Annotated in this window: 418 protein-coding genes, 9 tRNA genes, 1 other RNA gene and 1 riboswitch (1 of these 429 running past the window's edge); of the genes, 152 read left to right on the top strand and 276 right to left on the bottom strand. The window is 72.1% G+C overall.

Features of this window, described 5'->3' with window-relative positions:
• Positions 1-22: 22 nt before the first annotated feature.
• Positions 23-748: a glycosyltransferase gene (locus tag Q9R28_RS02620; RefSeq protein ID WP_311205408.1), complete on the top strand. Its 726-nt coding sequence runs from the start codon at positions 23-25 to the stop codon at positions 746-748.
• Positions 749-795: 47 nt separating this feature from the next.
• Positions 796-2,217: a polysaccharide biosynthesis tyrosine autokinase gene (locus Q9R28_RS02615; RefSeq protein WP_311205407.1), complete on the top strand. Its 1,422-nt coding sequence runs from the start codon at positions 796-798 to the stop codon at positions 2,215-2,217.
• Positions 2,218-2,298: 81 nt separating this feature from the next.
• Here the strand turns inward: Q9R28_RS02615 and Q9R28_RS02610 are convergent, their stop codons facing one another.
• Positions 2,299-2,979 (bottom strand): SDR family NAD(P)-dependent oxidoreductase, encoded by a 681-nt coding sequence (locus tag Q9R28_RS02610; RefSeq protein ID WP_311205406.1) that lies wholly within the window; start codon positions 2,977-2,979, stop codon positions 2,299-2,301.
• Between the two features lie 102 nt (positions 2,980-3,081).
• Here Q9R28_RS02610 and Q9R28_RS02605 point away from each other — a divergent pair, with 102 nt between their 5' ends.
• A complete protein-coding gene (locus tag Q9R28_RS02605; protein WP_311205405.1) occupies positions 3,082-3,921 on the top strand; it encodes a helix-turn-helix transcriptional regulator in 840 nt (279 codons plus the stop codon).
• Between the two features lie 44 nt (positions 3,922-3,965).
• Here Q9R28_RS02605 and dhaM read toward each other — a convergent pair whose 3' ends face one another.
• The 3 genes from dhaM to dhaK are packed head-to-tail and all read right to left on the bottom strand — an operon-like array spanning position 3,966 to position 6,341.
• Entirely contained in the window at positions 3,966-4,685 is a 720-nt protein-coding gene (gene dhaM / locus Q9R28_RS02600; RefSeq protein ID WP_311205404.1) for a dihydroxyacetone kinase phosphoryl donor subunit DhaM, read from the bottom strand.
• Positions 4,682-5,308, bottom strand: a complete 627-nt coding sequence (gene dhaL, locus Q9R28_RS02595; protein WP_066654325.1) for a dihydroxyacetone kinase subunit DhaL — start codon at positions 5,306-5,308, stop codon at positions 4,682-4,684. Before dhaL ends, dhaM begins: the two co-directional genes overlap by 4 nt.
• Before the next feature lie 31 nt (positions 5,309-5,339).
• Positions 5,340-6,341 (bottom strand): dihydroxyacetone kinase subunit DhaK, encoded by a 1,002-nt coding sequence (dhaK, locus tag Q9R28_RS02590; RefSeq protein WP_311205403.1) that lies wholly within the window; start codon positions 6,339-6,341, stop codon positions 5,340-5,342.
• Between the two features lie 312 nt (positions 6,342-6,653).
• Between dhaK and Q9R28_RS02585 the strand changes: the two genes are divergently transcribed.
• Both Q9R28_RS02585 and glpK read left to right on the top strand, forming a co-directional pair.
• A complete protein-coding gene (locus Q9R28_RS02585) occupies positions 6,654-7,379 on the top strand; it encodes an MIP/aquaporin family protein (RefSeq protein ID WP_209682573.1) in 726 nt (241 codons plus the stop codon).
• Positions 7,380-7,422: 43 nt separating this feature from the next.
• A complete protein-coding gene (gene glpK, locus Q9R28_RS02580) occupies positions 7,423-8,934 on the top strand; it encodes a glycerol kinase GlpK (RefSeq protein ID WP_066654319.1) in 1,512 nt (503 codons plus the stop codon).
• A gap of 215 nt (positions 8,935-9,149) precedes the next feature.
• On the opposite strand, the gene trpD is transcribed toward glpK, so the two are convergent.
• On the bottom strand, positions 9,150-10,205 hold the full coding sequence (trpD, locus tag Q9R28_RS02575) for an anthranilate phosphoribosyltransferase (protein WP_066654317.1): 1,056 nt from the start codon (positions 10,203-10,205) through the stop codon (positions 9,150-9,152).
• 70 nt (positions 10,206-10,275) lie between these two features.
• Here trpD and Q9R28_RS02570 point away from each other — a divergent pair, with 70 nt between their 5' ends.
• The 5 genes from Q9R28_RS02570 to Q9R28_RS02550 all read left to right on the top strand — a co-directional run bounded on the left by Q9R28_RS02570 (position 10,276) and on the right by Q9R28_RS02550 (position 15,677).
• Positions 10,276-10,914, top strand: coding sequence for a heme-copper oxidase subunit III (locus Q9R28_RS02570; RefSeq protein ID WP_058727853.1), 639 nt, complete (start codon positions 10,276-10,278; stop codon positions 10,912-10,914).
• A gap of 21 nt (positions 10,915-10,935) precedes the next feature.
• Positions 10,936-11,739 carry a cytochrome c gene (locus tag Q9R28_RS02565; RefSeq protein WP_251155487.1) on the top strand — a complete coding sequence of 268 codons (804 nt, stop codon included), beginning with the start codon at positions 10,936-10,938 and terminating at the stop codon, positions 11,737-11,739.
• Between the two features lie 33 nt (positions 11,740-11,772).
• Positions 11,773-12,840, top strand: coding sequence for a ubiquinol-cytochrome c reductase iron-sulfur subunit (locus tag Q9R28_RS02560; protein WP_066654314.1), 1,068 nt, complete (start codon positions 11,773-11,775; stop codon positions 12,838-12,840).
• Positions 12,840-14,534, top strand: a complete 1,695-nt coding sequence (locus Q9R28_RS02555) for a ubiquinol-cytochrome c reductase cytochrome b subunit (RefSeq protein WP_251155486.1) — start codon at positions 12,840-12,842, stop codon at positions 14,532-14,534. Before Q9R28_RS02560 ends, Q9R28_RS02555 begins: the two co-directional genes overlap by 1 nt.
• Before the next feature lie 183 nt (positions 14,535-14,717).
• The gene (locus tag Q9R28_RS02550) at positions 14,718-15,677 is read left to right on the top strand and encodes a phosphodiesterase (protein ID WP_209682581.1); all 960 of its coding nucleotides are present in this window, start codon (positions 14,718-14,720) and stop codon (positions 15,675-15,677) included.
• 205 nt (positions 15,678-15,882) lie between these two features.
• Here Q9R28_RS02550 and Q9R28_RS02545 read toward each other — a convergent pair whose 3' ends face one another.
• The 4 genes from Q9R28_RS02545 to Q9R28_RS02530 form a co-directional block, all read right to left on the bottom strand.
• Positions 15,883-17,436 carry a stealth conserved region 3 domain-containing protein gene (locus Q9R28_RS02545; protein ID WP_081984855.1) on the bottom strand — a complete coding sequence of 518 codons (1,554 nt, stop codon included), beginning with the start codon at positions 17,434-17,436 and terminating at the stop codon, positions 15,883-15,885.
• An 86-nt stretch (positions 17,437-17,522) separates the two neighbouring features.
• Positions 17,523-17,966: a DUF6804 family protein gene (locus Q9R28_RS02540; RefSeq protein ID WP_311205402.1), complete on the bottom strand. Its 444-nt coding sequence runs from the start codon at positions 17,964-17,966 to the stop codon at positions 17,523-17,525.
• Positions 17,966-18,550 carry a GDSL-type esterase/lipase family protein gene (locus Q9R28_RS02535; protein WP_311205401.1) on the bottom strand — a complete coding sequence of 195 codons (585 nt, stop codon included), beginning with the start codon at positions 18,548-18,550 and terminating at the stop codon, positions 17,966-17,968. The genes Q9R28_RS02540 and Q9R28_RS02535 overlap by 1 nt, the downstream gene beginning before the upstream one ends.
• Positions 18,547-20,079 carry an SDR family oxidoreductase gene (locus Q9R28_RS02530; RefSeq protein WP_251160219.1) on the bottom strand — a complete coding sequence of 511 codons (1,533 nt, stop codon included), beginning with the start codon at positions 20,077-20,079 and terminating at the stop codon, positions 18,547-18,549. The genes Q9R28_RS02535 and Q9R28_RS02530 overlap by 4 nt, the downstream gene beginning before the upstream one ends.
• Before the next feature lie 42 nt (positions 20,080-20,121).
• Between Q9R28_RS02530 and deoC the strand changes: the two genes are divergently transcribed.
• From deoC to Q9R28_RS02515, 3 genes are all read left to right on the top strand, one after another.
• Entirely contained in the window at positions 20,122-20,883 is a 762-nt protein-coding gene (deoC, locus tag Q9R28_RS02525; protein ID WP_396137143.1) for a deoxyribose-phosphate aldolase, read from the top strand.
• A gap of 180 nt (positions 20,884-21,063) precedes the next feature.
• Entirely contained in the window at positions 21,064-22,023 is a 960-nt protein-coding gene (locus Q9R28_RS02520) for an ROK family protein (RefSeq protein ID WP_311205400.1), read from the top strand.
• A 172-nt stretch (positions 22,024-22,195) separates the two neighbouring features.
• Positions 22,196-22,774, top strand: a complete 579-nt coding sequence (locus Q9R28_RS02515) for a type IV toxin-antitoxin system AbiEi family antitoxin (protein ID WP_311205399.1) — start codon at positions 22,196-22,198, stop codon at positions 22,772-22,774.
• Here the strand turns inward: Q9R28_RS02515 and Q9R28_RS02510 are convergent.
• The 14 genes from Q9R28_RS02510 to Q9R28_RS02445 all read right to left on the bottom strand — a co-directional run bounded on the left by Q9R28_RS02510 (position 22,761) and on the right by Q9R28_RS02445 (position 37,155).
• Positions 22,761-25,103, bottom strand: coding sequence for a bifunctional (p)ppGpp synthetase/guanosine-3',5'-bis(diphosphate) 3'-pyrophosphohydrolase (locus Q9R28_RS02510; protein ID WP_245171075.1), 2,343 nt, complete (start codon positions 25,101-25,103; stop codon positions 22,761-22,763). The genes Q9R28_RS02515 and Q9R28_RS02510 overlap by 14 nt on opposite strands.
• 57 nt (positions 25,104-25,160) lie before the next feature.
• A complete protein-coding gene (locus Q9R28_RS02505; protein WP_081984848.1) occupies positions 25,161-25,523 on the bottom strand; it encodes a rhodanese-like domain-containing protein in 363 nt (120 codons plus the stop codon).
• On the bottom strand, positions 25,523-26,527 hold the full coding sequence (gene secF, locus Q9R28_RS02500) for a protein translocase subunit SecF (protein ID WP_066654302.1): 1,005 nt from the start codon (positions 26,525-26,527) through the stop codon (positions 25,523-25,525). The genes Q9R28_RS02505 and secF overlap by 1 nt, the downstream gene beginning before the upstream one ends.
• Positions 26,527-28,278, bottom strand: coding sequence for a protein translocase subunit SecD (gene secD / locus Q9R28_RS02495; RefSeq protein WP_066654296.1), 1,752 nt, complete (start codon positions 28,276-28,278; stop codon positions 26,527-26,529). The genes secF and secD overlap by 1 nt, the downstream gene beginning before the upstream one ends.
• A 92-nt stretch (positions 28,279-28,370) precedes the next feature.
• On the bottom strand, positions 28,371-28,766 hold the full coding sequence (yajC, locus tag Q9R28_RS02490) for a preprotein translocase subunit YajC (RefSeq protein ID WP_271826993.1): 396 nt from the start codon (positions 28,764-28,766) through the stop codon (positions 28,371-28,373).
• Between the two features lie 168 nt (positions 28,767-28,934).
• A complete protein-coding gene (gene ruvB / locus Q9R28_RS02485) occupies positions 28,935-29,963 on the bottom strand; it encodes a Holliday junction branch migration DNA helicase RuvB (RefSeq protein WP_209682599.1) in 1,029 nt (342 codons plus the stop codon).
• A complete protein-coding gene (ruvA, locus tag Q9R28_RS02480; RefSeq protein WP_311205398.1) occupies positions 29,960-30,580 on the bottom strand; it encodes a Holliday junction branch migration protein RuvA in 621 nt (206 codons plus the stop codon). The genes ruvB and ruvA overlap by 4 nt, the downstream gene beginning before the upstream one ends.
• A 10-nt stretch (positions 30,581-30,590) precedes the next feature.
• Positions 30,591-31,232, bottom strand: a complete 642-nt coding sequence (ruvC, locus tag Q9R28_RS02475) for a crossover junction endodeoxyribonuclease RuvC (protein WP_235426326.1) — start codon at positions 31,230-31,232, stop codon at positions 30,591-30,593.
• A 4-nt stretch (positions 31,233-31,236) separates the two neighbouring features.
• Positions 31,237-32,001, bottom strand: a complete 765-nt coding sequence (locus tag Q9R28_RS02470; RefSeq protein ID WP_209682603.1) for a YebC/PmpR family DNA-binding transcriptional regulator — start codon at positions 31,999-32,001, stop codon at positions 31,237-31,239.
• Positions 32,002-32,164: 163 nt separating this feature from the next.
• The gene (gene pdxT / locus Q9R28_RS02465; RefSeq protein ID WP_311205397.1) at positions 32,165-32,758 is read right to left on the bottom strand and encodes a pyridoxal 5'-phosphate synthase glutaminase subunit PdxT; all 594 of its coding nucleotides are present in this window, start codon (positions 32,756-32,758) and stop codon (positions 32,165-32,167) included.
• On the bottom strand, positions 32,755-33,675 hold the full coding sequence (gene pdxS / locus Q9R28_RS02460; RefSeq protein ID WP_066654286.1) for a pyridoxal 5'-phosphate synthase lyase subunit PdxS: 921 nt from the start codon (positions 33,673-33,675) through the stop codon (positions 32,755-32,757). Before pdxS ends, pdxT begins: the two co-directional genes overlap by 4 nt.
• Before the next feature lie 12 nt (positions 33,676-33,687).
• Positions 33,688-34,236, bottom strand: a complete 549-nt coding sequence (locus Q9R28_RS02455; protein WP_251155514.1) for an HIT domain-containing protein — start codon at positions 34,234-34,236, stop codon at positions 33,688-33,690.
• 176 nt (positions 34,237-34,412) lie between these two features.
• On the bottom strand, positions 34,413-36,401 hold the full coding sequence (gene thrS, locus Q9R28_RS02450; RefSeq protein ID WP_066658210.1) for a threonine--tRNA ligase: 1,989 nt from the start codon (positions 36,399-36,401) through the stop codon (positions 34,413-34,415).
• A gap of 211 nt (positions 36,402-36,612) precedes the next feature.
• Positions 36,613-37,155 carry an adenine phosphoribosyltransferase gene (locus Q9R28_RS02445; RefSeq protein ID WP_066654284.1) on the bottom strand — a complete coding sequence of 181 codons (543 nt, stop codon included), beginning with the start codon at positions 37,153-37,155 and terminating at the stop codon, positions 36,613-36,615.
• Positions 37,156-37,321: 166 nt separating this feature from the next.
• Between Q9R28_RS02445 and Q9R28_RS02440 the strand changes: the two genes are divergently transcribed.
• Entirely contained in the window at positions 37,322-38,332 is a 1,011-nt protein-coding gene (locus Q9R28_RS02440; RefSeq protein WP_311205396.1) for a glycoside hydrolase family 6 protein, read from the top strand.
• A 249-nt stretch (positions 38,333-38,581) separates the two neighbouring features.
• Here the strand turns inward: Q9R28_RS02440 and Q9R28_RS02435 are convergent, their stop codons facing one another.
• The 3 genes from Q9R28_RS02435 to ybaK all read right to left on the bottom strand — a co-directional run bounded on the left by Q9R28_RS02435 (position 38,582) and on the right by ybaK (position 42,716).
• Positions 38,582-38,815, bottom strand: coding sequence for a hypothetical protein (locus Q9R28_RS02435; RefSeq protein WP_209682613.1), 234 nt, complete (start codon positions 38,813-38,815; stop codon positions 38,582-38,584).
• Positions 38,816-39,531: 716 nt separating this feature from the next.
• Positions 39,532-42,135, bottom strand: a complete 2,604-nt coding sequence (locus Q9R28_RS02430; protein WP_311205395.1) for an ATP-dependent Clp protease ATP-binding subunit — start codon at positions 42,133-42,135, stop codon at positions 39,532-39,534.
• Between the two features lie 95 nt (positions 42,136-42,230).
• Entirely contained in the window at positions 42,231-42,716 is a 486-nt protein-coding gene (ybaK, locus tag Q9R28_RS02425; protein WP_066654277.1) for a Cys-tRNA(Pro) deacylase, read from the bottom strand.
• 67 nt (positions 42,717-42,783) lie between these two features.
• Between ybaK and Q9R28_RS02420 the strand changes: the two genes are divergently transcribed.
• Both Q9R28_RS02420 and Q9R28_RS02415 read left to right on the top strand, forming a co-directional pair.
• Positions 42,784-43,086: a hypothetical protein gene (locus Q9R28_RS02420; RefSeq protein WP_271826124.1), complete on the top strand. Its 303-nt coding sequence runs from the start codon at positions 42,784-42,786 to the stop codon at positions 43,084-43,086.
• Between the two features lie 57 nt (positions 43,087-43,143).
• The gene (locus Q9R28_RS02415; protein ID WP_251155477.1) at positions 43,144-43,881 is read left to right on the top strand and encodes a membrane protein insertase YidC; all 738 of its coding nucleotides are present in this window, start codon (positions 43,144-43,146) and stop codon (positions 43,879-43,881) included.
• A 30-nt stretch (positions 43,882-43,911) separates the two neighbouring features.
• Here the strand turns inward: Q9R28_RS02415 and Q9R28_RS02410 are convergent, their stop codons facing one another.
• Entirely contained in the window at positions 43,912-44,157 is a 246-nt protein-coding gene (locus tag Q9R28_RS02410; RefSeq protein WP_066654269.1) for a hypothetical protein, read from the bottom strand.
• 109 nt (positions 44,158-44,266) lie between these two features.
• Here Q9R28_RS02410 and Q9R28_RS02405 point away from each other — a divergent pair, with 109 nt between their 5' ends.
• Together Q9R28_RS02405 and Q9R28_RS02400 are read left to right on the top strand one after the other, a co-directional pair.
• Entirely contained in the window at positions 44,267-45,175 is a 909-nt protein-coding gene (locus Q9R28_RS02405) for a hypothetical protein (RefSeq protein ID WP_311205394.1), read from the top strand.
• Positions 45,176-45,408: 233 nt separating this feature from the next.
• Complete coding sequence (locus Q9R28_RS02400; protein ID WP_311205393.1) at positions 45,409-46,791, top strand: MFS transporter; 1,383 nt, start codon at positions 45,409-45,411, stop codon at positions 46,789-46,791.
• A gap of 112 nt (positions 46,792-46,903) precedes the next feature.
• Here the strand turns inward: Q9R28_RS02400 and Q9R28_RS02395 are convergent, their stop codons facing one another.
• The 5 genes from Q9R28_RS02395 to Q9R28_RS02375 form a co-directional block, all read right to left on the bottom strand.
• Positions 46,904-49,192 carry a carboxypeptidase-like regulatory domain-containing protein gene (locus Q9R28_RS02395; protein ID WP_311205392.1) on the bottom strand — a complete coding sequence of 763 codons (2,289 nt, stop codon included), beginning with the start codon at positions 49,190-49,192 and terminating at the stop codon, positions 46,904-46,906.
• A 95-nt stretch (positions 49,193-49,287) separates the two neighbouring features.
• The gene (locus tag Q9R28_RS02390; RefSeq protein WP_066654258.1) at positions 49,288-49,758 is read right to left on the bottom strand and encodes an NUDIX domain-containing protein; all 471 of its coding nucleotides are present in this window, start codon (positions 49,756-49,758) and stop codon (positions 49,288-49,290) included.
• 33 nt (positions 49,759-49,791) lie between these two features.
• A complete protein-coding gene (locus tag Q9R28_RS02385; RefSeq protein WP_066654256.1) occupies positions 49,792-50,829 on the bottom strand; it encodes an SGNH/GDSL hydrolase family protein in 1,038 nt (345 codons plus the stop codon).
• Between the two features lie 110 nt (positions 50,830-50,939).
• Positions 50,940-51,296, bottom strand: coding sequence for a PRC-barrel domain-containing protein (locus tag Q9R28_RS02380; protein WP_209682631.1), 357 nt, complete (start codon positions 51,294-51,296; stop codon positions 50,940-50,942).
• Positions 51,297-51,357: 61 nt separating this feature from the next.
• Positions 51,358-52,335 carry a glycosyltransferase family 9 protein gene (locus tag Q9R28_RS02375; protein ID WP_251155473.1) on the bottom strand — a complete coding sequence of 326 codons (978 nt, stop codon included), beginning with the start codon at positions 52,333-52,335 and terminating at the stop codon, positions 51,358-51,360.
• 61 nt (positions 52,336-52,396) lie between these two features.
• On the opposite strand from Q9R28_RS02375, the gene Q9R28_RS02370 reads away from it, so the two are divergent.
• From Q9R28_RS02370 to Q9R28_RS02340, 7 genes are all read left to right on the top strand, one after another.
• A complete protein-coding gene (locus Q9R28_RS02370) occupies positions 52,397-52,948 on the top strand; it encodes an HAD-IIIA family hydrolase (RefSeq protein WP_066654254.1) in 552 nt (183 codons plus the stop codon).
• A 71-nt stretch (positions 52,949-53,019) separates the two neighbouring features.
• Complete coding sequence (locus tag Q9R28_RS02365) at positions 53,020-54,072, top strand: glycosyltransferase family 9 protein (RefSeq protein WP_251155513.1); 1,053 nt, start codon at positions 53,020-53,022, stop codon at positions 54,070-54,072.
• 147 nt (positions 54,073-54,219) lie between these two features.
• Positions 54,220-55,221, top strand: a complete 1,002-nt coding sequence (locus Q9R28_RS02360) for a glycosyltransferase (protein ID WP_311205391.1) — start codon at positions 54,220-54,222, stop codon at positions 55,219-55,221.
• Complete coding sequence (locus tag Q9R28_RS02355; RefSeq protein WP_311205390.1) at positions 55,218-56,624, top strand: glycosyltransferase; 1,407 nt, start codon at positions 55,218-55,220, stop codon at positions 56,622-56,624. Before Q9R28_RS02360 ends, Q9R28_RS02355 begins: the two co-directional genes overlap by 4 nt.
• The gene (locus Q9R28_RS02350; protein ID WP_066654250.1) at positions 56,621-57,247 is read left to right on the top strand and encodes an SIS domain-containing protein; all 627 of its coding nucleotides are present in this window, start codon (positions 56,621-56,623) and stop codon (positions 57,245-57,247) included. The genes Q9R28_RS02355 and Q9R28_RS02350 overlap by 4 nt, the downstream gene beginning before the upstream one ends.
• Complete coding sequence (locus Q9R28_RS02345; protein ID WP_311205389.1) at positions 57,244-58,695, top strand: PfkB family carbohydrate kinase; 1,452 nt, start codon at positions 57,244-57,246, stop codon at positions 58,693-58,695. Before Q9R28_RS02350 ends, Q9R28_RS02345 begins: the two co-directional genes overlap by 4 nt.
• 137 nt (positions 58,696-58,832) lie before the next feature.
• Positions 58,833-59,537, top strand: coding sequence for an SDR family oxidoreductase (locus tag Q9R28_RS02340; protein WP_066654246.1), 705 nt, complete (start codon positions 58,833-58,835; stop codon positions 59,535-59,537).
• Positions 59,538-59,809: 272 nt separating this feature from the next.
• Here the strand turns inward: Q9R28_RS02340 and Q9R28_RS02335 are convergent, their stop codons facing one another.
• Complete coding sequence (locus Q9R28_RS02335; protein ID WP_311205388.1) at positions 59,810-60,931, bottom strand: glycosyltransferase family 9 protein; 1,122 nt, start codon at positions 60,929-60,931, stop codon at positions 59,810-59,812.
• A gap of 156 nt (positions 60,932-61,087) precedes the next feature.
• Between Q9R28_RS02335 and Q9R28_RS02330 the strand changes: the two genes are divergently transcribed.
• From Q9R28_RS02330 to Q9R28_RS02320, 3 genes are read left to right on the top strand one after another with little or no spacing between them, the layout of a single operon-like run.
• Positions 61,088-62,509, top strand: a complete 1,422-nt coding sequence (locus Q9R28_RS02330) for an aldehyde dehydrogenase family protein (protein WP_311205387.1) — start codon at positions 61,088-61,090, stop codon at positions 62,507-62,509.
• Positions 62,506-64,059: a D-glycero-beta-D-manno-heptose 1-phosphate adenylyltransferase gene (gene rfaE2 / locus Q9R28_RS02325; RefSeq protein ID WP_311205386.1), complete on the top strand. Its 1,554-nt coding sequence runs from the start codon at positions 62,506-62,508 to the stop codon at positions 64,057-64,059. The genes Q9R28_RS02330 and rfaE2 overlap by 4 nt, the downstream gene beginning before the upstream one ends.
• Positions 64,056-64,946 (top strand): glycosyltransferase family 2 protein, encoded by an 891-nt coding sequence (locus Q9R28_RS02320; protein WP_311205385.1) that lies wholly within the window; start codon positions 64,056-64,058, stop codon positions 64,944-64,946. Before rfaE2 ends, Q9R28_RS02320 begins: the two co-directional genes overlap by 4 nt.
• Positions 64,947-64,992: 46 nt before the next feature.
• Here Q9R28_RS02320 and Q9R28_RS02315 read toward each other — a convergent pair whose 3' ends face one another.
• The 6 genes from Q9R28_RS02315 to Q9R28_RS02290 are packed head-to-tail and all read right to left on the bottom strand — an operon-like array spanning position 64,993 to position 72,991.
• Complete coding sequence (locus tag Q9R28_RS02315; RefSeq protein WP_251160230.1) at positions 64,993-65,649, bottom strand: TetR/AcrR family transcriptional regulator; 657 nt, start codon at positions 65,647-65,649, stop codon at positions 64,993-64,995.
• Complete coding sequence (locus Q9R28_RS02310) at positions 65,646-67,691, bottom strand: CocE/NonD family hydrolase (RefSeq protein ID WP_311205384.1); 2,046 nt, start codon at positions 67,689-67,691, stop codon at positions 65,646-65,648. Before Q9R28_RS02310 ends, Q9R28_RS02315 begins: the two co-directional genes overlap by 4 nt.
• Positions 67,688-69,520: an ABC transporter ATP-binding protein gene (locus tag Q9R28_RS02305; protein ID WP_311205383.1), complete on the bottom strand. Its 1,833-nt coding sequence runs from the start codon at positions 69,518-69,520 to the stop codon at positions 67,688-67,690. Before Q9R28_RS02305 ends, Q9R28_RS02310 begins: the two co-directional genes overlap by 4 nt.
• Complete coding sequence (locus tag Q9R28_RS02300) at positions 69,517-70,395, bottom strand: ABC transporter permease (RefSeq protein WP_209682656.1); 879 nt, start codon at positions 70,393-70,395, stop codon at positions 69,517-69,519. Before Q9R28_RS02300 ends, Q9R28_RS02305 begins: the two co-directional genes overlap by 4 nt.
• On the bottom strand, positions 70,392-71,393 hold the full coding sequence (locus tag Q9R28_RS02295; RefSeq protein ID WP_066654229.1) for an ABC transporter permease: 1,002 nt from the start codon (positions 71,391-71,393) through the stop codon (positions 70,392-70,394). The genes Q9R28_RS02300 and Q9R28_RS02295 overlap by 4 nt, the downstream gene beginning before the upstream one ends.
• Positions 71,390-72,991, bottom strand: coding sequence for an ABC transporter substrate-binding protein (locus tag Q9R28_RS02290; RefSeq protein WP_209682662.1), 1,602 nt, complete (start codon positions 72,989-72,991; stop codon positions 71,390-71,392). Before Q9R28_RS02290 ends, Q9R28_RS02295 begins: the two co-directional genes overlap by 4 nt.
• A gap of 249 nt (positions 72,992-73,240) precedes the next feature.
• Here Q9R28_RS02290 and Q9R28_RS02285 point away from each other — a divergent pair, with 249 nt between their 5' ends.
• Entirely contained in the window at positions 73,241-73,834 is a 594-nt protein-coding gene (locus Q9R28_RS02285) for a molybdopterin-dependent oxidoreductase (RefSeq protein WP_066654225.1), read from the top strand.
• Positions 73,831-74,628, top strand: coding sequence for an FAD-binding oxidoreductase (locus Q9R28_RS02280; RefSeq protein WP_307810344.1), 798 nt, complete (start codon positions 73,831-73,833; stop codon positions 74,626-74,628). The genes Q9R28_RS02285 and Q9R28_RS02280 overlap by 4 nt, the downstream gene beginning before the upstream one ends.
• A gap of 84 nt (positions 74,629-74,712) precedes the next feature.
• Here Q9R28_RS02280 and Q9R28_RS02275 read toward each other — a convergent pair.
• Positions 74,713-74,784, bottom strand: a tRNA-Gly gene (locus Q9R28_RS02275).
• Positions 74,785-75,076: 292 nt separating this feature from the next.
• Here Q9R28_RS02275 and Q9R28_RS02270 point away from each other — a divergent pair.
• Positions 75,077-75,283 (top strand): hypothetical protein, encoded by a 207-nt coding sequence (locus Q9R28_RS02270; protein WP_066654223.1) that lies wholly within the window; start codon positions 75,077-75,079, stop codon positions 75,281-75,283.
• A 58-nt stretch (positions 75,284-75,341) separates the two neighbouring features.
• Here Q9R28_RS02270 and Q9R28_RS02265 read toward each other — a convergent pair whose 3' ends face one another.
• From Q9R28_RS02265 to Q9R28_RS02250, 4 genes are all read right to left on the bottom strand, one after another.
• Positions 75,342-75,707 (bottom strand): hypothetical protein, encoded by a 366-nt coding sequence (locus Q9R28_RS02265; protein ID WP_209682666.1) that lies wholly within the window; start codon positions 75,705-75,707, stop codon positions 75,342-75,344.
• Positions 75,708-75,833: 126 nt separating this feature from the next.
• Entirely contained in the window at positions 75,834-76,202 is a 369-nt protein-coding gene (locus Q9R28_RS02260; protein WP_209682669.1) for a hypothetical protein, read from the bottom strand.
• A 167-nt stretch (positions 76,203-76,369) separates the two neighbouring features.
• On the bottom strand, positions 76,370-76,891 hold the full coding sequence (locus tag Q9R28_RS02255) for a hypothetical protein (protein ID WP_209682672.1): 522 nt from the start codon (positions 76,889-76,891) through the stop codon (positions 76,370-76,372).
• The gene (locus tag Q9R28_RS02250) at positions 76,879-78,828 is read right to left on the bottom strand and encodes an alpha/beta hydrolase (protein WP_209682675.1); all 1,950 of its coding nucleotides are present in this window, start codon (positions 78,826-78,828) and stop codon (positions 76,879-76,881) included. The genes Q9R28_RS02255 and Q9R28_RS02250 overlap by 13 nt, the downstream gene beginning before the upstream one ends.
• Before the next feature lie 194 nt (positions 78,829-79,022).
• Between Q9R28_RS02250 and Q9R28_RS02245 the strand changes: the two genes are divergently transcribed.
• Positions 79,023-79,712, top strand: a complete 690-nt coding sequence (locus Q9R28_RS02245) for an SDR family oxidoreductase (RefSeq protein ID WP_209682678.1) — start codon at positions 79,023-79,025, stop codon at positions 79,710-79,712.
• A 10-nt stretch (positions 79,713-79,722) separates the two neighbouring features.
• Here the strand turns inward: Q9R28_RS02245 and Q9R28_RS02240 are convergent, their stop codons facing one another.
• Positions 79,723-80,151 carry a helix-turn-helix domain-containing protein gene (locus Q9R28_RS02240; protein ID WP_209682681.1) on the bottom strand — a complete coding sequence of 143 codons (429 nt, stop codon included), beginning with the start codon at positions 80,149-80,151 and terminating at the stop codon, positions 79,723-79,725.
• Positions 80,152-80,199: 48 nt separating this feature from the next.
• Here Q9R28_RS02240 and Q9R28_RS02235 point away from each other — a divergent pair, with 48 nt between their 5' ends.
• The gene (locus tag Q9R28_RS02235; RefSeq protein ID WP_209682684.1) at positions 80,200-80,457 is read left to right on the top strand and encodes a hypothetical protein; all 258 of its coding nucleotides are present in this window, start codon (positions 80,200-80,202) and stop codon (positions 80,455-80,457) included.
• A 128-nt stretch (positions 80,458-80,585) separates the two neighbouring features.
• Here the strand turns inward: Q9R28_RS02235 and Q9R28_RS02230 are convergent.
• The 3 genes from Q9R28_RS02230 to Q9R28_RS02220 all read right to left on the bottom strand — a co-directional run bounded on the left by Q9R28_RS02230 (position 80,586) and on the right by Q9R28_RS02220 (position 80,933).
• Positions 80,586-80,660: transfer RNA gene (locus Q9R28_RS02230), tRNA-Val, on the bottom strand.
• 45 nt (positions 80,661-80,705) lie between these two features.
• Positions 80,706-80,779, bottom strand: a tRNA-Cys gene (locus tag Q9R28_RS02225).
• A gap of 82 nt (positions 80,780-80,861) precedes the next feature.
• Positions 80,862-80,933, bottom strand: a tRNA-Gly gene (locus tag Q9R28_RS02220).
• A 454-nt stretch (positions 80,934-81,387) separates the two neighbouring features.
• Here Q9R28_RS02220 and Q9R28_RS02215 point away from each other — a divergent pair.
• From Q9R28_RS02215 to Q9R28_RS02195, 5 genes are all read left to right on the top strand, one after another.
• Positions 81,388-81,460 (top strand) — tRNA-Val (locus tag Q9R28_RS02215).
• Between the two features lie 110 nt (positions 81,461-81,570).
• Positions 81,571-83,085 (top strand): DUF3375 family protein, encoded by a 1,515-nt coding sequence (locus Q9R28_RS02210; protein ID WP_311205382.1) that lies wholly within the window; start codon positions 81,571-81,573, stop codon positions 83,083-83,085.
• Positions 83,082-83,852, top strand: coding sequence for a DUF4194 domain-containing protein (locus Q9R28_RS02205; protein WP_311205381.1), 771 nt, complete (start codon positions 83,082-83,084; stop codon positions 83,850-83,852). Before Q9R28_RS02210 ends, Q9R28_RS02205 begins: the two co-directional genes overlap by 4 nt.
• The gene (locus tag Q9R28_RS02200) at positions 83,849-87,214 is read left to right on the top strand and encodes an SbcC/MukB-like Walker B domain-containing protein (protein ID WP_311205380.1); all 3,366 of its coding nucleotides are present in this window, start codon (positions 83,849-83,851) and stop codon (positions 87,212-87,214) included. The genes Q9R28_RS02205 and Q9R28_RS02200 overlap by 4 nt, the downstream gene beginning before the upstream one ends.
• A 626-nt stretch (positions 87,215-87,840) precedes the next feature.
• Positions 87,841-88,149 (top strand): hypothetical protein, encoded by a 309-nt coding sequence (locus Q9R28_RS02195; protein ID WP_311205379.1) that lies wholly within the window; start codon positions 87,841-87,843, stop codon positions 88,147-88,149.
• A 182-nt stretch (positions 88,150-88,331) separates the two neighbouring features.
• Here the strand turns inward: Q9R28_RS02195 and Q9R28_RS02190 are convergent, their stop codons facing one another.
• Positions 88,332-89,795, bottom strand: a complete 1,464-nt coding sequence (locus Q9R28_RS02190) for a peptide MFS transporter (RefSeq protein WP_251155456.1) — start codon at positions 89,793-89,795, stop codon at positions 88,332-88,334.
• A gap of 209 nt (positions 89,796-90,004) precedes the next feature.
• On the opposite strand from Q9R28_RS02190, the gene Q9R28_RS02185 reads away from it, so the two are divergent.
• The 3 genes from Q9R28_RS02185 to Q9R28_RS02175 all read left to right on the top strand — a co-directional run bounded on the left by Q9R28_RS02185 (position 90,005) and on the right by Q9R28_RS02175 (position 93,327).
• On the top strand, positions 90,005-92,104 hold the full coding sequence (locus tag Q9R28_RS02185) for an acyl-CoA dehydrogenase (protein ID WP_209682695.1): 2,100 nt from the start codon (positions 90,005-90,007) through the stop codon (positions 92,102-92,104).
• A gap of 84 nt (positions 92,105-92,188) precedes the next feature.
• Positions 92,189-92,767: a DNA-binding protein gene (locus Q9R28_RS02180; RefSeq protein WP_311205378.1), complete on the top strand. Its 579-nt coding sequence runs from the start codon at positions 92,189-92,191 to the stop codon at positions 92,765-92,767.
• A complete protein-coding gene (locus Q9R28_RS02175; RefSeq protein ID WP_311205377.1) occupies positions 92,764-93,327 on the top strand; it encodes a hypothetical protein in 564 nt (187 codons plus the stop codon). Before Q9R28_RS02180 ends, Q9R28_RS02175 begins: the two co-directional genes overlap by 4 nt.
• 162 nt (positions 93,328-93,489) lie before the next feature.
• On the opposite strand, the gene csrA is transcribed toward Q9R28_RS02175, so the two are convergent.
• From csrA to Q9R28_RS02110, 13 genes are all read right to left on the bottom strand, one after another.
• Positions 93,490-93,765, bottom strand: a complete 276-nt coding sequence (gene csrA / locus Q9R28_RS02170; RefSeq protein WP_066654202.1) for a carbon storage regulator CsrA — start codon at positions 93,763-93,765, stop codon at positions 93,490-93,492.
• 4 nt (positions 93,766-93,769) lie between these two features.
• Complete coding sequence (locus Q9R28_RS02165) at positions 93,770-94,744, bottom strand: hypothetical protein (RefSeq protein WP_311205376.1); 975 nt, start codon at positions 94,742-94,744, stop codon at positions 93,770-93,772.
• On the bottom strand, positions 94,719-96,773 hold the full coding sequence (locus tag Q9R28_RS02160) for a flagellar biosynthesis protein FlhA (RefSeq protein ID WP_311205375.1): 2,055 nt from the start codon (positions 96,771-96,773) through the stop codon (positions 94,719-94,721). Before Q9R28_RS02160 ends, Q9R28_RS02165 begins: the two co-directional genes overlap by 26 nt.
• On the bottom strand, positions 96,770-97,960 hold the full coding sequence (locus Q9R28_RS02155) for an EscU/YscU/HrcU family type III secretion system export apparatus switch protein (RefSeq protein ID WP_311205374.1): 1,191 nt from the start codon (positions 97,958-97,960) through the stop codon (positions 96,770-96,772). The genes Q9R28_RS02160 and Q9R28_RS02155 overlap by 4 nt, the downstream gene beginning before the upstream one ends.
• A gap of 6 nt (positions 97,961-97,966) precedes the next feature.
• Positions 97,967-98,743 (bottom strand): flagellar biosynthetic protein FliR, encoded by a 777-nt coding sequence (locus tag Q9R28_RS02150; protein WP_311205373.1) that lies wholly within the window; start codon positions 98,741-98,743, stop codon positions 97,967-97,969.
• A 2-nt stretch (positions 98,744-98,745) separates the two neighbouring features.
• Positions 98,746-99,018 carry a flagellar biosynthetic protein FliQ gene (locus tag Q9R28_RS02145; RefSeq protein ID WP_066654192.1) on the bottom strand — a complete coding sequence of 91 codons (273 nt, stop codon included), beginning with the start codon at positions 99,016-99,018 and terminating at the stop codon, positions 98,746-98,748.
• Positions 99,018-99,842 carry a flagellar type III secretion system pore protein FliP gene (gene fliP, locus Q9R28_RS02140; protein WP_251160246.1) on the bottom strand — a complete coding sequence of 275 codons (825 nt, stop codon included), beginning with the start codon at positions 99,840-99,842 and terminating at the stop codon, positions 99,018-99,020. The genes Q9R28_RS02145 and fliP overlap by 1 nt, the downstream gene beginning before the upstream one ends.
• Positions 99,839-100,459, bottom strand: coding sequence for a flagellar biosynthetic protein FliO (locus Q9R28_RS02135; protein WP_311205372.1), 621 nt, complete (start codon positions 100,457-100,459; stop codon positions 99,839-99,841). Before Q9R28_RS02135 ends, fliP begins: the two co-directional genes overlap by 4 nt.
• A 3-nt stretch (positions 100,460-100,462) precedes the next feature.
• Positions 100,463-101,170 carry a flagellar motor switch protein FliN gene (gene fliN, locus Q9R28_RS02130; RefSeq protein WP_066654190.1) on the bottom strand — a complete coding sequence of 236 codons (708 nt, stop codon included), beginning with the start codon at positions 101,168-101,170 and terminating at the stop codon, positions 100,463-100,465.
• Positions 101,167-102,048 carry a flagellar motor switch protein FliM gene (locus tag Q9R28_RS02125; RefSeq protein WP_251155453.1) on the bottom strand — a complete coding sequence of 294 codons (882 nt, stop codon included), beginning with the start codon at positions 102,046-102,048 and terminating at the stop codon, positions 101,167-101,169. Before Q9R28_RS02125 ends, fliN begins: the two co-directional genes overlap by 4 nt.
• 153 nt (positions 102,049-102,201) lie before the next feature.
• On the bottom strand, positions 102,202-103,134 hold the full coding sequence (locus Q9R28_RS02120; RefSeq protein ID WP_311205371.1) for a flagellar motor protein MotB: 933 nt from the start codon (positions 103,132-103,134) through the stop codon (positions 102,202-102,204).
• Positions 103,135-103,136: 2 nt separating this feature from the next.
• Positions 103,137-103,952 (bottom strand): motility protein A, encoded by an 816-nt coding sequence (locus Q9R28_RS02115; protein WP_066654185.1) that lies wholly within the window; start codon positions 103,950-103,952, stop codon positions 103,137-103,139.
• A gap of 2 nt (positions 103,953-103,954) precedes the next feature.
• Complete coding sequence (locus Q9R28_RS02110) at positions 103,955-104,257, bottom strand: flagellar FlbD family protein (protein ID WP_066654183.1); 303 nt, start codon at positions 104,255-104,257, stop codon at positions 103,955-103,957.
• Between the two features lie 115 nt (positions 104,258-104,372).
• Here Q9R28_RS02110 and Q9R28_RS02105 point away from each other — a divergent pair, with 115 nt between their 5' ends.
• From Q9R28_RS02105 to Q9R28_RS02095, 3 genes are all read left to right on the top strand, one after another.
• Complete coding sequence (locus tag Q9R28_RS02105) at positions 104,373-105,566, top strand: hypothetical protein (protein WP_209682711.1); 1,194 nt, start codon at positions 104,373-104,375, stop codon at positions 105,564-105,566.
• Positions 105,567-105,658: 92 nt separating this feature from the next.
• On the top strand, positions 105,659-107,239 hold the full coding sequence (locus Q9R28_RS02100; protein ID WP_209682713.1) for a UDP-N-acetylglucosamine 1-carboxyvinyltransferase: 1,581 nt from the start codon (positions 105,659-105,661) through the stop codon (positions 107,237-107,239).
• Between the two features lie 163 nt (positions 107,240-107,402).
• Positions 107,403-108,524: a DUF475 domain-containing protein gene (locus tag Q9R28_RS02095; RefSeq protein WP_311205370.1), complete on the top strand. Its 1,122-nt coding sequence runs from the start codon at positions 107,403-107,405 to the stop codon at positions 108,522-108,524.
• Between the two features lie 31 nt (positions 108,525-108,555).
• On the opposite strand, the gene Q9R28_RS02090 is transcribed toward Q9R28_RS02095, so the two are convergent.
• Both Q9R28_RS02090 and Q9R28_RS02085 read right to left on the bottom strand, forming a co-directional pair.
• Positions 108,556-109,290 carry a hypothetical protein gene (locus tag Q9R28_RS02090; RefSeq protein ID WP_066654178.1) on the bottom strand — a complete coding sequence of 245 codons (735 nt, stop codon included), beginning with the start codon at positions 109,288-109,290 and terminating at the stop codon, positions 108,556-108,558.
• Positions 109,281-111,233 (bottom strand): hypothetical protein, encoded by a 1,953-nt coding sequence (locus Q9R28_RS02085; protein WP_311205369.1) that lies wholly within the window; start codon positions 111,231-111,233, stop codon positions 109,281-109,283. The genes Q9R28_RS02090 and Q9R28_RS02085 overlap by 10 nt, the downstream gene beginning before the upstream one ends.
• 107 nt (positions 111,234-111,340) lie before the next feature.
• Here Q9R28_RS02085 and Q9R28_RS02080 point away from each other — a divergent pair, with 107 nt between their 5' ends.
• The gene (locus Q9R28_RS02080) at positions 111,341-112,921 is read left to right on the top strand and encodes a Na+/H+ antiporter (RefSeq protein ID WP_311205368.1); all 1,581 of its coding nucleotides are present in this window, start codon (positions 111,341-111,343) and stop codon (positions 112,919-112,921) included.
• On the opposite strand, the gene Q9R28_RS02075 is transcribed toward Q9R28_RS02080, so the two are convergent.
• From Q9R28_RS02075 to Q9R28_RS02050, 6 genes are all read right to left on the bottom strand, one after another.
• A complete protein-coding gene (locus Q9R28_RS02075) occupies positions 112,876-113,706 on the bottom strand; it encodes an FAD:protein FMN transferase (RefSeq protein WP_251160253.1) in 831 nt (276 codons plus the stop codon). The two genes, Q9R28_RS02080 and Q9R28_RS02075, sit on opposite strands and share 46 nt — an antisense overlap.
• Positions 113,703-114,218 carry an FMN-binding protein gene (locus tag Q9R28_RS02070; protein ID WP_209682717.1) on the bottom strand — a complete coding sequence of 172 codons (516 nt, stop codon included), beginning with the start codon at positions 114,216-114,218 and terminating at the stop codon, positions 113,703-113,705. The genes Q9R28_RS02075 and Q9R28_RS02070 overlap by 4 nt, the downstream gene beginning before the upstream one ends.
• On the bottom strand, positions 114,215-115,669 hold the full coding sequence (locus Q9R28_RS02065; protein ID WP_209682719.1) for a ferric reductase-like transmembrane domain-containing protein: 1,455 nt from the start codon (positions 115,667-115,669) through the stop codon (positions 114,215-114,217). Before Q9R28_RS02065 ends, Q9R28_RS02070 begins: the two co-directional genes overlap by 4 nt.
• Positions 115,670-115,794: 125 nt before the next feature.
• On the bottom strand, positions 115,795-117,144 hold the full coding sequence (locus Q9R28_RS02060; protein ID WP_245171351.1) for a HAMP domain-containing sensor histidine kinase: 1,350 nt from the start codon (positions 117,142-117,144) through the stop codon (positions 115,795-115,797).
• 5 nt (positions 117,145-117,149) lie between these two features.
• Entirely contained in the window at positions 117,150-117,857 is a 708-nt protein-coding gene (locus Q9R28_RS02055) for a response regulator transcription factor (RefSeq protein ID WP_066654164.1), read from the bottom strand.
• A gap of 15 nt (positions 117,858-117,872) precedes the next feature.
• Positions 117,873-118,604: a FadR/GntR family transcriptional regulator gene (locus Q9R28_RS02050; protein WP_251155446.1), complete on the bottom strand. Its 732-nt coding sequence runs from the start codon at positions 118,602-118,604 to the stop codon at positions 117,873-117,875.
• Positions 118,605-118,688: 84 nt separating this feature from the next.
• Between Q9R28_RS02050 and Q9R28_RS02045 the strand changes: the two genes are divergently transcribed.
• The 3 genes from Q9R28_RS02045 (at position 118,689) to Q9R28_RS02035 (ending at position 122,164) form a co-directional block, all read left to right on the top strand.
• Positions 118,689-119,618, top strand: a complete 930-nt coding sequence (locus tag Q9R28_RS02045; RefSeq protein ID WP_311205367.1) for a proline iminopeptidase-family hydrolase — start codon at positions 118,689-118,691, stop codon at positions 119,616-119,618.
• 168 nt (positions 119,619-119,786) lie between these two features.
• The gene (locus tag Q9R28_RS02040) at positions 119,787-121,235 is read left to right on the top strand and encodes an APC family permease (RefSeq protein ID WP_311205366.1); all 1,449 of its coding nucleotides are present in this window, start codon (positions 119,787-119,789) and stop codon (positions 121,233-121,235) included.
• Complete coding sequence (locus Q9R28_RS02035; protein ID WP_311205365.1) at positions 121,232-122,164, top strand: acetamidase/formamidase family protein; 933 nt, start codon at positions 121,232-121,234, stop codon at positions 122,162-122,164. Before Q9R28_RS02040 ends, Q9R28_RS02035 begins: the two co-directional genes overlap by 4 nt.
• A gap of 192 nt (positions 122,165-122,356) precedes the next feature.
• Here Q9R28_RS02035 and Q9R28_RS02030 read toward each other — a convergent pair whose 3' ends face one another.
• Positions 122,357-122,926: a DUF6611 family protein gene (locus Q9R28_RS02030; RefSeq protein WP_066654152.1), complete on the bottom strand. Its 570-nt coding sequence runs from the start codon at positions 122,924-122,926 to the stop codon at positions 122,357-122,359.
• Positions 122,927-123,066: 140 nt separating this feature from the next.
• Here Q9R28_RS02030 and Q9R28_RS02025 point away from each other — a divergent pair, with 140 nt between their 5' ends.
• A complete protein-coding gene (locus tag Q9R28_RS02025) occupies positions 123,067-123,816 on the top strand; it encodes an inositol monophosphatase family protein (RefSeq protein ID WP_066654151.1) in 750 nt (249 codons plus the stop codon).
• Positions 123,817-123,933: 117 nt separating this feature from the next.
• Here Q9R28_RS02025 and Q9R28_RS02020 read toward each other — a convergent pair whose 3' ends face one another.
• From Q9R28_RS02020 to Q9R28_RS02005, 4 genes are all read right to left on the bottom strand, one after another.
• Positions 123,934-125,364 carry a UDP-glucose/GDP-mannose dehydrogenase family protein gene (locus tag Q9R28_RS02020; protein WP_200884143.1) on the bottom strand — a complete coding sequence of 477 codons (1,431 nt, stop codon included), beginning with the start codon at positions 125,362-125,364 and terminating at the stop codon, positions 123,934-123,936.
• A gap of 63 nt (positions 125,365-125,427) precedes the next feature.
• Positions 125,428-126,597, bottom strand: a complete 1,170-nt coding sequence (locus Q9R28_RS02015) for a right-handed parallel beta-helix repeat-containing protein (protein WP_066654146.1) — start codon at positions 126,595-126,597, stop codon at positions 125,428-125,430.
• Positions 126,598-126,600: 3 nt separating this feature from the next.
• Positions 126,601-128,514 (bottom strand): right-handed parallel beta-helix repeat-containing protein, encoded by a 1,914-nt coding sequence (locus Q9R28_RS02010; RefSeq protein WP_066654144.1) that lies wholly within the window; start codon positions 128,512-128,514, stop codon positions 126,601-126,603.
• Positions 128,511-129,869, bottom strand: coding sequence for a glycosyltransferase (locus Q9R28_RS02005; protein WP_209682738.1), 1,359 nt, complete (start codon positions 129,867-129,869; stop codon positions 128,511-128,513). The genes Q9R28_RS02010 and Q9R28_RS02005 overlap by 4 nt, the downstream gene beginning before the upstream one ends.
• A gap of 514 nt (positions 129,870-130,383) precedes the next feature.
• Here Q9R28_RS02005 and Q9R28_RS02000 point away from each other — a divergent pair.
• Positions 130,384-131,970, top strand: coding sequence for a family 20 glycosylhydrolase (locus tag Q9R28_RS02000; protein WP_311205364.1), 1,587 nt, complete (start codon positions 130,384-130,386; stop codon positions 131,968-131,970).
• A gap of 66 nt (positions 131,971-132,036) precedes the next feature.
• On the opposite strand, the gene Q9R28_RS01995 is transcribed toward Q9R28_RS02000, so the two are convergent.
• The 4 genes from Q9R28_RS01995 to melA all read right to left on the bottom strand — a co-directional run bounded on the left by Q9R28_RS01995 (position 132,037) and on the right by melA (position 136,753).
• On the bottom strand, positions 132,037-132,909 hold the full coding sequence (locus Q9R28_RS01995; protein WP_245171085.1) for a carbohydrate ABC transporter permease: 873 nt from the start codon (positions 132,907-132,909) through the stop codon (positions 132,037-132,039).
• Complete coding sequence (locus Q9R28_RS01990) at positions 132,909-133,865, bottom strand: sugar ABC transporter permease (protein ID WP_311205363.1); 957 nt, start codon at positions 133,863-133,865, stop codon at positions 132,909-132,911. The genes Q9R28_RS01995 and Q9R28_RS01990 overlap by 1 nt, the downstream gene beginning before the upstream one ends.
• A complete protein-coding gene (locus Q9R28_RS01985) occupies positions 133,849-135,153 on the bottom strand; it encodes an ABC transporter substrate-binding protein (RefSeq protein WP_235426583.1) in 1,305 nt (434 codons plus the stop codon). Before Q9R28_RS01985 ends, Q9R28_RS01990 begins: the two co-directional genes overlap by 17 nt.
• Positions 135,154-135,322: 169 nt before the next feature.
• A complete protein-coding gene (gene melA, locus Q9R28_RS01980; RefSeq protein ID WP_311205362.1) occupies positions 135,323-136,753 on the bottom strand; it encodes an alpha-galactosidase in 1,431 nt (476 codons plus the stop codon).
• 158 nt (positions 136,754-136,911) lie between these two features.
• On the opposite strand from melA, the gene Q9R28_RS01975 reads away from it, so the two are divergent.
• The gene (locus Q9R28_RS01975; RefSeq protein WP_311205361.1) at positions 136,912-137,751 is read left to right on the top strand and encodes a helix-turn-helix domain-containing protein; all 840 of its coding nucleotides are present in this window, start codon (positions 136,912-136,914) and stop codon (positions 137,749-137,751) included.
• Between the two features lie 122 nt (positions 137,752-137,873).
• Here the strand turns inward: Q9R28_RS01975 and Q9R28_RS01970 are convergent, their stop codons facing one another.
• Entirely contained in the window at positions 137,874-138,896 is a 1,023-nt protein-coding gene (locus Q9R28_RS01970) for a phosphatase domain-containing protein (RefSeq protein ID WP_311205360.1), read from the bottom strand.
• Between the two features lie 103 nt (positions 138,897-138,999).
• Here Q9R28_RS01970 and Q9R28_RS01965 point away from each other — a divergent pair, with 103 nt between their 5' ends.
• The gene (locus Q9R28_RS01965) at positions 139,000-139,542 is read left to right on the top strand and encodes a hypothetical protein (protein ID WP_311205359.1); all 543 of its coding nucleotides are present in this window, start codon (positions 139,000-139,002) and stop codon (positions 139,540-139,542) included.
• A gap of 20 nt (positions 139,543-139,562) precedes the next feature.
• Here Q9R28_RS01965 and Q9R28_RS01960 read toward each other — a convergent pair whose 3' ends face one another.
• The 4 genes from Q9R28_RS01960 to Q9R28_RS01945 form a co-directional block, all read right to left on the bottom strand.
• Positions 139,563-139,970 carry an NUDIX domain-containing protein gene (locus tag Q9R28_RS01960; RefSeq protein ID WP_311205358.1) on the bottom strand — a complete coding sequence of 136 codons (408 nt, stop codon included), beginning with the start codon at positions 139,968-139,970 and terminating at the stop codon, positions 139,563-139,565.
• A 19-nt stretch (positions 139,971-139,989) separates the two neighbouring features.
• Positions 139,990-140,436, bottom strand: coding sequence for a GNAT family N-acetyltransferase (locus tag Q9R28_RS01955; protein WP_209682755.1), 447 nt, complete (start codon positions 140,434-140,436; stop codon positions 139,990-139,992).
• A gap of 159 nt (positions 140,437-140,595) precedes the next feature.
• On the bottom strand, positions 140,596-140,799 hold the full coding sequence (locus Q9R28_RS01950) for a LacI family DNA-binding transcriptional regulator (protein ID WP_066654131.1): 204 nt from the start codon (positions 140,797-140,799) through the stop codon (positions 140,596-140,598).
• Positions 140,800-140,948: 149 nt separating this feature from the next.
• The gene (locus Q9R28_RS01945; RefSeq protein WP_209682758.1) at positions 140,949-142,469 is read right to left on the bottom strand and encodes a SulP family inorganic anion transporter; all 1,521 of its coding nucleotides are present in this window, start codon (positions 142,467-142,469) and stop codon (positions 140,949-140,951) included.
• A 187-nt stretch (positions 142,470-142,656) separates the two neighbouring features.
• Here Q9R28_RS01945 and Q9R28_RS01940 point away from each other — a divergent pair, with 187 nt between their 5' ends.
• A complete protein-coding gene (locus Q9R28_RS01940) occupies positions 142,657-143,037 on the top strand; it encodes a MerR family transcriptional regulator (protein WP_058728562.1) in 381 nt (126 codons plus the stop codon).
• A 43-nt stretch (positions 143,038-143,080) separates the two neighbouring features.
• Here the strand turns inward: Q9R28_RS01940 and Q9R28_RS01935 are convergent, their stop codons facing one another.
• Complete coding sequence (locus Q9R28_RS01935) at positions 143,081-144,229, bottom strand: MFS transporter (protein WP_311205357.1); 1,149 nt, start codon at positions 144,227-144,229, stop codon at positions 143,081-143,083.
• 290 nt (positions 144,230-144,519) lie between these two features.
• On the opposite strand from Q9R28_RS01935, the gene Q9R28_RS01930 reads away from it, so the two are divergent.
• Together Q9R28_RS01930 and Q9R28_RS01925 are read left to right on the top strand one after the other, a co-directional pair.
• On the top strand, positions 144,520-144,909 hold the full coding sequence (locus Q9R28_RS01930; protein WP_209682764.1) for a MerR family transcriptional regulator: 390 nt from the start codon (positions 144,520-144,522) through the stop codon (positions 144,907-144,909).
• A gap of 345 nt (positions 144,910-145,254) precedes the next feature.
• Positions 145,255-146,307, top strand: coding sequence for a BLUF domain-containing protein (locus tag Q9R28_RS01925; RefSeq protein WP_251160267.1), 1,053 nt, complete (start codon positions 145,255-145,257; stop codon positions 146,305-146,307).
• 106 nt (positions 146,308-146,413) lie between these two features.
• On the opposite strand, the gene Q9R28_RS01920 is transcribed toward Q9R28_RS01925, so the two are convergent.
• The 17 genes from Q9R28_RS01920 to Q9R28_RS01840 form a co-directional block, all read right to left on the bottom strand.
• Positions 146,414-147,595 (bottom strand): flagellar hook protein FlgE, encoded by a 1,182-nt coding sequence (locus Q9R28_RS01920; protein WP_271826180.1) that lies wholly within the window; start codon positions 147,593-147,595, stop codon positions 146,414-146,416.
• 89 nt (positions 147,596-147,684) lie between these two features.
• Positions 147,685-148,116: a flagellar hook assembly protein FlgD gene (locus Q9R28_RS01915; RefSeq protein ID WP_251155430.1), complete on the bottom strand. Its 432-nt coding sequence runs from the start codon at positions 148,114-148,116 to the stop codon at positions 147,685-147,687.
• Positions 148,117-148,142: 26 nt separating this feature from the next.
• Positions 148,143-149,921: a flagellar hook-length control protein FliK gene (locus tag Q9R28_RS01910; protein WP_311205356.1), complete on the bottom strand. Its 1,779-nt coding sequence runs from the start codon at positions 149,919-149,921 to the stop codon at positions 148,143-148,145.
• The gene (locus tag Q9R28_RS01905; RefSeq protein WP_251160269.1) at positions 149,918-150,646 is read right to left on the bottom strand and encodes a C40 family peptidase; all 729 of its coding nucleotides are present in this window, start codon (positions 150,644-150,646) and stop codon (positions 149,918-149,920) included. Before Q9R28_RS01905 ends, Q9R28_RS01910 begins: the two co-directional genes overlap by 4 nt.
• Positions 150,643-151,074: a flagellar export protein FliJ gene (locus tag Q9R28_RS01900; protein ID WP_251160270.1), complete on the bottom strand. Its 432-nt coding sequence runs from the start codon at positions 151,072-151,074 to the stop codon at positions 150,643-150,645. The genes Q9R28_RS01905 and Q9R28_RS01900 overlap by 4 nt, the downstream gene beginning before the upstream one ends.
• Positions 151,074-152,405, bottom strand: a complete 1,332-nt coding sequence (locus tag Q9R28_RS01895) for a FliI/YscN family ATPase (RefSeq protein WP_066654112.1) — start codon at positions 152,403-152,405, stop codon at positions 151,074-151,076. The genes Q9R28_RS01900 and Q9R28_RS01895 overlap by 1 nt, the downstream gene beginning before the upstream one ends.
• A complete protein-coding gene (locus tag Q9R28_RS01890) occupies positions 152,402-153,064 on the bottom strand; it encodes a hypothetical protein (protein ID WP_311205355.1) in 663 nt (220 codons plus the stop codon). Before Q9R28_RS01890 ends, Q9R28_RS01895 begins: the two co-directional genes overlap by 4 nt.
• Complete coding sequence (fliG, locus tag Q9R28_RS01885) at positions 153,057-154,106, bottom strand: flagellar motor switch protein FliG (RefSeq protein ID WP_081984829.1); 1,050 nt, start codon at positions 154,104-154,106, stop codon at positions 153,057-153,059. Before fliG ends, Q9R28_RS01890 begins: the two co-directional genes overlap by 8 nt.
• Positions 154,103-155,779 carry a flagellar basal-body MS-ring/collar protein FliF gene (gene fliF, locus Q9R28_RS01880; protein ID WP_066654109.1) on the bottom strand — a complete coding sequence of 559 codons (1,677 nt, stop codon included), beginning with the start codon at positions 155,777-155,779 and terminating at the stop codon, positions 154,103-154,105. Before fliF ends, fliG begins: the two co-directional genes overlap by 4 nt.
• Positions 155,779-156,135 (bottom strand): flagellar hook-basal body complex protein FliE, encoded by a 357-nt coding sequence (gene fliE / locus Q9R28_RS01875; RefSeq protein WP_311205354.1) that lies wholly within the window; start codon positions 156,133-156,135, stop codon positions 155,779-155,781. The genes fliF and fliE overlap by 1 nt, the downstream gene beginning before the upstream one ends.
• On the bottom strand, positions 156,135-156,530 hold the full coding sequence (locus tag Q9R28_RS01870) for a flagellar basal body rod protein FlgC (RefSeq protein WP_224442989.1): 396 nt from the start codon (positions 156,528-156,530) through the stop codon (positions 156,135-156,137). The genes fliE and Q9R28_RS01870 overlap by 1 nt, the downstream gene beginning before the upstream one ends.
• Positions 156,527-156,871, bottom strand: coding sequence for a flagellar basal body protein (locus Q9R28_RS01865; protein WP_066654107.1), 345 nt, complete (start codon positions 156,869-156,871; stop codon positions 156,527-156,529). The genes Q9R28_RS01870 and Q9R28_RS01865 overlap by 4 nt, the downstream gene beginning before the upstream one ends.
• A 339-nt stretch (positions 156,872-157,210) precedes the next feature.
• Entirely contained in the window at positions 157,211-157,552 is a 342-nt protein-coding gene (locus Q9R28_RS01860) for a hypothetical protein (protein ID WP_311205353.1), read from the bottom strand.
• On the bottom strand, positions 157,542-158,018 hold the full coding sequence (fliS, locus tag Q9R28_RS01855; protein ID WP_235426581.1) for a flagellar export chaperone FliS: 477 nt from the start codon (positions 158,016-158,018) through the stop codon (positions 157,542-157,544). Before fliS ends, Q9R28_RS01860 begins: the two co-directional genes overlap by 11 nt.
• Positions 158,019-158,029: 11 nt before the next feature.
• Positions 158,030-159,430: a flagellar filament capping protein FliD gene (gene fliD / locus Q9R28_RS01850; protein WP_311205352.1), complete on the bottom strand. Its 1,401-nt coding sequence runs from the start codon at positions 159,428-159,430 to the stop codon at positions 158,030-158,032.
• A 92-nt stretch (positions 159,431-159,522) separates the two neighbouring features.
• Positions 159,523-160,431 carry a flagellin gene (locus Q9R28_RS01845; protein ID WP_289470825.1) on the bottom strand — a complete coding sequence of 303 codons (909 nt, stop codon included), beginning with the start codon at positions 160,429-160,431 and terminating at the stop codon, positions 159,523-159,525.
• Between the two features lie 121 nt (positions 160,432-160,552).
• On the bottom strand, positions 160,553-161,368 hold the full coding sequence (locus Q9R28_RS01840; protein WP_251160276.1) for a sigma-70 family RNA polymerase sigma factor: 816 nt from the start codon (positions 161,366-161,368) through the stop codon (positions 160,553-160,555).
• Positions 161,369-161,860: 492 nt separating this feature from the next.
• Here Q9R28_RS01840 and Q9R28_RS01835 point away from each other — a divergent pair, with 492 nt between their 5' ends.
• From Q9R28_RS01835 to Q9R28_RS01810, 6 genes are all read left to right on the top strand, one after another.
• The gene (locus Q9R28_RS01835) at positions 161,861-162,346 is read left to right on the top strand and encodes a flagellar protein FlgN (RefSeq protein ID WP_066654099.1); all 486 of its coding nucleotides are present in this window, start codon (positions 161,861-161,863) and stop codon (positions 162,344-162,346) included.
• A gap of 7 nt (positions 162,347-162,353) precedes the next feature.
• Positions 162,354-163,769, top strand: a complete 1,416-nt coding sequence (gene flgK, locus Q9R28_RS01830) for a flagellar hook-associated protein FlgK (RefSeq protein WP_311205351.1) — start codon at positions 162,354-162,356, stop codon at positions 163,767-163,769.
• A 2-nt stretch (positions 163,770-163,771) separates the two neighbouring features.
• A complete protein-coding gene (locus tag Q9R28_RS01825) occupies positions 163,772-164,653 on the top strand; it encodes a flagellin (protein ID WP_066654097.1) in 882 nt (293 codons plus the stop codon).
• On the top strand, positions 164,650-165,018 hold the full coding sequence (gene fliW, locus Q9R28_RS01820) for a flagellar assembly protein FliW (protein ID WP_209682800.1): 369 nt from the start codon (positions 164,650-164,652) through the stop codon (positions 165,016-165,018). Before Q9R28_RS01825 ends, fliW begins: the two co-directional genes overlap by 4 nt.
• Before the next feature lie 350 nt (positions 165,019-165,368).
• Complete coding sequence (locus tag Q9R28_RS01815) at positions 165,369-166,307, top strand: hypothetical protein (protein ID WP_311205350.1); 939 nt, start codon at positions 165,369-165,371, stop codon at positions 166,305-166,307.
• A gap of 84 nt (positions 166,308-166,391) precedes the next feature.
• On the top strand, positions 166,392-167,348 hold the full coding sequence (locus tag Q9R28_RS01810) for a hypothetical protein (RefSeq protein ID WP_311205349.1): 957 nt from the start codon (positions 166,392-166,394) through the stop codon (positions 167,346-167,348).
• Positions 167,349-167,550: 202 nt separating this feature from the next.
• Here Q9R28_RS01810 and Q9R28_RS01805 read toward each other — a convergent pair whose 3' ends face one another.
• On the bottom strand, positions 167,551-168,519 hold the full coding sequence (locus Q9R28_RS01805; RefSeq protein WP_209682805.1) for a beta-ketoacyl-ACP synthase 3: 969 nt from the start codon (positions 168,517-168,519) through the stop codon (positions 167,551-167,553).
• Between the two features lie 137 nt (positions 168,520-168,656).
• Positions 168,657-169,049 carry a ChaB family protein gene (locus Q9R28_RS01800; RefSeq protein WP_251160281.1) on the bottom strand — a complete coding sequence of 131 codons (393 nt, stop codon included), beginning with the start codon at positions 169,047-169,049 and terminating at the stop codon, positions 168,657-168,659.
• A gap of 129 nt (positions 169,050-169,178) precedes the next feature.
• On the opposite strand from Q9R28_RS01800, the gene Q9R28_RS01795 reads away from it, so the two are divergent.
• Positions 169,179-170,150, top strand: coding sequence for an aldo/keto reductase (locus Q9R28_RS01795; protein ID WP_066654088.1), 972 nt, complete (start codon positions 169,179-169,181; stop codon positions 170,148-170,150).
• A 201-nt stretch (positions 170,151-170,351) separates the two neighbouring features.
• Here Q9R28_RS01795 and Q9R28_RS01790 read toward each other — a convergent pair whose 3' ends face one another.
• Positions 170,352-171,626 (bottom strand): ammonium transporter, encoded by a 1,275-nt coding sequence (locus tag Q9R28_RS01790; RefSeq protein WP_209682810.1) that lies wholly within the window; start codon positions 171,624-171,626, stop codon positions 170,352-170,354.
• 259 nt (positions 171,627-171,885) lie between these two features.
• A complete protein-coding gene (gene zapE / locus Q9R28_RS01785) occupies positions 171,886-172,836 on the bottom strand; it encodes a cell division protein ZapE (protein ID WP_081985283.1) in 951 nt (316 codons plus the stop codon).
• A gap of 191 nt (positions 172,837-173,027) precedes the next feature.
• Here zapE and Q9R28_RS01780 point away from each other — a divergent pair, with 191 nt between their 5' ends.
• From Q9R28_RS01780 to Q9R28_RS01745, 8 genes are all read left to right on the top strand, one after another.
• Complete coding sequence (locus Q9R28_RS01780) at positions 173,028-173,939, top strand: sulfurtransferase (protein WP_311205348.1); 912 nt, start codon at positions 173,028-173,030, stop codon at positions 173,937-173,939.
• A complete protein-coding gene (locus tag Q9R28_RS01775) occupies positions 173,936-174,385 on the top strand; it encodes a SufE family protein (protein WP_251155417.1) in 450 nt (149 codons plus the stop codon). The genes Q9R28_RS01780 and Q9R28_RS01775 overlap by 4 nt, the downstream gene beginning before the upstream one ends.
• Positions 174,386-174,529: 144 nt before the next feature.
• On the top strand, positions 174,530-175,264 hold the full coding sequence (locus Q9R28_RS01770) for a hypothetical protein (RefSeq protein WP_251154998.1): 735 nt from the start codon (positions 174,530-174,532) through the stop codon (positions 175,262-175,264).
• A gap of 69 nt (positions 175,265-175,333) precedes the next feature.
• The gene (locus tag Q9R28_RS01765; protein WP_066654081.1) at positions 175,334-175,855 is read left to right on the top strand and encodes a hypothetical protein; all 522 of its coding nucleotides are present in this window, start codon (positions 175,334-175,336) and stop codon (positions 175,853-175,855) included.
• 127 nt (positions 175,856-175,982) lie between these two features.
• The gene (locus Q9R28_RS01760) at positions 175,983-176,369 is read left to right on the top strand and encodes an Imm26 family immunity protein (RefSeq protein ID WP_251161057.1); all 387 of its coding nucleotides are present in this window, start codon (positions 175,983-175,985) and stop codon (positions 176,367-176,369) included.
• A 140-nt stretch (positions 176,370-176,509) separates the two neighbouring features.
• Positions 176,510-176,914 (top strand): hypothetical protein, encoded by a 405-nt coding sequence (locus Q9R28_RS01755; RefSeq protein WP_251161058.1) that lies wholly within the window; start codon positions 176,510-176,512, stop codon positions 176,912-176,914.
• On the top strand, positions 176,911-178,128 hold the full coding sequence (locus Q9R28_RS01750; RefSeq protein ID WP_251161059.1) for a DUF6188 family protein: 1,218 nt from the start codon (positions 176,911-176,913) through the stop codon (positions 178,126-178,128). The genes Q9R28_RS01755 and Q9R28_RS01750 overlap by 4 nt, the downstream gene beginning before the upstream one ends.
• Before the next feature lie 151 nt (positions 178,129-178,279).
• The gene (locus Q9R28_RS01745; protein ID WP_158407750.1) at positions 178,280-178,432 is read left to right on the top strand and encodes a hypothetical protein; all 153 of its coding nucleotides are present in this window, start codon (positions 178,280-178,282) and stop codon (positions 178,430-178,432) included.
• Positions 178,433-178,963: 531 nt separating this feature from the next.
• Here Q9R28_RS01745 and Q9R28_RS01740 read toward each other — a convergent pair.
• Positions 178,964-180,187, bottom strand: a complete 1,224-nt coding sequence (locus Q9R28_RS01740; RefSeq protein ID WP_311205347.1) for an alpha/beta fold hydrolase — start codon at positions 180,185-180,187, stop codon at positions 178,964-178,966.
• Positions 180,188-180,210: 23 nt separating this feature from the next.
• Here Q9R28_RS01740 and Q9R28_RS01735 point away from each other — a divergent pair, with 23 nt between their 5' ends.
• The 4 genes from Q9R28_RS01735 to Q9R28_RS01720 all read left to right on the top strand — a co-directional run bounded on the left by Q9R28_RS01735 (position 180,211) and on the right by Q9R28_RS01720 (position 185,539).
• On the top strand, positions 180,211-180,792 hold the full coding sequence (locus Q9R28_RS01735) for a DUF3000 domain-containing protein (protein ID WP_066654075.1): 582 nt from the start codon (positions 180,211-180,213) through the stop codon (positions 180,790-180,792).
• Positions 180,793-180,821: 29 nt separating this feature from the next.
• The gene (locus Q9R28_RS01730; protein WP_374109574.1) at positions 180,822-182,060 is read left to right on the top strand and encodes an HRDC domain-containing protein; all 1,239 of its coding nucleotides are present in this window, start codon (positions 180,822-180,824) and stop codon (positions 182,058-182,060) included.
• A gap of 126 nt (positions 182,061-182,186) precedes the next feature.
• Positions 182,187-183,398 carry a thiolase family protein gene (locus Q9R28_RS01725; RefSeq protein WP_311205346.1) on the top strand — a complete coding sequence of 404 codons (1,212 nt, stop codon included), beginning with the start codon at positions 182,187-182,189 and terminating at the stop codon, positions 183,396-183,398.
• A gap of 2 nt (positions 183,399-183,400) precedes the next feature.
• Positions 183,401-185,539, top strand: coding sequence for a 3-hydroxyacyl-CoA dehydrogenase NAD-binding domain-containing protein (locus Q9R28_RS01720; protein WP_251154995.1), 2,139 nt, complete (start codon positions 183,401-183,403; stop codon positions 185,537-185,539).
• A gap of 190 nt (positions 185,540-185,729) precedes the next feature.
• Here Q9R28_RS01720 and dxs read toward each other — a convergent pair whose 3' ends face one another.
• The 5 genes from dxs to dut form a co-directional block, all read right to left on the bottom strand.
• Positions 185,730-187,664 carry a 1-deoxy-D-xylulose-5-phosphate synthase gene (gene dxs / locus Q9R28_RS01715; RefSeq protein WP_271826546.1) on the bottom strand — a complete coding sequence of 645 codons (1,935 nt, stop codon included), beginning with the start codon at positions 187,662-187,664 and terminating at the stop codon, positions 185,730-185,732.
• Between the two features lie 187 nt (positions 187,665-187,851).
• Positions 187,852-190,689: an aconitate hydratase gene (locus Q9R28_RS01710; protein WP_066654071.1), complete on the bottom strand. Its 2,838-nt coding sequence runs from the start codon at positions 190,687-190,689 to the stop codon at positions 187,852-187,854.
• Between the two features lie 128 nt (positions 190,690-190,817).
• Positions 190,818-191,534: a DUF3159 domain-containing protein gene (locus tag Q9R28_RS01705; protein ID WP_066658133.1), complete on the bottom strand. Its 717-nt coding sequence runs from the start codon at positions 191,532-191,534 to the stop codon at positions 190,818-190,820.
• 248 nt (positions 191,535-191,782) lie between these two features.
• On the bottom strand, positions 191,783-192,505 hold the full coding sequence (locus Q9R28_RS01700) for a DUF3710 domain-containing protein (RefSeq protein WP_235426579.1): 723 nt from the start codon (positions 192,503-192,505) through the stop codon (positions 191,783-191,785).
• On the bottom strand, positions 192,502-192,996 hold the full coding sequence (gene dut / locus Q9R28_RS01695) for a dUTP diphosphatase (protein ID WP_066654069.1): 495 nt from the start codon (positions 192,994-192,996) through the stop codon (positions 192,502-192,504). The genes Q9R28_RS01700 and dut overlap by 4 nt, the downstream gene beginning before the upstream one ends.
• A 77-nt stretch (positions 192,997-193,073) precedes the next feature.
• Between dut and Q9R28_RS01690 the strand changes: the two genes are divergently transcribed.
• Positions 193,074-193,505, top strand: a complete 432-nt coding sequence (locus tag Q9R28_RS01690; protein WP_066654067.1) for a DUF3093 domain-containing protein — start codon at positions 193,074-193,076, stop codon at positions 193,503-193,505.
• Positions 193,506-193,779: 274 nt separating this feature from the next.
• Here the strand turns inward: Q9R28_RS01690 and Q9R28_RS01685 are convergent, their stop codons facing one another.
• Entirely contained in the window at positions 193,780-194,079 is a 300-nt protein-coding gene (locus tag Q9R28_RS01685; protein WP_066658128.1) for a DUF4193 domain-containing protein, read from the bottom strand.
• Positions 194,080-194,388: 309 nt separating this feature from the next.
• Here Q9R28_RS01685 and sepH point away from each other — a divergent pair, with 309 nt between their 5' ends.
• Positions 194,389-195,402 carry a septation protein SepH gene (sepH, locus tag Q9R28_RS01680; RefSeq protein ID WP_311205345.1) on the top strand — a complete coding sequence of 338 codons (1,014 nt, stop codon included), beginning with the start codon at positions 194,389-194,391 and terminating at the stop codon, positions 195,400-195,402.
• Between the two features lie 94 nt (positions 195,403-195,496).
• Here sepH and Q9R28_RS01675 read toward each other — a convergent pair whose 3' ends face one another.
• Positions 195,497-196,663, bottom strand: a complete 1,167-nt coding sequence (locus Q9R28_RS01675) for an alkaline phosphatase family protein (RefSeq protein WP_311205344.1) — start codon at positions 196,661-196,663, stop codon at positions 195,497-195,499.
• A gap of 25 nt (positions 196,664-196,688) precedes the next feature.
• On the opposite strand from Q9R28_RS01675, the gene Q9R28_RS01670 reads away from it, so the two are divergent.
• Entirely contained in the window at positions 196,689-199,175 is a 2,487-nt protein-coding gene (locus Q9R28_RS01670; RefSeq protein WP_311205343.1) for a DNA topoisomerase IV subunit A, read from the top strand.
• A 560-nt stretch (positions 199,176-199,735) separates the two neighbouring features.
• Here Q9R28_RS01670 and Q9R28_RS01665 read toward each other — a convergent pair.
• Positions 199,736-201,853: a type IIA DNA topoisomerase subunit B gene (locus Q9R28_RS01665; protein ID WP_066654061.1), complete on the bottom strand. Its 2,118-nt coding sequence runs from the start codon at positions 201,851-201,853 to the stop codon at positions 199,736-199,738.
• A gap of 177 nt (positions 201,854-202,030) precedes the next feature.
• Here Q9R28_RS01665 and Q9R28_RS01660 point away from each other — a divergent pair, with 177 nt between their 5' ends.
• On the top strand, positions 202,031-202,255 hold the full coding sequence (locus Q9R28_RS01660) for a hypothetical protein (protein WP_066654059.1): 225 nt from the start codon (positions 202,031-202,033) through the stop codon (positions 202,253-202,255).
• Between the two features lie 83 nt (positions 202,256-202,338).
• Here Q9R28_RS01660 and Q9R28_RS01655 read toward each other — a convergent pair whose 3' ends face one another.
• The 5 genes from Q9R28_RS01655 to Q9R28_RS01635 all read right to left on the bottom strand — a co-directional run bounded on the left by Q9R28_RS01655 (position 202,339) and on the right by Q9R28_RS01635 (position 208,229).
• A complete protein-coding gene (locus Q9R28_RS01655) occupies positions 202,339-203,112 on the bottom strand; it encodes a hypothetical protein (RefSeq protein WP_311205342.1) in 774 nt (257 codons plus the stop codon).
• Positions 203,109-204,368: a MurT ligase domain-containing protein gene (locus Q9R28_RS01650; protein ID WP_209682856.1), complete on the bottom strand. Its 1,260-nt coding sequence runs from the start codon at positions 204,366-204,368 to the stop codon at positions 203,109-203,111. Before Q9R28_RS01650 ends, Q9R28_RS01655 begins: the two co-directional genes overlap by 4 nt.
• A gap of 4 nt (positions 204,369-204,372) precedes the next feature.
• Positions 204,373-205,665 (bottom strand): RNA polymerase sigma factor, encoded by a 1,293-nt coding sequence (locus Q9R28_RS01645; protein WP_251154990.1) that lies wholly within the window; start codon positions 205,663-205,665, stop codon positions 204,373-204,375.
• Positions 205,666-205,857: 192 nt separating this feature from the next.
• Positions 205,858-207,183 (bottom strand): MFS transporter, encoded by a 1,326-nt coding sequence (locus tag Q9R28_RS01640; RefSeq protein WP_311205341.1) that lies wholly within the window; start codon positions 207,181-207,183, stop codon positions 205,858-205,860.
• Between the two features lie 113 nt (positions 207,184-207,296).
• Complete coding sequence (locus Q9R28_RS01635; RefSeq protein WP_066654048.1) at positions 207,297-208,229, bottom strand: proteasome assembly chaperone family protein; 933 nt, start codon at positions 208,227-208,229, stop codon at positions 207,297-207,299.
• Between the two features lie 76 nt (positions 208,230-208,305).
• Between Q9R28_RS01635 and Q9R28_RS01630 the strand changes: the two genes are divergently transcribed.
• The 3 genes from Q9R28_RS01630 (at position 208,306) to sucB (ending at position 212,884) form a co-directional block, all read left to right on the top strand.
• Positions 208,306-209,787 carry a leucyl aminopeptidase gene (locus tag Q9R28_RS01630; protein WP_251154989.1) on the top strand — a complete coding sequence of 494 codons (1,482 nt, stop codon included), beginning with the start codon at positions 208,306-208,308 and terminating at the stop codon, positions 209,785-209,787.
• A 153-nt stretch (positions 209,788-209,940) separates the two neighbouring features.
• Positions 209,941-211,314 (top strand): dihydrolipoyl dehydrogenase, encoded by a 1,374-nt coding sequence (gene lpdA / locus Q9R28_RS01625; protein WP_066654046.1) that lies wholly within the window; start codon positions 209,941-209,943, stop codon positions 211,312-211,314.
• 73 nt (positions 211,315-211,387) lie between these two features.
• On the top strand, positions 211,388-212,884 hold the full coding sequence (gene sucB, locus Q9R28_RS01620; protein ID WP_251161045.1) for a 2-oxoglutarate dehydrogenase, E2 component, dihydrolipoamide succinyltransferase: 1,497 nt from the start codon (positions 211,388-211,390) through the stop codon (positions 212,882-212,884).
• Between the two features lie 146 nt (positions 212,885-213,030).
• Here the strand turns inward: sucB and Q9R28_RS01615 are convergent, their stop codons facing one another.
• Entirely contained in the window at positions 213,031-213,969 is a 939-nt protein-coding gene (locus tag Q9R28_RS01615) for a hypothetical protein (protein ID WP_311205340.1), read from the bottom strand.
• Positions 213,970-214,096: 127 nt separating this feature from the next.
• Here Q9R28_RS01615 and Q9R28_RS01610 point away from each other — a divergent pair, with 127 nt between their 5' ends.
• Entirely contained in the window at positions 214,097-214,810 is a 714-nt protein-coding gene (locus Q9R28_RS01610; RefSeq protein ID WP_058728606.1) for a DUF4191 family protein, read from the top strand.
• Between the two features lie 364 nt (positions 214,811-215,174).
• Here Q9R28_RS01610 and Q9R28_RS01605 read toward each other — a convergent pair whose 3' ends face one another.
• On the bottom strand, positions 215,175-215,645 hold the full coding sequence (locus tag Q9R28_RS01605) for an RDD family protein (RefSeq protein ID WP_271826540.1): 471 nt from the start codon (positions 215,643-215,645) through the stop codon (positions 215,175-215,177).
• 141 nt (positions 215,646-215,786) lie between these two features.
• Here Q9R28_RS01605 and glnA (Q9R28_RS01600) point away from each other — a divergent pair, with 141 nt between their 5' ends.
• Positions 215,787-217,211, top strand: a complete 1,425-nt coding sequence (gene glnA, locus Q9R28_RS01600; protein ID WP_111225920.1) for a type I glutamate--ammonia ligase — start codon at positions 215,787-215,789, stop codon at positions 217,209-217,211.
• A 383-nt stretch (positions 217,212-217,594) separates the two neighbouring features.
• On the opposite strand, the gene Q9R28_RS01595 is transcribed toward glnA (Q9R28_RS01600), so the two are convergent.
• The 6 genes from Q9R28_RS01595 to Q9R28_RS01570 form a co-directional block, all read right to left on the bottom strand.
• On the bottom strand, positions 217,595-219,019 hold the full coding sequence (locus Q9R28_RS01595) for a UDP-glucose/GDP-mannose dehydrogenase family protein (RefSeq protein WP_311205339.1): 1,425 nt from the start codon (positions 219,017-219,019) through the stop codon (positions 217,595-217,597).
• Positions 219,016-220,596, bottom strand: a complete 1,581-nt coding sequence (locus Q9R28_RS01590) for a glycosyl hydrolase (protein WP_311205338.1) — start codon at positions 220,594-220,596, stop codon at positions 219,016-219,018. Before Q9R28_RS01590 ends, Q9R28_RS01595 begins: the two co-directional genes overlap by 4 nt.
• Positions 220,589-222,193, bottom strand: a complete 1,605-nt coding sequence (locus tag Q9R28_RS01585) for a glycosyltransferase family 2 protein (RefSeq protein ID WP_209682879.1) — start codon at positions 222,191-222,193, stop codon at positions 220,589-220,591. The genes Q9R28_RS01590 and Q9R28_RS01585 overlap by 8 nt, the downstream gene beginning before the upstream one ends.
• A gap of 503 nt (positions 222,194-222,696) precedes the next feature.
• Entirely contained in the window at positions 222,697-225,669 is a 2,973-nt protein-coding gene (locus tag Q9R28_RS01580; protein ID WP_066654030.1) for a bifunctional [glutamine synthetase] adenylyltransferase/[glutamine synthetase]-adenylyl-L-tyrosine phosphorylase, read from the bottom strand.
• A 21-nt stretch (positions 225,670-225,690) separates the two neighbouring features.
• Positions 225,691-227,028 (bottom strand): type I glutamate--ammonia ligase, encoded by a 1,338-nt coding sequence (glnA, locus tag Q9R28_RS01575; RefSeq protein WP_066654028.1) that lies wholly within the window; start codon positions 227,026-227,028, stop codon positions 225,691-225,693.
• Positions 227,029-227,064: 36 nt separating this feature from the next.
• Entirely contained in the window at positions 227,065-227,244 is a 180-nt protein-coding gene (locus Q9R28_RS01570; RefSeq protein ID WP_066654026.1) for an SPOR domain-containing protein, read from the bottom strand.
• 617 nt (positions 227,245-227,861) lie between these two features.
• On the opposite strand from Q9R28_RS01570, the gene map reads away from it, so the two are divergent.
• The 3 genes from map to rnpB all read left to right on the top strand — a co-directional run bounded on the left by map (position 227,862) and on the right by rnpB (position 230,106).
• Positions 227,862-228,725, top strand: a complete 864-nt coding sequence (gene map, locus Q9R28_RS01565; RefSeq protein WP_066658125.1) for a type I methionyl aminopeptidase — start codon at positions 227,862-227,864, stop codon at positions 228,723-228,725.
• 28 nt (positions 228,726-228,753) lie between these two features.
• A complete protein-coding gene (gene ppgK / locus Q9R28_RS01560) occupies positions 228,754-229,503 on the top strand; it encodes a polyphosphate--glucose phosphotransferase (protein ID WP_066654024.1) in 750 nt (249 codons plus the stop codon).
• A gap of 246 nt (positions 229,504-229,749) precedes the next feature.
• Positions 229,750-230,106, top strand: an RNA gene (gene rnpB, locus Q9R28_RS01555) — RNase P RNA component class A.
• Between the two features lie 99 nt (positions 230,107-230,205).
• On the opposite strand, the gene Q9R28_RS01550 is transcribed toward rnpB, so the two are convergent.
• The 10 genes from Q9R28_RS01550 to Q9R28_RS01505 all read right to left on the bottom strand — a co-directional run bounded on the left by Q9R28_RS01550 (position 230,206) and on the right by Q9R28_RS01505 (position 240,619).
• Positions 230,206-230,940 (bottom strand): zinc ribbon domain-containing protein, encoded by a 735-nt coding sequence (locus tag Q9R28_RS01550; RefSeq protein ID WP_066654022.1) that lies wholly within the window; start codon positions 230,938-230,940, stop codon positions 230,206-230,208.
• Positions 230,937-231,842: a Nif3-like dinuclear metal center hexameric protein gene (locus Q9R28_RS01545; protein WP_311205337.1), complete on the bottom strand. Its 906-nt coding sequence runs from the start codon at positions 231,840-231,842 to the stop codon at positions 230,937-230,939. The genes Q9R28_RS01550 and Q9R28_RS01545 overlap by 4 nt, the downstream gene beginning before the upstream one ends.
• Positions 231,843-231,881: 39 nt before the next feature.
• Entirely contained in the window at positions 231,882-233,018 is a 1,137-nt protein-coding gene (locus tag Q9R28_RS01540) for a hypothetical protein (protein WP_311205336.1), read from the bottom strand.
• 106 nt (positions 233,019-233,124) lie between these two features.
• The gene (locus tag Q9R28_RS01535) at positions 233,125-233,709 is read right to left on the bottom strand and encodes an alpha/beta hydrolase (RefSeq protein ID WP_311205335.1); all 585 of its coding nucleotides are present in this window, start codon (positions 233,707-233,709) and stop codon (positions 233,125-233,127) included.
• A 58-nt stretch (positions 233,710-233,767) separates the two neighbouring features.
• Positions 233,768-234,733: an AraC family transcriptional regulator gene (locus Q9R28_RS01530; protein WP_311205334.1), complete on the bottom strand. Its 966-nt coding sequence runs from the start codon at positions 234,731-234,733 to the stop codon at positions 233,768-233,770.
• A gap of 128 nt (positions 234,734-234,861) precedes the next feature.
• Entirely contained in the window at positions 234,862-235,275 is a 414-nt protein-coding gene (locus Q9R28_RS01525) for an ATP-binding protein (protein WP_066654013.1), read from the bottom strand.
• A complete protein-coding gene (locus Q9R28_RS01520; RefSeq protein ID WP_066654011.1) occupies positions 235,272-235,610 on the bottom strand; it encodes an STAS domain-containing protein in 339 nt (112 codons plus the stop codon). Before Q9R28_RS01520 ends, Q9R28_RS01525 begins: the two co-directional genes overlap by 4 nt.
• 57 nt (positions 235,611-235,667) lie before the next feature.
• Complete coding sequence (locus Q9R28_RS01515) at positions 235,668-236,882, bottom strand: multidrug effflux MFS transporter (RefSeq protein WP_311205333.1); 1,215 nt, start codon at positions 236,880-236,882, stop codon at positions 235,668-235,670.
• Between the two features lie 128 nt (positions 236,883-237,010).
• Complete coding sequence (locus tag Q9R28_RS01510; RefSeq protein WP_251154981.1) at positions 237,011-239,662, bottom strand: phosphoenolpyruvate carboxylase; 2,652 nt, start codon at positions 239,660-239,662, stop codon at positions 237,011-237,013.
• Between the two features lie 279 nt (positions 239,663-239,941).
• A complete protein-coding gene (locus Q9R28_RS01505; protein ID WP_066654006.1) occupies positions 239,942-240,619 on the bottom strand; it encodes a heme oxygenase (biliverdin-producing) in 678 nt (225 codons plus the stop codon).
• Between the two features lie 57 nt (positions 240,620-240,676).
• Here Q9R28_RS01505 and Q9R28_RS01500 point away from each other — a divergent pair, with 57 nt between their 5' ends.
• Together Q9R28_RS01500 and Q9R28_RS01495 are read left to right on the top strand one after the other, a co-directional pair.
• Positions 240,677-241,573: a siderophore-interacting protein gene (locus tag Q9R28_RS01500; RefSeq protein WP_311205332.1), complete on the top strand. Its 897-nt coding sequence runs from the start codon at positions 240,677-240,679 to the stop codon at positions 241,571-241,573.
• Positions 241,574-241,640: 67 nt separating this feature from the next.
• Positions 241,641-242,222, top strand: coding sequence for a GIY-YIG nuclease family protein (locus tag Q9R28_RS01495; RefSeq protein ID WP_066654002.1), 582 nt, complete (start codon positions 241,641-241,643; stop codon positions 242,220-242,222).
• Positions 242,223-242,338: 116 nt separating this feature from the next.
• Here Q9R28_RS01495 and Q9R28_RS01490 read toward each other — a convergent pair whose 3' ends face one another.
• From Q9R28_RS01490 to Q9R28_RS01470, 5 genes are all read right to left on the bottom strand, one after another.
• Positions 242,339-243,928, bottom strand: a complete 1,590-nt coding sequence (locus Q9R28_RS01490) for a GMC family oxidoreductase (protein ID WP_311205331.1) — start codon at positions 243,926-243,928, stop codon at positions 242,339-242,341.
• Complete coding sequence (locus Q9R28_RS01485; protein WP_311205330.1) at positions 243,925-245,262, bottom strand: alpha/beta hydrolase; 1,338 nt, start codon at positions 245,260-245,262, stop codon at positions 243,925-243,927. Before Q9R28_RS01485 ends, Q9R28_RS01490 begins: the two co-directional genes overlap by 4 nt.
• Positions 245,263-245,335: 73 nt before the next feature.
• Entirely contained in the window at positions 245,336-245,932 is a 597-nt protein-coding gene (locus tag Q9R28_RS01480; RefSeq protein WP_209682906.1) for a TetR/AcrR family transcriptional regulator, read from the bottom strand.
• 38 nt (positions 245,933-245,970) lie between these two features.
• Positions 245,971-246,174, bottom strand: a complete 204-nt coding sequence (locus Q9R28_RS01475; RefSeq protein ID WP_066653993.1) for a hypothetical protein — start codon at positions 246,172-246,174, stop codon at positions 245,971-245,973.
• Positions 246,171-246,368, bottom strand: coding sequence for a hypothetical protein (locus tag Q9R28_RS01470; protein ID WP_066653991.1), 198 nt, complete (start codon positions 246,366-246,368; stop codon positions 246,171-246,173). Before Q9R28_RS01470 ends, Q9R28_RS01475 begins: the two co-directional genes overlap by 4 nt.
• Before the next feature lie 241 nt (positions 246,369-246,609).
• Between Q9R28_RS01470 and Q9R28_RS01465 the strand changes: the two genes are divergently transcribed.
• Positions 246,610-247,578 carry an AraC family transcriptional regulator gene (locus tag Q9R28_RS01465; protein WP_209682909.1) on the top strand — a complete coding sequence of 323 codons (969 nt, stop codon included), beginning with the start codon at positions 246,610-246,612 and terminating at the stop codon, positions 247,576-247,578.
• On the opposite strand, the gene Q9R28_RS01460 is transcribed toward Q9R28_RS01465, so the two are convergent.
• The 5 genes from Q9R28_RS01460 to Q9R28_RS01440 form a co-directional block, all read right to left on the bottom strand.
• Positions 247,566-248,576: a hypothetical protein gene (locus Q9R28_RS01460; RefSeq protein WP_209682911.1), complete on the bottom strand. Its 1,011-nt coding sequence runs from the start codon at positions 248,574-248,576 to the stop codon at positions 247,566-247,568. The genes Q9R28_RS01465 and Q9R28_RS01460 overlap by 13 nt on opposite strands.
• 63 nt (positions 248,577-248,639) lie before the next feature.
• The gene (locus Q9R28_RS01455) at positions 248,640-248,891 is read right to left on the bottom strand and encodes a DUF4287 domain-containing protein (protein WP_066653985.1); all 252 of its coding nucleotides are present in this window, start codon (positions 248,889-248,891) and stop codon (positions 248,640-248,642) included.
• Between the two features lie 58 nt (positions 248,892-248,949).
• Positions 248,950-249,918: a helix-turn-helix transcriptional regulator gene (locus tag Q9R28_RS01450; protein ID WP_144411287.1), complete on the bottom strand. Its 969-nt coding sequence runs from the start codon at positions 249,916-249,918 to the stop codon at positions 248,950-248,952.
• 149 nt (positions 249,919-250,067) lie between these two features.
• Positions 250,068-251,552: a reverse transcriptase family protein gene (locus Q9R28_RS01445; protein ID WP_066653981.1), complete on the bottom strand. Its 1,485-nt coding sequence runs from the start codon at positions 251,550-251,552 to the stop codon at positions 250,068-250,070.
• Between the two features lie 82 nt (positions 251,553-251,634).
• Entirely contained in the window at positions 251,635-252,597 is a 963-nt protein-coding gene (locus Q9R28_RS01440; RefSeq protein ID WP_066658122.1) for an SDR family oxidoreductase, read from the bottom strand.
• Between the two features lie 98 nt (positions 252,598-252,695).
• Here Q9R28_RS01440 and Q9R28_RS01435 point away from each other — a divergent pair, with 98 nt between their 5' ends.
• From Q9R28_RS01435 to Q9R28_RS01425, 3 genes are all read left to right on the top strand, one after another.
• Positions 252,696-252,959, top strand: coding sequence for a hypothetical protein (locus Q9R28_RS01435; protein WP_066653980.1), 264 nt, complete (start codon positions 252,696-252,698; stop codon positions 252,957-252,959).
• A 138-nt stretch (positions 252,960-253,097) separates the two neighbouring features.
• Positions 253,098-254,408 carry a PP2C family protein-serine/threonine phosphatase gene (locus Q9R28_RS01430; protein ID WP_066653979.1) on the top strand — a complete coding sequence of 437 codons (1,311 nt, stop codon included), beginning with the start codon at positions 253,098-253,100 and terminating at the stop codon, positions 254,406-254,408.
• A 132-nt stretch (positions 254,409-254,540) separates the two neighbouring features.
• Positions 254,541-255,419 carry a family 16 glycosylhydrolase gene (locus Q9R28_RS01425; protein WP_066653978.1) on the top strand — a complete coding sequence of 293 codons (879 nt, stop codon included), beginning with the start codon at positions 254,541-254,543 and terminating at the stop codon, positions 255,417-255,419.
• Between the two features lie 55 nt (positions 255,420-255,474).
• Here the strand turns inward: Q9R28_RS01425 and Q9R28_RS01420 are convergent, their stop codons facing one another.
• Both Q9R28_RS01420 and Q9R28_RS01415 read right to left on the bottom strand, forming a co-directional pair.
• Entirely contained in the window at positions 255,475-255,684 is a 210-nt protein-coding gene (locus Q9R28_RS01420; protein ID WP_058729470.1) for a hypothetical protein, read from the bottom strand.
• A gap of 46 nt (positions 255,685-255,730) precedes the next feature.
• A complete protein-coding gene (locus Q9R28_RS01415) occupies positions 255,731-256,072 on the bottom strand; it encodes a DUF3140 domain-containing protein (RefSeq protein WP_311205329.1) in 342 nt (113 codons plus the stop codon).
• A 150-nt stretch (positions 256,073-256,222) separates the two neighbouring features.
• Here Q9R28_RS01415 and Q9R28_RS01410 point away from each other — a divergent pair, with 150 nt between their 5' ends.
• The 5 genes from Q9R28_RS01410 (at position 256,223) to Q9R28_RS01390 (ending at position 260,001) form a co-directional block, all read left to right on the top strand.
• On the top strand, positions 256,223-257,446 hold the full coding sequence (locus Q9R28_RS01410) for a zinc-dependent alcohol dehydrogenase (RefSeq protein WP_209682923.1): 1,224 nt from the start codon (positions 256,223-256,225) through the stop codon (positions 257,444-257,446).
• The gene (locus Q9R28_RS01405; protein WP_066653970.1) at positions 257,443-258,351 is read left to right on the top strand and encodes an SDR family oxidoreductase; all 909 of its coding nucleotides are present in this window, start codon (positions 257,443-257,445) and stop codon (positions 258,349-258,351) included. The genes Q9R28_RS01410 and Q9R28_RS01405 overlap by 4 nt, the downstream gene beginning before the upstream one ends.
• A gap of 106 nt (positions 258,352-258,457) precedes the next feature.
• Positions 258,458-258,598: a hypothetical protein gene (locus Q9R28_RS01400; protein WP_158407748.1), complete on the top strand. Its 141-nt coding sequence runs from the start codon at positions 258,458-258,460 to the stop codon at positions 258,596-258,598.
• A gap of 138 nt (positions 258,599-258,736) precedes the next feature.
• Positions 258,737-259,654, top strand: coding sequence for an isoprenylcysteine carboxylmethyltransferase family protein (locus tag Q9R28_RS01395; protein WP_066653968.1), 918 nt, complete (start codon positions 258,737-258,739; stop codon positions 259,652-259,654).
• Positions 259,655-259,845: 191 nt separating this feature from the next.
• On the top strand, positions 259,846-260,001 hold the full coding sequence (locus Q9R28_RS01390; protein ID WP_158407747.1) for a hypothetical protein: 156 nt from the start codon (positions 259,846-259,848) through the stop codon (positions 259,999-260,001).
• Positions 260,002-260,020: 19 nt separating this feature from the next.
• Here the strand turns inward: Q9R28_RS01390 and Q9R28_RS01385 are convergent, their stop codons facing one another.
• Entirely contained in the window at positions 260,021-260,314 is a 294-nt protein-coding gene (locus tag Q9R28_RS01385) for a hypothetical protein (protein WP_209682927.1), read from the bottom strand.
• A gap of 141 nt (positions 260,315-260,455) precedes the next feature.
• On the opposite strand from Q9R28_RS01385, the gene Q9R28_RS01380 reads away from it, so the two are divergent.
• From Q9R28_RS01380 to Q9R28_RS01360, 5 genes are all read left to right on the top strand, one after another.
• Positions 260,456-261,013, top strand: coding sequence for an RNA polymerase sigma factor (locus Q9R28_RS01380; protein ID WP_066653961.1), 558 nt, complete (start codon positions 260,456-260,458; stop codon positions 261,011-261,013).
• Positions 261,010-261,588 (top strand): Asp23/Gls24 family envelope stress response protein, encoded by a 579-nt coding sequence (locus tag Q9R28_RS01375; protein WP_209682929.1) that lies wholly within the window; start codon positions 261,010-261,012, stop codon positions 261,586-261,588. The genes Q9R28_RS01380 and Q9R28_RS01375 overlap by 4 nt, the downstream gene beginning before the upstream one ends.
• A gap of 69 nt (positions 261,589-261,657) precedes the next feature.
• Positions 261,658-262,068 (top strand): hypothetical protein, encoded by a 411-nt coding sequence (locus Q9R28_RS01370; RefSeq protein WP_311205328.1) that lies wholly within the window; start codon positions 261,658-261,660, stop codon positions 262,066-262,068.
• Positions 262,069-262,335: 267 nt separating this feature from the next.
• Positions 262,336-262,941, top strand: coding sequence for an HD domain-containing protein (locus tag Q9R28_RS01365; protein WP_311205327.1), 606 nt, complete (start codon positions 262,336-262,338; stop codon positions 262,939-262,941).
• Between the two features lie 46 nt (positions 262,942-262,987).
• Positions 262,988-263,956 (top strand): AraC family transcriptional regulator, encoded by a 969-nt coding sequence (locus tag Q9R28_RS01360; protein ID WP_066653953.1) that lies wholly within the window; start codon positions 262,988-262,990, stop codon positions 263,954-263,956.
• Between the two features lie 9 nt (positions 263,957-263,965).
• Here Q9R28_RS01360 and Q9R28_RS01355 read toward each other — a convergent pair.
• Together Q9R28_RS01355 and Q9R28_RS01350 are read right to left on the bottom strand one after the other, a co-directional pair.
• Positions 263,966-264,052, bottom strand: a tRNA-Val gene (locus Q9R28_RS01355).
• Between the two features lie 342 nt (positions 264,053-264,394).
• Complete coding sequence (locus Q9R28_RS01350; protein ID WP_311205326.1) at positions 264,395-265,105, bottom strand: hypothetical protein; 711 nt, start codon at positions 265,103-265,105, stop codon at positions 264,395-264,397.
• Between the two features lie 637 nt (positions 265,106-265,742).
• On the opposite strand from Q9R28_RS01350, the gene Q9R28_RS01345 reads away from it, so the two are divergent.
• Both Q9R28_RS01345 and Q9R28_RS01340 read left to right on the top strand, forming a co-directional pair.
• A complete protein-coding gene (locus Q9R28_RS01345; RefSeq protein WP_066653949.1) occupies positions 265,743-267,947 on the top strand; it encodes a phospholipase A2 in 2,205 nt (734 codons plus the stop codon).
• A 489-nt stretch (positions 267,948-268,436) separates the two neighbouring features.
• Positions 268,437-269,081: a hypothetical protein gene (locus tag Q9R28_RS01340; RefSeq protein ID WP_144411285.1), complete on the top strand. Its 645-nt coding sequence runs from the start codon at positions 268,437-268,439 to the stop codon at positions 269,079-269,081.
• An 867-nt stretch (positions 269,082-269,948) separates the two neighbouring features.
• Here Q9R28_RS01340 and Q9R28_RS01335 read toward each other — a convergent pair.
• Positions 269,949-270,024, bottom strand: a tRNA-Val gene (locus tag Q9R28_RS01335).
• 221 nt (positions 270,025-270,245) lie between these two features.
• On the bottom strand, positions 270,246-271,841 hold the full coding sequence (locus Q9R28_RS01330) for a long-chain fatty acid--CoA ligase (RefSeq protein ID WP_081984815.1): 1,596 nt from the start codon (positions 271,839-271,841) through the stop codon (positions 270,246-270,248).
• Between the two features lie 486 nt (positions 271,842-272,327).
• Between Q9R28_RS01330 and Q9R28_RS01325 the strand changes: the two genes are divergently transcribed.
• The 3 genes from Q9R28_RS01325 to Q9R28_RS01315 all read left to right on the top strand — a co-directional run bounded on the left by Q9R28_RS01325 (position 272,328) and on the right by Q9R28_RS01315 (position 273,287).
• Positions 272,328-272,891, top strand: a complete 564-nt coding sequence (locus Q9R28_RS01325) for a MarR family winged helix-turn-helix transcriptional regulator (protein ID WP_066653947.1) — start codon at positions 272,328-272,330, stop codon at positions 272,889-272,891.
• A gap of 79 nt (positions 272,892-272,970) precedes the next feature.
• A complete protein-coding gene (locus Q9R28_RS01320; RefSeq protein WP_158407746.1) occupies positions 272,971-273,120 on the top strand; it encodes a hypothetical protein in 150 nt (49 codons plus the stop codon).
• On the top strand, positions 273,117-273,287 hold the full coding sequence (locus Q9R28_RS01315) for a hypothetical protein (protein WP_158407745.1): 171 nt from the start codon (positions 273,117-273,119) through the stop codon (positions 273,285-273,287). The genes Q9R28_RS01320 and Q9R28_RS01315 overlap by 4 nt, the downstream gene beginning before the upstream one ends.
• Here Q9R28_RS01315 and Q9R28_RS01310 read toward each other — a convergent pair.
• Entirely contained in the window at positions 273,260-275,023 is a 1,764-nt protein-coding gene (locus tag Q9R28_RS01310; protein ID WP_311205325.1) for an AMP-binding protein, read from the bottom strand. The two genes, Q9R28_RS01315 and Q9R28_RS01310, sit on opposite strands and share 28 nt — an antisense overlap.
• A gap of 74 nt (positions 275,024-275,097) precedes the next feature.
• On the opposite strand from Q9R28_RS01310, the gene Q9R28_RS01305 reads away from it, so the two are divergent.
• The 8 genes from Q9R28_RS01305 (at position 275,098) to Q9R28_RS01270 (ending at position 281,903) form a co-directional block, all read left to right on the top strand.
• Positions 275,098-275,655, top strand: a complete 558-nt coding sequence (locus Q9R28_RS01305) for a hypothetical protein (protein WP_311205324.1) — start codon at positions 275,098-275,100, stop codon at positions 275,653-275,655.
• Between the two features lie 64 nt (positions 275,656-275,719).
• Entirely contained in the window at positions 275,720-276,715 is a 996-nt protein-coding gene (locus Q9R28_RS01300) for an aldo/keto reductase (RefSeq protein ID WP_209682957.1), read from the top strand.
• A 92-nt stretch (positions 276,716-276,807) separates the two neighbouring features.
• Positions 276,808-277,329, top strand: a complete 522-nt coding sequence (locus Q9R28_RS01295; RefSeq protein ID WP_311205323.1) for a hypothetical protein — start codon at positions 276,808-276,810, stop codon at positions 277,327-277,329.
• A gap of 89 nt (positions 277,330-277,418) precedes the next feature.
• Entirely contained in the window at positions 277,419-277,796 is a 378-nt protein-coding gene (locus Q9R28_RS01290) for a holo-ACP synthase (RefSeq protein ID WP_081984813.1), read from the top strand.
• A 93-nt stretch (positions 277,797-277,889) separates the two neighbouring features.
• On the top strand, positions 277,890-278,177 hold the full coding sequence (locus Q9R28_RS01285; protein WP_209682965.1) for an acyl carrier protein: 288 nt from the start codon (positions 277,890-277,892) through the stop codon (positions 278,175-278,177).
• The gene (locus tag Q9R28_RS01280) at positions 278,174-279,388 is read left to right on the top strand and encodes an acyl-CoA dehydrogenase family protein (protein WP_209682968.1); all 1,215 of its coding nucleotides are present in this window, start codon (positions 278,174-278,176) and stop codon (positions 279,386-279,388) included. The genes Q9R28_RS01285 and Q9R28_RS01280 overlap by 4 nt, the downstream gene beginning before the upstream one ends.
• Entirely contained in the window at positions 279,385-280,326 is a 942-nt protein-coding gene (locus Q9R28_RS01275) for an amino acid--[acyl-carrier-protein] ligase (RefSeq protein WP_209682971.1), read from the top strand. The genes Q9R28_RS01280 and Q9R28_RS01275 overlap by 4 nt, the downstream gene beginning before the upstream one ends.
• Positions 280,323-281,903: an alpha/beta hydrolase gene (locus Q9R28_RS01270; RefSeq protein WP_311205322.1), complete on the top strand. Its 1,581-nt coding sequence runs from the start codon at positions 280,323-280,325 to the stop codon at positions 281,901-281,903. The genes Q9R28_RS01275 and Q9R28_RS01270 overlap by 4 nt, the downstream gene beginning before the upstream one ends.
• Before the next feature lie 73 nt (positions 281,904-281,976).
• Here Q9R28_RS01270 and Q9R28_RS01265 read toward each other — a convergent pair whose 3' ends face one another.
• Entirely contained in the window at positions 281,977-282,849 is an 873-nt protein-coding gene (locus Q9R28_RS01265; RefSeq protein WP_311205321.1) for an alpha/beta hydrolase, read from the bottom strand.
• 32 nt (positions 282,850-282,881) lie between these two features.
• A complete protein-coding gene (locus tag Q9R28_RS01260; protein WP_066653934.1) occupies positions 282,882-283,370 on the bottom strand; it encodes a peroxiredoxin in 489 nt (162 codons plus the stop codon).
• Positions 283,371-283,607: 237 nt separating this feature from the next.
• Between Q9R28_RS01260 and aceE the strand changes: the two genes are divergently transcribed.
• The 6 genes from aceE to Q9R28_RS01230 all read left to right on the top strand — a co-directional run bounded on the left by aceE (position 283,608) and on the right by Q9R28_RS01230 (position 291,489).
• Positions 283,608-286,352 carry a pyruvate dehydrogenase (acetyl-transferring), homodimeric type gene (gene aceE / locus Q9R28_RS01255; RefSeq protein ID WP_311205320.1) on the top strand — a complete coding sequence of 915 codons (2,745 nt, stop codon included), beginning with the start codon at positions 283,608-283,610 and terminating at the stop codon, positions 286,350-286,352.
• A 34-nt stretch (positions 286,353-286,386) separates the two neighbouring features.
• A complete protein-coding gene (locus Q9R28_RS01250; RefSeq protein WP_200884165.1) occupies positions 286,387-287,589 on the top strand; it encodes a CdaR family transcriptional regulator in 1,203 nt (400 codons plus the stop codon).
• Positions 287,590-287,678: 89 nt separating this feature from the next.
• Positions 287,679-288,671 carry an ACP S-malonyltransferase gene (locus tag Q9R28_RS01245; RefSeq protein ID WP_251160095.1) on the top strand — a complete coding sequence of 331 codons (993 nt, stop codon included), beginning with the start codon at positions 287,679-287,681 and terminating at the stop codon, positions 288,669-288,671.
• A complete protein-coding gene (locus Q9R28_RS01240; protein ID WP_200884140.1) occupies positions 288,668-289,723 on the top strand; it encodes a beta-ketoacyl-ACP synthase III in 1,056 nt (351 codons plus the stop codon). The genes Q9R28_RS01245 and Q9R28_RS01240 overlap by 4 nt, the downstream gene beginning before the upstream one ends.
• A 91-nt stretch (positions 289,724-289,814) precedes the next feature.
• The gene (locus Q9R28_RS01235; protein ID WP_058729431.1) at positions 289,815-290,063 is read left to right on the top strand and encodes an acyl carrier protein; all 249 of its coding nucleotides are present in this window, start codon (positions 289,815-289,817) and stop codon (positions 290,061-290,063) included.
• 181 nt (positions 290,064-290,244) lie between these two features.
• Complete coding sequence (locus Q9R28_RS01230; protein ID WP_311205319.1) at positions 290,245-291,489, top strand: beta-ketoacyl-[acyl-carrier-protein] synthase family protein; 1,245 nt, start codon at positions 290,245-290,247, stop codon at positions 291,487-291,489.
• 314 nt (positions 291,490-291,803) lie between these two features.
• Here Q9R28_RS01230 and Q9R28_RS01225 read toward each other — a convergent pair whose 3' ends face one another.
• The 6 genes from Q9R28_RS01225 to Q9R28_RS01200 all read right to left on the bottom strand — a co-directional run bounded on the left by Q9R28_RS01225 (position 291,804) and on the right by Q9R28_RS01200 (position 296,854).
• On the bottom strand, positions 291,804-292,283 hold the full coding sequence (locus Q9R28_RS01225) for a DUF3145 domain-containing protein (protein WP_081984811.1): 480 nt from the start codon (positions 292,281-292,283) through the stop codon (positions 291,804-291,806).
• A 193-nt stretch (positions 292,284-292,476) separates the two neighbouring features.
• Positions 292,477-293,295, bottom strand: a complete 819-nt coding sequence (locus Q9R28_RS01220) for a DUF1684 domain-containing protein (RefSeq protein WP_066653927.1) — start codon at positions 293,293-293,295, stop codon at positions 292,477-292,479.
• A complete protein-coding gene (locus Q9R28_RS01215) occupies positions 293,292-294,413 on the bottom strand; it encodes an AI-2E family transporter (RefSeq protein WP_200884164.1) in 1,122 nt (373 codons plus the stop codon). The genes Q9R28_RS01220 and Q9R28_RS01215 overlap by 4 nt, the downstream gene beginning before the upstream one ends.
• 7 nt (positions 294,414-294,420) lie before the next feature.
• Positions 294,421-294,494: transfer RNA gene (locus tag Q9R28_RS01210), tRNA-Ile, on the bottom strand.
• Between the two features lie 13 nt (positions 294,495-294,507).
• Entirely contained in the window at positions 294,508-295,728 is a 1,221-nt protein-coding gene (locus Q9R28_RS01205; protein WP_285841192.1) for a glycosyltransferase, read from the bottom strand.
• A 214-nt stretch (positions 295,729-295,942) separates the two neighbouring features.
• Positions 295,943-296,854 carry a DMT family transporter gene (locus Q9R28_RS01200; protein WP_174234721.1) on the bottom strand — a complete coding sequence of 304 codons (912 nt, stop codon included), beginning with the start codon at positions 296,852-296,854 and terminating at the stop codon, positions 295,943-295,945.
• A gap of 39 nt (positions 296,855-296,893) precedes the next feature.
• Here Q9R28_RS01200 and def point away from each other — a divergent pair, with 39 nt between their 5' ends.
• Positions 296,894-297,469 (top strand): peptide deformylase, encoded by a 576-nt coding sequence (gene def, locus Q9R28_RS01195; RefSeq protein ID WP_066653925.1) that lies wholly within the window; start codon positions 296,894-296,896, stop codon positions 297,467-297,469.
• A gap of 62 nt (positions 297,470-297,531) precedes the next feature.
• Here the strand turns inward: def and Q9R28_RS01190 are convergent, their stop codons facing one another.
• From Q9R28_RS01190 to dusB, 11 genes are all read right to left on the bottom strand, one after another.
• The gene (locus tag Q9R28_RS01190) at positions 297,532-298,050 is read right to left on the bottom strand and encodes a hypothetical protein (RefSeq protein ID WP_251154964.1); all 519 of its coding nucleotides are present in this window, start codon (positions 298,048-298,050) and stop codon (positions 297,532-297,534) included.
• A 224-nt stretch (positions 298,051-298,274) separates the two neighbouring features.
• Positions 298,275-298,347, bottom strand: a tRNA-Asn gene (locus tag Q9R28_RS01185).
• 137 nt (positions 298,348-298,484) lie between these two features.
• Positions 298,485-299,507: a D-isomer specific 2-hydroxyacid dehydrogenase family protein gene (locus Q9R28_RS01180; RefSeq protein WP_251154963.1), complete on the bottom strand. Its 1,023-nt coding sequence runs from the start codon at positions 299,505-299,507 to the stop codon at positions 298,485-298,487.
• Positions 299,504-300,442, bottom strand: a complete 939-nt coding sequence (locus Q9R28_RS01175) for an ATP-binding cassette domain-containing protein (protein ID WP_251154962.1) — start codon at positions 300,440-300,442, stop codon at positions 299,504-299,506. Before Q9R28_RS01175 ends, Q9R28_RS01180 begins: the two co-directional genes overlap by 4 nt.
• Positions 300,443-300,585: 143 nt before the next feature.
• Complete coding sequence (locus Q9R28_RS01170) at positions 300,586-302,271, bottom strand: ABC transporter ATP-binding protein (protein ID WP_251160100.1); 1,686 nt, start codon at positions 302,269-302,271, stop codon at positions 300,586-300,588.
• Positions 302,268-303,263, bottom strand: coding sequence for an ABC transporter permease (locus Q9R28_RS01165; protein ID WP_066653922.1), 996 nt, complete (start codon positions 303,261-303,263; stop codon positions 302,268-302,270). Before Q9R28_RS01165 ends, Q9R28_RS01170 begins: the two co-directional genes overlap by 4 nt.
• Before the next feature lie 2 nt (positions 303,264-303,265).
• Complete coding sequence (locus tag Q9R28_RS01160; protein WP_209682997.1) at positions 303,266-304,372, bottom strand: ABC transporter permease; 1,107 nt, start codon at positions 304,370-304,372, stop codon at positions 303,266-303,268.
• 84 nt (positions 304,373-304,456) lie between these two features.
• Positions 304,457-306,073: an ABC transporter substrate-binding protein gene (locus tag Q9R28_RS01155; protein ID WP_311205318.1), complete on the bottom strand. Its 1,617-nt coding sequence runs from the start codon at positions 306,071-306,073 to the stop codon at positions 304,457-304,459.
• Between the two features lie 953 nt (positions 306,074-307,026).
• Complete coding sequence (gene dnaG / locus Q9R28_RS01150) at positions 307,027-308,952, bottom strand: DNA primase (RefSeq protein ID WP_311205317.1); 1,926 nt, start codon at positions 308,950-308,952, stop codon at positions 307,027-307,029.
• A 279-nt stretch (positions 308,953-309,231) separates the two neighbouring features.
• Positions 309,232-310,521 (bottom strand): deoxyguanosinetriphosphate triphosphohydrolase, encoded by a 1,290-nt coding sequence (locus Q9R28_RS01145; RefSeq protein ID WP_311205316.1) that lies wholly within the window; start codon positions 310,519-310,521, stop codon positions 309,232-309,234.
• Positions 310,518-311,690, bottom strand: a complete 1,173-nt coding sequence (gene dusB, locus Q9R28_RS01140) for a tRNA dihydrouridine synthase DusB (RefSeq protein WP_066653911.1) — start codon at positions 311,688-311,690, stop codon at positions 310,518-310,520. Before dusB ends, Q9R28_RS01145 begins: the two co-directional genes overlap by 4 nt.
• A gap of 47 nt (positions 311,691-311,737) precedes the next feature.
• On the opposite strand from dusB, the gene Q9R28_RS01135 reads away from it, so the two are divergent.
• The gene (locus Q9R28_RS01135) at positions 311,738-312,220 is read left to right on the top strand and encodes an aminoacyl-tRNA deacylase (RefSeq protein ID WP_251160103.1); all 483 of its coding nucleotides are present in this window, start codon (positions 311,738-311,740) and stop codon (positions 312,218-312,220) included.
• An 8-nt stretch (positions 312,221-312,228) separates the two neighbouring features.
• Here the strand turns inward: Q9R28_RS01135 and Q9R28_RS01130 are convergent, their stop codons facing one another.
• The 4 genes from Q9R28_RS01130 to Q9R28_RS01115 all read right to left on the bottom strand — a co-directional run bounded on the left by Q9R28_RS01130 (position 312,229) and on the right by Q9R28_RS01115 (position 315,897).
• Complete coding sequence (locus Q9R28_RS01130; protein ID WP_158407743.1) at positions 312,229-312,399, bottom strand: hypothetical protein; 171 nt, start codon at positions 312,397-312,399, stop codon at positions 312,229-312,231.
• Entirely contained in the window at positions 312,396-313,130 is a 735-nt protein-coding gene (locus Q9R28_RS01125; protein WP_066653907.1) for a DsbA family protein, read from the bottom strand. The genes Q9R28_RS01130 and Q9R28_RS01125 overlap by 4 nt, the downstream gene beginning before the upstream one ends.
• Positions 313,131-313,348: 218 nt before the next feature.
• Entirely contained in the window at positions 313,349-314,734 is a 1,386-nt protein-coding gene (locus Q9R28_RS01120) for a glycine--tRNA ligase (RefSeq protein WP_311205315.1), read from the bottom strand.
• 113 nt (positions 314,735-314,847) lie between these two features.
• On the bottom strand, positions 314,848-315,897 hold the full coding sequence (locus tag Q9R28_RS01115) for an aminotransferase class V-fold PLP-dependent enzyme (RefSeq protein WP_311205314.1): 1,050 nt from the start codon (positions 315,895-315,897) through the stop codon (positions 314,848-314,850).
• Between the two features lie 70 nt (positions 315,898-315,967).
• Here Q9R28_RS01115 and Q9R28_RS01110 point away from each other — a divergent pair, with 70 nt between their 5' ends.
• Positions 315,968-316,879 carry a LysR family transcriptional regulator gene (locus Q9R28_RS01110; RefSeq protein ID WP_311205313.1) on the top strand — a complete coding sequence of 304 codons (912 nt, stop codon included), beginning with the start codon at positions 315,968-315,970 and terminating at the stop codon, positions 316,877-316,879.
• 107 nt (positions 316,880-316,986) lie between these two features.
• Here the strand turns inward: Q9R28_RS01110 and Q9R28_RS01105 are convergent, their stop codons facing one another.
• From Q9R28_RS01105 to hrcA, 15 genes are all read right to left on the bottom strand, one after another.
• The gene (locus Q9R28_RS01105) at positions 316,987-317,793 is read right to left on the bottom strand and encodes an isoprenyl transferase (RefSeq protein WP_066653897.1); all 807 of its coding nucleotides are present in this window, start codon (positions 317,791-317,793) and stop codon (positions 316,987-316,989) included.
• On the bottom strand, positions 317,790-318,623 hold the full coding sequence (recO, locus tag Q9R28_RS01100; protein WP_066653894.1) for a DNA repair protein RecO: 834 nt from the start codon (positions 318,621-318,623) through the stop codon (positions 317,790-317,792). Before recO ends, Q9R28_RS01105 begins: the two co-directional genes overlap by 4 nt.
• A 465-nt stretch (positions 318,624-319,088) precedes the next feature.
• A complete protein-coding gene (leuA, locus tag Q9R28_RS01095; RefSeq protein ID WP_209683009.1) occupies positions 319,089-320,858 on the bottom strand; it encodes a 2-isopropylmalate synthase in 1,770 nt (589 codons plus the stop codon).
• A gap of 199 nt (positions 320,859-321,057) precedes the next feature.
• Complete coding sequence (locus Q9R28_RS01090; protein WP_311205312.1) at positions 321,058-322,458, bottom strand: ABC transporter permease; 1,401 nt, start codon at positions 322,456-322,458, stop codon at positions 321,058-321,060.
• Positions 322,455-323,207: an ABC transporter ATP-binding protein gene (locus tag Q9R28_RS01085; protein WP_251154955.1), complete on the bottom strand. Its 753-nt coding sequence runs from the start codon at positions 323,205-323,207 to the stop codon at positions 322,455-322,457. The genes Q9R28_RS01090 and Q9R28_RS01085 overlap by 4 nt, the downstream gene beginning before the upstream one ends.
• Positions 323,208-323,343: 136 nt before the next feature.
• Positions 323,344-324,033 (bottom strand): response regulator transcription factor, encoded by a 690-nt coding sequence (locus Q9R28_RS01080; protein ID WP_311205311.1) that lies wholly within the window; start codon positions 324,031-324,033, stop codon positions 323,344-323,346.
• On the bottom strand, positions 324,030-325,265 hold the full coding sequence (locus Q9R28_RS01075; protein ID WP_144411283.1) for a sensor histidine kinase: 1,236 nt from the start codon (positions 325,263-325,265) through the stop codon (positions 324,030-324,032). Before Q9R28_RS01075 ends, Q9R28_RS01080 begins: the two co-directional genes overlap by 4 nt.
• Positions 325,266-325,321: 56 nt before the next feature.
• Positions 325,322-326,302, bottom strand: coding sequence for a GTPase Era (era, locus tag Q9R28_RS01070; RefSeq protein ID WP_311205310.1), 981 nt, complete (start codon positions 326,300-326,302; stop codon positions 325,322-325,324).
• Entirely contained in the window at positions 326,299-327,621 is a 1,323-nt protein-coding gene (locus Q9R28_RS01065; protein WP_311205309.1) for a hemolysin family protein, read from the bottom strand. The genes era and Q9R28_RS01065 overlap by 4 nt, the downstream gene beginning before the upstream one ends.
• Before the next feature lie 4 nt (positions 327,622-327,625).
• Positions 327,626-328,087 (bottom strand): rRNA maturation RNase YbeY, encoded by a 462-nt coding sequence (gene ybeY, locus Q9R28_RS01060; RefSeq protein WP_066653869.1) that lies wholly within the window; start codon positions 328,085-328,087, stop codon positions 327,626-327,628.
• Positions 328,084-329,145 (bottom strand): PhoH family protein, encoded by a 1,062-nt coding sequence (locus Q9R28_RS01055; protein ID WP_311205548.1) that lies wholly within the window; start codon positions 329,143-329,145, stop codon positions 328,084-328,086. Before Q9R28_RS01055 ends, ybeY begins: the two co-directional genes overlap by 4 nt.
• Before the next feature lie 109 nt (positions 329,146-329,254).
• Positions 329,255-329,611, bottom strand: coding sequence for a histidine triad nucleotide-binding protein (locus Q9R28_RS01050; RefSeq protein WP_066653863.1), 357 nt, complete (start codon positions 329,609-329,611; stop codon positions 329,255-329,257).
• Between the two features lie 32 nt (positions 329,612-329,643).
• Positions 329,644-330,390 carry a 16S rRNA (uracil(1498)-N(3))-methyltransferase gene (locus Q9R28_RS01045; RefSeq protein ID WP_311205308.1) on the bottom strand — a complete coding sequence of 249 codons (747 nt, stop codon included), beginning with the start codon at positions 330,388-330,390 and terminating at the stop codon, positions 329,644-329,646.
• Positions 330,390-331,502 carry a molecular chaperone DnaJ gene (gene dnaJ, locus Q9R28_RS01040; RefSeq protein ID WP_066653858.1) on the bottom strand — a complete coding sequence of 371 codons (1,113 nt, stop codon included), beginning with the start codon at positions 331,500-331,502 and terminating at the stop codon, positions 330,390-330,392. The genes Q9R28_RS01045 and dnaJ overlap by 1 nt, the downstream gene beginning before the upstream one ends.
• Positions 331,503-331,613: 111 nt before the next feature.
• Positions 331,614-332,636 carry a heat-inducible transcriptional repressor HrcA gene (hrcA, locus tag Q9R28_RS01035; protein WP_209683023.1) on the bottom strand — a complete coding sequence of 341 codons (1,023 nt, stop codon included), beginning with the start codon at positions 332,634-332,636 and terminating at the stop codon, positions 331,614-331,616.
• A gap of 108 nt (positions 332,637-332,744) precedes the next feature.
• On the opposite strand from hrcA, the gene Q9R28_RS01030 reads away from it, so the two are divergent.
• Positions 332,745-333,188 carry a DUF4870 domain-containing protein gene (locus tag Q9R28_RS01030; protein WP_235426567.1) on the top strand — a complete coding sequence of 148 codons (444 nt, stop codon included), beginning with the start codon at positions 332,745-332,747 and terminating at the stop codon, positions 333,186-333,188.
• A 22-nt stretch (positions 333,189-333,210) separates the two neighbouring features.
• Here the strand turns inward: Q9R28_RS01030 and hemW are convergent, their stop codons facing one another.
• A complete protein-coding gene (gene hemW / locus Q9R28_RS01025) occupies positions 333,211-334,446 on the bottom strand; it encodes a radical SAM family heme chaperone HemW (protein WP_311205307.1) in 1,236 nt (411 codons plus the stop codon).
• Between the two features lie 28 nt (positions 334,447-334,474).
• Between hemW and Q9R28_RS01020 the strand changes: the two genes are divergently transcribed.
• Entirely contained in the window at positions 334,475-335,167 is a 693-nt protein-coding gene (locus tag Q9R28_RS01020) for an HAD family hydrolase (protein WP_311205306.1), read from the top strand.
• Positions 335,168-335,243: 76 nt separating this feature from the next.
• Here Q9R28_RS01020 and Q9R28_RS01015 read toward each other — a convergent pair whose 3' ends face one another.
• From Q9R28_RS01015 to Q9R28_RS00985, 7 genes are all read right to left on the bottom strand, one after another.
• The gene (locus tag Q9R28_RS01015; protein ID WP_066653852.1) at positions 335,244-335,891 is read right to left on the bottom strand and encodes a DUF1990 family protein; all 648 of its coding nucleotides are present in this window, start codon (positions 335,889-335,891) and stop codon (positions 335,244-335,246) included.
• A 37-nt stretch (positions 335,892-335,928) separates the two neighbouring features.
• Entirely contained in the window at positions 335,929-337,236 is a 1,308-nt protein-coding gene (locus Q9R28_RS01010; protein ID WP_311205305.1) for a family 16 glycoside hydrolase, read from the bottom strand.
• Positions 337,233-338,171, bottom strand: coding sequence for a S26 family signal peptidase (locus tag Q9R28_RS01005; protein ID WP_311205304.1), 939 nt, complete (start codon positions 338,169-338,171; stop codon positions 337,233-337,235). The genes Q9R28_RS01010 and Q9R28_RS01005 overlap by 4 nt, the downstream gene beginning before the upstream one ends.
• On the bottom strand, positions 338,168-338,791 hold the full coding sequence (locus Q9R28_RS01000) for a hypothetical protein (RefSeq protein ID WP_251160114.1): 624 nt from the start codon (positions 338,789-338,791) through the stop codon (positions 338,168-338,170). Before Q9R28_RS01000 ends, Q9R28_RS01005 begins: the two co-directional genes overlap by 4 nt.
• 10 nt (positions 338,792-338,801) lie before the next feature.
• Complete coding sequence (locus Q9R28_RS00995) at positions 338,802-339,425, bottom strand: hypothetical protein (protein ID WP_144411281.1); 624 nt, start codon at positions 339,423-339,425, stop codon at positions 338,802-338,804.
• 338 nt (positions 339,426-339,763) lie between these two features.
• Positions 339,764-341,611, bottom strand: coding sequence for a translation elongation factor 4 (gene lepA / locus Q9R28_RS00990; RefSeq protein ID WP_066653837.1), 1,848 nt, complete (start codon positions 341,609-341,611; stop codon positions 339,764-339,766).
• Positions 341,612-341,768: 157 nt separating this feature from the next.
• Positions 341,769-342,935, bottom strand: coding sequence for an aminotransferase class I/II-fold pyridoxal phosphate-dependent enzyme (locus tag Q9R28_RS00985; RefSeq protein WP_311205303.1), 1,167 nt, complete (start codon positions 342,933-342,935; stop codon positions 341,769-341,771).
• A 216-nt stretch (positions 342,936-343,151) separates the two neighbouring features.
• Here Q9R28_RS00985 and rpsT point away from each other — a divergent pair, with 216 nt between their 5' ends.
• On the top strand, positions 343,152-343,412 hold the full coding sequence (gene rpsT, locus Q9R28_RS00980; protein ID WP_066653830.1) for a 30S ribosomal protein S20: 261 nt from the start codon (positions 343,152-343,154) through the stop codon (positions 343,410-343,412).
• Between the two features lie 526 nt (positions 343,413-343,938).
• On the opposite strand, the gene holA is transcribed toward rpsT, so the two are convergent.
• From holA to Q9R28_RS00915, 13 genes are all read right to left on the bottom strand, one after another.
• The gene (holA, locus tag Q9R28_RS00975) at positions 343,939-344,913 is read right to left on the bottom strand and encodes a DNA polymerase III subunit delta (protein ID WP_235426614.1); all 975 of its coding nucleotides are present in this window, start codon (positions 344,911-344,913) and stop codon (positions 343,939-343,941) included.
• Positions 344,822-347,437, bottom strand: coding sequence for a ComEC/Rec2 family competence protein (locus tag Q9R28_RS00970; RefSeq protein ID WP_311205302.1), 2,616 nt, complete (start codon positions 347,435-347,437; stop codon positions 344,822-344,824). Before Q9R28_RS00970 ends, holA begins: the two co-directional genes overlap by 92 nt.
• A 3-nt stretch (positions 347,438-347,440) precedes the next feature.
• A complete protein-coding gene (locus Q9R28_RS00965) occupies positions 347,441-348,193 on the bottom strand; it encodes a ComEA family DNA-binding protein (RefSeq protein WP_311205301.1) in 753 nt (250 codons plus the stop codon).
• 102 nt (positions 348,194-348,295) lie between these two features.
• A complete protein-coding gene (gene leuS, locus Q9R28_RS00960) occupies positions 348,296-350,887 on the bottom strand; it encodes a leucine--tRNA ligase (RefSeq protein WP_396137147.1) in 2,592 nt (863 codons plus the stop codon).
• Between the two features lie 63 nt (positions 350,888-350,950).
• The gene (gene cydC / locus Q9R28_RS00955; protein WP_311205300.1) at positions 350,951-352,639 is read right to left on the bottom strand and encodes a thiol reductant ABC exporter subunit CydC; all 1,689 of its coding nucleotides are present in this window, start codon (positions 352,637-352,639) and stop codon (positions 350,951-350,953) included.
• Positions 352,636-354,300, bottom strand: a complete 1,665-nt coding sequence (cydD, locus tag Q9R28_RS00950; protein ID WP_311205299.1) for a thiol reductant ABC exporter subunit CydD — start codon at positions 354,298-354,300, stop codon at positions 352,636-352,638. The genes cydC and cydD overlap by 4 nt, the downstream gene beginning before the upstream one ends.
• Positions 354,301-354,309: 9 nt before the next feature.
• Positions 354,310-355,314 (bottom strand): cytochrome d ubiquinol oxidase subunit II, encoded by a 1,005-nt coding sequence (gene cydB / locus Q9R28_RS00945; RefSeq protein ID WP_311205298.1) that lies wholly within the window; start codon positions 355,312-355,314, stop codon positions 354,310-354,312.
• Position 355,315: 1 nt separating this feature from the next.
• Complete coding sequence (locus Q9R28_RS00940; RefSeq protein WP_209683048.1) at positions 355,316-356,728, bottom strand: cytochrome ubiquinol oxidase subunit I; 1,413 nt, start codon at positions 356,726-356,728, stop codon at positions 355,316-355,318.
• Between the two features lie 287 nt (positions 356,729-357,015).
• Positions 357,016-357,936, bottom strand: coding sequence for an ABC transporter substrate-binding protein (locus Q9R28_RS00935; protein ID WP_311205297.1), 921 nt, complete (start codon positions 357,934-357,936; stop codon positions 357,016-357,018).
• Positions 357,933-358,661 (bottom strand): ABC transporter permease, encoded by a 729-nt coding sequence (locus Q9R28_RS00930; RefSeq protein WP_209683052.1) that lies wholly within the window; start codon positions 358,659-358,661, stop codon positions 357,933-357,935. The genes Q9R28_RS00935 and Q9R28_RS00930 overlap by 4 nt, the downstream gene beginning before the upstream one ends.
• Positions 358,658-359,374: an ABC transporter permease gene (locus Q9R28_RS00925; protein ID WP_066653814.1), complete on the bottom strand. Its 717-nt coding sequence runs from the start codon at positions 359,372-359,374 to the stop codon at positions 358,658-358,660. Before Q9R28_RS00925 ends, Q9R28_RS00930 begins: the two co-directional genes overlap by 4 nt.
• Positions 359,371-360,285: an ABC transporter ATP-binding protein gene (locus tag Q9R28_RS00920; RefSeq protein ID WP_066653812.1), complete on the bottom strand. Its 915-nt coding sequence runs from the start codon at positions 360,283-360,285 to the stop codon at positions 359,371-359,373. The genes Q9R28_RS00925 and Q9R28_RS00920 overlap by 4 nt, the downstream gene beginning before the upstream one ends.
• Positions 360,286-360,476: 191 nt before the next feature.
• On the bottom strand, positions 360,477-361,124 hold the full coding sequence (locus Q9R28_RS00915; RefSeq protein WP_066653809.1) for a TetR/AcrR family transcriptional regulator: 648 nt from the start codon (positions 361,122-361,124) through the stop codon (positions 360,477-360,479).
• 152 nt (positions 361,125-361,276) lie between these two features.
• Between Q9R28_RS00915 and Q9R28_RS00910 the strand changes: the two genes are divergently transcribed.
• Together Q9R28_RS00910 and Q9R28_RS00905 are read left to right on the top strand one after the other, a co-directional pair.
• On the top strand, positions 361,277-362,341 hold the full coding sequence (locus tag Q9R28_RS00910; RefSeq protein WP_066653808.1) for an App1 family protein: 1,065 nt from the start codon (positions 361,277-361,279) through the stop codon (positions 362,339-362,341).
• Between the two features lie 88 nt (positions 362,342-362,429).
• On the top strand, positions 362,430-364,316 hold the full coding sequence (locus Q9R28_RS00905; RefSeq protein ID WP_311205296.1) for a glycoside hydrolase family 15 protein: 1,887 nt from the start codon (positions 362,430-362,432) through the stop codon (positions 364,314-364,316).
• Positions 364,317-364,564: 248 nt separating this feature from the next.
• On the opposite strand, the gene Q9R28_RS00900 is transcribed toward Q9R28_RS00905, so the two are convergent.
• From Q9R28_RS00900 to Q9R28_RS00875, 6 genes are all read right to left on the bottom strand, one after another.
• The gene (locus tag Q9R28_RS00900) at positions 364,565-365,938 is read right to left on the bottom strand and encodes a glucose-6-phosphate dehydrogenase (RefSeq protein WP_066653802.1); all 1,374 of its coding nucleotides are present in this window, start codon (positions 365,936-365,938) and stop codon (positions 364,565-364,567) included.
• Between the two features lie 188 nt (positions 365,939-366,126).
• The gene (locus tag Q9R28_RS00895; protein WP_066653799.1) at positions 366,127-366,543 is read right to left on the bottom strand and encodes a cytochrome c oxidase subunit 4; all 417 of its coding nucleotides are present in this window, start codon (positions 366,541-366,543) and stop codon (positions 366,127-366,129) included.
• Positions 366,544-366,547: 4 nt separating this feature from the next.
• On the bottom strand, positions 366,548-368,284 hold the full coding sequence (gene ctaD, locus Q9R28_RS00890) for a cytochrome c oxidase subunit I (RefSeq protein ID WP_066653797.1): 1,737 nt from the start codon (positions 368,282-368,284) through the stop codon (positions 366,548-366,550).
• An 11-nt stretch (positions 368,285-368,295) separates the two neighbouring features.
• On the bottom strand, positions 368,296-369,198 hold the full coding sequence (coxB, locus tag Q9R28_RS00885) for a cytochrome c oxidase subunit II (protein ID WP_066653795.1): 903 nt from the start codon (positions 369,196-369,198) through the stop codon (positions 368,296-368,298).
• A gap of 291 nt (positions 369,199-369,489) precedes the next feature.
• On the bottom strand, positions 369,490-369,864 hold the full coding sequence (locus Q9R28_RS00880; RefSeq protein WP_066653793.1) for an iron-sulfur cluster assembly accessory protein: 375 nt from the start codon (positions 369,862-369,864) through the stop codon (positions 369,490-369,492).
• Positions 369,865-370,047: 183 nt separating this feature from the next.
• Positions 370,048-371,493 (bottom strand): dipeptidase, encoded by a 1,446-nt coding sequence (locus Q9R28_RS00875; RefSeq protein ID WP_066653791.1) that lies wholly within the window; start codon positions 371,491-371,493, stop codon positions 370,048-370,050.
• 51 nt (positions 371,494-371,544) lie between these two features.
• On the opposite strand from Q9R28_RS00875, the gene Q9R28_RS00870 reads away from it, so the two are divergent.
• Positions 371,545-372,120, top strand: coding sequence for a DUF3043 domain-containing protein (locus Q9R28_RS00870; protein WP_066653782.1), 576 nt, complete (start codon positions 371,545-371,547; stop codon positions 372,118-372,120).
• 514 nt (positions 372,121-372,634) lie between these two features.
• On the opposite strand, the gene Q9R28_RS00865 is transcribed toward Q9R28_RS00870, so the two are convergent.
• The 25 genes from Q9R28_RS00865 to Q9R28_RS00745 all read right to left on the bottom strand — a co-directional run bounded on the left by Q9R28_RS00865 (position 372,635) and on the right by Q9R28_RS00745 (position 402,078).
• Positions 372,635-373,642: a quinone-dependent dihydroorotate dehydrogenase gene (locus Q9R28_RS00865; protein ID WP_396137146.1), complete on the bottom strand. Its 1,008-nt coding sequence runs from the start codon at positions 373,640-373,642 to the stop codon at positions 372,635-372,637.
• Between the two features lie 65 nt (positions 373,643-373,707).
• Entirely contained in the window at positions 373,708-374,205 is a 498-nt protein-coding gene (gene nrdR / locus Q9R28_RS00860) for a transcriptional regulator NrdR (protein WP_066653777.1), read from the bottom strand.
• 72 nt (positions 374,206-374,277) lie between these two features.
• Positions 374,278-375,588: a histidinol dehydrogenase gene (hisD, locus tag Q9R28_RS00855; protein WP_311205294.1), complete on the bottom strand. Its 1,311-nt coding sequence runs from the start codon at positions 375,586-375,588 to the stop codon at positions 374,278-374,280.
• Positions 375,588-376,412 (bottom strand): hypothetical protein, encoded by an 825-nt coding sequence (locus Q9R28_RS00850; protein WP_251154941.1) that lies wholly within the window; start codon positions 376,410-376,412, stop codon positions 375,588-375,590. Before Q9R28_RS00850 ends, hisD begins: the two co-directional genes overlap by 1 nt.
• A 10-nt stretch (positions 376,413-376,422) precedes the next feature.
• Complete coding sequence (gene dnaE, locus Q9R28_RS00845) at positions 376,423-379,905, bottom strand: DNA polymerase III subunit alpha (protein WP_396137145.1); 3,483 nt, start codon at positions 379,903-379,905, stop codon at positions 376,423-376,425.
• A 465-nt stretch (positions 379,906-380,370) separates the two neighbouring features.
• Positions 380,371-381,300: an RluA family pseudouridine synthase gene (locus Q9R28_RS00840; RefSeq protein WP_311205292.1), complete on the bottom strand. Its 930-nt coding sequence runs from the start codon at positions 381,298-381,300 to the stop codon at positions 380,371-380,373.
• Positions 381,297-381,965, bottom strand: coding sequence for a signal peptidase II (lspA, locus tag Q9R28_RS00835; RefSeq protein WP_235426561.1), 669 nt, complete (start codon positions 381,963-381,965; stop codon positions 381,297-381,299). Before lspA ends, Q9R28_RS00840 begins: the two co-directional genes overlap by 4 nt.
• A gap of 2 nt (positions 381,966-381,967) precedes the next feature.
• Complete coding sequence (locus Q9R28_RS00830) at positions 381,968-382,663, bottom strand: DivIVA domain-containing protein (protein ID WP_066653770.1); 696 nt, start codon at positions 382,661-382,663, stop codon at positions 381,968-381,970.
• A gap of 184 nt (positions 382,664-382,847) precedes the next feature.
• Positions 382,848-383,138 (bottom strand): YggT family protein, encoded by a 291-nt coding sequence (locus Q9R28_RS00825; protein WP_396137142.1) that lies wholly within the window; start codon positions 383,136-383,138, stop codon positions 382,848-382,850.
• A gap of 79 nt (positions 383,139-383,217) precedes the next feature.
• Complete coding sequence (locus tag Q9R28_RS00820; protein ID WP_251154939.1) at positions 383,218-383,805, bottom strand: cell division protein SepF; 588 nt, start codon at positions 383,803-383,805, stop codon at positions 383,218-383,220.
• Between the two features lie 43 nt (positions 383,806-383,848).
• On the bottom strand, positions 383,849-384,556 hold the full coding sequence (locus Q9R28_RS00815) for a YggS family pyridoxal phosphate-dependent enzyme (RefSeq protein WP_311205291.1): 708 nt from the start codon (positions 384,554-384,556) through the stop codon (positions 383,849-383,851).
• Positions 384,557-384,564: 8 nt separating this feature from the next.
• A complete protein-coding gene (gene ftsZ / locus Q9R28_RS00810; RefSeq protein ID WP_066653758.1) occupies positions 384,565-385,728 on the bottom strand; it encodes a cell division protein FtsZ in 1,164 nt (387 codons plus the stop codon).
• A 191-nt stretch (positions 385,729-385,919) separates the two neighbouring features.
• The gene (locus Q9R28_RS00805) at positions 385,920-387,302 is read right to left on the bottom strand and encodes an FtsQ-type POTRA domain-containing protein (RefSeq protein ID WP_311205290.1); all 1,383 of its coding nucleotides are present in this window, start codon (positions 387,300-387,302) and stop codon (positions 385,920-385,922) included.
• A complete protein-coding gene (murC, locus tag Q9R28_RS00800; protein WP_311205289.1) occupies positions 387,299-388,726 on the bottom strand; it encodes a UDP-N-acetylmuramate--L-alanine ligase in 1,428 nt (475 codons plus the stop codon). The genes Q9R28_RS00805 and murC overlap by 4 nt, the downstream gene beginning before the upstream one ends.
• Positions 388,723-389,823 carry a UDP-N-acetylglucosamine--N-acetylmuramyl-(pentapeptide) pyrophosphoryl-undecaprenol N-acetylglucosamine transferase gene (locus Q9R28_RS00795; protein WP_209683081.1) on the bottom strand — a complete coding sequence of 367 codons (1,101 nt, stop codon included), beginning with the start codon at positions 389,821-389,823 and terminating at the stop codon, positions 388,723-388,725. The genes murC and Q9R28_RS00795 overlap by 4 nt, the downstream gene beginning before the upstream one ends.
• Positions 389,820-391,124, bottom strand: coding sequence for a putative lipid II flippase FtsW (gene ftsW, locus Q9R28_RS00790; protein ID WP_251154934.1), 1,305 nt, complete (start codon positions 391,122-391,124; stop codon positions 389,820-389,822). The genes Q9R28_RS00795 and ftsW overlap by 4 nt, the downstream gene beginning before the upstream one ends.
• Positions 391,093-392,622 carry a UDP-N-acetylmuramoyl-L-alanine--D-glutamate ligase gene (gene murD / locus Q9R28_RS00785; protein WP_311205288.1) on the bottom strand — a complete coding sequence of 510 codons (1,530 nt, stop codon included), beginning with the start codon at positions 392,620-392,622 and terminating at the stop codon, positions 391,093-391,095. Before murD ends, ftsW begins: the two co-directional genes overlap by 32 nt.
• Complete coding sequence (gene mraY, locus Q9R28_RS00780; RefSeq protein WP_311205287.1) at positions 392,612-393,715, bottom strand: phospho-N-acetylmuramoyl-pentapeptide-transferase; 1,104 nt, start codon at positions 393,713-393,715, stop codon at positions 392,612-392,614. Before mraY ends, murD begins: the two co-directional genes overlap by 11 nt.
• Positions 393,712-395,208 (bottom strand): UDP-N-acetylmuramoyl-tripeptide--D-alanyl-D-alanine ligase, encoded by a 1,497-nt coding sequence (gene murF, locus Q9R28_RS00775; RefSeq protein WP_311205286.1) that lies wholly within the window; start codon positions 395,206-395,208, stop codon positions 393,712-393,714. The genes mraY and murF overlap by 4 nt, the downstream gene beginning before the upstream one ends.
• Positions 395,205-396,830, bottom strand: coding sequence for a UDP-N-acetylmuramoyl-L-alanyl-D-glutamate--2,6-diaminopimelate ligase (locus tag Q9R28_RS00770; protein WP_311205285.1), 1,626 nt, complete (start codon positions 396,828-396,830; stop codon positions 395,205-395,207). Before Q9R28_RS00770 ends, murF begins: the two co-directional genes overlap by 4 nt.
• A 14-nt stretch (positions 396,831-396,844) precedes the next feature.
• Positions 396,845-398,614, bottom strand: coding sequence for a penicillin-binding protein 2 (locus Q9R28_RS00765; RefSeq protein WP_066653741.1), 1,770 nt, complete (start codon positions 398,612-398,614; stop codon positions 396,845-396,847).
• 49 nt (positions 398,615-398,663) lie between these two features.
• Entirely contained in the window at positions 398,664-399,410 is a 747-nt protein-coding gene (locus Q9R28_RS00760) for a hypothetical protein (RefSeq protein ID WP_311205284.1), read from the bottom strand.
• 1 nt (position 399,411) lies between these two features.
• Positions 399,412-400,368 carry a 16S rRNA (cytosine(1402)-N(4))-methyltransferase RsmH gene (gene rsmH, locus Q9R28_RS00755; protein ID WP_251154929.1) on the bottom strand — a complete coding sequence of 319 codons (957 nt, stop codon included), beginning with the start codon at positions 400,366-400,368 and terminating at the stop codon, positions 399,412-399,414.
• Between the two features lie 108 nt (positions 400,369-400,476).
• A complete protein-coding gene (mraZ, locus tag Q9R28_RS00750) occupies positions 400,477-400,908 on the bottom strand; it encodes a division/cell wall cluster transcriptional repressor MraZ (protein ID WP_058729729.1) in 432 nt (143 codons plus the stop codon).
• A gap of 768 nt (positions 400,909-401,676) precedes the next feature.
• Positions 401,677-402,078 (bottom strand): DUF3040 domain-containing protein, encoded by a 402-nt coding sequence (locus Q9R28_RS00745; RefSeq protein ID WP_066653735.1) that lies wholly within the window; start codon positions 402,076-402,078, stop codon positions 401,677-401,679.
• A gap of 125 nt (positions 402,079-402,203) precedes the next feature.
• Between Q9R28_RS00745 and Q9R28_RS00740 the strand changes: the two genes are divergently transcribed.
• A complete protein-coding gene (locus tag Q9R28_RS00740; protein ID WP_396137141.1) occupies positions 402,204-403,322 on the top strand; it encodes a polyprenyl synthetase family protein in 1,119 nt (372 codons plus the stop codon).
• Between the two features lie 153 nt (positions 403,323-403,475).
• Here Q9R28_RS00740 and Q9R28_RS00735 read toward each other — a convergent pair whose 3' ends face one another.
• Complete coding sequence (locus Q9R28_RS00735; protein WP_311205283.1) at positions 403,476-403,841, bottom strand: Rv2175c family DNA-binding protein; 366 nt, start codon at positions 403,839-403,841, stop codon at positions 403,476-403,478.
• 162 nt (positions 403,842-404,003) lie between these two features.
• Between Q9R28_RS00735 and Q9R28_RS00730 the strand changes: the two genes are divergently transcribed.
• Complete coding sequence (locus Q9R28_RS00730) at positions 404,004-405,269, top strand: LysM peptidoglycan-binding domain-containing protein (RefSeq protein WP_251160129.1); 1,266 nt, start codon at positions 404,004-404,006, stop codon at positions 405,267-405,269.
• Between the two features lie 112 nt (positions 405,270-405,381).
• Positions 405,382-407,424: a Stk1 family PASTA domain-containing Ser/Thr kinase gene (gene pknB / locus Q9R28_RS00725; protein ID WP_209683095.1), complete on the top strand. Its 2,043-nt coding sequence runs from the start codon at positions 405,382-405,384 to the stop codon at positions 407,422-407,424.
• A gap of 250 nt (positions 407,425-407,674) precedes the next feature.
• Here pknB and Q9R28_RS00720 read toward each other — a convergent pair whose 3' ends face one another.
• From Q9R28_RS00720 to Q9R28_RS00710, 3 genes are all read right to left on the bottom strand, one after another.
• Positions 407,675-409,018, bottom strand: coding sequence for a class II 3-deoxy-7-phosphoheptulonate synthase (locus tag Q9R28_RS00720; protein ID WP_251155000.1), 1,344 nt, complete (start codon positions 409,016-409,018; stop codon positions 407,675-407,677).
• A gap of 187 nt (positions 409,019-409,205) precedes the next feature.
• Complete coding sequence (locus tag Q9R28_RS00715; protein WP_066653708.1) at positions 409,206-409,928, bottom strand: 1-acyl-sn-glycerol-3-phosphate acyltransferase; 723 nt, start codon at positions 409,926-409,928, stop codon at positions 409,206-409,208.
• Between the two features lie 41 nt (positions 409,929-409,969).
• Positions 409,970-410,923 (bottom strand): ROK family glucokinase, encoded by a 954-nt coding sequence (locus Q9R28_RS00710; protein WP_066653706.1) that lies wholly within the window; start codon positions 410,921-410,923, stop codon positions 409,970-409,972.
• A 233-nt stretch (positions 410,924-411,156) separates the two neighbouring features.
• On the opposite strand from Q9R28_RS00710, the gene Q9R28_RS00705 reads away from it, so the two are divergent.
• Positions 411,157-413,004: a long-chain fatty acid--CoA ligase gene (locus Q9R28_RS00705; protein ID WP_066653704.1), complete on the top strand. Its 1,848-nt coding sequence runs from the start codon at positions 411,157-411,159 to the stop codon at positions 413,002-413,004.
• Between the two features lie 111 nt (positions 413,005-413,115).
• Here Q9R28_RS00705 and Q9R28_RS00700 read toward each other — a convergent pair whose 3' ends face one another.
• The 3 genes from Q9R28_RS00700 to Q9R28_RS00690 form a co-directional block, all read right to left on the bottom strand.
• Complete coding sequence (locus tag Q9R28_RS00700) at positions 413,116-413,241, bottom strand: hypothetical protein (RefSeq protein ID WP_268746771.1); 126 nt, start codon at positions 413,239-413,241, stop codon at positions 413,116-413,118.
• A gap of 189 nt (positions 413,242-413,430) precedes the next feature.
• Positions 413,431-413,934: a peptide deformylase gene (locus tag Q9R28_RS00695; protein ID WP_066653701.1), complete on the bottom strand. Its 504-nt coding sequence runs from the start codon at positions 413,932-413,934 to the stop codon at positions 413,431-413,433.
• A gap of 1 nt (position 413,935) precedes the next feature.
• A complete protein-coding gene (locus tag Q9R28_RS00690) occupies positions 413,936-417,346 on the bottom strand; it encodes a pyruvate carboxylase (protein WP_311205282.1) in 3,411 nt (1,136 codons plus the stop codon).
• Positions 417,347-417,406: 60 nt separating this feature from the next.
• Here Q9R28_RS00690 and Q9R28_RS00685 point away from each other — a divergent pair, with 60 nt between their 5' ends.
• Positions 417,407-418,219 carry a ParA family protein gene (locus Q9R28_RS00685; RefSeq protein ID WP_058729211.1) on the top strand — a complete coding sequence of 271 codons (813 nt, stop codon included), beginning with the start codon at positions 417,407-417,409 and terminating at the stop codon, positions 418,217-418,219.
• Positions 418,220-418,929: 710 nt separating this feature from the next.
• Here Q9R28_RS00685 and Q9R28_RS00680 read toward each other — a convergent pair.
• The 7 genes from Q9R28_RS00680 to Q9R28_RS00650 all read right to left on the bottom strand — a co-directional run bounded on the left by Q9R28_RS00680 (position 418,930) and on the right by Q9R28_RS00650 (position 427,692).
• Entirely contained in the window at positions 418,930-419,454 is a 525-nt protein-coding gene (locus Q9R28_RS00680) for a MerR family transcriptional regulator (protein ID WP_141718808.1), read from the bottom strand.
• A gap of 235 nt (positions 419,455-419,689) precedes the next feature.
• Positions 419,690-420,394, bottom strand: a complete 705-nt coding sequence (locus Q9R28_RS00675) for a MerR family transcriptional regulator (RefSeq protein ID WP_311205281.1) — start codon at positions 420,392-420,394, stop codon at positions 419,690-419,692.
• Complete coding sequence (locus Q9R28_RS00670; protein ID WP_066653698.1) at positions 420,394-420,873, bottom strand: FHA domain-containing protein; 480 nt, start codon at positions 420,871-420,873, stop codon at positions 420,394-420,396. The genes Q9R28_RS00675 and Q9R28_RS00670 overlap by 1 nt, the downstream gene beginning before the upstream one ends.
• Before the next feature lie 190 nt (positions 420,874-421,063).
• Entirely contained in the window at positions 421,064-422,662 is a 1,599-nt protein-coding gene (locus tag Q9R28_RS00665) for a glycosyl hydrolase family 18 (protein ID WP_311205280.1), read from the bottom strand.
• A complete protein-coding gene (locus Q9R28_RS00660) occupies positions 422,662-425,097 on the bottom strand; it encodes a glycosyltransferase family 2 protein (RefSeq protein WP_311205279.1) in 2,436 nt (811 codons plus the stop codon). Before Q9R28_RS00660 ends, Q9R28_RS00665 begins: the two co-directional genes overlap by 1 nt.
• A 565-nt stretch (positions 425,098-425,662) precedes the next feature.
• Positions 425,663-426,643 carry an iron chelate uptake ABC transporter family permease subunit gene (locus Q9R28_RS00655; protein WP_311205278.1) on the bottom strand — a complete coding sequence of 327 codons (981 nt, stop codon included), beginning with the start codon at positions 426,641-426,643 and terminating at the stop codon, positions 425,663-425,665.
• The gene (locus Q9R28_RS00650) at positions 426,640-427,692 is read right to left on the bottom strand and encodes an iron ABC transporter permease (protein WP_066653690.1); all 1,053 of its coding nucleotides are present in this window, start codon (positions 427,690-427,692) and stop codon (positions 426,640-426,642) included. The genes Q9R28_RS00655 and Q9R28_RS00650 overlap by 4 nt, the downstream gene beginning before the upstream one ends.
• A gap of 189 nt (positions 427,693-427,881) precedes the next feature.
• Between Q9R28_RS00650 and Q9R28_RS00645 the strand changes: the two genes are divergently transcribed.
• Positions 427,882-429,414: a trypsin-like peptidase domain-containing protein gene (locus tag Q9R28_RS00645; protein WP_311205277.1), complete on the top strand. Its 1,533-nt coding sequence runs from the start codon at positions 427,882-427,884 to the stop codon at positions 429,412-429,414.
• Positions 429,415-429,460: 46 nt separating this feature from the next.
• Here the strand turns inward: Q9R28_RS00645 and Q9R28_RS00640 are convergent, their stop codons facing one another.
• Positions 429,461-430,618, bottom strand: coding sequence for a hypothetical protein (locus Q9R28_RS00640; protein WP_311205276.1), 1,158 nt, complete (start codon positions 430,616-430,618; stop codon positions 429,461-429,463).
• Positions 430,619-430,793: 175 nt separating this feature from the next.
• Entirely contained in the window at positions 430,794-431,084 is a 291-nt protein-coding gene (locus tag Q9R28_RS00635; protein WP_235426549.1) for a hypothetical protein, read from the bottom strand.
• Between the two features lie 97 nt (positions 431,085-431,181).
• On the opposite strand from Q9R28_RS00635, the gene Q9R28_RS00630 reads away from it, so the two are divergent.
• Positions 431,182-431,544, top strand: a complete 363-nt coding sequence (locus Q9R28_RS00630) for an RNA-binding S4 domain-containing protein (protein WP_066653687.1) — start codon at positions 431,182-431,184, stop codon at positions 431,542-431,544.
• A 23-nt stretch (positions 431,545-431,567) separates the two neighbouring features.
• Here Q9R28_RS00630 and Q9R28_RS00625 read toward each other — a convergent pair whose 3' ends face one another.
• Both Q9R28_RS00625 and Q9R28_RS00620 read right to left on the bottom strand, forming a co-directional pair.
• Positions 431,568-432,509 (bottom strand): DnaJ domain-containing protein, encoded by a 942-nt coding sequence (locus tag Q9R28_RS00625; protein WP_251160137.1) that lies wholly within the window; start codon positions 432,507-432,509, stop codon positions 431,568-431,570.
• 317 nt (positions 432,510-432,826) lie between these two features.
• Positions 432,827-433,579, bottom strand: coding sequence for a phosphotransferase enzyme family protein (locus Q9R28_RS00620; RefSeq protein WP_081984784.1), 753 nt, complete (start codon positions 433,577-433,579; stop codon positions 432,827-432,829).
• 150 nt (positions 433,580-433,729) lie between these two features.
• On the opposite strand from Q9R28_RS00620, the gene Q9R28_RS00615 reads away from it, so the two are divergent.
• Both Q9R28_RS00615 and Q9R28_RS00610 read left to right on the top strand, forming a co-directional pair.
• Entirely contained in the window at positions 433,730-434,371 is a 642-nt protein-coding gene (locus Q9R28_RS00615; protein ID WP_066653683.1) for a GntR family transcriptional regulator, read from the top strand.
• Positions 434,368-435,621, top strand: coding sequence for an MFS transporter (locus tag Q9R28_RS00610; RefSeq protein WP_311205275.1), 1,254 nt, complete (start codon positions 434,368-434,370; stop codon positions 435,619-435,621). Before Q9R28_RS00615 ends, Q9R28_RS00610 begins: the two co-directional genes overlap by 4 nt.
• A gap of 95 nt (positions 435,622-435,716) precedes the next feature.
• Here Q9R28_RS00610 and Q9R28_RS00605 read toward each other — a convergent pair whose 3' ends face one another.
• Positions 435,717-436,661, bottom strand: a complete 945-nt coding sequence (locus Q9R28_RS00605) for an NUDIX domain-containing protein (RefSeq protein ID WP_251160138.1) — start codon at positions 436,659-436,661, stop codon at positions 435,717-435,719.
• A 68-nt stretch (positions 436,662-436,729) separates the two neighbouring features.
• A riboswitch (TPP riboswitch) is annotated at positions 436,730-436,825 on the top strand.
• Here Q9R28_RS00605 and thiM point away from each other — a divergent pair.
• The 3 genes from thiM (at position 436,814) to thiD (ending at position 439,928) form a co-directional block, all read left to right on the top strand.
• On the top strand, positions 436,814-437,722 hold the full coding sequence (gene thiM, locus Q9R28_RS00600) for a hydroxyethylthiazole kinase (RefSeq protein ID WP_311205274.1): 909 nt from the start codon (positions 436,814-436,816) through the stop codon (positions 437,720-437,722). (Overlaps the previous riboswitch by 12 nt.)
• Positions 437,719-438,387 carry a thiamine phosphate synthase gene (gene thiE, locus Q9R28_RS00595; RefSeq protein WP_311205273.1) on the top strand — a complete coding sequence of 223 codons (669 nt, stop codon included), beginning with the start codon at positions 437,719-437,721 and terminating at the stop codon, positions 438,385-438,387. Before thiM ends, thiE begins: the two co-directional genes overlap by 4 nt.
• Entirely contained in the window at positions 438,384-439,928 is a 1,545-nt protein-coding gene (thiD, locus tag Q9R28_RS00590) for a bifunctional hydroxymethylpyrimidine kinase/phosphomethylpyrimidine kinase (RefSeq protein WP_311205272.1), read from the top strand. The genes thiE and thiD overlap by 4 nt, the downstream gene beginning before the upstream one ends.
• A 124-nt stretch (positions 439,929-440,052) precedes the next feature.
• Here thiD and Q9R28_RS00585 read toward each other — a convergent pair whose 3' ends face one another.
• The 4 genes from Q9R28_RS00585 to Q9R28_RS00570 all read right to left on the bottom strand — a co-directional run bounded on the left by Q9R28_RS00585 (position 440,053) and on the right by Q9R28_RS00570 (position 441,997).
• The gene (locus Q9R28_RS00585; protein WP_066653676.1) at positions 440,053-440,562 is read right to left on the bottom strand and encodes a metallophosphoesterase; all 510 of its coding nucleotides are present in this window, start codon (positions 440,560-440,562) and stop codon (positions 440,053-440,055) included.
• Positions 440,559-441,095, bottom strand: coding sequence for a MarR family winged helix-turn-helix transcriptional regulator (locus Q9R28_RS00580; RefSeq protein ID WP_311205271.1), 537 nt, complete (start codon positions 441,093-441,095; stop codon positions 440,559-440,561). Before Q9R28_RS00580 ends, Q9R28_RS00585 begins: the two co-directional genes overlap by 4 nt.
• Before the next feature lie 87 nt (positions 441,096-441,182).
• The gene (locus tag Q9R28_RS00575; RefSeq protein WP_066653671.1) at positions 441,183-441,644 is read right to left on the bottom strand and encodes a VOC family protein; all 462 of its coding nucleotides are present in this window, start codon (positions 441,642-441,644) and stop codon (positions 441,183-441,185) included.
• A 56-nt stretch (positions 441,645-441,700) separates the two neighbouring features.
• Entirely contained in the window at positions 441,701-441,997 is a 297-nt protein-coding gene (locus tag Q9R28_RS00570) for a GNAT family N-acetyltransferase (protein ID WP_066653669.1), read from the bottom strand.
• Between Q9R28_RS00570 and Q9R28_RS00565 the strand changes: the two genes are divergently transcribed.
• Together Q9R28_RS00565 and Q9R28_RS00560 are read left to right on the top strand one after the other, a co-directional pair.
• The gene (locus Q9R28_RS00565) at positions 441,996-442,745 is read left to right on the top strand and encodes an NAD(P)-binding domain-containing protein (RefSeq protein WP_311205270.1); all 750 of its coding nucleotides are present in this window, start codon (positions 441,996-441,998) and stop codon (positions 442,743-442,745) included. The genes Q9R28_RS00570 and Q9R28_RS00565 overlap by 2 nt on opposite strands.
• A 174-nt stretch (positions 442,746-442,919) precedes the next feature.
• Positions 442,920-444,182: a hypothetical protein gene (locus Q9R28_RS00560; RefSeq protein WP_311205269.1), complete on the top strand. Its 1,263-nt coding sequence runs from the start codon at positions 442,920-442,922 to the stop codon at positions 444,180-444,182.
• A 3-nt stretch (positions 444,183-444,185) separates the two neighbouring features.
• Here Q9R28_RS00560 and Q9R28_RS00555 read toward each other — a convergent pair whose 3' ends face one another.
• Positions 444,186-445,043, bottom strand: coding sequence for a LysR substrate-binding domain-containing protein (locus Q9R28_RS00555; RefSeq protein WP_311205268.1), 858 nt, complete (start codon positions 445,041-445,043; stop codon positions 444,186-444,188).
• 141 nt (positions 445,044-445,184) lie between these two features.
• Between Q9R28_RS00555 and Q9R28_RS00550 the strand changes: the two genes are divergently transcribed.
• Positions 445,185-446,507, top strand: a complete 1,323-nt coding sequence (locus Q9R28_RS00550) for an MFS transporter (RefSeq protein ID WP_066653656.1) — start codon at positions 445,185-445,187, stop codon at positions 446,505-446,507.
• A 687-nt stretch (positions 446,508-447,194) separates the two neighbouring features.
• Here the strand turns inward: Q9R28_RS00550 and Q9R28_RS00545 are convergent.
• Positions 447,195-447,848 carry an NAD(P)-dependent oxidoreductase gene (locus Q9R28_RS00545; RefSeq protein WP_066653653.1) on the bottom strand — a complete coding sequence of 218 codons (654 nt, stop codon included), beginning with the start codon at positions 447,846-447,848 and terminating at the stop codon, positions 447,195-447,197.
• A 90-nt stretch (positions 447,849-447,938) separates the two neighbouring features.
• Between Q9R28_RS00545 and Q9R28_RS00540 the strand changes: the two genes are divergently transcribed.
• The 3 genes from Q9R28_RS00540 to Q9R28_RS00530 all read left to right on the top strand — a co-directional run bounded on the left by Q9R28_RS00540 (position 447,939) and on the right by Q9R28_RS00530 (position 450,502).
• Positions 447,939-448,301: a helix-turn-helix domain-containing protein gene (locus tag Q9R28_RS00540; protein ID WP_311205267.1), complete on the top strand. Its 363-nt coding sequence runs from the start codon at positions 447,939-447,941 to the stop codon at positions 448,299-448,301.
• A 146-nt stretch (positions 448,302-448,447) separates the two neighbouring features.
• The gene (locus tag Q9R28_RS00535; protein ID WP_311205266.1) at positions 448,448-449,476 is read left to right on the top strand and encodes an NADPH:quinone reductase; all 1,029 of its coding nucleotides are present in this window, start codon (positions 448,448-448,450) and stop codon (positions 449,474-449,476) included.
• Positions 449,477-449,629: 153 nt separating this feature from the next.
• Complete coding sequence (locus Q9R28_RS00530) at positions 449,630-450,502, top strand: patatin-like phospholipase family protein (RefSeq protein WP_311205265.1); 873 nt, start codon at positions 449,630-449,632, stop codon at positions 450,500-450,502.
• Positions 450,503-450,681: 179 nt separating this feature from the next.
• Here the strand turns inward: Q9R28_RS00530 and Q9R28_RS00525 are convergent, their stop codons facing one another.
• Entirely contained in the window at positions 450,682-451,875 is a 1,194-nt protein-coding gene (locus Q9R28_RS00525; protein WP_066653643.1) for an acyl-CoA dehydrogenase family protein, read from the bottom strand.
• Positions 451,876-451,938: 63 nt separating this feature from the next.
• Here Q9R28_RS00525 and Q9R28_RS00520 point away from each other — a divergent pair, with 63 nt between their 5' ends.
• Positions 451,939-452,559 (top strand): QsdR family transcriptional regulator, encoded by a 621-nt coding sequence (locus Q9R28_RS00520; protein WP_251154908.1) that lies wholly within the window; start codon positions 451,939-451,941, stop codon positions 452,557-452,559.
• A gap of 24 nt (positions 452,560-452,583) precedes the next feature.
• Here the strand turns inward: Q9R28_RS00520 and Q9R28_RS00515 are convergent, their stop codons facing one another.
• The 3 genes from Q9R28_RS00515 to Q9R28_RS00505 all read right to left on the bottom strand — a co-directional run bounded on the left by Q9R28_RS00515 (position 452,584) and on the right by Q9R28_RS00505 (position 457,388).
• Positions 452,584-453,021 carry a VOC family protein gene (locus Q9R28_RS00515; RefSeq protein WP_209683155.1) on the bottom strand — a complete coding sequence of 146 codons (438 nt, stop codon included), beginning with the start codon at positions 453,019-453,021 and terminating at the stop codon, positions 452,584-452,586.
• Between the two features lie 77 nt (positions 453,022-453,098).
• Positions 453,099-453,557, bottom strand: a complete 459-nt coding sequence (locus Q9R28_RS00510) for a VOC family protein (RefSeq protein ID WP_251154907.1) — start codon at positions 453,555-453,557, stop codon at positions 453,099-453,101.
• 360 nt (positions 453,558-453,917) lie between these two features.
• Positions 453,918-457,388, bottom strand: a complete 3,471-nt coding sequence (locus tag Q9R28_RS00505) for a bifunctional proline dehydrogenase/L-glutamate gamma-semialdehyde dehydrogenase (protein WP_311205264.1) — start codon at positions 457,386-457,388, stop codon at positions 453,918-453,920.
• Between the two features lie 81 nt (positions 457,389-457,469).
• On the opposite strand from Q9R28_RS00505, the gene Q9R28_RS00500 reads away from it, so the two are divergent.
• From Q9R28_RS00500 to Q9R28_RS00490, 3 genes are all read left to right on the top strand, one after another.
• On the top strand, positions 457,470-458,372 hold the full coding sequence (locus Q9R28_RS00500; RefSeq protein ID WP_209683161.1) for a LysR family transcriptional regulator: 903 nt from the start codon (positions 457,470-457,472) through the stop codon (positions 458,370-458,372).
• Positions 458,373-458,534: 162 nt separating this feature from the next.
• On the top strand, positions 458,535-460,322 hold the full coding sequence (locus tag Q9R28_RS00495; protein ID WP_311205263.1) for a hypothetical protein: 1,788 nt from the start codon (positions 458,535-458,537) through the stop codon (positions 460,320-460,322).
• Between the two features lie 163 nt (positions 460,323-460,485).
• Positions 460,486-461,118 carry an FMN-dependent NADH-azoreductase gene (locus Q9R28_RS00490; protein WP_066653625.1) on the top strand — a complete coding sequence of 211 codons (633 nt, stop codon included), beginning with the start codon at positions 460,486-460,488 and terminating at the stop codon, positions 461,116-461,118.
• Positions 461,119-461,160: 42 nt separating this feature from the next.
• On the opposite strand, the gene Q9R28_RS00485 is transcribed toward Q9R28_RS00490, so the two are convergent.
• Positions 461,161-461,373, bottom strand: partial view of an MBL fold metallo-hydrolase gene (locus tag Q9R28_RS00485; protein WP_311205262.1) — the end only. 831 nt of this gene lie beyond the right edge of the window; 213 of the gene's 1,044 nt are visible here — the last part of the coding sequence; its start codon lies beyond the right edge, outside the window — the gene reads right to left on this strand; its stop codon occupies positions 461,161-461,163.

Below are 461,373 nucleotides of genomic sequence, written 5' to 3'. Positions count from 1 at the left end.
GAAGCCCTGGCTGCACAGGGTCGTGCGGAACCTCATCGAGTGGCGGGCGGAGAGCGTTGTCGTCTTCACCGAGGACGAACGCCGTCGGCTCGGAGGGCGGGTGCCGGACGACAAGGTCGACACGATCCTCTACGGGCTCGCCGTCGAGCGGTTCCAGCCCGAGCGTCGGCTCGCTCCTCCTCCCGGGAGCCCGCTCGAGTTGCTGTACGTCGGACAACTCGTCGAGTTCAAGCGCGTCCACCTCGCCCTCCGACTCCTGCGGCGGATCCTCGACCAGGGCCAGCCCGCCCGTCTGCGCATCATCTCGCACCGGGAGACGCTCCGTCCGGAGCTGGAGGCGCTCGCCCGGCAGCTCGACGTCACCGAGCACGTCGAGTACCTGGGCACGCGGACCCGCGACGAGATCGGCCCGGAGATGGCGTCAGCGCACTTCCTCGTGCTGCCCTCGCGTCGGGAAGGACTCTCCACGGTGACGAGCGAAGCGGCCGTCTGCGGGCTCCCGACACTGCTCTTCGACGTCAGTGGTTCGGAGGAGCAGGTACCGGCCGGGTGGGAGCGCCCGGACGTCGACGACACCGAGCGGTTCTTCGAACTGGCGCTCGAGCGCATCGACCGGTACGACGACTGTGCCCGGGCGTGGTTCGAGAACGCCGGCGTCGTCCGGAGTCGTCTCTCGGTCGAGCGCATGGTGCAGCAGCACATCGACCTCTACTCACGACTCGTCCTGGGCCCGCCACGGGCTGCCTGAGCAGGCACGACCATCGATCGATCGAACGAACCCGAGAGGACACCACCGTGGACTTCGACAAGGTGATCGCCCTCCTCCGTCGAGGATGGGTGCTGATCATCGCCGGTGCAGCGTTGGGGGTCGCAGGGGGGTCGCTCCTCGCGCTGCTCACCCCGCCCACCTACGAGGCGAGCAGCGACGTGTACGTCTCCGTGACCGGCGCGACCAACTCGTCCGAGCTCGCGCAGGGAGGGAACGCCGCGGAGCAGCGGGTGCAGTCCTTCGCGAACCTCGCGACGAAGGAGCGGGTCCTCCGTCCGGTGATCGACCGTCTCGGCCTGGACGTCCCGTCGTCCGAACTCGCGCGTCACGTCTCCGCGCAGACACCGATCGACAGCGTGATCGTCACGATCACCGTGACCGACCCCTCTGCCGAGCGAGCGGCATCGATCGCGAACGCCATCGGCGCGAGTCTCGCCCACGTCGTGACCGAGGAGCTCGAAGAACCGACACCGAACGGAGCGAGTCCGTTCCGGTTGGAGACGGTCCAACCGGCGACCGCGCCGGGTCGACCAGCGTCACCACGCCTCTCGGTGAACGTCACCGGAGGCTTCGTCGTCGGACTGCTCGTCGGGCTCGCCCTCGCGGCGATGCGCGCGGCGCTGGACACGCGACTGGACGGGCGCGAGTCGGTCGAACGTGCTGCGGGTGTGTCCGCCCTCGGTGAGATCGCGTTCGACCGGACGGTCCGCGATCGTCCCCTGATCGTGCACGACGACCCGCGCAACCCGCGCTCGGAGGCGTTCCGCCGGATCCGCACGAACCTGCAGTTCATCCAGGTCGACAGCAAGCGACGGAGCTTCGTCATCACCTCGTCGGTCCCCTCGGAGGGCAAGAGCACGACCGCGGCCAACCTCGCGGTCTCCTTGGCGGAGAACGACCTGTCGGTCGTGCTCGTCGACGGCGACCTCCGACGGCCGAAGGTCGCGGAGTTGATGGGGATCGAGGGCAGCGCCGGCATCACCGACGTCCTGATCGGCCGGATGGAGCTCGTGGACGCGGTCCAGCCCTGGGGCAAGCAGGGTCTGGCGGTCCTGCCCGCCGGTCAGATCCCCCCGAACCCGACCGAGCTGGTGGCGAGCGCAGCGATGCAAGCGGTCCTCTCGGACCTCGAGGAGCGCTACGACATCGTGCTGATCGACGCCCCACCGCTCCTGCCGGTGGCCGACGCCGCGGTCCTGAGCCACCTCAGCGGAGGGGCCATCCTCGTCGCAGCGGTCGGTCGGACGACCAAGAAGCAGCTCGAGATCGCCCGCTCCGCGTTGCAGGCCGCGGGAACCAAGGCCGTGGGCTGCGTCCTGACCATGGTGAAGAGCACCGCCGCGGCTGCCTACATCCACGAGTACCGGTACTCCGCCCTGCAGGAGCGTCGGGCCGCTCCGCCGCGCAAGCGACCGCGTCCCGGACGTCCCGACCTCCGGAACGGGTGAGGACGCGCTGCGCCGACCCGGCAGACGGACGGACGGGAGGCGCGTGGCGGACCCGCCACGCGCCTCCCGTCCGACGTCCGGTCAGTACTCGATGCGGCCGGTCCGGTCGTGGAACTCCCCCGTCGGTCCGTCCGGACCGATCTGCGCGAGCGCCACCGTCGCGTCCGTGCCCTCCGTGACGGTCTGGTGCCCGCCGAAGCCGTTGAACGCGGTCGCCGTGTAGCCGGGGTCGGTCGCGTTCACGCGGAACCCGGGCAGGTTCTTCGCGTACTGCACGGTCGCGGCGATGAGCGCCGCCTTCGACGCCGCGTACGGCACCGCGGGGACCGGGTGCTCGTCGCGACCGGGCGTGGTGAGCCAGCGCGCGAAGCCGACGCCGGACGCGACGTTGACGATCACCGGGTTCGACGAGCGACGCAGCAGCGGCAGGGCCGCCTGCGTCACCCGGACGACCCCGACGACGTTCGTGTCGAGCACGTCGGCCATCGCGTCCGCGTCGAGGTCGTCGACGCCGAACGAGGTCCCGAGCACCCCCGCGTTGTTCACGAGCACGTCGAGTTGCGGCAGCGACGCGAGCGCGGCGTCGACGCTCGGCTGGTCGGTGACGTCGAGCGCCACGACGTGCGCGCCGATGGCCCGCGCCTCGTCCCCGGAGGCGGTGTCGCGCATGCCGGCGTACACGGTGTGCCCGGCCTCGACGAGTCGGCGTGCGGTCTCGAGGCCGAGCGAACGGTTGGCCCCGGTGATGAGTGTGGTGGTCATGCCGTCCACGATGCCCGCCTCGCCGTCGGGTTCCCAGGCACCGGTCGACGGTGGGACCGGCAGTACCAGGACCGCCTGCCCGAACCGGGTGATGATGGTCGCATGAGCGAGTTCGCGGAGGTGTTGCGCGCCTGGCGTGACCGGGTGCGTCCGGCCGAGGTCGGACTGCCGGCGGGGCCGGGCCGGCGCACCGCCGGGCTCCGACGTGAGGAGCTGGCGACCCTGGCCGGGGTCAGCGTCGACCACGTGGTGCGCCTGCAGCAGGGCAGAGCGACGAACCCCTCACCGCAGCTGCTCGGCGCACTCGCGACCGCGCTCCGGCTCACGGAGGCCGAACGCCACCACCTGTTCCGGGTCGCGGGCGCCGCGGTGCCCTCGCGGGGCGAGGTCCCCCGCCACGTCCCGCCCGGCGTGCACCGCATGCTCGACCGACTCGGGGACGTCCCGCTGGCCGTGTTCACGGCGGCGCACGACATCGTGCTGTGGAACGACCTCTGGGCCACGGTCTCCGGCGACCCCGGGCGCTGGACGGGCCTCGAGGCGAACCTCGTGTGGCGGCACTTCACGCAGGGGCACGACGGCGTCGAGTGGGACGACACCCACCAGGAGGACTTCTCGAGCGACCTGGTCGCCGACCTCCGCTCCGCCCTGGGCCGGTACCCGGCGGATCGGCGTCTCGCGGAGCTGGTGGCACGGCTGCGCCGTGCGTCCCCGGAGTTCGAGCGGCGCTGGCACGGTGGGCGCATCGCCGAGCACCGGACCGGTCGCAAGGTCGTGCACACCCCGGTCGGCCCGGTGGAGATCGACTGCGACGTGCTCGGCGTGCCGGGCAGCGACCTGCGGATCGTGGTCTACACGGCGGTGCCCGGCAGCGAGGACGCCGCGAAGCTGGACCTGCTCCGGGTCACGGGGCCGCAGGAGTTCGTGACACCCGGACGCTGAGCACCTCCGCCGCGCCCGCCCCTCGGCGCGCGCGGCGGCGCTCGTCACTCGCCGAAGCCGGAGCGGACGAGCGCGACGAGGGTGTCGACGGCGTCCCGTGCGTCGGGTCCGTCCGCCTCGATCGTCACGGTCGCGCCCTTCGGTAGGGCGAGCGCCATGATCGCGAGGAGGCTCTTCGCGTCGACGCCGTTGACGCGGACGCGCGACTCGTGCTTCGCGGCGGCCTTCACGAACTCGGCCGCGGGCCGGGCGTGCAGGCCGCTCTCGTTGACCAGTTCGACGGTCTCGGTGACCGCCCCGTCGGTCGGATCCGCGTCGTCGACGGGCGCCGTGCCTCCCGGCTGGTCCCCCGTCGGGTCGGAGGCGCTCTCGTCGTCGTCCGCGGACCGTGCGGCCGATGACGCAGCGGCCAGGACGGCGTCGACGTCGCCGCCGGTCTGCGCGGCGACCGCCGCGGCCACCGTGCCCTCGACCAGCGGGGCCTGCGAGACGTGCACCCGGTCGCGGTCGGCCTCGTCGAGGAAGTCCAGTGCGGTGTCGGTGGTCAGGTAGGCGGAGCCGAGGTCGCAGAGCACGACGACGGCGTCCGCCGGCGCGAGCTCCTGGATGCCGTCGGCGATCGCCTCGAAGGACGTCCCGATGCCGCCGTCGTCCGTGCCGCCGGCGGCCACCATCGGGACGTCCGCGGCCATCTGGCGGGCGAGCTCGACGGTGCCGGTCGCGATCGCCGCGCTGTGCGAGACGACCAGGATCCCGACGGTCACGCGGCGTCCACCGCTGCGCGCAGGATGTACGCCGTCGACTGCGCCCCGGGGTCGCGGTGTCCGATCGCCCGCTCCCCGAGGTAGCTGGCGCGGCCCTTGCGGGCGACGAGGGGGTCGGTCGACTCGGCGCCGGTCACGGCGGCGTCGGCGGCGGCCTCGAGCACGCGCTCCGGCCCGTCGCCGGCCGCCGCAGCGGCGGTCGCGGCGTCGACGGCCGCGGACCACGCGTCGACCATCGTCTTGTCGCCGACCTCGGCCTTGCCACGGGAGACGACACCGTCGCGTGCGGCGGTGAGCACGGCCACGAGCGTGTCGGCGTCGAGCTCGGTCGCGTCGCCGGCCGCCTGGGCGGCCTTCAGGTAGGCGGTCCCGAAGAGCGGACCGGCGGCACCGCCCACCGTCGAGATGAGCTTCGTCGCGACGGCCTTGAAGACCGCGCCGGGGGTGTCGAAGGAGCCGCCGTCGACGGTCTCGAGCACGGCGCGGAACCCGCGGTCGAGGTTCTCCCCGTGGTCGCCGTCGCCGATCTCACGGTCGAGCGTGACGAGCTCGGCGCGGTGGTCGTCGATCGTCGCGGCGGTGCGACGCACCCAGTCGATGGCCCATGCGGTGTCGAGCGCCAATTCGTGTTCCTTCCTGGATGGTGGACGGTGGTCAGCGACCCCAGCGCAGCGCCGGGGTCTCCACCGGGGCGTCCCAGAGTGCCGTGAGCTCCTCGTCGAGCACCGTGACGGTGATCGAGAAGCCCGGCATCTCGAGGGACGTGACGTAGTCGCCGACCACGCTACGCGCGACGTGGTGGCCACGGTCCGTGAGGACCTCGGCGGCGCGCCGGTAGACGATGTAGAGCTCGGACAGCGGGGTCCCGCCCATCCCGTTCACGAGGAGCAGCAGCTGCGAGCCCGCAGGCGCGTCGAGGTCGGCGAGCACCGGTTCGAGCACGCGGTCGACGAGCTGGTCGGCCGGAGCCATCGGGATGCGCTCGCGGCCCGGCTCGCCGTGGATGCCGATCCCGAGCTCGACCTCGTCGTCCGCGAGCGTGAAGGACGGCTCCCCCGCGTGCGGGACGGTGCCGGAGCCCAGGGCCAGGCCCATCGACCGTGTGACCTCGTTGACGCGGCGGGCGACCGCCGCGACGGCGTCGAGGTCGTCGCCGCGCTCGGCTGCGGCGCCGGCGCACTTCTCGACCACGACGGTGCCGGCCACGCCGCGGCGTCCTGCCGTGTAGAGCGAGTCCTGCACGGCGACGTCGTCGTCGACGACGACGGACGCGACGCGGATGTCCTCCAGCTCGGCCAGCTCCGCCGCGGTCTCGAAGTTGAGGACGTCGCCGGTGTAGTTCTTCACGATGTGGAGCACGCCCGCTCCCCCGTCCACCGCCTTCGTCGCGGCGACGATGGGGTCCGGGGTCGGACTGGTGAAGACCGGCCCCGGCACGGCTGCGTCGAGCATGCCGTGGCCGATGAACCCGGCGTGGAGCGGCTCGTGCCCGCTGCCGCCGCCGCTCACGATGCCGACCTTGCCGCGGACGGGGGCGTCGGCGCGGTGCAGGTGGATCGGGTCCTCGACCAGGACGACGTGCCCCTCGTGCGCCCGGGCGAACCCACGGACGGTCTCGGTCACGACGTCGTGCGGATCGTTGATGAGCTTCTTCATGACGGGCCTCCACGAGGACGGGGGTCGACCGCGGGCGGATCCACACCGCCGTCGTCGACCGGAGTGCGTTCACCCTACAGCGACCGCCCGTTCGTCTCCGGTGCACATTCGTGCAGGACCATGCTCCCGCGGCCCCGGTGCGGGATGCCGGACCGCACACCGCTCGTGCACGTTCGTGCAGTTTCGCGGACTCGACTCGTTGCGTGATCGCGTCGCGACGATCCGCCTCACTATGCTCGGCCCCAATCACTCGACGGGGAGTGCCGGACGCAGCAGCCACCGGACCCCCACCACTCGCACTGGAGGTCACCGATGGACGGCATCGGCGTCAATTTCATGTCAGAGCTCGTCGGCACGGCGTTGCTCATCATCCTCGGTGGCGGTGTCGTCGCCGCCGTGTCCCTCACGAAGTCCAAGGGCTTCGGCGCCGGCTTCCTCATGGTCACGATCGGCTGGGGCTTCGCGGTCTTCGCCGGCGTCACCGTGTCCTACAGCTCCGGCGGCCAGCTCAACCCCGCGGTCAGCCTCGCGCAGGCGCTGCTCGGCAACATCACCGTCGGCGAGATGTTCCTCTACTGGATCGCCCAGCTCATCGGCGCGATCATCGGTGCCGTCATCGTCTGGCTGGCGTACAAGCAGCACTTCGACGAGGAGCCCGACGCGGCCGCCAAGCTCGGTGTCTTCTCGACCGGCCCGGCCATCCGCAGCTACGGCTGGAACGTCGTCACCGAGGTCATCGGCACCTTCGTGCTCGTGTTCGTCGTGCTCGCCTTCACCAACGGCAAGACCCCGGCCGAGCTCGGTGCCGTCCCCGTCGCCTTCCTCGTGATCGCGATCGGTGTCTCGCTCGGTGGCCCCACCGGCTACGCCATCAACCCGGCGCGTGACCTCGGCCCGCGCATCGCCCACGCGATCCTCCCGATCAAGGGCAAGGGTTCCAGCGACTGGTCCTACGCCTGGGTCCCGGTCGTCGGCCCGCTCGTCGGTGGCGCCCTCGCCGCCGGTGCCTCGACCTTCCTGCTCCCCGTCGTCTCCTGACGACCACCCGTCCACCACACCGAACGCAACCCAAGGAGAACCCATGGCCGACTACATCGTCGCCATCGACCAGGGCACGACCTCGACGCGCGCCATCGTCTTCGACCACTCCGGCTCGATCAAGTCGGTCGGCCAGAAGGAGCACGAGCAGATATTCCCGCGTGCCGGTTGGGTCGAGCACGACCCGGCGGAGATCTGGGACAACACCCGTGAGGTCATCGGCCAGGCCCTGTCCCGCGCCGACATCACCCGCCACGACGTCGCGGCGGTCGGCATCACCAACCAGCGCGAGACCGCCGTGGTCTGGGACAAGAACACCGGCAAGGCCGTCTACAACGCCATCGTCTGGCAGGACACCCGCACGCAGTCGATCGTCGACGAGCTCGCCGACGGTGACACCGACCGCTACAAGGCGATCGTCGGCCTGCCCCTCGCCACGTACTTCGCCGGCACCAAGATCGCCTGGATCCTCGACAACGTCGAGGGTGCGCGCGAGAAGGCCGAGGCGGGTGACCTGCTCTTCGGCACCACCGACACCTGGGTCCTCTGGAACCTGACGGGTGGCACCGACGGCGGCGTCCACAAGACCGACGTCACGAACGCGTCCCGCACGCTGTTCATGGACCTCGAGACGCTCCAGTGGCGCGACGACATCCTGGCCGACTTCGGGGTGCCGAAGTCGATGCTCCCGGAGATCGTCAGCTCCTCCGAGGTCTACGGCCACGTCGAGTCCTCCAGCCTGCTCCGCGAGGTCCCGATCGCCGGCATCCTCGGCGACCAGCAGGCCGCGACCTTCGGTCAGGCCGCGTTCGACCAGGGCGAGTCGAAGAACACCTACGGCACCGGCAACTTCCTCATCTTCAACACGGGCACGGAGATCGTCCGGTCGGAGAACGGGCTGCTCACCACGGTCGGCTACAAGCTCGGCGACCAGGAGACGCACTACGCCCTCGAGGGGTCGATCGCCGTCACGGGCTCGCTCATCCAGTGGCTCCGCGACAACCTCGGCATCATCGGCAGCGCCCCGGAGGTCGAGGCCCTCGCCAAGACCGTCGAGGACAACGGTGGCGTGTACTTCGTCCCGGCGTTCTCGGGCCTGTTCGCGCCGTACTGGCGACCGGATGCCCGCGGTGCCCTGGTCGGCCTGACCCGCTACGTCAACAAGGGGCACATCGCCCGTGCCGCCCTCGAGGCGACGGCGCTGCAGACCCGCGAGGTCCTCGACGCCGTGAACGCGGACTCCGGCGTGGACCTGACCGAGCTCAAGGTCGACGGTGGCATGACGGCCAACGACGCGCTCATGCAGTTCCAGGCGGACATCCTCAACGTGCCGGTCGTGCGTCCGGTCGTCGCGGAGACCACCGCCCTCGGAGCCGCGTACGCCGCCGGTCTGGCCGTCGGGTTCTGGGCGAACCTCGACGAGCTCCGCGCCAACTGGCAGGAGGACCGGCGCTGGGAGCCGCAGCTCGACGACGCCGAGCGCGACCGCCAGCTCCGCCTGTGGAAGAAGGCCGTCACGAAGACCTTCGACTGGGTCGACGAGGACGTGCGCTGACGCGCTGACGAGGTGACCGCACGGAGGCGCGGTGCCGGTCCGACGGGCCGGTGCCGCGCCTCCAGGCCGTTGCGGTGGTGCGTCCGGAGCGGGACCCTCGTGTCCGCCTGCTCGCCACGGGACGCCGCCCGCACGACGAGACGCCCCCGGATCCGGGGGCGTCTCGTCGTCTCCGGTGCGGCTCGCGCCGACGCCGGCGTCCCTCGCGGGGCTGCTCAGGCCGCCGGCGCGGCGCCGACCCAGTCGGCGAGCTTCCGCGCGGCGGCGCCGGAGTCGACGGCCTCGGCTGCGACGGCGAGCTGCTCGCGGAAGCGCTGCAGGATCGGTCGGTCCGCCTGCTCGGGGTCCTCGGCGAGGCGGAAGGACACCAGGCCGGCGGCGGCGTTGAGCAGCACGATGTCGCGGACCGGACCGGTCTCACCCGCCAGCACGCGGTGCACGACGGCGGCGTTGTGCTCCGGGTCGCCGCCGAGCAGGTCCTCGGTGCGCGCGCGGGCGATCCCGAGGTCGCGCGGGTCGAGGTCGTGCTCGGTGACGCGGCCGCCCGTGACCTCCCAGATGTGGGAGTGGCCCGTCGTGGTCAGCTCGTCGAGGCCGTCGTCGCCGCGGAACACGAGCGCCGTCGCGCCGCGGGTCTGGAAGACACCCGTGATGATCGGGACGAGCTCGAGCTGTGCGACGCCCACGGCGTTCGCCTCGCACCGTGCCGGGTTCACCAGCGGGCCGAGGAAGTTGAAGACCGTCGGCACCCCGATCTCGCGCCGGACCGGTGCCGCGTGCGCGAAGCCGGGGTGGAACGCGCTCGCGAACGCGAACGTCAGACCGACACGCCGGAAGGTGTCCGCGACACGCGCGGCGTCCATCGTGAGGTCGAGTCCGAGCGCAGCGAGCACGTCGCTCGAGCCGGACTTCGACGAGCTCGCGCGGTTGCCGTGCTTGACGACCGGCACGCCCGCGGCCGCGATGACGATCGCGGCCATCGTCGAGACGTTGACGGTGCCGACGACGTCGCCGCCGGTGCCCACGATGTCGAGCGCCATCGGGTCGACGTCCAGCGGGACGGCGGCGTCGAGGATGGCGTCACGGAAGCCCACGACCTCGTCGACGGTCTCCCCCTTGGCCCGGAGCGCGACCGCGAAGGCCGCGATCTGTGCGGCGGTCGCACGTCCCTGGACGATCTCCTCCATGGCCCACGTGGACTGCCTGATCGAGAGGTCCTCGTGCGCCATGAGCGCGCTGATCACTGCAGGCCAGGAGAGTGCGTGGGACATGGCTCGATCGTACTGAGTTCGAACGACCCGCCAGTGTCCTGCGAAAACACTGTCAGTGGTTTCGGCCATAATGGAGGACGTGACTAGCACCCCTCTCTCCAGATCCGCCAGCGGTCCGGTCCTGAACAGGCCGAACGCCGTTGCCGTGGGGACGATCGTGTGGCTGGGCAGCGAGGTCATGTTCTTCGCCGGCCTGTTCGCGATCTACTTCACCCTGCGCAGCACCTCGCCCGAGCTCTGGGCGACCGAGACCGCCAAGCTCGAGGTGCCGTTCGCCTCGGTGAACACGATCATCCTGGTGCTGTCCAGCTTCGCCTGCCAGTTCGCGGTGTTCGCCGCGGAGCGCTTCCAGGTGCACCGCACGAGCTGGAACCCGAAGGACTGGGGCATGACGGAGTGGTTCTTCGTCACGTACTGCATGGGCGCGATCTTCGTCTGCGGCCAGATCTTCGAGTACGCGAACCTCTGGCACGAGGGCGTGACGCTCTCGTCGAGCGCCTACGGTTCCGCGTTCTACATGACCACCGGCTTCCACGGCCTGCACGTCACGGGTGGTCTCATCGCCTTCCTCCTGACCCTCGGCCGCGGCTTCGCCGCCAAGAACTTCGGGCACAAGGAGGCGACCACCGCGATCGTCGTGTCGTACTACTGGCACTTCGTCGACGTGGTCTGGATCGGCCTCTTCGCTGTCATCTACCTTCTCAAGTAGGAACTGGACACCCCCCACCGCATGTTCACCAGAAGCAAGTCCAAGAAGGGCCGCCGTTCCCCGATGGCGACCGTCTCGCTCATCGTCGTCGGTCTCATGACCACCGGCGGTGCGTACGCGCTGTTCAGCTCGACGGCCAACGCCGACGACAGCACCACCTCCGCGGTGTCCAGCCAGTCCAAGGTCAACGAGGGCGAGAAGCTCTTCGCCTCGAACTGCGCCACCTGCCACGGTCTCGACGCGCAGGGCACCGGCGAGGGTCCGTCCCTCATCGGTGTCGGCGCCGCGTCGGTCGACTTCCAGGTCGGGACCGGTCGCATGCCGATGGCCGCGCAGGGCCCCCAGGCCGAGGAGAAGCCCGCCCAGTTCACGGACGAGCAGATCGACGCGATGGGCGCCTACGTCGCGTCGCTCGGCCCCGGCCCGTCGATCCCCTCCTCCGACCTCACGAACGGTGGCGGTGACGCTGCCGAGGGTGCCGAGCTCTTCCGCATCAACTGCGCGATGTGCCACAACGTGGCCGGCGCCGGTGGTGCGCTGACCGAGGGCAAGTACGCCCCGAACCTGCAGTCGGTCTCCGGCAAGCACATCTACGAGGCCATGGTCACGGGCCCGCAGAACATGCCGGTCTTCAACGACCTCAACCTGACGCCGGAGCAGAAGGCCGACATCATCACGTACCTCAAGTACGTGCAGGACAACAAGTCGCCGGGCGGGTTCGCCCTCGGCTCCCTCGGCCCGGTGGCAGAGGGTCTGTTCATCTGGATCTTCGGACTCGGCGCGGTCGTCGCGATGACCGTCTGGCTGACCGCGAAGTCCAACTGATCGTCCGTGTCGAACGACACTGAAGGGAACACCATGGCAGAGCACGACGACGAGGCAGTGAACTCGTCCTCGGCTGTCGAGAAGCACGGCGCGACCAGCACGTCGGCCGGGATCGCGGTCGTCCCCGCGGACCCGTTCGAGAACCCGGGTGAGCCGCCGCACCGCGCGCGCCGCACCGATGTCGACCCGAAGAAGCAGCGTCTGGCCGAGCGTCAGGTCGCCACGTTCTTCTACCTGTCCATCGTGGGCAGCGTCCTCGCGATCGCCGCGTACATCGCCTTCCCGATCGACCCCGAGGACTTCGGCACGGTCCGTGCCGGCAACCTCTGGCTCGGTCTGGCGATCGCCCTGGCCTTGCTCGCGCTGGGCCTCGGCGCCGTCTACTGGTCGAAGTCGCTCGTCGTGGACCGCGAGATCACGGAACTGCGTCACAGCACCCGTGGCACCGACGCGACCCGTGCCAAGGCGGTCGAGGCGTTCCAGCTCGCCGACAAGGAGTCCGGGTTCAGCCGTCGCAAGCTGATCCGCAACTCGATGATCGGTGCCCTGGTGGCCTTCCCGCTGCCCGGTGTCGTCCTCGTCCGTGACTTCGCCCCGGCGGAGGACCCGAACGAGCTCCTGCGCCACACCTTCTGGAAGTCCGGCATGCGCCTGACGAAGGACCCGACGGGACTGCCGATCAAGGCGTCGGACGTCACCATCGGTTCGGTCTTCCACGTCATCCCGGACGGCATGCTCGACTCCGAGCACATGCTCGAGGAGAAGGCCAAGGCCTCCGTCCTCCTCATGCGTCTCGACCCGAAGGACCTCAACCCCTCCGCGGGGCACGAGGACTGGGGCTACGACGGCATCGTCGCCTACTCCAAGATCTGCACCCACGTCGGGTGCCCGGTCGCGCTCTACGAGCAGCAGACGCACCACCTGCTGTGCCCGTGCCACCAGTCGACGTTCGACGTCTCGAACAACTGCGAGGTCATCTTCGGCCCGGCTGCACGTCCCCTCCCCCAACTTCCGATCGCGATCGACGACGACGGCTACCTGGTCGCACAGAGCGACTTCCACGAGCCGGTCGGACCGTCCTTCTGGGAGCGTGAACGCTGATGACCAGCACCACCACCACGAGCGCGCCGGCCACGGCCACACGGCCCGAGCCGACGCGCGGGTCCCGACTCATCGGGGCCACCGCCAACTACATCGACGAGCGCACGAGCATCTCGGGTCTGGTGAAGGAGGTCGGGCGCAAGATCTTCCCCGACCACTGGAGCTTCATGCTCGGCGAGGTCGCGCTGTACAGCTTCGTCGTCGTCCTGCTGTCGGGGACCTTCCTGACGTTCTTCTTCCAGGCGTCGATGACCGAGGTCGTCTACAACGGCTCGTACGTCCCGCTCAAGGGCGTCGAGATGTCGACCGCGCTGCAGTCCACCCTGAACATCTCGTTCGACATCCGCGGTGGTCTGTTCGTCCGACAGATCCACCACTGGGCCGCCCTGCTGTTCGTCGCCTCGGTGATGCTGCACATGGCCCGCGTGTTCTTCACCGGTGCCTTCCGCAAGCCGCGTGAGCTCAACTGGGTCTTCGGCTTCGTGCTCTGGGTCCTGGCCATGGCCGAGGGCTTCACCGGCTACTCGCTCCCCGACGACCTGCTCTCCGGCAACGGCCTGCGCATCATCGTCGGCATGATCGAGGGCGTCCCGGTGATCGGCGTGTGGATCGCCTACCTGCTGTTCGGTGGCGAGTTCCCGGGCACCGACATCGTCGGCCGCCTCTACACGCTGCACATCCTGCTGCTCCCGGCGATCCTCGTCGCGGTGCTCGGTGTCCACCTCGTGCTCGTCGTCATCAACAAGCACACGCAGTTCGCGGGCCCCGGCAAGACCAACGAGAACGTCGTCGGCGTCCCGATCCTCCCGGCGTTCGCCGCGAAGGCCGGTGGCTTCTTCTTCATCGTCGCGGGCATCCTCGCCCTCATCGCGTCGCTGTTCACGATCAACCCGATCTGGAACTACGGCCCATACGACCCCTCCCCCGTGTCCGCCGGTACCCAGCCCGACTGGTACATCGGCTTCGCGGACGGTGCGCTCCGTCTGGTGCCGCCGCACTGGGAGGTCGTGTGGTTCGGCTACACGGTGTCGTTCAACATCCTCGTCCCGATCGCCGTCCTCATGGCGCTCATCATCGCGATGTTCGCCTACCCGTTCCTCGAGGCGTGGGTCACGGGCGACAAGCGTGAGCACCACCTGGCCGACCGTCCGCGCAACGCTCCGACCCGCACCGCCTTCGGTGCCGCGGGCATCACGCTCTACGCGTCGCTCTGGGCCGCTGCCTCGTCGGACATCATCGCGACGCACTTCATGGTGTCGATCGAGCACGTGATCCACGTCATCCAGGCCACGACGGTCCTCGGTCCGTTCGTCGCCTTCTGGATCACGAAGCGTGTCTGCCTGGCGCTGCAGAAGAAGGACCGCGAGATCGTCCTGCACGGCTACGAGTCGGGTCGCATCGTCCGGCTCCCGCACGGCGAGTACATCGAGGTGCACGAGCAGCTCGACGAGTACGAGCGCTGGAAGCTCCTGCAGTTCAACGAGTACAAGCCGCTCATGGTCCGTCCGGACGCCAAGGGTCGGATCACCGGTGTGCAGAAGGTCCGTGCCAACCTGTCCCGCTTCTTCTTCGAGGACCGCATCGCGCCGGTCACGAAGGCCGAGCTCGAGGCAGCGCACGCCGCGCACCACGGCCCGGAGCTGGAGGGCGACCACCAGGCCCAGGCCCCCGCGCTGGGCGCAGCCAACCACTAGGTTCCTCGGCAAGAACGAACGAGCCCCTCGACCACACCGTGGTCGGGGGGCTCGTTCGTCCGCCTGTTCCGGAGCAGACTCGCCACTCCCGGTTCACCGTGCATTCAGAGTGGCGTGCTGGACTCGTCCTCGACGGTGTGGCAACGTGTTGCACCACGCATCCGCCAACGGAACGAGAGACCGATGGACAGCCGGACGGCCGAACACCCCAGGCCGAACCACTTCCTCCTCCACCTCAGCGACACCCACCTCGTGGCGGGCGACGGCGCGCTCTACGGCGACGTCGACTCCGCAGCACGGCTCTCGGCGATCGTCGCCGACATCGAGGCCTCCGGCACCCACCCGGAGGCCATCGTCGTCACCGGCGACGTCGCCGACAAGGGCGAGGCCGGTGCCTACGTCCGGATCCGCGACATCGTCGAGCCGGCTGCCCGCCGGATCGGCGCGCAGGTCATCTGGGCCATGGGGAACCACGACGAGCGCGGTGCCTTCCGCCAGGAGCTCTTCGGGCTGCAGCCGACCGATCGTCCGGTCGACTTCGTCTACGACGTGAACGGCCTCCGCGTGATCACCCTCGACACGAGCGTGCCGGGGGCACACCACGGCGAGGTCTCCCCCGCGCAGCTCGACTGGCTCGCCGAGGTGCTGTCCGAGGCGGCGCCGCACGGCACGATCCTCGCCATGCACCACCCGCCCGTGCCGAGCGTGCAGGACCTCGCCGTCCTCGTCGAACTGCGCGACCAGGCGGCCCTCGCGGAGGTGATCGAGGGATCGGACGTCATCTCGATCATCGCCGGACACCTGCACTACTCGACGAGCGCCGTGTTCGCGGGCGTGCCCGTGTCCGTTGCGAGTGCCACCTGTTACACGCAGGACCTCACGGAGTACCAGGGCGGTACACGGGGGCAGGACGGCGCGCAGTCGTTCAACCTCGTCCACGTGTACGGGAACAACGTCGTGCACTCGGTGGTGCCGATCGGCCACTACTCCACGGTCGGCGAACCGGTGTCGTCGGAGCAGACGGAGGCGCGTCTCGCTGCGGCCGGCATCACCATCGCCCCGGCCGTCGAGCCGGCGCCCGTCACCTCGAGCATCCCGGTCTTCACCCTCGACACGGTGCCCACCTCCCCCGTCCGTCGCTGAGGCCACTCCTGCCCGCCGAGCGAGCACGACATGCCGCGCGCCGGTCGTCCGCCGGGCACGACTCGTCGCGCCCGCGCGCCCAGCGCGGCAGGAATGGCCCGCTCGCTCGGAGGCGCCAGGGCTGGCCCGCCCGCCGCACCGACAGTGCCGTCATCGGCCCGCTCGCCGCCACGAGGGAGACCGTGCCGGACGCCCCTGCTGGGGACTACTGCGCGTCCTGCTCCCACGGCGCCGGGAACGGGAAGTACTTCTCGAGGAAGTCCGTCACGCGCCGCGTGCGCTCGTCGTCGGAGACCTCCGGGAAGCTCCCGTCGTTCAGGCAGAAGAAGTCGACGTTCCGCTTCTTGAGCAGGTCCTCCAGCGCCTTCAGCCCGGACTGCATGGTCGTGTCGACGTAGCGCACCGGAGCGTTCTCCTGCACGATCGCCCGACCGGTGAGCAGCGCGTAGTAGTGGTACAGGGAGTTCGTCACGGAGATGTTCTCGGCCGCGCGGAACCGCGATGCCATCGTCGCGCGGAACTCGTCCGCGAACTCGTGCTCCATCTCGGTCATGATCGAGGCGCGCAGCGGTGTGGGCGCGTGCTCGAGGTGCCGTGTGGTCACCGCGCCGAAGCGCTGCTGCAGCAGGCGACGGTTGACGCGGGCGGAGTTCTCGAACCCGCTCCGTGCCGGGTTGTTCGTCCCGAGCCCGATGCGGGTGGTCGCGAGGATGAACTTCGACACCGACCCCGGGCTGAAGAACACCGAGGGCTCGACCATCCGTCCGAAGAACATGTCGTCGTTCGAGTAGATGAAGTGCTCGCTGATGCCCGGGATGTGGTGCAGCTGCGACTCGACGGCCTGCGAGTTGTGCGTCGGGAGCACCGAGGGGTCTGCGAAGAACTCCTCGCTCCGGACGATCCGGACCTTCGGGTGGTCGGCGAGCCACGCGGGCGCCGGCGAGTCCGTGGCGATGTAGATCTGGCGGATCCACGGCGCGAAGGTGTGGACGGAGCGCAGCGCGTACTTCAGCTCGTCGATCTGTCGGAAGCGCGCCGGAGCGTCGTCGCCCTCCCCCAGCACGGCGTTCGCCTGCGCGGCCTGACGTGCGCGCTGGTACTCGATCGCGTTGCCGTCGACCCACGAGAAGACGATGTCGATCGGGAACCGGATGTCCGACACGTGGTCGTCGAACATGTGCTCGACGGTGCGCCAGGTGCGGCCGTAGCGTTCGATGTCGACGAGCTCGAACTCCTCGACGGGGAGACTGCGGCGCATCAGGGCGTTCTCGACGGGGGCGAGCACCTCGGTGTCGGTCACGCGCCAGAACTCGAGCTGCACGCTCGTCTCGGCGCCGTAGCGGAGGCGTCCCATCGGCTCGAGCCGGGGTCGGAAGAGCCGGAGCACCGGCTCGTCCACCGATCCGAGACCGTCGTCGAGCACGAGCACGGCGGGCTGTCCCGGCGGCTTCGCGTAGAACGGCTCGTTGACCGCGGCGGCCATGATCGCGCTCTCGGCACGCTGCCGGTCGCGCTCGTCGACCGCGACGACCGGACGTCGGTCGTTGCCGCGGATGAGCAGGTGGTCGACGTCGCCGGCGGTGAGCGCGTCGTCGAGGAACAACAGGTCCTCGATCATCGACTGCTGGGGCGTCAGGTGCCCGTTGACCAGGGTCAGGCGTCCCTTGCGGACGACGACGTCAGGTCGGTCGAGACCGCCGGAGGACGGTCGAGGGTTCAGCAGAGGACTCTCGGTCGCCGGCTCGGTCTCGTGGCTCATCCATGCCCTTCGCATCGCATCAGCCGGGCCCTGTGCCCGACTCCTGCGATCCTACCGTCCGGCGGGCGCGCGCGAGCGCCGCGCGGTCACGGTCGGGAGGCGCGCCCCGCGTCCGTCCCGCGCGGCACCTTGACGGCGATGCCGGTCAGGATGAAGGCCGCGGCAGCGACGAGCTGGAGGCCCGCCCAGACCTGGCCGGGGATCGGCACGATCACGACGGGGTTCCAGCACACCACGATCGCGGCCGTGAGCGCGACGGCCCACCAGGAGCGGCCCCGGACGGCGAAGACGAGCACGATCAGCGCGAGCACCGTCACGCCCCACCGGACGAAGACGAAGCCCGAGGAGTCGAGGACCGCGACGAAGGCGATGAGGACGACCGCGGCGAGCAGCGAGGGCGCGAGTGCCGGGCGCGTGAAGGGCGGCATCCCGTCGGCCGACGCCACGGTGGTCGCCGGGCGCTCGTCGGGGCGGTGCGTCGGCACCCCCTGCAGCGACGAGCCTGCGGGCGGCCGACCCTTCCGTGCCATCAGGCGCCGGCCTCCTCGAGGTCGATCGCCTGGATCGGACGGGACATCGGCGGCAGCCCGCGGACGCGCTCGAGCGCCGGGACGAGCTCGTCGACGACCGCGCGGTAGCCGTCGGCGGTGAGGTGCAGGCCGTCCTCGGTGTAGCGGTCGGCGAGGTGGTCGTCCTCCGCGAGGGCCGGCCAGAGGTCGAGGTACTGGGCGTGGCAGGTGGCGACGAACTGGCGGAGGTGCCGGTTCGCCTCCTCGATCTTGGCGCACCAGTCGGCCTGGCGGGGCAGGATCGACACCAGCAGCAGACGGACGCCGGGGAGCTCGCGGCGGAGCGTCACCAGGATCGACTCGACGCCGCGGACGACGTGCTCGACGCTCGACCGGTGGTTCCCGAAGTCGTTCGTCCCGATGAGCAGCACGATCACCTCGGGCTGCTCGGCGATCACGGCGTCGAGTCGCGTGAGCACCCCGTCGGTGGTGTCGCCGCCGACGCCCTGGTTGCTCGTGCGCTCGCCCGGGAGCCACTGGTCCCAGGAACCCTGCTCGGTGATGCTGTCGCCCAGGAACAGGACGGTGGGGTGTTCGGTGGTCATGCTGCCTCCTCGTGTACCGGTTCCTGCGGCCCATTCTGCTGGGTCCAGTTCCGCCCCGTCGACTCCGTGTGCTGCGACTCGCGCTCCGCCGCCGCCGTGATGCGTTCGACCATGCCGGGGAAGATGATGCCGTGGAAGGGCAGGATGCCGTACCAGTACAGGCGTCCGGGCAGTCCCTGGGGGAAGTAGATCGCCCGCTGGTGGTAGTCGCTGCCGCCGTCGTCGCTCGGGGTGACCCGCATCTCGAGCCAGGCGCGTCCCGGCGACTTGAACTCGGCGCGGAGCCGCAGGTAGCGCCCGCGTTCGAGCCGCTCCACCCGCCACCAGTCGAGTGCATCGCCCTGCTCCAGGCGGTGGGGGTCGCGTCGACCGCGGTTCAGGCCGACCCCGCCGGCGACCTTGTCCATCCACCCGCGTGCCACCCACGCCAGGGGGAAGGAGTACCAGCCGTTCTCACCGCCGATCGACTCCACGACGCGCCAGACGTCGTCCGCGCTCGCACTCGAGTGCCGCTTCCGGTCGTCGACGTAGACGGTGTGCCCGGCCCACTCCGGATCGCTCGGCAGCGGGTCCGCCGGGGTGGAGGAGAGCGTGGCGCTGCGCCAGCTCGTCTGCACCTCGCCCTTCCGCATCTTCGTCAGGGCCAGCCGGACGGCACGGCGGTAGGAGGTGAGTCCGCCCTCCGGACGCGGGACGTACCGGTCGATGTCGTGCTCGCGTTGCACGCACTCGAACTGGAGCGACTCGATGATCGGTGTCGCGAGCTTCCGCGGGATCGGCGTCACGATGTTGAACCAGTGTGCGGAGAGACCAGGGGTCAGCACGGGCAGCACGGTGAAGCGGCGCTGCGGCAGCTTCGCCTCGACCGCGTAGCCGTTCAGCATCTGCCCGTACTTGAGGACGTCGGGACCACCGATGTCGAACGTCCGGTTGACGTCGGCGGGGATGCCGAGCGCCTCGACGAGGTAGTAGAGGACGTCACGGACGGCGATCGGCTGGATGCGGTTGCGGACCCAGCGGGGTGCCGGCATCCAGGGCAGGACGTCCGTCACGTGGCGGATCATCTCGAACGAGGTGCTCCCCGAGCCGATCACGACACCGGCCTGGTAGGCGATCGTCGGCACGCCGGAGGCCAGGAGCACGTCCCCGACCTCCTTCCGGCTCCGGAGGTGCTTCGACAGCTCGCCGTCGGGGTGCAGTCCGCCCAGGTAGACGAAGCGGCGCACACCGGCGTCGTGGGCCTCGCGCGCCATCGTCTCGACGGCGTCCCGCTCGGCCTGCTCGAAGTCGCCGTCGGCACCCATCGCGTGCGCGAGGTAGTAGACGGCCTCGACGCCCTGGACGGCGGACCGGACCGCCTCGGCGTCCTGCAGGTCGCCCTCGGCGACCTCGACGTCGTCGTGCCAGGGCACGTCCTGGAGCTTCCGCGGCGTGCGGACGAAGACACGGACGTCGTGCCCGGCCTCGAGGAGGCGGGGGACGAGTCGTCCGCCGATGTACCCGGTCGCACCGGTGACGAGGACCTGCATGGAGGGCACGGTACGCGCGTCGCCTCCGGGTAGGCTTTCCGGGTGGACAACGCAGCGATCCCCGCACACCAGGACCGGGCCGACCAGCACGAGCTCGGCGCCGACGCCGTGCGCGCCCTCATCGACCACGCGATCCTGAAGCCCGAGCTCACGCGTGCCGACGTCGATGCGCAGCTCGACGAGGCCGCGGCGCACCGGGTCTTCAGCGTCTGCGTCCGTCCGAGCGACGTCGCGCACGCCGTGGAGCGCCTGCAGGGCACCGGGGTGGGCGTCGGCACCGTGATCGGGTTCCCGCACGGCACCACGACCACCGCCGCGAAGGTCGCCGAGTCGCTGCAGGCCCTGGCCGACGGCGCCTTCGAGCTCGACATGGTGCAGAACGTCGGCGCAGCGCGCTCCGGTGACTGGGCCCGGGTCGAGCAGGACGTCCGTGCGGTCGTCGACGCCGCCGGGGACACCGTGGTGAAGGTCATCCTCGAGACCGCGTTCCTGACCGACGACGAGATCGTCGCCGCATCGCGAGCGGCCCAGCGCGCCGGCGCGGCCTTCGTGAAGACGTCGACCGGGTTCGCCGGCGGCGGCGCGACGGCCGAGCACATCCGACTGATGCGGGACACCGTCGGTCCCGACACGGGTGTCAAGGCATCCGGCGGCGTCCGCGGTCTCGACACGCTGCTCGAGATGGTCCGCGCGGGTGCCGACCGCATCGGCACGAGCGCCTCGGCACGCATCCTCGACGAGGTCGCACACCGGGCGTCCACCGGAACCGCGTCGGCACTCGGCGACGACACCTCCTCCTACTGACGTCTCGGCCGCCCGCGCACGCGAGCGGCCCCACCCTGGCCCGGACGGACCGACCCGGTCCGTCCGGACGCCCGGACCAGCAACGACCGACCCGACCACACCGCCGGGGCCGGCTCGCACCGACGCGAGGTCACGTCGTCACGGTGAGCCGGGCCTCCAGACCGCCGCATCGGAGCGCGCATGTCCAGCACCGCACCCCTGTCCCCCTCGTCCGCGATCGCGCTGGCCGTCGATCTCGGCGGCACCAAGGTCGAGGCGGCCCTCGTCACCGACCAGGGCGTCGTCCTGCCCGGCACCCGGCACCGGCAGCCCACCGGACCGTTGCGGAGTGCGGACGAGCTGCAGGCGGCGGTCGACCAGGTCGTGACGGCGACCCTCGCGACGCTGCCGGCGGACGCCCGGCTCGTCGGCGTGGGCGTCGGCGCGGCCGGTCCGGTCGACGAGGAGCACGGCCTCGTCTCGCCCCTGAACATGCCGGTGTGGCGCGGGTGGCCGCTCCGCGACCGGGTCGCGGCCCTGGTCCCCGAGGGGGTGCCGGTGACGCTCCGGATGGACGGGCTCGCCATCACCCTGGCCGAGCACTGGGTCGGTGCGGCGCAGGGCTCGGACCACGTCATGGGGATGATCGTGTCGACGGGCGTCGGCGGCGGTCTCATCCTGCACGGGCGCACGGTGAGCGGACCCACCGGCAACGCCGGACACATCGGCCACGTCGAGTGCGGCGGCTTCGACGACCCGTGCGCCTGCGGCGGTACCGGCTGTCTCGAGGCGGTCGCCAGCGGGCCGAAGACCGTCGCCTGGGCGCAGCGACAGGGCTTCGCCGGGAGCACCGGCGAGGAGCTCTCCGCCGCGTACGCGGCCGGCGACGAGATCGCGGTGGCGGCGGTCCGGCGGAGCGGGCGGGCGCTCGGACAGGCCGTCGCGGCGGCGACGAGCCTGGTGGACCTCGAGGTCGTGGCGATCGGCGGCGGCTTCTCGCACGTGACGCCGGACCTGTTCGAGTACGCCCGCAAGGCGGTGGCCGAGCGGGTCGAGTTCGGCTTCGTGACGAAGGTCCGGATCGTGCCGACCGCGCTGTCCCAGGACGGGCCGCTCATCGGGGCGGCAGCGCTCGTCCACCGCGCCGACGTACTGCGCTGACGCGACACGGGCACCCGGGCACCCGGGCACACGTGCCCGTTCACGGGCGCGCGCTCGTGCTGGGCGCGGGACCGCGGTCGCGGTCGCGATCACGGCTACGCTCGCAGCGCCGAGGCCGACGTCCTCTCCACAGGGCCGACCGCGGTGATCGTCCGTCCGGCAGGATGAGCGGGTGCCGACGCCCCGCCTGCTGACCAGCGACGACTGGCCGGAGACGGAGCTCCGCGCTGCGGTGCTCGCCGGCGAGCTCGTCCCCGTCGGGTGGTGCTGGGCCTCCCCCGCGGAACCGCAGACGCCCGCACTCCGCGCCGCCGCGCACGCGTGGCGCGTGCCCGACGAGCGTGTGGTGGTGAGCGGGCGGTCCGCTGCCTGGATCTGGGGTGCGACGTCGCGTCCGCCCTCGCCGGTCGAGGTGAGTGTCCCGCCGACCGTCCGCATCCGTGTCGACCCCGACGTGCGGCTGCGCGAGGTCCGGCTCCCCGCCGAGGACACCGTGCTGGTGGGCCCGATCCGGGTGACCTCGCCGGAGCGCACCGCGGTCGACCTGCTCCGCGCCCCCGGCGCGTTCGACGCGTCCGCGCGCGATGCCCTGCGCGGCCTCGTGGCGATCGGGGTGGTGCGGGTCGACGAGGTCCGGCGCCGCCTGGCAGCGCTCGGGACGATCCCCATGGTGCGGCAGGCGGCCCGGCGTCTCGACCAGGCGATCGCCGCGTCACCCGATCAGGCGCCCGCCGGGGTCAGCCCGCGCTGACCCGGTACACGTCGTAGACCGCGTCGATCCGCCGCACGGCGTTCAGCACCCGGTCGAGGTGCGTCGTGTCGCCCATCTCGAACACGAACCGGCTGAGCGCCAGGCGGTCCGAGGACGTCGACACCGTCGCGGACAGGATGTTCACGTGGTGGTCGGTCAGGACGCGTGTGACGTCGCTGAGCAGCCCGGAGCGGTCGAGCGCCTCGATCTGGATCTGCACGAGGAACACCGACTTCGACGACGGGGCCCACTCGACCTCGATCATCCGGTCGGGCTCGTTCATCAGTGACTTCACGTTCGTGCACGACGCCTGGTGCACGGAGACGCCCTGACCGCGGGTGATGAAGCCCACGATCTGGTCGCCGGGCACCGGCGTGCAGCACTTCGCGAGCTTCACCAGGATGTCGGGCGCGCCGCGGACGAGCACACCGCTGTCGCTGTTCCGGAGCTGGCGGCTCGTGACCTGTCGCGGGAAGGCGAGCTCGGGCTCGTCCGTCTCGGCCTCGGTCTGCACGTTGCCGAGCACCTTCTCGATGACGGACTGCGTGGACACGTGGCCCTCGCCCACCGCCGCGTAGAGCGCGGAGACGTCGTCGTACCGCATCGACGAGGCGACCTCGGCGATGGAGTCCTGGCTCATGATGCGCTGCAGCGGGAGGTTCTGCTTGCGCATCGCCCGGGCGATCGCGTCACGGCCCTGCTCGATGGCCTCTTCGCGGCGTTCCTTGGTGAACCACTGCTTGATCTTGTTGCGGGCACGGGGGCTGCGGACGAACGTCAGCCAGTCCTGGCTCGGGCCGGAGTCCGGGTTCTTCGAGGTGAAGATCTCGACGACGTCACCGCTCGACAGCGTGCTCTCGAGCGGGACGAGGCGCCCGTTTACCTTGGCACCCATCGTGCGGTGCCCGATCTCGGTGTGGACCGCGTAGGCGAAGTCGACCGGAGTCGCACCGGCGGGCAGGCCGATGACCTTGCCCTGCGGGGTGAAGACGTACGTCTCCTTGGCGCCGATCTCGTAGCGGAGCGAGTCGAGGAACTCGCCCGGATCGCTCGTCTCGGCCTGCCAGTCGGTGATGTGGGCGAGCCACGCCATGTCCTGGTCGTCGGTGGTCGAGGAGGCGTCGACGTCCCGTCCCTGGGCACGCTGCTTGTACTTCCAGTGCGCCGCGACACCGAACTCGGCACGCTGGTGCATCTCGTGCGTGCGGATCTGGATCTCCACGGCACGGCCCTGCGGTCCGAGCACCGTCGTGTGCAGGGACTGGTACAGGTTGAACTTCGGCGTCGCGATGTAGTCCTTGAAGCGACCGGGCAGCGGGGTCCACCGAGCGTGCACGGAGCCGAGCATCGCGTAGCAGTCGCGGACGGTCGGCACGAGCACGCGGATGCCGACCAGGTCGTAGATCTCGTCGAACTCGCGCCCGCGCACGATCATCTTCTGGTAGATCGAGTAGTACTGCTTCGGCCTGCCCATGACCTCGCCGCGGACCTTCGCGGCCTTCAGGTCCTTCTTGAGCGTGCCGATCACGTTCTGCACGAACTGCTCGCGCTTCGGCTGCCGTTCCTTGACCAGGCTGTCGATCTCGACGTACAGCTTCGGGTGCAGGACCGCGAACGACAGGTCCTCGAGCTCCAGCTTGATCATCTGGATGCCGAGCCGGTGCGCCAGGGGCGCGTAGATCTCGAGCGTCTCCTTGGCCTTGCGCGACGCGGACGCGGACTCCACGAAACCCCAGGTGCGCGCGTTGTGCAGGCGGTCGGCGAGCTTGATGACGAGGACGCGGATGTCCTTCGACATCGCGATGACCATCTTGCGCACGGTCTCGGCCTGCGCGCTGTCGCCGTACTTGACCTTGTCGAGCTTGGTGACACCGTCGACGAGCATCGCGATCTCGTCGCCGAAGTCCGCGCGCAGCTGGTCGAGCTGGTAGTCGGTGTCCTCGACCGTGTCGTGCAGGAGCGCCGCGGCGATCGTGATCGTGCCGATCCCGAGGTCGGCGAGGATCTGCGCGACCGCGACCGGGTGGGTGATGTACGGCTCGCCGGACTTCCGCTTCTGGCCGTCGTGGGCGCGTTCGGCCACCGAGTACGCCCGCTCGATGAGCGTGACGTCGGCCTTCGGGTGGTGCGACCGGACGGTACGGATGAGCGTGTCGACCGCCCCTGCGGGCTGCGCCCGCGAGAAGAGGCGCGGCAGCAGCGACCGCAGGGAACCGAGGTTGCCGGTGGTCGTCGCGTTCAGCGGACTGGAGGGCCGCGGCGCGGACCCGGGACGGCTCGCGCCGGGCGTGGGCGCACCCTGCGACGAGGACTCACGGGTGTCCGTCATGATGCGCCTCCTGCGACCGGTGTCCGGGTACGGTCTGGCAAGCCTACGCGCGTCCGATCAGTGCTCGTGACGCGGTTCGCCCTGGGCGTCGCCGAACGATCCGGCGCGCACGACCGGCTCGCCCGCCTGCTCCCAGGCGACCATGCCGCCGGTCAGGTTCACCGCCGGCACCCCGGACTGCTCGAGGGCGGCGACGACCCGCGCGGAGCGGGCGCCGGAGTGGCAGACGACGATGGCGGGCTGGTCACCGCCGTCGATCTCCTGCCAGCGGGCCACGAGCTCGGACATCGGGACGAGCGTCGCCTCCGGGGCGTGCACCTCGTCCCACTCCCCCTGCTCGCGCACGTCGAACAACCGCGCGCCTCCGTCGAGCCGACGTCGGGCCTCGGCCACGTCGACGTCGTGCACCTCGACCGCCATCAGGCGACCTCGGCCGCGGCGTCGACCTCGCGCTGGCGCTTCTCGGCCGCCCGCGTCTTCTTCGCGTCGGCCTCCTTGACCTTGGGCTCGTTCTCGCGGAGGTGCGCGTACATCGGCGACGCGATGAAGATCGTCGAGTAGGTGCCGACGATGATGCCGATGAACAGTGCCAGCGAGATGTCCCGCAGGGTGCCGGCGCCGAGCACGTACGACCCGATGAAGAGGATCGCCGCGACCGGCAGGAGCGCCACGACCGAGGTGTTGATCGACCGGACGAGCGTCTGGTTCACGGCGAGGTTCACCGACTGCACGAAGGTGCGGTGCGACTCCTGCGACGTGTTCTCGCGCACCTTGTCGAACACCACGACGGTGTCGTACAGCGAGTACCCGAGGATGGTCAGGAAGCCGATGACGGCAGCGGGGGTGACCTCGAGCCCGACGATGCCGTAGACGCCGGCGGTGATGAGCAGGTCGTGCAGCAGCGCGACCATGGCGGACACGGACATCTTCCACGTGCGGAAGTAGACGGCCATCACCACGGCCGCCAGCGCGAGGAAGATGACGAGACCGCGGATCGCCTGCGCGAGCACGTCGGCTCCCCAGGTCGCGCCGATGTACGTCGAGGCGACCTGGTCGTCCGACACGCCGTAGGCCTCGGCCAGGGCGTCCTGCACCTCGCTGGTCTCGCGGTCCGTCAACTGCTCGGTCTGGACGCGGATGCCGTCCTGGCCGACCTGGGAGACGCGCGGCACGCCCTCGGGGACGATCGACTCGACCGTGCGGGTGGCGACCGACTGGTCGAGGTCCTTCGCATTCGAGATCGTGAACTCGGACCCGCCGGTGAACTCGATGCCGAGGTGGTAGCCGCCGCGGAGCCACGGCACCGCGAGCGACACGACGATCGCGATGAGGGCGATCAGGTACCAGGTCTTGCGGCGCCCGACGATGTCGTAGGAACGCTTGCCCGTGTAGAGGTCGCTGCCGAACTGGCTGAAGCTGGCCATCAGTCGTCCTTCCCGTCCGGCGTGGAGCCGTTGTCGCCGGAGGCCTGCTGGGCCTTCCGCTCTGCGATCGTCTGGCGGCGCTGGGCCTCGCCCGCGCTGCGCTGGCGCTTGCCGTCCACGACCGGGGCGCGGAACTGCGCCCGACCGCGGTAGACGGCGCCGAGGGCGGACGGGTCGAGTCCGCTGAACTTGTGCCCCTCGCCGAAGAACCGGCTCCGGGCGATGAGCTGCATCATCGGGTGCGTGAAGAGCACGACCACGACGACGTCGATCAGGGTGGTGAGGAGCAGCGTGAACGCGAAGCCCTTCACGTCGCTGACGGCCAGGATGTAGAGCACGACCGCGGCGAGGAAGTTGATCGAGTCCGATGCCAGGATCGTGCGGAGCGCGCGCTTCCAGCCCGACTCGACGGCGCTCTCGAGACCACGGCCGTCGCGGAGCTCGTCACGGATGCGCTCGAAGTACACGATGAACGAGTCCGCCGTGATGCCGATGGCCACGATGAGACCGGCCACGCCGGCGAGTGACAGTCGGTAGTCGACACGCCACGACATGATCGCGATCACGAGGTAGGTCAGCACCGCCGCGACGCCGAGCGAGAGCACGGTGACGAACGCGAGCGCCCGGTACTGGATGATCGAGTAGATCACGACCAGGATCAGACCGATCAGGCCGGCGACGAGACCGCCGACGAGCTGTGCGGTACCGAGCGTCGCCGAGATGTTCTCGTTCGACTGCACCTGGAAGTTGATGGGCAGGGCGCCGTACTTCAGCTGGTCGGCCAGGGTCTTGGACGACTCGGCGGTGAAGTTGCCGGTGATCTGCGCCTTGCCGTTCGTGATGGCCGCGTTCGAGGCGGGCGCCGTGATGACGGTGCCGTCGAGCACGATCGCGAACTGGTTCTGCGGCGCGGGGAGCTTGACGAGGCGGCTCGTGACGTCGCGGAAGTCGTCCGAGCTCTTGCCCGAGAACGTCAGGTTGACGGCCCACTGCCCGGTGGTCGCGCCCTGGGAGTCGGTGGCGAGACCCGAGGTCGCGTTGCTGATGCCGGAACCGGAGACCTCGACGGGGCCGAGGATGTACTTCGCGGCGCCGTCCTGGTCGCACGTGACGAGCGGCTCGTCGTCGGGCGCCGCCGTGACGTCGTCCGGGGCCGCGCAGTTGTAGTTCGTGTACAGGTCCTGCAGCGCCGGCGTGACCTGGGACAGGTCGCTGCCGTTGGTCGGCTTCGCGCTCGGGGTCGCGTCGAGCGATGCCGGCGGCGAGTACGGCGTCGGCGAGGCGGTCCCGCCGTCACTGCCGCCGACCGCCGTGTTCGTGGCGGCCTCCGTGTAGAGCACCGGTCGGAAGGTCAGCTTCGCCGCTGCCTCGATCCGGTCGATCGTCGCCTTGTCGGGCTTGCCGGGGATCGACACGACGATGTTGTTCGTGCCCTGCGTGTTGATCTGGGACTCGGAGACGCCGGTCGCGTTGATGCGCTGGCGGATGATGTTGACCGCCTGGTTCAACTGCTGCGAGGTGACGGAACCGCCCTCGGTGTTCTGCGCCGCGAGGGTCAGCTGCGTGCCGCCCTGCAGGTCGAGCGCCAACTCGGGGACCCAGCTCGCGCCGGCGAACCACTCGTCGGTGTCGTCCTTGCTGTTGGCGGCGAGCACCGACGCGGCGGTGTTCAGGCCGGCCAGGGCAGCCATGATGATCACCAACCAGGTGAGCGAGCGCAGCGCCTTCTTGACGGGTGTCGATCGTGCCACCGGTCGTCTCGTCTTTCTGTTCAGGACCGACGACCTCACGGCCGGCGGCAAGGGTGTGGCCGCCGGGTCGGTGGACCCGGCGGCCGAGGGCGTCAGTCTTCGGTCTTGCGCTTCGTCGGGTCGGTCTCGTCGACACGCTCGCCGTAGACGGGCTCGCCGTTGAGCTCGGTGACCGGCTTCGGGGCGGTGGTCTCGTCGTCGGCCACCACGGCGGTCTCGACGTCGGACGCGTCCTCGTCGACCACGCGCGAGAGCGTCTGGCGGTGCACCGTCACGATGGTGCCGGGGGCGACCTCGACGTCCGCCGTGACCTTGTCGTCGTCGACGGACACGAGCGTGCCGTAGAGGCCGAACGAGAGCATGACACGGGAGCCCGGGACCATCTTCGTCTGGAGCTCCGCCTGCTGCTTCTTGCGCTTACGGCTGCTGTAGAACATGAACGCGGCGAACGCCACGATGATGACGATGAGGAAGAGTGATTGGTCCATGGGGGCGGTGCCTTCTCTGGTTGCTCGGATCCAGCCGGAGCGGTCGCTGCTCGGCTTCGGGCCGTAGCAGTCTAGGGCACGGGCGTGTCCGCGATCGGGCAACCGCCTGAGTCCGTGCGGGCCGACCATGACACTCGGGCAGCCGGGATCAGAATATCGTATACGGGGTCAGTCGTCGAACAGACCGGGCTGTGCGCCGGCTCCCTCGCCCGGGGACATCCCGAAGTGACGCCAGGCCTGCGGGGTCGCGATCCGCCCGCGGGGCGTCCGGGTCACGAGTCCGACGCGGACCAGGAAGGGCTCGACCACCGATTCGATCGTCTCGGACTCCTCGCCCACGGAGACGGCCAGGGTGTTCAGGCCCACGGGGCCACCGTCGAACCGCGTGAGCATCGTCTCGACGACGGCGCGGTCGAGCCGGTCCAGCCCGAGCTCGTCGACGTCGTACAGGTCGAGCGCCCCCTGCACGGCGGCCATCCCGTCCGAGGTGCCGTGCACGAGGGCGTAGTCGCGCACCCGGCGCAGCAGGCGGTTCGCGATGCGCGGGGTGCCGCGGGAACGACCGGCGATCTCGCGCAGGGCGATCCGGTCGATGCGCAGGTCGAGCAGGTGCGCCGCGCGGATCAGCACCTGTTCGAGTTCGTCCTTCTCGTAGAACTCGAGGTGCGCGGTGAAGCCGAAGCGGTCGCGGAGCGGGTTCGGCAGCAGCCCGGCACGCGTGGTCGCACCGACCAGGGTGAACGGCGCGAGGTCGAGCGGGATGCTCGTCGCGCCGGCTCCCTTGCCGACCATCACGTCGATCCGGAAGTCCTCCATCGCGAGGTAGAGCATCTCCTCCGCCGAGCGCGCCATCCGGTGGATCTCGTCGATGAAGAGCACTTCGCCGGGGACGAGGGAGGACAGCACCGCGGCGAGGTCGCCGGCGTGCTGGATCGCGGGGCCGCTCGACATCCGCAGCGGCCGACCGGACTCGTGCGCGACGATCATCGCGAGGGTCGTCTTGCCGAGCCCGGGCGGACCGGCCATGAGGATGTGGTCGGGGGTGCGTTCCTGCATGGCCGCCGCCTTGAGCAGGAGGTCGAGCTGGCCGCGGACCTTGCGCTGCCCGACGAACTCGTCGAGCGACTTCGGTCGGAGCGCGCCCTCGAAGGCGAGCTCCTCCTGCGACTCGGCTCCCGCCGAGGTGATCCCGCTCACCGGCCGGCCCCCGCGGGACGCAGGGTGCCGAGCGCGGCGCGGAGCAGGGCCTGCGTGCCCATCGCAGCGGCACCCGGGTCGCTCGCCACGACGGCGTCGACGGCGGACTGTGCCGCGTCCTCGCGCCAGCCGAGTCCGACGAGCGCCGACACGACGTCGAGCGCGGCCGGGTGCGCGCTGCCACCCGCGGCCGTCGCGGACGCAGGCGCCTGCTCGAAGGCCACGAGCTTGCCGGAGAGGGCGACCGTGATGAGCTTCGCGGTCTTCGGGCCGATGCCGGACACCTTGCGGAACGCCGCGTCGTCCTCGCTCGCGACGGCGTTCGCGACCTGTGCCGGGTCCATGTGGGCGAGGACACCGAGCGCCGACTTCGGCCCGACGCCGGAGACGCTGCGGAGCAGGTCGAACACCTGGAGCGCGTCGGTCGACTCGAAGCCGAAGAGCAGGTGCTCGTCCTCGCGCACGATCATCGCCGTGCGCAGGAACACCTCGGACCCGTGGCGCATCGTCAGTGCGTGCGCCGGGGTGACCGTGACGGCGTACCCCACTCCCCCGACCTCGACCACGACGGCCGATCCGGAGACGTCGATGCAGGTTCCCCGGAGGCTCGCGATCATGCCCACGAGCCTAGGGCCGCCCACCGACGGCGCCGGCCCGCCGCGCGGCGGCACCCGGACGCGATGCCGCGGCAGCGGCACGCGCGAGCGGCGTGTCCGCGACCCCGGCCTGCGCGTCCCGCCAGGCGCGCTGTGCCGGGGTGAGCGTCGACGGGCCGGGACCGACCCGGTCGGGTGATCCGAGCCTCCAGGCATGGCAGACCGCCAGGGCGAGCGCGTCCGCGGCGTCGGCGGGCTTCGGGGCCTCGTCGAGCCCGAGCACCCGCGCGATCATCGTCTGCACCTGGCGCTTGTCGGCGTTCCCGTAGCCGGTGACCGCCGCCTTGACCTCCGACGGCGTGTGCAGCCCGACGGGCAGCCCACGGGCGGCGGCGGCGTGCAGCGCCAACCCCGCCGCCTGCGCGGTGCCCATGACGGTCCGGACGTTCGCCTGCGCGAAGACGCGCTCGACGGCCACCGCGTCGGGGCGGTGGTCGTCGATCTCGGCAGCGATGCCGTCGGCGATGCGCAGGAGCCGCTGCTCCAACGCCATGTCCGCGGGCGTGCGCACGACCGTCACGTGGACGAGTCGTGCGCGCCGGTTCGGTGCGACCTCGACGACGCCGACGCCGCACCGGGTGAGCCCGGGGTCCACCCCGAGCACACGGAGCACCGGACTAGTCCTCGTCCTCGTCGAGCTCGGCCTGGACCTCCGCGGGGATGTCGAAGTTGGCGTAGACGTTCTGCACGTCGTCGCTGTCCTCGAGTGCGTCGATCAGCTTGAAGACCTTGCGGGCGGTGTCGGCGTCGACCGGGACCTTCACCCCGGGGACGAACTCGGCATCGGCCGAGTCGTAGTCGATGCCGGCGTCCTGCAGCGCCGTGCGCGCCGCGACGAGGTCGCTCGCCTCGGTGATGACCTCGAAGCCGCCGCCCTGGTCGACCACGTCCTCGACACCCGCGTCGAGGACGGCCGTCATCACGGTGTCCTCGTCGAGACCGTCGGTCTTCGTGACCGAGATGACGCCCTTGCGCGAGAAGTTGTAGGCGACGCTGCCCGGGTCGGCCATGGTGCCGCCGTTCCGGGACATCGCCGTCCGGACCTCGGCCGCAGCACGGTTCTTGTTGTCGGTGAGGCACTCGACGAGCATCGCGACACCGTTCGGGCCGTAGCCCTCGTACATGATCGTCGTGTACTCGATCGACTCACCGGTCAGGCCGGCGCCGCGCTTGATCGCACGGTCGATGTTGTCGTTCGGGACCGAGGTCTTCTTGGCCTTCTGGACGGCGTCGACCAGGGTCGGGTTGCCCGACAGGTCCGCGCCGCCCATCTTCGCGGCGACCTCGATGTTCTTGATGAGCTTGGCGAACGACTTTGCACGGCGCTGGTCGATGACCGCCTTCTTGTGCTTCGTCGTTGCCCACTTGGAATGCCCGGACACGGTGCTCCTTGCGTCTAGCGGAAGATCCGGACCAGTCTACCGGCCGGGAGGCGCGGATCACCGCCGCCCCGCCCCCTTGCGCGAAACGCAACGTCGGCGACATCGCGCAGTGCGATCCCGCTGCGAGGAACCGCCGACGTTGCGTCTTGCGGGTCGGGAGGACCTAGGCGCTGCGGACGATGTCGAGGAAGCGGCGGTGGAAGCGGTCCTCGCCGGCGACCTCGGGGTGGAACGCGCTCGCGAGCACGGTGTCCTGCTGCACGGCGACGACCTGCCCGTCGGCGAGGGCACCGAGCACCTGGACGCCGGCGCCGTGCTCCTCGACCACGGGGGCGCGGATGAACACAGCGTGCACGGGGGCCTCGCCGAGTGCCGGCATCGGGATGTCGGTCTCGAAGGAGTCGTTCTGGCTGCCGAAGGCGTTGCGGCGCACGGTCGTGTCGAGCACGGCGAGCGTCTGCTGCCCCGGGATGCCCGCGGCGATCCGGGAGGACAGCATGATCATCCCGGCACAGGTGCCGTAGGCGGGGAGTCCCCCGCGGATCGCTGCGCTCAGTGGCTCGGCGATGCCGAACGTCCGGGACAGCTTGTCCATGACGCTCGACTCACCGCCGGGGATCACGACGCCGTCGAGCGCCTCGATCTCCTCGGGCCGACGGAGCGGCACCACGTCGGCGCCGAGCTCCGTCAGCGAGGCGATGTGCTCGCGGAAGTCACCCTGCAGCGCGAGGACCCCGATGCGGGGTCGGGCGCTCACCAGCCGCGCTCGGCGAGGCGGTGCGGAGCGGGGACGTCGGCGACGTTGATGCCGACCATGGCCTCGCCCAGACCGCGGGACACCTCGGCGATGACCTTCGGGTCGTCGTGGAAGGTCACGGCCTTGACGATCGCCGCGGCGCGCTTCGCCGGGTCGCCCGACTTGAAGATGCCGGACCCGACGAACACACCGTCCGCACCGAGCTGCATCATCATCGCGGCGTCGGCCGGGGTGGCGACACCACCGGCGGTGAAGAGCACGACGGGGAGCTTGCCGGTCTGCGCGACCTCCTTCACCACGTCGAACGGGGCCTGGAGCTCCTTCGCGGCGACGTAGAGCTCGTCCTCCTTGAGGTGGCGGAGCGCAGCGATCTCCTTCGAGATGGTGCGGATGTGCTTCGTGGCCTCGGACACGTCACCCGTGCCGGCCTCGCCCTTGGAGCGGATCATCGCCGCGCCCTCGGTGATGCGGCGGAGTGCCTCGCCCAGGTTCGTGGCGCCGCAGACGAAGGGCGTCGTGAACTTCCACTTGTCGATGTGGTTGACGTAGTCGGCGGGCGACAGCACCTCGGACTCGTCGATGTAGTCGACGCCGAGCTCCTGCAGCACCTGCGCCTCGACGAAGTGGCCGATGCGGGCCTTCGCCATGACGGGGATCGAGACGGCGGCGATGATCTCCTCGATCATCGACGGGTCGGACATGCGGGCCACGCCGCCCTGCGCGCGGATGTCGGCGGGGACGCGCTCGAGGGCCATGACGGCGGTCGCGCCGGCTTCTTCCGCGATGCGGGCCTGCTCGGCGTCGATGACGTCCATGATCACGCCGCCCTTGAGCATCTCGGCCAGGCCGCGCTTGACGCGGTCGGAGCCGGTGATCGAGGTGCCGTTGGTGCCCGAGGTGCTGGTGCTGTCGCTCATGATGCCGACAGTCTAGTCCGCAGCGGGCCAGCCGTCGGCGACGAGCCGGCGGGTGTCACCGAGCATCTGGGACATCGACTTCGTCCGGGCGATGATCGGGAAGAAGTTCGAGTCCGACGCCCACCGCGGCACGATGTGCTGGTGCAGGTGCGCGGCCACACCGGCGCCCGCGATCTCGCCCTGGTTCATGCCGATGTTGAAGCCGTCGCAGTGCGACACCGCACGCAGTACGCGCATCGCGGTCTGGGTCAGTTCGGCGATCTCCCGGATCTCCTCGGCGGTCGCCTCGTCGTACAGCGGGACGTGGCGGTAGGGGCAGACGAGCAGGTGCCCGTTGTTGTACGGGAACAGGTTGAGCAGTACGTAGGCGTGCTCACCGCGGGCGACGATCAGGGCGTCCTCGTCGGACTTCCGCGGCGCCTCGCAGAACGGGCAGTCGTCCTCGTGCCCGCGGCCCCGACCTTCCCGCCCGGCGTCGATGTAGGCCATGCGGTGCGGGTTCCACAGGCGCTGGAAGGCGTCCGGCACCGCCGCACCCGTGGCCGCGTCGCGGATCACCAGCGGGTCGTCCGCGCTGCCGGTGCCCGCGGCACGGCCCGTGTCGACGACCTGCGGACCGGGGTCGGCCGGTATTGCGGAGCCGGCCGGCCTCCCGGGGTCGGCCGGGGCCCCGGAGCCGGCCACGTCGACGACGTGACCGGTCCCGGGGACGGACTCCGTGCCTCCCGTGCGGTCCATCAGACCTGCGCGCGGTCGCGGATCGCAGTGAGGATGCGGTCGACCGCCTCGTCGACCGGCACGCCGTTGTCCTGGCGACCGTCGCGGAAGCGGAACGAGACCGCCCCGGCGTCGCGGTCGTCGCCACCGGCGATCAGCTGGAAGGGCACCTTCGCCTTGGTGTGCGTGCGGATCTTCTTCTGCATCCGGTCGTCCGAGTGGTCGACCTCGGCGCGGACACCGTGCGCACGGAGCTTCGCGACGACCTCGTCGAGGTAGTCGCCGTACTCCGCGGCGACCGGGATCGCGACGACCTGCACCGGGGACAGCCACGCCGGGAACGCACCCGCGTAGTGCTCGGTGAGGACGCCGAAGAAGCGCTCGATCGAGCCGAACAGGGCGCGGTGGATCATCACGGGACGCTGCCGCGAGCCGTCCGGGGCCGTGTACTCGAGCTCGAAGCGCTCGGGCAGGTTGAAGTCGAGCTGCACGGTCGACATCTGCCACGTGCGACCGATCGCGTCGCGGGCCTGGACGGAGATCTTCGGACCGTAGAACGCCGCACCGGCGGGGTCCGGGACGAGTTCGAGGCCCGACTCCTCGGCGACCTCGCGCAGGGTGTTCGTGGCGATCTCCCACACCTCGTCGTCGCCGACGTACTTCTCCGGGTCCTTCGTGGAGAGCTCGAGGTAGAAGTCGTCGAGCCCGTAGTCGCGGAGGAGCGAGAGCACGAACTCGAGCGTCGTGGTCAGCTCCTCCTTCATCTTCTCCTGCGTGGTGAAGATGTGGGCGTCGTCCTGGGTCATGCCGCGCACGCGGGTCAGGCCGTGGATGACGCCGGACTTCTCGTTGCGGTAGACCGTGCCGAACTCGAACATCCGGAGCGGCAGGTCGCGGTAGGAGCGGGCCTGCGAGCGGTACGCCAGGATGTGCATCGGGCAGTTCATCGGCTTGAGGTAGTAGTCCGCACCCTGTCGGGTGACGTTGCCGTCCTCGTCGCGGGCCTCGTCCATGTGCATGGCCGGGAACATGCCGTCCTTGTACCACCCGAGGTGGCCGGACTGCTCGAACAGGTCGCCCTTCGTGATGTGCGGCGTGTAGACGAAGGAGTACCCCTCCTGCTCGTGCCGGCGGCGCGAGTAGTCCTCCATCTCGCGGCGGATGATGCCGCCCTTCGGGTGGAAGATCGCCAGGCCCGAGCCGATCTCGTCCGGGAACGAGAACAGGTCCAGCTCCGCGCCGAGCTTGCGGTGGTCGCGCTTCGCGGCCTCCTCGAGTCGGACGAGGTACGCCTTGAGCTGGTCCTTGTCCGGCCAGGCGGTGCCGTAGATGCGCTGCAGCTGCGGGTTCTTCTCCGAGCCGCGCCAGTACGCCGCCGCGACGCGCATGAGCTTCGCCGCGTTGCCGATCCACCGGGTGTGCGGGACGTGCGGGCCACGGCAGAGGTCCTGCCAGACGACCTCGCCCGACTTCGGGTCGACGTTCTCGTAGACCGTGAGCTCGCCGGCCCCGACCTCGACGCTCTCGCCGGAGTCGCCCTCGGCCGCGGCGCCCTTGAGGCCGATGAGCTCCTGCTTGAAGGGCTCCCCCGTCATCAGTTCGCGGGCCTCGTCGTCGGTGACGACCTTGCGCCGGAAGCGCTGGGCCTGCTTGACGATGCGGTCCATGCCCTTCTCGATGGCCTTGAGGTCCTCGGGGGTGAAGGGCTCGGCGACGTCGAAGTCGTAGTAGAAGCCGTCGGTGACGGGCGGGCCGATGCCGAGCTTCGCGTCCGGGTTGATCTGCTGCACTGCCTGCGCGAGCACGTGTGCGGCGCTGTGCCGGAGGATGTCGAGGCCGTCCTGCTCGTCGAGCGTCACCGGTTCGACGGTCTCCCCCGCCTCCACGTCGGCCGCGAGGTCCTTGAGCACCCCGCCGACGCGGATCGCGACGACACCGCGGACGCCGTCGAAGAGCTCGGTGCCCGTCGTGGCCGTCGTCGCGGTGCGGGGCTCGGGTGCCTGGGGCAGGTCTGCGGGCTCTGGTGCGACTGCGTCGGTCACGATCGTGGTGCTCCTCGGTTGGTTCAGGGGTGGGTCAAGACTAGTGCGCGGCCGCAGCGGTCCAGGCGCGGCCGCGGCGGTCCAGGCGCGGCCGCCGCGGTGAAGGCGCGGCCGCGGCGGTCCAGGCCGGCGGCAGCGGTCCAGGCCGGCGGCAGCGGTTCAGGCCGGCGGCAGCGGTTCAGGCGGGGACGCGGCCGAGCGTCGTGACGGGCAGGCGCGGCTCGAGGCGCTCCCGACCGGAGAGCCCGTCGAGCTCGAGCAGCGACGCGAAGCCGATCGCCTCGTACCCGGCACGCTCGAGGAGCGTGATCGTCGCCGCAGCGGTGCCCCCGGTCGCGAGGACGTCGTCGACGACGAGCACGCGCGTGCCCTGCGGGAGCTGGCCCGGCCGGAGCTCGAGCTCTGCCTCGCCGTACTCGAGCGCGTACTGCTCGCTCAGGACCTCGCCGGGCAGCTTGCCGGCCTTGCGGACCGTCAGCACGCCGACCTGGTGCTGGGCCGCGATGCCACCGGCCAGGGCGAAGCCGCGGGCCTCGATGCCGGCGACCGCCTGGAACCCCGCACCGATCGCGAACGGCGCCGCGAGGGCCTCGCAGACCCGTCCGAACGCCACGGGGTCGGAGAACACCGGCGTCACGTCGCGGAACAGGATGCCGGGCTTCGGGAAGTCCGGGACGATGGCGGTCAGGCGTTCGACGAGTGCAGCTGCGGTTTCGGTCACCGCACAACGGTACGCGACCGCAGGCGCCGCACGCGCCCGGCCGTCCGTCGCCTGTCCCTCGTTCTGGAGATCGCCCCGACGCCGCCCCGCGGGTTCTGATGGTCTGCGGCAGGTGGAGCGGGACGGCAGGGACGTCCCGGCAGCGGACGGACACAGGACGGGGACCATGTACTCGAGGATCAGGACGATGGTCGCGCTCGCCGTCGTGGCGACGGCGGTGGTCGGGGGCACCGTGACGTTCCCCGCGGCTGCGACGGCGGCGTCCACCGCGCCGCTGCCGCGCGCTGCCCTCCACTCCGCGACGCCCGGGCAGGTCTTCGCCGGTGGGTTGTACCGGCAGCCGGACAGCCAGCCCGCCCAGGCCGCGGCGGCGCTCAGCGCGGCGGGGAGGACGACCGAGGCCGCAGCGGCCCGCACCATCGCGCAGCAGCCGATCGCGATCTGGCTCGGCGAGTGGTACACGGGCGACGCGCTGGACCGGGTGATCGCGCGGAACCTCGCCGCCGCGGAGAAGACGGGCACGACGCCGGTGTTCGTCACGTACGCCGTCCCGAACCGCGACTGCGGCGGGTACTCGGCGGGCGGCCTCACACCGTCCGGGTACGCCGCGTGGAACCGTCGCATCGCGGCCGACCTCCAGGGGCACCGGGCCGTCGTGATCGTCGAGCCGGACTCCCTGGCACACCTGAGCACGTGCACCGCCGAGCGAGCCCGACGGCCGGGCCTCATCGCGGCGGCCGTGCGCGTGTACGCCGCCGCGGGGGTCCCCACCTACCTGGACGGCGGGAACGAGGACTGGAACCCCGCGGAGCTCCAGGCGACGTACCTGCGGGAAGCCGGTGTCGCCCAGGCCCGGGGGTTCTTCACGAACGTCGCGAACTTCTACGGCGTCGACGGTGAGCGGGCCTACGCCGAGCGGCTCAGCGCGATGACGGGTGGAGCACGGTACGTCGTCGACGTGTCGAGGAACGGTCGTGGGTGGCTCGGCACCTGGTGCAACCCGACCGGTGCCGGTCTCGGAGGGAAGCCCCACGTCGCAGCGGGCACGACCCGGCTCGACGCCCTGCTCTGGGTGAAGACCCCGGGGGCGAGCGACGGGACCTGCAACGGTGGGCCGGCGGCGGGGACGTGGTTCCCGTCGTACGCGGTCGCACTGGTGGCCAACCGGAAGCGGTAGGCGCGGGGTCGCGGTCCCGCGCGGGGCGGGTGCCGTAGGTGCGGCGGGCGCGGCGAGCCCAGCGGACGCGGCGGGCGCCGCGTTCGTCGCGGAGCACAACGGGAAGCACCTCGCGCCATGCGATCGCATGGCGCGAGGTGCTTCTGGTTGTGCGGAGGCCGTGCGCGCGGCGCTGTCGCGGCTGCGGCTGCGGCTGCGGCTCCGGACGCGCGCCGCCGCGTCGGCGCAGCCGGGCCGGGTGGCGGCGCGTCAGCGCCACATGCGCATCGCGGCGCTCCGCACGAGCAGCTCGAGCTCGCGCTCGCGCCGCTCGCGGTCGAGCCGCTGACGGGTGGCGTGGTCGACCGACGGACGCACGTGGTGCGTCCGACGACTCCAGATGATCAGCGACATGCCGATCCGGAGGGCGATGCGGTCGGCGAGCGTGACCCGGCGGCGCACCGCGCGGGTGTCGGGGGGACGGACGTCGATGTCGTTCGACACGATGGTGCCTTTCGTGGGTGCCCGAGGGCAGGACGGAGATCCCGACCGCCGACCGCGTGGATGCGCCGGGAACGGGTTCGCGAAGAACGCCCGGTGAATGCGGGCGAGAATGATCGGCAGGGCGCGCAGGAATGCGCGCGGCTGCATTGTCGGTGACCGATCGGGTCACCGAGTGGAATCGTCGGAGAGACGTCCGCCGCTCGCGGTCCGACCTCGATCCACCACGCCGCGCCCCCGGCTGCCGTCAGCAGGACGGGCGTCCGTCAACGGGACGGGCGTCCGTCAACGGGACGGGCGTCCGTCAGCTGGACGGGCAGCCGTGGCCTGCACGGCGTGTGTGGTGCGGCACAGCGGGGCTGTGCGACGACGATCGGAACCGCACCACCGCGTGCTCAGGGCAGCGACGAGCGGGACCTCGGTCGATCGAGGAGAACGGCTGGAGCGGGGCGTCCCGCGTCAGTGCGAACGGAGCGGGGTGCCGCCGATCCCACGGATTCCACGGAACGGGTTCGTCATGGCGATCATCATTGTCGGCCCCCTCTCGGTCTCGTACAGCCGGTGATGCTCGTGAACACTATCGGCGTCGGGAATGCGAGCGCAACCCCTTTCTCGAACATTTCCGGAATTGCATCCGAGAACACACGAGGACGTCGCAGGACGCGGAACGGCCCCGGTACCGCTGAGGTGCCGGGGCCGTTCCGTGTGAGCGGGTCGGATCAGACCGTCGCCGGGGCTGACGCCCGGGCGACGAGCCGGCCGTCCTCGAGGTCGATCCGGACGGTGTCGCCGGCGTGCGCCTGCTCGTCGACCACCAGGGTCGCGATGCGGTCGTCGACCTCGCGCTGGATGAGTCGACGGAGCGGACGGGCGCCGTACTCGGGCTCGTACCCGTGCTCGGCGAGCCAGTCGGTCGCCGCCTCGGACACCGCCAGGGTCATCCCCTGGGTGAGGAGCCGGAGCGCGGTGTCCTGCAGCAGCAGGTCGACGATCGACCGCAGCTGCTCCTGCGACAGCTTGCGGAAGAGCACGATCTCGTCGATGCGGTTGATCAACTCGGGCCGCATCGACTCGCGCAGCCTGCCCATCACACGGGCGCGCAGGTCCTCCTCGGAGTAGCCGCCGTCCGCCGAGGCCGAGAACCCGAGCGCACCGGAGCGCGATGCGAGGAACTCCGAGCCGATGTTCGACGTCATGATGACGACGGTGTTCCGGAAGTCGACCGTCCGTCCCTGTCCGTCGGTGAGGCGGCCGTCGTCGAGCACCTGCAGCAGCAGGTTGAAGACGTCCGGGTGCGCCTTCTCGACCTCGTCGAGCAGGACCACCGAGTACGGGTTGCGACGGACGCGCTCGGTGAGCTGCCCGGCCTCCTCGTGACCGACGTACCCGGGAGGGGCACCGACCAGGCGAGAGACGGTGTGCCGTTCGCCGAACTCGCTCATGTCGAACCGCAGCATGGCGGACTCGTCGCCGAAGAGCGATCCGGCCAGGGCCTTCGCGAGCTCGGTCTTGCCGACGCCCGTCGGGCCGAGGAACAGGAAGCTGCCCACGGGACGACGCGGGTCGCCCATGCCGGTCCGGCTGCGTCGGACGGCGGTCGCGATGGCGCGCACGGCGTCGTCCTGGCCGACGACGCGCTCGTGGAGTTCGTCCTCGAGCGCGGCGAGGCGCGAGCGGTCACCCTGCGAGATCCGGGTCGCCGGGATGCCGGTGGCACGCGACACGACCTCGGCGACGTCTGCCTCGGTGATCACGCGGTCGGCGGTCGACGGCCGGGAGGCACTGCTCGCGTCCCCCTGCGAGGCGGCGGTGATCTGCGCCTCCAGTCCGTCGATCTCGTCGCGCAGGCGCGACGCCTCCTCGTACAGCTCCTCGGCCACCGCGCGGTCCTTGTCGGCCTGCAGCTCCGCGACCTGGTCACGGAGCGCCTCGACGTCGACGTCACCCGACAGGGCGAGACGGCGTCGTGCCCCAGCCTGGTCGATGAGGTCGATCGCCTTGTCCGGCAGGTGCCGGTCGGTCACGTACCGGTGCGAGAGCTCCACCGCGGCGCGCAGGGCGTCGTCGGTGTAGGTCACGTCGTGGTGCTCGGCGTAGCGCGGGGCGAGGCCGCCGAGGATGGCGACGGCGTCCTCGATGCTCGGCTCCCCCACCCGGACCGGCTGGAAGCGCCGCTCGAGCGCGGCGTCCTTCTCGATGCGGCGGTACTCGCGCAGCGTCGTGGCGCCGACCAGGTGCAGGTCGCCGCGGGCCAGGCGGGGCTTGAGGATGTTGCCGGCGTCCATGGAGCCGCCCTCGCCACCGCCCCCGGCGCCGACGACGGTGTGCAGTTCGTCGATGAAGACGATCAGCTCGTCCGCGTGCGCCGCGATCTCGTCCATCGCCGTCGTCAGGCGCTCCTCGAAGTCGCCGCGGTACCGGGTGCCGGAGAGCATGCCGGCGAGGTCGAGCGCGACCACCCGCTTGCCCCGGAGCAGCGCGGGCACGTCGCCGTCGGTGATCCGCTGCGCGAGCCCCTCGACGATCGCGGTCTTGCCGACGCCGGGCTCACCGATGAGGACGGGGTTGTTCTTCGTGCGGCGGAGCAGGATCTCGACGGTCTGCTCGATCTCGTCGGCGCGGCCGATCACCGGGTCGATGCGTCCGTCGCGGGCGCGTTCGGTGAGGTCGGTGCCGAACTGGTCGAGCGTCGGGGTGTCGCTCGTCGTGCCGTTCGTGGGGTCGGCGGTGGTCTCGGTGGCTCCGGGCATCGGGCGCCCCTCTCGTGCTGCTGCCGCGGCCTGCTGGGCGTGCTCCTGCAGGTGCTGCGGGGTGACACCGGCGCTCGCGAGCAGCTGCCCCGTGACGGTGTCCTGGTCGGTGACGAGCGCGAAGAAGACGTGCTCGGGGTCGGTGTAGGTGCTGCCGAAGGCCTTGGCGGCCTGGGTCGCCTCGAGCAGGATCCGCTGTGCGGTCCCGGTCAGGGCGGGCTGCCCGGTGCGCCCGGGACGCGGCTCCGTCGGCGCGGGGAGGCGTTGCTCGACCTCGGCGGCGAACTGCTCCGGGTCGACACCGGCGGTGCGCAGGACCGCGGTGAAGGGCTCGGTGCGCACGAGCACGTGCAGGACGTGCAGCGCGTCGATCTCGTGCTGGCCCTGTGCGACGGCGTACTCGGCGGTGTGCTGGAGCACCTCGTGGGTTCGTCGGCTGAGGAGCCGCGTGATGTCGACCGGGCGTCCCAGCGGGACGGATCGCTGGGCACCGGACTGCTGGGCCGCGATGAGCCGCGCGAGGAACGCGTCGAACGCGTCGTCGCCACCGGTCGGGCCGAACGTTGCTGGCAAAGGGACCTCCTGGGAGCTTGAGTGCCTTCGACTCAATGCAACGCTGGAGGACCCGCTCCATTCCCGCCGGGTGAAGAAACTTGCGTCAGACCGACTCAGGTCCTCGCGATGGCCGCCGTGGAGGCGCCGGTGACGCGGACCAGGTCGGCCGGCGCGACCTCGATGTCGAACCCGCGACGCCCGCCGGAGACGAAGATGCTCGGGTGCTCGAGCGCGGTCTCGTCGACGACCGTCCGCAGGCTGGTCTTCTGTCCGACCGGACTGATCCCGCCCACCACGTACCCGGTCCGCTTCTCGGCGAGGGCAGGTTGGGCGAGCGTCGCCTTCTTGCCGCCGAGGGCAGCTGCGATGGCCTTGAGGTCCAGGCGGTTCGCGACCGGCACGACCGCCACGGCCAGCTGCCCGTCCACCGAGACGACGAGCGTCTTGAACACCTGGTCCTCACGGAGCCCCAGTGCCGCGGCGGCCTCCTCACCGAAGTTGGTCGCGGTCTCGTGGTGCTCGTAGACGTGCGGCGTGAACGGGATCCCCGCCCGCTCCAGGGCGAGGGTCGCTGGGGTGCTCGGCGATCCTGCGGTCATGCCTGCGATCCTGCCCGTCCGGGACTGCCGGTCCTCGACGGCACGCGGGGGTTACGCTGAACGGACCATGACCGTCGTCGAACTCCTGCTGCGCGCCCTCGCGGTGCTGCAGATCGGCGATGTCGGCCTGCTCGGTCCGTCGGGTTCCCCGGCGCCCCTGCTCGCCGTCGCCGCGCTCGGCCTCGCCGCCGTCGCCGTCACGGTGCTCGTCGTCCGGCTGCTCGCGACGGCGCTCGGTGTCGATCCGGGTGCCGAGGGCTCCGAGCGGACGGGCGCAGCGGTGGAGCGGCCGACCCGCATCGCGTGGAGCCACCCCGACGCCGACGGCCAGGTGCGGTCGCGAGCACCGGGAGCGCCGACCCCGGCCTGACCGCCCGCGGGTGGTCGGGTCACGTCGTCACGGACCCCTCCACTCGAACGGAACGTCATGGACATCACCACCCTGCCCGTCGTCGGCGACCTGCTGCGCGCCGGCGTCGACCTGCTCACCGCGCTCACCGCAGCACTGTCCCCCGTTGCCGGTGGCGCCGCAGCGGCGCTCGCCGTCGTGGCGCTCACCCTGGGCGTGCGCATCGTGCTCGTCCCGCTCGCCGTCCTGCAGGTCCGGGCCGAGCGCGACCGGCGTCGACTCGCCCCGCAGCTCGCCGCCCTCCGCAGGCGCCACGGTGCGGACGCGCGACGCCTCCAGGAGGCCGTGCAGCGCCTGTACACCTCCGAGCGCGTCTCCCCGCTGGCAGGGTGCCTCCCGGTGCTCGCGCAGGCTCCGGTCCTCTCGCTCGTGTACGCGCTCTTCACGCACGCGTCGGTCGCCGGTGCCGCGAACGCCCTGCTCGACGCGACACTGGTCGGGATCCCGCTCGGGCACACGCTCCTGGTGGCGCTCGCGTCGCCGCTGTGGAGCCACGCCTGGGTGGTACTCGTGCTGCTCGTCGTGATGGCGGTGGTGGTCGAGGCGTCGCGCCGGGCCACCGTGCACTGGAACCCGACGGCGGAGCCGGCCGCCGGTACGCCCGGGGCCGGTCCGGCCGCTGCCCTGGCGCGCTGGGCGCCCTTCGCGTCGGTCGTCCTCGCCGCGGTCGTCCCGCTCGCCGCGACGCTCTACGTCGTTACGAGCGCCGTCTGGACCCTCGGGGAACGCGCGGTGCTGCGCCGGATCGTCCGCTGAGCCGGGCAGGGGGGCGCGGGGCGGCCGGTCTCAGCCGCCCTGGCCCTCCTGCTGGGGCCCCTGGTCGACGGGGTCGTACTCGGTGCCACGGCCCTGCTCCTCGTCGGGGGTGGGGACGTGCCGCTCGGTCCCGCTGCCGCCGGGGCTCGTCGCCACGTAGTCGGCCTCGCCGGACTGGGTGTCGTGGCTCAGGGGCTCGAGCGTCTCGGGCTCGGCGTCGTGCCGGGTCTGGTCGTGGCCGGAGGCGTCGTGCCCGGTTCCTGCGTCGGTGCTCATGCCACCCGTCTACGCCTCGGGGACTGGACACCTCCCGCTCGGGGGGCGGACGTGCCGTCGTCCGGGTGGGAGCATGTGGGTGTCCGGTGCGTCCGGACCGGGAGTGCGCATGGCCGACGAGGACGTCACGGCGGAACGGGCACGACTCGAGGCCCTCGCGTGGGGAGCCGGGGTCGCGGCCGAGGACGCTGCGCGCGCCCGGCTCGAGCTCCGCGGGCTGCGGGACGGCAGCACCGTCCCGGGCGCGACACCGCCGGCCGGGACGACGACCGACGACGCACGTCCGGCGGCCCGCACGACGAGCGCGGCCGGACGGTCGTCCGTCGCTGCGTCGACCGCTGACCGACCGACACCGGCGGCGGGGCCGATCCGGACCGGGCCCGGCTCGGCCGGTGCGTCGGCGCCCGCCGACCCGGTCGGGCCGGAGGGCGAGCAGGAACCGGCCACGGGACCGGGTGCCGTCCGCGCCGGGGGCGGGGCGGACCTCCAGGCCGGGAGGCCCGCGTGGCGGACACGGGTGAGCGGACTGCTCTGGACCGCGCGGCCGCGCGCCTGGATCGCGCTCGGCGCGGCGGCGGTCGTCGGCCTGGCGTTCGCGGCGGGCACGCTGGTGGGCACGACCGACGGGCAGCTGGCCGCCGCGCCCAGCACGACACCGACACCCGGCGCGATCACCCTCGAGGAGCTGCTGGACATCCCGCAGACCTCCGCGGACCAGCTGCCGGGCCCGGTCGAGGCGCCCGTGAGCCTCCGCACGACCCGGCTCGTGTTCACGAACCGGGCCCTGGACGGCAGCGCCTTCGAGACCCCGTGGAACGTGTGGGCCGGGGTCGGGACCGACCGCGAGACCATCTGCCTGGTGGCGACCGCGAACCGGCTCGAGTCGACCACCGCCTGCTACCCGCGTGAGGACGCCCTGCACGGGAACGTCTCGCTCTCCGCCCAGTCGATGAGCGGCACGCTCACCGTCACCCTGCGCGGCGGCGGTGTGCAGGGCACGGTGACGAACGAGAACTGATCGGGAATGCTCGTCCGAGCATCTCGTTGGAGCGCTACAAGATTCTTCGGCGACCCCCTCGCGCGATCCGGATGCTCCGTGCAACACTGGATGTGCGCACTCGCCGTGGAGTCGTCACAACCCGACCGGGTCGTTCGACCCGGACCACACCCACCGCGAGCGCGCACCGCGCACCGCCGTCACGACGGCCGGTCCGACGCGTGCTCCGGCGTTCCCCGGAGGAGGTCAGCAGCGTGTCCACCAACACCACCACCTCGGCCGTGTCGACGAGCACGCGGCCGATCACCGTCACCAACCGGTCGATCGTCGGCATCGCCGTGCTCGGGCTCGCCACCTTCTTCGCGATCACCACGGAGCTCATGCCGGTCGGGCTGCTCGGCACGATGAGCCGCGACCTCGGCGTCAGCGAGTCGACGATGGGCTTCGTCGTCACCGTCTACGCCGCAGCCGTGGCGATCCTCGCCCTCCCGCTGACGTCGCTCACCGCGCGGCTCCCCCGCAAGGCGGTCCTGGTGTCGACCCTGGTCGGCTACGCCGTCTCGAACGTGCTGGTCGCGGTCGCGCCGAGCTTCGCCGTCGTCTGCGCGGGTCGCGTCGTCGGCGGCGTCGCACACGCGCTCTTCTTCTCGGTCGCGTCGGCCTACGCGACGCGGATCGTGCCCCCACGGCTGGCCGGACGCGCGATCGCCTTCGTCTACTCCGGCAGCTCGCTCGGCTTCGTCCTCGGCGTGCCGCTGGCCACCTGGGTCGCGCAGACGATCGGGTGGCGCCCCGCCGTCGGCTCCGTCGCGCTCGCCGCAGCCGTCCTCGCGCTGGTCGCGGTCGCGTTCCTGCCGGCGGTCAGCGGGACCGCGTCCCCGCACATCGGTTCACCCCGCGCGTGGGCCCGCACCGGACTGCTCTCCGTCGTCGTCGCCGACCTGCTGCTCTTCGCCGGGCACTACGTCGTCTACACCTACATCGGCCCGTACGCGATCGACGCCGGGCTCGACGCCGGCATGGTGAGCGGTGCGCTCCTGGTGCTCGGCGGGACCGGCATCGTCGGCCTCTGGCTCGCCGGCACCTTCGTCGACCGGGCACCGCGGCAGACGTTGATCGCCGCCGTCGCCGTGATGGCCGCCGCCTTCGCCGTGCTGCCGTTCGTGCACGGCTCGCTGTTCGGCACCATGGTGGTCGCCGGGGTCTGGATGGCGGCGAACGGCACGACCGGCACCCTCTTCATGGCCGCGGCGATCCGCACCGGCGGCGTCTCCCCCGACATCGCCGGCGCCCTCGTCAACGGCGCGTCGAACATCGGCATCGCGGGCGGGGCAGCCGTCGGCGGGCAGGCGCTCGGTGCGATCGGCCTGCAGTACCTGCCGTTCGCCGGCGCCGTCGTGCTGATCGGCTCGCTCGGCGTCGTGCTCGCGGCGCGCCGCGGCTTCCCGGTGCACACGCACGCGCAGGAGCACCTGTCCACGACGTCGGTCGAGGCGATCACGTCCTCGCTCGCGGTCGTCACCAGCTCGGTGCCGGTCGTCAGCCGTGCGATCGCCACCATCACCGGGTCGATCGGCGTCGCCACCGGCACGGTGTCGACCGCGACGGGATCCGTGCGGACGCAGCGGCGGCGCTGAGCCCGGGACACGGGAGCGGGGCGGGCCGACCGATGTCGACCCGCCCCGCTCCCGTCTCCCGGAGCCCGGAGCCCGGAGCCCGGAGCCCCGAGCCCGACGGCCGGGTGTGCGGTCAGTCCTGCGGGACCGACCGTCGACGACGTGCCGCGCGGACCGACAGCAACCCGCCGCCGGTCAGGAGCAGCAGCGCTGCGACGGCGACCGCGGGGGTGACGTCGGCTCCGGTGAAGGCCAGTCCGCCACCGGTCGGGCCACCACCGTCGCCCGTGCCGGTACCGCCCGCGACGGGTGCCGCGCTCGGGGTCGGGCCGTCGGTCGGCTGCGGCGTCACCGTCGGGGTGGGCTCCGGCGTGACGGCGACCTCGGCGAGGACGAGGCGCACGGGCTCCGGCGTGCCGCCGACCGCGGCGGTCGTGACCACCACCGGGTCCGACTGCTCGGAGCCGGTCCCGGCCGTGATCGTGTACTCGGTCAGCGGGCGGAGCCCCTCGAGCACGAAGGTGCCGTCGTCGCCGGTGGTCGTGCTGACCGGCTCGCCGTCGTCGTCACCGGTCAGCGTCGCCACGACCGGGACGGCCGCGGCGGGGGCGCCGTCCGCGTCGCTGACCGTGCCCGGCTGGTCGACCGTCGGCAGGGGCAGGACGAAGTCGACGGCGTCGGCGGCGGTCCCCGTGGCGGGCGTCGTGACCGTCCGGACGGGGGCCCCCTCGACGCTCACGGCGTACTCCGTCGACGGCGTCAACCCGGCGAGCGAGTACCCGCCGTCCGCGGTCGTCTCGACCGTGACCACGGCACCCGAACCGGCCTCGACCGGCCGTGCGGTGACGGTCGTGTCCACGACGGGCGTGCCGTCCTCGTAGCGGACGGAACCGGCCTGCCCGACCGTGACCGCCACCGGCGTCGTGAACGGGAAGTCCGCTCGGACCGTGCCGTCGGCGGTGACCTCGACCGTCAGCTCGGTCGGCTCCGGAGCACCGGCGACCGCGGCCTCGGTACGGACGGTGTAGGTGCCGGGCCGGAGCGCTAGACCGTACGTGCCGTCGGCGTCCGTCTCGACGGTGGCCACCACGCCACCGCCCTGCAGGACCTCCACGAGCGCGGGTGCGGCGGGGGCGCCGCCGTCGAGCGTCACGCGGCCCGTGATCGTGCCCACGCTGATCGGCAGGACGATCGGGTCGAGCGCAGCCACCGGGGCACCGTCGGCACCGGTCGAGCCCGACACCGGCGGGGCACCGCTCACCGTCGCGACGACCGCAGTGCCGGCCGGCAGGCCGACGGCACGCCAGCGCCCGTCCGCGTCCGTGACGACGGTGGCGAGGGGCAGCCCCGAGGTGTCCGTGACGGTCACCTCGGCGTCGGCGACGGGGCGGCCGTCGGCGTCGATCACCGAGCCGTCGAGGTCGACGGTCCCCGGGACCGTGCTGAGGACGAAGTCGGCGTCCGTGACGTCGGTCCGGAGGTCGACCACCGCGGGAGCGCGGTCGACCGCCGCGTTGTCCGGGGTCGCGATCGACACCCGGTACCCGTCGGCCTGGGTGAGCGCGGGGAACGCGTACGCACCGTCGGCACCGGTGGTCGTCGTGTACTCGGTGCCGTTCGGAGCGGTCACGGTGACGAGCGTGTCCACCAGTGGTTCGCCGTCGAGTGCCGCAGTGCCGGACAGGGACGAGGTCCGGTTCGCGAACCAGGTCTGGTAGACGGGGAGGCCACTGCGTTGCTGGTAGGCGATGGTCAGCGTCGCGAGCGACGCCGTCGGTGTGAACCATGCGCTCGCGCCGGCGGTGTCGTTCGCGGCGTCGTTGCCCCGCAGCACCCCCGTGGCCGGGTCCCAGGACGGCAGGTCCTGACCCGCCGCCACGCCTCCGGGATCGCGCGGGCAGCTCCACCCGCCGGGCGAGACGGTCGAGCACGAGTTGTACGAACCCGCGTAGCCGAGCTGGTCCACGGTGGCTGGGGTGCCGTCCGCGAGGGTCGCCGAGATCGTCGCCTGGTCGGCGTCGACGTCGCCCAGGACGAAGGACCAACCGCCGGCCCCTGGCGTCCCACCGTCGAACGTCCAGGTCGTGACGGCAGGGCTCCGCGCGTCGTCCGCCGCCGGCCGCTGGTTGAGGTACGTCGCACCGCGACTGGTGCCGTAGACCGTGCCGGGCGGCGTCGACGCCCCCTGCCACGTCGATGCGCCGGAGACGACCGTGGCCTGCCGGGAGGTGGACGTGAAGGTGGTGTCCGGGAACCCCGGGAGCGCGATCGAGCCGGTGTACGCACGACTCGTGCCGTCCACCGTGACGGTGGCCCAGTTCCCCGTGGTCGCGGCCGTCGCGCTCGTGACGCCGCTCACCGCCAGTCCTGCCCCGAGTGCGACGGCGATGCCGCCGGCGATGACGGTGCGCCATCTGCGCATGTGTGCTCCCCTGTGTCGGCGCCGACGAATACCCGACGCTTGCTCAGGCTATCCGGGCAGCGCGGACGAGGGACAGCCCCGGTGCGGGTCGCGGATCACCGGCCCTCCAGGGCCGCGAGCAGCCGGTCGAGCGCGACGACCTGGCCGGACACGAGCACCCCGCGCGCCTCCTCGATGCCGAACCAGCGGGCGTCGTCGACCTCGGGGACCGCGACGAACCGACCGGAACCGCGCGGGAGCTCGACCTGCACCGTGTTGCTCCGCACCTCGTCGACCTCGAAGTCGTCGGCCCGTGCCGCGAAGACCCGGACGCGCTTCCCGGAGGCCTGGCGGACCTCGCCGAGGTCGAGCACGGGTCCCGTCGGTGCGGGGACCCCGATCTCCTCGGCGAACTCGCGGCGCGCGGTGTCGAGTGCGTCCTCACCGTCCTCGACGAGCCCCTTCGGGATCGACCACGCGCGCGGGCGTCGACGCCAGAACGGTCCGCCCATGTGCGCGACGAAGACCTCCGGGGTGCCGTCCACGGGCGACCGACGGTGCAGCAGGAGTCCGGCGCTGGTGACCACCGATCGACCCTACGACGAGCGGCCGTGCACGGCTCAGTCCGCGAGCCGGCGGAGCTCCGAGGCCACCTGCCCGGTCAACCACGCCACCCCGCGCCCGTTCGGGTGCAGGGCCCCGGGCACCATGTCGATGCGGCTCAGGTCGCCCGCCCCGGAGAGCGAGACGCCCGCGACGTACGGGTCGTCGGTCGCGCAGGCCGAGTGCGCCTGCGACCGGGCGAACACGTCGACGAACGGGACGCCGGCCGCCTCGGCAGCGGACGCCGAGACCTCGTCGAGCGACTCCTGGACCCCGTGCAGGTACCGGACGTCGCCGTCGGTGAACGGGTAGGTGTCCCGCGGGAAGGACCCCACGAGCGAGCCGAGGTCGAGCGCCGAGCGGAAGCACCCCCGCGCCGGCGTGTGGGCCGCGTCCGGGAAGATCGCCGGGTAGCCGAGGAAGACCACGACCGCGTTCGGCGCGGCCCGGCGGACCGCGGCGAGCGTGTCCGCGATCCCGAGCGCGACCCGGGACCGGATGCGCACGTCGAGGTCGTCCACCCCGTCGTGCACGAGGGTGCTGCGGCACGACGGGGCGTCCCGACCGGAGAACACCGGGCCGCGGGAGGACAGCGCCAGGCAGGATGCGGCGGTGCCGAACAGGTCGGCGTCGTTGCCGCCGATCGTCAGCGTGACCAGCCGGGTGTCCTCGGACAGTGCCCGGACCTGGGGCGGCACCCCGCGGAACTGGTACCCCGACACGACGTCACGACTGGTCGCCCCCGCGCACGTCACGTCGGTCAGGTCGAGTCCGAAGCGCGCCGCGAGCCGGTGGGGGTAGTCGCGCGCCGACTGCGCGCAGGCGCTCGTCGGCAGCCGGGTCGGGTCGCCCAGGCCGTAGCCGGCCGAGTAGGAGTCGCCGAGTGCGACGTACTCGCTGCCCGGCGGCAGGTCGGCGAGCGTCTCGGCCGGGTCGTCCGTCACCGGGTACGGCTCCGGGACCGGCCACATCGGCGCCGCGACGGCGCCGTCGGTCGGTGCGACCGCGACCGGGCCCGACGGCGCGACGACGACCGCGGCGAGGACCGCGAGCACGAGGGCGACGGCGGTCGACCGCTTCGAGCGGGTGGTGCGCTGCAGGGGGTCCTCCGGGTGGACGCGACGACGGGACGGGCAAGGCTACCTGCCCGTCCCGGGTGCCGGTGTCAGCGACGACCCAGGCGCCGTTCCCCGTTGCTGCCGGTCTGGTACTGCAGGCCGTAGTGCTCGTACAGCACGGGTTCGGTCGAGGCCTCGAGCTCACCGTCGGTCGGGATGGTCGGGGCGTCCTTGACGAGCTTCTTCGGGAACGTCACGAGCAGGTGCTTCGGCGCCACCGTCGCACCGACGAGCGGGACGAAGAGCAGCTTCTGGAACCCGGGCAGCCCGGTGGTGACGGCGCCGAAGGCGGGATCGGACGTCGCGGTGTCGTAGTAGATGCTCTCGAGCGTGCCGATCTTGTCCTCGGTCTCGTCGACGACGGGCAGGCCGATCCAGTCACGGATGTTGGCGGCTTCGAACACGGGGCGCTCCCTTCGAGCAGGACAGGTACGCCTCGACGCTACCGACGACCCCTCGGCGGGTTCACGGCGAAGTGACGGGGGCGACCGGGAGCGAGTCGACGGCGGCGAGCACGTCGTCCACGCCGACGGCCAGGAGCGCCGGGTCCGGGTCCTCCGCGAACACGTCCCCGCGGCGCACGGACGCGTCGGTGAGCACGACGTGCGGACCGGAGGCGGGCGGTCCCCAGGCCTCGGGCGGCGCCGGCCCGAACACCACGACGGACGGGATCCCGTAGGCGGAGGCGAGGTGGGCCGCCCCCGTGTCGACGGTCACGACGAGCGATGCCGATGCGATGACGCCGGCGAAGGCCTGCAGCTCCAGCGCGCCCGCGAGGACCGCCTCCGGCGGCAAGCCGGCCGACTGCGCGACGGCGGTGGCGCGCTCGACGTCGTCCGCGCCTCCCGTCAGGACCACGTCGAGGCCGCGCTCGCGGAGCCCTCGCACCACGGCTGCGAAGCGGTCGGTCGGCCAGTGCCGCGCACCGTGGAAGGCGCCGATGTGCACGACCGCGGCACCCGGCGCGGCGGACGGGGCGGCCGGGCGGGCGATGGCGACCTCGTCGGGGTCGGCGGGGATGCCGTGCCAGGTGAGCAGGTCCGCCCAGCGCTCCCGCTCGTGGACGTCGTCCGGCCACTCCGGGCCCTCGTACCCGTGGGTCGGGTCGGCGTGGCCGATCACGCGCCGGGCACCGAGTGCGGCGACGAGGTCGGACGACTCCGGCCCGGCACCGTGCAGGTTGACCGCGACGTCGACCGCTCCGGCGGGGGCGGCGATCGGGTGGTCGAGCCCGTGCTGCGCGAGGTGCACGTCGACGGGCAGCAGCTCGACGACCGGGGCGAGCCACGCGGTCGTCGCCAGGGTGATCCGGTGGCCGGGGAACGCCCGGCGGAGCGCGTGCAGTGCGGGGACGGCGACGAGCGCGTCCCCGAGCTTGATGGCGCGCAGGACGAGCAGGTCGGGGCGTCCGTCGGACGGGGGCAGGGCGGGGACGGCGGTCACGGTCCGACGGTATCCGGCCGCGCCTGGGCCGGTTCCCGGCCGGCGGACGGTACCAAGGAGCATGGCTCTCGCGAAGGACCGCGCCGTCCGCGGTCTGCTCTTCGACCGTGACGACACCCTCGTCATCGACGTCCCGTACAACGCCGACCCCCACAAGGTCGTCCCCGTGCCCGGCGCCCACCGCGCGGTCGAGCGCGCCCGGACCGCCGGTCTGCGCGTCGGGGTCGTGACGAACCAGTCGGCGATCGCGAAGGGCCTGGCGACCCGCGAGCAGGTCGACGCGACGAACGCCCGCGTGGACGAGCTGGTCGGCCCGTTCGACGTCTGGTGCGTCTGCCCGCACGACGCCGGCGACGGGTGTGCGTGCCGCAAGCCGCGTCCGGGGATGGTGCTCGACGCCGCGCGACGGCTCGGGCTCGACCCGTCCGAGATCGTGGTGGTCGGGGACATCGGCGCCGACGTCGGTGCGGCGGCGGCGGCGGGTGCGCAGGGCGTGCTGGTGCCGACGCCGCGGACGCGCGCCGAGGAGGTCGAGGCGGCGGAGACCGTCGCCGGCTCCCTCGACGACGCCGTCTCCCTCGTGCTGGCCCGGGTCCCGGCGGCCCGGGCGTGAGCCGCGCCGAGCAGCGCGGTCCCGAGGGTGCGGAGTCGACCACGGCCGACGAGCGGACCGGTCCGCGCGTCCTGGTCGTCCGGCTCGACTCGTTCGGCGACGTCCTGGTGGCCGGCCCCGCCGTGCGCGCCGTCGCCGCGGGGGCCGCGCACGTCACGATGCTCTGCGGCCCCCAGGGCTCCCCGGCCGCAGACCTGCTGCCCGGGGTCGACCGGGTGCGGGTCTGGGCAGCGCCCTGGGTGACCGAGACCGCGCGGCCGATCGACGACGCGCTGCTCGGCGAGTTCCGTGCGCTCGTCACCGAGGAACAGCCCGACGAGGCCGTCGTGCTCACCTCGTTCCACCAGTCGCCCCTGCCGGTCGCCCTGCTGCTCCGCCTGGCCGGGGTGCCCCGGGTCTCCGGTGCGTCGGTCGACCACCCCGGGTCGCTGCTCGACGTGCGGCTCCGCCCGGGCGAGGACCTGCCGGAGGACCTCCCGGAGCCGGAGCGCGCCCTCCGCATCGCCGAGGCCGCCGGGTTCGCCCTGCCGGCGGATGACGACGGGAGGCTCGTGGTGCGGATCGACGCCGTCGCACCACCCGAGGTGGCCGCCCTGGACCGCTACGTGGTCGTCCACCCCGGCGCGAGCGTCCCGGCGCGCTCCTGGCCGGAGGAGCACCACCGTGACCTCGTCGCGGCCTACGCCGAGCGCGGGATCCCCGTGGTCGTCACGGGCAGCCCCGGCGAGCGGGCGCTCACGGCCGCCGTCGCGGGCGACACCGCGGTCGACCTCGGCGGTCGGACGTCGCCCGCCGAGCTCGCCGCGGTCCTCGCCGGCGCCGAGGTCGTCGTCGTCGGCAACACCGGTCCGGCACACCTCGCCGCCGCGGTGGGTGCGCGCATCGTCAGCCTGTTCTCGCCGGTGGTGCCGGCGGTGAAGTGGGCCCCGTACGCACCCGAGGTGGAACTGCTCGGCGACCAGACCGCCGCCTGCCGCCTGAGCCGTGCCCGGGAGTGCCCGGTCCCGGGCCACCCGTGCCTGTCCGGAGTGCGCGTGCAGGACGTCCTCGACGCACACGGACGCCTGCTGGCGCGCGGCACCGGACCCGGCGCCGTCGCGGACGGCAGTGCGCTCAGCGGATGAAGCAGGAGAAGCTGCGAGGAGGACCAGCAGTGCTCCCGTAGCGTGCGCCACTGCTCCTCCTGCTCCTCTTCCCGGCACCCGCGCAGCGCGCGCGAGCGCCGGCGGGGCAGCTGTCCGGAGGGGCACCGAACCGTCGAAAGGCCCTGCATGCGGATCCTCGTGTGGCACGTGCACGGCGGCTGGATGGACGCCTTCGTCCGCGGCCCCCACGAGTACCTCATCCCCACCACACCGGCCCGCGACGGCTGGGGGCTCGGGCGGGGCGGCCGCGACTGGCCGGCGAACGCGATCGAGATCGACCCGGCCGACCTCGCCGACGCCGAGGTCGACGTGGTCGTCCTGCAGCGCACCGAGGAGCTCGAGGAGGCCCGTCGCCTGCTCCGCGGCCGCGAGGTCCCCGTGGTCTTCGTCGAGCACAACGCCCCGCGCGTCGACGTCCCGAGCAGCCTGCACCCGATGCGCGACCGCGACGACCTGGTGATCGCGCACGTCACGCACTGGAACGCCCTCATGTGGGACTGCGGCACGACCCGCACGACGGTGGTCGAGCACGGCGTCGTCGACCCGGGCCCGCTCTACACCGGCGCGCTCGAGCGCTTCGGTGTCGTCATCAACGAACCGGTCCGCCGGGGCCGTGTGGTCGGCACGGACCTGCTCCCCCGCTTCGCCGAGGTCGCACCCGTCGACCTCTGGGGCATGGGCACCGACCGGCTCCCCGAACTCGGGTTCGGCGACCGCGTCGTCGCCCTCGGCGACGTCCCCGCAGACCCCATGCACGCCGCACTCGCGCAACGACGCGCGTACGTGCACCCGAACCGCTGGACGTCGCTCGGCCTGTCGCTGATCGAGTCGATGCACATGGCGATGCCGGTCCTCGTGCTCGCGACGACCGACGCACCACGGACCGTGCCCGCCGAGGCCGGCGCGATCGCGACCGACGTCGACGAGCTGGTCCGTGCCTCCAGGACGCTCCTGGAGGACCCCGAGGAGGCCCGTCGCCGCGGTGCCGTCGCCCGAGAGGCCGCGCTCGAGCGGCACGCGCTCGGCCGGTACCTGGCGGACTGGGACGACCTCCTCGACGACGCCGTCGCGCGTGGTGCGCGACGCGGACGCGCGGCGGACGCCGCGCTGGAAGGGAGCCTCCGATGAAGATCGCGATGGTGTCCGAGCACGCGAGCCCGCTCGCGGTGCTCGGCGGAGTCGACGCCGGTGGACAGAACGTGCACGTCGCCGAGCTGTCCGCGGCCCTCGCGGACCGCGGCCACCAGGTGACCGTGTACACGCGGCGCGACGACGCCGACCAGCCCGTCCGCGTGCTGCTGCGCCCGGGCGTCGAGGTCGTGCAGGTCGACGCCGGGCCCGCCCGCCACGTCCCGAAGGACGACCTGTTCCCGTTCATGGACACGTTCGCCTCGGTGCTCGCGGCGGAGTGGTTCGTCGACCGCCCCGACGTGGTGCACGGGCACTTCTGGATGTCCGGGTACGCCGCGCTCGAGGCCGTCAAGCAGGTCCACGCCCGCACCGGTGGCGTCCGGATCCCGGTCGTGCAGACCTTCCACGCGCTGGGCGTCGTGAAGCGTCGCCACCAGGGCACCGCCGACACGAGTCCCGCGGAGCGCGAGTGGATCGAGCCCGCCGTGGGCCGGAGCGTCGACCAGGTCGTCGCGACGTGCTCCGACGAGGCCTTCGAGCTCAAGACCCTCGGCGTGCCGCTGCACGCCATCTCCGTGGTGCCGTGCGGTGTGGACACCGAGCTCTTCCGGCCGGACGGCCCCGTCGAGGAGCGTGGGCGCCCCTTCCGGGTGCTCACCGCGTCGCGCCTGGTGCGCCGGAAGGGTGTCGGCACGACCATCGCCGCGCTCGCGAAGCTGCTCGACGAGGGCCGCGAGGCCGAGCTCGTGGTGGTCGGCGGAGCCGGCACGGCCGGAGCCGACCTCGCCGACGACCCGGAGTACCAGCGCCTCGACGCCCTGGCCCGGTCGCTCGGGGTGCGCGAGCACGTGAGCTTCCGCGGCCAGCTCGGGCAGCACGACATGCCCGCCGTCTACCGCAGCGCCGACGTCGTCGTGTGCGCCCCCTGGTACGAGCCCTTCGGCATCGTGCCGCTCGAGGCCATGGCGTGCGGTCGTCCCGTCGTCGCGTCGAGCGTCGGCGGACTCATCGACACCGTCGTGGAGGACGCCACCGGCCTGCACGTCCCGCCCCGCGACGAGGAGGCCGTGGCCGCCGCCGTGGGCGCGCTGCTCGACGACCGCGAGCGGCGCGACGCGTACGGACGCGCGGGTCGCGAGCGCGCCGAGTCCCGGTACACCTGGCACAAGGTCGCCGCCGAGAGCGAGCGCGTGTACGAGCGCCTCGTCGCCGGCGCCGCGAACGGCCTCGCCGCGCCCGCCGTCGCGGCGACCGGGACCGACACGGCACCCGTGTCGAACGACCCCGTCGGGATCACCCCCGCCACGACCATCCCGGGCGCCCGTCCCGGACGCGCCGGACGGACCGCCCGCCCGACGCCCGCGGTGCTGCCGCACCCGACGGAGAGGACCGCACGATGACCATCGAGCAGCAGACCGGCACGCGTGAGCCGGAGACCGAGAGCGCCAGCGTCCGGACCGTCGTCGACCACATCGCCGCCTCGGTGCCCGTGATCGCCTCGCTCGTCGACCACAAGGACCACATCGCGGCGTGGGCGGACGACATCGCCGCGCGGCTCGTCGCGGGCCGTCGTCTGCTCGCCGCGGGCAACGGCGGCTCGGCGGCGGAGGCCCAGCACCTCACCTCCGAGCTGACCGGCCGCTTCGACGGGGACCGTCCGGCGTACTCGGCGATCTCCCTGCACGCCGAGAGCTCCGCCGTCACCGCGATCGGGAACGACTACGGCTACGACCAGGTCTTCGCCCGCCAGGTGACGGCGCACGCGCGCGCCGGTGACGTCGTCGTGCTGCTCAGCACGAGCGGCAAGAGCCCGAACCTGCTCCGCGCGGCCGAGGCCGCTCGGGCCGTCGGTGCACGCTCGATCGCGATGACCGGCCCCGGGCCGAACCCGCTCGCCGACGCGGTCGACGACGCGATCCGCATCGAGGGCCCCTCGGCCAACGTGCAGGAGGCACAGCTCGTCCTCGTGCACGCCCTGTGCCGTGCGATGGAGCCGGCCCTCCGCCGCGGCGGCCGCCGGTGAGCGGCACGGAGCGCACCGCCAGCGCGACGCCGGGCTCCGGCGACGGCACCCGGCGTCGCATCGTCGTCGTCGGCGACACCCTGCTCGACGTCGACGTCTCGGGCACGAGCGAACGGCTCAGCCCGGACGCCCCCGTCCCGGTCGTCGACGTCCGGACCGACGACCGTCGTGCCGGTGGCGCCGGCCTGGTCGCCTCGATGCTCGTGCGCGACGGCCACGACGTGACGCTCGTCACCGTGCTGAGCGACGACGACCGTGCCGACGAGATCCGCGCCCTGCTGCCCGACGTGCACGTCGTCGCCGGTCCGTCCGGTGCGCCGACCCCGGTGAAGACCCGCGTCCGCGTGGTCGACCACGCGCTCGTCCGCATCGACGAGGGGTGCGCCACCCCGCCCGTCCCCGGCACGACCGCCGAGATGACCGCAGCGCTCGAGGGCGCCGACGCGATCGTCGTCGCCGACTACGGCCGTGGCGTCGCGGCCGCCGACGGGCTCCGTACCGCCCTCGCCGCCGTGGCCCGCACGACGCCGGTGGTGTGGGACCCGCACCCGAAGGGTGCCTCCCCCGTCGCGGGCACCGCGGTCGTGACCCCGAACACCAGCGAGGCCCGGCGCTTCACCGACCTCCCCGGCGAAGGCGTGCCCTTCGCCACGGACGCCGCGGCCGAGCTCGTCCGGACCTGGGACGTCGACGCCGTCGCCGTCACGATGGGCGACCGCGGCGCCCTCGTCGCGTCGCGCCGCAGCGGGGACGGCACCGGGCCAGCCGCGCTCGACAGCCGGTTCGTCCCGGCCCCGTCCGTCACCGCCGGCGACCCGTGCGGCGCCGGTGACCGCCTCGCCGCGGGCGTCGCCATCGCCCTCGCCGAGGGTGCTGACGTCGCCGAGGCCGTCGCCGCGGGCGTGCTCGCTGCCTCGGAGTACCTCGCAGCCGGCGGCGTGACCGCGCTGTTCGCCGACGACGGCCCGGCTCCGGTGCCCGTCCCCGGCGTGGACCGCGACGCGCTGCGCGTCGTGCACGACGTCCGCAGCGCCGGTGGGACCGTCGTCGCCACCGGCGGCTGCTTCGACCTGCTCCACGCCGGGCACGCCCGCACACTCTCCGCAGCGCGGGCGCTCGGCGACTGCCTGGTGGTCTGCCTCAACTCGGACGACTCGGTGCGCGCCCTCAAGGGGCCGGAGCGCCCGATCATGACGCAGGACGACCGGGTCGAGCTGCTGCTCGCGCTCGACTGCGTCGACGCCGTGGTCGTCTTCGACGAGCACACCCCGGACGAGGCCCTCCGCCGCTTCCGCCCGGACGTCTGGGCGAAGGGCGGCGACTACGCGGCGAGCGAGCTCCCCGAGGCAGCCACGCTCGCCGAGTGGGGCGGTCGGGTCGTCACCGTCCCGTTCCACCCCGGTCGGTCCACCACGCGGCTCGCCGCGGCACTCGCCGCGGTCGGCTGAGGACCCACCCCGACCACACGTCGGACGGGAGGCACGGCGCACCGCCGCCACGGGCCTCCCGTCCGTCACCGGTCACCACACACGTCCCGTCGGCACCGCCGACGGACCGGCACCACGCCACTCCCGGAAGGAAGTCCATGCCCGTCCCCACCACCCCCATCGGTCGCGTCCTCGTCACCGGCGGCGCCTCCGGTCTCGGCGCGGCCGTCGTCGCCGCGGTCGTCGAGGCCGGCGGCACCCCCATCGTCCTCGACCTGCGCGTCGACGGCGTCCCGGAGGGCACCGACGCCGTCGCCGTGGACGTCACGGACACCGAGGCGACCGAGCGCGCCGTCCGCGAGGCCGCGGAGCGCCACGGCGGACTCGACGCCGTCGTCACCGCCGCGGGCATCGACAAGCCCGCGCCGATCGGCGGGATCTCGTCGGGCGACTGGGAGCGCATCGTCGGGGTCAACCTGCTCGGCACCGCCGCCGTGGTGCGCGCCGCGCTGCCCGCCCTCGAGGCGACGCACGGCCGCGTCGTGACGATCTCGTCGTCGCTCGCGCTCAAGGGCGTCGGCGACGGCACGGCCTACTCGGCGTCGAAGTTCGGCGTGCGCGGCTTCTCGCAGGCGCTGGCCGCCGAGACCGCCGGGCGCATCGGTGTGACGAACATCATCCCCGCCGGCATGCGCACCGCGTTCTTCGAGGGCCGGACCGAGCAGTACAAGCCGGGCCCGGACGCGCAGCTCATCGAGCCGGAGTACGTGGCGAACTCGATCCTGTTCGCGCTGTCGCAGCCGGCCGGCTGCGAGATCCGCGAGCTGTCGATCATGCCCGCGACGGAGCCCAGCTGGCCGTAGGCCCCGCTGACGACGCAACGGGAGGCGCGGTGCCGGTCGGTACCGCGCCTCCCGTCGTTCGGTCCAGCTGCCCGGCTGTCCGCTCGGTCTGCCCGCTGGGTCTGCCCGCTGGGTCTGCCCGCTCGGTTCTCCGAGCGGGCCCGATCCGTCACGCTCGGCGCCGCCCGGCGACGGATCGCGCCCGCTCGGCGCAGTGCGCGTGGCACGTCCCACCCGATCGCGCGGTTCCCGACGGGGTCGGAGCCGGCGTCCGGGTGCACTCCTGCGCCGGCTCAGACGACCGGTGCGGCCGTTCGCTCCCGGGGTCGCACGGTCGCGAGGAGGTCCTCGACGTCGGTGAGCACGGCCTCGGGCTGGACCTCGTCGACGTACGACGGGTCGTGCTCGCAGCGCTCAGCGGTCCACCCGACCTGGGTCACGTCGATGCCGCACACCGGGCAGCGCGTGACGAAGGACATGTGCACCCGGTGCCGTCCGCGGTCGATCGGGCCCGCGTTCACCACGTTGCCGAACCAGAACACGCCGACCGTGGGGGTGCCGACCGCGACGGCGAGGTGCCGCGGGCCGGAGTCGTCGCCGACCATGACGTCAGCGGCCGCGAGCACCGCGGGGAGCTCCGCGAGCGGCAGGGCGTCGGTCAGGTCGTGGAGACGGTCGTGCAGGGCCACCGGCACGGCACTGCGGATGGCCTGCGCCGCCGGCACGTCCGTCGCGTCGCCGACGAGCACGACGTCGTCGCCGGCGTCGAGCCGCGCGGACACCACGGCTGCGAACCGCTCGGGGTTCCACCGGCGCCGCGGGTCCGTCGCGCCGGGGTGCACGGCCACCAGGTGGCCGGCGACGCCGAGGCGGTCGCGCACGGCACGGCGCTCCTCGGCGCCCACGTGCACGCGCGGGTCCAGGGTGACCGGGGCGGCACCGGCGAGCGAGACGACCTCGAGCCCGCGGAGCACCTCGTGCTGGTAGTAGACGTAGCGGACCCACCGCTCCAGGACCTCGGCGTCCTCGGTCGCGGTGCCGACGGTGTGCAGTGCGGCGAGGCGCAGCAGGAACGGGTTCGAGTTCCGACCGCCGCCGTGCAGCTGCACGGCGAGGTCGAACCGGCCGCGGAGCCGCGACTCGAAGTCGTGCAGCGTCGGCGCACCCTCCCCGGCGTCACGCACCCCGGGCGACACCGGGAGTTCCTCGAACGCGTGCACCGCGTCGGTCCGTCCGCGCAGGACCGCCGGGGCCAGCGGGCTCCCGAGCAGCGTGATGCGGGCGTCGGGGTACGCGGCGTGCAGCGCCTCGATCGCGGGGACCGCGAAGAGCAGGTCCCCAAGGCCACCGCCGCGGAGCACCGCGATCTCCCGGACGTCGTCGAAGCGTTCTCCACCGTTGCCGATCAGTTGCACCACACCCGTCTACCGGAACCGAGCCGAGAGCGCTGCCGGGCCGACGCCGTCCCGGACCCGTCCGGTGCGCTCTCCGGACCGAGCACCCGAAACCGGCACCCCGCACAGGTCCCCGGGAGCACCGTGGAACCGTACGCCCGTCTCCGGAAGGACACCATGACCCTCGCCACCCCGTCAGCGACCGCGACCGACACCGACCACATGGTCATCACCGACCCCGTCGACGGGTCGATCGCCACGACGACCCCGCGCTCCACGAGCGAGGACGTCGCGAACGCTGTCGCGCGCGCACGGGCGGCCGCACCCGCGTGGGCGCGCACCGCACCGGCGGAGCGCGGAGCCCTGCTGCACGCAGCAGCAGCGCACCTCCGCGACCACGCCCAGGAGCTCGCCGACCTGAACACCCGGGAGACCGGGAAGGTGCCCGGCGACGCGATGGGCGGCGTGCAGGCCGGCATCGGGACGCTCGTGCAGTACGCCGAGCTCGGCCCGGTCCACCGCGGCGAGGCGCTCCGCGGGCAGTTCGGTGCGGCCGACTGGTCGGTCCCCCACCCCCGCGGCGTGGTGCTCGCCCTGACGCCGTGGAACGACCCGGTGGCCGTGGCGCTCGGGATCCTCGGTGCCGCGCTCGTCACCGGGAACACCGTGGTGCACAAGGGCAGCGAGCGGTGCCCCGGCACGATCGCCCGGCTGAACACGCTGCTGGCCGAGGTCCTGCCGGAGGGCGTCCTGGTGGGCGTCGACGGTGACGCCTCGACCGGCGAGGCGCTGCTCGAGCAGGACGGCATCGACGTGTACGCCCACGTCGGCTCCACCGCCACCGGCGACCGCCTCTCCGAGGTCGCCGCGAGCACGCGCGCGCACGTCATCCGCGAGAACGGCGGCAACGACGCGGTCGTCGTGGACGCCGACGTGGACCCCGCGTGGGCCGCCGCACAGGTCGCGCTCGGCGCCTTCGCGAACACGGGTCAGATCTGCACGAGCGTCGAGCGCGTCTACGTGCACCGCGATGTCGCCGAGGAGTTCACCGCGGCGCTCGTCGCCGAGGCGGAGCGACGGACGGCGTCGCCCGCCGCCGAGTTCGGTCCGCTCGTCGACGACCGGCTCCGCGGCACGGTGCAGGCGCACGTCGACGACGCCGTGCAGCGCGGCGCCACCGTGCGCACTGGCGGGACGACGCCCGGCGGTGTCGGCACGTTCTACCCGGCCACCGTCCTGACCGACTGCACCGACGACATGGTCGTGATGACCGAGGAGACCTTCGGTCCCCTCGCACCGGTCCGCGTCGTCGAGTCGTTCGACGAGGGCCTGCGCCTCGCCGCGGCCGACCGGTACGGCCTCGCCGCGACGGTGCTCACCGGCGACACCGGTCACGCCCTCCGCGCCGCAGCCGAGCTCCCCGTCGGCACCGTCAAGGTGAACGCGGTGTTCGGCGGCGCACCGGGCGGCAGCGCCCAGCCGCGCGGGGCCTCGGGCGCCGGCTTCGGCTACGGCCCGCACCTGCTCGACGAGATGACGACCACCACCGTCGTGCACCTCGAGTCCGCCCCCGCACGCACCACCGGAGGAACCCGATGACCGCCGACGTCCGTCTCGTCCGCGACCTGGTCGCCTCGGTCGACGACCGCGAACCGCTCGTCGTCGTCATCGGCGACTGCATCCTCGACCGCTGGACCGTCGGGGAGGCCGAGCGCGTCTCCCGCGAGGCCCCGGCGCCCGTGGTCCGTGTGACCGAGACGGTCGCCGTCCCGGGCGGCGCCGCGAACACGGCGGTGAACGCCCGCGCCCTCGGCGCCCGTGTCCGCATGGTCGGACTCATCGGTGACGACGAGTCCGGACGCGTCCTCCGCGACCGGCTCGAGACCGCCGGCGTCGACACGACCCACCTGGTCGAGGTCGCCGGTGCCCGCACCACCACGAAGTCGCGGGTGGTCGGCGGCGACCGCGTGGTCGTCCGCGTCGACGAGATCGCGGCGACGCCGGACGCGCACGCCGGTACCCGCCTCGGCGAGGCCGTCGCCCGCGCCGTCCGGGGCGCCGACGCCGCCGTGGTGTGCGACTACGGCCTCGGTGTGCAACCCGAGGACGTCGTGCCCGTCCTCGACCGCGACCGCCCCGGTGCCGTCGTCGTCGATGCCCACGACCTGACGCGGTGGGCCGACCTGCACCCCGACCTGGTCACCCCGAACGCCGGCGAGACCGCCGGCCTGCTCGGTCGCGACCTCGGAGCCGGCTCGGCCCGGGTGCCGGTCGTCGTGGACGCCCGGCAGGAGGTCCTCGCCCGCAGCGGCGCCCGTGCGGCGGTCGTCACCCTCGACCGCGACGGCACCGTCCTGCTCGAGCCCGGCGCGGACCAGGCCTTCCGAACCCGCGCGACGCCGGCGTCGGAGCAGCAGGCATCCGGCGCGGGCGACACGTTCTGTGCCGCCGCCACGGTCGCCCTGGCCGTGCGTGCTCCGCTCCGTGACGCGATCGCGGTGGCGCAGGCCGCCGCCGACGTCGTGGTCCGCGAGGCGGGCACCTCGGTCTGCACCGCCGCGGCCCTGATCGACTCCGTGACGGCCCCCGCCGCGACCGTGGTCGACCACGACGACCTCGCCCTGGCCGTCGACGCCGCCCGTGCCGCCGGCCGTCGCGTGGTCTTCACGAACGGCTGCTTCGACGTCGTGCACCGCGGGCACACCACCTACCTCCGGCAGGCCCGCGAGCTCGGCGACCTGCTCGTGGTCGCCCTCAACGACGACGACTCGGTCCGCCGGCTGAAGGGTCCGGAGCGTCCGATCAACACCGCCGAGGACCGGGCGGGCGTGCTCGCAGCCCTCGCCTGCGTCGACCTCGTGACCGTCTTCGCGACGGACACCCCGATCCCGCTCATCGAGCGCCTGCGCCCCGAGGTCTACGTCAAGGGCGGCGACTACTCCCCCGAGATGCTCGAGGAGACGGGGGTCGTCCGGGCGTACGGCGGTGAGGTCGTGATGGTCGACTACGTGCCGGAGCACTCGACGACCGCGGTCGTGCGGCGCATCCGCGAGGCCACCGCCGCCGCGGCCGCAGCCGCCGGCACGGCTCCGGCGACCGACACCGCGGACTCCACGGCACCCGCCGTCGAGCCCGACCCGGCACCGTGACCGCCGCCCGCTGGTCCGGTGCCTGGGCACGCCCCCGGACGGACGACCGCGGTCCGGCCGAGGTCGACGTCCTGGTGCCGACCGTCGGGCGGCCGGCCGAGCTCGCGACGACGCTCGCCGGGCTCGCGGCACAGACCGACGCCGACCTGCGCCTGGTCCTCAGCGACCAGTCAGCGGGCCAGGACGCCGCCTCCGAACCGGCGGTGGCCGCCATGCTGCGCGTCCTGGAGGCACAGGGCCGTCCCGTCACGCTCCTCGCCCACCCGGAACGGCGTGGTCTCGCAGAGCACCGGCAGCACCTCCTCGACCACGCGACCGCTCCCGCGGTGCTCTACCTCGACGACGACGTCTGGCTCGAGCCGGGCACCGTCCGCCGGATGCTCGACGCGCTCCGCGACCTGGGGTGCGGCTTCGTCGGCAGCGCCGTCCAGGGCCTGTCGTACCTGGAGGACCGTCGACCGCACGAGACCGCCGTGTTCGAACCGTGGGACGGCCCGGTCGTGCCCGAGGTCGTGCGCCGCGGGACGCCCGGCTTCGACCGACTGTCGCTGCACAACGCCGCGAACCCGGCACACGTCGCAGCGGAGCTCGACGTCGAGACCGGAGGGTGGGTGCCCTACCGGGTCGCCTGGGTCGGCGCGTGCGTCGTCTACGACCGTGCCGCCCTCGAACAGGTGGGTGGCTTCCGGTTCTGGGACGCCCTGCCCCCGCAGCACTCCGGCGAGGACGTCGTCGCGCAGTGGCGGGTGATGGAGCGCTTCGGCGGCGCGGGCATCCTGCCGTCCGGCGCCGTGCACCTCGAGAGCCCGACCACCGTGACCGATCGCCGGGTCGACGCTCCCGACGTCCTGTTCGACGACCACGAGACGAGCACGCACCGGCGCTGACGTGCTCCGGCGCTGCCCCGCTCCGGCGGGGCAGGACCGGGGCACGTCAGCCCTCGTCAGGGGTCCCCTGCCCCGCGCCCGCGATCGTCGCCGCGTCGATCCCCAGCTCCTGGGACAGGAACCGCCACATCCACGCGAGCGCGACCGCGTTGGTGAGGGTCGGGACGCCCTGCGCGATCTGCGTCGCGACACCGTCGCTGTAGGCCGCGAGTCGCAGCGCCACGACCTCCGGGCCGTCGTCGGTGTGGAACACGCCGTCGGCGAGCCCGCGCTCGACCACACGGACGAGGCACGCCTCCCACACGCGGATCCGTTCGGCGTACTCCGCTGCGACCTCCGGCCGTCGGGCGACGGCGGTCCAGTAGTCCGACCAGATGCGCCAGTGCTGCCGGACCTGCTCGGTGTCGCCGAACAGTGGTCCGACGAGCATCCGGAGTCCGACCACGGGGTCCGGCTCGGCGTCCACCGCGGCGACGATCGCACCGTAGAAGCGCTCCGTCTCGAGCACGACGACCTCGTTGAGGATCTCCGCGACGCTGCCGAAGTGGTAGGTCACCGTGCCGACCGACACGTCCGCCGCCGCCGCGATGTCGCGGAGGCCCGTCGCGCCGACGCCGCGCTGCACGATGACCGCGCGCGCCGCGTCGACGATCATCGCCCGGCGCACCTCCGGACGCTGCCGGACGCGGGAGGCCCCGGTCACGCCGACGTCCTCGGGACCTCGTCGGTGAAGGTGTGCTCGGCGACGAGCACCTCGGGCGCTCCGGTCGCGCCGTCGCGGGCCCAGGCGCGCACGGTGTTCACCAGGTGGAAGGCGTCGGCCGTCGCGGTCACGTCCGACGTCGTCTCGACCCGTGCCGCCCACTCCGGCTGGTCGAGCCCGATCGCCCAGCGCGAGGTGGCACGAGCGCTCGTCGGGTCGTCCTGTCGGATCCGGTACGTCTCGCGCGCGTCCTCGGTGAAGACGAGCCCGTCCGGGTAGACGCGGCCGCCGCCGTACCCCGGGTCGACGTCGAGGGTCCACTCGCCGGTCTCCACGTCGTGCGTGACGGTCCGCTGCGGCAGCGGGTCGACGGGCGAGGTCCGCTCGATCGCGAGGGGGGTCGACCGGACCGGCTCCTCGAACCGCACACCGTCGTCCGTCGCCCTCGTCCACGTGGGCAGGGTGACCGACGACGTCGCCGGGTCGAGCGTCACGGTCGCCGCGGCACCGTGCGGCCAGACCCATGGCCAGTACGACGAGGACACCGCGAGCCGCACCCGGTGGCCCGCGGCGAAGCGGTGTCCGGTCGAGACGAGCCGGACGTCCAGCTCGGTCGGCACGCCGGGCTCGAGCGGGTCGGCACGGTCGGCTCCGGCCCGCTTCGCGGCGTTGCACACGCCGCGGGTCACGAGTGTGGAGGACCCGTCCGGCGCGACGTCGCACAGCCGGACCGTGAGCGTCGCCCGCGGGAGGTCGCTCGTCACGGTGAGGCGCACCGTGACGTTGCCGAGGACGTCGAACGCCTCGTCGACGGGCAGGTCGAAGCACACCGAGCGGCCGTCCTCGGCGCGCTGGTCCGGCGGCAGGTCGGTGGCGTTGCCGAACGGGAAGAACCGACCGGCGTCGACCCCGGTGTGCTGCGGCGACCGCACGACCACCGGGCCGTCCCCACCACCACGCAGCAGGTCGAGGGGGACCGTGCGGTCGGCGGAGGCGGTCGACGGCCAGGCCTCGGCGGCGACCCACCGGCCCCGGCGCTCGGCGTAGTGGGTGGCGGGGGCCTCGCCCTCGTTGATCCAGGCGCGGAGGGCCGGGTCGTCCTCGACCCCGGTGTCGACGTCCTGCAACCACCGGTCCCACCACCGGAGCGTCTCCTGCAGGAACCCGATGGACGGCCCCGGCGCGAGACCGCGGTCCGGGTACTGGTGCGACCACGGCCCGACGATGCCCTTCACCGGTGCGTCGACGTGCTCCACCAGGCGGAGCACGGCGTCCCGGTAGGGGTCCGCCCACCCGCCGACCGCGAGCACCGCTGCCCGGATCGCCGAGTGGTCCTCACCCGCGCTGCCGTGCCGCCAGTAGTCGTCGCGCTCCTGGTGCGACAGCCACACGGGGGTCATCGGCCGGTTCCGGTCCAGCCGTGCCCGCCACCGGTCGACCCAGTCCGGCCCGACGACCTCGGGACGCGGCGGTCGCGAGTTGAAGGCGAACATGGTGGCGCCCCAGGCCGTCATGTCGATGCCGAGGACCGCACCGCCGACGTAGTGCACGTCGTTGTCGTACCGGTCGTCGGTCGAGCACACCGTGACGATCGCCCGCAGGGCCGCCGGGGCCCGTGCGGCGAGCTGCAGCGCGTTGAAGCCACCCCACGAGATGCCGAACATCCCGACCGCACCCGAGGACCACGGCTGCGCGGCGAGCCACGCGATGACCGCCTCGCCGTCACGGAGCTCCTGCTCGCTGTACTCGTCGTCGAAGAAGCCGTCCGACGACCCCGTGCCGCGGATGTCGACCCGGACCGACGCGTACCCGTGCTGCGCGTACCAGGGGTGCCGTTCGGAGTCGCGGGGGGCGGTCCAGTCGTCGAGCCGGTACGGCAGGTACTCCAGGAGCACCGGCAGCGGTCCGTCGGGGTCGGCGGGAGCCCAGGTGCGCGCGTGCAGCCGGACGCCGTCGGGCATCGGGATCCAGTCGTCCCGGACCGTGACGCCCTCGGGCAGCCGCGGGTCGGGACCGATCGCGGTCAGGTGCGGGGTGCTCATGCGTCCTCCCAGTTCCTCGTGCGGTGTCCGTCGCCGTGGTCCGTCCAGCCCGGGGCGTCCCGCCAGCGCTGCACGCCGTCGCCGACGTCGGGGAGCTCGGTCTGCCCCGGTTCGAGCGTCGCCCGCAGCAGGGTGCGCGTGTACGGGTGGTTCGTCCCGGTGAAGACGCGCTCGGTCGGGCCGACCTCGACGATGCGCCCGCCGGTCATCACCGCCACCCGGTCGGCGACGCCCCGCACGACGGCGAGGTCGTGGCTGATGAACAGGCAGCTCAGCCCGCGCTCGCGGCGGAGGTCGTCGAGCAGCGCGAGGATGCCGGCCTGGACCTGCACGTCCAGCGCCGTGGTGATCTCGTCGGCGATCACGAGCCGGGGCTCGGCTGCCAGAGCGCGGGCGATGCCCACGCGCTGCCGTTGTCCGCCGGACAGCTGCGCCGGCAGCCGGTCGGCGTACTCCGGGCCGAGTCCGACCTGCGTGAGGAGTTCGCCGACGCGCGCCCGCGAGGAGCTCCCGGTGAACAGCCGGAGCGGCCGACCGACGGCAGCACCGACGGTGCGACGGGGGTTGAGCGAGGTGTCGGCGTTCTGGAACACGAGCTGCACGGCACGTCGGAGCTCCTGCGACCGCGCCGCGACCGGTTCGCGGAGGTCACCGCGCACCGTGCCGTCGTCGTAGGTGAACGAGCCCGACTCGGCGGGCACGAGGCCGGCGAGGGTCGTCGCGAGCGTGGACTTCCCGCTGCCCGACTCCCCCACGACCGCGAGGGTCTCGCGCGGCGCGATGGCGAACGAGACACCGTCGACGGCGGCCGGCAGGCCGCGTCGGTACCGGACCACCAGGTCCTGGGCGTCGACGACGGGGCGCTCGACCGCCGGCTCGACCGGCGACCCGGGAGGCGCGCTGCCGGTCGCGGTGTCGGCGACCGTCCCGGGGACGCGCGCGTCGCGCCGGGGGCGGTCCGCGCCTCCCGTCCGGCGCTGCTCCGGCCGTCGCTGCTCCGGCCGTCGGCCGTCCGGTACCGCGGCGAGCAACGCGCGGGTGTACTCGTGCTGCGGCGCGGCGAAGAGCGCCGCCGTCGCGGCGTGCTCGACGACCTCACCGGCGCGCATGACGGCGATCTCGTCCGCCATCGCGGACACCACCCCGAGGTCGTGGCTCACGAGCAGCACGGCCATGCCGAGCTCGCGGCCCAGGTCGGCGACGAGGTCGAGGACGGCCGCCTGCGTGACCACGTCCAGCGCGGTCGTCGGTTCGTCGAGCACCAGGACGCGCGGGCGCGCGGCGACCGCCATGGCGATGGCGACGCGCTGCTGCTGCCCACCGGAGAGCTGGTGCGGGAAGCGCCGGACGATGGTGTCGGGGTCGGGGAGCCGGACGAGCCGCAGGAGCTCCACGACGCGGTCGGGCCCGTCGGGCTCGCCGTGTGCGCGCAGGGCCTCGCGGACCTGTTCCCCGACGCGCATCGACGGGGTGAGCGCCTGCCCGGCGTTCTGCGCCACCACCGAGGCCGTCCCGCCCCGCAGCGCCCGACGCCCCGCGGCCGAGAGGGCGAAGACGTCCTGACCGTCGACGAGGACGCGGCCGCCGGTGATGCGCGACCCGGCGCGCAGGTGTGCGAGCAGGGTGCGGGCCACGGTGGACTTGCCGCTGCCCGACTCACCGACGAGGCCGAGCGTGCGACCAGCGGCGACGCTGAAGGACACGCCGCGTACGACGGGCACCGTGCGACGCCCGGCGGCGTAGGACACGGCGAGGTCCTCGACGCGCACGAGCGGCCGCTGCTCGGGCTCCCCCGCCTGCGGGCGGTGGACGGTCTGCTGGTCGGTCATGCGCCCGCTCCCTGCTGTGCGCGGTCGACGCCGAGCGACTTGGCCAGCCCGTCGGCGGCGAGGTTGAGGCCGACGACGAGCGTCGCCAGCGCCACGATCGGCGCGAGGGTGCCGAGCGGCACCACGGTCAGCGCCGTCCGGTTCTCCTGCACCATGAGCCCCCAGTCGGGCGTCGGTGGGTTCGCCCCGAAGCCGAGGAAGGACAGCGACGCGACGAGCAGGACGATCCAGGACGCCCGCATGGCGAACTCGACGAGGACGACGTCGAGCACGTTCGGCAGGATCTCACGGAACACGATCGACACGGCGCGCTCGCCGCGGGCGCGGGCCGCGGTGACGTAGTCCTGCGTGATCACCGTCCGCGCGGCACCACGGACGACGCGGGTGACGGCGGGTGCGTAGACGACGGTCACCGCGAGCACGATGACCCAGAGTCCGGCGTCGAAGACGGTCACGACGACGAGGAGCGCGAGGATCGAGGGCACGCTGAGCAGCGCGTCGACCACGCGCATGACGACCTCGTCGAACCAGTTGTCCGCGTACGCCGTGACGCAGCCGAGGACGCTACCGACGGCGACGGCGATGGTGGTGGCGAGGAAGGTCACGAGCAGCGCGTACCGGCCGCCGTTGAGCGTGCGCGACAGCAGGTCGCGTCCGTACTGGTCCGTGCCGAGCCAGTGGGCCCAGCTCGGGCCGGCGAGCACGTCCGCGGCGTCCGTCGCGACGGGGTCGTGTCCGGCGATGACGGGCGCGAGCACCGCCAGCACGAGGTGCACGGCGATGAACGCGAGGCCGACGCCGAGTGCCGTCGAGCTGCGGAACGGCGCGACGGCCGCGCCGAGGACGCTGCGGGAGCCTGGGGCGACGGCGGTCATGCGTGGGCCTTCCGTGTGCTGCGGACCGGGCGGGTCCGGGTGCGGCGTTGCCGCGTGCGGAGCTTCGGGTCGAGTGCGAGGGCGACGAGGTCGGCCGCGAGGTTGCAGACGACGTAGACGAGGGCGCTCAGGAGCGCGATCGCCTCGATGGTCGGCAGGTCGCGGTTCGAGACCGACTCGAGCATGAGCTTGCCCATGCCCGGGTAGTTGAAGACGTTCTCCACGACCACCACCCCGCCGAGCAGCCAGGCGACGTTGAGCGCGATGACGTTGAGCGTCGGCAGCAGCGCGCTCGGCAGTGCGTGCTTCCACACCACCCTGCGCATCGTCAGGCCCTTGAGCTCGGCGGTGGTCACGAACTCGGACGCCATCACGTCGATGGTCGACGAGCGCGCGGTGCGGAGGATGTACGCCGCCATCGCGAGCGTCAGCACGACGATCGGCAGCCAGACGGTCGGCAGGAGTTCCGCGACGGTGGCGTCGCTCCCGCGGAGCACGACGGCCGGGAACACCGGCAGGCCGATCGCGAACAGCAGCACCAGGACGGTCGCGACCATGAACTCGGGGACGCTCATCACGAGGAGGCTGACGGTCGAGACGATCCGGTCGGTCGCACGACCGCGGCGGACACCCGCGAGCACGCCGAGCGCGAGCGACAGCGTCACGCCGACCAGCATCGCCGGGAGGGCGATGAGCATGCTGTTCCGGAACGCCGTGAGGAGCGTCGGCGCCACCGGCTCGCCGCTGACGAGCGACGTGCCGAAGTCGCCGTGTGCGGCGCCGGCGAGCCACTGCAGGTACCGGAGCCAGACGTTCTCGTCGAGTCCGAGGGTCGCCCGGAGCTGCTGGACCGCCTCGGGCGTCGCGTTCTGCCCGAGCAGCTGCTGCGCGACGTCGCCGGGCAGCGCCTGCACCGCGAGGAACACGAACAGTGATGCGAGGACCACCGTCAGCACGGCGATGCCGAGTCGACGGAGGGCGGGGACGAGGACGTTCATCGGCGCAGTCCGATCCGGAGCCAGTCGAACTCGAAGCCGTACTCCGAGTAGTTGACGACGTCGCGGGACAGCCCGACCAGGCGGTCCCCGAACATCGGGGTCATGTCGGCGCCGTCCTCGACGACGAGCCGCTGGGCGTCCTGGTAGAGCGTCCGGCGCTTCGCGTCGTCCATCTCGGCGCGGGCGTCGTCGAGGAGCGTGTCGAAGGTCGGGTTCGACCAGGCGCTCTCGTTGTAGGAGGATCCGGTGCGGAAGATCTGGTTGAGCAGCTGGTCGATCGGTCGCCCGGTGAACCAGTAGCTCACCATGAGCGGCTTCTGCATCCAGATCTGGGTGTAGTAGGAGTCGGCGCTCGCGTTCCGGATCGTCAGCCGGATGCCCGCGTCGGCGACCGCGTCGCGGTAGGCCACCGCCAACGGGGTGAAGACCGACTCGTAGGACGACGTGTAGATGGACGTGCGGAGCCCCTCGGCACCGGCGGCCCGGAGCAGTGCGCGCGCCTTGTCCGGGTCGTGTTCGCGGTGCTCGTCGACGAAGGCGGCGAGCTGCGGCGGCACCGGGTTGTCCCAGCCGGGCGCCCCCGTGCCCTGCAGGGCCGTGTCGACGATCGTGCGCGGGTCGTACGCGAGCTTCATCGCCTGTCGAACCCTCGGGTCGGCGAACTCGTCGCTCGTCGCGAGCATCGGGATCGTGTACCACTGCGCGTTCGTGGAGCGGGCGATCGTCGCGCGGTCGGAGGCCGCGACGACCCGGGCGGTGGCGAAGTCGAGGTTCGTCTGCGAGATGAGGTCGACCTGGCCCGCGAGCAGGGCGTTGACGCGCGCGGTGGTGTCCTGGACGGAGAAGAAGTCGATGCCGTCGAGCGTCGGGCGGCCCGCGAAGTGGTCCTCGAACGCCTCGACGCTCCCGGCACCGGCGGGCGTGAAGGACGAGAGGCGGAAGGGACCGGTGCCGATGCCCGTCCGGCCGATGTCCGCGACGGCGCCCGCCGGCACGATGTAGCACTGGTAGGCGGTGAGCAGCGACGGGAACTCGGCGTTCGGCTTCGTGAGCGCGAACCGGAGCGTGTACGGGTCGACCGCGGTCATCGACGAGGCGTCCATGACCTCACCGAGGACCCCGGCCTGCGGCGACGCGGTCGCCTCGTCGAGGATGTGCCGGATGCTCGCGATCGCGTCGTCCGCGGTGAACCGTGCGCCGTCGTGGAAGCGCACGCCACGCCGGAGACGGAACGTCCACTCGGTGCCGTCGGCGTTCGCGGACCACTCCTCGGCCAGGTCGGGCACGGTCGTCCCCTGCTCGTCGAGCCTGACCAGCCGGTTGTACAGGGCGCCGAGGTACTCGTAGGCGGACAGCGAGCTGGCCGAGTCGAGTGTCTCCGCGGCGGAGGCAGCGGGGCGTGCCACCCGGAGCCGTCCCCCCGCTCGGGTGGCGCCGGTCGCGGCGGCCTCGGGCAACGCCGCGGTGCCGGCTGCCGCGCCGGAGCTGCACCCGGTGAGCGTGAGCAGGCCGAGCCCGGCCAGCCCGGCGGCACCGGTCAGCAGTGTGCGCCGGCTGGGACCGCGGACGTCGCGGTCGTCGTGGACGATGGGTTGCATTCGGGGTGACCCCTCCTGGTAATCGTTCCGGTGAACGATAGAGGGAGCCGGCTCGGAGCGCGAGCCCCGCTCCTCGGCCCGACGGCCGCCCGGCGCCCCCTCGATGCCCGTGGGCGCACCGATCCGAGGGCATCGGTACGCTGGTGACGACGCGCTCCAGTGTTTACCGATCCGTTACACGGCGGGTCCGCGGGAGCGCCGGACCGAGCGGGAAGGCGGGAAGCCGCCGCACCGAGACGAGGAGCTTCCATGGCGACGTTCACCCGGGGCTTCGGCGGCCGCCGCGACGACCGCGACGACCCGCGCATCCCGCCCGGACAGACCCTCGTGCGCGACTGGCCGGTGCTCTCCGCCGGGGCCACCCCCGACATCGAGCCGGCCGACTGGAGCTTCTCCATCCGCACCGAGACGGGGCTCCGCACCTGGACCTGGGACGAGGTGCACGCCCTCGGCGTCGAGGACGTCACCGTCGACATCCACTGCGTCACCCACTGGACGAAGCTCGACATGCCCTGGCGTGGCGTCTCCCTCGACCGCCTGTTCGCGGACGTCGAGACCTCGCTCGACTTCTGCACGGTGCACAGCTTCGGGGGCTACACGACCAACGTGCCACGCGCCGAGCTGCTCGGTGGACGGTCGTGGATCGCCTTCGAGGCCGACGGCGCGCCCCTCACCCCCGAGCACGGTGGCCCGGCCCGCCTGCTCGTGCCCCACCTGTACTTCTGGAAGAGCGCGAAGTGGGTGCGCGGCATCGTCATGCAGGCCGAGGACGAGCCGGGCTTCTGGGAGAACGCCGGCTACAACATGCACGGCGACCCCTGGAAGGAGGAGCGGTACTGGTGAGCGGTCCCTCCCCCGTCGACGGCCTGGAGGCGCGGACCGCCCCGAGCGCGTCGGCCCCCGCCCGCAGACGGCCGGCCTGGCACGCCGCCACCGTCGCCTCCGTCGCACCGGAGACCCCGGTCGCGCGCCGCATCGTCCTCGACGTCCCGACCTGGCCGGGCAACGACCCGGGGCAGCACCTCGACCTGCGCCTCACCGCCGAGGACGGCTACCAGGCGTCGCGCTCCTACTCGATCGCCTCGTCCGGTGCGGGCACCCGGGTGACGCTCGCGGTCGACCGGGTCGAGGGCGGCGAGGTCTCCCCGTTCCTGGTCGACGCGATCGAGGTCGGCGACGCCCTCGACGTGCACGGGCCCCTCGGCGGGTGGTTCGTGTGGCGACCCGGCGCGTCGACGAGGCCCGTGCAGCTGATCGCCGGCGGGTCGGGCATCGTCCCGCTGCTCCCGATGGTCACCGCACACGCCGAGGCTGCCGACCGGACGCCGTTCCGGTTGCTGTACGCCACCCGCACGCCGGAGGACGTGTTCTTCCGCGAGGAGCTCGCGGACGCCCTGCGCGCGGCCGCGCCGCTCGAGGTCACGCACGTGTATAGCCGACGCGCTCCGGAGGGGTCCGACGAACCCGTGGGGCGTCTCACACGGGACCGACTCGACCGGGCCGTCCTGCCGCCCGGGTCCGGAGCGCTCGTGTACGTCTGCGGATCGACCCCGTTCGTCGAGCAGGTGCTGCGGTGGCTCGGCGAGCTCGGCCACGACCTGTCCGACGTGCGAGCAGAGCGCTTCGGCGGCGCGTGACAGTCCTGGTCGTCCCGGTTCTCCGAGGAGACCGGGCCTGAGACGACGAAGGCCCTGGTCGGTGACCAGGGCCTTCGTGTTCCGAGCGGATGACGAGATTCGAACTCGCGACCCTCACCTTGGCAAGGTGATGCGCTACCACTGCGCCACATCCGCGTACACCCACACTCTACCCCGAACCGTTCCCGCGACCGAGATCCACGGCGCAGCCGGGCGCGTCGCACGCACCGTCGATCGCCGTCGGGTGCGGGATTGCGGGAAACCGCAAGCCTCTGGGCGCCGACCGATCCGAGCCGCCGTCGGCTCCGGATGCTTCCTCGGTGCCCCGAGTCCGTCCGGGCAGGGCGCCGGGGGCCACCCACCCCTCGTCCGGCCGATCGCGGCGACCCGAACCCTGCGAGCGGCCGGACGGTCCCGGACTCCCAGGCCGACCGGGTTCACTCGGGGCATGAGCTACGTGCACGACAACCCCGGTGGCACCGAGGCACACGGTGTGGACCTGATCGACGGCGACTCGCCGGCCGTCCGCATCCTCGTGCACGGCAACCTGCCGACGACCATCGAGCACGAGGGTCGCACCTGGCTCGCCACGGGCGACGCGCACGACGACGGCGACCCGTCCGCTCCCCCGATCGCGATCTACCGTCCGGTCTGACGAGCACCGTCCGCGCCCGTCGTCGGGCTGGCGTGTCCTGTCAGGCGGGCGTCTTCCGTCAGCCCGGCGCTGTCGCAGCTGCCTGGCTCAGCAGGGCGACCACCGTCAGGTACAGCCCGGAGGAGAGGACCGCCCCGGGCAGCAGGGCCACGACGGCGACCGGGATCGCCCACAGCTGGTGCGCCCCGGGGTTCCCGTCAGGTGGCGTGCTCGCCATGGCGGCGAACGAGGACGCGGAGACGAGCACCGCGAACGCCGCCGTCATGCAGACGATCGGCCACGACCGGTAGCCGCCGGAGAACATCGGGACGAGGAGCGGCAGGAAGAACATCGCCGGAGCAGCGGTGAAGCCGATGCGGGAGACGATCCGGTAGGTCCGTCGGTCCCGGTCGGTGCCTGGATCGCGACGCTGGTCGCCCTTCATCTGTTCCCCCTCCGTTGGCGGTACCAACACGGTGCGCGCCGCGCTCCGCGTGTCCGTACACCGGGACAGCACATCGCCCGGCTGAACGCGCCGTCCGACGTTCCGCAGCCCGCGTCGCGACGCCGGTCACCGGGCAGCCGGGAACTCCTCGTCGCGGAGATGCGAAGCGTCACCTACCGCGCAGGTGGACACGCCCGAGATGCTGTACCGGGCCGGGCGCGCGTCGTAACCGATCGAAGTGACCGGGCCGCCCTTGCCGCGGATACCGAGTACGGGGTCGTCGCCATCGGTCCGAGTATCGAAGAATTCGATACCCTCGTCCTTCCAAACGTCCTTCACAGCATCGATGTCCGCCTGTTGGCCTTCCGCCGCGGCCGTTCGTTCCATGATGAAGACGTACCGCACGCGCTCCGGCGCATCGCCACACGGCTCCACGGCGGGGCCCCGGTAGACCTGCCAACTGCCGCCGACCGCGGCGGTCGAGCGCTCGACCACGTCGACGACGGTCTTCTTGGCAACCGATGGGTTTGCACTACCGCCGTCAGAACTTGTGCTGCGAGCGCAGCTGGTCAGTGTCGTCGACAAGACTGCGACCACGGCGATTGCGGTGCTCCTTCGGGCCAGACGCCCCGTGCGCGTCGTCGTCACGTCGTGCGGCCGCGTCAGCCCGCGCCGCGGAGATCGTCGACATCCCCGTCGAAGCACACCGACTCGCCGGTCACGCTGTAGCGCTGAGGGAAGGCGTTGAACCCGATCGAGGTCACCGGGCCCCCGCTACCTCGAACGCCGAGGAGGGGATCCGCCGATCCGCTCTCGAAGCGCTCGACGGCAATACCCTGATCCTTCCAGGCCTGCTCGACCCGTTCGACATCAGCGGCCGGGTCGACTCCGTCCAGCGCCTTCCGCTCGACGATGTAGCTCCAACGAGCTCCAGACCCAGCGCCGGGACGGTCGCAGCTCTCTGCCGCTGGACCGCTGTACACGTTCCAGTCGCCGCCGATCGACTTCGTCGTGTGCTCGACCACATCGACGATCGACTTCTTTGCCTCGGACGGTTTCATGCTCTCTCCTCCGGGGTCAGCGCTGCATGCTGACAGGATCGACGTGGTCGCCAGCAGCACGACGACGACGTTGCGCAGTCTGCCGCTGACGCGGGCCGGTTCGTGTGGTTTCAAAGGGTCCACTGCGGGTTCTCCAGAAGGGACTGCTGGAACTGTGTCGGGCCGAGGTCCTTGCGCTTCGTCAAGTCCTCCGGATGTCCGGTGGTCGCGAAGGCGATGTTCTGCAGGGATTCGGTGTTCTGGTCGAGATAACCGCGCTTCGACTCCGTGAGCGTTCCGTGGTCTTCCACCGGGTTGAGGCCCTCGGTGCCGTCAGCTCCGAACACGGTGGCGTCGAAGTCCGGATCCGTGGGGTCTTGGCCGTGCTCGGCGCTCAAGCGACCGGTCCAGGCCCACTGGTCCCCCTTCTCCGGGTCGATCAGCCAGACATCGCGTGCCTGAGCGGCGTATACATGGCCGGCGTTCAGGTCGTCCGCGTTGTCGACCGAGTTCGGCAGCCCGGCTGAACCGATGGACGTGAAGGTGTCCACGTGGATGCCCTCCTGAGTCAGGCCGTACGCTGAAGCGGTCGTGCCGTAGGAATGCGCGACCACGTTCGTCGTCGGCATGTCTCCGGCGCGGACCGCGTCGAGACCCTTGATCGAAGCGGCGAGGTTGTCACCGCCCGGTTTGGCGTAGTCGCTCCCGAGCACGCCGAAGTCGAGCTTGCCGCTGATCACGGGCTGCGGGGGCGTCTCGTACCCGATCCACCCGATGACGGCCCGGTCTGCAGGTCCGAGCCCTTCCTGCGCGTCGTAGAGGTGTTGCGCACCCTCGGTCCACCCCACCATGTCCTTCGCGGTGGTGCCCATTCCGGGAACGGCCCACGTGACGTTCTGCGCCGTGTCGAGGTCCCCGATCGAGACAGCAGCCAGCGGTGGGCGGTCGTCGGTCAGCGCCATCACGAATCGCCGCCCCTTCGTCTCGTCACTCGGTCGACTCGCGGTCTCGATCGCGCGCAGGGCCTCGAGGTTCTCCGACGCCCGACCCCAAGCCGTCCCGTTGTCGTACGCGATCGTCGACTGCAGCGCCTCCACCTCCTGCTCAGCCTCGGTGATCCGGGCGTCGAGCACGGTGCGGTTCGCCGTGTCGCGAGCCCAGTAGGCGACACCCTCGAGGTTACCGAGGCGAGCGAGTACCGGCAGGGGCAGCGCTCGGACGTCCTGCCTGCGGGAGGACGACCATCCGAGCTGTGCCCAGAGTGCCGCGACCTCGCTCGCGGTCAGGTCTGGATCGAGCATCTGCTGCAGCGCCGGAGGCAGGTCGGCCGGTGCTGCGATGTCGAGTGTCGCGTTCGAGAGCTCGCCGGAACCACCGGCCCGGTCGAAGGCGTCGGCGATCCGCTCGAGCCACGCTGCATCCTCGCGGTTCTCGTCGAGCAGCCGGTCCGCACCCGCCAAGAACGACGCGCTCGCGATGCGCACCCAGCCACAGCTCCCGGTGAAGCCGTGCCACGCGGTCCGCAGCGTCGTGAGCTTCTCCTCCGCGGCGCGATCTGCGGCGCGGCTGTCGCTCGCGAAGGACCGGAGCGAACCGGGGACAGCTGAGCTCGTCCCCTCTGCCGTCCCGCCACCGGTGCGGGTCCGACCCCGCGCCGAGAATGCCACAGTGATGGTCGGCGCAGCGATCGGCGTCTCCGACGGCTTGAAGTCGAAGACACCGAGCGACGGACTCCCGCGCAATCCGAGCGGATCGGCCGCGACCTGGCGGTCCCGCTCGTCCTGCCGGAGCTGCCACGCCGCGAGCTGCTCACGGCGTTGCCGTTCCTGCTCCGCTGCAGCGGTGGCCTCGGTCACCTGTTCGACGAGGTCGTCGAGCGCGGACGTGAGCTTCGGCCGGTCGTCGGCTTCGATCTGCACCGACTCCTCGAAGCGCTTCGCGTACGCGCCGCGGAAGTCGTCCAGGGCTGATTCGGCGGCGCTCCGACGCGCTGCCCCCTGCCCGCGCAGGCGATCGGCGGCCGCGCTGGCTGCCCTGACGACGGCATTCGCCGCCGCTTCGTCGTACTGGATGTCCCCCATGCGCTCCCCCTTGCGGGTCCACTGTACGCAGATCGGCCCGGGACGTGCGGGCCCACCCGCACGTGTGCGCACCTCGATGTGCCTTTTGTACGGGCTCTCGTCGCGACGCAGACTCCTCGGACGCACCTTCGCAGGCCCACCCGTCAGGAACCCGCCGCGAGCCGCCCGCGGCCGCAACAGAACAGGAGCAGCCCATGCCCACCATCGCCATCATCGGAGCCGGCCCCGGCCTCGGTCTCGCCATCGCCCGGACGTTCGGCCACGAGGGCTTCTCCGTCGCGCTGGTCTCCCGCACCCAGGAGAAGCTCGACCGGCTCGCCGCGCAGCTCGGTGAGGAAGGCATCACCGCTGCCGGGTTCGCCGCTGACGTCACGGACCGGCCGAGCCTGACCGCAGCGCTCGGGGCTGCGACCGAGCACTTCGGGTCCGTCGACGTGCTGGAGTACTCCCCGGCCGACACCACCGGTGGTGCCCTCGCCCCCGCAGACGTGCGGTCGACCACCCCGGACAACGTGCAGCCGCAGATCGAGTACTCCCTCTACGGCGGGATGTCCGCGGTCGAGGCGGTCCTTCCCGCGATGCGTGCAGCCGGCGCCGGCACGATCATCGTCACCACCGGCGCGGGCTCGGTCCGACCGGCGCCGATGTTCGGCAACGTCACCGTCGGCGGTGCGGCGCTGCGCAACTGGGCGCTCAACCTCGGTGCCGCCCTCGACGCCGACGACACCGGTGTCCACGTCGCGCACGTCGCGATCGGGGTGTGGGTGACCGACAGCAAGCCCGCGGACCACCACGTGCCGAGCCTGTCCCCGTCCGAGATCGCTCCGCGCTACTGGGACCTCCACACCGGACGCTCCACCCACGAGATCGTCATCGAGGGGTAGGCGCATGCGGTCATCCGGCCGGGTGCGTGTCCGCGTCGACGGACCGTGCCCGGCCGACTCCGATCCGCTCGTGCAGCGCCCGGTTCGCGGCGACGGCGGCGTGGTTCTCTGCAGCCCACTGCGCCAGCTGCATCACCGCGACCTGCAACGACCGACCCAGGTCGGTCACGCCGTAGTCCACCCGGGGCGGCATCTCCGCGGGGGCCTGCCGGACCACGAGTCCGTCGCGCTCGAGTGCCTTGAGTGTCACGGTCAGCATCCGCTGCGAGATGCCGGGGATGCTCGCCAGCAGGTCCGAGTAGCGCAGGGTCCGGTCGCCGAGCGTGGTCATCACGAGCACGGTCCACTTGTCACCGGTGCGGTCCAGGACCTCTCGGATGAAGCTGCTGTCCTCCGGCCACGCCACGCACGGACCGGCGAGCACCCGTTCCACGGTCACGGCATCCTCCTCGTCACCGACACCGTACAAGGTGGTCCGGGCACCTTCGTGCGAGCGGAGGACGACGACGAGGCCGCCGTCCTCGCGGTCCCAGGAGGTGCCGATGACGCTGCGCTCGGTTCGACGGCGGTGCGGAAGCGCTTCGAACAGGACCTCGCCGCGCTCCGGGCCGCCGACGAGTTCGTGCTCGTGCTCCCTGCGGGCGCTGCCGCGCACGTCGAAGCAGGCATCGCCTCCGGACTCGGCAAGCGGTGCTGGGCCGTCGGCCCCGTCGACCGGCTCAGGGCACTGCACATCGTCCAGTAGTCGTTCCCGACCGGCCGACGACGGCCACCACCTCGGCGACGGCCACGGGCGATGGAGGGGTGTCGTCGCGGATCCCGTGTTCCGACCGCAGGAACGAGAAAACCCCCGCCGGAGCGGGGGTTCTCGGATGGTGGGCGATACTGGGATCGAACCAGTGACCTCTTCCGTGTCAGGGAAGCGCGCTACCGCTGCGCCAATCGCCCAGAGATCTGCTGACCAGGGTCGTGCAGGATCTTGGAGGGTGTTGCTGGAGGTGGGGACGGGATTCGAACCCGCGTGGACGGCTTTGCAGGCCGCTGCCTAGCCTCTCGGCCACCCCACCATCGAGGTTCACGTCTCCGTGAGTACCCGAACGGTGGGATACCCTCTGGTGAGTCGTGGTCGTCCGGAGACTCCCACACTCGAGCGGATGACGAGATTCGAACTCGCGACCCTCACCTTGGCAAGGTGATGCGCTACCACTGCGCCACATCCGCATTTCGGCGACCCGAGGGCCGCTCCTGTCTCTCCGCTGTCGCGGCGACGAGAAGAACTCTATACGAACCGGACGCCTTCCGCCAAAATCCTCCTCGTTCACCGGGCGTGTCCCCCGCGTTCATGCGGATCGCGGGGCTTTTCGAGTGCCCGTTCTTTCCCATGACGGCCGCAGTGCACTGTGGAAACGGGCGTACCTGGTCGTCGCGGAGCACCAGGTACGCCCGTTCCCATCAGGTACGCCCGTTCTCACCCGGCGCCAGCACGCATCAGCACGAGCGCGAGCAGGAGCACCACGCACGAGCACGACGCACCAGGCACCACGCACGAGCACGACGCACAAGGCACCAGGCACGACGCACGGGCACCGAGGGCACCCGCGCCACACCCGGGTGACGCGCCGTGTTCGGTGCAGGCCCGAACGTCCGCTACTATCGACTGGCACGCAAGTGCAGGGGGCGATTGGCGCAGTTGGTAGCGCGCTTCGTTCACACCGAAGAGGTCATCAGTTCGAGTCTGGTATCGCCCACGTGCCCATTCAGGGCCTGAAGAACACCCGAGCAGAGCCCGGCGCACACGCGTCGGGCTCTTCTCGTTCCTCGGCCCGGACCGTCACGACACACCAGCGAGCAAGGACCCATGACCGACGTCGACCTCGAGTTCTCCCGCGTGCGCGCGGTGCTCGACCGCCCGACCCTCCGGCTGATGTCCCGCCCGACGAGCGCCGCCGTCATCGCGGTGTTCCGCACGGTGTTCGACCGTGACGTGCAGTACGTCCCGGCCGACCGCATGCACCTGCAGGTCGAGGAGCACGTCGCCCGCCTGCAGTCCACCGGTGCCCGCGTGCCCGCGAGCGAACACGGGGAGAACGAGGCCGACGCCCGCCCGAACGGCCGCGCGCTCTGTCGCGACTGGGTGGCGGCGCAGTGGCTGGTCCGCTCGAACTCCCCCGACGGCGACGAGCAGTACTCGCTGACGAGCCACGCCCTCGAGGCACTGAACCTCGTCGACGCCCTGAGCGCCGACCGGGCGCTCATCAGCGAGAGCCGCCTGGCGATGATCGTCGAGGCCGTGCACCGCTGGGCGGCCAGCGCGGAGCCGGACCCGGACGTGCAGGTCCGTCGCATCGACGCCCAGATCGCGGAGCTGCAGGCCGAACGCGAGCGGATCGCCCGCGGCGAGGTCACCGAGGTCGACGACGCACGGATGCACGACGGCTACACGAACGTGGCCGACCTCATCCGGCAGCTGCCCAGCGACTTCAAGCGCGTCGAGGAGGCGGTCGCGACGATGCACCGCTCGATCGTCGAGGACTTCCGGCAGGAGGTCCGTCCGATCGGCGAGATCCTCGACGACTACCTGGCCCGGACGGACGACCTCATGCAGGCGACTCCCGAGGGTCGGGCGTTCGAGGGCGCGTTCGAGCTGCTGCGCGACGACGCCCTGCTGCTCCGGCTCCGGGACGACATCGCGACGATCCTCGCGCACCCCTTCGCCGAGTCCCTCGGAGCGGGCGAGCGCCGGGCGTTCCGCAACACGGTCAGCATCCTGCGCCAGGGCATCGAGGACGTGCTCGCCCAGCGACGCCAGCTCACCGCGACGCTCCGCGACCAGATCGTGGCCCACGACGTCGTCCGCGACCGTGAGCTCGACGCGGTGCTCCGCTCGGTGAACCGCGGGCTCGCCGCGTGGATCGACTCGGGGTCCGCCCGCGACCGCGTCCCGCTCGGACTGCTCCCCGCGACCGCCGAGGTCGGCACCCTGCGCGAGCGCTTCTACGACCCCGACAACGAGGCGGTGCCACCGCCCATCGAGGAGCCCGACGACGACGTCTTCGAGGAACTCGACGTGGAGTCGCTGCGCCGCCACGGCGGACCGCTGCTCGCCGAGCTCCGCGCCGCGCTCCGCAGCGCCCCGGACAGCGTCTCGGCCTTCCACGCGCTGCCGCCCGAGCAGCGCCGTCCGGTCGAGCTCTTCGGCCTCGCGCACCTGCTCACCGGCAACGACGACTTCGAGACCGCCACCCACCTGGTCCCGCACCGCACGGTGCGACCGGACGGCGAGACGGTCACCTTCCACATGCCCTCGGCGTCCCTGACCGGCGCAGGGGCGGACGACCAGCACGACGACGACAACGGCCTGGAGGCACGGTGAGCGACACCACGACGGCTCCCGTCGACGAGACGGACCCCGAGGGCTCCGACCTCGTCCTCGACGAGCGTCACGACGAGGACGAGGAACGCGACGAGTCGAGCTTCGCCCTCTTCGAGGGCGACGAGGGCCGGCTCGACGAGCCGCAGCGCCGCGCCCTGGTCGCGCTGCTCCGCCACACCTACGTGAGCGCGCGGACGCACGCCGACGAGTGGCGCGCGATCACCGACGGTGAGCACCAGCTCCGGTCGCGGCTGAACGACCTCTTCCTCGAACTGCACGTCGACCGCGACCGCGAGGTCGCCTGGAAGCGCCAGGCACGGTCCGAGAGCCAGCGCCGGGCCTTCCCGACGCTGCTGCGTGACGTGCCGTGGACGCGTGAGGAGACGATCGTCCTCGTCTACCTGCGCATGCGCCTCCGCGCGGACGCCCGGCCGGGCCTCGACCAGGTCGTGGTCGACCGGTCCGAGATCATCGGGCACGTGTCCGGCTTCCTGCCGGCGACCACCGACCGCACCCGGGACGAGTCCCGTGTCGCGAAGGCCGTCGAGCGACTCGTGACCGCGCGCATCCTCATCCGCACGACCGACCCCGACCGCTTCCGCGTGGCCAGTGTCGTCGAGGTCCTGCTCCCCCTGGAGCAGCTCCGCGAACTGGACCGGTGGCTCCGCGACGCGACCACCGACGGCGGTGCGCCGACGGACGGAGCCGTGACGGGCCTCCCGGCCGAGCAGACCGACCCCGACGACGAAGGCGAGACGGACGCATGACCGACACCGCGATCGACACCGGCGCCCTGCCGGCGCTCTTCGACACCGTCGCGCAGTGGCGGGCGGAGTCGATGCAGGTCGTCAACTGGGGCGGCTTCCACGGCCACCGTCAGGTCGAGCTGTCCGGGACCGCGACGCTGATCTCGGGCGCCTCCGGCACCGGCAAGTCGACCCTGATGGACGCCTACCTCGCCGTCATGATGCCGTCCGACGTGCCGTTCAACGGCGCCTCGAACGACGCGACCACCGGGCGTGCGCGGAGCGCCGACCAGCGGAACCTGCTCACGTACCTGCGCGGCAAGGTGGACACCCGCCGCGACCCGGAGACGGGCGCCCTGCGCGACGTGAACCTGCGCGGCGACGACCAGACCACCTGGGGCGCCGTCGCCGTGACCTTCCGGAACGACGACGAGCGGCGCTTCACGGTGCTGCGGGCGTACCTCGTGCCGAAGCGGGCGCGGGGCGTCGGCGACATCCAGATGACCATGGCGACGGTCGACGACACGTTCGACCTCCGCCGGCTCGAGGACTTCGTGCCGTCGCGCTTCCACCACCTCGAGCTGTCCGGGCGTGTGCCGGGGCTCGTCGTGCGGGACACCTACCAGGAGCTCGCGTACACGCTCCAGACACGGCTCGGGATCGGCGACTCCGGTGGCGGCAACCGGGCCATGCGCCTGCTCGCGCGGATCCAGGCCGGGCAGCACCTGCCCACGGTCGACGCGCTCTACAAGTCGCTCGTGCTCGAGACCCCGGGGACGTACGAGGCGGCCGACCGCGCCCTCGCGCACTTCTCCGCGCTCGACGAGGCGTACGAGGCGATGGACACCGAGGAGCGCAAGGTCCGCATCCTCTCCCCCATCGTCGAGCTGCACGACGAGATCGCCCGGTCGCGGGCCGCGGCGGACGCCCTGGACGGCATCGCCACCGGCGCCGAGGTCTCGCCGTTCGCGCACTGGACGGCATCGCGGAAGCGTGCCCTGCTCGACGCCGAGGTCGAACGCAACGCACGCGAGCGCACCGCAGCCCGGGCCGACGTCGCTGCGACCGAGGCCCGGCACGCCGCCGTCGAGGTCGAGCTCCGCGAGGCGGAGGGACGCCTCCGCGACCAGGGCGGCAACGCCCTCGCGCAGCTCGAGGACCGCATCGACCGCCGGATCCGGGAGCGCGACGTGGTCGCCCGGGCGCGCGCGACCTTCGACGAGCGCACCACCGCGCTCGGACTGAGGCTCACCTCCGAGCGCACGTTCACCGAGGCGCAGGCGGCGTCGCACGCGTTCCTCGGGTCGTACGCGACGGCACGCGCCGAGCTCGACGACCGTCGGGACGCCCTGACGCGCGAGGAGTACCCGCTCCTCGACCGCGAGCGGACCCTGCGCCAGGAGCGCCGCTCACTCGAGCACCGGCAGGGCGCGATGCCGCTGCCGATGCACGAGGCGCGGTTGGCGATGGCCCGGGCCGCCGGCATCTCCCCCGACGCGCTGCCGTTCGTCGCCGAGCTGCTCGACGTGCTCCCGGCCGAGGAGCACTGGCGGACGGCCATCGAGTCCGTGCTGGCACCCGTCGCGCGCACGCTGCTCGTCGACGAGGACCAGCTGTCGTCCTTCAGCGAGGCGATCGACGCGCTCCAGCTCCCGGTCCGCGTGCAGTTCGAGGGCGTGCCCACCGGCCCGCACCTCGACCTCGACGGCGACCCGGCGATGGTCTCCGGCAAGCTGACCATCAAGGACTCCCCGTTCAGCACCTGGGTCCGCGAACGCATCGAGTCCGACCGGATCGACGCGCGGTGCGTCGACTCCGCCGCCGAGCTCGGCGGTGGCGGCCGCCGCGTGACCCCGTCCGGTCAGCTCCGGGACGGCCGTCGCGGCGCGCACGGCGACCGACGCCAGTCGAACGTCATCGGCTTCACGAACGAGGCCCGGATGGCCTCCGTCGAGCGGGAGCTCGCCGCGATCGCGCAGGACCTCGCGACGCTCGAGGCCCGACGCACCGACGTCGCGCAGGACATCGCGACCCTCGACGCCCTGCGCGCCGCACACCAGCAGGTCGTCGACACCACCTGGGACGGCATCGACGTCGCCGGACTCGACGAGTCCCTGGCGCGGCTCGACGCCGAGCGACAGGCGCTGCTCGCGGCCGACGACGGGCTCCGGACCCTGCGCGAGTCGGTGGCCCGGCTCCGTCGCGCCCTGGACGAAGCCGCCGACCGTCGAGCTGGTGCACGGCTCTCCGTCACGCGGCTCGAGGAACGCCACGCGGTGCTCGTCGACGGCCAGGACGCCGCGGCCGAGATCCTCGCCCGCTTCGAGGACACCCCGGAGTCGCTGCCGGACGACGAGCAGTCCCGGCTGCTCGCCGAGACGTTCGAGGAGGTCGGCGCCCCGGACGGCATCGACGGGTTCGACGACGCCGCGCGCCGACTGCGACGCCGGCTCGAGGAACGGCTCGCGCAGGCGCTCGACGGCGCCGCCGCCGCCTCGACCGCGCTCACGCTGACGTTCCAGCGGTACCAGGACGCCTGGCCCGACCCGAACCTCGGCACCGGTGTCGCGTCGTACCCCGACTACCACGCGATCCTCGACCAGATCCTCGCGACCGGGTTGCACGCGCGCCGCAGCGAGTGGCGTCGGCGGCTGTCGCAGTGGAGCGGCGAGGACCTCGTCCCGCTCGCCGGTGCCTTCGACCGCGCGGTCGTCGAGATCGAGGAACGGCTCGAACCGGTCAACGAGATCCTGCGCGAGCTGCCGTTCGGTGCGAACCGGGACCGCCTGAAGATCCAGATCCGCCGGGTCACCCGCGAGGACGTCACCGCCTTCCGACGGGAGCTCCGCGCGCTGTCGGCGTCGGTCGACACCGAGCTGACCGACGACGTGCTCGAGACCCGCTTCCGACGCCTGCGTCGGTTCATGGCGGTCATCCGCCTCGACCCGGCCGCAGCACGTGGACGGACGACCCAGCGCGACGCCGTGCTCGACGTCCGCCGGCACATGGAGATCACGGCCGTGCGGTACGACCCCGAGGGCAACGACCTCGGCGTGTACTCCTCGCTCGGGGACAAGTCGGGTGGCGAGACGCAGGAGCTGGTGGCGTTCATCGTGGGTGCGGCGCTGCGCTACCAGCTCGGCGACGAGACCCGGCCGCGGCCCCGGTTCGCGCCGGTGTTCCTCGACGAGGCGTTCATCAAGGCGGACTCGGAGTTCGCCGGGCGTGCCGTGACGGCGTGGCTCCGGCTCGGGTTCCAGCTCGTGGTGAGCGCGCCGCTCGACAAGGTCACCGCACTCGAGCCGTCGATGGAGCGCCTGCTGTCGATGCGGAAGCACCCCGACACGGGCCACTCGTCCGTCACGGAGATCGCCCGGGCGTAGGCGCCGCGGCGCTGCGGCGCTGCGGCCGGTCGGCGGCCGGTCGGCCGGCGCGGCAGGCGGGTACTCGGAGGCAGGTCCTGGTCGCACGACCTGCCGCTCACCTCCCGACGCGACGGCAGGTCCTGCCACCGGAGCGGGAGCGGACGGCACGTCGTGCGACCGCGGTGGGCGCCGACGACGGGTGCGGGTCGGGGCGGTGACCAGGGCTCCATCCGCGAGCGGGCGAGATCTGTCACAGTCGAATCCGGCGGGCGACGGATCAAGCCCGCTCGGCGGCCTGCGCGCGGCGTGTCCTGCCCACTCGTCGGACGGGAGGCGCGGCGCGGCGCCGCCGTGCGCCTCCCGTCCGACGCCGCCGGCGCGGACCCCGCCGCACCGCCGCCGCCCCGCCGTCTGCCCGCCACCGGCCCGCCGCCGGCCTGTGCGAGCGGGCGCGAGCGGGCGCGAGCGGGCGGGATCTGCCTCGGTCGGGGCCGACGGCCGACAGGTACCGCCCGCTCGGCGGCCTGCGGGCGGCGTGTCCTGCCCGATCGGGCGGAGGGCGGAGGGCGGAGGGCAGAAGGCGGGGGGCGGAGTGCGGGACCGGCGTCCGCCGATCGCCGTGCGGGGCGCGGTACGGTGGGCGGGTGTTCGGACGTCGCGCTCGCAGCCCCCGCCCCGACGACGGAGCGCGCCCGGGCGACCCCGGCGGCCTCGGCATCGGAGCCCTCGTGCAGGTGGTCGACCTCGAGCGCGGGGGCGAGGAGTGGGAGGGCGAGCCGATCGGGGTGATCGTCGCTGCGGGAGGGGTGCAGCTCGGTGGGACGCAGCGCACCTGGACCATCGCGTTCGACGAGCCCGCGTACACGAAGGACGGCCGCGGCCCGTTCGAGCGCGCGACCGTCCTGGGTCGTCAGTTGGTGCCGGTCACGCCGGACACCGCGGACGGGGTCTAGTACTCCTCGTTGCCGCTCTTCAGCATGGCGGCGACGGCCATGCACATGCCCACGCCACCGAGCACGCCGATGCCGATGATGACGCCTGCGATGAGTTCGAGCATTGGTGACTCCTTGGGTTGCGGGGCCGGTGTGGCGGTGGCCGTCGTGGCCGTGTCCAGGCTACCGGATGCGGCTCGGGGCTAGCGGATGCCGCGCATGAGGCGCAGGACGGGCTTCGCGCAGACGAGCAGCACGACCCCGACCGCCACGGCGACCAGGCCGAGGACGGTGAAGTACGGGACCTCGTTCGTCGGCGAGTAGTACTGCGAGAGCACCCCGGTGGCCGCCGTGCCGAGGGACACCGAGAGGAAGAAGAGCGCGACCATCTGGGTCTGGAACTTCGGCGGCGCGAGCTTCGTCGCGACGGACTGCCCGACCGGGGAGAGCAGGAGCTCGGCGATCGTGAAGACGAGCAGGATGCCCACGAGCGCGATCAGGGGCGTGCCGTTCTCGCCCGTGCCCGAGAACGGCAGGAAGAGCAGGAACGCGATGCCCATGATCCCGGTGCCGAGCGCGAACTTCGTCGGGGTGGAGGGCTGGCGGTCACCGAGCTTCGTCCAGATCGCGGCGGCGACACCGGACAGCACGATGATGAACACGGGGTTGATCGACTGGACCCACGACACGGGCATCACCCAGTCGCCGAGCGATCGGTCCAGGCGCTGGTCCGAGTACTGGGTCACGACCGTGAACTGCTGCTGGTAGAGCGACCAGAAGACGGCGCTCGCGATGAAGAGCGGGATGAAGGCGAACACCCGGGAACGCTCCTCGGCGGTGATCCCGCTGGTCAGGATCACCACGAAGTACGCGATGGTGGCCACGATGACGATCACGACGACGACCGTCGGCAGGTTCGTCACCGTGAGCAGTCCGGTGAGCACCGAGACCACGACGACCGCGAGCGCGACGACGACGAGCACGGCGACGAGCGGCAGGCGGCGACGCTCGACCGGGTTGGTGACGTGCCGGACCGAGTCGGGGAGCTTCCGACGGCGGATGCCGTACTGCACGAGCCCGGCCGCCATGCCGACCGCGGCGAGCCCGAAGCCGTAGTGGAACCCGAGCGAGGACTGCAGCAGCCCGGTCAACAGCGGACCGAAGAACGCCCCGAGGTTCACCCCGAGGTAGTAGAGCGAGAACCCGGCGTCGCGACGAGGGTCGTCGCGGCCGTACAGCCCGCCGACGATCGTCGTGGCGGTGGCCTTGAGCCCGCCGGAGCCGAGGGCGATGAGCACGAGGCCGACCCCGACGCCCGCGACCCCCGGGATCAGCGCGAGCCCGATGTGGCCGAGCATGACGACGACCGCGCTGGTGAAGAGGGTGCGGTCGGCGCCGATGAGCCGGTCCGCCACCCAGGCGCCGATGATCGTGAACAGGTACACGGCGCCGCCGTACGCGCCCATGATCCCGTTGGCGATGCCCTCGTCGATGCCGAGGCCGCCGCGCGTGACGGTGTAGTACATGTAGATCAGGACGATGCCCTGCATGCCGTAGAACGAGAACCGCTCCCAGAGCTCCACCGCGAAGGGCGTGGACAGCTCGAAGGGCTGCCCGAAGAAGGTGCGTTGCTGCGCCGGAGCGCTGGGTGGGGTGGTGCGAGACATCCGTCCACTGTGCCCCCGGGCACCCCGCTCGTCCGAATCGGAGCGGGGCGCGTACAAACTTCCGCGGGCGGGCCTTGGAGGATTCCCACCACCCGTGTCCGGCCCCGCGGTCTGCCGTTGTGCGCCCGCACGGCGTTCGAGCAACACTCGGCCGAGGTGCCTAACGTGTGGAGTGCAACACGGACAGAGCAGTTCAGGAAGGCTCCCCCATGGTCGACACCGCCCCCGCACGCCCCACCTCGACGACCGAGGCCCCGAACGCCGACGCCACGGGCGACCCGGCGGCCGGCACGCCGACGGGCGGGACGGACACCGACGTCCGCATCGACACCACGCTGCTCGGGGAGCTCCTGCTCGGCCGCTGGGCCGAGGACCGGCGCATCTCACGGCGCCTGTCCCGCGACCCCGGGCTGCACAAGATCGAGGGGCAGCCGATCGCGGAGCACCGGGCCCGCGTCCTCGAGCAGCTCCGGGTGCTCGTCGACGCCGGTGCGATCCAGCGTCCGTACCCGACCGAGTTCGGCGGCCAGGAGAACCACGGCGGGAACCTCGCGGCGTTCGAGGAACTCACGACGGCGGACCCGTCCCTGCAGATCAAGGCCGGCGTGCAGTGGGGCCTGTTCGGGTCCGCGGTGCACCACCTCGGCACCGAGCGCAACCACCGCGAGTTCCTGCCTGGGATCATCCGCTTCGACGTGCCCGGCTGCTTCGCGATGACCGAGACCGGGCACGGCTCGGACGTGCAGAGCATCGCGACGACGGCGACCTACGACCCGGACACGCAGGAGTTCGTCGTGCACACGCCGTTCCGGGGCGCCTGGAAGGACTACATCGGGAACGCGGCGCTGCACGGGCGGGCGGCCGTGGTGTTCGCGAAGCTCGTGACGCAGGGCGTCGACCACGGTGTGCACGCGTTCTACGTACCGCTGCGCGACGGCGACGGTGCGTTCCTGCCCGGCGTTGGTGGCGAGGACGACGGCGTCAAGGGCGGCCTGAACGGCATCGACAACGGGCGGCTCTGGTTCGACCACGTCCGGGTGCCCCGCACGAACCTGCTCAACCGGTACGGCGACGTGGCCGAGGACGGCACGTACACCTCCCCCATCGCGTCGCCGGGTCGACGGTTCTTCACCATGCTCGGCACCCTCGTGCAGGGTCGGGTCTCGCTCGACGGCGCCGCCGTGGTCGCGCAGAAGGTCGGCCTGCAGATCGCGCTGACCTACGCCGCCGAACGCCGGCAGTTCCCGACGGGCGGCGGCGACGAGGGCGTGCTGCTCGACTACGGCCGTCACCAGCGCCGACTGATCCCCCGGCTCGCGACGGTCTTCGCCCAGTCGTTCGCACACGAGAAGCTGCTGCAGACCTTCGACGACGTCTTCAGCGGGCGCGAGGACACCCCACAGCGCCGCGAGGACCTCGAGACGCAGGCGGCGGCCTTCAAGGCGATGTCCACCTGGTCGGCGCTCGACACCCTGCAGGAGTGCCGCGAGGCCTGCGGCGGCGCCGGGTTCCTCGCCGAGAACCGGCTGACGAGCCTCCGCGCGGACCTCGACGTCTACGTCACCTTCGAGGGTGACAACACGATCCTGCTGCAGCTCGTGGGCAAGCGCCTGCTCACCGACTTCCGCGCGAAGGCGCCGCGCGACGCCGCCTCGACCGCCCGGTTCGTCGCTGCGCAGGCAGCGTCGAAGCTGGCCGACGCGTCCGGCATCCGTCGACTCGGGCAGACGGTCGTCGACCGGGGATCGCTCGCGGCGAGCGTCACGGACCTGCAGGACCCGCGCACCCAGCGCGCGCTGCTGGCCGGTCGTGTCGACACGATGGTGTCCGAGATCGGGGTGCGCCTCGCCTCGGCCGGCAAGGACCGGGCACGGGCCGCGAAGCTCCTCAACCGCTCGCAGCACGAGCTCATCGAGGCCGCGAAGGCGCACGCCGAGCTCATGCAGTGGGATGCGTTCACCGATGCCATCGAGGCCGTGGCGCCCGGTGACACCCGCCGCGTGCTCGTCTGGCTCCGCGACCTCTTCGCCCTCGGGCTCGTCGAGCAGCACCTCGACTGGCACCTGGTGCACGGACGCCTGTCGGCGCAGCGTGCCCGGGCGGTGTCGGCGTACGTCGACCGGCTCGTGGCCCGGCTCCGCCCGGTCGTCCCGCAGCTCGTCGAGTCGTTCGGCTACGACCCCGAGCTCGTCCGCGCGCCGATCGCCCTGGGCGAGGAGCGCGCGCGGCAGGAGGAGGCGGCAGCGTGGTTCGCCGCCGAGGCCGCTGCGGGACGGCTGCCGGAGCAGGAGAAGAAGCCGCGTCCGTGATCAACCCTGCAGGGTTGATATCTGGAGAATCAACCTTGTAGGGTTGACGGCGGAGGTGCGATGTACGCGGTGACGGTGGACCAGGTGGGCAGTCGTTCCCACGACGACCGGGTCGAGCAGGCCATCGACGTCGTCCGGACCGCGTCCGAGGGGCACGTGGTGCTCCCGCCGGAGCGGACCGCCGGCGACGAGTTCCAGTTCCTGCTCGACGACGCGGAGACCCTGCTCGACGTGGTGTTCGCCCTAGCCCGGACGGACGGCTGGAGCATCGGCATCGGCATCGGTGACGTCGAGGAACCGGTGCCGAGCTCGACCCGGGCCGCGCGCGGCGACGCCTTCGTGCAGGCACGCGCCGCGGTCGACCGCGCGAAGGACGTCCCCGAGCACCTCGCCCTCGAGGTCGCCCCGGGTCGCCGGCTCGGTACCGCGGACGTCGAGCCCCTCGTCGCCCAGACCGTCCGGGCCCGTCGCCGCCGGTCGCGGGAGGGCTGGGAGCTCGCGGACCTCCTCCGCGCCGGCCACTCGCGCACCGAGGCCGCCGAGGTGCTCGGCGTGACCCCGCAGGCGGTGGCGAAGCGCTGGCTGGCGGCCGACCTGCGCTCCGACGACGCCGTGCACGCGGCACTCGCGCGGCTCCTCACCGAAGCGGACACCCCGGCATGACGGTCTGGCTGGTCGGTGCGGTCGTGCTGCTCGCGGTGGCCGCGCTCAGCGCCGTGCACCGCGTCCCGCCACTCGCCCGCGCGGTGCCGGCGGTCGTGGTCGTCGCGGTCGTCCTCGCCGCCGAGCTCCTCGACCTGGCACCCGCCGCACCGACGACCGCGCTCCGCGTGCTCGGCACCACCGCGGTCGTCGCCGTCGGCGTCCTCGCCGGGAGTGCCGTCACGGGGACCGTGCTCGGCTTCGCCATGCGCGAGGGCGTCGAGCGGGGTCGGCACGGCGGCATCCTGGTCTCGCGCGCCGACGAACCCGCCGTCGAGCGTCGACGCCCGGAGGTGCTCCGGGGCGGGGCGGCGATCGGGTTCCTCGAACGGTTCGCGGTGATCGGCGCGGTGCTGGTGGGCCGGCTCGAGATCATCGCGGCGGTCGTCGCGGTGAAGGGCCTCGGTCGCTTCTCGGAGCTCGACTCCGCCGAGGCGCGAGAGCGGTTCATCGTCGGGACGCTCACGAGTACGTGCTGGGCCGGACTCGCCGCCTGGACCGCGATCGGCCTGCCGGGCTGACCGCACAGCCACACGGCCGCACCGACGCACAGCCGCACGGCCGCACCGACGCACAGCCACACGGCCGCACAGACGCACCGCCGCACAGACGCACAGCCACAGAGCCGCACGAGCGTGCGCACGAGCCAGCGGACACCGCCCGCCCGGACGCCACCGCGGCACTCAGCCCTGGTCCGACGCCCGTCCCCGGTCGCCGAGCGCAGCGCGCAGTCGCGCCTCGGCGTCGTCGGCGCCCTCGGCACCGGACGCAGCGGCCGCCGCAGCCGCCTCCGCGTTCGCCTCGATCACGGCGCGCACGACCTCCTCGCGCTGGATCTTGACCCCGCGCGGTGCGTCGATGCCGATCCGGACGCCGTCGCCGCGGCTGTCGAGGACCGTGATGACGACGTCGTCACCGACGAGGATCCGCTCGCCGACCTTCCGCGTGAGTACCAGCACCCCGTCAGCCTAGCGACACCACCGGCAGGCCCAGCTGGTGGACGGACTCCGGCGTGGCGGTCTCCCCCGCACCGATGGCCACCACACCCGCGACGGGTACCCGCCCGGCGACCGCGGCCACGACGGCCCGGGCATCCTCGGTCTTCCGACCGACGTCGACCACGACCCACACCTGGTCGGCGGCGAGTCCCCCGATCGTCGTCGCGTCGTCCCACGCGGAGACGCCCAGCAGCGCGTGGCCGTTCCGCACGCCCTCGGCGCGCGCGAGGATCCCCGCCCGCCGGTCGGCGGCGTCGGTCGGGCGCAGTGCGTACCGTCCGGCGAACACCCCCGCCGCCGCGTCGACGTCGGTGGCACGCCCGACGAGCAGCACGAGGTCGCCGTCGGCCGACCGCACGGCCGGGACCGGCAGCACCGGACGGACGGACGCCGGGGCGGACACCGCGGTGACCAGCGGGACGACGGGAGCCGGTCCCGCGACCGGCAGCGGGCCTCCCGGCCGACCGTGGTCCTCGTCCGTGCCCGGCACGGCCGGGGACGGGCCGTCCTGGAGGCGCGGCGCGGCCGGGTCGACCCGACCCACGTCCCTCACGGGGCGGCCGGGGCGCGGGGCGCCCGCGGCGATCCCGTCGGCCGCGAAGCCGTCGAGCACCGAGGCGAACGCATCCGCCCGCGTCGACGCGGTGCCGTCGCCGGCGGCGATGCGGGCCTCGGCGGCCTCGGCGTCGGCGAGGAGCGCGGCGATCCCGATGCGGGTGGCCGGGCCGTCGGCGATGGCCACCCGGGCGGTCGGCGGGTCGAGCGGGTCCGGCACCTCGACGACGGCCTCGACGTGCGTGCGGCGGAAGAGCCCACCGATCCCGGGCGTGGACACGCGTTCGGCCGAGACGATCCGGGCGCCCGCACCGAACTCGGTGCGGAGGGCGTCGCGGACCGCCTCGAGCGTCGGGCCGCTACGCAGCGATCGGGTCGGCGGCACGGACCACTCCCACGGTCTCGATGGTGGAGCCCGCGGCGGTGGCCTCCTGGTAGGACAGCACGGGCAGGCCGTTCGCCTGCGCGGACACCATGCGGTGCACGGCCGGTCGGAGCTGCGGGGCGCAGACGAGCACGGCGGACAGGCCCTGCTCCTCGACGCTGCGCACGGCGTCGCGCAGGGACCCGAGGACCTGCTCGATGCGGTGGGCGTCGAGCACGATCTGGGTGCCCTGCTCGGACGGGCGGAGCCCCTCGAGCATCGACTGCTCGAGCAGCGGGTCGATCATGATGACGCGGAGCGTGCCGGCCTCGGCGTGGCGGGCGGGCAGGGCGGGGCCGAGGGCGGCGCGGGCGGCCTCGACCAGGCCCTCGGGGTCGGTCGACACCTTCGCGCGGAGCGTCAGCGCCTCGCAGATGCGGCCGAGGTCGTTGATCGGCACGCGCTCGGCGAGCAGGCCCTGGAGCACGCGCTGCACCTCGGCCAGGGACAGCATGCCGGGCACGAGCTCCTCGACCGCCGCGGGGTTCACCTGCTTGACGCCCTCGGTGAGCACCTTGACGTCCTCGCGGGTGAGCAGCCGGGCCGCGTTGTCGCCGATCACGGCCTGCAGGTGCGTGACGAGCACGGAGACCCGGTCGATGACGGTCGCGCCGGTCATCTCGGCCGCGTGCCGGAGCTCGGCGGGGACCCACTTGCCGGCCAGACCGAACACCGGCTCGACCGTCGTGGTGCCCGGGAGCCCGTCGAGCTGGTCGCCGAGTGCGAGCACGCTGCGGGACGGGGCGGTCCCGCGACCGGCCTCGACCCCGGCGATGCGGATCGCGTAGGTCGACGGGGGCAGCTCGATGCTGTCCCGGGTGCGGACGGGCGGCACGACGATGCCCATGTCGACGGCGATCTTCCGACGGAGCGCGCGCACGCGACCGAGCAGGTCGTCGGACGACCCGGACACCATGTCGACCAGGTCCGGTGCGAGCAGGATCTCGAGGGCGTGGACACGCATCTGCTCGAGCAGGTCCTCGGGGCTGTCCGCCGAGGGGGCCGCGGCCTCGAGTGCCTGCTGCTGCTCGGCCGCTGCCGCCTGCTGCGCCGCCTGCCGCGAGAGCCGCCAGCCGGCGAACAGCAGCCCGGCGCCGATGAGCAGGAACGGCACGACGGGCATGCCGGGGATGAACCCCATCGCGATCGCAGCGACCCCGGCGATCACCAGCGCGTTCCGCGACTGCGTCAGCTGCGTCGTCGCCGACGCGCCGATCTCGGTCTCCGCACCCGACCGGGTCACGATCATGCCGGTCGACACGGCCATGAGCAGTGCGGGGATCTGCGAGACCAGGCCGTCGCCGATGGTCAGGATGCCGTACTTCGACAGCGCGTCGGTGACGGAGAGCCCGTTCTGCAGCATGCCGATCGCGACGCCACCGAGCATGTTGATGACGAGGATCAGGATGCCGGCGATCGCGTCGCCCTTGACGAACTTCGACGCGCCGTCCATCGCCCCGTAGAAATCGGCCTCGGCGGAGACCGCCGCACGGCGTTCCTTCGCCTCGGCATCGGTGATGAGTCCGGCGTTCAGGTCGGCGTCGATCGCCATCTGCTTGCCGGGCATCGCGTCGAGGGTGAAGCGGGCGCCGACCTCGGCGACGCGCTCGGCACCCTTCGTCACGACGACGAACTGGATGACGACGAGGATGAGGAAGACGACGGCGCCGATGATGATCGAGCCGGACACCGCGACGTGCCCGAAGGCCTGGATGACGTCGCCCGCGAAGCCCTCGCCGAGCACCAGTCGCGTCGAGGCGACGTTGAGGCCGAGGCGGAACAGCGTCGCGACGAGGAGCAGCGACGGGAACACCGAGAAGTCGAGCGGCTTCTTCACGAACAGCGTCGTGAGCAGGATCACCAGCGCCAGCAGGATGTTCAGGATGATGAGCACGTCGAGCAGGAACGACGGCACCGGCAGGATCAGCAGCAGGACGATGCCGACGATGAAGACCGGGACGGCGAGCTTGGGCAGGTCCTTGCGGTTCATGCGGGTGCCCCTTCGGTGGTGGACGGACGGGTGCGGAGGCGTCGTGGTCGGGCGTCGCCGGTGAGCGTGGTGGGGTCGAGGACGGTCGCGACCTCGTCGGCCGTGGTCGGCGTGGGCGCGGCGTGCGTCCCGGCGGCGGCGCCGCGGGCCCTGAGCGCCATGACGAACGAGAGCACCCGGGCGACCGGCGTGTAGAGGTCGACCGGGACCTCCTGCCCGAGCTCGCACGCCGCGTGCAGCGCCCGGGTGAGCGGGACGTCGCGGACGATCGGGACGCGCGACTCCTCGGCGGTCGACCGGATGACGTCGGCGACCGGCCCGGCACCCTTCGCGACGACACGGGGTGCGGACTTCCCGGGCTCGTAGCGGAGCGCGACCGCGTAGTGCGTGGGGTTGGTCATGACGACGTCGGCGTCCCCGACCGCGGCGATCATCCGGTTCCGGCTCATCGCGAGCTGTCGGGACCGGCGCTGGCCCTTCACGAGCGGGTCGCCGTCGGTGCGCTTCGACTCGTCCTTGACCTCCTGCTTGGTCATCATCGTGCGCTTGCGGTTGCGGCGCACGACGACCAGCACGTCGACCGCGGCGAGCACCAGACCCGCGGCGACGGCGGCGCGGAGCAGGGTCCCGGTGCCCTCCTCCGCCGCGTCGAGCACGGACGACAGCGGCAGCGAACCGCTCGTCATGAGGACGGGGACGAGCGACTGCACGGCGAACCACAGGACGAGCCCGACGACGGCGGTCTTCAGCAGTGCCTTCACGCCGTTCCAGAGCGCCTGGACGCCGAAGACCCGCTTGAACCCGGCGACCGGGTCGAAGTGGTCCGGCTGCGGGGCCATCCGCCGGAAGTGCACGCCGCCCTGCGCGACGGAGACCGCCGCGACGGCGACCGCGACGACGGCGAGCATCGGGCCGACGGTGCCGGCCACGGAGCCGAGCGCCTCGGACAGTGCCTGCCGGACCGCGGGGACGGTCGGGTCCGCGATGACGCGCTGCACGGCGTGGAGCTGCTGCTCCCCCGCACCCGCGGCGTTGCCGATCGCGGCGGGCATGACCAGCGCGGCCGTCGCGATGCCGACCCAGGCGCCGAGGTCCTGCGAGCGGCCGAGCTGCCCCTTGCGGTGCACCTCCTGCATCCGCTTCTGGGTGGCCTTCTCGGAGCGTTCGCCGCTCCCTCCGTCGGACACGTCGCCTCACCCCCGCCCGGTGATCGCGGCGACGGCGTCGCCGGTCAGGGACGACACGACGGCCGGCAGCGCCATGAAGAGCGCACCGGCGAACACGACGGTCAGCCCGATCTTGATCGGGAAGCCCATCTGGAACGCGTTGAGCGCCGGGGCGACGCGCGTGAGCAGCCCGAGGCCGACGTCGGCCAGGAACAGGACGACGACGAGCGGCCCCGCGATCTGCAGTGCGGCGAGGAACATCTGCCCGGCCGCCGCGACGAGCACCGAGGCGAAGCCGCCGACGGCGAAGGTGCCCGGCGAACCGCCGGCCGTGACGAGCGGCACCGCGTCGAACGACCGCACGAGCCCCGCGACGATGAGCTGGTACCCGCCGCTGGCGAAGAGCAGCGCGAGCGACGCCATCTGGAACAGCCGGGTGAACTGCGCGCCGTTGACCTGGGACTGCGGGTCGTACGCCTGGGCGAGGGTGAAGCCGCCGAACAGGTCGATGAGACCGCCGGCGGACTGCACCGCGGCGAACACGAGGTACACGAGGAAGCCGAGGCCCAGCCCGACGACCAGCTGGGTGAGCAGGGCGAGCAGGAACCCACCGGTGTCGAGCGCGGTGTACCCGAGGCCGACCCGCGGTGCGACACCGATCGCCAGACCGAGCCCGAGGATCACCTTCACCGTGCCGGGGAACGCCTTGTAGGCGAACGGCGGCGCGATCACGAGGAAGGCGACGAGCCGGACCCCGGCGAGCATGGTGGCTTCGAGCCGGTCGGCGTCGATGGCGAGGTCCACGGCTACGTCCCGAGGAGCTTCGGGATCATGTCGAACGCGACGTGGGTGAACGCGACCATCTCGGCGATCATCCAGTTGCCGCAGACGACGAGCGCGATCGCGACGGCGACCGCCTTCGGCACGAACGAGAGCGTGACCTCCTGGATCTGCGTCACCGACTGGAAGAGCGAGATCGCGAAGCCGACCACGAGCGAGGTCACGAGCACGGGGGCCGCGAGCTTGCCGGCCACCAGGAGTGCCTGGAGGGTCAGGTCGATGACCGCCTGCTGGTTCATCAGCGCACCACCTGGTAGCTCTCGATGAGGGACGTGATGATGAGCCCCCAGCCGTCGACGAGGACGAACAGCAGGATCTTGAAGGGCAGCGAGATCATCACCGGCGGCAGCATCATCATGCCCATCGACATGAGCGCGGCGGAGACGACGAGGTCGATGACCAGGAACGGGATGAAGATGACGAAGCCGATGATGAAGGCGCTCCGCAGCTCCGAGATGACGAACGCCGGGATCACGGTCGTCATGGGCACGGCGTCGAGGTCCGTCGGGTTCGCCTGACCGGCGGCGCGCGTGATGAGCGCGACGTCCTCCTCGCGCGTCTGGTGCAGCATGAACGTCCGCAGTGGCTTCGTGCCCACCTCGACCGCCTTCGCGAAGTCGATGTGGCCGGCGAGGTAGGGCTGCAGGGCGTCGTCGTTGATGTGCCCGAGCACCGGGGCCATCACGAACAGGGACAGGAAGAGCGCGAGCCCGGCGATGACCTGGTTCGGCGGGATCCCCTGCAGCCCGAGGGCGTTCCGGGTCATGGCGAGCACCACGAAGATCTTCGTGAACGACGTCATCATGAGCAGCAGGGCCGGTGCGACGCTGAGCAGCGTGATGCCGAGGAGCGTGACGATCGCCGAGGACGGCGCGCCGTCGGGCCCGTTCACGCTGACGCTGAAGTCACCGCTCGCGGGTGGGGTCGGGGCCGCCGGCGCGGTCGGCCCGGTGACGCCGACGGCGTGCGCGCCGGTGGTGGTCAGGAGGACGAGACCGGCGACCGTCGCCAGTCCCAGGACGACGAGGGTGGCGGTGCGGCCGGTCCGGAGCGCGGCCGTCACCCGGCCCGCCGGCCTCGGAGCGCGGCGGCGGCCTGCCGCCACGTGTCCGCGGAGAGCACGGAGCCCTGGAGCTGCTGCGCGGTCGGCACGACGGTCCGGGCCGGACGACGCGCGGGACCGCGGGGACGCATCGGGAGCACGGGCGCGGCGTCGGCCGGGAGGCCCGTGGCGGCGTGGTCCTGTCGCTCGAGTTCCGCACGGAACGCGTCGGCGGACGGGGCCGCCACCGTGGTCGGCTCGGCGGACGTCGGCCCGGCGGAGGTCGGCTCGGCGGACTCGGGTGCTGACACGACGGCGCGCGGGGCGGTCGGCAGTGCGACCGGCCCGGCGACGACGGTGAGCTCCGGCGCGGGGGTCGGACCACTCCGGAGCAGCGAGACGCTCTGCTCGGACACACCGAGCACGAGACGCTCCCCCTCGACGTCGACGACGACGACGCTCGCCTTGCCGCCGATGCCCTGGCGACCGACGACCTCGACCGCGGCGGAACGGCGGCTCCGGGCCTTCACCGCGGCTCCGAGACCGCCCTTCGTCGCACGGCGGTGCAGCACCCACATCAGCGCGAGCACGACGCTGAGCGACACGGCGACCCGGAGCGCCATCCAGAGGGTGTCCACGGGTCAGACCGCTTCGGCGACGTCGAGGATCCTGGTGATGCGGACGGCGTAGTCCTGGTCGACGACGACGACCTCGCCGTGGGCGATCAACCGGCCGTTGAGCAGCACGTCAGCGGGTGCTCCGGCGCTGCGGTCGAGCTCGACCACGGCGCCCGGCTCCATGCCGAGCACGTCGCGCACCGACATCCGGGTCCGACCGATCTCGACGGTCAGCGTCATCTCGACGTTGTTGATGCGACCGAGGTTCCCGGCGGGGACGGCGCCGGCGGCGAGCGGTGCCGAGACCGTGCCGTTCTCACGGACGCGCAGCGCGAACCAGCCGCCGGGGACCCCGCCCGCGGTGAGCTCGAAGACGACCGTCTCCGGGTCGGCGAACAGCGAGGCTGCCGACTCGCGACGGGCGTCACCGAGCACACCGACGCCGAGCACGGAGGCAGCGGCCTCGAGCGACGGGCGGAGCACGTCGGTGACGTCGACCAGGCCGGCGTCGGCGCCGCCCGCGGCGACGACCGCGCCGAGGTCGGTGAGGACCAGCGCGAGGTCCGCGGAGAGTCCGCCGACGAAGGACGCGACCACACCGTCGACGGCGGCCTCGAGGACGACCGGGGTCGCGCCTCCCGGCAGGGGCACGGCGGTCAGGGGTGCCGCCGTCGGGAGCTGCGCCGCGAGCGACTCGGCCGCGGTGGCGTGGAGGGTGGTGGTGGCGCTCATGCGTGCTGCTCCGGATCGGTGGTGGTGACGACGATGCCGGCCAGGCGCGAGCCGTTGGCGCCGACGGCGGCGGTGCCGACGGGTTCGCCGTCGACCGCGATGGTCAGGGGGCGGTGCTGCGGGTGCGGCAGCGGCAGGACGTCGCCGACGGCCAGCCGGAGCACCTGCGTGGGCAGCACGGCGGCGGGCGCGAAGTGCAGGCTGACGCCGACCGGGACGTTCGCGAGCTGGGCGTCGAGCAGGGCGCGGGCGTCGGCGGCCGAGACGCTCGTGGTGTCCTCGCCGAGTTGCGGCAGCACGGCCTCCGCCGGCAGGGCGAGCGTGCCGGGGGCGACGCGGTCGCCGACCCGGATCGAGAACGCGGCGACGATCATCAGGTCGCCCTTCTGCGCGGCCTGGGCGAACTGGCTGTTGAACTGGAAGCCACCGGTGGTGACCTCGTGCGCGAGGAGCCCGCCGAACGAGTAGCGGAGGTCGTCGAGGGCGTCCTCGACGATCTTCCGCACCAGCGCCTGCTCGATCGGCGTGAAGGTGCGCTCCGGTGTCGGCAGCGGCTTCGACGCGCCGAGCGCGTGCGACACCCACGTCAGGGCCGCGTCGAGCGGGACCTGCAGCACGCCCTTCGGCGCGGTGTCGGCGATCGGCAGCAGCACCATGCCGGTGAGGGCGGGCAGCGACGCGGCGTACTCGTCGTACGTCGTCATCGAGACCTGCTCGCAGGTCACCTGGCTGACGGCACGCACCTTCGCGGTGAGCTGCGTCCCCCACTGCCGCGCGAACGTCTCGAAGGCGAGCTCGAGCACCCGTGCGTGCTCGCGGGCGAGCGTCGACGGGCGCGCGAAGTCGTACACCTCGGGCGCGGGCAGGGTCTCGGTCACGGGTGCGTCTGTCGACCGGCGACGGGCAGGCGTCAGCGCTGTGCCCCGTTCTGGGGCGGCGGCGGACCCGGCGTCGGGGCGACCCGTGGCCGCTCGTCGGCGCGCGTCCTGCGGTCCGGTCCGCGCTGTGGTGCGGGCCCTGCCCGCCGGGGTCTACCCCTGTCGCGCTCCGTCCTGCGCCGTGGCGAGGGCGGGCATCAGCTCGCTGACGTCCTGGTCCTGGTTCGAGAGCACGACGATGTCGACCCGGCGGTTGAGGGTGTTGTCCGCGTCGCTCGCGCCCTTCGCGAGCGGGCGGCTCGACCCGAAGCCGACGCTCTGCACGTGGTCCGCCGGCATCCCGCCCCGTTCGACCAGGTCGCGGAGCACCCCGGTCGCGCGTGCGGCGCTGAGCTCCCAGTTCGTCGCGTACGGGGCGGTCGAGTTCCGCTGGTCGGCGTGGCCCTCGACGCTGACGTCGTGTCCGCTGGTCTTCAGGACCGGCGCGATCGCGTCCATGATGCGGCGGGCCTGGTCGGACAGGTCGGCGCTGTTCGTCGCGAAGTAGGTCTCGCTCCCGACGAGCCGGACCGTCAGGCCGCGGTCGTCGACGGCGAACTGCACCTTCGACGACTCCCCCGCCTGCTCGAGGTTGCCCTGGATGGCCGCCTCGATCGCCTTGAGGTCGTCGAGCTCCTGCTGGGCCGCCGCCAGGTCGGCCTTCGACGCGACCGGCGGCACCGCCGTCGACGCCGGGTCGACGTTCGTGTCGTCGGCGCCGGACGCGGCGGTCGAGTGGTCGGCGTCGGACTTGTCCGTCGCGTACCCCTTGCCGTCCTTCGTCACCTGGGACTTCGACACGATCGTGCCCGAGGCGGTGTCGACCTTGCCGGACTTCACCTCGCCGAACCCCGTCGCGAGCGAGTTCTTCAGCGCGATGTACTTCTCCTGGTCGACCGACGACATGGCGAAGAGCACGAGGAACATGCACATGAGCACCGTGATCATGTCCATGTACGACGCCATCCAGCGCTCGTCCGGGTGCTCGGCCTCGTCGTGGCCGCCCTTCTTCCGGCCGCGCCCGCGCCCGCGGGGGTTCGCGCTCACGGTCAGGCCGCCAGCTGCTGGTCGTCGGCGGTGGCCTTCGCGGTCTTCCCGTCCTTGCCGCCGGCACCGCGCGCTGCGGGCGGGACCATCGCGGTGAGGCGCTCACCGAGCAGTCGGGGTTGGCTGCCGGCCTGCACGGCGAGCAGGCCCTCCATCAGCAGGGTCTGCCGGTCGGCCTCGAGCTGCGCGAGCTTCCGGAGCTTGCCGCCGAAGGGCAGCCAGAGGAAGTTCGCGGTGAGCAGGCCCCAGAGCGTCGCGACGAACGCGCTCGCGATGAGCGGGCCGAGCTCGTCGGGCTTGCCGAGGTTCGCCAGCACGTGGGTCAGGGACACCACGGTGCCGATGATGCCGACGGTCGGGGCGAAGCCGCCCAGGCCCATGAAGAACGCACTGGCGCTCCGCATCGGTGCGGCGTTCGACTCGATCTCGTCCTCGAGCAGGATCCGGAGCTCGTCGCCGTCGGTGCCGTCCGCGATGTTCTGCAGGGCCTTCTTCATGAACGGGTCGTCGTGCTTGTCGGCCTCCTGCTCGAGCGCGAGCAGGCCGTTGGCGCGGGCCGTCTCGGCCAACCCGACCACGTCGTCGATGACCGTCTGCGGTGGGGTGACCTTGCCGGTGAACGCCTTCGGGACGGTCTTGAACGCGGCGAGGGCGTCCTTCATGGTGGTGCTCGCGACGCCGCAGCCGATGGTGGCGACGAAGACGAGGAGCATCGGCGCGGGCAGGAAGAGTCCCGCCATCTCGACGTGCTCCATCTGCGCCATCCCGAACAGGGCGCCGAAGGCGAGCAGGATGCCGACGATCGTTGCGATGTCCACGGTCAGCGCCCCCCGTCCTGGCTCCGGACGGCGTCGCGTCGTCCGTTGGTGACGAGCGGCGCGACGGGCGCGAGGACCGGCTGCGGTCCGGTCGCGTCCACCGCGGTGTCGGTGCCGTAGGCCATGCCGACGATCCGCGCGCGGTAGGCGGCGACGAGGCCGATGACGTCGGCCATGGACTCGCGCACGATGTACTTGGCGCCGTCGACCATGATGAGCGTCGTGTCCGGCGTCTCCTGGATGCGCTCCACGAGGTCGGGGTTGACAGCGAATGCGCTGCCGTTGAGTCGTGTGACGACGATCATGGCCCGTCCTGGTTCTCGATCGTCCCGCCGCCGTCCGTGGGGCGGGATGCAGACCCGTCCGTGGGTGTGCACCGGTCGTTATCGGCGACGGTCGCACCCCCGTTAGCCTGGCGTGGTGACCATCGTCGAGGACCTGCTCGCCGGGCCGCGGGGGCGGCGCCTCTGCTGGGAGGTCGTGCTCGGTACCGTCGGCGACCAGCCGGACGACGACACGCTCTTCTGGGCGTCCTACTGGACCTCCGTCCACCGCGGTGACGGCGTCTCGCTGTTCGGACCCGGAGCGTCCGAGCCGCGTCCGGCTCCGTCGGACGACGACGTGGTCACCGCCGTCGAGGCCCTGTTCGACGCTGCCGACCCCGCGTCGGCCACGCTCGACCAGGTGCTCGCGGCCCTCGGTCGCGTAGCGGAGTCGGCGATGTGGTGGCAGGAGCCGGACGCCGAGGACGTCCTGCTCGGGACCGTCGTCCCGCGGTCGCTGCACGAGCGGATCGCCACGGCGGTGGCGGCTGCCCCAGGCGTGCAGGCGCTGTTCGCCACGGCCCCGGCTGCGGCTCCGGCTCCGGCTCCGCGACAGTGGACCGTCACCCCGGACACGTCCGGGTACGGCGGCGCCGTTCGCCGTGCCGCAGCGGTGCTCGCCGAGTGGCGGCGCGAGCTGCTGGACGAACGCTCCCACGGCCTGGGCGACCCGGTCACCGCGCCGATCAGCGGGACGTGGTGGACGACCCCTCCCGGCGGGCTCCTCGACACCACCACCGAACGCGACGGCCGCGGGCCACTCGGGTTGTGGGCGGTCGAGGACCACACCGGGTGGGAGCGCGCTGCGGTCGCCCCCGTTGCGGTCGATCCATCAGCGCGCATCGTGGTGGTCGACGACGCCGAGGACTGGGCCGCGCTCTGCCGTGCGGCACCGATCGACGTCACGGCCACGACCCGTCGCCACGACTGGTACCGGGCGACCGGTCGCGACGGCGCCTGGGTCGTGCCGGACTGGGCCGCGATCGCCGAGCGGTACGACGCAGTGCACCTGACCCTGCGGGGATGGCTTCGCGCCTCCGGTACCGCGATCCCGGTCGACGCGGACTCGGCCGACGGCACCGCGGACTCGGCCGACGGCACCGCGGACTCTGCCGACGGCACCCTGGACTCGGCAGAGGGCACCCTGCACTCGGCTGACGGCACCCCGGCGAGCGTCATCGCCGGGTGGACCCCCGACACGACGGTCTGGCTGCGCGACCCCCGACCCGCCCTCGGCCCCTCGACGATGTGGCGGTGGAGCGGCGAGGACCGCGGCTGGTTGCCGGCCTGAACTCTCATGGACGAGTTATTCCCGATCCGATCCTGGATGATCGCCGGGCGATGTCCCCTGTTTTATCTCATGAGCGTGTTACCGTGGCGACCATGTCCGACACCACCACCGTCGTCACGCCCGCCGAGCCGACCGGCACCGCGCCCGCCGCCGCTCCGCTGCGCGAGGTCGGCGCCCTCATCCGGGGCGCCCGCAAGGGCCGCAGCATGACCCAGACCCAGCTCGCCGAACGCGTCGGCACGAGCCAGAGCGCGATCAACCGCATCGAGCAGGGCGGACAGAACCTGTCGCTCGAGATGCTCACGCGCATCAGCGACGCGCTCGACCAGCAGATCGTCTCGATCGGCGGCGCCCCGCAGCGCGCCCACCTCCGGGTGCAGGGCGGTCGGAAGCTCAGCGGCTCCATCGCCGTGAACTCGAGCAAGAACGCCGCCGTCGCACTGCTCTGCGCGTCGCTGCTCAACCGCGGGGTCACCCGGCTGCACAAGGTGGCCCGCATCGTCGAGGTCGACCGCATCATCGACGTGCTCCGCAGCCTCGGGGCCACCGTCACGTGGTCGGAGGACGGCGAGGTCCTCGAGATCGTCGCCCCGTCGGACCTGCGACTGGACGCGATCGACGCCGACGCCGCCCGGCGCACCCGGAGCGTGCTCATGTTCCTCGGCCCGCTCAGCGGTCGCTACGGCTCGTTCCGTCTGCCCTACGCCGGCGGCTGCGACCTCGGCACCCGCACGGTCGAACCGCACCTCATCGCCCTGCGGCCGTTCGGCGTCGACGTCGAGGCGACCTCCGGCTGGTACGAGGTCGACGTGGCGAACACCGAGGTGCCGACGAAGTCGGTCGTGCTGACCGAGCGCGGTGACACCGTCACGGAGAACGCGATCCTCGCCGCGGCCGCCCGCGACGGCGTCACCACGATCCGCAACGCCAGCCCCAACTACATGGTGCAGGACCTCTGCTTCTTCCTCGAACTGCTCGGCGTGCAGGTCGAGGGCATCGGTTCGACGACGCTCCGCATCACCGGGAAGAGCCGGATCGACGAGGTCGTGGACTACTGGCCGAGCGAGGACCCGGTCGAGGCGATGAGCCTCCTGACCGCGGGGATCGTCACCGCGTCCACCCTCACGGTGACCCGAGCGCCGATCGAGTTCCTCGAGATCGAGCTCGCGACCCTCGCCGAGATGGGCCTGCGGTTCGACGTCAGCGAGGAGTACGCCGCCGCCAACGGTCGCACGCGCCTGGTCGACATCACGGTGCACCCGTCCGAGCTGCACGCGCCGATCGACAAGATCCACGCGATGCCGTTCCCGGGCCTCAACATCGACAACCTGCCGTTCTTCGTCGTCATCGCAGCGATGGCCGAGGGCACGACGCTCGTGCACGACTGGGTGTACGAGGGCCGGGCGATCCACCTGCTCGACCTCACCCGCCTCGGCGCGAGCGTCACCCTGCGCGACCCGCACCGCCTCGACGTGACCGGCCCGACGCACTTCTCCGGCGCCGAGGTCAGCTGCCCGCCCGCCCTGCGGCCCGCGGTCGTCATCCTGCTGGCGATGCTCGCCGCGAAGGGCGAGAGCGTCCTGCGCAACGTCGGCATCATCGCCCGCGGCTACGAGCAGCTGCAGGAGCGCCTCAACTCGCTCGGCGCGTCCATCGAGACGTTCCACGACTGACCCTCAGCACCGCCCGGGTGACCTCTCCGGTCACCGCACCCGACGGCCCGTCCCCGAAAGTGGGGACGGGCCGTCACCCGTTCCGGAGAACGCACCGGTGCCTCCGACGCGTCTGCCAGACGGGACGGATGCGCGATCCAGCCGACAGGTGCTGCATGGGGACATGGCCACGAGATCGCTCCTGACCGTCCCCCTCGTCCTCACCGTGGCCGCCGCCGCCGCCGCGTGGGTCACCCTCGGCCCGGCAGCCGCCCTGGCCTTCGCCGCACTCGCCCTGCTCGAGATCGCGATGGCCGCGGACTCGTCGGTCCCGATGGCGGGCATCGCCGGTCGGCTGCACTCCCCCGCACGACGGCTCTTCCTGTCGCTCGGCATCGTCGCCGGAGTGCTCGCGATGCGCCTGCTCCTGCCACCCGCGGCCGTCGCCGTCGGCGGAGCGGCGGACCCCGCGTCCGCCGTCGACGAGGCCGTCTTCGCCCCCGGGTCCTTCTCGGCGCACCTCGCCGAGGTCCGTCCCGCACTGGCTTCCTTCGGCGCGGCCTTCATCTGGTTGGTCTTCGCCGAGTACCTGTTCAACACCGACCGCCTGTCACGGCGGTCCTGGCTGGGCGGTCTGGAGGCACGGCTCGCCCGGGTCGCGCGGCCGCGCGTCTGGTCCGTGGTCACCGCTGCGACCGGCGTGCTCGTCACGACCGTCCTGGTCGGACGCCACGACGCGTGGGCCCCTGACACGGTGCTGCCGGTCGCCGTCTGCGGCGCGGCCGGCGTCGGCGCGTACCTCGTGTCGAAGCGGATCGCCCGGTGGGCGCTGCGGGGCGTGGACGGCACGGACACCGGAGCGGTCGGGACGAGCGGCGCGTGGCGGGTCCACGCCTACGCCTCGACGGTGGTCTTCGAACGCGGGCTCGTCGTCTTCATGCTGTTCGAGATCCTCGACGGCGTGTACAGCCTGTCGGGGTCGGGCGTGCTCGGCGTGGACGGACTCGGTGCGCTCGAGCAGGCCGCACTCGCGGTCGCAGCCATCGCCGTCGGCGCGGTGTTCCTCGCCCGGACGACGTCGCGCCTGGACCAGGCGGCGACGCTCAAGCGCCTCCGGTACCTGAAGGCCGGGGCCGCGTACGTCCTCGGGGTCCTCGCGGTGCTGCTCTGGACGAGCCTGCTCGTGCCGGTCCCCGGGGTGGTCGTCGCCTGGTTCGGCACCGTCGTCATCGGTCTCGCGCTGGCCAGCTCGCTGCCGTGGCGGGCATGGGCGCGACGGTTCCGGCGGCGGACCCTGGCGGGCTGACGCGATCGCGGTCCGTGCCGCCCCTCGCCGTTCAGGGGATCGGCACCGGCTCCCAGGAGACGAAGAGCTGCATCCGGAACGTCGGCGTCGTGTCCGACGGACGGAACCGCGAGCTGAGCGCCGCGGACATCCCGTCCGGCACGGGCACGTCGGTGCTCGCGCCCAGCCGCCCGCTCGTCTCCGTCCCGTCGATCGAGGGGACCGACTCGACCTTCTCCTGCAGCTCGTCCGCTCCGTTCGTCGGGAGGTCGGCCGACTCGAGCGCGTCCCGGTAGGCCGCGACCCCTGCGGCCGCACCGGAGGTCGTCGGTCCCTCGACCTGCAGGACGAACGACCGACCTGCCGGGGTGATGACCTCGCCGGAGGAGTCGGTGAGCCCGTCCGGGTAGTCGTCGACGGTGACGATCACCTCGCCGACCGGCAGGTCGACGACCCGGTCGCCCGGGAGGACGAAGCGTGCCGGTCGATCATCGGTGGAGCTGTAGGCGGCGACCGCGTTCCGGACCGGCGACTCGCCGTCGGTGTCGACGCCGAACGCCTCGACGCTCGGCGTGCCGGTGAGGTCCCAGACCTCCACGCCGTCCTCGAGGCGCATGGCGGTCGGGGTGGGGCCGTTGTGCTGCACGTCGGTCTCGCTTCGGTCGGGACGGGTGGAGGGGTCGGACTGGGCCCCCGGTGGCGGGCCGGCGCAGCCCGACAGCAGGGCGACGACCGCGGTGGCGACGACCGCTGCCGCGATCCCTGGGCGACGAGCGTTCAGTGCCATGCGAGCTCCGAGTCGTGGAGGTTGTCGAGGAGTTCCGGGATGCGGTTGTCGAGCCGACGTTGCTGGATCCGATCGGGGACCGACCCACCCACGAGTTCGCGGGCACGGTCGGGGTCGTCCTGGACGAGCTGCTGCCACGCGGGCAGCGTGTCTCCCTCGATGTAGTCCCACCGGGTATCGAACTCCGAGATGTTCCCCTGGGGGATGTACCAGTGGTCCACCCAGCCCTGTGTGCCGGGGCTGAAGGGGTTCACGTCGACCGGTACGTCGATGCCGCCCTCGAACTGGCCGAGCGTCTTGGTTCCGGGGATGGACGCGTCGCCGACGATCCCCAACATCGTCGTGAGGGCCTCACCGGTCGGCTCTCGGTCGTGCATCTGCTGGTAGGCGCCCTGGATGGTGTCGCGCTGCTCGCGGAGCAGCAGGGTCTCGTTGCCCTGTGCGATGCGGTCCTGGTCCCCCGTGCGCCTGCCGGCGTCGATGTCCTGCCAGGCGGAGTACGTCTGCCGCTCCGACAGCGCGGCGTCGACCGGGTCGTCGTTCGCACCGCGGAGGAGCCCCGCGGCACGGAGCTCGTCGATGCTCGTCATGCCGCCGTCGAGGTAGGCCTCGTGCATCGTCGAAGCGTCCAGGAAGATGTCCTTCTGCATGCCGAGGAACGTGCGTTCGTAGAAGGCGATCTCGTCGTCGCCCATCCCGGCCAGCTGGTCGATGAGCGGTCGGATCGACGGAGGCGCCAGCGGACGTGCCGTCTGGATGTGGTCGCGGAACGAGTGCAGGTCGAGGAAGCCCGCCGCGAAGTCCGGGCCGACCATGTTCGCCATGCCGGCCCACGTGAAGGCGGGATCGTCGAGGTACAGGCTCGCGTAGTACTCGTACGAGCCGGCGACCTGCGGCATCAGTGCCGGAGCTCCACGGTCCAGCTGCCACGTCGCCATGTCGATGCCGACCTTCTCGGCCGCACGGGTCACGTACATGCGTTGCAGCACGTCGGCGTACCGGGTCGGCGGCAGGTCGGCGGCGCGGGCCGCTCCGACGATCGCCGACAGCACCGTCGACGACGTCCCCCACGCGGGTGGATCCGCGACGAGCCGGTCGAGGACGTCCGGGTTCGCCGCCAGCCACGCCGCTCCGACCTCCGGATCCATGTGCGACAGGACCTCGAGGGGGTCGACACCCTCGGCGGAGAGGGCGGCGGCGACGACGAGGTCGAGGACCCGGTCGGTGAGGGTGCCGTTGCCCGCCTGGTCGAAGGCGCCAGCGACGTGCTCGATCCATCCTGCGTCCGCGTCGTTCTCGTCCACGAGGCGCCGAGCGCCGTCGACGAACCCCGGGCCGCCGGTCGGCACCCACGAACACGAGGCAACGAAGCGCGACCACGCGGTCCCGACCCGGTCCACCTCGGCGCGGAGCGCGGTGTCGGCCGCTCGGGCGTGCGTCACGAAGCTCCGGAGGTCGGTCGGGTCGGCGCTGCTCGTCGCGGATCCGGAGCCGGTCGAGGTCCTGATGCGCTGCGTGGGCGAGAACGCGACGGCGACCGTCGGGGGCTGCACGGGCGGCGCGGTCGGCCGCGGGTCGAAGAGCCCCTCCACCCCCGAGGCGATCCACTGCACCGCGTCGTCGTCCCGTCGTTCAGCGCGGTCCGCCTCACGCGCGTCCCAGGCCGCGACGTCGGCGAGCCGAGCGCGCTCCTCGGCGGCCAGCTGCGTGGCGAGCCGGACCTGCCGCGCCAGGTCGTCGAGCACCGACGCCAAGCGGGCTCGATCCTGGGCCTCGGTCGCGCACGCCTGTTGGAAGAGGCGTGCGTACGCGCCCCGGAACTCCTGCGACGCCGACTCTGCCGAGCTGCGTCTCCCTGCCCCCTGCTCAGCGAGGACCCGGTCTGCGTGTGATGCTGCCGTCACGAGTCCCTGCGCGGCGCCGTCGTCGAACTGTACCCCCATACAGGTGGAGCATAGCCGCCCTCCACCATCCGTGCCGGACCGATCGGGAAGGACGTGCAGCACGTTCGGCGTTGACTGACGCGTCGCAACGAATCCTGAGGAGACACGTGCTCGGTCCAGAACTGGTGGTGGCCCTCGGGCTCGCCATCGCCGTGACGGCTGCCGTCGCGGACCGCATCAGGATCGCGCCGCCCGTGCTCCTGCTCGTCATCGGCGCGCTGCTCGCCTTCGTCCCCACCTTCGGTCGGGTCGAACTGCCCGCCGAGGCCGTGCTGCTGCTGTTCCTCCCCGCACTGCTCTACTGGGAGAGCCTCACCACGTCGCTCCGGGAGATCCGCAAGAACCTGCGCGGCATCGTGTTGATGGGCACGCTGCTCGTCGTCGTGACCGCCGGCGTCGTGGCGACGCTGCTGCACCTGCTGGGCATGCCCTGGGGGCCGGCCTGGGTGCTCGGCGCAGCGGTCGCCCCGACCGACGCCACGGCCGTGGGCGTGCTCACGAAGATGCTGCCCCGCCGGAACGTCACGGTCCTCCGCGCGGAGAGCCTGGTGAACGACGGCACCACCCTGGTCGTGTACGGCATCGCGGTCGCCGTGACCGTCGGGACGCAGGAGCTCACGTTCTGGAACGTCTCCGGCATGCTCGTCCTGTCGTACGTCGGCGGGGTCGCGTCCGGACTCCTCGCCGCGTGGCTCGGCTCGCTCGTGCTCCGGCGGGTCGACACGGTCGTGCTCGAGAACCTCGTCACGCTGCTCGTGCCGTTCGCGGCGTTCCTCGGCGCCGAGGCCGTCGGCGCGTCCGGGGTGCTCGCCGTCGTCGCCGCGGGCATCGTCGTGAGCCAGGTCGCTCCGAAGCTCGACCGGGCGGAGACCCGCCAGCAGGTCCGCGCCTTCTGGTCCTTCCTGACGTACCTGCTCAACGGTGCGCTGTTCGTGCTCGTCGGCATCGAGGCGATGGTCGCTGCCCGTGCCCTCGACGCCCGTGAGCTGTGGAGCGGCGTCGGTCTCGTGCTCGCGGTCTCCGTCGTGCTCGTGCTCGTGCGGTTCGCCTTCGAGGGCACGATCGGAGGAACCGTCTGGCTCGTCACCCGGCGGTTCGGCGGCGAACCGCGGGAGGGTCGACGCGACCGACTGGTGAGCGGCTTCGCCGGGTTCCGCGGTGCGGTCTCCCTCGCGATGGCGGTGGCGGTGCCGCGCACGCTCGAGTCCGGGGGCGCCTTCCCCGACCGCGACCTCATCGTGTTCGTCACCGCCGGCGTCGTCGTCGTGACCATCGTCGGCCAGGCACTCGTGCTCCCCGCCGTCCTGCGGCGCGCCGCGCTCCCCGAGGACGAGTCCGTCGGCGAGGAACGCCGCTACGCCGAACGCACGGCGGTCGAGGAAGCGCTCGACGCGCTCCCCCGCCTGGCGCGCAGGGCAGGTGCCGACCGGGCGACGATCGACCGCGTCCGACGCGACCTGGAGGCCCACCTCGACGTGATCCAGGCTCGGGAGGAGGACGACGAGGACCACCCGACGCTGCAGCGGCACGACGCGACGGTCGCGCTCGAGCTCGCCCTGGTCCGGCACAAGGCCGCCACCCTGCTGCGGCTGCGGGACGACGACGAGATCGACGACCTGGTGCTCCGGCAGGTGCGCGCGGGCTACGACGCCGAGGAGGCGCGGCTCGAGGGATCGACGCCGAGCTGAGCCCGCCCCGTGGGCGGTTGCTCGAGCGGCCCCGCCACGGGCACAGCGCCCGGCCCGAGCGCTGACGACACCCAGGGAGCCGCACCGGGCGTCGCCCAGACGAGGCCGTCGGCAGTGAAGGCGAGCACGTCGACGTCTCCGTCGGCGGTCAGTCGCCGGAGGTCGTCCTCGTCCCCGGCGACGACGGCCGTCGCGAGGACGTCCGCCGTCAGGACGTCGTCGGCGACGACGGTCGCCTGCACGAACACGGGCGCGCTCCGCCGCCAGATGTGCTCCCCGCGCTCCGCGGTCCCCGAGGTCGCGACCGCACGTCGGCTGCCGCCGAGCCGCACGACCCCGACGACGGTGTCCCGACGTCCGGGATCGACGACACCGACCGACCACGGCTCGTCGGGTCGGTGGGTGCCGCGGACGAGTACGTCGCCGCCGGCGCTGAGCATCCAGGCGTCCGTGCCGGTGTCGAGGACCTCCCCGGCGTCACGGATCGCGAGTGCCTTGACGACGCCGGACAGGTCGATCACCCCGTCCGGGCGGTGGGGCGTGAAGGCACCACCGGTCCGATCCCGCCACGACAGGGCGAGCGCGTAGACGTCCCGGACCGCGGTCGGCGCATCGGACAGCCGGAGCGACCCGGCGGCGATGCGGCTCAGCACCGAAGCGGGGTCCCAGAGGCTGTAGCGGTGGTCGTACCCGGCGAACACGGCGCGGACCGCGGACGCGGCCTCCGGAGTGGCACCGCGGAGGCTCACGACGGTCCCCATCGTCTCGAACGTCAGGACGCTCACAGGCCGGCCTGGTCGATCGCGGACTGCAACGACGTGGTGTAGCCCCCGCTCGTGAACGTCGCGCCGCTCACCGCCTGGATCTGCGCCGACTGGGTCTGCAGGGCCTCCTGCCGGAGGATCGGGGCGGCCTGCTGGCTGATCGCGACGGAGCGGCCGTCCCGGTCGGTGAGGTGCAGGGGGGTCACGTCGGTGATCTTCCCGTCGGCGACGGTGATCTGCACCTGGACCTCGCCGTACTGCGTCTGCGCCGCGGCACCGGTGAAGGTCCCGGAGTCGGACGCGCCGGACGAGCCGGATGCAGACGAGCCGGACGCCGACGAGCCGGTGCCGGACGGTCCCGGCGACGCCGACGAGCCGGAGGTCCCGCCCGAGCCGGCGCTGCCGGACGACCCGCTCCCCGACGTCGTGCCCTGCGCCGGTGTCGTCACGGCCGGCTGTCCGCCGAGCTGCCACCCGATGGCGAGCACCGCCACCGAGGACAGGACGCCGCCGACGACCACCCGGGCCCTCACGACCCGAACCGTTCCTGGTGGATCTGGTGCTCCGGGACGCCGGCGAGCCGGGCCTCCCGCACCACCAGGTCGGACCACGCCTGCGGCCCGCAGACGTAGAGGTCGGACTCGAGCAACCGCGGGAACACCGACCGCAGGCTGACCCCACGACGGAGGTCGTCCTCCGTCATCCAGCTCTCCTGCGACCTCGCGCGGTGCCCGACCACGGCGAAGAGGGTGCTCCCGGTCGCCGCAGCGAGCTCCGCGGTCTCCTGCCACAGGTACTGCTGCTCGGCGTCGGTCCCCCGCAGGAGCACCGTGGCCTCGCCGGGACGCAGGTCGGTGTCCTCGAGCAGCGCGCGGACCGGCGTGATCCCGATGCCCGATGCGACGAGGGCGAGGTACGGGGCCGTGCGGGCCCGGGTCGTGAACAGGCCGTAGGGGCCCTCGAGGGACACCGCGGTACCCGGCCGGATCCGCCCGAGGCGCGCGGACCCCGCTCCGAGGTCGCGCACGGTGATCCGGGCACGCTCTCGTCCGGGCACGGCCGAGAACGACACCGGGTGGGCGTGCCACCAGGTCCGCGCGGACCAGAACCGCCAGACGCCGTACTGGCCGCCGCGGGCACCCAGCCGGTCGAGGTCGCGGCCCGCCAGGTGGATCGACACGACTCCGGGAGCGATCGGCTCCACCGCCACCACCCGGATGCGGTGCCGCAGGCTCACGACCACCGGTCGGACGAAGCGGTGGACGACGACGAGACCGAGCGCGACGGCGTACGCGGCGATCCAGTACACCCGCTGCCAGGTGCCCTGCCCGAGCACGCTGCCGACGCTGAGCATGTGCGGCAACGCGACGAGGACGGCGGCGTAGCTGAGCAGGTGGACGACGTGCCACGCCTCGTACGGCAGTCGACGCCGGACCGCGACGAGGGACGACACCACGACCGCGACGAACAGCCCCAGGGCGAGGTACGCGAGCGGCATGTCCGGCGTGGAGAAGAGCGAGACGGTCTCGGCGATCGGGCCGGTACCCGACGACGCGCCGTAGCCCAGCGTCAGCAGCACGCCGTGTGCCAGCAGCAGGTACAGCACGGGCTCGCCGAGCGACCGGTGCACCGCGATCGCCTTGTCCTGGCCGAACACGCGGTCGATCAGCGGCACGCGCGCGGCGAGCACGAGCATCACGAGCACCAGGTCGGTCGCGACCAGACCGGCGACGATCCCGGTGTCGGTGAGCACGCCGCCGACGCCCGAGACCGAGTGCGATCCCGGCGAGGCCAGCCAGAGCGCGACGGCGACGGCGGCGGACGCCCACGCGAGGACACCGAGCAGGTCGGTGACCGCAGCACGGCCGCGACCGGATCGGCGACGGCGCCGGGCGGCGACCTCGAGGGGCTCCGCGGGCGGTGCCGGGAAGTGCCGCGGCGGAGCCGCCGCGGCACGTCGGGTGGGGCGAGCGGTGTCGATCATCGTCTCATTCCTCTCCAGCAGGTGATCGGGTGACGTTCAGCATCGACACCGGTCCCATGAAGCAGCCCGGAACGACGGCCCTGCTTCGTTCGAGACCTCGAACGAAGCAGGGCCGTCCCCGGGCCTCAGCGCGCGGGCAGTCGCACCACCGCGACGGCGCCGCCGCCGGGTGCGTTCGCAAGCGTGGCCTCCCCGCCCGCCCGCTCGGCGAGCCCTCGGACGAGCGCCAGGCCCAGTCCGCTGCCACCGAGGACGGCCCGCCGTGCGTCGTCGGCACGGGTGAAGCGGTCGAACGCACGCGGGAGGAAGTCCTCCGGCACACCGGGACCGTCGTCACGGACGACCAGCTGCAGTGCGCGGTCCTCCTGCCGGACCAACGTGATGCCGACCTCGACGTCCGGAGCGCCCGCGGCGATCGCGTTCGCGACGAGGTTGTCGACGACCCGTCCGAACGCCGCGGGGGTGATGCCGTACCGTTCGGCACCGTCGGGCACGTCCACGGTGAAGTCGACCCCGCTGGTCCCCCCGAGCGCCCGAGCCCGGTCGACACTGCCCATCAGCTCCGTCACGAGCTCCGCTGCGGTGGTCGACGGCGTGGCCTGCGTCTCGTCGAGCCGGCTCAGCTCGAGCATGGTGTCGGCGAGTGCGGTGAGACGCGCGGCGTCGGACTCGGCGGCCGCCAGCTCCCGCTCGAGCGCGGCGGCGTCACCGGACGACCGGTGCGCGAGCTCGAGTCGTGCCGTCAGTGCCGCGAGCGGCGTCCGGAGTTCGTGGCTGGCGTCGGACACCATCCGTCGTTCGCGGACCGCGTTCTCGCGTTGCCGGTCGATGAAGGCGTTGAGGGTCCTCGCGAGGTCGGCGAGCTCGTCCTCCGACGGGCCGACGGGCAGGTGCCCGGTCGCGTCCCCGCCGCTGAGCGCCTCGGCGGTCCGACGCATCCGCGCGACGGGTCGGAGCGCGACGGTCGAGAGCAGCCAGGCGGCGAGGCCCGATGCGACGAGCGCGAGCAGGGTCCCCACGACGAGCGAGCGGTCGACGCGTTCGACCGTCTCGTGCCCGGCACGGCCGTCCTGCGCAGCCCACACGACGAACCGTCCGTCGGCGCTCGCGACCGGTGTGCCGACGAGCGTCGCGCTGCGGTGCCCGTCGCCGAGCCGGAGCGTCGTGGTCGATCGTGGGACGCCGTCCGGGAGCGACCGGCGGAGGTCGTCCGGCAGCGTGTCGACGATCCACTCGCCGGTCGAGGAGCGGATCCCCACGAGGACGCCGTCGGCCGGTCGGTCGGGCGCCTCACCCGGGTTGTCCCGGAGGTCGGCGACGAACGGCGCCGCGTCGCCGACGGCGAGGGACCGGTCGGTCTCCAGCGTGGCCTGCCGCACCTCGGCGTGCAGCACGAGCGCGACCAGGGAGAGCACGACCGCGCCGACGAGCACGCTCCCGATCGTGATGCGCGCGCGGACGGACAGCCGCCGCATGAGCCTCACGGACGGGACACGACGTCGAGCGCGTAGCCGACGCCCCGCACGGTCCGGATGGCCACGTCGGCGCCCGAGGCGTGCAGCTTCTTCCGCACGTAGCTGACGTACTGGTCGACGATCGTGGGGTCGAAGTGCTCGGCGCTCCCCCACACCTCACGCAGCACCTCCGCCCGGGACCGGGTCTCCGGCGCCCCCTGCACCAGGTACCGCAACAGCGAGAACTCCTTCACGCTGAGGGGCAGGTCCCGGCCCGCCACGGTCGCCCGGACGGTCACGGTGTCGAGTCGGACGGCGCCGGCCTGCACGACGGTCACGGCACCGGCGGACCTGCGGCGGAGCTGCGCCCGGATCCGGGCGTTGAGCTCGGCGATCGCGAAGGGCTTCGTGAGGTAGTCGTCCGCGCCGGCGTCGAGCCCGAAGACCCGGTCGTCGACGGCATCCCGCGCGGTGACGAGGATCACCGGGAAGTCCTGGCCCGTCTCGCGCAACCGACGACACACCTCGAACCCGGTCATCTCGGGGAGCATGACGTCGATCGCCGCCGCGTCGAACGACCGCGCGGCCGCAGCCACGAGCGCGGCGACGCCGTCGGTGACCACCGTGACCGCGTGCCCCTCGCCGACCAGTCCACGCTCGACGAGCGCGCCCATCGCCGGGTCGTCCTCGACCACCAGGATCTCCGCCACGTGCACCTCCGTTGCGACGATCATGCACGACGGACGCCGTCAGGAGGTCGGGACCTGCCCTGCCCGGAGCATCGCACGCTCGAGCAGTTCGAGGTCGATGCCGACGTGCCGACGTGCGAGCACCCCCGCGTCGACCGACCGCCCGGCGCAGACGGCGTCGACGAGCCCCTCGTGCTCGAGCAGGGCACGGTGCTCCATCTCGGCCATGCCCTCGGCGGTGCCCCAGAGGTGTGCGGGCGCCGCGATCGACACCTGCGACTCGAGGTCGGCGAGCGCCGCTGCGAGCACGGCGTTGCCGGCGGCGTCGATGATCGCTCGGTGCAGCACCGCGTCCGCCTGCTGCTTCTCGAGCCCGGACGCGGCGGCGCGGAAGTCCTCGAGCCGGGTGCGCAGCGTCGTCCGGCCGTCGTCGGTGATCCGCTCGGCCGCTGCGGTGGCGAGTGCGCCGTGCAGCAGGGCGATCGCGTCGGTGGTGTCGCGGATGCCGGCCCAGCGTGCAAGCAGCGTCCGGGCGACGGCGTCGGAGGACGAGTCCGGCCACTGCGAACGGACGAAGGTCCCGCCGCCCCGTCCTCGACGTGTCTCGAGCAGGCCGCGGTCGACCAGTCGCGCGAGGGCCGCGCGCACGGTCACACGTCCGACACCGAGGAGCACGGCGAGCTCACGCTCGGGCGGCAGCCGAGAGGCGGGCAGGTACTCCCCGACGGCCACGGCGGTGACGAGCCGGTCCTCGACCTCGTCGACACGGGTCTCCGTCGCGCGATCTGGCACTCGGCCCCCTCCTTGCGTTTCGTCCACGTTAAAGGACGAGAAAAGGTATTGCAGAGAACCTTTGCCCGGTCCATGCTGTGCGTCATGTCCCGCATCACCGAAGGCACGATGCCGTTCCAGGACGGCGAGACCTGGTACCGCGTCACCGAACCCGACGCCCCGACCCCCGGTGCGCTCCCGCTCGTGGTCCTGCACGGCGGCCCCGGCATGGCGCACGACTACCTCCGGAACCTCGCGGCACTGGCCGACGAGACCGGTCGCACCGTCGTGCACCACGACCAGTTCGGCTGCGGCCGCAGCTCCCACCGACCCGACGCCCCGACGGAGTACTGGACCCCGCAGCTCTTCGTGGACGAGTACGCGGCCCTCGTGGACCACCTCGGTCTCGGCGACCACCACGTGCTCGGCCAGTCGTGGGGCGGCATGCTCGGCTCCGAGATCGCGGTCCGGCAGCCGGAGGGCCTCCGCTCCCTGGCGATCTGCAACTCCCCCGCGTCGATGCAGCTCTGGGTCGAGGGCGCCGCCGAGCTCCGCGCGCAGCTGCCCGAGGACGTGCAGGACGCCCTCACGCGGCACGAGCAGGCCGGCACCGTCGACGACCCCGAGTACCTCGCTGCCACGCAGGTGTTCTACCAGCGCCACGTGTGCCGCGTCGTCCCCATGCCACAGGACTTCGTCGACTCCGAGACCCAGATGGAGCAGGAGCCGACGGTGTACCACACCATGAACGGGCCGAACGAGTTCCACGTCGTCGGCACGATGCGCGACTGGACCGTCGTCGACCGGCTCGACCGCGTGGCGGTCCCGACCCTCGTCGTCGCGGGCGAGCACGACGAGGCGACGGCCGCCACGTGGCAGCCCTTCGTCGAGCGCATCGCCGACGTCCGCCAGCACGTCTTCCCCGGTGCGAGCCACTGCTCGCACCTGGAGCAGCCCGAGGAGTTCCGCCGCGTGGTCGCGGCCTTCCTCGCCGAGCACGACGACCACGCACCCAGCGACCAGCCCACGGGCTGACCCGACCCGGCCCACCAGGCCGACCGTCCGTCGGACGGGAGGCGCGTCCTCACCCCCACCACGCGCCTCCCATCCGACACCTCCCACCGGACCAGCGCGTCCCACCCCGCCACGCGCCTCCCGTCCGTCATCCCCTTCCCACGCACCGTCTCCCCGAACGGAACCACGATGTCGCAGCAGCACAGCGAGCTCTCTGCACAGCAGCAGCTCGAGGCCTACGGCTACAAGCAGGAGCTCAAGCGCTCCGTCTCCACCACCGACCTGCTCGTCTACGGGCTCGTCTTCATGGTGCCGATCGCCCCGTGGGCGATCTTCGGCACCGTCTACAACGCCTCGAGCGGCATGGTGCCGCTCGTCTACCTGGTCGGCCTCGTCGCGATGATCTTCACCGCGCTCGCGTACGCGCAGATGGCGAAGTCGATCCCCCTCGCCGGCAGCGTGTTCTCGTACGTCGGCCGCGGCATCCACCCCACCGCCGGGTTCTTCGCGGGCTGGGCGATCCTGCTCGACTACCTGCTCGTCCCGACGCTGCTCTACGTGTTCGCGGCCGAGAGCATGGTCGGCATCTTCCCCGGCACCCCCCGCTGGCTCTGGGCACTCGTGTTCGTCGCGATCAACACCGTGATCAACCTGCTCGGTGTCTCGTCCCTCAAGCTCGCGAACCGCATCTTCCTGCTCATCGAGCTCGTCTTCGTGGCGATCTTCGTCGTCATCGCGATCGTCGCGTTGACCGGCGGGACCGTGCCCGGCGCCTCGTTCAGCACCGACCAGGTGTGGGACCCGTCGAAGGTGTCCGCACCGCTCATCGCGAGCGCCCTGTCGATCGCCGTGCTGAGCTTCCTCGGCTTCGACGGCATCTCGACGCTGTCCGAGGAGTCCACCGGCCGCCGCGGTGGCGCCGGACTCGCGATGGTCCTGGCACTCGTCATCGTCGCGTTCCTGTTCGTGCTGCAGACGTGGCTCGCGTCGGCGCTGGCGGGCGGTCGTGACTCGTTCCCGGAGGGCGAGGCAGGGAACGCGTTCTTCACCATCGTCGAGCAGGCCTCCTCGAGCGGGTGGGCGACCGCGTTCTTCGCCGTCAACGTGCTCGCCGTCGGCATCGCGAACGCCATGGCCGCCCAGGCCGCGACGAGCCGCCTGCTCTTCTCGATGAGCCGAGACCGGCAGCTGCCCGCGTTCCTGCACAAGCTGAACGGCAGGCTCGTCCCGCAGAACGCGATCATCGTCGTCTCCGTGCTCTCCGCGATCCTCGTGCTGTTCTTCGTCGGGCAGATCGACACCATCTCGTCGCTCGTGAACTTCGGCGCGCTGTTCGGCTTCATGCTCCTGCACGTGTCGGTCGTCGTGCACCACGTCGTGAAGGGGAGGTCCCGCAACTGGCTGCTGCACCTCGTCGTGCCGCTCATCGGCTTCCTGATCATCGGCTACGTCCTGCTCAACGCCGCCGTCGAGGCGAAGGTCGGCGGCATCGTCTGGCTCGTCGTCGGCACCGCGGTGTTCCTCTACTACCGCCGGACCGGCCGCTCGACCGAGGTCGGGTCGGAGGAGCCCGGCACACTGGGCGAGGGGTCCGTCGGCGGCCTCGACACCACCACCACGGAGAAGGGCCACCGATGACCACCCCCGACCACTTCCTGCCGAACACCCTGGGGCGGCCCGGGTTCGCCGCCGACCGGGAGCCCGTGCTCCGGATCACCCCGGGCACCGGCGAGACGATCGGCTTCGAGACCACGGACGCCGTCTACGCCGAACTCGACGAGCACCACGACCTGGCGCAGCTGCAGGCACCGATCAACCCGGTCACCGGCCCCGTCTGGGTCGAGGGTGCCGAGCCCGGTGACGTGCTCGCGGTGCACATCCACGACATCCAGCTCACCACCCACGGGTGGTCGGTGTCGCTGCCGGGATCGGGCGCGCTCCAGCACGTCATGCCCGAGGGCGTCTTCGCCCGTCGCTGCCCGATCGAGGACGGCGTGGTGCACGTCACCGACCGGCACGCCTTCCCGGTCCGACCGATGATCGGCTGCATCGGCGTCGCACCGGCATCGGGGACGAACTCGACGATCATGCCGGCGTACGCCGAGGGCGGGAACATGGACGTCACCGAGGCGCGTCCCGGCTCGACCGTGTACCTGCCGGTCCGGGTGCCCGGTGCCCTGCTGTCGATCGGGGACATCCACGCGATCATGGCCGAGGGCGAGTCGTCCTTCGTCGCGATCGAGGCGCAGGGCACCGCGATCGTCTCCGTCGACCTCGTACAGGGCGGTCGGCCGATCCGTGCGCCGCGCATCGAGACCGCCGACGAGTGGCTCTTCGTCGGGCTCGGCGACCCCGTGCAGGAGAGTGTCCGACGCGGCTACGAGGACGCGTTCGCGTTCCTCGTCGAGGACCACGGGTGGACGGCCGAGGACGCCTACGCGGTGCTCAGCGCGGTCGGCGACTCGAAGCTCGGCGGGCCGACCGGTTCCGGCGACCCGGACCCGCTGCACCCGTTCGCAGCGGTCGGGGCGGTGACCCTGCACCGGGTGCCGAAGGCGGTCCTGTAGCGGACGACGGACGGGAGGCGCAGGGCGGGGCCGCCACGGGCCTCCCGTCTGGTGGTCCCCGCGGCATGAGCGTGCCCGGTCGTGCGGACCGGCCCGTGGGCCGACCGCGTGCTCAGTCGTCGCCGAGCACGACCGACGGATCGTCGACCTCGGCATCCGGCGGCGCCGACGCCGTCGGCTCGGGCACGCCGTTCACCGGTGGGTCCCACGCCGCTGGGCGACCTCGCCGGACCGCGGTCGGCCTGCGGCCCGCGCCGCGGGCTCGGGCATCGCCCGCCACACCTGTCCCCAGACCTGCTCGTACTCGACGCGGGACACCTGCCCGCGACGGACGGCGTCCTCGACCAGGCAGAGCAGGTCGAGCGAGGCCTCGAGGAGCCGGACGTCGCCGTGCACCTCCGGCTGACCGTTGCCGTGGAACACCGTGATCGTCAAGCGTCTGACCCCGGGACGCAACCGCCGTGTCGCCCGGACGAGCAGGACGGGACCGGCGGCGTAGAGCAGGACGGCGACGACGAGGCCGACCGCCGGCACGCGGTGCAGCGCCACGACGAGTGCGACCGCTACGAGTGCGCCGGCCGCACCCCAGACCTGGAGCGCTCGGAGCAGCAGGAGCTCGCCCGCGGTGGTCCCCGGGGCGTGCACCTCGAGCGTGCGCCCGCTCCACAGTGCGCGGGAGACGGGCTGCACGGTGCACCGGCCCCACGGGTGCCACCCGGTGCGCCGTGTCGGGAGCGGTCGTCGGTCTCGGTTCGTGTCCACGACGACCAGCCTGTGGCGGACTGTTCGGGGCCGAGCCGGTCCTGACGGCGTCCTGACGGCTCGGACCGGATCCCGTACGACGTACTGACGCTGCGACGTCGGGCCTGCGTCGTCCGTCCTCCGCCCGCTACCGTTGCCGGATGGACGACCACGCCCTCGCCGCTGCCCTCGTGACCGACGCCGCCCGGCTCGCGGCCGACATGCGTCGGGACGGGACCGACGCGGAGCGGAAGACCTCGGCCGCCGACCTCGTCACCGCCGCCGACCGCGCCGCCGAGGACCTCGTCCGTCGGATGCTGCTCGAGCACCGCCCGGACGACGGGGTGCTCGGCGAGGAGGGCACCCGGTCCGAGGCGACCCACGGACGCCGGTGGACCGTCGACCCGATCGACGGGACGTTCAACTACGTCGCCGGCCTGCCCGCGTGGTGCAGCGCGGTGTCGCTCGAGGTCGACGGCGTGCTCCGGGTCGGTGCGGTCCGTCGTCCGCTCGCCGACGAGACGTGGGTGGCGTCGGACGGGGTGACGACCCGTGACGGCGAGGCCGTGCCGCCGGTGCAGGACGTGACCCTCGCCGCGACGAGCGTGGCGACCTTCCTCAACAGCTCGCACCTGCGCGCCGCCGAGGCGGCGCCCATGACGGCGCTCCTGGCAGCGGCGGCAACGGTCCGGATCAGCGGGTCGGGGTCCTGCGACCTGGTGGACGTCGCAGCGGGCCGCATCGGCCTCTGGGTGCAGACCGACTGCGCCGACTGGGACTGGCTCCCGGGGCGGGCGCTCGTCGAGGGCGCCGGTGGCGCGGCCACCGTCGTCCGGGCCCACGGGCACGACTGGCACCTCGCCGGAGCCCCGACCGCGGTGCGCGAGGCCGCCGAGCTGCTCGGCGCCTGAGCAGCACCCTGCGCGGAGGGGCGGCACTGCCCGAAGCCGCCTCCTCCGCACCGCCCGGTGCACGTCGTCGTGAACCGGGCGCGTCCTCGGTGGTACCCCCACCGAGACGTCCGGCCGTCAGGCCGTGGCCTGCAGGCGGTCCTGCTCGTCGACCGCGATCTCCACCGTGCCGGACGCGGACGGTCGGCCGAGCGCACGGTGCTCCCAGCCGGCCGCGCGGTACGCGTCCGCGTCGAGCGCGTGCCGGCCGTCGACGATGCGTCGGTGGTGGACGAGCGCGCCGAGGTCGTGCGGGTCCACCGTGCGGAACTGCTCCCACTCGGTCAGCAGCACGACCACGTCCGCATCGATCACCGCCGCGGTGAGCGACGGCGCGTACCGCAGGGTCGGGTAGGCGCGCGCGGCGTTCTCCATCGCCTCGGGGTCGTACACGGTGACGACGGCACCCGCCTCGTCGAGCATCCGTGCGACGTCGAGCGCCGGCGCATCGCGGATGTCGTCGGAGTTCGGCTTGAACGCCGCGCCGAGCGCCGCGATCCGCTTGCCCGCCAGGTCCCCCTCCGCCATCTCCGTGACCAGGTCGACGGTCCGCTGGCGGCGGCGCAGGTTGATCGCGTCGACCTCGTCGAGGAAGCGGACCGCCTGGCCGACACCGAGCTCCTGCGCCCGGGCCGAGAACGCGCGGATGTCCTTCGGCAGGCACCCGCCACCGAAGCCGAGGCCGGGCTTGAGGAAGCGGCCGCCGATGCGGGTGTCGTGGGACAGGGCGCTCGCCAGGACGCTGACGTCCGCACCGGCCGCCTCGCAGACCTCCGCCATCGCGTTGATGAAGGAGATCTTCGTCGCAAGGAACGAGTTGGCGGCCACCTTGACGAGTTCCGCCGTCGGCAGGTCGGCCACGACCAGCGGCGTCCCCTCGTCGAGGACCGGGCGGAAGGCTGCACGCAGCTGCGCCTCGGCCCACGCCGTCTGCACGCCGAAGACGAGCCGGTCGGGGTGCAGCGTGTCCTGCACGGCGTAGCCCTCGCGGAGGAACTCCGGGTTCCAGGCGACCTCGACCTCGGTCCCGGCGGGGGCGACCTCCGCGACGAGCGCGGCGAGCCGTTCGGCGGTCCCGACCGGCACGGTCGACTTCCCGACGACGAGCGCGCGGCGGTCGATGTGCATCGCGAGCTCGCGGAAGGCGGAGTCGACGTACGTCATGTCGGCGGCGTGCGACCCCCGCTGCTGGGGCGTGCCCACGCAGACGAAGTGGACGTCGCCGAACTCGGCGGCCTCGCGCAGTGACGAGGTGAACCGCAGCCGACCGGACGCCAGGGCCTGCGCGAGCTGCTCGGGCAGGCCGGGCTCGTGGAAGGGCACCCGGCCGGACATCAGCGCCTCGACCTTGGCGGGGTCGACGTCGACGCCGAGGACCTCGTACCCGAGGACGGCCATCGAGACGGCGTGGGTGGCGCCGAGGTACCCCGTGCCGATGACGGTCAGGCGGGGCTGGTGGGCGACCGGCGGCATCGCGGTGTCGGGGATGGGTGTGACGGAAGCAGACATGGGAAGGGCTCGCTCTCGGGTCGCGAAGGGTGGGTGGTGACGGACCGCGGTGGCCGTCGGGTGTCAGTCGGTGCAGGCCGTGGTGCTGAACTCGTTCGAGCCGACCACGGTGTTGTCGCAGGAGACGGTGTTGCCCTCGACGGGTCGGAGGGCGAACGCGACGCCGTCGGTGTTGCCGAGGTCGACGCGGTTGTCGGTGAAGGTGTTGTCGGTCCCCCAGCCGGACAGCAGTTCGTGGGTCTGGAAGCCGTCGAGCGGTGAGCGGACGCCCCGGTTCCCGGTGACGGTCCACCCGTTCCCCTTGACGTCCACCCACGAGTCGGCGTGGTTCTCGCCCTGCATCCCGACACCGTCGAAGGAGTTGTCGGAGAGGGTGCCTCCGGTCGTCCCCTCCTTGATGTCGACGTTCTCGGCAGCGGTGTCGGCGATGGTGTTGCCCGTGACGACGTTTCGGTCGCTGCGGTCCTCACGGCAGTCCGAGACCTTGCACCAGTTGCTCTTCGAGGAGCCGATGTAGATGCCCTCGCCGAACTGCGGCTTCCGGAGACCGGTCCTGCTGACGCTGTTGCCGCGGACGGTGTTGTCGCTGCTGTCGGCGCGCAGGTGGATCCCCTCGTCACCGATGTCGGTGACCGTGAGGCCGTCGACCGTCGAGTGCTGGACGTCGTCGAACATGACGCCCTTCTGCCCGTTGCGGACCGTGAACCCCTCGAGCCGCCAGTAGGACGCGCCGTCGAGGTGCAGGACGTACCCGCCCTCCACGTCGCCGCCGTCGAGCACGGCGTCACGCGGGCCGCACAGCGTCACGGGTGCGTCCGACGTCCCGGCCGCGGAGGCCTCGAACCGGCCGGTGTACGTGCCGGACGCGAGCCGGATCACGGCCCCTGCTCGAGCGTCGTCGAGTGCCTTCTCCAGGGCCTTCGCCGTGCTGACCGTCGTCGTCGCGGCGGCGTCGCACCGGGCCGTGTCGACCGGGGAGGCCTGTCCCGTCCCGGCGTCGGGCGATCCAGTCGCGGTCGCGTCGGGCGTCGCACGGGTGTCCGGGACACCGTTCGGCGTCGCGGCCGGGGTCTGCTCGACGCTCGGCGTCGGCCGGGGGCGAGCGGCCTGCTCGTCCCCCCGGTCCGCACCGCTCGTGGCGGCCCACACACCGCCGACCACCAGCGCTCCGACCGCCAGGCCCGCTGCGCCGACGACGAGGTGTGACCGCAGGCGACGGGGTCGTCGCGTCACCGGTCAGCTCCCCGAGGGTGCGACCGCACCCGGCTCGGCAGCGTGCGTGCCGCGGCCCGCCACGGGCGGGAGACCGAGCGAGGCCGGGTCCACCGCGCCGCGGGTGTAGCTGGACAGCGGTGCCTGCTTCGCGTACGGCAGCTCGCGCTGTCCCCGACGTCGACGTCGTGTCCCGCCGATCGCCGCGACCAGCACCACCGTCAGTAGCAGGAGCCACAGCACCGTCAACGGTTGGAACACCGCGCGCAGGGTGACGAGGAACGGTTTCGTCGACTGCCACTCGACGGTCGTGTTGCCCTGCTGGGCGGCTCCGTCGGACCGGGCGAGGTCGATCGCGCTCGGCCCGCGACCGTCCACCGTGTTGTTCTCGACGGCCGTGCCACCCACCGCCCCGACCATCGTGACCCCGTGCACGCGGGCATCGTCGATCGCGTTGTTCGTCACCGACGAGGTCGCGCTGTCCCGGACGTACACGCCGATGTCCGCGCCGTCGACCGAGTTCTCGGAGACCTCGGTGCGACTGGGCCCGTCGAGGACGGCGATGCCGTTCTGCGACGAGTCCTTGACCACGTTGTTGCGGACGACCACGTCGTCGGCGTCGTGCCGGACGACGATGCCCATCTCGTTGCGTGCGACCGTCGACCCGCTGATCCGGACGTTCTTCCCGCCGATCACCTCGATGCCGTAGCGCCCGTTGCCGGAGCTGTTGCTGTCCGAGAGCGCGTTGTTGCCGTAGGTCGTCGTCGGCATGCCGGCCGCGTTCGGCCCCGCCGCGAGCCCGCTGCCGTTCAGCGTGATCCCGTTGCGACCGTTGTCCGAGGCGGTCACCTGGCTGAGGACGATGCCGGTCGACGCCCGCGTCATCTTCACCCCGTCCACCGCGTTGTCCGTCGACCGGACCGATGTGAACGTCGAGTTCGTGACGTAGCGGTGCAGCACGAGGCCGTCGATGAGCGAGTGCTCCACCGTGGCGTCCGACATCGTCACGCCGTCCGCGCTCGTCAGGAAGAGGCCGTAGGCGTTCCCGGCGAAGGTGACGTGCTGCACGAGGGCGGACACGTAGCTGTAGCCGCCGGCGCTCGCCGTGGCGCTGCCGCTCTTCGGCAGCTCGCCGGTCGGCAGGATGGCGTTGCCGAAGACGTCCTTCGTGGTCCGTTCGGTCTTGCCCTGCTGGTCGCCGGAGGCCTGGTCCAGGGTGGAGAGGTTCGTCCCGGTCAGGGAGACCCCGCCGGTCGTTCCGCTCCAGAACCCCAGGTGCGAGAACGCCGCGTACTGCAGGGTCGCGGTCCCGCCCTGCACCCGGACGTACGCCCGTCCGTCCGAGGTCTGCTGGTCGACCCGCCCTGCCTGCGGGTCCCAGGCGTCGATCGTGACCGGAGCCTTCGCCGAACCGACGACCTGCAGGCTGCCGGCCTGGGTGACGATCGACACGAAGCCCTCGTGGTTGCTCGCGAGGTGGATGCGCAGGCCGTCGGGGCTCGCGAGTCGCAGGGTCGCGCCGTTCTCGACGACGATGTTCTCGCTGAGCAACCAGGAGCCGTCCGGCTGCTTGACGAACGTGGACGGTGCGAGCCGTGCGAGGTCGTCGACGGTGTACGCCGCACCACGGGCGACGAGGACGAGTGTGTACGACGAGCCCGTGGCGAGCCGGTACGGCTGCGAGACCGCGAGGCCGCTCCACCGCGCCGCCGAGGCCAGTGCACGGACGTTGTAGATGCGGTCGTTCTCGGCCGTCACCAGCCGGGCCTCCTTGTCCGGGTCGCCCCCGTAGGGTCGTCCCGTCACCGGGGCCGCGGCCGCGGACGTCGTCGCCGCGACGGCGGCGGTGGGCACGCCGAGGACACCCGTGAGCAGGAGCCCGGCACCGACGAGCAGCCCCGCGGCGAGCCGCGGCGTCGTCTTCGTCAGCGCGCTCATGCCGCGACCGCCTGGTCGTCGGAGGTCGCCGCGACGGCACCCTGCGGCAGGACGACACCGGGCGAGGCCACCCGGCGACCGGTCGTCGTCTCCGGCTGGAGGGTCCGAGCCTGCTGCCCGTCACCCCCGACCTGGTCGGCGTGCCGGGTGAGCCACCCCTGCTTGTTCATGGTGACGAACGAGTACACCTTGATCGGCAGGGCGACCGCGATCACGACGAGGGCGAGCATCGGCAGCACGAGCAGGTCGAGCGGGTGGCGCTTGAGGTTCGAGACCCCGCGCACCGCACGGCCGAAGAGCAGCCAGCCGATGGTGAACAGGACGCCGACGGTGCTGAGCTCCAGGCGGCTGAACAGCAGGTACCACATCGTGATGCCCATCGTCACCGGGGTCAGGATGATCTGCAGCACCGTGATCTTCGTCACGAAGGGCACCCGCCAGACCCACCCCTTGGCGATCGCCGTCAGGTACGTGCGGTAGGAGTTGCGGCTCCAGCGGATGCGCTGCTTGAAGAACGCCTTGCCGCTCGCCGGGAACATCGACAGCGCCTTCGCCGACGACTGGTGCACGGTCTTGTAGCCCGACGCGATGACGAGCCACGTCAGACGGCCGTCGTCCCCGGCGATGCACCGGCGGCCGAGGAAGAACTCGTTCTCGAGGTTGTCGAGCACCGGCAGCACGGCGGAGCGCCGGTAGGCCGCGGTCCGACCGGACAGGATCGGGACCGCACCCGCCGCGCCCATCGCCGGGACGTAGTTGAAGTACCGCAGGTTGACCAGCCAGTCGGCGATGATGCGCCAGATGCTCGAGTTCCGCTGGTAGACGTTCTGCTGCGTGCCGACACCGCCGACGCGCTCGTCGACGAAGGGCATCTGCACGGCTTCGAGGAGACCGGGCTCCCACGAGGTGTCCGAGTCCACCAGGACCAGGACGTCGTACTTCGCCCGACGGATGCCCTCGCCGAGCGCGCTCCGCTTGCCGACGTGGTGGAACAGCACCGGCTTGACGGTGGGGTCGCCCACCGCCACGATCCGGCGGTACGCCTCGGTGTCCGCCACGTCGAGGACGATGATGATCTCGTCCGGGTGCTGCTCCCGCCAGGAGTCGAGGCAGCGGAGCAGGATGTCCGGGTCCTCGTGGAAGGACGGCACCACGACCGAGGTCGTCGTGCGGAAGCCGTTCTCGACCGGACGAGCGCGCGCCGAGAGCACGACGCGGTAGAGCCACAGTGCCCAGACGATGATGCCGGCGATGCCGATCGGGAAGTACTTGAGCGCTTCGTGACCGAAGGCGGCGATGTTGTCGAGCACGACCTGGGTCGAGGTCTGCGACGCGAAGAGGACGAGCGGGTGCATGAGGTCGGGTCCTTCGTGCGGTGTTCGGTTTCGGGTACGGAACACGACACTCGGCAGCACCGCACGACGGCACGCCGCGCAGGGTGACGCGGGAGCCGCCTGGGTCAGCGGTGCGGAGAGGGTCGGGACAGCGCCGGATCCCCCCGTCGCTGCATGTCGCCAGCCCGGATCGGGGACCGTGGTCCCACTCCGACGCTGAGCGTTGGGCTGAACGTACTCTCGGGTGTGTCGCACCACAAGCACAGGGGAACCGCATTGCGGTCTTGCGGGATTCCGTAGCGGGGTGCTCCGCCGTTGCGGTGCGGTCCGGTGGGGTGCCGCACCGCACCGGACGGGAGGAACGCGGCGGTCCCGCCGCGCGCCTCCCGTCCGTCACCGGCAGGTCGTCTCCCTGCGCGGGGACCGGGCGGCGTCCCCTCGGCGGGCTGCAGCGCCCGCAGCGCGTCCGCGCTCCGCTACAGTCGGGCCTGTCTGCTCGACCCGGGTCGGAGCAGGACCGCACAGCACGACCCCCGTGCACGGCGCGGTGACCGAGGGGTGGGACGTCGTGGCGCGTGCAGGATCCGACGAGGAAGGCCAGGGGTCGCGGGCACCCGCGGAGAGCGGACCCCCGCGTCGCCGCGGTCCCGGTCGCCGCCGCGCAGCTCGCGCCGCTGCCCTCGCCCTCGCCCTGACGATCGTCACGTGCGCGGCGGTCCTGGTGGGTGTCGACACGCTCGTGCCGAGCGGCGACCCTGCCGGAGCCGGCACCGCGGGGCGCGCCCCCAGCGTCACCGCGACGAAGCTCACCGCGACCAGCAGCGTCACGGCGACCCGGACGACCGTCCGGACGACGCTGCGCTTCACGAACCACTCGACGACCCGCAAGCCGGCCCGCGACGCCTGGCTCTCGCTGACCGCCGGCAGCCGGCAGTACACGCTCGGGCACGTCGGGATCCCGTCGCTCGCTGCCGGGGCGAGCACGACCGTCCGGGTGTCGCACCGGGCACCGGCACGCGCACCGGCCGGGACGTACGCCGTCCGCGCCTGCACCGGTGCGTACGCGGCGGCCGGGTGCCGGGCGTCGGCCGCCTCGGTCAGGACCGGCCGATCCGCGCCCGCACGACCGACCACCGGGGTGATGCTCGACGTCGCTCGCGCGTACTACCCGGTCCCGCTGATCGAGCAGTACGTCGACCTGCTCGCGGACGACGGTGGGCGCTTCCTGCACCTCCACCTGACCGACGACCACAACGTCGGCATCGAGAGTGCGGTGCTCGGGCAGACCACGGCGAACGCCGACCTCGAGGACGGCGTGTGGACGAGCCGGGTCACGGGCCGTCCCTTCCTCAGCGCCGCGCAGGCACGCGAGATCGCCGACCACGCGGCACGGCGCGGCATCACGATCGTGCCCGAGATCGACACCCCGGGTCACATGGCAGCGGCGTTCGCCCTGCTCGAGGCCCGGCACGGTGCGCGCTGGGTCGACCGGATCCGAGCCGACGAGAGCGAACTCGACGTGACGGCGCCGGCGAGTGTCCGCCTCGCCGCAGACCTGCTGCGCGAGGTGACCCGGACCTTCCCGGCCAGCCGCACCGTGCACATCGGCGGCGACGAGTGGGGCGACGACGCCACGGCGGCCCAGCGGGTCGTGTGGTTGAACACGATGGCCGCCGCCGTCGGTGACCGAGAGGTCTGGGCCTGGAACGACGGCATCGACCGGGCCGTCGTCGGACGGCTGGACCCGCGCATCCACGTCACGTACTGGAGCTTCGACGGCGACACCGAGGACCCGGCGGAGCGCCGCGACCGCCGAGCCCACCGAGCCGGCGCGGACGACCTGGCGGCGGTGGGGACCGACCTGCTGAACTACGACTCGTACTACCTGTACGAGGTGCCGACCGACCTCGACCCCGCCGACAGTGCGTACACGGCGGCCGACCTCCGGGCCCACTGGTCGTTGCGGACGTGGGACGGTGACTCCGGGTCGCGGCTCGCCGCACCGCTGTCGGGCGCGGCGGTCGCGATCTGGGGCGAGGACCTCGCGTCACCGCCGTCGGACGCGCTGTTCCGGTGGAGCGCGCCCCACGTGCTCGCGATGCTCGAGACAGCGGGGTCCTGACGACTGCCTGACCGGGCGGCGGAACGGTGTCGGTGCCACGCTCCGGGGGCGGCACCGACACCGGTCCTACTTGATGCCGGTCGACGCGATGCCCTGCACGAACTGCCGCTGGAAGGCCAGGAACACCACCAGCAACGGGAGCACGGTCACCGTCGCGATCGCCATCACGGCCCCCCACGGGGAGCTGAACGCCGGGTTGTTCGTCAGGGTCGAGAGCGCCACCGGCACGGTGAGGTTCTCGTTGCCCTGCAGCACGACGAGCGGCCAGAGGAAGTCGTTCCACCGGGTCATGAAGCCGAGGATGACGAGGACACCGACCAGCGGCCCGCACGACGGCAGCACCACGCGGAAGAACGTCTGGAACTCCCCCGCACCGTCGAGTCGAGCAGCCTCCATCAGCGCGTCCGGGACGCCGAGCATGAACTGCCGGGCGATGAAGATCCCGACGACGTCGAACAGCGTCGGCAGGATCACCGCCCACGGGGAGTCGACGAGCCCCATCTTCGCGACGACGAGGAAGCTCGGCACGATCGTCACCTGGATCGGGATCATGATCGTGACGAGGAACGCGGCGTAGAGCAGACCGCGGCCGAGGAACCGGAACTTCGCGAGCGCGTACCCGGCCATGAGCGACACGACGACGCTCAGCGCGGTGCCGAGGCTCGTGATGAGCGCCGAGTTGCCGAGCCACCGCCACACCGGCTGGGTGCTGAACACCTGGGCGTAGTTGTCGAACGAGGGCTCTGCGGGGAACAGGTAGAACGAGCCGCTCTGCGACTGCCCTCCGGGCGTGAGCGCAGACACCACCATCCAGTACAGCGGGAACACCATCACGACCGCCAGTGCGGTGAGGACGGCGACGAGCAACCACCGACGCGGGCGGTGACGTCTCCGGGCGCGCGGTGCGGCCGAACGACCACGGGTCTCCAGGACGGCCATCAGAGCACCTCCTCCGCCTTGCGGTCGGCCCGCTGCCGCAGCAGCGTGAACACGAGCAGGATCGCGACCAGCACCAGTCCGAGGGCTGCCGCGTAGCCCATCCGGGCGTCGATGAACGCCGACCGGAACACGTACTGGATGAGCACGGTGGTGGAGAAGCCCGGACCGCCGCCGGTCATCACGTAGATGACGTCGAACGCCTGCAGCGAGAACACCACGTTGAGGATCGTGAGGATCGACGTGGTCGGTCGGAGGAGCGGCCACGTGATCGTCCGGAACCGGGCCCAGCGGGACGCCCCGTCGATCGCCGCGGCCTCCTTGAGCTCGGCGGGGACGGACTGCAGCGCACCGAGGTAGATCACCATGCAGAACCCGATGCGGGTCCACACCACGACGATCACCAGCGTGGCCATCGCCCACCCGGGAGCGGTCAACCACGGCGACCGTCCCAGCCCGAGGGCTTCGAGCAGGTTGTTCACCACGCCGTAGTCACCGTTGAAGATCCACGACATGACGACGCCGACGACCACGCCCGCTGCGACCATCGGGACGAAGAACAGCGCACGGAAGACCCCGCGACCGGGCAGCGGTCGGTTGAGCGCCACGGCGAGCGCGAGTCCGATCGCCATCGACGTCGGGACGGTCCCGATCGTGAACACGAGCGTGTTCCGCAGCGCGGTCACGATCAACGGGTCCGAGCCCATGGAGACGAAGTTGCCGCCCCCGATCCACTCCCCGTCGCCGATCGAGGTGCTGCTGTCGCGCAGGCTCAGCAGGACCGCGATGACGATCGGGACGAGCGAGAACGCCAGGAAGAGCAGTCCCGCGGGACCGATGAAGACGTACGGGACGAAGCGGCCCCGTCGCGACCGGGTGGCCCGTCCGGCGCGGAGCCCGCCGGTCGGCGGCCTGGTCGTCGCCGGGTGCACCGGCGCGGTCTCAGTTCGCAGTGACACTGCGCATCGCCCCCATCATCTGGTCTGCTGCGTCCTCCGGGCTGAGCTGCCCGAGGAGACACAGGTCGAGGTAGTCGGCGAAGACCGCGTTGAGCGACGCGAAGTACTGCCCGCTCTCGGCCTTCACCATCGACAGCGGGATCGTCGCGCCCTGGTCGATGAACTGCTGCATGGTGTCGGAGTGGGTCGCGTACCCGATGTCGGCGGCGTCGAGGGACTTCCGCGCCGGCAGCCAGTTGCCGTCGTGGCAGAAGCGTTCGACGTTCGCCCGGCTCGTGATCATCACGACGAGTTCCGCTGCGAGCTCCGGGTACCGGCTCGACTTGGTGACCGCCAGGGCGTTCCCGCCCAGGTCGCTCGCCTCGCCGGTGTTGCGCACCATCGGCGCGGTGCCCCAGTCGTCGGGCATCTCCTCGTCGAGCTGTGCCATCGGCTCGGGGTTGTTGAGCATCATCCCGATCTGCCCCGTCATGAAGAGGTTCCGGGCGACGTCGCCGCCGCCGGTCTTGCTGAGGTTGCCCGTGGTGGCGAGGCCCTCGGCGTACCACTTCCGTCCGAACTCGAGGGCACCGATCGCCTCCGGAGTGTCCATCGACGGGGTCGCTCCGTCCTCGCCGAGGAAGGCGCCGCTGTTCTGGTACACGAAGGGCAGCCACCGGTACGCGGTCTCCGGTCCGCTCCAGCCGTAGCCGAAGGCGTACTTCCCCGTGACCTGCTTGACCTCGCGGGCCACGTCGAGGAACTCGTCCCACGTCCAGGCGTCCGCGACGGCGGTCGGCGGCGTGACGCCGATGCGTTCCATGACGGTGCGGTTGTAGTAGGTGATGAAGTTGTCGGTGTGCTGGAACACCCCGTACACACCGTCGTTCCGAGCGCCGATCGCCCAGAACGGGTCCGTGTAGTCGGCCCGGTAGTCGGCGGGCACCTGCCCGCTGATGTCGACCAGGCTGCCGTTGGCGGCGTACCGACCGATCTGCTGCGGGGTGATCCGGATGATGTCCGGGGCGAGGTCGGCGGCGAGGCGGGTGATGAACCACTGGTGGAACTGGCCCGTCGTGACCTCGACGGCGACGCTCGTGCCGGGGTGCGTGGCGACGAACTCGTCGGCGATCGCCTGGTAGCTGGTGATGTCGGTCGGGATGTTCCAGGTCGACAGGCGGATGTGCTTGGTGCCGCCGTGCGCGGCGGTCCCCTGCCCCGCGCAGGCGGCGAGCGCGCCGGCCATGGAGATGCCGGCGAGCGCGAGGAACCCCCGTCTGGCCAGCTGGGGGGATGGTCGGGTCGGCATGGTCCTCTCCTTCGAGGTCGTGGTGCCGTGTGCGTTCGGACGGGAGGCGCGGCCTGCGCGGGCGCGTCGTCGCGCCCCGCGTGGACGGGTCGCGACCGGTGCGGCGGTCGCGACCCGACGGGTGGCCGCGCCGGCGCGGGGACGGTGACCCCGCGCCGGGCGTGCGGGGTCAGACGAGCGCGGGACGGGCCTCCCGGTCGGCTCCCGCGGGCGCACCGGAGGTGACCGCCGACGCCGGACGCAGGGACTCGGGCAGCAGCGCGGCGTGCGCGTGCAGGAGTTCGTCGGTCATCGCGGCGATCCGGTCGAGGGTCAGGTGCGCTGCGGTCAACGGGTCGAGCGCGACCGCGTGGTGCACGTGTGCCACGTCCCCCGTGAGTGCGGCGCGCACGGCGAGCGTCTGCACGTTGGTGTTCGTGCGGTTGAGCGCGGCGAGCTGGGGCGGGAGTTCGCCGAACGACGTCGGCTGCACGCCCTTGCCGTCGACCAGGCACGCGACCTCGACGCAGGCGTCGGACGGCAGGTTCTGGATGACGCCCGTGCTGTTCGGCACGTTGCCGTACACGACCGCAGGGACGCCGGTGACGATCGCGTTGACGATGGACGCGCCGTACTCCACGCTCGGCGACAGGTCGGCCTTGAGCTTCTCGAGCTGGGCGTCCACGTCGCCCTGTTCGTCGTGCGCGAGGCAGATCTCGTAGTAGTCCCAGCGCTCCGGGATGTACTCGAGCACGGTCTCCGGGTCCTTCCGGAAGTACGGGACGTACTCGCTCGCGTGGTGGCTGGACTCGGTCTCGAAGTACCCGAAGGACCGCATCAGCTCAGTGCGGACCTGTTCGTTCCCGCCCTCGTAGTTGCTCGCGGCGACGGCGGCCTCGCTGTGGTCACCGTCGTCGTCGTGCAGGTCGGACGCCGCGGTCCCCCGCCGGTGCTTGGCGGACATGACCTCGCGGAGGCGCGGGTACAGGTCCTCGCCGCCCCGGCGGCGGAACTCGAGGATCCAGGCCTGGTGGTTGATGCCGGCGCTGACGAACTCGACCTCGTCGTACGGCACGTCGAGGGTCCGGGCGAGCATCCGCGTCGTCCCCTGCACGCTGTGGCACAGCCCGACGGTGCGCAGGCCCTTCGCGTTGAGGAACGCCGTCGCCATCGCCATCGGGTTGGCGTAGTTGATGAACTGGGCGTCCGGGCAGAGCTCGAGGGCGTCACGGGCGATGTCCTCGTAGGCGCGGACGGACCGGAGGAACCGGAAGACGCCGCCGGGGCCGACGGTGTCGCCGACCGCCTGGTCGATGCCGTACCTCCGCGGGATCTCGACGTCCCACCGGTACGACTCGACCCCGCCGACCTGGAACGTGATGATGACGACGTCGGCGCCGTCGAGGGCTTCGCGCCGGTCGGTGGTCTCGAGGACCTCGACCCCGAGCCCGTGGTGGGCCACGAGTTCGCGTGCGGCCGTCGCGGTGCGGGCGACCCTGCCCGCGTCGAGGTCCATGAGGTGCAGGGTCGCGTCCTGCAGTGCGGGGAAGCTCACGAGGTCGCCGATGAGGCGGAAGGGGAAGACGAAGCCGCCGGCGCCGATGATGGTGATCTTGGTCATGTCGTCACGCTAGGAAGCGAGGCTCCCCCGGGTCCTCCGGCTTCGGACGGGAGGGTTCCAGGATCCTCGGACGGGCTGCTTCCCGACGGATGCCGGCCCGGCCGAGCGGCCGGTACCGGCCCTGCCGGTCGGACGGCGTGCTGTCGTAGGCTCGCGGTGTGCTCGACGTGGAGACGGTGGAAGCGGCGTACTGGAGCCATCGCGGCCCGGCGCCGCTCATGGCGTCGTCGCACCGGCACGACGACCTCGAGATCAACCTCGTCCTCGAGGGGCGGCTGGACTACCGGTTCGGCGGTGCGCCCGTGAGCGTCCACGCCGGGCAGATCGCACTCTTCTGGGGGTGGACACCCCACCAGCTCGTCGGCGATGCGACCGGGACCGGGCAGTTCCGCTGGGTGCACATCCCGCTCGGTGAGGTCCTGGCGTGGGGGCTGCCCGACCACGACCTGGGCGCCATGCTCCTCAACCGGCCCGTCGTCGTGCCCACGGCCGCCGCCGGTCGGGACGTCGAGTCGATGCTGGGGTCGTGGCAGCGGGACTTCGCGGACGACGGCGCCGAGGTGATCGCGAACCTCGAGGCCCAGGCGCTCGTCCGGCGGCTCCTCCGCCACCACCGTGACGCCCTCGCCCTGCGCGCCGAGGACGGACACGGCACCGCGGACGCGATGCACCGGGTGATCGACATGGTGCGGTTCGTCGTCGACCGGTTCCGGGACCCGATCGAGGTCGCCGACGTCGCTGCCGCGGCGCACCTGCACCCGCACTACGCGATGACGGTGTTCCGCCAGGACGTCGGCGCGACGATCCTCGAGTACCTGACGCGCTGCCGGGTCGCCGAGTCGCAGCGGTTGCTCGCGACCACCTCGCTGACGATCTCGGAGATCGCGCACGCGGCGGGCTTCGGGTCGCAGTCGAGCTTCTACGCGCACTTCACCCGGGCCTGCGGGACGGCACCGGGCACGTACCGGGCGCAGCTCCGCGACGGCCCGAGGCACTGACGGTCGCGCTGGCCCGTCAGGTCGGGCGGTCGTGTTGCGTCCCTGACGACCTCGGTCCGCGACTGCTCGGGGTCAGGAGTCGCAGGAGCCGAGAGGAGTCGTCCACGTCGCCGTCCTGCCGGTCACTGCTCGAGCGCTCGGCGCAGCAACGGCAGCAGCGCGTTCCCGTCGCGGCCCCGGACGACGGGCACGCCGTGCACCAGCGTCACCTGCTCACGCCCCGACGTGGACTCCTGCACCTCACGGATGGCGATCGCTGCGACCGCCTCGCGGTGGTCGCGAGCGAAGGCCGAGTAGAGCTCGGGGTCGTGTTCGCCGTCGTCGCCGATGAGCACCCAGGAGACGTCGGGCAGGTCCTCGCGCAGCCGGAGGAGGGAGGACCGCTTGTGTTCCTTCCCGTCCCGGAACCAGTGCGTCGGCGTGATCCCCCAGTCCGTCATGAGCAGCGTGCCGGCCGGGAACCCGTTGCGCTGCAGGAACCGCGAGGCGATCCCCGCGAAGTTCCACGGACCGTTGCTGACGTACACGACCGTCGGCTGACCTCGACCACGGACGACGTCCTGCACGAGCTCGGCCATGCCGGGGACGGCCTTCCGCGTCGCACTCCTGCCGAAGAACGTCCGTCGGGCGGCTGCGAGCGGGTTCGACATGCCCGTGACCCACACGGTGTCGTCGATGTCGCAGACGACGCCCCGGTGTGACCCGCCTGCGACGGCGTGGATCGGCACACGGGTCGGCGCTCGCCCCGGCAGCCGCAGGACGGCGTCCTCGGGAGCAGACCCCGACGAGTGCTCGAGCGCCACGCTCACGTCCACGAGCCCTTGCTCGTCGCTGATCGCCGTCGTGGTCGTGCCGCCGAGCTCAACCTCGACCTCGACGTCGGGGCGCTCCACCGTCAGCAGCCGACGCCATGCGGCGATCCCACGTCGGGCGGCCGGGTCGACCGATGCCGGCGCGAGCACCACCCGGGCCAGGACACGGCCCTGCTGCGCGTCGGCGTAGCCGGAGTACGGCAGCAGGGCCGGGCGCCAGCCGAGCTGCGTCAGTCCGCGAGCGAGCCACTTGCGGGCACCGGTCACGACGACGTACGTGACGGTGAGGAGCTTCGGACGCGAGGTCCCCGGGCTGCGGAGCGACGATGACACCCGTCCACCGTACGGGGCAGGGTCGACCGGGGACTGCCCGACGGGTGATCACCGACGATCCAGGGCAGCCGGACCGTCGACGTGCCCGTGGAAGACTCGCGACATGGACCTCGACGACCTCGGCCAGCGGATCTGCATCCTGGGGCCGTCGAACAGCGGCAAGTCGACCCTCGCGGCGGCCGTCGGCCGAGTCCGTTCCCTTCCGGTGATCCATCTGGACCAGTACCGGCACCTGCCCGGGACACAGTGGGTCGAGCGCCCGGACGACGAGTTCGAGCTGATGCACGACGAGGTGGTGCGCACCGATCGGTGGGTCATCGACGGCAACTACTCCCGCTGGCTCCCCGAGCGGCTCCGGCGGGCGACGGGCCCGGTGGTCCTGGATGCCTCGCCGGCAGCGAGCGTCGTCCGGTACGTCCGCCGGACGCTCTTCGAACCCGACCGCGCCGGGAGCCTGGAGGGCACTCGCGACCGTCTCCGCATGGAGATGATCCGGTTCATACTCGGACCCGCCAGGACGAACCGGCTCCGGTACCGACACGCCTTCGACGAGTTCGGACGACCGAAGGTCCTCCTGCCGGACCGTGCGGCCCTCGAGGACTTCTCCCGTCGCAACGACCTGGCCCGGCGCAGCCCCGACGGCTGAACCGTCCGCTGGGCGGTCGGCTACCGAAGCGGCTCGGACGATGGCGAGGTGGCGCGCAGGACGAGGCGTACCGCCTGTACCGCCTCAGCGGGCACGAGGTGCACGTCGTCGAGCGACGTCGCGGCGATCCAGGTCGGGGCGTAACCGTTGCGCTCCGAGGCACGCTGCAGCTCCGGGCCTCCGAGCGACAGCTCCGCGGAGCTCACCCGCACCGTGAAGTACACGGCAGGTGTGTCGCTCTCCACGGGGACGTCGAGCAGGTCGCCCACGTGACCGTCGAGCCCGGTCTCCTCGAGCAGCTCACGGCGGCAGGCCGCACGGAGGTCCTCGCCCGCTTCGACGCCACCACCGGGGAGCACGCAGTAGCTCCGCCCGTCCTTGCGTCGCTCGATCACGAGCACCCGCTCGTCACGGACGACGACTGCCACTGATCGGATGCGCACGACCTCACCTCACCACGTTCTGCTGCTCGTCCGTCTCCTGGAGCGGGTACGCCATGGTGCCTCGGCCTCGGAAGCCGACAGCTCGCCAGAACGCGACCGCACCGCGGTCCTCGGGTGACGGGTCGACCACGAAGTGGGTCCTGCCGCTCGCCCGGACCCGCTCGAGCAGGGCCTCGACCACCTGTCGACCGACACCCGCACCACGCTCCGCGGGCAGCAGGATGAGGTCCGTACCGGCGCCCGATCCATCCGCGTACAACTGCGTGAAGCCGACCACTCGGTCGTCGACCTCGACGAGGAAGCACTCGACGTCCGGGAGACGAGCGCCCACGTACTTCTCCCGGAGCTGCGAGTCGGACCGGAACCCAGGCCCGCCCCATCCCTCGAACGCCGGATCGCGGAACAGTGCCCGCACCTCGAGGAGGTCGTCAGGCGTGGTGGGCCGGAGCATCAGCGCTCGCTCACTCCCTCGCATCGAGCGAGCCTCCCACCGCACGTCTCGCCGGTCAACGAGCAACGCGTCGATCCGGACGACACCGTGCTGAGCCACGAACAGCCCCTGACGGCGAGTTGCCGGAGGGGCCGTGGGCGTCAGGGGGGGGGACCGTCGTCAGTCGGTCGTCCGTCGCCGCGGGCGGCGGGCGAGTGCTGCGGCTTGGTCATCGCGGGTGTAGTCGAGCGCCTGGATCGCGTGTTCGACGCGCGAGCGGGTCGTGGGTCGGACGTTGGTGGCGCCGTTGAGGACGCGGGACACGGTCTGGTGTGACACGTGCGCGGCGGCGGCGACGTCGTGGATGGTGGGTGGTTTCGGCACAGCTGGCTCCCGTGGACGTGAGGTGCGGGCACCGTCCGTGGACGACGTGACGGTGCCCGCCGCGAAGCCGGTGGATCAGGAACCGGCCTCGCTGCTCCGCCCGTTCACTCGGTGCCCCGGGTCGGGGCCGGGCGGAGGTCGGAGCGGCCTCAGTGGCCGGCGCCGAGGTTCCCGGCGAGGCGGCCGTGGAAGGCCCGGCTGGCGTCGTTCATGCCGCGGATCTCGACCCGCTTGCCGTGCTGGTGGTACTTCGTCTCGATCGAGTCGAGCGCGGCGACGGTGGAGGCGTCCCACACGTGCGACCTGGTCATGTCGATGATCACGAGCTCGGGGTCGTCCGAGTAGTCGAACTGGGTGATGAGGTCGTTGGAGGAGGCGAAGAACAGCTCACCCTCGACGGTGTACAGCGCGTGTTGTTCACCGGTCGGGAGCGTCTCGATGCTCCGCGAGACGTTGGTGAAGTGGGAGACGCGGCGGGCGAAGACGACCATCGCGGCGATCACACCGATGATCACACCGATGGCGAGGTTGTCGGTGGCGACGACGATCACGACGGTGAGGACCATGACGATCGTCTCGCCGACCGGCATCCGCTTGAGCGTGGAGGGCTTGATGCTGTGCCAGTCGAAGGTCCCGACCGACACCATCACCATGACGGCGACGAGGGCTGCCATCGGGATGATCGCGACGACGTCGCCGAGCCCGACGACGAGGACCAGCAGGAACACGCCGGACAGGAACGTCGAGATGCGGGTCCGAGCGCCGGAGGCCTTGACGTTGATCATCGTCTGGCCGATCATCGCGCAGCCGCCCATGCCGCCGAAGAGGCCCGAGGCGATGTTCGCGACGCCCTGCCCGAGGGCTTCGCGGGTCTTGCGGGAACCGGTGTCGGTGACCTCGTCGACGAGCTTCGCGGTCATCAGCGACTCGAGCAGCCCGACGAGCGCCATGGCGAGGGCGTACGGGGCGATGATCGTGAGCGTCTCGAGGTTCACCGGGACGTTCGGGATGAACAGGCTCGGGAGGCTGTCGGGCAGCTTGCCCTCGTCGCCGACGGTCGGGACGGCGATCGACGCGAACACGGTCACCAGGGTCAGGACGACGATCGCGACCAGGGGTGCAGGGATCGCCTTCGTGAGGCGTGGCAGCAGGACGATGATCGCGATGCCAGCGGCGGCGATCGGCCAGACGAGCCAGGAGACGCCGATGATGTTCGGCAGCTGCGCGGTGAAGATCAGGATCGCGAGCGCGTTGACGAAGCCGACCATCACGGACCGGGGCACGAACCGCATGAGCTTCGCCGCGCCCAGCCCGCCGAGGACGAGCTGGAAGATCCCGCCGAGGAGGACGGTGGCGATGAGGTAGTCGAGACCGTGTTCCTCGACGACGGGCGCGACGACGAGGGCGATGGCTCCGGTGGCGCCGGTGATCATCGCGGCGCGGCCGCCGACGAAGGAGATGACGACAGCCATCACGAACGCCGAGAACAGGCCGACGCGGGGGTCGACCCCGGCGATGATCGAGAACGAGATCGCCTCGGGGATCAGGGCGAGGGCGACGACGAGGCCGGCCAGGACCTCACGGAGCAGGATCTTCGGGTTCCGCAGTGCGGACAGGACGGTGGGGCTGTGGTGCACCTGGACGGGCACCGACTGCGTGACGGTGGTCACGGGTCTCCTTCGGATGGGGGTGCGGGCGCTGCGCCCGCGAGAGCTGTCGTGGGGCGCGTCATCGCGCACGGCCGGCGGCGGCAGAGCGTCCAGCCGGATCCAACCCTTCCGTCGCGGGAAGGTTGGTATGGTTCGACTTTAACGCAACGGAAGGGTTGTTGCGCAAGTGGAGGGTGACGACGTGACGATGTCGAACGAGTACCTGATGCACATCGGCGAGGTCGCCGAGCGCACCGGGTTGAGTGTGAAGACGATCCGCGACTACGACGCCGCCGAGGTGCTGCACCCGTCCGGCCGCACCGAAGGCGGCTTCCGCCTGTACTCCGAGGACGACGTCGCCCGACTCCTGATGGTGCGGCGGATGAAACCGCTCGGGTTCTCCCTCGGGGAGGCCGGGATCCTGGTGGACGCGGTGAAGATGCTCGACGAAGCGCAGCCCGACGTCGACCTGACCGCGGTCCGTTCGCGGGTCGCTGCGTTCATCCGGGACGCTGAGACACGACGAGGGCGCCTCCAGGAGCAGCTGCACATGGTCGACGAGTTCCTCGACGAACTCCGCGCGCACTGACCCGCGCGCGGGCGGCCGCTGGTACTCGCGTGCCGCTGGCCGATCAGCTGTGCAGTGCCGGGTGACGTGGGGCGCGGGCGAAGACGGAGACGACGGCGACGACTGCCGGCAGGATCGCGGCGACCAGCACCGGGGTGGTGTAGTCGCCGGCGACCTCGTGGCCGAGCGCGAGCAGCAGCGGTCCGAACGCGGTCGAGGCGAGGTTCGTCCCGGTCGCGACGCCGCGGATCACGCCGATGTTCGCCGTTCCGTAGTACCGGACGTACGCGGCGGCTTCGATGCCACGCAGGGCTCCGCCGGCGGCGCCGAGGACGAGCCCGTAGAGGACAGCGGTCCACCCGGTGTGCACGATCGGGAGCAGCAGGAGTGCGCCGGTGAGGGTCGTCATCGCGATGGTGACGCCGAACTTCGGCGGGATGCGGTCCGACAGCGCGCCCGTGAGCAGGGTCGCGGCGATGCCGGTGACGGTCTGCGGGAGGAAGTTCGCGGCCGCTTCCCCCGGGGTGAGGCCCCGCTCGCCGAGGACGGCGACCTGGTGGAAGGCCAGCGCGGTGCTGAGCATCCCGGACACCGCGAGCCCGGCAGCGATGGTCCAGAACATGCCGGTGGCGGCCGCTTCCCGGAGCGTCCACACCGGCCCGCCACCGCCAGTTTCCGCGGACTTCCTGCCCTGGGCAGTGGCGGTACGTCGCGGAAGGAGCAATCCGATCGGGATCACGACCGCGGCGACGACGACCGCCTCCACCCGCCACGCGACGTGGATGTCGGTGCCCGCGATCAGGGTCTCGACGAACACCGGCACCAGGGAGATCCCCCCGGAGCCGATCCCTGACGCGATCCCGAGCGCGAGGCCCCGTCGGTCGGCGATGCTGCGGGCGACGAGCGTCGTCGCGGCGAGCGAGAGCGCGCCCTGCCCGGCCATGCGCACACCGACGAACCCAGCCGTCAGGCCGACGATCCCCGCGACGAAGCTCAACGCGGCGAGGAACACGGCGAACGCGACCCCGATGATGATCGTCATCCGCCAGACGCCCCACCGGTCCAACGCTCGACCCGTCAACGGCAGGACGCACGCACCCAGCAGGGTGCCGATGAGGTAACTCGTCGACACCTCCGTCCGTGAGATGCCCAGCTCCCGGATCAGCGGGTCCGTGAACACCGACAGGCCCGCCGTCTGCCCCGGCGCACTCATGACCGACAGGGCACCGCCCGCAGCGATCACCGCGACCCACGGCAACCAGCCACGTACACCCCTCGCCGTCCGGCCGGGCGGCGTCGCTGTCGGATCCGCCGGTGGGACGGCACCCGGGGTGGGCAGGGTGATGTCAGATGTGTTCGGGGAGGACGTGATGCCACGCTCGCTTTCACTGGGGACTCCCGAACCCTACCGCCACGGAAGGGTTGTCGATACCTGGTACAGGGGCCGGGGACACGACGGCGCTACGCTCGCCAGAGCCCAGCAGGACCACGAAGGAGAAGCCGATGACGGAGCGAGCCGCACCGACGACGATGCACATCGGCGAGCTCGCCGACCGTACGGGCCTGTCGAACCGGACGATCCGCCACTACGACGAGGTCGGTCTCCTGCACCCGTCCGGCCGGACCGAGGGCGGCTTCCGGCTCTACACCGACACCGACCTCGCCCGGCTGCTCATCATCCGTCGCATGAAGCCGCTCGGCTTCTCCCTCGAACAGATGGCCGAACTGCTCGCCGTCGTCGACGCCCTCGAGGTCGTCGGTGACGGACCCGGGCAGGCGCGTCTCCGCGAGCAGCTCGACGAGTACATCCGCGACACCGAGCAGCGGCGCGCGAAGCTCGAACAGCACCTCGGCATGGCCGACGAGTTCCTCGGGATCCTCCGCGAGCGGTGAACGCCGGAGCACCTGCGAGGCGATCTGTCGACGAGCGAGGCACGCCGGGGAACGGTCGTTCTCCCCGCGTTGTGGGTCTCGAGGGCCTCCTCACGGCCTGGTTCGATGGTCCCCGTACCGGACTCGTGATCCGGACGGTGTCGTGTCTGGCTGCATTCGGGTTGCAGCCAGGCACTGCTTCCCGTGTCCCGTGTCCCGCCCGTCTCCGGCCGGTCCGCAACTCCTGCACGGGGGCGTTCACGGGATGACCACTGTCCGCGCCCGGTCGGGGGGTTGCGGAGCAGTAGACAGGGCAGTTCACTCGAGAGCGCACCGTGTTCCACTACGGCAGGGAGACCAGCACCGATGCGTTCGATCGTGTACACCAGCACACAGACCCGTCCGATCACGGACACCGAGCTCGCGCAGATCCTCGCGGTCGGGCGGGAGAAGAACACGGCCCTCGGGGTGACGGGCATCCTGGCGCACAAGGGTGACAACTGCCTCGGGATCATCGAGGGCGACGACGAGACCGTTGCTGTCCGCTTCGAACAGGTCCGCCGTGACCCTCGGCACACGAACGTCCGGATCCTGGCGGACGAGCCCGTCGCCCAGCGGTCGTTCCCGGACTGGTCGATGGCGTTCCAGCCGCTCGATCCGCTGATGCAGCAGGTCCCGGGATTCAGTGACCTGTTCGGCCCCAGCCAGCCAGCCGACCCCATGTTCGGCCTGACCCGGGCGCGAGGGCTGTTGGAGTGGTTCCGGAAGCACCCGCTGGCACCCCTGACGAGCCGGACGGCCGAAGCGGACGAAGCACCGCGCACGCGCGCGATCGACGGGGCGATCGCCGCGCTCCACGACGGCGGCGTCTCCCGGTTCACCCTCGACGTCGTCGCTGAGCGCGCGGGCATGGACGCCGACGAGGTCCGTGCGGCGTTCCCGACGGAACGGGCGCTGCTCGCCGCGACCGTCGAACGGTGGACGCAGACGATCGCGGCGCCGCTCGTGCCGTTGATGGCGGAGAAGGGCACCGTCCCGTTCCTGCACGCCCTGCTCGCTGCACATGCGGAGCAGCCGGCACTCATGGAACTCCTCGCCGCGAGTCTCGCGTCCGCCGCTGACCCGACGGTGGAGGGCGCCGACTACCACCGGTCCACCTACCGGCGGTTCCGGCAGTCGATCCGTGACGGGCTCGCAGCGGACGTCCGCGACGGACGGGAGCCGGCGACCATGGACCCGGTCCGGGGCGCGCAGCAGTTGCTGGCGCTGTACGACGGGCTCCGCCTGCAGGCGCTGCTCACCACGGACACGGACCTCGTCGACGCGTTCGACCGCGCGGCGACGCGGATGCGTCGCGGGTGGTCCGAGCAGTACGAACAGCCGTCGTACTGGGACACGCCCGGCGCCGGGACCCGCTAGCGCCTGCGGGACCGCCGCTCGTGCCGTGGTTCGCCACGGCCCGAGCGGCGGCCCCGCACCGTGCAGGAGCAGGGACGGCGCGGCCGCGACCGACCGCCCCGCTCCCCTACCGCTTCAGGTTCGTCAGCTCCTGCAGCACCTCGTCCGAGGTCGTGATGATCCGCGCGTTCGCCTGGAAGCCGCGCTGCGCCACGATCAGGTTCGTGAACTCCTGCGACAGGTCCACGTTCGACATCTCGAGGGTGCCCGAGGCGAGCTGTCCCACACCCGGGTCGCCGGGTGCGCCGACGGTGGCCTGGCCGGAGTTCGCGGTCGCGCCGTACCCGGATGCGCCGGTCTTCTCGAGGCCGGCCGGGTTCGCGAAGGTGGCGAGGGCGATGCGGCCGATCGCCAGCGAGGACCCGTTGGAGAACGACCCGACGACGGTGCCGTCCTTCGAGATCGAGTACCCCTGCAGGGAGCCGGCCGCGCTGCCGTTCTGCTCCGAGATCGACGCGGTGTCGAGCGACGCGTAGCCGGTCGTCTTCGAGACGTCGACGGTGATCCCGCCGACGGTGACGGGGCCACCGCTGGCGAGCGACCCGTCGGTGTTGAACGTCAGCGTCGTCGCCGGGCCGAGCGTCCCGCCGTCGATGCGGCCCTGGACGCTCCACTGCGTCGCCGAGGTCTTCGTGTAGGTCAGCGTGAGGGAGCGCTTCTCGCCGTCCGGGCCGTAGACGGTGGCCTCGCGGACCTTCTGGGCGTCGACGGCGGTCTCGGACGGCAGATTGCCCGTGACCCCGGCCGTCGTGGTCCGCACCGCGGGTGCTGCGGCGTCGATGGGCAGCCGGATGTCGGTCAGGCCGCCACCCTCGTTGACCACACCGTTCGTGGCCGAGTAGCCCTGCACGATCTTGCCGTCGGCGGTGACGAGGCGACCGTCGGCGTCGAAGTCGAACGCGCCGGCGCGGGAGTAGACGGTGTCGTTGCCGAGGCGGGTGACGAAGAACCCGTCGCCGGAGATCATCAGGTCGGTGGCCTTGCCGGTGGCCTGTGCGGAGCCCTGCGCGAAGTTGGTGGAGACGCCGGCGACCTGCACGCCGAGGCCGATCTGCGCGGGGTTCGTGCCGCCGAGGCCGGTCTGCGGTCCTCCGGCACCCTGGGTCATCTGCGACAGGGTGTCCTGGAAGACGGTGGTCGACGACTTGAAGCCGACGGTGTTGACGTTGGCGATGTTGTTGCCGGTGACGTCGAGCATCTGCTGGTGCGAACGGAGACCGGAGATGCCGGAGTAGAGGGAGCGGAGCATGGTGCGACCTTTCGTGGAAGGAAGACTCGTGGAGGGAAGACTCGTGGAGGGAGGACGAACAGGAGGGGGACGAGGAGCGCGGCCGCGGGTCAGGCGGCCTTGATACCGGAGATCACGTCGAGGTCGACCTCCTTCCCGTTCACGGTCACGGTCGGCACGCTGTTCGCGTACGACACGGCGGTGGCGGTGCCCGAGACCGCGGTCCCGGTGCTCGCGTCGGTGTAGCTGACCTGCTTCCCGACGAGGTTCGCGGCGGCGATCCGCATCTGCAGCGAGAAGTTCTCGTTCGCCGTCGTGGTCTGGTTGGTGATCTGCTCCATCGTCGCGAGCTGCGTCTGCTGGCTGATCATCTGGTTGGTGTCCATCGGCGAGGACGGGTCCTGGTTCCGGAGCTGCGTGACGAGCAGCTTCATGAACACCTCCGAGTCCATCGTCTGGGACTTCTTCGCACCGGCGGTCTGGGCGATCGCCGCTGCCTGCGTGGCAGCGTCCACCGAGCCGGTGATGCCGTCGAGGGGCATGGTGTGGTCTCCTTCTCGTGTCCGCGTCAGGCGAGGACGTCGAGTCCGACGGATCGGACGGTGGTGGGCCGGGTGGTGACCGGCGCGGTCGGGGTGGGGCGGGCCTCCAGGCCGACTCCCGGGCGCAGCACCGTCGGTGCCGGCCGGTCGTCGCGATCGGGCTGCGCGCCCGGGTGGTTCTGGGAGGACAGGTCGAGGGTCGTGGTGGTCCCGCTGCCGGCAGCGTCACGGCGGAGGTCGGGCAGCACCTGCCGGACCGCGTCGCGGCCGGCGTCCGACGCGGCGAAGAGCTCGACGTGCATCCCGTGCGCGGTCACGTGCGCGCGGACCGTGACGGGACCGAGCGCGTCGGGCGTGACCTGCACCGTGACGACGTGGTCGCCGGGACCGGCCTGCGCGAGCGTGAACACCGGGCGCGCGAGCTGCTGTGCGAGGGGCACCGGGGCGTTCGCCGTCGCCGCGCCCGGCGCGGTCGGGAGCCCGGTCGTCGCGGGTGCGGGGACCGCGAACGGCGTCTCGCCACTGCGCGGGGCGGTCACGGCCTGGAGGCTCGGATCACCCTGGCCGCCCGTCCGCCGGTCCGACCCGTGGTCGCTCCGGGCCCCGGTGGCCGGTCCGGTCTGCACGACCGGGGCGGCGGCGGTCGCCGTGCTCGCCGTAGCGGTGTCGGCAGGGCGACCGGCCTGCGGCGCCGACGACACGCTGGTCGCTGCCGTGGGGCCGGCGGCCTCGGCCGCGGCGTCCGTCGTCGCGAGCGGGCTGCTCGCCGTCGTGGTGGGAAGGGTCGTGGCGGTCAGGGTCGCGGTGGCCCCGGTCGTGGTGGTCCCGGTCGTGGTGGTCCCGGCAGTGGTGGTCTCGGTCGTCGTGCTCGCGGACGCGGTCACGGCGACGGCTGTCGCGGCTCCGGGAGCGGCGGAGCTCGACGCCCCGTCCACCGCGACGGGTCCGAGGACCGACGGGGACGCGACGGTCGAGCCGGTCGCCGCAGAGGTGGCGGTCGTCGAGGGCGCGCCGGGTGCACCGGTCGTCGACGGCGTGGTCGCGAGGACGGGCGTCGTTCCCGCGGACACGTCGGATGAGTCGGACACGTCGCCTTCGAGCGGCGCCGCAGCGGGACGGACCACGGCGGGCTGTGCCGCACCGGGCCGGGGAGCGCCGGACGTTCCTGCAGGTCGAGCGGTCGTGGACGGCACGACGCCGACCTGCGGTCCGGTGGAGCGCGCAACGGCGGGTCCGGAGCCGGCAACCGGTGCCGGCGTAGCGATCCCGGCCGCCGCTGCGCGGTCCGCGGTGCTGGCAGGACCGGCGGTCCCGCGCGTTTCTGTGACTCCGAGCGGGTCGGAGGCCCCGGTCGGTCGTGCATTGCCGGCCGAGGGCGCGACACCGTCCGTCCCCGCGGTCCCGACCTGGGGCGACACCGCATCGTCCGACACGGCGGCGGCGCTGGCCGACGGGACCGCGACGAGGGCGGTGGGCACCGGCACGATGCCGAGCAGCGTCGGGTCGGTGGCGGGGACAGCGGCCGTCGTGTCCGCGGTGGTCGTGTCCGCGGTGTTCGGGGCAGCGGCGGTCGAGGCCGGAGCGCCCGTGGCGGGGGCACCCGAGGCGGCGGCCGTCCCGGACGGCGCACCGGTGACGCCCGCGGTCCCCACCGACGCGCCGCCCGACGTGCTCGACGCGGCCGGCGCGAGCACCGCGGCGAGGGCGGCGCCGAACGGCAGCGCCGAGGTGGTCGCCCCGGCGGTCGCAGCACTCCCCGGTGCGGCGGGAGCCGGGGAGAGGGTCGTCGTGCTCACGGTGCTCATGCGGCACTCCCCCGCATCGCCGACAGGAGTGCCGCGGTCTGCAGGTCGGTGACCGACTGCGCCGCACCTGCTGCGGAGACCGACCGGGTCGCCGCAGGAGCCGCGGCCTCGCTCGGCACGATGCGGCGGATCGTCGCGATGTCGGAGTCCTTGTACCAGTTGTCCACGATCCGGACGTCCTTGCCGGGTCGGGGTGCGTGCAGCACCTTGCCGTCACCGACGTAGATCACGATGTGCTGCTCGCCCTTCGGGATGATGAGGTCGCCCGGCTTCGCGTCCTTGAGCGACCCGACGGGCACCCCCATGTCCGCCTGGTCGGGCACCACGCGCGGCATCGTCACCCCGAGGTCCTTGAACACCGTCTGCACCAGCCCGGAGCAGTCCATGCCGGACCGGGTCGTCCCGCCGAACACGTAGGGCACACCGAGGTACTTCTTCGCGTCCTCGACCACGTCGGACCCGGTGGCGCCGCTGCCGGTCGCCAGGGTGCCGCGGCCCGCGTCGACCGAGGTGGCCGGCGTGCGGGACGCCCCGTCGGCAGCAGCGGTGCCGGCGGCGCCGGCGCTCGTCGACGTCCCGGTCGCGGTCGCCAGGGCGTCGGCGAACGCGCCGGTCGTGGCCTCGTTCGAGGCGGAGCCGCCCGCGGAGGCGGTGGTACCGCCGCGCAGGGCGTCGATCTGGGTGCGGATCTCGGCGATCCGGGAGAGCACGGCGTCGACGCTCATCGGGCACCACCTTCCGTGCGGCGTCGTGCCGCGATCTCGTCGAGGGCGTCCTGCTCGGCGCGCAGGTCGGCGGCGGCCTGCTCGCGGTCGTGGTGGCCCTCGAGCTTCTCGAGGCCGAGCGCGGCACGGCGGGCGGCGGAGTACGCGGTCCGGGCGGCATCGGCATCGGCACGACGGGTGCGTGCGACGGCGTCGAGCTCCTCGAGCATCCCGCGGGTCGAGGCCCGCGCGGCCGCGAGCGCGCTCAGCGTCGCGGCGTCCGTGACGAGCTGCTCCTGCTCGCGGTCCGCCAGGTTCCGCCGCGCGGCGATGCGAGCGTCGGCGGCGTCGCGGACACGGTCGTTCGCGGCGGCCAAGGCGGCGGCGGCGCGGTCCTGCTCGGCGTGCCGCAGACGCAGCAGGCCGGCGAGGGGGAAGCGTCGGGCCATCAGGCGGACACCCCCAGTCGGGCGACGAGGGCGTCGAGGGCTCGCCAGGACGTCCCGGCGTCGGCGCGGTCGTCCATCCCCTGTCGGAGGAACGCGTCGATCGCGTCCTGGTGGGTGACCGCTGCGTCGACGAGCGGGTTCGTGCCGGGCTGGTAGGCGCCGACGTCGAGCAGGTCCTGCGCGTTCCGGCGGGCCGCCATCACCTTCCGGAGCGCGGTGGCCGCAGCACGCTGCCACGGCTCGGTGACCTTCGAGGCGACGCGGGACACCGAGCCGAGCGCGTCGACGGACGGGAAGTGCCCGGTCACGGCGAGCTTCCGGTCGAGCACGACGTGCCCGTCGAGGATGCTCCTGGCGCTGTCCGCGATCGGCTCGTTGTGGTCGTCACCGTCCACGAGCACGGTGTAGAGCCCGGTGATGCTGCCGACCCGGTCGGTGCCCGCGCGCTCGAGGAGCCCGGCGAGCACCGAGAAGGTCGAAGGCGGGTAGCCCCGGGTCGCGGGCGGTTCGCCCACGGACAGTCCGATCTCGCGCTGCGCCATCGCGACGCGGGTGAGCGAGTCCATCATGAGCACGACGTCCTGCCCGGCGTCGCGGAACGACTCCGCGATCCGGGTGGCGACGAACGCCGCGCGCAGACGCATCAGGGCCGGCTCGTCGGACGTCGAGACGACGACGATCGAGCGGGCGAGACCCTCGGGCCCGAGGTCGTCCTCGAGGAACTCCCGGACCTCGCGGCCGCGCTCCCCCACCAGGGCGATGACGTTGACGGCTGCGTCGCTCCCGCGCGCGATCATCGACAGCAGCGAGGACTTGCCGACGCCGGAGCCGGCGAACAGGCCCATGCGCTGTCCGCGACCCACGGTCGTCAGGGTGTCGAGCACGCGGACGCCGAGCTGCATCGGCGCGTCGATCCGCGTGCGCGCCATGGCGTTCGGCGTCGCGTGGTCGAGCGGCACCCAGCCGTCGGTGTCGAGCGGACCACGGTCGTCGATCGGCCGCCCGAGCCCGTCGAGCACCCGGCCGAACAGCCCTGCACCGGTCGGCACCAGCACGGGACGACCGGTCGGGCGGACGGGGGTGCCCGCGGTCACCGCGACGAGGCGTCCGAGCGGCATGCAGCGCACACCCGTGGGATCGGTGGCGACGACCTCGACGGGGGTCTGCGGACTGCCCTCGGTGCCGACGGTCAGGACGTCGCCGATCCGGGCCTCGACCCCGGCGACGGTCAGCCCGAGGCCCACCGCGCTCGTGACGAGGCCCACGCGCTGCGGCGCGGCGAGGGCGATCGCCTCGTCGAGCCCACGGGGACGGAGGAGGGTCGCGGTCACCGGGGCGCCTCCGGCCGGTCGGCGGAGCGGCCCAGCGCCGCGCGCGCACGGTCGAGCGCTGCGCCGATGCGGAGGTCGAGCAGCCCGTCCGGCAGGTCCACGACGGCGTCGCCGTCGAGCAGCGCCACGTCCGGCACGACCGGGACCGGCAGCGCGAGGTCGGCGACGCGGGCTGCGTCGGCGGGGCTGAGCCGGACGGCCACCGCGACGGTGGCGTCGACCGAGGCGAGCGCCCGACGGACGGTCGCCTCCGCACCGGTGGTGGGGCGTGCCTCCTGGCCGTCGCCCTCGCCGGTCGCGTCGTCCTGGCGCCCGGAACGCACCACGTGTCCGACGACGGCCTCGGCCAGGTCGAGCGCAGCGTCGACCAGGGACTCCTCGGCGTCGGCCAGCACCGGCACGACCTGGGAGAGCATCGCGTTCGTGGCCGCGTCGAGCACCTGGACACGGCGGACGGTCTCGGCCTGGAGCGCCGCGAGTCGCGTTGCGTGCTCGGCCTCGAGCCGGGCGTGCAGCGCAGCGGTCTCGGCCTGGGCGGCACGGAGGCCCGCGGCGTAGCCCGCGGCGTGGCCGCGCACGTCGGCGGCCGCTGCGAGGTCGCGGGTCGTCGCGCTCCCGAGCACGGGGAACGCGACGCGCTGCACGGTGGTGTCAGTCAACGAGCTCGTCCTCCTCGGCGCGGTGGACGGTGATCGTGCCCTCGGCCTCCAGCTCGCGGACGGAGCGGACCACCTCGGCGCGCGCCTCCTCGACCTGCGAGACGCGCACGGGGCCCATGGCCTGCAGCTCGTCGTCCAGCAGCTCGCGGTTGCGCTCGGACACGTTCGCGCGGATCGTCTCGACGACCGGCGTCGGCGCACCCTTCATGGCGGTCGCGAGGAGCTTCGAGTCGATGCCGCGGAGCACCTGCTGGATGTCGCGCGACTCGAGCTTGACGATGTCCTCGAACGTGAGCATCCGCGAGCGGATGTCCTCCGCGAGCTCCGGGTCGCGCGCCTCGAGGCCGTCGAGCACGGCCTTCTCGGTGGCGACGTCCGAGCGGTTGATGATCTCGACCAGGGGCGCGATGCCGCCGACGACCTCGACGCTCTCGCGCGGCGAGACCACGGCACCGGCGCGCTGGCGGAGGACGCCGGCGACGATCCCGACGGCCTCGGGGGTCGCCGTGCCCATCGTGGCGAAGGCCTGGGCGACGTCGGTGCGGACACGGTCGTCGACCCCGGCGAGCACCGCGCTCGCCTGCCCGGGCTGCAGGTGCGCGAGCACGAGGGCGATGGTCTGGGGCAGCTCGCCCTCGAGCAGGCTGACGACCTGGCCGGGTTCGGCGTCGTCGAGGAACTCGAACGACTGCCCGGCGAGGTTCGAGGCCAGCCGGTCCATCACGCCCGCGGCGCGTTCGGACCCGAACGACGCCTCGAGCAGCCCGAGCGCGGCGTCCTTGCCGCCGCGCTTCTGCACGCGGCCGCGCTGCGTGATGCGGTGGAACTCGCTCATCGTGCGGTCCACGACGGAGTCGTCCACGCGGCGCATCCGGACGATCTCGGCGCTGATCTCCTCGGCCTCGAGCTCGGTGAACTGCTTCATCACCTCGGCCGCGCGCTCGGTCTCCATCTGCATGAGGATGAGCGCGACCTTCTGCGCGCCGGTCAGGGCGCGGTCGGTGGTGCCCCCGCCGGCGGGGACCGGGACGAGCGCGCTCACACCGGCGACCGGTCGTCGAGGAGCCCGCGGAGCAGGTCGGCGGTGCGCTTCGGGTCGCGCTCGGCCAGCGCGGAGATCTCCTGCCGGCGACGCTCGGCGCTGATCTCGTCCGTCGTCAGCACCTCGGTCGGGGCGTCGTCGTGGGGCAGCGTCTGCAGCGCGACCGTCTGCGGCTCGACGGCCGGGATCGCCAGGTCGTCGGTGCCGAGGGGCAGTTCGAACGTCTCACCGGCGAAGGCGTCGAGCTCGCCGACGTCGACGGCCTCGCGCGACTGCCGGCGGGCACGGCGTGCCAGCACGATCGCGAGCACGATCGCGGCGGCGAGGACGGCGACGACGATGCCGGCGGTGCGGATGGCCGACCACATGGCCTGCTGCTGCTCGGCCTGCTGCTGCTCCTCGAGGGCCTTGGCGGCGTCCTTCGCGGCGGAGTCGTCGAAGTCCATCATCGCGACGCGGACCTGGTCGCCCCGGGCGTTGTCGGCTCCGGCGGCGGCGGACACCAGGTCGTTGATGCTCTGCAGGTTCGCGTTCTGCACCGAGTCGGCGCGGGAGTTCAGGGCGACCGAGATGGTCTGTCGCTCGACACCACCGGCGGGGATCTGCGTCGTCTCGGTGGTCTTGTCGACGGCGTTGTTCTTCGTCGCCGACTCGTTCTTGTAGCCGTCGTCACCGGCGGCCGTGCCGTTCGTGGTGGTGCCGCCGGCGGTCCCGTTCGGCACCGCGATGTTGTCCGGACCGAGGACACCGGTCGCACCGGCGCCCGCACCGGACCCGGAGCCGTACTCCTCCGTCGAGCTGGACTCGTTGAGGGCGACCGCGCCGCCCTTCGGCTGGGCGAAGCTCTCCGAGGTCCGGGTGCCCGACTGCTGGTTCATCGTCGCCGAGACCACCACGCTCGCGTTGCCCGGTCCGAGCGTGGTGTCGAGCAGGTCCTGGATCTTCTTCCGGGTGGCCGCGTCGTAGTCGGCGGCCTGGTCGGCGCCGCTGCCGGTCGCTCCGGTACCGACCGCGGAGAGGGTCTGGCCCTTCTGGTCCACGACGGAGACGTCGGTGGGCTGCATCCCCTCGACCGCGGCGCTCGTCAGGTGCACGATCGACTGCACCTGGTCCGTGGTGAGCTGCGCGCCGTTCTCGGTCGCGACGAACACCGACGCCGTCGGGTCCTTCTCCTCGGACACGAAGACGGTCTTCTCGGGGATGGCGAGCTGCACGGTGGCGGCCTTCACGCCGTCCATCGACGAGATCGTCTTCGCCAGCTCGCCCTCGATCGCCCGCTTGTAGGTGACGTCCTGCTGGAACTCCGAGCTCGTCACGCCCATCTTGTCGAGGAGCGAGTAGCCGCCCTCGTTCGACGACGGCAGGTTGTTCGACGCCGCCTTGAGCCGCTCCGAGTACACCTTGTCCTGCGGCACGAGGATCGTCGCGCCGCCGTCGGTCAGCTGGTACGGCACACCGTCGGTCGTCAGCTGGTCGGTGATCGAGCTCGCGTCGGCTGCGGCCAGTCCGGTGAAGAGCGGCGCGTAGGACGCCTTGCCGAGCCAGCTGGCGAGGGCGATCCCACCGAGCACGAGTGCGGCGACGCCGATCAGCGCGATGGTGCGCTGCGCGGCGGAGAAGCCCTTCACGTAGGCGACGAGCCGCCCCCACGTGTTCTGCATCGCGGCGGGCATCAGGCCTGCATCCGCATGATCTCGTTGAACGCGTCGACGCCCTTGTTGCGGACGGCTGCGACGAGCTCGAGGGTGACCTGGGCACGGGTGGACGCGATGGTGGCGTCGTGGATGTCGTCGAGGTTGCCCGTGACGGCCTTGAGCGCCAGGGTCTTCGAGTCACTCTGCAGCTGCTGGAGCCCGTCGACCGCGTTGCCGAGGCTCGCGGCGAAGCCGTCGCCGCGGGTGGTCGGCTGGACCGCGCCGGCGCCCGCGGCACCGCCGAGCGCTCCGGCACCGGTCGCAGCGTCCGCGGCGCCGGCGAACGCACGGGTCATCGCGTTGGTGGTCACACCGTTCAGTGCGTCGATGGGCATCAGTTCTTCCCGATCTGCAGTGCCGCCTCGTAGGCGGTCTTGGCACGGTCGACCACGGCGGCGTTCGCCTGGTACCCGCGCTGGGCCATGATGAGGTCCGCCATCTGCGTGCCGAGGTCGATGTCCGGCATGCGGACGTAGCCCTCCGCGTTCGCGAGCGGGTTGTCCGGGTCGTAGGTCACGCGTCCGGCGGCGCTGCCGAACGCTGCGCCCTTGACGTAGGCGCCCGACGTGCCGGCGCCCTCCTGGACCTCGACGTAGCGGGCCTGGAACGCGGAGTCGTCCATCGAGCGGACCGTGTTGACGTTGGCGATGTTGTCCGAGATCGCGTCGAGCCACTTCCGGTGCACGGTCATGCCGGTGCTCGCGATGCCGATCGCGTCGAAGGTCGTCACGAGTTCGTCCGCATCGCGGCGCGGAGGGCCGTCGCCTCGCCGCCGACCGCCTGGGTGGCGAACTGGTAGCGCAGGACCGTGTCCACGTTCGACAGGGTCTCCTGGTCGAGGTTGACGTTGTTGCCGATCTCGTTCGTCGGCTCGAGGCTGCGCGCGGTGGTCGCGGTCGCGTGCCCGTCACCGTGCACGATCGACTGCGCGAGGGCGTCCTCGAAGCGCACCTTCTCGGCGTGGTAGTTCGGCGTGTTGATGTTCGCGACGTTGTTCGCGATGGTGCGCTGTCGCAGCGACAGCCCGTCGAGCGCGCTCTGCAGCGCGACGCTCGTCACGGAATCGAACACGGGTGGCCCGTCCCCTCGGTGTGCGACGTCGTGCGACGGCGCCGATTGGCGGTGGCCGATCCGTGGCCGAACGAGTGAGCGATCCGTGCTCGGAGGGCGCTGTCGGCGGCGGCGCTGGGGACGTTAGGGCTCGCCCCGAACGGGGGGCGGGGCCTGGCTGCGGCGGCGGGGCTCGTCGAACACTCGTCGCGTGCTCCGCTGTGGTGCGACGAAGCCGCTGTCGTCCGACGACGCATCTGTCGTCCCGGCCGGAGGTGCGCGACGACCCACGACCGACACGACGGAACCGCTGTCGTGCGACGACGCATCTGTCGTCGTGCTCGCTCGAGCAGGCGCGCCTCAGGCGGAGGCGTCCAGGTACACGGAGCCGCGCGGCTCGTCCGTCGCCGCGACCTGACGGAGCGCGCCGAGGTGCTCCAGGGTCTGCCGCCGCTCGGTCTCGAGCGCCGACATCCGGTCGCGCTGCGCGGCCAGCAGCCGGGAGGCACGACCCACCAGCGCGCGCGGCACCGGTCCGAGCGTGGTCGGGACGACCCACGGGGTCGCGTCGAGGACGATCGCTGCGGTGCCGTCCGTGGTCGCGTCGATCGTGGTCAGCTCGTGCTCGAGGGCGTCGAGCACCGCGGCCCACGCACCGTCGGCGGTCTCCGCGGCGGGGGTGGGGTGCGGGTCAGGCGACACCGAGCGCTCCCCCGGTGCCGACCTGCGGCGCCTGGGTCGTCGGCAGCGCCGCGGCGGCCTCGTGCCACGACTGGCGCAGCGGCTCCAGGATCCGGATGCAGTCGCGCGTCGCCTGCACGTCGCGGTGCACGTTCGCGGTGATCAACGACGTCGACGCGTAGTTGTAGATCGCGAGGAGCCCCTCGCCGCCGTCCCACACGTCGATACGGAGCGTGGACGACAGCTCGCCGACGATGGCCTGGGCGTGCAGCAGCTGCTCGCGCGCGGCCTCCCAGTCGGACGTCGTCTGCGCGGCCTCGGCGCGGTGCAGGTCGAGGAGCAGCCGGTCGTAGAGCATCGTGACGAGCTGTGCTGGCGTCGCCGAGAGCACGGCCTCGTTCGTGTACTGCGCTCGGCGCTGGTCGGTCACCGTGCGGGGCTGTGCGGCCTGACGGAAGGCGGCGGACTGCAGGTCGAAGGCGTTCATGGTCGTTCCCGTCACTTCGACGTCGATGCCAGCTGGCTGGAGAGCCACGCCGACTGGGACTGGAGCTTGCTGAGGCTGGTCTCGAGGGCGGAGTACTGCGCCTGCAGCGTGGCCCGTCGTGCGGTGAGCCGGTCCGACCAGTTGTCGATCTGCGTCGTCAGGTCCTTCGCGACCGACTGCTGCCCGGTGATCGAGGTCGTGATCGACCCCGTGTACTTGTCCGACGCGGCCGTCGCCGCGGCGCCGACGTTCGTCGCGACGCCGGACAGCATGGCCTGGGTGCCCTGCGGGTCGTCCGCCAGGGCCTTCTGGAAGACCGCGGCGTCGAAGCTGAAGGTGCCGTCCTTCTGGATGACGATGCCGATGGACGACGGCGACTTCCCGTTGACCGGCGTCGACATCGTCGTGGTGAGGCGCTGTACCGCGTCGCGGGTCGTGCCGTCCCCGGTCAGGACCCCGGCCTTCGTCGACGTGGTGCCGGTGGTCGGACTCGTGGTGCTCGTCACCGCCGTGTTCGTGGCGTAGTACGAGGTGATGGCGTTGAGTGCGTCGACGAGTCCGGACGCGACGGCCTGGGCCTTCGTGGTGTCCTGCGCGACCGTGACGGTCACCGGGTCGGTGGTGGTCTGCGTGACCGTGACGTCGAGCCCCGGCAGCAGGTCGTCGAACGTGTTCGTGGCGCTCGTGACCGTCTGTGCGGCGGCGGTCCCCGCCCAGAGTGTGACGCTCGCGTCCTTGCCCTGGGTGACGACGGCGGCTCCCGGCTGGGTGAAGACGTTCGTCGCGGTACCGGCCGTCACGTCGTCGGACGAGCCGCGGTAGAGCGTGAAGGAGGCCGCTGCGCCGGTCTTCGTCGCGCTGAGCTGCAGGCGGTAGAGCTTCGTGCCGTCGGTGTCGGTCCCGGCCGCGACCTTCGTCGCGGTCACGCCGGCGCCGGCCTTGTTGATCGCGGTGACCGCGTCGTCGAGCGATCCCGAGGCCGGTGTGACGGTGGTCTTCTTCCCGTCGGCACCGACGAGCGTGAGCGGCTCGGCTGCGGACGCCCAGGTGGACATCGCGGCGGTGACGCCGACGTGTGCCGCCGCGGTCGACCCGACCTGGAAGCTGACGGAGCCGGCCGAGGCGGTGGCGTCGGTCGCGACGGTGACCCCGGTGGACGAGCTCTTCGCGGCGTACACGTCGAGCGAGGTGGCCTTGGCTGCGTCGCCGGCCTTCGTCGCGAGCGTCTGCACGAGCGAGTTGATCGTCTGCAACGAGGAGACGAACGAGTTGGTGTCGGTGAGCTTGTTCTTGAGCAGGGTCTGCGGGACCTGCTCGATGGTCATCAGCGAGTTGATCAGGTCGGAGGTCTTGAGACCGCTGACCAGACCGTCGATCGCGAGACTGTTGCCCGAGACGGACGACGTCGACATCGCGGGGCTCCCTGTCGTCGGGGGTGGTCGTGGGTGTGGTGACGCCGCCGTCCGGAGGACTCGAACTCCTCCGGACGACGGCGTCGGTGGTGCTAGCGGAGGAGCGAGAGCACGCCCTGGGTGCTCTGGTTCGCCTGCGCGAGCATCGAGGTGCCGGCCTGGCTCAGGATGTTGTCGCGGGTGTACTTGACCATCTCCTGCGCCATGTCGACGTCGGTGATGCGCGAGCTCGCCGCGGTCAGGTTCTCCTTGGCCACGTTCGTCACGTTGATGGCGTGGTCGAAGCGGTTCTGGACCGCACCGATGTTCGAACGAGCAGCCGACACGTTCTTGATCTCCGCGTCGATGGCGACGATTGCCTTCTGCGCGTTCTCGTTCGTGTCGAAGTGCAGCGCGCCGGTGGTGGCGGCGCCAGTGGCGTCGACGCCGTCAACGGTCAGGTTCTTCGCAACTGCAGAGACATCCGCCTGCTTGAGGTCGACAGTGATCTTCGAGGAGTCGCCCGAGTTCGCGCCGACCTGGAAGGTGAGCTTCCCCGAACCGCCGCCGGCGGCGACGTCGGCCGCGTTAGTCGCTGCCTTCCCGTCGAGCAGCTTGATCCCGTTGAAGTTGGTCGAGTCCGAGATGCGCACGAGCTCCTGCTGGAGCTGCCCGACCTCGGTCTCGATCGCCTTGCGCGAAGTGTCGTTGTTCGAGTCGTTACCCGCCTGGACGGCGAGGTCGCGCATGCGCTGGAGGATCGAGTGGGTCTCGGTGAGGCCACCTTCAGCGGTCTGCACGACGGAGATGCCGTCCTGCGCGTTGCGGGCGGCGACCGTGAGGCCACCGACCTGCGACTTGAGTCCTTCGGAGATCGTCAGGCCCGAAGCGTCGTCAGCGGCGCGGTTGATGCGGAGACCGGTCGAGAGCTTCTCGAGGGACTTCGACAGGTCGTTCTGCGTCGCGTTGAGGTTCCGGTACGTGTTGAGTGCCGAGAGGTTGGTGTTGATGGACATACCCATGGTGGTTTCCTCCGTGAATCCTTGGGTGGTGGTGTCTGCCCGTCCATGGGCTGACATCCGTGACTCTCGGCAGGTCCGCCGAGGTCGTTAGGTGTCGGCGAGGAAATCTCCTCGCCGAAGATCAGCTGGCTGCGACGACCGTCGGCACCGACGCGTCCTGCACGGCCCTGGCGACCCCGGCGGCGGCGTTCGCCGCGACCCGCGCCAGGTACGCACTGCGCCGCGCGGCGGTCGTGCGCGACACCGGCTCGACCGCGGTGCCGTCGCCGTAGTGCTCGGCGAGGCCGTCCCGCAGGAGCCGCATCGCCTCGGACCGCTGCTGCGACACCGCGGAGTGCGTGATCCCGAGCTCGGCCGCGACCTCGGTGACCGAGCGGTCGCCGAAGTAGACGTTCTCGACGACGTAGCGCATCCGGTCGGGCAGCGCGGCGACGGCGGCGCGCAGGTAGCGGCGCTTCTCGGCCTCGAGCAGGTCCTCTCCGGGCAGCGGGTCCTCGGACGCGATGACGTCGTGCACGGTCTCGTCGATCGTGCCGACCGTCCGTGCGGCGTCGGACATGGCGTCGGCGGCGGTCTGGCGGTCGACGCCCATCGCGTCGGCGATCTCCTGCACGCCGACCGAGCGACCGAGTCGGGCGGACAGGGCCTCCTGCGTCGCGAGGGTCTCGCGGATGCGCTTCCGGGTGCCGCGCGACGCCCAGTCGGACGAGCGCATGTCGTCCGCGAGCGCACCGGTGATCCGGGTGCGGGCGTAGGCGCCGAAGGGCACGCCGAGCTCCGGGTCGAAGGCCTCGGCGGCGGCGACGAGTGCGAGCGAGCCCACGGCAGCCAGGTCGTCACGGTCGAGGTGGGTGGCCCGCGCACGGACGTCCGACACGATGTAGCCGACGAGCGGCAGGTGCTCCACGATCATCGCGTTGCGTGCGTTCCGGTCCATTGGCTTCCCCTGGTCGACGTGCTGACTGACCCGTCCGTGGGCGCGACGGACACCGGCCCTCGGGAGGCCGGTGCGGTCGACGAAGAACCACCCGGTTCCCTCCGGGCGGTGCACCCGCGCCCCTGCGACGCGGTGCGGGAGTGTCCCCCGCGGTGCGATTCGAATGTATCGGCTGGGAAGTCACCGGTGCAGGCTGTGAACGTCCCCAGTGCGGGGGGACGCGGGGTTCCGGCGGTCCGCACTTCGGCGGACAAACCGGCACGAACCGCCGGTTCTGTCCCCCGGTCTGGGTGACGGTGCGTCCCCCGGGAGCGCACGGCCGGGAGGCGCGGCACCGCTCCGCCGAGCAGCGCCGGCCCGTCTCGTGCTCGCGTCCACCGCCGCGGTCCGCTTACGACGGACCGCCCGGCGTCGATAGTCCCCGCTGTCCACCGGAAGGCGGACCGGCACGACCCGCTGGTCGCCGACACCGATCCCGAACCGGGAGGAGCCATGAGCGTGAACGACCTGTCCGCCGTCCTCTGGCGCGAGCGCGAACTGCTCGAACTGCTCACGTTCAAGCTCGAGGAGGAGCAGCTCCTGCTCGCCGCCGGGCGCTCCCGCTGGGTGTCGCACGCCAGCCGCGAGGTCGAGCAGGTCCTCGAACGGCTCCGCAGCACCGGGCTCGAGCGCGCCGCGTCGAGTGCCGCCGTCGCCGAGGAGTGGGGTGTCGACCCCGACGCTCCCCTGCGCGACGTGGTCGCCGCCGCGCCGAACGGACCCTGGGGCGAGATCCTCGCGACGCACCTCGCCGCGATGGTCGAGCTGACGACGCACATCGGCGCGCTCCGCGACGAGAACGACCGCTTCCTCCGGACGGCTGCCCAGGCCACCGAGGAGACCCTCGCCGGCTCGGTCGGCGACGCGTCCACCTACGACGCCTCGGGCAGCTCCGGCTCCCGTCCCGACGGCGCACGCCTGTTCGAGGGGACCCTGTAGCACCGTGGTGAGCACCTTCGGATCCCTCGCGACCGCCTACTCCGGCCTGACCGCGGCACGCGCCGGCATCGACGTCACCGGGCAGAACATCGCCAACGCCGGCACCGCCGGGTACACGCGCCAGCGCGTCACGCAGTCGTCGGTCCCCGCCGTGCAGACCGGTTTCGTGCACGGCACCGCTGCCCTCGCCGGGCAGGGCGTCTCCGTCGACGGCATCGCACGCCTCGGCTCCCTGACGCTCGACGCCGGCCTCCGCGCGGCGACCGGCTCGTCGGCCTGGGCACAGACCCGCGCGACCGGGCTCTCGGCGATCGAGGACGGCCTGCACGAGCCCGGGAAGAACGGTCTGTCGGCACAGCTCGACGTCTTCTGGTCCGCGTGGGGCGACCTCGCCGCGCACCCCGACGACGCGGGCGCCGCCTCGTCCGTGATCGCCGCCGCGACCACCGTCGCGACCGCCCTCGCCACCGGCTCGAGGGCGCTCGACACGCAGTGGGCGACGGTCCGTTCGACGGCCGCGACCCAGGTCGACCAGCTCAACGCCGCGGCGGAGCAGGTCGCCGGGCTGAACGTGCAGATCCGGTCGGCCCTCGCCGCCGGTGGCAGCGCGAACGAACTGCAGGACCAGCGCGACCGGCTCACGCAGCAGATCGCGGGACTCGCCGGTGGCACGGTCCGGACGAACTCCGACGGCACCGTCGACGTCCTCCTCGGCGGCAACCCGCTCGTGCAGGGCGACACCGTCCGCACCGTCGCGCTCGAGGGCGGCGCGCGTCTGGGCGACGGCGCTGCCGTGTCCCTCCGCTGGACCTCGGGCAGTGCCGGCTCGGTGACGCTCGACGGCGGCTCGATCGGTGGCGCGCTCGCACTCCTCGCCCCCGCTGCCGGCGGTACGGGCGGCGCCATCGCCGAGGCGTCAGCCGCGTACGACCGGGTCGCGACCCGACTCGCCGAGACCGTGAACACCGAGCACGCGAAGGGCACCACGCCCTCGGGTGCCACCGGAGCGCCGTTCTTCGCCCTCGCCGCGGGCACCCCGGCCGCGCAGGGCCTCTCGGTCGTCCCGACCGACGGCGACGGGCTGGCGACGCGGAACGCTGCGGGACAACTCGACGACTCGTTCGCCGACACGCTCTCGCGACTCGGCACGGTCGCCGGGGGTGCGGACAGCACCTGGGCGAGCTTCGTGGCGGGGGTGGGCAGCGCCTCCCGGACGGCCTCGTCGGAGGCGACGCTCACCGGACTCGCGCTCACCAGCGCGCGCACGCAACAGCAGTCCGGCGCCGGCGTGGACCTCGACGAGGAGAACGTCAACCTGCTCAGCTACCAGCACGCCTACCAGGGCGCAGCGCGCGTCCTCACCGCGGTCGACGAGATGCTCGACACGCTCATCAACCGCGTCGGACTCGTCGGGAGGGGCTGACCGTGATCACCCGTGTGACCACCCAGATGTCGATCACGGCCGCGACGGAGCGGCTGCAGGCGAACGCCGCCCGCGTCGCCGACGCCACGCAGCGCGCCACCACGCTGCAGGCGATCGCGAAGCCGTCGGACGACCCGGTCGGCACCGGCTCGTCGATGCAGGTGCGGAAGGAGCAGGCCGCCGCCGCGCAGTACACGCGCAACGCGAACGACGCGGTGGGCTGGCTCGCGACGACCGACAGTGCCCTGTCCGGCGCCCACGCGGTGCTGACGACGGTGCGGGACCTGACCGTGCAGGCCGCGAACTCCGGTGTGATGGACGACACCGCCCGCGACGCGTTCATCACGCAGTTCCGGGCGCTCAAGGCCGACCTCGAGTCCGCCGCCAACACGACCTACGGCACGCGGTCGGTCTTCGCCGGCTCCTCGACCGAGGCGACCGCCTACACGAGCGCCGACGGCTTCGCCGCTGCGACCACCGCGGTGTCCCGACGCGTCGGCGACGCCCAGACCGTGCGGGTCGACACCCCGGGGGCCGCGGCGTTCGGCTCCGGCGCGACGTCGGCCTTCGCGGTGATCGACGGCATCGTCGCCGACCTGCAGAACGGTGTGAACGTGAACCCGAAGCTCAACGACGTCGACGCGGCGTTCGGCACCCTCCGTGCGGCGCAGGCCGACGTGGGTGTGCGGCACGCGGCGGCACTGGGGGCGCAGGACGCGCTGAAGACCTCGTCCGTCGCGCTGGAGACCCGTCGCGCCGGCATCGAGGACCTCGACCTCGCCGGTGCGGTCCTCGACCTGCAGGTGCAGCAGACCACGTACCAGGCAGCCCTCGCCGTCACCGCGAAGGTCCTGCAGCCGACCCTGATGGACTACCTCCGATGAGCATCGACCTGACCTTCCCCACGCCGCCGTTCGGGCTGTCGCCGGCACCCGTGTTCACCCTGGAGCCCGTCGAGGGCGCCGAGGGGCTCTTCGCCCTGCACGGCGACGACGCGCGGCTGTTCCTGCTCGACGCCGCGGTGCACCTGCCCGACTACGCGCCCGAGCTCACCGACGAGCAGGCGGCCCTGATCGGCCTGACCGACCCCGCCGACGCGATGCTCCTCGTGGTCGCCAACCCGGGGGCGTCCGGCACGACGGTGAACCTGCTCGCGCCGGTCGTCGTGCACGCGCGCACGGCCGTCGGCGCCCAGTTCATCCTCGAGGACCAGGACCTGCCGCTGCGCGCGGAGCTCGCGCGGCGGTAGCGCGGCGGCCCTGGCGCACGCTGCGGGCGCGGGGAGCGGGGCTCGCTGGCTGGCGCTGTCGTACGACTCACCCGCTGTCGTACGACAACGGATTCGTCGTACTTCTCGCGAGACCGCGGCCCCTCGCGGCCGACGCGACAAGTGCGCTGTCGTACGACATCAACGTTGTCGCACTGCTTGCGCAACGGCGGCGTCTCGCGGCCGGCGCGACAGATGCACTGTCGTACAACATGGACGTTGTCGCACTCCTCGCCGCCATCTCTCCTGCACAGCCGGGAGGCGCGGCTCACCGTCCCCAATTCGGCCAACTGCCGTCGTCGATGCCGATCCAGAGCACGAGGCTTGCGGGCATGCACGAACGAGTCCTCGCCGTCCCCCTCATCCACACGAGCTGTTTCCCCTCCGCCGAGCGCCGTGCGCTCCAACGTCGCGCACAGCGCGGCGACCTGCGAAGGATCCGCCCCGGTGTCCTCGTCGACCCAGGAACGGTCGTCGGTCTCCTGCCGGAGGAACACCACCTGCTGCTGGTCCGCGCCACTGCACACCGCATCCGTCCGCCGACACTGTTGGCGCACCGCAGCGCCGTCCTCGCCCACGGACTCCCCCTCGTCGGCGCCCTGCCGGATCGAGTGGAACTCCGCGACCCGCGGCGTTCTCGCGTGGAGACGACGACGTACCAGCGAGTCCGGCCAACCGTCGCGCGTGCGCCCCGCGGCCGATGGGAGGGGACGCCGCCATACACCCCCTCCAAGTTCGGAGGGCTCACGGTCGAACCGCTCGTCGACGTCCTGGTGGACATGGCCGTGACCGAACCGCTCGGCGCAGTGCTCCCGGCCGTCGACGCGGCGTTGCACGATCGCCGTGTGCTCCCGGAGATGCTGGCGGAGGCGGCCGACACGGTCACCGTTGCACGTGACAAGGCGGCGGCGGCGCTCGGGATGGGGTCGGCGCTGTCCGACTCCCCGGCGGAGTCGGTGTGCCGGGTGCGCTTCCGACTGCTCGGGACGCCGGAGCCCGTCCAGCAGCACGTCTTCAGCCGTGCGCGAGACCGGACGGCAGTCGTCGACTTCTGGTTCCCGGACCAGGGCGTCGTCGTCGAGGTCGACGGGCGGGCGAAGTACGGCGACGGTGCGGACGCCGCCGCCGCACACTGGCATGAGAAGCAGCGCGAGGACTTCATCCGGTCGTTCCCCGAGGTCCGCACGGTCGTCCGGGTCGTCTGGGCCGACCTGATGGAACCCGAGCGCTTGCGCGCAAAGCTCCTCCGAGCGGGTGTGCCGTGCCGGTGACGGCGACCTGCACGACCACCGAGCCGGCGCGCGCGGCATGCTGCGAGTGCGGAGCTCCCACCGCGTCGGCGTACGTTCTGCGTCATGGCCCGACAGCACAACGACGGGGCGATCGTGCCGATGCCGCCCGCCCCGGTCCAGTCCGACACCCGCGACGACCGCACCCCCACACCCGAGAATCCCACGGGGTGGACCAAGATGCTCGACCGCGTCATCGCCGTGCAGCGTCCCGTGGTGGTCGCGCACGTGAACGCCGTGCGGCGTCGCCACCCGGATGCGAGCCCCGCCGAGGTCATCCAGATCCTCGAGCGGCAGTACCTCACGGCGGTGACCACGGGGGGCGCTGCCGTGGGAGCGAGTGCGGTGATCCCCGGGGTCGGCATGGCAGCGGCGCTCGGCCTCAGCGGTGCCGAGACGGTCGGCTTCCTCGAGGCCACGGCACTCTTCGCGCAGTCGGTGACCGAGGTGCACGGCATCGCCCTCGAGGACCCGGAACGCTCGCGCACCCTCGTGATGGCCCTCATCCTCGGCGCTCCGGGGACGCAACTCGTCAAGCAGCTCGCCGGTCAGGCCACCGGGGGCCAGGCACGCTCGGCGTTCTGGGGCGAGATGGTGACCGCCTCCCTGCCGAAGCAGGTGGTGAGCGGCATCGGTGGCAAGGTCCGCGACCAGTTCATCAAGCGCTTCGCAGCGCGGCAGGGCGCCTCGGTCCTCGGCCGTGCGCTGCCGTTCGGCATCGGCGCGGCCGTCGGCGGCCTGGGCAACCACGCACTCGGCAAGAAGGTCGTCCAGGCGTCCCGCGAGGGCTTCGGACTGCCACCGCGGCACTTCCCCGTCGTCCTCGAGACGAAGCCGACGAAGCTGACGAAGGAGCGCGGCCGTGGGGCGAAGGACCGAGCGGCCGGCGACGGACGAACGGACGAGAAGGAACGTCGAGCGCTGCCGTGGCGCCGGAAGGAGCGAGACGACGAGGACCTCTGGGCGGACACGCCGCACCGTGACCCCCAGCACGACCGCGAGGTACCCGACGGGCGCGGCTGACGTCGCACGGCTGACGGCGCGCGGCTGACGGACGGGAGGCGCGGTGCCAGCGTGCACCGCGCCTCCCGTCCGTGCGCGGTCCGCGTCCGTCGACGGTCAGCGCCGTCGACAGGCTCCGTCAACAACTGCCGATGCCCGACGTCCGGCGACCGTCGACTGATGACGCCCGTCGACGGGCCGCCTCCGTCAGCGCGTCACCGGGTCACGACCGCCGCTTCGGCGTCCGCACCACCTGCCCGGCGTGCGCGAAGCCCCCGCCGAAGCCGAACAGCAGCGCCAGGGTGTCCTCCGGCAGCTCCCCGCGGTGCCACGCCTTCGACAGCCCGAGCGGCACGCTCGCGGCCGAGGTGTTCCCCGACTCGACCACGTCGCGCACGACGTACTTGTCCCCGCCGCCGAGCGCCTCGGCCAGCGGCTCGATGATGCGGAGGTTCGCCTGATGGAAGGCGAGGACGCCGATGTCGTCGAGCGTCACTCCGGCTGCGTCGACGACCGCGCGGGCGTGTCCCTCGGCCTCCGTGATCGCCCAGCGGTAGATCGACCGACCCTGCTGCGTGAAGTACTCGGGGTCGCGCGTGACCAGCACGGCCTCGTTGAGGTGCGGCACGCTCCCCCATGACACGGGTCCGATCTCCGCGGTGTCGGCAGCACCGATCACCACGGCTCCGGCACCGTCGCCGACGAGCACGCATGTCGAGCGGTCCGTCCAGTCGGCGATGCTGGACAGGGTCTCGGAGCCGATCACGAGGGCGGTGTCCGAGGCGCCGACGCGGATCGACTGGTCGGCGAGGGCCATCGCGTACTCGAAGCCGCTGCACGCCGTGTTGATGTCGATGGGTGCCGGACCGTTCGCCATCCCGAGCGCCGCGGCGACCCGTCCGGCCGTGTACGGCGACCGCTCGCGGTGCGTGGTCGAGGCGACGATCACGAGCCCGATGTCGGAGGGCTCGAGACCGGCGTCGGCGACGGCCATCCGACCGGCCTCGATCGCCATCGACACGACGCTGTCGTCAGGGCCCGCGATCCGGCGGGTCCTGATGCCGGTGCGGGTGGTGATCCACTCGTCGTTCGTGTCGACCATCGTCGACAGTTCGTCGTTGGTGAGGACCCGGTCGGGTTGGTGGTGGCCGAAGCCGAGGATCCGGCTGCCACGGAGTGCTGGCGTGTTCACCCGCGGCACGCTACTCCCCTCGGTCCACGGCGCATGCCGGGCGGAGCATGCTCGAACGAGTCGACAGCCGGTCCGGACGCCGCGCAACCGCTGCCGTCGCCGGCGCGGTCACCCCCACGCGACCGTCGCCGGTCCGGTCACCGCCGCGCCGCTGCCGTCGCCCGGTCGTTCGCCCGCTTGATCGCCTGGACGAGTTCGTCCTTGTCCATCGTCGAGCGGCCGCTGACGTCGAGGCGCTTCGCGACCTCCATCAGGTGCGCCTTCGAGGCGTTCGCGTCGACGCCGCCCTGGGTCTCCCCGGAGCCGCGCGTGCCCTCCGCGCCGGAGTCCGACGGACCGGAGGAGTCCTTCTCCTCCCAGTGGTCGCCGACCTTCTCGTACTCGTGCTTGACGGCGGCGTAGGCGGTGCGGTGTGCGCGCTCTCCCGGACCGTACGTCTCGTTCGCCGAGTCGAGCGTCTCGGCGAAGATGTCCTGCGCGTGCTCCGGCGACCGCTGCAGGGTGCTGGGGATCTCGTCCTTCGCGGGCATGGTGCGTCCTTCCGTGTGGGGTCCATCGGCCGCGCTCCGTGGAGGACGGCTCGTCCCGTTCTACGCCGGGCGCATGACCGGCACCCGCAGGGCCTGGTTCGCACACCCGCACCCGCGTAGACCGGAGGCATGGACTACACACACCTCGGACGGACAGGGCTGTCGGTGTCACGAGCGGTGCTCGGCACGATGAACTTCGGACCGGAGACCAGCGAGGACGACTCGCACGCGATCATGGACCGGGCGCACGAGCTCGGCGTGAACTTCTTCGACACCGCCAACGGCTACGGCGGCTCGGTGGGCAAGGGTGCCACCGAGGAGATCATCGGCCGCTGGTTCGCGAAGGGCGGCGGTCGACGCGAGAAGACCGTCCTCGCGACGAAGGTCTACGGCGAGATGACCGACTGGCCGAACGGCGGCAAGCTGAGCGCGCTGAACATCCGGCAGTCGCTCGACGCGAGCCTCCGTCGGCTGCAGACCGACCACGTCGACCTGTACCAGTTCCACCACGTCGACCGGGCGACCCCGTGGGACGAGATCTGGCAGGCGATCGACGTCGCCGTGCAGCAGGGCAAGGTGCTCTACGTCGGATCGTCGAACTTCGCCGGGTGGCACATCGCGCAGGCGCAGGAGGCAGCCGTACGCCGGGGCAGCCTCGGCCTGGTGAGCGAGCAGTCGATCTACAACCTCGTCGTGCGCGACGTCGAGCGCGAGGTCCTGCCCGCCGCCCGTGAGTACGGCCTCGGGGTCATCCCGTGGTCGCCGTTGCAGGGCGGACTGCTCGGCGGGGTCATCGAGAAGACCGAGAACGGCTCCCGGCGCCTGTCCGGCCGCAGCGCGGAGTACGTCGAGGGACACCGCGACCAGCTCACCGCGTACGAGTCGCTCGCGAAGGAGCTCGGTCACACCCCGGGCGAGCTGGCCCTGGCGTGGCTGCTGCACCAGCCCGGTGTGACGGCGCCGATCACCGGCCCGCGCACGATGGAGCAGTGGGAGTCCGCGGTGCGCGCCGTCGACATCCGACTCGACCAGCGCGCCCTCGACCGGCTCGACGAGATCTTCCCGGGCCACGACACCTCGCCGGAGGACTACGCCTGGTGACCTGACAGCACGGCGCACCAGGCGCCGTGGTCGCGACCACCGGACGGGAGGCGCGGTGCGGGTCCGCCCCGCACCGCGCCTCCCGTGCGTGGCAGGCGCCACGCGCCGTGGTCGCGACCACTGTGACCGGCACCGCACAGGACGACGGGCCCCGCGCCTGCTGTGTGCGCGGGGCCCGTCGTCATGCGGGTGGTGCGGTGTCTAGCGGACCGCGACCGGGGTCTCGTCGCGCTCCTCGTAGAGCACGTAGCCCTCTTCACCGTGGACCGCGGTGTCGATGCCGGCGACCTCGTCCTCGGTCTTCACGCGGAAGCCGATCGTCTTCTCGATGGCGAAGCCGATCACGAAGGCCAGGACGAACGAGTAGACCAGGACGGCTGCGGCTGCGACGGCCTGCTTGCCGAGCTGCTCGAAGGAGCCCGAGTAGATGAGACCGGTGTCGTCGGCGAAGAAGCCGAGGTAGAGCGTGCCGAAGATGCCGCCGACGAGGTGGACGCCCACGACGTCGAGCGAGTCGTCGAAGCCGAGCTTGTACTTGAGGTCGATCGCGAAGCAGCAGACCACACCGGCGAGGAAGCCGAGCAGGATGCCCCAGCCCGGGGTGAGCGCGGCGCAGGCCGGGGTGATCGCGACGAGACCGGCGACGGCACCCGAGGCAGCACCGACGGAGGTGGCCTTGCCGTCCTTGAGCTTCTCGATGAGGAGCCACCCGAGGATCGCGGCGGCCGGAGCGGCGAGCGTGTTCACCCAGGCGAGGGCGGCGATGCCGTCGGCGGCGCCCTCCGAGCCGGCGTTGAAGCCGAACCAGCCGAACCAGAGGATGGCTGCACCGAGGAGCACGAAGGGCGGGTTGTGCGGCTTGTGCGCGCCCTTGGCGAAGCCGACGCGCTTGCCGAGCACGAGCGCCAGGGCGAGACCTGCGGCGCCGGCGTTGATGTGCACCGCGGTGCCACCGGCGAAGTCGATGACGCCCCACGTGGCGAACATGCCCGAGGTGAGGTTGAAGACCCAGGAGGCGACCGGGAAGTAGACGACGGTGACCCAGACGCCGGCGAAGATCATCCACGCGCCGAACTTCGCGCGGTCGGCGATCGCGCCGGAGATCAGGGCGACGGTGATGATCGCGAAGGTGGCCTGGAAGCCGACGAACGCCATCGACGGGTACGCAGCGTTGATCGTCGAGGCCTTGGCCTCCTCGAACGCCTGGCCGAGGCCGATCTGGTTCCAGTCGATGCTGAAGAACCCGACGATGCCTGCGACGTTCGTGCCCTCGCCGTGGTTCGCGAAGGCGATCGCGTAGCCGTAGAGCACCCAGAGGACGCCGACCAGGGCGATCGCTCCGAAGGACATCATCATCATGCTGATGACGGACTTGGCCTTCACCAGGCCGCCGTAGAAGAAGGCCAGGCCGGGTGTCATGAACAACACCAGCGCCGCCATGATCAACACGAATGCCGTGTTGCCCTGATCAAGCATCTGTTCACCTCTCGCGATTGCAGTGCGGCTCTCGGGACCGCCCTCGGGTGCTGACGAGTCTGGCGAGGCGACGTTTCGCGAGGGAGCACGATGTGTTTCGCGGGTGTAACGCGTGGGGCTCCCGTGTGAACGGTGTGTTTCCGGACACCGGATGACGGGTCCGACACCGCTGACGGGACGCCGCGAGGGCCGGACGGACGCGCGCGTCGGACGGGAGGCCCGTGGCGGTGTCGCCACGGGCCTCCCGTCCGACGGTGGCTCAGTCGGCCGCGCGGGACAGCGCGACCACGCGCGACGCGGCCCGCAGGTACTTCTTGCGGTAGCCGCCGTCGAGCATCGCCTGCGGGTACACCTGGTCGAGCGGCGTACCGGACGCGACGATGCGCACCTGCGCGTCGTAGAGGCGGTCGACGAGCGCCACCCAGCGCAGTGCGTCGGTCTGGTCGGTGAACGCCTGCACGTCGGTGAGCCCGACGGCGTCGAGCCCGTCCACCAGCGCGACGTACTTCGACGGGTGCACGGTCGCCAGGTGGTCCACGACCGCCCGGAAGTCGTCGAGCGTCGTCGCACCACCGGGCAGTGCACCGACGACGTCCCCGACCACCCGCGCCGACTCGTCCACGGCCCGACGGCGGTAGTCGAGCCCGTCGATCCGCATCGTCTCGAACCGGTCGGACATCGCCTGGATCTCGCGCAGGAAGTCCTGCGCGGCGAACCGGCCCTCGCCAAGCGCACCGGGCGGGGTGTTCGACGTCGCCGCGAAACGCGTGCCCGACTCGGACAGCTCCTTGATGAGTCGGGTCATCACCATCGTGTCGCCCGGGTCGTCGAGCTCGAACTCGTCGATGCACACCAGGGACGTCCCACGGAGCAGGTCGACCGTGCCCTGGAACCCGAGCGCGCCGACGAGCGCGGTGTACTCGATGAACGTACCGAACGTCTTCCGCGACGGCTCCGCGTGGTAGGCCGCGGCGAGCAGGTGCGTCTTGCCGACACCGAACCCGCCGTCGAGGTACACGCCGGAGCGCGCCGGCTGGACCGGCTCGCGGCGGCGGCCGAACAGTCCGCGCCGCGCTGGCTCCGGCCGCGTCGCGACGAAGGCCTCGACCGCGTCGCGCACCGCCGCCTGCGACGGGTACTCGGGGTCCGGCCGGTAGCTGGCGAACGACGCGTCGGCGAACTGCGGCGGCGGGACGAGCGCGGCGGCCATCTGCTGCGGCGTCACCTGCGGATCACGGTCGACGAGGTGTGCAGGCAAGTGTGGCCCCTCCGGGAAGCATGTCGTGCGGTGTCACGTTGCAGGTGGCGGTCGGTACGTCCGCGTACCGTTGCCCGCGGGCACCGAGGACCGATCCTATGCCTCGCCCGCCCCGCTCGTCCCGCAGCCTGGAGGTACCCCCGATGACCGCACCGGTCGACCCGTCCGAGAAGTTCGCCGCCTACGCCCACCCCGAGCGCCTGGTGTCGACCGAGTGGCTCCAGGAGCAGCTCGACGCCGGTGCCGGGTCCCCCGACCTCGTGGTCGTCGAGTCCGACGAGGACGTCCTGCTCTACGAGACGGGCCACGTCCCCGGCGCGGTGAAGATCGACTGGCACACCGACCTCAACGACCCCGTCCAGCGCGACTACATCGACGGCGAGGCCTTCGCCCGGCTCGTCGGCGGCAAGGGCATCGGCCGCGACACCACCGTCGTCATCTACGGCGACAAGAACAACTGGTGGGCCGCGTACGCCCTCTGGGTGTTCACGCTGTTCGGCCACGAGGACGTCCGGCTGCTCGACGGTGGCCGGGCGAAGTGGATCGCCGAGGACCGCGCGGTCACGACCGACCGCACCGAGGTCACACCGGTCGAGTACCCCGTCGTGGAGCGCCGCGACGAGCAGGTCCGCGCCTTCAAGGAGGACGTGCTCAAGCACCTCGGCAAGCCACTCATCGACGTGCGCAGCGCCCCCGAGTACTCCGGCGAGCGCACCACGGCCCCGGACTACCCGGAGGAAGGCGCCCTGCGCGCCGGACACGTCCCGACCGCCGTGAACATCCCCTGGGCCACCGCGGCCGCTCCCGACGGCACGTTCAAGAGCCGGCAGGAACTGGACGCCGTCTACCGCGACGGTGCCGGCATCGGGGATGCCGACGAGGTCATCGCCTACTGTCGCATCGGCGAGCGCTCGAGCCACACCTGGTTCGTGCTGCAGCACCTGCTCGGCTACGACAACGTCCGCAACTACGACGGTTCGTGGACCGAGTGGGGCAGCGCCGTGCGCGTCCCGATCGCCACGGGCACCGAGCCGGGTACCGTTCCCACCCGATGAGCACCGAACTCCCCCGTCCCCTCGCCGAGATCCGCGACGACTTCCTCGAACTCTCGCAGCAGGACCGCCTCCAGCTGCTCCTCGAGTTCTCCGACGAGCTGCCTGCGCTGCCCGAGCGGCTGCAGGGGCACGAGGACGAGCTCGAGCGCGTCGAGGAGTGCCAGTCCCCCGTCTTCATCACCGTCACGGTGGGTGCGGAGGGCGATGCGCCGGACGTGGTCCGGATGCACGCGACGGCGCCGCGCGAGGCACCGACCACCCGTGGCTTCGCGTCGATCCTGGCGCAGGGGCTGTCCGGGTTGTCCGTACCCGAGGTCCTGGCGGTCCCGGTGGACTACCCGCTGACGCTCGGACTCACCGAGGCGGTCAGCCCGCTGCGGATCCGGGGCATGGTCGGCATGCTCGGTCGGGTGCAGCGGCAGGTGCAGGCGGCCGCTGCGGACTGATGGCGGTCTCCTGACGGACGGGAGGCGCGGTGCCGGCCGGCACCGCGCCTCCCGTTCGTCACTCTGTCCGTACGCGATATTTCCCCTCCTGGTCATCCGCCCTCCTGCCGTGCCAAGATCGAGGAGTCATCGGGGGGAGACATCATGGCGAAGGTCCACGGCAACGATCCGACTGGGTACTCGTACGGTGACGCCGACGCACTGAAGACCGCGGCGCGCAACCTGGCGTCCGCGATCAACGGACAGACTGCGACGCGTGCCGCTGCGGTGACGAGCGCGGGACGCGAGTTCCGCGGGTACTTCTCGCAGGTGTTCGCCGACAACGCCGGCATCGCCTCCCGCAGCGCGAGCAAGCTCTCGGACGCGCTGTCGTCCCTGGTCGGCTTCGTCGACGAGCTGCGCGAGGCGGCGAAGCAGGAGGACCGACGACGGGCCGACGCCAAGGCGTGGGAGGCTCGGAAGCGCGAGCGCGAGGAGAACTTCTTCGTCGGTGCCGCGCACGAGGTGTCGACGTGGTTCGGCGCCGAGGACGACCCGAAGCCCCCGGAACCCGAGCCGGAGCCCCAGCTCCAGGCCGATGCGGTCTCGGTCCGCAGTCGCACGATCCCGGCGGGCGGTGGCGGCAGCGGGGGCACGTCGTCGGCGGTGCCGGCCGATCTCCGATCGTTCGCCTCGAGCACCCGTGGTGCCGACGACTCCCTGTCCGGCGCGGTGTCGTCGTTCCGCAACGCCCTGGCCGACTACGAGTCGGGGTGCAACACGTGCTGGGGCACGCTGCACGCACAGTCCCTCGTGACGGCGGTGCAGGACTGGCTCACGGACAACGGACACGACGCCTCGTGGGCGTCTCGGCGGTCCGACCAACAAGGGCAATCCTGATGGGTTGCTCGAGAACAAACGACACCAGATGCGCGAGGCGCGCTACCAAGCAGCAGGAGGGGATCCGTATTGAGTGCTTCGAAGGACGTCCTGGAGGTCAGGGTCAGCGACGTCTTCAGTGTGAAGATTGACGACGATCGCGCCTATGTCGGTCAAGTTCTGCATGTCGGCGAGGGTGCGGTCTTCGTCGTTGTCTTCGACCACCTCGTTCGGCATCCGGTCGCGATCCCCGATGCGCTCGCCGCGCTGATGCACCCGCCGATCGTGGCCAGTTGGACCCACGACGCGCGATTCCGGCCGGGAATGTGGGAAGTGGTCACCCAGGCGCAGACCGACAATCGGCGGTATCTGCCCGCTTCCACCTGGGGGCTGCCAGAAACCGGGGGCGTCCGACTTACGAGCTTCGATGAGACGAGGACCCGCGCGGCGACCGCCGAAGAAGCCGCTACCATCCCTCCGAGAACGACGCGATCGCCCATGCTCATCGAGAAGTTCCTGATGATGGCTGCCGGTGTGGCACCCAGAAATCCCGCTCTCGAGAAGGTGCGCTGGGTGCCGATGCCATCATCGTCGGAACTCTTCCCGGACTGAGTTCGGCTTGTACCGGGGCCAGCGTCAACGTCTCGCGATCGCCTCGCCAATGGTACTGGAGAGGGCTTTCGAGGCTCACCACAGCATCGGTCGCTTGATGTTGAACAATGCGAGGAGCGTCTCCGACGTGTCCATCGGCGAAGTGTTCACGATTCCCGTCGACGACCAGCGCCGCTCGGCCGGCCAGGTCGTAAGCGAGTACATATCTGCTCTCTACGTCATCATCCTCGACCGAATCTTCGGAGCTGACGAGGACCCGTCGCTCAGACTCGACGATCTGACGGGGTCGGAACCGCTGTTTTCCCGGCTGATCTTCGACTCCCGATTTCGACCAGGAATGTGGGAGATGATCGGACACGCTGCCGCCGACTCTGAGCGGTATCTGCCTGCCTTCACCTACGGGGCTGCCGAACTCGATGGCGTCAAGATCACGAATTCAGCGGCTCCGAGGTTCGGCATGCGACAGAATCCGAGTCGAAGGAGATTCCCCGTCGCGCGATCGACTCGCCGCTGATCTTGGAGAAAGCCATCCAGGCACATCACGGCATCCGTCGCTGGCTTCCGGCTTTCGAAGAAGTTCGGCACCGACCGGGGATAGCGTCGGCGAAGCTGTTCGATTGATCGTGCATCTCGGCATCAGACCGGAGTTCTGACATGCAAGAAGTGTTCTTCCTCTCGTCCATGGACAGCCTGCGGTTCTCGTCCGTCTTCCGGTGCGAGGTCGAACGACCGGTCGAGCTCCCGAACGGTCGTCATGCGCTGATGGTCAGCTGCGATCCACCCGTCCACGGTCAGGAGCTCGGTCACCCGCTCGGCATCAGCGAGTTGTTGCTGTGGAGTCGGTTCGAGGACGAAGACCTCTGGACGTTCCCCGCCTTCCCGCACTTCGTGCAGATCTGTCTGCCTGACGTCGACCAGCCTGCCCATGACATGCCTGCGAGCATCGCCTGGGGTGAGATCTACAAGACTGAGGCGGACGCGCGGATGCACGAGCTGGCCGCTCAACCTTCTGAGCGAGCACGCACGAATCCGGACCGCCCGCGGAAGAGCGAACGATGAGCGAACTGGCCATCGAGGACGTCCCCCTGCTCCTCGTCGGAGAGACGATCGACGCCATCTGGGTCGACTACTCGCTCCGACTCCTGCTCTCGAACGGCGCCACCGTCATCCTCGAGTGTCCGTTCTCCCTCGGTGGGTCACCGGACACCGCAACGATGATCGATCCGGAGGGCGACAAGTCGGGGCTGGTGCCGGCTCTCCGCCTGCACACGCTCGTGGTCACCGAGGCGCACGCCACGGGCTCGACGCTGTCGATGACGTTCTCCGACGGCTCGCGTCTGACCGCCGGACCGCACCCCGAGTTCGAGTCGTGGCACTACATCGGACCGGAGACGCCCCCGACCAGGATCATCATCATGCCGGGCGGGGGCCCTGCCATCTGGCTTCACCACCCAGAGACCGAAAGCGGCCTTCTGTCCTTCCGGACACGGCCGTCGGACGAACACCTGCTCCCCGCGTTCCACGACGTCTTCACATCGCTGACCGTCCCACCGCTCCGGTGGCTCGTCACCGATCTCGACATCGTCGTGCGCTCGGGATCGACGGTGAACGTGCACGAGTGGGACCGTCGTCTCAGAGCAGCACCGCCACCTGGCCTGTGGTTCTCACACGACGAGATGCTGACGCTCGTCCGTGACAACGACCAGCTGATCGACGGCGAGTTCTTCGGCGTCCCGTTCGGCGCCGCGGCTGACCCGGCCCGGGCGGTCCTCCGCATCGACTTCTTCCACAGCGGCGAGGCCTCCGTGGTCCTGGATCCCTCGGTCATCGGCGTCTCGGAAGCGTTCGAGCGGCTGTTCGGTCCGGAGGTCGCGGTACCCTCGATCGGCACTCGAGACGCTGACCTCGCCGCGTACCGCGTCCAGTCGCTCCTGCTCGCGTTCCTCGACACGCTCCCCGCGCCGGGAGCGGCGGAACTCCGACAGCAGGCCGAGGCGGTGCGAGCCGTCCAGGAGACAGCTCCGAGGATCTGGGACGTCGTGCTCGCGGAGACACCCCGAGCCGACTTGCCCGACGGTCGTCTGCCGGGATCGCTGGCCTACCGCACGGACGAGGCACCGCTCGCGGGTGAAGTCCTCGTGTGGATGCTCGACGGCCGGATCGACTCCTTCGAGCTCCCGTGGTTCACGACGGAGATGCCGGCCGAACTCCCCCGGCCGGACCAGCTCATCCGCGCCGCGGACGAGGGCGACGGAGGTCACGGTGTCCGGTAGTCGGCACGGCCACAGCCGACACGCTCCGGCTGCTCCCCGCATCCTCGTGGAGGCATGACGTGACGACCTCCGGCACGAGCGTGCCACTGCTCCGCCTGACCCTCCCCAGACGCCTCGACGTCCCACCCGAGCCCACGAGATCCTGGACGCCGTGCCGGACGACGCGGACGTGCTCGGGTACGACGCCCCTGCCGCCGCGATCGCCCGCGCACTCCGCCGGAGCAGACGAGCGGGGACGCCCCGCGACGATGCCCTCGTGACGCCCCTCGACGAGCTCGGGCACGACCCGGTGCTGGTCCGGTAGGTCGACCTCGGCGACGAGGTCCTCACGGTCCTGCTCCGGGCGTCGGACGGCGCGTTCCTGTCCGCTACGGTCACTGACCGTACCGCCGGGGTCGAGACCATCAGCGCCGCTGAACTCGCGACGCTGCTCGCCGCGACCGCGGCACCCGGCGCTGACCGGGCCCTCGAACTCGTCCGACTCCTCGCGCCCGACGACCGCATCAGACTCTTCGAGCAGGGCGCTCGAACGACCGCGGAGACGTTCGCGACCAAGTACGGTCTGCCCGCCGAGGGGGGGGTTCACGGTCCTCGACCTCGAGTCCTTCGTCGCCGCAGTGGCACGCTTCGACGCTGACGACCTCCCCTTCTGCGCTCTCGACGCTCCCGGAGTGGTCGCGACCGTCGCGTTCACACCGGACCGCGCCGCGGTCCTCGCGACGACGATCGCGCGACGTCTGCCGCACGACCAGGACGACGACCGACCCTGACCCAGGACGGCCGGGAGGCACGGTGCCAGCTGGCACCGTGCCTCCCGTCCGACGATCGTTCGCGTCTACCGCGCGCTCGTCGCGTCCGTCGGTTGCACCACCTCGGTGAGCCACGCGAGGATCCGTGCGTCGAACCAGTCGGCGTCGTGGTTCCAGAGCTTCGTGTGCCGCGCGGTCGTCTGCACCTCGAGCCGGACGATGTCCGGCCGGACCCGCGCCAGTTCGTGCGACGCCGATGACGGCACGAACCCGTCGTCGTCGCTGTGCAGGATGAGGATCGGCACGTCGAGCTCGTCAGCTCGGGCGACCATGTCGAGTTCCCGGAGGTCCACCGGGTGGTGCAGCCCGGCGACGTGGTGCAGCACGGGCGTCCGGAGGATGCGCTGGGCGACCTTGCGCACCGGGCGCGGGAGCTTCAGGACACGGCTCTGCGACTCGAGCACCGCGTGCCAGTCGACGACCGGCGACTCGAGCACGATCCCGTCGACGAGCCCGGCGAACCGCGACCGCACGAGGGTCTGCAGGACGACCGCACCGCCCATCGACCATCCCATGAGCACGACGCTCCGGGCCTGCTGCGCGGTGAGCCAGCGGAGCACGCCGTCGACGTCCTCCCACTCGGTGCTGCCGAGGCCGTAGCGTCCGTCCTCGCTGCGCGGGGCGACGCCGTCGTTCCGCCACGAGGCGAGGACGACCGAGTAGCCGGCGGCGCGGAAGACCGGGACGGCGCGGATGGTCTCGGCGCGGGTGACCCCGCGACCGTGCACGAGCACGGCCCAGGGCGCGTCGGGGTCGTCGGCGCGGACGACCCACGCCGGCGCGGCGCCGTTCGGTGTCGGGATGTCGACGTCCTCGACGGGCACGTCGAGCTCGCCTGGCGTGAGGTAGAACCACCCGCCCCAGCGCCCGCGCCGAGCCGCGGTCGGGTCGCCGGCGTCGATCGCGATGATGCGACGCGTGACCGTGGTGTCGGTCGTGCCGAGCACCTCGCCGACGCGCAGGTGCCCGGTACCGCCGCCGAACCACAGGCTGTAGCGCCCCTGCAGCTCGGTGTCGGCGGTCCGTTCGAGCGTCACGGTCATCCGACCGGTGTCGACCGCGTGGATCGGGACACGCTCGACGCGCTTCCGGTCGGGCGTGACGACCGCCCGGGCGACGGCGGCGACGAAGCCGCCGATGACCGCGGTGGTGACCGCAGCGGCCGCGATGCCCGCGCCGAGCGCGACGACCCCGGCCGATCGTGCGGTCTCCTGGGCCACGTCCTCGGCGGGTCGCGCTGATCGGGACATGGTCCGGAGCCTAGTCTGCAAGCGTGTCCGAATCCCGAGAGCCCGAGGCCTTCGAACGCCTGCGCGCGTTCGTCGCACCGGGCCGGACCCGCACCGAGACGACCGTCACCGAGATCCCCTCGCCGTCACGCATCGCACCGCACTCGATCGCCCTCGCGGCGGACGTGTCGGGCGCCGTGCACGGCATCGACTCCGACCTCGGGACCGGCCGGTTCATCGCCCTGTACGACCCTGCAGAACCGGAGGGCTGGGGCGGCGCGTTCCGCGTCGTGACCTTCGCCCAGGCACCGCTCGAACCGGAGATCGGCGTCGACGAGTTCGTCGCCGACGTGACGTGGAGCTGGCTCGTCGACGCGCTCGCTGCCCACGGTGCGACGTACGACCGGGCGTCGGGCACGGCGACCAAGATCATCTCGCGCGGCTACGGCGACCTCGCGGCCCAGGGCGACGGCGCACAGCTCGAGCTCCGGGCCTCGTGGACGCCCCGCGACGAGGACCTGACCGCGCACGTCGAGGCCTGGGAGGAGATCGTCGCGATGCTCGCGGGGCTCCCTCCGGCGTCCGACGGCGTGACCCTGCTGGCCCCGAGGAGGACCACGAAGTGACCGACCCCGCCAGCCAGGCCCGCGACGCCGTGTCGGGCGCCTCGGCCGACCCCGCGTTCGAGGACGCGCACGCCACCGTGCGCGTGATCGAAGACCGCGACGAGTACCTGCAGGCGGTCGACGCGATCGCCGCCGGACACGGCCCGGTCGCGGTCGACGCGGAGCGTGCGAGCGGCTACCGGTACTCGCAGCGCGCCTACCTCATCCAGGTCTTCCGCCGCGGTGCGGGCGCCTTCCTGTTCGACCCGATCGCGATCGGTGACTTCGCGGAACTGCAGGCCGCGATCGTCGACGAGGAGTGGCTGTTCCACGCCGCCTCGCAGGACCTGCCCTGCCTGCAGGAGGTCGGCCTCGTCCCGACCCGCATCTTCGACACCGAGCTCGGTGCCCGCATCGCCGGGTTCCCCCGTGTCGGTCTCGGCGCGGTGGTCGAGCAGCTCCTCGGCATCACGCTCGCCAAGGCCCACTCCGCCGCCGACTGGTCGACGCGTCCGCTCCCCCAGGCCTGGCTCGTCTACGCCGCGCTCGACGTCGAGCTGCTCCCCGACCTGCGCGACGCCCTCGCCGCGGTGCTCGACGCCGCCGGCAAGTCGCGGATCGCCGCCGAGGAGTTCGCCGCCGTCCTGACCCGCGCCCCGAAGCCCCCGAAGGCCGAGCCGTGGCGTCGCCTGTCCGGCATGCACGCGCTCCGCGGCGCCCGGGCCCTCGCGATCGCCCGGTCGCTCTGGACCGCACGCGACGCCTACGCCCGCCAGGTCGACACCGCCCCGGGTCGCATCGTGCCCGACTCGGCCATCGTCGCCGCAGCGGCGGCGAACCCGACCTCGAAGGCCGAGCTGAGTGCCGTGAAGGCCTTCACCGGCCGAGCGAGCCGGTCGGAACTCGACCGCTGGTGGGCCGCCGTCGAGGAGGGGCGCACGACCGAGGACCTGCCGAAGCTCCGCGGCACCGGCGAGGCCACGCTCCCGCCGCCCCGCGCGTGGGCGGACCGCAACCCCGAGGCCGACCGCCGCTACAAGGCCGCTCGCGCCGCCGTCGTCGCGCGTGCCGAGGAGCTCGACGTCCCCGTCGAGAACCTGCTCACCCCGGAGACCCTCCGGGTGGTGTCCTGGGAACCGCCGACACCGATCGCGACCGAGACCGTCGGAGCCGCCCTTGCCGGGCACGACGCCCGCCCGTGGCAGGTCGAGGAGACGGCGTCGATCATCGCGCACGCCTTTGTCGACGCCGCACAGCAGCCTGCTGCCGAGAGCAACACCGGCTCGTAGGAACACCCCAACCGGCATGCGCTCGCCCAGGCGGCGGGCATAGCGTCGGTACCGTCGCCGGGCTCGGCCCGGCCGGTCGGGGCGGAACGTGCCCCGACTCGATCGAAGAGGATCTGGAGGCCCGGATTGGCCAGAGCAGCAGACGTCGTGTTCGTGGACGGTGTGCGCACACCGTTCGGACGAGCCGGTGAGAAGGGGGTGTTCTGGAAGACCCGCGCCGACGACCTCGCGGTCCACGCGATGCGCGGTCTGCTCGACCGGAACAGCCAGCTCGACGGCGCGGCGGTCGACGACGTCGCCGTGGCCGCCACCACCCAGCAGGGCGACCAGGGCCTGACCCTCGGCCGCACGGTCGGCATGCTCGCCGGGCTGCCGAAGTCGGTCCCGGGCTACGCCATCGACCGCATGTGCGCCGGTGCCATGACGAGCGTCACCACGCTCGCCGGCGCGATCGCCTTCGGCGCCGCCGACGTCGCCATCGCCGGCGGCGTCGAGCACATGGGCCGCCACCCGATGGGCTTCGGCGCCGACGTGAACCCGCGCTTCGTCGCGGAGCGCATGGTCGCGACCGACGCGCTGGTCATGGGCAGCACCGCCGAGCGACTGCACGACCGCTTCCCCGCCATCACGAAGGACCGCACGGACGCCTTCGCGGTCCAGTCGCAGCAGCGCTACGCCGCCGCGTGGGCTACCGGCAAGCTGCAGCCCGACGTGGTCCCGGTCGAGGTGAACACCGGCGAGGGCTGGGACATCGTCACGGCGGACGAGCCGCCGCGTCCCGGCACCACCCTGGAGGCCCTGGCTGCGCTGCGCACACCGTTCCGGCCCCACGGACGGGTCACCGCCGGCAACGCGGCCGGTCTCAACGACGGCGCCACCATGAGCCTCCTCGCCTCCGAGGACGGCGCGAAGCAGCACGGCCTGCCGACGAAGATGCGCATGGTCTCGTTCGCCTTCGCGGGCGTCGAGCCCGAGGTGATGGGCGTCGGGCCCGTCCCCGCGACCGACAAGGCGCTCCGCAAGGCAGGGCTGACGATCGACGACATCGGGCTCTTCGAGATCAACGAGGCGTTCGCCGTCCAGGTGCTCGCCTTCCTCGACAACTACGGCATCGCCCAGGACTCCGCGAACGTCAACGCCTGGGGCGGCGCGATCGCCGTCGGGCACCCGCTCGCGTCGAGCGGCGTCCGGCTCATGAACCAGCTCGCGGCCCAGTTCGCCGAGCGGCCGGACGTCCGGTACGGCATCACGACGATGTGCATCGGCCTCGGCCAGGGCGGCACCGTCATCTGGGAGAACCCGAACTTCAGCAAGAGCGCGGCACGGAAGGCGGCCTGACGATGACCACCACCCCGATCGACCAGCTGACCGAGCTCAGCGCCGACGAGGTCGTCACCCACTCGTACGTCAAGCACGTGCCGCTGCCGTCCGGTGGCACGCTCGCCCTCGTCACGCTCGACAACGGCAAGGACTACAAGCGCCCGTCGACCCTCGGCCCGCGCACCATGCGCGAGCTGTCCGACGTGCTCGACACGCTGCGCGCAGCGGCCTCCGCCGGGAGCATCCAGGCGGTCGCGATCACCGGCAAGGAGTACTGCTTCGCCGCCGGCGCCGACCTGTCGCAGGCGGCAGCGCTCCCCTCGCGCGAGGTCGCCCACGAGCTCGGCGCCCTGGGACACGCGACGCTCCGCAAGCTCTCCGACCTCGGTGTGCCGTCGTTCGCCTTCGTGAACGGCATCGCGCTCGGTGGTGGGCTCGAGATCGCCCTGCACTGCACCTACCGCGTGTTCTCCTCGGCGGCGCAGGGCATCGGGCTGCCCGAGGTCTTCCTCGGCATCATCCCCGGCTGGGGTGGCGCCACGCTGCTCCCCCGCCTGATCGGTCCCGAGAAGGCGCTCCGCGTCATCGTGGAGAACCCGCTCAAGAACAACCGGCTCATGGACGGCAAGGCCGCCGTCGAGCTCGGCATCGGCGACGCGCTCATCCCCTCCGTGACCTTCCTGCCGTCCGCGGTCGCGTGGGCCGACGGGGTCGTCAGCGGCCGCACGAAGGTCAAGCGCGCGAACGAGCCCGGCATGCTCGAGAAGGCCGCCTGGGGCACGGTGGTCAAGGTGGCGCGACAGCAGGTGGCCTCGAAGATCGGAACCGTCCCGAAGTCGCCCTTCCGTGCGCTCGACCTCGTCGCCGCAGCGAAGTCGGGCTCGCTCGACGACCGGTTCGCCGACGAGGACGACGCCCTCGCCGACCTGCTCGCCGGTGACCAGTTCGCCGCGTCGATGTACGCGTTCGACCTCGTGCAGAAGCGCGCGAAGAAGCCCGTCGGCGCTCCCGAGGGCGTCGAGGCGAAGAAGATCACGAAGGTCGGCGTCCTCGGCGCCGGGCTGATGGCGTCGCAGTTCGCGCTGCTGTTCGCCCGCCGTCTCGGCGTCCCGGTCGTCATCACCGACGTCGACCAGGCCCGTGTGGACGCCGGGGTCGCGCGCATCGCCGGTGAGGTCGAGAAGCTCCGCGAGAAGGGCCGCATCTCCCCCGACGACGCGAACCGCATCACGGCGCTCGTCAGCGGGTCGGTGTCGTACGACGCGTTCGCCGACGCCGACTGGGTGATCGAGGCCGTCTTCGAGGAGATGTCGGTCAAGCAGGACGTCTTCCGGAAGATCGAGCAGGTCATCGCGCCCGACGCGATCCTGGCGACGAACACCTCGTCGTTGTCGGTGGACGAGATGGCGTCGGTGCTCGAGCACCCGGAGCGCCTCGTCGGCTTCCACTTCTTCAACCCGGTGGCCGTGATGCCGCTGCTCGAGGTGGTGCGGGCCGACGAGACCTCGGACGAAGCGCTCGTCACCGCACTCGCGGTCGCGAAGACCCTGAAGAAGACCGCGATCATCACCGCCGACCAGCCGGGCTTCGTCGTCAACCGCGTGCTCGCTCGGGTGCTCGGCGAGGCGATGCGCGGCGTCGAGGAGGGCACGCCCTTCGAGACCGTCGCCGAGGGTGCTGCGCCCCTCGGCCTGCCGATGTCGCCGTTCGAGCTGCTCGAGCTCGTCGGCCTGCCCGTCGGTGCGCACGTGCTCGACTCGCACCACGCGGCATGGCCGGAGCGCTTCTACCCCGGTGACGGCCTGAAGCGGATCGCGGAGCACGGCACGATCCTGACCCGCGACAAGAAGGGCACCGTCACCGGGTACGACCCCGCCGCCGTGAAGCTCGTCGCACCGTCGAAGAAGGACGCGAAGCCGATCGACGCGGCGACGATGCAGCAGCGGTTCGAGGACGCCCTGGCCGACGAGGTGCACCGCATGCTCGAGGACCACGTCGTCGAGCACGTCGAGGAGATCGACCTCGGTCTGATCCTCGGCGCGGGCTACCCGTTCCAGGCCGGTGGCATCAGCCCCTACCTCGACCGCTCCGGCGCCTCGGAGCGCGTCTTCGGCAGCACGTTCCACACCCCGGCGATCGTCGGCCCCGCCTCGCGCTAGCCGCCGGCTCGGCCACTCCGCACGACCGGAAGCACCTCGCGCCACGGGAACCCGTGGCGCGAGGTGCTTCCGGTCGTGCTGCGGCACGCCGAACCACGCGCCGGCAGGCCGGCACACCGAACCACGCGCCGGCACGCCGAACGGTGCCGCGACTCGCGCCGGTGCCGCGCCGACCGGCGCCGCACGAGCCTCAGTGGTCGGCCGACTCCCGCGTCCGCGCCGGCTTCGCCTGGGGCAGCTTCGTGCCGACCACCTGGTCGATGACGTCCCGCGCGATCGCCTGCGCCGTGAGCCCCACGTCCGACAGGATCTGCGACCGCGAGGCGTGGTCGATGAACTCGTCCGGCAGCCCGAGCTCGTTCACCCCGGTGTCGACCCCCGCGGCACGCAGGTCCTGCCGCAGCCGGGTCCCGACTCCACCGACGCGGACGCCGTCCTCGATCGTGATGACGAGCCGGTGGTCGCGCGAGAGGTCGATGAGCGAGGTCGGGATCGGCACGACCCACCGGGGGTCGACGACCGTGACGCCGATGCCCTGCGATTCGAGCAGCCCGGCGGCTTCGAGCGCGACCGGCACCATCGAGCCGACGGCGACGAACAGGACGTCGGGTTCCTGCCCCTCGGACGGGTCCCGCAGGACGTCCACGCCGTCGTGCAGCCGACGGATCGCCGGGACGTCCGGTCCGACGGATCCCTTCGACCAGCGCAGCACCGTCGGGGCGTCGTCCACGGCGACGGCCTCGCGGAACTCCTCGCGCAGCGTCGCGGCATCGCGCGGTGCGGCGATGCGGATCCCGGGGACGACCTGCAGCAGCGCGAGGTCCCACATCCCGTGGTGCGACGGCCCGTCCGGCCCGGTGATGCCCGCGCGGTCGAGGACGAACGTCACGCCGGCACGATGGAGCGCCACGTCCATGAGCACCTGGTCGAACGCCCGGTTGAGGAAGGTCGCGTAGAGCGCCACGACGGGGTGCAGCCCGCCGTAGGCGAGCCCCGCCGCGGTCGTCACCGCGTGCTGCTCCGCGATGCCGACGTCGATCACCCGGTCGGGGTGCTGCTCCTGGAAGCGGTGGAGCCCGGTCGGTCGCAGCATGGCCGCGGTGATCGCGACGATCCGCTCGTCGGCCGCACCGACCGACGCCAGCTCCGAGGCGAACACCGACGTCCACGAGGGCCCGGACGACACGTCGAGCGATTCCCCCGTCTCGGGGTCGATGTGCCCGACGGCGTGGAACTGGTCCGCCTGGTCGCGGAGCGCCGGCTCGAAGCCGTGGCCCTTCTCCGTGATCGCGTGCACGATGGTCGGCGCGCCGTAGGCCTTCGCCTGCCGGAGCGCCGCCTCGACGGCCCGCTGGTCGTGACCGTTGACCGGCCCGATGTACTTGATGTCGAGGTTCGAGTAGAGCGCCTCGTTGTTGGTGAAACGCGCCAGGAACCCGTGGAGTCCGCCACGGACCCCCCGGTAGAACGCACGACCCGGCGCACCGAACCGCGAGGCGACGGCCTGCGACTTCTCGAACAGCGCCCGGTACTCACGGCGGGTGCGCACCGAGCTGAGGAAGCGCGCCATGCCCCCGATCGTCGGCGCGTAGGACCGACCGTTGTCGTTGACCACGATCACCAGGCGGCGGTCGTTGCTGTCCGAGATGTTGTTGAGCGCCTCCCACGTCATCCCGCCGGTGAGGGCGCCGTCACCGACGACGGCCACGACGGTGCGGTCGTCCTGCCCGGTCTGCCGGAAGGCGCGGGAGATCCCGTCGGCCCAGGACAGCGACGAGGACGCGTGCGAGGACTCGACGATGTCGTGCTCCGACTCGCTCCGCTGCGGGTAGCCGGCCAGCCCGCCGCGCTCGCGCAGCTTCGAGAAGTCCTGCCGCCCGGTGACGAGCTTGTGCACGTAGGACTGGTGCCCGGTGTCGAAGACGAACGGGTCGTGCGGCGAGTCGAACACGCGGTGCATCGCGAGCGTCAGCTCGACGACCCCGAGGTTCGGTCCGAGGTGCCCGCCGGTCTTCGCGACCTCGGCGACGAGGAACCGTCGGATCTCGGCGGCGAGCTCCGTCATCTGTGCGTCGGACAGACGCCTGAGGTCGCGCGGCGACGTGATGCTGCTCAGCAGGCTCACGGGCGCTCCTTTCGTGGGGCAGGTCCCCACACTATCCGCGCGACCGGGACACGGACGGGAGGCGCGTGGCGGCCCCGCCACGCGCCTCCCGTCCGTCCGGTCGCACTCCGCAGAACGCAACGAAGGCGGTCCCGCACAGCGCTGTGACGCTGCGCGGAACCGCCTCGGTTGCGTTTCGTGGAAGGGATCAGACGAGCGAACGGAGCACGTACTGCAGGATGCCGCCGTTGCGGTAGTAGTCCGCCTCACCGGGGGTGTCGATGCGGACGACCGCGTCGAACTCGACCGTCTGCTTGCCGGCCGGCGAGTGCTCGCTCGGCTCCGCGGTGACGTGCACGGTCTTCGGCGTGCGGCCCTCGTTCAACTCGGTGAGCCCCGAGATCGAGACGACCTCGGTGCCGTCGAGACCGAGCGACTCGACCGTCTCACCCGCCGGGAACTGCAGCGGGACGACACCCATGCCGATGAGGTTCGAGCGGTGGATGCGCTCGAAGCTCTCGGTGATGACCGCCTTGACGCCGAGCAGGTTCGTGCCCTTCGCCGCCCAGTCGCGCGACGAACCGGAACCGTACTCCTTGCCACCGAAGATGACGAGCGGGATGCCCTGCTCCTGGTAGTGCTGCGAGGCGTCGTAGATGAACGACTGCTCGCCGTCGGGCGTCGTGAAGTCGCGGGTGTAGCCGCCCTCGACGCCGTCCAGCAGCTGGTTCCGCAGGCGGATGTTCGCGAACGTGCCGCGGATCATCACCTCGTGGTTGCCGCGACGCGAGCCGTAGGAGTTGAAGTCCTTGCGGTCGACGCCGTGCTCGTCGAGGTACCGACCGGCCGGGCTGTCGGCCTTGATCGAACCGGCGGGCGAGATGTGGTCGGTCGTGACCGAGTCACCGAGCTTCGCGAGCACGCGGGCACCGGAGATGTCGGAGACCGCGTCGGGCTGCATCGTCATGCCCTCGAAGTACGGGGGCTTCCGGACGTAGGTCGACTCGGTGTCCCACTCGAACGTGTCGCCCGTCGGGGTCGGCAGGTTCTTCCAGCGGTCGTCGCCCTCGAACACGGAGCCGTACTCGTGGGTGAACATCTCGGTGTCGATCGACGTGTCGATCACGTCCTGCACCTCGGCCGCGTCGGGCCAGATGTCCTGCAGGTAGACGTCGTTGCCGTCCTGGTCGGTGCCGAGGGCGTCCTTGTCGAAGTCGAAGTGCATCGACCCGGCCAGGGCGTACGCGATGACCAGCGGCGGCGAGGCCAGGTAGTTCATCTTCACGTCGGGGTTGATCCGGCCCTCGAAGTTGCGGTTGCCCGAGAGCACCGCGGTGACGGCGAGGTCGTTGTCCTGCACGGCCTGCGAGATCTCCTCGGGCAGCGGGCCCGAGTTGCCGATGCAGGTGGTGCAGCCGTAGCCGACCGTGTAGAAGCCGAGGTCCTCGAGGTAGCTGGTGAGCCCGGCCTTCTCGTAGTAGTCGGTGACGACCTTCGAGCCCGGCGCGAGGGTGGTCTTCACCCACGGCTTGGCCTTGAGGCCCTTCTTCGCGGCGTTCCGCGCGAGGATGCCGGCGGCCATCATCACCGACGGGTTCGACGTGTTCGTGCAGGAGGTGATCGCGGCGATCGCGACGGCACCGTGGTCGATCGTGAACGTGTCGCCGTCGGCCACGGAGACCGACGTCGGCTTCGACACCGTGCCGGGCGCGCTCGAGGCGTGCACGGGGACCTCGGACGCGGGGGCGTCCTGCAGGTCGTCGACGGCGTGCTCGTCACCGGGCGCGGCGGCGACCGGGTCGGACGCCGGGAAGGTGTCCGCCACGGCCTTGTCCTCGTGCGTGTGGTCGATGCTCGCGTAGTTGGCGAGGTCGACCTCGAACTGGTCCTTGGCCTTCGACAGCTCGATGCGGTCCTGCGGGCGCTTCGGGCCGGAGATCGACGGGACGACCGTCGAGAGGTCGAGCTCCATGTACTCGGAGTACGCGGGCTCCACCGACGGGTCGTGCCACAGGCCCTGGGCCTTGGAGTACGCCTCGACCAGGGCGATCTGGTCCTCGGACCGGCCGGTCAGGCGCAGGTAGTCGAGCGTGACGGAGTCGACGGGGAAGATCGCGGCGGTGGAACCGAACTCCGGCGACATGTTGCCGATGGTCGCGCGGTTCGCGAGCGGGACCTCGGAGACACCCTCGCCGTAGAACTCGACGAACTTGCCCACGACGCCGTGCTTGCGGAGCTCCTGGGTGATGGTCAGCACCACGTCGGTCGCGGTGACGCCGGCGGGGATCGAACCGGACAGCTTGAAGCCGACGACCTTCGGGATGAGCATCGACACGGGCTGGCCGAGCATCGCGGCCTCGGCCTCGATGCCGCCGACGCCCCAGCCGAGCACGCCGAGGCCGTTCACCATGGTGGTGTGCGAGTCGGTGCCGACGAGGGTGTCCGGGTACGCGTAGAGCTCGCCGTCGAACTCGCGGGTGTACGTGACCTTCGCCAGGTACTCGATGTTGACCTGGTGCACGATGCCGGTGCCCGGCGGGACGACCTTGAAGTCCTCGAACGCGGTCTGGCCCCAGCGGAGGAACTGGTAGCGCTCCCCGTTGCGCTCGTACTCGAGGTCGGTGTTGCGCTGGAGGGCGTCCTCGCGGCCGAACAGGTCGGCGACGACGGAGTGGTCGATGACCATCTCGGCCGGCGAGAGCGGGTTGATCTTGTTCGGGTCGCCGCCGATCTGCGCCATCGCCTCGCGCATGGTGGCGAGGTCGACGATGCACGGGACGCCCGTGAAGTCCTGCATGACCACGCGGGCCGGCGAGAACTGGATCTCGGTGTCCGGCTCGGCCTCGGGTTTCCAGGAGCCGAGCGCGCGGATCTGCTCCTCGGTGACGTTCGCGCCGTCCTCGGTGCGGAGCAGGTTCTCGAGCAGCACCTTCAGGCTGTACGGGAGCTTCTCGTGCCCCGGCACCGTGTCGATCCGGTGGAACGCGTAGTCGACACCCCCAACCGAGAGCGTGTCCTTCGAGCCGAAGCTGTTGACTGCAGCCACTGTGCCGCCTCCCTACTGATCGGTGTGCCCTCATCATCGCGGGCGTCGGAACGTCCCACCAGCAAGGCAAACCTAATCCCGACGATGCTGGCGCGCCCCCGGGAAACTGTCTCGATGTCGAGACAACTCTACACCGCGGCGGTGTCCTCCCGACGCACGAACACCGTGCGGACGAGCAACCACGTGACCCACAGCACGGCCGCGTAGAGCGGGACGCCGAGCACCAGCTTCACCGCGGCGAGGAGCTCGACCTGCGCGGTCAGGTACAGCGGTACCTCGACGGCCAGCCGGAGCGCGAAGAGCCCGACCCAGATCCACGTCGCCACCGTGAGCACCCGGCGCTTGGTGGGGTCGGCACGCCAGTCGACGTGGGAGCCGTCCTCGTCCGGCGGGAGCAGGAAGCCGACCACGACGCCGATCAGCGGCCACCGGATCGCCAGGGTGACGAGCAGTCCGACGAGCCACACCGAGTTGATGACGATGCCGGGGATGAAGTTCGTCTCGGCCCGGCCGGTGACCAGCGCCAGGACCGCCGAGACGACCACGCCGGCGATGCCCGCGAAGGACATCACGAGCGACTGCCGCTGCGCCAGACGGACCACCACGAACACGAGCCCGACGAGCACCGGGATCACGACGCTCGGCACGAGCTCCTTCGTGATCGCGTAGACGACGAGGAACGCGAAGCCGGGCAGCACCGACTCGGCGAGCCCGCGCACGCCGCCGACCGCACCGAGCAGCGCACGGCCGGAGGGCGCCTCGCCCGGCGCGACCCGGGCGATGCCGGCGTTCTGCACCGCCGCGCGGAACTGCGCCGAGAACGACGGCACGGCGTCCTCGTCCACGGAGTCGTCACCAGCCGTCCGGGCCGGGGCCGTCCGTCCAGCCGGGACGGCCGGCCCCGGCCCGGTCGGACCCGCGCCCGCACCGGGCGTCGGCGGGCCCGCGACCGGGCCGGCCGGCACCGCGCCCGCGGCCGTCCCGTCGACCGGAGCCGCGCCCTGGTCGCTCGCGTCCGCGGGACGGGGGGTCTCGTCGTGGTCCGGCACCGTGCCTCCAGGCCGTGTCGTGGGTCGTTCGTCGCGGACGGTCGTCAGACGGCGGTCTGCGTCGACTTGGGCATGTGCAGCGGGATGAGGTCGCGCGGCGGCATCGGCGTCGTGCCACGCACGACGACCACGCTGCGGAAGAGCTCCTCGATCTCTGCGGCGTCGTCCGGCTGTTCCGCGGCCTTGCCGGCGATCACGCCGCGCAGGAACCAGCGGGGGCCGTCGACACCGACGAAGCGTGCGGCGCGTGCACCGTCGGTCGCGCCGGAGCCGTCGACGACGACCGGCACGAGAGCGCGGAGCTCGGGACCGAAGGGGCCGTCGACCTCGTCCACGCGGCCGCCCTGCCGCTCGATCTGGTCGGCGATCTGCGCGCGGATCTCGTGCCACAGCCCGGTGGACCGGGGCGCGGCGAAGGGCTGGACCTGGAGCGTGGACTCGTCGTAGTCGAGCCCGACCGCGACGACGCGCTGCGAACCCTCCTCGACCTCGAGGCGCAGGTGCAGGCCCTCACGCGGGAGGACCTTCACGCCGCCCAGGTCGACGTACGGGCGGACCAGGTTCGCCTCGGTCTCGTCGTGCGGGCCGTTGTCGGCACGGTCGGCCGGAGCCGACTTGTCGGTCGGTGCGACCGCGTCCACCTCGTCGAGGTCGGCGTCGGCATCGGTCGCGATGTCGACCTCCGGCGTCGTCCCCGCGATCACGGCGTCGTCGGCGACGGCGTCCGCCACCTCGACCTCGTCACGCTTGCGTCGACCGAACTTCATGCGCCCGTTCCTTCCTGGAAGTCGTCGGCGGCACCGTACAGTGCGCCGCTGCGGTGGTCACCGTAGCCCGAGGAGCCGAAGCCGCCCTCGCCGCGGACACTGTCCGGCAGCTCCTCGACGCGGGTGTAGGTGACCCGCGGCACCGGCATGACGACCACCTGCGCGATGCGGTCCCCCACGTGCACCTCGTACGGCTCGGACGCATCGGTGTTGAGCAGGGCGACCCTGACCTCGCCCCGGTAGCCGGAGTCGACGGTGCCGGGGGCGTTCACGATCGTGATGCCGTGCTTCGCCGCGAGGCCGCTCCGGGGCACCACGAAGGCGACGTGGCCGTCCGGCAGCGCGATCCGGAGCCCGGTGCCGACGAGACGGCGCTCCCCCGGCTGCAGCACGAAGGCCTCGGTCGAGACGAGGTCGGCTCCGGCATCACCGGGGTGGGCGTGGACGGGGGCGTTCTCCCCGGTCCAGAGCACGTCGACTGGTTCGGTCACGAGACGAGGGTAGTGCACGCGCGTGGTCGTTCCGTGACCGTTCCGTGACCTGCCCCGACTCGTGGTGGGATGGAGGGGTGACCGTGTACCGCGAACGACTCTGGGCCCCGCCCGCCCTCTACCTGGCGACGGCGCTCGTCATCCCCGCGAGCCTGCTCGTGTTCCTGCCGATCAGCGTCCTGGCGGGCGTCCTCGTGGCGATCGGCATGTACCTCGGCGTGGTCGTGCTGCTCTGGGCGCTCGCCCCGACGATCGAGGTCACCGACACCGAGTTCCGCGCCGGCCGTGCACACCTGCCGCGGACGCTCGTCGGCGAGGCCACCGCACACACCGGCGCCGAGGCCACGACCCAGCGCGGTCCTGCGCTCGACGCCCGCGCGTGGACGCTCTTCCGCGGGTACGTGCGCGGGGTCGTGCGCGTCGAGGTGACGGACCCGGCGGACCCGACGCCCTACTGGCTGGTCAGCGCGCGCAACCCGCAGGCCGTGGTGGACGCCCTGCGTTCCTGACGCTCCGGGCGCGCGGGCCGGGAGGCTCGCGCCGCCCCCGCCCCGCCCGTTCCTTCCCGCAACGGGTGCAGGAGGAAGCGGTTCCGGGCACACCTGGTCGTTCCGGAAGACCAGGTACGCCCGATCCCCCCAGGTACGCCCGATCCGACCAGGTACGCCCGCTTCCGCCAGGTGCGCCCGCCCCAGCCAGGCACGCCCGCGCCCGCCCTGCGCCGCAACGCGGAACGGCCCGCCACCCACGAAGGGTGACGGGCCGTCCCGGTGGAGCTGCGACTCAGAGCGCCGCGCACTCCGCGCACACGGGGCCGAGCTTCGACTCGTGGTCGAGCTGCGAACGGTGCTTCACGAGGAAGCACTCGACGCAGGTGAACTCGTCCACCTGCGGCGGCAGCACGACGACGTCGAGGTCGACGTCGCTGAGGTCCTGTCCAGCGAGCTCGAAGCTGCCGGGGTTGTCCGAATCATCGTCGACGACCCCCGACATCTTGTCGGGAACGCGCTCCTTGAGGGCCTCGATCGACTCCGAGTCAGAGGATTCGTCGGTCTTCCTGGGGGCGTCGTAATCGGTGGCCATGCCCATCCGTTTCTCGTGTCGAGAGGTCGTCGCCGGTGATCGGCGGCGACAGTTTGCACCACGACCCGCGAGAGCGCAAACCGAACGCCGTGCGGGATCGTCAGGCCGTGCAACCCACCGTGGTGGTCGGACATTCCCGGCGGCCGGGAGCGGACGAGGACGGTGCGCGGGGCCGGCAGCGGACGAGGACCGTCCCCGGGCGTGCGGGAGTCCGCGGCACGCCCGTGCGCCTCCGCGGCAACGGGGATGCACCGCTGCATACTCCTGGGGTACGAGCACGACCGTACGCAACGCTCGGGAGGCGCAACCATGCAAGACGTGAGAGTCATCGGAGTCGAGTCCGGGGCACTCCTGCTCGCGACCGACGGCGGCACCGAGTACCGGTTGCCGGTCACCGCGTCGCTGACGAGCCAGGTCCGCCAGGCCAACCCCGACGCCGGCCCCCAGAAGCGCGTGTCGCCGAAGGACGTGCAGGCCCGCATCCGTGGTGGCGCCGACGCGGCCGACGTCGCAGCGGCGCTCGACGTCGACGTCGAGTACGTCCGGCGGTTCGAGGGTCCGGTGCTCGCCGAGCGCTCCTTCGTCCTCGACGCCGCACGACGTGTCCCGGTCACCCCGACCGACGCCGAGGCGCCCGACACCTTCGGCGAGGCCATCGAGGCCAAGCTCGAGGCCGGTGACGCGACCGGCGTCGCGTGGGCGTCGTGGAAGAACGCCGAGCAGGGGTGGCAGGTCCGGGTCCGCTACACCGCGTCCGAGGTCGAGCACGACGCGCAGTGGTCCTTCGACCCCAAGACGTCGACGCTCACGCCCGACAACGGCGACGCCCACCGCCTCTCCGACACCGACGACGAGGGCATCGCTCCGCGCCTGCGTGCGGTGGAGAACGACCACCACGACGCCGACGGCACGCGCTTCGACTCCGGTGCCTTCCGCGTCGAGCAGGCCGAGGACGCGCCGGCCCCCGAGGCCCAGGAGCGTCCGCTCCGTGCGCCGCTCCCCCGCATCGGGGCCGCGCCCGTCGAGGAACGCTCGCCCGGCAACGAGACCGCCGACCTGCTCGAGGCACTCCGCCGTCGGCGCGGTGAGCGCGAGGCGGCATCCTTCACCGAACAGCAGGACGAGCCCCGCGGGACCTCCATCAGCGTCGTGGACGTCCCCCTCCAGGGCTGGGACTCGCCGGCCTCCGCCCCCGAGCGTGACGACCGTCCGGCATCGGCTCCCGAGACCGACGGCCGCTCCGAGCGCAAGAAGCGCAACCGCCGGTCGATGCCGAGCTGGGACGAGATCGTCTTCGGCACCCGCCCGGAGGACCCCGCCTGATCCAGCCTCCTCGGTCCGGTCCGTCCGGCCTGGAGGCCCGCTGCAGCCCCGCCACGCTCGTCGCGTCGCGGGGCTGCTCGCGTTCCCGCCCGGGTCAGCCCGCGAAGGCGCCCGCCAGCCGCAGGGGCACGAAGACCTCGTCGTCCGTCATGGCACCGTGCTGCCCGATCATCCGCTTCGGCTCCTTGCGCGGGTCGAGGTCGCGGTCGTCGTTGAAGGCCCACGACCCCCTCGCGACCACGACGACGTCCCCGATGCGCGGGAGCACGCGGTCGTCCACGGCACCGAACCACCCGGCGGCCACGGCCTCGTCGCGGCTGGCGACGTACGCCTTCTTGCCGTAGCGGGTGCGCCAGGCCTCGACCAGCGCCGGGACGTCGGTGCCGGGGCGCACGGCCAGCTGTCGGCAGCGGGGGTCCCCGGCGATCCCCACGACGTCCACGAGGAGCGCGGGGTCCATCGCGATGTTCGCCTCGGCCGGCACGTCGAGCACGCCGTGGTCGGCCGTCACGAGGATGCCCACGTCGGCAGCGCCGCGGGCCGCGAGCCGGGCGAGCTCGCCGTCGAGTGACTCGAGCGCCGCGGTCCAGCGGTCCGACTCCCACCCGTGCTTGTGCCCGATCGAGTCGAGCTCCGGCACGTAGAGGTAGACGAGCGATCGGCCGGACGCCGTCGCCGCCAGTGCGGCGTCGACCCGCTGCGCGATGCTGTCGGCTGCGGTGTACCGGGCACCGCCGAGCACGTTCGCGGTCATCCCCGATGACTCGTAGCGGGCCGGACCGACCACCACGGGCTCGACGCCGAGCGCGCTGGCCTCGGTGAAGACGGTGTCGGCGAGCAGCCAGCCCGTCGGCACCTCGGAGTCCCAGCCGGACAGCAGGTTGACCACCCGCTCGCCCTCGGGCTCCCACCCGCTGTAGCCGACCACGCCGTGCGTGCCGGGCGAGCGGCCGGTCGTCAGGGTGCTGAGCGCCGCGGCGGTCGTCGTCGGGAACCCGCTGCGCAGGCGCTTGAGGGTGCCGCCGCCGGTGGCGGCGGTGAGCCAGCGGGCGTGCCCGGCGCGGGCCGACAGGGCGGACGACCCGAGGCCGTCGACCAGCACGACGACGACCGAGCGGGCGGGACGGAGGGTGATCCGTGCCTCCCGGCCGGTGGTGCGCAACCACGTGTCGTCGGCGGCACCGAGCGCGAAGAGGCAACTCGGCAGCACGTCGGCGAGGTTCGCGGTGGTGTCTGGGGCGCTCGGTACGCTGGGGGGCACCCCACGATCCTCCCAGAAAGGTCCCATGGCACGCACGGAAGCAGTCGGCCTGCCCGACGGTGAGCGCATCGAGGACGTCGACGTCTCCGAGGAGATGCAGGGTTCGTTCCTCGAGTACGCGTACTCCGTCATCTACTCGCGGGCACTGCCGGACGCGCGCGACGGCCTCAAGCCGGTGCAGCGACGCATCCTCTACCAGATGGCGGAGATGGGGCTCCGACCGGACCGTGGGCACGTGAAGAGCGCCCGCGTCACCGGCGAGGTGATGGGCAAGCTGCACCCGCACGGCGACGGCGCGATCTACGACGCCCTCGTGCGCCTGGCGCAGCCGTTCACGATGCGTGTGCCGCTGGTCGACGGGCACGGCAACTTCGGGTCGCTCGACGACGGCCCCGCGGCCGCCCGGTACACCGAGGCCCGTCTGGCCGAGCCGTCGATGGCGATGACGGAGGGCCTGGGCGAGGACGTCGTCGACTTCGTCCCGAACTACGACAACCAGATCATGCAGCCGGGCGTGCTGCCGGCGGCGTTCCCGAACCTGCTCGTCAACGGCGCCTCGGGCATCGCGGTCGGCATGGCGACGAACATGGCGCCGCACAACCTGGGCGAGGTCGTCGAGGCCGCGAAGCACCTGCTCCTGAACCCGACGGCGACCCTCGAGGAACTGATGGAGTTCGTGCCGGGCCCGGACCTGCCGTCCGGTGGCACGATCGTCGGGCTCTCCGGGGTCCGCGACGCCTACGCGACGGGCCGCGGCTCGTTCCGCACCCGGGCGAAGGTGTCCGTCGAGAACCTCACGCCGCGCAAGGTCGGCCTCGTCGTCACGGAGCTGCCGTACCTGGTCGGCCCCGAACGCGTGATCGAGAAGATCAAGGACGGCGTCCAGGCGAAGAAGCTCGTCGGCATCTCCGACGTCAACGACCTGACGGACCGGAACCACGGGCTGCGGCTGGTCATCGGCATCAAGTCCGGCTTCAACCCGACGGCCGTGCTCGAGCAGCTCTACAAGCACACCCCGCTCGAGGACGGCTTCGGCATCAACAACGTCGCGCTCGTGCAGGGGTCACCGCGCACGCTCGGCCTGCGCGAACTGCTCGACGTCTACGTGCAGCACCGGCTCGACGTGGTCACCCGGCGCTCCCGGTACCGGCTCGCCCGTCGGAAGGAACGGCTGCACCTCGTCGAGGGTCTGCTCATCGCGATCCTCGACATCGACGAGGTCATCGAGGTCATCCGCTCGTCCGACGACTCCGAGGCCGCACGGACGAGGCTGCAGGACGTCTTCGACCTGTCCGAGGTGCAGGCTGAGTACATCCTCGAGCTGCGTCTGCGGCGTCTGACCAAGTTCTCGCGCCTCGAGCTCGAGGGCGAGCGCGACCAGCTCCTCGCCGACATCGCCGCGCTCGAGGAACTGCTGGCGTCCGACGCCCGCCTCCGTGCCCAGGTCGCGGTCGAGCTGACCGAGGTCTCCGACCGGTTCGCCACGCCGCGCCGCACCCTGCTCACCGAGGCCGATGCCCCGGTGCGGGGTGGCCGCAAGGCCGCGGTCGACCCCGAGTCGCTGCAGATCGCCGACGCTCCGTGCCGTGTGCTGCTCTCGACCACCGGTCGACTCGTGCGGGTGGACATCCCCTCCTCGGACCTCGGGATCGTGCGGGTGCCGAAGCGGTCGAAGCACGACGCGGTCCGCTCGACCGTCGTCTCCACCGTCCGTGGGCAGGTCGGTGCGCTGACCTCGACCGGCCGCGTGCTGCGGTTCTCCCCCGTCGACGTCCCCGCGGTGCCGCCGGCGTCCGTCCGGCTCGACGCCGGCGTGCGCGTGTCCGACTACCTCGGGATCGCTCGCACCGAGTCCGTCGTCGCACTCGTCGACCTGTCCGCAGGGGCGGGCGACTCGCTCGCCATCGGTACCGCGCAGGGCGTCGTGAAGCGCGTCGCGACCGGCGCCTGGCCGGACAAGGACGAGTTCGTCGCCATCGGGCTGAAGCCGAAGGACACCGTCGTCGGGGCCGCGCAGGCGCCGGAGTCGGACGACCTCGTGTTCATCACGTCGAACGCGCAGCTGCTGCGGTTCCCGGCTTCGGGCGTCCGGCCGCAGGGGCTGCCCGCAGGCGGCGTCGCCGGGGTCTCCCTGGCTTCCGGCGCATCGGTGATCTGGTTCGGGTCCGTGGCGCCGTCCGAGGACGCAGTGGTCGCCACCGTGTCGACGGCGTCGGGGGCGCTGCCCGGCACGGACCCCGGACGGGCGAAGGTCTCGGCGTTCTCGGAGTTCCCCGCGAAGGGCCGTGCGACGCAGGGTGTGCGGGCGCACGCGTTCCTCAAGGGCGAGGACGGGCTGACCGTGGCGTGGGCCGGCATCGCGCCGCCGCACGCCGTCGGGTCGGACGGAGCCGCGCGGACCCTGCCCGACTGGCTGTCGAAGCGCGACGGGTCGGGAGCGCCGCTCGAGGCCGTGATCGGCTCGATCGGCGGCAGCGCAGCAGCCCTGGACGGTACCGCGGGCGAGGCGTAGGCGGGGTCCCGCCCGCCGCTGCGCCGCGCGTGTGCGGCCGCCGTGTTCCCGCCCTGGTCGCACGACTTGCCGTCCCGTGCCGCTGGTGCCGACGTGTCGTGCGACCGGAGCGTCGGCACGCGGCGTGTCACGCGCCCGGAGGGTCGACCTGACGGCCGGGAGGCGCGGTGGCAGTCAGCGCGTCGCCTCCCGTCCGCCAGCTGGTCCCTCGAGACGCCCGGGACGCCGCGAGACGCCGTGGGATCCACGAGACGGGGCCGAGTTCGCGAGACGCCGCCGGATCCGGCGGCGTCTCGGCACGACGACGGCGTCTCGCCCGGCCGGCGGTGTCTCGGCCAGACAGCAGAGCGCGAGAACCGTCGGCCAGCGCGAGTCTCGGGCCGTGCGCCACCGCTGGGCGCCGCTTCGCGCTGCGGCCGTGCGCCGCCGCTGAGCGCCACTTCGCGCTGCCGCTGGGCGCCGCCCCGCGCCGCCGCGGCTACGCGCTCCGCGTCGCCGCCGGGCGCCGCGCTCCGCGTCGCCGCCGCCGGGCGCCGCCGCCGGGCGCCGCGCCGCCGCCGCTACGCGTCGATGCGGTCGCGGTCGAGACCCTCGCCGGCCAGGATGAACTCCTTGCGCGGCGCGACGTCGTTGCCCATCAGCAGCTCGAACACCTTCGCGGCGCTCTCGGCATCGGTCACGTTCACCCGACGGAGCGTGCGGTGCGCCCGGTCCATCGTGGTCTCGGCGAGCTGGTCGGCGTCCATCTCCCCCAGGCCCTTGTACCGCTGGATCGGCTCCTGGTACTTCTTGCCCTGCTTCGCGAGCTTCTTCAGCACCGCCTGCAGCTCGGCCTCGGAGTAGGTGTAGAGCGTGTCGTTCGGCTTGCCGCGGTTCACCACGACGACCCGGTGCAGCGGCGGTACGGCGGCGAACACCCGGCCCTGCTCGATCATCGGCCGCATGTACCGGAAGAACAGCGTCAGCAGGAGCGTGCGGATGTGGGCACCGTCGACGTCGGCGTCCGACATGATGATGATCTTGCCGTAGCGGGCCTGGTCGATCTCGAACGAGCGGCCGGAGCCGGCGCCGATGACCTGGATGATCGAGGCGCACTCGGTGTTGGACAGCATGTCCGACACCGAGGCCTTCTGCACGTTGAGGATCTTGCCGCGGATGGGCAGCAGCGCCTGGTACTCGCTGTTGCGGGCGAGCTTGGCGGTGCCGAGCGCGGAGTCGCCCTCGACGATGAAGAGCTCCGTACCCTCGGCGTCCTGCTTGCGGCAGTCGGCGAGCTTGGTCGGCAACGAGGAGTTCTCCAGCGCGTTCTTGCGCCGCTGCGTCTCCTTGTGCGCCCGCGCCGAGATGCGGGTCTTCATCTCGGCGACGACCTTCTCGAGCAGGGTCGCGGCCTGCGCCTTCTCGGTGCGCTGTGTCGAGGTGAGGACGTCGGTGAGCTGCTTCGCCACGACCTGGTCGACGATCTTCCGGACCGCGGGGGTGCCGAGGACCTCCTTCGTCTGCCCCTCGAACTGCGGCTCGGGCAGGCGGACGGTCAGCACGGCGGTGAGGCCTGCGAGCACGTCGTCCTTCTCGAGCTTGTCCTGCCCGACCTTGAGCTTGCGGGCGTTCGCCTCGACCTGCGTGCGCACGGCCTTGACGACGCCCGACTCGAAGCCGGTCAGGTGCGTGCCGCCCTTCGGCGTCGCGATGATGTTGACGAAGCTCCGCTCGACGGTCTCGTACCCGCTGCCCCACCGCATCGCGATGTCGACCTCGCAGGTCCGCTCGACCGAGGTGGACACCATGTGCCCCTTGTCGTCGAGCATCGGAACGGTCTCCGTGAAGGTCCCGGTGCCCTGGATGCGCCAGACGTCGGTGACCGCGGAGTCGACCGCCAGGTGCTCGACGAACTCGCTGATGCCGCCCTCGTACCGGAAGCGCTCGATGACCGGACCGGGCGCGACCGTCGTCCCGGTCGCCTCGGCACGCTGGGCGGCAGCCTCGATGGACGCGGCCCGTTCGTCGGTGATCGTGATGCCGAGCCCGGGCACCAGGAAGGCGGTCTGGCGGGCGCGGTTGACCAGGTCGCCCGTGCTGAAACGGGCGTCCGTGGTGAAGATCTGTCGGTCCGCCCAGTACCGGATGCGGGACCCGGTGACCCCCTTCTTCACCTTGCCGACGACACGGAGCTCACTGCCCGAGGTGAACGGGGTGAAGGGCGCATCCGGCCCGTCACCGGCGAAGGTGCCGGGCTCGCCCCGGTGGAAGGACATCGCGTAGGTCTTGCCACCGCGGTCGACCTCGACGTCGAGGCGCTCCGACAGCGCGTTCACGACCGAGGCACCCACGCCGTGCAGGCCACCGGAGGCCGCGTACGACCCGGACCCGAACTTGCCGCCGGCGTGCAGCTTCGTGAACACGACCTCGACCCCGGTCAGGCCGGTCTTCGGTTCCACGTCCACAGGGATGCCGCGGGCGGTGTCGCGGACCTCGACGGAGCCGTCGGCGTGCAGCACGACCCCGATCTCGTCGCCGTGACCCGCGAGCGCTTCGTCGACGGAGTTGTCGATGATCTCCCACAGGCAGTGCATGAGCCCGCGCGAGTCCGTCGAGCCGATGTACATGCCCGGACGCTTCCGAACCGCCTCGAGCCCTTCGAGGACGGAGAGGTGTCGTGCAGAGTAGTCGGAGCTCACGTCCCGATGGTACCGAGGGGCACCGACAGCCAGACCGCCGGACAGCGGCGCGGCTCGGACTGGGGACAACCGCTCCGCGCTCAGCGAAACAGGCGGTCCGGGATGCACGGCTCCCAGCCACCACGTGTTCAAATGGTGGTCCACCCGCACCACCTGCGATCCGTGAGGAGCACAGCAATGACCCAGACCGTGCAGGACCTCTCCATCGACGAAGCCAGCAGCCACCAGCTCACCGCCGCTGACCGCTGCGACAGCTGCGGAGCGCAGGCGTACATCCGCGCCACCATGGCCAGCGGCGAGCTCTACTTCTGCGCCCACCACGGCGCCGAGTTCAAGGAGAAGCTCGCAGCCACCGCGCTCGAGTGGCACGACGAGAGCAGCCGACTCCACGAGTCGAAGTAGTCGTCACCAGACGGACGAACGGGAGGCGCGGTGCCAGCTGGCACCGCGCCTCCCGTTCGTCGTCGTGACGACCGCCAGGTCGACTAGGCGATCCGCTTGAAGGCCTTGTCGACGTAGCGGTCGACGGTCGCGCGCGCTTCGCGCGCGTACCGGTCGACGGTCGCCGTCCGCTCCGGGTCCGGCGCGTACTCGCGCCGGAGGCGCTTGGTCGCCGCAGCGAGCACCGCATCGGTCAGCTGCGGGTTGAGCGGCAGGATCGGCCCCTGGGTGTGCGTGCCGAAGGACGAACCCGTGATCGCCCCCTCGACGGCGGGCCCGGCCTGGTTGCCGCCACCGGACACGACGTCGGCGAAGGGCTCGACGCCCGGAGCCAGTTCGATCCGGGTCGCGTGGTCCTCGAAGCCGGCGAGACGCTTCGGTGCGCCGGGCAGCAGGGGGTACCGCGTGTCGAGCACGAAGTAGTTCACCCGACGCTCGGCACCGCGGACGGCCCGCGCGTCGAACACGCCGAAGCCCGCGACGGGTGATCCCTCGGTGGGGACGACCTCGTTGGTCGCGAGGTCGAAGCCCCCGCCGACGGCCACGACGGGCACGCCGGCAGCGGCGAACTCGCGGAGGGACGCCCCGACACGCGTGACGTCAGCCCCGAGCGAGCGCATGGCGCTGAGCGGCCCGTTGCCCACGACGACGACGTCGGCCGCGGCAGGGAGCTGGTCGCCCGGCGCGTACGTGACGACCTCCGTGGCGATGCCGGCGGCCTCGGCACGGCGGGTGAGGGCCACGACGTTGCCACGGTCGCCCGAGACCCCCATCTGACGCGGGTAGACGTGCAGGATGGTCAGCCGGTCGGCCGTCATGCGGTCTTCTCCATGTCGCCGTGGCCGAGGGCCTTGCGGGCGATCATCATGATCTCGTAGTTGACGATGAAGTTCTTCGTGCCCGACGTCGTCGAGCCGAGCTGCTCCATGTGCCGGATGGCGGCCTCGACGTCGGGCTCGACGCGACCGATGCGGACACCGGCGTGCTCGAGCGCGATGGCGATCTGCCACGCCTTGTCCCCGGACACGACGTCCACGTGGTCGAGCTTCGAGAAGTCGATGTCGTAGATCCAGGAGATGTCCGGGGTGCCCTCGTCGATCGCCATGAGGACCTGCTCCGGGCGGTCCGGCAGGGCGTCGAGGTTGAGCTGCAGGCTCGCCGCGTTCTTGAACATCGTGAACTCGGCGGACTCGCCAGCGATCGGCAGGCGCTCGCCTCGCCCGTACGCGGGCTTCATCGTGCCGAACGCCCTCGTGACGGCGTCGGCCCGGAACTGCGCACCCAGCGCGGCGCTCGCGGTCGCGGTCGCAGCCGCCGCGTCCACCGCGTAGTGCAGGCCCCGTGCCGGCAGCCGGACGGGGATGTCGGTGCCGTCGAACCGGATCGTCGCTCCGTCGCCGGTGTTGGCGACGACCTCGGACTCGGCAGGGTTCGGCTCGCCGGCGGTCCGGTCGAAGTCGTCGGCGTTCTGCAGCCCGTTCGGGGCCGCAGCGACGACCTCGGCGCTCGCGCCGAAGCGGAGCACGCGCTGGCCCGAGCGGCCCGCGTACGCGTCGAGGAACTGGTCGTCCCGGTTCGTGATGACGTTCGCCGTGGACAGCGCCGCCGTGTCGAGCATCATCGTCGCGACGCGCTCGGTCTCGAAGAACCGGTAGAGCTGGTCGACCTGCACGTTGAGCATCGTCACCGTCGACGGGGACAGGATGCCGGCGAGCTCGACCGCGAAGGCCTCGTCCACCTCGAGGATGCCGATGTCCGCCTTGAGCCTGCCGGTCAGCGACACCTCGGACAACAGCGCCGAGGCGATGCCCTGCGGCAGGTTCGCACCGGACGGGTTCGTGAAGACGCGGAGGCCGTGTGCCCGGACGATGTCCGAGATCATGTGCGTCGTCGTCGACTTGCCGTTGGAGCCGAGCACGAAGACGACGCCGTTCGGGAACTGCTTCGTCACGTGCTGGAGGAAGTCCGGCACCAGCTTGAGGACGATGTAGCCCGGGTAGGCGGACCCGCCGCCCCGCGCACGTGCGAGGGCGCGGAGGACCCGCCCGACCAGGATCGGGATGAGGAAGCGCATCGGCCTACTCGAGGTAGTCGCGGAGCGACTGCGACCGGGACGGGTGGCGGAGCTTCGCCATCGTCTTGGACTCGATCTGTCGGATCCGCTCGCGCGTCACGCCGAACGTGTCCCCGATCTGGTCGAGGGTCTTCGGCTGACCGTCACCGAGGCCGAAGCGCATGCGGATCACGCCCGCCTCGCGCTCGGACAGGGAGTCGAGCAGGCTCTCGAGCTGCTTCTGCAGCATCGTGAAGCCCACGGCGTCGGCCGGCACGACCGCCTCGGTGTCCTCGATCAGGTCGCCGAACTCCGAGTCGCCGTCCTCACCCAGCGGGGTGTGGAGCGAGATCGGCTCGCGACCGTACTTCTGCACCTCGACGACCTTCTCCGGGGTCATGTCGAGCTCGCGGGCGAGCTCTTCCGGAGTGGGCTCGCGACCGAGGTCCTGCAGCATCTGGCGCTGCACACGGGCCAGCTTGTTGATGACCTCGACCATGTGCACCGGGATGCGGATGGTGCGGGCCTGGTCGGCCATCGCGCGGGTGATCGCCTGACGGATCCACCAGGTGGCGTACGTCGAGAACTTGAAGCCCTTGGTGTAGTCGAACTTCTCGACCGCACGGATCAGACCGAGGTTGCCCTCCTGGATGAGGTCCAGGAACTGCATGCCGCGGCCCGTGTAGCGCTTGGCCAGCGAGACGACGAGGCGCAGGTTCGCGCCGAGCAGGTGGGACTTCGCGCGCTGCCCGTCACGGGCGACCCAGCGGAGCTCGCGCTCCTCCGGCTTGGAGAGACCGGTCGAGTGCTGCAGCCTGTCCTCGGCGAACAGGCCGGCCTCGATCCGCATCGCGAGCTCGACCTCCTGCTCGGCGTTGAGGAGCGCGACCTTGCCGATCTGCTTCAGGTAGTCCTTGACCGGGTCGGCGGTGGCGCCGGTGATCGTGGTCGAGTAGACCGGTGCCTCGTCGTCGTCGGACTGCGAGATGACGAGCGCGCCCGCGGCGACCGCTGCTGCGGCGTCCGGCTTGGCGTCCTTCTCCTCGGTCTCGGTGTCCTCGGCGTCGTCCGTCGAGTCGACGGCGTCGTCCGCGGGCTCGACGGCCTCGTCGTCCTCGTCCTCGTCGTCGGCCTTCTTCTTCGCGCGCGTGGCCGTCTTCTTCGGCGCTGCCTTCGCAGCGGGCTTCTTCGCGGCGGTGGTCTTGGTGGCGCGCTTCTTCGGCGCAGCCTTCCCCTCGGCCGCGTCGGCGTCGTCCGCCGCGACGGCCTCGGGCTCGGTGTCCTTCGTGGGATCGATCGTCGTGCTCCGGGCAGCCATGCGATCACCTCTCTCGTCGTGCCACGTTCGTGGGGTCGTGGCTTCCCTCGCCACCCAGGGCCTGGGCCGCAGTCCCCCGCGTCGTCAGGTCCTACCGTTCCGGGCAGCATGAGGACCCATGTCAAGTCCCCCGACCCCCGCGGCGCAGCGAGGCGACGCGGTCGTGAGGGGCCCGAACGGGTCCGTCCTCCATTATTGCACGGCCTGCTTCCGCAGGCGCGCAACCAGTGCAACCCAGAGCGGCCCCACCCGTATTCCGTCCTGCGCGTGCATCTGCCGCCGGGTCCGTCGGCGCGCGAGCAGCAGCATCACGACGCCGAACCCGACCACCACGTACTGGACGGTGAGCGCGACGCGGAAGTTGTCCCAGGCGAACACCGTGCGCCCCGTCGCGCCCGACACGACGTCGAGCAGCGTCCCGATGAGGAACATCATGACGAAGGCCGCCAGGAACCCGCCGACGTTCACGACGCCGTTCGCCGAGCCGAGCGACCCGACCGGGTTGAAGCTGCGCGCGAAGTCGAAACCGATGAGGGATCCCGGGCCGCCGACCCCCATCGCGACCACGAGCAGGACGAGCAGCCACGTCGGCGGGTGCCCGGGCCAGAGCAGCACCGCCGTCCACACCACCCCGAGCGCCAGGACGATGCCGAGCACCAGGTTCGACCGCCGGAGCGGGAACCGGGCGCAGAGCACGCCGAGCACCGGTCCCACGACGAAGCCGGTGACGACGACGACGGTGAGGAAGCCGGCCGCCTCGGACGGGCTGTACCCGAGGCCGCGCAGCATCGGGACGCCCCACAGCAACGAGAAGACCGTGCCGGACGACTGCGTGACGTAGTGGGACCAGAAGCCGAGCTGCGTGCCCGGCCGCCGCAGCGCGTGCCCGAAGGTGTGGAAGGCGCCGCGCCACGAGTGCGGCAGGGGCAGTGGGATCGTGTCGGTCCGCACCGCGACGGGGCCGTTGCGGACGAAGACGACCGCCAGCACGAGACCGACCAGGCTCGCGGCCGCGGCGACCCCGAACGCCGGGGTCCACCCGGCGGTGTGCAGGAGCACGGCGAACGGGAAGGCCGACAGGACCTGTCCGACCTGACCGAGGTTGCCCGTCCACTGGGAGATCTGCGGCAGGATGCGGCCCGTGAACCACATCGGGACGAGACGGATCACCGAGATGAAGGTCATCGCGTCGCCGGCCCCGACGAGCACCCGGCCCGCGATGGCCGGGCCGATCGTCGGCGAGAACGCGACGACGACCTGGCCGACCACGAGCAGCGCGGCGCCCAGCAGCACGAGCCTGCGCGGCCCCACCCGGTCGAGCGCGATCCCCACCGGGATCTGCAGCCCGGCGTAGACGGCGATCTGCACGACGGCGAGCGTGGACAGGACCGCGGCCGAGACCGCGAAGCGGTCCTGCGCGTCGACGCCGGAGACCCCGAGCGACGACCGCTGCACCACGGCGAGGACGTAGGCGAGCACCGCGACGCCCCAGACGAGGAAGGCACGGCGGGAGTTCACCCGACAAGGCTACCGACGCGCGGCCCGCGCCCGACACGTGCTGTGGAGGACGGGAGGCGCGGTGCGGGCCGTGGAGGAGCCTCCAGGCCGCGAGCGGCGCAGCCCGCTCCCCGTCAGTCGGTCGACGCGTCGCCGTCGGACCGCCGGTCGGCCAGGAAGCGCTCGAGCTCGGCCGCGATCGCGTCGGCGGTCGGGACCTCGCCGTCCTCGTTCGTCAGGGGCGACGCGACCGGGTTGCCCTCCATGTAGGTGTCGTGCCGTTCCTCGAGCACACCGACCAGGCGCTGGAGCTCGGGGTTGCCCGCGACCTGCTCCTCGACGCGTGTGCGGAACTCGCGGTCGGACGCACGCAGCGCGTCGGTCGGGAAGATCAGACCGGTGGCCGCCGCGATGCTCGACAGTGCGGTGACCGCCGCGTCGGGGAACTCGGTGTCGCCGAGGTAGTGCGGGACCAGCAGGACGAGCCCGGTGACCGATGCACCCAGCTGCGTCAGCCGGTGCTCGACCAGGTGCAGGACGTTCGCGGGCGCCTGCGTCTCCGGCTTCCACACGCTCAGCTGCTCGACCAGGTCCGCGCGGGTCCCCGACACCGTCAGGCTGATGGGACGGGTGTGGGGGACGGGCATGGGGATGGACTGGACCCACGTCGTGTCCGCGACCTGCAGGCGGTCGGCGAGGCCGGTGACGGCGTCGACGAACCGGTTCCACTGGAAGTCCGGCTCGTACCCGGTGAGGAACAGGAACGGCTGCCCGAGCTCGTCGCGCACCAGGTGCAGCGCCAGGCGCGGCGGTTCGACGGCCGTGATGTGGTCGTGCTCGAAGGTGATGACCGGCCGGCGGGCGCGCCAGTCGAGCAGGACGTCCGGGTCGAACTCCGCGACGAGCTCGTGGTCGAGGCCGTCGAGGATCGACGTGGCCACCTGCGCGACGGCGGACCCCGCGTCGACGAAGCCGGTCAGGCCCGCGACCAGGTGCAGCCCGGCCGGGACGGTCGGCGCGCCGTCGGGAGCGGAGTACAGGTCCTCGGGGTGGTTCACCGTCCCCATGCTAGGCGGCACCCCCGACCCGACCCCTGCGCCGGCCCGACGCTCTCGGCGAACACGTGCTGGCTAGGCTGGGCGCATGGTCCGACCGACGCTCTCCACCACCACCTCGACCCCCTCCGACGTCGACGCCGACGTCCTCGTGCTCGGCGTCCGCTCGGGCACCGGCGGCGGTGCCCCCACGATCGCTCCGAGCGCTGCCGGCGCCCTGGACGCGCTCGCCGACCTCGACCTGGGCTCCGTCGGTGTGACGGGTGCGAAGGACCAGCTGGTCCGCCTCCCCGGTACCGGCGTCGCCGCGGCCGGCATCGCGCTCGTCGGCCTCGGCGCCACGATCGACGCGGCGTCCGTCCGCGCGGCCGCCGGCAGCGCGGTCCGCCAGCTCCCCCAGGCGGCGTCGATCGCCCTGGCGCTGCCGGCCGACTCGGCCGAGCTCGTCGACGCCGCGCTCGAGGGTGCGGCGCTCGGCTCCTACGCCTTCACCCGGCACAAGGGCACCGGCACGACCGCTCCGGCCCGGGGCGATCAGCGCATCGCGGTCGTCGCGCCGGCCGACACCGCCGCCGACGCCACCGTCCGGCCCGCGATCGTCGCCGACGCGGCTGCGCTCGTCCGTGACCTCGTGAACACCGCCGCCGGCGACCTCGGCCCGGCGGACGTCGCCGACGTCGCCGTCGCGCAGGCCGAGGGCCTCCCCCTCACCGTCGAGGTCCTCGACGAGCAGCAGCTCGAGGAGCAGGGCTTCGGGGGCATCCTCGGGGTCGGCCGCGGCTCCGAGCGTCCCCCGCGCCTGGTCGTCGTCCGCTACGAGCCGTCGTCGGCGTCCAAGCACCTCGCGCTGGTCGGCAAGGGCATCACCTTCGACTCCGGCGGCCTCTCGCTGAAGCCCGCCGCGTCGATGCTCGGCATGAAGACCGACATGACCGGCGCCGCCACCGTGCTCGCCGCGACGATCGCCGCCGCGCGCCTCGGCCTCGACACGAAGGTCACCGCCTGGCTGTGCCTCGCCGAGAACATGCCGTCCGGCTCCGCGACGCGCCCCGGCGACGTGCTCACCCTGAAGAACGGGAAGACCGTCGAGGTCACGAACACCGACGCCGAGGGCCGACTCGTCCTCGGCGACGGCATGGTCGCCGCCTCGCTCGAGCAGCCCGACGCCCTCGTCGACGTCGCGACGCTCACCGGCGCACAGGTCGTCGCCCTCGGCGACCGGACCACCGGCCTGATGGGCAGCGACGACCTGGTCGCACGGGTCCGCGCGGTCGCCGACGCCGTCGCCGAGCCGATCTGGCCGATGCCCCTGCCCGAGGAGCTCGACGCGCGACTCGCCAGCGACGTCGCCGACATGGTCAACGCGACCGTGGGCAACCCGGCCGGTGGGATGCTCCTCGCCGGCAAGTTCCTCGAGCGGTTCGTGGGCGACGGCGTGCCGTGGGCGCACCTCGACATCGCGGGCCCCTCGGAGCACAAGGGCGGCGGGTACGGCTGGCTCGGCAAGGGCGCGACCGGCGTCATGGTCCGGACGCTCATCGGGCTCGCAGAAGAGCTCCAGTCCAGGTAGTAGGTTGGTGTCCGGCGGGCTGCGCACCGACGCGCGTCCGCCGGAACCAGCGGGACGGGACCGGAACCATGCGGTCCGACCGTCGGACGCCGCCGCCGCGGTGTCCAGTGGGGTCCGACCGGGATCCCGACACGCACGAGGGAGTTGCACCAGGTGACGGAACAGACTTACGACGTCGTGGTCCTCGGTGGCGGCAGTGGTGGCTACGCCGCTGCGCTCCGGGCCGCCGAGCTCGGTATGAGCGTCGCGCTCATCGAGGGAGACAAGCTCGGGGGGACCTGCCTGCACCGCGGCTGCATCCCGACCAAGGCGCTGCTGCACGCCGCCGAGGTCGCCGACGCCACCCGCGACGCGGAGAAGTACGGCGTCATCGCCGAGTTCGCCGGTGTCGAGGTGCCGAAGGTCATCGACTACCAGCAGGGCGTCATCAACTCGAAGTACAAGGGCCTGCAGGGCCTGGTCAAGGCGCGCGGCATCACCGTCGTCGAGGGCTGGGGCCGTCTGACCTCGCAGAACACCGTGCAGGTCGGCGACCAGACCGTCACCGGCAAGAACGTCGTGCTCGCCACGGGTTCGTACTCGAAGTCCCTGCCGGGCCTCGAGATCGGCGGACGCGTGATCACGTCCGAGACCGCGCTGAAGATGGACTACGTCCCGAACAAGGTCGTCATCCTCGGTGGTGGCGTCATCGGCGTCGAGTTCGCCAGCGTGTGGAAGTCGTTCGGCGCCGACGTCACGATCGTCGAGGGCCTGCCCCACCTCATCCCCGCCGAGGACGAGTCGATGTCCAAGCAGCTCGAGCGCGCCTTCCGCAAGCGCGGCATCGAGTTCTCGCTCGGCGTGCGCTTCGACCACGTCGACCAGCACGAGAACGGCGTCGTCGTGACGCTCGAGGACGGCAAGACCTACGAGGGCGACGTGCTCCTCGTCGCGGTCGGCCGTGGCCCGCTCACGCAGAACATGGGCTTCGACGAGGTCGGTGTCGCGATGGACCGCGGGTTCGTCACGACCGACGAGCGCCTCGCCACCAACCTGCCGAACGTCTACGCCGTCGGCGACATCGTCCCCGGCCTGCAGCTCGCGCACCGCGGCTTCCAGCAGGGGATCTTCGTGGCCGAGGAGATCGCGGGCCTGAAGCCCGTCGTCATCTCCGACACGAACATCCCGAAGGTGACCTACTCCGACCCCGAGGTCGCCTCGGTCGGACTCTCCCAGGCCAAGGCCGAGGAGGAGTACGGCAAGGACAAGGTCGACTTCTACGAGTACAACCTCGCGGGCAACGGCCGCAGCCACATCATCGGGACCTCCGGCGCCGTCAAGGTCGTCCGGGTCGTCGACGGACCGGTCGTCGGTGTCTCGATGATCGGCGCGCGCGTCGGCGAGCTCATCGGTGAGGCCCAGCTCGCGGTGAACTGGGAGGCGCACCCGGAGGACGTCGCACCGCTCGTGCACGCCCACCCGACGCAGAACGAGGCCCTGGGCGAGGCCTTCCTCCACCTCGCGGGCAAGCCGCTGCACGCGCTGTGACGACCACGTCCACCGTGCACACCGAGACAATGACAACCACCACCACAGCAACCCGCGAACAGGAGCCCACCCGATGAGCGAATCCGTCAACCTCCCGGCGCTCGGCGAGAGCGTCACCGAGGGCACGGTCACCCGATGGCTGAAGAACGTCGGTGACCGCGTCGAGGTCGACGAGCCGCTGCTCGAAGTCTCGACCGACAAGGTCGACACCGAGATCCCGTCGCCGATCGCCGGCGTCGTCGAGGAGATCCTCGTCCAGGAGGACGAGACCGTCGAGGTCGGCACCGCGCTGGTGAAGATCGGCGACGGGTCCGGATCGGACTCCGGTTCGTCGGACGACCAGGGTGCGGACCAGGACGCCGCAGCCGCCGAGGAGAGCGAGCCCGAGACGGCTCCGAGCACCGAGCAGGGCGAGGAGCAGAAGGCTCCGGAGCCGCAGCAGGCCGAGCCGGCGCCCGGTGGCCAGACGCAGCCCGCCGCCCCGCAGGCACCGTCGGCTCCGCCCGTCCCGCAGGCCGCTCCGGTCCCGCCGCCCGCCGCCGTGCCGGCAGCGGTCCCCGCGCCCGCCGCGGCTCCGGCTCCGGCCGCTGCTCCGGCGCCGGCCGCAGCCGGTTCCACCGCGTCGGCGTCGGTGCCGAACCCGAACCAGGACGCGTCGGCCTCCGGCTACGTCACCCCGCTGGTGCGCAAGCTCGCCAACGAGCAGGGCGTCGACCTGTCGACGGTCTCCGGCTCCGGGGTCGGTGGCCGCATCCGCAAGGAGGACGTGCTCGCCGCCGCCGCGAAGGCGTCGTCCGCCGGTTCGTCGGCTCCGGCCGCCGCGGCGTCCGGCCCGTTCGTGGCCGAGACCTCGCCGCTCCGCGGCACGCGCGAGAAGATGACGCGCCTCCGCAAGGTGGTCGCCGAGCGCGCCGTGCAGTCGATGACCTCGACCGCACAGCTCACCAGCGTCGTCGAGGTCGACGTCACGAAGGTCGCGCAGTTCCGCGACGCGAACAAGGCCGAGTTCCTCGAGAAGACCGGTTCGAAGCTCAGCTTCATGCCGTTCTTCGCCCTCGCGGCGTCCGAGGCGCTCAAGGCCCACCCGAAGATCAACTCCACGGTCGAGGGCGACGAGATCGTCTACCCGGACCACGAGAACGTGTCGATCGCGGTGGACACCGAGCGCGGCCTGCTCACCCCGGTGATCAAGGACGCGTCGGGGCTCTCGCTCGCCGACTTCTCGAAGGCGATCGCGGACCTGGCCGAGCGCACGCGCAACAACCAGCTCAAGCCGGACGAGCTCGCGGGTGGCACCTTCACACTGACCAACACCGGTTCGCGCGGCGCGCTGTTCGACACCCCCGTGGTGTTCCTGCCGCAGTCGGCGATCCTCGGCACGGGCATCGTCACCAAGCGTCCGGCGGTCGTGAAGGTCGACGGGCAGGAGGCGATCGCCGTCCGTTCGTTCGTCTACCTCGCGCTGTCGTACGACCACCGGATCATCGACGGCGCCGACGCGTCGCGGTACCTCGTCGCGGTGAAGAACCGCCTCGAGGAGGGCAACTTCGGCCCGAACCTCGGCTACTGAGTCGTCGCTCCGATCCGCACCGGACGGCCCCGGTCCCCTCGTGGGACCGGGGCCGTCCGGCGTTCCACCGGGAGCGGCGGAGCCGGCCCGGTGCGTCGCGGGCCGGGGCCGTCCGGCGATCCTGCGGCCGCGGACGCGGGGCACGGTCAGCGCAGACCGGTCGCTGCGGTCACGAGACCACCCGCGACCACCGTGCCGACGAGGACGTGCCGGACCGGCACTCGGCGCTCCCGTCCCAGGGGGATCCCCCGCTCGACCAGGTCACGCACCACCCGGGCGACCGAGCCGATCGCGTCCGTGGTGTCGTCCGGCAGACGCCCGACGCCGACGGGCTCCTCGTCGGGGAAGGCCAGGCCCGGTCTGCTCCAGCGCACGGGTCGGGGTGGCGCGACTCCGACGACGAGGTCGAGCGCGTCCGAGATCGTCCGAGCGTCCCCGTCCCGCGCGGCGTCGAGGACCGGGTCGAGCGTGCTGCGGGCGGGAGACCGCGCGTCGACACGGTCCCACACGGAACGGGCGGCGGTCACGAGCTGGCGGGCGCCGTCGAGGTCACGGGGAGACGGGAGCGGGTGCGCCGGCGGCGTGCACGCGACCCGCGAGGAGGCTGCTGCTGCCTCGGCCCGAGCGACCGGCGTCGACCGGGACAGGGCTCTGGTGGCAGGAGCCGTCGCCCGGGCGTCCGCACCGGGATCGGCCGACGTGCGTGTCGTGCAGGCGACCGACGCCCCGGGAGGACGGTCTTCGACGACGATTGCTCCCGCTTCGTCGACGCGCACGGCGCCGAAGGGGACGACTCCGAGCACGACCGCACCCGATCGTGCCCGCGCAGCGAGTTCGAGCAGGGGCACCGTCAGGGTGACCGCCACGCCCTCGGTCGGCGTGCCGAGTGCCTCCAGTGCGTCCTCGAGCGCGCGGGTCGACGGGTCGAGGACCTCGGCGGCGAGGTGGCCCTGCGGGCACCTGCCGACCCGGGTCACCGGAACGAGGTGCGGGCCGGCGCTGGCGGCGCGGTCGGCGACCCACCCCGAGAAGTCGGCGGGGTCCTGTGCACCGCACCACCGTCTGCTGCCCGCTGTCGTCGTCATGGTGACGAGCTTCACGGACGCCGGACGGGCCCCCCGGCCGGCGTGCGGTACCTGTGGACGGCGACGTTCGCCCACAGCCTGGGCACCAGCGGTCTGCGAGCGATGGTCGAGGCCGTATCCTGGTCGCATGGCACGCAGCACTCCCCAAGCAACGACGGCGAAGGAGCCGGGTCGTCTCAAGCAGATGTACCAGGTCTTCACCATGACCCGTCGGGCCGACCCGAAGTCCGTCTGGTGGTTCCTGCTGGCGTTCGTCGGCCCCGTCGTCGCGGGTGTCCTGCTCGCGCTGCTCCTGCCGGGCCAGAACTGGCTCGCGATCACGCTGTGGATCGTGGCCGGCGTGCTGCTCGGTGTGCTGCTCTTCCTCATCGTCCTCGGTCGGCTCGCGGAGCGTGCCGCCTACTCGCAGATCGCCGGGCAGCCGGGCGCCGTCGGCGCCGTGCTCTCGAACTCGCTCCGGCGCCAGTGGCGTTCGAGCGAGATGCCCGTCGCCGTGCACGGCCGGTCGCAGGCCGCGGTCTACCGCGCGGTCGGCACCCCCGGCGTGGTCCTCATCACCGAGGGGCAGCGGGGCAACCTCAAGCGCCAGGTGGACGAGGAGCGCCGCAAGGTCCAGCGCATCGTCCCGAACGTCCCCGTGCACGTGGTCCACGTCGACGACGACGAGGACGGCGTGACGCTGCACAAGCTCCCGCGGGCGATGAACAAGTACAAGAAGGCACTCAACCGCAACGAGGTCCTGGCGGTCGCGAACCGTCTGGACTCCCTCACGCACAGCCCGGCGGCTGCGATCCCCAAGGGCATGGACCCGATGCGTGCGCGCGCCGGGCGTCCGCGCTGATCGTCTCCCCCGCGCTCCGAGCGACGACGCCCCCGACCGTGCCAGGTCGGGGGCGTCGCTGCGTGCGAGGCGCGTGCTCCTCGTGACTGTGGTCTCGTCGGAGCGCCGAGCTTGCCGGTGGTGCTGACAGGCAGAACGACACCGCCGCTGTCGTACGACAGCGATCTCGTCGTTCTCCCCCCGCCGCCGGGCGACCGCGGGCTGAACGACACCGCCGCTGTCGTGCGACAGCGATCTCGTCGCTCCGCCCGTACCCGCCGGACGACCCGCGGGCAGAACGACACCGCCGCTGTCGTACGACGTCGACGATGTCGTTGCGCGTCGTTCGCACGCCTCCGGCTCCGCGCGCGTCCGGCCGCGCCGGTCAGCGCCGGACGAGCACCGTCCCCGCGATGCGGTCGTGCGCACCACGGCTGTCACGGTCGATGATGAGCGCCGGGACGACCAGGCAGAGCAGCACGGTGCGGACGATCGGTCGCCACACCCCGACGTAGCCGCCGCGGATCGGGACGACCCGCAGGCCGACGCACACGTGACCGAAGGAGCCCGACAGCGTGCAGATGAACAGGACCTGCAGCACCGCGAAGATCGCGAGCTGGATCCACGTGTGCGCGATGTCGCCGGATCCCTCGAGCGGCGACCACACGCCGGTGACGTACGCCACGAGGTCGGCCAGGATGCCGTCGATGAGCAGCCCGACGACCCGGCGACCGATGCGGCCGACGCTGCGCGGCCCGTCCTCGGGGAGCCCGAGGTCCTTGCCCGGCCACCCGTCCGGGTGCTCCCCACCGGGGTGTGCGGACGACGCCGAGGGCGGGGTGGTGCTGCGGGCCATGCTCCAAGGGTAGGCGATTCCGTGCCCGTAACACGCACGAAACAATGCAGTCATGTCCGGGAAACCCGGTGTCAATAGCCTCGTCGGAGGGTGCACCCGCGGCACCTCCGACATCACCTACCCCCCAGGAGATCGACACACATGTTCAGCGATTCCTCCGAGGTGCTCGCCTTCATCAAGGACACGGACGTCAAGTTCCTCGACATCCGCTTCACGGACCTGCCCGGTGTCCAGCAGCACTTCAACATCCCGGCGTCGACGGTCGACGAGGACTTCTTCTCGGTCGGACAGCTCTTCGACGGCTCCTCGATCCGCGGCTTCGCGTCGATCCACGAGTCGGACATGCAGCTCATCCCGGACGTGACGACGGCGTACATCGACCAGTTCCGCGCCGAGCGCACGCTGATCATGATCTTCGACATCTACAACCCGCGGAACGGCGAGATCTACGGCCGCGACCCGCGCCAGGTGGCGAAGAAGGCCGAGAAGTACCTCGCATCGACGGGCATCGCGGACACCGCGTTCTTCGCGCCCGAGGCCGAGTTCTACATCTTCGACGACGTCCGCTACTCGGTGACCCAGAACAAGTCGTTCTACTCGGTCGACTCGGAAGAGGGCGCCTGGAACACCGGCCGCGAGGAAGAGGGCGGCAACCTCGCCAACAAGACCCCCTACAAGGGCGGGTACTTCCCGGTCTCCCCCGTCGACAAGACGGCCGACCTGCGCGACGACATCACGCTCAAGCTGATCGAGGCGGGCTTCGAGCTCGAGCGCTCGCACCACGAGGTGGGCACCGGCGGCCAGCAGGAGATCAACTACAAGTTCGACACGATGGTCCACGCCGCGGACGACATCCTGAAGTTCAAGTACATCGTCAAGAACACGGCCGACCAGTGGGGCAAGGTCGCCACGTTCATGCCGAAGCCGCTGTTCGGCGACAACGGCTCGGGCATGCACACCCACCAGTCGCTCTGGAGCGACGGCAAGCCGCTGTTCTACGACGAGAACGGCTACGGCGGCCTCTCGGACGTCGCGCGCTGGTACATCGGTGGCATCCTGAAGCACGCCCCGGCGCTGCTCGCCTTCACGAACCCGTCGATCAACTCCTACCACCGTCTGGTCAAGGGGTTCGAGGCTCCGGTCAACCTGGTCTACTCGGCCGGCAACCGCTCCGCCGCGATCCGCATCCCGATCACGGGCACGAACCCGAAGGCGAAGCGCATCGAGTTCCGCGCGCCGGACGCCTCGGGCAACCCGTACCTCGCCTTCGCTGCGCAGCTGATGGCCGGCCTCGACGGCATCCAGAACCGCATCGAGCCGCACGAGCCGGTGGACAAGGACCTGTACGAGCTCCCGCCGGAGGAGGCCAAGGGCATCCCGCAGGTGCCGGGCTCCCTCGACGAGGCGCTCGAGGCGCTCGAGGCGGACCACGAGTTCCTCACGAAGGGCAACGTCTTCACCGAGGACCTCATCCAGACGTGGATCGACTACAAGCGTGAGAACGAGATCCTCCCGCTCGCGCAGCGTCCGCACCCGTTCGAGTACGAGCTGTACTTCGGCGTCTGATCTGCGCTGACACCACGAAGGCCCCGCACCGGTTCCGGTGCGGGGCCTTCTGCGTGCGGGGCGCGTCGTGCCGTCGTGGTGACCGCCTGGAGGCCCGGTGCCGGTCCGGCGGACCGACACCGGGCCTCCAGACAGTCGCCTGCTGTGCGCCCGTTCCTTCCCGTGACGCGCGCGATGGCGGGCGGGAACGGGCGTATCTGGTCGGAACGAACCACCTGGTACGCCCGGAAGGACCAGGCGCGCCCGGAAGGAGCAGGTACGCCCGGAGGGACCAGCCACGCCCGGAAGGACCAGGTACGCCCGGAAGGACGAGGTACGCCCGGACACACAGGAGCGGGGTCCCTGCCGCCCCCGGCACAGACCCCGCTCCTGCGCGGTGACGACTAGCGCGCTGCGGCCAGCACGTCGTTCGACCCCGCCGCCACGCTCACGGCCGAGCTCGCGACCGGTGTGGGCCGCCCCAGGGAGCGGACGGACCACCCGGCCTCGACCCAGTCGGCGACCGGGAGGCAGTTGCGGGCGTCGATGACGGTGCGACGGCCGACGATGCCGCCGAGCGACACCGGCGACGCCTGCACGATCTCGTCCCACTCCGTCAGGACGAGCACCACGTCCGCACCCTCGACCGCGTCCTCCTTCGTCGCCGCGTAGGACAGCGTCGGGAAGGAGCGACGAGCGGTCTCGTTCGCCTCCGGGTCCCACAGCGTGACCTGCGCGCCGCGGAGGTGCAGCGCCGCAGCGACGTTGAGCGCCGGCGAGTCCCGGACGTCGTCGGTGAGGGGCTTGAACGCGGCTCCGACCACGGCCACGCGGCGGTTCAGCACGGAACCCCCGAGCGCCTCGATCGTCATGTCGATGACCCGTTCGCGCTGCCCCATGTTGATCTCGTCGACCTGCTGCATCAGTCCGACGACCCGACCGGCGCCGATCTCGTTCGCACGGTGCATGAGCGCACGGATGTCCTTCGGCAGGCAGCCGCCGCCGAAGCCGAGCCCGGCGTTCAGGAACTTGCGCCCGATGCGGACGTCGTGCCCGAGAGCGTCGGCGAGCGTGGTGACGTCGGCACCGGTGATGGCGCACATCTCGGAGATCGCGTTGATGAAGGAGATCTTCGTCGCGAGGAACGCGTTCGCGCTGACCTTCACGAGCTCGGCGGTCGCGAGGTCCGTCGTGATGACCGGCGTGCCCTCGGCGATCGGTACCGCGTAGACCTCGCGGATCACCGCGTCCGCCGCCGCCGACGCGCCGCCCCAGACCAGACGGTCGGGGTGCAAGGTGTCGTCGACGGCCTTGCCCTCGCGGAGGAACTCCGGGTTCCAGACGAGCTCCGCCTGGATGCCGGACGGGCTGAACTCGCGAACGATCCCGCGCAGTCGCTCCGCCGTCCCGACGGGCACCGTGGACTTGCCGACGATGAGCCCCGGGTGGGTGAGGTGCTCCGCGACACCGCGGGTGGCGGCCTCGACGTAGGTCAGGTTCGCAGCGTGCGACCCGGCCTTCTGCGGCGTCCCGACGCAGACGAAGTGGACGTCCGCGGCGGCGACGGCCTCGGCCAGGTCGGCGGTGAACCGGAGCTTCCCGGTGGCGACGTGCTTCGTGATGAGCTCGGGCAGGCCGGGCTCGTAGAACGGCACCTCGCCGGCGGACAGGGCGGCGAGCTTCGCGGGGTCGACGTCCACGCCGATGGTCTCGAAGCCCATCTCGGCCATGGCGGCCGCGTGGGTGGCGCCGAGGTATCCGGTGCCGATGACACTGATGACGGGAGCCGGCCGCACGTCGGCGGCGTCGGTCTTCTTCTGAGCGGTCACTGCTTGACCTCCTGCAGGTCGTAGTCGGTGTCGGTGCGGGCGATGCCCTCGGCGAAGGTCGCCAGGCTGTCGGCGCGGGAGTCGAGGCGCCAGTCGTTCGTGGTGCGGGCGCCGTCGACGATGGTGGTGGCCACCTGGCTGAAGTACGCGAAGCCGATGACGTCGCGGTTGGCGGGGTCGGCGAGGGCGTCGAAGAGCGAGTCGATCCACTGCGACTTCTGGCTGTCCGAGACGCTGCCGCCGGTCTCGGTGGCGCCGATCTCGTTGAGCAGGACGTGCTTGCCCGGCGCGACCTGCCGGAGCTGCGCGAGGGTCGCTCCGAAGGTGTTCTGGAAGGTGGGCTGCTCGGTGGCCGTGCGGTAGTAGCCGCTCATGCCGACCCAGTCGACGTAGTCGGCGCCCGGGTAGTACTGCCGCATGTAGTCGAGCGTCTGGTACTTCGGGTTGCCGAGCTTGTCGATGCGCGACGGCGACCAGTTCCAGATGACGTAGTCGTTCGCTCCGTTGGCCTGGAAGACGTCGTGCACGTGCTGCCACATGGCGACGTACGACCCCGGCGCGTTCTGCTGCTTCGACCCCTCGGACCAGTTGTACCACTGGCCGTTCATCTCGTGGTCGAGGCGGATGACGACGGGCATCCCGTTCGCCTTCAGCGCCCTCGCGTAGGACGCGAGGTAGTCGTCGAACTTCCCGGAGACGATGTCCTGGTTCGTGTAGCCCGCGACGTACGGCTGGTCGTTCCCGGTCTTCGCGGGCACGGTCTCCCACGTCATCATCGGCAGGCGGCCGTTCGCCCACGACCGCTGGACGGCGCTGGCATTGAAGTCCTGGTCGAACCCCTGGAAGTAGCCCACCATGTTCGTGGCCCGGCCGACCTCCTGCGAGACGCGGTCGTACTCGGCCCAGTTGAAGGGCGACTGCGTCGTGTAGAGCCCGTACCAGCGGGACTGCTGACCGAGGATCTGCGCCTTGGTCGGGGTCGTGATCGGTTCGGACGCGACCGGGTCCTTCGACGGGCCCGCGGTCCCGCCCTGCCCGTCGGAGGCGCCCGAGCCCGAGCCCGAGCCCGCGCCCGAACCGGAGTCGGAGCCCCCGCCCGAGCCGGCGCCGGAGTCGGAGTCGCCGGCGGCCGTCCCCGCAGCGCTCCCGCTCGGACCGGACCCGCCGGAGGAACCCGCCGGGCCCGCCCCCCCGGCGGACGCCTTGCCGCCGCTCGTCGCAGCGCCGAGGTCGGACTGCAGCGAGGCGATCTGCGCCTTCAGGCGGGTGATCTCCTCGGCCCGCGACCCGGCCTGCGCTCCCGAGGAGTCGAGCTTGCCCTCGAGCTTCCAGATGGTCTGCTGCGCCGCGTCGAGCTTCGCGCTGAGTTCGGCGGCGGTGGGCTGCTTCGCCTTCGGCGGGGTGACGCCGAGGGCGGTCTGCACCGCGCTCGACACCGGGCCGGCCGGCGACACCCACACGGTCCAGGTGATCAGGCCGAGCACCAGGACGATCGCGACCGTACCGATCGCGGTGCGACGGGCGTGCTTGCTCGACTGGGCCCACCACGTGCTGGTGGAACGGATGAGGTCAGACAATGAGGAACGCCTCCAGTGCGAGGATCGCGAACCCGATGAGGTACGGGATCGCGGCGTACGGGTTGCGACGGCGGGCCTTCGCCGACGCCGGACGGACAGGCGCGGCGGGGGCCGCAGCGGCCGCCGCCGCCGATCGCCGGGTGGCGAGGACCGTCGCGGTCGAGTTGGTCGTGGCGTCGGCGCCGAAGAGCTCGTCGAACGCGCGGTCGGCCGCGGCCTGGTCGCCGACGTCGACCCGGGACCGGGCGACGTCGGTGCGGTCCGCCGGTGGCAGCCCGGCGTCGACCGGGCTGACCGGCGTGCCGGTGGCGGTCGGCTGGACGGCGGCCGCCGGGTCCTCCTCCATCGGACCACCGGCGTACGCCCCGGCGCGGGTCCCCCACCCGGACGCGTGCGCCAGTCGGAAGAAGCCGATGAGCCGGATCGGCATGAGGAAGAACGTCGACACGATGATGAACATCGGCAGCCGGAAGAAGTCGCTCGGCTTCTCGGCGAGGTGGCGCATCTGGCGGACCGCCATGCTCAGCACGCTGGAGACGACCATGAGCCCGGCGACGTAGACGAAGCCCGTCGAGAAGCCGTACTGCTGCAGGATGCCCTGGTACAGGTTCTCGCCCTGCCCGGTCACCGCGCGGTAGATCCAGCCGGCGATCACGCCGAAGAGCATGAACGGCAGGATGATGTCGGTGAGGAAGAACACCGCCAGGATCGGCGCGTGACCGAGCATCCACGGGAGCATGCGCAGCGTGTTGTACTGCGAGCCGCGGGCCCAGCGCAGTTGCTGCTTGAACAGCTTCTTCACCTGCAGCGGTGCGTCCGTGTAGACCAGCGACGTGTACTGGTAGACGGTCCGGTAGCCCTCCTTGAGGGTCAGGTTCGTCAGGGTGCGGTCGTCGGACACCTCGAGGAAGACGCCCATGAACTCCTCGTGCATGAACCGGTCCATGACACGGGCGAGGATGTTCCGGCGGAAGGCGATGGTGCGCCCGGGCAGGCACCCGATCTGGCCGAGCACGCTCTGCGCCGGCATCGAGTAGAGCGCCCGCGAGTTCTCGAGCCAGTCGGCCCACCGGGTGATCCACGAGCGCGTCGGCTCGAGGATGCGCTGGCGGGTGGTGACCCCGCCGACGGACTCGTCGGCGAAGGGCTTGAGCAGCTCGGAGAGCGTCCCCGGGGTCCACACCGTGTCCGAGTCGACGAGCACGGTGATGTCGCCCGTCGACATCTCGGTGCCGACCTTGACGGCGTTGCGCTTGCCCGGGATCGGCGTGTGGGTCCAGCGGACGAGCGGGGCGAACTCGTCGCAGACCTGCTCCAGCGCCTCGTTCCTCGCGCCGTTGATGACGACGATGATCTCGCCCGGCCCCTGCTCGACCATGCGGCCGATCACGTCACGGAAGAGGTCGATCGGCTCGTCGACGACGGGGACGACCACGCTGGTCGTCCCGACGAAGGTGCCGGTGTAGGGGCGGTAGCGGGCGGACAGGACGACCTTGAGCAGCCAGAGCAACCAGATCACCGCGGAGTACACGGCGAACAGGTAGAACTCGGGGTGCCCTTCGACCATCTGCCGGATCTGCAGAATGAAGGTGAACATCGATCCCTGCTTCAACGTTCGAGGTGGGGATTCCGCTTCATCGAGGAACCGTGGGCGGTTCGGGTGAGCCCATTGAGGCAGAAGCTGGGTGCCACCGCAACGCGACCCCTGTCCGGGGGTGTTTCCAGGAGGTCACGGGGTACAACGCAGTCCCCCTCGCGGCAGACCGCGGCTGTCCGCACTGCTGCTGACAGCAGGAATGTGGACCGGTCCACCGCCGTCCGGAGCGCAACAGCAGCCGATGACGGCCCGGGAGGCGGGGCTACTCAGTGTAGGAAACCCCAGGTCGAAGGGCACGTACCCCCGTCCGGGGGGTGCCTGGTCGGGGCCGCTGCTGCCCCGGTCCGCAGCCCCCGATCACGGTCCGGTCACGACGGGTGGGCCCGTGCCGGTCGGGGTACAGCGCGGCAGCCGTCGGGGGACGGCGGACGACATCAGGAATTCATCGACGACGACGTGTCACGTTCCCCCGCGGACGTCGGTCCGGGCGTGTCGCCCCACCCTCAGGCGCCGTAGAACTCCCGCTCGAAGACCTGGCGAGCGCGCCGTGTGACGCCGAGGTAGTCGTCCTCGAGCCGGGACGCCGATCCGGGCGGGTACTCCATCAGGCGCGCGATGCCCTCGAGCTGCACCCGGTCGACGGGCAGCACGTCGGTCGTCTTCCCGGACCAGAGCACGAGGGCGCTCCGGGTGCGGGACGCGAAGCGCCAGGCGGCGCCGAGGCGGTCGGCGTCCTCCGCCGCGACGAGCCCGGCGGCGGTGGCGGCGTCGAGCGCCTCGAGCGTCGAGGTGGTCCGGAGCCCGGGCACCGTCGTCGCGTGCTGCAGCTGCAGCAGCTGCACGAACCACTCCACGTCGCTGAGGGACCCGCGGCCGAGCTTCAGGTGCCGCGCTGGGTCGGCTCCGCGTGGCAGCCGCTCGGACTCGACGCGGGCCTTGATGCGCCGGACCTCGCGGACCGCCTGCTCGTCGATGTGCTCCGGGTACCGGGTCCGGTCCGCCAGGTGCTCGAAGTCCCGCAGGAGTCCGTCGTCGCCGACGGCACCACGGGCCCGGAGGAGTGCCTGCGCCTCCCACGTCAACGACCACCGGGCGTAGTACGCGCCGTACGACTCGAGCGTCCGCACCACCGGTCCGTTCTTCCCCTCCGGACGCAGGTCGATGTCGAGCTCGAACGGGTGGATGGCGTCGTCGGTCAGCCGCGACAGCTCACGGACGATGCGCTGCGCCGCCCGCGAGGCCTGCTCCGACTCGAGGCCCTCCGGCGCCCGGTACACGTAGAGCACGTCGGCGTCGGACCCGAAGCCGAGCTCCCGGCCACCGAAGCGTCCCATCGCGACGATGCCGAACGCGAGGCCCTCGGGAGCGTCCCGCCGCGCGAGGGTGAGCGCTCCGGTCAGGGTCGCCTCGGAGACGTCGGACAGCGCCGGACCGAGTGCGTCCACGTCGAGGTGGCCCAGCACTGCGGCCATGCCGAGCCGGAGCGTCTCGCGACGTCGGGCGGACCGGACGAGGGCGGCGGCACCGTCGACGTCGTCACCGTGTCGGGCGGTCGTCGCGGCGTGTTCGGCGAGCAGGGACGCCAGCGGTCGGGGCCGGAGGAGCGTCTCCGGTTCGTCGAGCCACGCGACCGCTTCGGGGAAGCGCTCGAGCAACCCGGCGAGGAACGCCGACTCGGACAGCACGGTCGTCAGGGAGTGCGCGGCGCCCGACGAGTCGCGGAGCATGCGGAGGAACCAGCTCGACTCCCCCAGCGTGTCGCTGAGGCGCCGGAACGCCAGGAGCGCCCGGTCCGGAGCCGGCCCCTCGGCCATCCACCGCAGGAGCACGGGGAGCAGGTTGCGCTGGATCGCGGCCCGCCGGCTCGTGCCCTGCGTGAGCGCGCGGATGTGGCCGAGCGCGCCCGAGGGGTCCGCGAAGCCGATCGCGCCGAGGCGGTCGGCCGCCTGGTCGTTCGTCAGGACGATGTCACCGTCGGTCGCGGCCACCGCCGAGAGCAGCGGTCGGTAGAAGAGCCGCTCGTGGAGCCCGCGGACCTCGAGCTTCACGCCGCGCCACCGCTGCTCGAGCGCCGACGCCGAGGTCGCGAGCCCGGTCGAGCGTGCGAGCACCCGGAGCTCGTCCTCGTCGGAGGGCATGAGGTGCGTGCGCTGCAGTCGTCGGAGCTGGATGCGGTGCTCGAGGAGGCGCAGCAGGGCGTAGTCGGGGCCGAAGCGTGCGGCCTCGGGTCGGCCCACGTACCCGGCGGCGGCCAGGGCGTCCATCGCCTCGAGCGTCGAGCGGACCCGCACGGTGTCGTCGTCGCGGCCGTGCACGAGCTGCAGGAGCTGCACGGTGAACTCGACGTCACGCAGCCCGCCCGGCCCGAGCTTGATCTGCCGGTCGACCTCGTCGTCCGGGATGTGCTCGGTGACGCGTTCCCGCATCCGCTGCACCGACTCGACGAACCCGGGCCGGCCGGCGGAACTCCAGACGAACGGGGCGACCGCTGCGGCGTAGCGCTCCCCCAGGTCCCGACTGCCGGCGATCGGCCGCGCCTTGAGCAGCGCCTGGAACTCCCACCCCTTCGCCCAGCGCTCGTAGTACGCCACGTGCGAGTCGAGCGTCCGGACGAGCGCGCCGTCCTTGCCCTCCGGCCGCAGGTTGGCGTCGACCTCCCACAGTGCCGGTTCGGCCGCGAGGTCGGTGATGGCGTGCGTCGCCGCGATCGCCAGCCGCGTCGCGATGAGGACGGCGCGGTCGGTTCCGACGCCGGAGCCGGTCTCGTCGTCACGGGTCGACTCGGTGACGAAGATGACGTCGACGTCGCTGACGTAGTTGAGCTCGCGTGCGCCGGCCTTCCCCATGCCGATCACGGCGAGCGGGGTGGCCTCGACGTCGGCGGCGGGGAACGGGACCTCGCGCCGGGCGACGGCGACCGCCGCCTCGAGCGCCGCGCCGGCCAGGTCGGCGAGCCCCGCGGCGACCGCCGGGAACGCCTCGGTCGGGGCGGGGTGCAGCACGTCGAACAGGGCGATCTGCGCCAGGTGCCGCCGGTAGCGCACCCGCAGCCGGAGGCGGGCGTCCTCACCGGTGGCGTCCGCGACCGCGTCGGCCAGCGACTCCGTGTACGCCTCCTGCGACCACGGCGGGGTGACCGGCTCGAGCAGCAGCGCGATCTCCGCCGGACGACGGTGGAGGAACTCCCCGAGCCCCGTCGACGCACCGAGCAACCGGACGAGCCGCTCGGTGGCCGCCCGGTCCGCCAGGACCGGCCGCAGCTCGTCCGGCGCACGCTCGAGGAGCCGCTCGAGCAGCCGGAGCGCACCGTCGGGATCGGCCGTGGACTCCCACAGGGCCGGGGCGTCGGCGACCGGCACCCGTAGGTCGGGGCCGAACCGGGCCTCCAGGCCGGCGATCCGCTCCAGGCTCTCCGACAGCTCCGCGAAGCCCAGGCGGGCCATCTCGGAACGGGACGTCTTCGTCCGACCGGTCATGGGTGGCGCACCGGGCGGCTGCTAGAGCGCGCCGAGGTTCGTGCGGAGCTCGAACGGCGTGACCTGGTCGCGGTAGGCCTTCCACTCCTGCCGCTTGTTGAGCAGCACGAAGTTGAAGACCTGCTCGCCCAGGGTCTCGGCGACGAGCTCCGAGTCCTCCATCAGACCGAGCGCGTGGTCGAGGCTGGCCGGGAGCTGCTTGTAGCCGAGGGCCTTGCGCTCGGCGTCGGACAGGCTCCAGACGTTGTCCTCGGCCTCCGGCGGGAGCTCGTAGCCCTCGTCGATGCCCTTGAGGCCCGCCGCGAGGAGCAGCGAGTACGCCAGGTACGGGTTCGCGGCGGAGTCGATGCCGCGGTACTCGACGCGGGCGGACTGGCCCTTGTTCGGCTTGTACAGCGGCACGCGGACCAGGGCCGAACGGTTGTTGTGGCCCCAGGTCACGAAGGACGGGGCCTCGTCACCGCCCCACAGGCGCTTGTACGAGTTGACGAACTGGTTCGTCACGGCGGTGATCTCCGGCGCGTGCCGCAGCACACCGGCGATGAAGTGCTTCGCGGTCTGCGACAGCTGGTACTCGCCGCCGGCCTCGTAGAAGGCGTTCTGGTCGCCCTCGAAGAGCGAGACGTGCGTGTGCATGCCGGAGCCGGGCTGCCCCGACAGCGGCTTCGGCATGAAGGTCGCGTAGACGCCCTGCTCGATCGCGACCTCCTTCACCACCGTGCGGAAGGTCATGATGTTGTCCGCCATCGTCAGCGCGTCGGCGTAGCGGAGGTCGATCTCGTTCTGCCCGGGGCCGGCCTCGTGGTGGGAGAACTCCACCGAGATGCCGAGGTCCTCGAGCATGCGCACCGAGCGGCGGCGGAAGTCGTGGGCGCTGCCGCCGGGGACGTTGTCGAAGTAGCCGGCCTGGTCGACGGGCTGCGGGCCGCCGTCCGCCCAGTCGCGGCTCTTCAGCAGGTAGAACTCGATCTCGGGGTGCGTGTAGAAGGTGAACCCACGATCACTCGCCTTCGCCAGCGTCCGCTTCAGCACGTTGCGAGGGTCGGCGACGGCGGGCTGGCCGTCGGGCGTCGTGATGTCGCAGAACATCCGCGCCGTCGGGTCGACCTCGCCCCGCCAGGGCAGGATCTGGAACGTCGAGGGGTCCGGGTGCGCCAGGACGTCGGCCTCGTAGGAGCGCGTGAGGCCCTCGATCGCGGAGCCGTCGAACCCGATGCCCTCCGCGAAGGCCCCCTCGACCTCGGCCGGGGCGATCGCGACGGACTTCAGCGTGCCGATGACGTCGGTGAACCAGAGTCGGATGAACTTGATGCCCCGCTCCTCGATGGTGCGGAGCACGAAGTCCGTCTGCTTGTCCATGGACGCCCTTTCCGTGGTGCTGCTGGGGCTCCCAGCCTATTGGTCCGCGTCGTCCCAGCGCTCGTTGTTCGCCTTGATGCGGTCCAGGGCGTGTTGCGCGTCCTCGCGGGTGTCGAACGGGCCGATGCGGTCGCGCTGCGGCGACTGCGGGCCCTGCTCCACCTCGTGCGTCTTCTCGTTGAACCACCACTGGGACTCGATGCGTTCGTCGCTCATGGCGCCACCGTACCCACGGTGGTCGGGCGGTGCCCGCGCGCGGCGGGCGCGGGGCCCGCAGCCGGGTCTCGGGCTGGGCGACGGTCCTCGGGCACCGGGGCGCGCGATCGGTCGCTCAGCTCGAGACTCGCGGGGCTCGCGGACCGGCGGACCGGCGGACCGGAGGACGGGCGCGGGCCCGGCCGGGCGGTGGCGGCGACCGGCCTGGAGGCGCGGTGCCGGTCCGGCGGGCCGGCACCGCGCCTCCAGGCCGTCGCGTGGGGCGCGGGGCGCTGGGCGGGCGGTCCTGAGGGCGGGTTCGAGCCGGGACGTTGCCGGTGCCCCGCGCGGCGCCGCGAGACGCCGGCGTCACCGCCGGACGCCCTCGGCGCCGCGAGACGCCGCCGGATCTCGCGGCGTCTCGGCACGGACGGGGCGTCTCGCACCGGCGAGGGCGGCTCGCGCACGTGTCGGTCGGCGCGGCGTCCCGGCACCGGCGAGGCGTCTCGCACCGACGCCGGTGTCTCCCGCACGTGCCGCGCCTCGCGCACGTGCGGGGCGTCTCGCGCGGCCGCCGGCGTCTCGGCGCCGGCGTGCGGCGGGACGGCGGCCTGCCGCACCCGGTTAGAGTGGTCGGCATGCCCCGGGACGAACACGGACACCTGACCGCCGGCCGGATCTCCCCCCAGCGCCCCGTGCCGAAGGACATCGAGCGTCCCGAGTACGTCGGGCGCGTCGAGCCCCACGAGCACGGACTCGGTGACACGTACACGCCGGACGAGGTCGAGCTGATCCGGGCCGCGGGACGCATCGCCTCGCAGGCCATCGACGCCGTCGGGGACGCCATCCGCCCCGGGGTCACCACCGACGAGCTCGACCGCATCGGCCACGAGTTCGTCGTGTCCCACGGGGCCTACCCCTCCACGCTCGGCTACCGCGGGTACCCCAAGTCGCTCTGCTCGAGCCTGAACGAGGTCATCTGCCACGGCATCCCGGACGACACCGTGCTGCAGGAGGGTGACCTGGTCAACATCGACATCACCGCCTACAAGGACGGCATGCACGGCGACACGAACCGCACGTTCGTCGTCGGGCAGGCGTCGCAGGAGGTGCAGGACCTGGTCGATCGCACCCGCACCGCGCTCGAGCGCGGGATCAAGGCCGTGGCCCCCGGACGGCAGGTCAACGTCATCGGACGAGCGATCGAGGCCTACGCGAAGCGCTTCGGCTACGGCGTCGTCCGTGACTACACCGGTCACGGCGTCGGTCGTGCCTTCCACTCCGGGCTGATCATCCCCCACTACGACGCGCCGCGCTTCGACGACGTCATGGAGCCGGGCATGGTGTTCACCATCGAGCCCATGCTCACGCTCGGCGGCATCGAGGCCGACATCTGGTCGGACGACTGGACCGTCAGCACCCGCGACAAGTCCTGGACCGCACAGTTCGAACACACCCTCGTCGTCACCGAGCGCGGCGCGGAACTCCTCACCGTCTCCTGACGGACACTCTCGAAAGGCACCGCTTCTCATGACCTCCCTCGCAGTCGGCGTCGACATCGGCGGTACGGGCATCAAGGGCGCGATCGTCGACGTCGCCACCGGCGAGCTCACGACCGACCGGATCAAGAAGGCCACCCCCGAGGGCGGCAAGCCGCACGACATCGTCGCGGTCGCGAAGTCGATCCTCGACGAACTCGCTCCGGCGGCGGACGTGCCCGTCGGGGTCTGCTTCCCCGCGATCGTCCGTGACGGCAAGACCATGTCGGCTGCGAACGTGTCGAAGAAGTGGATCGGCTTCGAGGCCGAGGCGCTCTTCGAGAAGGAGCTCGGTCGCTCCATCCACTTCGTCAACGACGCCGACGCCGCCGGGTTCGCCGAGCAGCAGTTCGGCGCCGCGAAGGGCAAGGACGGGCTCGTGGTCGTCACGACCCTGGGCACCGGGATCGGCACGGCGCTGATCAACGACGGCGTGCTCATCGTCAACTCCGAGCTCGGCCACCTGGAGATCGACGGGCACGACGCCGAGACGAAGGCCTCGTTCGCGGCCAAGGAGCGGGACGAGCTGTCCTGGAAGCACTGGGCGAAGCGCCTGCAGAAGTACTACTCGACGCTCGAGGCCCTGCTCTCCCCCGAGCTCTTCGTGGTCGGCGGCGGTGTGTCGAAGCACCACGAGGAGTTCCTGCCGCTGCTCGACCTGCAGGCGGACATCATCCCCGCGACCCTCCGGAACAACGCCGGCATCATCGGGGCAGCGACCCTGGCGGCGCGCAGCAAGTAGGCGGCGCTGCCGGCAGCGCTGCTCCTGCCCGTCCGCCGGCGGCCGGCTCCGGCTGTCCGGCGAGCGGGCAGGACATGCCGCGCGTGCTCCGACGACCGGGTGCGATCGGTCGGGTGTCAGCGTCGAGCGTGACAGATCTGGCCCGCTCGGCGAACGACGGCGGGGCACGAGGAGGCCGGACGCCGGAACCGTCGGCAGCAGGCGGGCGCGGGACGGGGGTCGGCAGCGGTAGACTCGGGGGTGCGAACGGGTCGGTGAGACGGTCGCGTCACTCCCCCGGGAGTGCCGAGGAACGTCCGGGCTCCACAGAGCAGGGCGGTGGGTAACACCCACCCGGAGCAATCCGCGAGACAGTGCCACAGAAAGCAGACCGCCGGCGGCGACGTCGGTAAGGGTGAAACGGTGGTGTAAGAGACCACCAGGGGTCCGGGTGACCGGATCCGCTCGGTAAACCTCGCCCGGAGCAAGGTCAGACAGAGGACGACGAGGCTGCTCGCTGAGTCCTCGGGTGGACCGCTGGAGGCCGGCGGCAACGTCGGTCCGAGAGAGATGGCCGTCACCGCGAGAGCGGGACAGAACCCGGCGTACGGCCGGCCCGTTCGCACACACGACACCACGAGCGCGCCCCGCGCGTCCCCACCGACGACGGACGGGAGGCTCGTGGCGGTGTCGCCACGAGCCTCCCGTCCGGTGGTCCCGCGTCTACAGGCCGGACTCGGCCGTGCGCACCAGGATCGCGTCGCTGTCGGGGCAGAGCACGACGTCGTCGGGCGCGGCCCGACGGATGTCCTGCAGGTCCGAGTTCGTGAGGGTCACGCCCGAGGCGGTCGAGACCCCGCCCTGCAGCAGCGACGCACCGAAGCCGTAGCGCGCACGCTGCCGGTCGTACAGCGCCAGCAGGTCCGCGGGCACCTTCGTGGCGACGGCCGCACGGCTCTGGACCGCCGACTCGCGGTCGGCCTCGGCACGGGCGATCTCGGAGTCACGTTCCGCGACCAGGGTGGCACGGTCCGCCTCGACCCCGGCGAGCTTCGCCTCGATGTCCCCGACGCGAGCGCGGTGCACGTCGAGCTGCTCCATCACCTCGAGCTCGGCGGTCTCCAGGTCGCCGATGCGGCGACGGAGGGACTCCATCTCGCTCTCGAGCCCGGCGGCGTCCTTCGCGCTGGAGACGTTCTGCAGCATCGTCGTGTCGCGCTCGATGCGGGCCTGCGCCGTCGCGGTGTCCGACTCGAGGCGTGTGCGTTCCCGTTCGGCGTCCTCGACCTGGCCGGTCGCGGCGGCGAGTTCGGCGCGCAACGAGGCGGCGGTCGTGCCGAGCTCCGTGAGCCGGTCGCCCTTCTGCAGGGCGGTGATGCGGTGCGACAGACGGGTCACGTCGTTGTCGAGGCGCTGGAGGTCGAGGAGGACGACCTGGTCCTCGGGTGCTGCCTTCACGGTCGGTCTCCTTCGGGGGCGGGGGTGGGAGCGGCGGTGCCGGTCGAGCCGGAGCCGTCCGCAGCGGTCGGTCCGGCTGTCGGCTCGGCCGCGGGCAGGACGGCGAAGTCCCAGGGGTCGGTGCGCCGGTCGCTGACGGTCACGCGGACGCCGGCGAGTCGTCTGAGCTGCTCGGCGGCGACGTCGAGCCAGAGCCACTCGGTCGCCCAGTGCGAGGTGTCCACCAGCGCCGGGCCGTCGACGAGCAGGGCCTGCTCGCGGAACTCCGAGGCGGGGTGGTGCCGGAGGTCGCTCGTGACGTAGACGTCGGCGGTGCGGACCGCGGCGTTGCCGAGGTAGGCGTCGCCGGCCCCGGCGCACAGCGCGACCGTGCGGACGGGCCGGTCGAAGTCGCCCGAGACCCGGACCCCGGTGGCCGTCGGCGGCAGGAGGTCGACGAGCTGCCGGGCGAGCGCGCCCAGGGTGGTCCCGTACGGCAGGACCCCGACACGACCAATGCCTGCGCCGGGATCGGCGCCCGGCTCGAGCGGCCGCTGCTCGGAGAGGCCCAGTCGGTCCGCGAGCACGGCCGAGGTACCGGTCGTCACGACGTCGGCGTTCGTGTGCGCGGCCAGCAGGGCGGTCCCGCCCCGCACGAGCGTCGCGAGGACCCGTCCCTTGGCGGTCGTCTCGTCGATCGTGGTGACGCCGCGGAGCAGGAGCGGGTGGTGGGTGAGGAGCAGGTCGGCACCCACGGCGACCGCCTCGTCTGCCGTGGCCGGCACGGCGTCGACGGCGAGGTGGACGTGCTCGACCGGCTGGTCCGGGTGCCCGGAGACGAGCCCCACGGCATCCCAGGACTCGGCGCCGGCGGAGGGCCACAGGTCCTCGATCACGGCCTGGAGTTCGCGGAGCGTCGGCATCCCGTCAGTCTACCGAGCAACAGGCGGGGTCCGGGTCGCTCAGCGGCGACCGAACAGGGACCGCAGACGTGCCACGAGGCGCGCCCACCAGCCGGGTCCGGTGCTGTCCGTCGTCGGCGCGTGCTCGTCGTCGTGGCTCGCCGTGGTCTCGCTCGCGGGCAGGGCCACCGCCTCGGGCAGCACGACCGGCGTGCTCGCCGTCGCACCGGTGTGCGCGGTCAGCGCGGCCGCGAAGGCAGCCCGGTCGATGACGGTGGGCCCGGTGGCCGGCTGGACGAGCGGAGCGGGCCGGGTCGCGGCCGACAGGGGCGAGCCGACCGGGAGGCCCAGCACCGGCCGGACCGGCAGCTCGCGGCCCGGGGTGGTCGCCGCAGCGTCGACGGCACCCGAGCCCGTGGTCGCGAGGACCCCGGTCGTGGTCGGTGCGGTCGTGGCCCGCTGGACGGGTCGCGTCGGGGTCGCGACGTCGGTCCGGGGTGCGGCGGCGCGCGGGGCGGCTGCTGCACGCACCGGCGTCGGCACCGGTGCTGTGGCGGCGCGTCGGGCGGCGGCACGATCACGGCGCGCGACCTCGTCCGCTGCGTCGGCGAGCAGGTCCGCGAAGACGGCGCGGGCGAACGCGCGCGCGGCGTCGACCTCGGCGTCGTCGAGGTGGGCGACGGTGGCCTCCCAGGCGGCGAGGCGCGCGAGGTCCTCGTCGCGGCGGCGGACCTCGTCCTCGAGCAGCACGATGCGGTCGATCGTGGTGCGGCCGCTCGTGGCGGAGACCTCGACCGCCAGGTCCTCGATGCGCAGGGCGATCCGGGCGGGCGGCTCGGGGAACGACGGGGCGCAGGCCGCCACGTGTCGTGCACGGTCACGACGACGGAAGGCGGTGGGCTCCGAGTGCTCGGCGGCGGGCGCGGCAGCGGCGGGTACGAGCGCGGGTGCGGGTGCGTCCGACGCCGACTCGGGCTCGGGCTCGGGCTCGGCAGCAGCCGCACCAGGGCCGACGGGCACGGCGGGCTCGGCGACGGCGTCCGTGGTCACCGGGCGCTGCACCGGACCCGTGACCGGCGGCACCACGAGGTCCGCCAGGTACGGCGTACGGGTGGCCGGGACGTCTCGGAGCCACTCCTCGAGCTCGCGACCGAACGGGTCGACGAGGGGGGTGCGCGCACCGGGCTGGGTCTCCATGTGACGCAGGATAGATATCACGCGTGCCGGATGCGGGGAGATCCGCGGTGTGTCGCGCATCCCGCACTCTCGGACGTGACGTACCGGGTCGGAGATGAGCGGCGTGTCAGGCCCTCGGGAGCGACTCCGCGAAGTCGTCGAGCAGGCGCCGACCCTCGTCCCAGGCACCGACACCGCTCGCGACGTTCACGTGCTGCCGGTCCCCCACCCGGACCACCCGGGACCCGAGCGCGCCGGCGAACGCGACGGCTCGGTCGACGGAGCAGTACGGGTCGTCGTCGCTGACCACGAGCACGGTCGGTACCGCGACGGGTCGGCGCGGAGCGTGGAAGCCGGCAGCCTCGGCGGGGAACACCGGCGCCCCGGGGTCCGGGGGTGCCACCAGGAACGCGCCGACGACCCGCTCGTGAGCGCCGTCGACGACGTGCTCCGCCAACCAGTCGGCCACCGCCAGGACGCCCAGGCTGTGCGCGACGAGCACCGGCGGCCGGGAGCAGGCGTCGACGGCCTCGGTGATCGCCCGGCTCCAGTCGCCGGGCTCCGGGTCCGACCAGGACCTCGGGGCGATGCGTACCGCACCGTCGGCGCGCTCGTCCTGCCAGCGGGACTGCCAGTGCTCGGGGTCAGACCCCCAGATGCCCGGGACGACGACCCAGGGGTGCCGGTCCGCCGGGCGCAGCTGCTCCTCCATCCGGGCAGCGTAGCGGGCATCCGGGCAGCGGAGCGGGCAGCCCTGGCGGCGACGGCCGTCAGCTGTGCAGGGTGTCGCGCGGGTACTCGCCGAACCGCGCCGAGTAGGCAGCCGAGAACCGACCGAGGTGCGCGAAGCCCCACCGGACCGCGACCGCGGCGACCGTGAGCTCCCCCGGGGTGCCCCGGTGGAGCTCCTCGCGGACACGATCCATCCGGATGCCACGGAGCATGGCGTTCGGGGCGGTCCCGACCTGCCGCTGGAACGCCTGCTGCAGCCCGCGGACGCTGAGTCCGACGTGTTCGGCCACGTCGGTGGTCGTGATCGGGGTGTGCGCGTAGGCGTGCATGTACTCGACCGCGTCGCGGACCCGGCTCGTCGCACCCTGCGGCATCGGGACCTCGGGCGCGATCTGCTCGTGCGGGAAGGTCCGCAGCATCGCGAGTGCGGTCTCGCGGGCGGTCTCGGCCATGACGAGCGGTGAGGGAGCCGCGGGGCCGAGGACGACCTGCGCGGCCCGTCGGACCTGTGCGTTCCACACCCGCAGGTCCTCGGCGTGCGGTCTCGCGGTGTGGTCGAAGACGATGGCGCCCGCCTGCCCGCCGTGCTCCTCGGCCGCGATGCCCTCGAGGAACCTCCGGTCGAAGTGCACGAGGTTCTGCCGGACGTCCTCGACCTCGAAGACGAAGGGCCGACCTGCCGGGAACACGAGCGCGTGCCCGGGAGCGAAGGACGCCTCGTCCCGACCGACGTCGACCGTGCCTCCGCCGTCGGTCGTCCACATGACGGCGTAGTCGTCGCCGGAGGACGCCTCACCCGTCGCGTGCGCGTCGAAGTGGGTCGACCGGAACGACATCGACGCGTCACCGACCGCCTTGAAGCGGTACCCGAACGACCGCGCGGTGTGGCGCGCAGCGAAGTGCGCGCCGTCGTACGCGTCCGAGAAGAGCTGGAGCGCCGCGCCGAGGTCGGTCCCCACGGCTTCGTAGCGCATCCGGGTGTCAGCGCGCGTCTCGGTCGTCACCGGACCGAGCGTGGCACGACATCGCCGGTCCCGCATGCGCACCGTCCCGGGGTGCGCGGACCGGCTCCTCCCGTGCGGGAAACGGATGATGCGCGGGCCGGACGCGGAGACCGGTCAGCGGCGGCCGGTCAGCGGCGGCCGCGCCGGACGACCCATCGGTTCCGGTCGTCGACCCGCTCGTAGCGCAGGTCGTCGACGACCATCTGCACGAGCGCGAGCCCGCGGCCGCCCTCGGCCAGCGCGTCCGGCAGGTGCGCCGCCGACGGGTCGACCAGGACCGGCACACCGTCGTCGGACAGCGACACCGTGACCTCGTCCGGGCCGACGTCCATCCGGAGCGAGCAGGACACCGGACGACCGCCGGCTCCGTGCTCGATGACGTTCGAGGCGAGCTCGACGAGGGCGAGTTCGAGCGCCATGCGGTCCTCGAGGGACAGCTCGGGCTCGTGTGCCCACACCGAGGACAGGAACGTGTGCACCGCCGTGACGTCGTCGGGCGGGCAGGCGAGGTCGAGGACGTGCTCGCCGGTGGCCACGGTCATGCCCAGTTCGTCACCGCGGCGTCCCCGTCCGGGTACGTCCGCAGGATCTTGTCGATGTTGGAGAGCTTGAGCACCATCTGCACCTGCTCGGAGGGGGCGGCGAGCCGCAGGTCTCCCCCGGCCTGGCGCGCGGTCTTCAGGCAGCCGACCAGGGCGCCCAGTCCGGACGAGTCCATGAACTCGACGCCGGAGAGCTCGACGACCAGACGCGAGCGCCCGCCCTCGACGACCTTCGCCACGGTCTCGCGGAAGGCTCCCGCGCTCACCATGTTGAGTCGTCCGCTGCACTCGAGCACGGCGGTGTCGTCTGTCGCCTCGTGTACGACGATGTCCATGCAGGGGCCTCCTCGGTTCGGTGCGGGTGCACCCTGCAACCTACCGGGTCTGAGCCGTCAGGCGGTACGGCCTCGCCGCGTCGCGAGGACCTGGACGACGACGGCGGCCGCCATGAGCGTCACCATCACGGCGCCCATCGCGGTCGCGGTCCCGCCGAGCGCACCCGCGAGCGGCGTCCCGAGCCCGCCGAGTCCGAAGGTGAGACCGCCCTGCAGTGCGGCCGCGGTCCCCGGGTGGGCAGCGCCGACGTGCTGCGTCCGGGTCATGGCCGCGGGCAGCACGAACCCCCAGGCCCCGGTGACCACCGCGAGCCCGCACCAGACCGGCACGGGTCCCGCTCCGGCGAGGGCAGCGACCAGGACGACCGCGCTGCCGAGGGTCCCCGTGGCGAGCCCCGCGGTCAGCAGGGAGTCCTCGGAGAACCGGCCGACGACGCGGCGGAACACGAGCGTCGTGACGACCATCACCGAGGCGTTCGTCGCGAACACGAGCGTGTAACGCTGCTCCGAGAAGCCGTACTGCTGCTGGAACACGAACGAGCTCGTCGCGATGTAGGCGAAGAAGCCGATCGTCGAGAGCACCCCGGTCAGGACGTAGGCCCGGAAGCGCCCGATCGCGAGCAGGTCCCGGATGCGACGCCCGTTCGCCCGGAAGCCGGTCCCGCCCCGGGCGGCCGGCGGGAGGGTCTCACCGAAGCGCAGGACGACCGTGACGGCGAACGCCGCCCCGAGCACGGCGAGGACGACGAACATCAGGCGCCAGGACCCGACGGTGAGCACGGCGCCGCCGGCCAGCGGTGCGACGACCGGCCCGACGGCGTTGATCGCGGCCAGGGTGCCGAACACCGTCGCCGCCCGTGGCCCCGAGGTCGTGTCGGAGACCATCGCACGACCGGCGACGGCTCCGGCCGCACCGGCGAGTCCCTGCAGCACGCGGGCGGCCACCAGGGTGCCCGCGTCCGGTGCGAGCGCACAGCCGACGGACGCCAGCGCGAAGCCGACGGTCCCGACGAGGAGCAGCGGTCGCCGTCCGGTGCCGTCGCTCACGGGCCCGGCGAGGAGCTGGCCGACCGCGAACGCGACGAGGAACGCCGTGAGCGACAGCTGCACGACCCCGGGTGTGGTGTCGAGGTCGCGGGCGATCGTCGGGAGCGCCGGGATGTACATGTCGGTGGCGAAGGGCGAGACGCCGACGATCAGTGCCAGTGGAACGATCGGCGGCAGCCGGGTCGTCGCGGTCGTCGGTCCGGTCCCCGCGCGCTCCGTCGTCACCGACGCCACGCTACGCCCGCGCGGACCGATCCGCGACGGCCGTCGGGCACCACGCTGACCCGTGACGGACGGGAGGCGCGGTGCCCGCCGGCACCGCGCCTCCCGTCCGTGACGTGGTCGTTGGCGGATCAGCCCGTGTTCTGCAGACCGGCCGCGACCCCGTTGACGGTGAGCAGGAGCAGGCGGTGGTCGCCGTCCGTCGGGTCGGTGCTGCCGGAGGTCCGGATCGCCCGCAGGGCGCGCAGCTGCAGGTGCGACAGCGCGTCGACGTACGGGCTGCGCAGCCGCACGGCACGCGCGAGCACCGGACGGTCCTCGAGCACGTCGCTCCCGCCGGACACCCGCAGCACCCAGTCGCGGGTGCGGAGCATCTCGTCGAGCACCTTGGCGGCCAGGTCGTCGCGGTCGGCGAGCTCGAGGTAGCGGCGGGCGATCTGCTCGTCGGTCTTCGCGAGCGACATCTCGACGTTCTTGATCATCGCGCCGAACAGCGGCCACTCCGCGTACGCGGCGCGCAGGGCATCGACGTCGCCGACGGCCTCGAGCGCGGAGCCGAGGCCGTACCACCCGGCGAGGTTGATGCGTGCCTGCGTCCACGAGAACACCCACGGGATCGCTCGGAGGTCCTCGAGCGACTCCACGCTCAGGCCGCGTCGGGCCGGGCGGGAGCCGAGCGGCAGGAGTCCGATCTCCTCCATCGGGGTGACGCGGGCGAACCACGGCGCGAAGCCGTCCGCCTTGACCAGGTCGTAGAACGCGCGGCGCGAGACGTCGTCGAGCTGCTGCGCGAGGTCGGCGAAGCGGGTCGCCGCGACGGCCGTGCGCTCCTCGTTCGACGGCGACGACGCGAACAGCGTCGCCGAGGCCATCTGCTCGAGGTGCCGTGCCGCGATGTCCTGGTCGCCGTACTGGGCGAAGATGACCTCGCCCTGCTCGGTGAGCTTGAGCCGCCCGTCGATCGACCCCGGCGGCTGTGCGAGGACCGCCTCGTTCGCCGGGCCACCACCGCGGCCGAGCGATCCGCCGCGGCCGTGGAACAGCGTCAGCTGGACGTCCTGCTCGCGCGCCCAGTCGGCGATCCGTGCCTGTGCGTCGTAGAGCGCCAGGTTCGCCGAGACCGGGCCGACGTCCTTCGACGAGTCGGAGTAGCCGAGCATGACCTCGAGCCGACGCCCGGTCGCCGCGAGCCGCCGCTGGAAGGGCTCGGTGCGCACGGCCTCGTCGAGGATGTCGACGCTCGCGTGCAGGTCGGCGAACGTCTCGAACAACGGGATGACGTCGAGCACCGGGGCCGCGTCACCGCAGGCGGCACGGGCGAGCTCGTGCACGTTCGCCAGGTCGGCGGCCGACTGCGTGAAGGAGACGATGTAGCGGTGCGCGGCACGGACGCCGTAGCGCTGCTGCAGGTCCGCGACGGTGCGGAACACCGCGAGGACCTCCTCCGTGGTCTCGCTCAGCTCGCCGCCGGCCCGGATCTCCGCCAGGGCGTTCCGGTGCACCTGCGAGTGCTGACGGACCTCGAGCTCGGCGAGGTGGAACCCGAAGGTCTCGACCTGCCAGACGAGGTTCTGCAGGTCGCCGTTCGCGGTCCGGACGGCACCGGCGGCGACGAGCGACGCCTGGATCACCCGGAGGTCGGCGAGCAGTTCCTCGGGGTCGCCGTACGCCAGGCCCTCCTGGCCGCGGCGCGTCGCGCGGATGCGGGCGGCGACGAAGAGCAGTGCGCGACGGTGCGTCTCGTTCGGGGCACGGACGCCGATCCGCTCGGCGATGCCCGGGTCGAGCTGCTCCTGCGCTGCGACGAGGGCCTGCAGTCCGGCGTCCGCGGGGGTCTCGGCGGCGTCGAGCGTCAGTGCCGAGCCGATGCGGGTGGCTGCGCGGGAGAGGCCGAGCAGGATGTGCTCGGCGGCGATGTCGGCGGCCTGCTTGGTGACGCCGGCGGTGACGTGCGGGTTGCCGTCGCGGTCGCCGCCGATCCAGGTGCCGAAGCGCACGAAGGCCGGTGCGGTCACCGGGACCCGACCGGCGTCGTCGCCGAGCAGCCGGTCGTCGAGCAGGCGGTAGACCTGCGGCACGATCTCGAACAGGGTCTGGTCGAACACGCTCATCGCCGTGCGGACCTCGTCGAGCGGGGTCGGCCGGGTCGTGCGCAGCGGTGAGGTGCGCAGGAGCGTGGTGATCTCCTCGAGCAGCCGCCGCTCGTTCTCGGCGCGGGCGGTGGCGTTGCGGGAGCGGTCGCGCTCGTCGATGAGGTCGGTGATGCGCCGGACGGCCGTGGTGACCGCGCGACGGCGGGCCTCGGTCGGGTGGGCGGTGAGCACCGGGTGGAACCGCAGGTCGGCCAGGCGCGCGGCGGCCTCGTCGGCGCCGACCTGCTCGACGAGCGAGGCGTACGTCGCGGGGAACGAGTCGCCGGGCAGGCCGCCGTCGTCGCCCCGGGCACGGAGGACGCGCACGCGGTGGTGCTCCTCGGCCAGGTTCGTCAGGTGGAAGTACGTCGTGAACGCCTGGGCGACGGCCTCGGCCCGCTCGGCGGACATGCCGGCCACGATCGCCTCGGCACGGGCGGCGCCCTCGGCGTCGGAGCCCTCGTAAGCGTCGATGACGGCGGCGCGCAGGCTCTCGACGTCGTGCAGCAGCTCGTCACCCCCGGTCTCCCGCAGCACCCGCCCGAGCAGGTTGCCGAGGTACCGGACGTCCGCGCGCAGGTCGCTGTCGACCGCGCCGCTGACGTCGTCCCGTGCGCGCCCGTGGCGCGTCGATCCGTCGATCGCCGTCATGGGTTCCTCTCACGTTGCGCCGGGACCGCGTCCCGGGTCCCCAGCACTGTACCGGCGGACGCGGGCACGTGACGACGACCGTCCGGACGGACCGCGGACCGCCCAGGGCACGGCCCGCCAGCGCGCCGACGGACGCGGCGGCGGGCGCAGCGGCGGTCGCGGCGGCGGTCGCGGCGGCGGTCGATCTGCCCCGTCGTCACCGGATCCCGCTCAGGCGGGGAGCACCGGCACGGTCAGGCGGGGAGCACCGGCACGGTCAGGCGGGGAGCAGCGGCACGGTCAGGCGGGGAGCAGCGGCACGGTCCGGCCGTCGCCCGCCGTCGGGCGACGCACCGAGGCCACGAGCGCCCGGTCGAGGCCCGCGGCCAGCTCCACCTCGGCGAGCACGGCCTCGCGCTCGGCGTCCGACCACGGGGCCGCGTCGAGCTGGGCCCGGTAGGTGTCCTCGAAGGCGGCGGGGTCGGCCACCTGGTCGAAGATCGTGAAGAGCACGCCGTTCGTGTCGAACCCGAACCGGTCCTCGAGCATCCGGGCCAGGGTGGGGCCGCCCGTCAGGTCCCCGAGGTACCGCGTGTAGTGGTGCGCGACGAACGCCCCGGGCGAGGTCGCCGCGACGGCGCACAGGCGACGGACGTACGCGGTGGTCGCCGCGGTCGGACAGCAGAGCTCGGACCAGTCCGGACCGACGAGGTACTCGAGGTCGGCGCGGATCGCGGGCATCCGGGTGAGCTGCGTCGTGACGAACGGTGCGGCGACCGGGTGGTCCGCCATCCGCTCGGCGGCACGCTCGAGGGCGTCGTACACGACGGCGTACTGGCCGAGCAGGTCGGCGTAGTCGGCGACGTCGCACTCCCCCGCGAGCAGGTCGTGAGCACCGCCGGTCCACACGGCCGGGTCCGCGGCGGTGCGGGAGCGCCGGCGCAGGAGCTCGGAGAACGGCGTCACGGTCGGACTCATGAGGTGAGGCTAACCTCAGTAGCTGGCAAGGTCGAGCACCGGAAGAGGAATCCCAGGATGAGTCCCAAGCGCACCCAGCACGTCTTCGTCATCGACCGCACGGAGCACCTGTCCCCGCACATGGTGCGCGTCCACCTCGGTGGTCCGGCCTTCCGGGACTTCGTCGACGGGGCCGACCCGGACCGCCTCGCCGCCACGGACAAGTACGTCAAGCTCCTGCTCGCGCCGCCGTCGAGCGGCCTGACCCCGCCGTACGACCTCGAGGCGCTGCGCGAGACCCTGCCGAAGCACCAGCGGCCGGCGCGCCGCACCTACACGGTCCGGTCCGTCGACCACACCGCAGAGACCATCGCGATCGACTTCGTGCTGCACGACGACCACGGGCACGACGACCACGGGCGAGACGACCACCGGCCCGAGGACGGGCCCGGCGACCGGGGCCTCGCCGGCCCGTGGGCCGCCGCCGCACAGCCCGGCGACCTGCTCGCCCTGTCCGGGCCCGGCGGCGGGTACGCGCCGTCGACGGACCCGACCGTCACCCACGTGCTCCTCGGCGACGACAGCGCACTGCCCTCGATCGGCGCGGCCCTCGCCGCGATGCCCGACGACGCCCGCGGCGTCGCGCTCGTCGAGGTCGGCGGCGCAGCCGACGAGCAGCCGCTCGAGCACCCGGACGGGGTCGACCTGCGGTGGCTGCACCGCGACGCCACCGGCGCCGAGCCGGGCACGCTGCTGGTGGCCGCCGCTCGGGGGCTGCCCCGTGCCTCCCGACCGGTGCAGGTCTTCGCGCACGGCGAGCGGACCGCGGTGAAGGCGCTCCGCCGCGTGCTGCAGGACGAGTGGGGCCTCGAGAAGGCGGAGATGTCCCTGTCCGCGTACTGGGCGCTCGGACGGGCCGAGGACCGGTTCCAGGAGGAGAAGCGCGAGCCGGTCGGCGTGATCTTCGCGGACTGAGCGACCCCGCTCCGTGCGTCGGCCGGGAGGCCCGGTGCGCGTCGGTGGCGCACGCTAGCGTCCGCGGGTGGTCACCCCTCCTGCCGTCCTCGCCTGCTGCGTCCCCGGTTGCGACGCGCCGTCCGCGGACGGCTTCGCCGCCGTCCTGCCGCTCTGCGGCGGACACGTGACCCTGGTCGCCGAGGTCGCGGCGGAGCACGTCGGCACGGAGGACGCGCTGCCGGGCCCGTGCCCGGTCTGCGGGTCGCGCGTGGGCGTGCGTTGGCCGAGCGCCGTGCTGTGCGGGACGTGCGAGTGGCGGTGGGGCGACGTGCCCGACGGTGAGCTGCCACCGCCGCGCGTCGACGTCGTCTACTACCTGCGGCAGCGCGACGACTTCGGCGACCGGGTGAAGATCGGCACGACCGCGAACCCGCGGCGACGGCTCGCAGCGGTGCCGCACCAGGAGCTCCTGGCGTTCGAACGCGGCGACCGGTCCGTCGAGCGACGACGGCACACGGCCTTCGCCGACGACCGGTTCCCGAGGACGGAGTGGTTCCGGACCACGCCGGCACTGCTCGAGCACGTCGCGCGCGTCGCCGCGGGCGTGGACGACCCGTGGGCGCTGCACGCCCGGTGGACGAGCGAGGCACTGGCGCTGCGCGGCTGAGGCCGGCTGCCGGTCCCTGCACGGCAGGGACCGGCTCCCGTTCCCTGCGCGGACGTGTGCCGTGCGCGACGCGGGTCGTGGAGGTGCTGCGCGGCGGTGCCGCGCAGCACCTCGGGTCAGGCCGCTGCGGCCGTCGCGCGCTGCCGGTCTGCTGCCGGGTCGTCCCGCAGGAACCGGTCGGCGGTGCGCAGGGACAGCGCCATGATCGTGAGCGCGGGGTTCGCGATGACGGCACTCGGGAACACCGAGTTGTCACACACCCACAGGTTCGGCACGTCCCACGACCGACCCGCCGGGTCGACGACGGACGACCCGGCGTCGGAACCCATGCGCGCCGTGCCGATCGTGTGGGCGGTGCGCTCGAGCACCCGGACGTCGGTCCCGCCGGCAGCCTCGACGATGGCGGTCATCGTGCGGACGGCGTGGGCGCGGATCGCGTCCTCGTTCGAACCCGGCGAGAACGTCACGCGGGCCCGCGGCACGCCGTGCTCGTCGAGGTCGTCGGAGAGCACGAGCCGGTTGTCGTCGTACGGCAGGCACTCGGCGTTGATGCCGACGCCGGCCGTCCGCGGGTAGTCGCGCATGGCCTTGACGAGCTCGGCACCGCGCAGCCCCCCGCCACGGACCAGGGTGGTCGCGAAGGTCAGCGGCTGGACGCCGAGGCTCTGGATCAGGTACCCACCGGCGAAGTCGGCGTCCGCGGGCCGGACGAAGTCCTCGGTGATGATCGACGACGGGTAGCCGCGGTACGACCGCATCGACTCGTCGAAGGTCGCCCACACCTGGGTCGCCCCGTGCGCCGTGAAGTTCCGACCGACCTGGCCGCTGCTGTTGGCCAGCCCGGTGTGCAGGAGCAGACGCGGCGTCTCCACCCCACCCGCGGCCAGCACGAGGGACCGGCACCGCTGGCGGCGCTCACGGCCGTCGCGCGTGTAGAGCACGGCGCACACCCTGCCGTCGGCGTCGAGCTCGATGCCGTGCACGAACGAATCCGGACGGATCTCCGCGCCGAAGGCGACGGCGGCGGGCAGGTAGGTCGTGTCCATCGACACCTTCGCCCCGTTGCGGCAGCCCTGGTGGCACGACCCGCAGGACACGCACGCCTGACGCAGCCCGTGGTGCTCCTGCACCCGGTCCTCGGTGGTCAGGGCGACCGGTGCGTCCGTCGCGGTGATGCCGAGCGCCGCGGTGCCGCGCATCATCATGTCCGACGAGGCGTTCCGCGCGGGCGGACCCATCCGGTACCGGCGGTCCGGGTCCCACGGGTAGTGCGCGGGGCCGGCGACGCCGACCTCGTGCTCGACGCGCTCGATGTACGCGGTGAGCTCGGCGTGGTCGATCGGCCAGTCCTCGCCCTGCCCGCTCTCGGTGCGCAGACGGAGGTCGTGCGTGCTCGGGCGCGGGGTGAAGGCGCCCCAGTGCAGGGTGGAGCCGCCGACGCCGGTCCCGCTGTTGTTCGGACCGAAGGCGGTCGGAGCGGCACCACCGCTGATGCGTTCGTCCATCCAGTTGATGTCCACCGGTGCCTCGACCTCGTCGGGCGTGTGGTCGCCGGGCTCGGTGTTCCGACCGGCCTCGAACGCGACGACGCTCAGGCCCTCGCGGGCGAGGCGAGCGGTCAGCGGGGCGCCGCCGGCACCCGTCCCGACGACGACGACGTCGACGACCTCGTCGTCCTGGTGGTGGCGCTGTGCGTCGAGTCTCATCGTCCTGCTCCCTCGGGTTCCCACGCTTCCCGCTGCCCGGCTCCGAGCAGCTGGAAGCCCTGCTTCCGGACGCCGTCGCCACCGTTGGCGAAGCCGTCGTAGTCGATCTCGGACATCGTGGCGGGGTGGGCGAGCCACTGCTTCACGAGGTCCACGCTGGCGTCCTCGAACCAGACGCGCAGCTGTTCCGCCCCGAGCGGGCCGTCCGACCGGTACCGGCCGGCGGCGACGTCCTCGAGCACCGCGGGCAGGTCGCCGGAACCGACCGTCGCGAGCACGTCCAGCGCACCACGGTAGGCGTCGGCGTCCTCCGGCATCCCCTCGGGGCGCCATCCGTCGCCCTGCCCGGCGGCGAGCTGACGGTCGACACGGAGCGCGACGTCCACCTCTCCCGGCCCTGCCTGCGGGACGACGATCCGAGCCACCGCCCGGAGCACGTCGAGCTGCTGCGGGGACAGGGCCTCCGGCGTCGCGGCGGGGTCGTCGGGCAGCGCACGCACCGCGAGCACGCCCCGGGTCCGAGCACTCACCCGCGGCGAGGCGATCACCCGGGCCTGGTCGGCGGGGACGACCGGTCCGTGGGCGACACGCCGCTCCCAGAAGCTGCGCACGAGCGCGGCGACCTCCTGCGGGCGCTCCCACGGCAGCAGGTGCGCGGCGCCAGGTACCTCGTGCAGCTCGGCGGCGGGCCAGTGCGGCATCGTGAGGCGACGCTGCGCTCCGGCCGCCAGGTCGCCGTCCTCGGCGCCGGCGAGCACGAGCGCCGGGACGGGGTTCGGCTCGGCCGTCGTCGACCAGTCCTCCCGACTACCGCGGAGCAGCCAGTCGCGCCAGGCGCGCGGGTCGGTGCGGCGCACGTCCTGCACGGCCTGCTCGTGCCGGTCCGGGGGCAGCACGTCGGCGGTGTTCGCGTCGACGAACTCCGCCGCGTGGTCCGGCTCGATCGGCCCGTCCGCGGCCCACGAGAGCATCGCGTCGCGGCGGTCCTCGTCCATCGGCTCGGGAGCGAGGGGCGAGGCGGCGAGGAGGACGACGGCGCGGAGTCCGAACAGGCCGTTCGCGCCCGAGACCGTGCGGTCGGCGACGACCGTCGCGACCTTGCCACCCATCGAGTGACCCACGATCGCCCACTCGGTGGCGCCGCTCGCCCCGATCGCCCGCTCGACGAGCACGGTCATCTCCTCGACGGTCGTGCCACCGGAGGCGGGGCTCCGCCCGAAGCCCGGCAGGTCGATGCCGACGAGGTCGAGGGTGCCGGCGAGCTCGGAGCGGAGGAGGGCGAACTCCTCCGAGCTCGAGCCCAGCGCGTGCAGGCAGAAGGCGGTCGCTGTCATCCTTCGTTCCTACCGTCCGGATCGCGCGGGACCCAGGCTCCTGTACCCCTGCGACGTACCCCGACGGGCGGTGTCAGGAGGACGTGCGCGGTTCGTAGACCGAGAGGAGCATCGCGGCACCCAGGCGAGCCACCCGTGCGGGCTGCGCCGACCGCTGCACGGCGGACTCCACCCGGGCACCCTCGACGAGCAACGAGAGTGCCTGCGCCACGTGCGACGGCACGCCGGCACGCGCGCAGAGCTGCGTCAGGTGTGCCTCGACGTCGGCGAAGTGCGCTCGCGCGAGCTCGGCGATCGCCGGGTCGGTGCGCCCGAGTTCCGCGTGCCCGTTGATGAACGCGCAGCCGCGCCAGCCCTCGTCGGCGAAGCACTGCTCCAGGTACCCGAACACCCCGAGGACCTCGTCCCGCGGATCGTCGGCGTCCCGAGCGATGCCGTCGAGTGCCCGTCGCCACGCGCCGTGCCAGCGCTGGAGCACGGCGATGACGAGCTCCCGCTTCGACGGGTACGCGGCAGTGAGCTCGTCGCGCGTGAGTCCGGCCTCGTCCGCGACGTCGTCGAGCGTCACCGGGGTGACGCCGTGCCGTGTGAACAGGGTGTCCGCCGCGGTCGACGCCCGGCGTTGTGTCGGGGACTCACGGACGGTGGGGGTCAGGGTGAGGAGGGTCATGTGCCTTCTGCAGGGTCGGGACCGCGGGTGGCGCGAGCCTACTGGCCCGACACGCGAGCGGCGTCGAGGGCCTCGGCGAGCAGGGCTCGCATGTCGATCGGCTGCGTCGGTGCGTCGGCGGCGGCCGACCGTCGGACCGGCAGCACGGTGTCGGCGACCGAGTGGTCCGCCCCGGGCAGCGCGCGGGTCCCGCGGGAGAGCCGCGACCCGCGGATGCCGAGTTCGTTGCGCGGGATGCTCATGCGGACAGTCCCAGCAGGATCGCTGCGGACGCGGCGACGGTCACCGAGAGCAGACCGGTCGACACCGCGGCGATCTGGAGGCCACGCTGTCGGCGGGCCTCCACCACCTCGGCGAACCGCGGGGTCGTGCGACCGATCCCGGCGGCGCGGGCGGTGGTGGGTCCGGTGTCCAGGTCGGTGGCGATGATGGTCACGGTCGTCGTCCTCGGGTCTCCGGGGGGCCGGCCGATCCGGCACCCGTCCACCGAGGACGCTAGGAGACCGCGGCGCCGGGCGGACGCCGACCGGGCGACGACGACGAAAGACGGACGTCCGGCAGTCCTCGTCCGACGATCTCCGGACATCCCTGCTGTGCGGACCACGTCGTCCACCCCCGGACCGGGGACACCGGTGTCCGGACAGCGCCGCGTCCGGCGGACAGAATGCACGGGACCCATGAACCCGATCACGCCGCCACGCATCGACGTCGAGACCCAGAGCTCCGACCTCGACGAAGCCCGCGACTTCCTCGCGACCGCCTACGCGGGGAACGAGTGGAGCGCCGACGCGACCGGACAGCCGTTCGCGTTCCGCTACTCGGCGGTGGGGGACGCCGCGATGTCGCTGCGGTCGATCCGCTTCGACGGCCACCTCGAGGGCGTCATGACGCCGTCCGACGACTTCGTGGTGCAGTGGACGACCCGCGGCACCGCTGCGATCGGGTCGGGAGACGCCCGGATCGTGATGGAGCCCGGTCGACCGCAGCTCTGGCCGCAGCAGGGCGCCGCGTTCTCGTACGACGACTACGACCAGCGCATCGTCCAGGTCAACCGGAGCGCCCTCGAGGAGGTCGCCGGTGAACGCGGGACCGCGCCCGGGCAGCTCGTGCTCGACCACACCGTCCGACCGGACGAGCGGGGGATGCGCGTCTGGCGGAGCAGCGTCCAGCTCATCTCGCACACCGTCCTCGACCGCCGTGCCTCCCCGCTGCTGCAGGCCGAGATGGGTCGGCTCGGGGCGCTGGCACTGCTGGAGCTGTACCCGATCGTCAGCGCCTCGCTGCCGGACGAGCTGCTGCTCCCCCGCAACGCGCACGTCCGACGAGCCGTCGAGTACGTCCACGAGCACGCGCACCTGCCGATCACGAGCACCGACCTGGCGCGGGTCGCGTCACTCAGTCTCCGCGCCCTCCAGACGGCGTTCCAGCGGACCTTCGAGCTCTCGCCGAACGCGTACATCCGACAGGTCCGGCTCGACCGCGTGCGCGAGGCGCTGCTCGCCGGCGACCCGGCGACGACGAACATCGCCGAGGTCGCGCGCGAGTGGGGGTTCGCCCACGCGGGCCGCTTCTCCGCGACCTACCAGCAGCGCCACGGCGAGTACCCGCGTCAGACCCTGCGCCGATCCGGCCGTCAGCGCGCGTAGGCGTCGACGAAGAGCGCTCCGCGGAGGTCCCGCAGGGTGTCGACGAGCCGCTCGATCGTGCGCCCGGAGATGCCGGACACCTCGAGGTCGTACGGACCGAGCGCCGGCAGGCGGCCGGTGCGGATCCGTACGACCTCCCACCCGACGGCGCGGACGGCACGGTCCTTCCGCCGGTCGGTCTCCTGCCGGGGTCCGACGTGCTCGAGCCCGTGTCGGCCCGTGCTGTCGTACTCGATCGCGACGCGCAGCTCCGGGAGCACGATGTCCGGCCAGGCCTCGACGTGGTCGAAGAACGGGCGGTCGAGCCGGATGGCCGTGTGGTCGAACGTGAAGGCGAACCGGTCGCGCAGCGCCTGCCGCAGGTCGGCCTCGACCGCCGACGCCGGCGCGGGGGCGCACACGCTCGTGAAGGAGTCACCCGACGGGACCCTCGGGGTCTTCGGGCAGATCGACCGCGGGACCGGCTGCGACGACCGTGCACCGCTCGCCCGTGTCGAGCGTGCGCCCGACCGTCCCGCAGCACGAGCCCCCGATCGGGACGACGCCACCGCACCGGTCGGCACCCGGCCCACGCCGGGGACCGGGCCTCGCCCCGGAGCCGACGGGAGCGTCCGGCGGCCGCTGACCCGCTCCGCCCGCTGCGGCGGCGGGATCGCTGCCGGCCAGTCCTCGGGGAGCACCGGCCACCGCTGCGGTGCCGCCTGCAGGTGGCACTCGGGGCACCAGACGGACCGTCGGCGCTCCCGCCCGGGTCGCGACCGCTGCTCGGCAGGCGTTGCGACGAAGACGTGACCGACGTCGCACTCCCACGTCAGCAGCACCTCGGCCGCGGGCGGCACCTGCGTGAGCACCACGCCGTGGTTCCACTCCGGGTGGTACTGCCGCACGAGCACCGGGTACGACGCCCACGCCGAGCGGAACTCGCCGACGGCGTACGGTACGGCGGTGCCCCGCGACCACTGTCGCCGTCGCCACCACGCGTCCACCGGTTCGACCACGCCGTCACCGTAGGGAGCACCTCCGACACCGCGACTGCCGAGCCGTCGGGCGCCCGGGCCGGGTCAGCCGTCGAGCGCGTTCCGGACGTACCCGACGACCGCGTTCGCGTGCCCGTGGCCGAACCCGTGCTCGTCCTTCAGCCAGGCCACCACCTCCGCGTGCCGGTGCCCGTCCAGCTGCTCGGCGACCAGGTCGAGCCAGTCCTGCACGGGGCGCCCGTAGGTCCGCTCGATGCTCGGGAAGTACGAGGCGGGGCCCTTCGGCTTCGACCCGTCCTCCGGCGGCTCCGGAGCGGTCACGCGGCGTGTCGTCATGGCCGCCAGGGTAGCCGTGGTCGCAGGACGTGCGGACGCCGGCGCCGCCGCCGTGGCCTCAGCGGAACCCGTCGTCCCGCCGGCTGCGGTGCAGGGTGTCGCTCGGGTGCTCGCCGAAGCGGTCGGCGTACGCGGCGGCGAACCGACCGAGGTGCGCCCACTGCCACCGGCGCGCGACGTCGGCCACCAGGAGGTCCCCGCCGGACGTCTCGAGCTCCCGTCGGGCACCGTCGAGCCGCTCCGCCCGGAGCCTGGCCATCGGCGACTCCCCGAACCGACGGTGCATCGCGTTCTGCAGTCCCCGCTCGCTGATCCCGACGGCGTCCGCGATGTCCCGGAGCGTGACCGGCTGGTCGGCGTGCGCGCGGATCCACTCCGCTGCGCGCGCGGCGGAGCCACGGCCGGTCGGCGCGACGGCCGGCAGGACCGGGAAGGCCGCCACGACGGCGTCGGCGATCTCCGCGTTGATCGTCTGTCGGACGGCGTCGGCGAGCGCGGCGTCCATGACCGGTCCACCGTGCGCACGGATCACGGCACGCAGGGCCCGCCGCGCGGACTCGTCCGGGGACTCAGGCGCGAGGACCACCGGCCCGGTCGGCAGGTGTCCCCTGCGCACGAGCGCGCGACGGAGCACGCGGTCCGACAGGTGGACCATCGTGATCGTGCGGACGTCCGCCGTGAAGGCGTAGCGACGCGAGGCGGTGAGCAGGACCGGTGCACCCGGCTGCACGGCGAGCGGGTCGCCGCCGTCGAGGTCCTCGATGGTCGCACTGCCGTCCCCGATCCAGAAGACGATGTGCTCGTCGCGCGGCTGCATGACGCCGGCCCGCGTGCCCTGGACCTCGGCCCGGCGGACCGAGACCTCGGCGTCGCCCGCGCCGAGGTAGCGGAAGGTGTCGAGCGCGCTGTCGATCCCGCCGGCGGTCCCGTAGATCTCGTCGAGTTCGTCACCCCGGTGCTCGCTGACCGCCTCCACGCGGAAGCGTCGGAACGTGGGGTGCTCCGTCCCTCGTGCCTGCCCAGTCACGATCGCATGGTCTCAGGACCGGCGGCCGGTGTGCGCTTCCCGGACAGCGTGTCACGGTGTCGGAGTCGCCGTCCGTGCACCTCCGGACGGCCGAGGGCGGACGGCGGACGGCGGACGGCGGACGGCGGACGGCGGAGCGTGCGGACGGGTCACCACCGGATGCGGGCGAACTCCTCGCGCAGTCGCCGCGCGCGACCGGGGTGCACCTGCTCGACCCAGCCGATCCGGCCGAGCAGGTGCGCGCGGAGGTCGGGGTGCCCGGCGCGGTCCTGCGATGCCGGGCCGTGGACGACGCAGTTGTGCAGGACGGCGTGCAGCCGGTCGACCTCACGGCGACCGGGCGACGGCCGCTCGTTGACGACGACCCCCGTGACCGACTGCCGGCTCCCCCGCCTCCGGACCCGGCTCTTGCGGGGGTTGAGCCGGTACCCCTGCTCGGTCACGATCCGCTCGACGCCGCGCAGGAAGGCGTCGGGTCGGGCGGCCAACCGGTGGTCGCCGCTGAAGGTCAGGTCGTCGGCGTAACGGGTGTACCGGGCACCGGTCGCTCCCGCCCAGCCGGCGAGGCGGGCGTCGAGGTGCCGCAGCGCCGTGTTGGCGAGGGCCGGCGACGAGGGCGCGCCCTGTGGCAGGTGGGCGACGGCGAGGGCCTCGCGCAGCGCGGCTCGTTCCTCGGGACTCCCGCCGGCGGGCATCGCGGTGAGGACGTGGGGCGGGACCCGGTGGGTGCAGAGCCCGGTCAGGACGTGCGCGAGCGGTTCCGCGTAGCCGGCGGACCGGAACACGCCGTAGACCGTCGGGGCGGTGACGCTGGCGAAGAACGTGGTCAGGTCGGCGCTGAGCACGACGTGCTGCCCGGTGTGCACCGCGGCGCCGGTGACGACGCTCCGTCCCGCCACGAACCCGTGGGCGGCGTCGTGCACCGGGAGCCGGACCAGCAGGCCGTCCAGGACGGTGCGCTGCGTCCGGCGGAGCAGGTCCATCGGCTTCTCGAGCAGGCGCGGTACCCGTCCGGGCCGGACCACCCACTCGTGCCGGACGTGGTGGAGCGGACTGCCCGCCGGGGCGTGCCGGTTCCACGCCCGGGTGTCGGCGAGCCAGAGCAGCCGACCGACGGTGACGTCGAGCGCCCGGGCGAGCTCCGGGAGCGTGTCGACGAGCAGCGGGCTCTCGGTTGCGGGGCGTGCGCGGACGGCGGTGACCGGACGGGCGAGCACGCGGACCGGACGCCGGGCCTCGCGGGAGCGGTGCAGGGCGGCGAGCCGGGGCGCCGCGGCGAGCACCCGGGCGAGCTGGCGGGGTGCGTCGACGGGCGGTCGCGGGTAGGTGTCGAGCGCCGCCCCGACGGCTCGTCCCACGTAGGCGCGGTCGACGCCGACCACGGCGTAGCCGGCGGCGGTCAGGTCGTCGACGGCCCACGAGTCGGCGGTGAGGAAGGCGTCGGCGAGCGCCGTCGCCACGACCTCGAGGGGCGTGGGGTTCCCGGAGGACCCGTCGGTGCCTCCGTGCGGCGTCGCGCGCGGAGCGCGCCGTCCCGCTCGGGGCGTGTCGTCCTGCTGGTCCTGCGTGCCCCGGGGTGACCCCGGAGAGGTCGACGCGTCGCGCGCGTCGGCCGCCTCCCCCGGGAACTCCACGCGGTCACCCTACGGTGTGCGACCGACGGACGGGAGGCGCGCGGCCGGACCGCCACGCGCCTCCCGTCCGGCTCCGGTCCCGCTAGCGACGTGGGCGGCCGAGCAGGACCGTGCCGACCACCGCGGCGATGCCCGCCCAGACGAGCGGACGCGTCACGCGGCGGCGCTTCGCCACCCAGCCGCCGTCGGTGGCGTTGTGGGCGTCGGCGGGCTCGTACAGGTTGCCGTCGCTCGGCACGCCCTTGCCCCGGAGCGCGAACGTCTCCACCATCGGCTTGGTGATCTTGTGGAACAGTCCCGGGAACACGTACTGCAGCGGCACGAGCGACGCCTGGATCCGCCCGACGAAGCGGTAGCGCTTCGGGTGCAACGCGGCGCGGACGACGGCCCGACCGGCGCGCTCGACCGACACCGTGGGCGGCAGGGGGTGCGAGGTCTTGCCGGTGTAGTTCGCCCCGTTCTGGTAGATCGGGGTGTCGATCGTCGAGGGGAGCAGGGCGGTGAACCGGATCCCGGTGCCCGCGTACTCGTCGCCGAGGACGTCGACCAGACCGAGTGCGGCGTGCTTGCTCGTCACGTACGCCGACTGGTACGGCGCGGAGAGCAGCGACTGGATCGACCCGACGAGCACGTACGTCCCCGTGCCGCGCTGCTTCCAGTGCGGCAGCAGCGCGGAGATCGCGTGGAGGTGCCCGTACAGGTTCGTGTCGACGACGCGCTTGAACGCCTTCGTCGGGGTCTGCTCGAAGAGCCCGTAGACGAAGAGCGCCGCGTTGCCGACGAAGACGTCGATCCGGCCGAACCGTGCGGTGGTGGTGGCGACGAGGTCGCGCACGGCGTGCTCGTCGGCGACGTCGGTCGGGATCGCGACCGCCTCGGCGCCGAGTGACCGGCACTCGGCCGCGGCGGCCTCGAGGCTGTCGTGGCTGCGAGCGGCGAGCACGAGGGTGGCCCCCTGTCGGGCGAACTCGTGCGCCGCGGCCCTCCCGATGCCGCTCGATGCTCCGGTGACGACGACGATCTTCCCGCGGAACCGTTTGGTCATGACCTCGTTGCTACCCGCGACCGGCTGCGACGACGCCCAGGCCGGGTGCGGTCGCCCCACGGCTTCCCGGACGTGCCCGGGGGTGCGACGATGGGCGCATGCCGAAGGACGAGCTGACGGTCGAGGAGGCGACGGCGATCGCCGAGCACGCCCGGTCCGGGGCGCTCCCGCTCGAGGACCCCGAGGTCCGCCGCGTCGTCGAGCAGGCGAACCGGACGCTGGTCCGCGCGCAGATGTGGGGCGAGGACCGCAGCCCGAGGCTCCGCCGTCGTCGGCGGTGGCTCGCCGCGGGCGCGCTGGTGATGGTGCTCGTCTGGGTCGCCGGGCTGCTCGTCCCCCTCGCCTTCCGTCTCGGCCTCTGAGACCGGCGGTCGACCGACGCGCGAGCGCGGGCGCGTCGACCGATCGTCGTGTGAGCCGCGTCGCGTGAGCGCGGCTCAACACGCCCGGCCCTCGGAGTGGGGTTGCCCGGAACACCCCGTCCGGGTTGACTCGACCGCGTGACGAGCACCGCGGACCGCCCCTCGTCGACGCCGACGTGGACGATCAGCGTGCGCGACGACACCGGTCCGATCGTGCTCGGCGGCCTCCGGACGTCGTGGGCTCCGCTGGCGAAGCAGACCATCATCGCCGCGCTGATCGTCGGGGCTGCCGTGGGGAGCACCTTCTCCCCGTGGCTCGAGGTCACCGACGCCCCGCTGATGTGGAGCGGGGTCGCGATCGCCCTCCTCGGCCTGGTCTTCGCCGCCGTGGCCGTGCGCTCGTCCGCGGCGATGCGGGTCGAGCTGCTCGTCCCCGCGATCGACTTCTTCGCGGTCGGCTTCCTGCGCTTCGGCACCGGCGACGCCGCCTCGGTCTTCACCGCGATCGTGGTGCTGCCCGTGGTGTGGGTCGCCGCGAACCCCGGGCGACGGCACGTGGTGTGGCCGGTGCTCGGCACGACCGGCACGCTGCTGCTGTCCTACGCGATCTCCCCGACCGAACCGCGGCCGAGCGAGCTCGTGCGGCTGTTCATCGTCGTGTTCGTGTTCGGGGCGACGGCTGCCGTGACGAACGAGCTCGCGCGGCAGGCCGGCCTCCAGCTCGCCGCGGTGCAGCGCCGGCGTCGGGTGGCCGAGGGCGAGATCGACCGCGCGGCCCTCGTGCAGCAGTCGCTCCTGCCGACGACCGCCGCGGGGCTGCCCGGGGAGCTCCGCGCGGTGGGCGTGTGCATCCCCGCGCGGACGGTCGGCGGCGACTTCTACGACTGGTTCCCCACCCCCGACGGCGCCGCCTTCACCCTCGGCGACGTGATGGGCAAGGGCGTCGGCGCCGGCATGATCGCCGCCGCCGTGCGCTCGCTCATCCGCAGCACCGTCGACGAGTCCGACCCCGCGGTCGCCGTCCGCCGCGCCGCGACCGGGCTCGCGACCGGGACGTCCGACCTGACCAGCGGACAGTTCACGACGTGCTTCCACGTGCGGGTCGACCGTGACGGGCACGCCCGGTGGGTGGACGCCGGGCACGGGCTGACGGTGCTTCGGAGCGCCGACGGCACCGTCCGCCCGCTGCGGTCGGCGCACCTGCCGATCGGTGTCGGCACGAGCTGGACCGCCGAGGACACCTCCCTCGAGCCCGGCGACGTCATCGTGGCCGTGAGCGACGGCGTGCTCGACCTGTTCGGCGGCGACCTCGACTCGCTCGACCGCTTCGAGGCGTGGGTGGCGGAGCGGGACCACCCGCAGCAGGTCGTCGACGGCATCGCCGAGCTCGCGCACGCCGACGAGCACCCCGACGACGTCACCGTGCTGTGCGTCGGCTACGTCCCCTGAGCGGACCGACCCCTCGTCGCGACCGCGGTCCGGCGCGCGTGTCCCTCGAAGTGTGGACTGGTCACCGGACCGATCACGGGGGATGATCGTGCGTCCCGTCCACCGACGGGCACGAGGACAGGGATCCCCCGGATGCTGCACGACCACACGCCGACCGACGCCGCCCACACCGTCGACCGACGCCGCTTCCTGGCGCTCGGGCTGGGCAGCGCCGCAGCCACGACGGCCGCCGTCGGAGCGGCACTGACGCCGGACGACCACGCCGCGGCGGCCACCACGACGTCGTCCGGAGGGGTGCTCCTCGCCGCCGACGAGTTCGACGGCGCCGCCGGCAGCGCCCCGAACCCGGGGATCTGGCGGTTCGACACGGGCGCCGGCGGGTGGGGGAACGCCGAGCTGCAGACCTACACCGACTCGCGACGGAACAGCGCGCTGGACGGCGCGGGCAACCTCGTCATCACCGCGCGACGCGAGGCCGACGGCACGTACACCTCCGCGCGGCTGAAGACCGAGGGCACCTTCACCGCGCAGTACGGCCGGATCGAGGCACGCATCCGGATCCCGCGCGGGCAGGGGATCTGGCCCGCGTTCTGGATGCTCGGCGCGGACATCGGGCAGGTCGGATGGCCGGCCTGCGGCGAGATCGACGTGATGGAGAACGTCGGGTACGAGCCCGGCGCCGTGCACGGCACCGTGCACGGACCTGGCTACTCCGGAGCGCAGGGGATGTCGGCCGCTGCGACGCTGCCGAACGGTGCGGCCTGGGCGGACGCGTACCACGTCTTCGGGGTCGACTGGCGCCCCGGATCGGTCACGTGGCTCGTCGACGGCGTCGCGCAGCGCACGGTCACCCGGGCCGACGTGGGGTCGTCGCCGTGGGTCTTCGACAAGCCGTTCTTCGTGCTGCTCAACGTCGCCGTGGGCGGCACCTGGCCCGGGTCCCCGGACGCGACCACCCGGTTCCCGCAGCAGATGTTCGTCGACTGGGTGCGGGTCTGGCAGCAGGCCTGACGGCGAACGGGACCCGCGGGGCGAGCCCGCCACGCTCCTCCCGTCCGTCCAGTGCTCAGCGCCTCGCGCGTGCCAGCAACCAGAGGTACGTCGCGTGGCCGACCAGCGCCAGGCCGAAGAACACCGCGGCGACCGCGTAGACGCGGTCGAGCTTGCCCTGGCCGATGACGAGCATCACGACGCAGAACACCACGGCCGCGGCGAGGACGCCGACCTGGATCGTCGACCAGATGCGGCGGAAGCGGGGCATGCCGGAGTCGTCCACGGCCCCATTCTGCCCGACCGGCGCGACGGGCCCGGGTCGCCGCGGCCTACTTCTCCGGGTCGTGGCCCCAGTTCATGAGCGAGTACCGCCACCGCGAGTCGTGGGAGTCACCCTTCGGCTCCTGCTTCGAGTGCCGCGCCACGTAGCCGACGACCTTCCGCATGTGGGCGTAGTCGTCCTCGGTGTAGTCGCCCTGCTTCTTCTCGAGGATGCGGACGATGTGCCGCCCGCTCTCGTGACCGGTGGACTCGCCGCCGCCGTCGGACTTCTGTCCGACCTCCTTCGACTCGTCCGTGTCGAGCCACTCCTTCAGCTCCGACGCGGTCATGTTCACCGCGTCGGCGAAGTCGTCGCGCGTCTGCTTCTCGTCGTGCTGGTCGTCGCTCATGGCGGCCAGCGAACGCGCCGGGCCTGGGTGTCCACGCAGCGCTGCGTGTCCCCCGTTCCGGTGCGCTGATCGGACGCCGCTCCGCGTCCGTCCAGCACTGGTCGGGTTGTGTGTCCCCCGAACACCCCCACGACAGGAAGCGAGAGCAACATGCGCGCAGTGGTCTGGCACGGCATCGGGGACATCCGTCTCGACGAGGTCCCGGAGCCCACCATCCAGCACCCGGAGGATGCGATCGTCCGGATCACCCGCAGTGCGATCTGCGGCACGGACCTGCACTTCGTCCGCGGCACCATGGCACCGATGGAGGAGGGCACCATCCTCGGGCACGAGGCCGTCGGCGTCGTCACCCAGGTCGGTGACGCCGTCCGCGGGTTCAGCGCCGGGGACCGCGTCGTCATCAACTCGACGATCTCGTGCGGCGCATGCCGGTACTGCCGGATGGGCAAGACCGCGCAGTGCGACGTCGCGAACCCGAACGGCCCGCAGGCCGGCACGAGCTTCTTCGGCGGCCCGCAGTCGACCGGGCCGGTGAACGGTCTGCAGGCGGAGTACGTGCGCGTGCCGTACGCCCGCAACACGATGCACCCGCTGCCCGAGAACGTGAGTGACGAGCAGGCGATCCTGCTCTCCGACATCTTCCCGACCGGCTGGTTCGGCGCCGAGCTCGCCGGGGTCACCCGCGGCGACGTCGTGGTCGTGTTCGGCGCCGGCATCGTCGGCCAGTTCGCCGCCGCCTCCGCCTACAAGCTCGGCGCAGCCCGCGTGATCGTCGTCGACGGCGAGGAGACCCGGCTCGCCGCGGCGCTCGCGCAGCACTGCGAGGTCGTCGACTACAACCGCGAGGACCCGGTGCAGGCGATCATGGACCTGACGAACGGCATCGGCGCGGACGCCGTGATCGACGCCGTCGGCGTCGACGCGGAGCGCCCGAAGCAGGGCCCCGCAGCGGTGTCCGACGAACAGGCCCAGCAGTTCGACGCCGAGGTGCAGCAGGTCGCGCCAGACGCCTCGCCGGACGGCTTCGGCGAGCAGCAGCAGTGGAAGCCCGGTGACGGCCCGTCGCAGGTCGCACAGTGGGCGGTCGCGTCGGTCGCGAAGTACGGCCGCATCGGCATCATCGGCGTCTACGGTCCGACCGCACAGTCGTACCCGATCGGCGAGGCGATGAACAAGAACCTGACGATCCGGATGGGCAACTGCGACCACCACTCGGTCACCCCGCCGCTCATCGACCTGGTGGCATCGGGGCAGTTCGACCCGACCGCGCTGATCACCGAGCACGAACCCATCGGCGACGCGATCGCCGCGTACGAGGCCTTCGACCGCCGCGAGCCCGGCTGGGTCAAGGTCGAACTGGAGGCGACACGATGACCACCGCACCGAGCGACCAGTACGCCTTCGGCGACCCGCGCAGCCGCTACCCCGACGTCTCTCCGGAGCCGCAGACCCAGGACGAGCCAGGCCTGCAGTCGCAGATGACCCCCGTCCCCGACCTCGGCGAGTCCAGCTACCGGGGCACGGGGCGCCTCGAGGGCCGGAAGGCCCTCATCACCGGAGCTGACTCGGGCATCGGCGCCGCCGTGGCGATCGCCTTCGCGCGCGAGGGGGCCGACGTCGTCCTGGCCTACCTGCCCGAGGAGCAGTCCGACGCCGACCACGTGATCGAGCAGATCGAGGCGGCCGGGCGGAAGGCGGTCGCGGTCCCCGGTGACCTGCGCGACAAGGCCTACGCGGGGCAGCTCGTCGAGCGCGCCGTCGCCGAGCTCGGGGGCATCGACGCGCTGGTCAGCGTCGCCGGCAAGCAGCGGTGGCAGCCCGACCTGCTCGACATCACCGACGACCAGTTCGAGGCGACGTTCGACGTCAACGTGTTCGGGCTCTTCCGCCTGGTGAAGGCAGCCCTGCCGCATCTGCAGCCGGGGTCGACGGTCACGACGACCGCGTCCATGGAGGCCTACCAGCCCGCGCCGGACCGCCTCGACTACGCGGCGTCGAAGGGCGCGATCAACAACTTCTCCAAGGGGTTGTCGCAGCTGCTCGTCGAGCGCGGCATCCGGGTCAACATCGTCGCCCCGGGTCCGACCTGGACCGTCCTGCAGCCGAGCGGCGGCGTCGACCCGGAGTCGCTGCCCGAGTTCGGCAGCAGCGAGTCGCCGATGGGCCGCGCGGCCCAGCCCGCCGAGCTCGCGCCGGCGTACGTGTTCCTCGCGTCGCAGGAGTCGAGCTTCGTGGCCGGCGAGACCCTCAACGTCAACGGGGGCATGGTCACGCCCTGACCCCGGACCGCCTCGGCTCGTGGAGCGGACACGCTGCTCCCCGAGCGGGAATGCCCGCGCACCCACCGACGTCGAACCATCCACACACCACGCGAAGGAGCACACCATGACCCTCGACCTCCACAAGGGGAACAGCGTCGACACCGAGCGTCACTGCCTGCCGACCAGCACCCTGCACGCCCTGCACGACGACCAGCAGGAGCAGACGTTCGGACGCTGGCTCGGCCAGATCAACGGACAGCGCTGAGCGCGTTCGCTGCGCGCTGACGGACGGGAGGCGCGGTGCCGGCTGGCACCGCGCCTCCCGTCCGTTCGTGGTCATGCCGGACGCCGCCGGTCACGGCGAGACGCCGTCACGTCGGCGCGGCGCTGCTAGGTTGCAGCTGTGTCGTGGGGTCGGTGGTGGTTCGCGCTGCAGGCGTCGGGCGGCGCCGTCTGGTGGCTGCTGGTCCCCACCGTGCCGATCGTCCGGACCGCGACGCTCGGCTCGCTCGACCCCGTGCCGGTCGCCGCACTCGACGTCCCGCTGTTCGTCGTCGCCTCGGCACTGGCCGCCGCGGGCCTCCGCTGGTCCGCCGTCGTCGCCACGGGGTGGACGGTGCTCGTGCTGCTCGGGACGGCCGCCTGGGCGACGGTCACCCGTGAGGCGGGCTGGGGTGTCGTCGCGATGACCGCAGCGACCGTCGGCTCCGTCCTCGCGCTGTGCCACGTGCTGCTCGGGCGGGTGCCGACCGAACTCGTCACGTCGGGTCCGCTGCGCTTCCGGACCGCCGACCCGGACGCGGGACCCGTCCGGCACCTCCTCGGGACCGCGGTGCAGATCGTCGTGTTCTGGGGGCTCTTCCTCGGCGTCCTCCCGCTGCTGATCGCCGCCGCCGAGACCCGGTGGCGGCTCCGTCCCCCGCTGCCCGACGCCGTCGTGCAGGTGGTCAGCGGGACCGGTCTCGTCGTCTTCGTGCTGGCGAGCCTGCTCGGCCTCGCCTCGGCGGTGTCGATGTCGACGCGTGGCGGCGGAACCCCCTTGCCGTCGGCGATGCCCAACCGGCTCGTGGTCGCCGGCCCCTACCGGGTGGTGCGGAACCCGATGGCCCTCGCCGGGCTGACCCAGGGCGCTGCGGTGGGGCTCGTCGCGGCGTCCTGGACGGTGCTCGTCTACGCGGTCGCGGGCTCCGTCGTGTGGAACTGCGTCGTGCGCCCGCTCGAGGAGCGCGACCTGGAGCAGCGGTTCGGTGACGACTTCCGCCGCTACGCCGCAGCCGTCCGGTGCTGGGTGCCGCGGTTGCGCCCGGTACCGCGGAGCTGAGCGCGCGCCACGGGACGCAGCACGAGCGCGCGAACCGGATGGTCCGCCCGTCCGCGTCCGGAACACGACCGGACCCGCCGGGTGCCCCGGAGCGCGTGCAGTGTGGACGGAGCCGTCCGACCGGGCGGCACCCCGCTCGCGCAGACCCGACGGCGAGGACGGCCGGCGGGACGACGCGGGAGGTGCAACGGGTGCGATCGAGACTCTCCGACCTGCACGAGGAACCGGGCGAGTGGCACCGGCGTGGGCTGCGTCACCCGGACGAGATCGCGTCCCTCGTGCACACCCGGCTGCTGGAGAACGTCCCGGCCGACCCCGCGTACCGCGACTTCTTCTCCGCCGAGTGAGCGTCGTGCGTTCCTCCGCTCAGAGCTCCCGGAGCATGCGGCCGGCGACGGCGTCGTTCCAGGACGTGGTGGCCCCGACCTCGGTCGCGGTGTGCAGTCCCCCGTGCCCGTCCTCCAGCCCGCACCGCCACCGGTCGAACACGCTCATGCAGAGCGTCCGTGCCGTGCGCACCGCGCCGGCGACGGGCCGCTGCGGCGCTGCGTGGCGGAGCGGACGCTGCGGCGTCCTGTCGCCGAGCGGGTCCGTGGTCGCGTCGTCGGTCGGCTCCGGTTCGACAGCGGGCAGGGGGGTCGTGGTGGTGTCGTCGTGCATCTCACCAGTGGGACGTCACGAGCAGCGGATCCGTCACGAACTGACGCACCCGACACCACGCGGGCACTCCCCGCGCTGCCGGTGCATGCTCGGTGGAGACCGGTCCACCGACCGGCAGCCCGAGTCGGACGGAAGGCGGGGATGAGCGACGGCACCGCGCTGCAGCACGCGTCCGACGCGACGCTCGTCGCCCGCGCGGCCGACGGCGACGTGCTGGCCTTCGAGGTGCTCGCCCGCCGGCACGGACCGCTGATGCGCGTCTACGCGGAGCAGGTGCTCGGCTCCAACGTCGAGTCCGACGACGTCGTGCAGGAGGCCTTCCTGACGGGGTGGCGGAAGCTCGCGGACCTCGAGGACGCCGAGCGGTTCCGCCCCTGGATCATGCAGATCGTCACCCGCCGGGCCCTCGACCGTCTCCGGCGTCGACGTCACCACGACGACCTGGACGACCACGACGAGGCGGCCGACCCGTCGCAGGCCCCGGAGCGTACCGTCGAGACGCGCATGCAGCTCGACGCGATGTGGGCTGCTCTGGACCGGATGCCGATCGACCAGCGTCGGTGCTGGCTGCTCCGGGAGACCGCCGGGTACAGCTACCAGCAGATCGCCGAGGAACTCGAGCTCCCGACGTCGACGGTGCGGGGCCTGCTCGCACGGGCGCGACGGTTCCTCGCCGCGGAGATGGAGGGATGGCGATGACGACCGACGACCTCCCCCTGCCCGACGACGACCTCGACGGCCACACGATCGAGGAGATCGCGGACTACCTCGACCGCGGTCGGGACCCGATCGACCCGTCCATCGAGGGCTCGGCGGTCTGCCGACTCGCGATGACGAACATGCAGCGCCTGCGCGAGCTCTCGCTCGGCGCGCTCGAGCAGCGCGCCGGTGCCGAGCCCGACCGGGAGACCGCCTGGGTCGACCGCTTGCTCGGGGCGATCCGCGCCGAGGTGCGGCCCGGTCGCGACGTCCCGGTCGCCCACCCCGATCCGCGCCTGCGCCTGGCGGTCACCGAGGCGGCCGTGCGCGGACTCGTGCGCCGCGCCGGTGACACGATGGGCGGCGTCGTGATGGGCCGCTGCGTGCTGCGGGGCGACGTGGAGGAGCCCGGAGCCGCGGTCAGCATCGACGTGACTGCCGGGCTCGTGTACGGCGGGTCGGCCCTGGAGACTGCCGAGCGCCTGCGGGTCACCGTCGCCGAGGCCGTCGAACGGCACACCGAGCTGCGCGTCGAGGCCGTCGACGTCCACTTCGACGACGTCTACCTGCCCTGACGACCACCGCCTGACCACGACCTGCCCGACCGGCGGCGAGACGACCCACCAGCAGCGAGGAGCGCGACCATGGACGACGAAGCGATCTCACGCACGGTGACGGCCGGCATCCGACACGTCCCCGGGGTCACCGGGGTCTACCCGCCCCGCCCCGTCGCCGCCGCGGCCGAGACCGTGGTCGACGCGGTGGTGCCCGTACCGCTCCGTCTGCACGACCCCGACGTCCTGGTCGACGTGGACCGACGCGGCGGTCGCGTGCACGTCGTCACCGGCATCAGCGTCGACGGCGGCCGTCCCGCCGCGGACACCCTCCGCGCGGTGGGTGAACGGGTCCGCGACCTGCTCGACGCCGACACGGCCGCGACGGCGGACCTCATCAGCGTGACCGTCCGGCTGGTCGAGGACCCGGTCGACGCGGCCGTGACGCCTCCCGAGGGCGGGCCGTCGGACGCGACCGCGCTGCCGACGAGCGATGTCTGAGCGTTTCCGCTCGGAACTCCCCCACCCGTATGGTCGTACCGACGCGCCGGGACCGTACACGCTCGTGGTCGGCGAGCACGAGCTGTCGTCCTGGGACCTCGGCCCCACCGGCAGGGCCGGCAGCGCACCGGACGGGAGGCGCGTGGCGGATCAGCGCCACGTCGCGCGTCCGACGCCGCGCCGGTCCTGAGGCACGTGGCCGGCCGGCACCGTGCCTCCCGTCCGCCGCGTCACCGGTCCGAGCGGTGAGCATGCCATGATCCGGGGGTGCGCATCGACGACTTCCCCGTCCCGGAGACCCCGGCCGCCCGAGCGGCTGCGTCGCTCGCCACGCGCTACCAGTCGACGGCGATCACGGCGCACGCCGTCCGGTCCTGGTACTGGGCAGCGGGCTTCGCGGCGCTCGACGGGCTCGACGGCGTCGACCACGAACTGCTGTGGGTCGCGGCCGTCCTGCACGACATCGGCACCGTGACCGAGTTCGACAACCACACGGTGTCCTACGAGCACGCCGGTGGGCACGTCGCCGTCGCCCTGACGACCGGGGCGGGTTGGGCCGTCGAGCGGCAGCAGCGCGTGCTCGACGTGATCGTGCGGCACAACTGGCCGGGCGTCGACGTCCACCTCGACCTCGAGGGGCACCTGCTCGAACGCGCGACCGGGCTCGACGTCTCCGGCGCGGGGGCCGAGCTGCTGCCGGAGTCGTACCTGCGCGAGGTGCTCGCACGGCACCCCCGCGGCGCGCTGGCTGCGGAGTTCGGCGCGTGCGTCGTCGACCAGGCCGCTCGCAAGCCCGACACCGCAGCGCGGCGCCTGGTCGACGGCGGTGTCGTCCGGAAGCTCGCGCAGAACCCGCTCGAGGCGCTGTCCTGACCACGACGCGCGCGCGAGGCTCAGCCGGACGTGTCAGCATCGGATCATGACCACCGCCGAACCCGACGTCCGTCACGTCGTCGAGGCGTCCGGCGACGACCTCGACGCGGCCCGAGCGGTGTTCGAGTCGGCGTACGGTGCCGCCGGGTTCCTGCCCGAGCGGACCGAGCGGGACTTCGGCTACCGGTTCCGATCGGTCGGTGGCGAGGGGATGTCGCTGGACTCGAAGCGCTTCGACGGTCGGATGGCCGGCGAGGTCGACGCGACGAGCCACTACTTCGTGACGTGGGTCAGCGACGGCGGCGGACTGCTGGACATCGACCGCGACGAGGTGGCGCTCGCGCCCGGACGCCCGATCGTGTTCCCGAGCGAGCGCCCGTACCGCTTCGACCTCGCCGACGTCCGGCAGAACGTGGTGCAGTTCGACCGCCGCACGCTCGAGCGCACCGCCGCCGAGCTGCACGGCACGGAGCCGGCGCCGCTCGTGTTCGACCACGCCGCGCTGCCCCGACGGGAGGACGTCCGGACGTGGAACGCCGAGCTGCGGGCCTCCGCGCAGGTCGTCCTCGGTGCCACGCCGCTGTCCCCGCTCGCGATGGCCGAGGCCACCCGGCGCACCGCGCTGGCGATGCTCCGGACCTTCCCGCACACGACCCTCGCGCCGGCCGCGCCGGTGCCCGTCGGCGCACGGGGCCGGGTGCAGCAGGCGATCGAGTACATGCACGCCAACGCCGACGTCCCGATCACCACGACCGACGTCGCCGAACACGTCGGACTCAGTGTCCGCGGGCTCCAGCAGGGCTTCCAGCGGCAGGTCGGGATGTCACCGAACTCGATGCTCCGCGGGATCCGCTTCGACCGGATCCGGACGGAGCTCCGGTACCACTCGGTGGGCGAGACGACCGTGGCGGACACCGCACGACGGTGGGGGTTCGCACACGCCGGGCGGTTCTCCTCCGCCTACGCGAAGCGGTTCGGGGAGCTGCCGAGCGAGACCCTGCGCGCGCGTCGCTGAGCGACTGCGTGGGCCCTGCCGGGATCGAACCGACGACATCCACGGTGTAAACGTGGCGGACCGCGCAAACGTCCGCAGCGATACGCAGCGCTTCCCAGTGATGGCGCGGAAGTAGCTTGCGGACAACTGCGAACAAAAGCACCCGGCTGCGCGTGGTCACCGGCAGCACACCGGCAGCTTGTGCCGGTCGTCCTCGAGTTCCCCGCCGTGGCGCCGGCCTCCCCTACGCCGACGACACGCACCGCTACCGCCTCGGCCGCCGATATCGCCGCCCAATGAAACGGCGGCTGCCTGGCGACGCTCGGCAGGCGGCGCGAGCACGGCGTACTCCCCCCCCCCGCGGCAAACCGCTAACGTGTGTCGCGCCGTGCACGTAAAGGTCCGCCGCCGAGCAGCTGCTGATGCTTCCGGCCGAGACGACAGGCGCCCACCTCGGAACTACTGGCCGAGCTGTCCGAGCGCCGCTGCGACACCGTCATAGCCGAGAGTGGCCGCGTGTGTGATGGCACCCGTGACCGCAGGGACAATCAGCTTGGCCGCGGCGTCCCGCCATCGGGGACTACGCTCCTCGTCCGCCTGTCCGGCTGCAGCCTGCATGGCAACCCAGAGCCGCTCAGCAGCGCTCGCATAGTCGAAGCCCCCAGCGAGCGTCTCATCCTCCATCGCATCGCGAATCTCGCGCACCAGCTTCACCAAGTAGTAGCGAAGCTCCGCGCTGATGGTCTGGTCTTCCTCAAGGAGGCCAATCGCTTCGTCGACGACGGCACTGAGCCGGTCGAGTCCGCCCGGCGCGATCCTCCCCTTGGTCGCTTCAATGAGGGTGCCCAGCATCTGCAGCTGCCCCAGCGCTGCTGAAGGGAATGCCGCGCCAGGGTCGGACTGCTGACCCCAAGTGGTCCCCGCATTGGCCGCCATGCGGCCCCATTGCGGGAACGACTCCCTCGAGACGTAGACGTTGAGACCGTCCGCCTCCATCTCGCTGAGCGCACGATCGATAGCCGTGAGCAGAGCGCTGGTCTCGAGCATCTTTGTAGTCGCAACCATCGGGTCAGCGTTCCAGCCTCGGGCGTCATTTGCGACCACGCCGGCTGCGGCCGCCTCGCGCCACTCAAGGAAGATGTCGTACAGCGCGTATGCGGCGTTGATCATGAGAAGAGCCTAGGTCTCGCGTGGAAGAGAGGCTCGATCGCCGGCATCGGCTTCGGCGCTTACTTCAACATCAATGTTGTCGAACCCGCCGGCTGTGACCCGGACACGATGGGTCGTCACTCCTTGCGGGCTCGTGGGTCTTGAATCTGGAACCCACTGGTACCGGGTCAGGCCTTGCGATGGTGCGCGTCCTTGTGCCCTTGATCCGCGTCGTTCCGCGGTTCTGGCTGGTGTGGAGCATCGTAGCGTTCGCGTCGCTACGCCCTTGATGTGCCCTTCCTGCGCATCGTTTTAGGACCCAAAACGGACCCTGCGGCCCCCCGGCGCGTCGCGGCGTTGTGGCTGTTCACGCTGACTTGCGTGAGAATGCCCCACCCTCTCTTGCGTTCGATCAGCCCAGAGCTCCAACTGGACAGCTGTTCGGCGCTAGCCATTTGGCGCTAGCCGACTGGCTGGGATCATCAGCTCGCAGGTTGACATAGACTGAGAGAACGCTCAGCCCATTCCGGAACTATTACCTCTGAACTGGGATTTTTCTGGCGAGCCCCTCTTCGGGGGACCTGTGCCGGTATTCAGACTTCTTCTAGCCTTCGCGAACTGACGGCAACCCGTGCTGTCAGCTGACCTAGGGGGTCTCGTGCGCACGCTGCTGCACAGGCCGCGCCAGAGGAAGCGCAGCATCGCTGCCGCAACCCTGAGCGCGCTCGCAATCCTTGGCTCGCTGCTGGTCGCAACGCCAGCGCAAGCCCTCAACGACACCGGAACCGGCGGCGTATTCGTCCCGGCAACCGGACGCTTCCTCGACACGGGGAGAAACATCGGCGGCTTCGACACCCCGATGCCTGCCAAGGGCTGGCGCACCGTCCAGGTGACCGGCAAGAACGGCGTCCCGGACGACGGTTCCGTTGGAGCTGTATCCGTCGTTGCGACCGCGGCGAGCATCTCGCATCAGGGCATCCTCTACGGGCGCCCGAACGCAGCCGCGAAGACGACGCTCATGGGTATCTACGGTGGTGAGAGCGAGCAAAACACCTCGTTCTCCGCTGTCCTCGCGGTGAATCCCGACGGCACGATTCAGGTGCAGGCCGAGACCAGCATCCGGCTCATCCTCGACGTGCAGGGCTACTACACCGCCAGCGACGACGGTACTGCCGCCGGCGGCTTCGTCCCGCTGAACGGCTCGCGCATCGCTGACACCCGCTCCGGGCTCGGCTTCCCACAGCAGACCATCGGCGCCGGCGAGCGTGTCGACCTGCAGGTCTCCGGACGCGGCGGCATCCCGAAGGGTGCTTCCGGCGCGATCATCAACATGATCGCCGTCAACCGCACCGCCTCCGTCGGGTACCTCACCCCGTACGCCACGGGCGACACCCGTCCGTCGAACTCCTTCAACTACGCCGGCAACGTGCCGACCTCGATGCAGGCGCAGGTCAAGCTCTCCGCTGACGGCAAGATCACCATCTACAACAACAACAGCACCACCGACCTCGTCGTCGACACCCAGGGTTACTTCACCGCCGCTGGGAAGGGAGGCGCCGTCTTCACTCCCGGTGCTGGCCGTGCGTACGACACCCGCTCCAGCGGCAACACAGTCATGGGAAAGAACGAAACCCGTTCCATCCAGATCGCCGGCAAAGCAGGCGTCCCCGTCATGGGCTCTGGTATCAAGGCCGTTGTCCTCTCGCTCACCTCGCTGAAGTCGACCGCTGGTGCCGGCAATGCGACGGTGTGGGCAGACGGCACAACCCGCCCGAACACGACGTCGATCAATTTCGACGAGACTACGATCCGCACGAACACCATTACGGTACCGCTCGGCGCGAACGGCAAGGTCGCAATCAACAGTGTCGCTGACCCGACCGACTACGTTTTCGACGTCCAAGGCTGGTACAGCAATCCTCAAGCCCCTCGTCTGACTTGCGCCGCTCCGTTCGGGGCTGGAACATGGACCGCTACCACGGGAAGCGATGATATTGCGGCGTCTTGCACTGTAAGCGCGCCTGCTGCAGTCGAGGCTGGGCAAACGGTCGACGTGTACCTGAACGACCTTCCGCTCGAGTCTTATTCACTGAATGACACTACGACGTCCTCGTTCACCTTCACGACTCCACCCTTGTCTGGGCTAGTGAAGCTGCGTGCAGAACTGTCCAGCAGCACGGGGTTGGCGCCCTCCGTGGCCTACGAATTTGGGGTTGGTCAGTGGCAGAACGAGGCATTACAGCCAAGTCTTGCGAACGGGGCAGTGGTGAACCCGGAAGTGGTTTCCCTTTACCCGCTTCCCCAGTCAGGGCTCCTACCTGGCGATGCTGCGATCGCTTATGAGCTCCGCGACCTGACAACCGGCGTCACGCAGGCGACCACTACTGGTAACGTCCCGCTCGGCCTTTACGACCTTCCCCGAGGGCACTCCTACTCATGGAAGGCGAAAGTTTCGGCTGCCACCGCATGGGACGAACGAGGCGATATTCAGACCGCAGATTGGTCGTTCCGAGTCGCGAACGAGGGGGAGGACGTTCCTGACGCCACCGACCCCGAGCCGACCGCGAGTGGGGAGATGACCACTTTCGCTGCACCCAACGGTTGTAGCTATTCGCCCGACACGTGGGGTAAGGCGAAGTTCAGGCCCGCTTGCGACGCCCACGACATCTGCTATGGCAATAAGAAGAAGATTAACCGCCTGACCTGCGACGTCGCGTTCCTCGGTAACCTTACGTATGCTTGCAACAAGGCTTACCCCAAGGGTGCTACGCGAAACTCTTGTGCTGGTGTCGCTGGTGGCTACTACACCGCTGTTCGTGGCGCTGGCTGGGCCTTCTATAAGGGAAACGGACGTAATAACTGATGAGAATGCCAGGGGTAGTCGTTGCTGCAATCGTTCTTCTTGCGGTCGGTTTCGTTGCAACTGCAATCGGCTCTGTATGGACCATACTGAGTCCTCCCGGTGGGGGCGTTAACTTCGCTGCAGGATTGATTTACAACGGAGGAATGCTGGTCGGTCTAGCTGGCCTCGGTTTTGGAGTTGCCGCTGCTGTTACTGCACGTCGTAGGTGAGGTCGTAGGCGCTGATCCGGACGGCGACTAACGACAGGTACGCGTAGATCCTCGAGCATGCCCGATCTTTTCGTAAGTCCCCTCAATACAAGCACCCTCAGCCACTGGACTGAGGGTGCTTGCTTTGAGGGGTGTTCGGTGGACCTAGAGGCTCTTCTTCACTGGGGAAGACAGCGCGATGGCAAACCTGCTGCTGACCTGATCGACCAGAGGCCTACCGGCGCCCCGGACGGCGCGGTCGTGATGCCGATCGACGGCGGTCGATGCAAGACTCCCACGCATGACACTTCCTCTATGGCTGCAAATCGTCACCCTTGCCGTCCCCGTCGCCGTCGCCGTGATCTCCAGCATTCTGGCGTCGCGGGCCGCGGGCAGAGCGCAACACGCAGAGGCGGAGGCTGCACGTCTTAGAGCGCTTGAGGAGCGCACAGCGCAGAAAAAGTTCGAGCTGTATCAGCCCTTCCTCACAACGCTAAACGACCTTCTCACTCCGAATCGGAGCGCGGCCGCTCTGGCCGGTATGGAAGACGTCATTACGAACTTTCAGGGCTTCGTGACGGTTTGGGGTTCGGACGAAGTGATCGAGACATTTTACCGGTGGCGCACTTCAGCCAACTTGAATCCGCCGAACTTGGTGACGATGCGACTCATGGCTGATCTTCTCGTGGCAGTGCGTCGCGACATCGCTTGGCCTGATACCAAGGTGCCGACGCTTTACATGATCGGTCACCGAATCAAAGACATTCACGAACATCCCGAGATGGTAAAGGCGATGACACTGCCACTAGATCAGTTTTTGGCGAGCCAAGATTGGACGCCGCCGTTCACGGTCCCGACAGGCACGGCAGGAAGAAGCCAGCGGTCAGCAGCTAACCCCAAGCGTCTGACTGTTCACGAGTCCAGTAGTGGTCGGGACGAACAGTGAGCCGGCGCTGGCCAACGAAGGAGACGGGGCCTTGCGTCCAGCGGAACTGCACTCGCCAAGACGAACGAGCTGGCTCCGACGCTAACGCGGCGTACTCCTCTTCAGTAAGTGGCACCCTGTGGCCGACCTCACTCTTGGCATCCAAGACCGGAGCGAGGCTCGTCCAGGGCGTCCATCGGGCCTTGCCCTGTCGAGTTCGTACCTTGACGTGCCGCGCTGACCCTGCCCCGAGGTTACGGAAATACAGCGACCAGTAGGGCTTTCCGTACTCGGCCGACACATCGTTACGGATCACGTGCATAAGCGGCACTGGCTCTTTGAAGTAGTTGAACAGCAGCGCGAAGGTCGCAACCAAAGCCGCATAGATGGAGAGAACGAGGGAGAGCATGCCTAGATTCTGGAGGTTGTAGGGTCAACGCAAGGGGCGCCGCTCCGATGCATCATCTGTCGAACCTGACCTTAGCGCGGCTTGCACGGTGAAATTCGATAGGGCCGGGATTGGACCAAGGTCTAGCCAGTAGACCGCCTGTATGACGCGGCTCACCGTCATGGAACTCGATTGTCGACGTACTCGCCCGACTTACACTCCAAGTTCGGCGACTCTTCGCTACCCCTGGCTTGGCACAGCGTCGCTGCGAAGAGGCCATCAGCGTGCAGTCATTGGAGGGCACGATCGCGGCACAATCTCAGGCACCACTTCAAGCGGGCCGAGCGGCGTGCATGCTTCTCCCAGCGTCAACCGCGGCGCGCACACCTCAATCCCCCAGCTCCCAGGTTAGACACCGGCAGCTCACCGGCAGCTGCCCGGATTCTCCTCCCGTCGGCCACACATTATTTCCGCATGGTGGGGCCTGAACTGGGTTTTTCTGGTGGGCCCTGCCGGGATCGAACCGACGACATCCACGGTGTAAACGTGGCGCTCTACCAGCTGAGCTAAAGGCCCCTGGAGTCGATCCTAGACGCTCGGTGGGAACACCCTGTCCACGGTCCTGCGGTGATCGGGGCGGTGTTCCTCGTCGTGGCCACGGCTGACGAGCAACGCCGCCGCCGGGCGGCGCCCGGTCCACGCGCCCGCTGACGTCGGCGACGGTCGGCCGCGAGCACGATCGCGACCGGTCCGGAGCGCGAGCCGCGCTCCGGACCGACGACCCCGCCGCGGGGCGCTCAGCCGAACCGCTCGACGAGCTCCCGCTTGAGCACCTTCCCGCTCGGCCCCAGGGGCAGGGCGTCCACCACGTGCACGACCCGCGGGTACTTGTACACGGCGATCTCGTCGGCGACGAAGCGGATCAGCTCCTCCGAGGTCACCTCGGCGCCCTGACGGAGCACGACCGCCGCGGCGACCTCCTGCCCGTGCACCTCGTGCGGGATCCCGAACACGGCGGCCATCGTGACGTCCGGGTGGGCGGCGAGGACCTCCTCCACCTGCCGGGGGTACACGTTGTAGCCGTTGCGGATGATCATGTCCTTCGTGCGGTCGACGATGGTGAGGTACCCGTCGTCGTCCTTCCGCCCGAGGTCGCCCGTGCGGAACCACCCGTCGACGATCGCCTCGGCCGTGGCCTCGGGTCGGTTCAGGTAGCCGTTCATCAGGTTGTGGCCGCGGATCACCAGCTCGCCGATCTCGCCGCGCGGCAGCAGGACGGTGCGGTCCGTGACCTCGGGGTCGGCGATCTCGATGTCGACACCCCAGATCGGCGTCCCGATGGTGCCCGGGCGCGGGGTGGCCCCGACGTGGTTGAACGACGCCACCGGCGAGGTCTCGGTGAGCCCGTACCCCTCGTGGACCGGCGCGTCGAACACCTGCTGGAACCGTTCGAGCACGGCGAGCGGCAGCGATGCCCCGCCGGAGATCGCGTACCGCAGGTGCGGTCGGGCCTCGGACCGGGTCGCGGCGTCGAGCAGCGCGATGTACATCGTCGGGACGCCCATGAAGATCGCCGTGTCGTGCTCGACCATGGCCGCGAGTGCGGCGTCGCCGTCGAACCTCGGCAGCATGACGATCGTCGCGCCGGCGCGGAACCCGGTGTTCATGGTGCAGGTCTGCCCGAAGGTGTGGAAGAGCGGCAGCGCACCGAGCAGGACGTCACCCCGACGCATGTCGAAGGTCGTGAGCAGGCACGTGTTGACCTGTTCGAGCAGGGCGAAGTGGGAGCCCTCGGCGCCCTTGGGCTTCCCGGTCGTCCCGCTCGTGTACAGGATCGTGGCGGTGTCGAACGGGTGGCGCGGGACGTAGGTGTCGAGCGGTTCGCTCGTCGCGGCGACGGTCTCGAGTCGGTCCGGAGCTCCCTCGGCGTCCGCCGGGGCGAGCACGCTGAGCACGTCGACGCCGGCGGCTGTCGCCCCGGCGCCACCCTCGCCGAGCAGGGGGGCTGCGCAGACGAGCAGTCGGGCGTCGCTGTCGCGGAGCACGAACTCGATCTCCCCGCGCTTGAGCAGCGCGTGCACCGGCACGACCACCGCGCCGAGCGCGAGGACGGCGTAGTAGACGCGCGGGAAGTCGGCGACGTTCGGCACGAGCATCGCGACGCGGTCGCCCTCACGCACACCGCGCGCGCGGAGGCCGCCGGCGTAGGCGAGGGTCTGCTGCCACAGCTCGGCGTACGTGGTCCGCTGGTCCCCCACGACGACCGCGACGTCGTCCGGGAACCGCGCCGCGGACTCGGCGAGGATCGCGGCGACGGAGGCGGTGGCCTGGGTCGTCCGGGCGCCGTGTGCGGCGCCGGGTGCGGGGTGGCTGCTGGTGGTGGTGCTGGTCATGCCGGCCTTCCGTCTCCCGTGACGAGTTCTCCTCACGGAGCCTACGGCGCTCGGGCCTCCTCGGTCCGGACGCGCGATCTCCGGCGCGCCCCGGCGACCGCGTGTCTGGACGTCGGCTGCACGCACTGCGCGCAGCGGCTGTGGGCTTGCGCTCACAGCAGGATCGTGTTCAATCGAGACGTCGTGGTGCGGGTCAGGCACCACGGCACGGGCGGCCGGTCTGTGTTCGGGTCACGGATCGGCCGCCGCACCCGGTCCTCGTCCGCGCGTCGGGACGAGACCGCTGCGGGACGAGCCGCTCCGCGGCAGTGAGCCGGTGCGTGCCGGACGGGAGGCCCGTGGCCGACCCGCCTCGCGCCTCCCGTCCGCCGGGTGGTCCGCTCGAGACCGGTGTCGTGGGTCGCCGACCCTCGTCACGTACCCCGCTGCTCCCCGCGCGCCCGGACCGGCTCGGTACTGTCGGGCGGACGAGGTGAGGAGGCTGCGATGACCGAGGACGGCACGCACGGGACGTCCGGGTACTGGTACCCGGACCGGCCGGCGAGGACCGGTGTCGAACTGCTCACCGCGATGCGGCGCTACCGCGCCGCCGAGGTCGCGATGCGCGAGCGCAAGCGCCGGTCGATGGGGATGAACGCGACCGACATGGAGGCGGTCCGCTTCCTGCTGCGCGCCGCGGAGCAGGGCCGCGCGGTGCGGCCGGGCGACCTGACCGCGCACCTCGGGATCACGTCGGCGTCGACCACGGCCGTCGTCAAGCGACTCGTCGCCAGCGGGCACGCCGAACGCCGGCCGGACCCGGCGGACGGCCGCGGCGCCCTGCTGGTCGCGACCGTGCACAGCGACGACGAGGTCCGGTCCGAACTCACCGACGTGCACGCCCGGATGATCGCCGCGGCCGACCGGCTGTCGCCGCAGACGGTGGTCGAGATGCAGGCGTTCTTCGCCGAGGTGATCGACGCGATGGGCGCCGACTCACCCGCGGACGAGGCCGACGGCGCCGCCCGCCCGGGTGCGATGGCCGATATGCGTACGCATCCACTTCGGTAGTTAGACAAACTAGAGAAATCGGAGCAAGCTGGCCCCAGTCGCCGATCGGCGGCGACCCACAGCACGGGAAGGGCCGGCCATGAGCACCATCGACGCGACGCACTCGCAGTTCTCCGAGGTCCGGGAGGCAGCCCGTGGACGGGTCCTCGCCACCCTGGCGACCAGCCTCGGCATCGTCGCCGTGACCGTCGCCACCGCTGCCGTCACCGTCGTCACCCTCGGGGCGTGAGCACGGTGCGCACCGCGAACGACCTCCGCGAACTCCAGCGCCACCCCCACGAGTGGCACCGCCGCGGCCTGCGGCACCCCGACGAGATCGACGCCCTCGTGCACCACCGCACGCACGGCGACGTCCCGCCCGAGCCGACCTACGGCGACTTCTTCCGCGTCGCCTGAGCCCGTCCCACCGAACGGAGCTCCGGGAACTGGTCGTCCCGCCACTCCCCCTCGACCGACACACCGCCCGACGCCGCGGACTCCTCGCGCTCGCGGAGCTCGACCCGTCGGATCTTGCCCGAGATCGTCTTCGGCAGCTGCCCGAACTCGACCCGGCGGACCCGGGCGTACGCCGGGAGCGCGACCCGTGCGTGCTCGAGCACCGCACGAGCGGTCTCGGCCGTCGGCTCCCACCCGGCCGCGAGCGTGACGTAGGCCTTCACGACGTTCAGCCGTGCGTCGTCCGGTGCGGGGACGACGGCGCTCTCGGCCACGGCGTCGTGCTGCAGCAGGGCGCTCTCGACCTCGAACGGCGACACCTTGTAGTCGGAGGACTTGAAGACGTCGTCGGTCCGGCCGATGAAGGTCAGCTGCCCGTCCGCGTCGCGGACCGCGATGTCGCCGGTGTGGAAGAAGCCGTCCCGCATCGCGTCGGCGGTGCGCTCCGGGTCGCCGAGGTACCCGGCCATCAGGTTCGTCGGCCGCTCGGTCAGGTCGAGGCAGACCTCGCCCTCGTCCCCGACGCGCCCGGACAGCGGGTCGAGCAGCGTCACGGCCACCCCGGGCAGCGGACGACCCATCGCCCCGGGTGTCATCGCCCCACCGGGCACGTTGCCGATGATCGCCGTCGTCTCGGTCTGGCCGTAGCCGTCGCGGATCGTCAGGCCCCAGGCCGCCTGGACACGGGCGATCACCTCGGGGTTGAGCGGCTCGCCCGCGGACACCACCTCGCGCAGCGCGCGCGGCCTCGGTCCGAGGTCGGACTGCAGGAGCATCCGCCAGGCGGTCGGCGGCGCGCAGAACGTGTCGACGCCGGCCTCGTCGAGCTGCGCGAGGAGCCCTGCCGGGTCGAAGCGCGGCGTGTCGTACACGAAGACGGTCGCCTCGGCGATCCACGGCGCGAAGAAGCAGCTCCAGGCGTGCTTGCCCCACCCGGGTGAACTGATGGCCAGGTGCACGTCGCCGGGCCGGAGTCCGAGCCAGTGCATCGTGCTGAGGTGGCCGACCGGGTACGACGCCTGCGTGTGCACGACCATCTTCGGCCGCGAGGTGGTGCCCGACGTGAAGTACACCAGGCAGGGGTCGTCGGTGCTCGTGGTGACCACGGGCCGCACCTCGTCCGCCGGCGCCGGGGTACCGAGGTCGTCCGGGTAGGACGTCCAGCCGTCGACCGCTCCCCCGACCACGATGCGCGACGGAGCACCCGTCACCCCGTCGAACTTCGGCGTCTCCCCGTGGTTCGTGACGACGTGCGCGACGCCGCCGCGGTCGATGCGGTCCTGCAGGTCGGCGGTGTCGAGCATGGTCGAGGTCGGCAGGATGACCGCGCCGAGCTTCATCACCGCCAGCATCGTCTCCCACAGCTCGAGCTGGTTGCCGAGCATCAGGAGCACGTGGTCGCCCTTCCGGACCCCGAGCCGGTCCAGGCGGACCGCGAGCCGGTCGGAGCGGGCGGCCATCTCGGCGTACGTCGTGCGCGAGCCGCCGTCCTCGTCGACGATCCACAGCGCCACGCGGTCGTTCCCACGGGCGACCACGTCGAACCAGTCGGTCGCCCAGTTGAAGGTCCGGCCGAGGTCGGGCCAGCGGAACGCACGTCGGACGGCCTCGGCACGCTCGGTGTCGTGCTCGTCGAGGACCGCGAGCAGTTCGTCACGGGCGGCGCGGTACACGGCGGTCGGGTTCAGGGAGGACACCGGTCGATCATGCCCCACCGGGCACCCCGCGCGCTCGCAGCGGACGGTCGTCCGTCGCGGGTAGCGTCGTCCTCGTGGACGGTGTCGGTGTGGTGGACGAGTCCGGGCGGCTGCGGCTCCTCGGCAGCGCCGTGGCCGGCGCGGCCTTCGGCGTGGTGCTCGCGGTGCTCGTCGCGTCGTCCTGGCTGACGACCACGACGGCGCTGCTCGTCGGGGTCGGTGTGCCCGCGGGGATCGCCGGTGCGGCCATCGGCGTCTGGACGCAGCTGCGGGCCTGGCGAGCCGCCGGCGGCTACAAGCGATCGGCGGCCGTGCAGCGATGGGTCGCGGAACAGCGTGTGCCGCCGGGCGTCACGGCCGACGAGTGGGTCCCGGCGCTGCAGGCGCAGGCCGACCGCGAGGGCGCCGGTTGGGGCAAGATCGTCCTCTGCGTGCTCTGGACCGCGATGACGCTCTCGATGGCGGACCAGCACGGCCCGCTCCTGACGGGGTTGCTCGTCGCGCTCTGGGTCGGGATCGGCGCGTGGTCCGCGCTCTGGGTCGTCCCCTGCGCCCGCGCAGCACGGGCACTGCTCCGTCGCGGGGTCGGGACCGAGCCGTACCCGACGGAGTCCCGACCGACCGAGTCCTGAGCCGGCCCTGCGCCCCGGGGATCGTCACGGGACGTCCGCGGCTGCCGTGACTACGCTCGTCCGCATGCAGAGTCGCACCCTCGGCCGCACCGGCCGCTCCGTGTCCGTCGTCGGCCTCGGCACCTGGCAGTTCGGCGGTGACTGGGGTCCCGTCAGCGAGCAGGACGCCGCCGCCGTGATGGACGCCTCGGTCGAGTCCGGCGTCACCCTCTTCGACACCGCCGACGTGTACGGCGACGGTCGCAGCGAGCAGCTCATCGGGGCATGGCGACAGGCCAACCCCGACGTGCCGCTCACCGTGACGACCAAGATGGGTCGACGCGCCGACCAGGTCCCCGCGAACTACGTCGCGGCCAACTTCCGCGAGTGGGTCGACCGCTCCCGGCGCAACCTCCGGCAGGACACCCTCGACCTCGTGCAGCTGCACTGCCCGCCGACCGCGGTCTTCGAGGACGACGCCGTGTACGACGCCCTCGACGCCCTCGTCGCCGACGGGTCGGTCGCCGCGTACGGCGTCTCCGTCGAGACCGCGGACCAGGCGCTCACCGCGATCGCCCGCCCGCACGTCGCGAGCGTGCAGGTCATCCTCAACGCGTTCCGGCTCAAGCCGCTGGACCGCGTGCTGCCGGCCGCACGAGAGGCAGGGGTCGGGATCCTCGCGCGCGTGCCGTTGGCATCGGGACTGCTCTCCGGGAAGTACACGACCGAGACCACGTTCAGCGAGGGCGACCACCGCAACTACAACCGTCACGGCGAGGCCTTCGACCAGGGCGAGACGTTCAGCGGCGTCGACTTCGCGGACGGCGTGCAGGCCGCCCGGGCGTTCGCGGCGGCGCTGCCCGAGGGCATCTCGGTCCCGCAGGCGGCGCTCGCGTGGATCGTCGCGCAGGACGGCGTCACCGCCGCCATCCCGGGCGCCAGGAACCCCGAGCAGGCCCGCTCGAACGCCGGAGCACCGGACCTGGTCGACGGCGGCGCACTCGACCTCGGCGCCCTCGACAGCACGGTGCACGAGCTCTACGACCGGTGGTTCCGCGCCACCGTGCACGACCGGTGGTGAGCCGCCGGCCCGGCACGCGAACCGGCCGGGCCCCGCGGACGGGCGGTGCGCGGACGGCGCCCCGGAGCGTCGTCGTCACGCTCGTCGCGGCGGTGGCCGTCCTCCTGCTCGCCCTCTGCACGGCGCCGGCGGCGGGGACGACCCGCACCGCGCCTCCCTGGCCGGCACCGACCGACCTGCAGACGCGCGCCGAAGCGGCGGGCCTGCGGAACGTCTGGGGCGAACCGCTCGCCGAGCACGTGCACACGCACCTGACGATCCTGGACGGCTCGACACCGGTGACGGTCCCGGGCGACGTCGGGCACTCGTCGCGGGAGCGGTTCGCCGCCGAGCTCCACACCCACGACACCTCCGGCATCCTGCACGTCGAGTCGCCGACCCGGCAGACGTTCACACTCGGGCAGTTCTTCGACGAGTGGGACGTCTCGCTCGGCGCGGGGCGCGTCGGCGGGCTGCACGGGGAGCTGACGACCTGGGTCGACGGACACCGGTACCTCGGCAACCCGCGGTCGATCGCGTTGACGAACCGTCGCGAGGTCGTGCTCGTCGTCACCACGATCGGCGAGGTGCCGCACCTGCCGGCGCCGTTCGACTGGCCGCCGCAGTACCGCTGACGGGGGTCGGCTCCGGGATCGGGGGCGGCTCGCGGCCACGCGGCGACGACGTGGTGCCACCGCGTGGCTGCGAGCCGTACGCTGCACCCGTGACGACGATCCGGACCGGTACCGACCTCGCGGCGGTCGAGGACGTCGTCGCGGGCATCGCCGCACACGGCGAGCGCTACCTGTCGCGGGTGTTCACCGACCGCGAGCGCGCCGACTGCGGTGACGACCCCGAGCGTCTGGCCGCCCGCTTCGCCGGCAAGGAGGCCGTGCTGAAGCTGCTGCGACCCGCGCCGGGCGACGCGGTCCCCCCGACGGACGTCGCGGTGGTGCTGGACGCCGCCGGCGCCCCGGTCGTCGAGCTCTCCGGCCGCGCCGCCGAGCTCGCCGCGGCGGTCGGCTGCGGACCGGTCGCGGTGTCGTTGTCACACGAACGGGGGCTGGCGCTGGCGACCGCCGTGGCGCTGTCCCGACGCTGACCGACCCGGTCCCGCGTTCCTTGCGGCGCACGTGCGGGATCACGCACGTGCACGGCGGTTTTCCGGGCCCGCATGCTCCCTATCGTTGCTCGCATGCACCAGGACCCGACCTCCGCACCCGCCCCCGTCGCCCTCGCCGCGCCCGGCGCCGAGCAGGCCGTCCGACGGGCCCTCGCCGACCACGGACACCTCACCGTCGACGCGTCCGACATCGCCTCGATCGCCGACCTGTACGCGCTCGGCCTGACCTCGCACGCCACCGTGAACGTGATGCTCGCGGTGGAGAACGAGCTCGACGTGGAGTTCCCCGACGCCGTGCTGCACCGCTCGACCTTCGCCACGATCGAGTCGATCGCGGCCGCCGCGGAGGCAGCAGCGTGAGCACCCCCGTCCTGGACGACCCGTCGGTTCCCGTCGGCCCGGACACGACCGGAGCGACCACGCCCGTCGACCGCTTCGCCCTCCGCGCCGCACTCGTCGCCGAGGTCGCCGCCCGGCACGCCGACGAGGTCGACCGCGACGCCCGTCCGCCCCGCGAGGCGATCGCGGCGATGAAGGAGCACGGCCTCCTGGCGGCCGCCGTCCCGACCGCACTCGGTGGCGAGGGAGCCACCCTCGCCGAGCTCTCGACGATCGCCACGGCCCTCGGGCGGGCGTGCGCCGCGACCGGGATGGTCTTCGCGATGCACCACGGACAGGCGATGGCGCTCTGGCGGCACGGCGGCGTCGGCCTCGGTGTCACCGCGATGACCGAGGCCGTCCTGGCCGGAGCGCTCGTGGCGTCCTCGACGACCGAGAAGGGCATCGGTGGCGACGCGCGCCGGAGCACCTGCGCCATCGAGGTCTCCACCGCTGGTCGCATCCACCTGCACAAGGAGGCGCCCGTCATCTCCTACGCGACCGAGGCCGACGCGGTGTTCGTCACCGCCCGTCGCGACCCCGACGCCGCGCCCTCGGACCAGCGTCTCGTCGTCTGCCTGCCCGAGGACACGACCCTCACGCAGACCTCGACCTGGGACACCCTCGGTCTCCGCGGCACCTGCAGCAACGGCTGGGTGCTCGACGCCGACACCCACGAGGACCGGGTGCTCCGCGACGACTACGCGACGATCTCGGCGCAGACGGTCCTGCCGGTCTCGCACGTGCTGTGGGCGTCGGTCTGGACCGGCATCGCCGCCGGCGCCGCCGAACGCGCCCGGCAGGCCGTGCGGAAGCAGGCGCGGGCCGCGGTCGGGACGACCCCGCCGGGAGCCCTCCGGCTCGCCGAGCTCCTGGTGGAGCTGCAGACCCTCGCGGACGCGGTCCGCCACGCCGCGGAGCGCTTCGACCGGTCCGCCGACGACGCGACGGTGCTCGGCTCCCCCGCGTACGCACTCGCCGCCAACGCCCTGAAGATCGCCGCATCGGAGCGGGTCGTCGACATCGTGACGACCGCGATGCGCATCGTCGGCATCGCCGGGTTCGCCGCGACCGGGCCGCTGAGCATCGCCCGACACCTCCGGGACGCCCACGGAGCCGCCGTCATGGTGAGCAACGACCGGCTCCTGCAGAACGACGCCGCACTGGCACTCATGAGCGGAGCACTCCTGTGACCATCACCGACCACACCACCACGTCCGACCTCGACGCCGCGCGCGCCGACCTGCGCGGACGTCTGCTCACCGACCGGGTCCTCGTCGACCTCGGCTCCCCCGGGCTCTACGGCCGCACCGGCGTCTTCGAGCGCGTGTACGGCGCGGTCGACGCCGCCGTCGTGCGGAGCCAGGCCGACCTCGACGCCGAGGTCCTGCGCTTCCCGCCGGTCGAGCCGCTCGCCGCGTTCGAGCGGACGGACTACATCGCGTCGTTCCCGGACCTCGCCGCGTCGATCTCCGGCTTCACCGGCGACGACCGGACGCACCGCGCACTGCTGGCCGCCCGGGGTCGCGGCGAGCGCTGGGAGTCGTTCCTCGAGCCCGCCGACCTCATGCTGACCCCGGCCGTCTGCCACCCGCTGTACGGGCTGATCGGCGACACGGTGCCGGCCGGTGGTCGGACGTTCGACATCGTCGGCGACTCGTTCCGCCGCGAGCCCTCGCTCGACCCGATGCGACTGCAGGCCTTCCACATGCACGAGTTCGTGCACGTCGGCACCCCCGAGTCGGCGAAGGCGCACCGCGACGGCCGCACCCCGGGCATGCGCGCCCTGCTCGAGTCCTTCGGTCTGGCGATCGACGTCGTCCCGGCGAACGACCCGTTCTTCGGTCGTGTCGGCCAGATGCTCGCCCGGAACCAGGTCGAGCAGTCGCTGAAGTACGAGTTCGTCACCCCCGTGTACGGGCCCGAGCACGAGGCGACGGCGATCTCGTCGGCGAACCTGCACGAGGACCACTTCGGCACGTCGTTCGGTCTCCGCACCGCCGACGGCGAGGTGGCCCACAGCGCCTGCACCGCGTTCGGCCTCGAGCGCATCACGATCGCCCTGTTCGCCGCGCACGGCACCGACCCGGACCGCTGGACGACCGACGTCCGCGCGGCCCTGGCGCTGTGACCACCCACCACGGCTGGTCGGGGTCGCCCGCGCTGCGCCTCGCCGTGCAGCTCCCGCCGACCGCACGCGCCGGCGTGGTCCTCTGCCCGCCGCTCGGGCAGGAGGGCGTCATCGCCTACCGCACGCTGCGGCTGCTGGCGGACGGCCTGGAGGCCCGTGGCGTGGCCTCGGTGCGCTACGACCCGTCCGGACGTGGGGACTCCGCGGACGACGGCGACCCCGACGCGCAGGTCCGGTCCGCTCGCGCCGCCGCGGCGGTGCTGCGCCGGTCGGGGGTCGAGCGCATCGCGTTCGTGGGTCTCGCCTCGGCAGCCCTGGTCGCGGCCGCCGCCGTCGGTGACGACGACGCCCTGGTCGTCTGGGACGCCCCGGCGTCCGGACGTGCCTGGCTGCGACGGCAGCGGGCGCTCGCGACGATCACGATCGGCCCCGACCGGATCGTGGAAGGGGTCGAGTCGCTCGTGGGCATCGACCTCGGACCCGCCGAGACCGCCGTCGTCGGCGCCCTGGCGTACGCGCCACGCTCCGCGACGACGGTCGCCGTCGTCCGCCCGGGTGCCGTCCCGCCGCGCGGACTCGGCCCGGTCGAGGTCCTCGAGGTGGACGGCACCGCCGAGCTCCTCGACGGCACGAGCATCGACGCCCGGATCCCGGCGGACGCCGTCGACGCCGTGGTCGGTCGGCTGGACGCCTGGGCACCCGCCACCGCTGCTCCGACGACCCCGCCCGCGCTCGACGAGGTGCTGGACGTCGACGACCGCGTGTCCGAGCGGGTGCTCCGCATCGGCCCGGACGGGCTCTTCGCCGTCGAGACCGTGTCCTCCGCCCAGGACGAGGACGCCCCGGTGGTGCTGCTCCACAACGGCGGCGCCGAGCACCGGACCGGCGCCGTCGACTACCAGGTCGCCCTCGCGCGGACGCTGGCCCGTGACGGCGCCCGCGTCGTGCGCGTCGACCGGCGGGGTACCGGGGAGAGCTCGGACGTGCGCGCCGACGAGGACGCCTTCCTGTTCGCGCAGGAGTGGGTCGACGACCAGCACGAGGTGGTCGCGGCGTTGCGGGTCCCCTCCGAGCGGCTCGCCATCGTCGGCATGTGCGCCGGTGCGTGGCTCGCCGGCCGCGCGGTCGACGAGCACCCGCGGCTCGTGGTGGAGATCAGTCCGAACGACTACCGCCGCACGCCCGCGGCTCCGGGCTCGTACGCCGGGTCCGCGCAGGCGGTGGCCGACGCGTCCCGGCTCCGTCGCGCGCTCCGCGCTCCCTACAACCGCCTCGTCCCGGCGCGGGTCCGCGACGCGATCGCCCGCCGCGGGGCGCTCGGCGGCGTCGTCGGCCACCTCGGCCCGATCGTCGAGCACGGCACGGACGTCGTCGTGGTCGCGGCGCCGGAGGACATCGAACGCTTCGAGCGGTACGGCGGCCGTCGCGCCGTCCGCCGCTGGGGTGCGAAGGTCTCGGTCGTGGAGGTCCCGGACGGCGACCACGCGCTGTTCTCGCCGGCGATGCGACGCGCGGTGGTGACCGAGGTGCGGTCCCGCATCGCGGAGACGTTCCCCGCCGGGGCAGTGGCGGGCTGAGCGGGGCCGCGCTCGCACGGCCGCGCTGGGGGCGCGGCGCCGTCGGACGACCGCTGCGGAACGGCCCGACCCGTCAGGCCGGTGCGGAGGTGAGTCCGAGGAACGCCGCCACGGCACCGGGGTGCTCGACGTGTGCGAAGTGCCCGCAGTCGTCGAGCACGGCCGTCCGGGCTCCCGGCACCAGGCCGCGCAGGTCGTCGAGGTCGGACACCCGGGCGAAGACGTCCCCGCGGCCGAGCACCGCAGCCACCGGGCAGCCGACCGAGCGCCAGCGGTCGACGTCGTAGCCGGCGGCGTCCCGGGCGGCAGCCGTGAAGCGCTCGGGCCGGAACTCGTCGACGAAGGCGTCGAGGACACTCGGGTCCAGTCGACGGACGTGCGCGAACACGGGTGCGGCGACGAGCGGCAGGAGTCCGACGCGGGCGGTGCCACGGAGGATCGCCCTCGCCCGACGACCCGTCACGAGGAGCCCGGCCCGCAGCAGCGTGAACGCGGGGAGGGACGCGAGCGCACGCCAGGGCCGGCCGGAGGCCCGCACGGTCGCGATCGTCGTGCCCGACACGAGCCCGAGCGACCCGACACGCTCGGGAGCGACCACGGCGAGGTGGAGCGCGACGAACGCGCCCATCGAGTGCCCGACGACGTCGACCGACCCCACGGCGAGGGCGTCGAGGACCTCCAGCAGCACGCGGACGCCGTCGTCCACGGTGAACGGCCCCGCGGGCGCCGGCGAGGACCCCCACCCGGGCAGGTCGACGAGCACGAGACCCCGCGCGCCGACACCACCGGCGGCGGCCAGCAACGGCGTCCAGGTCGTCCACGACCCCGCCACGCCGTGGAGCAGCAGCACCGGGTCGGCACCGGGACGGTGGTGCACCACCACGGGCCCGCTGCCGGTGGGCACCGTGGTGCTCCGGAGCGACCACGCGGCGGCCGCGTCGGTCACCGGCCAGGGTGCGTAGGGGCTCGCGGGGACGGTCAGGCGACCGGGACCGGCGCGGTGCACGCGGCGAGACGGTCGAGCGCCTCGCGGTACTCGGCGACGTCGCGCTGCAGCCCGGGCTCGGTGATGATCGACGCCTTGATGCGACCGTGCACGTCGATGACGAACGTCGCGCGGGTCGCGAAGCCCTTCTTGTCGAGGAACACGCCGTACTCCTTCGACACCGCGCCGTGCGGCCAGAAGTCGGCGAGCAGCTCGAAGTCGTAGCCGTGCGTCTCGGCGAACGAGCGGAGCGTGGCCTTCGAGTCGACGGAGATGCCGATCAGCTCGACCCGCTGGTCCTCGAACATCGCGATGTTGTCCTGCAGGGTGCAGAGCTCGTTCGTGCAGCCGGACGAGAACGCCAGCGGGAAGAAGACGAGGGCGACCGGGCGGACGCCACGGAAGTCGCTGAGGCGGACGTGCTCGCCGAACTGGTTCGGGAGCTCGAAGTCCGGCGCGAGGGAGCCGATCTCCAGGGCCATCGGTGCGCTGCTTCTTCCTCGGGCGTGGGGTGTGCCCGTGTCGCGTGCGCACGTGCGGGTCGTCCGTGCACGATCGGCAATCGTACGCCGACCGCACCAGGACGCAAGTACCACCTGCACGACACCATCAGCGAAGGCGTCGGTCGTGGGGCCTAAGGTGGTGTGGGCTCCGACCGGTCGTGACCCGACCATCGGTGGCCCCCATGTCCACCACCACGAGAACGAACGAGGTCAAGGGTGACGGTGAACGACCAGGACCCGCGCAGCACCGCAGGGACCGACCAGGACCCGGAGGAGACCGCAGAGTGGCGTGAGTCGCTCGACGGACTCGTCGCGACGCACGGCCACCAGCGGGCCCGCGAGATCATGCAGAGCCTGCTGAAGCGCTCGAACGAGCTGCACCTCGGCGTGCCGATGGTCCCGACGACCGACTACGTCAACACGATCGCGCCCGAGGACGAGCCGGAGTTCCCCGGTGACGAGGAACTCGAGCGCCGCTACCGCCGGTGGATCCGGTGGAACGCCGCGATCACGGTGCACCGCGCCCAGCGCCCCGGCGTCGCGGTCGGTGGGCACATCTCGACGTACGCGTCGAGCGCCGCGATGTACGAGGTCGGCTACAACCACTTCTTCCGCGCGCAAGACCACCCGTCCGGCGGTGACCAGGTCTTCTTCCAGGGCCACGCCTCCCCCGGCATGTACGCCCGCGCCTACATGGAGGGCCGCCTCAGCGAGGACCAGCTCGACGGCTTCCGCCAGGAGAAGTCGCACGCGGGCGGTGGACTGTCGTCCTACCCGCACCCGCGCCTCATGCCGCACTTCTGGCAGTTCCCGACCGTGTCGATGGGCATCGGCCCGATCAACGCGATCTACCAGGCCCAGCAGGCCAAGTACCTGTCCAACCGCGGCATCAAGGACGCCTCCGACCAGCAGGTCTGGGCGTTCCTCGGCGACGGCGAGATGGACGAGGTCGAGTCGCGCGGGCAGCTGCAGGTCGCGGCGAACGACGGGCTCGACAACCTGAACTTCGTCATCAACTGCAACCTCCAGCGCCTCGACGGACCCGTCCGCGGCAACGGCAAGATCATCCAGGAGCTCGAGGCGTTCTTCCGCGGCGCGGGCTGGAACGTCATCAAGGTCGTCTGGGGCCGCGAGTGGGACGACCTGCTCGCCCGCGACACCGAGGGCGCGCTCCTCAACCTGATGAACGCGACGCCGGACGGCGACTACCAGACCTACAAGGCCGAGAACGGCGCCTACGTCCGCGAGAACTTCTTCGGGCGCGACCCGAAGGCGCTCGAGCTCGTCGAGGGCTACACGGACGACCAGATCTGGAACCTCAAGCGCGGCGGGCACGACTACCGCAAGGTCTACGCCGCGTTCAAGGCCGCGACCGAGCACAAGGGCCAGCCGACGGTCATCCTGGCGAAGACGGTCAAGGGCTACGGCCTCGGCCCGAGCTTCGAGGGGCGCAACGCGACCCACCAGATGAAGAAGCTCACGCTCGACAACCTCAAGCAGTTCCGCGACGAGATGCGCATCCCGATCTCCGACGCACAGCTCGACGAGGACCCCTACACCCCGCCGTACTACCACCCCGGTCACGACGACGAGGCGATCCAGTACATGCACGAGCGTCGCCGCGAGCTCGGCGGGTACGTGCCGGAGCGTCGGACGAAGTACACGCAGTTCACGCTGCCGGAGGAGTCGAAGTACCAGGTCGTGAAGAAGGGCTCCGGCAAGCAGGAGGTCGCCACGACCATGGCGTTCGCCCGCCTGCTGAAGGACCTGCTCCGCTCCCCGGACTTCGGCAACCGCGTGGTGCCGATCATCCCGGACGAGGCGCGCACGTTCGGCATGGACGCGTACTTCCCGACCGCGAAGATCTACAACCCGAACGGCCAGCACTACACGTCGGTCGACCGCGAGCTGCTCCTGGCCTACAAGGAGAGCCCGCAGGGCCAGATCATCCACGTCGGCATCAACGAGGCGGGCGCCCTCGCGGCCTTCATCGCCGTCGGGTCCTCGTACTCGACGCAGGGCGAACCGCTCATCCCGGTCTACGTCTTCTACTCGCAGTTCGGGTTCCAGCGCACCGGCGACGCGATCTGGGCCGCCGGTGACCAGATGGTCCGCGGCTTCATGATCGGTGCCACCGCAGGGCGCACCACGCTGACCGGCGAGGGCCTGCAGCACGCCGACGGTCACTCGCCGCTCCTCGCGGCGACGAACCCGGCGGTCGTGTCCTACGACCCGGCCTACGGCTACGAGATCGGGCACATCGTCCGGTCCGGCCTCGAGCGCATGTACGGGACGAACGAGGACGGCTCGCCGTCCCACGACGACCCGAACGTCATGTACTACCTGACGGTCTACAACGAGCCACTCGTGCAGCCCGCCGAGCCCGAGGGGGTCGACGTCGAGGGCATCGTCAAGGGCATGTACCTGCTCAAGCCGAGCGAGCACGACGGCCCGAAGGCCCAGCTGCTCGCGTCCGGCGTGGCGGTGCCGTGGATCCTCGAGGCGCAGCAGCTCCTCGCCGAGGACTGGGGCGTGTCCGCCGACGTCTGGAGCGTCACGAGCTGGGGCGAACTCACCCGTGACGGTCTCGACGCCGAGCAGCAGGCGTTCCTCAACCCGAACGAGCAGCCGCGCACCCCGTACGTGACCGAGCGCCTGCTCGGCACCGAGGGGCCGGTCGTGGCGGTGAGCGACTTCATGCACGCCGTGCAGGAGCAGATCCGTCCGTTCGTCCCGACCGACTTCGCGACGCTCGGTGCCGACGGCTTCGGCTTCTCGGACACCCGTCCGGCGGCACGCCGCTTCTTCCACATCGACGGTCCGTCCGTCGTGGTGCGCACGCTGCAGCAGCTCGCGAAGCAGGGCAAGGTCGACCACGCCGTCGTCCAGCAGGCGATCGACAAGTACCGCCTGCACGACGTCAACGCCGGCACGACCGGCAGCGCGGGCGGAGAGGCCTGATCCGCCGGTGAGCACACCCCGCACCGACGCTGCCGTGGGCCAGGAGAGGGACCGCGAACGCGCGCTCTCCTGGCTCCGGCAGGTGTCGGGCGAACTCTCGACCGCCACGATCAAGCGGCTCGAGGACACCCTGCCCTGGTACAGCGAGATGCCCCCGGGGCGCCGGTCCGCCGTGGGCCTCGTCGCCCAGGCGGGGATCACCTCGTTCATCTCCTGGCTCGAGGGCACCGCGTCGACCCCGTGGATCGCCGCCGCCGACGTCTTCGGGTCCGCCCCGCGTGAGCTCCTGCGTTCGGTGAGCCTGCAGCAGACGCTGCAGCTCATCCGCGTCGTGGTGACCGTGGTCGAGGAGCGCGCGAAGGACGACGAGATGCTCCAGGAAGCGATCCTGAAGTACTCGCGGGACATCGCCTTCGCAGCGGCCGACGTCTACGCCCGCGCCGCCGAGGCCCGCGGCCTGTGGGACGCCCGGCTCGAGGCACTGGTCGTCGACTCGATCCTGTCGGGCGAGTACGACGACGAGCTGCCCTCCCGCATCGCCGCGCTCGGCTGGCACGGCCACGGCGAGGTCGCGGTGCTCGTCGGGAACGCACCGAAGCAGCTCGAGGTCGACCAGATCCGCCGCACCGCGCGCCACATGGACGCCGACGTGCTCATCGGCGTGCAGGGCTCTCGGCTCGTGGTCGTCATCGGGCGGGCCACCCCGCGTGACGACGTCCCCGAGGGCGAGGAGCCGGTGTCCTTCACCGCCATCGCCCAGGCCCTCGAACCGTCGTTCGGCGAGGGGCACCTGGTGCTCGGCAACGAGGTCCCCGGGGTCGTCGACGCCTCGACCAGCGCGAAGGGCGCCCTCGCCGGGTTCGCCGTCGCACGTGCGTGGCGCGGTGCTCCCCGTCCGGCACTCGCCGACGACCTGCTGCCGGAGCGGGCCCTGGCGGGTGACCCGCTCGCTCGGTCGGCACTGGTGCAGCGCATCTACGTCCCCCTCAAGGACCAGTCGACCGAGCTCCTGCAGACGCTCTGGTGCTACCTCGACACCGGCCGGTCGCTCGAGGCGACGGCGCGCGAGCTGTTCGTGCACCCGAACACCGTGCGCTACCGGCTCCGCCGCGTCGCCGACGTCATCGGGTGGGACGCCACCCACGCGCGTGACGCCCTGATCGTGCAGTCGGCGCTCATCCTCGGCGCGATGTCCGAGTCGAACGCCGGTCGGCGGCGCCTGCCCCCGCGTCGCTGACCCGACGGTAGGGATCGCACAACGTCCCCGCCGGATCGCTGTCGGATGTCCACACGGGCCGACAGCGGCGCGGCGACGAGGATTGACCGGTGATCGTCGTCGTCGCGCCCGGACAGGGCTCCCAGACCCCCGGCTTCCTCGCCCCCTGGCTCGAGGACTCCGCCGTCCGTGACCGCGTCGGAGCGTGGTCCGAGGCGATCGGCGTCGACCTCGTCGAGCACGGCACGAACTCCGACGCGGACACCATCAAGGACACCGCCCTCGCGCAGCCGCTCATCGTGGCTGCCGGGCTCGTCACCGCCGACGCCCTGCTCGCCGACGGCCGTCGTGCCCTGGTCGGTGGCGTCGCCGGACACTCGGTCGGCGAGTTCACCGCCGCCGGTGTCGCCGGGATCCTCGAGCCGACCGACGCCGTCGCGCTGGTCGCCGAGCGCGGCCGGGCGATGGCGGACGCCGCAGCGCTGGAGCCGACGTCGATGGCCGCCGTGCTCGGCGGCGACGCCGACGCGGTCGCCGCAGCCCTCGAGCAGCACGGGCTCGTGCCGGCCAACCACAACGGCGGCGGCCAGACCGTCGTCGCCGGTCCCGCCGACGCCGTCGCAGCACTGGCCGCCGATCCGCCGGCTCGCGCCCGGGTCGTGCCGCTCGCCGTCGCCGGCGCCTTCCACACGCGGTACATGGCCCCCGCGGTCGACCGGGTCGCACCGGTCGCGGCCGGGGCGTCGGTGCAGGACCCGACGCTGCCGATCTGGACGAACGCCGACGGATCGCGCGTGGACGACGGCCGACGGTTCGTCGACCTGATGGTCCGCCAGATCGCGAGCCCCGTGCACTGGGACGCCGTCATGGCGTCCTTCTCCGCCGCCGGTGTCACCGGCATCATCGAACTCGCGCCGGCGGGCGCGCTCGTCGGGCTGGCCAAGCGTGGCCTGCGCGGCACGCCCACCGTCGCCGTCAAGACCCCCGACGACCTGCCCGCCGCCGTCGAGCTCCTCGAGCAGGACGCGCGCGCAGCAGCCGTCCCGGACGATCAGCCGGTGGGCGAGCAGCCCGCAGGCGAGGAAGCAGACGCAACCGCATGACCGACGCCACCACGCCGTCCCCCGCAGCCGACGGGACCGACGCGCCCCGCGCCTCCCGTCCGGTGCTGCAGCAGCGTCGCGGCCACGAGTACACCCGCATCATGGCGTTCGGTGCCGCCCGCGGTGAGCACGTCGTGCCGAACGAGGACCTCGTCGGTCCGATCGACTCCTCCGACGAGTGGATCCGCCAGCGCACCGGCATCGTGACGCGCAAGCGTGCCGGCGCCGACGTCGAGGCGGTCGACCTCGCCGAGGCCGCGGCGCGCGAGGCCATCGAGAAGGCCGGCATCACGCCCGAGCAGGTCGGCGTCGTGCTCGTCAGCACCGTCACCCACACCGTGGCGACGCCGTCGATGGCGTCGTTGCTCGCGGAGCGCATCGGCGCGACGCCCGCGGCGGCCTACGACGTCAGCGCGGCCTGCGCCGGCTACGCGTACGGCATCGCCCAGGCCGACTCGTTCATCAAGTCCGGGCTCGCCGACCACGTGCTGGTCGTCGGGGCCGAGAAGCTCAGCGACGTCGTCGACCCGACCGACCGCTCGATCTCGTTCCTGCTCGGTGACGGTGCGGGTGCCGCGATCGTCGGCCCGAGCGACTTCCCCGGCATCGCCCCGACGATCTGGGGCTCGGACGGCTCGAAGTGGGACGCCATCGGCATGACGGCGACGTACAACGAGTGGGCCGCCGGAGCCCCGCGTCCCACGATGCGCCAGGCCGGTCAGACGGTGTTCCGCTGGGCCGTCTGGGAGATGGTCAAGGTCGCGCGGCAGGCGCTCGAGACCGCTGGCGTCCGTCCGGAGGACCTCGCCGCGTTCGTGCCGCACCAGGCGAACATCCGCATCATCGACGAGTTCGCCAAGCAGCTCGGCCTGCCCGAGACGGTGACGATCGCCCGCGACATCACCACCACCGGCAACACCTCCGCCGCGAGCATCCCGCTCGCCACGCACCGCCTGCTCGAGGAGCACCCCGAGCTCTCCGGCGGTCTCGCGCTGCAGATCGGCTTCGGTGCCGGTCTCGTGTTCGGCGCGCAGGTCGTCGTCCTCCCCTAGTCCCCCATCCCGGCTCGGCTCCGGGCACCCGTACCACTCGTGCCCTAGGCTGGTCCACGGTCAAACGACACCCCCCTCAAGGAGAACACCCATGGCCCTGTCCAACGAAGAAGTCCTCGCCGGCCTGGCCGAGCTGATCAACGACGAGACCGGCATCGCGACCGACACCGTCGCCGCCGACAAGTCGTTCACCGACGACCTCGACATCGACTCGATCTCGATGATGACCATCGTCGTGAACGCCGAGGAGAAGTTCGACGTGAAGATCCCGGACGAAGAGGTCAAGAACCTCAAGACCGTGGGCGACGCCGTCGACTACATCACGAAGGCCCAGGCCTGACGCGAGCTTCCTGAGCGCCGCGGACCGCGCACATCCCGCGGGCCGCGGCGCTCACCTCGTCCACCAGCGGTGGAGCTCCCACCGGCGCTCGACCACACCGGGCGGGCGCCCACCGGCGCTCGACCACACGGACGGGCGTCCACCGGCGCTCGACCAGTCCACACGAAAGACACGTCGTTCCATGACCAAGAAGACCGTCGTCGTCACCGGGATCGGTGCGATCACACCCCTCGCCGCGACCGCCCCGGAGACCTGGGACGCGCTGCTCGCCGGCAAGTCCGGCATCACCCGCATCGAGGACGAGCGCTACTCGTCGCTCGAGATCCCCGTCGAGTTCGCCGGCCAGGCACGCCGCTTCCTCACGGACCAGCTCACGCGCCCGGAGACCAAGCGCCTCGACCCCTCGTCGCAGCTGTCGCTCGTCGCCGCTCGTGAGGCCTGGGCCGACGCCGGCATCGACCCCGAGACCGTCGTCCCCGAGCGCCTCGTCGTCGACTGGGCGACCGGCATCGGCGGCGTCAACACGCTCCTCGACGCCTGGGACACCCTGCGCGAGAAGGGTCCGCGTCGCGTCATGCCGATGACGGTCCCGATGCTCATGGCGAACGGCCCCGCCGCCGCCATCGAGATGGAGTTCGGCGCGCGCGGCGGTGCCCGCACGTACCTCTCCGCCTGCGCCTCGTCCACCGAGTCGCTGGCCGAGGCCTACCGCCACATCGCCGACGGCGACGCCGACATCGTCATCACCGGTGGCGCCGAGGCCGCACTGCACCCGCTGCCCCTCGCCGCGTTCGCCGCGATGCAGGCACTCTCGCGACGGAACGACTCCCCCGAGACGGCCTCGCGTCCGTACGACGTCACGCGCGACGGCTTCGTGCTCGGCGACGGCGCCGCAGCGCTCATCCTCGAGTCGAAGGAGCACGCGGAGGCCCGCGGCGCGACGATCTACGCCGAGGTCGCCGGTGCCGGGATCACCTCGGACGCCTTCCACATCACCGCGCCGGACCCCGAGGGCAGCGCCGCCGCCCGCGCGGTCATCACGGCGCTCGAGCACGCCGACGCCGCCCGCGAGGACGTCGTCCACGTCAACGCCCACGCCACCTCGACCCCGGTCGGCGACGTGGCCGAGTACCACGCGATGCGCCGCGTCTTCGGCGACCACCTCGACAACGTGGTCGTCTCGGCCACCAAGGCGTCGACGGGGCACCTGCTCGGCGGTGCGGGTGCGATCGAGGCCGCGTTCACGGTCATGGCGCTGCACCAGCGCGTCGCGCCGCCGACGATCAACCTGACCGAGCAGGACCCGGAGATCGTGATGGACGTCGCGACCGCGCCGCGCGAGCTGCCCGCAGGTGACCTGCTCGCGGTGAGCAACTCGTTCGGGTTCGGCGGACACAACGCCGTGGTGGCGTTCCGCACGGCCTGATCCGTCGTCGCCGACCCGTCGTCGGCCTGGAGGCCCGTCCTGCGTCCGCAGGGCGGGCCTCCGTCCGTCACGGGTTGGGTCCCGTCCATCGGCCGCCGGTGCCCGGGCCGTTCCGGTCCCACGACCTGCCGCTCATGTTCCGCGACGACGGCGTGTCCTGCGACCGGGACGTCCGCAGGCGGCACGTCGTGCGACCTGAACGAGGCCAGGGCACAGCTCCTCGACGACAAGCGTGCCCCACGCGGGGACGACGGACGCCGCCGACTCCGGAGGGAGCGGGCGGCGTCCGAGTGGCGCGGAGGGCGCGGGAGGGGTCAGCCGACGCGGTGCAGCCAGACGACGGGGTTGCCCTCGGCGGCGTGCCGGAAGGGCTCGAGCTCGTCGTCCCAGGCCTGCCCGAGGGCGAGACGGAGTTCGCGGTGGAGTTCGAGGGCGTTGCTGCCGGCGACCTCCATGGCGTAGCGCACACGGTCCTCGGGGACGACCATGTTGCCGGACACGTCGGTCTGCGCGAAGAAGACGCCGAGGTCGGGCGTGTGCATCCACCGCCCGCCGTCGGACTGCGCGGTCGGTTCCTCGGTGACCTCGTAGCGCAGGTGCTCCCACCCGCGCAGGGCAGAGGCGATCGCCGCACCGGTGCCGACCTGGCCCGTCCACGTGAACTCCGTCCGGCGGGAGCCGTCGAGTGCGGGCTGGTCGAGCCACGAGAAGTTCACGGCGCGGCTCATCGCGCGACCGGCCGCCCATTCGACGTGCGGGCAGAGCGCGCGTGGTGAGGAGTGCACGTACAGCACCCCTGTCGTCGTTCCGTTCACGATTCCTCCGCTTCGTCAGGTGCGACTTCCCCATCGACCTGTGGTGCGGAGTCCCGGTAGCGGAACCATCGGTATCAGATTGTGATGTCCCTGCGGACACGCCCATTATGCAGCGTCCGCGCTGGGAACGCCACACCCGGCGAGCAGACCGCGCGGGCGGACCGGGCGGGCCTCAGTGCAGGACGGCGCCCTGCTCGTCGACGGGGTGCCGCTCCCCCGCGGTGAGTGCGACCGGGAGGCGGTTCTCCTCCGGGGGCACCGGGCAGGCGTACTGGTACGAGAACGCGCAGGGCGGCAGGACGAGCCGGTCCCAGTCGAGCGCGACCTCGGCCGCGCCGTCGGGCTCGGGCAGGTACAGGAAGCGTCCCATCGAGTACGAGCTGCCCGGGTCGCCCTCGGGCAGGGCGCTGGTGGTGTCCTGCACGATGAGCTGCAACCGCGGCCGGCCCTGGAACGGCGCGGACCGCACCGCGGTGAGCCGCACGGGAACGTCGTCCACCGTGGTCTCGATCGTCCCGGTGACGGGCAGGGGGTCGCCGGCGGCGTCGGTGAGGTGACCGGGTGCCTCCTGACCGGACCAGGGTTCGTACCTGCCGGCCGTGACCCACCCGCCCGGCCGCGGGGCGAACCGGGCGATGCGTGCGAAGCGGGAGACCGCGTCGGAGGCCGGGTCCCAGACGCGCAGCGTGGAGCCGTGCACCGTGCCGGCGAGCCCGTCGGCGAAGGCGACGGTCGACGGCACGACGGCGGTGTCACCCGCGACCAGCACCGTGCCGTCCACCGGGACGCCGTCGACCACGACGCCGTCCGCCGCCGCGGCGGTGACGGTGAGACCACCAGGGACCGGTGCCCACTGCCCGGCGACCGGCCACACGGGCTGCGGGCGGTCGACGTGCTGCGCGTTCACCAGGGCGAGCGGGCCGCGCGCGCTGCGGGCCCAGGCATCGCGGGCCGCGACGTGCTCGGCCAGGTCCGGGTCGACGGTGCTCACGACTGCTCCTGGCGGGGGTAGATGACCTTCTGCACGATGATGATCACCGACGCGGCGACCGGCACGGCGACGAGCGCCCCGAGGACCCCGCCGATCGTGCCACCGGCGACCGCGGCGATGACCACCAGGGCGCCCGGCACCTGCACCGCGCGCGACATGATGCGCGGGGAGATGAGGTACGCCTCGACCTGCATGTAGACGAGGTAGTAGATCGCGGCCGCGAGCGCCGTGGCCGGCGAGGCGAACAGGCAGAGCAGGGAGATGACGACCGCCGCGGCGAGGGTGCCGACGAGCGGGATGAGCGAGCCCAGGAACGCGAAGGTCGCCAGCAGCACGGGCAGCGGTGCACCGATGATGAGCAGGAACACGAGGCTGAGGATGCCGTTGATCAGCGCCTGGCTGATCTGTCCGACGACGTAGCGGCCGACGGCCTGGGTGATCTGCTCGCTGACGTCGACGAAGTTCTGCCGACGTGTCGCCGGCACGAAGCGGTAGGCCATCGACTTCAGGCCCCGCATCGACGCCAGGAAGTACAGCATCAGGATGATGACGATGATCGCGCCGGTCAGGCCGGACAGGATACCGCTGCCGACCGCCAGGATCCCGCCACCGAGGCTGAGGAGGTTGCCCGGGTCCTCCACGAAGGACTGCAGCGACTCCAGCGCGTGGTTGACGTCGACGGCGCCGGCGAACTGCTGTGACAGGTCCTGGACCCACTCCTGCTGCGAGATGTCCTGGACGATCTCCGGGAAGTTCTGGACGAGGTTCGTCGCCTGCTGGATGAGGATCGGGACGACCGCGAACACGACGCCGGCGAAGGCGGACAGGACACCCACGACGACGATCGTGATCGCCGACCAGCGCGGGATGAACCGTTCGAGGAAGGACACCAGCGGGTCGATGCCGAGCGACAGGAAGAGCGCGACGCCGATGTAGACCAGGACCGTGCTGAGCTGCTGGACGATCACGCCGGCCAGCAGGGCGATGAGCACGCCCAGGGCTCCCATGAAGCCGATGCGGAACGCGTTCACGCGCACGCCGGTGCCGACCCGGGTCGCCTCGAACGTCACGTTCGGGGTCGGCGCGTGGTCGTCGGGGGTCTCACGTCGTCGCGGCAGGTGCACGTAGGGCGGGCGGGACTTGAACCCGCGATCGTTCGGTTATGAGCCGAGTGCCTTGACCAGCTTGGCTACCGCCCCTCGTCGGGGACCGTCAGGCCACCGACTCCCCACGATACAGCGACTCGAACGTCGCGAGCGTGCGGTTGATGTCGTGTGCCTCGATCATGGCCAGGCTGCGCTCCCGCATCGCCTGGTAGTCGTCGTCGGACGCCTGCAGCACCTGTGCGAGCTTCGCAGCGAGGTCCTGCACGTCGCCCGGCGTGAAGAGGTACCCGTTGCCGTCGATGAGGTGCGGCAGTGCCATCGAGTCCGCGGCGACCACCGGCAGCCCGGACGCCATCGCCTCGAGGGACGAGATGCTCTGCAGCTCGGCGGTGGACGGCATCGCGAAGACGGTGCCGTTCGTCAGCGCCTGGCGCTTCGCCTCGTCCGACACGAAGCCGGCGAAGCGCACCCGGTCCTCGAGTCCGAGTTCCTGCACGAGCGTCTTCAACTTCGGGATCATCTCGCCGCCACCGACGATGGTGAGCGTCGCGTGCAGCTCACTCGGCAGCAGTGGGAGCGCTCGGACGAGCACGTCGAGGTTCTTCTCCGGCGCGACCCGGCCGACGAACACGATGTCGTTCCCCGCGGGGCGACCACTGCGGGCGCTGTAGCGCGACGCGTCGATGCCGCAGGAGATCGCGAGGACCTGCTGCCCGGCGATGGCCTCGCGGAGGTAGTCCGCGGCCAGCACCGTCGGCGTCGTGATGGCGTCGGCGAGCCGGTAGGTCTTGGCGGCGTCGTTCCACGCGATCTTCAGCGCGATCGGCAGCGTGCGACGGCCGAACGGGACGTACTCGAGCAGGTTCTCGGGCATGAAGTGGTTGGTGCCGACGATGCGGATGCCGCGCTCGTGGGCCTCCTGCACGATGCCGCGCCCGATGACGATGTGCGACTGGATGTGCAGCACGTCCGGCTGGACGGCGTCGAGGATCGGACCCGTCCACTTGCGGACGCTCCACGGCCACACGAAGCGGAGCCACGCGTGCCACGGCCACTTGTACGACTTCAGCCGGTGGACGGTGAGGACGACGCCGCGGTGCTCCTCGTCGAACGTGCCGTGGTGGGCGCTCGACGCCGGGGCCACGACGTGGACCTCGTGGCCGCGCTCCGCGAGCCCGACGGCGAGCTGCTCGGCGAAGGTCGCGGCGCCGTTGACGTCCGGCGGGAAGGTGTCGGCCGCGATCATGACGCGCAGCGGTCGGGACCCGCCCGTCGCACCCGTCGACTCGGCGGTGGCGGTGGTGGCGTCCTCTGACACGGCTGGCATCGTCCTCTCGTGGGCGGTTGCTGGTCGGGCCTCGACGGTACCGCACGGGCCCGAGCGCCCGCGTCAGCCGCGCGGACGACGCCGATGGCCGACAGCGACCACCGACGCCGTCAGCAACCGCGTCAGCCGCGCGGACGACGCCGACGGCTGACAACGACGACCGACGCTGTCAGCAACCGCGGACACGACCGCCCACGCCGCGAGCCGACCGCGGTCAGCGCCGCGTCTCGGGGTGGTGCTTCGCGAGCAGGAACACGCCCGTGATGGCGATCACCGCAGCGACCAGGAAGCCGACCACCGCGATCCACGGCGCCCCGGCAGCCTCGCCGAGCACGATCACGCCGATGCCCACGGCGACGATCGGGTCGATGACGGTGAGGCCGGCGATCACCAGGTCGGCGGACCCGCTCGAGTACGCGTTCTGCACGAAGTACCCGCCGAGCACCGCGGCGACGATCACCCCGACGACGGCGATCGCGGTCAGCCAGTCGAACGTGCCGTGCAGGAACCGGTTCAGCACGACCTTGGCCAGCGTCGCGACGAAGCCGTAGAGCACCCCGGCCACGACGATGTAGTACATGGCGCTCGCCCGCTTCGCCGCGAAGCGGAACGACAGGAACACGGCCACCAGGACGATCGCCAGCACCACCAGGATCGTCACGAGCTGCTCGTGGGTGATCGCGCTCTCGCGGCCGACGACGGCGGCGATGCCGACGAAGATCCCGACACCGATGATGCAGGTCCAGACCGCCCGTCGCGCCTGCTGTCCGAGCGGCACCCCGGAGGACCGTGACGAGAACCACGTGGTGATGACGAGCGCGACGGCGCCGAGCGGCTGCACGACGATGAGCGGGGCGTTCGTGATGCTGATGAGCTGGAGCACGACGGCCAGACCGAGCATGAGCGTGCCCAGCACCCACCAGCCGCTGCCGAGCAGCCCGAGGACGTGCCGCACCGACAGCCCCTTCGACTGCCGACCGAGCCGGGCCTCGACGCGCTGCACCCCGCGGCTCTGGAACTGCGCTCCGAGCGACAGGAAGACCGCACCGACGAGCGCGACGGGGATCATCAGGGCCTGGAACGGGGTCAGGTTGACCGCGTCCGGGATCGGGAGGTCCGTCGTCACGCGACGAGGCTACCGGTCCTCGCCGGATAACCTGGGTGAATGCCCGTCCTCCCCATCCGCATCACCGGCGAACCCGTCCTCCACGAGCGCGCTGCCGAGGTCACCGCGTTCGACGACGACCTCCGCGCACTGGTGCAGGACATGTACGAGACGATGGACCTCGCCCCCGGGGTCGGTCTCGCGGGTCCGCAGGTCGGGGTCGGCAAGCGCCTGTTCGTGTACTCGTGGACCGACGACGACGAGGTCCTGCACCGCGGGGTCGCGATCAACCCGGTGCTCTGGACCACTCCGCCCGTGCCGGAGACGGTCGAGGAGCTCGACGAGGACGAGGAGTCCGAGGGCTGCCTCTCGATCCCGGGTGAGCGCTTCCCGCTGCGTCGGGCCGAGGGCGCCCTGCTCCGTGCGGTCGACGAGCACGGGGAGCCCTTCGAGGTCGAGGCCCACGGGTGGCTCGCCCGCGTCTTCCAGCACGAGTACGACCACCTGGACGGCTACCTGTACGCCGACCGGCTCGTGCACCCGTACGGCAAGCAGGTCGCGAAGGCGATCCGCAAGAGCAGCTGGGGCGGCCCGGGCAAGTCCTGGCTCCCCGGTCGCGACCACCCCGAGGGCTGACCGCGCGGTCGGCTCCGGCGCACGTCCCAGGGCGGCACCGGCGGTCGGCCGGGAGGCCCGGCTCAGCCCCGGTAGGCCGTCAGCGACTCCTGCAGGCGGTCCCGGTCGGGGTGACCGGGGCAGTACGCGACGAGTCCGGCCGCCAGCTCGGCCTGGTCCGGCGTCGAGACGCCGTCACGCCACGGCGACGCTCCGCGCTCCGCGCAGGTCGCCGCGAGCTCCTCGAGCGTGGCGGTACCGTCGGCCGCCCGGACCGCGGCCCGCTGCTGCGCCGACATCTCGGTGCCGGTGATGCGCTCGGCCCGGCAGTCGGTGCGCTCGGCCTCCCACACGGCGGCGTACGTCGTGTACGTCTCCCCAGTGCCGTCGGCGTCGACACCCGTCGTGTCGCTGCTGCCGTCCGCGGCGCCGCTGCACACGAACGCGAAGACGATCGGCGCGCTGCCCGTCGCGGAGACCTCGGACCGTGCTGCGGAGTCGAGCGAGTCCTCCGGCTCCGGTTGCCCGGCGGTGCACGCGGTGAGCGCCACCGCTCCGAGGACGACGAACGCCGCGGCGAGGGTCCGGCGCACGGTGATCACCTGTGAACGCTAACAGCTTGCGACCGGGCGGCGCCTGCGAGCCAGCCGGAAGCCGAACACCGGCCGCCGCCCAGCGCCGGCTCCGCGCGAGACTCGGCCGTGCGGACACGTTCGTGGTCCGGTGCCCGAGAAACCGTCCGCGGAGCCGAGTCTCGCGGTAGCGGCAAGGGCGCCGAACCCCGGGAACGCAAGAGGCCCCCACCCCGGAGGGTGAGGGCCTGTCGCTCCCCGAGTTGGACTCGAACCAACAACCTGCCGGTTAACAGCCGGCTGCTCTGCCAATTGAGCTATCGAGGATCACTGTCCGCTGGCGAATGTGGTGCGAACAACGGGTAACAGCATAGCAGCACCCCGAGCCCGCTCCGCGCATCGGCCGCGCATCCCGGGCGTGCCGCGTCGTCGAGCTCCCCGGCCGGGCCCGGCGCCGTCGGTGCTCAGTAGCCCGCGACGGGATCCACGACGCCGACGAACCCGTCACCGGAGCCGGACAGGAACGCGGCGGTGTTCGCCCGGACGCGCTCGGCCAGCAGCGGCGCGACCATGTCCGGGGTGTCGGCCTGGTGCGGCGTGACGACCACACCCGGCTCGTCCCAGAGCGGGTGGCCGTCGGGCAACGGCTCCGGGTCCGTCACGTCGAGGCCGGCGGCGGCGATCGTGCCCTCGCGCAGCGCCGCGACGAGCGCGTCGGTGTCGACCAGTCCCCCGCGCGCGATGTTCACGAGACGCGCCGAGGGCTTCATGAGTCCGAACCGACGCGCGTCGAGCAGCTTCGCCGTCCCCGAGGTCATGGCTGCCGCGACCACGACCACGTCGGCGTCGGGCAGCACCTCGTCCAGGGCGTCGGTCGTGACCGTGCGGTCGGCTCCCGGCACCGGGTCGTCCGAGCGGCGCACGACCGTCACGGAGACCTCGAACGGGGCGACGAGCCGGATGTACTCCAGGGCGATCCCGCCCGCGCCGATCACCACGACGTTCCGCCCGTAGAGCGACACGCCCTCCGGCTCGGTCGCCCAGGACGTCGCGCGGGCGCGCTTCTGCAGCACCCGGAGCGTCGCGAGCGTCAGCGCGAGGGCGTGCTCGGCGACGGGTTCCGCGTAGGCGCCCTTGGCCGACGTGAAGAGCACCCGGTCCCCGTGCTCCTGGATCAGGTGGGCGAAGGCGTCGACGCCCGCGAAGGGCAGCTGGACCCAGCCGACCGAGGCCCCCTGGTCCAACGCCGCCGCGAGCCCGTCGGGGTCACGGGCGTCGAGCCAGACGATCCCCCGCGTGTCCGCGCCGAGGTCGCCGACCGTGCCGCCGGCGGCCCGCACGGCGTCCGCGTGCAGGTCGGCCGCGGTCGGCAGGATCGCGACCGGTCCGGCCGTGGGTGCGTCGACGGGGAGCGGGGCGCCCGCGTCGGTGACGACCGCGCGGTGTCCGCGGCTGCTCGCCGTGTCGTGTGCGGTCGTGGTGCTCATGCGTTCTCCTGACGCTCGGTCCGGGGAGCGGTGCCCGCCCCGGCACCGACCGGACGACGGGGGGCGGACGAGCGCCGCGGGGCGGTGGTCGCGGTCGGACGACGCTTCACGGGGCGTGACGCGGTCGCGGCGAGCGTCTGCACGTAGGGGTCGACGGGGTTGTCGAGGACCTCGTCGAAGGTGCCGAGCCCGACCAGGCGGCTCTCGGCGAGCACACCGACGCGGTCCGCGAGCGCGCGGGCCTCGCGGAGGTCGCTCGACACCACGACGGCCGAGAACTGCCGACCGCGCTGCAGGTTCGTCAGGGCCTCGAGCACCGACTGACGGACCAGGACGTCGACGCCGCGTGCGGGTTCGTCGGCGACGAGGAGCTGCGGCTCGAGGATGAGCGCGCGTGCGAGGGCGACACGCTGCCGCTGCCCGCTCGACAGCTCCCACGTGTTCAGGCGCATGATGCCGAGGGGCAGGTGCACGGCGTCGACCAGTCGCGCGACCATGAGCCCGGCCTCCTTGCGGTCGAACCGCCGGTCGCGCAGGTAGATCGGTTCGGCGATCGCCTCGCCCACGGTCAGGTCGGGGCTCAGCCGGTCGGCGCCGTCCTGCGGCAGGTACCCGATGCGGCCGGTCAGCCGCTGCGCCTTCCGCGAGGACGGGCGGAGCCCGCGCACGTGCTGACCGAGCACGGTGAGCTCACCGCCGACGATCTGTCGCCGGTGCGCACCCTCGCCCTCGCCGGTCGCGCCGAGCTGCCCGGCGATCGCGGCGGCGAAGGTGCTCTTGCCGGAACCGGACTCACCGATGAGCGCGAGGATCTCGCCCTGGCGGACGGTCAGGCTGACCCCGTCGACCGCGCGGATCGGCTCCGATCCGCGGACGCCCCGGTACTCGATCGAGACGTCGTCTGCGACGACCGCCGGGCCGTTCACCGCGATCATGGGTCCCCTTCCGCGCCGCCCCCTGGCGGCGGTTGCGCGACGGACCGGTGTCGCGTCGTCGGTGGTTCGCCGGAGGTGACCGGCCGGGAGGCGCGGCGTGCGTCGACGACGCAACGCCGTGCCTCCCGGCCGGTCGCGTCGGGTCAGGACCCGGCGTTCTCCAGTGCCACCAGCGTACGCCGTCGCTCCGCCTGTTCCGCCGGGTCCGGCACGGGCAGCGACGCGAGCAGCCGCTGCGTGTAGGGGTGCTTCGGCGCACCGAGGACCTCGGCGGTGGTGCCCGTCTCCACCAGGTCGCCGCGGTACAGCACCGCGATGCGGTCCGACAGTGCGCCGACGACCGCGAGGTCGTGGCTGATGAACAGCGACGCGAACCCGAGGTCCTGCTGCAGCTCGAGGAAGAGCTCCAGCACGCGGGCCTGCACCGACACGTCGAGCGCGCTCGTCGGTTCGTCCGCGATGAGCAGCTTCGGCCGGAGTGCGATCGAACGCGCGAGCGAGGCGCGCTGCCGCTGGCCACCGGACAGCTCGTGCGGGTACCGGTCGCCGTAGGACGCCGGGAGCTGCACCATCTCGAGCAACTCGCCGACGCGCTTGCGGGCGGCTCGGGGGTTCCGCACCTCGCCGTGCACGACGAGCGGCTCGGCGACGCACTCGGCGATCGTGAGCAGCGGGTTGAACGAGGTCGCCGGGTCCTGGAACACGAACCCGATGTCCTTGCGGTGCCGCTTGAAGTCCCGCTCGCGGTACCCGAGCATCTCGGTGCCGAGGACCTCGAGCGACCCGCCGGTGACGCGGGTGAGCCCCGCGATGGCCCGACCGATCGTCGTCTTGCCGGAGCCCGACTCCCCCACCAGCCCGAGCACCTCGCCGGGACGGACGTCGAGGTCGACGCCCTTCACGGCCCTGAAGGCGGGCGAACCGAGGCGGCCCGGGTACTCGATCTCGAGCCCCTTCGCGCTGACGAGGGGCTCGACGTCGGTCGCGATCACCGCTCGGCGGGCCGTCCCGGTCGAGGCCTCCAGCCGGGGCACGGCGGCGAGCAGGCGCTTCGTGTAGTCGGCCTGCGGGTCCGCGAAGAGCTGCGCGACCGGTGCCTCCTCCACGACCTCGCCCTGGTACATGACGGCGACCCGGTCGGCCAGGTCGGCGACCACGCCCATGTTGTGCGTGATGATGACGATGGCGGCGCCGAACTCGTCGCGGCAGCGCCGGAGCAGGTCGAGGATCTCGGCCTGCACGGTGACGTCGAGCGCGGTGGTCGGCTCGTCGGCGATGATCACGCTCGGCTCGAGGGCCAGTGCACTCGCGATGACAACGCGCTGCTTCTGCCCGCCGGAGAACTGGTGCGGGTAGTGGTCGACCCGCGTCTCCGGGTCGGGGATGCCGACGCGTCGCAGGTAGTCGATCGCCTTCGCGCGGGCGTCCTTCTTCGAGACGCCGCCGTGCGCCCGGAGGCCCTCGGCGATCTGCCACCCCACCGTGAAGACCGGGTTGAGCGCGGTCGACGGCTCCTGGAAGACCATCGCACCGGCCGTGCCGCGGAGTTCGCGGAGCTTGGCCGACCCGACGCTGACCACGTCGGTGCCGTCGAGGTACACCGCACCACCGAGCGTCGCCGTCTCGGGCATCAGCCGCAGCATGCTGCGGGCCGTGACCGACTTGCCGGAGCCGGACTCGCCGACCAGCGCGAGGACCTCGCCCGGACGGACGTCGAGACTGACGCCCTTGACCGCGTCGACGGCACCGCCGTCGGTCGCGAAGGTGACGGTCAGGTCGTCGACGACCGCGACCGGTCGGTCCTGCTGGTCGTTCGCTGCGTCGGTCATGCCGTCGCCCCTTCCGTGCTGGCGGCCTGCTTCCGCGAGACCAGCTGCTTCAGCCTCCTCCGGGCGCGCAGGCGCGGGTCCGAGATGTCGTTGAGGCTCTCGCCGATGAAGGTCACGCCGAGCACGAGCACGACGATCGCGACGCCGGGGAACACACCGGTCCACCAGACGCCCGACGCGACGTCCGACAGCGCGCGGCTGAGGTCGTAGCCCCACTCCGCGCCGCTGGTCGGGCCGATGCCGAACCCGAGGAAGCCGAGGCCGGCCAGGGTGAGGATCGCGTCGGAGGCGTTCAGCGTCAGGATGAGCGGCAGGCTCCTGGTGCTGTTGCGCAGCACGTGGCGGGTCATGATGCGCCACGGGTTCGTGCCGATGACCCGCGCGGACTCGACGAACGCCTCGTTCTTCAGGCGCACCGCCTCGGCACGCACGACCCGGAAGTACTGCGGGACGTAGACGACGGTGATCGAGATCGCCGCCGCGACGATGCCGCCCGTGTAGCTCGAGTTGCCGCCGGAGATGACGATCGACACGACGATGGCGAGCAGCAGCGAGGGGAACGCGTAGATCGCGTCGGCGACGACGACGAGGACCCGGTCGAGCCAGCCGCCGACGTACCCCGACACCATGCCGAGGATGACCCCGATCGTGATCGACACGACGACCGCGACGATGACGACGAGCACCGCGGTGCGCGCGCCGAAGACGACGCGGCTGAACACGTCGAAGCCACCGACCGTGGTGCCCCAGACGTGCTCGGCGCTCGGCGGGGCGGTGCGCGGGAAGCCCTGGCCGTCGGCGCCCTGCAGCTGACCGAAGCCGTACGGGGCGATGAGCGGCGCGGCGAGGGCGACGATCAGGTACAGGGCGCAGATGACCACGCCGGTGATGAGCATGGCGCGCTGCCAGCCGGTGCTCCTGCGGAGCTGGACCACCACGGGCAGCCGCTTCCAGAGCGGCTCGTGGCGGTCGACGAGCGAGGTGTCGGCCATCGCTAGAACCTCACTCTCGGGTCGATCAGCGCCGCGACGACGTCGACGACGAAGTTCGTCACGGCGACGATCACGGCGAGCATCGCGACGATGCCCTGGACCGCGACGAAGTCGCGGGCCGACAGGTACTGGTTGAGCTGGAAACCGAGCCCGCGCCAGCCGAACGTGGTCTCGGTGAGCACCGACCCACCGAGCAGCATGGCGATCTGCAGACCCATCACGGTGATGATCGGGACCAGCGCCGGACGGAAGGCGTGCGTCCGGACGAGCCGGGCCTCCCGGACGCCGCGCGAGCGGGCCGCGTCGACGTACTCGGATCCGAGCGAGCCGATCATGTTGGCACGGACCAGACGCAGGAAGATGCCGGCGGTGAGCAGGCCGAGCGTCAGCGCGGGCAGGACGGCGTGCGACAGTACGTCGCCGATCACCTGCGCGTTGCCGGTGCGGAGTGCGTCGATGAGGTAGATGCCGGTGGCACCCGGGATGTTGTCGAGGATGAGCGACACCCGGGTGGAGGCGCGGTCACCGAGCGGCAGCCAGCCGAGCCAGACGGAGAAGACGAGCTTGAGGAGCAGACCGCCGAAGAACACCGGCGTCGCGTACGTCAGGATCGCGAGCGCTCGGAACAGCACGTCCGGCCACTTGTCGCGGACGTACGCCGCGAGCATGCCGAGCGGGATGCCGAGGACGAGGGCGACGATGAGCGCGTAGAAGACCAGCTCCGCGGTCGCGCCGCCGTACGTGACGATGACCTCGGTGATCGGACGGTTGTCGGTCGACGTCGTGCCGAAGTCCCCGCGCACGATGCCGCCGAGGTACTCGAGGTACTGGACGATGACCGGCCGGTCGTAGCCGGCGGCGTGCAGACGTTCCTGGAGCTGCGAGGGCGTCAGACGGCCACCGACCGAGGCGGTGATCGGGTTCCCGATGACGCGCATCAGGAAGAAGACGAGCGTCACCAGGATGAACACCGTCGGGAAGATGAGGAGGAAGCGGACCAGGATGTACCGACCGAGCCCGCCGCCCTGCCCACGGGCACGTCGCTGTGCCTGGGGCTTGGTGGGGTCGGTGGCCAGCTCCGGTGTCGCCTCGGGGGTGCTGAGGGTCACGGGGACGGGTGCCTTTCGGTGCCGTTCGGGACGTGGCCACGGGGGCGCTCCTCGTGGGAACGCCCCCGTGGGCCGACGCCGGTCTTACTTGGAGAGGGTGGCGTAGCGGAACTTGTACGAGGAGTCGAGGGTCAGGCCCTTGACGTCCTTGCCCGCGACCGCCACGGACTTGCCCTGCATGAGCGGCAGCGTCGAGATCTGCGTGGCCTCGCGCTCCTGCGCCTGCTCGATGAGCTGCGCGCGCTTGTCCTTGTCGGACTCCTGCTGCTCCTCGGAGATCAGCTTCTGGATCTCCGGGTCGTCGTAGTGGTTCTGCACGAAGTTGTCCTTCGTGAAGAACGGCGACAGGTAGTTGTCGGCGTCCGAGAAGTCCGGGAACCACCCGAGCTGGTACACCGGGTAGGAGTCCTTCGTCCGCTCCTGCGCGTAGGTCGTGTAGACCGTCGACTGGATCTTCACGGAGAACAGGCCCGAGTTCTCGAGCTGCGTCTTGAGCTCGGCGTACTCGTCGTCCGACGTCGAACCGTAGTGGTCGGGCGCGTACTGGATGTCGAGCTGCACCTTGCCGGTGACACCGGCCTTCGACAGCGTCTCCTTCGCCTTGTCGACGTCGGGGCCGCCCTTGCCGTTGCCGTAGAGCTCCTCGAACGGCTTCGCGGCACCGGTCAGGCCGTCCGGCACCATCGAGTAGACCGGCGAGTACGTGTTGTTGTAGACGTCCTTCGCGATCTTCTCGCGGTCGACGACGTCGGCCACGGCCTGGCGCACGGCGAGGGCCTTCGCCTCGTCCGCGTCGGACTGGCTCGCGCCGAACGGCTGCGTGTTGAAGTTGAAGACCAGGTAGCGGATCTCGCCACCGGGGCCGTCGGTGACCTTGACGGAGTCGTCCTTGCGCAGGTCGGCGATGTCGGTCGGCGTCAGCGAGCGGTACGCCACGTCGACGTCGCCCTTCTGCACGGCGAGCTTCAGGTCGGTCTCCTTGGTGTAGTAGCTGGCGGTGACCTCCTTGGTCTTCGCCTTGCCGAGGAGCCCGTCGTACTCGGGGTTCGCCGAGTACTGGATGGTGTCGTTCTCCTTGTACGAGGTGATCTCGTACTGCCCGGCGAACGCCTTGCCCTTGACGATGTCCGCCGCCGGGGTGAGCTCGTCCGCCGAGAAGACCTGCTCGTCGACGATCGGGCCTGCGGGGCTCGAGAGCACCTGCGGCCAGGTCTGGTCGGCGTGGTCGAGGTTGAAGACGACCGTGGTGTCGTCCGGGGTCTCGATGCTCTTGAGGTTGGCGAGCAGCGACTGCGGACCGTTCTCGTTGTTGATCTTCAGCTCGCGCTCGAACGAGAACTTGACGTCACTCGAGGTGAGGTCGTTGCCGTTCGCGAACTTCAGCCCGCTCTTGAGCTTCACCGTGTAGGTCGTGTCGTTCGTGAACTCGCCGCTCTCGGCGATGTCCGGCTTGACGTCGGGGCTGCCGACGGGGGTGTTCATCAGGAACGGGAACACCTGGTTCTGCACGGCGAAGGAGCCGTTGTCGTAGGACCCGGCCGGATCGAGGGACGTGACCTTGTCCGTCGTGCCGATGCTCAGGCCGTTGAGGTCGGTGTCGGAGACGCTGCTGCTCGCGCAGCCCGTCAGCACCAGCGCCGTCGCTGCTGCCCCGGCGCCGAGCGCGATGCCGCGCCTGCCCCACTTGGATACGGATGCCATGTCCGCTCTCTCTCTCGGTGATGGTTCGCAAGGGGTCCCGCGGAGGGCGGTGGATCGACTGTGAGGCCCGCCGGGAACGCTCATTGGTACCACCCTGACACGGAAGTCCACGATTCGAGGGACATTTGTTTACACCCTTGTAATGCACGACCGCGTCGCGTGGCGCATGATGCACGCGTCACGGAGCGGCGTGTCGCGCACGAAAGTTGCGTGGTGCAACGGGGGGCCGGAGGTCGGGCCGCTGCTGCCCACCGGGCGGGCGGGCGAGCGGCTGCCGAGTGCCGAGCCGACTGCCCGCTGCCCGCTGCCGGCTGCCGGCTGCCCGCTGCCCGCTGCCGGCTGCCCGCTGCCCGCTGCCGAGCGGGCGAGATCCGTCACGCTCGACCTCCTCGGTCGACACATCCCACCCACTCGACGTCACGCGCGCGGCACGTCCTGCCCGCTCTGCGCCGGTCGGTGGTGCTCGCGTTCGGGTTGCACGACTTGCCGCTCAGTTCGGGCCGCGGCGGCGGGTCGTGCGACCAGGACGACCGCACACGGCACGTCGTGCGACCGGAACGGCCAGTGCGAGCGGCCGGGCCACTGCGGGACACCGAGCGGGCGGACTACGTCACCCTCGGCGTCTCCGGGCACCGATCCCCACCCGCTCGACGTCATCCACGCGGCGATCCCTGCCCGCGGCGGCGGCGGCGACGGCGACGGCGGCGACGGCGACGGCGACGGCGACGGCGACGGCGGATGGTGTTCGCGCCCTGGTCGCGTGACCTGCCGCTCAGTTCGGGTCGCGGCGGCGAGTCCTGCGACCAGATCGACCGCACGCGGCAGGTCGCGCGACCCTGGGGTCCAGCACGAGTGGCCGCGCGACCGTGCGGGCCAGCACGAGTGGCCGCGCGACCGTGCGGGCCAGCACGAGTGGCCGGGCGACGACGCGCTGCCGCCCCTCGCGGGACGGCTCAGCCCTGCGCTGCCGCCTCGGCGTCGGCGCGGAGGCGCATCCGCTGCGCGTCGATGTCGACGAGCTGGCGCTGGATCTCGGCGCGCCGGTCGGACTGCTCGTGCGGGTCGGCCCGCTGCAACTGCCCGAGCAGCGAGGCCTTGCGGGCGAGCAGGTCCCGCTCGACCAGGGCCACGACGATGCTCCGGGCGTAGAGCGCCAGGTCCTCGTCGGTGCGAGCCGGGATCGGTGCGAGTGCGAGCTCCTGCACGAGACCGCGGAACGGCGCCGGCACGTCCTGCAGCAACCGGTCGAGCCAGTCCCCCGCGCCGATCGAGTCGACGTTGGCGACCACGGCGTCCCGCACGACCGACAGCATCGGCGCCGAGAACGTCGCGCCGGCCGCGAGCCAGATGAGCGGTGCGCCCACGTACCCGGGCTGCTGCACCATCGCCATCACGGCGTCGCGCTCCATCCGGGTGATCGGGTCGTTCGGCAGCAGCCGCAGACCGGCCACGGGCTCCTCGGGCGGGGCGACCAGCTCACCACCGGGACCGGCCTGACCGACCGGCACCGGGCCTCCCGTCCGGTCGGTGCGCGCTGCGGACGCGCGCTGACGCGCCGAGTCGACCGCCCGCCGGACGTCCGGGATGTCCATGCCGAGCCACCCGGCGAGTTCGCGGACGTACCCCTGCGTGAGGGAGCGGTCGCGGATCCCGGCGAGGACCGGCGCGGCGGCCCGCAGTGCGCTGACCCGCCCCTCGACGGTCTCGAGGTCGTGGCCGTCGAGCGTCCGACGGATCATGAACTCGAACATCGGGCGCTTCGCGCTGACGAGCCGGCGGATCGCGTCGTCGCCCCGCGCGAGTCGGAGGTCGCACGGGTCGAGTCCGCCGGAAGCCACCGCGACGTAGGTCTGCGCGGCGAAGCGCTGCTCCTCGGCGAACGCCCGCGAGGCGGCACGCTGCCCGGCCTCGTCGGGGTCGAACGTGAAGACCACCTCGCCGTTGGCGTTCGGGTCGGCACCGCTGACGTCGCCGAGCATCGGCCGGAGGACCTTGATGTGGTCGACACCGAACGAGGTGCCGCACGTCGCGACGGCGGTCGTCACACCGGCGAGGTGGCACGCCATGACGTCGGTGTAGCCCTCGACGATCACGACCTGCTTGCCCTTGGAGATGTCCTTGCGGGCGAGGTCGAGCCCGTAGAGGACCTGGCTCTTGTGGTAGATCGGCGTCTCGGGGGTGTTGAGGTACTTCGGGCCCTTGTCGTCGTCGAGCAGTCGACGCGCGCCGAAGCCGATCGTCGCACCGGTCACGTCACGGATCGGCCACACGAGGCGTCCGCGGAACCGGTCGTACGGCGAGCGGTCACCCTGTCCGGCGAGTCCCGCCGCGAGGATCTCGTCCATCGAGAACCCACGGCCCCGCAGGTGCTCACGCGTGGCGTCGTACGACTGCGGCGCGAAACCCACGCCGAAGTGCTGTGCTGCGGCGGGGTCGAAGCCGCGCTCCCCGAGGAAGCGTCGCGCGGGCTCGGCAGCCGCCGAGGTGAGCTGCGACTGGTAGAACTCGAGCGCTGCCTCGTTCGCGGCGATCAGCCGCGCGCGCTGGTTGTAGTCGGTGCGCGGGCCGTCGCCCTCTTCGTAGTGGAGCGTGAAGCCGATCTTCGCGGCCATGCGCTCGACCGCTTCCTGGAACGTCGTGTGGTCCATCTTGATGATGAACTCGAAGACGTCGCCGTCCTCGCCGCACCCGAAGCAGTGGTACCGGCCGACCTGCGGCCGCACGTGGAACGACGGGGAGCGCTCGTCGTGGAACGGGCAGAGCCCCTTCAGCGAGCCGACGCCCGCCGACTTCAGCGTGACGTGGTCGCCGACGACGTCGGCGATGTTGACACGCGAGCGGACCTCGTCGATGTCGTTCCGCGCGATCCTGCCAGCCACCCCTCGATCCTAGTTCGTGCGGCCGGTGCCGGAGGACGGTCCGTGTCCGCCTGTGGAGAGCACGACGGCCGGGAGGCGCGGTGCACGATCAGCACGCGCCCCACCTCGGTCGGTGCGCACGTCGACACGCGCGGCGGCCGGGCAGGAGCCACTCCGGTCCCACCGAGACGGCGCCGTCCGCCCGAGACGGTGCCGGGTCGGCGAACCGGACCCTGATCCGGCGGCGTCTCGCCCTCACGGCGGCGTCCCGTCCACACGCCGGCGTCCCGCACGCCGGCGTCAGACCGCGATGTGCGTCGTCTCCCGGTCCCCCACCACGAGTCGCTTGTGCCACGCCAGCGCCCCCTGGTCCGTCAGGCTCGCGACCTGGTCGACCACGGCCCGCAGCCGCCCGGCGTCGTCGGACGCCGAACGCCAGTCCGCCGCGAAGCCCGGCTCGAGGTCCGCACTGCCCGTCGCCGCCAGGGCGTCGAGCAACTCGGTGAGCACGCGACGCTGGTCCTCGTACACGGGCTGCCGATTGCCCTGCGTCATGACGAACGCCGCGACGATGCCCTTCAGCACCGCGATCTCGCCGATGATCTCCGGCGGGGTGACGACCGAGGCCGCGAACCGCACGAGGGACCCGGACGCGTAGGACTCGCGAGTCGCCGCCGTCGCCGTCCGCGCGAACCGTCCGATGAGCTGCGAGGTGAGGTTCTTGAGCCGCGCCATGTCCCGCCGCGACCCGTCGTACGACGTCATCCACAGCGGCAGCGACCGGAGTCGGTCGAAGGCCTCGAGCAGTTCGTCACGACTGAGGTCCGACCCGACCCAGGCGTGCATCGCGGTGACGATGTCGTTCTCGCCGACCCGGTCGCCCAGGGCCGCGACGTCGATGAAGCCCGCGACGACGGCGTCCTCGAAGTCGTGCACCGAGTAGGCGATGTCGTCCGACAGGTCCATGACCTGCGCCTCGATGCACCGCTGCCGACGCGGAGCACCGCGCCGGAGCCACGCGAAGGCGTCGTGGTCGTCGTCGTAGAACCCGAACTTGGTGCGCCCCGACGATGCCTCGGCGACGCCCTGCGCCGCCGGCCACGGGTACTTGCAGCTCGCGTCGAGCGAGGCCCGGGTCAGGTTGAGCCCGTACGGGCGCTCGTCGTCGGGCCCGTCGCCGTAGACCTTCGGCTCGAGGCGGGTCAGCAGCCGCAGCGTCTGGGCGTTGCCCTCGAAGCCGCCGATGTCCGCCGCCCAGGCGTTCACGGCGGTCTCGCCGTTGTGCCCGAACGGCGGGTGCCCGATGTCGTGCGCCAGGCACGCGGTGTCGACGACGTCGGGGTCGAGCCCGAGGGAGTCGGCGAGCTCGCGCCCGACCTGCGCGACCTCGAGCGAGTGCGTCAGGCGGTTGCGGGCGAAGTCGAGTCCGGTGGTCGGGCTGAGCACCTGGGTCTTCGCGGCGAGGCGTCGGAGCGCGCTCGAGTGCAGCAGGCGGGCGCGGTCCCGGGCGAAGTCGGAGCGACGGTTGCCGTGGGTCTCGGGCAGCCAGCGTTCCGCGTCGGCCGGCCCGTACGAGGCGGTGGCGCTCATCCGCCGCTGTGGTGCAGCTCGGCGGCGGCGAGGACCTTGCGGAACTCGGCGTCCACGTCGCGCGACTCGAGCCAGCGGTCCGGCAGCGCCGTGCGCTTCGGGTGGCCGGCGCGGCCTCGCGGGCCCTCGACGTCGGCACCGGGGTACGGCGCCGACCAGTCGAGCTGCCCGAGCAGGTCGTCGATCTCCTGCAGGCTCGAGGCCATGGAGAGCGCCGAGCGGACGTCACCGCCGATCGGGTACCCCTTGAAGTACCAGGAGACGTGCTTCCGGGCGTCGCGGCACCCGTGGTCCTCGGACCCGAAGAACTCGACGAGCAGCTCGGTGTGTCGACGGAAGGCGGTCGCGACGTCGCCGAGCGAGGGCATCGCGCGCACGTCCTCACCGCGGAACGCCGCCGCCAGGTCGCCGAACAGCCACGGACGACCCAGGCAGCCGCGGCCGACCACGACACCGTCGCAGCCGGTCTCGTCGACCATGCGCAGGGCGTCGGCGGCGGACCAGATGTCGCCGTTGCCGAGCACCGGGATGTCGGTGATCGTCTCCTTCAGCGTGGCGATCGCGGACCAGTCCGCCTGCCCCGAGTAGTGCTCGTTCGCGGTGCGGGCGTGCAGCGAGATCGCGGCGACACCGGCGTCGCGGGCGATGCGTGCCGCGTCGAGGTAGGTCAGGTGGTCGGCGTCGATGCCCTTGCGCATCTTCACCGTGACCGGGACGTCACCAGCGGCCTTGACCGTCTTCTCGACGAGGTCCTTGAAGAGGTCGGTCTTCCACGGCAGGGCCGCTCCCCCGCCCTTCCGCGTGACCTTCGGCACCGGACACCCGAAGTTGAGGTCGATGTGGTCGGCGCGGTCCTCGCCCACCAGGATCGTCGCCGCCTCGGCCACGGTGTTCGGCTCGACGCCGTACAGCTGGATGGACCGCGGCGTCTCCGACTCGTGGTGCTGGATGAGCTGCATCGACACCGGAGTCCGTTCGACCAGCGCCCGCGAGGTGATCATCTCGCAGACGTAGAGTCCGGCGCCGTACTCGCGGCAGAGCCGGCGGTAGGCCATGTTCGTGATGCCCGCCATCGGCGCGAGCACGACCGGCGCCTCGACCTCGATGGGGCCGATGCGCAGGGGCTTCGCCGTGCGGGGCGCCGTGGTGGGCGCGTCGGTGATCGTCATACGTGCTCCATTCTCCCACGCGTGTCCGCGCCGGTAGCGTTCTCCACATGACCGACTCCGCGATCGCCCGGTTCGACGCCGACGCCGCCGCCCGAGGGCTCGCGGTGGACGTCGTCCAGCGCCCCGCCGCCGACTCCCTCGAGGGTGCCGCCGCCCTGCTCGGCATCGACCCGGGCGACATCGTGAAGACGCTCGTCGTCAAGCGTCACGACGGTGGCTTCCTGCTCGCGCTGGTGCCGGGCGGCCGCAGCATCGCCTGGAAGAAGCTCCGCGCCGTCGTCGGCGTCAACAAGCTGTCGATGCCCGACGCGGCCACCGCGCTCGAGGCCTCGGGCTACGAGCGCGGCACGATCACGCCGATCGGCGCGACCGGGGACCTGCCGGTGTACGCCGACGAACGCGTCCTCGGCCGCCGCATCGCGCTCGGTGCCGGTCGCCACGGCGCGAGTGCCTTCGTCGACGGCGACGCGCTCGTCGCCGCCTACGACGCGACCGTCGCCGACATCACCGACGAGGAGCCCGTCCGCTAGCGGACGGCTCAGTCGGGGACCTCGGTCCAGTCGCCCTCGGCACCGGGGACGAAGCAGCTGTCACCCTCGCAGACCGGCGCACCGCCGGGCGTGACGAGCGTGAGCAGGGCGGGTCGCGCCTCCCGGTCGTCGGCCTGGAGGCCCGGCTCGACCGGGCCGGTCGTCGTCACGCCGGTCACCGGGTCGCCTCCGCGTCAGCGGTCGCGTCGTCCGCGGCGCGCTGCTGCTGCGCCGCGAGCTCCTCCGGCGTCACGTCACGGAGGGCGACGACCTGGCGGAGCACCTGCTCGAACGCCGCCGGGTCCTGTGCGCCGGAGACGCCGTACTTGCCGTCGATGACGAAGAACGGGACGCCGTTGATCCCGAACGCCTGCGCCTGGGCCTGGTCGGCCCGGACGGCGGCGAGCTGGGCGTCGTCGCGCAGGGTCGCCAGGACCTCGTCGCGGTCCAGACCGATCGAGGCGCCGAGGTCGGCCAGGGACTCGTCCTGTCCGACGTGCTCGCCGCGCTCGAAGTACGCGGTGAAGAGGCGCTCGACCATCTCGAGCTGCTTGCCGTGCTGCTTCGCCAGGTGGATGACCTGGTGCGCCTTGACGGTGTTCGTGTGGCGCAGTGCGTCGTAGTCGTAGTGCAGCCCGACGGACGAGGCGATGCCGGCGACCTGGTCGATCATCTGCTGTGCCTGCTGCACCGGCAGGCCCTTGTGCTGCGAGAGGAACTCGGCCTCGGTGCCCTCGAAGTCGACCGGGGTGTCCGGGCTCAGCTCGAAGGAGTGGTACTCGACCTCGACCGGCTGGGCCTCGGGCGAGGAGGCGAACGCGGCGACGCCGGCCTCGAACTTCCGCTTGCCGATGTAGCACCAGGGGCATGCGATGTCCGACCAGACATCGACCTTCACAGACTCGTTCACACGAGGTGCAAGCCCGGCCCCTGCCCGCGCATTCCCGCGGTCACGACCCGCTCCTCGCGCACCGTGTCTCGTGCGCCGTGTCTCGTGCGCCGTGCACAACGAGAGGCACCCCGAACAACGGGATTCCGTGGTCCGGGGTGCTTTCGGTTGTGCAGCGGCAGGTCGCACCGGCGATCGCTGACCGCGGCCGGCAGGTGCTGCCGCAGCAGCCGCGCGCGCTACGCGCCGAGGAGGCGCTGCGCCAGGTAGCCCTGCAGCTGGTCGAGCGAGACGCGCTCCTGCGACATGGTGTCGCGCTCACGCACCGTGACCGCCTTGTCGTCGAGCGTGTCGAAGTCGACCGTGATGCAGAACGGCGTGCCGATCTCGTCGTGGCGACGGTAGCGACGACCGATCGCGCCGGCGTCGTCGAAGTCGACGTTCCAGTGCTTCCGCAGGTCGTCGGCGAGCCCGCGCGCCACCGGCGACAGCTGCTCGTTGCGGGACAGCGGGAGCACCGCGGCCTTGACCGGCGCCAGCCGCGGGTCGAGGCGCAGGACGGTGCGCTTGTCGACGCCGCCCTTCGCGTTCGGGGCCTCGTCCTCGTGGTACGCGTCGAGCAGGAACGCCATGAGCGCACGGGTGAGCCCGAACGACGGCTCGATGACGTACGGCACGTACTTCTCGTTCGCGGCCTGGTCGAAGAAGCGCAGGTCCTTGCCCGACGACTCGATGTGGTTGTTCAGGTCGAAGTCGGTGCGGTTCGCGACGCCCATGAGCTCGCCCCACTCGGAGCCGGCGAACCCGAAGCGGTACTCGATGTCCGCGGTGGCGTCCGAGTAGTGCGCGCGCTCGCCGTCGGGCACGTCGAAGCGCCGCAGGTTCTCGGGGTCGATGCCGAGGTCGGTGAAGAACGCCACCGCGTCGGCGATCCACTGCTCGTAGTGCGTGTCGACGTCGGCCGGCGGCACGAAGTACTCGATCTCCATCTGCTCGAACTCGCGCGTGCGGAAGATGAAGTTGCCGGGCGTGATCTCGTTGCGGAACGCCTTGCCGACCTGGCCGATGCCGAACGGGGGCTTCATGCGGCTCGTCGTGACGACCTGCGCGAAGTCGACGAAGATGCCCTGCGCCGTCTCCGGGCGGAGGAAGTTCAGCCCTTCCTCGGACTCGACCGGGCCGAGGTAGGTCTTGAGCATGCCGGAGAACTCGCGCGGCTCGGTCCACTCACCGCGGGTGCCGCAGTTCGGGCACGGCACCTCGGCCATGCCGCCCTCGGGCACTCGACCCTTCTTCGCCTCGAACGCCTCGAGCAGGTGGTCTTCGCGGAACCGGTGGTGGCAGTGCAGGCACTCGACGAGCGGGTCGGTGAAGGTGGCGACGTGACCCGAGGCCTCCCACACCTTGCGGGGCAGGATCACGGCGGAGTCGAGGCCGACCATGTCGCCGCGGCCGCGGACGAACCGCTGCCACCACTGGCGCTTGATGTTCTCCTTCAGCTCGACGCCGAGGGGCCCGTAGTCCCACGCGGAGCGGGATCCGCCGTAGATCTCCCCCGACTGGAAGACGAAGCCACGGCCCTTGGCCAGGGCGATGACGCTGTCGAGACGGGAGGACGGTGCCAAGAGGACTCCTGATTTCGCCGGACTGGGTGCCCGGTGCGGGAACGGTACCGGGCAAGCGTACCGGCCCCGCGGCGACCGACGGACGCCGGTCGCGCACCCGTGGACGGCCCGGCTCACCCCGCGGGACGGAACCCCTCCACCGCGCCCAGCACCGCGACGACCCGGTCGACGTCGGCGTCGTCGTTCCACAGGTGGAAGGCCAGGCGCAGCCGGCCCGCCCGTCCGCTCGCCGTGACCCCCGCCGCGGTCAGGGCGCGGAGGGCCGACCCGTCCGGGTCGGGGAAGGTCGTGATCGCCTGACCGGACCGGGGCGTCCCGAGCGCGTCGGCGAGCCGGTCCGTGCGACCGGTCGCGTGCCTCCAGGCCGAACCGGCGTCGACGGACGCGAGGTGTCGCAGGGCGGCGACCGCCCCCGGCCACGCCTGCCATGCCGGGGACACGTCGAAACGGCGGGCGTCGTCGGCGAGCTGCATGGTCGGGCCGTAGCACGAGGACCAGACGTCCGCTCCCGCGTACCAGCCGGCCTGCACGGGGCGGACGCGCTCCAGCGCCGCATCGGAGAACGTCGCGAAGGCGACGCCGCGCGGTGCGCACAACCACTTGTAGGCGTGCGTGACCGTGACGTCGAACGGCGCGGCGGACACCGGCAGGACGCCCGCGGCCTGGGTGAGGTCGCAGAGGGTGAGGGCACCGGCGGCGCGCGCCACGTCGAGGACCGGGGCGGGGTCGGTCACCACGCCGGTGGCGGACTGCACGGCGGACCAGGCGACGAGCGCGGTGCCCGGGCGGACGGCGTCGGCGAGTCGCTCGAGCGGGACACTGCGGACCGTGACGCCGCGGTGCGCCTGCACGAGGAACGGGAAGACGATCGACGAGAAGTCGCCGTCGGGGACGACGACCTCGGCACCGTCCGGCAGTGACGCAGCGACGAGTGCCACCATCGCCGAGGTCTGCGACCCCGTCGCCACCCGTGCGGCGTCCACGCCGACGATGCCCGCGAAGAGCGCACGGCCCTCCTCGACCAGGGCGCCGTACGTCGCGGGCGAGGTCGCGGCGCGCGACCACGCGTCGAGGTCCGCCCGCTGTGCGGCCAGGGTGCCGAGCGTGGGGAGCCCGGCGGTGCAGGCGGCGAGGTAGCCCGATCCGTCGACGAAGGAGTCCATGCCCCCAGGCTCCGACGGCCGGCGCCATCACGCCAGGGCAGGCTTCTTCGGGGACCCATAACATCGTGTTGTGGAGTCCATCGAACCGCAGCTGCTCCGGGTCCTGCTCGCCGTGCGTGACGGCGGGTCGATCAGCCGTGCGGCCGCGGCGCTCGGCTACAGCCAGCCCGCCGTCAGCCAGTTGCTCACACGCGCCGAACAGCGGCTCGGGCACGACCTCGTGCTCCGCGGCGGCCGCGGCGCGACCCTGACGGAGTCCGGGCGCGTCCTCGCCGACCACGCCCTGCACGTCGAGGCGGCCCTGGCCGCAGCACGCGAGGACCTCGACGCGGTCGGCGGTCTCGCCCGCGGGCGGGTGCGGCTCGCCGGCTTCCCGAGCGCGTCGTCGACCCTCGTGCCCCCGGTGCTCGCGGCGCTGGCGACGGACAGCCCCGGGGTGGTGACGTCGTACGTCGAGGCCGAGCCGCCCGAGGCCGTCGAACTGCTCCGGCGCGGCGAGGTCGACGTCGCCCTGACCTTCTCGCACGCACTGCAGGACGACGCCGCGAACGATCCGACCCTGACCACGCGCGTGCTCGGGCGCGATCCGCTCGCGCTCGTCACCGCCGCGGATGCGGTGCCGACCGGGGACCGGGCAGCCGACCTCGCCGCGTTCCGGGACGCCCGGTGGATCGGCGGTTGTCCGCGGTGCCGCGGGCACCTGCTCGCGTCGTGCGCGGCGTCCGGGTTCACGCCGGAGATCGTGCTCGAGACCGACAACGCCGCGGCGGTCGTCGGGCTGGTCGCGGCCGGACTCGGCGTCGCGCTGCTGCCCCGGCTGGCGCTGTCGACCACCGTCGTGCCGTCCGGTGTGGCGGTCACGCCGGCCGACGACGCGCTGGCACGACGGGTCGAGGTCGTGGTCGCCCGCGGCGCGGACCGCGTGCCGAGCGTGCGGGCGGCGCTGGAGGCGGTCCGTGGGGTGGCGCACCTGCTCACGTGAGGCGCGGCGCGCTGTCCGTGGCACGGGTCTCGTGTCGGCACCGACGGCCGCCCGGCCGGCCACGGGTCGGACGGGAGGCCCGTGGCGGCGCCGCCACGGGCCTCCCGTCAGGCGGTCGGTGCGTCCACCGCGCCGCCGTAGCGTCGGTCGCGGCGCGCGTACTCCTCGATCGCTCCCCACAGGTCGGTGCGGCGGAAGTCCGGCCAGAGCTGGTCGAGGAACACCATCTCCGCGTACGCGGACTGCCACAGCATGAAGTTCGACGTCCGCTGCTCGCCCGAGCTCCGCAGGAACAGGTCCACGTCGGGCAGCTCGGGCACGTAGAGCCGCTTCGCCAGGGCCTTCTCCGTCACCTGGCTCGGCTTCATCCGACCGGCGGCGACGTCCTCGGCCATGCCCCGGACCGCGTCGACGATCTCGTTCCGCCCGCCGTAGTTGACGCACATCGTGAGGGTGCAGACGTCGTTGTCGGCGGTCATCCGCTCCGCGGTCTGCAGCTCGTCGACGACGCTCCGCCAGAGCCGGGGTCGCCGACCCGCCCACCGCACCCGGACACCCCACGCGTGCAGCTGGTCGCGACGGCGGTGGATGACCTCGCGGTTGAAGCCCATCAGGAAGCGGACCTCGTCCGGCGACCGCTTCCAGTTCTCGGTCGAGAACGCGTACGCCGACACGTGCTTGACGCCGATCTGGATCGCGCCCGCGACGACGTCGAGCAGCGAGGCCTCGCCGGCCTTGTGCCCCTCGACCCGCGTCAGGCCGCGCTGGTTCGCCCAGCGGCCGTTGCCGTCCATGACGATCGCCACGTGCTCCGGGACGAACTGCGCCGGGATCGCCGGCGGCTGCTCCCCCGTCCAGTCGACGGGTCGCAGTCCCTCGGACACGGCTTCGGACGCGGACCGGCGTGGGCTCATGCAGGTGTTCCTTCGTGATCGGACGTGACGGGCACGGCGGGCGCCGGGGTGGCGGCCACGGCTGCCGGAACCCCACCGGGGGTCGGTGCGACCGGAGCGGGGTGTTCACTGCGGTCCACGTGGGGCAGTGACCGGAGCGATCGTTCCAGGTGCCACTGGGCGTAGGCCGCCACCACGCCGGAGGCCCGCGACCGCGTCCGCTCGTCGGAGGCGTCGACGGTCGACCAGTCCCCGGCGAGCAGTGCCCCGAGCAGGCCGAGCGTGTCGGTGTCGAGCCGGGGCGTCCCGGGCGGCGCTGCACGGTCCGCCACCACCCCGCCGAGCTGCACGACGAAGGCGGTGTGCGGCCCGGGCTCCCCCGTCACTGCACAGTCACCGAACGACGGCGCCCACCCCGCGATGCTCATCGCCCGGAGCAGGTACGAGTCGAGCGTGGCGCTGACGACGTGCTCGTGCCTGGACAGTGAGCGCAGGGCACCGACGAGCAGCAGGTACTGCTGGAGCCCGGCGTCCGCCTCGCTCAACCGGTCCGCCGTCTCGACCATGGCGCTGGCCGCCGTGTAGGCGCCGTAGTCGGTGACGATCTGGGCGCCGTACGAGCCGAGGCTCTCGGCCTGGGTGACGATGTCGAGCGACCGACCCTCGTAGAACTGCGCGTCGACGACCATGAACGGCTCGAGTCGCGACCCGAACTTCGACGCCGTGCGCCGTACCCCCTTGGCCACCGCCCGGATCTTGCCGTGCTGCCGGCTCAGCATGGTGACGATGCGGTCGGCCTCGCCGAGCTTGTGGGTGCGCAGCACGACGCACTCGTCCCGGTACAGCGGCATTGCCCCAGTATCCCCCGCGGCGCCGACAGCGGGTGCCGGCGGCGCGGCCGGCGCGGAGCGCGGCGCGGCGTCGCCCGAGCGGCGAGCGCGGAGCGCCGAGCGCCGAGCGCCGAGCGAGCGAGACGCGCCGCGCGCGGTCTCCCGAGCGGGCAGATCCCGTCGCCGGACGACGCCGAGCGTGACCGATCCCGCCCGCTCGACGCACCGCCGTCGACGGACGACGCCGAGCGTGACGGAATCCACCCGCTCGCGGCACCGCCGATGCCGCGCGACGACCGGTCGTTGGCGTCCTGTCCGGTCGGCGCCGAGCGGGCAGGATACGCCGCCTGAGTTCCGTCCGGCGGGCAGATCCCGTCGCCGGACGACGCCGAGCGTGACGGGATCCGCCCGGTCGACGACGCGTCCACAGACGGGAGGCGCGGTGTGGGACGGACCCGCACCGCGCCTCCCGAGAGCGCTGGCGTCCTACGCCGTGACCAGCTCCGGCGTCCCGGTCGCGGCCCCGGCGCGCACGGCCCGGTTCACCGCGGAGACGATCGCCTTGAGCGAGGCGGTCGCGATGTCGGCGTCGATCCCGACGCCCCACAGCCGGGTGCCGTCCACGTCGAGCTCGACGTAGGCGGCGGCCTTCGCGTCACCCGAGGCGCTCATCGTGTGCTCGGAGTAGTCGTACAGCGTGACCGCGACGCCCTGCTCCCGCATGACGGTGAGGAACGCGTCGACCGGACCGGTGCCGACTGCATCGGCGGCGACGGACCCCTCGTCGACACGCATCGCGACGTGGAGCTCCGTGGTGCCGTCGAAGTCGCTCGACGTCGCCGTCTTCGTGATCTCGTACCGGCCCCACTTGTCCGACTCGTCGTCGGCGGGCAGGTACTCGTCGCGGAACAGGTCCCAGATCCGGTCGGACGAGAACTCGCCGCCCTCGGTGTCGGTGCGCTGCTGCACCACGCCGGAGAACTCGATCTGCAGCTTGCGGGGCAGGTCGATCGCGTGGTCGGTCTTGAGCAGGTACGCGACGCCGCCCTTGCCGGACTGCGAGTTGACGCGGATGACGGCCTCGTACGAGCGGCCGATGTCCTTCGGGTCGACGGGCAGGTACGGCACCGCCCAGGCGATGTCGTCGACGGACTTCCCCGCGGCGGAGGCCTTGGCCTGCATCGCCTCGAAGCCCTTGTTGATGGCGTCCTGGTGCGAACCGCTGAACGCCGTGTAGACCAGGTCGCCGGCCCAGGGCTGCCGCTCGGGCACCGGAAGCTGGTTGCAGTACTCGACGGTGCGCTTGACCTGGTCGATGTCCGAGAAGTCGACCTCGGGGTCGATGCCCTGCGTGAACAGGTTCATGCCGAGGGCGACGAGGTCCACGTTGCCGGTGCGCTCGCCGTTGCCGAACAAGCACCCCTCGATGCGGTCCGCCCCGGCCATGTAGCCGAGCTCGGCGGCGGCGACGGCGGTGCCGCGGTCGTTGTGCGGGTGCAGCGACAGGATGACGTCCTCGCGGTGGTCGAGGTTGCGCGACATCCACTCGATCGAGTCGGCGTAGACGTTGGGCGTGGCCATCTCGACCGTCGCCGGGAGGTTGATGATCACCTTGCGGTCGGAGGTCGGCTCGAAGACCTCGAGCACGGCGTTGCAGATCTGCGCCGCGACCTCGAGCTCGGTGCCCGTGTAGGACTCCGGCGAGTACTCGTAGAACACCTGCGTGCCGTGCTGCAACCGGGCCTCGGCCGCCTTGCACATCCGGGCGCCCGCGACGGCGATGTCGACGACGCCCTGCACGTCGGTGCGGAAGACGACCTCGCGCTGGACGATGGACGTCGAGTTGTAGAGGTGCACGATGGCCTGCTTCGCCCCGTCGATCGCCTCGTACGTGCGGTCGATGAGGTGCTCACGCGCCTGGGTCAGCACCTGGATCGTGACGTCGTCCGGGATCGCGCCGTCCTCGATGAGCGACCGGACGAAGTCGAAGTCGGTCTGCGATGCGCTCGGGAAGCCGACCTCGATCTCCTTGTAGCCCATCCGGACGAGCAGGTCGAACATGGCCCGCTTGCGCTCGGAGTCCATCGGGTCGATCAGGGCCTGGTTGCCGTCGCGGAGGTCCACCGCGCACCACCGAGGCGCCCGGTCGATGCGCTTCGTCGGCCAGGTGCGGTCGGGCAGGTCGACGCGGATCTGCTCGTGGAAGGGGACGTACTTGTGGATCGGCATCCCGGAGGGGCGCTGGGTGTTCTGCATGGTCGTCGCTTTCGTCGTCTCGCCGGCATCGGCGCTGTGGGGGGCCACGACGGACTCCGCGACGAGGTGGGCCGTGTGTCAGGCCTCGTCGCGGCAGCGAAGGAGGAGGAGCGCCGAGTACATCGCTGCCACCGTAGCACTGGTACACCAGCGCGGTGCAAGTGGATGACGTCCCGGACGCTCCTCCCGACCCGTGCGGTCAGTCGACGGCGAGCGCCTCGGTCGGCGACACCCGCATGGCCCGCCGGACCGGTGCGACCGTGGCGACGACCGCGAGCACGAGGGCCCCCACCACCACGACCGCGACGGTCAGCGGCGGCAGCACGGGCGTGACGACCGTCCCGAGCGAGCCGAGCATCGTCTGCCCGCCGACCCAGCCGTACAGGGTGCCGAGGACGAGTCCGGTGACGACCGCGGCGACGACCATCTGCACGGCCTCGGTCACGATCATGCGTCGGACCTGCGCTCCGGTCAGCCCGAGGACGCGCAGCAGGCCGAGCTCACGACGACGCTGGAGCACGCCGAGCGCGAGGGCGTTCACGACGCCGACCGCGGCGATCACCGCGGAGAACCCGACGATCACGCTCACGACGGCGTTCAGCTGCACGAAGAAGTCCCGCTGCGCCTGGACCGCGTCCGCCGGCAGGGAACCGTCGCCCATCGCCGCCATCTGGGTCTCGACCACGTGCTGCATGATCCCGAGCGCGACCGCGAAGGTGACGAGCAGGGTCACGCCGATGACGAGCCCGATGGTGGCCCGTGACGACCGGCCCGGAGCCCGCATCGCGTTGCGACCGGCGAGCAGGACGACCGGGTCACGGGACCCGATCCGACCGATGAACTGCAGGACCGGGGGCATCACGATCGTCGCGCCGACCGCGACCCCGGCGAAGGAGACGAACCCGCCGAGGGCCGCCGGCAGGACGGCCGCGGGCGTGGCGGGGCTGAGGACCAGACCGAGCACCATCAGCAGCGCACCGACCGTCATGAGCAGGACCGCCCAGACCGTCCGCGCCCGGCCCGACCGGACGTCGGCGTGGCTCGGCTCGACGGTCGATGACAGCGCCTGCAGCGGCGTGACCGTCAGCACCCGGCGGGACCCGGCCGCGAACGCGCCCCAGGTCGCCAGGACCACGGCGACGAGCGGCAGCACGAGTTCCCACGGGACGAGCGTGTAGGTGGTGTCCGGGATAAAGCCGGTGCTCCGCAGGACCGCGACGAAGCATGCGGCCAGCCCGGTGCCGACGACGGTGCCCACCGCGCCGCCCACGGCACCGACGACGAGGCCGGTGCGGGTCGTCCGGGCACGCAGGGTGGCGCCCGTCGCCCCGATCAACCGCTGGAGGGCGATCGTGCGGGTCTGCCCCGCGATGATCGTGGCGCAGGTGTTCGCCGTCACGATCGCACCGACGTAGAGGGCGATGCCGAGGAAGAGCCACCCGACGACGGACAGGATCGCCCGGACGGGTGCGAGGTCGTCGAGACCCGCGGCAGCCATCGCCTGGGTCGCGATGCCGGGAGCGATGACGAGGGCGGACCCGAACGTCGTGCCGAGGGCTGCGACGAGGACCGTCGGGGCGAACGTGCGCAGGCCGGTCACGCGGCTGCCTCCATCCCGAGCATCGTCGCCGAGATCTCGGCGGCGGTCATCGACGGGCGGTCGTCCACGATCCGCCCGTCGGCGAGGAAGAGGATGCGGTCCGCGTTCGCGGCGGCCGTCGGGTCGTGCGTCACCATGACGACGCTCTGCCCCCACTCCTGCACGGCGCCGCGGAGGATCGCGAGGACGTCACGCCCGGTGCGCGAGTCGAGGGCGCCCGTCGGCTCGTCCGCGACCACCACGGCGGGACGCGACGCGAGCGCACGCGCGATCGCGACGCGCTGCTGCTGTCCGCCGGAGAGTTGGTGCGGCCGGTGGGTCAGACGGTCACCCAGGCCGAGCAGGTCGACGAGCCGGTCGATCCACGCCGACTCGTCCCGGCTCGGCTGGTGCCCACCGAGCAGGAACGGCAGCCGGATGTTCTCCCGCACGTCGAGCGTCGGGACGAGGTTGAAGGACTGGAACACGAACCCGAGCCGGCGACGGCGCAGTTCGGTGAGCTCGCGGTCCCCGAGGCCGGTGATGTCGACCCCGTCGATCGTGATCCGCCCGGTGCTCACCGCGTCGAGCCCCGCGGCGACGTGCATGAGCGTCGACTTGCCGGAGCCCGACGGCCCCATCACGGCGGTGAACTCCCCCGCCCCGATGTCGACGCTGACGTCGTCGAGCGCGGTGACGCGGCGGGCGGCGTCGCCGTAGTGCTTGGACACGTGGTCGAGCCGGATGATCGGGGTGTGGTTGGTGGTCATGCTCCGAGCCTGGCGGCCGGGAGGCGCGTCCCGCGTCCGTCGCGCGGCTCCTGTGGATGGTCCGCTCGGCTCGACGTGCTGTGGAGGGGTCATCCTGTCGGATGACAGCGGGTCGCTCCGCCGGTCGACGCCGGGGTCAGTCGGCCCTGGGCACCAGCCCGTGCTCGTGCGCGAACACGACGAGCCGGACGCGGTCCCGCAGGTCGAGCTTGCTGAGCACGCGCGAGATGTGCGTCTTCACCGTCGCCTCGCTGACGTACTCGTGCTGGGCGATCTCGCTGTTGCTGTACCCGCGTGCCGCGAGGTCGAAGATCTCCCGCTCACGGGGCGTCAGCTCGGCGAAGGCGGCGGGCACCGCGGCGGCCTGGGCCGCGCCGTCGTCGTACCGGCGGAGGAGCTCGCGGGTGGCGGAGGCGGCGAACACGGCGGTGCCGGCGTGCACGGTCCGGACCGCGGCGAGCAGGAACTCCGGGTCGGCGTCCTTGAGCACGAAGCCGCTCGCGCCCGCCCGGATCGCCTTCGCGGCAGCCTCGTCGAAGTCGAAGGTGGTGAGCACGAGCACCTTCGCGGCGTCTGCCCCGCCCTGCTCGACGATCCGTGCGGTCGCGGTGATCCCGTCCATCACGGGCATCCGGACGTCCATGAGCACCACGTCCGCCCCGGTGCACCGCACGAGCTCGGCGCCCTCGGCCCCGTCGCCGGCCTCACCGACGAACTGCAGGTCGGGCTGTGAATCGATGAGCATCCGGATCCCGGTGCGGAAGAGCGCCTGGTCGTCGACGAGGGCGACCCGGATCGGGCCACCGGTCGGCTGGGACGTGGTCATCTGGTGCGCTCCTGCTCCATCTGGGTGATGCGGCCGCGGGGGAACTGGCCGCTCGCGGGGACCGCGGGCATGCGCACGGCCACCACGAAGTCGTCACCGCGGTGCCCGGCCGTCATCGACCCCCCGGTCATCGTGACACGCTCGCGCATGCCGACCAGTCCGTGCCCGGTGCCGGGGCCGCTGGAGCCGTCGTCGGCGCGCCGGTTCACGACGGTGATCTCGACGGTGTCGGGACGGTAGGTCAGCGCGGTGTGGACCGGTGTCCCGCTCTCCCCGTGCTTCCACGCGTTCGTCAGGCTCTCCTGGACGATCCGGTACACGGCGAGCTGGGTCGTCGTGGGCAGACCGGTCGGGTCGCCTTCCCGGTCCACACGGACGTCGAGGCCGACCTCGCGCATCTCGGCCACGAGCACCTCGAGGTCGGCTGCCTCGGGCGTCGGGGCGGTCCCCTGCTCGTGCCGCAGGGCGCCGAGCAGCTCGCGGACGTCACCGAGGGCACTGCGAGCGGTGCTCGAGATGGTCTCGAGCGCCTGGTCCGCGATCGCGGGGTCGGTCTTGGCGGCGTAGCGTGCCCCGTCCGCCTGGGCGATGACGACGGCCAGCGAGTGCGCGACGATGTCGTGCATGTCGCGGGCGATCCGCACCCGCTCCTGCTCGACCGCGACCGCACGGTCGGCGCGTGCGGCATCCCGTTCGGCGACCAGCTGGGCCTCCCGGCTCATGCTCGCGGACCGGCGGGCGCGGCGGACGAGTCCGGCGAGCCACGGCAGCAGGAGCAGCAGCAGGACGCCGGCGAACGTCGCGAGCACGACCTGCAGGGTCTCGAGCGTGGGCGACGAGGCGGTCTCGATGCCGGAGCGGCGCTGGTGGTCGTACAGCCCGACGTACGCCGCCGCGACCGCGGATCCGCCGATGGCCGAGACCAGGCCGGCGATGCGGACGCGCTTGCTGCCGTAGGCGCTCGTGGTGAAGAGCACGCCGGCGAGCAGCGCGTTCGAGTAGTCCGGCACCTGCATGGTCACCATCTCGAAGACGGCGATCACCCACGAGAGTGCGAGCGACAGCCCCGGCGACAGGCGACGGATCGCGAGGGCGATGCTCAGTCCGACCACCGTCACCAGCCAGAGGGACGGCAGGTCGGCGGACGCACGCAGGAGCGTCAGCAGCCCGCCGAGCAGCACCGCTGTGGTGACGTCGGTGACGAGCTGCGCGCGCAGCAGGGGGCGGAACACCACCCCACGGTACGACCCGGCCGGAGGACGCGCGTCCGACCAGGGGATGACCCGGATCAGAAGCCCAGACGGCCGAGCTGCTTCGGGTCGCGCTGCCACTCCTTGGCGACCTTGACACGGATGTTCAGGTAGACGTGGCGACCGCCGAGCAGCGACTCGATCTCCGCGCGCGCCCGGGAACCGACGTCCTTCAGCCGTTCCCCGCCGCGGCCGATGACGATCGCCTTCTGGCTGTCGCGCTCGACGAACAGGTTCGCGAAGATCCGCAGCGGTCCGTCGGGGTCGTCCTCGTCGTCGGGCTCGACGACGTCCTCGATGACGACCGCGAGCGAGTGCGGCAGCTCGTCGCGGACGCCCTCGAGCGCTGCCTCGCGGACGAGCTCGGCGATGCGGTCCTCGTCGGTCTCCTCGGTGACGGTGGAAGCGTCGTACAGCTGCGGCGACTCGGGCAGCAGCTTCGTGATCTCGGCGAGCAGCACCTCGAGCTGCAGGCCCTTCGTCCCCGACGTCGGGATGATCGTGTCCCACTCCCGCAGCTGGGACACCGCGAGGAGCTGCTCGCCGACGCGGTCCTTCGGAGTGCCGTCGATCTTCGTGACGATCGCGATCTTCCGCGCCCGCGGGTACTGGTCGAGCGACTCGTTGATGAACCTGTCGCCCGGCCCGATCGGCTCGTCGGCCGGCACGCAGAAGCCGATCACGTCGACGTCACCGAGCGTCGACTGCACGAGGTCGTTGAGCCGTTCGCCGAGCAGGGTGCGGGGGCGGTGCACGCCGGGAGTGTCGACGATGATGACCTGGCCGTCGGGCCGGTGCACGATGCCCCGGATGGCGCGTCGCGTGGTCTGGGGCTTCGACGAGGTGATCGCGACCTTCTCGCCGACCAGGGCGTTCGTCAGCGTCGACTTGCCGACGTTCGGACGCCCGACGAAGGAGACGAAGCCGGCGCGGTACGGCTGGCCCGGTGTGTCGGTCCCCGTGGTCGCGTCGGTGTCCGTACCCGTGTCGGTGCCGTGGTCGGGTTCGTGATCGGTCATGCGTTCGGGGTTCCCGTCGTGCTCGGAGTGGTCTCGTCGAGGGCGTCCTCGGCGTCCTGCAGGGCGGCGCTCCGCTCGGCCAGGACGGTGATCAGGTGGCGGCGCTTGCCCTCGACACGGTCGGCGATCAGCGCGACCCCGGAGACGGTGACCTGCTCGCCGCGGACCGGCAGCCGGCCGAGCTCCTTCGTCAGCAGGCCACCGGCGGTGTCGACGTCGTCGTCCTCGAGCTCGACGCCGAAGAGGTCGCCGAGCTCGTCGATCGGCATGCGGGCGGAGATGCGCCAGACGCCCGGGCCGACCTCGGTCCGGTCGACCACGGTGCGGTCGTACTCGTCGGAGATGTCGCCGACGAGTTCCTCGATGAGGTCCTCCATCGTCACGAGCCCGGCGACCCCGCCGTACTCGTCGACCACGAGCACCAGGTGGTTCTTGGCGACCTGCATGTGCCGGAGGGTGTCGTCCGCGGGCTTCGACTCGGGGACGAACTCGGCCGGTCGCAGCAGCGCCGTCACCGGTTCCCGCTCGCTGCCGGGCTGCTCGTACAGGGCGCGGGAGACGTCGCGCAGGTAGAGCACGCCGAGCACGTCGTCGCTGTCCTTGCCGGTGACCGGCATGCGCGAGACGCCGGCGACCAGGAACCGTTCCATCCCCGCGGCCAGGGTGGCCTCGCCGTCGACCGTGAGCATGTCGGTCCGGGGCACCATGACCTCGCGCACCAGGGTGTCGCTGAACTCGAAGACCGAGTGGATGAGCTCGCGGTCGTCCTGTGCGAGCACGTTGCTCTCGGTCGCCTCGTCGACGAGCGAGAGCAGTTGCTCCTCGCTCGACACCGTCGATGCGCTGCGGCCACGGCCGGGGGTCACCCGGTCCCCGATCGCGACGAGGAGCCCGGCGAGCGGACCGAGCACGATCCGGACGGCGCGCACGAGTCCTCCGGTGGCGCCGATGAGGCGCTCGGCGTGTGCGCGTCCGACGCTGCGCGGGCTCGACCCGACGAGCACGAACGACACGGCCGTCATGATCGCAGCGGACACGACCAGGGCCACCCACCAGGTGTCGAACACCGTGACGAGGGCGATCGTGACGAGCACCGCGGCGGCGGTCTCGGCGAGCACGCGGACGAAGTTCAGGGCGTTGACGTGCGCGCCGACGTCGTCGGCCACGGCCTCGATCGCACGACGGTTGCGGCTGCCGCGGGCGATCTCGTCGAGGTCGGCGCGGGACAGCACGGTGAGCGCGGCGTCGGACGCGGCGAGCAGACCGCCGACGACGACCAGGACGAACGCCGCCGCGAGCAGGACGGCGACGAGCACCATCAGGTCACCGCCCGCGTCGCTGTGCCGCGAAGGCGGAGAGGATCTCGCCCTGCAGCCCGAACATCTCGGCCTTCTCCTCCGGCTCGGCGTGGTCGAAGCCGAGCAGGTGGAGGATGCCGTGGCACGTGAGCAGCAGCATCTCGTCGGTGGTGGTGTGCCCCGCGGTCTTCGCCTGCTCGGCGGCGACCTGCGGGCACACGACGATGTCGCCGAGCAGCCCGGCCGGTGTCGGCTCGTCCTCGGTCCCCGGGCGGAGCTCGTCCATCGGGAAGCTCAGGACGTCCGTCGGACCCGGCTCGTCCATCCACCGGACGTGCAGCTGCTCCATCGCGCCCTCGTCGACCAGGACGATCGCGAGCTCCGCGTCCGCGTGGACGTGCAGCGCGTCGAGCGCGAAGGCGGCGAGGCGCTGGACGGCCTGTTCGTCGACCTCGACACCCGACTCGTTGTTGAGCTCGATGCTCACCGGTTGCCTCCTCGGGCGTCGTTCTGGGGGTACGGGGACTGCTGGCGGTCCTGCGGCGGGCGCCCGCGACGCTCGGCGCGGTTCGCTCCGGCGGGGTTGCCCGTCGGCGCGGTCCCCCGGCCGGCGGGGCGGTGCCCGGCCTGCTCCGCCAGACGTTCCTCGTCGTACACGGTGTAGGCGTCGACGATCCGTCCGACCAGGGTGTGGCGGACGACGTCCTCGCTGCCGAGCCGGGCGAAGTGGATGTCGTCGACGTCGCCCAGGATCCGCGTGACGAGCCGGAGACCCGACAGGTTGCCGGGCAGGTCGACCTGCGTGATGTCACCGGTGACGACCATCTTCGAGCCGAAGCCGAGGCGCGTCAGGAACATCTTCATCTGCTCGGGCGTGGTGTTCTGCGCCTCGTCGAGGATCACGAACGAGTCGTTCAGCGTCCGCCCGCGCATGTACGCCAGCGGTGCGACCTCGACGGTGCCGGCTGCCAGCAGCTTCGGGACCAGCTCGGGGTCCATCATCTCGTTGAGGGCGTCGTACAGCGGGCGCAGGTAGGGGTCGATCTTGTCGGTCAGCGTGCCCGGCAGGAACCCGAGCCGCTCGCCCGCCTCGACCGCGGGACGGGTGAGGATGATGCGGGTGACCTCGCGCCGCTGCAGTGCCTGGACGGCCTTCGCCATCGCCAGGTAGGTCTTGCCGGTGCCCGCGGGGCCGATGCCGAAGGTGATGGTGTGCTGGTCGATGGCGTCGACGTAGGCGCGCTGCCCGTCGGTCTTCGGCCGCACCGACTTGCCGCGGCTCGCCACGATCGGGGTGCCGAACGTGTCCGAGGGCTTGCGGTCCTCGTCGAGGATCCGCGCCGACGTCGGGATGTCGGCCGGACCGATGTCCTGCCCTCGCTTCACCATGCCGACGAGCTCGTCGACGAGCGCGTGGGCACGGGCGACGTCGCGCTCGGGTCCGGAGAGCGAGACCTCGTTGCCGCGGACGAGCACCCGGACGCCCGGGTACTGCCGCTCGACCGTCTTGAGCAGGCGGTCCTGCGGGCCGAGGAGCTGGACCATCGCGATGCCGTCGACCCGGATGTCGACGACGACGTCGGACGGGTCGGACACGGGTCGGGTCGTGGGTCGGTCCGGTGCGGGCGCGTCGGACGCGGGGTGGACGGAGTCGTCAACCGGCAAGGAGATTCCCTTCGTGCAGATCACCTGCGAGGACGTGCGCGTGCACGTGGAACACGGTCTGACCGGCGGCTTCGCCGGTGTTGAAGACGAGACGGAACTGGCCGCCGGCCCGCTCGTCCGCGATGCGGCGGGCGGTCGCGACGACGTGCGCCAGCAGCTCGGGGTCACCGGCGGCGAGCTCGGTGACGTCGCGGTACTCCTCGGTCTTGGGCACCACGAGCACGTGGACGGGTGCCTTCGGGGCGATGTCCTCGAACGCGATCACCCGGTCGTCCTCGGCCACGATGGTCGCCGGGACCTCGCGCGCGACGATCCTCGAGAAGATGCTCGGCTCGCTGCTGCTCATGGAGACCATCGTAGGACCCGCCTCCGACGCCGCTACCAGCGCCCGAGCCTGGTCTGCAGGACGGCCAGGGCGGACGGTCCGGCGGTCGAGGTGCGGAGCACGGTGTCCCCGAGCCGCACGCGGACGGCGCCGGCGGCCTCGAGCCGGTCGAACTCGGGACCGTCGATCCCGCCCTCGGGTCCGACGACCAGGACGATCTCGTCGACGTCGGCCGGCGGCTCCCACGCCGAGAGCCGCACCGCGCCGACCGGGTCCAGCACGACCAGCGCACGCCGCGCCTCCCGGCCGACCGCCGCCAGCTGCGCCGTCGTCACCGGTGCGTCCACCGTCGGGACGCGCGACCGGACCGCCTGCTTCGCGGCCTCCTGCGCGATCGCCGCCCACCGGGCGCGTCCCTTCTCGACCTTCGCGCCGTCCCACCGCGACACGCTGCGCGCTGCCGCCCAGGGGACGATGCGGTCGACGCCGATCTCGGTGGCTGCCTGCACCGCCATCTCGTCACGCCCGCCCTTCGCGAGCGCCTGCACGAGCACCAGCGCCGGACGCGGTTCCGCCTCGACGGCGACGTCGGCGACCGTCAGGGTCAGCGTGTCCTTGCCGGTCGACGCGACCGCGCCCGTGACGACCGTGCCCCGGCCGTCGGAGAGGCGCAGCGTCTCGCCGACGCGGACCCGCGCGACCGAGACGGCGTGTCGGCCCTCCGCGCCGTCGAGCGACACCGCGTCACCGGCGCCGAGGTCGTCGAGGGTCCCCGGACCGACGAGGTAGAGCGATGCCATCAGAAGTTGAAGAAGCGGTCGCGGAGCTTGCCGAACATGCCCTGCTGGAAGCGGGCGAGCTGCGGTCCCGGTGCCTTGTGCGTCTTCGCGAGCTGCTCGACGAGCCCACGTTCCTTGTGCGAGAGCTTGGTCGGGGTCACGACCTGCACGCCGACGCGGAGGTCGCCCCGGCCGGTGCCGCGCAGCTTCGTCACGCCGCGGTCCTTGATGACCAGGACGTCGGCGCTCTGCACGCCCGGACGGATCTCGAGCTCGACCGGCCCGTCGAGCCCGTCGATCGTCGTGTGCGCGCCGAGGATCGCATCGGTCATCTGGACCTCGAGCGTCGCGAGCAGGTCGTCGCCGTCGCGGCTGTAGACGTCGTGGTGGCGCACCTTGACCTCGAGGTACAGGTCGCCGGACGGGCCGCCCGCGGGTCCGACCTCGCCCTGGCCCGGCATCTGCAGGCGCAGCCCGGTCTCGACGCCGGCGGGGACGTCGACGGGGATGGTCCGGCGGGCACGGACGCGCCCCTGGCCCTGGCACGTCGGGCAGGGACTCGGGATGACGGTGCCGTAGCCGCGGCACGTCCCGCAGGGCGCGCTGGTCACGACGTTGCCGAGGAGCGAGCGGACCTGACGCTGGATGTGCCCGGAGCCACCGCAGATGTCGCAGGTGCGGGGGCTGGTCCCCGGCGCGCAGCACGAGCCGTGGCAGGTGTCGCAGACGACCGCCGTGTCGACCTCGACGTCCTTGTGGGTGCCGAAGACGACCTCGTCGAGGTCGACCTCGATGCGCAGCAGGGCGTCCTGCCCGCGCTCGGCACGGCTGCGCGGGCCGTTGCCGCGTCCGCCGCCACCACCCCCGCCGAAGAAGGCGTCGAAGATGTCGCTGAAGCCACCGGCGGCACCGCCGCCGAAGGGGCTCTCCTGCGGGCCGGCGTCGTAGCGTCGGCGCTGCTCCGGGTCGCTCAGCACGTCGTACGCGTGCGTCACGTCCTTGAAGCGCTCGGCCGCGTCCGGGCTCGGGTTGACGTCCGGGTGGAGCTCGCGCGCCAGCCGTCGGTAGGCCTTCTTGATGTCGGCATCGGAGGCGTCCGGCTGGACGCCGAGGACGTCGTAGTGGTCTGCCACGGTTCCCTCAGTCGGTTTCGGTTCGGTCGGTGGGTCGCGGCGGTCGCCGCGGTCCGGTCTGGAGGCGCGGAGCCGGTCCGCTGGACACCGCGCGTCGGGCGCAGGGTCCGGTCAATGTTCGCCCAGCAGCTTGGACAGGTACCGTGCGACCGCACGGACGGCGGCCATGTTCGTGCCGTAGTCCATGCGGGTGGGGCCGAGGACCCCGAGTCGGGCGACCGCTCCGCCGCCGGCGAGGTAGCCACCGGCGACGATGCTCGTCGCGTCGAGGCCGTACTCGGCGTTCTCGACGCCGATGCTCGCGGCGACGGCCACGTCGTCCACCTGCATCTCGCCGAACAGGCGGAGCAGGGTCACCTGCTCCTCGATCGCCTCGAGCACGGAGAACAGTCCGCCGGAGAAGTCGCGTTCGCTCTTCGCCAGGTTCGCCGCGCCGGCCATGACCAGGCGGTCCTGCCGGTTCGCCGCGACCTGCTCGATGAGCGTCGCGACGACCACGCCGCCGAGGGTCTGCGCGTCCGGACGGAGCTGCTGCGGCACCTCGCGCAGGGCACGCGGGACGTCCTGCAGCAGGAGCCCGACGCTCGCCCCGTTCACGACGGTGCGGAGCTCGGTGAGCGACCCCTCGTCGAGGGGGACGTCCGTCTCGACCACGCGCTGCTCGACCCGGGCGGTGTCGGTGATGAGCACGACCATCAGGCGGGTGTCACCGAGCCGAACGAGCTCGACGTGCTGCACGCGTGCGCGCACCATCGACGGGTACTGCACCAGCGCGACCTGGTTGGTGAGCTGGCTGAGCAGGCGGACCGTGCGACCGAGGACCTCGTCGAGGTCGTTCGGCGTGCCGAGGAAGGTCTCGATGGCGTGGCGCTGCGCGCTCGACAGCGGCCGGGCTGCGGCCAGGTGGTCGACGAAGAGTCGGTACCCCTTGTCGGTCGGCACCCGCCCCGACGAGGTGTGCGGCGCCACGATCAGCTGTTCGTCCTCGAGCTGCGCCATGTCGTTGCGGATCGTCGCGGCGCTGACCCCGAAGGCGTGGCGCTCGACGATCGTCTTCGAGCCGACGGGCTCGCGCGAGGCGACGTAGTCCCGCACGATCGCCTTGAGGACCTCGAGGGAGCGTTCGCTGACCATCCGGACCCCTTCCGTTCGATGCTGGCACTCGGACGTGTCGACTGCTGATCCTACGCCCGACCGCCGACCGACCGGGACCGCCGGGGCCCACGCCGGTACGCTCACGGCATGAGCTACGGACAGCAACCGGGCGGCCCGCAGGACGGCCGCTACGGCCAGCAGCAGGGCGGACCCCAGAACCCGCAGGGACCGCAGTACCCGGCCGGCTTCACGCCGCCCCAGCCGATGTCGCCGGAGGACCAGCGACTCTGGGCGACGCTGACGCACGTCGGCGGCATCTTCTTCAGCCTGGTCGTGCCGATCATCGCCTACCTGGTGCTGCGCGACCGCGGGCAGTTCGTGAAGGAGCACACCCGTCAGGCACTGAACTTCCACATCACGATGGCGATCGCCGGGTTCGTGTGCAGCCTGTTGGCGTTCGTCGTCATCGGACTCGTGCTGCTGCCGATCCTGTACGTGATCGTGATCGTCTTCGCGATCATGGCCGCCCTCGCGGCGAACCGCGGTGACTTCTACCGCTACCCGCTCACCATCGAGTTCATCAAGCAGTAGCGCGCGAGCGACCGCCGGCGCGTCAGTCGAGCAGCTCGCGGACGACCGCGTCCGCGAGCAGCCGGCCCTGCAGGGTGAGCTCGATGCGTCCCCGCACCGCGGCCGTGCCGTCCACGAGGCCACGCGCGATGAGACCGGCGACCCGGCCACGTGCCTCCCGGCCGAGCTCCGCGGTGGTGAGCTCGCCGCGGACGCGCGCGGCGAGCAGCACCCGTTCGACGTACCGGGTGTCGGCGTCGAGCGTCTCGCGCCCCGCCGCGGGCGACTCGCCGGCCAGCACCCGGTTCGCGTACGCGGCCGGGTGCTTCACGTTCCACCAGCGGGTGCCGGCGACCGCGGAGTGCGCGCCCGGGCCGACGCCCCACCAGTCGTGGCCCTTCCAGTAGGACAGGTTGTGCCGGCTCGCGTGGCGCTCCGGACCACCGGCCTCGTCGGTGCGCGCCCAGTTCGAGACCTCGTACCAGGAGTACCCGGCGTCGGCCAGGGTCCGGTCGGCGAGCTCGTACATGTCGGCGGCGAGGTCGTCGTCCGGGGCCGGCAGGTCGCCGCGGGCCACCATGCGCCCCATCGCCGTGCCGTCCTCGACGATGAGCGAGTACGCCGACACGTGGTCGGGCGCGCAGGCCAGCGCGGCCTCGAGCGAGGTGCGCCAGTCGTCGAGCGACTCCCCCGGGGTCGAGTAGATGAGGTCGAGGCTGACGTCGAGGCCCTGCTGCTTCGCGAGGTCCACCACGACCGGCACCCGCTCGGGGTCGTGGGTCCGGTCGAGCGTCGCGAGGACGTGCGGGACGGCCGACTGCATGCCGTAGCTCATCCGGGTGAACCCGCCGCGCTGCAGGGTCGCGATCGCGTCCGCGTCCACGGAGTCCGGATTCGCCTCGGTGGTGACCTCCGCACCCGGCAGGATGCCCCACGTGTCGTCGATCGCCCGGAGGATCATCACCAGGTCGTCCGCCGGCAGCATCGTCGGCGTGCCACCGCCGAAGAACACCGTCGAGACCGGGCGTCGCGGCACCCCGGAGCGGTCGAGGACCTCGGCCGCCCACCGGATCTCCTGCACCGCGTGGCCGGCGTAGTCGTCACGGCGCACCCCGCGCAGCTCGGACGCCGTGTAGGTGTTGAAGTCGCAGTAGCCGCACCGCACCCGGCAGAACGGCACGTGGACGTAGACGCCGAAGGGGACGTCGCCGACGCCGGGGCCAGGGGTGAGCAGGCCGTCCGCGGGAGCGGGATCGGCGATCGGGAGCGCACTCGGCATGGACTCCATTCTCGGCCATGATGGAGCCATGGAGCACCACACCGTCCCCACCACGGTGCTGTGGGACATCGACGGCACCCTCGTGCTGAACGCGGCGTCGCCCGGCAACCTGTACCACCTGGCCGTCGAGCGCGCGGTCGGCCGCGACCTCGTGCTGAAGGTCGGACACCAGCACGGCCGGACCGACGCCGGGCTCATCGCGGACCACGTCCGGGCACACGACCTCGACGACGCGCTCATCCCCACGGTCAGCGGGCACCTGCGCGACCTGACCGACGAGCGCTACGGCCGGGGCGAACGCCGCTCCCCCGCCCCCGGAGCCGCCGCGCTCGTCCGCCGGTTCGCCGGACTCGGCTGGCGGAACGGCCTGCTGACCGGCAACTCCGAGCACCGGGCCCGCGTGAAGCTGGGCGGGGCGGGCTTCGACCTCGGCGCCTTCGACTGGGAGCACTCGTACTTCGGGGACGCGGAGGTCGAGCGCACCGGCGTCACCGCACGCGCCGCCGCCGCCCTGTCCGGGGAGCGAGCCGTCATCGTCGGCGACACCCCGCGGGACGGCGAGGCGGCCGACGCGGTGGGGATCCCGTTCGTCGCGGTCGCGACCGGGGTCTACGAGGTCGACGCCCTGCGCGGGACGAGCGCGGTGTGCGTCGCGCGGGACTGCGTGCAGGACGCCCGACTGCTCGAGGAGGCGATCGCCGCGCTGCCGCCGCTGCGCTGAGCGGCGGCGGCGGCGGCGGTGGCGGTCGGTCGGTGCGCCGTACCGAGCACGCGGTCGGACGCCTCGTGTCGGCCGGTCAGTCGCCGCGCAGTGCGCTGAGGTACTTCGCTGCCATGACCCGCTGCTGTCGGCGGAGCAGCGGCGCCACGAACGCCCACTTCCGGCTCGACGGCTGCGAGAACTGGCGGACCTGCAGCCACACCGAACCGTCGCTCGTGCGCTCGACCACGAAGGACTCCTCGCCGGACAGTGGGTGCCCCTCGAGCGTGCCGTAGGCGAAGCCCTTGCGGTCGGTCTCGTCGATGATCGACACGACGCGGACCGGCGCGTGCACGGTCTGCCCGAACGCGTGCATCTCGAGCGTCGCCGTGGTGCCCGCCGTCAGCAGCGGGGTGCCGTCGGCGGCGAACTTCTCCACCCGGGGCGTGCCGATCGAGGCCGGTGCGATCGGCACACCGTGCTCGTCGAACGTCACCGGGTTGTAGCGGACCTCGTCGTCGTCGGGATGGTCCTCGACCTGCACCCGGATGCCGCTGCGCTCTTGGATCTGCCAGGTCAACGCCTGCGTCACCGCGGTCTCGAACCGGGCGTCGCCGTGGCCGATGCGCGCCCGCGACTCCGCCGGGGTGAAGCCCTCCGGCGGGTAGGTCATGAGGTCCGCCGCCTGCGTGGCACCGACGGCACCGTAGGTCAGGGCGGTCCGGTAGCTGCCGCGGGAACTCATGGAGCCATCGTACCGGGGCCGCTCGGCCCGACCTGTGTCAGCGTGGCGTGACGGCGAGGTTCCGCCACTCGGCCTCGGTGCCCTGCTCGCGGATCCCGACCGCGCCGCTCGTCGACGAGCAGGCACCGAAGGACACGCGACCCTGGACGGGTGTCCCGCCGTCGGCCGGTGACGCGGTGGCCGTGATCGTGCAGCCGACCGCCTCGACGGTGAGGTGCCACCACTCCTCGGCCTGCACCGTCCGACCGAAGGACACGAACGACCCGACGAACCCGGGCGACCGGTGCTCGCCGATGGTCATCCCGGTCGCGGTGATGCCGACGGAGTAGGCGCGCATCGAGTCGATCCCCGTGGACGGGTCGTTCACCCGGACGACGAGACCCGCGTCGCTGCCCGACCTCGGGGTGCGCATCAGGCGCACGTCGCCCGTCAGGGTCATGTCGCCCCAGACCCGGTTCAGGACCTGCTTGTCCCCGGTGTTCGCGTAGGCCGTGCTGCGGATCCGTTCCTCCTGCTGGTCGATCGCCCACGTGCCCCCGAACACCCGCGCGGGCGCTCCGTCCTCGAACCGGCCCGTGGCGAGGGTCGAGTTGTACGGGTCCGCCGCGAGCGAGGGTGCGAGGGCACCCGCTGTGGCCGTCACGAAGCGGTAGCCGGCTGCGCTGCCGTTGCCACGCAGCCCGATCGCGCCCGTCGTCAGGCAGTCGGCCGACGACTCCGAGACGCTCGCCCGCGTCCAGTCGTTCGCGCCGACGGTGGTCGACCAGGCGGTGATGCCGCACCCGGCGGCCTGCACGACCACGTGGTAGAACTGTCCGTTCGCGAGCCTGCCGGGGATCGTCGAGGACGCCAGTCGGGTCGTCGCACCGTGCTTCGTCCGGCTGATCGACAGCGTGTTGTCCGTCCGGTCCAGACCGATCGAGTACCCAGCGAACGCATCGGCACCCGGAGCGGGATCCGTGACGCGGACCAGGAGCCCGGCGTTCGTCCCGCTGTTCACCTGGACGTCCGCCTGCATCGTGTAGTCCGTCCACGACGGGTCACCCGTGACGGCCTTGGGCCCGTCGGAGGAGCCAGCCGTCTCGGTGAACGTGCCGTAGCCGAACTGCGTCCGGGTCGTCCAGGAGCCGCCGTAGGTCCTCCACGCCCCCTGCCCTCCGGCGAAGGAGTCACGGAACGGCAGGCCCGTCAGGGCGTAGTCACCGACCGTGCTCGCGGTGCTCCGGTTCGACGACGCGGCCGTGTACGCGGCGAGGGTGGGATCGGCCGTCGTGGTGACACCGGTCGCCACGATGAGCGCCACGACGAGCGCCCCGGTGAGCACGCCCGCCGTCCTGGCACTCACGACGACACCGCCGGGAGGTCCGTTGCAGGGCCCTCCGTGTCCCCGGGATCGGGGACACGGAGGCTCTGCGACCGGGCCAGGAGGGCCCCGACGACGAGGGGTGCGGCACAGAGCAGGGCGAGCACCGCCCAACCGAGCGGGGAGAGGTCGAGTCGAGCGGCGAGCGCGACCGCGCCGTCCGACCCCGGAGGCAGGGGCACCTGACCGACGGCACCGCTGAGGAGCCGGTCGGACGCACCGGACGGTCCGACCACCCGGATCGGCAGCAGACCGGTCGAGACCACGTGCGCCACCGGCCGCGTCCCCGGGTCGACGCCGGTCACGACGAGGGCGGCGAACGGTCGGAAGACCGTCACCACGCCGGCCAGCACCGCGGCCGAGCCGAGCAGGCGAGCGGCGGTGCGCGGAGCGCCCGCGCCGAGGAGCCCGGTCAGGAGCCAGACGAGACCGACCCCGCCGACGGACCACGGCAGCATGCGGAGCGCCCACCCCGCACCGGGCAGGACTGCGACGACCCTGCCGACGACGTCAGCGCGGCTGACGGTCCAGCCGTCGGCAGCACCGTTCGCGTCGCCCTTGGTGGTGAACGCGCCGTCCTCCACCGCGCTGATGCGGTGCGTGTAGGGCAGTCGAGGCGCCGTCCCCCCGCCCTCGGCGACCGGTGGGACGAAGGTGATGACGTCGCCGACGGCCAGCCGGTCCGGTCCAGGCGGCAGGGTGACGACGAGCGAGCCGACGGGTGCCGTGCGGCCCATCGACGGCGTCCGGACGTCGAACGTCCGGACGCCCGCGGCCGTCGCGGCCCCGACACCGAGCAGCACGAGCAGGACGACGGCGACGGTGACGACGAGCCGCACCCGCACGGCGCGGCCGGGAGCACGCCGGCGACCAGCCGCGGGGACGCCGATCGCGTCCCCGGTCTCCGCCACCGTCATGCGGTGAACGTCCACACGAGCGACTGGCTCATGCTCTGCGCCTGCGAGTCGTTCGGAGCCGCCGGGTCGAGGGCGACCGACACGACGGCGGTACCGCCCTGACCGGCCGCAGGCGCCGGGCTGACGGGGAAGGTCCGCCCGCCGACCGCCGCGGCGCTCTCCCCCGAGACCACGGTCGTGGTCCCCGTCGGCGTCGTCCACGTCACGGTGACGCGCAACCAGGAGCAGATGCTGTTCGACGTCGAGACGGTGCCGATGCAGGTGCCGGGGGTGAGCGAGAAGGCGGACGCGGTGACCCCTCCGGTGTTCCTGATCACCGTGGAGGTGCCGCGCGTCGTGTCCCCCGGCCGGAGGTCCTTGCCCGCGTAGAGGTCGGTCGAGCAGGTCGTGGTGGCCGTGGCGGTGCTCCTGCACGCCACGGTCGAGGCGTCAGGGCCCTGCGTCATCTCGATCGAGACGGTGTTGGCGGTGTTCGTGGTGTTCGAGATCGACGCCGTGTACGCCGACGTCGTGCCGGTCGCCGTCAGTGCGAGGGCGACCGAGGCGACGAGACCCGCCGCCGTGAGGAGCCAGCCCGTGCGCACCGAAGCCCGCGGGACGATCGTCGAGTGCCTTCCCACGACGGCACCGTCAGGCCGAGAACGTGAACGTGAGGGCCTGTGAGAGGGTCACACCCGACGTCGGCGCGGTCGCTCCGTCCGGGAGCGAGACCTGCACGGCCAGCGGGTAACGCTCGCCTGCGGCGGGTGGGTAGGGCAGCGTGATCGCGTTCGCCGCGAGGTACGCGGGCGTCGTGGACGCGGGCAGCACGTCGGCGCCGCGCCAGGTCATCTTCACGACGAGCTGGCGGCACAGGTCCGACCCGCTCTCGGGCGTGGTCGCGCACGGTCCGCCGGTCAGCCGGAAGCCGGTGGGCGTCGCCGTCCCGGTGTTCTCGAAGAAGATCGTCTGGGGTTCCGACCGGCCCCCTGGTCGCAGGGACTGGCCGCCGTAGAGGTCCGGGTCGGTGCAGCTCGCCGTGCCGTCGGCCGCGGTCGTGCACGCACCCGGCGAACCGTCCGCCGTCGTCTCCACGATCTGGATGGTCGAGGTCGCGACCGTGTTGGTGCCGTGCAGGAAGGCCTGCGTGAAGACCGACAGCGTGCCGCTGAAGCTCATGGCGAGCACCACCGCAGCAGCGACGCCGGCGGCGACCAGGACGAGTTCGGACCGTCGGCGCCGTGCGCGGGGGACGGTCGTTGCGTGACGGGACATCGTGGTTCGCACCTCCGTGTGCACCCCGGGTCCTCGAGCGCCGTGGCGCAGGAGCACGCACGGTCCGGGCGGCCGGGTCCACCCTGAACTGAGGGGTCTTCAGTCGCCCTCGGTACAGATGCGACCGTACAGATCGGGTGACCTGCCCGGTCCCCCAGAGTGCGGGCAGACTGGCCGGTCCACCCACCGCATCCGCGGAGGACCAGGCCGGCCGCCCCCGAACCCCCGGCGGACTGCGCCCCGATCTCGTCCGCTTACCGCACCGGGACGAGCGGATCCGGGAACGACGGAGCCCCGCTCGTGGCGGGGCCCCGTCGTGCTGCTCGTGCTCGCTGCGGCTACTTCTTCTTCTCTTCGACGTCGCCCGAGAGCGCTGCGATGAAGGCTTCCTGCGGGACCTCGACGCGACCCACCATCTTCATGCGCTTCTTGCCCTCCTTCTGCTTCTCGAGGAGCTTGCGCTTGCGGGTGATGTCACCGCCGTAGCACTTCGCCAGGACGTCCTTGCGCATCGCACGGATGCTCTCGCGGGCGATGATCCGCGCACCGATCGCGGCCTGGATCGGCACTTCGAACTGCTGCCGCGGGATGAGCTTGCGGAGACGCTCGGTCATCAGCGTGCCGTACGCGTACGCCTTGTCGCGGTGGACGATCGCGCTGAACGCGTCGACCTGCTCGCCCTGCAGCAGGATGTCGACCTTGACGAGGTCGGCGGCCTGGTCGCCGGTCGGCTCGTAGTCGAGCGAGGCGTAGCCCTGCGTCTTGCTCTTCAGCTGGTCGAAGAAGTCGAACACGATCTCGCCGAGGGGCATCTCGTACCGGATCTCGACGCGGTCCTCGCCCAGGTACTCCATGCCGAGCAGGGACCCGCGTCGCGACTGGCAGAGCTCCATGATCGCGCCGACGTAGTCCTTCGGCGCGAGGATCGCCGCGCGGACCATCGGCTCGCGGACCTCGACGATGCGACCGCCCGGGAACTCGGAGGGGTTCGTGACCTCGGTCACGGTCGTGTCCTCGTTCGTGACCTCGTAGATCACGCTCGGGGCCGTCGTGATGAGGTCGAGGCCGAACTCCCGCGACAGGCGCTCGGTGATGATCTCGAGGTGCAGCAGGCCGAGGAAGCCGCAGCGGAAGCCGAAGCCGAGCGCCACCGAGGTCTCGGGCTCGTACACGAGGGCCGCGTCCGACAGCTTGAGCTTGTCGAGCGCCTCGCGCAGGTCCGGGTAGTCGGAACCGTCGATCGGGTACAGCCCCGAGAACACCATCGGCTTCGGGTCCGTGTACCCGGGCAGTGCCTCGGTCGCCGGCTTCTGCGCCGTCGTGACCGTGTCACCGACCTTCGACTGCCGGACGTCCTTCACACCGGTGATCAGGTAGCCGACCTCGCCGACCGACAGTCCCTTCGTCGGCTTCGGCTCGGGCGACGACACACCGATCTCGAGGATCTCGTGCGTCGACCGGGTCGACATCATCTGGACCTTCTCGCGCGGGTGGATCGTGCCGTCGATCATCCGGACGTACGTCACCACGCCGCGGTAGCTGTCGTAGACCGAGTCGAAGATCATCGCGCGGGGGGCCGCCTCGACGTCGCCGACCGGCGCCGGCACGGTCCGGACCACGCGGTCGAGGAGCTCGGCGACACCGACACCGGTCTTGCCCGAGACGCGGAGGACGTCCTCCGGCTTGCCACCGATGAGCTGCGCGAGCTCGGCGGCGTACTTGTCGGGGTCGGCCGCCGGCAGGTCGATCTTGTTGAGGACCGGGATGATCTCGAGGTCGTTCTCGAGCGCCAGGTACAGGTTGGCGAGCGTCTGGGCCTCGATGCCCTGCGCCGCATCGACGAGCAGGATCGCGCCCTCGCACGCCGCGAGCGAGCGGGAGACCTCGTACGAGAAGTCGACGTGCCCGGGGGTGTCGATCATGTTCAGGGCGAAGGTCTGTCCGTCGAGCTCCCACGGCATGCGGACGGCCTGCGACTTGATCGTGATGCCGCGCTCGCGCTCGATGTCCATGCGGTCGAGGTACTGCGCACGCATCGCCCGCTCCTCGACGATGCCGGTGATCTGCAGCATGCGGTCGGCCAGCGTGGACTTGCCGTGGTCGATGTGCGCGATGATGCAGAAGTTGCGGATCGCCTCGGCCGGGGTCGCGGCGGGCTCGAGCGGCGCGGATGCTTGTGGGCTCACGGTTCCTCAGGGGGTCGGTGCGGTCGAACGATTGTCCCACGGTTGCACACGGGCAGCGCGCACCGCAGGCCGACCTGTGGAGGCGCGCCGGGGCCCTGGACGGTGTGCAGGACGGACCGGAGGCGCGTGGTCGCGCCCGCCACGGGCCTCCCGTCCGTCAGACGGTCGCCCTGGCGGGCGCCGGCAGCACCCCCAGGCCGCGACGGAGGTCGTCGACGGTCGCCGCCAGGCAGACCCGGATCCACCCCTCACCGGACCGACCGAAGGCGCTGCCCGGGGCGACCGCGACGTGCTCGCGGTGCAGGAACGCCAGCGCCCACTCAGCGACGTCGCCCTGCGACGCGTGCGAGACGTCGATCCACAGGTAGAAGGCGCCGCGCGGGTCGAGGTAGCGGATGCCCGCTGCGTCGAGGACCTCCTTCGCGACGGCGAGGTTCGCTCGGTAGTGCTCGCGTGCGTCCTGCACCGCCTGGTGGTCGCCCACGATCGCCGCCAGCGCGGCCCACTGGTCCGGCTCCGCGACGCAGCTGATCATCGCCTCCTGCGTCGTGCGCATCGTGGGCCCCATGCCCTTCGGCGTCACCAGGTAGCCGACCCGGACACCGGTCATCGCGTACGTCTTGCTCAACGAGAAGGCGGTGAAGACCCGGTCGTCGTCGTCGAGGGCCGCGATGCTCACGTGACGCGTGCCGTGGGTGAAGTACTCGTAGACCTCGTCGCTGATCACCCACAGGTCGTGCCGCTTCGCCAGGGCCAGCAGCGCGCGCAGGGTGTCCTCGCCGAACACCGAGCCGAGCGGGTTCGACGGCGAGTTCACCACGATCGCACGGGTGTGCTCGGTGACGCTCGCCTCGAGTGCCGCGAGGTCGGGTTCGAAGTCGTGCTGCGGCTCGAGCCGGTACGGCACGGGGGTGGCACCGATGATGTGCGCGTTCATCGTGAAGGTCGTGTAGCCGGGGTCGGGCACCAGGACCTCGTCCCCGGGGCTCAGCACGAGGGTCATCGCCTGGAACAGTGCCTGGGTCGCGCCGATCGTCGTCCAGACCTGCTCGACGTCGACCTCGATGCGGTTCTCGCGACGGAGCTTGTCGCGGATCGCCGCGCGGAGCGGTGCGATGCCGCCGTTCGGCGTGTAGTCCGTGCGGTCCTCGGTCCACGCGCGGCGCGCGGCCTCGCCGATGTGCGGCGCGACCGGGACGTCGGGCTCACCGATCACGAGCATCGCGACGTCGGTGTCGTCGGCTCGCAGCAGGGCCGCCTGCTCGTAGACGCGACGGATGCCGGAGGCGGGGACGGAGTCGATGCGTGGAGCGAGGGATGGCACCTCGTCACGGTAGCCCGTCCGTGTTGCGGGGGCGTTTCCACCGTGCGGCCCTGCGACGGAGCGCGGCGCGTCGGGGCTTTGGCGGTCCGTGGGTCTGCTGGTAGGGTTGGTGGCTGGCTTCCGCGTTCCCCGCCCACGGGTGGAACGCGATGCGACAGAGGGCCCCTCTACCCGACGTCGCGACCACCCGTAGCAGACGAACAAGGAGCAACACGCATGGCGAACATCAAGTCGCAGATGAAGCGCATCAAGACCAACCTCAAGGCCCAGGAGCGCAACAAGGCCTACCGCTCGGAGCTCAAGACGGTCATCCGCCACACGAACGAGGCCGTCGTCGCCGGCGACAAGGACAAGGCCGTCGCGGCCCTGGCCCTCGCGGCGAAGAAGCTCGACAAGGCCGTGAGCAAGGGCGTCATCCACAAGAACCAGGCGGCGAACCGCAAGTCGGCCATCGCCAAGAAGGTCTCCGCGCTCTGAGCGTCTGACACCTGCACGAGAGCCCCGCACCGATGGTGCGGGGCTCTCGTCGTTGCGGGGCGTGTCCGGGCGGGGCGTGGCGGCGCGGCGCGCTCGTGGCGGCGCGGCGGCTGCGGCGCCGCGCTCGTGGCGGCGGCGCGGCGGCAGCGCCTGGTCGGCCGCGGCGACGGCGCGCTCGTGGCGGCGGCGGCACCGCTGCGGCAGCGCGTGGTCAGCCGCGGCACGACTCGCTCGAGAACAACCGGAAGCACCTCGCGCCACGGAGATCCGTGGCGCGAGGTGCTTCTCGTTGTGCCGCAGCCTCGTCGCCGCGCGCGGTACCCCGTGCGGATCGAACCACGGATCCGACATCGAACCAGCCGATGGTGCTGGTTCGATGTCGGATCCGTGGTTCGTCCCGTGCGAGAACGAGCGGGCGCGTGCACGGGCGCCGCACGGGCACGGGCACGGGCACGGGCACGGGCTCAGGCACGGGCACGGCGGCCGCGGCTCGGCGTCCACGTGCGGCCTGGAGGCGCGTCCCGCCTCAGCGCTCCTCGCCGCGACGGGCGATGGTGCGGACCATGACCTCGAGCGCGTAGTGCGCGTCGCGCGAGCCGCCCTTCACCGCCGTGTCCGCCGCCGCGATGCTCGTGATCGCGTTCGCCAACCCGGCTTCGCTCCACCCGGCGACGTCGCGCTGCGCGCGCTGCACCTGCCACGGCGCCATGCCGAGTGCGGACGCCGCTTGGCCGCTCGGCCCGCGGAAGGCGCTGACCTTGGCCATCGTGCGGATCTTGCTCGCGAACGCCGCGACGATCGGCACCGGGGCCTCCCCCGTCGCGAGGGCGTGCCGCAGCTCGACGATCGCCGGGGCCGAGCGTCCCGCGAGCGCGATGTCCGCGACCTTGAACGCGTTGGTCTCGACGCGACCGCCGTAGTACTTGTCGACGGTGCGGTCCGTGATCTCCTCGGCCTCGTCGGCCAGCAGCTGCCGGCACGCGGCCGCGAGCTCCGCGAGGTCGTCGGAGAACGCGGCGACGAGCGTGCGGACCGCCGACGGCGCGATCTTCCGCCGGGCGGCCCGGAACTCGGCGTTGACGAAGTCGATCTTGTCGGTGTCGCGCTTGAGCTCGTCGCACTGGACCTCGACGCCGCCGCCGACCCCGCTGCGGATGGTGTCGAGCAGCTTCTTCCCGCGCATGCCCCCACCATGTCGCAGGACCAGCGTGACGTCGTCCGCGGGCGCCTGCAGGTAGGAGATCGTCTCGGTGATGAAGGCGTCGGTGCACTTCTCGACGTTCGTCACCCGCACGAGCCGCGGTTCGCCGAAGAGCGACGGGCTCGCGAGCGTCGCCAGGAGGCCGGGGGCGTACTGGTCTGCCTCGAGGTCGTGCACCTCGAGCGCCGGGTCCTCGCCGACGAGCAGGTCACGGAGGACGCTGCTCGCCCGCTCCGCCAGGAACTGCTCGGGACCGGTGACCAGCACGACGGGCGCCGGCCGGACACCGGACCACGGCACCTGGTCGATCTTCGCGGCGGCGCGCGTGGGCTTCTTGGCGGGCATGCGTTCCTTCCGTCGGCTCCGGAGCGAGCTGGTCGGGGCCTGTTCCGATCCTACGGGCCGCCACGGACGGACCTCCCGCCGGACGGACCCCCGTCGTCGTGGCCGGCGCCGTCAGGACCGACGCCCGTGGAGCCGGCGAGGGTGCCTCCGGCGTCGGCGCCGTCCGCTCGGTCCAGACCTGCAACGATTCGTCGGCCGATCGCGAGACCACGACGGTGCCCTGCTCGTCGGTGCGGAACGCGGTCGTCCCCGCGGCGCGGAGGGCGTCGAGCGCCGACGCCGTCGGGTGCCCGTAGGTGTTGTCGGCGCCGACGCCGATGAGTCCGATCGGCGCCGCGAGCTGTCGGTACAACGCCGGGTCCTGATCGGCCGATCCGTGGTGGGCGACCTTGACGACGTCCGGGTGCGCCTCGACCAACGGTCGGAGCCGGCGCTGGGCCTGTTCCCCGAGGTCGCCGAGGAACACCCCGGACACACAGGTCGGGCAGGGTCCGTCGGCGGTGGTCTCGAGGACGACACTCGCGTCGTTGCCCGATGCTGACGATCCCGCGCGCGGCCACACCACCCGCCAGCGCAACGCGCCGAGGGTGCCCGACGTGCCGTCGTCCGCGGTCCGGACCTCGACCCCGGCCCGCTCGAGCGTCCCGACGACCCGCTCGTCCTCGGGCCGTCCGACGGGACCGACGAGCGCCCTCGCCACCCGGTCCGCCACCGCCCCGACCGCGCCGACGTGGTCACGGTCGAAGTGGGTCAGCACGAGCAGGTCGACCCGGTCGACACCGACCAGGTCGAGGCACCGCAGCAGCAGTTCCTCGTCGTCCCCGGTGTCGACGAGGGCGACCGGACCGGCGCCGTCGCGCACCAGGACGGCGTCACCCTGCCCGACGTCGCACGCCACCACCGACCAGTCCCCCGGCACGGTCGAGCGCACCACGAGCCGCGGGACGGCCACGAGTCCGAGCCCGATCGCGACGACGGTCCCCGCCGCGACCAGCGCCCACGTCCGCCGCGGAGGATCCACGAGGACGGCACCGGCGACCGCCAGGCTGACCAGCCCCGCCGTCGCGGCTCCGACCGGTCCGGCGGGCCAGTCGAGCGTCGCCGCCGGCAGTGCGGCCGCCCCGTGCGCGACGGCACCGATGACCGCCGCGGGAGCCCAGGCCACGTGCGCGACGACCGCGGCGCCCCAGGGCCAGACGGGAGCGAGCACGCACGCGGCGAGCCCGCCGACGGTGACGACGGGCGCGAGGGGCTCCGTCAGCAGGTTCGCCGGGACCGCGTAGGTCGGGAGGGTCGGGGCGAGCACGACCGTCACGGGCCAGCAGGCGAGCTGTGCGGCGACGGGGATCGCGACCGCCGCAGCGACGGGCTGCCACCACCGCCGCGCGAGCAGGGCGGTCAGGCGCGGTGCCAGCACGATGATGCCACCGGTGGCCAGGACCGACAGCGCGAACGCTGGCGCCCGGGCGTACCAGGGGTCCACCACGAGCATGCCGAGCACGGTGAGCGCCAGGAGCGGCACCCCGCGGAGCGGGCGGCCCGACAGCCGGACCGCCAGGACCACCACCGCCATCACCGCGGCACGCACGATCGACGGGTCCGGTCGCACGAGCACCACGAAGGCCACCAGGAACCCGACGGCCGCGGCCGCCCGGAGGACCCGAGGGAGCCCGAGCGCCCGGCACCCGGCCACGACGAGCGCGACGACGACGGCGCAGTTCGAGCCGGAGACCGCCGTGAGGTGGGTCAGCGCGGTCGTCTCCATGGCGGACTCGGTCGCCGGGTCGAGTCCGCTGCGGTCCCCGATCGCCAGCCCGCGCAGCAGCGCGCCACCGGGTTCGGGCAGGTCGCGCGTCACCGCCGTGAAGGCCTGCCGTACGCGCTCCGACGCTGCCAGCAGTCCGGTCGGCGGCAGGCTCGTCGGACGTCCGCGCAGGAACACCACCGCCGTGGTCGGTGCGCCGCCGTCGTCGGTCTGCACCGTCGCCCGGGCGTGCAGCACCGCTCCGGCCGACGCACGGAGACGCCCGGTCGGGACCACGCGCACGGGGACCTCGAGCCCGCCCACGTCACCGATCGCCCGCAGCGTGCCCGTGGTCGACCGGTCGGAGGCGGCGAGGTCCCGGGTCAGCACGACCTCGACGGCCACGGTCCGTCCGGCACGGTCGGCGAGCGCCTGCGGCGACCGCGCCGCCGCGCCCACCCCGACCGCCACCGCGACGAGCAGGCAGCACACTGCCGCGACGAGCACGCCGCCCAGCACGCCGCCCAGCAGACCACCGCGACCGCCGGACAGCGCTGCACGCCCACGCCGGCCCCGCACCACGATCGCCAGGACGACCACGGTGCCGGCGGTCGCCGCGGTCGTCGCGCACCACCACGCGAGCCCCGGCGCCCCGACGAGCAGTGCCGCCTCGACCCACGCGACGGCCACCGGTCCCGCCAGGCGCAGGTCGACGAGGCTCGGCTGCACCTCCACGACTCAGACCCGGACCCGGTCCCGCAGCTCGGCGAGGCGGGTGTCGCCGATGCCGCTGACCTCGAGCAGGTCGTCCACCGACGTGAACCCGCCGTGCTCCTCGCGCCACGCCAGGATGCGGGCAGCCAGTGCCGGGCCGATGCCGGGCAGGGTCTCGAGCGTCGGCTGGTCGGCGGTGTTGAGGTCGACGACGGCCGCGCCCGTGTCGTCCGCGCCGCCGGCACCACCCCCGACGGCGGCACTCCCGCCCCCGGCACCCGGCGCGTCCGGCCGGAGCGCCTCGGGCACCTCGGTCTCCCCGACCCGCGGCACGTACAGGCGTTCTCCGTCCACCACCGGACGAGCGAGGTTGAGCCGGGCGAGGTCGGCGTCGGCCGTGGCTCCCCCCGCTCGCTGCAGCGCGCCGTCCACGCGGGTCCCGGCGGGGACCTCGACGACCCCGGCCCGGACCACCGCGCCGAGCACGTACACGGTGACCGCCGCGGCACTCGCCGATCCCGAGCGCGATCCGGACCCGGGAGCGCCGCCCGTGGCGTCCGTGCTCGGACCCGGATCCGGTCGGCCGGGCGCCGTCGAGGGCGCGCTCGTCACCGTCACCCCGGCCGTCGGTCGCGTCCCGAGGGTCCCGATCGCGACCACCACGAGCGCGAGCCCGACCACCACGGCGGCCAGCACCACGGCCGCCCGGGGCGAGAGCGCGAACCGGGACGCCCACGACCCGTCGGCACCGGGTCCTCCAGGAGACGAAGCAGTCATGCCCGGCACGGTAGGTCCCGCCACGGGGACGACGACGGCCCGGCGGCCCCTCCTGTGGAGGGACCGGCCGGGCCGGTCAGGTGGGGAGGACTCCGGGAGCCGTCAGCCCTTGATCGCGATGTTCACGAGCTTCGGCGCCCGCACGATGACCTTGACGATCTCGCGGTCACCGATGTACCGCTGCACGTTCGCCGAGGCCCGCGCGAGCTGCTCGAGCTCGTCCGCCTCGATCGACTTCGACACCTCGAACGAGTCGCGCACCTTGCCGTTGACCTGCACGACCGCGGTGAGCGTCTCCTGCACGAGCAGCGTCGGGTCCGCCTTCCGCCAGCCGTACGTGGCGACCGTGGCCTCGTAGCCCAGCTTCTCCCACATCTCCTCACCGGTGTACGGGGCGAAGACGGCGAGGGCGAGGGCGATCGTCTCGACGGCCTCGCGCACGGCGGGGTCACCGGCGCCGGGGCCGCTGTCGATCGCCTTGCGGGTGACGTTCACCAGGTCCATCAGTCGCGCGATCACGACGTTGAACTTGAAGGCCTCCATCATCCCCGGCGCGTCGGCCAGGAAGCGGTGCGTCACCCGGCGCAGGGCACGGTCACCGTCGGCCCAGACGGCGTCCGGTGCCGAGGTGACGTCGAGCGCCAGGCGGTAGGCGCGGGCGAGGAAGCGTGCCGACGCCGACGGCGACACGTCCTCCCAGTTGATGTCGTCCTCCGGCGGCCCGGCGAAGCCCATCACGAGGCGGATCGCGTCGACGCCGTTCGCGTCGAGCTCGTCGCCGAGCGAGACGCCGCCCTTCGACTTCGACATCTTCGAGCCGCCGGAGAGCACCATGCCCTGGTTGAGCAGCGCCGAGAACGGCTCGGTGAAGTCGAGGTAGCCGAGGTCGAACAGGACCTTCGTGACGAAGCGCGCGTAGAGCAGGTGCAGGATCGCGTGCTCGATGCCACCGATGTACTGGTCGACCGGCGCCCACCTCCGAGCGGCCTCGGGGTCGAACGCCTGCGTGTCGTCCTGGGCCGACAGGAAGCGCAGGAAGTACCACGACGAGTCGACGAAGGTGTCCATCGTGTCCGTGTCGCGGAGCGCCGGGGTGCCGTCCACCGGGTTCGGCACGTTCACCCAGTCGGTCGCTCCACCGAGCGGCGAGGTGCCCTTCGGCTTGAGGTCGAGGCCCTCGGTCGACGGCAGGCGCACCGGCAGCTGGTCCATCGGGACCGGGTGCTCGGTGCCGTCGGCGCCGTGGATGATCGGGATCGGGGTGCCCCAGAAGCGCTGACGGGAGATGAGCCAGTCGCGCAGGCGGTAGGTCTTCGCAGCCCGACCCGTCCCGCGCTCCTCGAGCAGGGAGATCGCCGCGGTGATGGCGTGCTGCTTCGACATGCCGTCGAGCGGCCCGGAGTTGATCATCCGGCCCTGGCCGGTGAGCGCCTCGCCGGTCGAGACGGGGTCGAGCGCGGGCAGGTCCTCGAGCGTCGCGCCCTCGGGGATGACCGGGATGGCACCGGTGACGGGCTGGTTCGTGTCGACGACGACCTTGACGGGCAGGTCGAAGGCCCGGGCGAAGTCGAGGTCGCGCTGGTCGTGCGCCGGGACCGCCATCACGGCGCCGTGGCCGTAGTCGGCGAGCACGTAGTCGGCGGCCCAGATCGGCAGGCGCTCCCCCGTGAGCGGGTGGATCGCGGAGCGGCCGAGCGGCACGCCGGTCTTCGGCCGGTCGGCGTTCTGCCGGTCGATCTCCGAGGTCTTCTGCGTCGCGGTCAGGTACGCGTCGAAGTCGGCACGCACGTCGTCAGGGGCGGCGGAGACCAGCGACGCCGCCAGGTCCGAGTCCGGCGCCACGACGAGGAACGTCACCCCGTGGATGGTGTCCGGACGTGTGGTGAACACGGTGACGGGCTCGTCGTGCCCCTCGATGACGAAGTCGACGTCGGCGCCGACCGAACGGCCGATCCAGTTGCGCTGCTGCGCGATCACCTTCGCCGGCCAGCGACCCTCGAGCTGGTTGAGGTCGTCGAGCAGCCGGTCCGCGTACTTCGTGATCGCGAAGTACCACTGCGTCAGCTTCTTCTTGACGACGACGGCGCCGGAACGGTCCGAGGTGCCGTCGGGCAGCACCTGCTCGTTCGCGAGCACGGTCTGGTCCACCGGGTCCCAGTTGACCCAGCTGTCCTTCCGGTAGGCCAGGCCCTTCTCGTACATCTTGAGGAACAGCCACTGGTTCCACTTGTAGTACTCGGGGTCCGACGTGTGGATCTCCGTCGTCCAGTCGAACGACGGCGCGTAGCGCTTGAACGAGGCCTTCTGCTGCTCGATGTTCGCGTAGGTCCACTGCGCCGGGTCGACCCCGCGCTTGATCGCCGCGTTCTCGGCGGGCAGGCCGAAGGAGTCCCAGCCGATGGGGTGCAGGACGTTGAAGCCCTGCTGCCGCCAGTAGCGGGCCACGAAGTCGCCGAGTGCCCAGTTCTCGGCGTGCCCCATGTGCAGGTCGCCGGACGGGTACGGGAACATCTCGAGGATGTACTTGCGCGGGCGCGAGTCGTCGAGGTCGGTCGTGAAGAGGCCGAGCTCCTCCCAGCGGGGCTGCCACTTCTCCTGGATGCGGCGGAAGTCGTAGGCGTCGGGATCGACGGCTGCGGGTCCGGCGGGGTGCTCGGTTGCGTTCGCAGTGGAGTGCTCGGTGGTCACGATCACCAAGGGTACAAGGCCTGGAGGCCCGCCCCGGTCCCGCCGACGCATCCTCCGTCCGGCAGGCGGTCACCCCTCGACGAGGCGCCCGTCACGCATCCGCAGGGTCCGGTCCACCAGGTCGGCCGGGACCGGCACGTGGGACACGACCAGCACGGTGCGTCCGGCCCGCCGCGCCGCACCGACGAGGTCGCGGAGCACCGCGTCGCCGAGGTCGGGGTCGACGTCCGCGGTCGGCTCGTCGAGCACCAGCACCGGGAACGCGTGCAGCAGCGCCCGGGCGAGCGCGAGGCGGTGCGCCTGCCCGCCGGAGAGCAGCCCGCCGCGCTCCCCCACCGGGGCGTCGAGCCCACCGCGCCCCGCGACCCACGGGCCGAGCCCGACCCGGTCGAGCACGTCGCTGAGCTCGGCGTCCGTCGCGGTGTCCCGCGCGAAGAGCAGGTTCTGCCGCACCGACTGGTCGAACACGAACGGGTCCTGCTCCACGAGCCCGACCCGTGCGCGCACCGCGTCCGGGTGCATCGACCGCGTCCCGACCCCGTCGAGCGTGTACGACCCCTCGTGGTCGACGAACCGCACCAGGGCGTCCACGAGGGTGGACTTCCCGGCGCCGCTCGGCCCCTCGAGCACGACGACCTCACCCGGGTCCAGGTCGAACGACACCCGGTCCACCGCGGGCGTCGACGCGCCGGGCCACCGCACGGTCAGGTCCCGCAGCGCCACCCGCACCGGCCCGCCGACGACGAGGTCCGACGGGTCGGCCGGCACGTCGGGCTCCGGCACGATGCCGGCCGGGAGCTCCGCGGGGACGACCTCCTCGACCCGTTCCGCGGCGGCGCGGACCCGACGCAGCGTCAGGACGGCGAGCGGGACCCCGCCGACGACCTCGAAGAGTGCGAGCGGCACGAAGACGGCGAGCGCCCAGAGCGGTCCGTCCAGCGCGCCCGAGACGACCGCGGGAGCACCGACCGCGAGCACCCCGACGACGGCGCCGCCACCGACCAGGCCGACGAGGGCCCCGACGAGCGACTCGACGGTCGCACGACGCCGGACGGCGCGGGTCACACGGGCGTCGAGCGCGGCGATGCCGGCGAGGCGGTCGGGCAGCGTGCCGTACGCGGCGAACACGTCGAGGGTCCGGACGGTGTCGAGCACCAGGTCCGCGACCCGTCCGCGCTCGGCCGCCGTCTCGCGGTCCGATCTCCGCGCGACGGACAGGGTCGTGACCGTCCCGAGCAGCGCGGCGACGGCGAGGGCGACGACGAGCACCACCGCCGCGGGCCACCAGACCACCGCGACCGCGACGACGGAGAGCAGGGCGACGACCCCGGCCGACACGAGCGGGCCGACGACGCGGATCGGCAGGTCCTGCAGCCGGTCGGTGTCCGTGACGAGCCGGGTGAGCAGGTCGCCGCGCCCGGTCGCCCCGAGCCCGGCCGGCGCGACCGATGCGAGCCGTCGGTACATCTCGGTCCGGACGACGGCGAGCTGCCGGAACGACGCGTCGTGCCCGGCGAGCCGGTCGACGTAGCGCAGTGCGGCCCGGCCGAGGGCGAACGCACGCACCCCGACCATGACGAGCGTCAGGTAGAGGATCGGCGGCTGCTCGGCCGCGCGGGCGATGAGGTAGCCGCTCGCCGCCAGGAGCGCCACCGCACAGACCGCACTGAGCGTGCCGGCGGCGACCGCCTTCGCCCAGCCGGCCCCGTGCGGGAGCGCCAGCCGCAGGACGGGGGTGGGACGGGCCTCCCGGCTCACGAGCGTGCCTCCTGTCGGTGCGTCACGGTCACCGCTCCGCCGGGGCGGAGGTCGACGCGGACGTCGGCGGCGGCCAGCACGGCGGGGCGGTGGCTCGCCACGACGACGACCGCGCCGTCGGCGGCGAGCGACCGGACGGCGTCGACGACGATCTGCTCCGCGTCGGCGTCGAGGGCCGACGTCGGCTCGTCGAGCAGGACGAGCGGGGTGCGGGCGCGACGCGCCCGGTACAGGGCCCGGGCGACCGCGACGCGCTGCGCCTGACCGCCCGAGAGACCGGCTCCCCCGGGTCCGACCGGGAGGCTCGGCTCGACACCCAGCCCCGCCTCGCCCAGGGCGCGGCGCACGTCGTGGTCGTCGGGTCGCGTGTGCAGGGCGACGTTCTCGGCGACCGTGCCGCGCACCAGGCGCGGACGCTGGTCACCCCAGGTCGTGCGGTCGGCGCGGGTGGCGTCGGCCGGACCGGGCACCGTCACCGTGCCGTCGTGGGCGAGGACACCCCGGATCGCCGCGATGAGACTGGACTTACCGGACCCGCTGGGCCCGGCGAGGGCGACGACGGTGCCGGGCGCGACGCGCAGGTCGAGCGGTCCGACGACGACGTCGGGGCGACGGACCACCACGCCCTCGAGCACCAGGTCGGTGGCCGCGGCGGCCGGGGCGCCGGGCGCGGGTGCGCTGGTCGACGTGTCGCGTCCCCGGTCGTCGAGGACGTCGAGCACGGCGCCGGACGCCTCGACGCCGTCCTGGGCGGCGTGGAAGTCGGCGCCGACCTGGCGGAGGGGTGCGAACGCCTCCGGGGCGAGCACCAGGACGAACATCGCGGCGCCGAGGCCGAGCGAGCCGTCGACGAGTCGGACGCCGATCGACACCGCGACGAGGGCGACGGACAGGCTCGCGGCGAGTTCGAGGGCGAAGCCGCTGACGAAGGACAGACGCAGGACGCCGATGGTGCCGCGCCGGTACTCGTCGGTGACGGTGCCGATGCGGTCGACCTGGCGGCGGGCACGTCCGAAGACCTTGAGGGTGGCGAGGCCCTCCACCGCCTCGGTGAAGGCGCCGCCGAGGCGGGTGAGCGCGTCGGCCTGCCGCCGCTGCAGCGCCTGGGTCGCCAGACCGATGAGCACCATGAACACGGGGATCACCGGCATCGCGAGCACGATGACGACCGCGCTCGTCAGGTCACCGAGCCCGATCGCGACGAGGAGCACCGGGGTCGCGACGGCGGTGAGCGCGAGCTGTGGGACGTACCGCCCGAAGTACGCGTCGAGGGCGTCGAGCCCGGGGCCGAGCGCCGTGGCGAAGCCGGCGCTCGACCGGGCGGCGAGCCAGGACGGTCCGCGCTCGGCCGCCCGGGAGAGGACGGTCGCACGGAGCTCGCTCTTCACCGTCGCCCCGGCCCGCGCCGCCAGGTCGTCCGTCGCCCACGCGGCGACGGCACGGACGACGAACGCACCGGCCAGCAGCGCCAGCGTCGGGACGAACGTCTCCGGGAGCCGGCCGTCGCGCACCGCGTCGACGCCGAGCGTGACGGCCGCCGCGATCCCCCACGCGACACCGATCGTCGCGAGTGTGCGGACCAGGCCCGTCCCCGCGGACGCGACGACGGACCAGCGCGCGGCACGCGACAGGCGCAGCAGACGAGGATCGAGCGGCTTCACCGGGAGCCCCTAGTGCGCGGCCTGGTCGATGTGGGCCCGCGAGACGCGCTTGCGGAACACCCAGTAGGTCCAGGCCTGGTAGGCCAGCACGAGCGGGACGAAGATCAGCGCGACCCAGCTCATCACCGTCAGCGTGTACTGCCCGCTCGACGCGTTGACCACGGTCAGGCTGTTGGCCGGGTCGTTCGACGCCGGCATGACGTCGGGGAAGATCGCGGTGAACATCGCCAGGACCACGGCGGCGATCGTGACCGCCATCAGCGTGAACGCCCGCCCCTCCTTGCCCCACGCGGTGCAGAGCACGGCGAGGACGAGCGCGAGTGCCGCGACGACCGAGAGCACCAGGCTCGCCGGCGTCGCCCGCACGAACGCCATCGCCACCAGGAACGCGGCACCGACGACGATCGTCAGCACGCCCGCCCGGGTCGCCAGGCGCTTCGCCCGCACGCGGATCTCACCCTCGGTCTTCAGTGCGACGAACACGACGCCGTGCGTGAAGAACACCATCAGGGTCGCGAGGCCGGTCAGCAGCGCGAACGGGTTGAGCAGGTCGAGGAACGTGCCCGTGAAGTTGTGCTCGGCGTCCATCGGGATCCCGCGGACGACGTTGCCGAACGCGACGCCCCAGAGGAACGACGGCACGGCGCTGCCGACGATGATCATCAGGTCGAACCGGCGCTTCCACTCCGGGTGCTTCCGCTGGTGGCGGTACTCGAACGAGACCCCACGGGCGATGAGCGCCACGAGGATGAGCAGCAGGGCGAGGTAGAAGCCGGAGAACATCGTCGCGTACCACTCGGGGAACGCCGCGAACAGGCAGGCCCCGGCGACGATGACCCAGGTCTCGTTGAGGTCCCACACCGGGCCGATCGTGTTGATGAGCACACGGCGGTCGGTGTCGTCCTTGCCGAGGAACGGCAGGGACATCCCGACACCGAAGTCGAACCCGTCGAGGACGAAGTACCCGACGAAGAACAGTCCGACGATCGCGAACCACAGGACTGGCAGATCCATCTCAGTACACCGTCACTTCGTGCTCGACCTCGCCGGTGACCTCGTCGACCTTCGCAGGGGCGGCGGGGCCCTCCTGCGCGACCTTCTTGATGAGCCGGAACTCGACGACCGCGAGCGCGCCGTAGATCAGCGTGAACACGACCAGGGAGATGAGGACCTCGACCCCGGTGACGTTCGGCGAGACGCCGTCCGCCGTGCGGAGCAGCCCGAACACGAGCCACGGCTGGCGGCCCATCTCGGTGAAGACCCAGCCCATGATCATCGCGGCCATCGGCAGCGGGACCGACCAGGTGGCGATGCGCCAGACCCAGCGCTGCGTCGGGAACCGGCCCTTGCGGGTCAGCCACAGGCCGACGACCGACACGAGCACCGCCCCGACACCGAGGGCGATCATCCAGCGGAACGACCAGTAGGTCACCCAGATGATCGGCTTGTAGTCGCCGGGGCCGTACACCTGCGTGTACTGCGCCTGCAGGTCGTTGATGCCCTCGACCGTGCCGGTGAAGGTGTGCGTCGACAGGAACGAGAGCAGGTACGGGATGCGGATCGAGAACAGTTCGTGCACACCGTCGGGGGTGCCGAGCGTGAAGATCGAGAACGAGGCGTCCTTGCCCGTCGAGGTGTTGTAGAGCGCCTCGGCCGCGGCCATCTTCATCGGCTGGGTGTCGACCATCGTGAGCCCGAGCTGGTCGCCGGACAGCACGGTCAGCGCGCCGGACGCCAGCATCGTCCACATGCCGAACTTGAGCGCCGGCATCATCGTCTCGAGGTTCTGGTTGCGTGCGAGGTGCCACGCCGCGACCGCGATGATCACCGAGGCGGCGACCATGAAGGCCCCGAAGAGCGTGTGCGGGAAGGCGGCCAGCGCGACCTTGTTGGTCAGGACGGCCCAGATGTCGGTGAGCTCGGCGCGGCCCTTCGCCTCGTTGATCGCGAAGCCGACGGGGTGCTGCATGAAGGCGTTCGCCGCCAGGATGAAGTACGCCGACATCATCGTGCCGACGCTGACGCACCAGATGCTCGCCAGGTGCAGCGCCCGCGGCAGGCGGTCCCACCCGAAGATCCAGATGCCGATGAACGCCGCCTCGAAGAAGAACGCGAGGATGCCCTCGAGCGCGAGCGGGGCACCGAAGACGTCGCCCACGAACCGCGAGTAGTTCGACCAGTTCATGCCGAACTGGAACTCCTGGACGATTCCGGTGACGACGCCCATCGCGAAGTTGATGAGGAAGATGCGCCCGAAGAAACGGGTCAGCTGGAGGTAGTGAGCGCGCCCGGTCCGCACCCACGCCGACTGGAAGACGGCGACGACGAGCGCCATGCCGATCGTCAGCGGGACGAAGAGGAAGTGGTAGATCGTCGTCAGACCGAACTGCCACCGCGACAGGATCAGGGGATCGAGGATGTCGTTCATGCGGCGTGTCCGAGCCGGTCCGCCGCGCGCTGTTCGTGCACGAGAGATGCCTCTTCCGGGAGGAGGAACTGGTACTTGTCACCCCATCGGGACACCTCCACGCTACCGCCGGGACACCTGCTTCGACAAGTTGTAGAGGGGCACTCTGCACGAACGTGCACGAGCATTGGTCGGCACAACCGTGCGGAACGACGGTGCCCGAGTGCCCTCCGCGTGAACGACGACAGGTGCCGGGCCGAAGCCCGACACCTGTCGTTCAGTGCTGATCGGCGCCGAGCGCCGACCGACTAGAGCAGACCCTCGTCCTGGAGGAACTGCTTCGCGATTTGCGAAGCCTTCTCCTTGTCCGTGACGCTCTTCTCGTTGAGCTCGATGAGCTTGTCGGTGGTGAGCTTCTCGTTCACCTCGTCGATGGCGTCCGCAGCCTTCTCGTCGACCTTGTCGGAGACCACCGGGATGACGTTCTGCGGCAGGATCAGGTTCTCCGGGTCCTTGAGCGAGACGAAGTCGTTCGCCTTGATGCTCGGGTCCGCGCTGTAGATGTCGGCGAGCTGGACGGTGCCGTCCTTGAGCGCCTTCACCGTCAGGGCGCCGCCGGAGTCCTCGACCGCCTTGAAGTCGACGTCCACGCCGTAGACCGACTTCAGGCCCTCGGGGCCGTACGGGCGGGTCTGGAACTCGGAGTTCGCGCCGACGGTCAGCTTCTCCTTGACGTTCTTCAGGTCGGCCAGGCTCGTGACGTCGTTCTCCTCGGAGAACTGCTTCGTCACGGTGTAGCTGTCCTGGTCGGTGGCGTCGGCCTCGTCGAGGACGCGCAGGCCCTTCGGCAGGGCCTTCTCGAGCGCCTCGTCGATCTGGTCCGCGCTCTTGGCCGTCGACTCCTTGTCGAAGTACTGCAGCAGGTTGCCGCTGTACTCGGGCATGACGTCGATCGCGCCCTTCTCGAGCTGCGGGATGTAGACCTCGCGCTGCCCGATGTTGAAGTTGCGCTCGACGGTGAAGCCGTCCTTCTCGAGCACCTGCGCGTAGAGCTCGGCGATGATCTCGTTCGAGTAGTACTGCTGCGAGCCGATGACGATCGTCTTCGAGTCGGACGAGGCGCTGGAGCCGCTGCTGAGCGGGTCACCAGAGGAGCAGCCGGTCAGGGCTGCGGCGACGCCGAGTGCCGTTGCGGCGGCGAGGGCGACGCGGATCCGTGCTGTGATCACGATGGGTTTCCTTCCGGGATGGGATTGCGGGCTCGCTCGCGCGATCCCTGGCGCTGCCGCGCGGACGGGTCGAGGGTGCCCTTCGGCACCGACGCCCGCTGCAGCGCGGCGAACACGATCTCGAACGCGATCGCGAGCGCGATCACGAGGACGGACGCACCGAGCATCTCGGCGTAGTCCTGGGTCTTGAGGCCGAGGAAGAAGTAGCCGCCCAGTCCCCCGGCGCCGACGTAGGCGGCCAGGGTGGCGGTGGCGACGACCTGGAGCACGGCCGACCGGACGCCACCGATGAGCAGCGGCAGCCCGAGCGGGATCTCGACCTTCCAGAGCACCTGCCACCCGGTCATGCCCTGGGCCTTCGCCGCGTCGATCGTGACCGGGTCGACGGACTCGATCCCCGCGTAGGCACCGGCGAGCACCGACGGGACGGCCAGGACCACGAGCGCCAGCAGCGGTGCCTCGAGCCCGATGCCGAGCAACAGGCCGAAGAGGGACAGCACGCCGAGCGTCGGCAGGGCCCTGATGCCGCCGGACAGCGCGATGGAGAACCCGCGTGCCCGGCCCGTGTGCCCGATCGCGTACCCGATCGGGACCGCGATCACGGCCGCGATCACCACGGCGAGCAGGGTGATCCAGACGTGCTCCCACAGCCGCTCGGGGATCGCGTTGACGCCGGTGTAGTTGGCCGGGTCGAACACCCAGCCGAACGCCTGTCCGATGATCACGAGGCGACCTCCGCTCGCTGCAGGACCCGACGCGCGGCGCGACGGCTCCGCGGCGCCCGCCGTGTCCACGGCATGACGAGCCGTCCGAGCAGCACGAGCAGGCCGTCGAGGGCGAAGGCGAGCACGAGCACCATGACGATGCCCGAGAGGATCTCCTCGTAGATGCCGCGCGCGAGTCCGTCGGTGAACAGCGAACCGAGGCTCTGGATGCCGAGCACCGCACCGACGGTCGTCAGCGAGATCGTCGACACCGCGATCACCCGCAGGCCGGCGAGCAGCACGGGACCGGCGAGCGGGAGCTCGACGCGGAAGAAGCGCTGTACGCCCGAGTACCCCATGGCGGTCGAGGCTGCCTTCGTGCCGGCGTCGACCGAGGAGAGGCCGTCCACCGTCGACCGGACCATGAGCGCGAGACCGTAGATCGTCAGGCTGATGATCACGTTGACCGGGCTCTGCAGGCTCGTCCCGATGATGCCGGGCAGGGCGACGAACAGCGCCAGCGACGGGATCGCGTAGAGGAGACCCGCGAAGGTCACGATGCCGCTGCCCAGACCGGCGGCGAAGCGGGATCCGCCCGTGCGCTGCAGTCGGACCACCACCCAGCCGATCGGGATGGAGAGCAGGAAGCTGATGATGATCGGTGGGATCGCGATCGCGAGGTGCGCGATCGTGGCGTCACTGATCGTGTCGAGGTTCGACAGGATCCAGTTCACCGCGGTCCCCCACCCTGCGCCGGAGCACCCGGGGCGGTGTCACGCGCCCCGGCCTCTGCTGCCTGTGGCACCGCGGCTGCGGCGTCGACCACCTGGACCGGACCGGTGAGCACACCGGCTGCCCGGCCGTCGCCGTCGACCACGATCGGGCCGGTCGGCGTCTGCTCGACGCGCAGGGCACGCCGACCGCGGCCGGCACCGATGAAGTTCGCGACGAAGTCGTCCGCCGGTTCGGCGAGGATCTCGGCGGGGGTCCCGAGCTGCGCGATCTCGCCGCCCTTCTTGAGGATGACGACCTGGTCGCCGAGCTTGAACGCCTCGTCGATGTCGTGGGTCACGAAGACGACGGTCTTGCCGAGCTCGCGCTGCAACCGGATGAGCTCGTCCTGCAGGTCGTTGCGGACGAGCGGGTCGACGGCGCCGAACGGCTCGTCCATGAGCAGGACGTTCGGGTCGACGGCGAGGCCGCGGGCCACGCCGACGCGCTGCTGCTGTCCGCCGGAGAGCTGCGAGGGGTACCGGTCCGCGAACGCCCGGTCGAGACCGACGGTGTCCATCAGTTCGAGCGCCCGGGCACGGGCCTCGCCCTTCGGGACACCCGTCAGGAGCGGCACGGTCGCGATGTTGTCGGCGACCTTGCGGTGCGGCAGCAGGCCGGCGTTCTGCATGACGTAGCCGATGCGGCGACGGAGCTGCACGGGGTCGACCCCGGCGACGTCCTCACCGTCGATCTCGACGGTCCCCGACGACGGGTCGACCATCCGGTTGATCATGCGGAGCAGGGTGGTCTTGCCGCAGCCGCTGGAGCCGACGAAGACCGTGGTGGTCCGCGACGGGATGACGAGGCTGAAGTCGTCGACCGCGTTGGTGCCGTCCGGGTACGTCTTGCGCACCGAGCGGAACTCGATCATGTGGGTGCCCTTCTGTTCGGAGGTAGCCCGACTCCGCACGAGCGTACCCGCGCATCGAGGACAGCGTTCCACCGTGACCGGTCATGACGGCTCGCGGACAACGACGCCCGCACTCCCTGTTCGGGAGCACGGGCGTCGGTGGATGGTCCGGTGCGTCGGTCGGGCGCGTCGCGCGTCCGGCCGATCGCGGTTCAGGCGGCTGCGGCGACCGCCTCGAGGTGCGCCCGGCTCATCGTGCGGTACTCCTCGATGAGCGCGGTGTCGGGAGCGGTCCGGTCGCGGAGCGCCCGGGCGATCACGGCGTGCGCGGACTCGGCCAGGACGACCCAGGCGCGCTCCGCACGCTCGCCCAGCGGGTAGCCGAAGCGGTCGTGCAGGACCTGCGCGACGGCTGCCCCCAGCGCAGCCATGCGGTCCTCGGCGTCACCGGTGCCGGTGTCCGCGGGGTCACCGAAGCGGATCGCGCGGAAGCCCGGCTCCGCGCGGTACATCTCGACGGTCGCGTCGATGAGCGCGTCGTGCGCGTCCTGCCAGGTCGTGGCGTCGCTCTCGTCGAGGGCGGTGAGGAAGCGCTCGGCGAGCCGCTGGGTGCTCCGGATCGCCAGCGCCTCGACCACGGCGATGCGGTCCGGGAAGTACCGGTAGACCGTGCCGATCGACGCCCCCGCGCGCTCGGCCACCATCGCGGTGGTCAGCCGCTCGAACCCGATCTCGTCGATCACGGCAGCCGCGGCGTCGAGGAGTCCCGCGAGGCGCGCCGAACTGCGGGCTTGGACCGGCTCGTTCCTGAGCAGTGATGATCCCCCCGGCAGTGCGTTCGATACCTCGGTGACGAGCACGTGTTCTCCTCTTGCGCTCCCGGCGGAGCGCGGTCATGTGGGATGTGACGGGAAGGACTCTCGCACAGACCGGCTGGATCATCGCTGCGACTCACCCCGTCGTGGTCGTCCACCGCCCGCCGCCGGGGTCCCGCGCGTGGGAGGATGGGGCCATGCCCGACCCGACGCCCCACGAGCCGTCGTTGGCCGAACCGATCCTCCACCGGGCCGCTCGGATCGAGGACGCCGTCCAGGAGTTCCGCGAGCACCGGGCCCGGCGTCGCGGGCTCGTGCCGACCGTGATCCCCTACACGGGCTACGGCGCACCGGGCTGGATCCGCGTGCTCTGCCGTGTCCTGCTGACGCGACGCGGCCTGGCGTCCGACGCCTCCTACTACGGCGTGCGTGGCTGGCGGAGCTTCACGAGTGTCGCCGTCGACGACGCCGAGGTCACCGTGACGGCCGGCGGCACGACCCACGTGGTGCAGTCCGACCGTGGCGGCGTGGTCGACGTGAAGGTCCCGATCGACCTCGAACCCGGATGGCAGACGGTGCGCCTTTCGGCCGGTGGGATGCGCGACGTCGAGGCCGACGTCTTCATCGTGGACCCGGACACGCGCTTCGGTCTGCTGTCCGACATCGACGACACGGTGATGGTGACGTCGCTCCCCCGCCCGATGCTCGCGGCGTGGAACTCCTTCGTCCTGACCGAGCACGCCCGTCGCCCGGTCCCGGGCATGTCCGTGCTGTACGAACGCGTGCTCGCGCAGCACCCCGGCGCTCCGACCGTGTACCTCTCGACCGGGGCGTGGAACGTGGCGCCGACGCTGCAACGCTTCCTGACCCGGAACATGTACCCGACCGGCACGCTCCTGCTGACGGACTGGGGGCCGACCCACGACCGCTTCTTCCGGAGCGGCCAGCTGCACAAGCAGCAGAACCTGCGGCGACTCGCGAGCGACTTCCCGGACGTGCAGTGGCTCCTGGTCGGTGACGACGGGCAGCACGACGAGACGCTCTACGGCGAGTTCGCCCGGGAGCACCCCGAGAACGTCGCCGGTGTCGCCGTCCGGCAGCTGTCCACGAGCGAGGCGGTCCTGGCCGGTGGTCGGTCGCGCGCGCAGGAACGGACGCGCGCCGGGTCCGCACCGTGGGTGTACGCCCCGGACGGTGCCGGCATGTGGTCGGAGCTCGCTCGCGTGGGCCTCGTCGACGCCGACCCGTCAGCCCCGCTCTGATCCCTGCACCGGCAGCTCCGTCGGCTCCGCTGTGCACACCTTCAGCGCTGCCGGGCCGCACGGCGGCCGCCGGTGCCAGGATCGAGCCATGAGCACCGTCACCCCGCCGAACCGCATCGAGGACCACGCCCTCATCGGGGACACCCACACGGCCGCACTCGTCGGCCGCGACGGGACGATCGACTGGGCGTGCCTGCCGCGCTTCGACAGCTCGTCGACCTTCGCCTCACTGCTCGGGACCGAGGACCACGGGCACTGGTCGCTCCGCCCGACGGACCCGGACGCCACGAGCACACGGCACCACCACCCGGACACGCTCGTGCTCTCCACCGTGTGGACGACGTCGACCGGCGTCGTCGAGGTCACCGACCTCATGCCGATCGGCGCCCACCGCGCGGCGATCATCCGACGGGTCCGCGGCCTGCAGGGCTCGGTCGAGGTCGAGCAGACGCTCCGCATCCGGTTCGACTACGCCCGAGCGCTCCCCTGGGTCCGGCAGATCGGCGGTGACGAGGACCCGGCGCTCCTCGCGACCGCCGGCCCGGGCTCGGTGGTGGTCCGTGGCGTGCGCTTCCGGGCCGACGACCACCGGCACACGCACACCGTCACGGTGCACGACGGCGACGTCGTCGACACCGTGCTCACCTGGTACCCGTCGCACCGCGAGCCACCGGAGCCGCTCGACGTCGACGCCGCACTGCAGGCGACGGAGCGCTGGTGGCGCGACTGGATGGCGACCGCGCACACGGAGGGCCCCTACGCCGAGCCGAGCCGACGGTCCCTGCTGCTGCTCCGTGCGATGACCCACGGACAGACCGGCGGCGTCGTGGCGGCCGCGACCACGAGCCTCCCGGAGGACCCGGGTGGCGAACGCAACTGGGACTACCGGTACGTCTGGCTCCGCGACGCGTCCCTGGCGCTCGCGTCGCTCATCGCCCACGGCTACCGGGACGAGGCGATGCACTGGCGCGGGTGGCTGCTCCGTGCGATCGCGGGTGACCCTGCCGACGTGCAGATCATGTACGGCATCGCCGGCGAACGCGAACTGCCCGAGCGCACGCTCGACGAACTCCCCGGCTACCTCGACTCGACGCCGGTCCGGCTCGGCAACGGCGCGTCGACCCAGTACCAGGGGGACGTCTTCGGCGAGGTGCTGGCCGCCCTGCACGACGCGCGCGAGCTCGGTGTCGAGGAGAACGCGGACTCGTGGGCCCTGCAGCGTGCCCTGCTCGGCTACGTCGAGGAGCACTGGCAGCACCCGGACAACGGCATCTGGGAGATGCGCGGACCGCGGCGGCACTTCACGCACTCCCGGGCGATGATCTGGGCCGCCTTCGACCGCGGGGTGGCGGCCGTCGAGGAGTTCGGCCTCGAGGGCCCCGTCGACCGGTGGCGCAGCCTGCGCGACGAGGTCCGCGCGGAGATCGAGGAGCACGGCTGGAACGCCGAACGCGGCAGCTACCGGCAGCACTACGACACCGACGAGGTCGACGCGAGTCTGCTCGTCCTGCCGCAGATCGGGTACCTGCACGCCGACGACCCGCGCATGACGGGGACGGTCGCGGCGATCGAGCAGGACCTCCGCGTCGGCGAGCACGGCCTGGTCCTGCGGTACCGGACCACCGCGGGCTTCGACGGGCTGTCCGGCTCCGAGCACCCGTTCCTGGCGTGCTCGTTCTGGCTCGTCGAGCAGTACGCCGCCTCCGGGCGCATCGCCGACGCCGAGCGGCTGATGGACGTCCTGGTCGGTTACGCGAACGACGTCGGCATGCTCTCCGAGGAGATCGACGTGGCGACCGGTCACCACATCGGCAACACGCCGCAGGTGCTGTCGCACCTGACGCTCGTGTCCGCGGCCGACGCGATCGCCCGTGCACGCGGAACCACGTCGGGCCACCGGACGCGGCTCGCCGTGCACGACGGCGGGACGCGGTCGTCGACCGGCGGTGGGCGGCGGGCCGGCGCCCCGTCCTGACCGGCCGGCGGCGCGTCGCGCCGCGTCGTGCTGGGCGCACCTGGTCGTTCCGGGCGCACCTGGTCCATCCGGGCGTACCTGGTCCATCCGGGCGTACCTGGTCCTCCTGATCCGGCAGGTACGCCCGGTTCCGCACGGCACGTCACGCGTTCCGGGAAGGAACGGGCAGACGAACGGACGGGAGGCGCGGTGCCAGCCGGCACCGCGCCTCCCGTCCGTCAGGTGGCTCCGTCAGGAGACGGCGTCGGTCAGGACGACGACTCCCAGTCCGCGGGACCGCGCGAGCCCGCACGGTACTCCTCGAGCGGCACGTCGCCCGACTTCCAGGCGTCCACGACCGGCTCGACGATCTCCCAGCACCGCTCCGCGACGTCGCCGCGGATCGAGAGCAGCGGGTCGTCGTGGAAGATGCCGTTGAGCACCTCGCCGTAGGGGGTGAGCTCGCCGTCGTCGAACGACGAGGACAGGGTGACCTGCCCCATCTCGAACGGGTTGCCGCCGCCGTTCGCCGACACGCTCAGCTCGATCTCGTCCGGGTTGAGGACGATGCGCAGCGTGTCCGCCTTCGGTCGACCGGACAGGCCGGAGGGCAGGCGCGTCACGGGCTTGAAGGTGATGAGGACCTCCTTGCGGCTGGCGCCGAGCGCCTTGCCGGAGCGGAGGGTGAAGGGGACGCCCTTCCAGCGCGCGGTGTCGACCTCGACCTGGATCTCGGCGAGGGTCTCGGTACCGCGCGACTTGTCCACGCCGTCCTCGTCCTGGTACGACGGCAGCTCCTTGCCGTCGATGGTGCCGGCCGTGTAGACGGCGCGGCGCGAGGCGATCTTCGCGTCGTCGCCCTTGAGGCGGGTCGAACGGAGGACACGCGCGAGCGACGACCGGAACTCGACCGCGTCGATCGCGGACGGGGCGTCCATCGTCACCAGGCCGAGGATCTGCAGCAGGTGCGACTGGATCATGTCGACCAGGGCGCCGGCCTCGTCGTAGTACTGCGCCCGGTTCTCGAGCCCGAGGGTCTCGTCGTAGAAGACGTCGACCTTCTCGATGTTGTCCGCGTTCCAGATCGGCTCGAACAGGCGGTTCGCGAAGCGCAGACCGATGATGTTGAGGACCGTGGTGCGACCGAGGAAGTGGTCCGTGCGGTGCACGCGCTCCTCGGGGACGAGCTCGAGCACGGTCTTGTTGAGGGCCTCGGCGCTGGCGACGTCGGTGCCGAAGGGCTTCTCGAACGCGAGGGTCGTGCCCTCGGGGAGCTCGACGCCCTGCAGCGCCTCGCAGATGTCCGAGGCGATCTGCGGCGGGAGCGCGAAGTAGAGGATGGGCTCGGCCTCGGCCGCGTCGAGCAGCGCCTTGAGGTGCTCGGGGTCGGTCGGGTCGCCCTGGATGAAGGTCGTGGACTCGAGGGTCGCGTCGACCTCGGGACCCTTGACGTCCTGCGACGCGAAGGACTTCGTGACGACGTCCTTCCACTGCTCCGCGCTGCGGGCGCTGCGGCCCGTGCCGATCAGCTGGACGGGGACCGCTCGACCGCTCTGCAGGAACGTGCCGAGTCCCGGGAGCAGCAGGCGGGAGGCGAGGTCGCCCGTCGCGCCGAAGATGATGAGGGTGCGCTTGTCGGTCACCGGAGGTGAGTCCTTTCGCTGTGGTTGCGGGGTCCGCACGGGTCAAGCCGCGCGCGGGCCGGTTGATTCCCTGTGACTTCCGGGATACCCGATCCGGGCCGAGAGCTCGGGCCGGGTGGGGTACGGGCCCCGGACGCACCACGGGCGGCACCGGATGTGGTGCCGCCCGAGGTGTCAGGTGGTTCGGATCAGTGTCCGAAGTTGCCGCGGTAGTACTCGTAGACCCAGCCCACGAGGGTGACCGTCACGAGCGCGAGCCCGATCGGCACGATCCAGAGGCCGGCCGCGAGACCGAGGAAGCAGATCGCGGTCGAACCGGCGAGCAGGATCGGCCACCACGACCACGGGCTGAAGTGCCCGAGTTCGGCGTCGCCGTCCTCGATGTTCGCGTCGGGGCGGTCCTCAGGGAGGACACCGCCCTGCGAGGACATGACCTTGCCGAGGTAGAACGCGATGAACGCGGACATGATCCCGGTGAGGCCGATCGCCACGGTGCCGACCCACTCGGGCCGCCCGTAGTAGATGAGCGCCCAGATGGTGTACGCCGCGTCCGCGAGGACGAAGAAGACGAACAGGATCCAGAACAGGTTGGTGTTGGCGCGCATGGCGTTACTTCACCTCGCCCTTCGCGGCGTCGTAGGTCGGGGCGTCCGGAGCGTCCTTCGCCGGACCCACACCGATCGGCACACCGGCCTCCGGGTGGTTCAGGTCGAACGCCGGGGACTCGGAACGGATCCGCGGGATCGACGTGAAGTTGTGGCGCGGCGGCGGGCAGCTGGTCGCCCACTCGAGCGAGCGGCCGTAGCCCCACGGGTCGTTCACGGCCACCTTCGGGGCGTTCCGTGCGGTCACGTAGACGTTGAAGATGAACGGCAGGAACGAGATCGCGAGGATCATCGAGCCGATCGTCGACAGCTGGTTCATCCAGGTGAACCCGTCGTTCGGCAGGTAGGTCGCGTAACGACGCGGCATGCCGATGACGCCCAGCCAGTGCTGGATGAGGAACGTCGTGTGGAAGCCGATGAACAGCAGCCAGAAGTGGATCTTGCCGAGGCGCTCGTTGAGCATGCGACCCGTCCACTTCGGCCACCAGAAGTAGAAGCCGGAGAACATCGCGAACACGACGGTGCCGAAGACCACGTAGTGGAAGTGCGCGACGACGAAGTACGAGTCGGACACGTGGAAGTCGAGCGGCGGCGACGCCAGGATCACACCGGTGAGACCACCGAACGTGAAGGTGATGAGGAAGCCGACGGCCCACAGCAGGGGGGTCTCGAACGTGACCGAACCGCGCCACATCGTGCCGACCCAGTTGAAGATCTTCACGCCGGTCGGAACCGCGATGAGCATCGTCATGAGCGAGAACCACGGGAGCAGGACGCCACCGGTGACGTACATGTGGTGCGCCCACACCGTGACCGAGAGGGCCGCGATGGAGATGGTCGCGTAGACGAGGGTCTTGTAGCCGAAGATCGGCTTGCGGCTGAAGACCGGGAAGACCTCGGAGACGATGCCGAAGAACGGCAGCGCGATGATGTACACCTCGGGGTGGCCGAAGAACCAGAAGAGGTGCTGCCAGAGCAGGGCACCGCCGTTGGCCGGGTTGTAGATCTGCGCGTCGAACACGCGGTCGAGACCGAGGCCGAACAGCGCGGCGGCGAGCACCGGGAAGGCCATCAGCACGAGCAGCGAGGTCACGAGGGTGTTCCACGTGAAGATCGACATGCGGAACATCGTCATGCCCGGGGCGCGCATCGTGATGATCGTCGTGATGAAGTTCACCGCGCCGAGGATCGTCGAGAAGCCGGTCATGCCGAGGCCGAAGACCCAGAGCGTCCCACCGAGACCCGGTGTGAACGTCGTGTCACTCAGTGGCGCGTAGGCGAACCAGCCGAAGGACGCGGCGCCCTGCGGGGTGAGGAAGCCGCCGACCGCGATGAGCGAGCCGAAGAGGTAGAGCCAGAAGGCGAACCCGTTCAGACGCGGGAACGCGACGTCCGGCGCACCGATCTGCAGCGGCATGATCGCGTTCGCGAAGCCCGAGAAGAGCGGCGTCGCGAACATCAGCAGCATGATCGTGCCGTGCATCGTGAAGAGCTGGTTGTACTGCTCCTTCGTCTCGACCACGTGCAGGCCGGGCTCGAAGAGCTGCGCACGGATCACGAGCGCCATGACGCCCGCGAGCAGGAAGAAGACGAACGAGGCGATCAGGTACATGTACCCGATGGTCTTGTGGTCGGTGGAGGTGATCCACCGGACGATGATGTTGCCCTTCCGACCGACCTTGGACGCCTGGAAGTCCGGCGTCGTCGGCGCTGTCGGCTGGCCGACGAGTGACGTTGTCATCTGACGGACCCCTACTTGTTCTCGCTCGACGCCTCGACCGGCGCCTGGTTGTTCGGTTCGTTCGTGTTGGTGTCGTACTCGTTGCCGAGCAGACCGACCTTGCCCTGCTCGCGCAGCGTGTCGAGGTACTGCTGGTACTCGGAGTCGGAGACGACCTTCACCTGGAAGAGCATCAGGGAGTGGTACTCACCGCAGAGCTCGGCGCACTTGCCCTGGTACGTGCCTTCCTTCTGCGGGATGAAGTACTCGTAGTTGGTCTTGCCCGGGAGCATGTCCTTCTTGTACAGGAAGTCGATGACCCAGAAGGAGTGGTCGACGTCGCGCGAGGAGAGCTCGATCTCGACCTTCTTGCCGACCGGCAGGTACAGCGTCGGGAGCTGCGACTCGTCGATCGCGCCGTCGCCGTTCTCCTCTTCCTGGGCCTGGATGCCCTGGTAGTAGACGCTGTCCTTCGGGTTGTCCTTGTCGATGTAGTTGAAGTCCCAGGCCCAGCGCTTGCCGTACACGTGGATCGTGGCGTCCGGGTCGTCGAAGGGCTTCTCGATCGCGGACTGGTCCTTCGCGGTGAACGCGAAGAAGCCGAGCACGAGGATGAGCGGCACGATCGTGTAGAAGATCTCGAGCGGCATGTTGTACCGCATCTGCACCGGCAGGCCGGTCTGGCCCTTGCGACGGCGGTAGACGATCGCCGCCCAGATGATCAGGCCCCACACGATGAGACCCACCGCGAGCAGGACGATCCAGCTGGTGGTCCACAGGCCGACGATGCGGCTCGTGTGGTTCGTGACGTCCTTCGTCTCCTCCGTGCCGGGGAGCCATCCGTTCATCTGCTGCTGCGTGCAGCCAGCCAGTGCGATGACCAGACCGACGGCCACCGGGACGGCCGCCCAACGTATACGGCGATTCGAACGCACTGTTACCTCTCGGAAGACGTTGCTGAGGCACCGGCGGTGCGACCGTGCCGAGCACGGAGGCCGCTCATTGCTGGTTCCCAGCTTGATTGGAACACTCCTAGCTTACTCGCAGCCGGTGACGTCTCGCGCACACCGGGCGCGGTCCGGCGCGGCATCGTCGACCCCGGCGCACCGCTTTCCCCCGGTCGGGCGGGCTCGGGCAGCGCGGGGGACGACGAACGGGGAGCGACCAGATCGGTCACTCCCCGCTCGCGTGTCGGTTCGGTCGGCGGACAACCGCCCGCCGTGGCGTCAGTGGAAGCTGTCGCCGCACGCGCAGCTGCCCTGCGCGTTGGGGTTGTCGATGGTGAAGCCCTGCTTCTGGATGGTGTCCTCGAAGTCGATGGTGGCGCCGTCGAGGTACGGGACGCTCATCTTGTCGACGACGACCTCGACACCGCTGCCGAACTCGGTCGTGGCGTCCCCGTCGAGCAGGCGCTCGTCGAAGTACAGCTGGTAGATCAGGCCCGAGCAGCCACCGGGCTGGACCGCGAGGCGCAGGCGGAGATCGTCGCGCCCCTCCTGCTCCAGCAGGCTCGCCACCTTCGCCGCCGCAGCGTCGCTGAGCGCGACCCCGTGGGCACGTGCGTCCGTCGCCGGTGCGTTGTCGGTGATGGTGTCGCTCATCCGCGCGTCTCCCTCCGGGCGGTGTCGGTCACCGCGCCTGAGGTCGATTGTAAGCACGCGAGCCGACAGGACGGGCCGTCCGTCCACAGGGCGGGGCCGGACGACGGACGGGAGGCCCGTGGCGGCGTCGCCACGGGCCTCCCGTCCGGCACTCCCCCGGTCCCCACCAGCGGTGGGGACGCGTCAGGCGCGCGTCGCCAGGCGCGCCAGCAGGATCGTCTCCGATGCGATCGCGCGGTGCAGGACCCCGAGGTGCTGCGACTCGTTCGGGCTGTGCGCCCGGGTGTCGGGGTCCTCGACACCCGTCACCAGGATCTGCGCCTCCGGGAACTCGGCGGCCAGGTCGGAGACGAACGGGATGGATCCGCCGATGCCCTGCTCGACGGCGGGCGCGCCCCAGCCCTCGTGCATGGCCGTGCGGGCCTCCTGCACCGCCCAGCCGGCGGTGTCCACGAGGAAGCCGTCGCCGGTGTCCACCTCGGTGACGTCGAGCTTCGCGCCGAACGGCACGTGGGCGCGGAGGTGGCGTTCGACGGCCGCGTACGCGTCGGTCGCCGACTGTCCGGGGGCCACGCGGACCGAGACGCGGGCGGCGACGGTCGGCAGCAGGGTGTTCGACGCGTTCGCCACGCTCGGCACGTCCATGCCCGTCACGGTGATCGACGGCTGGAACCACATCCGGGACAGCACCGGGCCCGTCCCCACCGGCCGGACGCCCGCGAGCAGTGCCGCGTCGGTGGCGAGCTCGGCCTCGGAGCGCTCGGGCACGTCGGCGTCGTACGCGGTGAGCCCCTCGACGGCGACCGAGCCGTCATCGTCGTGCAGCGAGGCGAGCAGCCGGACCATGGGGATCATCGCGTCCGGCGCCGCACCGCCGAACATGCCGCTGTGGCTCGCGTGCTCGAGGGTCGTCAGCGTCGCGCGGAACGTCACGTTGCCGCGGAGCGAGACGGTGATCGACGGGACGTCGACCGACCAGTTGTCGCTGTCGGCCACGACGATGACGTCGGCCGCCAGGTGCTCCTTCTGCTCGCTGAGGAAGGTGCGGAACGAGCGGGAGCCGAACTCCTCCTCGCCCTCGACGAAGAGCACGACACCGAGGTCGAGGTCGTCGCCGAACTGCGCGTGCAGCGCGCGGAGCGAGGCGACGTGGGTCATCACGCCGGCCTTGTCGTCCGAGGCGCCGCGACCGTACAGGCGGTCGCCGCGGAGGGTCGGCTCGAAGGGCGGGGTCTCCCACAGGGCGTCGTCGCCCTGTGGCTGCACGTCGTGGTGCGCGTAGAGCATGACGGTCGGCTTCCCGTTCCGCGCAGGACGCACCGCCAGGACGGCGGGCTGCCCGAGCTCGCGGCCGGCCTCCTCCGCGCCAGCGGTCTCCCCCTCGACCGCGGAACGGACGATGCGGACGGCGTCGTCGGCGAAGACCCCCGTCGACCGGGCCAAGTCCGCGACCGCCTCGGCACTCGCCTGCACGTGCGCCGGGTCGAACGCCGACCAGGACACCGACGGCAGCCGGACCAGCGCGGACAGGTCGGCGATCGTCGTCGGCAGGCCTCCCTGCACGTGTTCGCGGAGGGCGTCGAGGAGCGCGGGGTCGGTCGCGGGGCTGTGCTGGTCGGTGTCGGTCATGTCCCGTAATCTAGAGGAGATCCAGCACGCAACCGCAGTCAGGAACGCACCGTGGCGAAGGCAGCCCCCAAGACCAACACGACCGTCAACCCGTCGGAGGAAGAACTCCTCGAGTCCGGCAAGGGTCGTCCGACGCCGTCGCGTCGTGAGCGCGAGGCAGCCAACCGTCGCCCGCTCGTCGGCAACAGCCCGCAGGACAAGAAGGCCGCTCGCGCGCGGCTCAACACGGAGCGCGAGAAGGCCCGTGTCGGCATGGCGAACGGCGAGGAACGCTACCTCCCGGTGAAGGACAAGGGCGAGCAGCGCAAGTTCGTCCGCGACTGGATCGACGCGCGCTGGAACGTGGGCGAGGTCATGATGCCCGTGCTCGTGCTGTTCCTCATCGTCGGGTTCGCCGCAGCGCAGACCGTCCTGGCGTCGTACTCGCTCCTGCTGGTGTGGGCGTTCGTCGCACTGTTCGTCCTCGACTGCATCGTGCTGTGGCTGTCGCTGCGCAAGAAGATCACCGCGAAGTTCGGCGACATGCAGCGCGGGACGTTCTTCTACATCCTGACGCGGGCGTGGCAGCTCCGCTTCCTGCGCCTGCCGAAGCCGCAGGTGCGCCGCGGGGAGTACCCCTCGCTGTAGGCGCACTGCCACGAGCGCCGTCCGGCCGAGCCGGGCGGCGCTTCGTCGTTCCGGGTTGCTCCGGGGTGTTCCGGGGTCGCGCGGTGCCTGACGGTGTTCGTCGACCGGGCCAGATCCGTCTCGGTCGGCGTCGCGCGCCGACGGATCACGCCCGAACGCCGAACGCGAGCGGCGTGTCCTGCTCGGTCGGCTCGGTGCCCTCCGGACGGCTGGCCTTCCGGTGCTCCGGGGTCCCGGTCCCGGGGTCCCGATCCCGCGGTGCTCCGGTCGCTCCGACGCTCGGCGGTCCCGGTCCTGGTCCCGGTCCTGCGGTCTTCCAGTCGCAGGACATGCCGCACCGAACGAACACGAGCGGCAGGTCGTGCGACGAGAGCGGCAGCGGGCGGCGGGTCCTGCGACGAGAGTGGGCGAACCGGCGAACCGGCGAACCGGCGGACCGGCGAACAGCCCGACGGCAGTGGGCCGTGTGCGGAGCACGACACCACGGTCGGCGCAGAGCGAGTGCCGCCTGCCGCTACCGCGCTGCGCGCCGCAGCCGCCGACGCCGCAGCCGGTTGATGCGCATCGCCCAGGTCGGCCCCTCGTAGAGGAACGCCGTGTACCCCTGCACGAGCGTGGCGCCCGCGTCGATGCGGTCCTGCACGTCCTGCTCGCTCGTGACTCCCCCGACGGCGACGACGCAGAAGTCCTGCGGCACCGCGGCACGGACCCGACGCAGCACCTCGAGCGACCGAACGGCGATCGGGGCACCCGACAGGCCGCCGGCACCCATGGCCTCGACCTCGGCGTCCGGCGTGGTCAGCCCGGTGCGGGCGATCGTCGTGTTGTTGGCGATGATGCCGGCGAGTCCGAGGTCCACCGCGAGCCCGGCGATCGCGTCGATCTGCTCGTCGGTCAGGTCCGGGGCGATCTTCACGAGCACCGGGGTCCGCCCCGCAGCGTCGCGGACGGCCGTCAGCAGGGGTCGGAGCTGGTCGGCCTCCTGCAGCCCGCGGAGACCGGGCGTGTTCGGCGAGCTGACGTTGACCGCGAGGTAGTCCGCGAACGGGGCGAGCAGGCGCGTCGACTCGAGGTAGTCGTCGACCGCGTCCTCGACCGCGACGACCCGGCTCTTGCCGATGTTGACTCCGATGACCGGGCGACCCGGGTGCCGTCGTGCCCGTTCGAGCCGCCGTGCAGCCCTGGCGGCACCGTGGTTGTTGAACCCCATCCGGTTGACGAGCGCCCTGTCGCGGATGAGCCGGAAGAGCCGGGGCTTGTCGTTGCCGGGCTGCGCCGTCGCGGTGATCGTGCCGACCTCGACGTGCCCGAACCCGAGCAGCCCGAGTCCGGCGATGCCCTTGGCGTCCTTGTCGAAGCCGGCCGCGAGACCGAAGCGCGAGGGGAAGTGGATCCCCATCGTCGTGATCCCGTCGGCAGCTGCTGGCCTGGCGTAGCGCTCCACCGTGCCGTTCAGGAACGGCACCCTCGGCAGTGCGCGGATCACGGCGAACGCGACGTGGTGTGCGCGCTCCGGGTCCATGTTGGCGAACACCGTCCGGAAGACGACCGCGTACCCGTTCCGGACGAGGCGCTCCGCGACCCCGCTCACGCGCTGCTGCCCGAGCCGGCACCGCCGGACGCTGCGGCCCCGGCTGCGTGGTGGTCACGGCGCAGCTGCGCGATCGCGTCCTCGAAGTCCTCGAGCGTGTCGAAGGCCTGGTAGACGCTCGCGAACCGCAGGAACGCCACCTCGTCGAGCTCGCGCAGCGGCGGCAGGATGGCGAGACCGATGTCGTTCGCGTCGATCTGGCTGGACCCCGACGAGCGCACGGTCTCCTCGACGCGCTGTGCGAGCACGGCGAGGTCACCGTCGGTCACCGGGCGTCCCTGGCACGCCTTGCGCACACCGGAGACGATCTTGTCGCGGCTGAACGGCTCGGTCACGCCGTTGCGCTTCACGACGTTCAACGACGCGGTCTCCGTCGTCGAGAACCGGCGCCCGCAGTTCGGGCACTGGCGTCGGCGACGGATCGAGGTGCCGTCGTCGCTCGTGCGGGAGTCGACGACGCGGGAGTCCGGGTGGCGGCAGAAGGGGCAGAACATGTCGTGTCCCAGGCTATCGGCTCGACGACGCCCACAGGGCGCGGTGACGACCCTGTGGACGATCGGCGGCGCTCAGGACCGCCCGGTGCGTTCCGTCACCGCGGCACCGTGACCGGGCAGCTGTTCCTCGGTCGCGAGCGCCACGATGTGCGGCGCGACCTCGGCCAGCGCGGCGGGCGTGTAGCGGATGACCTGCTGCGGTCGGAGGAACGTCGAGGCCGACAGTCCGGACCCGAACCGTGCCTGTCCGCCGGTCGGCAGCACGTGGTTCGACCCGGCGAGGTAGTCGCCGAGGCTCACCGGGGTGCTCGGCCCCACGAAGACGGCTCCCGCCGCGTCGATGTCCGCCAGCACGGCATCGTCGTCCGCCGTCTGGATCTCCAGGTGCTCAGGCCCGTACGCATTGCTGACGGTCGCCGCGTCGGCCAGCGAGTCGACGAGCACGATCGCGGACTGCGGGCCGTCGAGTGCGGTCTGGAGGCGCGCAGCCGTCCCCAGCGCCGCCACCCGTTCCGGGATCGAGGCCTCGACCGCGTCGGCGAACGCGGCCGAGGTGGTCACCAGGACGCTGCCGGCCTGCTCGTCGTGCTCGGCCTGGCTCACCAGGTCGGCGGCGACGTAGCCGGGGTCCGCGGTGTCGTCGGCGATGACGAGGATCTCGGTCGCGCCGGCCTCGGAGTCGATGCCCACGACCCCGCGCACCAGGCGCTTGGCCGCTGCGACGAAGTTGTTGCCCGGACCGGTGACCAGGTCGACCGGCTCGAGGCCGATCTCGGCGACGCCGTACGCCAGCGCACCGACCGCACCGGCCCCGCCCATCGCGTAGACCTCGTCGATGCCGAGCAGTCCGGCCGCGGCGAGGATCGTCGGGTGCACGCGCCCGCCGTGGTCGCGCTGCGGCGGCGAGACGAGGGCGATCGACCCGACGCCCGCGACCTGCGCGGGGACCACGTTCATCACGACGCTCGAGGGGTAGACGGCCTTGCCGCCCGGCACGTAGAGCCCGACGCGACGCATCGGCTGCCATCGCTGGTGGACCTCGGCGCCGTCGGCCAGGCACGTGACCGACGCAGCCGGGACCTGAGCAGCGCTCGCAGCACGGACGCGGCGGATGGCCTCGTCCAGGGCCTCGCGCAGCTCCGGCGTCAGGCCGGCGACGGCCGCGGCGATCTCGGCGGCGGGGACCCGGACGTGCTCGGGGGCTCCTCCGTCGAACCGCTCCGCCTGCTCGCGGAGCGCGGCTGCCCCGTCTTGCCGGACCGCGTCCACGAGGTCGCGGGCGGCGTCGACGGCGTGCGAGACGTCACCGACGGCGCGGGGCATCAGGCGGAGGAGGTCGGCACGGGCGGGCAGTCCGGCGCGGAGGTCGATTCGCTGCATCATCAGGCGTCAAGCGTACCGGCGGCACCCGACAGGATCGCCGTCGCGAGGGGGCGGTGCCGCTCGGCGTGGTCGTCGTCCCACACCCCGAGCACGTGCAGGACGAGGACGCGGAACGCCAGCGCCCGGACGAGCAGCTGTGGCCAGTCGGACACCGCGGCGAGCTGCCCGAGCGCCGGCAGCCGCTCGACGGGGACCCCGTGCCAGCAGACCGCGTCGACGACGGCGATCGCAGAGGCGTACCCGGCCGGGCGCCACGAGGGTGCCCAGTCGAAGACGGCTGGTGGCTCCCCGGCGGCGAAGAGCACGTTGCCGAGCAGGTCACGGTGCACGACCTGCGACGGCGCTCGGACCGGCCGGAACGCCGCAGCGAGCCGGTCGAGCAGCGGCCCCGACGGCCGCAGCGTCCCGGCCCAGACCATCCGGTCCGCCCGACTCCACGGGTCGTCGACGAGGTCGAGGAACGCCGGGCGGGGCAGGTGGGCGACCGCTCGGTGGAAGGCATCGCCGGCGGCGAGGACCTCGTCGACGCGGCTCGGGTCGGTCGCGCCCGGCAGCCACTCCCATGCCTCCCACCCGCCGACGAGCCAGGACCCGTCGGCCGACGCCACGGGACGCGGCGCGCGGAAGCGGTCGGAGTGCGCGAGGCGGGCCAGCGTGGCGGACCGCCACCGGGCTTCCCGGGCGTCCCCGTGCGGCCGCAGGACGATCCCGCCCGCGCGCCACGTCGTGCCCTGCCCGCCGGGCAGCAGCAGCGGGCGCCGCTCCCCCGCTCCGAACGCCCGGAGCACCACGGCCGACGGCCGCGGTGCTCCGGGAACGATCACGTCGACCGCCTCAGACCAGGCAGCGCGGTCCGAGCAGGCTCTTCAGCTCGCCGAACAGGTCGGGCGTCAGGCTGACCGGGAACGGCAGCTCGAAGGTCCGCGCGACGTCGTCCTTGAGCAGCTTGAGGCGGACCTCGGTCTCCCCCTGGTGCCGGCCGAGCACCGCGGCCAGCTCGGTCACCGTCGAGGTCGTCGCCCGGCGTTCCGGCAGGGACAGGGTCAACGGGCCGGACCCCATCGCGTCGCCGACGTTCGGCTGGAACATGCTCACGGCGTGCAGCGCCTTGCCGTCGTCACGCACGTTGACCCGGCCGCGCAGGACGACGATCGAGTCCGCCACCAGGGACGGACCGAACTCCTGGTACGTCTTGCCGAGGAACATGACGCCGATCTCGCCGCCGAAGTCCTCGATCTGGACGATGCCGTACGGGTTGCCGCTCGACTTCGCGACCCGGTGCTGCACGCTCGTCAGGAGCCCGGCGACCGTGACCGTCTCGCCCTCGATGCCGTCGTCGGCGGCGATGAGGTCGGCGATGGTGATCGACTGGTGCTTCGCGAGCTCGATCTCGAGACCGGCGAGCGGGTGGTCCGACACGTACAGCCCGAGCATGTCCCGCTCGAAGGCGAGCTTGTCGCGCTTGGCCCACTCCGGGCGGTCCGGCACCTGGGACACCGGCGCCGCGGCGGGGGTCTCCTCGGCCACCTCGGCGAAGAGCGAGTCGAAGTCGAAGCCGATGTTGCCGTTGGCCTCGTCGCGCTTGACCTTCACCGCGCCCTCGACCGCGCCCTCGTGGATCTCGACGAGCGCACGCCGGGTGTCACCGAACTCGTCGAAGGCACCCGCCTTGATGAGCGACTCGACCGTCCGCTTGTTGGCCGACGAGATCGGGATCTTCCGCAGGAAGTCGTGGAAGGACTCGAACGCGCCCTTCTCGGTGCGCGCCTTCACGATGTCGTCGACCACGTTGAAGCCGACGTTGCGGATGGCGCCCATGCCGAAGCGGATGTCGTCACCGACGGCGGCGAAGAAGCCGATCGACTCGTTGACGTCCGGCGGCATCACCCGGATGCCCATGCGGCGGCACTCGTTCAGGTACAGCGCGAGCTTGTCGCGGGCGTCGCCGACGCTGGTCAGCAGCGCCGCCATGTACTCCGCCGGGTAGTGGGCCTTGAGGTAGGCGGTCCAGAACGACACCACGCCGTACGCCGCCGAGTGCGCCTTGTTGAAGGCGTAGTCGGAGAACGGCAGCAGGATGTCCCACAGCGTCTTGATCGCCGCGGCCGAGTAGCCGTTGTCCTGCATGCCCTTCTCGAAGCCGGCGTACTGCTTGTCCAGCTCGGACTTCTTCTTCTTGCCCATCGCGCGGCGGAGGATGTCCGCCTGTCCGAGCGAGAAGCCCGCGACCTTCTGCGCGATGGCCATGACCTGCTCCTGGTAGATGATCAGGCCGTAGGTCGTGCCGATGATGTCCTGCAGGGGCTCCGCGAGCTCCGGGTGGATCGGCGTGATCGGTTGCTCGCCGTTCTTGCGGAGCGCGTAGTTCGTGTGCGAGTTCGCACCCATGGGGCCGGGGCGGTACAGGGCGATGAGCGCGGAGATGTCCTCGAAGTTGTCCGGCTTCATGAGCCGGAGCAGGCCGCGCATCGGGCCGCCGTCGAGCTGGAAGACGCCGAGGGTGTCGCCGCGCTGGAGGAGCTGGTACGCGGCGTCGTCCTCGAGGCCCATGGTCTCGAGGTCGAGCTCGATCCCACGGTTCGTCTTGATGTTGTCGAGGGCGTCGCTGATGATCGTCAGGTTCCGGAGACCCAGGAAGTCCATCTTGATCAGGCCGAGCGACTCCGCTGCCGGGTAGTCGAACTGCGTGACGATCTGGCCGTCCTGCTCGCGCTTCATCACCGGGATGATGTCGATGAGCGGTTCGCTCGACATGATCACACCGGCGGCGTGCACGCCCCACTGCCGCTTCAGGCCCTCGAGCCCGAGCGCCGTGTCGAAGACGGTCTTCGCCTCGGGATCGGTCTCGACGACCGTCCGGACGTCGACCGCTTCCTTGTACCGCGGGTGGTCCTTGTCGAAGATCCCGGTGAGCGGGATGTCCTTGCCCATCACGGGCGGCGGCATCGCCTTGGTGAGCTTCTCGCCCATGCCGAACGGGAAGCCGAGGACCCGCGAGGAGTCCTTGAGCGCCTGCTTCGCCTTGATCGTGCCGTAGGTGACGATCTGCGCGACGCGCTCGGACCCGTACTTCTCGGTGACGTACTTGATCGCCTCACCGCGGCGCCGGTCGTCGAAGTCGACGTCGAAGTCGGGCATGGAGACGCGGTCCGGGTTGAGGAAGCGCTCGAAGATCAGGCCGTGCCGGATCGGGTCGAGGTCGGTGATGCGCATCGCGTACGCCACCATCGAGCCGGCACCGGAGCCACGGCCCGGACCGACGCGGATGCCGTTGTTCTTCGACCAGTTGATGAAGTCTGCGACCACCAGGAAGTAGCCCGGGAAGCCCATCTGGTTGATGATCCCGACCTCGTAGTCGGCGCGGTCCTGGACCTCCTTCGAGATACCGCCCGGGTACCGGTACTGCAGCCCCTTCGCGACCTCCTTCTCGAACCAGGAGTGCTCGGTCTCACCCTCGGGCACCGGGAACTTCGGCATGTAGTTCGCGGCGGTGTCGAACTCGACGTTGCACCGCTCGGCGATGAGGAGGGTGTTGTCGCAGGCCTCGGGGTGGTCGCGGAAGACGTGGCGCATCTGCTGCGGCGTCTTGAGGTAGAACTCGTCGGCGTCGAACTTGAAGCGGTTCGGGTCGTTGAGCGTCGACCCGGACTGCACGCAGAGCAACGCTGCGTGCGACTTCGCGTCGTGGGAGTGCGTGTAGTGCAGGTCGTTCGTGCCGACCAGCGGGATGCCGAGGTCCTTCGAGATGCGGACGACGTCCTCGATGACCCGGCGTTCGATCTCGAGGCCGTGGTCCATGATCTCGGCGAAGTAGTTGTCCTTGCCGAAGATGTCGCGGTAGTCCGCCGCCGCCTTGAGCGCCTCGTCGTACTGCCCGAGGCGCAGGCGCGTCTGGATCTCGCCCGAGGGGCAGCCCGTCGTCGCGATGATCCCCTCGTGGTACTGGTCGAGGAGCTCGATGTCCATGCGGGGCTTGAAGTAGTACCCCTCGATCGACGCCCGGCTCGACAGGCGGAACAGGTTGTGCATGCCCGTCGTGTTCTCGGCGAACATCGTCATGTGGGTGTACGCACCCGAGCCGGACACGTCGTCACCGCCGCCGTCACCCCAGCGGATGCGGGTCTTGTCCGACCGGTGGGTCCGCGGCGTGATGTACGCCTCGGTGCCGATGATCGGCTTGACGCCACCGGCCTTCGCGGCCTTCCAGAACTCGAACGCGCCGAACATGTTGCCGTGGTCGGTGACCGCGACGGCCGGCATGCCCTGCGCGGCGGTCTCGGCGACCAGGTCGCTCAGCCGGGCGGCACCGTCGAGCATCGAGTACTCGCTGTGCACGTGCAGGTGGACGAAGGAGTCGGAATCCGACACGGGACCTCCGGTTTCGACGGGGACTGCTGCGGGGCGGGACAACTCTAACCGCCGGCACCGACGTCCCCCGCGTGTCCGGCGTGCCCGCCGACCGGCGTCCGGCGGTGCCGCGCCGCGAGCGGGCAGGACACGCCGCGTGCGGCGTGCCGAGCGGGCGGAGCACGTCGGGCGAGGGCACCGAGCGCGACAGATCTGGCCCGTTCGGGACCCGACGCGGGATGCCACCCGACGGCGGACGGGAGGCTTGCGGCGGGCCCGCCACGCGCCTCCCGTCCCGACGCGCGCCGCGCTGGCCCCGCCCGAGCGGGCAGGACACGCCGCGCGTGTTCCGCCGAGCGGGCCGAACACGTCGGGCGAGGGCACCGAGCGCGACAGATCTGGCCCGCTCGGCGCGCCGCCCGCGCCGCGGCCGGCCTACGCCGAGGCGGCGCGGATGCGGTCGAGCGCCTGCTGCAGGTCGTCCGGGTACTCGGCCCGGAACTCCACCCACGCGCCCGTCCGCGGGTGCTCGAACCCGAGCCGCACCGCGTCGAGCCACTGCCGCGTCAGTCCGAGCTCGGACGCCAGCACCGGGTCGGCGCCGTACATCGTGTCGCCGACGAGCGGGTGCTTCGTCGCCGCCATGTGCACGCGGATCTGGTGCGTCCGCCCGGTCTCCAGGTGCACCTCGAGCAGGCTCGCCGACCGGAACGCCTCGAGCGTCTCGTAGTGCGTCACGCTCGGCTTGCCGTCGGCCGTGACCGCGAACTTCCAGTCGCTCAACGGGTGCCGTCCGATGGGTGCGTCGATGGTCCCCGAGGTCGGATCAGGGTGCCCCTGCGCCAGCGCGTGGTAGACCTTCTCGACGGTGCGCTCCTTGAACGCCCGCTTGAGGTGCGTGTACGCGAGCTCCGTCTTCGCGACGACCATCAGGCCCGAGGTCCCGACGTCGAGCCGGTGCACGATCCCCGCGCGCTCGGCGGCGCCGGACGTCGCGATGGTGAAGCCGGCCGCGGCGAGCCCACCGGGCACCGTCGGCCCGTCCCACCCGGGCGACGGGTGCGCGGCGACGCCGATCGGCTTGTCGACGACGACGATGTCCTCGTCGTCGTGCACGACCCGCATGCCCGGGACCTCGACCGGCACGATGCGCGGGGGCTCCTTCGGGGACCACTCGACCTCGAGCCAGGAGTCGGCGTGCAGCCGGTCGGACTTGCCGACCTCGACGCCGTCCACGCGGACGCCGCCGGCCGCGACGACCTCGGCCGCGAAGGATCGCGAGAACCCGAGGAGCTTCGCGATGGCCGCGTCGACCCGCTCGCCGGCGAGGCCGTCGGGCACGGGCAGGGAACGCTGCTCGCTCACGTCGCGTCGTGCCCGAGGACGTCACGACCGTCGCGCGGCGCGCGCGGGTCGGGCTCCGCCACCACCGGATGGGAGGCGCGGGACGGCTCCGCCCCGTCGGCGACCGAGGAGCGGGCCGCCGCCTCCGCAGCGCGCTGCTGCTTCGCTGAGAGGGCACGGGTGCCGTCGAGGTTCACGCCGACGATGACGAGCAGGACGAAGACGACCATGCTCACGCAGATGAACGAGTCGGCGATGTTGTAGATCGCCGGCATCATCCACGGCGTCGAGATGAAGTCCACCACGTGACCGCGGCCGAAGCCCGGTTCGCGGAAGAGCCGGTCGAGCAGGTTGCCGAGCGCCCCGCCGAGGAGCATGCCGAGCACGATCGCCCACCACATGGACCGGATGCGACGGGCGAACACGATGATGCCGACGACGACCGCGGTCGACACGATCGAGAACACCCAGGTCATGTTCACCGCGAAGGAGAACGCGGCACCGGGGTTCCGGACGTAGAGCAGCTGGAGCGCGTCACCGAGGACGGGGACCACCTGTCCGTACGGCAGGTGCGCGACGACGAGCGCCTTCACGCCCTGGTCGAGCGCCACCACGACGACAGCGGCGAAGGCCAGTGCCGCGATCGCGCGGACACTGACCTTCGCCGTTGGTGCTGGTCGGACCAACGTCAGTTGCCGAAGCCCTGCGCCGACGCCGGCGCGGGGGTGAGGCCGGACTCCTGCGAGCCGGACCCGTCGAGCTCGGCGAGCTGACCCTGGATGTAGCTCTTGAGCTGCGCACGGTAGTCGCGCTCGAACGTGCGGAGCTCGTCGATCTTGCCCTCGAGCTGACGCTGCTCGCCCTCGAGCACGGCGACGCGCTGGCGGTTGGTGTTCTCGGTGTCGGCGATGATCTGGCGCTGCTTGGCCTCGGCCTCGGAGACCAGGCGAGCTGCCTGCGCGGTGCCCTCGGCGATGAGCGCGTCGCGCTTCTCGATGCCCTCGCGGACGTGCTCCTCGTGCAGACGACGAGCGAGCGTGAGGAGGTTCGTGGTGCCCTCGGTGTCCTCGTCGGCCGGGACGGTCGACGGCGCCGGAGCAGCGGCGGCGACCGGCGCGGGCTCCGGAGCAGCGGCGACGGGGGCCGGCTCGGGCTCGGGGGTCGACTCGGGCTGCTGCTCGACGGACTGCTCGGCGGCGGCCGGCTTCGGCGCCGACTCGGCGGCCTGCAGGCGCTGGCGGAGCTCGTCGTTCTCGGCCGTCAGGCGGCGGAGCTCGACGACGACCTCGTCCAGGAAGTCGTCGACCTCGTCCTGGTCGTAGCCCTCGCGGAACTTCGTCGGCTGGAACCGCTTGTTGACTACGTCTTCCGGCGTCAAAGCCATTGCCGTCACCTCAATAGAACTGCTGAACGTGTGGAACCACTTGCGTCGCGACCGAATCTACCAGCCGCCACGAGCGGTGCGGATGCCCGCCGGAGCGGACATCGATCCCGACCACCGTACACCGCGGCCGGAGGGGAACCGCGACGTTCGTCGCGGCGTGGCGCGTGTCGCGGTGGGCGCGGGCTCAGAACCCGCGTGCGAGACCGCCGACGATCACCCGGAGGATGATCACGACGAGCATGACGATCGTCCACCCGAAGTCGAGCGCCACCGGCCCCAGCCGGAGCGGCGGGAGCAGGCGTCGGACGAACCTGATGGGCGGATCGGTCAGCGTGTACACCACGTCGGCGACCACGAGCAGGGCGCCACGAGGACGCCAGGACCGGTTGTACGCCTGAACGATGTCGAACGCGAACCGACCCCACATCACGAAGAAGTAGAGCAGGAGGGCGAAGGAGAGGATCCCGAAGACCACGGACACGATGGGGCTCGCTCGGCTCGGGTGCGTCCGCCGTCAGGGCGACCGCACGGGGCGGGGTGAACCGGGGTACGGCTCAGGACTGGGCGAAGAAGGACGCCTCGATGTCGGACTCTACCTCAGCGGGCTCACCGCTCACCGCGACGTGGGCCGGCGACAGCAGGAAGACCTTGTTGGTCACGCGCTCGATCTTGCCGTACAGGCCGAGCGACAGGCCCGACGCGAAGTCGATCATGCGGCGGGCGTCCGACTCGGTCATCTGCGAGAGGTTGATGATGACGGGGATGCCGTCGCGGAAGCTCTCGGCGATGGACTGGGCGTCCTTGTACTCGCGCGGGTGGACGGTGAGGATCTCGTTCATTTCCTGGACCGGGGTCGCCTTCTGTGCGGTCGTGTGCGAACGGCGGAGCGGGGTGACCTGGGCGCCGCGCTGGTGGGTGTGCGTCTTGGGCTCGGCGGGGACCGCTGCGGGAGCTGCTGCCGCCGGGGCAGCGGCTGCGGGCGCAGCGGCGGCCGGAGCCTGAGCGGCCGGAGCTGCAGCGGGAGCCGCGGCAGGGGCGGCGGCCTGGCGCGTCGGCGCGGCCTGCTGCTGCTGCTCGTCCTCGTACAGTTCCTCGTCGGCGAGGCCGAGGTAGACCATCGTCTTCTTGAGCGGGTTCGCCATGGTTCCTCCGGAGGTCGGTGCTCGTGGGTGCCCTGCAACGAGGCTAGGGCGCGGCCGGCCGGTTTCCCGTGATTGCGGTCCCGATCCGCAGGTGTGTCGCGCCCTCCGCGATCGCCTCGGCGTGGTCCCCGCTCATGCCGGCCGAGATGTCGGTCGCGTCGGGGGCGATCGCCGCGACCCGGTCGGAGACGTCGCGGAGCCGCGCGAAGGCCCGTCGGGGCTCCTCGTCGAGGGGCGCGACCGCCATCACGCCGCGGAGTCGGATCGTCCCGGTGCGCAGGACCCGTTCGACCATCGCCTCGACCGCGTCCGGGTGGACGCCACCACGATCGGGGTCGTCGGTCAGGTTGACCTGCACGAAACCGTCGACCACCCGGGGATCCGGCTCGGTCTCGGTCGGCGCGAAGGCATCGACGACGGAGTCGCGGTCGAGCGACTGCACGACGTCGGCGTAGCGGCGCACCTGCCGCGCCTTCTTCGACTGCAGCTGCCCGACGAAGTGCCACGTCAGGTCGAGGTCGGCCAGCTCGGCGGCCTTGGCCTGCGCCTCCTGGTGCCGGTTCTCCCCCACGTCGGTGACCCCGAGTGCGGCGAGCTCGCGGACCAGCGACGCCGGGTGGTACTTCGTCACGACGACGAGCGTGAGGTCGTCGGCCGAGCGCCCGGCGGACCGGGCGGCGTCGGCGACGGACGCGAGACGCGCCTCCAGTCCGTCACGGTCGACGGTCTGGAGGCGCGCATCACCTGCCATGGGTCGGCTTACTTCAGGAAGTCGGGGACGTCGAGCTCGTCGTCGTCGTCGAACGCCGGGTCGGCGGCACGACGCACGGGCGCCTCGTGCTCCTGCGTCGACCAGGACGGCGCGCTGGTCGCGGTGTCCTCGATCGCGCCGGTGCCGGCCGACGACGCCGCGGACGACGTGCCGGAGTCCGCCTCGACCCAGCTGGAGCGACGCTCCTTCTGCTGCGCGCCCGGCTCGCCGCCGTCGAAGCCCGCGGCGATGACGGTCACGCGGACCTCGTCGCCGAGGGTGTCGTCGATGACGGCACCGAAGATGATGTTGGCCTCGGGGTGGACGGCCTCCTGCACCAGGCGGGCGGCGTCGTTGATCTCGAAGATGCCGAGGTTCGACCCACCCTGGATCGACAGGAGCACACCGTGCGCGCCGTCGATCGAGGCCTCGAGCAGCGGCGACGCGACGGCGAGCTCGGCCGCCTTGATCGCACGGTCCGCCCCGCGGGACGAGCCGATGCCCATGAGGGCCGAACCGGCACCCTGCATGACGCTCTTGACGTCCGCGAAGTCGAGGTTGATGAGACCAGGGGTGGTGATGAGGTCGGTGATGCCCTGGACACCCGCGAGCAGCACCTGGTCGGCGGTCGCGAAGGCCTCGACCATCGAGATGCCACGGTCGCTGATCTCGAGCAGGCGGTCGTTCGGCACGACGATGAGCGTGTCGACCTCGTCCTTGAGTCCGGCGACGCCGTTCTCGGCCTGGGACTGCCGACGCTTGCCCTCGAAGCTGAACGGCTTCGTGACGACGCCGATGGTGAGCGCACCGATCGACTTCGCGATCCGTGCGACGACGGGCGCACCGCCGGTGCCGGTACCGCCGCCCTCACCCGCGGTGACGAAGACCATGTCGGCGCCCGCGAGGGCCTCCTCGATCTCCTCGGCGTGGTCCTCGGCGGCACGACGGCCGACCTCGGGGTCCGCGCCGGCGCCGAGGCCCCGGGTGATCTCACGACCGACGTCGAGCTTGACGTCGGCGTCGCTGAGCAGCAGCGCCTGCGCGTCGGTGTTGATCGCGATGAACTCGACCCCCCGGAGGCCCAGCTCGATCATGCGGTTCACGGCGTTCACGCCGCCGCCGCCGACACCGACGACCTTGATGACGGCGAGGTAGTTGTGGTTCGTGGTCACGTCAGTCGGGCCTCCGGTCGAACCCTCAACCTCTACTTGAAGTTCAGGGGCAATGCTGGTAGTTGCGGTGCTTCCACGACGCTACGGGTGCGCTCCGCGGGCTGTCGCCCCGCCACGCCGCGTGTCGCGGATCGCGTCGCCGAGATTCCCGCCGCGAGCGGCTCGGCGGTGGTCGTCGGACCCGCCGCTCGTCACTGCGCCGGGCGGACGATGCCGTTGTCCGGTGCCGAGACGTCGAACTCGACCTCGGTGTCGGGATCGCGCGACGCGTGGTCCGCGACGAGGGCCGCGAGCAGCGACGCCTTCGCGTCGGAGGCGTCCGGGCTGCCCCAGACCACGGTCGACCCGTCGTCGAGCGTGAGCGTGACGTCGTCGGCGGTGGTCGCCCGGACGTCCGTGACCTGCCGACGGACCGTCGACGGCAGCGACAGCACGACCTCGGTCATCGTCCGGAACACCGGCGAGCCGAGCTCGGCGCGCTGCACGTCGGCGACCGGCACACTCTCCGGACGGTCCGGCGACGACTGCACCACGATGCCCGCCGGGTCGACCAGGTCGAACGAGTCCCCCGAACGGACGGCGACGACGGGCGTCCGCTCCGTGACGGTCACGACGAGGGTGTGCGGCGGGACCTCCTCGGTGACGTAGCTCTCGATCAGCGGGAAGCCGGCGATGTCGCGCTTGACCTCGCCGAAGTCGATGCGGGCCAGCGGGGTGCCCACCTGGTCGGAGAGCGCCTGGCGGAGCGCGGTCGCGTCGACGCGCTCGGTGCCGCGGACCTCGATCGTGCGCAGGGCCATCAGCGGTGAGTAGACGGCGACCAGGATCGACGCGCCGAAGACCACCACGACGGTGCCCGCGGTGATCCAGGCAGCACGGCGGTGTCGTGCACGCCGGGTGAAGCGCCGCACCTCGGCCCGCTCGAGCAGCCGCCGGCGACGCCTCGCCACCCGTGCCTCGCGCGCGGTCTCGGCAGCGCGGACGCCGGCACCGATCGGGGACCCGTGCTCGTCGTCGGCCGCCGGGCGGGCAGCACCGGGCGCGTCGATCACGTCGGTGACGGTGGCCGCACCGGTCGCGTCGTCCGGGGCCGGCTCCTCCGTCGTCGGGTCGGCCGTGGTCGCGCCCGCACCGCGGGGCGCGGTGTCCGCACCGGGGCGCGACGCGGCGCCGCCGTCACGGGCAGCGGCGGACGTCCTGCCCGCGTGGTCCTCGTCCGGGGTGTACTCGCGCAGGCGCTCGGCCACGGTCGACCAGCCGGCACCGAGGCGGCGGCCGGCGGCGCCGGCGAGGGCGCCAGCGCGCTCGCGCTGACCCTGCGCAGACGGCGGCTTCGACGAGGATCTCGGCGTCGCGCGGTGCTCGTCGGGACCTGGCGCGGCGGTGGGGGCGACCGGCTCGTCGACGGGGGCCGGCGGGGCGGTGGTGGGTCGCGCCTCCCGGCCGTCCGCCCCCGCGCCGCGTGCCGGTCGACGCGACGTCAGGGGACCACGGCGCTGCCGCGGGGCGCGGGCACCGTCGGCCGGGGCCTCCGGTTCCTCCGGACGCCCGTCGAAGCCCTCGGGACGCTTCACTGCGCGCGGTCCCCGTCGCCGTCGTGCCGCAGCGCACCGAGCACCTGCGGGATGATCCGGTACACGTCGCCGCAGCTGAGCGTCATGACGATGTCACCGTCGCGGGCGACCTCGGCCGCGCGGGCAGCGGCGTCGTCCCAGTCCGGCAGGAACTCGACCCTGGACTGGTCCACGAAGCGCTCCTGCACGAGGGCACCCGTGACGCCGGGCTCCGGGTCCTCGCGGGCGCCGTAGACGTCGAGCACGACCGTGTGGTCAGCCAGCTCCTCGTAGACGCGGGCGAAGTCGCCGGCCATGAGCCGCGTGCGCGAGTACAGGTGCGGCTGGTGGATCGCGATGATCCGACCGTCGCCGACGACGTTGCGTGCAGCGCGGAGCGCGGCCGCGACCTCCGTGGGGTGGTGCGCGTAGTCGTCGTACACCGAGACCCCGCGCTCGACACCGTGCAGCTCGAAGCGACGCTCGGTGCCGCCGAACGCCTCGATCCCCCGGATCGCGTCGGCGGGCGCGACACCCAGCCCGGTGAGCACCGCGAAGGCGCCCACCGCGTTGACGGCGTTGTGGCGGCCGGGCACCCGGAGCGTCATGTGGTGGTGTTCCCCGCCGGCGCGCAGGTCGACCTCGACGCTCGCCGCCTCGACGATGCGCTCGATGCGGACGTCGGCGTCGGCGGCCTCGCCGAAGGTGACGACCTCGGGTGCGTGCTCGCGTGCCCGCACGCCCTCGGTGACGCGCTTCGCGCCCGCGTCGTCGCTCGACACGACGATGCGCTCGCTCGCCTTCGCGGCGAACTCGACGAAGGCGTCGATGAAGGCCTGCTCGCTGCCGTAGTGGTCGAGGTGGTCGGCGTCCACGTTCGTGATGAGCGCGACCGCGACGTCGTAGAGCAGGAACGACCCGTCGGACTCGTCCGCCTCGACGACGAAGAGGTCGCCGGCGCCGGGGGCCGAACTCGTGCCGAGCGACTGGATGACGCCGCCGTTGACGAAGCTCGGGTCGAGGCCGAGCTCGACCATGGCGGTCACGATCATGCCCGTCGAAGTGGTCTTGCCGTGCGCGCCCGCGACCGCGACGAGGCGGTGCTCGGCGATCAGCGCGGCGAGGGCCTGGGACCGGTGCAGCACCGGGAGCCCGCGACGCTGCGCCTCGAGGAGCTCGGGGTTGTCCGGCCACAGCGCGCTCGTCACCACCACGGTGTCGGCATCGGCGAGGTTCGCGGCGTCGTGGCCGATGTGCACCTCGGCGCCGAGGTCGCGCATCGTGCCGGTCGTCGCGGTCTCGCGGGAGTCGCTGCCCGTGACCCGGTGCCCGGCGGCCAGGAACATCCGCGCGATGCCGCTCATCCCGGAGCCGCCGATGCCGACGAAGTGGACCGTGCCGAGGTCGTTCGGGATCGGCTGGGTCAGGTCCGGCTTGATGGTCATCGTTCCTCCGTGGTGCTGGTGCTGGTGCGCTGCGCGGCCTCGCGCACGAGGGCCGTCATCCGGTCCGCCCCGTCGCGGTGTCCGACGCTGCCGGCTCGGACGGCCATGTCGGCGATCCGCGCACGGTCACGCAGGATCGGCAGCAGCTGGAACGTCACCCACTCGTCCGTGAACGCCGCGTCGTCGACGAGCACCGCTCCCCCGGCGCCGACGACGTCCGCCGCGTTGTGCCGCTGCTCGCCGTTGCCGACCGGGTACGGCACGAGCACGCTCGGCAACCCGACGGCCGTCAGCTCGCACACCATGCCGGCGCCCGAGCGGGACACGACGAAGTCGGACGCGGCGTAGGCCAGGTCCATGCGGTCGCAGTACGGCAGGACGTGGTAGCCGTCGAGGTCGCTCGGTCCGATGTCGGACTTGCCGCCGACGACGTGCAGGACCTGCCACCCGGCGTCGACGATCGCCGTCGCCGAGCGGTTCACCGTCGTGTTGATGCTCCGCGCACCGGACGAGCCGCCCGTGACGAGCAGCACCGGGCGCTCCGCGTCGAGGCCGAACTCGGCCAGGCCCTCGGCCCGCGCGGCACGGCGGTCGAGCGTCTCGACCTCCCTGCGGAGCGGCATCCCGACCACGCGTCCGTGGCGCAGGTGGGTGTTCGAGAACGTCAGGCCCACGTGCCGGGTCAGCAGGGCGGCGAGCCGGTTCGCGAGCCCGGGCTTGGCGTTCTGCTCGTGCACGACGATCGGCGTCCCGGTCCGCTTCGCAGCGATGTAGGCCGGCGCCGCCGCGTAGCCGCCGACACCCAGGACGACCTCGACGTCGTGCTCGCGGATGAAGCGCTCGGTACGTCGGACCGCACCGAGGAAGCCGCCGGGGAACCGGAGCGCCCGGGCGTCGAGCCGGCGTGGGAAGGGCAGGCGCGGGATCGTCAACAGCTCGTAACCGCGCATCGGCACGAGTCGCGACTCGAGCCCCTCGGCGGTGCCGAGGACGAGCACGCGGGCGTCCGGGTCCTGTTCGGTCAGCCGGTCGGCGACCGCGAGCAGCGGGTTGACGTGTCCGGCGGTGCCACCGCCGGCGAAGAGGTAGGTGCTCACCGGAGCACTCCGTTCTGTGGTGCGGAGCCGGCGCGCGGTGCCGCGGTCCGGCCCTTGCCGGGCAGTTCGCGGGCGAAGGACAGCACGACGCCGATCGCCACGAGGGTCATGATGAGGGCCGATCCACCGGCCGAGATGAGCGGCAGCGGCACGCCGAGGACCGGCAGCAGGCCGAGCACCACCGCGATGTTGACGAGCGCCTGCCCGATGATCCAGGCCAGGATCGCGCCCGTGACCGTCCGGACGAACGGGTCGTCCGACTGGCGGATGACCTTGATCATGCTGACCGCGAGGACGATGAACAGCGCCAGCACGACCACGGCGCCGATGAGCCCGAGTTCCTCGCCGATGATCGCGAAGATGTAGTCGTTGTCCGCCTCGGGCAGCCACGACCACTTCGCCTTCGAGTTGCCCAGGCCGACGCCGAACACGCCACCGGACGCCAGGGCCCACATGCCGTGCACGGGCTGCCAGCAGAGGTCCTGGTACTGGTTCGAGTCGGTGCAGCCGGAGAGCCACGCGTTGATGCGGTACTGCCGCGAGGCCGACGCCATCGTGACGAACGGCAGCACGACGGCGACAACCCCGAGGATGACGAGCAGGTGCTTCGCCCGCGCGCCCCCGATGAAGAGCGCACCGAGCAGCAGGACCAGCATGATCATCGCGGTTCCCTGGTCACCGCCGAGCAGCACCATCCCGAGCGGCAGCACCGTCGCGATGCCGACCGGCACGAACAGTTCCTTCCACTCCCGCAGCCGGTCACGCTTCACGTAGATGATCGCGCCGACGGCCAGGGCGATGCCGAGCTTGACGGCCTCGGACGGCTGGGCGCTGAACGAGCCGAGCTTGATCCAGTTCCGGTTGCCCTGGATCTCGATGCCGAGCGGCGTGTAGACGAGCAGCTGCAGGACCAGCGCCGCGGCGAGGATCCGCATCGCCCACTTCCGCCAGAGACGCGCGGGGACGCGGCTCGCGACGAGCATGAGCGGGACGCCGAGCACCGCGTACAGCCCCTGCTTGGACGCTGCGCCGAAGAAGTCGTGGGTGGCGGCGTACTGCTCGACGCTCGACGACGACAGCACCATCACGACGCCGAACACGACGAGGAAGAGCGTGACGCCCAGGATCGTGTAGAAGGTGCTCGACTCGGCGACGAAGACGTTCTTGACCGCGACGACGGCGCCCCGCGCACGGCGCTGCGGACCGGCGTGCTCGCCGCCCGCGGACGCGGTTCCCGTGTGTCCGGTGCTGCCCGTCGTGCGGCCGCCGCTACGGCCGCTCGGAAGATCCGTGGTCGCCATCGGCTGTGCCTCCCAGGTGTTCGTGGACCGCCGCCGCGAACCGGCGCCCCCGGTCCGCGTACGAACCGAACTGGTCGAACGACGCCGCCGCGGGGGCGAGGAGGACCGTGTCGCCCGGTCGTGCGACCGATGCGGCATGCCGGACCGCCTCGGGCATGACGTGATCAGTGTCCGTCGCCTCGACCTGCAGGACCGGGACCGTCGGCGCGTGTCGCGCGAATGCCTCGAGCACCGGTGTGCGGTCCGTCCCGATGACGACGACCGCTCGGGCCGTGGGGCCGAAGCGCTCGACGAGGCCGTCGATGTCGACGCCCTTGAACTGCCCGCCGACGATCCAGACGACGGTCTCGAACGATGCCAGCGATGCCGTGGCGGCGTGCGGGTTGGTCGCCTTCGAGTCGTCGACCCAGGCGACGCCGTCCGCCGTCGCGACGTGCTCGGTCCGGTGGTGGTCGGCGCGGAAGCCCTGCACGGCAGCGCGGATGTGCGCGGGCTCGACGGCGGCGGCACGCGCGAGGGCGGCCGCGGCGAGGACGTTCATGGTCATGTGCGGACTGGCGAGCCCGGCCTGCTCGAGGTCCGCCACGGTGGCGAACTCGAGCGCGCTGTTGCGCCGGTCCTCGGTGAAGGCGCGGTCGCAGAGCACGTCGTCCACGATCCCGACGTCGCCCGGCGCGGGGACCCCGGGCGTGAAGCCCACGGCACGGCACCCCTCGACCACGTCGGCGCCCTCGACCATGCGACGGGTCGCCTCGTCCGAGGTGTTGTAGACGCAGGCCGTCACGGTGCGCTCGTAGACCTTGGCCTTCGCCGCGCGGTACGCCTCGGCGGACCCGTGCCACTCGAGGTGGTCGTCCGCGATGTTGAGGCAGGTGCTCGAGAGCGGGACGACGGCACCGTCGCCCGAGGTGGGCATGTAGTGCAGCTGGTGGCTCGAGAGCTCGACGACCAGCACGTCGAAGCCCTCCGGGTCACGGACGACGTCGAGCACCGGTACGCCGATGTTCCCGCAGGCGACCGCGCGGAGCCCGGCGGCCGCGAACATCGCGGTCGTCAGCTGCGTGGTCGTGGTCTTGCCGTTCGTCCCCGTGATGGTCACCCACGGTGCGGCGATCGGGCCACGGACGACCTTGTCGCGCACGCGCCAGGCGAGCTCGATGTCACCCCACACGGTGCTGTGCTCGACCGCCCAGCGGACCGTGGCGTTGTGCGGCGGCAGACCGGGCGACACGACGACGACGTCCGGGGCCTGGGCCACGAGGGCGGCCGGCACGGTGTCGAGCGACGTGCGCTCGAACCGGGCGCCGATCACGTCGAGCAGCTCCACGGTGTCGGCCGGTCCGTCCGGCGCGAGGACGACCACGTCGCTGCCGAGCTCCACGAGCGTGTCGGCGACGGAGAAGCCGGTCGAGCCGAGGCCGAGCACGGCGACCCGCAGCCCCTTCCAGCCCTCGGCGTACCAGCTGTCGAGTCCTTCGAGGCGGGCGTCAGCCGACACGGGCGATCCACTCCAGGTAGAAGAGCCCGACACCGGCCGCGACGCAGAGCCCCGCGATGATCCAGAACCGGACGACGACGGTCACCTCGGCCCACCCCTTCAGCTCGAAGTGGTGGTGCAGCGGGCTCATCCGGAAGATGCGCTTGCCGTGGGTGATCTTGAAGTAGGCGCGCTGCAGGATGACCGAGCCGGTCACGATGAAGAACAGGCCACCGATGAGGATCAGCAGCAGCTCGGTGCGGCTGAGGATCGCCAGGCCGGCCAGCGCTCCGCCGAGGCCGAGCGAGCCGGTGTCACCGAGGAAGATCTGCGCCGGCGAGGTGTTGTACCAGAGGAACCCGATCAGGCCACCGCAGACCGCGGCCGCGACGACCGCGAGGTCGAGCGGGTCGGACGTGCTGTAGCAGGCGTGCGCGGTGCTCTCGTCGAGTCGGACGCCGCCGCAGATCTGGTTCGACTGCCAGAACCCGATGATGACGTACGACCCGATCGCCAGGATGCTCGAGCCGGTGGCGAGGCCGTCCAGCCCGTCGGCGACGTTCACGCCGTTCGACGTGGACACCGTCAGCAGCACGATCCACGCGAGGTACAGGATCGTCCCGATGACGGTTCCGAAGACCATGAAGTCCAACCACGGGACGTCGCGGATCGCGGAGATCATCGTCGATGCCGGGGGCTTGCCGTTGCCGGTCGGCACCACGAGGGCGATCGTCGCGAACACGACGCCGACGATGACCTGCCCCAGGACCTTCGCCCAGCCGCCGAGCCCGAGGCTCCGCTGCCGACGGACCTTGAGGAAGTCGTCGATGAACCCGACGAACCCGAGCCCGACCATGAGGAAGAGCACGAGCAGACCGGACAGCGTGACCGAGTCGCGGCCCACCAGGTGTCCGACGAAGTAGCCGAGCACCGCGCCGATGATCAGGACGATGCCGCCCATGGTGGCGGTACCGCGCTTCGTGTGGTGCGACTGCGGGCCGTCGTCACGGATGAACTGTCCCCAGCCGAGGCGGTGGAACAGCTTGATGAAGAGCGGTGTGAGCAGCAGTGTGAACACCAGCGCCACGGCGCCGGCGACGAGGAGCGCGATCATTCGGTGACACCTCCGAGGCGGTCGCCGAGGAATCGCAGTTCGGCGGACTTCGAGGACTTGACGAGGACGACGTCGCCGGGGCGGACCATCTCCTGCAGGGCGTGGACGGCTGCGTCGACGTCCTCGATGTACACGGACTCGCCGTCCCACGATCCCTCGAGGGTGGCGGCCTGGTGGATCGGCGCGGCGCCGGGTCCGACGACCACGAGCTGTCCGATGCCGAGACGGACGACGAGCCGACCGATGCGGTCGTGCTCCTCCGTCGAGAACTCCCCGAGCTCCGCCATCTCGCCGAGCACGGCGACGGAGCGCTCCCCCGGACGCACGACCTGCGCCAGGGTGCGGAGTGCGGCGGCCGTCGAGTCCGGCGACGCGTTGTAGGCGTCGTTGATGACGGTCACGCCCTCCGGTCCGCCCTGGAGGAGCTCCATGCGCCAGCGCTCGGCCCGCGTCATCGACGCGAGCGCCTCGGCGCCGGCGGCGAGCGGGACGCCCCACAGGTGGGCGACGGTGAGGGCGGCCGACGCGTTCATCGCGTGGTGCTCGCCGAGGATGGCGAGGCGGACGTCGACGGTCTGCGGGACCGGGGACGTGCCTCCAGGACGGTCCGCGGCGGCCTCGGCCGGGACGGGAGGCGCGGTGAGCGTGAAGCGCGTACCGCTGCGGTCCGTCTCGATGCCGGAGACGCGGTAGTCCGCGCCGGCCGACGTGCCGAAGCCGACGACGGTCGCGTCGGTGAGCGCACGCATGGACGCGACGCGGTCGTCGTCCACGTTGAGCAGTGCGGTCGCGGTGGCGGGCAGGTCGGTGACCATCTCCGACTTCGCGCGCTGGGTCGCCTCGATCCCGCCGAACTCGCCGGCGTGCGCGAGCCCGACCTTCAGGACGACACCGACGTCCGGCTCGGCGATCGCGACGAGCTTGGCGATGTGCCCCTTGCCGCTGGCACCCATCTCCACGACGAGGAACCGCGTGTCGTGGGTGATGCGGAGCATCGAGACGGGGGCGCCGACGTGGTTGTTGAACGATCCCTGCGGCGCCACGGTCGCACCGTGCTGCTCGAGGATCGTGCGCAGCATGTTCTTGGTGCTCGTCTTGCCGTTCGAGCCGGTGATGCCGACGACGCGCAGCGGCGCCGGCCGTCCCTGCTCGTCGACGCGGTGGGCGCTCGAGGCACGGACCCGCGCCACGACCTCGTGCGCGAGGGCGGCGAGGGCGGCGTAGCCGTCGGACACGACGACCTGCGCGGTGCCGGCGCCGTCGGGCAGGTCGACGGCGCGCTCGGTCACGACCAGGGCCGCACCGGCCTCGACCGCGTTCGGCACGAAGCGGTGGCCGTCGGTCTCCTCCCCGAGCAGCGCGAAGAACACGCTGCCGGTGTCGACGAGGCGCGAGTCGGTCTCGACGCTGCCGTCGACGACCTGCTCCGGGGCACCGCTGACGAGCTCGCCGCCGATCGCGGCGGCGATCTCGGCGAGGGTCAGGGCGATCATCGGGTCTCCTCCGCCGGGCCGGAGTTCGGCTCCCAGCCGGCCTCGCGCAGTGCCTGCCGGGCCTCGTCACGCGCCGAGTAGGGCGTCCGGACGCCCGCGATGTCGCGGTAGTCCTGGTGGCCGGGGCCGGCCCAGAGGATCGAGTCCCCGTCGCCGACCAGGCCCACGGCCGTGCGGATCGCCGCCTCGGGCGGGCTGACCTCGTACGTCTCGTGGTCCGGGTAGGCCTCGCGCGCGGCGTCGACCAGGGTCTTCCGGATGGACGCGGCGTCCTCGAAGCGCGGGTGGTGGTCCGTGACGACGAGGATGTCGCTCCCCGCGGCGGCGACGCGCGCCATGTCGCCGCGCTTCGTCGTGTCGCGGTCGCCGTCGGCGCCGAAGAGCATGAGGACCTTGCCCGGCGTGAACTGCCGGACGGCCGCCAGCGTGTTCTCGAAGGCGTCGGCGCTGTGACCGAAGTCGACGTAGACGCTCGGGCCGGCGTCCCCCGACACCCGCTCGGTCCGACCGGGCAGGTAGCACTCGATGGCGCTGACCGGCTGCTCGTCGGTCTCGTCCGCGTAGTGCCGGTGGTTCGAGCCGAGGGCGTGCGCGATGGCACCGAGCTCGAACCCGCCCTCGACGAGCATCACGATCGCGAGCGCCGCGTTGGCCGCCATGTGCCAGCCGATGAGCGGCACACGGGTCGTGAGCTCGCGCCCCTCGGGCCCGGTGAGGCGGAACTCGGTGTAGGCGGCGTGCGCCTCGACGATGTCGACGTGCCACTCGGCCTCGACCTCGGGGTGCACCGTGATCGTCGTGACGGGGATGCGGGAGTCCTGCACCACGCGGTGCCCCCAGTCGGTGTCCAGCGAGACGACGCCGCGACGGGCGTGCTCGGGCTGGAACAGCGGGAGCTTCGCCTGGTAGTACTCCTCCATGTCGGCGTAGTCGTCGAGGTGGTCGTGGGACAGGTTCGTGAACCCGGCGACGTCGAACACGATGCCGTCGACGCGGTGGCGGCTCAGGGCCTGGGCGCTGACCTCGACGGCGACGGCGCGGACCTCTGACTCGCGCATGCGGGCCAGGAGCGCGTGCATCTCGCTCGCCTCGGGGGTGGTCAAGCGGCTCGTCACGCTGAGCGAGCCGATGTGGCGCTCCGCGGTCGAGCTGAGGCCGGTGACCAGGCCGAGCTGCTTGAGGATGCCCTCGAGGATGTACGACGTGCTGGTCTTGCCGTTCGTGCCCGTCGTCGCGAAGAGCTGCGGCAGGTCGGTGGCCTCGTCCGGGTGGGTGCGGTAGACCCACGCCGAGACGTCGCCGAGCGCGGCGCGCGGGTCCTCGACCACCAGCACCGGCAGGCCGGAGGGCTCGGCGAGTGCGACGCCGTCGGCGTCGGTCAGCACCGCGACGGCACCGCGTTCGGCGGCCTCGGTCGCGAACTGGGCGCCGTGTCGGTTCGCGCCGTGCACGCCGACGAACAGGTCACCCGGCTGCACCTCGGCAGCGCTCAGCGTGACGCCCGTCGTCTCGACGGCGTCGACGGAGCCGACCACGCGCATGCCGAACGCGTTCGCGAGTTCGGCGACGCTCCTCGGGGTCGGGTGTTCGGGTCGGAGGACCGGGGGGATCCGTGCGGACAAGTGCTCCTTCTTCCTCACCACGTGGACGGGTACAGCTGCGCCTCGGCCGTGGAGGGGGCTACTCGGTACTTCTCGAGCACCTGGGACATGAGAGTGCGGAACGCCGGAGCCGCTCCGCTGGACCACTTGTTGGTCTGCGGCTTCGTGAACGTCACCGTGACAACATACTGGGGGTCCTCGGCGGGTGCCATTCCGGCCACCGAGGTGATGCGCTGGCCGCCGTAGCCCTTCCCGCCCTCGGCGACCTCGGCGGTACCGGTCTTCGCCGCGATGTTGTAGCCGGAGATCGGCTTCATCCCGACGAGCGTGCCGCCCGTGACCACGCTCTGCAGCATCTTGACGGTCTGGTCGGCTGCCGCAGCGGACACGACGCGCGTGCCCTCCACGTCGGGCGCGTCGATCATCTTGCCGTCCGAGGTCTTGCAGCCCTTCACCATGTGGAGCGGGATCCGGACACCCTGGTTGGCGAGGGTCTGGAACACGCTCGCGACCTGGACGGCGGTCGTCGAGATGCCCTGCCCGAACATCGAGTTGATGTTCGTCTGCTGGTCCCAGTCCGGGCTCGCGCCGTACTGCATGCCCGGCTGGCCGGGGTACTGGATCGCCGACTCGGGCTCGAACAGGCCGAACTTCTTCATGTAGTCGTACCGCTGCTGGGTCGACAGCCGCTCGCCGAGCTCGGTGATGCCGACGTTCGAGGAGTTCTGCAGGATGCCGGTCAGCGTCAGGTTCTCGGTCGGGTGGAGCTCGGAGTCCTGGATCTTGCCGCCCCACGGGAAGGACCGCGAGTACGGCACCACCGCTCGGTCGGTCGGGCTCGACTTGCCCTGGTCGATGAGCGCGGCCGCGATCGCCGCCTTGATGGTCGAACCGGGCTCGTAGGTCGAGGTCAGCGCACGCGAGCCGTACGCACCCTTGTCCGTGGTCGCGTCGACGTCGTTCGGGTCCACGGTGGGCCAGTCGGCGACGGCGAGGAGCTCACCGGTCTTGACGTCCACGACGGTCGCGGTCGCGGACTCCGCCTGCAGCGACTGCGCCGCCGACGCGATCGTCTGCTGCGCCATGTACTGCAGGTCGCTGTCGATGGTGGTCTCGAGCGTGCCGCCGTCCTTGGCCTGCTCCGTCGTCCGGGTGCTCCCGGGGAGCTGCACGCCGTCCTCGCCGCGCTCGTACGTCTCCGAGCCGTTCTTGCCCGCGAGGCACTGGTCGTACGAGTACTCGAGGCCGGCCTGGGCGCCGTCGGTGCCCATGAACCCGGTCAGCGCACCGCCGGTGGCACCCATCGGGTAGACGCGGGCGGACTGCTGCTCCTTGTAGACCCACGGGATGCCGAGGGCGACGACCGCCTCGTAGTGCTTCACGTCGAGCCCCTTGACCAGGTAGGCGAAGTCCGACTTCGGGTCGGCGGCGATCGCCTTCTGCATCGCCTGCACGTCACCGCCGGACGCCTTCGCCAACGCCTGCAGGGCGTCGTCCACCGAGACCTTCTTCGTGCGCTCGCCACCGAGCTTGCCGTCGAAGCCCGCGACGAGTCGTGGCGAGGTGACGATGTTGTAGCGGTTGACGCTCTCCGCGAGTTCGGTGCCGTTGCGGTCCACGATCGCACCGCGGTTGCCGTAGATGGTGACCGGGATGCTCCGCTTCGCCTTCGATGCCTCGTTCAGCGCCGCTGCCTGCACCACCTGGATGTCGACCAGGCGGATCACGAAGACCGCGACGAGGGCGATCACGGCGATGATCACCACGCTGTAGCGCAGTCGAGGGTTGCGGATCGTCTTCGTCACGCGGTGCGGTCCTTCCCGGGTGGTGCGGCAGTCTGATCCCGCCCGCAGGTCACCGGGTGGTGGGCGCCTGGAGCGGGTTCGCGTCGGACTCTACGTCGGTGGTCGAGCCGGTCCGGCCCGACTCGCTGGCGCCTGCGCTCTTCTCAGCGTCGGCCGCCGCAGTGCCCTGCTGGGCACCGGTCGCCGACGTCCCGCCCGCGCTGGTGTCCGTGCTGCCGCCGGTGGTGCTCGTGGTGCCGTCGGTCGGGGTCGCGGCGGTGCCGCCGGCACCGTCAGTCGTGCTCGCCCCGCCGGCGGACGCCTCCGGGCCGGCGGCGAGCGGGACCGGGTCGAGGAGTGCGTTCGGCACCTGGTTGTCGCCGCTCGCGGTCGCCTCGTCGGGAGCGGCCGGGGTCGGCGTGCCGTACACGTGGCCGGTCTTCGGGTCGAGGTACACCGGGGTGGAGTTCGCGATCATCCCCAGTGCCTTGGCGTTGCGGGCCAGGTTCTGCGGCGAGTCGAGGACGCGGAGCTCCTCGGACAGCGACTGCTGCGTCCGCGAGAGCCCCGTCTGCTCGGCGCTGAGGGAGTCCAGCGTGTAGGCCCCCTGGCTCAGCACCATGCTGATGCCGAGCTGTGCGAGGAGCAGCACACCGAGCGACACGACGCCGACCACCGCGTAGGCGATCTTCGGCCGTGCCCGGCGCTGCGCCCTGGACGGTGCGACCTCGACGAGCTCGGGTCGCTCCCGGCGCGGTGGGTGCGGGGCACGGGTCGGTGCGCCGACGGGGTCGACGAGTGCGAGGTTCGTGCTCATGTCACTTCCGGATCCGCTCGGCCGCGCGCAGGCGCACGGGGATGGCTCGGGGGTTGGCGGCGCGTTCGGCCTCGTCGGCCAGTTCCGCGCCCTTGACGACGAGGGAGTAGGTGGGGGCGTGCTCCGGCAGCTCGACGGGTAGTCCTGCCGGGGCGCTCGAGGTGGTGCGCTCGACCAGTGCCCGCTTCACGAGGCGGTCCTCGAGCGACTGGTACGACTCGACGACGATCCGACCACCGACCGCGATCACGTCGAGCGCGGCGGGGATCGCTCGCTCGAGCACGGCGAGCTCGGCGTTGACCTCGATGCGGAGCGCCTGGAACACGCGCTTGGCCGGGTGCCCCTGCCGCTGCACGGCCACGGGTGTCGCGTCGTGCAGCACCTGGACGAGGTCACCCGACATCGCGAACGGGCGCTCGGTGCGACGCTCGACGATCGCACGGGCGTACCGGCCGGCGAGCTTCTCCTCGCCGTACCGCTGGAAGATCCGGCGCAGCTCGCCCTCGTCGTAGGTCGCGAGGACGTCGGCGGCGGTCTGCCCCTCGGTCCGGTCCATCCGCATGTCGAGCGGGGCGTCCTGGCTGTAGGCGAACCCGCGCTCGGCACGGTCGAGCTGCAGCGAGCTGACGCCGAGGTCGAACAGCACGCCGTCGACCTGACGGAAGCCCTCGCCCTCGACCGCGTCGACGATCCCGTCGTACACGGTGTGGACGAGGCGCACGCGGTCGCCGAAGCGAGCGAGCCGCTCCCCCGCGATGCCGAGGGCGTCGGTGTCCCGGTCGAGCCCGATGAGCGTGAGCTCCGGGAACCGTTCGAGCAGCGCCTCGGAGTGGCCACCCATGCCGAGGGTCGCGTCGACGACGACCTTGCCCGGGCCGTCGAGGGCCGGGACGAACAGGTCGACGATGCGCTGGAGCATCACCGGCGTGTGCGGGAACTTCGGCTGGTCTTCGGCCATGTGCAGCCCCTGTGACCGTCTGGGCCACGCACCCGGATCCCCATCCATGCGACCTGACACCGGGGAAGGTGTGTCAGGGCACCACGGCTGGGAGTCCCGATCCGCGGATCAGAAGATCCCCGGGATCACCTCCTCGTCGTTGTCGGCGAAGCCCTCTTCGACCTCGGCGTAGTAGGCCTCCCACGCGGGGGTCGACCAGATCTCGGCACGGTCACCGCTGCCGATGACCGTGAGGTCCCGTTCGAGCCCCGCGTACTCACGGAGGTTCTGCGGGATCGTCACGCGGTTCTGCTTGTCCGGGGTCTCCGCGCTCGCTCCGGAGAGGAACAGGCGCATGTAGTCCCGGGTGCGCTTCGACGTCATCGGAGCCGTCCGGATCCGTTCGTGCAGTTGCTCGAACGTGTCCGCACTGAAGACGACGACGCAGCGCTCCTGCCCACGGGTCATCACGAGTCCGCCGGACAGTTCGTCCCGGAACTTGGCGGGGAGGATCACGCGACCCTTCTCGTCCAGCTTCGGGGCATGGGTACCGAGCAGCACGTCGGGGCCTCCCCTCCGCTCCACCGGACCGTCGTGATCCCCACTTTACTCCACTTCGCTCCCCGCGGAACGGTCGGCGCTCCCGAATCTGCCCCGATCCCCCGATCTGGGGTGGTCACCGGAGCTCGTAGCTCGCCTCTCTGCTCGTCACTTCGCCGGAAGCACGCGGGCGTGGAGCGGAGTGGAGTGGGTGGAGGGAAGTGGAGGACATTCGCAGGCTCGGGAGCAGCCGAGGGCGCGCCGGACGGGAGGCTCGGCGCACGACCGCCCCGCGCCTCCCGTCCGATGCGTGCTCACGCCCATCGCGCCCGTGGCGCACGTCGCGCCCCTCGCGAGATCGCGCCCCTCGCGCCGTCGCGCCGTCGCGCGCGTCGCGCCGTCGCGCCGTCGCGCCCGTCGCGCCGTCGCGCCCGTTCCTTCCCATCACACCCGCGATGGCAGGCGGAACCGGGCGTACCTGATGGTTCCGTTCGACCCGGTACGCCCGGTTCCACCCGCTACCCCCGGTTCCACCCGCTACGCCCGGTTCCACCCACTACGCCCGGTTCCACCCACTACGCCCGGTTCGACCAGGCACGTCCGGATTCGCCAGGGACAGCGGCAGGAGCATGGGGTGCGAGGGCGGGCACGGGTGCCACGGGCGGGTGTCCCTGGCGGGCGGACGGCGCGGAGCAGCGGCCACGAGCACGACCGCGACCCCGGACACGACGACGGGGCCGGTCCCGAAGGACCGGCCCCGTGGAGGCGTGTGGAGGGCGTGCGGTGCGGCTACTGCTGCCCCGGGTCGTTGCGCTTGTCCCAGCGCTCGTTCATGCGGTCCATGAAGGAGCCACCGGAGGAGGACGGCCGCGACGGCCGACCCGCGGACTGCCCCTTCGCCCGCGGCGCCTTCGCCCCGGACTTCGACATCCGCATCCCTGGGCGCAGCGCGTAGAGCACACCGGCGAGCATCACCACGAAGCCCGGCAGCCCGAGCCACGGCTGCTTCACGACGAGCGCCACGATGACGATGGCGATCCCCACGAGGGCACCGAGCACACCGATCGTGATGGACGTGTAACTCGCGCGTCCCTGGCGGCGCGTGACACGCGCCACGAAGTCGGAGTCGTTCTGGTAGAGGCTCCGCTCCATCTCTTCGAGGAGTCGCTGCTCTTGCTCCGAGAGTGGCATCTCGTTTCCCTCTTGTTCCTGGGGATGCTGTCTGACGACCGCTGGTGTGCCGCGCTGCCGCCGGGTTGTGGCATCGCTGAAGTGGACCGATTCTATGACTCGACCGCTCCACTAGGGTAGGAGTCGTGGCTGAGAGTACGCGATTAGTGGACCTCGTTTCGGCACGGGTCGGACGGGCACTCGACGAGCAGCGTGATCGGCTCCTCGCGATCAGCCCGGACCTCGCGCCGTTCGACCGGTACGCCCGTGACCTGCTGTCCGGCGGCAAGCGCTTCCGAGCGCTGTTCTGCTACTGGGGATGGCAGTCTGTGGCCGGCCGCTCGGGGTCCTTCGACCCCCTCGCCGAGGGCTCCCGTCAGACCACGGCCGAGGCCGTCGTCACGGTGGCCGCCGCGCTCGAGATCTTCCACGCCGCCGCCCTGGTGCACGACGACATCATGGACCGCTCGGACACCCGTCGTGGTCGTCCCGCCGCGCACCGGCGCTTCGAGTCCCTGCACGAGGAGTCCGGCTGGGTCGGCGACCGCTCGCTGTACGGCACGAACTCGGCGCTGCTGCTCGGGGACGTCCTGCTCTCGTTGAGCGACTCCGTCTTCGACGAGGGGCTCGCGCTCCTCGACCCGGCGCGCGCACGCATCGTCCGCCAGGAGTTCCACACGATGCGGCTCGACGTGACCGCGGGGCAGTACCTCGACGTGCACGAGGAGACCGCCTGGCCGACGATCGACGAGACCGAGCACCTGGTGCGGGCACAGCGGGTCATCGTCTTCAAGTCGGCAAAGTACTCGATCGAGGCACCGCTCGTCATCGGAGCCCTGGTCGCCGGCGCCTCGGAGGCGCAGCTCGACGGCCTGCGGTCCTTCGGCCTGCCGCTCGGCGTCGCGTACCAGCTCCGCGACGACGTGCTCGGTGTGTTCGGCGACCCCGAGGTCACCGGCAAGCCCGCCGGCGACGACCTCCGCGAGGGCAAGCGCACCGTCCTCATCGCCTCGGCCCGCAAGGCGCTCCCGCCCGGCCCGAGGCAGCTCCTCGACGAGCTGCTCGGCGACCCCGACCTCGACGAGGAGCAGGTGCAGATGCTGCGCGCCACGCTCACCGAGTCCGGGGCGGTCGCCGCCGTCGAGCGCTCGATCGACCGGCACGTGCAGCGCGCGAAGGCAGCGCTCGAGGCCGCGCCGTTGACGCCGTCGGCGCGCGACCAGCTGCTGTCGCTGGCCGACACGGTCAGCAGCCGCGTCGCCTAGACGCCGACCACGACGACGGACGGGAGGCCCGTGGCGACACCGCCACGGGCCTCCCGTCCGTCACCCGATCGTCCTCACCGGGGCGGCTCCTGCTGCGCGGGCCAGCCCGCCGGGACGGGTCTCCGGTCCAGGGCGCCGGGTCGGCTCCCGGGCTCAGAGCAGGGACTGTGCGACGCGGCGCACCTCGGCCTTGCGGCCGGCGCGCAGCGCCGCGATCGGCGAGGTGCGGAGTGCGGGCTCCTCGGAGAGCATCCAGCGGACCGCCTCGTCGTCGGAGAACCCGTTGTCACCGAGGACGATCAGCGTGCCGCGCAGCTCCGGCATCGGCTCGGAGCCGTCGAGGAACTCGCTCGGCACCCGCAGCACGCCGCCCACGCGGGCAGCCAGCAGCGTCTTCTGCTCGAACAGGCGGTGGACGCGCCCGGGGCTCACCCCGAGCAGGTCCACGAGGTCGGGCACCGTCAGCCAGCGCTCGGAGAGGGTCGTGTCGTCGGTGGGTCCATCACTCACCCGCCCCATGTTGCCAGAGCACCGGCCTGCGTCGTGCCGTCACGCTGATCACACGAGTCACACGCGCAACACGCGGCTCTCTGGTTGACTTGGGAATCACGCCATGTCAGCGTGGAGCCACCTGTGAGTACCCGCTCCCGCGCACGGCTCACCCAGGACAGGAGACAACCCGTGGACAACGCTGCAGACGACGCCGCCCGGCGCGCTCGATCCGCCCGGTTCGCCACCATGCCCATCGTCCTCGCGGGCACGATCGCCGTGACCGCCGGCCTCACCGGCCCGGTGGCGCACGCCGAGCCCCGGCACGACGACGCCGCGAAGAAGCGGCACGTGGACGAGGACCGGAACGTGGGCCAGCGCCCGGTGTTCGGCACCGCCGTCGCCCGCCCGTCGACCACCACCGTCACCACGGTCGCCGCGGTGTCGAAGGCCCCCACCACCTACACGGTGCGTCAGGGCGACACCGTCTCGGGCATCGCCGCGCGCTTCGGGCTCTCGGCGCAGGAGGTCCTGGTCCGCAACGGCCTCGGCTGGAACACGATCATCCACCCCGGGCAGACGCTGCACCTGTCCTCGACACCCGCCGCCCCCGCAGCAGCACCCGCGACGTCGAGCACGAGCGGCAGCTACCACGTGAAGTCGGGCGACACCGTGTCCGGCATCGCCGCCCGCGTCGGCGTGTCGACCTCGGCGATCCTCGCCGCGAACAACCTCTCGCAGCGCTCGCTGATCTACCCGGGCCAGACCCTGACCATCCCCCGCGCCGGGACGGCACCCGCCGCGAAGCCGGCGCCTGCCGTGAGCACCGCGCCGGCCGCACCTGCCCGGGCGTCGAGCGTGAAGATCGTCGCCGGCGACACCATCGGGGCGATCGCTGCGAAGCACGGGGTGTCGGTGAAGGCCCTCCTCGCGGCGAACGGCCTCAGCTACACGAGCACGATCTACGCGGGGAAGACCCTCGTGCTGCCCGCTGCGACCTCGAAGCCGACGACCACCCCGACCGGTGGTGCCGTGACCACGGCCGTCGGCAGCGTCAACGGCGTCGAGCTGACCGGTGAGCAGCGGCGCAACGCGGCCACCATCGTCAGCGTCGGCCGGACCCTCGGCGTCCCCGACCGCGGCATCGTGATCGCCCTCGCAGCGGCTCTGCAGGAGTCGAGCCTGCGCAACCTGTCGCACGGCGACCGCGACTCCGTCGGCCTGTTCCAGCAGCGTCCGAGCCAGGGCTGGGGCACGTCGGCAGCACTGCAGGACCCGGCCACCGCCGCCGAACTGTTCTTCGTGGGCAACCCCGGCAAGACCCGCGGCCTGCTCGGTGTGCGTGGGTGGTCGTCGATGGCCCTGACCGACGCCGCCCAGGCGGTCCAGGTCTCCGCGTACCCGAACGAGTACGCGAAGTGGGAGCAGACCGCGCGCGCCCTGCTGGCCTCGCTCTGAGGTCCCGCCCGTCTGGTCGGCCGGACAGCCGACTCATCCTCGAGATCGAGATTGGGTCACGGTCGGTGCGTCAGGTCGGACCGTACCGGCAGCCCTTCGTAGAATGCCGCCGATGACCACGAACGCCGCAACGGACCCGATGATCGGTCGCATGATCGACCAGCGGTACCGCGTGCGCTCGCGCATCGCGCGCGGGGGCATGGCGACGGTGTACCTCGCCACCGACGTCCGGCTCGAGCGTCGCGTCGCGATCAAGATCATGCACGGGCACCTGGCCGACGACCAGGCCTTCCGTGAGCGCTTCATCCAGGAGGCCCGCTCGGCGGCCCGGCTCTCCCACCCGAACCTCGTCGGGGTGTACGACCAGGGTGCCGAGGACGACACGGCGTACATCGTCATGGAGTACATCCCGGGCATCACCCTGCGCGACCTGCTGCAGGAGCACCGGGCGCTCACCCCGGAGCAGGCCACCGACATCCTGCGCGCCGTGCTCGCCGGCCTCGCGTCGGCGCACCGGGCCGGCATCGTGCACCGCGACCTCAAGCCCGAGAACGTCCTGCTCGCCGACGACGGGCGCATCAAGCTCGGCGACTTCGGCCTGGCGCGGGCGACCACGGCGAACACGGCCACCGGAGCAGCCCTGCTCGGCACGATCGCGTACCTGTCCCCCGAGCTCGTGACGCGCGGCGCCGCCGACTCGCGCAGCGACATCTACGCACTCGGCATCATGCTCTACGAGATGCTCACCGGCGAGCAGCCCTACAAGGGCGACCAGCCGATGCAGATCGCCTACCAGCACGCCAACGACACGGTCCCGGTGCCGAGCGCCGCGGAGCCGGGCGTCCCGCCGGAGCTCGACGACCTGGTCGCCTGGGCCACCGCCCGCGACCCCGCAGACCGTCCGCGCGACGCCCGCGAGATGCTCGACCACATGTCGGGCAACCAGCAGCGCGCGACCGGCCAGTACCGCACCGCGGTGCTGCGTCCGGAGAACGCCACCGCGATCCTGCCGGCCGGCAGCGCGTCGCCCTCCTCGGCCGATGCGTCCGGACGGTGGGACGGCCCCGAGCAGGACGACGCCACCCGGGTGATCGCCGACTCGACGGGCGGTGCGCCCGCTGCTCCGGCCCGCCGCGGTGCGCCCGGCCCCCGACGCACGGGAGCCCAGCCCGGGACGCTCTCCCCGGCGGCGCAACGCCTCGCCGACAAGTCCGTCAAGCGTCGGAAGCGCGGGTGGATCCTGCTCGCGGTCGTCGTGGTCCTCGCGATCATCGCCGGCGTCGTCGGCTGGGCCCTCGGTCCGGGGCCCTGGGGCAACGTCCGCATCCCCGAGGTCGCCGGGAAGTCCGTGGCACAGGCCCGGCAGCTGCTCCAGGCACAGGGGCTCCAGCCCACCGCCGAGACCGACAGCCGGTACGACGCCGTCGTGGCGAAGGGGCAGGTGTCGACGACCAAGCCGGCGGCCGAACGCGAGGTCCGCAAGGGCACCCCGGTGCGGATCGTCGTGTCGGACGGCCCGCGGATGATCGCCCTGCCCGCGATCGTCGGGCAACCGCTGTCGACCGTGACGGCCGCACTGGACGACGACTTCCAGCTGCAGGACGACCAGTACGAGTTCTCGGCCGACGCTCCGGAGGACACCGTGATCGCGGCGAAGGGCCTGGGCACCGACGGGCAGACGGTCGACCTGTCCTCCGTCGGCGAGTACGCCGAACGCGGGCCGGTCACGCTCACGGTCTCGCTCGGCGCCGTCCCGGACGTCACGGGGAAGACCCTCGACGGCGCGACCGCCGCGCTCGACGCCGTCGGTCTGGTCGTCGGGGCGCAGCAGGAGCGCTACAGCGACGACGTGCCGAAGGGGCAGGTCATCTCGTCCAGCGTCGAGGACTCCCCCGCCGTGCAGGGCTCTGCCGTCGACCTCGTGCTCTCGAAGGGCCCGACGCCGATCACGCTGCCCGACGTCGCCGGCAAGACCATCGACGAGGCGACCTCCACGCTCGAGAACCTCGGCCTCGACGTGAAGGTGCCCGACTGCACGAACGTGCTCTGCCGCTTCTACGACTGGAAGTCGGCGCTCCCGGTCACCGCGACGGACCCGGTCCAGGGTTCCACGGTGTACCGCGGCGACACGATCACGCTCTCCTACGAGCAGTAGCCGCCAGGCGGCCGCTCGGCTGCTCGCCTGCTCGCCGGTTCCGGTCGCACGACGTGCCGTCGGCGGTCGCTGCGGTCGCACGACGTGCCGTCCGCGCGGAACGTGAGCGGCAGGTCGTGCGACCGGAACCGGGCAGGACGGGCGACCGGAGCCGGGCAGGACGGGTGGGCAACGAGCGGACGCACGAGCGGACGGACGGGAGGCGCGGTGCCGGCTGGCACCGCGCCTCCCGTCCGGCGTGCGGTCGCGACTACGGCCGCTGGTAGGGGTGGGCGCTCAGCTCCTCCGCCACCAGGAAGGCGAGCTCGAGCGACTGCATGTGGTTGAGCCGCGGGTCGCACAGCGACTCGTAGCGCGTCGCCAGGGTCGCCTCGTCGATCTGCTCGGAGCCGCCCAGGCACTCGGTGACGTCGTCGCCGGTGAGCTCGACGTGCATGCCGCCCGGGTAGGTGCCGACCTGGCGGTGCGCCTCGAAGAAGCCGAGGACCTCGTCCACGACGTCGTCGAAGCGACGGGTCTTGTAGCCCGTCGGGGTCGTCAGGCCGTTGCCGTGCATCGGGTCGGTCACCCAGAGCGGGTTCGCGTCCATGCCCTTGATCGCCTCGAGCAGCTTCGGCAGCTCGTCGCGGATCCTGCCCGCACCCATCCGGGTGATGAACGTCAGACGACCGGGCTCGCGCTCCGGGTCGAGCGTGTCGACCAGGGCCTTCATGTCGTCCACGGTCGTCGTCGGGCCGAGCTTCACACCGATCGGGTTCCGCACGCGGGACAGGAAGTCGACGTGGGCGCCGTCGAGGTCGCGGGTCCGCTCGCCGATCCAGATGAAGTGGCCGGAGGTGACGTAGGCGAGACCGGAGCGCGAGTCGATGCGGGTCATCGGCCGCTCGTAGTCCATGAGGAGCCCCTCGTGCGAGGCGTAGAACTCGGTGTGCTTCAGCGCCTCGAAGTCGGCTCCGCAGGCGTCCATGAAGCGGATCGCGCGGTCGATCTCCTTCGCGAGGTGCTCGTAGCGGGCGTTCGCCGGGTTCGACGCGAAGCCCTTGTTCCACGAGTGCACCTGCCGCAGGTCGGCGAACCCGCCCTGCGTGAAGGCACGGACCAGGTTCAGCGTCGACGCGGCCGTGTGGTAGCCCTGCACCAGGCGGCGGGGGTCGGCCTGGCGGCTCTCCGGGGTGAAGTCGTAGCCGTTCACGATGTCGCCGCGGTACGCCGGCAGCGTCACGTCGCCGCGCGTCTCGAAGTCGCTCGACCGCGGCTTGGCGAACTGCCCCGCCATGCGTCCCATCTTGATCACCGGTGTCGAGGCACCGTAGGTGAGCACGACGGCCATCTGGAGGATGGTCTTCACACGGTCACGGATCGAGTCCGCCGTGGCTCCGGCGAAGGTCTCGGCGCAGTCGCCGCCCTGCAGCAGGAACGCCCTGCCCTGCGCCGCTGCGGCGAGCCGGTCACGGAGCTTGTCGACCTCGCCCGCGAAGACGAGCGGCGGCAGCGTCGCGATCTCGGCGGACGCCGCCTCGGCCGCGGCGCGGTCGGGCCAGGTCGGCTGCTGCTTGATCGGCAGGGTGCGCCAGTGGTCGAGACCCTCGATCACGTCCGGATCCTGCAGGGCGACGACGTCGGTCGACTCGATCAAGGCGGTACCTCGGTGTTCTGGGTCGGGCGGGAGCGGGAGGCCTGCGCGCAGGCCGGTCCGGCCGGGGCCGGAGTCCTCAGATCCTACCGTCCGCGCCCGACCCGCCGCTCCCGCGTGACGCGGGGGCGACGACGGCGGTCGCCCGTCAGGCGGTCGGCGTGCGGCGGTCCTTCATGACCTGCTCACGAGCGCTGCTGGCACGCTCCTTGACGCTCGTCGCGTAGACGTCGACGTACTCCTGGCGGCTCAGTCCGGCGAGTTCGTGCATGACCTCGTCGGTGACGCTGCGCAGGATGAACCGGTCGGTCTCGAAGCCCTCGAAGCGCGAGAAGTCGAGCGGCCTGCCGAAGACGACGCCGACGCGCTTGAACTTGGGGAACTTCTGGCCGATCTGCTGCACCTCGCGCGTGCCGACCATCGCGACCGGCACGACGGTCACCCGGCCCTCGAGGATCATCCGGGCGATGCCGGTGCGGCCGCGGTAGAGCTTGCCGTCCGGGCTGCGGGTGCCCTCGGGGTAGATGCCGAGCTGCTCGCCGCGTGCCAGGACCTGGAGCCCGGTGTGGAGCGACGCCTCGGACGCCTTGCCGCCGGAGCGGTCGATGGGCAGCTGCCCGATGGCGTTGAAGAAGGTCTTCGTCGCCCAGCCCTTGAGGCCCCGACCGGTGAAGTAGTCGCTCTTCGCCAGGAAGGAGATCCGCCGGTCGAGCACCGCCGGCAGGATCACCGAGTCGATGAACGAGATGTGGTTCGACGCGAAGATCACCGGGCCCTTCGCGGGCACGTGCTCACGGCCGACGACCCAGGGTCGGAAGAGCGTCAGGATGAGCGGGCCGAGCAGGAAGTTCTTGAGCAGCCAGTAGGTCATCGTCGACTCCAGTTCGGGACGCGCGTACCGTCGGGGTGACCCTACGCCGTGCGGGCGTGGATGCGGGCGAGGTCGGCCGCGCCGACGACGCCGGCGTCGTTCACGAGCTCGGCGATCACGAAGTCGGGCTCCGGGTGGTACCCGCGCGCCGGCAGGTTGTTGAGGTAGGCCTGCTTGATCGGCTCGAGCAGACGGTCGCCGGCGCTCGCGACACCGCCGCCGAAGACGAACAGCTGCGGGTCGAGCACCGCGGACAGCGACGCGCAGGCCTCGCCGAGGTGGCGACCGAGGCGACGGAGCGCGGCGAGGGCGCCCGGGTCGTCGGCCAGGATCAGGTCGCCGACGATCGCGCCGTCGAGCTGCCCGCCGTTCTGCTCGCGCGCGTCGGCGAGTGCCGAACCGATGCCGCCGGCGTCGGCGACGTCGTTCGCCATGCGCTGCAGGGCACGGCCGGAGCCGTACTGCTCGATGCAGCCGCGGGCGCCGCAGCCGCAGGGCAGGCCGTTCGGGACGATCCGCAGGTGACCGATCTCGCCGCCGGTGCCGAAGCCGCCGCGGAAGAGCCGGTCCTCGGTCACGATCGCGCCACCGACACCGGTCCCGATCGTGAGCATCGTCATGTCGGACACGAGGCGACCGGCACCGAAGCGGAACTCCGCCCAGCCGGCGGCGTTCGCGTCGTTGTCGACGGTGATGTGCAGGTCGCCGAGGCGCTCCTGGAGCTTCTGCCGGAGGGGCTCGTTCCGCCAGCGGATGTTCGGCGTGTAGTAGACGATCGACTGCGACGCGTCGATGAAGCCCGGTGCCGCGACACCGACCGCTCCCACGTCGTGGGCGGCTCGCAGACGGGTGACCATCGTCACGACGTCGTCGAGCATGGCGTCCGGGTCCGCCGCGTTGGTGGCGACGCGGTCCTCGGCGAGGATCTCGCCGAGCTCCGAGACGACCGCTCCCGCGATCTTGGTGCCCCCGATGTCGATTCCGATGGCATGCACGAGGGTCGAGCCTACCGTCTCCGCGTGGTGACGCCGAACGCCGGCAACGCGACCGAGGTGGGCGCCGGGCACCGCTTGCCCGCACGGAGCCGGCCGACGACGCCCGACGGCTGACGAGGTGCTGCGAACCGCACCGCGGCCCGTCGGTCCGGTGCCGCTCCGCCCGTATGCTGGCGGTGACGTCTCATCGTCGAGGCGTCCTCGTATCGCACCGGCCGACAAGGGAGTCAACCGTGAACGATCAGCGGCAGCCCGCACCCAACTCCGCACCCGACCACGGCTCCGCCGCCCGACTGCTCTCCGACCGGGCGCGTCGGACGCCCGACCGGCCGATCCTCGCCCAGCGGCACGGCGACACCTGGACGACCGTCAGCGCCGCGGACACCCTCGCGCGCGTCCGCGGGATCGCGAAGGGCTTCGTCGCCGCCGGGCTCGCCCCGGGCGCGCACGTCGCCGTCCTCTCCCGCACCCGCATGGAGTGGACGCTCGTCGACTTCGCCGTCTGGACCGCGGGGCTCGTGTCCGTGCCGGTCTACGAGACGAGCTCCCCCGACCAGGTGCGCTGGATCCTCTCCGACTCGGAGACCGTGGCGATCGTGGTCGAGCAGGAGGAGCACGCCCGCCGGGTGGCGTCGATCGCCCCGGACCTGCCGCACCTCGGACAGCACTGGACGATCGACGGCGGCGGTCTCGACGACCTGGTCCGCCTCGGCGAGACGGTCACCGACGCCGAGCTCGACGCCCGCACGGCGGACGTGCACGGGCACGACGACGCGACGATCATCTACACGTCGGGCACCACCGGACGCCCGAAGGGGTGCGTCCTGCGGCACGACAACTTCACCGGGACGGTCGAGGGCGCCACCGAGGCGATGCCCGAGGTCGTCGCCGACGGGTCCTCCACGCTGCTGTTCATCCCGATGGCCCACGTCTTCGCCCGCTTCATCGCGGTCATGTCGATCTCGACCGGGGTGCTCGTCGGCCACGAGCCGGACACCCGCGACCTCATGCGCGCCGTGTCGACGTTCAAGCCGACCTTCCTGCTGGCGGTGCCCCGCGTCTTCGAGAAGATCTACAACTCGGCCGAGCAGAAGGCCGACCTCGGCGGTAAGGGTCGGATCTTCCGTGCCGCGGCCGACGTCGCGGTCGCCCACTCCGAGGCGGTGGCCGCGGGACGGGTGCCCCTCGGCCTGAAGCTGCGGTTCGCGCTGTTCGACAAGCTGGTCTACGCCAAGCTGCGCGACGCGATCGGTGGACGCGTGCAGTACGCGATCAGCGGCTCCGCTCCGCTCTCCCCGCGCCTGTCGCACTTCTTCCGCTCGATCGGCGTGCACATCCTCGAGGGCTACGGCCTGACCGAGACGACCGCGCCCGCGACCGTGAACCGGGCGCGCGAGCTCCGCATCGGCACGGTCGGTCGAGCACTCCCGGGCGTCGAGGTACGGATCGCCGAGGACGGCGAGATCCTGATCCGCGGCGTCGACGTGTTCGACCGCTACTGGCACAACGACGAGGCGACCGCGAAGGCCTTCAGCGACGGCTGGTTCCGCACGGGCGACCTCGGGCGGCTCGACGCCGACGGGGTGCTCACGGTGACCGGTCGGGCGAAGGAGCTCATCGTCACCGCGAGCGGCAAGAACGTCGCGCCGGCGCCGCTCGAGGACGGCATCCGCGAGCACCCGCTGGTCGGGCAGGTGGTGGTCGTCGGCGAGGGCAAGCCCTTCGTCGCCGCGCTCGTCACGCTCGACCGGGAGATGCTCCCCGGCTGGTGCGAGGCCCGCGGCATCACCCCCGCGCTCACGCCGCGCGAGGCCGCCTACGACGAGCGCGTGCACGTCGCCGTGCAGGAGGCCGTGGACACCGCCAACCAGCGGGTGTCCCGGGCCGAGTCCGTGCGGTCCTTCACCATCGTCGACACCGAGCTGACGGAGGCCTCCGGCCACCTCACCCCGAAGCTGACGATCAAGCGCGCCGTCGTGCTGCGGGACTTCGCCGCGGACGTCGAGCACATCTACTCGGGGTCGAAGGTCCAGACCACGGCCACCCCCGTGGTCGCGTCCCGACGACGGGGCCGCGCGTAGGGACGACGGACGGGAGGCCCGGTGCCGGTCCGACGGACCGACACCGGGCCTCCCGTGTGTCGTCTGCGCGCGGGGCGCGACCCGTCGACGGGTCGCGGACGCGCTCTCGGATCAGGCCTCCGGGGCCTGCACCTCCGGCGCGTCGAGGACGGCGACCGACGACGTCGTCGGCGCGGGGTCGGGACGGCGGTTGGTGCGGGTGCGGTGCGAGCTGAGCTCGTCGTTCTGAACGGTCATGCTGGGTGTCCTGAGGGTGTGGGAGCCGTGTCGGTGGGAAGCCGACGCGGACACGGTACCTCGCGACCGGGACGTTCGGACAATCCCGCGAAGGGGTGTCACGCCCTGGTCGCCGGAAGCGGCCCGTCCGCGTGCGCCGCCGGTCGCGGGAGCGGCCGGGGCGCCGTCGCCCGCGTGCTCGGGACGCGGTCAGTGGAACCAGGACTGGGCGCGGACGTCACGCAGTGCGGCGCGACGGACCTCCGGGGCGAGGGTCATCACGTAGACGGTGCCGTCGAGGTGGTCGACCTCGTGCTGCAGCGCCTCCGCCATCAGCCCGGTGCCCTCGAGGACGACCTCGGCGCCGTCGACGTCGACGCCGCGGACCCTGGCCCACGGGTGGCGCGGGGTCGGGTAGGAGAGCCCGGGGACGGACAGGCAGCCCTCGTCCATGAGCTCGACCTCGCCGCGCACCTCGACGACCTCGGGGTTGAGCACGTACCCGACCTCGCCGTCGACGTTGTACGAGAACGCGCGCAGGCCGACACCGATCTGCGGAGCGGCCACGCCGGCACGACCGGGCTCGCGCACGGTGTCGAGGAGGTCCTGCACGAGGTCGCGCACGCCCGGTGAACCGAGGGCGTCCGGTGCGATCGGGTCCGCGGGGGAACGGAGGACGGGGTCGCCGAACAGGCGGATGGGACGGACGGTCACGTTACTGCAGCACCACCAGGAGGTCGCCGGCGTCCACCTGCTGGGTCACCGGGATCGCGAGACGGCCGACGGTGCCCGACACGGGCGCCGTGATGGCCGCTTCCATCTTCATCGCCTCGATGCTCGCCACGGGCTGACCAGCCCGGACGACGTCACCGACGGCGACCTTGAGCGTCACCACACCGGAGAACGGCGCGGCGACGTGCTTCGGGTCGGACGGGTCCGCCTGCTCGGCGACCTTCGTCGCGACCTCGACCGAGCGGTCACGGACGGCGACCGGGCGGAGCTGCCCGTTCAGCGTCGTCATGACCGTGCGCATGCCCCGCTCGTCGACCTCGCCGATCGCCTCGAGCCCGACGAGCAGCTCCACGCCGCGCCCGAGCGGCACGACGTGCTCCTGCCCGGGACGCAGACCGTAGAGGTAGTCGAGGGTCGGCAGCACCGAGAGGTCGCCGTACTGCTCCCGCACCGCGGCGAACTGCCGGGTCGGCTGCGGGAAGAGCAGTCGGTTGAGGGCCTGCTGCCGCTCGGGTCCGGCGGTCGCGAGCGCGGCGCGCTCCGACTCCGGCACGGGGGTCGTCCCGACGTGCACCTCGCGGCCCTCGAGCACCTTCGACCGGAACGGCTCCGGCCACCCGCCGGGCAGGTCGCCGAGTTCGCCGGCCATGAAGCCGATCACCGAGTCGGGGATGTCGTACTGCTGCGGGTTCTGCTCGAAGTCGTCGGGGTCGGCGCCGACCGCGGCCAGCTGCAGCGCCAGGTCGCCGACGACCTTCGAGGACGGCGTGACCTTGGTCGGGCGGCCGAGGATGCGGTTCGCCGCGGCGTACCAGTCCTCGACCTGCTCGAAGCGGTCGCCGAGTCCCAGGGCGATGGCCTGCTGCCGGAGGTTCGACAACTGCCCGCCGGGGATCTCGTGCTGGTACACGCGGCCGGTCGGACCGGGCAGGCCGGACTCGAACGGGGCGTACGCGCGACGGACCGCCTCCCAGTAGGGCTCGAGCGCGCCGACCGCGGTCAGGTCGAGGCCGGTGTCGCGCTCGGTGTGCGCCAGCGCCGCCACGAGCGCGGACATGCTCGGCTGGCTCGTCGTCCCGGCCATCGGCGCCGCCGCGACGTCGACCGCGTCGGCGCCGGCCCGGCTGGCCGCCAGGAGCGTCGCGAGCTGCCCGCCGGCGGTGTCGTGCGTGTGCACGTGCACGGGCTGGTCGAACCGCTCGCGCAGCGCGCCCACGAGCCGCTCGGCGGCTCCGGCGCGGAGCAGACCGGCCATGTCCTTGATGCCGATGACGTGCGCGCCGGCCTCCACCATCTGCTCGGCGAGCCGCAGGTAGTAGTCGAGCGTGTAGAGGTCCTCTGCCGGGTCGAGGAGGTCGCCGGAGTAGCAGAGCGCCGCCTCGGCGACGGCCGTGCCGGTCGCGAGCACGGCCTCCAGGGCGGGACGCAGCTGGCTGACGTCGTTCAGCGCGTCGAACACACGGAAGACGTCGACGCCGCTCGCGGCGGCCTCGGCGACGAAGGCGTCGGTGACCTCGATCGGGTACGGGGTGTAGCCGACCGTGTTGCGCCCGCGCAGCAGCATCTGCACCGGGATGTTCGGGATCGCCCCGCGGAGTGCCGCCAGGCGCTCCCACGGGTCCTCGCCGAGGAAGCGCAGGGCGACGTCGTAGGTCGCTCCGCCCCAGGCCTCGACGCTCAGCAGCTGCGGGGTGAGCCGGGCCACGTGCGGCGCCACGGCGACCAGGTCCTTCGTCCGGACGCGCGTGGCGAGCAGCGACTGGTGGGCGTCACGCATCGTCGTCTCGGTGACCGCGAGCGCGGTCTGGGCGCGGAGCCGTCGCGCCCACTCGGCGGGGCCGACCTGCAGCAGCAGGTCGCGCTGCCCGGACGGCGGCGCGGCGGACAGGTCGACGGCCGGGAGCTTCTCGACCGGTTCGACGGTCTGCGGGCGACGCTCGCCGTTCGGCTTGTTCACCGTCACGTCGGCGAGCCACCCGAGCACCTTCGTGCCGCGGTCCTTCGACACGTGGCCGCCGAAGAGCTGCGGGCGCTCCTCGATGAACTGCGTCGAGACGTCACCACGGGCGAAGTCCGGGTCGTCGAGCACGGCCTGCAGGAACGGGATGTTCGTGCTCACGCCGCGGATGCGGAACTCGGCCAGGGCACGCTTCGCCCGGGCGACGGCCGCCGGGAAGTCCCGCCCACGACAGGTCATCTTCGCGAGCATCGAGTCGAAGTGCGGGCTGATCTGCGCACCCGTCGCGACCGTGCCGCCGTCGAGCCGGACGCCCGCGCCACCCGGGCTTCGGTAGGTCGTGATGCGTCCGGTGTCCGGACGGAAGCCCTGCGTCGGGTCCTCGGTCGTGATGCGGGTCTGCAGCGCCGCACCGTGCACGGCGACGGTGTCCTGCGCGAGCCCGAGGTCGGCGAGGGTCTCCCCCGCGGCGATGCGCATCTGCGACTGCACGAGGTCGACGTCCGTCACCTCCTCCGTCACGGTGTGCTCGACCTGGATGCGCGGGTTCATCTCGATGAAGACGTGCTGACCGGCACGCTCGCCCTCGGTGTCGAGGAGGAACTCGACGGTGCCGGCGTTGACGTAGCCGATCGACCGCGCGAAGGCGACCGCGTCACGGTGGAGCGCGGCGGCGATCACCGGATCGAGGTCGGGCGCCGGTGCGATCTCCACCACCTTCTGGTGGCGGCGCTGCACCGAGCAGTCGCGCTCGAAGAGGTGGATCGTGCCGTCGTCCGTGCCCGTGGCGTCCGCGAGGATCTGCACCTCGATGTGCCGCGGACGCAGGACGGCCTGCTCGAGGAACATCGTCGGGTCGCCGAACGCGCTGTCGGCCTCGCGCATCGCGGCCTCGAGCGCCTCGCGGAGCTCGGCCTTCGTCTCCACGCGGCGCATCCCGCGCCCACCGCCGCCGGCGACCGCCTTCGCGAAGACCGGGAACCCGACGGCGTCGGCACCCGCGAGCAACTCGTCGACGTCGCGGCTCGGCGGGGTGCTCGCGAGGACCGGGACACCGGCGGCGATCGCGTGCTCCTTCGCGGTGACCTTGTTGCCGGCCATCTCGAGGACGTGCTCGCCCGGCCCGATGAACGTGATCCCCGCAGCGGCGGCAGCGGCGGCCAGCTCCGGGTTCTCGGAGAGCAAACCGTACCCCGGGTAGATCGCGTCGGCACCCGACTCGCGGGCGACACGGATGATCTCGGAGACGTCCAGGTAGGCACGGACCGGGTGACCCGGCTCGCCGATGACGTAGGCCTCGTCGGCCTTCAGCCGGTGCAGGGATCCGCGGTCCTCGTACGGGTAGACGGCCACCGTCCGGGCCCCCAGCTCGTACGCGGCACGGAACGCGCGAATGGCGATCTCGCCACGGTTCGCCACGAGGATCTTGCTGAACACGACGTCCCTTTCAGCCCGGGTTGAGGTGTCACAACCTTACTGGCGGTAACGTGGCTCACCGTGCATGTACTCAGCGTGAGCTCCCTCAAGGGTGGTGTCGGCAAGACGACGGTGACGCTCGGCCTGACATCGGCCGCGTTCGCCAAGGGACTGCGCACGCTGGTGGTGGACCTCGACCCGCAGTCCGACGTCTCGACCGGCCTCGACATCGACATCTCCGGCCACCTCAACGTCGCCGACGTCCTCGAGAACCCGAAGGAGAAGATCGTCCGCCAGGCGATCGCCCCGTCCGGGTGGACGAAGGGCTCGCAGGGCAAGGTCGACGTGCTCGTCGGGTCGCCGTCCGCCATCAACTTCGACGGCCCCCACCCCTCCATCCGGGACATCTGGAAGCTGGAGGAGGCGCTGGCGAACGTCGAGCAGGACTACGAGCTGGTCCTCATCGACTGCGCCCCGTCGCTCAACGCCCTGACCCGCACCGCCTGGGCTGCCTCGGACCGCGTGACCGTGGTCACCGAGCCGGGCCTGTTCTCCGTCGCCGCCGCGGACCGCGCGCTCCGTGCGATCGAGGAGATCCGCCGTGGGCTCTCCCCCCGCCTGCAGCCGCTCGGCATCATCGTGAACCGGGCGCGCGTGCAGTCGCTCGAGCACCAGTTCCGCATCAAGGAACTCCGGGACATGTTCGGCCCGCTCGTGCTCTCGCCGCAGCTGCCGGAGCGCACGTCGCTGCAGCAGGCGCAGGGCGCGGCGAAGCCCCTGCACGTGTGGCCCGGCGAGTCGGCGCAGGAGATGGCGAAGAACTTCGACCAGCTGCTCGAGCGCATCATGCGCACGGGCAAGATCGGTCCGTACGCCGAGGGCGGCGCCGCCTAGGCGCTGCCGCCTCTCCGGGCCGGCTTCCTCCCCCGGACCGGCTTCGCGCTGGGCCGGCCGTCGAGCGCGCAACATCTGTCACGCTCGCCGTCCCCGGACCGGCTTCGCGCTGGGCCGGCCGTCGAGCGCGCACCATCTGTCACGGTCGAGGTCCCCGGACGACGGATCCCGCCCGCGCCGTGACGACCCGGCGGCATGTCGTGCTCGCTCGGATCGGCGCGCACTGAAGCCGCTGCGTACGAGGCGAGCCCTCGACCGTTCGGGCCCGTCATCCGCTGAACGGCCGAGATGTCGCACGCTCGACTCGATGCAGTCGTCGACGGTCCTGGTCGCACGACATGCCGTCCGCACGGGAGCTGAGCGGCAAGTCGTGCGACCGAGACGGACACTCGCGGCAGTTCGCGCGACCGGAACCATCCGCGCGGGAAGTCGGGGCTCGGGGTCGGGGCTCGCGTCCCGGGGGTCGGGGCTCGGGTCTCAGCAGCCGAAGGTCAGTGGTCGAACGCCGAGTGGGCAGGACACGCGGGTCGTCGGCCGCCGGGGGGTCTGCCGGGTGCCGAGTGGGCACGACACGCCGCCGGTGGGACGCGGAGTGGGTCGGGGACGTCGTCGGACGGCGCGAGCGTGACAGATCTGGCCCGGTCGAGGGCACCGGACGACGCACCGACGACTCTCCGGCGGAGCCGGACGAGCGGGAGGGCGAGGAGCGTCTAGGACGCGCGGTTCGCCCGGCGGGCCGCGAGCTCGTCTGCGGGGTCCGCAGCAGGGGTGGCGTCGAGCTCGACCAGGGAGCTCTCGACCTCGCGCAGGACCTTGCCGACCGCGATGCCGAACACGCCCTGGCCGCGGGACACCAGGTCGATGACCTCGTCGTCCGAGGTGCACAGGTAGACCGACGCCCCGTCGGACATCAGCGTCGTCTGGGCCAGGTCGGACACGCCGGACTCGCGGAGCTGGTTCACGGCGGTGCGGATCTGCTGCAGCGAGATCCCGGTGTCGAGGAGTCGCTTGACGAGCTTGAGCACGAGGATGTCCCGGAAGCCGTAGAGCCGCTGCGACCCCGACCCGGCAGCGCCGCGGATGGTCGGCTGCACGAGCTCGGTGCGGGCCCAGTAGTCGAGCTGTCGGTACGAGATGCCGGCCGCGCGTGCGGCGACGGTGCCGCGGTAGCCGTTCTGCTCGTCGTGCTCGGGGAGGCCGTCGGTGAAGAGCAGGCCGAGGTCGTACCGAGTCATCTCGGACTCGGTACCGGGGGTGTCAGTCCCACTCATGTGCATGCCTTCCACGACGTTCGAGCTCCCACCAGAAGGTTCAACGACGGGTTGAGAGTTGTTCCGAGGTCCACGGTAGCGACTCGGACACGGTCTGCCCGGCACATCCGCACCGGCGCGTCCGGCGTGTCGAGGATACGCCCCGACCACCGACGGTCGACAGGGCGCAGCCCCGGTCCGGACGCCGACCGGTCGCCGGTCATGCGTCGAGTCGGCCGATCGCCGTGCGGATCAGGTTCGACCGGACGACCTCGAGCTGCCCGGCGATCTCGCGCGCGAGCTCCGTCGCCTTGGCCCGCGAGGTGGCGTCGCCCCGGCGGGACACCGGCATGAGGGCCGACTCGATCAGGCCGACCTCGCGCTCGACGACACCGCGCATGGTGCGCAGGTGCCGCGGCTCGATGCCGGTGCGCTGCAGTTCGACGAGGGCCTTGAGCACCGCCACGGCGTCGTCGCCGTAGGTGTCGGCCGCGGGCAGCAGCGACGCCGAGACCGCGTCGGTCAGCAGCATCGGCGAGGCACCTGCAGCGCGGACGGTCTCGTCCCGCGTGTACCGACGCTCGCGGCCGAGGATCGACGGTCTCGGGGCGTCACCGCCGCCGGGCAGGACGGGCTCGCGCCCCGCGTCGAGATCGGCGAGGTAGTCCTTGATGACCTTGAGCGGCAGGTAGTGGTCACGCTGCAGACCGAGCACGATCCGGAGCCGCTCGACGTCGGCCGCCGAGAACTTCCGGTACCCGCTGGCGGTGCGGATCGGCGTGACGAGCTCGCGTTCCTCGAGGAAGCGGAGCTTCGAGCTCGACAGGTCGGGGAACTCGGGCTTCAACCGGGCGATGACCTGCCCGATGGTGAGCAGGTCCGGTACCGCAGCACCGGCCCGGGCTGCGGCGGACCGCGCAGCCACTACGCGGTCGCCAGGCGCGCCAGGTCGACCCGGGATGCGTAGAACGTGAGGCGGAACTTGCCGACCTGCACCTCGGCGCCGTCGGTCAGGAGTGCCTCGTCGATGCGTACGCCGTCGAAGTAGGTGCCGTTCAGCGACCCGTTGTCCTTGACGCTGAAGGCCGTGCCGTGGCGCAGGAACTGCGCGTGCTTCCGTGACACCGTGACGTCGTCGAGGAAGATGTCGGCAGCGGGGTGCCGACCGGCCGTCGTGACGTCGGAGTCGAGGAGGAACCGCGCGCCGACGTTCGGACCACGCCGGACCACCAGCAACGCCGAACCCGAGGGCAGTGCGTTGATCGCCTCGCGCTCCTCGGTCGAGACACCGGACTCGGCTGTCAGGGCCGCTCCCATGTCCATGCTGAAGGTCAGGGTCGTGTCGACCAGCCGCTGTTCCGGAGTCTTCTGACCACCCGGCTGCGGGACCACTGGCTCTGGCATCGTGGACCTCCTCCTCTTGGCGCACCAGCGTATCGGAAACGGGTGACCTCGCGGGAGCCCCGAACGGGGCTGGGGAGAACTCAGGAGCACGCGCACAGCGAACGCACCGCCGTGACCCAGCCGACGAACGGGAGGCACGGGGCGGACCCGCACCGTGCCTCCAGACCGGACCGGATCGCGGGGTGCGTCGTCACGGTGCCGGCGTCGCCGTCGCGGTGGCGGTCGGCGCCGGCTCGCCCGAGGCGAGCCCGTCGAGGATCCGACGCACCTCGGCGTCCTTCAGACGGACCCAGGGCGACCCGTCCGGGTCGCTCGTGGACGCCTCGGGGCTGTCGCCGGTGTTCCACCACTTCGACTGGTACGGGATGCCGTGGAACAGGACGCGGGCGCCCGTGTCGTACTGCTTCGTCCCCGACCACGCGGCGTAGGTGCCGTCGGGCAGGGTCAGCGGTTCCACGGGCTTCTCCCCCGGCAGGACCGGGCCGATGATCTGCCACGGCGTCTCGTACGCGCTGAGCACCGGATCGTCCGGCAGGTCGCCCGACGTCCACCACTTCGCCTCGTAGACGTTGCGGTGCCACACCACCTTCGTGCCCTCGAGGTAGGACGCGTCCTGGTCCCAGACCGGGTAGGGACTGGACTTCGGGTCGTCGGTGGGCTGCTCGGTGGCGGACGGCTCGGCCTCCGTGACGTCGGAGGCCGCCGCGACGATCCCGCCGCCGAACCCCTTGCCGAGCACGTCGGCGAAGAGCAGTCCGTCCTGGTCGACGCCGGAGCACGAGTTCGAGACGGTCGACAGGTTCACGTAGTTCGACCCGCACGTGGTGTCCCGGTTCAGCGACCACATCGACATGCGCCCCAGCCCGCGGTCGCGCGCCCACGCGTTGAGCTTCCGGGCATCGCTGAGCGAGAACACCTCGTCACGGACGTCGTTCTGCCCGATCATGGGCGTCGCCCCGACCTTGTGCCAGAGGGTGCCGTCACCGAGGGGCGTGCCCGCGCGCTGGTACAGGACACCGAGCTGTCGCTGGACCTCCTGCAGCGCCTGCACCGATGCCGAGTACATGCTCTGGCTCGACCCCTTGGCCTCGCCGTAGTCCATCGTCATCGCGTTCACCCCGGCGAGGTCCACGCCGGCGGCGAGGAACTGCGCGACCGCGGTGGTCCCGTCGGACGTCAGCCCCGAGGGCGCGGCCGGCAGGGTGAGCCACACCGCGAGCGGGTGACCGGCGGCCCGACGCTCGTCCTGGAGCGCCGCCACCGCCTTGGCACGCCGTTCCCCCGCAGCGCGGTTCGTGAGGTCGTCGCCCTCGACGTCGAAGTCGACGGTCGACAGTTCGTAACGCTGCACGACCTGCCGGTAGGCACCCAGCAGGGCGGACGCCTTCGTGCAGGTGGTGGCGAGCTCGTCGTTCGCCAGGCCGCCGAACGACACCCCGACCTCGCCGTGCTGCTGCTGCAGACGGGCGACACGGCGGTCGAGGTCGAGCTGGTCCGCCGCACCCTGCAGCGAGTAGTACGAGCCCCAGGTCGGCGAGCAGGCGTCGTCGTGGTCGGCGACGACGAAGGACAGCATGACGTTGCGTCCCTTGGCCGACTTGACGTCCTCGAACGCGAAGACCGGGGTCGCGGTGACGTCGGTGTAGGCGGCGAACCACGCTGGTTGCCGTTCGGTCGCCTGCGCCGAGTGCCAGCGGTCGAAGCCGGCGTACCCGGCGACGGCGACGGCGGCGGCGACCACGACCGCGATGGTGACCCGGACCGGGGAGAGTCGTCTCGTCGTCGACATCAGGCTGCGCTCCGTTCCTGGCGCGGGCCGGTCGCGTCGGCCTGGGCGGACGCGGTGCCACCTGCGCCCGCCGCCCCGACGACGTCGGCGTCGTGCCGGACCGGGAGGTTGCCGCCGCCGTGTCCGAAGTACAGGACCGCGTGCCAGTCCTCGAGGACGGGCTCCGGGACCGGGCGGACGCCGCCGCGACGACGTCCGCGCCGACGGTCGGCACGGGCGGCCGCACGAGCGGTACGACGAGCGGCACGACGGGCTGCGCGCGCCGACGGGTCGTAGTACATCCAGCGCGTGGCCCACAGCCAGACGTCGACCACGGAGTTCCACACGCCGATGTAGGCGACGATCGCGTAGGTGGCGAGGAGCGCGTTGAAGGCGGCGAAGACCGCGTTCCCCCAGTTCTGCGCGCCGTAGTCGCGGACGAAGGTGAAGACCGAGAAGGCGACGATCGCGAAGGGCGCGAGGACGTAGAGCGCCGGCGAGGCCGTGCGGTCCCGCACCTTGGGCGTCCGCGCGAACGGGATCTTCTTCGCCGTGAGGGCCTGCTGGATGCTCTTGAGCACGCCCGCGACGTTCACCGGCGTGAGGATGAGGTTGAAGCCGTAGATGCGGAAGACGTCCGTGCGCTTGTAGCCGCAGTACCGCAGGTCGCTCGACAGCAGCCAGAAGTAGGGCAGCGCTGCGAGCAGCACCATCGGGCTGAGCAGCCGCGAGTCGTACGGGTACGCGAGCAGGAAGACGAGCCCGAACGACGCCCAGGTGATCGACGCCATGTAGTTGACGCGCAGCGCCATCTCGACGAGACCGACCCGCTCGCCTCGTGCCCGGCGCTCACGGACCTGGCGGACGTACTTCGGCAGGATGAGGAGGCCGCCGTTCGCCCAGCGGCGGCGCTGGACGACGAGCGACCCGAAGTCCGGCGGCGTGGCACTGTACGAGAGCCGCTCCGGGTAGTTGACGAGCGTCCAGCCGTGCATGCCGAGGTCGACGCTCGACTCGGTGTCCTCGATCACGGTGCGGTCCTGGACGTAGCGCTTCACCTCGAAGCCGCCGACGGTCTCGACCTCCTCGATGTCACGGAGCGCCTGGGTGCGGATGACGGCGTTCGCCCCGACCCAGAACGTCGCGTCGTACCGGGACATCCCCTGGTGGAGGATGTGCTGGATGTCGGTGGTGGCCCCCGCGAGCCGCTCGATGCGCGTGGCAGCGCCGCGGAAGGACGAGTACGGGGTCTGCGTCACGGCGACCCGGGCGTTCTCCGGCTGCTCGAGGAAGTAGACCAGGCGCAGGCAGTAGTCGCGGAGCAGGACGGAGTCGGCGTCGAGCGTCAGGAGGTAGTCCGACGCCGGGACCACGAGGTCGGCCGCGCCGGCGTCGTCCACGGTGCGCAGGACGGTCCCGGACGCGGTCTCGTCGAACGCGTACGCCCCGCCCATGAGTCCGATGTAGGCGTTGAGGTTCATCGCCTTGTTGGCCTCGTCGGAGAGGTTCACGTACCGCTTCCGCTCGAACGTGGTCAGTTCCGCCGTGAAGGTCCAGGCGAGACGGCGCTGCAGCTCGAGCGCCCGCGCCGAGGTCACCTCGCTGAAGTCCTGACCGAGGGCGACGGCGTCGGCGATGGCCGCTTCGAGGGCCTCGGCGGTCAGCCGGAACTCGTCGGCGAGCCCGACGAGCACCTGGTCGTGGAAGAACCGGTCGACGTGGTCGGCGACCTCGTGTTCCCGGGCGTTCCGGCGGAGCCACGCGTCGGCCCAGCGGTGGTGCTCGACGAGGGTCCGCAGCGCGTGCGTGCTGGCGAACGGCGCGGCGTCCGCCTCGACCTCGGCCGAGAAGAGCGCTTCCTGGAACCGGCGCGAGGGGACCTCGAGCTGCGCCTGGATGCGGTCCGCGACCGCGCGCGTGCGCTCCAGCTTGTCGAGCGTCGCCGGGTCGGCCGGGAACGGCGCGTCGTCGACGAGCAGGACGACCCGCAGGGACGGGTACTCCTGGAGCGCTGCCGACCAGAGCGTGGTCGCGACGACGTCCGGCTCCTCGGCGTAGCTCGGGACGAGGACGGTCATCGGTGCCTCGTGGCCGGAGGCGAAGTGTCGGTCGAGCTCGGCGCGCGGGACCCGCACGTGGCTCGCGAACCGCTCCATCGCACCCTGGCGGGCCACCAGGTGCATGAGCGCGGAGAAGGTCAGGAAGGTGACGACGACGAGGTACGAGATCGCCTCGGTGGTGAAGCGGAAGCTCTCGGTGCCGTAGTCGAGGAACTGGCGGATCACGGTGTAGACGACGTACGCCAGCCAGAAGGCGACGGTCAGGATGATCGCCACGCGACCGGAGACGAGCTTCCGGTCGGAGGGGCGTGCGTGCAGGGTGTCGAGCGGACGGGTCCGGCGCTCGGCACCCCACTGACGACGGCGCGTCGGTGCGCCGGCAGACGGATCGGGCATGGCAGTCCTTCGTTCCTTCCGGACCAGCGCTCCGTCGGGTCGGGCGCTGTCGGGGGTCCGGTCGGTCGGGACGACGGTACGAGAGATCCCGCAGGCCGCCGACACCCGAACGGGGGGTCCGGGCGGTTGTGTGCGGCATCACGCAGCGCGGTGCGGCATCGCGGGACCGCGCGCGGTTTCCCGCACGGGGCGGGGGGGGCACGCCCGCCGCTTCGGCCGGCACCGCCCCGCGTCACCAGCGCAACCAGCGCCGCCGGCGCCACCAGGGCCGCGAGGGCCGCCAGGGCCGCCAGCGCGACCATGCGACGGACGGGAGGCGCGGTGCCGGCCCGGACCGCGCCTCCCGTCCGTCCGTGCATGCGTGCGTCGATCGCCGACACCCGTTCCGTGCGCCCGTTCCTTCCCAGAACGGGTGGGATGCCTTGCGGGAACGGGCGTACCTGGTGGATCAGGACGACCAGGTACGCCCGGAACGACCAGGTACGCCCGGAACGACCAGGTACGCCTCGCAGGGCCGGGTACGCCCGGAACGACCAGGTACGCCCGGCGGGGCCGGGTACCGCGCCTACCGCCCGCGTGCGAGGAGCCAGAGCAGGTACGGCGCCCCGACCACGCCCGTGACCACACCGACCGGCAGGACGTTGCCGGGGATCGCGAACTGCGCCAGCAGGTCGCTCGCGAGCGTGACGACCGCGCCGACGGCCGCGACGACGCCGAGCGCGACCCGCCCGTTGCCGACGAGACGGCGTCCGATCGGTGCCGCCATCAGCGCGACGAAGGCGACCGGGCCCGCCGTCGCGACCGCTCCCGCGGTGAGGCCGACGGCGGTGAGGAGCAGGAGCGACTTCGCGCGGTCGGGCCGGAGTCCGAGGGCGGCGGCCACCTCGTCCCCGAGCGCGAGGACCGTCAGCCGGCGGGACTGCGCGAGCGCAGCGGCCAGGAGCAGGACGACGGCGACCGCGAGGATGCCGACGAGGGTGCGGTCCACCGCGTTCAGGCTGCCCGAGAGCCAGAGGAGCGCGGTGCCCGCCTGCTGGACGGTGCCCGCGGTCAGCATCCAGCCGGTGATGCTGAGGCAGATCGCCGCCACCCCGATGCCGACCAGGACGACGCGGTTGCCGGTGATCCCCCGACGCCAGGAGAGCGCGGCGATGACGACCGACACGAGCAGGGCGCCGACGACGACGGACCCGAAGAGCACACCGCCGCTCGCCCCGAAGAGCACGATCGCGGTCAGCCCCGAGGCACTCGCGCCCGAGGTGATGCCGATGACGTCGGGGCTCGCGATCGGGTTGCGGACGACGCTCTGCACGATGCCGCCGGCGGCACCGAGGGCGGCACCGACCAGCACGGCACCGGCGACCCGGGGGCCGCGGAGCTGCCCGACGACGAAGTCCGAGACGGTGTCACCGTGTCCGACCAGGGCGCCGGCGACCTGTAGCGGCGAGAGCGGGATCTCCCCCACCCCGAGCCCGACGAGCACGAGGGCGACCAGGAGCACGAGCACCGCGCCGAGGACGGCGAGCTCGCGACGGACCGCGGTCACAGGCCGGTCACCACCCGCGACCGGACGAGCCAGATGAACACCGGGGCACCGATGAGCGCGGTCACGATGCCGACCTGCAGCTCCCCCGGGTACGCGACCACCCGCCCGATCACGTCGGCGACGAGCAGGAGGGCGGGTGCGACGAGGGCGGACAGGAGGATCGTCCAGCGCTGGTCGGGCCCGCTCAGTCGACGGACGGCGTGCGGGACGGCGAGGCCGACGAACGCGATCGGTCCGGCGGCTGCCACCGCGGACCCCGCGAGCAGGACCGTCACGACACCGCCGACGATGCGGACGAGCACGACCCGCTGGCCGAGCGACGCGGCGAGTTCGTCACCGAGCGCGAGTGTGTTCAGGGAGCGTCCCAGCCCGGCGGCCACGACGAGTCCGACGAGGACGGGGACGGCCACGACGCCGGCGGTGCCGAGGTCCTTGCCGGCGAGCGCTCCGACCTGCCAGAAGCGCAGCTGGTCGAGCAGGCTCTGGCTCGACACGAGGACCGCCGTGGTGACCGACGACAGGGCGGCGGCGACGACCGCTCCGGCGAGCGCGAGGCCCACCGGCGACAGCCCCCGCCGGGCGACGGCCGCGATGCCGTAGACGAGCAGCGCCGCGAGCCCGGCCCCGACGAAGGCGAAGGGCAGGTACGCGGCGGTCCCGCTGATGCCGAACACCGCGATCCCGACGACCACGGCGAGGGCTGCTCCGGCGTTGATGCCGAGGATGCTCGGGTCGGCCAGCGGGTTCCGGGTCACGCCCTGCATCACGGCACCGGCCACCCCGAGCGCGGCGCCGGCGAGCAGCCCCACGACGGTACGCGGGACGCGGTTGCCGAGCACGATGAGTCCCACCTCGTCGTCCCGGTGCGGGTGCAGGACGACGTCGAGGACGGTGCCGAGCGGGATCGGGCGCGAGCCGAACGCCACGGAGAGCGCGACGGCCACCACCAGGGCGGCGACGGCGAGCAGCGCTGCCCCGACGAGACGGGACCGCGAGGCGGGTGCCGGGCGGGGCCGGACTGCAGGGGTGACGGGTGAGGACGCGCGCATGGGAGGTGCGGCAAGCCTAATCCCGCCCCTCGTTCGGCGGCCCCCGAGGAAGCCCGGAGCCGGCACAGGGTCCGTTCATAGGGTCGTCATGGGTTCGGCTCCTGTACTGGTCTCCGTCGACGCCCGACCGGGTCGTCGAGGAACGAACCGCCACCCCTCGGGTGGTCGAGGGACGACCGGAGAGCACCCATGAACGAGAACCCCGCCGACGACCAGCGCGCGACCGACCGTCCCGGCTGGGAGGCCCCGCACGCCGACCGCGACGCCCTCCGCCCGGCGTACGCCTTCGACGGCAGCGGCCCGTGGCTGTACGGCACCGACGGCTCGGGGCCGTACGCCTACACCCCGGACGGTCGCGGCCCGTACCTGCTCGGCAGCGCGGCCCTCGGCGGTCCCACGGACCCGCGTCCCGGTACCGCGAGCACGAGCACGGCGGCAGCAGGCGCGACGGCCGGCAGCACCCCCTGGGGCTGGACCTCGGGCGCGGCGGCAGCGAACCACCCCGGCGCGAAGCGCCCCCGGCGGCTCGGACTCGTCATCGGCTCGGGCGTCGCGGCGCTGGCGATCATCGGCGCGGCCGGCGGGACGGCGCTCGGCCTGTCCTCGCAGGGCACCACGACCACGTCGAGCCAGTCGCAGGGCACCACGACGCTGCCCGGCGGTGGCTCCGGCACGAGCGGTGGGACGAACGGTTTCACCGTGCCCGGGTACGGGAACGGCTCGGGCAGCGACGGCAGCAGCGGCAGCGGCAGCGGCAGCGGCAGCGGTACCGGCACGGGCACGGGCACGCAGACCGCCGCGACCCCGGCGACCGCGGCCCAGACGAAGGGCGTCGTGACGATCGACACCGTGATGAACTACGACACCTCGTCGCAGGCCGCGGGCACCGGCATGGTCCTCACCTCGGACGGCTTCGTCCTGACGAACAACCACGTGGTGCAGGGCGCCACGAGCATCGCGGTCACCGACGAGACGACCGGCAAGCAGTACCGGGCCGAGGTCGTCGGCACCGATGCCACGCACGACGTGGCCGTGCTCAAGCTGCAGGACGCGTCCGGCCTGTCCACGGTGACGCTCGACGACGACGGCGAACCGTCGACGGGTGACGCGGTGACGGACGTCGGCAACGCGGAGGGCACGGGCAACCTCGTCGCCGCCGCGGGCACGGTCACCGCCCTCGACCAGGACATCCAGGTGCAGAGCGAGTCCGGCACGGGCACGGAGTCGTTGCAGGGCCTGATCGAGGTCGCCGCGCAGATCGTCCCGGGCGACTCCGGCGGTCCGGTCCTGGACAGCGAGGGCGAGGTGGTCGGCATGGCCACCGCGGCGTCGTCGGGCTCCGCCGAGGTCACCGGGTACGCGATCCCGATCACGACCGCGAAGGCCATCGCGGACAAGATCCTCGCCGGGGAGTCCTCGGACACCGTCACGATCGGCCTGCCGGCGTTCCTCGGCGTCGAGGTCGGCTCGACCGCGACGACGCAGACCACCGCGGGTGTGCCGGTCGCCGGGACCGTCGACGGTTCGGGCGCCGCAGCAGCGGGACTGGTCGCCGGCGACACCATCACGAGCCTCGACGGCACGGCGGTCACGAGCAACGACGCACTGACGTCCGCGATCCGCTCGCACGCCGTCGGTGACCGGGTGCAGGTCGGCTACACCGATGCCTCGGGCACGGCGCACACCGTGACGGTGACCCTGACCGCAGGCCCCGCCGCCTAGCGAGGGCGCCGCGCGAGCGCCAGCGGCAGCAGCAGCGGCAGCGGTCTCAGCCGAGCAGCGCGCGCACCACGGACCGGTACACGTTCGCCGGGGAGTCGGACCGGAAGGCCGTCTCCCCGGCCTCCGTGCGTCCGACCCGGGCGAACCCGATGCCCTCGGCGTGCACGACGACGACGGGGGCCGGTCGACCCGGGCGACGGATCGACGAGACCGTCCACGGCGCGGCCCAGAAGCGCGCGAGCCGCGGGTCGGCCTCGGCGACGGCCACCGGCAGGTCCGGCGCGGTGTCGGCCGCACCCGTCCTGCGGGCCAGCAGGTCCGCGTGGAGCGACCCCGTGCGGAAGGGGAAGGTCCACGACGGGCGGATGCCGAGCCTCCCGGCCGCCAGCGCGACCACGCGCTCGACCGGCAGCCGGGCCACGGTGCCGCCCGTCTCGTCCGTCCCGTCCACGACGGTCTCCGACCAGGCCTGGAGGCGCGTGGTCCGCCCGTCGGGCAGGCGCTGTTCGAGGGTGACCGGCCGGGTGTCGTCGGCCCACGGCGCGAGGAGCTCCTGGGTGGTCTCGGGGAGCGTCCCGAGGCGGCCGACGAGCCCCGTCTGCACGAGTTCGCGACCGGCGGGCGAGCGCAGGAGCATCGGGTCCCACCGGCGTCCTGCCAGGCTGCGCAGGGTCGTGAGCGCGTCGGGACCGAGGTGCGTCCCGTCGAGCTGCGGGACCGGCGCCGCGACCGGCAGGGCCTCGAGCTCGCGCTGCGGGCGGGAGGGTGCCGGCTCGGTGGCACGGACCGACTCGAGCACGGTCGAGACCAGGTCGTCGGTCGCGAGCATCCGGGTGAGCGGTCGCTCGACGGTCAGGTCGACCCGGTGCCGACCGGTCACGAAGAGCAGGTGGGCGCCCGCGACGTCGCCGTCCTCGTCGGGGCGCACGTACTCGACCAGGCGTGCCGGGGCGCCCGCGGTCGTCCACGGGTCGCAGCCGATGAGCCGCAGGCCCTCGACCGACCCGGGCAGGCGTTCGAGCAGGCTGGTGTGCTCCTCGGCGACGGTGCGCTCCGAGGGGCGGGACCGGACGGTCAGGACGACGTCGTCACCGGTCAGCCGGAGGTCGGCCTGCGGGGAGTCCTCGCGGTGCCAGCGGTCGGGGCGGCGGAGCGTCAGGCGGGAGGTTCGGTCCTCGGTACCGAGCGGGACGGGGACGGCCATGGGTCGAGGCTACGTGGCGACGGCTGCGGGGACGGCGACGGCTCGCCGGTGCGCCGCGCGGGCGGAGCCTGCTCGCCGTCGGGCGAGGTGGGTGGAGCTGCGTCGCGGGCTGCGTCGCGTGCTGCGCTGCTGGCCGCGTCGCGGGCTGCGTTGCCGGGCTGCGTCGCGCGGCTGCTCAGGGGCGGCGCGTCCGCGGTGTCGGCGGCGGGGGCACGTGCTTCGCCGCGACCACGTCGGCGAGCGGGACGTCGACGTGCCCCCGTCGCGTCTCGATCGTGACCGTGTCGACGGTCCGTGCGGACAGGGTGCCGAGGGCGTCGCGAGCGCCGTCCCCGACCCGTGCCCGCACGACGAGCCGGTCGCCGGGGGACGCCGCACGCAGGACGCCGAGCGCCAGCGCCCGGGCGAGGGCATCCTGCTCGCTCGGAGCCCGGCCGTCCGGGTCCTGCTGCCGCGGTTCCTGCACCCGTCGAGCGTACGGCCCGATCGCACGGCTCGGGTGTCGGCCCGCTCGGGTCCCCGGCGCGGGCTGCTCGCAGGGCTGCGCCGCCTAGGGTGGTGGGATGGAGAAGGCGCGCGTCGACAGCTGGATCTGGGCGGTGCGGATCACGAAGACCCGGTCCGCCGCGACCAGTGCGTGCAAGGCCGGCCACGTCCGGGTGAACGGGGAACGTGCGAAGCCGGCGCAGCCGATCGCCCCCGGGGACGAGGTGCGGGTCCGTCAGCACGGGTTCGACCGCATCGTCGTCGTGACGGGCATCATCCTCAAGCGGACGAGCGCGACCGAGGCGGCGAAGCACTTCGAGGACCGGACCCCGCCCCGGCTCCCCCGCGAGGAGGCCGGGTTCGTCCCGACCCGGGACCGAGGCGCCGGTCGTCCGAGCAAGCGGGAGCGCCGCGACCTCGAGAAGCTCCGCGGCCACTGACGCGACCGGGCGTCGCGCCGCCGTCAGACGAAGCGGACGGTCTGCTGCAGGCGGTCGCGGACGTCGAACACGTCGACCGAGCCCTCCGGGGAGAACACCCCGTTCAGGACCTGACCGAGCGCACTGCGACGGACCACGAGCGCGGTGGGCTTGCGCGCCGACCCGACGACCTGGACGTCCTCGTCGACGGCGGAGTCCGGCACGACCATCAGCCGTCCGGTGAACTTCACGCGGGTCTGCTTCTGCACCGCTCGGGCTGCCCGCACGAGCTCCTTGACCGGACGCTCGCCCGGCGCCAGGGTCTCGCCGGCGATGTCACCGTGCTCGATGCGCACGGGAGCGCCCCAGTCGATCGACTCGACGGCCCAGAGTCCGCTCGGGGTCAGCACGGCGTGGTCGAGCTTGCCCTCGGCACCGGCGTCGAGGTCGTGCCACACGGTCACGCCGATGCCCATCCCCGCGATGATCGACGCCGTCGCCTCCTCCGCGAGGGCCTCGGCGAGCAGTCGGCGGATGTGCCGCGGCGCGGAGCGGACCAGCGCCGGGTCGTACGGGTCCTCGACGGGGTCGCCGAGGCCGACCCACTCGCGTTCGGCCTGCAGGAAGACCTCGCGGGAACGACCACCCGGGTGCCCGTACGAGCGCGCCCGCGGCCGGGAGTCGCGCCGAGCCGTCGGGGGCGCGAACCCCTGGCCGTCGTGCGACCAGACCGAGGACCCGGACGGACCGGACGCTGCGCTGGGGGTCGACGTGCGGGAGCCCGCGTCGTACGCCCGGCGGGCAGCCGGGGTCCCGATGCGCTCCCACGCGATCTGCACCTGGCGGAAGCGCCGGGCGTCTCCACCGAGGTCGGGGTGGGTCTCGCGAGCGGCACGACGGTACGCACGGCGGAGCGCGTCGTCGTCGGCGGTCGCGGGGACGCCGAGGACCTCGTACGGGGTGGCGTCGGCCGGGCTGTCGGTCATGGCCCTGCGACACTACCCGCTGGAGCATCGGAGTCCGCCGCGTGCGGGCTGGGAGCTGCCGGGAGGCCCGGTGCACGTCCGACGCGCGCGTCGCGCCCCGAGACGCCGGCGTCTGCGCGGGACGCCGCGGTCCGACGCGCGTCCCACACCGGCGAGACGACGGCGTCGGTGCGAGACGCCGTCCGCCGGTCGAGACGCCGCGGGATCCGGCGGCGTCTCGACGGCTCTGCGGCGTCCGGCACCGACGCCGGCGTCTCGACGGCTCTGCGGCGTCCGGCACCGACGCCGGTGCGCCGCGCAGCTCGTCCGCGCGGACGTCAGTCGGCGGTGACGGCCGCGCGGATCAGGTCCGCGTGGGACTCGATCCACGCCACGTCAGCCCGGTACAGGTCGGCGTGCCCGTGCTCGAGGTCGCTGAGGAACTTCGGGTTCCCCGCGGCGGCCTCGGTCTCCATCGTCGTGACGAGGGCGACGAGCGAGGCCGTGATCGTCTCGACGAGCACCCCGCGGGAACGGTCGTCGAGCCCGTAGGCGCGGCAGAACTCCGCCGCGCGGTCGAGGCGCTCGTCGAGTCCCGGCGCCGAACTGCCCTCGACGAGACCGGTGGTGAACGGCGCGAAGCGGTAGACCGCGCTCGCGACGTCCCAGACGCGCGGCCCGGGGTGCGCGGTGTCGAAGTCGATGAGCCCGACCGCGGCGATGCCGTCGTACACGCAGTTGTACGGCGCGAAGTCACCGTGCACGATCGTCTCGACCGGCAGCCGTTCGGCCTGCGACCAGACGTCGACCGCGTCGTCCCGCGGGTAGGTCGCCGCGACGTCGTGGTACTGGCGCAGCAGTCGCGCGGACGTGACGAGGGCCGCCTCGCTCGCGATCTCGGTGCTCCAGGGGTAGTTGCCCGCCGTGCCCGGCACGAAGCTCACCGTCTCGAGGGCGTCCCCGACGGCGATCGGTTCGGGTGCCGCGACGAAGCCCTGCTCGTGCAGGTGCGCGAGCAGCCGGTGCACCGTCGGTGTCCAGGGCCCCGCAGGGCGGTGCACACGGTCGTCGGCTCTGGTGACACGCTCCATCGTGACCTCCTGATCGGTACGTCTCCGTTGACGTGAGGGTCAGCGTAGCGACGCCGGGTGGGCGATGTCTCGATCCGGTCACGACGGCCGCGTGACGATCTCGCTCCACAACGTGTGCAAGCTTGCATGCAAGGCGTAGGATCGGCTGCCGTGAGCGACACCAGCACCGAGGTCTCCGCCGCAGGACGGGCGTACGAGCACGTCAAGCGGGCGATCATCCGCGGCGACCTGCCGGGCGGCACGGCGATCAGCGAGAACGTGCTCTGCCGGGAGATCGGCGTCTCGCGGACACCCGTGCACGAGGCGTTCCTGCGCCTGGCGGCCGAGGACCTCATCCTGCTCGGCGCCCGCCGGGGCGCCGTCGTGCGCCCGATGTCCCCGAACGAGGCGGCGGACGTGCTCGAGGTGCGTGAGGCGATCGAGTCGACCGCGGCGACCCGCGTCGTCACCGACGGCCGCGTGCCGGAACTGGCACCGCTCCTCCAGGCCGAGCTGGCGGAGCAGGAGGCGGCGGTGGCCGCCGGGGACGTCGACCGCTTCGTCGAGCGGGACGCGGCGTTCCACGGCGCCGTCGTCGCGGCGTCGCGGAACGCGATCGCCGTCCGCTTCGCGCGGACGCTCGGCGACCGGCAGCAGCGGCTGCGGCACCAGCTGATGCGCGTGCGACCGGAGCAGTTGCAGGCGTCGCTCGACGAGCACCGGGCGCTCGCCGCGGCCCTCGACGACGGGGACGCCGAGCGGTACGCGGCGGTCCTCCGAGCGCACGTCGCGTCCCACCGGGGCGCGCTGTGAGCGGCGCGACCGGGAGCATCCCGACCACCGGCTCCGTGCCGGTGCCGGTCAGCCGGGTGGCCCCGTGGGCGATGGTCTGGGGCGCGGTCTTCGTGTGCTCGTGGGGCGGCAACCAGTTCTCGCCGCTGCTGCTCATGTACGAGGAGCGGGCGCACTACTCGTCCGTGCTCGTCAACGTCTTCCTCGGGGTCTACGTCCTCGGGCTCGCACCCGCGCTGCTCGTCGCCGGGTCGCTCTCGGACCGGCACGGGCGGAAGCCGCTCATGCTCGTCGGCATCGCCGCGGCCGTCGTCGGCAGCGGACTCCTGGCACTCGGGCCGTTCGGACCCGGCTTCCTCGCGGCCGGCCGGCTGTTCTCCGGCGTCACGGTCGGCATCGCGATGGCGGTCGGCAACAGCTGGGTGAAGGAGCTCTCGCAGGGCCGCCACGACCCCTCGGCCGATGCCGGCTCCGGGGCACGGCGCGCGTCGCTGGCCTTCACGCTGGGGTCCGGGATCGGTGCCCTCGTCGCCGGTGGGATCGCGCAGTGGGGGCCGGTGCCCGAGGTCCTGCCGTTCCTCGTGCACATCTGCGTCGCGGCACCGTTCGCCCTCGTCGTGTGGCGAGCGCCGGAGACCGCGGTGAACGGTGGTCTCGCCGGTCCGTGGTGGCGGCAGCTCGCGATCCCGAGTGCCGGGCACCGACGCTTCACGCGGGTGGTCGTCGTCGCGGCACCGTGGATCTTCGGGTCCGCTGCGATCGGCTACGGGTACCTGCCGACCCGGCTCGCGGGAGCGACCGGTCCGTGGGGCTTGGTGTTCGCGACCGCCGCGACCGTCGTCGCCCTCGGGGTCTCGAGCGCGGTGCAGCCGCTCGCCAAGCGCGTGCACTCGGTGTCCTCGGCGCGCGGGCTCGTCACCGCCGTCGCCGTGATGACCGTCGGGATCGGGGTCGTGCTCCTGGCGGTGGAGCTGCAGTCGGTGTGGGTCGGGCTCGCGGCGAACGTGGTGATCGGCGTCGGGATGGGGACCGCGCTCGTGTCCTCGTTGCTCGAGGTCCAGCGGATCGCCGGGTCGCGCGACCTCGCCGGCCTGACGGGAGCGTTCTACGCGGTGGCGTACAGCGGGTTCCTGGCGCCGGCGGTCATCGCGGCGATCGCGGGCGGTGCCGGGGTCCCGGTGTCGGCGATCCTGGCCGTGGTGGTCGGGCTCGGGGTGGTGTCGTGGGTGGCGCTGCTGGTGTCGTCGAAGCGGTACGTGCCGGAGGGCTGACGCCGCAGCGGGCCGGCGCTGCAGTGGACCGCCGCAGCAGCGGACCGGCGCTGCGGTGGGCCGACGCAGCAGCGGACCGATGCAGCGGTGGCGGACTACTGCTCGCGGAACCAGCCGGGGCCGCGGACCTCGGCGCCCAGGGCCTCGACCCGGGTACGGAGCTCCCGGTCCGCCGTGACGACGACGACCGGTGCGTGTCCGTCGCCGAGCGCCGACCGGGCAGCCTCGACGATCGCGTCGTCGCCGGAGCCCTCGGCGCGGACGACCCCGACCGAGTCGGCCGCACCGCCGAGGTCGCCGGCACCGACGGCACCCGCCGCCGTGCCCGCAGCACCGGCACCCGCGCCGGCCGCCCGCGCCTCGCCCTCGAGCACCACCGTCCACCGCGGCCACCAGCGGGCGAAGGGCAACCCGAGCTCCCCCGCGCCCACGCCCCGTCCGGCGAGCGCCGCCACGGACGACAGCAGCCGCTCCGCCGCGCCCGCACGGTCCTTCCACCAGCCGTCCGGCACGCTGCCGACGACGTTCGCCGCGTCCACCACCACGTGCGGGACCGTCTCGATCGCGCCGCGCAGGGCCGGCCACGAGGCACCGAAGCCCGGGTGCAGGGGCAGCGCGTCGACCTCGGCGACGGGGACCCACGACAGCGCGAGGCTCTCGCGGTCCGCGATCACCGGCTCGAACGGGCGGCGGGCGCGACCGACGACGGTCGTGTAGGTCCAGAAGCCCAGGTCGAGCACGGCGGCGTGCCGCAGGTCGATGCCGTCCTCGGGCACCCCGGCCTCCTCCGCGGACTCCCGGAGCGCGGCGGTGACGGCGTCCTCGTCCTGGTGGCGTGCACCACCGGGGATCCCCCACGTGCCGCCGTGGTGGCTCCACTCGACGCGGTGCTGCAGGAGCACCCGGCCGGCACCGTCGTCGACGAGCAGGCCGGCCGCGCCGAAGCGTCCCCAGGCCTTGGTGCCGTCCGGTCCGACGGCCCACGCGTCGCCGGGGTCGCGGGGTCCGGGCGGCGGTCCGGGAGGGGTCACGTCAGGCACCCGTCAACACTGGCACACCGCACCCCCGGAGTGCCCGGAGGAGGTCGTCGGACGTCGTGTACGGTGTCGTCCGAGACACGGGGTGCCGCACCGAGCGGCTGAGATCACACCCGTCGAACCTGCTCGAGCTCGTACTCGCGAAGGGATCGTCCATGCACACTGCTGCGCCCGTACCCGGACCCGCCGGCTCCCCGTCCCCGGACTGGGCCGACCGCACCGCCACGCTGCTCGAGGAGGTGCGCGCCCGCAGCACCCTGGTGCAGTGCATCACGAACACCGTGGTGCAGAACGTCACGGCGAACGTCCTGCTCGCCCTCGGCGCCTCCGCGGCGATGGTCGACGTCACCACCGAGGCCGGCCCGTTCGCCCGCGTCGCCGACGCCCTGCTCGTCAACACCGGCACCCCGCACCCGGAGCCGCGTGCGGCGTCGGTCGAGGCGGCATCCGCGGCCGTCGACGTCGGCACACCGTGGGTCCTGGACCCCGTCGCGGTCGGCGCGCTGCCGGTCCGCACCGCCCTCGCCCGCGAGCTCCTCGCGCTCCGGCCGACCGTGCTGCGCGGGAACGCCTCGGAGGTCCTCGCCCTGCTCGGCGACGCCGACGGCGGCCGCGGGGTCGACAGCACCGCCGGCACGGACGAGGCGCGGGCGGCAGCGCTCCGGGCGTCGGACGGGAGGCTCGTGGGCGCCGTGGCCGCGTCCGGTCCCGTCGACCTGCTGGTCGCGCCGGGCACCGGCGTGGTGCGGGTCGCGAACGGGTCGCCGCTGCTGACCCGCATCACCGGGGGCGGGTGCGCGCTCGGCGCGGTGGTCGCCGCCTTCGCGGCGGTGGTCCCGGACGACCCGGGCGCAGCAGCCGTCGCCGGGACGGTGGTGCACACGGTCGCCGCCGAGCTCGCCGCACGTGACGCCGGCGGCCCGGGGACCTTCCAGCCGCTGTTCCTCGACCGGCTGGCGACGCTGACCCCCGAGGACGTCCTCCGGGTGGCGCGCATCACCCCGGAGTCCGCACCACCGACGATCCCGGGGTCCGCTGCAGCGCCGACGGTGGTCCGACCGTGAGCGCCCCGACGGACCTGGGCGTCTACCTGGTCACCGACCCGGTGCTCGTCGATCGGCACGGCAGGGGCGTGCTCGGCGTCGTCCGTGCCGCGGTCGACGCCGGGGTGCGGCTCGTGCAGGTGCGCGACAAGCAGGCACCGGTCCGCGACCTCCTCGCCCTCACCGCCGCGGTGGCCGACGCCGTCGGGGACCGCGCGACCGTCGTGGTGGACGACCGGACGGACGTCGCGCTCGCCGCCCGACGTGCCGGACACCGGGTCGCGGGCGTGCACCTCGGCCAGTCGGACCTGCCCGTCGCGGCCGCCCGCGCGCTCCTCGGCCCGGACGCCCACGTGGGGCTCACCGCGAACACCCCGGCCCACCTGGCGGCCCTCGCGGAGCTGCCCCGCGGCACCGTCGACCTGCTCGGCGTCGGTGTCGTCCACCCGACCTCGACGAAGCCGGACCACCCGCCGGCGCTCGGCGTGGACGGCGTCGCCCGGATCACCGGTGCGGCGCGCCCGCTCGGGGTCCCGTGTGTCGCGATCGGCGGCGTGACCCTGGACGACGTCGCGCCGCTGCGTGCGGCCGGTGTCGCCGGTGTCGCGGTGGTGTCCGGGATCTGCGCCGCCGCCGACCCGCACGTGGCAGCGGCGGCGTACCTCCGCGCCTGGAGCGGGTCGTGACCGGCGCCGAGCCCGCCGTGGGCTCGACGTCGCCGCCGGTGCCGCCGGTGCCGGTGCCGGGGCGGCCGCACGTGCCGCGGGTCCTCAGCATCGCGGGCACCGACCCGACGGGCGGCGCCGGACTCCACGCGGACCTCAAGGCGATCACGGCGCACGACGGCTACGGCATGGGCGTCGTGACGGCCCTGGTCGCGCAGAACACCCACGGCGTGCGGTCGGTGCACGTCCCCGACGTCGGGTTCCTCCGCGAGCAGCTCGACGCCGTGTCGGACGACGTGGTGGTCGACGCCGTCAAGATCGGGATGCTCGGCACCGTCGAGGTCGTCCGCACGGTCACGGACTGGGTCCGCGCACACCGCCCGCCCGTGGTCGTCGTGGACCCGGTGATGGTGGCCACGAGCGGCGACCGGCTGCTCGACCGGCAGGCGACCGCCGCGATGGGCGACCTGCTCTCGCTCGCCGACCTCGTGACCCCGAACCGCGCCGAGCTGACCGACCTCGTCGCGCTCGCCGGGGGCACCGCACCGACACCCCTCGAAGCCGCACGGCTCGTGGCCCGTCGGTGGGACGTCCTGGTGCTCGCGAAGGGCGGGCACGACACCGGGCCGACCGCCGACGACGTGCTCGTCCGGCCCGACGGCTCCGCCCGCACCTTCCGGGGCCCGCGCATCGCGACGACCAACACGCACGGCACGGGGTGCTCCCTGTCGAGCGCGATCGCGACGCTCGCCGCACGCGACGGCGACTGGGAGCTCGCGGTCGGCGGGGCGAAGACGTGGCTCACCGCCGCGCTCCGTGGCGCCGACGCGCTCCGGGTCGGGACGGGCAACGGACCGGTCGACCACGGTGCGCTCACCCGTGCCGCGCTCCCCCCGACGACCTGGACGGACCGGTGGTGGGCGGACGTCGCCGAGACCCTCGACCGGACGCTCTCGTGCTCCTTCCTGGAGCGCCTGCGTGACGGCACGCTCGACGGGGACGTGTTCGCCCGGTACCTCGCGCAGGACGTCCACTACCTGCGGGCCTACGAGCAGCACCTGCGACGGCTGGTCGCCACCACGGACGGCGAGCCCGCGGCGTTCTGGGCCTCGGCCGCCGCGGGCTGCGCCGACGAGGCACGCGACCTGCACCACCGCCGCCTGGCGGGCACGCACGCCGACGACCCGGTCCACCCGACGTGCGCCGGGTACCTCGCCCACCTGCAGGCCGCGGCCGACAGCGGGTCGGTCGGGGTGCTCGCCGCCGCCGTGCTGCCGTGCTTCCGGGTCTACGCCTGGGTCGGCACGCAGCTCGGCCGCGCCCCGGAGGGACACCCCTTCGCGGACTGGCTCGGCGCGTACGGCGACCCGGCGTTCGCTGCGGCGAGCGCCGAGGCGACCGCGCGCGTCGAGGCGCTCGCGGCCGCCGCGGACCCGTCCGAGCGGGGGCGGATGGCGCGGGCGCACCGACGGTCGACCGAGTGGGAGCTCGCGTTCTTCCGGATGCCGACGGGACACGTGGACCCGTCGGCCCCGTCGGCCCCGCCGATGCAGCGCGACTGACCGGACCACGGCTGTCGCACGCGGCACGGGACGGTCGGGAGGCACGGGGCGGACCCGAGCCGTGCCTCCCGTCCGGTGGGTCCCCCGTCTGCCGACTCGCCCGTCCGGTGGTCGTGCGGTCGCGTCAGCGCGCCGCCGGCGGCAACCGGACCGTCTCGACCGTCAGCGCACGCCCGTCCACCGTTCCCCGCATCCACGTGAAGTCGGGCTGCCTGCGGCGGTCCGTCGGCGACCCGGGGTTGAGCAGGCGCATCCCCGACGGCGCGACCGAGTCCCACGGGATGTGCGAGTGCCCGAACACGAGCACGTCGGTGTCCGGGTACGCGGCGTCCGCCCGGCGCTCGCGACCCGTCGCCGCACCGGTCTCGTGCACCAGGGCGAAGCGGAGGTCCTCCACCGTGAAGCGGGCCACCAGCGGCAGCCGGTCGTCGAACTCGGGGCCGTCGTTGTTGCCGCGGACGCCCTCGAACCGACGGGACCGACCCTGCACGGCGTCGAGGGTGGCGAGGTCGACCCAGTCCCCCGCGTGCACGACGAGGTCCGCCGCGTCGACGTCCGCCCAGAGCCCAGCCGGCAGGTCCTTCGCGCGCTTCGGCAGGTGGGTGTCGGAGAGCAGGACGAACGAGGTGGTCACGGGGCGTCGGGACCGTCCGTACCGGCGTGGCCGTCCGGCGTCGCGCGGGCGGGCATCGGCAGACCGGCCTCGTCGGCGGCGCCGAGTCGTTCGAGCAGCCCGGCGAGGAGCGCGATGTCGTCGTCCGACCAGTCGGCGAGCCGTTCCTCGAGCGCGTCGCGGTGCAGGCGCACCGAGCGGTCGAGGGCGGCACGACCGGCGTCGGTCGCCTCGAGGGGCTTCGCGTTGCCGGAGCCGCCGTCGGTGGTCCGCACGAGCCCCGCCGCGAGCAGGCCGGACAGCTGCCGCGAGATCGTCGAGCGGTTGAGCCGCAGGTACCGGGCGATGTCGATCGCCATGCACCCGGGGTGCTGCACGACGAAGTCGACGAGGGACTGGTCGACGACGCTGAGCACGAGGTCGTCGCCGCGCGCCCGGATGCTCGCACGTCGCGTGATGCGGGCGAGTTCGGTGTAGGCGCGTCCGATGTCGTCGTTGCGGACCTCGTCGTCGGGGCGTCCGCCGTCACGGACCGCCGAGCTCGGGCTGCTCATCGCGTTCTCCAGCCTGTCACTGCGTGCGCCGGGTGCTCGGCGCTGGTGGGTGCCGCCACCCTACCGGCGGTCACGGGCTGCTCCCCCTCAGTGACCGGCGGCTGCGGCCTGCAGCGCGGGGATGTCGAGCTTGACCATGTCCTGCATCGCCTTGAACACCCGGGCGTTGGCCTCGGGGTCACCGCCGCCGGTCATCAGGTCGCCCATCATCGACGGGGTCACCTGCCACGTCAGGCCCCAGCGGTCGTGCAGCCACCCGCACGCGAGCGGTCGGCCGCCGTCGGCGAGGAGCGCGTCCCACACCCGGTCGAGCTCGTCCTGCGTGTCGACGTCGACCTGGAAGGACACGGCGTCGGTGTGCGGGTGCCCCGGGCCACCGTTCATCGCCCGGTAGGGCTGTCCGAGGAGCGTGAACTCGACGACGAGGGCGGTGCCGTCCGGCGTCCGGGCGACGCTGTCGACCCGACTGTCCGGGAAGAGCGACGTGTAGGTCGTGGCGGCCTGTTCGGCCTGGTCGTCGAACCAGAGGAACGGGGTGATCGTGGGCACGGTGCCTCCGGGTGCTCGGGTGCGGCCGCGACGCTGCGGCCGGAGCGTGGGGTGGGTCAGTCCGCGGTGCCGCGGCTGAGCAGGTCGGCCTTCTCGGGGTGTTCGTCGAACCACTTGCCGACGAACCAGCACATCGGCACGATGCGCTTCGTGGTCCTCGCCTCGACGTCGGCGACGGCGTGCGCGACGAGCTCCGCCGCGTAGCCGTGCCCGCGGTGGCTCGGGACCGTGTACGTGTGCGGGAACGACACGGCGTCCTCCGCGGCCCGGTAGTCGAGCACGCTCACGAGCTCGCCGTCGACGTACATCGCGTAGCGGTCGCGGTCGGCTTCGTCGCGGAACTCGTGGGCCATGGCGCCATCATGCACCCGACGGGCAGCGGCCGCACGGCGACGACGGCCCGGGGCGACCGCCGGTGGGAATGCGCTGCTCGGCGCCGCGTTGCACGACCGCATGACAACGATCGGCATCATCGGAGCAGGCAACATCGGATCCCAGCTCGCGCGCCTCGCCGTGCAGCACGGCCACGAGGTCGTGATCGCCAACTCGCGCGGCCCCGAGACCCTGCAGGACCTGGTCTCGGAGCTCGGCGAGCACGCCCGCGCGGCCACCCGCGACGAGGCGGCAGCAGCGGGCGACATCGTCGTCGTGACCACCCCGCTCGCGGCGATCGAGACGATCCCGGTCGAACCCCTGGTCGGCAAGGTCGTCATCGACACCAACAACTACTACCCGCAGCGTGACGGCCACATCGCGTCCCTCGACGAGGAGACGACGACCACCGCCGAGCTCCTGCAGGACCACCTGCGCGGTGCCCGGGTCGTCAAGGCGTTCAACCACATCGCCGCCACGGCACTGACCGACGAGGCCACCCCCGCCGGCACCCCCGACCGCCGGGCCCTGGTGGTCGCGGGCGACGACGCCGACGCCAAGCGGGTCGTCTCCGACCTGATCGACGAGTTCGGGTTCGACGTGGTCGACGCGGGCCCCCTCGCCGAGGGCTGGCGCATCCAGCGCGACACCCCCGGGTACGTCACGCGGTACACCGCCGACGAGCTCCGGGCGAAGCTCGCCGAGGCGGAGCGCTACCGCGACATGTAGCCCCCACCTCCGCAACACGCCACGAAGGCGGTTCCCCGCAGCGGTACAGCTCGGCGCGGAGCCGCCTTCGTTGCGTCTCGCGAGCCCCGGCCGCGAGGCATCCTGCGCGAAGTGGACTGCGCGACCCCGGAACTGGGGCTGCGCAGCGGTCCATGCACGCGGATAGAAATGACGATGGATCAGAAGAGCGAGGGAGCACGAGTGGCGTCGCACCGCATGCCGGACCGAGACCGGCCGCGTCGAGCGGTCCCTGCGTGGGTCGTCGCACCCCCCGAGGACACCGCCGTCGGCCGGGAGGCACCACGCGCCCCCGCCCCGCAGGCACCCGTCCTCGACGCGGTCGCGGCCGTCCCCGTGGTCACCCCCGGGATGCCGGGTGCGGCGGGTCCGACGCCGCCGCAGGACCCGACCGACGCGCTGCCCGCCGTCGACGTCGTCGTGCCCGACTACCCGCCGCAGGAGCACCTGCTCCCGCCGGCCCCGACCTCGCCCGCGGTGCAGGTGCCGCCGTTCGACACCGCACCCCTGCCGGTGTCCCCCGTCGACGCCGCCGAGTCGGGCGGCCCCCTCACTCCGCCGGTCGACCCGACGCACAGCGCCCACGCCCCGGCACCGGTGGAGCCCCCCGCTCCCGCCGCCCCCGTCGTCGGACAGCCCCGCTTCTCGGTCCCCGGACTCGAGCACGTCCTGGTCGAGGGCGCGGAACCCGAGCCCTCCGGACCGATCGGGTACCGCACGCCGGCGCGCTTCGCCCGGCAGCAGGCACCGCGGCCGACCGTCGTCGACCCCGCGCCGTCCGGCTTCGACGCCGTCATCGCAGCGCCCGCCGCGCCCACCGTCCAGGCACCGTCGGTCTTCCCGGGCGGACCCGCCGCCGCCTCCACGCCGGCGGCCGCCGTGCCCACGGCAGCGGCTGCCGCACCCACGGCAGCGGCCGGGCCGTCGGCAGCCGGTGCCCCGGTCGCCGGCGGTGTGTCCGCGCCCTACCGGCGGGGTCGCCGGTCGGGACCGGCCGCGGCTCGCACCGGCACCGACGCCGAGGTGGGCGGGCACGACGACGGTGAGCAGGGCCTCCAGGCCGACCGTCGGACGTCCCGCGACCGCAGCCGCACCGCGATCGGGGCGACCCCGGCAGCCGTGCTCGGCGCCGTGACCGGTGTCGCCGCCCTCGCCCTCGCCGCCTGGTGGTTCACGGCGCCGGCGACGGTGCACGCGACCGGACTGGTCCTCGGGGTGCTCGCACTCGCGCTGTCGGTGACGGCCCTGCGGACCCCCGCGGCGACGTGGCAGCGACCGGTGGCGCTCCTCGGGGCGGTGCTCGGCGGTGTCGGCACGCTCGTGCTCCTCTGGGCGGTCGCCGCGGCGCTGCTGGCACCCGCCGGCGTGACGCTGCCCGACCTCACCGGCACGGGGACGACGCCGACCCTCGCGCCGTAGCGCTCAGACGGCGCGGACGACCCCGCGGGACAGGATCGCGCTCGTCAGGGCGTCGATCGGCTCGCGCTGCACGGTCGGGTTCGCGATGAGCACGTAGTCGACGGCGGGCAGGTCCGGCAGCGAGAGCCGCTGCGACACCTTCACGAGGTCGGCCGGGATCAGCGAGTGCGGGAACACCGCGACCCCGATGCCCGCCCGGACCGCCGCGAGCACGCCGTTCACGTCACGGGTGTTGCAGGTGATCCGCCAGGTGCGCCCGGCGGACTCGAGGGCGTCGATCGCCATCTGCCGGCTGATGCTCGGCGCCTGGTACGCGATCAGCGGGACGGGCTCGTCGGCTTCGAGCGCGAAGCCGTCCTGCGCCATCCACACCATCTGGTCGGTCGCGACGCGGGTGCCCTCGGCGGACTCCCCCGCGGTCTGCTTGATGAACACGAGGTCGAGCTGACCCGCGTGCACCCGGCGGAGGAGCGGCGCGGACTGGTTCACCGTCAGCTCGAGGTTCACCTGCGGGTGCAGCCGGCGGAAGTCCCGCAGGATGCGCGGCAGCTGCGTGATCGCGAGGTCGTCCGCCGCACCGAAGCGGAGCCGGCCGCGGGTCGCGGCCCCGGAGAAGTAGGCGTCGGCGGTCGCGTGCGCGGCGAGGATCGAGCGGGCGAACCCGGCCATCGCGTCGCCGTTGTCGGTGAGCGCCACCCCGCGGGTGTCCCGGGCCACGAGGGTCCTCGCCACCGCGGTCTCGAGCCGACGCACGTGCTGCGAGACGGTCGGCTGGCTGATGCCGAGGCGCTGCCCGGCGAGCGTGAAGCTGCCGGTCTCGGCGACGGCGAGGAACGTGCGGAGCAGCACCGGGTCGAGCACGTGACCTCCTCCGGCGGACGGGCCGCCGCCATTCGACATCGCAATGGAGTGATAGCCACCATAGGGGTGTCGAATGGCCCGGCGCCACGTAGTTTCGAACGGGTACCGACTCCACCCCCGACGATCCGGAGCCCCACCACCGTGAGTGCGTCATCGACGACCCTCCCTCCACCCACCGAACCACTCCCGATCCAGGCCGAGCGTCCACCGTGGCGGCACACCCTCATCGCCCTGTCGGTCCCCAACTTCCGGCTGTTCACCGCAACCAACCTCGTGGCGATGACCGCGGGCTGGATGCAGCGGATCGCGCAGGACTGGCTCGTCCTGCAGCTCACCGGCTCCGTCGCGCAGGTCGGCATCACCGTCGCGTGCCAGTTCGCGCCGATGCTGTTCTTCGGGCTCTGGGGCGGGGTGCTCGTCGACCGGTTCTCGAAGCGCGCGCTCATGATGCTCACCCAGGGCGCCTTCGCGGTGCTCTCCGCACTGCTCGCCGTCCTGACCCTCACCGGCGTGGTCGAGGCGTGGCACATCTGGGTCATCGCGTTCCTGGTCGGGATGGTCACCGTCATCGACAACCCCGCGCGGCAGGTCTTCGTCACCGAGATCGTCGGGCACCAGCACCTGCGGAACGCGATCAGCGTCAACTCGAGCGTGTTCCAGCTCGGCGGGATGATCGGGCCCGCGCTGTCCGGAGCGCTGCTCGTCGCCGTCGGGGCGGGGTGGTCGTTCGGGGTGAACGCGATCGCCTGCGTCGCCGTGGTCGTGACGCTCGGGTTCCTCCGGACCTCGGAGCTCCACCGGACCCCGCCGATGCCGCGCGCCAAGGGACAGCTCGTCGAGGGCCTGCGCTACGCCGTCCGGAAGCCGACGATCCTGGTGCCGGTCGTGCTCATGGCGTTCTTCTCGGTGTTCGCCCTGACGATGCCGGTGCTGCTCTCGGCCTTCGCGTCGGAGGTCTACGACGTGGGCGCGGGCGGCTACGGGGTGTTCAACTCCGCGGTCGCGGTCGGAGCCCTGGCCGGGGCGCTGCTCTCGACCAGGCGCGCGACCGTGCGGCTGCGGACGATCGTCGGCGGGGTGTTCTGGACGGGCGTGCTGCTCGTCGTGAGCGGCTCGATCCCGGTGATCGCGCCGTTCACCGTGGCGCTCGTCGCGGTCGGGATGTCACAACTGCTGTTCATGACGGCGTCGAACTCGCTCGTGCAGCTGTCGTCGAACGTCGCGATCCGAGGCCGGGTGATGTCGCTCTACGTGCTCGTGCTGCTCGGCGGCCAGGCCGTGGGCGGGCCGGTCATGGGGCAGGTCGTCGACCACTTCGGCGCGCACGTCGGCATGGTGGTCGCCGGGGGCGTCCCCGCGGTGGCGGCGGTCGTCGCCGGCGTCGTGCTCGCACGGCGGGGCGGGCTGCACCTGGCGGTGCGGATGCGGCACCACGTGCCGCTGCCCGCGATCGAGGCGCGGTAGCGCGCGGTAGCGCACGCGGCGCGCGGCGCGCGGCGCGCGGCTGCGGGGTCGCGGCGCGCGGCGCGCGGCGCGCGGCGCTGGAGCACAACCGGAAGCACGTCGCGCCACGGAAACACACGGCGCGACGTGCGTTCCGTTGTGCAGGAGCACGCCGCACCACGCGACGGACGGGAGGCACGGGCCGACCCCGCACCGCGCCTCCCGTCCGGCAACGGAACACGCGCAGGGGCGCGGCACAACCGAAAGCACGTCGCGCCACGGAAACACACGGCACGACGTGCGTCCCGTTGTGCAGGAGCACGCCGCACCACGCGACGGACGGGAGGCACGGTGCCACCCCGCGCCGCGCCTCCCGTCCGGCGACGGAACACGCGCGGGGGCGCGGCACAACCGAAAGCACGTCGCGCCACGGGAACACGTGGCACGACGTGCTTTCCGTTGTGCAGCAGCACGCCGCACCACGTAGCGGACGGGAGGCACGGGCCGACCCCGCACCGCGCCTCCCGTCCGGCAACGGAACACGCGCAGGGGCGCGGCACAACCGAAAGCACGTCGCGCCACGGGAACACACGGCACGACGTGCGTTCCGTTGTGCAGGAGCACGCCGCACCACGCGACGGACGGGAGGCACGGGCCGACCCCGCACCGCGCCTCCCGCCCGTCAGCGGGTCGCGCCGGCCGCTCGCGTCAGTACGCGACGCCGAACCGCGCGCGGTGGTGCGCCGGGTGCTCGATCTCGTCGACGATCGCGATCGCGTAGTCCGCACCGGAGATGTCCGAGTTGCCCTCGGCGTCGGTGAGGAGCAGGTCGTCCGTGGTGCGGTAGGTGCCCCGACGCTCGCCGGGGTTGTACCCGCCGAAGGCCGCGGCCGGGCTCACGTAGAACCAGTCGACGTCGCCGGTGTACCCACCGGAGCGCAGGCGGTCGAGGATCTCACCGTGGCTCTTCGCCTCGCCCTTGAAGGCGTCGGGGAACTCGGCGGTCTCGTAGAGCGCCGGACCGCCCTCGGCGACGAGCAGCGAACCCGCACCACCGACGATGCCGAGCCGGGCGCCGGCAGCAGCCGCTGCGTCGACGAAGTGCTGGAACTTGTCCTTCAACTCACTGCCGTCCGCCTGGACCGCGTGCAGCGAGACCACGACGACGTCGGCGTCCTTCGTGACGTCCGCCACGAACGACGGGTCGAAGGCATCGCCCTGCGCGAGGGTGAGCCCCTCGGCGGCGTCGAGCTTGGAGGTGTCGCGAGCGACGGCGGTGACGGCGAGACCGCGGGACAGGGCCTCGCGGACGATGGCGGAGCCGGCGTACCCGGTGCCGCCGAAGACGACGATGTTGGTCATGAGAGTCCTTCCGTGACTGGTGCGACCGACGGTACTCGCGTTACTCTCTTCTGGGAAGTAGGCACCTCACAGTGCGTAACGGAGGTCGGGATGTCAGCACTCGAGTACAGCCCCTACGCGGCGGACTGCCCCTCGCGGCAGCTGCTCGACCGCATCGGCGACCGGTGGAGCGTGCTGGTGATCGGGTCGCTCGTCGACGCACCGCAGCGCTACTCCGCCGTCGCGAACCGGGTGCAGGGGGTGTCGCAGAAGATGCTCACGCAGACGCTGCGCGCGCTCGAGCGGGACGGACTGGTGACACGCACGGTCTTCCCCGAGATCCCGCCGCGGGTGGAGTACGAGCTCACCGAGCGGGGTCGCTCGCTGCGCGCGGTGCTGGCGCCGCTCGAGGACTGGGCGACGTCGCACATGGCGGACGTGCAGGACTCGCGCGACGTGTACGACGGGCGCTGAGCGCGTCGCCGTGTGGCGCTGTACCGCGCAGCACCGGGACCCGCACGGCACCGGTGCGGCGTCACGCGGCGCCGCGGACACGCGCGGCCGACCGCCGCTGACCGTCCGCAGGAAGACTCGGGAACCGGCGGTGGTTGCCTGGACACATGCGATCGATCGTCTACACGAAGCCCGGTGACAGCAGCGTCCTCGACCTGGTCGAGCGGGAGGTCCCCCAGCCCGGCCCCGGCGAGGTCCGCGTCCGCGTGGTCGTCTCCGGTGTGAACCCCACCGACTGGAAGGCCCGCGCCGGCGGTACCTACGGCGACGGCCTGCCCTTCCCCGAGATCACCCCGAACCAGGACGGTGCCGGCGTGGTCGACGCCGTCGGCGAGGGCGTCGAGACCCTGCACGAGGGAGACCGCGTGTGGCTGTACATGGCAGCCGCCAGCCGTCCCACCGGCACCGCGCAGGAGTACACCGTGGTCCCGGCAGCGCGCGCGGTCGTGCTGCCCGAGGGCACGAGCTTCGACGTCGGTGCCTCGCTCGGTGTCCCGGCGATGACCGCTCACCGCGCACTCACCACCCACGAGGACGGCCCGGACCGCCTGACCCCCGGTGCGCTCGAGGGCCGCACGGTCCTGGTCGCCGGTGGCGCCGGGGCGGTGGGGCACGCCGCGATCCAGCTCGCCCGGTGGGCCGGCGCGACCGTGATCAGCACGATCAGTTCCGACGAGAAGGCTGCCCTGGCGACCGCCGCCGGCGCGCACCACACCGTGAACTACCGCGACGAGGACGCCGCCGCGCGCATCCGCGAGATCGCCCCGGACGGCGTCGACATCGTCGTGGAGGTCTCGATCCCGCAGAACGCCCAGCTCGTCGCCGACGTCCTGGCGAACCACGGCGTCGTGTCGATCTACGCGAACAACGGTGGCGACGACGCGACGCTGCCGATCCGTCCGAACATGTCGGTCAACGCGCGCTACCAGTTCCTGCTGCTGTACACGATCGGCGACCGAGCCCTGGCTGCCGCCGCCGAGGACGTCACCGCCGCGCTGCGCGCCGACGTCCTGCCCGTCGGCGAGGACGCCGGCCTCCCCCTGACGCGCTTCGCGCTCGAGGACACCGCGGCCGCGCACGACGCCGTCGAGGGCGACGCGGTCGGCAAGGTCCTGATCGACGTCGCGTCCGAGTAGGACCGGTCACCGACGCGACCGGGTGACGGACGGGAGGCGCGACCCGCGTCCGGACGCCGCGTCACCGAGGCGACCCGGTGACGGCCGGGAGGCGCGGGGCGGATCCGCCCCGCGCCTCCCGGCCGTCCCGCGCCCACCTGGTACACAGGACCCATGACCGACGTCTCGACGCCCGCGCCCGGAACCAGAGCACTCGTCCTCGGGGGTGGCGGCGTCGCCGGCATCGCGTGGGAGGTCGGGGTCCTCTCCGCCCTGCAGGACGCCGGGGTCGACCTCGATGCAGCGGACCTCGTCGTCGGGACGAGCGCCGGCAGCGTCGTCGGGTCGTTCGTCCGCGCCGGCGCCGTGGCCCAGGCGTGGGAGCAGCAGCACGCGCCGCTGCCGAGCACCTACGTCGAGCCGGAGCGGATCGCCGGCGAGGACTTCCAGGACCGCCTGCTGCAGGTGCTCGCGGGCGCCACCTCGGAGCAGGACGCCCGCGCGCGGCTCGGTGCCGTGGCGCAGCAGGTCGTCACCGGGCAGTCCGACGAGGAGCGCACCGCGACCTTCGCCGAGACGCTGCCGTCGACCGACTGGCCGGAGAAGCGACTCGCACTGACCACGATCGACGCCCTCGACGGGGCGTTCCGGGTGCTGACCGCGGAGTCGGGCGTCCCGCTCCCCCGTGCCGTGGCCGCGAGCTGCTCCGTGCCGTTCGTGTGGTCCCCCGTGCACATCGACGGCGTCCCGCACTACGACGGTGGCCTCCGCTCGGCCACCAACGCGGACGTCGCCGCCGGGTACGAGCGCGTGCTCGTCGTCGCGTGCGGGCCGGAGGGACCGTCGCCGCTCGGGCCGTGGCTCGACCTGGCGGTGGAGTCCCTGCGGGCCGGCGGCAGCTCGGTCGAGACGATCGTGGCGGACAGCGGGGCGCAGCACGCGTTCGGCGAGAACTCGTTGTCGCTGTCGACGCAGGCGCCCTCGGCGACCGAGGGTCGTCGGCAGGGCGAGGCGGCGGCGGAGGCGATCGCGGCGTTCTGGGCGTAGCCGTCGACGGTCGGCCGACGCGGTCGCCCGTCAGGTCTCGAGCGCGCCGTCCGCGACATCACACCCGTCGATCGACGGGTGCGGTGTCGCACGATGCACGCGCACCGGGTGCGGTCGCATGCTCCGACGTTGCACGCGTCGATCGACGCGTGCAACGTCGCGAGGACGGGCGGCAGCCGTCAGACGAAGGCGGCCTCGCCCGTGATCGCCCGGCCCACGATGAGCGTGTTCACCTCGCGCGTCCCCTCGTACGAGTAGATCGCCTCGGCGTCGGAGAAGAACCGCGCGACACCCTTGTCGAGGACGATGCCGTTGCCGCCCTGGACCTCGCGGCACCAGCCGACGGTCTCGCGCATCTTCGCCGTCGCGAACGCCTTCGCCATCGCGGAGTGCTCGTCGCCGCCGATCCCCTGGTCCTGCATCGCCGAGGCCTGCGTGCACAGCGCGATCGACGCGGTGATGTTCATCAGGGACCGCACGAGCAGGTCCTGCACCATCTGGTGCGCGGCGATCGGCTTGCCGAACTGCACGCGCTCGCGGGCGTAGGCGAGCGCTGCCTCGTAGGCACCGATCGCGATGCCGACGGCTTGCCAGGCGACCTCCGTACGGGTGAGCCGGAGCACCGCCGCCGTGGTGCGGAACGAGTCCGCGCGCTGGAGTCGGCGCGACTCGGGCACCCGGACGCCGTCGAGCACGATGTCGGCGTTCTGCACGGTGCGCAGCGCGATCTTGTCCTCGATCTTGGTGGCGGTGAAGCCCGGCGTGTCCGTGGTGACGAGGAAGCCCTTGACCTGCTGGTCGGCGACGTCCTTCGCCCAGATCACGACGACGTCCGCGAAGGTCGCGTTGCCGATCCACCGCTTCTCGCCGTCCAGCACCCAGGTGTCGCCCTCGCGCCGCGCCGTGGTGCGGAGCCCTCGCGCCGAGTCACTGCCCGACAGCGGCTCGGTGAGCCCGAACGCGCCGACGACCTCGCCGCGAGCCATCCGCGGCAGCCACTCCTGCTGCTGCTCGTCGCTGCCGCCGACGGCGATCGAGTTCATCGCGAGGCCGGACTGCACCCCGATGAACGTGGAGACGCCGGCGTCGATGCGACCGAGTTCGAGCGCCGCCCACCCGCGGTACACGGCCGAGTTCTCGAAGTGCCGCACGAGCGGGATGCCCGGGCCGTACATGCCGAGCTCGGCGAGCGGCGCGATGGTCTGCACCGGGAACTCCGCACGGGCCCAGTACTGGTCGGCGATCGGACGGACCTCGGCCTCGAGGTACGCACGCAGCTGCCCGAGCGACTCCCGCTCACGGGCCGTGAGCCCCTCCTGGAACCGGTAGAAGTCGGACTCGAGCAGAGGCGTGTCGGTGATCGACGTTGACATGGCACCAACGATGCATCATTCTCGAAAACGTTGCAAGATCGGCATCGGCACTCAGGGGGAACGGTGAGGAACGAACCACTCGGCACGCTCGGGTCGACGCTCGTCCCGAGCGCGCTCGCGGCCAGACTGGAGGCCCACGGCGACTCCCAGCGCGCGTTCCGGTCGGCGCGACGTGCGTTCATCGACGGAGCGCGCATCGACATGGGCTCGCTCGCATCGTCGCTCGGTGTCGACCGCACCTCGCTGTTCCGGTGGGTCGGCAACCGCGACCAGTTGCTCTCGGAGATCCTGTGGTCGCTCGCCGTACCGACGTTGGACGCCGCGGGGCGGGCGGCGGCCCCGTCCGGCGCGGCGCGGATCGTCGACGTGCTCGACCGCTTCACGGCGGACCTCATCCGCGCGCCGTACTTCCGCGCCTTCCTGACCCGCGAACCGAGCCGCGCCCTGCGCCTGCTCACGACGACCGACAGCGACGTGCAGCGCCGGTTCGTCGCCGTCGTGACCTCCGTCATCGCGACGGAACAGGAGGCCGGGGCGTTCGACCCGGCACCGCTGTCCGCTGAGGAGCTCGCACGGCTGCTGGTCCGCGTGTCGGAGTCGTTCACCTACGCGGACCTGATCTCCGGCGACGACCCCGATCCCGTCCGGGCGAGGACGACGTTCGCCTACATCCTCCGCCCGTGACGGCCGGGGCCCGTCGCCGTCCGGTCACTTCTGCGCGGCGAGCTCCAGGTTGATGTCGTCCGGGTCCTGCACCGAGAGGATGACCATGCCGGCGTCCCCGAGGTCGGTGACCTCGCCGTGCTCGATGCCGGCGGCGTCGAGGCGTTCGGCAGCAGCGTGCAGTTCGTCGACGGAACCCACGACGAAGCTCACGTGGTCGAGGCCGACGGTGTCAGGGTCGAAGCGCTGTCCGCTCGGCGCGACCGGACGCAGCCCGAAGAGCTGGTCGCCGACCGGGAAGATCGCGCCGCCGTAGAGCCGCTCACGGTCCTCGGTGATGCCGGGCTCGTCGGCGTGCTCGCTGAAGTCCATTGCCGGTGCCGTACCGAGCAGCTGCTCGTAGAAGGCCTTGCTGCGGTGGATGTCGGTGACGGTGACCCGCACGTGGGCGAGGCCGAGGGGCTTGACGATCTGTTCGCTCATGCACCCGAGCCAACGCCGGAGGGCTGAGCGACACCGGGCAGCGTGCGGCTACCGGCCAGCCCGGCGCACCCGGTCGGTCAGGCGTCCGACGGTCGCGGCGCCGCGAGCTCGAGGTTGATGTCGTCCGGGTCCTGCAGCGACAGGATGACGAGTCCGAACGGTTCGAGGTCCGTCACCGCCCCGTGCACGATGCCCGCCGCGTCGAGCCGTTCGACGGCGCGGTGGAGGTCGTCCACGGACCGGACCCGGAGGCTGAGGTGGTCGAGGCCCACCCGGTCGGGGTCGAAGCGGTCCCCCGCGGGAGCGACCGGTCGGAGCCCGAGCGTCTGCCCGTGGAACGTGAACGAGCACCCGCCGTACGTCCGCCAGGGGTCGTCGTGGATCGTGGGGTCGTCGATCTCGTCGCTGAAGTCGCTCCCGGGGGCCGTGCCGAACAGCTGTGCGTAGAACGCCTTGCTCCGTCGGATGTCCGTCACGGTCAACCGGACGTGCGCGAACCCCTGCGGATCGACGATGCCGCCGTCGGCCGTCCTCACCGGAAGCCCGCGGTGTCGAGGACGTGCCGAGGGAGCCCGTGGCCCGTGCAGCGATCTCGACGTCGGACGCCTCGGAAGACATCGCGCACGTGGTCGCCGCAGCCGGTCCACGAGGTCTTGCCGCACACCGGGCACTGGACGGACTCGCACATGCGATCGACGGTACGCAGCGCGGCTGCCAGACGGTACGGCGTACCGTCCCCCACGCGTCCGACGGTCCGGAAGGCGCACGGATTGCCTCGCGCATCGAACCACGAACGCGACATCGAACCAGCGCCCGGTGCTGGTTCGATGTCGCTTCCGTGGTTCGACTCCGGCCGCCCGCGCGTCGGGCGGCCCGGTCGAGCCGCCCGACGCCGGTCAGATCAGCGCGTCGGTGAGGTGGTTCGGCGTGCCGAAGCGGTGCGCCGTGATCGACACCGCCTGCTCGCGGAGGAACGGGAGCAGCTCGATCCGCCCGGCCTCGGTCACGGGCTCCCCGTACACGGCGACGTCCGGACGGCCACCGATCGCGGTCGTCAGCGCCGCGGTGTCGCCGCCGACGAGCCGCACGCGGGTGGACTCGCCACGCTCGACGCGCTTCGCGAAGGCCTCGTCGGACTGCCCCTCGGCGACGGACCGGACGTTCGGGAGGGCGCGGACGGCCGATGCGACGACCGACGGCAGCGCGGCCACCGACGAGACGTCGATCGTCGTCCCGGCGCGGACCGCCGCGGCCACGACACGCACGAGGTCGGCGACCGCGGGCTCCTCCGCCGACGCCAGGCGGACGTGGACTCCGGGGTACGGCAGGTACCGTGCGATGTTCCGCTCGGCCGAGAGTGCCGAGACGTCGACCGCTGCACCGAAGAGCGACGACCAGGCCTGCTCGTCGGACGCGGCGGCACGTTCGAGCGACTCCGACGTGACCCCGGCTGCGCTGAGGAACGAGCGCACGGGGGCGGACGTCGCCCCACCGGCCGACGCCGGTGCCGGCGACCACGAACCGAGCCCGAGCAGGTAGTTCAGCCCGCCCGCCTTGGTGCCGGCTCCGACGGCGGACTTCTTCCACCCGCCGAAGGGCTGCCGCCGCACGATGGCACCGGTGATCCCGCGGTTCACGTAGAGGTTGCCCGCCTCGATCCGGTCGAGCCACGTGCCGATCTCGGACGCGTCGAGCGAGTGCAGTCCTGAGGTCAGGCCGTAGTCGACCTCGTTCACGATGTCGATCGCCTCGTCGAGGGTCTTCGCGGTCATGATGCCGAGGATCGGGCCGAAGTACTCGGTGCGGTGGAACGCCGAACCACGCCGGACGCCGTCGCGGACACCGGGGCTCCACAGCTTGCCGGTGTCGTCGAGGCGCTTCGGTGCGACCGCCCACGACTCCCCCGAGCCGAGCGTCGTCAGGCCCTCGAGCAGCTTGCCGGCGGCGGGCTCGATGATCGGCCCCATCTGCGTCGTCGGGTCGGTCGGGTACCCGACGGTGAGCGAGGACACGGCGTCGAGGAGCTGCGAGCGGAAGCGGCGCGACGAAGCGACGGACCCGACGAGCACGACGAGCGAGGCGGCGGAGCACTTCTGCCCGGCGTGCCCGAAGGCGGAGGCGACGACGTCCTTGACCGCGAGGTCGAGGTCGGCGGACGGGGTGACGATGATCGCGTTCTTGCCCGACGTCTCCGCGAGCAGCGGCAGGTCAGGACGGAACGACCGGAACAGCTCGGCCGTCTCGTACGCGCCGGTGAGGATCACCCGGTCGACCTGGGGAGCGGCGACGAGCTGCTTGCCGAGGTCGTCCTCGGCCACCTGGACGAAGGCGAGCACGTCGGCCGGGACGCCGTGGGCGTCGAGCGCGGTCTCGATGACCGTCGCCAGCACGGCACCGCAGCGCTCGGCCGGCGGCGCGGGCTTCAGCACGACGGCCGAGCCGGCAGCGAGGGCGGCCAGGGTGGAGCCGGCCGGGATCGCGACGGGGAAGTTCCACGGCGGCGTGACCAGCGTCAGCGCGGCAGGCGAGAAGGACGCGCCGTCGACGTCGTCGAGCTGTGCGGCGAGCTCGCCGTAGAAGTGCGCGAAGTCGATCGCCTCGGACACCTCGACGTCGGCCTGGTCGATCGTCTTGCCGGCCTCGGCCGCCATGACCTCGACGAGGGCGGCGCGGTTCGCCTCCAGCGCGTCGCCGACGGCGTGGAGCACCGCGCCGCGCGCAGCACCGGACCACGAGCCCCACTCGGTCCCGGCGGCGCGGACGCGACCCAGGACGGTCTCGAGCTGCTCGGCGGAGGTGAGCCGGGCCTCCTGGACGGCGCGTTCCCCGAGCGTCGACGTGGCGACGCGCGACGTGATCGCCGCACCCCACTCGCGGACCGTCGCGACCGACGGGTCGCTGTCCGGCGTGTTCTCGAAGTGACCGGGGCGGGGCCGCTCGACCGCCGCGTACCGGTCGCCGACGCGGTGCGGCGCCGGGGCGTCCAGGCCGCCGGGCTGCGAGAGCGGGGCCAGGGAGTCGCGGAACCGTGCTTCCTCGCGGGCGAAGAGCGCGGGCGACGACGCCAGCGAGAAGACCGCCGACATGAAGTTCTCCTGCGACGCGCCTTCCTCGAGCCGTCGGATCAGGTAGGCGATCGCCACGTCGAACTCGCCCGGGTGGACGACCGGCGTGTAGAGCAGCAGCGAGCCGACCGTGCGACGGACCGCCTCGGCCTGCCCCTGCGCCATGCCGAGCAGCATCTCGAACTCGATGCCGTCACGGACGCCGCGCTCCCCGGCGAGCAGCCAGGCGTGCGCGACGTCGAACAGGTTGTGCCCGGCGACGCCGACGCGCACGTTCGCGATGCGCTCGGGCGTGAGGGCCCAGTCGAGCACGCGCTTGTAGTTGGTGTCCGAGTCCTGCTTCGTGTGCCAGGTGGCGAGCGGCCACCCGTGCACCGAGGCCTCGACCTGCTCCATCGGCAGGTTCGCGCCCTTGACGAGGCGGACCTTGATGTCGGCACCGCCGCGGGCACGACGAGCGGCCGACCACTCCTGCAGGTGCTGCATCGCGGCGAGCGCGTCCGGCAGGTACGCCTGGAGCACGATGCCGGCTTCGAGGTCGGTGAACTCCGGCTCGTCGAGGAGCTTCGTGAAGACCGCGATCGTCAGGTCGAGGTCCTTGTACTCCTCCATGTCGAGGTTGATGAACTTGCGCGGCGAGCTCTGCACGGCGCGACGGAAGAGCGGGCGGAGCTTCGCGATGATGTCCTCGATGGCGTGGTCGAACGCCCACGGCGAGTGCGGGTGCACGGTCGACGAGACCTTGATCGAGACGTAGTCGACGTCGTCACGGGCGAGGAGCCGCTGCGTGCCCTCGAGCCGGCGCGAGGCCTCCTTCTCACCGAGCACCGCCTCGCCGAGCAGGTTCACGTTCAGTCGGACGCCGTCGCGCTTGACCTTCGCGATCGCCGGCCCCAGCTTGGCGTCGGTCGCGTCGACGATGAGGTGTCCGACCATCTCGCGGAGCACCCGCCGCGCGATCGGGACGACGACACCGGGCAGCACCGGGGCCATGCCACCGCCGAGCCGGACGAGCCCGCGGAGCGCGGCGGGCAGGAACCCCGGCGCACCGGGCGCGATCTGCCGGAGCTTCCGGGCGGCCACCCCGAGGTCCTCGGGCCGGACGACGCCGTCGACGAACCCGACCGCGAAGTCGAGCCCGGCCGGGTCGGCGAGGACGCCTGCGAGCTGCTTCGCCGAGCCGTCGACCGGGTAGGTCTCGGCCTCGGCCAACCACTGGCGGACGAGGGCGACGGACTGGTCCGCCAGGTCGTCGTGCGGGGTCGGTGCGGCTTCGGCGTCGCGTGCCTGGAGGTCGGTCATGGGTTCAGTGTGGAGTTCGAGAAGCGTAAGCGGAAGCAACTCCTGCTGATGCGTACCGTGCAGGACAGCTACTGTTTCTGCATGCTCGATGTCCGTCGTCTCGTCCTCCTCCGGGAGCTCTCGATCCGGGGCACCGTGGCAGCCGTCGCGGAGGCCCTCAACTTCACGCCGTCCGCGGTGTCGCAACAGCTCGCCGTGCTCGAGCGTGAGGCCGGCGTGCCCCTGCTCCGCAAGGTCGGCCGTCGCCTGCAGCTCACCCCGCAGGCCGAGGTGCTCGTGCAGGCCGCCGGGCACGTGCTCGACGTGCTCGACCAGGCGCAGGCGCAGGTGGAGTCGTCGCTCCCCACGGTGCAGGGACGGGTCCGCGTGGCGGTGTTCCAGTCGGCCGCCCTCGCCCTCATGCCGAACGCGCTGCACGAGATGGCCGTCGCGCACCCGGACGTGCGCATCGAGATGGTCCAGCGCGAGCCCGAGACGGCACTGCACGAGACGTGGGCCCGCGAGTTCGACATGGTGATCGCCGAGCAGTACCCGGCACACACCGCGCCGCACCTGTCCGGGCTGCACCGGTCGGACCTGACGACGGACGAGGTGCGCCTCGCGCTGCCGCCGGTCGACACGGCCCTGGCACCGGTGTCGTCCATCGAGGACGCCGAGGCGATGCCGTGGGTGATGGAGCCCCGCGGCACGGCGTCGCGGCACTTCGCCGAGCAGGTCTGCCGCCGGTGGGGCTTCGAGCCCGACGTGCGGTACGAGACCGCCGACCTGCAGACCCAGATCCGCCTGGTCGAGTCCGGGAACGCCGTCAGCCTCATGCCCGACCTGATGTGGACGGGTCGGACCACCACGTGCCGGCTCGTCGACCTGCCCGATCGTCCGCGACGGACGATCTTCACCGTGGTCCGCGCCGCAGGGTCGTCCTCCCCGGCGGTCCGTGCGCTCCGCGACGCCCTCGAACGCGCGGCGGCGTCCGTGCACCGCTGACCTGCGGAGCCTGGCGGGAACCCGCAACTCCCCCAACTCAGGTCACAACTGCACATCGACGGCGCGTTCGGAGACCTGCGCACCCTACGATCCGAGCAGGTCGAGGATGCTCGGCCGATCCTCAGGTCCGGCACCCGACCGGACACGAACCAGGGGGAAGACGTGCGCCGCAGCACCTCCACCGTCCGACGCGCCTGTGCCGTCGGCACGACCATCGCCCTCGTCGGTCTCACGACCGGCCTCGGCATCATGACCGCGACCGCCGCCTCCGCCGCCCCGGCGGACCAGGTGTCGAGCTCGCAGGTAGCGACGAGCGGGGACCAGGCCGCCTCGAGCAGCCAGGGCACCGGCACGCAGGACCCGGACGGCGGCCAGGCCACCGCCGGGACCGACGCGACGACCGGCTCGGGCGACGACACCGCTGCGGGCACCGCGCCCGACGGCAGCACCGAGACCGGCACCGACACCTCGGGCGCGATGCCCGACACCGACGGCACCGGCACCGGCACCGGCACCGGCGCCACGCCAGGCAGCACCGGCAGCACGGCCCCGGCGTCCGGCTCCCCGACGGTCGACACGACACCCACCGACGCCCCGACCGAGACGCAGCAGGACGCCCCCGCCGTCACCATCGTCGGCGACGCCCGGACCGGCAACACCCTCGAGGCGAAGCCGACCGGGTTCGACGAGGACGGCAGCTTCCGGTTCGTCTGGACGATCGACGGCGAGCCCGGTGCCGCGACGCTCGCGAAGGTCGACTCGCTCACCCTGGACGAGGCGCTCGCGGGCAAGCGGGTCACCGTGACCGTGACGGGCACGCCGACCGACGGTTCGGCCGCCCGCACGACGAGCGCGACCTCCGAGACGATCACGCAGGCCCCGGTGTTCGTCGACGAGTCCGGCGAGCCGATCGTCGAGGGCGCGGACGTCGACGACCCCCAGTACCTCGACGCCACTGCCGGCGAGCGGTTCTCGTACACCTTCCACGCCGACGGCTTCCCGGCGCCGAGCTACCGGCTCGACTGGTACTGGGACGACGAGGACGGCGACGACACCGTCGTCTCGACGGAGGGACAGCAGCGAGCGCAGGAACACGCGACAGCGAACGCGCAGCGGAACGCCTTCGGAGCGGTCGGTTCCGGCTGGCAGGCGGACGAGGGCGACGACGAAGAGTCCGGGCCCGAGGTCCAGCTGCCGGAGGGCTTCACCTTCGACCCGGCGACCGGTGTCCTGAGCGGCTCCACCGACCTCGCGTTCTCCTACGACTTCGCCGTCACCGCGACGAGCGGCACGGTCTCCACGACGCAGTACGTCGAACTGACGGTGGCCCCGGGCAAGCCCGCCGGTTTCCTGGTCACCACGGGCGACGCAGCGACCCTCGAGACCCAGCGGCCCGTCCTGTGGGTCATCAGCCCCCGGGGCGACGTCACGACGATCACGATCGACCTCGACGAGGACGATCTCTGGTCGGCGATCGACATCCAGGACGGCGGCCGTCCGACGGTGCAGCAGAACGGCACGCTCTTCGTCTCCGGACAGCCGGTCGACCGGTTCGGCAACTACGTCGAGAACTTCGACGAGGACGGCGACCCGATCGTCGTCGAGACGGTCACGTCCGACGTCGCGACCGACGTCATCGAGCGCCTGGACGACGAGGACGGTGGCGGTGCCTCCGTCACCTTCCCGCATGCCTCGGTGCACACCCTGACGGTGTCGGCACCGTCGATGCAGGGCACGTCGTTCGCCGTCGAGGTCGTCCCGACCGCCGCGCCGGCCCTCACCCCGACCACGCCCGCCGCCGCAGCACCGATCACGCGTCCGACGCCCGGTCGCCTCGCGTACACCGGCACCGACGTGTCAGCACCCGTCGCGTGGACGCTCGGCCTGCTCGTCGCGGGTGCCGGACTGCTGGGCGCGGGGATGTTGCGTCGCCGCCGAGCGCAGCACTGACACGACGCCTCCGGCCGGTCGGTCACACCGTGGCCCGGCCGGGAGGCTCCTCCCGCGGCCCCGCCGTGTCCCTCGCGGACACGACGGGGCCGCTCCACGTCCACGGGGACACGGGCCGTCGGCTGCCCGTCCGACCGGGGCACGCGTCGGTAGCGTGGGCCGCATGCCCACGCTGCTGCACATCGACTCCTCCGCCGACCTCGCCCACTCGCGTTCGCGCGCCCTGACCGCCGCGTTCGCGGACGCCTGGCGCGCCCGCGGCCCGGAGTACACGGTGGTGCGCCGGGACCTGCACGTCGACCAGCTCCCGCACCTCGAGACCTCGGCACTGCACTGGGCAGCGTCCGACCGCACCGCCGAGGAGTCCGTCGCGCCCGAGGCCGAGGCACTCCGCCAGGAGGTCATCGACGAGCTCCTCGCCGCGGACGCCGTCGTCGTCGGGGCGCCGCTGTACAACTACACGGTGCCGTCGACCCTCAAGGCCTGGATCGACCGGGTCCACGTGCCCGGGGTCCTCGCCGGCGACGTCCAGCCGCTCGCCGGTCGGCCGGTCGTGACGGTCGTCAGCCGCGGCGCCACCTACGACGCCGGCTCCCCGACCGAGACCTGGGACCACGGCTCGCCCGTGCTGCACCTGATCCTCGGGACGGCGCTCGGCATGAAGCTGTACCCGGTGACCGTCAGCGCCACCCTCGCGGACCGGATCCCGGACCTCGCACCGCTCGCCGAGCACGCGTCGGCCGAGTTCGCCGACGCCCGGACCACGCTCGAACGACTCGCCGCGACGGTCGTCTGAGCCGGACCGGAGGCAGCCGGACCGGCGTCAGCCGGACCGATCTCAGTCTCGCCGGATCTCGTCCGCCCGGCCGAGCAGGTCCGCGTGGAAGGCCGTCTGCGTCAGCGCGCTCGCGAGCAGGAACCCCGTCATCGAGTCGATCCCCCCGCTGAACGGCACGCGCGAGGCGACCTCGAACAGGGTCGGGGACGTCAGGGTGTCGAGCGCCGCGGCGACGTGGTGCGAACGCTCCGCTCGGTGCCGGGCGAGCGTCCG

Origin of the sequence: Curtobacterium sp. BRD11 (genome assembly GCF_031844345.1) — a bacterium.
In the GTDB taxonomy this organism is placed as follows: Bacteria; Actinomycetota; Actinomycetes; order Actinomycetales; family Microbacteriaceae; genus Curtobacterium.
This window is presented reverse-complemented; position numbering and strand designations above follow the sequence as displayed.

Coding starts and splice junctions, on each gene's coding strand:
- Q9R28_RS00620 (WP_081984784.1), bottom strand. CDS start 433,579: ATGGAGCGTGTCACCAGAGCCGACGACCGTGTGCACCGCCCTGCGGGG.
- map (WP_066658125.1), top strand. CDS start 227,862: ATGCCCCGGGACGAACACGGACACCTGACCGCCGGCCGGATCTCCCCC.
- Q9R28_RS01340 (WP_144411285.1), top strand. CDS start 268,437: ATGACACTTCCTCTATGGCTGCAAATCGTCACCCTTGCCGTCCCCGTC.
- Q9R28_RS01145 (WP_311205316.1), bottom strand. CDS start 310,521: ATGAGCGCCACCGCCTCGTACGGGCCGGCCGACGCGGAACGCTGGCTG.
- Q9R28_RS02025 (WP_066654151.1), top strand. CDS start 123,067: ATGGACGACCACGCCCTCGCCGCTGCCCTCGTGACCGACGCCGCCCGG.
- ftsW (WP_251154934.1), bottom strand. CDS start 391,124: ATGGCGACCACGGATCTTCCGAGCGGCCGTAGCGGCGGCCGCACGACG.
- hemW (WP_311205307.1), bottom strand. CDS start 334,446: ATGCCGAGTGCGCTCCCGATCGCCGATCCCGCTCCCGCGGACGGCCTG.
- hrcA (WP_209683023.1), bottom strand. CDS start 332,636: ATGGTCAGCGAACGCTCCCTCGAGGTCCTCAAGGCGATCGTGCGGGAC.
- murF (WP_311205286.1), bottom strand. CDS start 395,208: ATGATCGCCCTGACCCTCGCCGAGATCGCCGCCGCGATCGGCGGCGAG.
- Q9R28_RS02300 (WP_209682656.1), bottom strand. CDS start 70,395: ATGACCGCCGTCGCCCCAGGCTCCCGCAGCGTCCTCGGCGCGGCCGTC.
- dusB (WP_066653911.1), bottom strand. CDS start 311,690: ATGACGATCACCGACGCGCCCACCACGGCGCCCCGCACGGCGAAGCCC.
- Q9R28_RS00650 (WP_066653690.1), bottom strand. CDS start 427,692: ATGCGCGCGTCCTCACCCGTCACCCCTGCAGTCCGGCCCCGCCCGGCA.
- glnA (WP_111225920.1), top strand. CDS start 215,787: ATGTTCAGCGATTCCTCCGAGGTGCTCGCCTTCATCAAGGACACGGAC.
- Q9R28_RS00700 (WP_268746771.1), bottom strand. CDS start 413,241: ATGACCGTTCAGAACGACGAGCTCAGCTCGCACCGCACCCGCACCAAC.
- Q9R28_RS00565 (WP_311205270.1), top strand. CDS start 441,996: ATGGCGCCATCATGCACCCGACGGGCAGCGGCCGCACGGCGACGACGG.
- Q9R28_RS01180 (WP_251154963.1), bottom strand. CDS start 299,507: ATGAGCACCACGACCGCACACGACACGGCGAGCAGCCGCGGACACCGC.
- Q9R28_RS00880 (WP_066653793.1), bottom strand. CDS start 369,864: ATGAGCGACACCATCACCGACAACGCACCGGCGACGGACGCACGTGCC.
- Q9R28_RS01055 (WP_311205548.1), bottom strand. CDS start 329,145: ATGGTCCAGCTCCTCGGCCCGCAGGACCGCCTGCTCAAGACGGTCGAG.
- melA (WP_311205362.1), bottom strand. CDS start 136,753: ATGACCAAGATCACCATCATCGGCGCCGGCGGCTTCGTCTTCCCCTTC.
- Q9R28_RS01540 (WP_311205336.1), bottom strand. CDS start 233,018: ATGGAGACCCAGCCCGGTGCGCGCACCCCCCTCGTCGACCCGTTCGGT.
- dhaK (WP_311205403.1), bottom strand. CDS start 6,341: ATGAAGAAGCTCATCAACGATCCGCACGACGTCGTGACCGAGACCGTC.
- Q9R28_RS02250 (WP_209682675.1), bottom strand. CDS start 78,828: ATGGGGGACATCCAGTACGACGAAGCGGCGGCGAATGCCGTCGTCAGG.
- Q9R28_RS02535 (WP_311205401.1), bottom strand. CDS start 18,550: ATGACCACCGAACACCCCACCGTCCTGTTCCTGGGCGACAGCATCACC.
- Q9R28_RS01425 (WP_066653978.1), top strand. CDS start 254,541: ATGCTGCACGACCACACGCCGACCGACGCCGCCCACACCGTCGACCGA.
- Q9R28_RS01385 (WP_209682927.1), bottom strand. CDS start 260,314: ATGCACGACGACACCACCACGACCCCCCTGCCCGCTGTCGAACCGGAG.
- Q9R28_RS01845 (WP_289470825.1), bottom strand. CDS start 160,431: ATGGGTATGTCCATCAACACCAACCTCTCGGCACTCAACACGTACCGG.
- Q9R28_RS02520 (WP_311205400.1), top strand. CDS start 21,064: ATGTCCAGCACCGCACCCCTGTCCCCCTCGTCCGCGATCGCGCTGGCC.
- Q9R28_RS01655 (WP_311205342.1), bottom strand. CDS start 203,112: ATGACGGCCGACCGGCTGACCATCCTGCACGTCTACCCGCGTCAGATG.
- Q9R28_RS02285 (WP_066654225.1), top strand. CDS start 73,241: ATGGCGACGTTCACCCGGGGCTTCGGCGGCCGCCGCGACGACCGCGAC.
- Q9R28_RS01285 (WP_209682965.1), top strand. CDS start 277,890: ATGCACCAGGACCCGACCTCCGCACCCGCCCCCGTCGCCCTCGCCGCG.
- Q9R28_RS02095 (WP_311205370.1), top strand. CDS start 107,403: ATGGCCACGAGATCGCTCCTGACCGTCCCCCTCGTCCTCACCGTGGCC.
- Q9R28_RS02415 (WP_251155477.1), top strand. CDS start 43,144: ATGGACATCACCACCCTGCCCGTCGTCGGCGACCTGCTGCGCGCCGGC.
- Q9R28_RS01320 (WP_158407746.1), top strand. CDS start 272,971: ATGAGCACCATCGACGCGACGCACTCGCAGTTCTCCGAGGTCCGGGAG.
- Q9R28_RS00560 (WP_311205269.1), top strand. CDS start 442,920: ATGGATCAGAAGAGCGAGGGAGCACGAGTGGCGTCGCACCGCATGCCG.
- Q9R28_RS02350 (WP_066654250.1), top strand. CDS start 56,621: ATGACCATCGAGCAGCAGACCGGCACGCGTGAGCCGGAGACCGAGAGC.
- Q9R28_RS01645 (WP_251154990.1), bottom strand. CDS start 205,665: ATGGCTGCCCGGAGCACGACGATCGATCCCACGAAGGACACCGAGCCC.
- Q9R28_RS00670 (WP_066653698.1), bottom strand. CDS start 420,873: ATGCCAGAGCCAGTGGTCCCGCAGCCGGGTGGTCAGAAGACTCCGGAA.
- Q9R28_RS00940 (WP_209683048.1), bottom strand. CDS start 356,728: ATGAACGACATCCTCGATCCCCTGATCCTGTCGCGGTGGCAGTTCGGT.
- Q9R28_RS00920 (WP_066653812.1), bottom strand. CDS start 360,285: ATGATCGAGTTCCGCTCGGTGCGCAAGACGTACCCGGACGGCACCAAC.
- Q9R28_RS01375 (WP_209682929.1), top strand. CDS start 261,010: ATGACGACCGACGACCTCCCCCTGCCCGACGACGACCTCGACGGCCAC.
- rpsT (WP_066653830.1), top strand. CDS start 343,152: ATGGCGAACATCAAGTCGCAGATGAAGCGCATCAAGACCAACCTCAAG.
- Q9R28_RS02145 (WP_066654192.1), bottom strand. CDS start 99,018: ATGAACCAGCAGGCGGTCATCGACCTGACCCTCCAGGCACTCCTGGTG.
- Q9R28_RS02175 (WP_311205377.1), top strand. CDS start 92,764: ATGACGGTCTGGCTGGTCGGTGCGGTCGTGCTGCTCGCGGTGGCCGCG.
- Q9R28_RS02160 (WP_311205375.1), bottom strand. CDS start 96,773: ATGAACCGCAAGGACCTGCCCAAGCTCGCCGTCCCGGTCTTCATCGTC.
- Q9R28_RS01235 (WP_058729431.1), top strand. CDS start 289,815: ATGGCCCTGTCCAACGAAGAAGTCCTCGCCGGCCTGGCCGAGCTGATC.
- Q9R28_RS02020 (WP_200884143.1), bottom strand. CDS start 125,364: ATGTCTGCTTCCGTCACACCCATCCCCGACACCGCGATGCCGCCGGTC.
- Q9R28_RS00760 (WP_311205284.1), bottom strand. CDS start 399,410: ATGAGCACGAACCTCGCACTCGTCGACCCCGTCGGCGCACCGACCCGT.
- Q9R28_RS01045 (WP_311205308.1), bottom strand. CDS start 330,390: ATGGCATCGCTCTACCTCGTCGGTCCGGGGACCCTCGACGACCTCGGC.
- yajC (WP_271826993.1), bottom strand. CDS start 28,766: ATGGACCAATCACTCTTCCTCATCGTCATCATCGTGGCGTTCGCCGCG.
- Q9R28_RS01330 (WP_081984815.1), bottom strand. CDS start 271,841: ATGACCAGCACCACCACCAGCAGCCACCCCGCACCCGGCGCCGCACAC.
- Q9R28_RS01795 (WP_066654088.1), top strand. CDS start 169,179: ATGGACTACACACACCTCGGACGGACAGGGCTGTCGGTGTCACGAGCG.
- Q9R28_RS01465 (WP_209682909.1), top strand. CDS start 246,610: ATGAACCCGATCACGCCGCCACGCATCGACGTCGAGACCCAGAGCTCC.
- Q9R28_RS01910 (WP_311205356.1), bottom strand. CDS start 149,921: ATGAGCACCGTGAGCACGACGACCCTCTCCCCGGCTCCCGCCGCACCG.
- Q9R28_RS02245 (WP_209682678.1), top strand. CDS start 79,023: ATGCCCACCATCGCCATCATCGGAGCCGGCCCCGGCCTCGGTCTCGCC.
- Q9R28_RS00905 (WP_311205296.1), top strand. CDS start 362,430: ATGAGCACCGTCACCCCGCCGAACCGCATCGAGGACCACGCCCTCATC.
- pknB (WP_209683095.1), top strand. CDS start 405,382: ATGACCACGAACGCCGCAACGGACCCGATGATCGGTCGCATGATCGAC.
- Q9R28_RS01755 (WP_251161058.1), top strand. CDS start 176,510: ATGCAAGAAGTGTTCTTCCTCTCGTCCATGGACAGCCTGCGGTTCTCG.
- Q9R28_RS00500 (WP_209683161.1), top strand. CDS start 457,470: ATGCTCGATGTCCGTCGTCTCGTCCTCCTCCGGGAGCTCTCGATCCGG.
- glnA (WP_066654028.1), bottom strand. CDS start 227,028: ATGGACAAGCAGACGGACTTCGTGCTCCGCACCATCGAGGAGCGGGGC.
- Q9R28_RS02010 (WP_066654144.1), bottom strand. CDS start 128,514: ATGAGCGCGCTGACGAAGACGACGCCGCGGCTCGCCGCGGGGCTGCTC.
- Q9R28_RS01790 (WP_209682810.1), bottom strand. CDS start 171,626: ATGCTTGATCAGGGCAACACGGCATTCGTGTTGATCATGGCGGCGCTG.
- fliD (WP_311205352.1), bottom strand. CDS start 159,430: ATGTCGACGTCGTCCGTCTCGGGCAACAGTCTCGCGATCGACGGTCTG.
- Q9R28_RS02295 (WP_066654229.1), bottom strand. CDS start 71,393: ATGAACGTCCTCGTCCCCGCCCTCCGTCGACTCGGCATCGCCGTGCTG.
- Q9R28_RS01400 (WP_158407748.1), top strand. CDS start 258,458: ATGACCCTCGACCTCCACAAGGGGAACAGCGTCGACACCGAGCGTCAC.
- fliE (WP_311205354.1), bottom strand. CDS start 156,135: ATGCCCATCGACGCACTGAACGGTGTGACCACCAACGCGATGACCCGT.
- Q9R28_RS02065 (WP_209682719.1), bottom strand. CDS start 115,669: ATGATCGACACCGCTCGCCCCACCCGACGTGCCGCGGCGGCTCCGCCG.
- Q9R28_RS01325 (WP_066653947.1), top strand. CDS start 272,328: ATGACCGAGGACGGCACGCACGGGACGTCCGGGTACTGGTACCCGGAC.
- Q9R28_RS01165 (WP_066653922.1), bottom strand. CDS start 303,263: ATGGCCGACACCTCGCTCGTCGACCGCCACGAGCCGCTCTGGAAGCGG.
- Q9R28_RS00965 (WP_311205301.1), bottom strand. CDS start 348,193: ATGACTGCTTCGTCTCCTGGAGGACCCGGTGCCGACGGGTCGTGGGCG.
- Q9R28_RS00505 (WP_311205264.1), bottom strand. CDS start 457,388: ATGACCGACCTCCAGGCACGCGACGCCGAAGCCGCACCGACCCCGCAC.
- Q9R28_RS01380 (WP_066653961.1), top strand. CDS start 260,456: ATGAGCGACGGCACCGCGCTGCAGCACGCGTCCGACGCGACGCTCGTC.
- Q9R28_RS01205 (WP_285841192.1), bottom strand. CDS start 295,728: ATGCCAGCCGTGTCAGAGGACGCCACCACCGCCACCGCCGAGTCGACG.
- rsmH (WP_251154929.1), bottom strand. CDS start 400,368: ATGGCCGAAGACCAGCCGAAGTTCCCGCACACGCCGGTGATGCTCCAG.
- Q9R28_RS01105 (WP_066653897.1), bottom strand. CDS start 317,793: ATGAGCCCACGCCGGTCCGCGTCCGAAGCCGTGTCCGAGGGACTGCGA.
- Q9R28_RS02420 (WP_271826124.1), top strand. CDS start 42,784: ATGACCGTCGTCGAACTCCTGCTGCGCGCCCTCGCGGTGCTGCAGATC.
- Q9R28_RS02605 (WP_311205405.1), top strand. CDS start 3,082: ATGAGCGAGTTCGCGGAGGTGTTGCGCGCCTGGCGTGACCGGGTGCGT.
- Q9R28_RS01030 (WP_235426567.1), top strand. CDS start 332,745: ATGAGCTACGGACAGCAACCGGGCGGCCCGCAGGACGGCCGCTACGGC.
- Q9R28_RS00830 (WP_066653770.1), bottom strand. CDS start 382,663: ATGGCTTTGACGCCGGAAGACGTAGTCAACAAGCGGTTCCAGCCGACG.
- Q9R28_RS01475 (WP_066653993.1), bottom strand. CDS start 246,174: ATGAGCATCCCGCGCAACGAACTCGGCATCCGCGGGTCGCGGCTCTCC.
- Q9R28_RS00910 (WP_066653808.1), top strand. CDS start 361,277: ATGCCCGACCCGACGCCCCACGAGCCGTCGTTGGCCGAACCGATCCTC.
- Q9R28_RS01630 (WP_251154989.1), top strand. CDS start 208,306: ATGGTCCGACCGACGCTCTCCACCACCACCTCGACCCCCTCCGACGTC.
- Q9R28_RS01170 (WP_251160100.1), bottom strand. CDS start 302,271: ATGACCGACGCAGCGAACGACCAGCAGGACCGACCGGTCGCGGTCGTC.
- Q9R28_RS01240 (WP_200884140.1), top strand. CDS start 288,668: ATGACCGACGCCACCACGCCGTCCCCCGCAGCCGACGGGACCGACGCG.
- Q9R28_RS01510 (WP_251154981.1), bottom strand. CDS start 239,662: ATGACGGCGATCGACGGATCGACGCGCCACGGGCGCGCACGGGACGAC.
- Q9R28_RS00570 (WP_066653669.1), bottom strand. CDS start 441,997: ATGGCCCACGAGTTCCGCGACGAAGCCGACCGCGACCGCTACGCGATG.
- Q9R28_RS02185 (WP_209682695.1), top strand. CDS start 90,005: ATGGTCGACACCGCCCCCGCACGCCCCACCTCGACGACCGAGGCCCCG.
- Q9R28_RS02200 (WP_311205380.1), top strand. CDS start 83,849: ATGACCGACACCGCGATCGACACCGGCGCCCTGCCGGCGCTCTTCGAC.
- thiM (WP_311205274.1), top strand. CDS start 436,814: ATGCACACTGCTGCGCCCGTACCCGGACCCGCCGGCTCCCCGTCCCCG.
- ctaD (WP_066653797.1), bottom strand. CDS start 368,284: ATGACAACGTCACTCGTCGGCCAGCCGACAGCGCCGACGACGCCGGAC.
- Q9R28_RS01720 (WP_251154995.1), top strand. CDS start 183,401: ATGACCACCACCCCGATCGACCAGCTGACCGAGCTCAGCGCCGACGAG.
- Q9R28_RS02310 (WP_311205384.1), bottom strand. CDS start 67,691: ATGAGCACCCCGCACCTGACCGCGATCGGTCCCGACCCGCGGCTGCCC.
- Q9R28_RS01915 (WP_251155430.1), bottom strand. CDS start 148,116: ATGCCCCTCGACGGCATCACCGGCTCGGTGGACGCTGCCACGCAGGCA.
- Q9R28_RS01155 (WP_311205318.1), bottom strand. CDS start 306,073: ATGGCATCCGTATCCAAGTGGGGCAGGCGCGGCATCGCGCTCGGCGCC.
- ruvA (WP_311205398.1), bottom strand. CDS start 30,580: ATGATCGCGAGCCTCCGGGGAACCTGCATCGACGTCTCCGGATCGGCC.
- Q9R28_RS00895 (WP_066653799.1), bottom strand. CDS start 366,543: ATGCGCGCCAACACCAACCTGTTCTGGATCCTGTTCGTCTTCTTCGTC.
- Q9R28_RS00660 (WP_311205279.1), bottom strand. CDS start 425,097: ATGCCCGATCCGTCTGCCGGCGCACCGACGCGCCGTCGTCAGTGGGGT.
- Q9R28_RS01840 (WP_251160276.1), bottom strand. CDS start 161,368: ATGGACCGGAACGCACGCAACGCGATGATCGTGGAGCACCTGCCGCTC.
- pdxS (WP_066654286.1), bottom strand. CDS start 33,675: ATGAGCGACAGCACCAGCACCTCGGGCACCAACGGCACCTCGATCACC.
- fliF (WP_066654109.1), bottom strand. CDS start 155,779: ATGCCCGCCGCGATGCAGAACACGTGGGGGCGGCTCGTCGCCTACGTG.
- Q9R28_RS02330 (WP_311205387.1), top strand. CDS start 61,088: ATGACCCTCGCCACCCCGTCAGCGACCGCGACCGACACCGACCACATG.
- hisD (WP_311205294.1), bottom strand. CDS start 375,588: ATGATGCAGCGAATCGACCTCCGCGCCGGACTGCCCGCCCGTGCCGAC.
- Q9R28_RS02530 (WP_251160219.1), bottom strand. CDS start 20,079: ATGCAGGTCCTCGTCACCGGTGCGACCGGGTACATCGGCGGACGACTC.
- Q9R28_RS01085 (WP_251154955.1), bottom strand. CDS start 323,207: ATGACCACCAACCACACCCCGATCATCCGGCTCGACCACGTGTCCAAG.
- Q9R28_RS00515 (WP_209683155.1), bottom strand. CDS start 453,021: ATGAGCGAACAGATCGTCAAGCCCCTCGGCCTCGCCCACGTGCGGGTC.
- Q9R28_RS01570 (WP_066654026.1), bottom strand. CDS start 227,244: ATGAGCGACGAACGCATCGAGTCCCAGTGGTGGTTCAACGAGAAGACG.
- era (WP_311205310.1), bottom strand. CDS start 326,302: ATGACCGATCACGAACCCGACCACGGCACCGACACGGGTACGGACACC.
- Q9R28_RS02290 (WP_209682662.1), bottom strand. CDS start 72,991: ATGCAACCCATCGTCCACGACGACCGCGACGTCCGCGGTCCCAGCCGG.
- Q9R28_RS00995 (WP_144411281.1), bottom strand. CDS start 339,425: ATGTCCCGTCACGCAACGACCGTCCCCCGCGCACGGCGCCGACGGTCC.
- Q9R28_RS02005 (WP_209682738.1), bottom strand. CDS start 129,869: ATGCACCCGCTCGTCCTCTTCGCGTCGCAGACCTCGACCCAGGTCGTG.
- Q9R28_RS02540 (WP_311205402.1), bottom strand. CDS start 17,966: ATGGCACGGAAGGGTCGGCCGCCCGCAGGCTCGTCGCTGCAGGGGGTG.
- Q9R28_RS01065 (WP_311205309.1), bottom strand. CDS start 327,621: ATGGTGCTCGTCGCCGTCCTGCTCGCGGCGGCGTTCGTCCTGGTCGTC.
- Q9R28_RS00715 (WP_066653708.1), bottom strand. CDS start 409,928: ATGACCTACTGGCTGCTCAAGAACTTCCTGCTCGGCCCGCTCATCCTG.
- Q9R28_RS01585 (WP_209682879.1), bottom strand. CDS start 222,193: ATGTTCACCTTCATTCTGCAGATCCGGCAGATGGTCGAAGGGCACCCC.
- Q9R28_RS00580 (WP_311205271.1), bottom strand. CDS start 441,095: ATGAGCAGCCCGAGCTCGGCGGTCCGTGACGGCGGACGCCCCGACGAC.
- Q9R28_RS00540 (WP_311205267.1), top strand. CDS start 447,939: ATGTCAGCACTCGAGTACAGCCCCTACGCGGCGGACTGCCCCTCGCGG.
- Q9R28_RS02085 (WP_311205369.1), bottom strand. CDS start 111,233: ATGGGGGTACAGTTCGACGACGGCGCCGCGCAGGGACTCGTGACGGCA.
- Q9R28_RS01405 (WP_066653970.1), top strand. CDS start 257,443: ATGACCACCGCACCGAGCGACCAGTACGCCTTCGGCGACCCGCGCAGC.
- Q9R28_RS00815 (WP_311205291.1), bottom strand. CDS start 384,556: ATGGCAGGTGATGCGCGCCTCCAGACCGTCGACCGTGACGGACTGGAG.
- Q9R28_RS01135 (WP_251160103.1), top strand. CDS start 311,738: ATGACCGACTCCGCGATCGCCCGGTTCGACGCCGACGCCGCCGCCCGA.
- Q9R28_RS02040 (WP_311205366.1), top strand. CDS start 119,787: ATGTCGCAGCAGCACAGCGAGCTCTCTGCACAGCAGCAGCTCGAGGCC.
- Q9R28_RS01930 (WP_209682764.1), top strand. CDS start 144,520: ATGACGGAGCGAGCCGCACCGACGACGATGCACATCGGCGAGCTCGCC.
- Q9R28_RS01525 (WP_066654013.1), bottom strand. CDS start 235,275: ATGACCGTGGCCACCGGCGAGCACGTCCTCGACCTCGCCTGCCCGCCC.
- fliN (WP_066654190.1), bottom strand. CDS start 101,170: ATGAGCGCCACCACCACCCTCCACGCCACCGCGGCCGAGTCGCTCGCG.
- Q9R28_RS00625 (WP_251160137.1), bottom strand. CDS start 432,509: ATGACCGACAGCCCGGCCGACGCCACCCCGTACGAGGTCCTCGGCGTC.
- Q9R28_RS01260 (WP_066653934.1), bottom strand. CDS start 283,370: ATGGCCCTGGAGATCGGCTCCCTCGCGCCGGACTTCGAGCTCCCGAAC.
- Q9R28_RS01115 (WP_311205314.1), bottom strand. CDS start 315,897: ATGGACTCCTTCGTCGACGGATCGGGCTACCTCGCCGCCTGCACCGCC.
- sucB (WP_251161045.1), top strand. CDS start 211,388: ATGAGCGAATCCGTCAACCTCCCGGCGCTCGGCGAGAGCGTCACCGAG.
- Q9R28_RS01685 (WP_066658128.1), bottom strand. CDS start 194,079: ATGGCCACCGATTACGACGCCCCCAGGAAGACCGACGAATCCTCTGAC.
- Q9R28_RS01650 (WP_209682856.1), bottom strand. CDS start 204,368: ATGCGCTTCCTCATCCCGATCCTGGTCGGGCGGGTCCTCCGCGCCCTC.
- Q9R28_RS01615 (WP_311205340.1), bottom strand. CDS start 213,969: ATGACGACGACAGCGGGCAGCAGACGGTGGTGCGGTGCACAGGACCCC.
- Q9R28_RS00680 (WP_141718808.1), bottom strand. CDS start 419,454: ATGACTCGGTACGACCTCGGCCTGCTCTTCACCGACGGCCTCCCCGAG.
- Q9R28_RS01985 (WP_235426583.1), bottom strand. CDS start 135,153: ATGCCGACCCGACCATCCCCCCAGCTGGCCAGACGGGGGTTCCTCGCG.
- Q9R28_RS01940 (WP_058728562.1), top strand. CDS start 142,657: ATGTCGAACGAGTACCTGATGCACATCGGCGAGGTCGCCGAGCGCACC.
- Q9R28_RS01500 (WP_311205332.1), top strand. CDS start 240,677: ATGAGTCCCAAGCGCACCCAGCACGTCTTCGTCATCGACCGCACGGAG.
- Q9R28_RS01955 (WP_209682755.1), bottom strand. CDS start 140,436: ATGCTCCGGCCCACCACGCCTGACGACCTCCTCGAGGTGCGGGCACTG.
- Q9R28_RS01605 (WP_271826540.1), bottom strand. CDS start 215,645: ATGGCCCGCAGCACCACCCCGCCCTCGGCGTCGTCCGCACACCCCGGT.
- glpK (WP_066654319.1), top strand. CDS start 7,423: ATGGCCGACTACATCGTCGCCATCGACCAGGGCACGACCTCGACGCGC.
- Q9R28_RS00820 (WP_251154939.1), bottom strand. CDS start 383,805: ATGGCGAACCCGCTCAAGAAGACGATGGTCTACCTCGGCCTCGCCGAC.
- Q9R28_RS01175 (WP_251154962.1), bottom strand. CDS start 300,442: ATGATCGCGGTGAACGGCCCGGCGGTCGTCGCAGACGACGTCTCGATC.
- Q9R28_RS02405 (WP_311205394.1), top strand. CDS start 44,267: ATGGCCGACGAGGACGTCACGGCGGAACGGGCACGACTCGAGGCCCTC.
- Q9R28_RS02440 (WP_311205396.1), top strand. CDS start 37,322: ATGTACTCGAGGATCAGGACGATGGTCGCGCTCGCCGTCGTGGCGACG.
- Q9R28_RS01920 (WP_271826180.1), bottom strand. CDS start 147,595: ATGCTCCGCTCCCTCTACTCCGGCATCTCCGGTCTCCGTTCGCACCAG.
- Q9R28_RS01410 (WP_209682923.1), top strand. CDS start 256,223: ATGCGCGCAGTGGTCTGGCACGGCATCGGGGACATCCGTCTCGACGAG.
- sepH (WP_311205345.1), top strand. CDS start 194,389: ATGCAAGACGTGAGAGTCATCGGAGTCGAGTCCGGGGCACTCCTGCTC.
- Q9R28_RS02190 (WP_251155456.1), bottom strand. CDS start 89,795: ATGTCTCGCACCACCCCACCCAGCGCTCCGGCGCAGCAACGCACCTTC.
- nrdR (WP_066653777.1), bottom strand. CDS start 374,205: ATGTTCTGCCCCTTCTGCCGCCACCCGGACTCCCGCGTCGTCGACTCC.
- leuA (WP_209683009.1), bottom strand. CDS start 320,858: ATGCAGAACACCCAGCGCCCCTCCGGGATGCCGATCCACAAGTACGTC.
- Q9R28_RS02355 (WP_311205390.1), top strand. CDS start 55,218: ATGAAGATCGCGATGGTGTCCGAGCACGCGAGCCCGCTCGCGGTGCTC.
- Q9R28_RS00530 (WP_311205265.1), top strand. CDS start 449,630: ATGACCGACGTCTCGACGCCCGCGCCCGGAACCAGAGCACTCGTCCTC.
- Q9R28_RS01965 (WP_311205359.1), top strand. CDS start 139,000: ATGGACCTCGACGACCTCGGCCAGCGGATCTGCATCCTGGGGCCGTCG.
- Q9R28_RS01050 (WP_066653863.1), bottom strand. CDS start 329,611: ATGAGCAGCAGCGAGCCGAGCATCTTCTCGAGGATCGTCGCGCGCGAG.
- Q9R28_RS01935 (WP_311205357.1), bottom strand. CDS start 144,229: ATGAGTGCGCCGGGGCAGACGGCGGGCCTGTCGGTGTTCACGGACCCG.
- Q9R28_RS01435 (WP_066653980.1), top strand. CDS start 252,696: ATGCCGAAGGACGAGCTGACGGTCGAGGAGGCGACGGCGATCGCCGAG.
- Q9R28_RS01485 (WP_311205330.1), bottom strand. CDS start 245,262: ATGACAGCGACCGCCTTCTGCCTGCACGCGCTGGGCTCGAGCTCGGAG.
- fliS (WP_235426581.1), bottom strand. CDS start 158,018: ATGAACGCCTTCGACCTGCAGTCCGCCGCCTTCCGTCAGGCCGCACAG.
- Q9R28_RS02340 (WP_066654246.1), top strand. CDS start 58,833: ATGCCCGTCCCCACCACCCCCATCGGTCGCGTCCTCGTCACCGGCGGC.
- Q9R28_RS02560 (WP_066654314.1), top strand. CDS start 11,773: ATGGCAGAGCACGACGACGAGGCAGTGAACTCGTCCTCGGCTGTCGAG.
- Q9R28_RS01080 (WP_311205311.1), bottom strand. CDS start 324,033: ATGACCACGTCCCAGCCGACCGGTGGCCCGATCCGGGTCGCCCTCGTC.
- Q9R28_RS01580 (WP_066654030.1), bottom strand. CDS start 225,669: ATGACCGGTCGGACGAAGACGTCCCGTTCCGAGATGGCCCGCCTGGGC.
- Q9R28_RS01360 (WP_066653953.1), top strand. CDS start 262,988: ATGACCACCGCCGAACCCGACGTCCGTCACGTCGTCGAGGCGTCCGGC.
- Q9R28_RS01020 (WP_311205306.1), top strand. CDS start 334,475: ATGGAGCACCACACCGTCCCCACCACGGTGCTGTGGGACATCGACGGC.
- Q9R28_RS02210 (WP_311205382.1), top strand. CDS start 81,571: ATGACCGACGTCGACCTCGAGTTCTCCCGCGTGCGCGCGGTGCTCGAC.
- Q9R28_RS01835 (WP_066654099.1), top strand. CDS start 161,861: ATGAGCGTGAACGACCTGTCCGCCGTCCTCTGGCGCGAGCGCGAACTG.
- Q9R28_RS01780 (WP_311205348.1), top strand. CDS start 173,028: ATGACCGCACCGGTCGACCCGTCCGAGAAGTTCGCCGCCTACGCCCAC.
- Q9R28_RS00665 (WP_311205280.1), bottom strand. CDS start 422,662: ATGTCGACGACGAGACGACTCTCCCCGGTCCGGGTCACCATCGCGGTC.
- Q9R28_RS01535 (WP_311205335.1), bottom strand. CDS start 233,709: ATGGAGGAGCAGCTGCGCCCGGCGGACCGGCACCCCTGGGTCGTCGTC.
- Q9R28_RS00630 (WP_066653687.1), top strand. CDS start 431,182: ATGGAGAAGGCGCGCGTCGACAGCTGGATCTGGGCGGTGCGGATCACG.
- Q9R28_RS01995 (WP_245171085.1), bottom strand. CDS start 132,909: ATGGCCGTCCTGGAGACCCGTGGTCGTTCGGCCGCACCGCGCGCCCGG.
- dnaE (WP_396137145.1), bottom strand. CDS start 379,905: ATGCTCGACGGTGCCGCCCGGCTGAGCGACCTGGTCGCCGAGACCGCC.
- Q9R28_RS01440 (WP_066658122.1), bottom strand. CDS start 252,597: ATGACCAAACGGTTCCGCGGGAAGATCGTCGTCGTCACCGGAGCATCG.
- Q9R28_RS00545 (WP_066653653.1), bottom strand. CDS start 447,848: ATGACCAACATCGTCGTCTTCGGCGGCACCGGGTACGCCGGCTCCGCC.
- Q9R28_RS01925 (WP_251160267.1), top strand. CDS start 145,255: ATGCGTTCGATCGTGTACACCAGCACACAGACCCGTCCGATCACGGAC.
- Q9R28_RS02265 (WP_209682666.1), bottom strand. CDS start 75,707: ATGAAGGGCGACCAGCGTCGCGATCCAGGCACCGACCGGGACCGACGG.
- def (WP_066653925.1), top strand. CDS start 296,894: ATGCCCGTCCTCCCCATCCGCATCACCGGCGAACCCGTCCTCCACGAG.
- Q9R28_RS01660 (WP_066654059.1), top strand. CDS start 202,031: ATGACCCAGACCGTGCAGGACCTCTCCATCGACGAAGCCAGCAGCCAC.
- Q9R28_RS02370 (WP_066654254.1), top strand. CDS start 52,397: ATGGCTCTCGCGAAGGACCGCGCCGTCCGCGGTCTGCTCTTCGACCGT.
- Q9R28_RS01670 (WP_311205343.1), top strand. CDS start 196,689: ATGGCACGCACGGAAGCAGTCGGCCTGCCCGACGGTGAGCGCATCGAG.
- Q9R28_RS02045 (WP_311205367.1), top strand. CDS start 118,689: ATGTCCCGCATCACCGAAGGCACGATGCCGTTCCAGGACGGCGAGACC.
- Q9R28_RS00865 (WP_396137146.1), bottom strand. CDS start 373,642: ATGGACCCGGAGCGCGCACACCACGTCGCGTTCGCCGTGATCCGCGCA.
- Q9R28_RS01545 (WP_311205337.1), bottom strand. CDS start 231,842: ATGCCGACGCTCCGCGAACTCCAGGCCGTGATCGAGGACCTGTGGCCC.
- Q9R28_RS01700 (WP_235426579.1), bottom strand. CDS start 192,505: ATGAAGTTCGGTCGACGCAAGCGTGACGAGGTCGAGGTGGCGGACGCC.
- Q9R28_RS00745 (WP_066653735.1), bottom strand. CDS start 402,078: ATGCCACTCTCGGAGCAAGAGCAGCGACTCCTCGAAGAGATGGAGCGG.
- Q9R28_RS02110 (WP_066654183.1), bottom strand. CDS start 104,257: ATGATCGTCGTCACACGACTCAACGGCAGCGCATTCGCTGTCAACCCC.
- Q9R28_RS00875 (WP_066653791.1), bottom strand. CDS start 371,493: ATGACCGACACCGACCAGCACAGCCCCGCGACCGACCCCGCGCTCCTC.
- Q9R28_RS02610 (WP_311205406.1), bottom strand. CDS start 2,979: ATGACCACCACACTCATCACCGGGGCCAACCGTTCGCTCGGCCTCGAG.
- Q9R28_RS02055 (WP_066654164.1), bottom strand. CDS start 117,857: ATGATCGTCGCAACGGAGGTGCACGTGGCGGAGATCCTGGTGGTCGAG.
- Q9R28_RS01490 (WP_311205331.1), bottom strand. CDS start 243,928: ATGAGACTCGACGCACAGCGCCACCACCAGGACGACGAGGTCGTCGAC.
- Q9R28_RS02570 (WP_058727853.1), top strand. CDS start 10,276: ATGGAGGACGTGACTAGCACCCCTCTCTCCAGATCCGCCAGCGGTCCG.
- Q9R28_RS01520 (WP_066654011.1), bottom strand. CDS start 235,610: ATGGACATCGTCGTACACGAGGCGACAGACGACACCGCCGTGCTCGAG.
- Q9R28_RS02410 (WP_066654269.1), bottom strand. CDS start 44,157: ATGAGCACCGACGCAGGAACCGGGCACGACGCCTCCGGCCACGACCAG.
- Q9R28_RS01300 (WP_209682957.1), top strand. CDS start 275,720: ATGCAGAGTCGCACCCTCGGCCGCACCGGCCGCTCCGTGTCCGTCGTC.
- Q9R28_RS00640 (WP_311205276.1), bottom strand. CDS start 430,618: ATGGCCGTCCCCGTCCCGCTCGGTACCGAGGACCGAACCTCCCGCCTG.
- Q9R28_RS02100 (WP_209682713.1), top strand. CDS start 105,659: ATGTCCGACACCACCACCGTCGTCACGCCCGCCGAGCCGACCGGCACC.
- Q9R28_RS02510 (WP_245171075.1), bottom strand. CDS start 25,103: ATGACGGACACCCGTGAGTCCTCGTCGCAGGGTGCGCCCACGCCCGGC.
- Q9R28_RS01635 (WP_066654048.1), bottom strand. CDS start 208,229: ATGGGGACGGTGAACCACCCCGAGGACCTGTACTCCGCTCCCGACGGC.
- cydB (WP_311205298.1), bottom strand. CDS start 355,314: ATGGATCTGCCAGTCCTGTGGTTCGCGATCGTCGGACTGTTCTTCGTC.
- ybaK (WP_066654277.1), bottom strand. CDS start 42,716: ATGACCGCAGGATCGCCGAGCACCCCAGCGACCCTCGCCCTGGAGCGG.
- Q9R28_RS02035 (WP_311205365.1), top strand. CDS start 121,232: ATGACCACCCCCGACCACTTCCTGCCGAACACCCTGGGGCGGCCCGGG.
- Q9R28_RS01415 (WP_311205329.1), bottom strand. CDS start 256,072: ATGAGCGACGACCAGCACGACGAGAAGCAGACGCGCGACGACTTCGCC.
- Q9R28_RS00490 (WP_066653625.1), top strand. CDS start 460,486: ATGCCCACGCTGCTGCACATCGACTCCTCCGCCGACCTCGCCCACTCG.
- Q9R28_RS02270 (WP_066654223.1), top strand. CDS start 75,077: ATGAGCTACGTGCACGACAACCCCGGTGGCACCGAGGCACACGGTGTG.
- Q9R28_RS01505 (WP_066654006.1), bottom strand. CDS start 240,619: ATGAGTCCGACCGTGACGCCGTTCTCCGAGCTCCTGCGCCGGCGCTCC.
- ppgK (WP_066654024.1), top strand. CDS start 228,754: ATGACCTCCCTCGCAGTCGGCGTCGACATCGGCGGTACGGGCATCAAG.
- recO (WP_066653894.1), bottom strand. CDS start 318,623: ATGCCGCTGTACCGGGACGAGTGCGTCGTGCTGCGCACCCACAAGCTC.
- trpD (WP_066654317.1), bottom strand. CDS start 10,205: ATGTCCCACGCACTCTCCTGGCCTGCAGTGATCAGCGCGCTCATGGCG.
- Q9R28_RS01005 (WP_311205304.1), bottom strand. CDS start 338,171: ATGACGGTGGCGGAGACCGGGGACGCGATCGGCGTCCCCGCGGCTGGT.
- Q9R28_RS00735 (WP_311205283.1), bottom strand. CDS start 403,841: ATGGGGCGGGTGAGTGATGGACCCACCGACGACACGACCCTCTCCGAG.
- Q9R28_RS01455 (WP_066653985.1), bottom strand. CDS start 248,891: ATGACGACACGCCGCGTGACCGCTCCGGAGCCGCCGGAGGACGGGTCG.
- secF (WP_066654302.1), bottom strand. CDS start 26,527: ATGGCCAGCTTCAGCCAGTTCGGCAGCGACCTCTACACGGGCAAGCGT.
- Q9R28_RS00535 (WP_311205266.1), top strand. CDS start 448,448: ATGCGATCGATCGTCTACACGAAGCCCGGTGACAGCAGCGTCCTCGAC.
- Q9R28_RS02565 (WP_251155487.1), top strand. CDS start 10,936: ATGTTCACCAGAAGCAAGTCCAAGAAGGGCCGCCGTTCCCCGATGGCG.
- murC (WP_311205289.1), bottom strand. CDS start 388,726: ATGACCATCAAGCCGGACCTGACCCAGCCGATCCCGAACGACCTCGGC.
- Q9R28_RS01775 (WP_251155417.1), top strand. CDS start 173,936: ATGAGCACCGAACTCCCCCGTCCCCTCGCCGAGATCCGCGACGACTTC.
- mraY (WP_311205287.1), bottom strand. CDS start 393,715: ATGATCGCGCTCCTCGTCGCCGGCGCCGTGGCGCTGGTGTTCACACTG.
- rfaE2 (WP_311205386.1), top strand. CDS start 62,506: ATGACCGCCGACGTCCGTCTCGTCCGCGACCTGGTCGCCTCGGTCGAC.
- Q9R28_RS01815 (WP_311205350.1), top strand. CDS start 165,369: ATGCACGAACGAGTCCTCGCCGTCCCCCTCATCCACACGAGCTGTTTC.
- Q9R28_RS01350 (WP_311205326.1), bottom strand. CDS start 265,105: ATGATCAACGCCGCATACGCGCTGTACGACATCTTCCTTGAGTGGCGC.
- Q9R28_RS01900 (WP_251160270.1), bottom strand. CDS start 151,074: ATGGCCCGACGCTTCCCCCTCGCCGGCCTGCTGCGTCTGCGGCACGCC.
- Q9R28_RS00645 (WP_311205277.1), top strand. CDS start 427,882: ATGAACGAGAACCCCGCCGACGACCAGCGCGCGACCGACCGTCCCGGC.
- Q9R28_RS01230 (WP_311205319.1), top strand. CDS start 290,245: ATGACCAAGAAGACCGTCGTCGTCACCGGGATCGGTGCGATCACACCC.
- Q9R28_RS01770 (WP_251154998.1), top strand. CDS start 174,530: ATGGCGAAGGTCCACGGCAACGATCCGACTGGGTACTCGTACGGTGAC.
- Q9R28_RS02305 (WP_311205383.1), bottom strand. CDS start 69,520: ATGACCGACCAGCAGACCGTCCACCGCCCGCAGGCGGGGGAGCCCGAG.
- Q9R28_RS02555 (WP_251155486.1), top strand. CDS start 12,840: ATGACCAGCACCACCACCACGAGCGCGCCGGCCACGGCCACACGGCCC.
- Q9R28_RS01480 (WP_209682906.1), bottom strand. CDS start 245,932: ATGACCCTCCTCACCCTGACCCCCACCGTCCGTGAGTCCCCGACACAA.
- Q9R28_RS02545 (WP_081984855.1), bottom strand. CDS start 17,436: ATGAGCCACGAGACCGAGCCGGCGACCGAGAGTCCTCTGCTGAACCCT.
- Q9R28_RS00525 (WP_066653643.1), bottom strand. CDS start 451,875: ATGTCAACGTCGATCACCGACACGCCTCTGCTCGAGTCCGACTTCTAC.
- Q9R28_RS02060 (WP_245171351.1), bottom strand. CDS start 117,144: ATGCGGCGGCTGTCCGTCCGCGCGCGCATCACGATCGGGAGCGTGCTC.
- Q9R28_RS01370 (WP_311205328.1), top strand. CDS start 261,658: ATGGACGACGAAGCGATCTCACGCACGGTGACGGCCGGCATCCGACAC.
- Q9R28_RS01740 (WP_311205347.1), bottom strand. CDS start 180,187: ATGTCCCGATCAGCGCGACCCGCCGAGGACGTGGCCCAGGAGACCGCA.
- Q9R28_RS01810 (WP_311205349.1), top strand. CDS start 166,392: ATGGCCCGACAGCACAACGACGGGGCGATCGTGCCGATGCCGCCCGCC.
- zapE (WP_081985283.1), bottom strand. CDS start 172,836: ATGGCCGCCGCGCTCGTCCCGCCGCCGCAGTTCGCCGACGCGTCGTTC.
- Q9R28_RS01750 (WP_251161059.1), top strand. CDS start 176,911: ATGAGCGAACTGGCCATCGAGGACGTCCCCCTGCTCCTCGTCGGAGAG.
- Q9R28_RS01800 (WP_251160281.1), bottom strand. CDS start 169,049: ATGCCCGCGAAGGACGAGATCCCCAGCACCCTGCAGCGGTCGCCGGAG.
- Q9R28_RS02090 (WP_066654178.1), bottom strand. CDS start 109,290: ATGGCACTGAACGCTCGTCGCCCAGGGATCGCGGCAGCGGTCGTCGCC.
- Q9R28_RS01015 (WP_066653852.1), bottom strand. CDS start 335,891: ATGAGTTCCCGCGGCAGCTACCGGACCGCCCTGACCTACGGTGCCGTC.
- Q9R28_RS01905 (WP_251160269.1), bottom strand. CDS start 150,646: ATGAGCGTCGACGCCGTGCTCTCCCGGATCGCCGAGATCCGCACCCAG.
- Q9R28_RS02585 (WP_209682573.1), top strand. CDS start 6,654: ATGGACGGCATCGGCGTCAATTTCATGTCAGAGCTCGTCGGCACGGCG.
- Q9R28_RS01610 (WP_058728606.1), top strand. CDS start 214,097: ATGGCACGCAGCACTCCCCAAGCAACGACGGCGAAGGAGCCGGGTCGT.
- Q9R28_RS02550 (WP_209682581.1), top strand. CDS start 14,718: ATGGACAGCCGGACGGCCGAACACCCCAGGCCGAACCACTTCCTCCTC.
- Q9R28_RS02395 (WP_311205392.1), bottom strand. CDS start 49,192: ATGCGCAGATGGCGCACCGTCATCGCCGGCGGCATCGCCGTCGCACTC.
- Q9R28_RS02505 (WP_081984848.1), bottom strand. CDS start 25,523: ATGGCGGTCGAGGTGCACGACGTCGACGTGGCCGAGGCCCGACGTCGG.
- fliW (WP_209682800.1), top strand. CDS start 164,650: ATGAGCATCGACCTGACCTTCCCCACGCCGCCGTTCGGGCTGTCGCCG.
- Q9R28_RS02360 (WP_311205391.1), top strand. CDS start 54,220: ATGCGGATCCTCGTGTGGCACGTGCACGGCGGCTGGATGGACGCCTTC.